The 408714-nt window shown below is 62.5% G+C and carries 367 protein-coding genes, 1 tRNA gene and 34 pseudogenes (2 of these 402 running past the window's edge); 160 read left to right on the forward strand and 242 right to left on the reverse strand.

Annotated elements, in window-relative coordinates:
- The 3 genes in view from tauC to tauA (CSV86_RS24205) are tightly spaced (at most 14 nt apart) and all read right to left on the reverse strand, a layout consistent with a single transcriptional unit that may run on beyond the window.
- Positions 1-282 carry the 5' end (the start) of a taurine ABC transporter permease TauC gene (gene tauC, locus CSV86_RS24195; protein WP_009396004.1) on the reverse strand. Its footprint begins 549 nt before the window's first position, so 282 of the gene's 831 nt are visible here — the first part of the coding sequence; the start codon lies at positions 280-282; the stop codon falls past the left edge of the window.
- Complete coding sequence (gene tauB / locus CSV86_RS24200) at positions 279-1073, reverse strand: taurine ABC transporter ATP-binding subunit (protein ID WP_009396003.1); 795 nt, start codon at positions 1071-1073, stop codon at positions 279-281. The genes tauC and tauB overlap by 4 nt, the downstream gene beginning before the upstream one ends.
- A gap of 14 nt (positions 1074-1087) precedes the next feature.
- Entirely contained in the window at positions 1088-2065 is a 978-nt protein-coding gene (gene tauA, locus CSV86_RS24205) for a taurine ABC transporter substrate-binding protein (protein ID WP_009396002.1), read from the reverse strand.
- A gap of 327 nt (positions 2066-2392) precedes the next feature.
- On the opposite strand from tauA (CSV86_RS24205), the gene CSV86_RS24210 reads away from it, so the two are divergent.
- The 7 genes from CSV86_RS24210 to CSV86_RS24240 all read left to right on the forward strand — a co-directional run bounded on the left by CSV86_RS24210 (position 2393) and on the right by CSV86_RS24240 (position 9455).
- Positions 2393-3634, forward strand: coding sequence for an SfnB family sulfur acquisition oxidoreductase (locus CSV86_RS24210; protein WP_009396001.1), 1242 nt, complete (start codon positions 2393-2395; stop codon positions 3632-3634).
- A gap of 22 nt (positions 3635-3656) precedes the next feature.
- Positions 3657-4862: an SfnB family sulfur acquisition oxidoreductase gene (locus CSV86_RS24215; protein ID WP_009396000.1), complete on the forward strand. Its 1206-nt coding sequence runs from the start codon at positions 3657-3659 to the stop codon at positions 4860-4862.
- Complete coding sequence (locus CSV86_RS24220; RefSeq protein WP_009395999.1) at positions 4862-6262, forward strand: LLM class flavin-dependent oxidoreductase; 1401 nt, start codon at positions 4862-4864, stop codon at positions 6260-6262. The genes CSV86_RS24215 and CSV86_RS24220 overlap by 1 nt, the downstream gene beginning before the upstream one ends.
- On the forward strand, positions 6255-7070 hold the full coding sequence (locus tag CSV86_RS24225; RefSeq protein ID WP_009395997.1) for a MetQ/NlpA family ABC transporter substrate-binding protein: 816 nt from the start codon (positions 6255-6257) through the stop codon (positions 7068-7070). The genes CSV86_RS24220 and CSV86_RS24225 overlap by 8 nt, the downstream gene beginning before the upstream one ends.
- A gap of 1 nt (position 7071) precedes the next feature.
- The gene (locus tag CSV86_RS24230) at positions 7072-8187 is read left to right on the forward strand and encodes a methionine ABC transporter ATP-binding protein (RefSeq protein WP_009395995.1); all 1116 of its coding nucleotides are present in this window, start codon (positions 7072-7074) and stop codon (positions 8185-8187) included.
- Complete coding sequence (locus CSV86_RS24235) at positions 8177-8821, forward strand: methionine ABC transporter permease (protein ID WP_009395994.1); 645 nt, start codon at positions 8177-8179, stop codon at positions 8819-8821. The genes CSV86_RS24230 and CSV86_RS24235 overlap by 11 nt, the downstream gene beginning before the upstream one ends.
- A gap of 178 nt (positions 8822-8999) precedes the next feature.
- A complete protein-coding gene (locus tag CSV86_RS24240; RefSeq protein WP_009395993.1) occupies positions 9000-9455 on the forward strand; it encodes an REP-associated tyrosine transposase in 456 nt (151 codons plus the stop codon).
- Positions 9456-9555: 100 nt separating this feature from the next.
- Here the strand turns inward: CSV86_RS24240 and CSV86_RS24245 are convergent, their stop codons facing one another.
- From CSV86_RS24245 to CSV86_RS24285, 9 genes and pseudogenes are all read right to left on the reverse strand, one after another.
- Positions 9556-12603 carry an efflux RND transporter permease subunit gene (locus tag CSV86_RS24245; protein ID WP_009395992.1) on the reverse strand — a complete coding sequence of 1016 codons (3048 nt, stop codon included), beginning with the start codon at positions 12601-12603 and terminating at the stop codon, positions 9556-9558.
- Positions 12600-13667 (reverse strand): efflux RND transporter periplasmic adaptor subunit, encoded by a 1068-nt coding sequence (locus CSV86_RS24250; RefSeq protein WP_037059051.1) that lies wholly within the window; start codon positions 13665-13667, stop codon positions 12600-12602. Before CSV86_RS24250 ends, CSV86_RS24245 begins: the two co-directional genes overlap by 4 nt.
- On the reverse strand, positions 13664-14755 hold the full coding sequence (locus CSV86_RS24255) for an efflux RND transporter periplasmic adaptor subunit (RefSeq protein WP_009395990.1): 1092 nt from the start codon (positions 14753-14755) through the stop codon (positions 13664-13666). The genes CSV86_RS24250 and CSV86_RS24255 overlap by 4 nt, the downstream gene beginning before the upstream one ends.
- 618 nt (positions 14756-15373) lie before the next feature.
- Positions 15374-15580, reverse strand: a pseudogene (locus tag CSV86_RS32165) (RHS repeat-associated core domain-containing protein); the annotation flags it as partial.
- A gap of 528 nt (positions 15581-16108) precedes the next feature.
- Positions 16109-16332 (reverse strand): annotated as a pseudogene (locus CSV86_RS24265) (RHS repeat-associated core domain-containing protein); the annotation flags it as partial.
- Between the two features lie 146 nt (positions 16333-16478).
- Positions 16479-17363 carry a transporter substrate-binding domain-containing protein gene (locus CSV86_RS24270; RefSeq protein WP_009395985.1) on the reverse strand — a complete coding sequence of 295 codons (885 nt, stop codon included), beginning with the start codon at positions 17361-17363 and terminating at the stop codon, positions 16479-16481.
- Positions 17360-18132, reverse strand: a pseudogene (locus CSV86_RS24275) (amino acid ABC transporter ATP-binding protein). The gene CSV86_RS24270 and the pseudogene CSV86_RS24275 overlap by 4 nt, the downstream one beginning before the upstream one ends.
- A complete protein-coding gene (locus CSV86_RS24280; protein ID WP_009395983.1) occupies positions 18129-18788 on the reverse strand; it encodes an amino acid ABC transporter permease in 660 nt (219 codons plus the stop codon). The pseudogene CSV86_RS24275 and the gene CSV86_RS24280 overlap by 4 nt, the downstream one beginning before the upstream one ends.
- A complete protein-coding gene (locus CSV86_RS24285; protein WP_009395982.1) occupies positions 18769-19434 on the reverse strand; it encodes an amino acid ABC transporter permease in 666 nt (221 codons plus the stop codon). Before CSV86_RS24285 ends, CSV86_RS24280 begins: the two co-directional genes overlap by 20 nt.
- Positions 19435-20223: 789 nt before the next feature.
- On the opposite strand from CSV86_RS24285, the gene CSV86_RS24290 reads away from it, so the two are divergent.
- On the forward strand, positions 20224-21420 hold the full coding sequence (locus tag CSV86_RS24290; protein WP_009395869.1) for an IS256 family transposase: 1197 nt from the start codon (positions 20224-20226) through the stop codon (positions 21418-21420).
- 271 nt (positions 21421-21691) lie between these two features.
- Here the strand turns inward: CSV86_RS24290 and CSV86_RS24295 are convergent.
- The 10 genes and pseudogenes from CSV86_RS24295 to CSV86_RS24340 all read right to left on the reverse strand — a co-directional run.
- Positions 21692-21928 (reverse strand): annotated as a pseudogene (locus tag CSV86_RS24295) (RHS repeat-associated core domain-containing protein); the annotation flags it as partial.
- Between the two features lie 116 nt (positions 21929-22044).
- Positions 22045-22917 carry an RHS repeat-associated core domain-containing protein gene (locus CSV86_RS24300; RefSeq protein ID WP_080604713.1) on the reverse strand — a complete coding sequence of 291 codons (873 nt, stop codon included), beginning with the start codon at positions 22915-22917 and terminating at the stop codon, positions 22045-22047.
- Between the two features lie 219 nt (positions 22918-23136).
- Complete coding sequence (locus CSV86_RS24305) at positions 23137-23913, reverse strand: RHS repeat-associated core domain-containing protein (RefSeq protein ID WP_240160600.1); 777 nt, start codon at positions 23911-23913, stop codon at positions 23137-23139.
- A gap of 208 nt (positions 23914-24121) precedes the next feature.
- On the reverse strand, positions 24122-24997 hold the full coding sequence (locus CSV86_RS24310; RefSeq protein ID WP_240160549.1) for an RHS repeat-associated core domain-containing protein: 876 nt from the start codon (positions 24995-24997) through the stop codon (positions 24122-24124).
- Between the two features lie 214 nt (positions 24998-25211).
- Entirely contained in the window at positions 25212-26033 is an 822-nt protein-coding gene (locus tag CSV86_RS24315) for an RHS repeat-associated core domain-containing protein (protein ID WP_446532479.1), read from the reverse strand.
- Positions 26034-26249: 216 nt separating this feature from the next.
- Positions 26250-27125, reverse strand: a complete 876-nt coding sequence (locus CSV86_RS24320; protein WP_170395025.1) for an RHS repeat-associated core domain-containing protein — start codon at positions 27123-27125, stop codon at positions 26250-26252.
- A gap of 148 nt (positions 27126-27273) precedes the next feature.
- A complete protein-coding gene (locus CSV86_RS24325; protein WP_009394008.1) occupies positions 27274-28059 on the reverse strand; it encodes a MetQ/NlpA family ABC transporter substrate-binding protein in 786 nt (261 codons plus the stop codon).
- Positions 28060-28224: 165 nt separating this feature from the next.
- Entirely contained in the window at positions 28225-29166 is a 942-nt protein-coding gene (locus tag CSV86_RS24330) for a sigma 54-interacting transcriptional regulator (RefSeq protein WP_009394010.1), read from the reverse strand.
- A 68-nt stretch (positions 29167-29234) separates the two neighbouring features.
- A complete protein-coding gene (locus CSV86_RS24335; protein WP_009394012.1) occupies positions 29235-29816 on the reverse strand; it encodes an alpha/beta hydrolase in 582 nt (193 codons plus the stop codon).
- A 135-nt stretch (positions 29817-29951) separates the two neighbouring features.
- Positions 29952-30254, reverse strand: coding sequence for a DUF3077 domain-containing protein (locus tag CSV86_RS24340; protein ID WP_037058290.1), 303 nt, complete (start codon positions 30252-30254; stop codon positions 29952-29954).
- Positions 30255-31204: 950 nt separating this feature from the next.
- On the opposite strand from CSV86_RS24340, the gene CSV86_RS24345 reads away from it, so the two are divergent.
- A complete protein-coding gene (locus tag CSV86_RS24345) occupies positions 31205-31687 on the forward strand; it encodes a YjaZ family protein (protein ID WP_009402783.1) in 483 nt (160 codons plus the stop codon).
- A gap of 313 nt (positions 31688-32000) precedes the next feature.
- Here CSV86_RS24345 and CSV86_RS24350 read toward each other — a convergent pair whose 3' ends face one another.
- From CSV86_RS24350 to dibA, 9 genes are all read right to left on the reverse strand, one after another.
- Positions 32001-32402 carry an ExbD/TolR family protein gene (locus CSV86_RS24350; RefSeq protein ID WP_009041659.1) on the reverse strand — a complete coding sequence of 134 codons (402 nt, stop codon included), beginning with the start codon at positions 32400-32402 and terminating at the stop codon, positions 32001-32003.
- A 1-nt stretch (position 32403) separates the two neighbouring features.
- Positions 32404-33126 carry a MotA/TolQ/ExbB proton channel family protein gene (locus CSV86_RS24355; RefSeq protein WP_009402778.1) on the reverse strand — a complete coding sequence of 241 codons (723 nt, stop codon included), beginning with the start codon at positions 33124-33126 and terminating at the stop codon, positions 32404-32406.
- A gap of 33 nt (positions 33127-33159) precedes the next feature.
- Positions 33160-33969, reverse strand: coding sequence for an energy transducer TonB (locus CSV86_RS24360; RefSeq protein ID WP_009402776.1), 810 nt, complete (start codon positions 33967-33969; stop codon positions 33160-33162).
- A 582-nt stretch (positions 33970-34551) separates the two neighbouring features.
- On the reverse strand, positions 34552-35541 hold the full coding sequence (locus CSV86_RS24365) for a sulfate/molybdate ABC transporter ATP-binding protein (RefSeq protein WP_009402774.1): 990 nt from the start codon (positions 35539-35541) through the stop codon (positions 34552-34554).
- 3 nt (positions 35542-35544) lie between these two features.
- Entirely contained in the window at positions 35545-36417 is an 873-nt protein-coding gene (gene cysW, locus CSV86_RS24370) for a sulfate ABC transporter permease subunit CysW (RefSeq protein ID WP_009402772.1), read from the reverse strand.
- Positions 36418-36430: 13 nt separating this feature from the next.
- Entirely contained in the window at positions 36431-37249 is an 819-nt protein-coding gene (cysT, locus tag CSV86_RS24375) for a sulfate ABC transporter permease subunit CysT (protein ID WP_009402770.1), read from the reverse strand.
- 145 nt (positions 37250-37394) lie between these two features.
- Positions 37395-38402 (reverse strand): sulfate ABC transporter substrate-binding protein, encoded by a 1008-nt coding sequence (locus CSV86_RS24380; protein WP_009402769.1) that lies wholly within the window; start codon positions 38400-38402, stop codon positions 37395-37397.
- A 54-nt stretch (positions 38403-38456) separates the two neighbouring features.
- Positions 38457-38639, reverse strand: a complete 183-nt coding sequence (gene oscA, locus CSV86_RS24385; protein ID WP_009400195.1) for a sulfur starvation response protein OscA — start codon at positions 38637-38639, stop codon at positions 38457-38459.
- A 232-nt stretch (positions 38640-38871) separates the two neighbouring features.
- Positions 38872-40764 (reverse strand): phosphodiesterase DibA, encoded by a 1893-nt coding sequence (gene dibA, locus CSV86_RS24390; RefSeq protein WP_037060510.1) that lies wholly within the window; start codon positions 40762-40764, stop codon positions 38872-38874.
- 149 nt (positions 40765-40913) lie between these two features.
- On the opposite strand from dibA, the gene desA reads away from it, so the two are divergent.
- Together desA and CSV86_RS24400 are read left to right on the forward strand one after the other, a co-directional pair.
- Positions 40914-42098 carry a delta-9 fatty acid desaturase DesA gene (desA, locus tag CSV86_RS24395; RefSeq protein WP_009400187.1) on the forward strand — a complete coding sequence of 395 codons (1185 nt, stop codon included), beginning with the start codon at positions 40914-40916 and terminating at the stop codon, positions 42096-42098.
- 141 nt (positions 42099-42239) lie between these two features.
- The gene (locus CSV86_RS24400; protein WP_009400186.1) at positions 42240-43217 is read left to right on the forward strand and encodes a GGDEF domain-containing protein; all 978 of its coding nucleotides are present in this window, start codon (positions 42240-42242) and stop codon (positions 43215-43217) included.
- Between the two features lie 105 nt (positions 43218-43322).
- Here CSV86_RS24400 and CSV86_RS24405 read toward each other — a convergent pair whose 3' ends face one another.
- The 11 genes from CSV86_RS24405 to CSV86_RS24455 all read right to left on the reverse strand — a co-directional run bounded on the left by CSV86_RS24405 (position 43323) and on the right by CSV86_RS24455 (position 55236).
- Positions 43323-44531 (reverse strand): response regulator, encoded by a 1209-nt coding sequence (locus CSV86_RS24405; protein ID WP_009400184.1) that lies wholly within the window; start codon positions 44529-44531, stop codon positions 43323-43325.
- Positions 44532-44674: 143 nt separating this feature from the next.
- A complete protein-coding gene (gene gabT / locus CSV86_RS24410; RefSeq protein ID WP_009400183.1) occupies positions 44675-45952 on the reverse strand; it encodes a 4-aminobutyrate--2-oxoglutarate transaminase in 1278 nt (425 codons plus the stop codon).
- A 177-nt stretch (positions 45953-46129) separates the two neighbouring features.
- Positions 46130-47572 carry an NADP-dependent succinate-semialdehyde dehydrogenase gene (gene gabD, locus CSV86_RS24415; RefSeq protein ID WP_009400182.1) on the reverse strand — a complete coding sequence of 481 codons (1443 nt, stop codon included), beginning with the start codon at positions 47570-47572 and terminating at the stop codon, positions 46130-46132.
- Between the two features lie 323 nt (positions 47573-47895).
- A complete protein-coding gene (locus CSV86_RS24420) occupies positions 47896-48177 on the reverse strand; it encodes a DUF971 domain-containing protein (RefSeq protein WP_009400179.1) in 282 nt (93 codons plus the stop codon).
- Positions 48177-49142 carry a HEAT repeat domain-containing protein gene (locus tag CSV86_RS24425; protein ID WP_009400178.1) on the reverse strand — a complete coding sequence of 322 codons (966 nt, stop codon included), beginning with the start codon at positions 49140-49142 and terminating at the stop codon, positions 48177-48179. Before CSV86_RS24425 ends, CSV86_RS24420 begins: the two co-directional genes overlap by 1 nt.
- On the reverse strand, positions 49139-49996 hold the full coding sequence (locus CSV86_RS24430; RefSeq protein WP_009400175.1) for an ABC transporter ATP-binding protein: 858 nt from the start codon (positions 49994-49996) through the stop codon (positions 49139-49141). The genes CSV86_RS24425 and CSV86_RS24430 overlap by 4 nt, the downstream gene beginning before the upstream one ends.
- Positions 49996-50778, reverse strand: a complete 783-nt coding sequence (locus tag CSV86_RS24435; protein WP_009400173.1) for an ABC transporter permease — start codon at positions 50776-50778, stop codon at positions 49996-49998. Before CSV86_RS24435 ends, CSV86_RS24430 begins: the two co-directional genes overlap by 1 nt.
- 40 nt (positions 50779-50818) lie before the next feature.
- On the reverse strand, positions 50819-52225 hold the full coding sequence (locus tag CSV86_RS24440) for an ABC transporter substrate-binding protein (protein ID WP_009400171.1): 1407 nt from the start codon (positions 52223-52225) through the stop codon (positions 50819-50821).
- 123 nt (positions 52226-52348) lie between these two features.
- Complete coding sequence (locus CSV86_RS24445) at positions 52349-52594, reverse strand: 4Fe-4S dicluster domain-containing protein (protein WP_009400169.1); 246 nt, start codon at positions 52592-52594, stop codon at positions 52349-52351.
- A gap of 171 nt (positions 52595-52765) precedes the next feature.
- Positions 52766-54490, reverse strand: a complete 1725-nt coding sequence (locus CSV86_RS24450; protein WP_009400168.1) for a fumarate reductase/succinate dehydrogenase flavoprotein subunit — start codon at positions 54488-54490, stop codon at positions 52766-52768.
- Positions 54487-55236: a GntR family transcriptional regulator gene (locus CSV86_RS24455; protein ID WP_009400167.1), complete on the reverse strand. Its 750-nt coding sequence runs from the start codon at positions 55234-55236 to the stop codon at positions 54487-54489. Before CSV86_RS24455 ends, CSV86_RS24450 begins: the two co-directional genes overlap by 4 nt.
- 179 nt (positions 55237-55415) lie before the next feature.
- Between CSV86_RS24455 and CSV86_RS24460 the strand changes: the two genes are divergently transcribed.
- Positions 55416-55492 (forward strand) — tRNA-Arg (locus CSV86_RS24460).
- Between the two features lie 224 nt (positions 55493-55716).
- Complete coding sequence (locus tag CSV86_RS24465) at positions 55717-57135, forward strand: pesticin C-terminus-like muramidase (protein WP_080604765.1); 1419 nt, start codon at positions 55717-55719, stop codon at positions 57133-57135.
- 40 nt (positions 57136-57175) lie between these two features.
- Here the strand turns inward: CSV86_RS24465 and CSV86_RS24470 are convergent, their stop codons facing one another.
- The gene (locus tag CSV86_RS24470) at positions 57176-57706 is read right to left on the reverse strand and encodes a pesticin immunity protein (RefSeq protein WP_009400165.1); all 531 of its coding nucleotides are present in this window, start codon (positions 57704-57706) and stop codon (positions 57176-57178) included.
- A 387-nt stretch (positions 57707-58093) separates the two neighbouring features.
- On the opposite strand from CSV86_RS24470, the gene ycaC (CSV86_RS24475) reads away from it, so the two are divergent.
- Entirely contained in the window at positions 58094-58720 is a 627-nt protein-coding gene (gene ycaC / locus CSV86_RS24475) for an isochorismate family cysteine hydrolase YcaC (RefSeq protein WP_009400161.1), read from the forward strand.
- 45 nt (positions 58721-58765) lie between these two features.
- Here the strand turns inward: ycaC (CSV86_RS24475) and CSV86_RS24480 are convergent, their stop codons facing one another.
- Positions 58766-59257, reverse strand: a complete 492-nt coding sequence (locus CSV86_RS24480) for an RES family NAD+ phosphorylase (protein ID WP_009400159.1) — start codon at positions 59255-59257, stop codon at positions 58766-58768.
- Positions 59254-59724, reverse strand: a complete 471-nt coding sequence (locus CSV86_RS24485; RefSeq protein ID WP_009400156.1) for an Xre family toxin-antitoxin system antitoxin — start codon at positions 59722-59724, stop codon at positions 59254-59256. Before CSV86_RS24485 ends, CSV86_RS24480 begins: the two co-directional genes overlap by 4 nt.
- 211 nt (positions 59725-59935) lie before the next feature.
- Here CSV86_RS24485 and ycaC (CSV86_RS24490) point away from each other — a divergent pair, with 211 nt between their 5' ends.
- Complete coding sequence (ycaC, locus tag CSV86_RS24490) at positions 59936-60562, forward strand: isochorismate family cysteine hydrolase YcaC (protein ID WP_009400155.1); 627 nt, start codon at positions 59936-59938, stop codon at positions 60560-60562.
- 41 nt (positions 60563-60603) lie between these two features.
- Here the strand turns inward: ycaC (CSV86_RS24490) and CSV86_RS24495 are convergent, their stop codons facing one another.
- Positions 60604-61488, reverse strand: coding sequence for a helix-turn-helix domain-containing protein (locus tag CSV86_RS24495; RefSeq protein WP_009400154.1), 885 nt, complete (start codon positions 61486-61488; stop codon positions 60604-60606).
- 226 nt (positions 61489-61714) lie between these two features.
- Between CSV86_RS24495 and pobA the strand changes: the two genes are divergently transcribed.
- The gene (gene pobA / locus CSV86_RS24500; protein WP_009400153.1) at positions 61715-62902 is read left to right on the forward strand and encodes a 4-hydroxybenzoate 3-monooxygenase; all 1188 of its coding nucleotides are present in this window, start codon (positions 61715-61717) and stop codon (positions 62900-62902) included.
- Positions 62903-62940: 38 nt separating this feature from the next.
- On the opposite strand, the gene tauA (CSV86_RS24505) is transcribed toward pobA, so the two are convergent.
- Complete coding sequence (gene tauA / locus CSV86_RS24505; RefSeq protein WP_009400148.1) at positions 62941-63915, reverse strand: taurine ABC transporter substrate-binding protein; 975 nt, start codon at positions 63913-63915, stop codon at positions 62941-62943.
- Between the two features lie 342 nt (positions 63916-64257).
- Here tauA (CSV86_RS24505) and CSV86_RS24510 point away from each other — a divergent pair, with 342 nt between their 5' ends.
- The 8 genes from CSV86_RS24510 (at position 64258) to CSV86_RS24545 (ending at position 71468) form a co-directional block, all read left to right on the forward strand.
- On the forward strand, positions 64258-65598 hold the full coding sequence (locus CSV86_RS24510; RefSeq protein WP_009400147.1) for an OprD family porin: 1341 nt from the start codon (positions 64258-64260) through the stop codon (positions 65596-65598).
- 168 nt (positions 65599-65766) lie between these two features.
- Positions 65767-66405, forward strand: coding sequence for a peroxiredoxin (locus tag CSV86_RS24515; RefSeq protein WP_009400145.1), 639 nt, complete (start codon positions 65767-65769; stop codon positions 66403-66405).
- A gap of 335 nt (positions 66406-66740) precedes the next feature.
- On the forward strand, positions 66741-67334 hold the full coding sequence (ssuE, locus tag CSV86_RS24520; RefSeq protein ID WP_009400143.1) for an NADPH-dependent FMN reductase: 594 nt from the start codon (positions 66741-66743) through the stop codon (positions 67332-67334).
- Between the two features lie 100 nt (positions 67335-67434).
- Positions 67435-68400 (forward strand): sulfonate ABC transporter substrate-binding protein, encoded by a 966-nt coding sequence (locus CSV86_RS24525; RefSeq protein ID WP_009400141.1) that lies wholly within the window; start codon positions 67435-67437, stop codon positions 68398-68400.
- Between the two features lie 58 nt (positions 68401-68458).
- On the forward strand, positions 68459-69607 hold the full coding sequence (ssuD, locus tag CSV86_RS24530; protein ID WP_009400138.1) for an FMNH2-dependent alkanesulfonate monooxygenase: 1149 nt from the start codon (positions 68459-68461) through the stop codon (positions 69605-69607).
- A gap of 10 nt (positions 69608-69617) precedes the next feature.
- Positions 69618-70415, forward strand: a complete 798-nt coding sequence (gene ssuC, locus CSV86_RS24535) for an aliphatic sulfonate ABC transporter permease SsuC (protein ID WP_009400136.1) — start codon at positions 69618-69620, stop codon at positions 70413-70415.
- The gene (gene ssuB, locus CSV86_RS24540) at positions 70412-71224 is read left to right on the forward strand and encodes an aliphatic sulfonates ABC transporter ATP-binding protein (RefSeq protein ID WP_009400134.1); all 813 of its coding nucleotides are present in this window, start codon (positions 70412-70414) and stop codon (positions 71222-71224) included. The genes ssuC and ssuB overlap by 4 nt, the downstream gene beginning before the upstream one ends.
- Before the next feature lie 28 nt (positions 71225-71252).
- A complete protein-coding gene (locus tag CSV86_RS24545) occupies positions 71253-71468 on the forward strand; it encodes a TOBE domain-containing protein (protein WP_009400132.1) in 216 nt (71 codons plus the stop codon).
- 79 nt (positions 71469-71547) lie between these two features.
- Here CSV86_RS24545 and CSV86_RS24550 read toward each other — a convergent pair whose 3' ends face one another.
- From CSV86_RS24550 to CSV86_RS24565, 4 genes are all read right to left on the reverse strand, one after another.
- The gene (locus CSV86_RS24550) at positions 71548-72174 is read right to left on the reverse strand and encodes a TetR/AcrR family transcriptional regulator (protein WP_009400130.1); all 627 of its coding nucleotides are present in this window, start codon (positions 72172-72174) and stop codon (positions 71548-71550) included.
- Between the two features lies 1 nt (position 72175).
- On the reverse strand, positions 72176-73759 hold the full coding sequence (gene gshA / locus CSV86_RS24555) for a glutamate--cysteine ligase (protein WP_009400128.1): 1584 nt from the start codon (positions 73757-73759) through the stop codon (positions 72176-72178).
- Between the two features lie 154 nt (positions 73760-73913).
- On the reverse strand, positions 73914-74300 hold the full coding sequence (locus CSV86_RS24560; RefSeq protein ID WP_009400126.1) for a PaaI family thioesterase: 387 nt from the start codon (positions 74298-74300) through the stop codon (positions 73914-73916).
- Entirely contained in the window at positions 74297-76615 is a 2319-nt protein-coding gene (locus tag CSV86_RS24565) for a Tex family protein (protein WP_009400124.1), read from the reverse strand. Before CSV86_RS24565 ends, CSV86_RS24560 begins: the two co-directional genes overlap by 4 nt.
- A 242-nt stretch (positions 76616-76857) precedes the next feature.
- Between CSV86_RS24565 and ompR the strand changes: the two genes are divergently transcribed.
- Together ompR and CSV86_RS24575 are read left to right on the forward strand one after the other, a co-directional pair.
- On the forward strand, positions 76858-77598 hold the full coding sequence (gene ompR / locus CSV86_RS24570; protein WP_009400122.1) for an osmolarity response regulator transcription factor OmpR: 741 nt from the start codon (positions 76858-76860) through the stop codon (positions 77596-77598).
- 125 nt (positions 77599-77723) lie between these two features.
- The gene (locus CSV86_RS24575; RefSeq protein WP_009400118.1) at positions 77724-79037 is read left to right on the forward strand and encodes an ATP-binding protein; all 1314 of its coding nucleotides are present in this window, start codon (positions 77724-77726) and stop codon (positions 79035-79037) included.
- On the opposite strand, the gene rimK is transcribed toward CSV86_RS24575, so the two are convergent.
- Positions 79034-79939, reverse strand: a complete 906-nt coding sequence (gene rimK, locus CSV86_RS24580) for a 30S ribosomal protein S6--L-glutamate ligase (protein WP_009400116.1) — start codon at positions 79937-79939, stop codon at positions 79034-79036. The genes CSV86_RS24575 and rimK overlap by 4 nt on opposite strands.
- Positions 79936-80418 (reverse strand): retropepsin-like aspartic endopeptidase RimB, encoded by a 483-nt coding sequence (rimB, locus tag CSV86_RS24585; protein ID WP_009400114.1) that lies wholly within the window; start codon positions 80416-80418, stop codon positions 79936-79938. The genes rimK and rimB overlap by 4 nt, the downstream gene beginning before the upstream one ends.
- A gap of 108 nt (positions 80419-80526) precedes the next feature.
- On the opposite strand from rimB, the gene CSV86_RS24590 reads away from it, so the two are divergent.
- The gene (locus CSV86_RS24590) at positions 80527-80925 is read left to right on the forward strand and encodes an Hsp15 family ribosome-associated heat shock protein (protein WP_009400112.1); all 399 of its coding nucleotides are present in this window, start codon (positions 80527-80529) and stop codon (positions 80923-80925) included.
- On the opposite strand, the gene CSV86_RS24595 is transcribed toward CSV86_RS24590, so the two are convergent.
- The gene (locus tag CSV86_RS24595) at positions 80916-81719 is read right to left on the reverse strand and encodes a phosphatase PAP2 family protein (RefSeq protein ID WP_009400110.1); all 804 of its coding nucleotides are present in this window, start codon (positions 81717-81719) and stop codon (positions 80916-80918) included. The two genes, CSV86_RS24590 and CSV86_RS24595, sit on opposite strands and share 10 nt — an antisense overlap.
- A 109-nt stretch (positions 81720-81828) precedes the next feature.
- Between CSV86_RS24595 and hslO the strand changes: the two genes are divergently transcribed.
- From hslO to CSV86_RS33860, 3 genes and pseudogenes are all read left to right on the forward strand, one after another.
- Entirely contained in the window at positions 81829-82731 is a 903-nt protein-coding gene (hslO, locus tag CSV86_RS24600; RefSeq protein ID WP_009400108.1) for an Hsp33 family molecular chaperone HslO, read from the forward strand.
- Between the two features lie 180 nt (positions 82732-82911).
- The gene (locus CSV86_RS24605) at positions 82912-84453 is read left to right on the forward strand and encodes a phosphoenolpyruvate carboxykinase (RefSeq protein ID WP_009400106.1); all 1542 of its coding nucleotides are present in this window, start codon (positions 82912-82914) and stop codon (positions 84451-84453) included.
- Between the two features lie 259 nt (positions 84454-84712).
- Positions 84713-84841 (forward strand): annotated as a pseudogene (locus CSV86_RS33860) (phosphoenolpyruvate carboxykinase); the annotation flags it as partial.
- Positions 84842-84898: 57 nt separating this feature from the next.
- Here CSV86_RS33860 and CSV86_RS24615 read toward each other — a convergent pair.
- From CSV86_RS24615 to CSV86_RS24625, 3 genes are all read right to left on the reverse strand, one after another.
- The gene (locus CSV86_RS24615; protein WP_158487720.1) at positions 84899-85222 is read right to left on the reverse strand and encodes a response regulator transcription factor; all 324 of its coding nucleotides are present in this window, start codon (positions 85220-85222) and stop codon (positions 84899-84901) included.
- Between the two features lie 277 nt (positions 85223-85499).
- Positions 85500-85949: a hypothetical protein gene (locus tag CSV86_RS24620; RefSeq protein WP_009400099.1), complete on the reverse strand. Its 450-nt coding sequence runs from the start codon at positions 85947-85949 to the stop codon at positions 85500-85502.
- 104 nt (positions 85950-86053) lie between these two features.
- Positions 86054-86392, reverse strand: coding sequence for a response regulator transcription factor (locus CSV86_RS24625; protein WP_009400095.1), 339 nt, complete (start codon positions 86390-86392; stop codon positions 86054-86056).
- A 502-nt stretch (positions 86393-86894) separates the two neighbouring features.
- Here CSV86_RS24625 and CSV86_RS24630 point away from each other — a divergent pair.
- The gene (locus tag CSV86_RS24630; RefSeq protein WP_170395027.1) at positions 86895-87404 is read left to right on the forward strand and encodes an acyl-CoA thioesterase; all 510 of its coding nucleotides are present in this window, start codon (positions 86895-86897) and stop codon (positions 87402-87404) included.
- Between the two features lie 6 nt (positions 87405-87410).
- Here the strand turns inward: CSV86_RS24630 and CSV86_RS24635 are convergent, their stop codons facing one another.
- The 15 genes and pseudogenes from CSV86_RS24635 to CSV86_RS24705 form a co-directional block, all read right to left on the reverse strand.
- Complete coding sequence (locus tag CSV86_RS24635; protein ID WP_009400089.1) at positions 87411-88067, reverse strand: response regulator; 657 nt, start codon at positions 88065-88067, stop codon at positions 87411-87413.
- 54 nt (positions 88068-88121) lie between these two features.
- Positions 88122-89189, reverse strand: coding sequence for a protein-glutamate methylesterase/protein-glutamine glutaminase (locus CSV86_RS24640; protein ID WP_009400087.1), 1068 nt, complete (start codon positions 89187-89189; stop codon positions 88122-88124).
- Positions 89186-89998 (reverse strand): CheR family methyltransferase, encoded by an 813-nt coding sequence (locus CSV86_RS24645; protein WP_037060494.1) that lies wholly within the window; start codon positions 89996-89998, stop codon positions 89186-89188. Before CSV86_RS24645 ends, CSV86_RS24640 begins: the two co-directional genes overlap by 4 nt.
- Position 89999: 1 nt before the next feature.
- Positions 90000-90503 carry a chemotaxis protein CheW gene (locus CSV86_RS24650; RefSeq protein ID WP_009400084.1) on the reverse strand — a complete coding sequence of 168 codons (504 nt, stop codon included), beginning with the start codon at positions 90501-90503 and terminating at the stop codon, positions 90000-90002.
- Between the two features lie 11 nt (positions 90504-90514).
- Positions 90515-92134, reverse strand: a complete 1620-nt coding sequence (locus CSV86_RS24655; RefSeq protein WP_009400082.1) for a methyl-accepting chemotaxis protein — start codon at positions 92132-92134, stop codon at positions 90515-90517.
- Positions 92125-94145 (reverse strand): annotated as a pseudogene (locus CSV86_RS24660) (chemotaxis protein CheA). Before CSV86_RS24660 ends, CSV86_RS24655 begins: the two are co-directional and overlap by 10 nt.
- On the reverse strand, positions 94135-94473 hold the full coding sequence (locus CSV86_RS24665; protein WP_009400077.1) for an STAS domain-containing protein: 339 nt from the start codon (positions 94471-94473) through the stop codon (positions 94135-94137). The pseudogene CSV86_RS24660 and the gene CSV86_RS24665 overlap by 11 nt, the downstream one beginning before the upstream one ends.
- Positions 94473-94838, reverse strand: coding sequence for a response regulator (locus tag CSV86_RS24670; RefSeq protein WP_009400075.1), 366 nt, complete (start codon positions 94836-94838; stop codon positions 94473-94475). Before CSV86_RS24670 ends, CSV86_RS24665 begins: the two co-directional genes overlap by 1 nt.
- Positions 94839-94855: 17 nt before the next feature.
- Positions 94856-95428, reverse strand: a pseudogene (locus CSV86_RS33555) (methyl-accepting chemotaxis protein); the annotation flags it as partial.
- Between the two features lie 853 nt (positions 95429-96281).
- Positions 96282-96755 (reverse strand): glycine zipper domain-containing protein, encoded by a 474-nt coding sequence (locus CSV86_RS24680; protein WP_009400072.1) that lies wholly within the window; start codon positions 96753-96755, stop codon positions 96282-96284.
- Positions 96756-97036: 281 nt separating this feature from the next.
- A protein-coding gene (locus CSV86_RS24685) for an IS3 family transposase (RefSeq protein WP_376699761.1) occupies positions 97037-98394 on the reverse strand; the annotation gives its coding sequence in 2 pieces (ribosomal slippage) (positions 97037-97918 and positions 97921-98394; 1356 coding nt in all).
- A gap of 105 nt (positions 98395-98499) precedes the next feature.
- Complete coding sequence (locus CSV86_RS24690) at positions 98500-99423, reverse strand: sulfonate ABC transporter substrate-binding protein (RefSeq protein WP_009396534.1); 924 nt, start codon at positions 99421-99423, stop codon at positions 98500-98502.
- A 3-nt stretch (positions 99424-99426) separates the two neighbouring features.
- A complete protein-coding gene (gene mgrA, locus CSV86_RS24695) occupies positions 99427-100464 on the reverse strand; it encodes an L-glyceraldehyde 3-phosphate reductase (RefSeq protein ID WP_009396536.1) in 1038 nt (345 codons plus the stop codon).
- A gap of 11 nt (positions 100465-100475) precedes the next feature.
- Positions 100476-101807, reverse strand: a complete 1332-nt coding sequence (locus tag CSV86_RS24700; RefSeq protein WP_009396538.1) for an LLM class flavin-dependent oxidoreductase — start codon at positions 101805-101807, stop codon at positions 100476-100478.
- A 1-nt stretch (position 101808) separates the two neighbouring features.
- Positions 101809-103959, reverse strand: a complete 2151-nt coding sequence (locus CSV86_RS24705; RefSeq protein ID WP_170395145.1) for a TonB-dependent receptor — start codon at positions 103957-103959, stop codon at positions 101809-101811.
- A gap of 314 nt (positions 103960-104273) precedes the next feature.
- Between CSV86_RS24705 and CSV86_RS24710 the strand changes: the two are divergent.
- A pseudogene (locus CSV86_RS24710) lies at positions 104274-105313 on the forward strand (LacI family DNA-binding transcriptional regulator).
- Positions 105314-106813: 1500 nt separating this feature from the next.
- Here CSV86_RS24710 and CSV86_RS33560 read toward each other — a convergent pair.
- From CSV86_RS33560 to epsC, 5 genes are all read right to left on the reverse strand, one after another.
- On the reverse strand, positions 106814-106963 hold the full coding sequence (locus CSV86_RS33560) for a hypothetical protein (RefSeq protein ID WP_170395029.1): 150 nt from the start codon (positions 106961-106963) through the stop codon (positions 106814-106816).
- Between the two features lie 29 nt (positions 106964-106992).
- The gene (locus CSV86_RS24720) at positions 106993-107514 is read right to left on the reverse strand and encodes a DUF4225 domain-containing protein (RefSeq protein ID WP_170395031.1); all 522 of its coding nucleotides are present in this window, start codon (positions 107512-107514) and stop codon (positions 106993-106995) included.
- The gene (locus CSV86_RS24725) at positions 107483-107992 is read right to left on the reverse strand and encodes an Hcp family type VI secretion system effector (RefSeq protein WP_170395033.1); all 510 of its coding nucleotides are present in this window, start codon (positions 107990-107992) and stop codon (positions 107483-107485) included. Before CSV86_RS24725 ends, CSV86_RS24720 begins: the two co-directional genes overlap by 32 nt.
- Before the next feature lie 236 nt (positions 107993-108228).
- Complete coding sequence (gene betT, locus CSV86_RS24730) at positions 108229-110214, reverse strand: choline transporter BetT (RefSeq protein WP_037059334.1); 1986 nt, start codon at positions 110212-110214, stop codon at positions 108229-108231.
- A 280-nt stretch (positions 110215-110494) separates the two neighbouring features.
- Complete coding sequence (gene epsC / locus CSV86_RS24735; RefSeq protein ID WP_009396549.1) at positions 110495-111427, reverse strand: serine O-acetyltransferase EpsC; 933 nt, start codon at positions 111425-111427, stop codon at positions 110495-110497.
- Between the two features lie 288 nt (positions 111428-111715).
- Between epsC and CSV86_RS24740 the strand changes: the two genes are divergently transcribed.
- From CSV86_RS24740 to CSV86_RS24760, 5 genes and pseudogenes are all read left to right on the forward strand, one after another.
- Positions 111716-112714, forward strand: coding sequence for a D-cysteine desulfhydrase (locus CSV86_RS24740; protein ID WP_009396550.1), 999 nt, complete (start codon positions 111716-111718; stop codon positions 112712-112714).
- 118 nt (positions 112715-112832) lie between these two features.
- A complete protein-coding gene (tcyJ, locus tag CSV86_RS24745; protein ID WP_009396551.1) occupies positions 112833-113633 on the forward strand; it encodes a cystine ABC transporter substrate-binding protein in 801 nt (266 codons plus the stop codon).
- A pseudogene (tcyL, locus tag CSV86_RS24750) lies at positions 113630-114303 on the forward strand (cystine ABC transporter permease). The gene tcyJ and the pseudogene tcyL overlap by 4 nt, the downstream one beginning before the upstream one ends.
- A complete protein-coding gene (gene tcyN, locus CSV86_RS24755) occupies positions 114300-115064 on the forward strand; it encodes an L-cystine ABC transporter ATP-binding protein TcyN (protein WP_009396553.1) in 765 nt (254 codons plus the stop codon). Before tcyL ends, tcyN begins: the two are co-directional and overlap by 4 nt.
- 143 nt (positions 115065-115207) lie before the next feature.
- Complete coding sequence (locus CSV86_RS24760; protein ID WP_009396554.1) at positions 115208-115648, forward strand: CBS domain-containing protein; 441 nt, start codon at positions 115208-115210, stop codon at positions 115646-115648.
- Between the two features lie 3 nt (positions 115649-115651).
- On the opposite strand, the gene CSV86_RS24765 is transcribed toward CSV86_RS24760, so the two are convergent.
- The 8 genes from CSV86_RS24765 to CSV86_RS24800 form a co-directional block, all read right to left on the reverse strand.
- Positions 115652-116290 (reverse strand): hypothetical protein, encoded by a 639-nt coding sequence (locus CSV86_RS24765; protein WP_009396558.1) that lies wholly within the window; start codon positions 116288-116290, stop codon positions 115652-115654.
- A 65-nt stretch (positions 116291-116355) separates the two neighbouring features.
- On the reverse strand, positions 116356-116595 hold the full coding sequence (locus tag CSV86_RS24770; protein WP_009396560.1) for a DUF2789 domain-containing protein: 240 nt from the start codon (positions 116593-116595) through the stop codon (positions 116356-116358).
- 151 nt (positions 116596-116746) lie between these two features.
- Positions 116747-118147, reverse strand: coding sequence for an efflux transporter outer membrane subunit (locus CSV86_RS24775; RefSeq protein ID WP_009396562.1), 1401 nt, complete (start codon positions 118145-118147; stop codon positions 116747-116749).
- Entirely contained in the window at positions 118144-119019 is an 876-nt protein-coding gene (locus CSV86_RS24780; RefSeq protein WP_009396564.1) for an efflux RND transporter periplasmic adaptor subunit, read from the reverse strand. The genes CSV86_RS24775 and CSV86_RS24780 overlap by 4 nt, the downstream gene beginning before the upstream one ends.
- On the reverse strand, positions 119016-119228 hold the full coding sequence (locus CSV86_RS24785) for a DUF1656 domain-containing protein (protein ID WP_009396566.1): 213 nt from the start codon (positions 119226-119228) through the stop codon (positions 119016-119018). The genes CSV86_RS24780 and CSV86_RS24785 overlap by 4 nt, the downstream gene beginning before the upstream one ends.
- On the reverse strand, positions 119225-121312 hold the full coding sequence (locus tag CSV86_RS24790) for an FUSC family protein (RefSeq protein ID WP_009396568.1): 2088 nt from the start codon (positions 121310-121312) through the stop codon (positions 119225-119227). The genes CSV86_RS24785 and CSV86_RS24790 overlap by 4 nt, the downstream gene beginning before the upstream one ends.
- Complete coding sequence (locus CSV86_RS24795) at positions 121309-121761, reverse strand: MarR family winged helix-turn-helix transcriptional regulator (protein WP_009396570.1); 453 nt, start codon at positions 121759-121761, stop codon at positions 121309-121311. Before CSV86_RS24795 ends, CSV86_RS24790 begins: the two co-directional genes overlap by 4 nt.
- 184 nt (positions 121762-121945) lie before the next feature.
- Positions 121946-122767 (reverse strand): tetratricopeptide repeat protein, encoded by an 822-nt coding sequence (locus CSV86_RS24800; RefSeq protein ID WP_037059343.1) that lies wholly within the window; start codon positions 122765-122767, stop codon positions 121946-121948.
- 208 nt (positions 122768-122975) lie between these two features.
- Between CSV86_RS24800 and CSV86_RS24805 the strand changes: the two genes are divergently transcribed.
- Positions 122976-123986, forward strand: a complete 1011-nt coding sequence (locus CSV86_RS24805) for a helix-turn-helix transcriptional regulator (RefSeq protein ID WP_009396575.1) — start codon at positions 122976-122978, stop codon at positions 123984-123986.
- A 1-nt stretch (position 123987) separates the two neighbouring features.
- On the opposite strand, the gene CSV86_RS24810 is transcribed toward CSV86_RS24805, so the two are convergent.
- The 10 genes from CSV86_RS24810 to dadA all read right to left on the reverse strand — a co-directional run bounded on the left by CSV86_RS24810 (position 123988) and on the right by dadA (position 134006).
- Complete coding sequence (locus tag CSV86_RS24810) at positions 123988-124854, reverse strand: ABC transporter permease (protein ID WP_009396577.1); 867 nt, start codon at positions 124852-124854, stop codon at positions 123988-123990.
- A gap of 14 nt (positions 124855-124868) precedes the next feature.
- Complete coding sequence (locus CSV86_RS24815) at positions 124869-125732, reverse strand: ABC transporter ATP-binding protein (protein ID WP_009396579.1); 864 nt, start codon at positions 125730-125732, stop codon at positions 124869-124871.
- A 4-nt stretch (positions 125733-125736) separates the two neighbouring features.
- Positions 125737-126756 (reverse strand): ABC transporter substrate-binding protein, encoded by a 1020-nt coding sequence (locus CSV86_RS24820; RefSeq protein WP_009396581.1) that lies wholly within the window; start codon positions 126754-126756, stop codon positions 125737-125739.
- Between the two features lie 17 nt (positions 126757-126773).
- A complete protein-coding gene (locus CSV86_RS24825; RefSeq protein WP_009396583.1) occupies positions 126774-127673 on the reverse strand; it encodes a TauD/TfdA dioxygenase family protein in 900 nt (299 codons plus the stop codon).
- A 289-nt stretch (positions 127674-127962) separates the two neighbouring features.
- Positions 127963-129819: an acetyl-CoA hydrolase/transferase C-terminal domain-containing protein gene (locus CSV86_RS24830; RefSeq protein ID WP_376699773.1), complete on the reverse strand. Its 1857-nt coding sequence runs from the start codon at positions 129817-129819 to the stop codon at positions 127963-127965.
- 189 nt (positions 129820-130008) lie between these two features.
- On the reverse strand, positions 130009-130413 hold the full coding sequence (locus tag CSV86_RS24835; protein ID WP_009396587.1) for a c-type cytochrome: 405 nt from the start codon (positions 130411-130413) through the stop codon (positions 130009-130011).
- 160 nt (positions 130414-130573) lie between these two features.
- Positions 130574-131122, reverse strand: a complete 549-nt coding sequence (locus tag CSV86_RS24840; protein ID WP_009396592.1) for a cupin domain-containing protein — start codon at positions 131120-131122, stop codon at positions 130574-130576.
- A gap of 105 nt (positions 131123-131227) precedes the next feature.
- Positions 131228-132301, reverse strand: coding sequence for an alanine racemase (gene alr, locus CSV86_RS24845; protein WP_009396594.1), 1074 nt, complete (start codon positions 132299-132301; stop codon positions 131228-131230).
- Positions 132302-132379: 78 nt separating this feature from the next.
- Positions 132380-132733, reverse strand: coding sequence for a RidA family protein (locus CSV86_RS24850; protein ID WP_009396595.1), 354 nt, complete (start codon positions 132731-132733; stop codon positions 132380-132382).
- On the reverse strand, positions 132705-134006 hold the full coding sequence (gene dadA / locus CSV86_RS24855; RefSeq protein WP_009396596.1) for a D-amino acid dehydrogenase: 1302 nt from the start codon (positions 134004-134006) through the stop codon (positions 132705-132707). The genes CSV86_RS24850 and dadA overlap by 29 nt, the downstream gene beginning before the upstream one ends.
- Before the next feature lie 153 nt (positions 134007-134159).
- On the opposite strand from dadA, the gene dadR reads away from it, so the two are divergent.
- Entirely contained in the window at positions 134160-134648 is a 489-nt protein-coding gene (gene dadR / locus CSV86_RS24860) for a transcriptional regulator DadR (protein ID WP_009396597.1), read from the forward strand.
- Positions 134649-134744: 96 nt separating this feature from the next.
- Here dadR and CSV86_RS24865 read toward each other — a convergent pair whose 3' ends face one another.
- Positions 134745-135098: a YkgJ family cysteine cluster protein gene (locus tag CSV86_RS24865; RefSeq protein ID WP_009396598.1), complete on the reverse strand. Its 354-nt coding sequence runs from the start codon at positions 135096-135098 to the stop codon at positions 134745-134747.
- A 113-nt stretch (positions 135099-135211) separates the two neighbouring features.
- On the opposite strand from CSV86_RS24865, the gene CSV86_RS24870 reads away from it, so the two are divergent.
- Positions 135212-136489 (forward strand): NAD(P)/FAD-dependent oxidoreductase, encoded by a 1278-nt coding sequence (locus CSV86_RS24870; protein ID WP_009396599.1) that lies wholly within the window; start codon positions 135212-135214, stop codon positions 136487-136489.
- A gap of 122 nt (positions 136490-136611) precedes the next feature.
- Here the strand turns inward: CSV86_RS24870 and CSV86_RS24875 are convergent, their stop codons facing one another.
- Entirely contained in the window at positions 136612-136842 is a 231-nt protein-coding gene (locus CSV86_RS24875; protein ID WP_009396601.1) for a DUF1127 domain-containing protein, read from the reverse strand.
- Between the two features lie 180 nt (positions 136843-137022).
- Here CSV86_RS24875 and CSV86_RS24880 point away from each other — a divergent pair, with 180 nt between their 5' ends.
- Together CSV86_RS24880 and CSV86_RS24885 are read left to right on the forward strand one after the other, a co-directional pair.
- On the forward strand, positions 137023-138453 hold the full coding sequence (locus CSV86_RS24880; RefSeq protein ID WP_167654038.1) for an aminotransferase-like domain-containing protein: 1431 nt from the start codon (positions 137023-137025) through the stop codon (positions 138451-138453).
- Between the two features lie 58 nt (positions 138454-138511).
- Positions 138512-140064, forward strand: a pseudogene (locus CSV86_RS24885) (phospholipase D family protein).
- Between the two features lie 13 nt (positions 140065-140077).
- Here CSV86_RS24885 and CSV86_RS24890 read toward each other — a convergent pair.
- The 7 genes from CSV86_RS24890 to CSV86_RS24920 form a co-directional block, all read right to left on the reverse strand.
- On the reverse strand, positions 140078-140335 hold the full coding sequence (locus CSV86_RS24890; RefSeq protein ID WP_009394708.1) for a PAAR domain-containing protein: 258 nt from the start codon (positions 140333-140335) through the stop codon (positions 140078-140080).
- 31 nt (positions 140336-140366) lie between these two features.
- Positions 140367-141137, reverse strand: a complete 771-nt coding sequence (locus CSV86_RS24895; protein WP_240160550.1) for a DUF6708 domain-containing protein — start codon at positions 141135-141137, stop codon at positions 140367-140369.
- Positions 141138-142026: 889 nt separating this feature from the next.
- The gene (locus CSV86_RS24900; RefSeq protein ID WP_240160551.1) at positions 142027-144297 is read right to left on the reverse strand and encodes a T6SS effector BTH_I2691 family protein; all 2271 of its coding nucleotides are present in this window, start codon (positions 144295-144297) and stop codon (positions 142027-142029) included.
- A complete protein-coding gene (locus tag CSV86_RS24905; protein ID WP_009394713.1) occupies positions 144294-145235 on the reverse strand; it encodes a hypothetical protein in 942 nt (313 codons plus the stop codon). The genes CSV86_RS24900 and CSV86_RS24905 overlap by 4 nt, the downstream gene beginning before the upstream one ends.
- On the reverse strand, positions 145232-147304 hold the full coding sequence (locus CSV86_RS24910) for a type VI secretion system Vgr family protein (RefSeq protein WP_170395035.1): 2073 nt from the start codon (positions 147302-147304) through the stop codon (positions 145232-145234). Before CSV86_RS24910 ends, CSV86_RS24905 begins: the two co-directional genes overlap by 4 nt.
- Before the next feature lie 120 nt (positions 147305-147424).
- Positions 147425-148570, reverse strand: a complete 1146-nt coding sequence (locus CSV86_RS24915; RefSeq protein WP_009395874.1) for an MFS transporter — start codon at positions 148568-148570, stop codon at positions 147425-147427.
- A gap of 118 nt (positions 148571-148688) precedes the next feature.
- Positions 148689-150182 (reverse strand): aldehyde dehydrogenase, encoded by a 1494-nt coding sequence (locus CSV86_RS24920; protein WP_009395875.1) that lies wholly within the window; start codon positions 150180-150182, stop codon positions 148689-148691.
- A 196-nt stretch (positions 150183-150378) separates the two neighbouring features.
- Here CSV86_RS24920 and CSV86_RS24925 point away from each other — a divergent pair, with 196 nt between their 5' ends.
- Together CSV86_RS24925 and CSV86_RS24930 are read left to right on the forward strand one after the other, a co-directional pair.
- Positions 150379-150738: a cupin domain-containing protein gene (locus tag CSV86_RS24925; protein WP_009395876.1), complete on the forward strand. Its 360-nt coding sequence runs from the start codon at positions 150379-150381 to the stop codon at positions 150736-150738.
- An 81-nt stretch (positions 150739-150819) separates the two neighbouring features.
- Positions 150820-151023, forward strand: a complete 204-nt coding sequence (locus tag CSV86_RS24930) for a hypothetical protein (RefSeq protein ID WP_009395877.1) — start codon at positions 150820-150822, stop codon at positions 151021-151023.
- A gap of 156 nt (positions 151024-151179) precedes the next feature.
- On the opposite strand, the gene CSV86_RS24935 is transcribed toward CSV86_RS24930, so the two are convergent.
- The 3 genes and pseudogenes from CSV86_RS24935 to CSV86_RS24945 form a co-directional block, all read right to left on the reverse strand.
- Positions 151180-152469, reverse strand: a complete 1290-nt coding sequence (locus CSV86_RS24935; protein WP_004574636.1) for an ISL3-like element ISPpu12 family transposase — start codon at positions 152467-152469, stop codon at positions 151180-151182.
- Positions 152470-152490: 21 nt separating this feature from the next.
- Entirely contained in the window at positions 152491-153003 is a 513-nt protein-coding gene (gene lspA / locus CSV86_RS24940) for a signal peptidase II (RefSeq protein WP_003821921.1), read from the reverse strand.
- Between the two features lie 3 nt (positions 153004-153006).
- A pseudogene (locus CSV86_RS24945) lies at positions 153007-153902 on the reverse strand (cation efflux transmembrane domain-containing protein).
- 95 nt (positions 153903-153997) lie between these two features.
- Here CSV86_RS24945 and cadR (CSV86_RS24950) point away from each other — a divergent pair.
- On the forward strand, positions 153998-154405 hold the full coding sequence (cadR, locus tag CSV86_RS24950; protein WP_009403731.1) for a Cd(II)/Pb(II)-responsive transcriptional regulator: 408 nt from the start codon (positions 153998-154000) through the stop codon (positions 154403-154405).
- 138 nt (positions 154406-154543) lie between these two features.
- On the opposite strand, the gene rpmG is transcribed toward cadR (CSV86_RS24950), so the two are convergent.
- On the reverse strand, positions 154544-154699 hold the full coding sequence (gene rpmG, locus CSV86_RS24955; RefSeq protein WP_003242516.1) for a 50S ribosomal protein L33: 156 nt from the start codon (positions 154697-154699) through the stop codon (positions 154544-154546).
- 11 nt (positions 154700-154710) lie between these two features.
- The gene (gene rpmB, locus CSV86_RS24960; protein WP_037058999.1) at positions 154711-154947 is read right to left on the reverse strand and encodes a 50S ribosomal protein L28; all 237 of its coding nucleotides are present in this window, start codon (positions 154945-154947) and stop codon (positions 154711-154713) included.
- 363 nt (positions 154948-155310) lie between these two features.
- Between rpmB and CSV86_RS24965 the strand changes: the two genes are divergently transcribed.
- Positions 155311-156900, forward strand: a complete 1590-nt coding sequence (locus CSV86_RS24965) for an ABC transporter substrate-binding protein (protein WP_009395879.1) — start codon at positions 155311-155313, stop codon at positions 156898-156900.
- Between the two features lie 142 nt (positions 156901-157042).
- Here the strand turns inward: CSV86_RS24965 and radC are convergent.
- Positions 157043-157708 (reverse strand): annotated as a pseudogene (gene radC / locus CSV86_RS24970) (RadC family protein); the annotation flags it as partial.
- Positions 157709-157855: 147 nt separating this feature from the next.
- On the opposite strand from radC, the gene coaBC reads away from it, so the two are divergent.
- From coaBC to argB, 4 genes and pseudogenes are all read left to right on the forward strand, one after another.
- Positions 157856-159064 carry a bifunctional phosphopantothenoylcysteine decarboxylase/phosphopantothenate--cysteine ligase CoaBC gene (gene coaBC / locus CSV86_RS24975; protein WP_009395881.1) on the forward strand — a complete coding sequence of 403 codons (1209 nt, stop codon included), beginning with the start codon at positions 157856-157858 and terminating at the stop codon, positions 159062-159064.
- 5 nt (positions 159065-159069) lie between these two features.
- Entirely contained in the window at positions 159070-159525 is a 456-nt protein-coding gene (gene dut, locus CSV86_RS24980) for a dUTP diphosphatase (RefSeq protein WP_009395882.1), read from the forward strand.
- A 126-nt stretch (positions 159526-159651) separates the two neighbouring features.
- Positions 159652-161025: pseudogene (locus CSV86_RS24985) on the forward strand (phosphomannomutase/phosphoglucomutase); the annotation flags it as partial.
- Positions 161026-161055: 30 nt separating this feature from the next.
- The gene (argB, locus tag CSV86_RS24990) at positions 161056-161964 is read left to right on the forward strand and encodes an acetylglutamate kinase (RefSeq protein ID WP_009395884.1); all 909 of its coding nucleotides are present in this window, start codon (positions 161056-161058) and stop codon (positions 161962-161964) included.
- Positions 161965-162101: 137 nt separating this feature from the next.
- On the opposite strand, the gene cadR (CSV86_RS24995) is transcribed toward argB, so the two are convergent.
- Positions 162102-162509 carry a Cd(II)/Pb(II)-responsive transcriptional regulator gene (gene cadR, locus CSV86_RS24995; RefSeq protein ID WP_009403731.1) on the reverse strand — a complete coding sequence of 136 codons (408 nt, stop codon included), beginning with the start codon at positions 162507-162509 and terminating at the stop codon, positions 162102-162104.
- Between the two features lie 95 nt (positions 162510-162604).
- Here cadR (CSV86_RS24995) and CSV86_RS25000 point away from each other — a divergent pair.
- The 3 genes and pseudogenes from CSV86_RS25000 to CSV86_RS25010 all read left to right on the forward strand — a co-directional run bounded on the left by CSV86_RS25000 (position 162605) and on the right by CSV86_RS25010 (position 165327).
- Positions 162605-163500 (forward strand): annotated as a pseudogene (locus CSV86_RS25000) (cation efflux transmembrane domain-containing protein).
- A 3-nt stretch (positions 163501-163503) separates the two neighbouring features.
- A complete protein-coding gene (lspA, locus tag CSV86_RS25005; protein ID WP_003821921.1) occupies positions 163504-164016 on the forward strand; it encodes a signal peptidase II in 513 nt (170 codons plus the stop codon).
- Positions 164017-164037: 21 nt separating this feature from the next.
- Positions 164038-165327, forward strand: coding sequence for an ISL3-like element ISPpu12 family transposase (locus CSV86_RS25010; protein ID WP_004574636.1), 1290 nt, complete (start codon positions 164038-164040; stop codon positions 165325-165327).
- 73 nt (positions 165328-165400) lie between these two features.
- On the opposite strand, the gene pyrE is transcribed toward CSV86_RS25010, so the two are convergent.
- The gene (gene pyrE / locus CSV86_RS25015) at positions 165401-166042 is read right to left on the reverse strand and encodes an orotate phosphoribosyltransferase (RefSeq protein WP_009397031.1); all 642 of its coding nucleotides are present in this window, start codon (positions 166040-166042) and stop codon (positions 165401-165403) included.
- 80 nt (positions 166043-166122) lie between these two features.
- On the opposite strand from pyrE, the gene crc reads away from it, so the two are divergent.
- Complete coding sequence (gene crc / locus CSV86_RS25020; protein WP_009397034.1) at positions 166123-166902, forward strand: catabolite repression control protein Crc; 780 nt, start codon at positions 166123-166125, stop codon at positions 166900-166902.
- Between the two features lie 69 nt (positions 166903-166971).
- On the opposite strand, the gene rph is transcribed toward crc, so the two are convergent.
- Positions 166972-167694, reverse strand: coding sequence for a ribonuclease PH (gene rph / locus CSV86_RS25025; protein WP_009397035.1), 723 nt, complete (start codon positions 167692-167694; stop codon positions 166972-166974).
- 327 nt (positions 167695-168021) lie between these two features.
- On the opposite strand from rph, the gene CSV86_RS25030 reads away from it, so the two are divergent.
- Positions 168022-168885, forward strand: a complete 864-nt coding sequence (locus tag CSV86_RS25030; RefSeq protein WP_009397037.1) for a YicC/YloC family endoribonuclease — start codon at positions 168022-168024, stop codon at positions 168883-168885.
- Between the two features lie 13 nt (positions 168886-168898).
- The gene (gene gmk / locus CSV86_RS25035; protein WP_009397039.1) at positions 168899-169519 is read left to right on the forward strand and encodes a guanylate kinase; all 621 of its coding nucleotides are present in this window, start codon (positions 168899-168901) and stop codon (positions 169517-169519) included.
- 31 nt (positions 169520-169550) lie between these two features.
- On the opposite strand, the gene CSV86_RS25040 is transcribed toward gmk, so the two are convergent.
- The 5 genes and pseudogenes from CSV86_RS25040 to CSV86_RS25060 all read right to left on the reverse strand — a co-directional run bounded on the left by CSV86_RS25040 (position 169551) and on the right by CSV86_RS25060 (position 175440).
- A complete protein-coding gene (locus tag CSV86_RS25040; RefSeq protein ID WP_009397040.1) occupies positions 169551-171083 on the reverse strand; it encodes an APC family permease in 1533 nt (510 codons plus the stop codon).
- A 50-nt stretch (positions 171084-171133) separates the two neighbouring features.
- The gene (locus tag CSV86_RS25045; protein ID WP_009397041.1) at positions 171134-171898 is read right to left on the reverse strand and encodes a gamma-glutamyl-gamma-aminobutyrate hydrolase family protein; all 765 of its coding nucleotides are present in this window, start codon (positions 171896-171898) and stop codon (positions 171134-171136) included.
- Positions 171899-172034: 136 nt separating this feature from the next.
- Positions 172035-173528, reverse strand: a complete 1494-nt coding sequence (locus tag CSV86_RS25050; protein WP_009397042.1) for an aldehyde dehydrogenase — start codon at positions 173526-173528, stop codon at positions 172035-172037.
- Between the two features lie 16 nt (positions 173529-173544).
- Positions 173545-174926 (reverse strand): annotated as a pseudogene (locus CSV86_RS25055) (glutamine synthetase family protein).
- 199 nt (positions 174927-175125) lie between these two features.
- On the reverse strand, positions 175126-175440 hold the full coding sequence (locus CSV86_RS25060; RefSeq protein ID WP_000349485.1) for an ArsR/SmtB family transcription factor: 315 nt from the start codon (positions 175438-175440) through the stop codon (positions 175126-175128).
- Positions 175441-175581: 141 nt separating this feature from the next.
- On the opposite strand from CSV86_RS25060, the gene CSV86_RS25065 reads away from it, so the two are divergent.
- The 7 genes from CSV86_RS25065 (at position 175582) to CSV86_RS25095 (ending at position 182793) form a co-directional block, all read left to right on the forward strand.
- The gene (locus CSV86_RS25065; RefSeq protein WP_040363373.1) at positions 175582-176586 is read left to right on the forward strand and encodes a permease; all 1005 of its coding nucleotides are present in this window, start codon (positions 175582-175584) and stop codon (positions 176584-176586) included.
- A 12-nt stretch (positions 176587-176598) separates the two neighbouring features.
- On the forward strand, positions 176599-177876 hold the full coding sequence (locus tag CSV86_RS25070; RefSeq protein ID WP_000610830.1) for an ISL3 family transposase: 1278 nt from the start codon (positions 176599-176601) through the stop codon (positions 177874-177876).
- Positions 177877-178123: 247 nt separating this feature from the next.
- A complete protein-coding gene (locus tag CSV86_RS25075; protein ID WP_009394404.1) occupies positions 178124-178996 on the forward strand; it encodes a LysR family transcriptional regulator in 873 nt (290 codons plus the stop codon).
- A gap of 168 nt (positions 178997-179164) precedes the next feature.
- Positions 179165-179428 carry a DNA-directed RNA polymerase subunit omega gene (gene rpoZ, locus CSV86_RS25080; protein WP_009394405.1) on the forward strand — a complete coding sequence of 88 codons (264 nt, stop codon included), beginning with the start codon at positions 179165-179167 and terminating at the stop codon, positions 179426-179428.
- A 60-nt stretch (positions 179429-179488) separates the two neighbouring features.
- Positions 179489-181597 carry a bifunctional GTP diphosphokinase/guanosine-3',5'-bis pyrophosphate 3'-pyrophosphohydrolase gene (gene spoT, locus CSV86_RS25085; protein ID WP_009394406.1) on the forward strand — a complete coding sequence of 703 codons (2109 nt, stop codon included), beginning with the start codon at positions 179489-179491 and terminating at the stop codon, positions 181595-181597.
- Between the two features lie 23 nt (positions 181598-181620).
- Positions 181621-182001 carry a deaminase RidA gene (gene ridA, locus CSV86_RS25090; RefSeq protein WP_009394407.1) on the forward strand — a complete coding sequence of 127 codons (381 nt, stop codon included), beginning with the start codon at positions 181621-181623 and terminating at the stop codon, positions 181999-182001.
- Between the two features lie 54 nt (positions 182002-182055).
- Positions 182056-182793, forward strand: a complete 738-nt coding sequence (locus tag CSV86_RS25095) for a hypothetical protein (protein ID WP_009394408.1) — start codon at positions 182056-182058, stop codon at positions 182791-182793.
- A gap of 115 nt (positions 182794-182908) precedes the next feature.
- Here the strand turns inward: CSV86_RS25095 and CSV86_RS25100 are convergent, their stop codons facing one another.
- Positions 182909-183769, reverse strand: a complete 861-nt coding sequence (locus CSV86_RS25100) for an SDR family oxidoreductase (RefSeq protein ID WP_009394409.1) — start codon at positions 183767-183769, stop codon at positions 182909-182911.
- A gap of 28 nt (positions 183770-183797) precedes the next feature.
- Positions 183798-183977 (reverse strand): hypothetical protein, encoded by a 180-nt coding sequence (locus CSV86_RS25105; protein ID WP_158467730.1) that lies wholly within the window; start codon positions 183975-183977, stop codon positions 183798-183800.
- On the opposite strand from CSV86_RS25105, the gene exbB reads away from it, so the two are divergent.
- From exbB to CSV86_RS25135, 6 genes and pseudogenes are all read left to right on the forward strand, one after another.
- Positions 183967-184956, forward strand: coding sequence for a tonB-system energizer ExbB (gene exbB, locus CSV86_RS25110; protein ID WP_009394410.1), 990 nt, complete (start codon positions 183967-183969; stop codon positions 184954-184956). The two genes, CSV86_RS25105 and exbB, sit on opposite strands and share 11 nt — an antisense overlap.
- A gap of 3 nt (positions 184957-184959) precedes the next feature.
- A complete protein-coding gene (gene exbD / locus CSV86_RS25115) occupies positions 184960-185388 on the forward strand; it encodes a TonB system transport protein ExbD (protein WP_009394411.1) in 429 nt (142 codons plus the stop codon).
- Positions 185385-186125: an energy transducer TonB gene (locus CSV86_RS25120; protein ID WP_009394412.1), complete on the forward strand. Its 741-nt coding sequence runs from the start codon at positions 185385-185387 to the stop codon at positions 186123-186125. Before exbD ends, CSV86_RS25120 begins: the two co-directional genes overlap by 4 nt.
- Before the next feature lie 134 nt (positions 186126-186259).
- A complete protein-coding gene (locus CSV86_RS25125; RefSeq protein ID WP_009394413.1) occupies positions 186260-187180 on the forward strand; it encodes a hydrogen peroxide-inducible genes activator in 921 nt (306 codons plus the stop codon).
- Between the two features lie 9 nt (positions 187181-187189).
- Positions 187190-189267 (forward strand): annotated as a pseudogene (gene recG, locus CSV86_RS25130) (ATP-dependent DNA helicase RecG).
- Positions 189242-190745, forward strand: a pseudogene (locus tag CSV86_RS25135) (aminoacyl-tRNA deacylase and HDOD domain-containing protein). Before recG ends, CSV86_RS25135 begins: the two co-directional pseudogenes overlap by 26 nt.
- 105 nt (positions 190746-190850) lie before the next feature.
- Here CSV86_RS25135 and CSV86_RS25140 read toward each other — a convergent pair.
- From CSV86_RS25140 to CSV86_RS25155, 4 genes are all read right to left on the reverse strand, one after another.
- The gene (locus tag CSV86_RS25140; RefSeq protein ID WP_009394416.1) at positions 190851-191222 is read right to left on the reverse strand and encodes a hypothetical protein; all 372 of its coding nucleotides are present in this window, start codon (positions 191220-191222) and stop codon (positions 190851-190853) included.
- Positions 191223-191351: 129 nt separating this feature from the next.
- Positions 191352-191624, reverse strand: coding sequence for an HU family DNA-binding protein (locus tag CSV86_RS25145; RefSeq protein ID WP_009394417.1), 273 nt, complete (start codon positions 191622-191624; stop codon positions 191352-191354).
- A 187-nt stretch (positions 191625-191811) separates the two neighbouring features.
- A complete protein-coding gene (locus tag CSV86_RS25150; RefSeq protein ID WP_009394418.1) occupies positions 191812-192960 on the reverse strand; it encodes an NAD(P)/FAD-dependent oxidoreductase in 1149 nt (382 codons plus the stop codon).
- Between the two features lie 34 nt (positions 192961-192994).
- A complete protein-coding gene (locus CSV86_RS25155) occupies positions 192995-193162 on the reverse strand; it encodes a rubredoxin (protein WP_009394419.1) in 168 nt (55 codons plus the stop codon).
- A gap of 118 nt (positions 193163-193280) precedes the next feature.
- On the opposite strand from CSV86_RS25155, the gene CSV86_RS25160 reads away from it, so the two are divergent.
- Positions 193281-193892: a chorismate--pyruvate lyase family protein gene (locus tag CSV86_RS25160; protein ID WP_051032663.1), complete on the forward strand. Its 612-nt coding sequence runs from the start codon at positions 193281-193283 to the stop codon at positions 193890-193892.
- On the forward strand, positions 193892-194782 hold the full coding sequence (gene ubiA, locus CSV86_RS25165) for a 4-hydroxybenzoate octaprenyltransferase (protein ID WP_009394421.1): 891 nt from the start codon (positions 193892-193894) through the stop codon (positions 194780-194782). The genes CSV86_RS25160 and ubiA overlap by 1 nt, the downstream gene beginning before the upstream one ends.
- A 110-nt stretch (positions 194783-194892) precedes the next feature.
- Here the strand turns inward: ubiA and CSV86_RS25170 are convergent, their stop codons facing one another.
- A complete protein-coding gene (locus CSV86_RS25170) occupies positions 194893-195261 on the reverse strand; it encodes a COG4315 family predicted lipoprotein (RefSeq protein WP_037058427.1) in 369 nt (122 codons plus the stop codon).
- A gap of 151 nt (positions 195262-195412) precedes the next feature.
- Between CSV86_RS25170 and phoB the strand changes: the two genes are divergently transcribed.
- Positions 195413-196102, forward strand: coding sequence for a phosphate regulon transcriptional regulator PhoB (gene phoB, locus CSV86_RS25175; protein WP_009394423.1), 690 nt, complete (start codon positions 195413-195415; stop codon positions 196100-196102).
- A 115-nt stretch (positions 196103-196217) separates the two neighbouring features.
- Complete coding sequence (gene phoR, locus CSV86_RS25180; RefSeq protein ID WP_240160603.1) at positions 196218-197492, forward strand: phosphate regulon sensor histidine kinase PhoR; 1275 nt, start codon at positions 196218-196220, stop codon at positions 197490-197492.
- 133 nt (positions 197493-197625) lie between these two features.
- Here the strand turns inward: phoR and CSV86_RS25185 are convergent, their stop codons facing one another.
- Together CSV86_RS25185 and CSV86_RS25190 are read right to left on the reverse strand one after the other, a co-directional pair.
- Positions 197626-198903: an ISL3 family transposase gene (locus tag CSV86_RS25185; protein WP_000610830.1), complete on the reverse strand. Its 1278-nt coding sequence runs from the start codon at positions 198901-198903 to the stop codon at positions 197626-197628.
- Positions 198904-198915: 12 nt separating this feature from the next.
- Positions 198916-199920 carry a permease gene (locus CSV86_RS25190; RefSeq protein WP_040363373.1) on the reverse strand — a complete coding sequence of 335 codons (1005 nt, stop codon included), beginning with the start codon at positions 199918-199920 and terminating at the stop codon, positions 198916-198918.
- Between the two features lie 141 nt (positions 199921-200061).
- On the opposite strand from CSV86_RS25190, the gene CSV86_RS25195 reads away from it, so the two are divergent.
- Positions 200062-200376: an ArsR/SmtB family transcription factor gene (locus tag CSV86_RS25195; protein WP_000349485.1), complete on the forward strand. Its 315-nt coding sequence runs from the start codon at positions 200062-200064 to the stop codon at positions 200374-200376.
- A gap of 222 nt (positions 200377-200598) precedes the next feature.
- The gene (locus CSV86_RS25200; RefSeq protein ID WP_009402405.1) at positions 200599-201936 is read left to right on the forward strand and encodes a hemolysin family protein; all 1338 of its coding nucleotides are present in this window, start codon (positions 200599-200601) and stop codon (positions 201934-201936) included.
- A 6-nt stretch (positions 201937-201942) separates the two neighbouring features.
- Here CSV86_RS25200 and CSV86_RS25205 read toward each other — a convergent pair.
- The 11 genes and pseudogenes from CSV86_RS25205 to CSV86_RS25255 form a co-directional block, all read right to left on the reverse strand.
- Positions 201943-202838: pseudogene (locus tag CSV86_RS25205) on the reverse strand (peptidoglycan DD-metalloendopeptidase family protein).
- Positions 202839-203068: 230 nt separating this feature from the next.
- On the reverse strand, positions 203069-203965 hold the full coding sequence (locus CSV86_RS25210) for a response regulator (RefSeq protein WP_009402407.1): 897 nt from the start codon (positions 203963-203965) through the stop codon (positions 203069-203071).
- 165 nt (positions 203966-204130) lie between these two features.
- Positions 204131-204886, reverse strand: a complete 756-nt coding sequence (gene phoU, locus CSV86_RS25215) for a phosphate signaling complex protein PhoU (protein ID WP_009402408.1) — start codon at positions 204884-204886, stop codon at positions 204131-204133.
- A 92-nt stretch (positions 204887-204978) separates the two neighbouring features.
- Positions 204979-205812 (reverse strand): phosphate ABC transporter ATP-binding protein PstB, encoded by an 834-nt coding sequence (gene pstB / locus CSV86_RS25220; RefSeq protein WP_009402410.1) that lies wholly within the window; start codon positions 205810-205812, stop codon positions 204979-204981.
- 82 nt (positions 205813-205894) lie between these two features.
- A pseudogene (gene pstA, locus CSV86_RS25225) lies at positions 205895-207564 on the reverse strand (phosphate ABC transporter permease PstA).
- Between the two features lie 18 nt (positions 207565-207582).
- Positions 207583-209869, reverse strand: a pseudogene (locus CSV86_RS25230) (ABC transporter permease subunit).
- Positions 209870-210011: 142 nt separating this feature from the next.
- Positions 210012-211010 (reverse strand): phosphate ABC transporter substrate-binding protein PstS, encoded by a 999-nt coding sequence (locus CSV86_RS25235; protein WP_009402416.1) that lies wholly within the window; start codon positions 211008-211010, stop codon positions 210012-210014.
- 112 nt (positions 211011-211122) lie between these two features.
- Positions 211123-212625 (reverse strand): S-type pyocin domain-containing protein, encoded by a 1503-nt coding sequence (locus tag CSV86_RS25240; protein ID WP_009402418.1) that lies wholly within the window; start codon positions 212623-212625, stop codon positions 211123-211125.
- Positions 212626-212684: 59 nt separating this feature from the next.
- Positions 212685-213146: a DUF6392 family protein gene (locus CSV86_RS25245; RefSeq protein WP_009402423.1), complete on the reverse strand. Its 462-nt coding sequence runs from the start codon at positions 213144-213146 to the stop codon at positions 212685-212687.
- A complete protein-coding gene (locus CSV86_RS25250; RefSeq protein WP_009402425.1) occupies positions 213143-215761 on the reverse strand; it encodes a pyocin-S2/colicin E7-DNase domain-containing protein in 2619 nt (872 codons plus the stop codon). Before CSV86_RS25250 ends, CSV86_RS25245 begins: the two co-directional genes overlap by 4 nt.
- Positions 215762-215907: 146 nt before the next feature.
- Positions 215908-217196 (reverse strand): annotated as a pseudogene (locus tag CSV86_RS25255) (MFS transporter).
- Positions 217197-217553: 357 nt separating this feature from the next.
- Here CSV86_RS25255 and CSV86_RS25260 point away from each other — a divergent pair.
- A complete protein-coding gene (locus CSV86_RS25260) occupies positions 217554-217955 on the forward strand; it encodes an acyl-CoA thioesterase (RefSeq protein WP_009402429.1) in 402 nt (133 codons plus the stop codon).
- A gap of 72 nt (positions 217956-218027) precedes the next feature.
- Positions 218028-218924 carry a D-hexose-6-phosphate mutarotase gene (locus CSV86_RS25265; protein WP_009402430.1) on the forward strand — a complete coding sequence of 299 codons (897 nt, stop codon included), beginning with the start codon at positions 218028-218030 and terminating at the stop codon, positions 218922-218924.
- Positions 218925-219038: 114 nt separating this feature from the next.
- Here the strand turns inward: CSV86_RS25265 and CSV86_RS25270 are convergent, their stop codons facing one another.
- The 4 genes from CSV86_RS25270 to purE all read right to left on the reverse strand — a co-directional run bounded on the left by CSV86_RS25270 (position 219039) and on the right by purE (position 221539).
- The gene (locus CSV86_RS25270; RefSeq protein ID WP_009402431.1) at positions 219039-219572 is read right to left on the reverse strand and encodes a DUF3299 domain-containing protein; all 534 of its coding nucleotides are present in this window, start codon (positions 219570-219572) and stop codon (positions 219039-219041) included.
- A 50-nt stretch (positions 219573-219622) separates the two neighbouring features.
- Positions 219623-219868: a GlsB/YeaQ/YmgE family stress response membrane protein gene (locus CSV86_RS25275; RefSeq protein WP_009402432.1), complete on the reverse strand. Its 246-nt coding sequence runs from the start codon at positions 219866-219868 to the stop codon at positions 219623-219625.
- 86 nt (positions 219869-219954) lie between these two features.
- On the reverse strand, positions 219955-221037 hold the full coding sequence (locus tag CSV86_RS25280) for a 5-(carboxyamino)imidazole ribonucleotide synthase (protein ID WP_009402439.1): 1083 nt from the start codon (positions 221035-221037) through the stop codon (positions 219955-219957).
- 10 nt (positions 221038-221047) lie between these two features.
- Positions 221048-221539 (reverse strand): 5-(carboxyamino)imidazole ribonucleotide mutase, encoded by a 492-nt coding sequence (gene purE, locus CSV86_RS25285; protein WP_009402441.1) that lies wholly within the window; start codon positions 221537-221539, stop codon positions 221048-221050.
- 258 nt (positions 221540-221797) lie between these two features.
- Between purE and CSV86_RS25290 the strand changes: the two genes are divergently transcribed.
- On the forward strand, positions 221798-222430 hold the full coding sequence (locus tag CSV86_RS25290; protein ID WP_009402442.1) for a hypothetical protein: 633 nt from the start codon (positions 221798-221800) through the stop codon (positions 222428-222430).
- Here the strand turns inward: CSV86_RS25290 and CSV86_RS25295 are convergent.
- Positions 222411-223340 (reverse strand): LysR substrate-binding domain-containing protein, encoded by a 930-nt coding sequence (locus tag CSV86_RS25295; RefSeq protein WP_009402444.1) that lies wholly within the window; start codon positions 223338-223340, stop codon positions 222411-222413. The genes CSV86_RS25290 and CSV86_RS25295 overlap by 20 nt on opposite strands.
- A 182-nt stretch (positions 223341-223522) precedes the next feature.
- Here CSV86_RS25295 and aspA point away from each other — a divergent pair, with 182 nt between their 5' ends.
- The 5 genes and pseudogenes from aspA to CSV86_RS25320 all read left to right on the forward strand — a co-directional run bounded on the left by aspA (position 223523) and on the right by CSV86_RS25320 (position 229481).
- Positions 223523-224947 carry an aspartate ammonia-lyase gene (gene aspA, locus CSV86_RS25300; RefSeq protein ID WP_009402447.1) on the forward strand — a complete coding sequence of 475 codons (1425 nt, stop codon included), beginning with the start codon at positions 223523-223525 and terminating at the stop codon, positions 224945-224947.
- A 160-nt stretch (positions 224948-225107) separates the two neighbouring features.
- Positions 225108-226091, forward strand: coding sequence for an asparaginase (locus CSV86_RS25305; RefSeq protein ID WP_009402449.1), 984 nt, complete (start codon positions 225108-225110; stop codon positions 226089-226091).
- A 52-nt stretch (positions 226092-226143) separates the two neighbouring features.
- Positions 226144-227120 (forward strand): annotated as a pseudogene (locus tag CSV86_RS25310) (AraC family transcriptional regulator).
- Positions 227121-227334: 214 nt separating this feature from the next.
- Positions 227335-228381: a histone deacetylase family protein gene (locus tag CSV86_RS25315; protein WP_009402453.1), complete on the forward strand. Its 1047-nt coding sequence runs from the start codon at positions 227335-227337 to the stop codon at positions 228379-228381.
- Complete coding sequence (locus tag CSV86_RS25320) at positions 228378-229481, forward strand: polyamine ABC transporter substrate-binding protein (protein ID WP_009402454.1); 1104 nt, start codon at positions 228378-228380, stop codon at positions 229479-229481. Before CSV86_RS25315 ends, CSV86_RS25320 begins: the two co-directional genes overlap by 4 nt.
- A gap of 94 nt (positions 229482-229575) precedes the next feature.
- Here the strand turns inward: CSV86_RS25320 and pdxR are convergent.
- A pseudogene (gene pdxR / locus CSV86_RS25325) lies at positions 229576-231107 on the reverse strand (MocR-like pyridoxine biosynthesis transcription factor PdxR).
- Between the two features lie 92 nt (positions 231108-231199).
- Between pdxR and CSV86_RS25330 the strand changes: the two are divergent.
- The 3 genes and pseudogenes from CSV86_RS25330 (at position 231200) to CSV86_RS25340 (ending at position 232980) form a co-directional block, all read left to right on the forward strand.
- Positions 231200-231829 (forward strand): FMN-binding negative transcriptional regulator, encoded by a 630-nt coding sequence (locus CSV86_RS25330; RefSeq protein ID WP_009402456.1) that lies wholly within the window; start codon positions 231200-231202, stop codon positions 231827-231829.
- A gap of 13 nt (positions 231830-231842) precedes the next feature.
- The gene (locus CSV86_RS25335) at positions 231843-232292 is read left to right on the forward strand and encodes a GNAT family N-acetyltransferase (RefSeq protein ID WP_009402458.1); all 450 of its coding nucleotides are present in this window, start codon (positions 231843-231845) and stop codon (positions 232290-232292) included.
- A gap of 14 nt (positions 232293-232306) precedes the next feature.
- A pseudogene (locus tag CSV86_RS25340) lies at positions 232307-232980 on the forward strand (GNAT family N-acetyltransferase).
- Positions 232981-232984: 4 nt separating this feature from the next.
- Here the strand turns inward: CSV86_RS25340 and CSV86_RS25345 are convergent.
- Complete coding sequence (locus tag CSV86_RS25345) at positions 232985-233884, reverse strand: homocysteine S-methyltransferase family protein (RefSeq protein WP_009402461.1); 900 nt, start codon at positions 233882-233884, stop codon at positions 232985-232987.
- Between the two features lie 105 nt (positions 233885-233989).
- On the opposite strand from CSV86_RS25345, the gene CSV86_RS25350 reads away from it, so the two are divergent.
- Both CSV86_RS25350 and CSV86_RS25355 read left to right on the forward strand, forming a co-directional pair.
- Positions 233990-234811 carry an ABC transporter substrate-binding protein gene (locus tag CSV86_RS25350; RefSeq protein ID WP_009402462.1) on the forward strand — a complete coding sequence of 274 codons (822 nt, stop codon included), beginning with the start codon at positions 233990-233992 and terminating at the stop codon, positions 234809-234811.
- Positions 234808-235629 carry an amino acid ABC transporter permease gene (locus CSV86_RS25355; RefSeq protein WP_009402463.1) on the forward strand — a complete coding sequence of 274 codons (822 nt, stop codon included), beginning with the start codon at positions 234808-234810 and terminating at the stop codon, positions 235627-235629. Before CSV86_RS25350 ends, CSV86_RS25355 begins: the two co-directional genes overlap by 4 nt.
- A 106-nt stretch (positions 235630-235735) precedes the next feature.
- On the opposite strand, the gene CSV86_RS25360 is transcribed toward CSV86_RS25355, so the two are convergent.
- From CSV86_RS25360 to CSV86_RS25375, 4 genes are all read right to left on the reverse strand, one after another.
- Positions 235736-236014, reverse strand: a complete 279-nt coding sequence (locus CSV86_RS25360; RefSeq protein ID WP_009402464.1) for a helix-turn-helix domain-containing protein — start codon at positions 236012-236014, stop codon at positions 235736-235738.
- Positions 236011-237324, reverse strand: coding sequence for a type II toxin-antitoxin system HipA family toxin (locus tag CSV86_RS25365; RefSeq protein ID WP_009402465.1), 1314 nt, complete (start codon positions 237322-237324; stop codon positions 236011-236013). Before CSV86_RS25365 ends, CSV86_RS25360 begins: the two co-directional genes overlap by 4 nt.
- Positions 237325-237521: 197 nt before the next feature.
- Positions 237522-239330, reverse strand: coding sequence for a sodium-extruding oxaloacetate decarboxylase subunit alpha (gene oadA / locus CSV86_RS25370; RefSeq protein ID WP_009402467.1), 1809 nt, complete (start codon positions 239328-239330; stop codon positions 237522-237524).
- 10 nt (positions 239331-239340) lie between these two features.
- A complete protein-coding gene (locus CSV86_RS25375; RefSeq protein ID WP_009402468.1) occupies positions 239341-240756 on the reverse strand; it encodes an acetyl-CoA carboxylase biotin carboxylase subunit in 1416 nt (471 codons plus the stop codon).
- Positions 240757-240960: 204 nt separating this feature from the next.
- On the opposite strand from CSV86_RS25375, the gene CSV86_RS25380 reads away from it, so the two are divergent.
- The gene (locus tag CSV86_RS25380; protein WP_170395147.1) at positions 240961-241908 is read left to right on the forward strand and encodes a LysR family transcriptional regulator; all 948 of its coding nucleotides are present in this window, start codon (positions 240961-240963) and stop codon (positions 241906-241908) included.
- Here the strand turns inward: CSV86_RS25380 and CSV86_RS25385 are convergent.
- Positions 241850-242068, reverse strand: a complete 219-nt coding sequence (locus tag CSV86_RS25385; protein WP_080604778.1) for a PA3496 family putative envelope integrity protein — start codon at positions 242066-242068, stop codon at positions 241850-241852. The two genes, CSV86_RS25380 and CSV86_RS25385, sit on opposite strands and share 59 nt — an antisense overlap.
- Positions 242069-242262: 194 nt before the next feature.
- Positions 242263-243129: a transcriptional regulator HexR gene (gene hexR, locus CSV86_RS25390; protein WP_009402472.1), complete on the reverse strand. Its 867-nt coding sequence runs from the start codon at positions 243127-243129 to the stop codon at positions 242263-242265.
- Positions 243130-243232: 103 nt separating this feature from the next.
- Between hexR and zwf the strand changes: the two genes are divergently transcribed.
- Positions 243233-244675, forward strand: coding sequence for a glucose-6-phosphate dehydrogenase (gene zwf, locus CSV86_RS25395; RefSeq protein WP_009402473.1), 1443 nt, complete (start codon positions 243233-243235; stop codon positions 244673-244675).
- 4 nt (positions 244676-244679) lie between these two features.
- On the opposite strand, the gene CSV86_RS25400 is transcribed toward zwf, so the two are convergent.
- Positions 244680-247550 (reverse strand): EAL domain-containing protein, encoded by a 2871-nt coding sequence (locus tag CSV86_RS25400; RefSeq protein WP_037061147.1) that lies wholly within the window; start codon positions 247548-247550, stop codon positions 244680-244682.
- A 236-nt stretch (positions 247551-247786) separates the two neighbouring features.
- Here CSV86_RS25400 and uvrD point away from each other — a divergent pair, with 236 nt between their 5' ends.
- The 4 genes from uvrD to CSV86_RS25420 all read left to right on the forward strand — a co-directional run bounded on the left by uvrD (position 247787) and on the right by CSV86_RS25420 (position 252518).
- The gene (uvrD, locus tag CSV86_RS25405) at positions 247787-249967 is read left to right on the forward strand and encodes a DNA helicase II (RefSeq protein ID WP_009402476.1); all 2181 of its coding nucleotides are present in this window, start codon (positions 247787-247789) and stop codon (positions 249965-249967) included.
- 178 nt (positions 249968-250145) lie between these two features.
- A complete protein-coding gene (locus CSV86_RS25410) occupies positions 250146-251000 on the forward strand; it encodes a Tim44 domain-containing protein (protein WP_009402478.1) in 855 nt (284 codons plus the stop codon).
- Between the two features lie 119 nt (positions 251001-251119).
- Complete coding sequence (locus CSV86_RS25415) at positions 251120-251527, forward strand: SMI1/KNR4 family protein (RefSeq protein ID WP_009402480.1); 408 nt, start codon at positions 251120-251122, stop codon at positions 251525-251527.
- A gap of 175 nt (positions 251528-251702) precedes the next feature.
- Positions 251703-252518 carry a hypothetical protein gene (locus CSV86_RS25420; RefSeq protein ID WP_009402482.1) on the forward strand — a complete coding sequence of 272 codons (816 nt, stop codon included), beginning with the start codon at positions 251703-251705 and terminating at the stop codon, positions 252516-252518.
- Here the strand turns inward: CSV86_RS25420 and CSV86_RS25425 are convergent.
- Positions 252512-254272, reverse strand: coding sequence for a cation:proton antiporter (locus tag CSV86_RS25425; protein ID WP_009402483.1), 1761 nt, complete (start codon positions 254270-254272; stop codon positions 252512-252514). The genes CSV86_RS25420 and CSV86_RS25425 overlap by 7 nt on opposite strands.
- A gap of 319 nt (positions 254273-254591) precedes the next feature.
- Between CSV86_RS25425 and CSV86_RS25430 the strand changes: the two genes are divergently transcribed.
- Positions 254592-255083 (forward strand): acyl-CoA thioesterase, encoded by a 492-nt coding sequence (locus CSV86_RS25430; RefSeq protein ID WP_009402486.1) that lies wholly within the window; start codon positions 254592-254594, stop codon positions 255081-255083.
- A gap of 120 nt (positions 255084-255203) precedes the next feature.
- Here the strand turns inward: CSV86_RS25430 and pdxY are convergent, their stop codons facing one another.
- Positions 255204-256070: a pyridoxal kinase PdxY gene (gene pdxY / locus CSV86_RS25435; RefSeq protein WP_009402487.1), complete on the reverse strand. Its 867-nt coding sequence runs from the start codon at positions 256068-256070 to the stop codon at positions 255204-255206.
- Between the two features lie 117 nt (positions 256071-256187).
- Here pdxY and CSV86_RS25440 point away from each other — a divergent pair, with 117 nt between their 5' ends.
- Positions 256188-256580: a DUF3301 domain-containing protein gene (locus CSV86_RS25440; protein WP_009402489.1), complete on the forward strand. Its 393-nt coding sequence runs from the start codon at positions 256188-256190 to the stop codon at positions 256578-256580.
- Here CSV86_RS25440 and CSV86_RS25445 read toward each other — a convergent pair.
- From CSV86_RS25445 to zigA, 3 genes are read right to left on the reverse strand one after another with little or no spacing between them, the layout of a single operon-like run.
- Positions 256574-257551 carry a CobW family GTP-binding protein gene (locus tag CSV86_RS25445; RefSeq protein ID WP_009402491.1) on the reverse strand — a complete coding sequence of 326 codons (978 nt, stop codon included), beginning with the start codon at positions 257549-257551 and terminating at the stop codon, positions 256574-256576. The genes CSV86_RS25440 and CSV86_RS25445 overlap by 7 nt on opposite strands.
- Before the next feature lie 43 nt (positions 257552-257594).
- Positions 257595-258230 (reverse strand): DUF1826 domain-containing protein, encoded by a 636-nt coding sequence (locus CSV86_RS25450; RefSeq protein ID WP_009402493.1) that lies wholly within the window; start codon positions 258228-258230, stop codon positions 257595-257597.
- Complete coding sequence (gene zigA / locus CSV86_RS25455) at positions 258230-259441, reverse strand: zinc metallochaperone GTPase ZigA (protein ID WP_009402495.1); 1212 nt, start codon at positions 259439-259441, stop codon at positions 258230-258232. Before zigA ends, CSV86_RS25450 begins: the two co-directional genes overlap by 1 nt.
- 127 nt (positions 259442-259568) lie before the next feature.
- Here zigA and CSV86_RS25460 point away from each other — a divergent pair, with 127 nt between their 5' ends.
- The 3 genes from CSV86_RS25460 (at position 259569) to CSV86_RS25470 (ending at position 261491) form a co-directional block, all read left to right on the forward strand.
- On the forward strand, positions 259569-259949 hold the full coding sequence (locus CSV86_RS25460) for a hypothetical protein (protein WP_009402498.1): 381 nt from the start codon (positions 259569-259571) through the stop codon (positions 259947-259949).
- A 75-nt stretch (positions 259950-260024) separates the two neighbouring features.
- Positions 260025-260912, forward strand: a complete 888-nt coding sequence (gene folE2, locus CSV86_RS25465; protein WP_009402500.1) for a GTP cyclohydrolase FolE2 — start codon at positions 260025-260027, stop codon at positions 260910-260912.
- A gap of 18 nt (positions 260913-260930) precedes the next feature.
- Entirely contained in the window at positions 260931-261491 is a 561-nt protein-coding gene (locus CSV86_RS25470) for a gamma carbonic anhydrase family protein (RefSeq protein ID WP_009402503.1), read from the forward strand.
- On the opposite strand, the gene CSV86_RS25475 is transcribed toward CSV86_RS25470, so the two are convergent.
- Positions 261488-262015, reverse strand: a complete 528-nt coding sequence (locus tag CSV86_RS25475; RefSeq protein WP_009402504.1) for a DUF3617 domain-containing protein — start codon at positions 262013-262015, stop codon at positions 261488-261490. The genes CSV86_RS25470 and CSV86_RS25475 overlap by 4 nt on opposite strands.
- Before the next feature lie 130 nt (positions 262016-262145).
- Here CSV86_RS25475 and cls point away from each other — a divergent pair, with 130 nt between their 5' ends.
- Positions 262146-263585 carry a cardiolipin synthase gene (cls, locus tag CSV86_RS25480; RefSeq protein WP_009402505.1) on the forward strand — a complete coding sequence of 480 codons (1440 nt, stop codon included), beginning with the start codon at positions 262146-262148 and terminating at the stop codon, positions 263583-263585.
- On the opposite strand, the gene cfaB is transcribed toward cls, so the two are convergent.
- Positions 263586-264767, reverse strand: coding sequence for a C17 cyclopropane fatty acid synthase CfaB (gene cfaB / locus CSV86_RS25485; protein ID WP_009402507.1), 1182 nt, complete (start codon positions 264765-264767; stop codon positions 263586-263588).
- Between the two features lie 196 nt (positions 264768-264963).
- Between cfaB and lpdA the strand changes: the two are divergent.
- A pseudogene (lpdA, locus tag CSV86_RS25490) lies at positions 264964-266363 on the forward strand (dihydrolipoyl dehydrogenase).
- A gap of 91 nt (positions 266364-266454) precedes the next feature.
- On the opposite strand, the gene CSV86_RS33565 reads toward lpdA, so the two are convergent.
- Together CSV86_RS33565 and CSV86_RS33570 are read right to left on the reverse strand one after the other, a co-directional pair.
- Positions 266455-267222 (reverse strand): methyl-accepting chemotaxis protein, encoded by a 768-nt coding sequence (locus CSV86_RS33565; RefSeq protein WP_376699774.1) that lies wholly within the window; start codon positions 267220-267222, stop codon positions 266455-266457.
- Between the two features lie 90 nt (positions 267223-267312).
- A pseudogene (locus CSV86_RS33570) lies at positions 267313-268395 on the reverse strand (cache domain-containing protein); the annotation flags it as partial.
- 336 nt (positions 268396-268731) lie between these two features.
- Between CSV86_RS33570 and CSV86_RS25500 the strand changes: the two are divergent.
- Positions 268732-269298 carry a hypothetical protein gene (locus CSV86_RS25500; RefSeq protein ID WP_009402511.1) on the forward strand — a complete coding sequence of 189 codons (567 nt, stop codon included), beginning with the start codon at positions 268732-268734 and terminating at the stop codon, positions 269296-269298.
- A 93-nt stretch (positions 269299-269391) separates the two neighbouring features.
- Here CSV86_RS25500 and glmS read toward each other — a convergent pair whose 3' ends face one another.
- From glmS to rpmH, 21 genes are all read right to left on the reverse strand, one after another.
- Positions 269392-271227: a glutamine--fructose-6-phosphate transaminase (isomerizing) gene (gene glmS / locus CSV86_RS25505; protein WP_009402512.1), complete on the reverse strand. Its 1836-nt coding sequence runs from the start codon at positions 271225-271227 to the stop codon at positions 269392-269394.
- Positions 271228-271229: 2 nt separating this feature from the next.
- The gene (locus CSV86_RS25510) at positions 271230-272006 is read right to left on the reverse strand and encodes a DeoR/GlpR family DNA-binding transcription regulator (RefSeq protein ID WP_009402513.1); all 777 of its coding nucleotides are present in this window, start codon (positions 272004-272006) and stop codon (positions 271230-271232) included.
- A gap of 185 nt (positions 272007-272191) precedes the next feature.
- Positions 272192-273559: a bifunctional UDP-N-acetylglucosamine diphosphorylase/glucosamine-1-phosphate N-acetyltransferase GlmU gene (gene glmU, locus CSV86_RS25515; protein ID WP_009402515.1), complete on the reverse strand. Its 1368-nt coding sequence runs from the start codon at positions 273557-273559 to the stop codon at positions 272192-272194.
- Between the two features lie 112 nt (positions 273560-273671).
- The gene (locus tag CSV86_RS25520; RefSeq protein ID WP_009402517.1) at positions 273672-274091 is read right to left on the reverse strand and encodes a F0F1 ATP synthase subunit epsilon; all 420 of its coding nucleotides are present in this window, start codon (positions 274089-274091) and stop codon (positions 273672-273674) included.
- Between the two features lie 44 nt (positions 274092-274135).
- On the reverse strand, positions 274136-275512 hold the full coding sequence (atpD, locus tag CSV86_RS25525) for a F0F1 ATP synthase subunit beta (RefSeq protein WP_009402520.1): 1377 nt from the start codon (positions 275510-275512) through the stop codon (positions 274136-274138).
- 27 nt (positions 275513-275539) lie between these two features.
- On the reverse strand, positions 275540-276400 hold the full coding sequence (gene atpG, locus CSV86_RS25530; RefSeq protein WP_009402522.1) for a F0F1 ATP synthase subunit gamma: 861 nt from the start codon (positions 276398-276400) through the stop codon (positions 275540-275542).
- A gap of 50 nt (positions 276401-276450) precedes the next feature.
- On the reverse strand, positions 276451-277995 hold the full coding sequence (atpA, locus tag CSV86_RS25535; protein ID WP_009402524.1) for a F0F1 ATP synthase subunit alpha: 1545 nt from the start codon (positions 277993-277995) through the stop codon (positions 276451-276453).
- Positions 277996-278016: 21 nt separating this feature from the next.
- On the reverse strand, positions 278017-278553 hold the full coding sequence (locus CSV86_RS25540; RefSeq protein WP_009402527.1) for a F0F1 ATP synthase subunit delta: 537 nt from the start codon (positions 278551-278553) through the stop codon (positions 278017-278019).
- Between the two features lie 12 nt (positions 278554-278565).
- Positions 278566-279036: a F0F1 ATP synthase subunit B gene (locus CSV86_RS25545; RefSeq protein WP_009402529.1), complete on the reverse strand. Its 471-nt coding sequence runs from the start codon at positions 279034-279036 to the stop codon at positions 278566-278568.
- A 57-nt stretch (positions 279037-279093) separates the two neighbouring features.
- Complete coding sequence (gene atpE, locus CSV86_RS25550; protein ID WP_003097235.1) at positions 279094-279351, reverse strand: F0F1 ATP synthase subunit C; 258 nt, start codon at positions 279349-279351, stop codon at positions 279094-279096.
- A gap of 145 nt (positions 279352-279496) precedes the next feature.
- Positions 279497-280366: a F0F1 ATP synthase subunit A gene (atpB, locus tag CSV86_RS25555; protein WP_009402532.1), complete on the reverse strand. Its 870-nt coding sequence runs from the start codon at positions 280364-280366 to the stop codon at positions 279497-279499.
- A gap of 16 nt (positions 280367-280382) precedes the next feature.
- On the reverse strand, positions 280383-280790 hold the full coding sequence (locus tag CSV86_RS25560) for a F0F1 ATP synthase subunit I (RefSeq protein WP_009402534.1): 408 nt from the start codon (positions 280788-280790) through the stop codon (positions 280383-280385).
- A 149-nt stretch (positions 280791-280939) separates the two neighbouring features.
- On the reverse strand, positions 280940-281812 hold the full coding sequence (locus CSV86_RS25565; RefSeq protein ID WP_009402535.1) for a ParB/RepB/Spo0J family partition protein: 873 nt from the start codon (positions 281810-281812) through the stop codon (positions 280940-280942).
- Between the two features lie 9 nt (positions 281813-281821).
- Positions 281822-282613, reverse strand: coding sequence for a ParA family protein (locus CSV86_RS25570; RefSeq protein ID WP_009402536.1), 792 nt, complete (start codon positions 282611-282613; stop codon positions 281822-281824).
- A gap of 18 nt (positions 282614-282631) precedes the next feature.
- Entirely contained in the window at positions 282632-283276 is a 645-nt protein-coding gene (gene rsmG, locus CSV86_RS25575; RefSeq protein WP_009402537.1) for a 16S rRNA (guanine(527)-N(7))-methyltransferase RsmG, read from the reverse strand.
- Positions 283273-285165 carry a tRNA uridine-5-carboxymethylaminomethyl(34) synthesis enzyme MnmG gene (gene mnmG, locus CSV86_RS25580; RefSeq protein ID WP_009402538.1) on the reverse strand — a complete coding sequence of 631 codons (1893 nt, stop codon included), beginning with the start codon at positions 285163-285165 and terminating at the stop codon, positions 283273-283275. Before mnmG ends, rsmG begins: the two co-directional genes overlap by 4 nt.
- A gap of 519 nt (positions 285166-285684) precedes the next feature.
- On the reverse strand, positions 285685-287055 hold the full coding sequence (gene mnmE, locus CSV86_RS25585; RefSeq protein ID WP_009402539.1) for a tRNA uridine-5-carboxymethylaminomethyl(34) synthesis GTPase MnmE: 1371 nt from the start codon (positions 287053-287055) through the stop codon (positions 285685-285687).
- Positions 287056-287138: 83 nt separating this feature from the next.
- The gene (gene yidC, locus CSV86_RS25590; RefSeq protein WP_009402540.1) at positions 287139-288812 is read right to left on the reverse strand and encodes a membrane protein insertase YidC; all 1674 of its coding nucleotides are present in this window, start codon (positions 288810-288812) and stop codon (positions 287139-287141) included.
- 2 nt (positions 288813-288814) lie between these two features.
- Positions 288815-289060 carry a membrane protein insertion efficiency factor YidD gene (yidD, locus tag CSV86_RS25595; RefSeq protein WP_009402541.1) on the reverse strand — a complete coding sequence of 82 codons (246 nt, stop codon included), beginning with the start codon at positions 289058-289060 and terminating at the stop codon, positions 288815-288817.
- Positions 289053-289457: a ribonuclease P protein component gene (rnpA, locus tag CSV86_RS25600; RefSeq protein ID WP_009402547.1), complete on the reverse strand. Its 405-nt coding sequence runs from the start codon at positions 289455-289457 to the stop codon at positions 289053-289055. Before rnpA ends, yidD begins: the two co-directional genes overlap by 8 nt.
- Positions 289458-289469: 12 nt before the next feature.
- Positions 289470-289604, reverse strand: a complete 135-nt coding sequence (rpmH, locus tag CSV86_RS25605; RefSeq protein WP_002551315.1) for a 50S ribosomal protein L34 — start codon at positions 289602-289604, stop codon at positions 289470-289472.
- A gap of 609 nt (positions 289605-290213) precedes the next feature.
- On the opposite strand from rpmH, the gene dnaA reads away from it, so the two are divergent.
- Genes dnaA through gyrB form a run of 4 tightly spaced genes read left to right on the forward strand, consistent with a single transcriptional unit; the run spans position 290214 to position 296433 of the window.
- Positions 290214-291749: a chromosomal replication initiator protein DnaA gene (dnaA, locus tag CSV86_RS25610; protein WP_009402560.1), complete on the forward strand. Its 1536-nt coding sequence runs from the start codon at positions 290214-290216 to the stop codon at positions 291747-291749.
- Between the two features lie 35 nt (positions 291750-291784).
- A complete protein-coding gene (gene dnaN / locus CSV86_RS25615; protein WP_009402561.1) occupies positions 291785-292888 on the forward strand; it encodes a DNA polymerase III subunit beta in 1104 nt (367 codons plus the stop codon).
- Between the two features lie 19 nt (positions 292889-292907).
- Entirely contained in the window at positions 292908-294011 is a 1104-nt protein-coding gene (recF, locus tag CSV86_RS25620; RefSeq protein ID WP_009402562.1) for a DNA replication/repair protein RecF, read from the forward strand.
- 4 nt (positions 294012-294015) lie between these two features.
- Complete coding sequence (gene gyrB, locus CSV86_RS25625) at positions 294016-296433, forward strand: DNA topoisomerase (ATP-hydrolyzing) subunit B (RefSeq protein ID WP_009402568.1); 2418 nt, start codon at positions 294016-294018, stop codon at positions 296431-296433.
- A 116-nt stretch (positions 296434-296549) separates the two neighbouring features.
- Here gyrB and CSV86_RS25630 read toward each other — a convergent pair whose 3' ends face one another.
- Positions 296550-297437, reverse strand: coding sequence for a LysR family transcriptional regulator (locus CSV86_RS25630; protein WP_009402569.1), 888 nt, complete (start codon positions 297435-297437; stop codon positions 296550-296552).
- Between the two features lie 138 nt (positions 297438-297575).
- Here CSV86_RS25630 and CSV86_RS25635 point away from each other — a divergent pair, with 138 nt between their 5' ends.
- Both CSV86_RS25635 and CSV86_RS25640 read left to right on the forward strand, forming a co-directional pair.
- The gene (locus CSV86_RS25635) at positions 297576-299225 is read left to right on the forward strand and encodes a GMC family oxidoreductase (RefSeq protein ID WP_009402570.1); all 1650 of its coding nucleotides are present in this window, start codon (positions 297576-297578) and stop codon (positions 299223-299225) included.
- A 109-nt stretch (positions 299226-299334) separates the two neighbouring features.
- Positions 299335-300011: pseudogene (locus tag CSV86_RS25640) on the forward strand (MFS transporter); the annotation flags it as partial.
- A gap of 175 nt (positions 300012-300186) precedes the next feature.
- Here the strand turns inward: CSV86_RS25640 and CSV86_RS25645 are convergent.
- The gene (locus tag CSV86_RS25645) at positions 300187-300501 is read right to left on the reverse strand and encodes an ArsR/SmtB family transcription factor (RefSeq protein ID WP_000349485.1); all 315 of its coding nucleotides are present in this window, start codon (positions 300499-300501) and stop codon (positions 300187-300189) included.
- A gap of 141 nt (positions 300502-300642) precedes the next feature.
- On the opposite strand from CSV86_RS25645, the gene CSV86_RS25650 reads away from it, so the two are divergent.
- The 3 genes and pseudogenes from CSV86_RS25650 to CSV86_RS25660 form a co-directional block, all read left to right on the forward strand.
- Positions 300643-301647 (forward strand): permease, encoded by a 1005-nt coding sequence (locus CSV86_RS25650; RefSeq protein ID WP_040363373.1) that lies wholly within the window; start codon positions 300643-300645, stop codon positions 301645-301647.
- A gap of 12 nt (positions 301648-301659) precedes the next feature.
- A complete protein-coding gene (locus CSV86_RS25655) occupies positions 301660-302937 on the forward strand; it encodes an ISL3 family transposase (RefSeq protein WP_000610830.1) in 1278 nt (425 codons plus the stop codon).
- A gap of 58 nt (positions 302938-302995) precedes the next feature.
- A pseudogene (locus CSV86_RS25660) lies at positions 302996-303949 on the forward strand (MFS transporter); the annotation flags it as partial.
- 175 nt (positions 303950-304124) lie between these two features.
- Here CSV86_RS25660 and CSV86_RS25665 read toward each other — a convergent pair.
- The 4 genes from CSV86_RS25665 to glyQ all read right to left on the reverse strand — a co-directional run bounded on the left by CSV86_RS25665 (position 304125) and on the right by glyQ (position 308498).
- Entirely contained in the window at positions 304125-304898 is a 774-nt protein-coding gene (locus CSV86_RS25665) for a lysophospholipid acyltransferase family protein (RefSeq protein WP_009401853.1), read from the reverse strand.
- A 64-nt stretch (positions 304899-304962) separates the two neighbouring features.
- Complete coding sequence (gmhB, locus tag CSV86_RS25670; protein WP_009401852.1) at positions 304963-305496, reverse strand: D-glycero-beta-D-manno-heptose 1,7-bisphosphate 7-phosphatase; 534 nt, start codon at positions 305494-305496, stop codon at positions 304963-304965.
- Between the two features lie 3 nt (positions 305497-305499).
- Positions 305500-307554, reverse strand: coding sequence for a glycine--tRNA ligase subunit beta (gene glyS, locus CSV86_RS25675; protein ID WP_009401851.1), 2055 nt, complete (start codon positions 307552-307554; stop codon positions 305500-305502).
- Positions 307551-308498: a glycine--tRNA ligase subunit alpha gene (glyQ, locus tag CSV86_RS25680; RefSeq protein ID WP_009401850.1), complete on the reverse strand. Its 948-nt coding sequence runs from the start codon at positions 308496-308498 to the stop codon at positions 307551-307553. The genes glyS and glyQ overlap by 4 nt, the downstream gene beginning before the upstream one ends.
- A gap of 82 nt (positions 308499-308580) precedes the next feature.
- Between glyQ and CSV86_RS25685 the strand changes: the two genes are divergently transcribed.
- Complete coding sequence (locus CSV86_RS25685; RefSeq protein ID WP_009401849.1) at positions 308581-309132, forward strand: DNA-3-methyladenine glycosylase I; 552 nt, start codon at positions 308581-308583, stop codon at positions 309130-309132.
- Between the two features lie 39 nt (positions 309133-309171).
- A complete protein-coding gene (locus tag CSV86_RS25690) occupies positions 309172-310059 on the forward strand; it encodes a lysophospholipid acyltransferase (protein ID WP_009401847.1) in 888 nt (295 codons plus the stop codon).
- Between the two features lie 111 nt (positions 310060-310170).
- Here the strand turns inward: CSV86_RS25690 and CSV86_RS25695 are convergent, their stop codons facing one another.
- The 5 genes from CSV86_RS25695 to def are packed head-to-tail and all read right to left on the reverse strand — an operon-like array spanning position 310171 to position 314695.
- Positions 310171-310485 (reverse strand): tetratricopeptide repeat protein, encoded by a 315-nt coding sequence (locus tag CSV86_RS25695; protein ID WP_009401846.1) that lies wholly within the window; start codon positions 310483-310485, stop codon positions 310171-310173.
- A gap of 11 nt (positions 310486-310496) precedes the next feature.
- A complete protein-coding gene (gene trkA / locus CSV86_RS25700; RefSeq protein ID WP_009401844.1) occupies positions 310497-311870 on the reverse strand; it encodes a Trk system potassium transporter TrkA in 1374 nt (457 codons plus the stop codon).
- A gap of 20 nt (positions 311871-311890) precedes the next feature.
- The gene (gene rsmB / locus CSV86_RS25705) at positions 311891-313201 is read right to left on the reverse strand and encodes a 16S rRNA (cytosine(967)-C(5))-methyltransferase RsmB (RefSeq protein ID WP_009401843.1); all 1311 of its coding nucleotides are present in this window, start codon (positions 313199-313201) and stop codon (positions 311891-311893) included.
- Positions 313198-314130, reverse strand: a complete 933-nt coding sequence (fmt, locus tag CSV86_RS25710) for a methionyl-tRNA formyltransferase (protein ID WP_009401841.1) — start codon at positions 314128-314130, stop codon at positions 313198-313200. The genes rsmB and fmt overlap by 4 nt, the downstream gene beginning before the upstream one ends.
- 58 nt (positions 314131-314188) lie before the next feature.
- Entirely contained in the window at positions 314189-314695 is a 507-nt protein-coding gene (gene def, locus CSV86_RS25715; RefSeq protein WP_009401839.1) for a peptide deformylase, read from the reverse strand.
- Between the two features lie 197 nt (positions 314696-314892).
- Between def and dprA the strand changes: the two are divergent.
- Positions 314893-315989, forward strand: a pseudogene (gene dprA / locus CSV86_RS25720) (DNA-processing protein DprA).
- Between the two features lie 37 nt (positions 315990-316026).
- Positions 316027-316584, forward strand: a complete 558-nt coding sequence (gene tsaC / locus CSV86_RS25725) for an L-threonylcarbamoyladenylate synthase type 1 TsaC (protein ID WP_009401835.1) — start codon at positions 316027-316029, stop codon at positions 316582-316584.
- 117 nt (positions 316585-316701) lie between these two features.
- On the opposite strand, the gene CSV86_RS25730 is transcribed toward tsaC, so the two are convergent.
- Entirely contained in the window at positions 316702-317679 is a 978-nt protein-coding gene (locus tag CSV86_RS25730) for an NADPH:quinone reductase (protein WP_009401834.1), read from the reverse strand.
- 154 nt (positions 317680-317833) lie between these two features.
- Here CSV86_RS25730 and hemF point away from each other — a divergent pair, with 154 nt between their 5' ends.
- Both hemF and aroE read left to right on the forward strand, forming a co-directional pair.
- Complete coding sequence (gene hemF / locus CSV86_RS25735; RefSeq protein WP_009401831.1) at positions 317834-318760, forward strand: oxygen-dependent coproporphyrinogen oxidase; 927 nt, start codon at positions 317834-317836, stop codon at positions 318758-318760.
- Positions 318761-318816: 56 nt separating this feature from the next.
- Positions 318817-319641: a shikimate dehydrogenase gene (aroE, locus tag CSV86_RS25740; RefSeq protein ID WP_009401829.1), complete on the forward strand. Its 825-nt coding sequence runs from the start codon at positions 318817-318819 to the stop codon at positions 319639-319641.
- A 137-nt stretch (positions 319642-319778) separates the two neighbouring features.
- Here aroE and CSV86_RS25745 read toward each other — a convergent pair whose 3' ends face one another.
- From CSV86_RS25745 to betC, 7 genes and pseudogenes are all read right to left on the reverse strand, one after another.
- On the reverse strand, positions 319779-320021 hold the full coding sequence (locus tag CSV86_RS25745; RefSeq protein ID WP_009401827.1) for a hypothetical protein: 243 nt from the start codon (positions 320019-320021) through the stop codon (positions 319779-319781).
- 448 nt (positions 320022-320469) lie between these two features.
- Entirely contained in the window at positions 320470-320880 is a 411-nt protein-coding gene (locus CSV86_RS25750; protein WP_170395040.1) for a hypothetical protein, read from the reverse strand.
- A 198-nt stretch (positions 320881-321078) separates the two neighbouring features.
- The gene (locus CSV86_RS25755; protein WP_009401825.1) at positions 321079-321540 is read right to left on the reverse strand and encodes a hypothetical protein; all 462 of its coding nucleotides are present in this window, start codon (positions 321538-321540) and stop codon (positions 321079-321081) included.
- A gap of 397 nt (positions 321541-321937) precedes the next feature.
- Positions 321938-322102 carry a hypothetical protein gene (locus tag CSV86_RS25760; protein WP_009401822.1) on the reverse strand — a complete coding sequence of 55 codons (165 nt, stop codon included), beginning with the start codon at positions 322100-322102 and terminating at the stop codon, positions 321938-321940.
- A gap of 49 nt (positions 322103-322151) precedes the next feature.
- The gene (locus tag CSV86_RS25765) at positions 322152-323723 is read right to left on the reverse strand and encodes a SulP family inorganic anion transporter (protein WP_009401820.1); all 1572 of its coding nucleotides are present in this window, start codon (positions 323721-323723) and stop codon (positions 322152-322154) included.
- Positions 323724-323793: 70 nt separating this feature from the next.
- Positions 323794-324715, reverse strand: a pseudogene (gene choX / locus CSV86_RS25770) (choline ABC transporter substrate-binding protein).
- Between the two features lie 17 nt (positions 324716-324732).
- A complete protein-coding gene (gene betC, locus CSV86_RS25775; protein ID WP_009401816.1) occupies positions 324733-326244 on the reverse strand; it encodes a choline-sulfatase in 1512 nt (503 codons plus the stop codon).
- A 113-nt stretch (positions 326245-326357) separates the two neighbouring features.
- Between betC and CSV86_RS25780 the strand changes: the two genes are divergently transcribed.
- Together CSV86_RS25780 and CSV86_RS25785 are read left to right on the forward strand one after the other, a co-directional pair.
- Entirely contained in the window at positions 326358-327272 is a 915-nt protein-coding gene (locus tag CSV86_RS25780; RefSeq protein WP_037060927.1) for a choline sulfate utilization transcriptional regulator, read from the forward strand.
- A gap of 37 nt (positions 327273-327309) precedes the next feature.
- Positions 327310-327639: a DOPA 4,5-dioxygenase family protein gene (locus CSV86_RS25785; RefSeq protein ID WP_009401812.1), complete on the forward strand. Its 330-nt coding sequence runs from the start codon at positions 327310-327312 to the stop codon at positions 327637-327639.
- 117 nt (positions 327640-327756) lie between these two features.
- Here the strand turns inward: CSV86_RS25785 and trpA are convergent, their stop codons facing one another.
- Together trpA and trpB are read right to left on the reverse strand one after the other, a co-directional pair.
- Positions 327757-328569, reverse strand: coding sequence for a tryptophan synthase subunit alpha (trpA, locus tag CSV86_RS25790; RefSeq protein WP_009401809.1), 813 nt, complete (start codon positions 328567-328569; stop codon positions 327757-327759).
- Positions 328566-329783, reverse strand: a complete 1218-nt coding sequence (gene trpB / locus CSV86_RS25795; RefSeq protein ID WP_009401807.1) for a tryptophan synthase subunit beta — start codon at positions 329781-329783, stop codon at positions 328566-328568. Before trpB ends, trpA begins: the two co-directional genes overlap by 4 nt.
- A 62-nt stretch (positions 329784-329845) precedes the next feature.
- Here trpB and CSV86_RS25800 point away from each other — a divergent pair, with 62 nt between their 5' ends.
- On the forward strand, positions 329846-330814 hold the full coding sequence (locus tag CSV86_RS25800) for a LysR family transcriptional regulator (protein WP_085982854.1): 969 nt from the start codon (positions 329846-329848) through the stop codon (positions 330812-330814).
- Here the strand turns inward: CSV86_RS25800 and CSV86_RS25805 are convergent.
- Positions 330787-331113: an ElaB/YgaM/YqjD family protein gene (locus CSV86_RS25805; protein ID WP_009401802.1), complete on the reverse strand. Its 327-nt coding sequence runs from the start codon at positions 331111-331113 to the stop codon at positions 330787-330789. The genes CSV86_RS25800 and CSV86_RS25805 overlap by 28 nt on opposite strands.
- A gap of 153 nt (positions 331114-331266) precedes the next feature.
- Between CSV86_RS25805 and CSV86_RS25810 the strand changes: the two genes are divergently transcribed.
- Positions 331267-331482 carry a dodecin gene (locus CSV86_RS25810; protein WP_009401800.1) on the forward strand — a complete coding sequence of 72 codons (216 nt, stop codon included), beginning with the start codon at positions 331267-331269 and terminating at the stop codon, positions 331480-331482.
- A 78-nt stretch (positions 331483-331560) separates the two neighbouring features.
- Positions 331561-331781, forward strand: a pseudogene (locus tag CSV86_RS25815) (DUF1161 domain-containing protein).
- Between the two features lie 90 nt (positions 331782-331871).
- Here CSV86_RS25815 and CSV86_RS25820 read toward each other — a convergent pair.
- A complete protein-coding gene (locus CSV86_RS25820; protein ID WP_009401796.1) occupies positions 331872-332876 on the reverse strand; it encodes an LLM class flavin-dependent oxidoreductase in 1005 nt (334 codons plus the stop codon).
- A gap of 170 nt (positions 332877-333046) precedes the next feature.
- On the opposite strand from CSV86_RS25820, the gene CSV86_RS25825 reads away from it, so the two are divergent.
- Together CSV86_RS25825 and CSV86_RS25830 are read left to right on the forward strand one after the other, a co-directional pair.
- Positions 333047-333472, forward strand: a complete 426-nt coding sequence (locus CSV86_RS25825) for an OsmC family protein (RefSeq protein WP_009401794.1) — start codon at positions 333047-333049, stop codon at positions 333470-333472.
- Positions 333473-333544: 72 nt separating this feature from the next.
- Entirely contained in the window at positions 333545-333778 is a 234-nt protein-coding gene (locus tag CSV86_RS25830) for a DUF1161 domain-containing protein (RefSeq protein ID WP_009401792.1), read from the forward strand.
- Between the two features lies 1 nt (position 333779).
- Here the strand turns inward: CSV86_RS25830 and CSV86_RS25835 are convergent, their stop codons facing one another.
- Both CSV86_RS25835 and CSV86_RS25840 read right to left on the reverse strand, forming a co-directional pair.
- A complete protein-coding gene (locus CSV86_RS25835) occupies positions 333780-334190 on the reverse strand; it encodes a PA0061/PA0062 family lipoprotein (RefSeq protein WP_009401790.1) in 411 nt (136 codons plus the stop codon).
- Between the two features lie 45 nt (positions 334191-334235).
- Positions 334236-334649: a PA0061/PA0062 family lipoprotein gene (locus tag CSV86_RS25840; protein WP_009401789.1), complete on the reverse strand. Its 414-nt coding sequence runs from the start codon at positions 334647-334649 to the stop codon at positions 334236-334238.
- An 83-nt stretch (positions 334650-334732) separates the two neighbouring features.
- Here CSV86_RS25840 and CSV86_RS25845 point away from each other — a divergent pair, with 83 nt between their 5' ends.
- The gene (locus CSV86_RS25845; RefSeq protein ID WP_037060954.1) at positions 334733-335821 is read left to right on the forward strand and encodes an aminopeptidase; all 1089 of its coding nucleotides are present in this window, start codon (positions 334733-334735) and stop codon (positions 335819-335821) included.
- Between the two features lie 45 nt (positions 335822-335866).
- On the opposite strand, the gene CSV86_RS25850 is transcribed toward CSV86_RS25845, so the two are convergent.
- Together CSV86_RS25850 and CSV86_RS25855 are read right to left on the reverse strand one after the other, a co-directional pair.
- On the reverse strand, positions 335867-336517 hold the full coding sequence (locus CSV86_RS25850; RefSeq protein ID WP_009401787.1) for an HAD family hydrolase: 651 nt from the start codon (positions 336515-336517) through the stop codon (positions 335867-335869).
- A 26-nt stretch (positions 336518-336543) separates the two neighbouring features.
- Positions 336544-337092 carry a gamma carbonic anhydrase family protein gene (locus CSV86_RS25855; protein ID WP_009401785.1) on the reverse strand — a complete coding sequence of 183 codons (549 nt, stop codon included), beginning with the start codon at positions 337090-337092 and terminating at the stop codon, positions 336544-336546.
- 91 nt (positions 337093-337183) lie between these two features.
- Between CSV86_RS25855 and prlC the strand changes: the two genes are divergently transcribed.
- The 8 genes and pseudogenes from prlC to CSV86_RS25895 all read left to right on the forward strand — a co-directional run bounded on the left by prlC (position 337184) and on the right by CSV86_RS25895 (position 347493).
- A complete protein-coding gene (gene prlC, locus CSV86_RS25860; protein ID WP_009401783.1) occupies positions 337184-339235 on the forward strand; it encodes an oligopeptidase A in 2052 nt (683 codons plus the stop codon).
- Complete coding sequence (locus CSV86_RS25865) at positions 339232-339498, forward strand: YheV family putative zinc ribbon protein (protein ID WP_009401780.1); 267 nt, start codon at positions 339232-339234, stop codon at positions 339496-339498. Before prlC ends, CSV86_RS25865 begins: the two co-directional genes overlap by 4 nt.
- A 110-nt stretch (positions 339499-339608) precedes the next feature.
- Positions 339609-340660: pseudogene (locus CSV86_RS25870) on the forward strand (PA0069 family radical SAM protein).
- 245 nt (positions 340661-340905) lie between these two features.
- Positions 340906-341628 (forward strand): carbonic anhydrase, encoded by a 723-nt coding sequence (locus CSV86_RS25875; protein ID WP_009401776.1) that lies wholly within the window; start codon positions 340906-340908, stop codon positions 341626-341628.
- A 206-nt stretch (positions 341629-341834) separates the two neighbouring features.
- The gene (locus CSV86_RS25880; RefSeq protein WP_009401774.1) at positions 341835-343367 is read left to right on the forward strand and encodes a SulP family inorganic anion transporter; all 1533 of its coding nucleotides are present in this window, start codon (positions 341835-341837) and stop codon (positions 343365-343367) included.
- A 115-nt stretch (positions 343368-343482) separates the two neighbouring features.
- Positions 343483-343995 carry a sigma-70 family RNA polymerase sigma factor gene (locus CSV86_RS25885; protein WP_009401772.1) on the forward strand — a complete coding sequence of 171 codons (513 nt, stop codon included), beginning with the start codon at positions 343483-343485 and terminating at the stop codon, positions 343993-343995.
- A gap of 4 nt (positions 343996-343999) precedes the next feature.
- Entirely contained in the window at positions 344000-344968 is a 969-nt protein-coding gene (locus tag CSV86_RS25890; protein ID WP_009401771.1) for a FecR domain-containing protein, read from the forward strand.
- A gap of 92 nt (positions 344969-345060) precedes the next feature.
- Positions 345061-347493 (forward strand): TonB-dependent siderophore receptor, encoded by a 2433-nt coding sequence (locus CSV86_RS25895; RefSeq protein ID WP_009401769.1) that lies wholly within the window; start codon positions 345061-345063, stop codon positions 347491-347493.
- A 155-nt stretch (positions 347494-347648) separates the two neighbouring features.
- On the opposite strand, the gene CSV86_RS25900 is transcribed toward CSV86_RS25895, so the two are convergent.
- Positions 347649-348302, reverse strand: coding sequence for a hypothetical protein (locus CSV86_RS25900; protein WP_009401767.1), 654 nt, complete (start codon positions 348300-348302; stop codon positions 347649-347651).
- Positions 348303-348671: 369 nt separating this feature from the next.
- Here CSV86_RS25900 and coxB point away from each other — a divergent pair, with 369 nt between their 5' ends.
- Genes coxB through CSV86_RS25920 form a run of 4 tightly spaced genes read left to right on the forward strand, consistent with a single transcriptional unit; the run spans position 348672 to position 352890 of the window.
- On the forward strand, positions 348672-349799 hold the full coding sequence (gene coxB / locus CSV86_RS25905) for a cytochrome c oxidase subunit II (protein ID WP_009401765.1): 1128 nt from the start codon (positions 348672-348674) through the stop codon (positions 349797-349799).
- 16 nt (positions 349800-349815) lie between these two features.
- Complete coding sequence (gene ctaD / locus CSV86_RS25910; RefSeq protein WP_009401764.1) at positions 349816-351408, forward strand: cytochrome c oxidase subunit I; 1593 nt, start codon at positions 349816-349818, stop codon at positions 351406-351408.
- 15 nt (positions 351409-351423) lie between these two features.
- Entirely contained in the window at positions 351424-351993 is a 570-nt protein-coding gene (locus CSV86_RS25915; RefSeq protein ID WP_009401762.1) for a cytochrome c oxidase assembly protein, read from the forward strand.
- Between the two features lie 12 nt (positions 351994-352005).
- Positions 352006-352890: a cytochrome c oxidase subunit 3 gene (locus CSV86_RS25920; protein WP_009401758.1), complete on the forward strand. Its 885-nt coding sequence runs from the start codon at positions 352006-352008 to the stop codon at positions 352888-352890.
- Between the two features lie 9 nt (positions 352891-352899).
- Here the strand turns inward: CSV86_RS25920 and CSV86_RS25925 are convergent, their stop codons facing one another.
- Positions 352900-353103, reverse strand: a complete 204-nt coding sequence (locus tag CSV86_RS25925; RefSeq protein ID WP_009401756.1) for a twin transmembrane helix small protein — start codon at positions 353101-353103, stop codon at positions 352900-352902.
- 59 nt (positions 353104-353162) lie between these two features.
- Between CSV86_RS25925 and CSV86_RS25930 the strand changes: the two genes are divergently transcribed.
- Genes CSV86_RS25930 through CSV86_RS25950 form a run of 5 tightly spaced genes read left to right on the forward strand, consistent with a single transcriptional unit; the run spans position 353163 to position 357076 of the window.
- Entirely contained in the window at positions 353163-353912 is a 750-nt protein-coding gene (locus tag CSV86_RS25930; RefSeq protein ID WP_009401755.1) for an SURF1 family protein, read from the forward strand.
- Positions 353878-354471, forward strand: coding sequence for a PA_0111/PP_0108 family redox-active disulfide protein (locus CSV86_RS25935; RefSeq protein ID WP_009401748.1), 594 nt, complete (start codon positions 353878-353880; stop codon positions 354469-354471). Before CSV86_RS25930 ends, CSV86_RS25935 begins: the two co-directional genes overlap by 35 nt.
- Positions 354472-354480: 9 nt before the next feature.
- Positions 354481-355563 carry a COX15/CtaA family protein gene (locus CSV86_RS25940; protein ID WP_009401747.1) on the forward strand — a complete coding sequence of 361 codons (1083 nt, stop codon included), beginning with the start codon at positions 354481-354483 and terminating at the stop codon, positions 355561-355563.
- Positions 355548-356447 (forward strand): heme o synthase, encoded by a 900-nt coding sequence (gene cyoE / locus CSV86_RS25945; protein ID WP_009401746.1) that lies wholly within the window; start codon positions 355548-355550, stop codon positions 356445-356447. Before CSV86_RS25940 ends, cyoE begins: the two co-directional genes overlap by 16 nt.
- Positions 356444-357076, forward strand: coding sequence for an SCO family protein (locus CSV86_RS25950; protein ID WP_009401745.1), 633 nt, complete (start codon positions 356444-356446; stop codon positions 357074-357076). The genes cyoE and CSV86_RS25950 overlap by 4 nt, the downstream gene beginning before the upstream one ends.
- A gap of 99 nt (positions 357077-357175) precedes the next feature.
- Here the strand turns inward: CSV86_RS25950 and CSV86_RS25955 are convergent, their stop codons facing one another.
- Genes CSV86_RS25955 through CSV86_RS25965 form a run of 3 tightly spaced genes read right to left on the reverse strand, consistent with a single transcriptional unit; the run spans position 357176 to position 359696 of the window.
- Positions 357176-357961: a MetQ/NlpA family ABC transporter substrate-binding protein gene (locus tag CSV86_RS25955; RefSeq protein WP_009401744.1), complete on the reverse strand. Its 786-nt coding sequence runs from the start codon at positions 357959-357961 to the stop codon at positions 357176-357178.
- 56 nt (positions 357962-358017) lie between these two features.
- Positions 358018-358689, reverse strand: coding sequence for a methionine ABC transporter permease (locus CSV86_RS25960; protein WP_009401743.1), 672 nt, complete (start codon positions 358687-358689; stop codon positions 358018-358020).
- Entirely contained in the window at positions 358689-359696 is a 1008-nt protein-coding gene (locus CSV86_RS25965; protein WP_009401739.1) for a methionine ABC transporter ATP-binding protein, read from the reverse strand. Before CSV86_RS25965 ends, CSV86_RS25960 begins: the two co-directional genes overlap by 1 nt.
- Before the next feature lie 228 nt (positions 359697-359924).
- Here CSV86_RS25965 and katE point away from each other — a divergent pair, with 228 nt between their 5' ends.
- Positions 359925-362063 (forward strand): catalase HPII, encoded by a 2139-nt coding sequence (gene katE / locus CSV86_RS25970; RefSeq protein WP_009401730.1) that lies wholly within the window; start codon positions 359925-359927, stop codon positions 362061-362063.
- Between the two features lie 104 nt (positions 362064-362167).
- On the opposite strand, the gene CSV86_RS25975 is transcribed toward katE, so the two are convergent.
- The 4 genes from CSV86_RS25975 to zur form a co-directional block, all read right to left on the reverse strand.
- Entirely contained in the window at positions 362168-362887 is a 720-nt protein-coding gene (locus CSV86_RS25975; protein ID WP_009401728.1) for a PA5502 family lipoprotein, read from the reverse strand.
- Between the two features lie 135 nt (positions 362888-363022).
- On the reverse strand, positions 363023-363805 hold the full coding sequence (znuB, locus tag CSV86_RS25980) for a zinc ABC transporter permease subunit ZnuB (RefSeq protein WP_009401726.1): 783 nt from the start codon (positions 363803-363805) through the stop codon (positions 363023-363025).
- Positions 363798-364565: a zinc ABC transporter ATP-binding protein ZnuC gene (znuC, locus tag CSV86_RS25985; RefSeq protein WP_009401724.1), complete on the reverse strand. Its 768-nt coding sequence runs from the start codon at positions 364563-364565 to the stop codon at positions 363798-363800. The genes znuB and znuC overlap by 8 nt, the downstream gene beginning before the upstream one ends.
- Complete coding sequence (zur, locus tag CSV86_RS25990) at positions 364565-365047, reverse strand: zinc uptake transcriptional repressor Zur (RefSeq protein ID WP_009401723.1); 483 nt, start codon at positions 365045-365047, stop codon at positions 364565-364567. The genes znuC and zur overlap by 1 nt, the downstream gene beginning before the upstream one ends.
- 66 nt (positions 365048-365113) lie before the next feature.
- Between zur and znuA the strand changes: the two genes are divergently transcribed.
- The gene (gene znuA, locus CSV86_RS25995; protein ID WP_009401716.1) at positions 365114-366052 is read left to right on the forward strand and encodes a zinc ABC transporter substrate-binding protein ZnuA; all 939 of its coding nucleotides are present in this window, start codon (positions 365114-365116) and stop codon (positions 366050-366052) included.
- Positions 366053-366135: 83 nt separating this feature from the next.
- On the opposite strand, the gene CSV86_RS26000 is transcribed toward znuA, so the two are convergent.
- Positions 366136-367086: a homoserine kinase gene (locus CSV86_RS26000; protein WP_009401714.1), complete on the reverse strand. Its 951-nt coding sequence runs from the start codon at positions 367084-367086 to the stop codon at positions 366136-366138.
- 63 nt (positions 367087-367149) lie between these two features.
- Positions 367150-367437: a DUF2782 domain-containing protein gene (locus tag CSV86_RS26005; protein ID WP_009401712.1), complete on the reverse strand. Its 288-nt coding sequence runs from the start codon at positions 367435-367437 to the stop codon at positions 367150-367152.
- Positions 367438-367511: 74 nt separating this feature from the next.
- Here CSV86_RS26005 and polA point away from each other — a divergent pair, with 74 nt between their 5' ends.
- Positions 367512-370325 (forward strand): DNA polymerase I, encoded by a 2814-nt coding sequence (gene polA / locus CSV86_RS26010; protein ID WP_009401711.1) that lies wholly within the window; start codon positions 367512-367514, stop codon positions 370323-370325.
- A 290-nt stretch (positions 370326-370615) separates the two neighbouring features.
- Here the strand turns inward: polA and yihA are convergent, their stop codons facing one another.
- Positions 370616-371248 (reverse strand): ribosome biogenesis GTP-binding protein YihA/YsxC, encoded by a 633-nt coding sequence (gene yihA, locus CSV86_RS26015; protein WP_009401709.1) that lies wholly within the window; start codon positions 371246-371248, stop codon positions 370616-370618.
- A gap of 192 nt (positions 371249-371440) precedes the next feature.
- Between yihA and CSV86_RS26020 the strand changes: the two genes are divergently transcribed.
- The 7 genes from CSV86_RS26020 to CSV86_RS26050 all read left to right on the forward strand — a co-directional run bounded on the left by CSV86_RS26020 (position 371441) and on the right by CSV86_RS26050 (position 378728).
- Positions 371441-371743 carry a c-type cytochrome gene (locus CSV86_RS26020; protein WP_009401707.1) on the forward strand — a complete coding sequence of 101 codons (303 nt, stop codon included), beginning with the start codon at positions 371441-371443 and terminating at the stop codon, positions 371741-371743.
- A 33-nt stretch (positions 371744-371776) separates the two neighbouring features.
- On the forward strand, positions 371777-372394 hold the full coding sequence (locus CSV86_RS26025; RefSeq protein ID WP_009401705.1) for a c-type cytochrome: 618 nt from the start codon (positions 371777-371779) through the stop codon (positions 372392-372394).
- A gap of 176 nt (positions 372395-372570) precedes the next feature.
- Entirely contained in the window at positions 372571-373200 is a 630-nt protein-coding gene (gene dsbA, locus CSV86_RS26030; protein WP_009401704.1) for a thiol:disulfide interchange protein DsbA, read from the forward strand.
- Between the two features lie 12 nt (positions 373201-373212).
- Positions 373213-374067 (forward strand): endonuclease/exonuclease/phosphatase family protein, encoded by an 855-nt coding sequence (locus CSV86_RS26035; protein WP_009401701.1) that lies wholly within the window; start codon positions 373213-373215, stop codon positions 374065-374067.
- Positions 374068-374091: 24 nt separating this feature from the next.
- On the forward strand, positions 374092-376041 hold the full coding sequence (locus CSV86_RS26040) for a GGDEF domain-containing protein (protein ID WP_009401700.1): 1950 nt from the start codon (positions 374092-374094) through the stop codon (positions 376039-376041).
- 66 nt (positions 376042-376107) lie between these two features.
- Positions 376108-376893 carry an N-acetylmuramoyl-L-alanine amidase gene (locus tag CSV86_RS26045; protein ID WP_009401698.1) on the forward strand — a complete coding sequence of 262 codons (786 nt, stop codon included), beginning with the start codon at positions 376108-376110 and terminating at the stop codon, positions 376891-376893.
- A 212-nt stretch (positions 376894-377105) separates the two neighbouring features.
- Complete coding sequence (locus CSV86_RS26050) at positions 377106-378728, forward strand: EAL domain-containing protein (RefSeq protein WP_009401696.1); 1623 nt, start codon at positions 377106-377108, stop codon at positions 378726-378728.
- On the opposite strand, the pseudogene CSV86_RS26055 reads toward CSV86_RS26050, so the two are convergent.
- Both CSV86_RS26055 and algB read right to left on the reverse strand, forming a co-directional pair.
- Positions 378729-380518: pseudogene (locus CSV86_RS26055) on the reverse strand (KinB sensor domain-containing domain).
- Positions 380515-381861, reverse strand: coding sequence for a sigma-54-dependent response regulator transcription factor AlgB (gene algB / locus CSV86_RS26060; RefSeq protein ID WP_009401694.1), 1347 nt, complete (start codon positions 381859-381861; stop codon positions 380515-380517). The pseudogene CSV86_RS26055 and the gene algB overlap by 4 nt, the downstream one beginning before the upstream one ends.
- 324 nt (positions 381862-382185) lie before the next feature.
- Here algB and CSV86_RS26065 point away from each other — a divergent pair, with 324 nt between their 5' ends.
- The 5 genes from CSV86_RS26065 to CSV86_RS26085 all read left to right on the forward strand — a co-directional run bounded on the left by CSV86_RS26065 (position 382186) and on the right by CSV86_RS26085 (position 386622).
- The gene (locus CSV86_RS26065; RefSeq protein WP_009401692.1) at positions 382186-382464 is read left to right on the forward strand and encodes a hypothetical protein; all 279 of its coding nucleotides are present in this window, start codon (positions 382186-382188) and stop codon (positions 382462-382464) included.
- A gap of 45 nt (positions 382465-382509) precedes the next feature.
- Positions 382510-382674 (forward strand): DUF1328 domain-containing protein, encoded by a 165-nt coding sequence (locus tag CSV86_RS26070; protein WP_009401691.1) that lies wholly within the window; start codon positions 382510-382512, stop codon positions 382672-382674.
- 5 nt (positions 382675-382679) lie between these two features.
- Positions 382680-383150 (forward strand): inhibitor of vertebrate lysozyme family protein, encoded by a 471-nt coding sequence (locus CSV86_RS26075; protein ID WP_009401689.1) that lies wholly within the window; start codon positions 382680-382682, stop codon positions 383148-383150.
- Between the two features lie 711 nt (positions 383151-383861).
- Positions 383862-385193 (forward strand): glutamate/aspartate:proton symporter GltP, encoded by a 1332-nt coding sequence (gltP, locus tag CSV86_RS26080; protein WP_009403409.1) that lies wholly within the window; start codon positions 383862-383864, stop codon positions 385191-385193.
- A 199-nt stretch (positions 385194-385392) separates the two neighbouring features.
- Positions 385393-386622, forward strand: coding sequence for a spore maturation protein (locus CSV86_RS26085; RefSeq protein ID WP_009403410.1), 1230 nt, complete (start codon positions 385393-385395; stop codon positions 386620-386622).
- Here the strand turns inward: CSV86_RS26085 and CSV86_RS26090 are convergent.
- The 9 genes and pseudogenes from CSV86_RS26090 to CSV86_RS26130 all read right to left on the reverse strand — a co-directional run bounded on the left by CSV86_RS26090 (position 386604) and on the right by CSV86_RS26130 (position 396703).
- The gene (locus tag CSV86_RS26090; RefSeq protein ID WP_009403411.1) at positions 386604-387221 is read right to left on the reverse strand and encodes an ABC-type transport auxiliary lipoprotein family protein; all 618 of its coding nucleotides are present in this window, start codon (positions 387219-387221) and stop codon (positions 386604-386606) included. The genes CSV86_RS26085 and CSV86_RS26090 overlap by 19 nt on opposite strands.
- A complete protein-coding gene (locus CSV86_RS26095) occupies positions 387218-388156 on the reverse strand; it encodes an MlaD family protein (RefSeq protein ID WP_009403412.1) in 939 nt (312 codons plus the stop codon). Before CSV86_RS26095 ends, CSV86_RS26090 begins: the two co-directional genes overlap by 4 nt.
- A 1-nt stretch (position 388157) precedes the next feature.
- The gene (locus CSV86_RS26100; protein WP_009403413.1) at positions 388158-388955 is read right to left on the reverse strand and encodes an ABC transporter ATP-binding protein; all 798 of its coding nucleotides are present in this window, start codon (positions 388953-388955) and stop codon (positions 388158-388160) included.
- Complete coding sequence (locus tag CSV86_RS26105) at positions 388952-390094, reverse strand: ABC transporter permease (protein ID WP_009403414.1); 1143 nt, start codon at positions 390092-390094, stop codon at positions 388952-388954. The genes CSV86_RS26100 and CSV86_RS26105 overlap by 4 nt, the downstream gene beginning before the upstream one ends.
- A gap of 39 nt (positions 390095-390133) precedes the next feature.
- A pseudogene (locus tag CSV86_RS26110) lies at positions 390134-391155 on the reverse strand (DUF5924 family protein).
- Positions 391156-391286: 131 nt separating this feature from the next.
- Complete coding sequence (locus CSV86_RS26115) at positions 391287-392660, reverse strand: M16 family metallopeptidase (protein ID WP_009403420.1); 1374 nt, start codon at positions 392658-392660, stop codon at positions 391287-391289.
- A 36-nt stretch (positions 392661-392696) separates the two neighbouring features.
- Positions 392697-394355 (reverse strand): Na/Pi cotransporter family protein, encoded by a 1659-nt coding sequence (locus tag CSV86_RS26120; RefSeq protein WP_009403422.1) that lies wholly within the window; start codon positions 394353-394355, stop codon positions 392697-392699.
- A gap of 235 nt (positions 394356-394590) precedes the next feature.
- Entirely contained in the window at positions 394591-395325 is a 735-nt protein-coding gene (locus CSV86_RS26125; RefSeq protein ID WP_009403423.1) for a TerC family protein, read from the reverse strand.
- Between the two features lie 70 nt (positions 395326-395395).
- Complete coding sequence (locus CSV86_RS26130) at positions 395396-396703, reverse strand: CitMHS family transporter (protein WP_009403428.1); 1308 nt, start codon at positions 396701-396703, stop codon at positions 395396-395398.
- 377 nt (positions 396704-397080) lie between these two features.
- On the opposite strand from CSV86_RS26130, the gene CSV86_RS26135 reads away from it, so the two are divergent.
- Positions 397081-397482: a GFA family protein gene (locus tag CSV86_RS26135; protein WP_009403429.1), complete on the forward strand. Its 402-nt coding sequence runs from the start codon at positions 397081-397083 to the stop codon at positions 397480-397482.
- Here CSV86_RS26135 and CSV86_RS26140 read toward each other — a convergent pair whose 3' ends face one another.
- The 10 genes from CSV86_RS26140 to CSV86_RS26185 all read right to left on the reverse strand — a co-directional run bounded on the left by CSV86_RS26140 (position 397483) and on the right by CSV86_RS26185 (position 407231).
- On the reverse strand, positions 397483-399441 hold the full coding sequence (locus tag CSV86_RS26140; protein ID WP_009403431.1) for a DUF7844 domain-containing protein: 1959 nt from the start codon (positions 399439-399441) through the stop codon (positions 397483-397485). It abuts the gene before it with no gap.
- On the reverse strand, positions 399438-399758 hold the full coding sequence (locus CSV86_RS26145; RefSeq protein ID WP_009403433.1) for a DUF2388 domain-containing protein: 321 nt from the start codon (positions 399756-399758) through the stop codon (positions 399438-399440). Before CSV86_RS26145 ends, CSV86_RS26140 begins: the two co-directional genes overlap by 4 nt.
- A 27-nt stretch (positions 399759-399785) precedes the next feature.
- A complete protein-coding gene (locus CSV86_RS26150) occupies positions 399786-400091 on the reverse strand; it encodes a DUF2388 domain-containing protein (protein WP_009403435.1) in 306 nt (101 codons plus the stop codon).
- Positions 400092-400203: 112 nt separating this feature from the next.
- Positions 400204-400521 (reverse strand): DUF2388 domain-containing protein, encoded by a 318-nt coding sequence (locus tag CSV86_RS26155; RefSeq protein ID WP_009403436.1) that lies wholly within the window; start codon positions 400519-400521, stop codon positions 400204-400206.
- Between the two features lie 282 nt (positions 400522-400803).
- Positions 400804-401019 (reverse strand): DUF1127 domain-containing protein, encoded by a 216-nt coding sequence (locus tag CSV86_RS26160; RefSeq protein WP_009403437.1) that lies wholly within the window; start codon positions 401017-401019, stop codon positions 400804-400806.
- 319 nt (positions 401020-401338) lie between these two features.
- On the reverse strand, positions 401339-402832 hold the full coding sequence (gene scpC / locus CSV86_RS26165) for a succinyl-CoA:acetate CoA-transferase ScpC (RefSeq protein WP_009403438.1): 1494 nt from the start codon (positions 402830-402832) through the stop codon (positions 401339-401341).
- Positions 402833-403009: 177 nt separating this feature from the next.
- Entirely contained in the window at positions 403010-404446 is a 1437-nt protein-coding gene (locus tag CSV86_RS26170) for an NAD(P)(+) transhydrogenase (Re/Si-specific) subunit beta (RefSeq protein ID WP_009403439.1), read from the reverse strand.
- Positions 404447-404448: 2 nt separating this feature from the next.
- A complete protein-coding gene (locus CSV86_RS26175; RefSeq protein WP_009403440.1) occupies positions 404449-404766 on the reverse strand; it encodes an NAD(P) transhydrogenase subunit alpha part 2 in 318 nt (105 codons plus the stop codon).
- A gap of 11 nt (positions 404767-404777) precedes the next feature.
- Positions 404778-405899, reverse strand: coding sequence for a Re/Si-specific NAD(P)(+) transhydrogenase subunit alpha (locus CSV86_RS26180; protein WP_009403441.1), 1122 nt, complete (start codon positions 405897-405899; stop codon positions 404778-404780).
- Between the two features lie 417 nt (positions 405900-406316).
- Entirely contained in the window at positions 406317-407231 is a 915-nt protein-coding gene (locus CSV86_RS26185; protein WP_009403442.1) for a LysR family transcriptional regulator, read from the reverse strand.
- 165 nt (positions 407232-407396) lie between these two features.
- Between CSV86_RS26185 and CSV86_RS26190 the strand changes: the two genes are divergently transcribed.
- Both CSV86_RS26190 and CSV86_RS26195 read left to right on the forward strand, forming a co-directional pair.
- Positions 407397-408578: an acyl-CoA dehydrogenase gene (locus CSV86_RS26190; RefSeq protein ID WP_009403443.1), complete on the forward strand. Its 1182-nt coding sequence runs from the start codon at positions 407397-407399 to the stop codon at positions 408576-408578.
- Positions 408579-408592: 14 nt separating this feature from the next.
- Positions 408593-408714 carry the 5' end (the start) of a CaiB/BaiF CoA transferase family protein gene (locus CSV86_RS26195; protein WP_009403444.1) on the forward strand. Its footprint extends 1099 nt past the window's final position, so the window shows 122 of its 1221 coding nt (coding positions 1-122); it begins with the start codon at positions 408593-408595; the stop codon falls past the right edge of the window.

Raw genomic sequence — 408714 nt, forward strand, 5'->3', positions numbered from 1 at the left:
CGCTCCCAGGGCCAGGCCGATACGGCTCAGGCTGGCGCCGAGGTGCTGCCACAGGGTCGATTCCATATAGCCCTGGGTCAGCAGCAACCAGGCCTTGCCCAGTACCGCTTGCGGCGAAGGCAGGAACAGCGGCTCGATCCACTCCGCCGCGGTCACCAGCCACCACAGCGCCAACAGGCCGCCGAGGGTCAGGCCGCTGATCCAGCGGGTGCTCAGGGTACGCCGCGCAGGGTGGGCGCCGGCTACCGGTTTGGCCGTTACCGGCAGGTCGAGGCTGCTCATGCGAACTCCTGCCGGCCAGCGGCGCTGCGTTGGGAAAAGACCCGCGCCAGCACATGCTCGCGGGTTTCGATAAAGCGCGGGTCGGACTTGATCGAACGCGCCGACTCGCCGGCCGCGTAGCGCTGGCCGAAGTCCAGGTGCAGGCGCTCCACCACCCGGCCCGGGTTGGGCGCCAGGAGGATCAGGTCGGTGGCGAGGAACACCGCTTCCTCGATGTCATGGGTAATCAGGAATACCGGCTTGGCGGTACGCTGCCAGACCTGCAGCAGCAGTTCCTGCATCTGCTCGCGGGTGAAGGCGTCGAGGGCGCCGAAGGGTTCGTCCATCAGCAGCACCCGAGGGTCGGCCGCCAGCGCCCGGGCCAGGCCGACGCGCTGTTTCTGCCCGCCGGAAAGCTGCCAGATACGCCGTTCGGCGAAGCCGGCGAGGTCCACCAAGGCCAGCATTTCCCGCGCCTTCTGCTCGCGCTGCGGGCGCGGCACGCCGGCCAGTTCGAGGCCGAAGGCGACGTTGGCCAGCACGTCCTGCCAGGGCAGCAGGGCATCGTCCTGGAACACCACGCCGCGCTCGGCGCTGGGGCCCTGCACCGGCACCCCGTCGAGGGTGATGCGTCCGGCGCTCGGGCTGACGAAGCCGGCGATCAGGTTGAGCAGCGAGGTCTTGCCGCTGCCGGAAGGGCCGAGGGCCACCAGCAATTGCTGCGGGCCCAGGCTCAGGGAGATGTCGGCGAGCACCGGTTCGGCGGCGCCGGGATACTGTGCGCTGATGCGCTCCAGCTGTAACAGGGCCATGACGACTCCGGGAATCAGTTAGTGATGAACGAGGAACTCACGTACGGCGAGTAATCCGGCAGCACCGCCTCGACCTTGCCCTGCTCCTTGAGGAACTTCGCGGTCTCGGTGATCGCCTGGGTGGTCGGTGCGCCGAGGGCGGCGATCTGGTCGGCGGCCAGCGGGAACACGTTGCCTTGCAGCAGGCCGGGGATATCGCTGGTCTTGGCGCCGGACAGCTTGGCCAGCTTGTCGACGTTGGCCTTGTCGTCCAGCCAGGCTTGCGGGTCCTTGCGATAGTCGGCGTAGGCGTCGAGGGTCACCTTGGCGAAGGCCTTGACCACGTCCGGGTGCTTGGCGGCGAAGTCCTTGCGCACGATCCAGGCATCGAAGGTCGGCGCGCCTTTCTTGGCCAGCTCGCCGGAGGTGATCAGCACCTTGCCGTTTTCCTTGGCTACACCGAGCGCCGGGTCCCAAACGTAGGTGGCATCGATATCACCGCGCTTCCAGGCGGCAATGATCGCCGGCGGGGCGAGGTTGAGGATCTGTACCTTGGACGGATCGATATTCCACTGCTTCAGTGCAGCCAGCAGGCTGTAGTGGCCGGTGGAGACGAAGGGCACGGCGACTTTCTTGCCGATCAGGTCCTGCGGCGAATTGATTCCCGAACCTTCACGAGCGACCAGGGCTTCGGCAGCGCCGATCTGGGTAGCGATCAGGAAGGTTTCCACCGGCAGCTTGCGGGTCGCGGCGGCGGCCAAGGGGCTGGAGCCGAGGTAGCCGATCTGCACATCGCCGGAGGCAACGGCAGTGATCACATCGGCGCCGTTATCGAATTTGCGCCAGTCGATGCTGGCCTTGCTGGCCTGCTCGTAACGGCCATCGACCTGGGCCACCTTGGCCGGATCGACGGTGGTCTGGTAGGCCACGGTCAGGTCGGCGGCCTGGGCGAAAACGGCAGCACCGGCCAGGGCCAGGGCGGAAAACAGGCGCAGCGGGGCGAAGAAGGTCATGTTGCACTCCTGGCGGGACGGTGGTGGGGTGAATGGAATGAAGATTAATTGATCTAAGAAAGCAGAAATAAATAACTTTTTAGAATTAGCTTAGGAGACAAAGATTGATGGGGCTCTTGAGGGCCCTATCGCTGGCAAGCCAGCTCCCACAGGGACCGCGTGCACCGAAAAACCACCTGTTGAATCTGTGTTGCTCCAGCAACAACCCGCTGTCTATTCATATTCCCAATAGTTAGTTCAAATATTTTTTATACACGATTACGGTATATGCACCGGACCACCGGACCCCAACGCTTTTCTGTCGAGTTCCCAGAAGATGGTCAGGTCATGTCCAATCTCGCCACTACCACCGTCCATAGCGATCTGGACACCGCGCCGCTGCTGTTGCCCGCCAAGGTCCTGCGCAGCGACGCCGAGGCCATCCAGGCCGCCCACGAACTGGCCGCCATCGCCCGCCCCCAGGCCGGCAAGCGCGACCAGCAACGCAAGCTGCCCTGGGCCGAGGTCGAGCAGTTCACCCGCAGCGGCCTGGGCAGCATCAGCATTCCCCGTGAATACGGCGGACCAGGGCTGTCGTTCGCCGCCCTGGCCGAAGTGTTCCGCATCGTCAGCGCCGCCGATCCGGCGCTGGGGCAGATCCCGCAGAACCAGGTCGGTATCCTGCAACTGATCCGCGGTGCCGCCACCGAACAGCAGAAAGAAGTGCTGTTCCAGTCCGTGCTGGACGGCTGGCGCATCGGCAACGCCGGCCCCGAGCGCGGCACGAAAAACACCCTGGAACTCAAGGCACGCATCACCCGTCAGGGCGACGGCTATGTGATCAGCGGCCAGAAGTTCTACTCCACCGGCGCCCTGTTCGCCCATTGGGTGGCGGTCAAGGCGCTGAACGACGAAGGGCGCCAGGTCATGGCCTTCGTCCGTCGCGGCAGCCCGGGGCTGCGCATCGTCGATGACTGGTCCGGCTTCGGCCAGCGCACCACCGCCAGCGGCACCGTGCTGCTGAACGAAGTGCCGGTAGAGGCCGATCTGGTGATCGAGAACTGGCGCATCGGCGCTACCCCGAATATCCAGGGCGCCGTGTCCCAGCTGATCCAGGCCGCCATCGACGCGGGGATCGCCGAAGCGGCCATCGAGGACACCATCGCCTTCGTCCGGGAGCGCGCCCGCCCCTGGATCGATGCCGGTGTCGAGCGGGCCAGCGACGACCCCTACGTGATCGCCGATGTCGGTCGCCTCAAGCTCGAACTGCATGCCGCCAATGCCCTGCTGGCCAAGGCCGCCAAGGTACTGGACGAGGTGGATGCCGCCCCGGTGACCGTCGAATCCGCCGCCCGTGCCTCCATCGCCGTGGCCGAGGCCAAGGTGCTGACCACCGAGATTTCCCTGCTTGCCAGCGAGAAGCTGCTGGAGCTGTCCGGCAGCCGCGCAACCCTGGCCGAATTCAACCTCGACCGCCACTGGCGCAACGCCCGGGTGCACACCCTGCACGACCCGGTGCGCTGGAAGTACCACGCCGTCGGCGCCTACCACCTCAACGGCACCCTGCCTGCCCGGCACTCCTGGATTTGACCAGACCACTGGAGCCCCTTCGATGAGCCATGTTTCCCTTCCGCACCACGATGTGCCGGTGATCGCCGACGACGCCCAGGCACTCGCCATTGCCGAGCAGATCGCCGGTGCCTTGCAACAGGACAGCATCCTGCGCGACCGTGAACGCCGCCTGCCCCATGCCGAACTGGAGCTGTTCTCGCGCTCCGGGCTGTGGGGCATCAGCGTGCCCAAGGCCTACGGCGGCGCGGGCGTGTCCAACGTCACCCTGGCCAAAGTCATCGCCCGCATCGCCCAGGCCGACAGCTCCCTGGGGCAGATTCCGCAAAACCATTTCTACGCCCTCGAAGTGCTGCGGGTGAACGGCAGCGAAGCGCAGAAGCAGCGGCTCTACGCCGAGGTGCTGGCCGGTGTGCGCTTCGGCAACGCCCTCGCCGAACTGGGCACGAAAACCGCCCATGACCGCACCACCCGCCTGACCCGCGACGGCGAGCAGTTGCGTATCAACGGTCGCAAGTTCTATGCAACCGGCGCCATCTACGCCCAGCGCATCCCTACCTCGGTAGGCGATGAAAGCGGCGTGCAGCAGCTGGCCTTCGTGCCCGCCGACAGTGCCGGCCTCAAGGTGATCGACGACTGGAGCGGCTTCGGCCAGCGCACCACCGGCAGCGGCTCGGTGGTGTTCGACAACGTGCCGGTCGATGCCGACGACGTGGTGCCCTTCCAGAGCGCCTTCGAGCGGCCGACACCGGTCGGCCCGCTGGCACAGATCCTCCACGCCGCCATTGACACCGGCATCGCCCGCGCCGCCTACGAAGACGCCCTGCACTTCGTGCGCACCCGTACGCGCCCGTGGATCGACTCGGGCAACGACAAGGCCAGCGAAGACCCGCTGACCCTGAAATCCTTCGGCCACCTGGCAATCCGCCTGCACGCCGCCGAAGCCCTGCTGGAACGTGCCGGCGAATTCCTCGACCGCGCCCAGGCCGAACCGAATGCCGAGAGCGTGGCCGCCGCGTCCATCGCCGTGGCCGAGGCCCGCGCCATCAGTACCGAGATCTCCCTGGCCGCCGGCAGCACCCTGTTCGAACTGGCGGGCAGCCAGGCCACCCTCGCCGAGCACGGCCTCGACCGCCACTGGCGCAACGCCCGCACCCATACCCTGCACGACCCGGTGCGCTGGAAATACCACGCCATCGGCAACTACTACCTGAACGAGCAGAATCCACCGCTGCGGGGGACCATCTGATGGCGAAGAAGAAGATCCTGCTCAACGCCTTCAACATGAACTGCGTCGGGCATATCAATCACGGCCTGTGGACCCACCCGCGGGACACCTCGAGCCAGTACAAGACGATCGAATACTGGACCGAGCTGGCGAAGCTGCTGGAGCGCGGGCTGTTCGACGGCCTGTTCCTGGCCGATATCGTCGGCGTCTACGACGTCTACCAGCAGTCGGTGGAGGTGCCGCTGAAGGAGTCGATCCAGTTGCCGGTCAACGACCCGCTGCTGCTGGTCTCGGCCATGGCGGCAGTAACCCGCAACCTTGGTTTCGGCCTGACCGCCAACCTCACCTACGAGCCGCCCTACCTGTTCGCCCGGCGTCTTTCCACCCTCGACCACCTGAGCCGTGGCCGGATCGGCTGGAATATCGTCACCGGCTACCTCGACAGCGCGGCCAAGGCCATGGGCCTGGACGAGCAGCCCGAGCATGACCGGCGCTACGACCAGGCCGACGAGTACCTGGAAGTGCTCTACAAGCTGTGGGAAGGCAGCTGGGAAGACGGCGCGGTCGTCGAGGACCGGCAGCAGCGGGTCTACGCCCGGCCCGACAAGGTGCACAAGGTCCGCCATCAGGGCGAGTTCTACAAGGTCGAGGGCTACCACCTGTGCGAGCCCTCGCCGCAGCGCACGCCGGTGCTGTTCCAGGCCGGCGCTTCCGAGCGCGGCCTGGGCTTCGCCGGGCAGCACGCCGAATGCGTGTTCATCAGTGGCCAGACCAAGGCCGCGACCCGCGCCCAGGTCGACAAGGTGCGTGCCGCCGCCGTTGCCGCTGGGCGAGATCCGCAGGCGATCAAGGTGTTCATGGGCATCACGGTGATCGTCGCCGACAGCGAAGAACAGGCCCGGGCCAAGCATGCCGAATACCTGCGCCATGCCAGCGCCGAAGCCGGCGTTGCGCATTTCTCCAGCTCCACCGGCATCGATTTCTCCGCGTACGAACTGGACGAGCCGATCCAGTACGTCAAAAGCAACGCCATCCAGTCGGCAACGAAGAACCTGCAAAGCAACGACTGGACCCGCCGGCGCCTGCTCGACCAGCACGCCCTGGGCGGACGCTACATCACCCTGGTCGGCTCGCCCGGCCAGGTTGCCGACGAGCTGGAAAGCTGGGTCGCCGAAACCGGCCTGGACGGCTTCAACCTCGCCCGCACCGTGACCCCGGAAAGCTACGAGGACTTCATCGACCTGGTCATTCCCGAGCTGCAAAAACGTGGCTCGTACAAGACCGCCTACGACAACGGCAGCCTGCGGGAAAAACTCTTCCCTGCCGGCACGGCGCACCTGCCCGCCGAACACCCCGGCGCCCGCTATCGCCATTCGCACACCACCACCGCCCAGCAGAACGGAGCGCTCCAGCATGCTTAAGACCCTTATCGGCCGCCCCGTCGCGGCACTATCCCTATCAATCGGCCTGTCCCTCGGCCTGATCGGCGCCAGCCACGCCGCCGATGCCCTGAAAGTCGGCACCACCGCAGCCTTTGCCGTACCACTGGAAGCCGCGGTCAGCGAAGCCAAAAAGCAGGGGCTGGACGTGGAGCTGATCGAATTCAGCGACTGGATCGCACCGAACGTCAGCCTCAATGCCGGCGATATCGACGTTAACTACTTCCAGCACATCCCCTTCCTGGAAAACGCCAAGGCCGCCGCCGGCTTCGACCTGGTGCCCTATGCACCGGGGATCATCAACAACGTCGGCCTGTACTCGAAGAAGTACAAGAGCTTCGACGAGCTGCCGCAAGGCGCCACCGTGGCCATCGCCAACGACCCGATAAACAGCGGGCGCGGCCTGCAACTACTGGCCAAGGCCGGGTTGATCACCCTCAAGGACGGCGTCGGCTACAAGGCCACCGAAGAGGACATCATCGCCAACCCGAAGAAGATCAAGATCCTTCAGGTCGAAGCCGTGCAACTGGTGCGCGCCTACGATGATGCCGACCTGGTGCAGGGTTACCCGCACTACATCCGCCTGGCCAAGACCTTCGATGCCGAATCCGCGCTGCTGTTCGACGGCATCGACCATAAGGAATACGTGATCCAGTTCGTGATCAAGCCCAAGAGCAAGGACGACCCGCGCCTGGCGAAGTTCATCGACATCTACCAGCACTCGCCGGTAGTCCGCGCGGCACTCGACAAGGCCCACGGCAAGCTCTACCAGCCGGGCTGGGAGAGCTGAGATGGGTATCGCCAACGCCCGCGTGGCGCTGGATGCGTCGCCGCTCGAAGCGGTGCGCCGGGTGCTGCACCCGGAGCTGAACAGCGCCCATGTACGCTTCATCGGCCTGCACAAGACCTACCCGGGGCAGGATGCCCCGGCCCTGGCCGATATCGACCTGACCATCCAGCACGGCGAGATCTTCGGCATCATCGGCCGCAGCGGTGCCGGCAAATCGTCGCTGATCCGCACCATCAACCGCCTGGAGCAGCCCAGCGGCGGGCGGGTATTGATCGACCAGGTGGATATCGCCGGGTACGACGAGGACCAACTGGTCACCCTGCGCCGGCGCATCGGCATGATCTTCCAGCACTTCAACCTGATGTCGGCCAAGACCGTCTGGCAGAACGTCGAACTGCCGCTCAAGGTCGCCGGCGTGCCCAAGGCCGAGCGCCGGCGCAAGGTGGAAGCGCTGCTGGAGCTGGTCGGCTTGCAGGAAAAGCATCATGTCTACCCGGCGCAGTTGTCCGGCGGACAGAAGCAGCGTGTGGGGATTGCCCGGGCGCTGGTGCATGACCCGGCGATCCTGCTGTGCGACGAAGCGACCTCGGCGCTGGATCCGGAAACCACCGAATCGATTCTCGGGCTTCTGCGGGATATCAATCGGCGGCTGGGCCTGACCATCGTCCTGATTACCCATGAGATGGCGGTGATTCGCGACATCTGCCACCGCGTGGTGGTGCTGGAGCGCGGGCGGGTGGTCGAGCAGGGCGAAGTCTGGGAAGTCTTCGGCGACCCTCGGCACGACGTCAGTCGTACCCTGCTCGCGCCATTGCAGCCAGCCCTGCCGCCGTCGCTGCTGGAGCGCTTGCTGCCCACGGCCCCGGATGCAAACGCGGCACTGGTGCTGCGCTTGCGCATCAGCGGCCAGGACCGCGAGGCCCCGGACCTGGCCGCGTTGTTCGCAGCATTGGGTGGCAAGGTCAGCCTGTTGCAGGGCGGGATCGAGCCGATCCAGGACCGGGCGCTGGGGCAGTTGGTGGTGTCGGTTTCCGGCTCGCCGCACGCGCACGAGGCGATTATCGAACGCGCCCGTCACTGGGCCGCGCAGGTGGAGGTGCTGGGCTATGTGGTTTGATCGCTTGTTGCAGGGAGTGATCGACACCCTGCTGATGGTCGGCGTGTCGTCGCTGATCGCCTTGCTGGTCGGGATTCCGCTGGCGGTGGTCCTGGTCACCAGCGGCAAGGGCGGGATCTTCGAAGCACCCACTGTGAACCGCGTGCTGGGCGCGTTCGTCAACCTGTTCCGCTCGATTCCGTTCCTGATCCTGATGGTGGCGCTGATCCCCTTTACCCGGCTGATCGTCGGCACCACCTATGGGGTCTGGGCTGCAGTAGTGCCGCTGACCATCGCGGCAACGCCGTTCTTCGCGCGGATTGCCGAGGTGAGCCTGCGCGAGGTCGATCATGGCCTGATCGAAGCGGCGCAAGCGATGGGTTGCCGGCGCTGGCATATCGTCTGGCACGTGCTGTTGCCCGAAGCGCTGCCGGGGATCGTCGGCGGCTTCACCATCACCCTGGTGACCATGATCAACTCCTCGGCCATGGCCGGAGCCATCGGTGCCGGCGGGTTGGGAGACATTGCCTACCGCTACGGCTACCAGCGCTTCGACAGCCAGATCATGTTGACGGTGATCGTCATGCTGGTGGTACTGGTGGCGTTGATCCAGGTGAGTGGGGATCGGTTGGCCAGGCGGTTGAACAAGCGCTGATTTCTCGGGCCTCATCGCTGGCAAGCCAGCTCCCACAGGGATCTCGCGTGCACCGCTAAACCTGTGGGAGCTGGCTTGCCAGCGATAGGGCCGGTCCAGACACAACAGGAATCAATGACCCTCCTCCCCGGACCAGTCTCAGGGCTACCTTGAAATTTCCACATTCAAGGAGCGAGACATGGACCGTCCCTCATCCAACCGCCTACGCCGTGGCCGGGTTTCAGAGCCTGGCAGGCTGTATGTATTGACTACCGCGACTGAACTCCGAGCACCGATATTCAACGACTTCGGCCTGGCCAGATTGGTGATCCATCAACTTAGGCAAACAGAGCAGGAAGGCTCGGTCACTTCTCTCGCATGGGTAGTGATGCCAGATCACCTTCACTGGTTGATCGAATTGAAGAGTGTGACCTTGAAGACCTTGATGCGGCGCTTCAAATCCCGAAGCACCTGCGCTGTGAACAAGGCCTGTGGCCGACAGGGCAAGCTATGGCAGCAGGGGTTTCATGACCGGGCTTTGAGGCGGGAAGACGATATCGTGGCGGTTGCCCGGTACATCGTTGCTAACCCCATTCGAGCTGGATTGGTCAGAAAGGCTGCTGATTATTCCCATTGGGATGCGGTGTGGCTGTAAGCCTCATCGCTGGCAAGCCAGCTCCCACAGGTCCGCGTGCTCCGCTGGACCTGTGGGAGCTGGCTTGCCAGCGATGAGGCCCTGAAGGGCAATACAAGAGTCAGGCCTTCTCCGGCTCCTTGATCCTGTACCACGCCACATACAACGCCGGCAGGAACAACAGCGTCAGCAATGTCGCCACGATGATCCCGCCGATCATGGCGTAGGCCATCGGCCCCCAGAACACTTCGCGGGCGATGGGGATCATGCCCAGGCTCGCCGCCGCCGCCGTGAGCAGGATCGGCCGGCGCCGGTGGTTGGTGGCTTCCACCACCGCATCCCATGGCGTGTACCCCTGCGCTTCGTATTCGTCGATCTGCGTCACCAGGATCACCGAGTTGCGGATGATGATGCCGATCAGCGCGAGAATCCCGAGTATCGCCACGAAGCCCATGGGCGTGCCCGTCGGCACCAGCGCCAGGACCACGCCGATCAACCCCAGCGGCGCGACGCTGGCAACCAGGAACAGCTTCTGCACGCTGTGCAACTGGATCATCAGGAAGGTCGCCATAAGGAACAGCATCAGCGGGATCACCTTGCTGATCGGCCCCTGGGCCTTGGCGCTCTCCTCCACCGTACCACCGGTGGCGACTTCGTAGCCTGCCGGCAGCTTGCTGGCGAACTCGTCGATCTTCGGCTTGAGCTGCGCCACCAGGTCGGTGGGCTGGATTTCGTCCCGTACCGAGGCCTTGATGGTGATGGTCGGCTTGCGGTCCCGACGCCAGACCAGCGGCTGCTCCAGCTCGTAACGCACCGTGGCGAATGCCAGCAGCGGGATCGAAGTGCCGTTCGGCGTGACGATCTGCAGGTTCTGCAAGGTCTGCGGCGAACCCCGCTCGCTGTCCTCGGCCCGCGCGACCACATCGATCAGGTAGATGCTGTCATTCACCTCGGTAACCGGCGCGCCGCTGACGATGGCCTGCATCACGTTGGCCACGTCTTCCGACGACAGGCCGAGCTGGCGCGCCTTGTCCTGGGCGATGTCCACCCGCAGCACCTTACCCGGTTCGTTCCAGTCGTAGATCATGTCGCCGATATGCGGGTTGCTGTCGAGCAGGGTCGCCAGGTCGATCGCGTGCTTGCGCACCAGGTCGATGTCCTTGCCGCTGACCCGGTACTGGATCGGCCGCCCCACCGGCGGGCCCATTTCCAGCGACTGGACGTTGCTGCCGATACCGATGAAGTCATCGCGCAAACGCTTCTGCAGCCGCGCCTTGAGCGCCTCGCGCGATTCCAGGCCCTTGCTCACCACCACCAGTTGCGCGTAGTACGGGTTCTGCAACTGCTGGTCGAGCGGCAGGTAGAAACGCACCGCACCCTGGCCGATATAGGAACTCCAGTGGACCACGTCCGGGTCGTCCTTGAGGGTGGCTTCGAGGCGATCCACCGCCTTGCGTGTCTCGGCGATCGAGGCGTTCTGCGGCAGGTTGAGGTCCACCAGCAGTTCCGGACGGTCCGAGGCCGGGAAGAACTGGTTCTGCACGAAACGGAAGCAGAAGATCGACAGGGCGAAGATCAGCACCGTGCCGACGATGGTCAGCCAGCGATGGCGCATGCACCAGACCAGGCCGCCATGGAAGGCATTGGCCAGGCGCCCGGGCTTTTCCTCGTGCTTCTTGAGCTTGGTGCTCAACAGGTGCACGCCCAGTACCGGGGCGAACAGCACCGCGACGATCCACGAGACGATCAGCGCCACGGCGATCACGGCGAACAGGGTAAAGGTGTACTCCCCCGCCGAGCTGGCATTGAGGCCGATGGGCACGAAGCCGGCCACGGTGACCAGGGTCCCGGTGAGCATGGGGAAAGCGGTGGAGGTGTAGGCGAAGGTCGCCGCCTGGTCCTTGCTTTCGCCCATTTCCAGGCGGGTGACCATCACCTCCACGGTGATCATAGCATCGTCCACCAGCAGGCCGAGGGCGATGATCAGGGCGCCGAGGGAGATCCGCTGCATGGTGATGCCGCTGTATTCCATGAAGACGAAGACCATCGCCAGTACCAGCGGGATCGAGCAGGCCACCACCAGCCCGGCGCGCAGGCCGAGGCTGACGAAGCTCACCAGCAGCACGATCACCACCGCCTCGAACAGCGCACTGGTGAAGCCGCCGACCGCCTCCTTCACCACCACCGCCTGGTCGGACACGGTGTAAACGCCAACGCCCACCGGCAGCTCGGTGATGAGCTGGTCCATGCGATCCTGCAATTGCTTGCCGAACACCTGCATGTTGCCGCCGGCCTTCATGCCGATGGCCAGGCCGATGGCGTCATGCCCGTTGTAGCGGAACTGCACGGTCGGCGGATCGACGTAGCCACGGCGGATTTCGGCGATATCGGCCAGGCGATAGAAGCGATCGTCGAGGCGCAGGTTGACCTCGGCCAGATCCTTTTCCGAGGCGAACTGGCCGCTGGTGCGCACGGAAATCCGCTCCGGCCCGGCTTCGATCACCCCCGCCGGGGTCACCGCATTCTGTGCCTGCAGGGCCTGGACCACTTGCCGCTGGTCGATGCCCAGCGCCGCCAGCTTGCGGGTGGAGAAGTTGAGGTAGAGCACTTCGTCCTGGGTGCCGATCATCTCGATCTTGCCCAGGTTGGGCACGGTGCGGATCTCGGCACGGACCTGTTCCACATAATCGCGCAGCTCGCGCATGCTCAGGCCGTCGGCGGTGAAGGCGTAGATCGAACCGTAGACGTCGCCGAACTCGTCGTTGAACCCCGGGCCCTGGATGCCCTGGGGGAACTCGCCGCGGATGTCCTGGACCTTCTTGCGCACCTGATACCAGATCTGCGGAATGTCCTCGGCCTTGGTGGTGTCGCGCAGGTACACGTAGACCGTCGATTCGCCCGGCCGGGTGTAGCTTTTCACGTAGTCGAGGGAGTCCAGTTCCTCGAGCTTCTTTTCGATGCGGTCGGTGACCTGCAACAGGGTTTCGTCCTGGGTCGCGCCGGGCCAGCGCGTCTGGATGACCATGGTCTTGATGGTGAAGGACGGGTCTTCCTCACGCCCCAGGTTCAGATAGGAAAACACCCCCATCAACAGGGCAACGAACATCAGGTACCAGACGAACGATTGATGGCGCAGGGCCCATTCGGAGAGGTTGAAGCTTCCTTTCATCGCGTCCCTTCCTCATCGACCATGACCTTCTGCCCCGGCTTGAGGCTGTTCACCCCGGCAGTAACGACCCGCTCGCCGGGCTGCACCCCCGACGCCAGCAATACCGAATCCTGTCCTCGTTGCAGCACCTGAACCTCCCGCGGATTCACCACTTTCTGCCGGGTATCGACGATCCACACCTGGCTCTTGCCTTCGACTTCCTGCAGGGCGCTGGCTGGGATCTGGCTGCGCGGATTCACTGCCGAACTCAGGCTGACGCTGATCGAAGTGCCGAGGCGGAAGGCCTCCGGGGTTTCCCGCAGGGTCAGGCGTGCACGCCGGGTGCGGGTGCTCGCATCGGCCTGGGGTTCGATCTCGCGCACCACCGCACTGGTGCGGATGCTGTTGTCGAGCTGCGCCATCACGGTGAATTCGACGCCCTGGGCCAGGTCGTCGGCGAGGTAGGTGGGCAGGTCGATCACCGCCTCCTTGACGTCCGGGCGGGCCAGGGTGACCACCGCCTGCCCCGCCGCCACGGTCTGCCCGGCCTCGGCCTGCCAGTCGGTAACCACGGCAGCGTGATCGCTGCGCAACTCCGCGTAGCCGAGCTGGTCCCTGGCCTGTTGCACCGCCGCCCGGGCCTGCTCGCGGCTGGCAGCGGTGGTCTTCAGGTCGGTCTGGGCGATGTCCAGTTGCGCCTGGGCGCCGACACCGCGGTCGTACAGTTGCTGCTGGCGACGGGCATTGGCCTGGGCGTTGATCCACTGCGCCTCGATCTTCGCCAGATCGCCTTCGGCGGCGCGCAACTGGTTGCGCTGGTCGGTGGGGTCAAGGCTCGCCAACACGTCGCCCGCCTTCACCGTGGCGCCGACATCAACCCAGCGCCGCGCGATGCGCCCGCCCACGCGAAAGCCCAGGGTACTTTCATAGCGGGCCTGGATAGTGCCCGCAAAACGCCCGAGGTCGAGTGCGTCCTGGGTCTTCACCTCGGCCGACAGCACCGGGCGGATCGGCTCGGGCTTTTCCTTCTCACCGCCGCAGGCCACTAGCAACAGGCAGCCCGCCAGCATCACGGATGTTCTCATTGACCCAACCCCGCCTTGGCCTCATCGACGACTTCCACCTGCATGCCGGGGTGCAGCAACTGGGCGCCGAGCACCACCACCTGCTGGCCGGCCTCCAGGCCCTCGCTGATCACTACTTCGCCGGTCAGGTAACGCCCGACCTTGACCTTCTGCAGGCGCACCTTGCTGTCCTCCTCCACCAGCCATACCGCCGGCTCGCGCAGCTCCTTGGTCAGCGCCGACCAGGGCAGTTCGATGCCCGGCTTGCCCTGGGCGTTGCCGGTGGCACTGACCGCCGAGCCCAGGTCCATGCCCGGCGGTACCTTGTCCAGGGCGATCTTGATCTGCACCGTGCCGCTCTGGGCGGACACGGTCGGGGTGATCTCGCGCACATGCCCGGTGGCCTGCACCTTGGGGTCGTCGATCAGGCTGACGGTGATCGCCTGCTCGCTCTCCGGCGCCAGCAGCAACGATTCATAGACATTGAACACCGCGTCACGCCCGCCATCCCGGGCCAGGCTGAAGATCGGCACCGTGGCCTGGACCACCTGGCCGACCTCGGCCTGGCGCTCGGTGATGACCCCGGCGGCATCGGCCACCAGCGCGGTGTAGCTCAGTTGTTCCTTGGCGTTGGCCAGTTGCGCCTCGGCGGCTTTCAGGGCGCTCTGGCTGCTGCGCAACGCGGCCTGGGCCGAGTCGTATTCGCTCTGGCTGGTGTAGCCCTTGGGCAGGAGTTTCTGCTGGCGCACGAAGGCCGCCGAGCTTTGCGTCACCCGCGCACGCGCGGCCAGCACCTCGGCATTGGCCGAATCGACATTGGTTTGCAGGTCTTTCGGATCGAGACGCGCCAGCACCTGGTTGGCCTTGACGTGATCACCCACATCGACGCTGCGGGAAATGATCTTGCCGCCCACCCGGAATGACAGGTCGCTATGTACCTGGGCCTGGACATCACCGGTGAGGGTGACCCGCGGGGAAAAATCGCCGGTTTCGACCTTCTGCACCGTCACCCGCGGATGCTGCGGCTCTTCGGCCGGCTTGTCGCGGCAACCCGTCAACCCCAGCGCCAGCCCCAGGAAAATCAACGAACAAGAACGCGACAACTTCATGCGGGCTCCTTTGCATGGGCCGGTTCGGAGGGGAATGTGATTAATGCGATTGTTAGCGTAGATCAGGCTTTGATTACTGCCCACGCAACAATGAGAACTCTCTTACAGAGCCTTGAGGTAAATCAGTCAACCGCGGGGGTGATTGGTTCAATTGGCTATTGGCGTCGAGGTCCGGCACCCATGGAGTCAGCGCGAGGTATCGCGAATCCCCAGCACGCGGTTGACTTTACGTACCGCGAAATTACGCAGCCGTTCTCCCCTGCCCGGTCCCTTGGGCGGATGTAGCACCAGGCCCGCCTGGTAGAACCTGGTGCCGTCCAAACCGGTCAGGAATGGTGTCTTATCGGTCGGATACAACATCGTAACGGGAGGCTCGTCAGGCAGTTTCGGCTCTTCGACGGATTTGTCGTATCCGGGATCAGGCGCTTTGCTTTTCCGAGCCGCCTTGCTCGGCTGGGCAAGCGCCGCAAGTTCGTCAAGCGAGGAAAGACTGTCGGAGCGGCTCACTCTTTTCCCGTTCACGTAATGCTCATGGTAAGGCGGAGTAAACACCCCGCCTTTCGGCATCGGGGCCAACTTACGGATGGGATACCCGCTGCGCTTTGACGCATAAAGCAAAAGCGCCGACAGAGGAACATGCCCGTCGGGATCGATCACGTTGACAGGATCACCCAAGCCATACCCATAGGCATTCAAGCCACCGCGTTCGAAAGGGCTCTTGCTGTCCGGCGCGTTGAAGCGCAGGAGCACCGGGTTGTATGCACGGTAGCCGAGACCCAGCAAGTACTGGCCGATGCGGGGCTCGAGGCGCTCGCCATTGAACCCGAGGCTTGCGGCGGGCGGTACCGAGCCCGACAGTGAAGCTATCAATCTGTCCATCAGCTTGATCTCATAACCATCCGTCTGGATTCATTTCCGAATCATTCGTGCGGATCACGTTGCGGACACTACCTACATGATCGACGTTCCTTTTGTTGGGTTTGGCAGGGTTTTGCCCTAGGCGAGCCGTCTTGCTCCGTTTTGATTCCGGAGGGACCAAACGGCCATTGATCCACGCCAGCGTCCGTGCGTCTTGTGCAGACTCTGCCTGTGGGTTCGGGTGAATACGCACCCCCTGACTCGATAGATGTACGGGCCCGTCTTCCACGGCATCTGCAGGATCAACACTCCGGGACGACGGTGCTGGTGGATCTGGAGCCTCAGGTAGTTTTCTCCCCCGCATGGACGCAACCAGATCTTTAGCATTGCCAGTTGCCACCGAGGCATTCGTCCCACCCGAAGACGGCACGGGAGGCAACGCCTTTGGAGGGGGGTCCTGGAAAATGGTCTGAAGAGTTTTCTAAACTGAGTCATCAGCCAACCCGCTCGTCCGTCAGGATCCAGCAGATTGACCGGATCCCCCAGGCAATAGGCATAGGCATTCAACCCACCCCGGCAAAAGGGCTCAGCGCATCGGGGTTGTTGAAGTGCATCAGCACCGGGTTATAGGCGCGGTAGCCGCTTCCGAGCAGGTAGTGACCGGTGCGGGGCTCGAGGCGTTGGCCGTTGAAGCCTGACCACCCGCCTCCGGCATTGCGCTGGGTATGAGGACGAGGCGGTTCGGTCGGCGTGGACATGGTCGGTACCTGAAGCGGATACATACGCCACAGGATAAAGACCCGAGGCCCGCCGCGAACCTGACAGAACTATCAGGTTCGACGAGCGGCAGGCCCCGGCACGGGTATCAGCCCTGCCACTTGCCGCCTTCGACAATCACGCTTTCCGGCTTGGTGTCGTCGCTCAGTTCCTTGCGCACGTACTGGTCATACAGCTTGTGCAGGAATTTCTCCTCGCCCAGGCGCGCCAGCTCGGCGTTGACCCAGTCGCGCAGTTCGATGTTGCCCTTCTTCACCGCCGGGGCGATCGGCGCTTCCTCGCCGAGGAACTCCGGGAGCACACGGTAGCCGGGGTTCTGCTTGGACCAGCTGAACAGGATCAGGTTGTCCTGCGCGTAGGCATCACCGCGGCCATTGGCCAGGGCCTGCAGCGACTCGCTGTTCTTTTCGAACTTCAGCAGTTTCCAGTCCGGGTGGTTCTTGGTCAGCCAGATATCGGCGGTGGTGCCGGTGGTGACGATGGTGGTCTTGTCGGCCAGGTCATCGAGCTTCTTCACGCTGCTGCCATCGGCAACCAGTGCCTGCACCGCAACGCGCAGGTTGGGGTTGGTGAATTCCACCGCTTCCTTGCGCTCCGGGGTGACGGTCATGTTGGCCAGGATCAGGTCGACCTTGTCGCTTTGCAGGAAGGGAATGCGGCTGGCCGGCTCGACCGCAACGAACTCCACCTTGTTCTCGTCGCCCAGCAGCGACTTGGCGAAGGCGCGGCCGATGTCGGTGTCGAAACCGACATAGCGGCCCGTTTCATCGACGAAGCCGAACGGCGGTTTGTCGGTGAAGACGCCGACGATCAGCTTGTCCCGGGCCTTGATGGTGTCCAGGTAGCTGGCGGTGGCCGGGGCCGGCGCGGCGGCGGTAGCGGTCTTCGGCGCTTCGGCGGCCTTGTCGCAGCCGGCCAGCAGGGCCAGGCCAAACAGTGACAGCAGTAGCTTGGACGTCTTGGCAGTTTTCATATCAGTTCCTTTTGAGGTTTCTCGGGCAGGCTTTCGACATAGGAGAATTTCTCCAGGAACTGCTGCGCGCGTGCGGTCTGCGGGTTCGTAAAGAAGCTCTCGGGCGAGCGTTGTTCAAGGATCCTGCCGGCTTCCATGAACACGATGCGGTCGGCCACCGCGCGGGCGAAGGCCATTTCGTGGGTGACGATGAGCAGGGTCATGCCGTCCCGGGCCAGGCCCTGGATCACCTGCAGCACTTCCTTGACCATTTCCGGATCGAGGGCGGCGGTAACCTCGTCGAACAGCATCACCCGCGGGTTCATACACAGCGAGCGAACGATGGCGATACGTTGCTGCTGGCCGCCGGACAGCTGGCGCGGATAGGCATCACGCTTGTCCAGCAGGCCGACCCGGGCCAACAGCGCCTCGGCCTGGGCCACCGCCTCGGCGCGCTGGCGCTTCTGCACCTTGAGCGGGCCGAGCAGCAGGTTGTCGAGCACGGTCATATGGCCGAACAGGTGGTAGCTCTGGAACACCATGCCGACCTGCTGGCGGACCTCGCGCCAGTCGGTCTTCGGGTCGAGCAGTTCGCGCCCTTCCAGTTTCAGGCTGCCGCCGTGGGCGGTTTCCAGGCCATTGAGGCAGCGCAGCAAGGTGCTTTTGCCGCAGCCGCTCGGCCGAGGATGACCACCACTTCGCCGGCCTGTACCGACAGGTCGATGTCGTTGAGCACCCGGTGCTCGCCGAAGAACTTGTTGAAACCCTTGAACTCGATCAATGCGCTCATGCGTGCGTCCAGCGCCGCTCCAGCGCGCGGGAAGCGGCCGACAGCGGGTAACAGATAAAGAAGAAGAACAGGAACAGCGCGCCGTAGATCAGCACCGATTCATAGGTGCGCTCGATGATCTGCTGGCCAACCTTGATCACGTCCACCACACCGATCAGCACCGCCAGCGAGCTGGTCTTGATGATCCGCGTGTAGACGTTGATGGTTGGCGGGGTCATGCGTTTCAGCGCCTGGGGCAGCAACACGTAGCCGTACAGCTGCCAGCCGGACAGGCCGATGGACAACCCCGCCTCGCGCTGGCCACGGGGCAGCGACAGCAACGCGCCTCGCACCACCTCGCCCACTTCGCTGGCGCCCCACAAGGCCAGCACCAGCACCGCGCACCAGAAGCTCGGCAGGCTGACACCAAGGAAGATCGGCAGGCCGAAGAACAGCAGGTACAGCCAAACCAGCACCGGGATGGCGCGGAACAGCTCCAGGTAGATGCGCAGGACGATGTTCACCCCGTGCTTGCCCAGGGTCGCCAGCACGCCATAGAGCACGCCGCCAAGGGTTGCGAACAGGATTCCCAGCCCGGAGATCGCCAGGGTTTGCGCGGCGCCCTTGCCCAGTTGCGGCAGAGACACCAGCAACAGCTCAAGACCCGAACTGGCCATGTTGCAGCCTCCGTTCCAGGCGGCTCAGCAGCAGCGACAGCGGGAGGAACAGCAGGACGCAGATCAGCGTCATCACCGCGAGCATTTCGTAGGTCTTGTAGTACAGGGCGATATAGCTCTTGGTGGTGTAGAGAATCTCCGGCACCGCCACCGCCGAAACCACCGTGGTTTCCTTGAGCAGGAAGATGAAATTGGCGAACAGCGCCGGCAGGCTCAGCAGGCCGGCCTGGGGCAGGATCACATGGCGCAGCAGCTGCAGTTCGGAAAGGCCGATGGAGCGCCCGGATTCCAATTGCGCTACCGGTACCGCCTCGACACCGGCACGCAGGACCTCGGTGAGGTAGGCGCCGCCGAGGAAGGTCATGGTGATGATGGCGGCAGCGAAACCGGAAATCTTCACGCCCAGGGCAGGCAGGGCGAAATACACAAAGAACAGCTGGATCAACAGCGGTGTATTGCGCGCCAGCTCCACGTACAGGGCGACCAGGCGGTGCAGGACGGGGATGCGGTAGAGCAGGATCGGCGCATTGATCAGCGCAACCACCAGCGAGGTGGCAATGGCAATCAGGCCCACCTGCAGGGTTACGCCCACGGCCTTGAGAAAAGCCGGGAGCGTGCTGAGGATGAAGGCGAAATCGAAGGTCATGAACTGGTCTTTCCCGGACCGGCCCGGGGTAGACGGGCGCTTGCTGACTTGGGGCGAGGCGGATAGCCTCAGTGGGAAAGACTCTAAGGGTATAAAAATAAATTTTTAAATACCGTTATCGAATATGTATAGCACTCAAATCGCGCCCTTCCCGCGCCCCCAATGAGACCGGCCTCACCCGCGATACGTCCGGTTAATTCATTACCTTGATCGCGCGTGAATTTGGACGGTCCAAGCGTCTGGCAGCATGAACGGCTAGTGCAGGTAGGGATAAATACCCTGGAGAAACTGGCGCAAGTTCGGGTCCTGGCTCGAGAGAGGCTCTATCAGCGCGTAATCCCGTAATAAATTGTAATCTCCCCTTTGGAACGCTGCGCCTGGCATCCGCCCATGAGGACGCTGATTACGCATTGGCATCATTTCATTCATGATCCTGCGAAAAGATGTTACGCCACCGCGCTCCTTGACTATCACGTCAACCGCCGCGTTGCTCCTCTGCTTGATCGCTTGCTTCAACTTCTCCTCATTTTCCAACGAAAGTTGGTTTACACGGCGCACCCGGGATTTGCTGAGCCGAAGAGATCGCCGGGGTTGAGCCACTGGAGAACGCTCGCGGACAGGTGGGAACACAGGCGACAATGCGCCCGTATTGGAGCCGGGTTCAGATCGTGTCCCGGGAAGTGGTGTAACTGAACCAGCCGAAGGCGCCCTGCGGGCGAAAGAGGATGGTCATCGTGGTTCTTGGCTAACGTTGAGTTTGCGGACTTAACCTTCACCAGAGAAACCACGATGACCAAGCCCACTATCGCATTGACCGAGTTGGTTGAGAAAGGGGCAGATGCTGATCTGCTCAAGCAAATGATCCAGTTCGTTGCCCAGCGCATGATGGAGTTCGATGTCGAAGGCCTGTGCGGTGCCGGCTTCGATGTCAAAAGCCCCGACCGGACAAACAGCCGCAATGGCTACCGTGACCGCCTGTGGCAGACCCGCGCCGGCGACGTCGACCTGAAGATCCCCAAGCTGCGCCAAGGCAGCTACTTTCCTGGCTTCCTCGAACCTCGACGCACCGCCGAGAAGGCCATGGCGGCGGTCATTCAGGAGGCCTACATCCAAGGCGTTTCTACACGCTCGGTCGACGAGCTGGTGAAGGCCATGGGCATGATCGGCATTTCCAAAAGCCAGGTGTCACGGTTGGCAGGCGAGATCGATGAACGCGTTCACGCGTTCCTTGATCGCCCGCTTGAAGGTGACTGGCCCTATCTCTGGATTGATGCCACCTACGTCAAGGTGCGGGAGGCCGGGCGCATCGTCTCGGTCGCCGTAATAATCGCCGTGGCCGTGAACACTGACGGTGGCCGCGAAGTCCTGGGCATGCGGGTTGGGCCATCGGAGGCCGAGCCGTTCTGGACAGACTTCCTGCGTAGCCTCATGCGACGTGGATTGCGGGGCGTGAAACTGGTCATCTCCGACGCCCACGAAGGTCTGAAGGCGGCCGTTTCCAAGGTCTTCAATGCAACCTGGCAACGCTGTCGCGTGCACTTCATGCGAAACGCCATGGCCCACGTCGGCAAAGGTCAGCGCACCATGGTCGCGGCGCTGCTACGTACGGTTTTCGCCCAAGACAGCCGTGCCGAATGCCATCAGCAATGGCGTTTGGTCGCTGATCAGCTGCGCGAAAAATATCCCAAGATCGCGACGCTCATGGATGGCTGTGAGGATGAAGTATTGGCGCACATGGCATTTCCAAAGGCACACCGCCAGCAGTTGCACAGCACCAACCCACTCGAACGGCTCAACGCCGAGATCAAACGCCGCACCGATGTTGTAGGGATTTTTCCCAACGATCCGGCCATCACGCGTCTGGTAGGCGCAATGCTGCTGGAGCAGAACGACGAGTGGTGCCTGCAACGACGTTACATGCAGTTGGAGGCCTTTGAAGCAGTCAGCGATAATCCACAGGCCAAGCTGTCGGCCGTGATCAACTAAACGGCAAACTCAGTGGCCAGAGCCATGATGAGTTACACCACTTCCCGGGACACGATCCGGGTTCATGTCCCGCAGACAAGTTCAAGGGCTCCTGCTGCTCCGGCACAGACAGCAACCTGTCGGATCGCGATGCGATCTGTGTAGCCGAGGGCTGGACAGTGGCCCGTCTGGAAAGATCGAGAAGTACACCGGGACCTGAATGGCGGGCTATATGCACAGTCGGCGCGGGTAGAGACGTCCTTCGATGCCACATTCCCGGCAAGACCGGCACGTGACCGCTAGGGTCGGCAAGATTGACAGGGTCCCCTTTGCAGTAAGCGTAGGCATTGAGCCCACCTGCCCCGAATGGGCTCCAACTGTCCGGCTGGATAAACATCATCAGCAACGGGCTGTAGGCACGATAACCTTTGCCCAAGAGACAGTGACCGGTCCAGGACTCGAACAACTCACCATTGAAAGCGAGCGAAGCCTTGGGCAGATGCCGTGTGCCCGGTTCTTTCATCGTCATGATCCATCACCTGACTGGAGAATGGCCCAAGCGTATAACAGCGTGGCTGCGTCCATAACTGGTAGAAGTGTCAGGTCGCTTCGAAGTGCGGGTTCGTTCGCATGGCCTGACCACTGTCAGCGCCGAGATGCGCCGTTATGGCGCGGGTCAGCAGTAACTTTCCTCAAGGACCGATAGAACCTCATATCTTTTTTGTTTCCTGCGGCTCGTGCCCTGGCCACTAGCCAATCGAGATGAAATTTTCGAAGCATGGGCGTTCCATGCTGTGTATCCATCGTGACAGCACGCTCCCTCGCTGAAAGTGGTAATAGCCGGTACAACTCCTTCAAAACCGCGCTTTTGCTCCGATTTTCCTTAGAAAGTTCAAGGATGGCCTGCGTGTTTCGGGATTTAATCATGCCGGGAAGATTGTTAACTATTTTGTTGCGACGGTCCACGGCGCCCTGTTTGAGCCGATTACGAGCTCCCATGATGGGCGGCAAAGCTTCCGTGTGTGCCCCCGAAGACGCCAAGGCGGTACTCGATGTAGAGGCCAGAGGCGAAGATTGGGGAAATGGGGATGGCGGACGTGAGGGCGAAACGGCAGCCGGGGCAAGGCCTGTCGGTGAACTCCCCACTACCGCGGCAGGTACCATCACTGGTTGTTCAGGGAAGTTATCGAGCAGTGGGAAGTCTTGCATGCTCGCCGTAAAAGGGCTGCCAGGCCTGCTGTGATTAGGGCTGGGAGGTGGCTGGATCCACCGGAAATTCCACGGCCTCGAACTCGGGAACGGCATATGACCGGTAGGATCGGCAGCATTGACCGGATCCCCCTTGCAATAAGCATAGGCATTGAGCCCACCCGCCCCGAACGGGCTCCAGCTGTCCGGCTGGATAAAGATCATCAGCAAGGGGCTGTAGGCGCGATAGCCGTTGCCGAGCAGGTAATGGCCGGTAGTGGGCTCGAACAGCTCACCGTTGAAACCGAGCACGGTTTTTGGCGTATGCATGATGTTCTGGCCTTTTATTGTTTACTGTCCAGCACAAGCGTATAACAGCCTGGGTTCGCCCATAACTGGTAGAACTGTCAGGTTGCATAAGCGTCACTTTGACGCGTGATCCTCTCGCTTCCCGACATCGCTATCTGTTTTACCCCTAGTCAGTAAGGGCCCGCAGCGCCCGATAGAAATCTGCATCGTTACGGTTACTACTAATCTGTGCATCCTTCTCTAACCGCATGAGATGCCATGTTTGAAGCAAGATGCGTCCCGTGGGACACGTCGTGTAGAAGCACGCATCTGCGAGGTAAGCGGGAGATCCTCATACAACCCCTGCAAAACCGCCACTCTATGTTCTTTACCTCTAACAGCAAGGTTTTTGATACCCGTTGCGTCTCTTGAAGCAAACAAGCCGGGGATTGCATCCGCTATGTCACGTTTCATCTTCTCCCTCGCCAGTTTATTTTTCTCTGTCTTTCTCTTCTGAGTAGCAGGCCGCAAGCGTTTCTTGCGTGGAACCGAAGACGCCAAGGCCCGGCTTGATGACGAGGCAACAGGCGAAGATTGGGGAAATGGGGATGGCGGACGTGAGGGCGAAACGGCAGCCGGGGCAAGGCCTGTCGGTGAACTCCCCACAACTGCGGCAGGTACCATTACTGGTTGTTCAGGAAAGTTATCGAGCAGTGGGAAGTCTTGCATGCTCGCCGTAAAAGGGCTGCCAGGCCTGCTGTGATTAGGGCTGGGAGGTGGCTGGATCCACCGGAAATTCCACGGCCTCGAACTCGGGAACGGCATATGACCGGTAGGATCGGCAGCATTGACCGGATCCCCCTTGCAATAAGCATAGGCATTGAGCCCACCCGCCCCGAACGGGCTCCAGCTGTCCGGCTGGATGAAGATCATCAGCAAGGGGCTGTAGGCGCGATAGCCGTTGCCCAGCAGGCAGTGGCCGGTCGTGTGCTCGAACAGCTCGCCGTTGAAACCGAGCAAAGTCTTTAGCATAGGCATGATGTTCTGGCCTTTCACCGGTATGCTCCTCTCCCCGAAATGGAGATTGGCACCAGCGTACAACAGCCTGGATTCGCCCATAACTGGCAGAACTGTCAGGTTGCAGCGGGGTGGCAAGGGCGATAAGGCCCACCTGCCGGGAACGCCCACGGTCTTTATAAAGGCCGGCTCGGGCTGGTGGCGCCGACTGCACCTTGCGCTGATATTTTTAACGCGCTTTTTTAATGGCTTCGTAAATCCCGTTGAGAAACGTCCTTAGTCTCTCGTCATTTATTTGATTGACCAGGTTGCGCCGGTCCGCGAGCGTGAATTTGTACGACTCGTGCATTGGTCGACCCGTCGTATTGGGCATAAACACATTCAGCAACTTCCTCGAATAGTAGCCGTTACCGTACTTCCCTGAGTGCGTGGTGAAGGCTTTGGCATCCATTGTGGTTATCGCAGCGACCAGATTATCCTGAATCTCTTTCGCCAGCTTGGGGTTATGCTTATGGGACGGGTGTACCGGCAACTCACGGTTAGCACGAAGAACTAAAGGCTGGTCAATGACTGACGCCGGATAATCTGCCGGAGGAAGAAGCGATGGTGACCGGGGCCGCTGGACGGATGTAGACAAGAGTCGAGACGATGTCGGGGTGGGGGAAGCAGGCAATGATGTTCCACTGGACGAGGACGCACCCGCCCCCGCAAGAGGCGGATACACGGCCTCTGCTTGCGTATGCGGTGAGTCAAGGCCGAAGGCTTGGCTGTACGTTCTCTTGCCAAGCGCGATACGGGTGGTCGTCGCCTGGTGATTACCATACTCAAACCTTGCGCTCATCCAGCGTATCAACAATCGATTTTTCCAAGGGAAATGCCCAGTGGGATCGCAATGATTCACCGGATCACCAAGGCAGTAAGCGTAGGCATTGAGCCCACCCGCCCCGAACGGGCTCCAGCTGTCCGGCTGGATGAAGATCAACAACAACGGGCTGTAGCCACGATAACCTTTGCCCAGGAGATAGTGACCGGTCCAGGACTCGAACAATTCGCCATTGAAACCGAGTGAAGCCTTGAGTGGATACCTTGAGTCCTGTTTATCCATCGTCATGATCCACCACCTAAATGGAGATTGGCCCAAGCGTACAACAGCGTGGCTGCGTCCATAACTGGCAGAACTATCAGGTATGCCCTGACAGGAAAAAGGTGGGCCCGCATAGCGGCCCCACCTCGGTTCAGCTTGACCGATGCATCAGAACACCGACAGTACCGCCCAGCTGTACCTCTTCTCGACGAAGTCCCTACCTCGTGCGAACTCTTCACTGCAAAGGAAAAAAACCGTCTCGCAGGTTTGCATAGAATTCCGCTTTTTCAATACTGCCTTCCACTCGCGCTTGATCTTCCAGCCGCAAGAGATCCCCTCGTAGAAGTTTTGGAGCTCGCTTCCTTTCGCCGATCCCGGCCCTACGCTCGCCCGGGCTCCGCAGCAATCGCCAGCGCACCTCCCTTAAAACGGGAATTCTGCTTAAGGGCTTTTTGGACAGGTCAATGATACCCGCTGCGTCGTGAGAGAGAATCTTGCTTCCAATCTCCTTCTGCAGGCTCCGGTAATTGATTTTGTTACGATAGGATCGCGGGACGACCCAAGGTCGGCCTGCGCTTCCCGCGGGAGTGGGCAACGCTGAGCTCGATGGATAAGGTTGGCGCGAAGGAGACGTCGGACGTAAAGGCGAAGCGGGAGCCGGGGCAAGGCCTGTCGGTGAACTCCCCACGACCGCGGCAGGTGCCATCACTGGTTGTTCAGGGAAGTTATCGAGCAGTGGGAATTCTTGCCTCGCCGTAAAAGGGCTGCCAGGCCTGCTGTGATTAGGGCTGGGAGGTGGCTGGATCCACCGGAAATTCCACGGCCTCGAATTCGGGAACGGCATATGACCGGTAGGATCGGCAGCATTGACCGGATCCCCCTTGCAATAAGCATAGGCATTGAGCCCACCCGCCCCGAACGGGCTCCAGCTGTCCGGCTGGATAAAGATCATCAGCAATGGGCTGTAGGCGCGATAGCCGTTGCCTAGCACGTAGTGGCCGGTCGTGGGCTCGAACAGCTCGCCGTTGAAACCGAGCACGGTTTTTGGCGTATGCATGATGCTCTGGCCTTGTATTGTCATGGTCCATTGTCTGAAATGGAGAATGGCCCAAGCGTATAACAGCGTGGCTGCGTCCATAACTGGCAGAACTATCAGGTATGGCCTGAGAGGAAAAAGGTGGGGCCGCATAGCGGCCCCACCTCGGTTCAGCTTGACCGACGCACCAGAACACCGGCAGTACCACCCTGCCGTACCTCTTCTCGATGGAAGTCCCTAGTTCTTGCGAATTCTTTTACGATTCGCCTCAGTAAACCCATCGTGCAATCTTTTATAGAAATGCGCTTTATCAATAGCGCCTTCATTCATCGCTTGTTTTCTCAGAGCCTCGATCTGCCTTTGTCCAATTTTTGGAGCTAACTCCCGTGTGGCGTACCGGAGCCTTTTCTCGCCTGGGCGCCGCATCAATTGCCAGCGCAGCTCCGCTAAAACGGGAAGTCTGTGGAACTTCTCTGTGGACAGGCGAACGATACCCTCTGCGTCGTGAGAGGGAACCATGCGTTCAATCTCCGTCTTGACGCGCTTGTAATCGACATCGTGATGATCACGTGCCACGACGACCCCAGATGGGCCTGCGCGTCCCGCGGGAGTGGGCAACGCTGAGTTCGATGGATAAGGTTGGCGCGAAGGAGACGTCGGACGTAAAGGCGAAGCGGGAGCCGGGGCAAGGCCTGTCGGTGAACTCCCCACAACCGCGGCCGGTATCGTCGGTGATGGACCTCCGAAGTTCGCGAAGTATTGGAAGGCTTTCATATTCGTCGAAACAAGGCTGCCGGGCGGAATGTAATCAGGGCTCAAAGGCGGCAACGTGAGCTTGCCCTTCACCAGTATCGGGCTCGGTAACGGCATATGACCGGTAGGATCGGCAGCATTGACCGGATCCCCCTTGCAATAAGCATAGGCATTGAGCCCACCCGCCCCGAACGGGCTCCAGCTGTCCGGCTGGATAAAGATCATCAGCAATGGGCTGTAGGCGCGATAGCCGTTGCCGAGCAGGTAGTGGCCGGTAATGCATTCAAGCAGTTCACCATTAAAACCAATGCGCCCCGATTGCCTATGTGAGGGTCGTGCAGCGTCATTCGGGGTCGCCATCGCTTATCTCTCTGGCATTCGGCAGGGAATGCCACGGATTGTATAACCCCACCCATCAGCCCATAACTGACAGAACTATCAGGTATGCCGCAGAAAAAGAAAGACCGCCTCGACGGCGGTCTTTCAGTAACAGGCAGTGCTGAGGCGATCAGAACGCCGGCAGTACCGCACCGCTGTACTTCTTCTCGATGAAGGTCTTCACTTCAGGCGAGGTCAGGGCCTTGGCCAGCTTCTGGATGGCGTCGCTGTCCTTGTTGTCCGGGCGGGCCACCAAGAAGTTGACGTAAGGCGAGTCGCTGCCTTCGATCACCAGGGCGTCTTTCGCCGGGTTGAGGCCAGCTTCCAGGGCGTAGTTGGTGTTGATCATGTCCAGGTCGACCTGGTCCAGCACACGCGGCAGCATGGCCGATTCCAGCTCGCGGAATTTAAGCTTCTTCGGGTTCTCGGCGATGTCTTTCGGGGTGGCCAGGGCGTTCTTCGGATCCTTCAGGGTGATCAGGCCAGCCTTCTGCAGGAGCAGCAGGGCGCGGCCGCTGTTGCTACCCTCGTTCGGGATGGCGACGGTGGCGCCTTCCTTCAGCTCGGACAGGCTTTTCACTTTCTTCGAGTAGCCACCGAACGGCTCGACATGGACGCCGATCACGGTTTCCAGGTGGGTGCCCTTACCTTCGTTGAAGTTCTTCAGGTACGGCAGGGTCTGGAAGTAGTTGGCGTCCAGACGCTTCTGGTCAACCTGGACGTTGGGCTGCACGTAGTCGGTAAAGACCTTGATTTCCAGGTCCACGCCTTCCTTGGCCAGGGTCGGCTTGATCAGTTCAAGAATCTCGGCATGGGGAACCGGGGTGGCGGCCACCACCAGTTTCTCGCCTGCCTGGGCAAACCCGGCGACCGTCAGCGCAGCGGCCAGGGCAGAGAACAACAGAGCCTTCTTCATGTGCAGTCCTTATTGGTATTGCGCGCCTCGTGGGCGACGATCAGTGTTGGTTGGCCGGGCCCGTGTTGCCCGGCGTGAGGCGGACAATACCGAGATTTTTTATTCCAGAACAATATCTTTTGCTTAGCTTCTTATACCTTTTCGCAATGCGCAGCTTGCAACGCTCTAGCTTGCGACTTGCGCAAGACGCAACAGGGTCTGCTCCAACAATTTGCGTAACGCCTGTCGTTCCTGTTCGTCCGCCAGTTCGGCGAGACGGTCCAGGCGCTGGGCCAGGGCGTGAAGGGGTGTCGGCAGGTTCAGATGTTCCGGCAGGATCTCGTCACCGCTGCCCTGGAGCAGGGCGAAGTGGATAACGTTCTCGAGCTCACGGGTATTGCCCGGCCAGTCGTGCAGCTCCAGCACGCGCTGGGCTTCCTCGCTGAGCAACGGCACCGGGCGGTTGAGTTTGGGGCTGTAGATGCCAACGAAGTATTCGGCCAGCGGCAGGATATCGCCGACCCGTTCGCGCAGGGCCGGCAGCTCCAGCCGGCCCTCATGAAGGTAATCGTAGAGCCGCGGGTGGAAATGCCCGGCCGCGACCGCCTCGGCCAGGTCGATGCTGGAGGCGGCGACCAGGCGTACATCCACCGGATGCGGTTGCTGCGCACCGACGCGGTAGACCTCGTGGTTTTCCAAGGCCGCCAGCAGCTTGACCTGGATCGGCAGCGGCAGGTCGGCGATTTCGTCGAGGTACAGGGTGCCGCCATTGGCCGAGCCGAACCAGCCGGCGCGACTGCTGGCGCTGCCGCTGTGGGCGCCGGCGGCGTAGCCGAAGAGTTCGGCGTCGGCGTAGGTCGGGCTGATCGCACCGCAGTTGACCGAGACGAACAGGCCGCCGCGATCGCTGGCGCGGTGGATCTGCCGCGCCAGCAGCTCCTTGCCGGTACCGCTCTCGCCACGGATCAGCACGGGCAAGGCCAGCGGCGCGAGGATTTCCAGTTCTTCGCGCAGCTGACGCGAGCGCGGATCGACGAACACCAAGGCCTTGGCGCGGATGCTCAGCGGGCTCTTGTCGAGTTCGGGGAAGGTCAGCAGCGGTTGGCCGAAGGTGTCTTCGAGTTTCATGGCAAAGCTCCCGCCCGGGCTCCTGGCCCGGGCGTTGATAAAAGGCAGTAAGGAAAGCGGTACGTGAATCAGGCGCGGCGCAGGGCGCCCTGTTCCATTCGGTTCTGCAGGCGGTACAGGTAGGCGAAGCCCTGTTCCCAGCGGTTATGGCCAGACTTCACGTTGATATGCCCGGCGCCGCCGAGCACCCCGGCTTCGGCGCCCCAGGCGCGGGCCAGTTGCATGGCGCGCGGCGCGCTCACGGCCGGGTCGTTGTCGGATGTCACCACCTGGCTCGGGAACGGCAGCTGGGCCATGGGAATCGGTGCGAAATTGCGCAACGCGGGCGAGCAGGCTGGCCGCTCTACATCCGCCGGGGCCACCAGCAGCGCCCCGCGTACCCGCCGGCGCAATGTCGGGGTGGCCTGGGCGGCCCAATGGGCGACGGTGATGCAGCCCAGGCTATGGGCAATCAGGATCACCGGCGACTCATCGGCGGCAATCGCCTCTTCCAGCGCCGCAACCCAATCCCCGCGCTTGGGCGTCACCCAATCGGCCTGCTCGACACGGGCGCTATTGGGCAGCGTGTTGTGCCAATGGCTTTGCCAATGTTCGTCTGGCGAACCCTGCCAGCCCGGCACAATCAGGTAACGGATCGACTCGTTGCGCATGGGGAATTGCCTCCTGCTGCGGTTTGCGTGCATGACGGCAAGTATTGGTGCTGGGGTTATATTCGTAAAGGAATAAGAAGCTATTTATTAATAACCAAAATTCAATCGGGACCGCCGCGCGGTCCCGTTCCGGTGTCACCGTTGGGGTCGTTGCCAGCTAGCGGTTTCATGGCCTTCGAGGAGCGCATCGACCAGGCCCTTTGCGGCTTCAACGGCGTGCATGGTCAGCCAGGGGAAAGCGCTGGTGTTGGCTTCCGGGGCCAGGGAATGCTGGGCGGATTCATAGGCGCAGCGCAGGAACATCGAGGCGTGGACCAGGGCGCTGTGCGGGTCGATGCCGGCGTTCACGGAGAATAGTGGGGGGTGGGTGGAGGCGCAGTCGCCGAAGGAGCGGGTGCAGGTTGGGGATAGTGGGGGATCGGGTACTAATTTTTTCATCGGAAACTCCAGTGAGGTTGGGACCGGCACCCGATCGTTTCCACACGATTTGGGTGGCAGCTGTACGCGGGGTGGAAAACCGGGTCACTGGAAAACCCGGCAGACCCGAAGGTCTCCCGCGCACAGCCGCCGTAGAGGCTGTATTCCAAGTGATTTCCCGTGAGGTTTCCACACCCCGTTCGCCAAGTTCAGCGAACGGAGAAGACTAGAAGGTGGAGTTTCCATGGGCAAGGAAGACAGGTTCGACAGAACTCGTAGGTTACGTCCTAGGATTCCCATCTTCCACAAACTTTATGTTTGCAGGTGTCTGGAATGCGGTCCCTGTGGGAGCTGGCTTGCCAGCGATGGCGTCAGATCAAACAACATCAGTGGCCCTGCTGGCCTCATCGCTGGCAAGCCAGCTCCCACAGGGTCCGTGTCGGCTTCAAGGAAGGTGGCGGCTGGACACAGGGTGGAAAACCGGGAAGGACCATACCCGGCAGGCCCGAAGGCCTCCTGCGTACAGCCTCCATAAATACAAAGGTGGCCACTGCCCAGGCGGTGGAAAACCGGAGGAATGGAACCCCTGCAGGCCATCACGCCTCGCCTGCGCAGCGGCCAAGACGGGAAACGCTATCCCCAGCGGCAGCAGCAGGCCAGCAGCTTTGTGTTTGGATATCTGTACAGCTCTCAAGGCTGACCCCGCTCACTCCCTTGTAGGAGCTGCCTGCGATGGACCGCGCAGCGGTCCTTCGCGGCGGTTAGGCGGCCCGACAAGCCACGCTCCGATCGAGGCCAGATGTTAACAAGATGCGTCGGAACGGCCCTGGGCAGATCCGCTAAACATCCACAGCAGCCGGCTTCTCACCGGTAAACGCCCATCTCCAACGAAGCGTTTTGAAAAGAAACACCACATTGTCGCGCCAGTTCACCAACCGTACGCTGCCTCGCTTTCTCCACGAGCACACGTCATGAAATGGAAGGACCTGATCATTGGCGGCAAGATCCTATCGATGGCGCATTTGCAACCATTCGATCTGCAATTCGACGTCGCCGGTGATCCGATTACAGTGAAATTCGAATTCGGTTTCCATTGCTTTACAGACGACAAAGGACACGGCGAGCTGGTGTGTTTCAAATACGAACGCCGCTATTTCTGTGCACACCGCTACGACTGCAGTAAGCAACTGCGTGACTACATGGAGCGACGGTTCTACGAAGGGCTGGCGGTGCCTTACTTCATCAACGGTAACCAGCGGTACTATTGCCTCGACCTGCATGACTACGCCATGTTCTTCTCGATCAGGAAACCGGAGAACACCCGCAATCTGCTCAAGCTACGGGTCATTTCGGCCTATGAAGTTGCCACATGGGGCCGACATTCGCTGCCCAAAGGCAAGCCGCATAACGTTCGCTACATCCTGGAAATGCGCAACGCCGGCAAATCCGTCTGAAAACAAAAAGCCCCAAGGCTTTCGCGCTTGGGGCTTTTGCTGAATCTCAATATCGGCCTGTCCTTTCGCTTTCGCTTATCCCGCTCACTGGCTAGGAGAGGCTTTCGCCTCCGAAATCGATACCCCCTTTCGGGTTCCGGTCCGTATCGACGAAGGCGAATCTACCGCCAGCCAACACTCCCGTCAACCGAGTACCCTACGCCACTTGTCACAAAGCTTATCCACAACCTGTCGGGAACACCGACACGTCAAGCAAAAAAAGACCAGCCCCTGCCACAGGACTGGTCTCAAGTTTGCCTGAGTTGCGTGTTGCTCAGCGGGCGGTGATCACCGAGAGCTTGGTAATCCCCGCGCGTTCGATCGAGGCCATGGCACGCGCCACTTCCCCGTAGTTCACTCCATCGTCCGCCTGCAGTTGCACCCGTACCTCGGGGTCCTTGGCTTTCGCCGCCTGCAGGTTGGTTTCCAGCAAGTCCGGCTGGATTTCGTCCTTGTTGATGAACAGCTTCCCTGCCCCGTCGATGCTGACCACCAACGGATCCTTTTGCTCCACCGGGGCCACGGCCTCGGTCTTGGGTAGGTTGATCGGGATGGCGTTGGTCAGCAGCGGCGCGGTGACGATGAACACCACCAGCAGCACCAGCATCACATCCACCAGCGGCGTTACGTTGATCTCGCTGAGAACCTCGTCGCTGTCCTGGGTCGAGAAGGCCATGTCACACCGCCTCTTTCACAGGCTGGCCCGCGGCGTTACCGGCCTTGAGCAGCGTAGGGTGGGCGATGACGCGGAAGGCACTCTTCTGCGCGAGGCTGTAGAAGTCGTGGGCGAAGTCGTCGAGGTCGGCCGCAGTCAGCTTCAGGCGGCGCAGGAAATAGTTGTAAACCAGTACCGCCGGGACCGCGACGGCAATACCCACGCCGGTGGCGACCAGCGCCGCACCGATAGGGCCGGCCACGGTTTCCAGGCTCGCCGAGCCTGCCGCGCTGATGCCCTTGAGCGCTTCCATGATGCCCCAGACCGTACCGAACAGGCCGATGAAGGGCGAGGTGCTGCCGATACTGGCGACGACGGCGAGGCCGGTTTCCAGCGAGCGGCGCTCACGGACGATCTGCTGGCGCAGGGCGCGTTCGAGACGGTCCTGGTGATTGATCGAGTGGCTCAGGTCGGTGGCCTGGCCAGGCTCGCCAACGGCGATCGCGGCATAGCCGGCCTGGGCGACGCGGGCGGCGGAGCCTGGCTGGGTGTGGGCCAGGTCGGCCGCCGAATCGAGACTGGAAGCGGCCCAGAATTGCTTGTGGAACCGCTTGTCCTGGTTCTTCAGGCGGACGAACTGCACGGTCTTGACCAGGGCCAGGCCCCAGGTGACCACGGAGAAGCCGACCAGCAGCCAGATCACCGCGCTTTCGATGGATTCAAGGGGGGAGGCCAATAAGCTCATGATGTGTTCTCTCTGTCGTTGCGCGAATTTGGGTTAGCGAATCTTGAAATCGATGGGCACGCTCACCCAGCCTTCCTGGGGTACATCGCCCTGCTTGGCCGGTACGAAACTCCAACGCTTCACCGCGGCCAGCGCGGCGTCATCGAGTTGCTGGCGACCACTGCTCTTCTGGATCTGGATCTCGCCGGGCTTGCCGGTGGCGAGCACCTTGACCCGCAACAGCACCGTGCCTTCCCAGCCGCGACGCTGGGCCAGCGACGGGTATTCCGGCGCCGGGTTCTTCAGGTACGCCGCGTTGGCCGAAGCCGGGGTTACCGGGGCGGGCGCTGGCGGAGCCGGCGGCGCGGGTGGGGCTGGCGTCGGCGGGGTCGGCACTGGCGGCTGCTCCACCGGTTTCGGTGCGGGCTTGGGCGTCGGCTTCGGTACCGGCTTGGGTTTGGGCTTGGGCACCGGCTTGGGCGGTGGCGGCTTCACGGCCAGCTCGTCCTCGACCGGTGGCGGTGGTTCCACCACCGGCGGCGGCTCGACCACGGGTGGTGGCGGCTCGACCACCGGCGGCGCCGGCTGGGAGAATTCGATGGTCATAGGTGGAATTTCCGGCGGCACTACCGGCAACACCGGCGTCGGCGCCTGGCTGACCCAGTACGCGGCAGCGCCATGCAGGACCAGGGCGAACACTCCCAGCAGGACTTTCTCGCGACGGTTCAGAGCACTGCGCGGCGTACGCTGCAAACGCTGTTGCCCAAGCGGCGAACGGTGCGGCCGGCCGAGGTCGACCAGTTCGCCCGGCGTCGGGCGCCACAGCACATCAGCGGCACTGGCGGCGGTCTGGACATTACCCATTGATCAACTCCTGGGGGTTCGGTGCATGCTTCGAAGGCGCTGTTGGATTTCGCCTTCGTTTGGCCGAATGATCCGCGCCAGACGCTTATCTCTGAAAGTAATCTTTGAAGTTATGGATAGAATTTTCAGATATATGAAATTTATCCACAGGCCTGGAAGCCTTGTAGATCAAGGGCTGCAGCGAAGCGGGCAAATCGCCATGCCTTTGCTGCATTGAAAATATTCCCCAAAGGCATGGGAAATCGGCATTAAAGCGCGGGCGCAGCGTGTCGGCCGCCAATGGGTGGGCGTGGTCAACGGGTGAGAGAGGGGATCGGGAGGGGAGATGGAGCTGGGGCAGTTCGATGGATTTTCAGTGGGTCGAGGGCCCTATCGCGGGTGAACCCGTCACACAGGGGCCGGGTACATCGCCGGATCCACGGTGAGGCTGATGGCCTCATCGCTGGCAAGTCGGAGCGCCGAACCGCAGCTCCCACAGGGTTCTGGGTCAACCGCAGCATTCGTGCCCGGCGCGGACCTTGTGGGAGCTGGCTTGCCAGCGATTGCGGTAGTGAATTCACCCGCGATGAGGCCCTCAAGGCCTTAGATATTCTCGACCTTCTGCCAGACCTTCGGCTTGAAGAACAAGGTCTCGCCACGTGCCAGGCCGGTCAGGCTGTCGTGATCCTTGACCACCTCGGCCTCGATCAGCTCGCTTTGCCCTTCCACCTTCAGGGTCACCCGGGTGGTCGCGCCCAGCGGCCGGATATCCCGCACTTCGGCAACGTGATGGCCTTCCACTTCATGCCGCGACAGCGACACTTCATGCGGGCGGAACAGCACGTGCTGGTTCTCGCTCAGGTGCAGGCGGTTGGAATCGCCGAGGAAGTGGTAGACGAAATCACTCGAAGGATTTTCATAGACGTCTCCCGGCGAGCCGATCTGCTCGATGACGCCCTTGTTCATCACCACGATGCGGTCGGCCACTTCCATGGCTTCCTCCTGGTCGTGGGTGACGAACACGGAGGTCAGGTTGATGTCTTCGTGCAACCGCGCCAGCCAGCGGCGCAGCTCCTTGCGAACCTTGGCATCCAGGGCGCCGAACGGCTCGTCCAGCAGCAGCACCTTGGGCTCCACCGCCAGGGCGCGGGCCAGGGCGATACGCTGGCGCTGGCCACCGGACAACTGCTCCGGATAACGATCCGACAGCCAGTCCAGTTGCACCATGTTCAGCAGCTCATGGACCTTCTCGGCGATCCTGCTTTCGCTCGGACGCTCGCCCTTGGGCTTCATGCGCAGGCCGAAGGCGACGTTGTCGAACACGCTCATATGGCGGAACAGCGCGTAGTGCTGGAACACGAATCCGACGTTGCGATCACGCACGTCGTGGCCGGACACGTCTTCGCCGTGGAACACGATGTTGCCGTTATCCGGGGTTTCCAGGCCGGCGATGATGCGCAGCAGGGTGGTCTTGCCGCAGCCGGACGGGCCCAGCAGGGCCACCAGCTCGCCGCTGTTGATATCCAGGTTGATGTTGTCCAGGGCCTGGAAGCTGTTGAAGCGCTTGCTGACGTTACGAACTTCGATCGACATGAATTATTCCTCCGCCGCACTTTGGCGCAGACGGTTAATGCGGTTCTCGCTCCACTGCTTGAGCAGCAGGATGAAGAGCGCCAGGATCAGCAGCAGGCTGGCTACGCTGAACGCCGCGACGTGGTTGTATTCGTTGTAGAGGATTTCGACATGCAGTGGCAGGGTGTTGGTCACGCCACGGATGTGGCCGGAGACCACCGACACCGCACCGAACTCGCCCATCGCCCGAGCGGTACAGAGCACCACGCCATAGATCAGGCCCCATTTGATATTCGGCAAGGTCACGTGCCAGAACATCTGCCAGCCGTTGGCGCCGAGCAGGCGCGCGGCCTCCTCTTCCTGGGTGCCCTGCTCCTGCATCAGCGGGATCAGTTCACGGGCAACGAAGGGCACGGTGACGAAAATGGTCGCCAGCACGATGCCCGGCAGGGCGAAGACGATCTGGATATCGTGGTCCTGCAGCCAGGGGCCGAACAGGCCCTGGGCACCGAACATCAGCACATAGACCAGGCCGGCGATCACCGGCGAGACCGAGAACGGCAGGTCGATCAGGGTTACCAGGATGCTCTTGCCACGGAAGTTGTACTTGCTCACGCACCAGGCCGCGCTGACACCGAACACCAGGTTCAGCGGCACCGAGACGGCCACGGCGATCAGGGTCAGCTTGAGGGCCGACAAGGCATCGGCTTCGAAGATGGCTTCGAAGAAGGTACCCACGCCCATCTTCAGGCCCTGGGACACCACGATCACCAGCGGCAGCAGCAGGAACAGGGCGAAGATCAGCCAGCCAAGGCCGATCAGGATGCGCCGGGCGGTAGCGCTGCCACGGCGGGCGGCGTTGGCCGAAGCGGCCGCGCCAATTGCGGATGCAGACATGCTCAGGCCTCCTTCAAGGGGTTTCGATGCGCCGCTGCAGCAGGTTGATCAGCAGCAGCAGGATGAAGGAAACCACCAGCATCAGCACGCCGATGGAGGTTGCGCCGGTGTAATCGTACTGGTCGAGCTTGACCATGATCAGCAGCGGCAGGATCTCGGTCTTCATCGGCATGTTGCCGGCAATGAAGATCACCGAACCGTACTCGCCGACACCACGGGCGAAGGCCAGGGCGAAGCCGGTGAGCCAGGCCGGCAGCAGCGCCGGGGCCAGCACATGGCGGAACACCTGCAGCGGCTTGGCACCGAGGCAGGCAGCGGCTTCCTCGACTTCACGGGGGATATCCGCCAGCACCGGCTGCACCGTGCGCACCACGAACGGCAGGGTGACGAAGGTCAGCGCCAGGGTGATGCCCAGCGGCGTGTAGGCGATCTTGAAGCCAAGGTCGGTGGCGAACTGCCCGACCCAGCCCGACGGGGCGTACAGGGCAGTCAGGGCGATACCGGCAACGGCGGTGGGCAGGGCGAACGGCAGGTCGATCATCGCCTCGATGATCTTGCGCCCCGGGAAGGTGTAGCGCACCAGTACCCAGGCCAGCAGAGTGCCGATCACGCCATTGATGATGGCGGCAAAAAGGGCGGTGCCGAAACTCAGCTTCAGCGCAGCGAGGACTCGCGGCGCGCTGACGATGTTCCAGAACTGTTCCCAGGTAAGTTGGGAGGCGTGGACGAACATGGCCCCCAGCGGTATGAGCACAATCAGGCTGAGGTACACCAAGGTGTAGCCCAGCGTCAGCCCGAAGCCGGGTATGACGGGGGATATACGACGAGACATAAAGGTCCTTGGTCTAGCTGGTTTTCATCACACTGCGCATTCGGGGCTGCCTTGCAGCCCATGCAGGAAAGCCAGCGCCTGCAGGGTCGTGGTGAACCCTGTAGGAGCTGGCTTGCCTGCGATGGACCGCGAAGCGGTCCCAGGGTCACTGTGCAGAATAGATCTGGTCGAACACGCCGCCATCGTTGAAGAACTTGGGTTGGGCAGTCTTCCAGCCACCGAAGTCTTTGTCGATAGTCACCAGGTCAAGTTTCGGGAACTGGTTGGCGTACTGCGCGGCCACTTTCTCGTCACGCGGACGGTAGAAGTTGTCGGCAGCGATCTTCTGGCCGACCGGGCTGTACAGGTACTTGAGGTAGTCCTCGGCGATCTTCTCGTTGCCCTTCTTCTCGGCGTTCTTGTCGACCACGGCCACCGGTGGCTCGGCGAGGATCGACAGCGATGGCACGACGATTTCGAACTTGTCGCTGCCGCCGTCTTCCTTCAGCGCCAGGAAGGCTTCGTTTTCCCAGGCCAGCAGGACATCGCCCTGGCCGTTGTTGACGAAGGTGATGGTCGAGCCGCGGGCACCGGTGTCCAGGACCGGAACGTGCTTGAACAGCTCCTTCACGTATTCCTGGGCCTTGGCTTCGCTGCCGCCGGCCTTCAGGCCGTAGGCCCAGGCGGCGAGGAAGTTCCAGCGGGCGCCGCCGGAGGTTTTCGGGTTCGGGGTGATGACCGAGACGTCCTTCTTGATCAGGTCGCCCCAGTCCTTGATGCCTTTCGGGTTGCCCTTGCGCACCAGGAATACGATGGTCGAGGTGTACGGCGTGCTGGCATCCGGCAGGCGGGTCTGCCAGTTTTCAGGCAGGGTCTTGCCAAGCTTGGCCACTTCATCGATGTCGCCGGCCAGGGCCAGGGTCACCACGTCGGCGCGCAGGCCGTCGATCACCGCACGGGCCTGTTTGCCCGAGCCGCCGTGGGATTGCTGGATCTTCACCTTGTCGCCTGGGTTGGCCTGTTGCCAATGCTTGATGAACTCGGCGTTGTACTGCTGGTACAGCTCACGGGTCGGGTCGTAGGACACGTTCAGCAGTTCGTAGTCCTTGGCGATGGCGGAACCGGCAAAAACAGCACTGGCCAGCGCGGCCAGGGCATAACGGCGGATAGACATGGTGAAGCTCCCGATTGGCTTTTTTCTAATTAGGTAGACCAGGGCGCGCGAGCTTCAGCTCGGCTTGTTGCCCGAGTTTTGCAGGCGGAATTTTTCCTTGCGTTCGATCTGTACGACTTGCGCGTTGTGCACGGTGATCTCTACCGCGCCGAAACGCAGGTCGCGCAGGGCGCTCTGGATTTCTCGCAGGATGGTGGCTTCGTCCTGACCGTCAACGCTACGCAGAGATGCGCTCATGCTCGTGCTCCTGAAAATGAGGTGGCCCGGGAGCAGCATGTAGGAACGTGACTGCGCCTGGTGTGGGAGCAATCTTATGAGGCGCTGAATATTCTTAAAAATACTATTTAAGAATTTTTATATAACTGAATTATCTGGAGCTCTTTCGGGCCCCATCGCTGGCAAGCCAGCTCCCACAGGGTCCGCGTCGCACAAGACTCTGTGGGCTGGCTTGCCAGCGATGAGGCCCTGACTACCAGCGAAGATCCCGAGCCGGCACCGGTCGTCCATACCAGTACCCCTGCCCCATGTCGCACTGGTGCTCCAGCAGGAAACGCGCCTGTTCCGACTGTTCGATGCCCTCGGCATGGATCGCCATGCCCATGCTCCGCGCCAGGGCGATGATTACCCGGACGATCGCCACGTCATCGTCATCCCCGGGCAGCCCGGCAACGAAGCCCTGGTCGATCTTCAGTTTCTGCACCGGCAGGCGCTTGAGCCGCAACAGCGAGGAATAGCCGGTACCGAAGTCGTCGATGGCCAGGCGCAGGCCCAGGTCGCGCAGGCGATGGAGTTGCTCCAGCGCCACTTCGTGGTCATCCATCACCGCGCTTTCGGTCACTTCGATTTCCAGGCGCGACGGTTCCAGGCCGGTGTCGTCCAGCACTTGGGCGACCTGCTGGTACATCTCGCGATGGGCGAACAAGCGGCTGGAGACATTGCAGGCGACGAAGTCGAGCACCCTGCCCTCGCCCAGCCAGCGCACCATCTGCTGGCAGGCCTGGCGCATGACCCACATGTCGATGTCGGCGATCAGCCCGGTGCGCTCGGCGATGGGGATGAACTCCCCCGGCGAGACCATCCCGCGTTGCGGGTGCTGCCAGCGCACCAGGGCCTCCAGGCCGATCATCCTGCCGCTGAACAGGTCGTGCACCGGCTGGTAGTACACCTGCAGCTCACCCTGTTCCAGGGCCCGGCGCAGCTCGCTGGCGGTTTCCACCCGCTGCTGGGCATGGGCGGTGAGCTCCTCGGTGTACAAGGCATAACCGGAACGGCCATTGCTCTTGGCCTTGAACAGCGCCGCATCGGCGTTGCGCAGCAGTTGCTCGGCACTCTGCGCATCGCCGGGAAACAGGCTGATGCCAATGCTGACGGTACTGAACAGCCGGTGGTTTTCCAGCTCGTAGGGTTCCTTCATCACGTTGACGATGAGTTGCGCAAGATCGGCCGCCTGCCCGACCTGCGCGCAGTTCTCGCTGAGGATGGCGAACTCGTCGCCGCCCAGGCGAGCCAGGGTCACGCCCGGGTCGATCACCAGCTTGAGACGGTCGGCCACGGCCTTGAGCAACTGGTCGCCGATGTTGTGGCCCAGGCTGTCGTTGATGTTCTGGAAATGGTCGAGATCGAGCAGGAGCAAGGCGCAGCCGCGCTTGTTGGTTTGCGCCGCGGCCAGGGCCTGCTCGGCCCGGTCATTGAACAGCAGGCGGTTGGGCAGGTTGGTCAGCGGGTCGTGGTGGACCAGGTGGGCCAGCTCGCGCTCGGTGTGCTTGATCGCGCTGATATCGCTGAAAACTGCAACATAGTGTGTCAAACGGCCGCTATCGTCGCGAATTGCGCATATGGTTTGCCATTGCGGGTACACTTCGCCGCTCTTGCGCCGGTTCCAGACTTCGCCGCTCCACTCGCCCTTGTCATGCAGGGCGCTGTACATGGCCTGGTAGAACGCCTGGTCATGCCGTCCGGACTTGAACTTGTTGGGACGCTGGCCGATGACTTCGTCACGGCTGTAGCCGGTGATGTTGATGAAGGCGCGGTTGACGTGGACGATGATCCCGTCGCCATTGCTCACCAGCACGCCCTCCAGGGTGCTGTCGAACACTGCGGCGGCCATGCGCAGGCGCTCGCGGTCCTCGCGCCTGAGGCGCGCGCCGACACCGATGAAGTTGAGCAGGCGTACCCGGGAGACGAAGATGAGAAAGGCGCTGCAGCCCGCCCACACATAGGCATTGACCAGCTGCCAGGCGGCTTTTTCAGCCGGATCATCGAAAACACTGCTTAATATTTGATCAGAAACAACCAGCCACAGTAGCGACAGCACCAGGTACAGCGCGGCCATGCGCAAGGCTTCTCGTGCGGAAACAGACATAGCGTCCCAGATGCCCACATCAAAAGATGGGGCATTATAGGGATAGTTTTCCCGGTTGACCTCCTATCTAAAAGGCCGACTGGTTTTATTTGACATGGTGGTAATAATGTCCATCGCTGTTCAACCGCTCTAAGAGGGCACTCCCACCTATGTGGTATTACGGTTTACTCGACCTGTCGGCCTGGCAACTGCTGGCGGTCACCCTGCTGATGACCCACGTGACCATCGTTGCGGTCACGATCTACCTGCACCGCTATTCGGCGCATCGCTCGCTGGAGCTGAACGCCGGGCTCAAACACTTCTTCCGCTTCTGGCTGTGGCTGACCACGGCGCAGAACACCCGCGAGTGGACGGCCATCCACCGCAAGCACCACGCCAAGTGCGAAACCGAGGACGATCCGCACAGCCCCGTGATCAAGGGCCTGTCCACCGTGCTGCGCAAGGGCGCCGAGCTGTACCGCGCCGAGGCGCAGAACCCGGACACCCTGCGCATCTATGGCAAGAACTGCCCCGAGGACTGGATCGAGCGCAATCTCTATTCGCGCTACAAGCTCGGCGGTATCGCCCTGATGGCGGTGATCGACATGCTGCTGTTCGGCACCATCGGCATCACCATCTGGGCCGTGCAGATGATGTGGATTCCATTCTGGGCCGCCGGCGTGATCAACGGCCTGGGCCACGCGGTGGGCTATCGCAACTTCGAGTGCCGCGACGCGGCTACCAACCTGGTGCCCTGGGGCATCGTGATCGGCGGTGAGGAGCTGCACAACAATCACCACACCTACCCCAACTCGGCGAAGCTGTCGGTGCGGCGCTGGGAGTTCGACATGGGCTGGGCCTGGATCAAGCTGTTCACCTGGCTGCGCCTGGCCAAGGTACAGCGGGTCGCACCGATCGCCCACCGGGTCGAAGGCAAGGGCCATCTGGACATGGACACCGCCATGGCGATCCTCAACAACCGCTTCCAGATCATGGCCCAGTACCGCAAGCTGGTGATCGGCCCGCTGGTCAAGCAGGAGCTGGCCAGGGTGGACGATTCGGTGCGCCATCAGTTCCGCCGCGCCAAGCGCCTGCTGTCGCGGGAAACCAGCCTGCTGGAAGACCGCCATCACCAGCGCATCCAGACCCTGCTCGAACACAGCCATGCGCTCAAGGTGATCTACGAGAAGCGCCTGGCCCTGCAGCAGATCTGGGCCCGCACCAGCGCCAACGGCCACGATATGCTCGCGGCAATGAAGGACTGGGTGCACGAGGCCGAAGCCAGCGGTATCCACTCGCTACGCGAGTTCGCCGCGCAACTGAAAACCTACTCGCTGCGCCCTGCCCTGGCCTGACAGCCCCGTCCATCGCAGCGCCCCTATACGGGGCGCTGCGACCGGAACTTCCCTCCCGAATCAAGTTCTTACCTGATATGTCGCCCGCCTGGCGGGCCGGGCCGTGGCTGCCCCCAGCGCCTTACTAGAAGTACTGCGAACATGGTCGAGAACACCCCGCCGTTCAACCCGCCTCCCGAGGCTGCCCAGACATTGCTGGCCCTGATGCATGCACAAGGCGAGGTTGCCCGCCTGAGCGAGCGCGAGCAGCTGTTCAACTCGCTGCTGGACAGCGTTAACGCCGTGCTCTGGGCCTTCGATTGGGAAACCCGCCAGGTGCTGTATGTCAGCCCGGCCTACGAGCGCATCTTCGGACGTTCCGCCAGCCTGTTGCTGGCCGACTACAACCAATGGCGCGACGCGATCTACCCTGACGACCTCGACCATGCCGAGCGCACCCTGGCCGACGTGCTGGTCAAGGGCGCCGTGGAGGATCGCGAATACCGCATCATCGCCGCCGACGGCCAGGTGCGCTGGCTCAGCGACAAATGCTTCATCAACCAGCAAAGCGAAGGCCAACGGGTGATCGTGGTCGGCATGGCCGAGGACATCACCGAGAAGAAACAGCTCGAAGGCGAGCTGCAGCGCCTGGCAACCACCGACGTGCTGACCCAGAGCAGCAACCGCCGGCACTTCTTCGAATGCGCCGGGCAAGCCTTCGAGCGCGCACGGGTCGAAGGGACGCCGTTGTCCTTCCTGTTGCTGGATATCGATGACTTCAAGCAGGTCAACGACACCTACGGGCATCCGGAAGGAGACCAGGTGTTGCAGCGCATCGCCGACAGCGGCAAGGCCGCGCTCAGGCGCGGAGACCTGTTCGGACGCATCGGTGGCGAGGAGTTCGCAGCGGTGTTCCCGGGATGTCCGCCGGAAATGGCGATGCAGGTGGCCCAGCGCCTGCAGCGGGAGATCCAGCGCCTGAGCTTCAGCCACGAAGGGCAGACCTACGGGATCACGGTGAGCCAGGGGCTGACCGGGCTCAATGGCGAGGACAGCGACCTGGATGACCTGTTCGCCCGGGCGGACGCGGCGATGTACCAGGCGAAGCGGCAGGGGAAGAACCAGATCGTCTTGGGCTGATCCTGATTTGATGTTGCTCTTTCGGGCCCTATCGCTGGCAAGCCAGCTCCCAGGTTGTGGGAGCTGGCTTGCCAGCGATAGGGCCCGGAAGATCAATAAAGAATCCTATTCCTTGCGCAACCGCGCCAGCTCCGCCCGCCCGACCTTGAGCAACCGCGCCGTCTTGCCGGCCGCCAGCTCCTCCAACCCGTCCTCCGTCGCCAGCCGCGCCATCTGCCCGGCCAGGTTCATTACCAGGTCCTCCCGGGAATACACCCCGCCGCCCAGTTGATAAACCGCCGCGATCAGCTCACGCAGTTCCAGCGGCAGGCGCCATCGCGTGCGCAGGGCCGAGCCATAAGCGGCACCCGCCTGGTTCAACGCCACCTCGACCTCGTTTTCATCCAGCTCGCCACCGGCCAGCCGCCATTCCTGAAGGCAGCGCAGCAGCGCCAGGTCACCCAGGCAATGCAGCAACCCGGCGCAATAGCAGCGCTCGTAATCCAGTTCGAGCATTTGCGCCAGCTTGCGCCCGTATTCCGCGGTGCGTAGCGAAAGCTGCCAGTACTGCTCGGCGTAACGCCCCAGCACCGGGTCGCTGAGCCTGGCGCTGCGCTTGAGAGTCAGGCCGAGGATCAGGTTCATGCTTTGGGTCGTGCCGAGCTTGTTCAGCGCCTGCAGCAGGGTCTGCACCCCGCCCTCGCGATGCAAGGCTGCGCTGTTGGCCGCGGCGATCAGCACGGCGGTGATCTGCGGGTCGCTGCGCACTTCCTCTTCCAGCAATCGCAGGTCCAGGCCCTGCGGATTCAACGCGCGCTTGATCGCCTGCTGCACGTCGGCGAACAGCGGCCCGCCGTCGGCCACCGCGCGGTGCTCCTCGATGAAGCGCGACAGCGTCACCCCGGCGCGCAACGGCGGCACTTCGCAGGCAATCGGCCCGCTGCCCTTGAGCAGCTGTTCTTCAAGACGCTGGCGCAGCGCATCGAGGTTGAGCGGCTTGGTCAGGTAGGCCGTCGGCGCCAGCGGCAGTGCCTCGCGCACACTGGTCACGTCGCTGCGGCTGCTGATGATGATGAACGGCAACGCCGGCGTGCGCGGCCGCGAGCGCACCTTGCGCAGCAGTTCCAGGCCGTCCAGGCCGGGCAGTTCGCGGGCAGCGATAATCAGGTCGGGCTTGCCCGAGAGGCCCTCCAGCGCTTCGTTGCCATTGGCGCAGACTTTCACTTCGGCGTCACAACGCACACTGAGCAGCATCTGGGTCAGCATGTCCCGCACCCAGGGGTCTCCCTCGGCGATCATCACCTTGGGCGAGGTGGCGGGGTCTACAGCAGTCATTGGAATCTCCTTACGGCCATCACGCGTTCCAGCGTACCTTCCAGGACATCTCCTGTAATCCTTAGAAACCTTAGCGCTCAAAGTTCATCACGCAGGCGAAAAAAAACCCGCCGAAGCGGGTTTTTTCTCTAGCGCATCACAAATCAGGCAAGTTCGGCGAAGCACTCTTCGATGATCGCCAGGCCTTTGTCCAGCAGCGCGTCTTCGGCGGTCAGCGGAACCAGGATCCGCAGGACGTTGCCGTAGGTGCCGCAGGACAGCAGGATCAGGCCCTTGTCACGTGCCTTGGCGACCACTGCGTTGACGGCAGCAGCGTTCGGGGTGTGGGTGCCTTTCTCGAAGACTTCCACCGCGATCATCGAGCCCAGGGCACGCACGTCACCAATGATCGGGTGCTTGGCCTGGATAGCCTTCAGGCCGGTAACCAGACGCTCGCCAACAGCCTGGCTGCGCTCCAGCAGTTTCTCTTCCTCGAACACTTCGATCACGGCCAGGGCCGCGGCGCAAGCGATCGGCGAACCAGCGTAGGTGCCGCCCAGGCCGCCCGGGGCGATGGCGTCCATGTACTCGGCCTTGCCGCACACACCAGCCAGCGGGAAGCCGCCAGCGATGGATTTGGCGAAGGTGGTCAGGTCAGGCGCAACGCCCATCTGTTCCATGGCGAAGAAGGTGCCGGTACGGCCAGCGCCGGTCTGCACTTCGTCGGCGATCAGAAGGATGCCGTGCTGGTCGCACAGGGCGCGCAGGCGCTTCATCAGCTCTTTCGGAGCAGGCAGGAAACCGCCTTCGCCCTGTACCGGCTCGATGATGATGGCAGCGATGTCACGCGGCTCGGCGTCGTTCTTGAAGATGCGTTCGATGGAGGCGATCGACTCGTCGACGCTCACACCGTGCAGCTCGTTCGGGAACAGCGCGCGGAAGATGCCGCCTGGCATCAGGCCCATGCCTGCGGAGTAAGGCACGACCTTGCCGGTCAGGCCCAGGGTCATCATGGTGCGACCGTGGTAGCCGCCGGTGAAGGCGATCACGCCAGCGCGGCCAGTGGCGGCACGGGCGATCTTGACGGCGTTCTCGACGGCTTCGGAGCCGGTGGTGACCAGCAGGGTCTTCTTGGCGAAGTCGCCTGGCACGCGCGCGTTGATCTTCTCGCACAGCTCGACGTAAGGCTCGTAGGCCAGGACCTGGAAGCAGGTGTGGCTGACCTTGGTCAGTTGTTCCTGGACTGCCGCGACCACTTTCGGGTGCAGGTGGCCGGTGTTCAGTACTGCGATGCCGCCGGCGAAGTCGATCAGTTCGCGGCCTTCAACGTCGACCACGGTCGCGTTCTTCGCGGTATCGACGAAGATCGGGTGGATCTGGCCTACGCCACGGGGAACGGCGTTGACGCGACGCTGCATCAGGGATTCGTTGGTCTTGCTCATAGAGTCCTCAATTCGCCGATTGGACGGCGAGTTCAAGAGGGTGGCCGGGAGTCATTGCAGGCAGCATGCGTTGATCGACTGCTGCAATGGCCCGGCCGCCGGGTGTTCCTGTGTAAAAAAGGCCAGCGAGACGTCGCTCTCGCGCCCCGCTGGCAGAGGTAAAGCCTTAACCGCGACTCAGATGCTGAGGCACAGGTATTTGATTTCCAGGTAGTCCTCGATGCCGTACTTGGAGCCTTCACGGCCCAGGCCCGACGCCTTGATACCACCGAACGGCGCGACCTCGTTGGAGATCAGGCCGGTGTTGATGCCGACCATGCCGTATTCCAGCGCTTCGGCGACACGGAACACGCGGCTCATGTCACGGGCGTAGAAGTACGATGCCAGGCCGAATTCGGTGTCGTTGGACATGGCGATGACTTCGGCCTCGTCCTTGAAGCGGAACAGCGGCGCCAGCGGGCCGAAGGTTTCTTCCTTGGCGACGGCAGCGGTCTTCGGTACATCGACCAGGATGGTCGGCTCGAAGAAGTTGCCTTCGATCAGCTTGCCACCGGACAGCACCTTGGCGCCCTTGGAGACGGCGTCGTCGATGTGCTCCTGGACCTTGGCCACGGCCTTGCCGTCGATCAGCGGGCCGGTGGTGGTGCCTTCTTCCAGACCGTTGCCGATCTTCAGCTTGGCGACCGCGGCTTTGAGCTTCTCGGCGAAGGCGTCGTAGACACCGTCCTGCACGTAGATGCGGTTGGCGCAGACGCAGGTCTGGCCGTTGTTGCGGTACTTGGAGATGATCGCGCCTTCGACGGCCTTATCCAGGTCGGCGTCGTCGAACACGATGAACGGTGCGTTACCGCCCAGTTCCAGGGAAACCTTCTTGATGTCCTTGGCGCATTCTTCCATCAGCTGGCGGCCGATTTCGGTCGAACCGGTGAAGGACAGCTTGCGCACCAGCGGGTTGCCGGTCAGTTCGGAGCCGACTTCGCCAGCGCTGCCGGTGATCACGCTCAGCACGCCAGCCGGGATGCCGGCACGGGTAGCCAGCTCGACCAGGGCCAGGGCGGAGTAAGGGGTCTGCGAAGCGGGCTTGAGCACCATGGTGCAGCCAGCGGCCAGGGCCGGGCCGGCTTTACGGGTGATCATCGCCGCCGGGAAGTTCCACGGGGTGATGGCGGCGGTGACGCCGATCGGCTGCTTGATGACAATCAGGCGCTTGTCCGGCTGGTGGCCAGGAATGACGTCACCGTAGACGCGCTTGGCTTCTTCGGCGAACCACTCGATGAAGGAGGCCGCGTAGGCGATCTCGCCCTTGGCTTCGGCCAGCGGCTTGCCCTGCTCGGTGGTCATCAGGCGAGCCAGGTCGTCCTGGTTCTCGATCATCAGCTCGAACCAGCGGCGCAGCTTGCTGGCGCGCTCCTTGGCGGTCAGTGCACGCCAGGCCGGCAGCGCCTTGTCGGCGGCTTCAATGGCACGGCGGGTTTCGGCAGCGCCCATTTTCGGCACGGTACCGATGACTTCACCAGTGGCCGGGTTGGTCACCTTGATGGTCTGGCCGCTGTCCGCATCCAGCCACTCACCGTTGATGAAGGCTTGCTGACGGAACAACTGAGCGTCTTTGAGCTGCATGTCGACTTCCCTTGAACACCGTGCACGGACGGCGCGAATTATTGGTAGTTGAGTAAGCACCCTGCGGGGCGCTTGCCTGTAGGAATGAGGCACCGGATCCGGGCCAATGTTCCACTCGCAGGCGTCGAGCGTTTGAAATCTCGAACGAGATCCTAGGAGCAACCCGATAAAAGGACAAGAGGGCGTTCGAAAAAAAGAACGATTGACGGAATGGGTGGTAGGGGCAGGCGACCGGCGGTGCCCTCACTGGCCCTATCGCTGGCAAGCCAGCTCCCACAGGGATCGTCCAACCTGTGGGAGCTGGCTTGCCAGCGATGAGGCCATCAGCAACCCCCAAGCTCCTTCAGGTAGGCCCAGGGATAGATCCCCCGCTCATGCCCATCACTGAACACCAGCTGGATACCATAGCCCTGCCCTTCCACCCGCTCCACCCGCACAGTGTCGCTGACCAGGTCGATCCGCCCGCCCAGCCGCCCCGCTCGACATTGCGAACAGGGGCATGCGCCCCGCAGCCGCGCATGGCTGATCACCTGCTCGCCATCGCTCCATTGCAGGACCAGCTCGCCCGCCTCGCGCCGGTTGCGCACCGCGCTCGGGGCGATCATCAGGCGGCGCCTTGCAACTGGACCAGGGCGATGCGCACCGCCTTGCGCACTTCCGGATCACTGTCGGCCTCGGCCTCACGCAGGGCCGGCAAGGCCGCCGCATCGCCCAGTTCGCCAAGCGCCAGCGCCGCTTCCTTGCGCAGGTTGGCGATGCCATGCCCGAGCAATTCGGCCAGTCCACCCAGCGCCGGACGATGACGCAAACGCCCCAGCGCACGCGCCGCGCGCAGGCGAACCTGCCAATAGCCGTCCTGCAAGGCGTCGATCAATGCCGCACCGGCCTCTGCCTGCCCTACCTTGCCCAGCGTGGTCGCCGCCTCTTCGCGCACTTGCCAGGCGTCGTCCGTCAAGGCGGCGATAAGCGCTGCAAGCACCGCAGCATCGCGGCCAAGCCCGAGAGCGCCGATGGCCGCACGCCGCACCTCGGTATCCGGCTCCTCGGCGGCCAATCGTGCCAGCGCCGGCAAGGCCGGCTGATGCTTGAGCCACCCCAGGATGCCCACCGCTTCGCGACGCACCGCCGCCTCCGGATCCGCCAGCGCCAGCAAGGCCGGGCCGGCCGCCTCTTCAAGACGCAGTTCGCGCAAGGCGCGCAAGGCACTGGCCCGAACGAAGGCATCGGCATGCGTGGCCCAGGGCAGGATCAGTTGCCCTGCTTCCAGGCTTTTCAATTCGCTAAGGCTTTGTGCCGCCGCCAGGCGCACCGGCTCGGCAGTGTCTGCCAGCGCGGCGCAGAGCGCCTGCACCACTTCAGGCTCCTCCCATGCCTCCAAAAGCCTTGCGGCCTCGGCACGCACCTCGGGCGCAGGGTCGACCAGCAGCGCATCGGTCAGCCAGGGCAGGCCGTCGGGTTCTTCCAGGTCAGCCAGATCGATCAGGGCGATGCGGCGCACGGCGGCGTCCGCGTCGTTGATTCGCGGCAGCAATTCACGGATTTCGGGGTTGTCGCTGGTTCTTTCGCTCATAGGGCAATCCGTAACGGTGGGTGATCGCTGTCCGGCAGGCCCAGCGGGGTCAGGCGCGGCAACTCGCGGCCCTCCTCGTGGCGCAGCAGGGCCAGGCAGTGACGCTTGAGATGGGTGAATTCCGGGCTGGTCAGCAGGCTGGCGCGGCGCGGGCGGGAGAAGGTCAGGCGCAGGTCTTCGATAAAGCGCCCGGGGCGCGGGCTCATCACCAGGATGCGATCGGCGAGGAACAGCGCCTCGTCGATGTCATGGGTGACGAAGACCACGGTGGTGCGGATGCGCGTCCAGATATCCAGCAGCAGTTCCTGCATGCGTGAACGGGTCTGGGCATCGAGGGCTCCGAAGGGCTCGTCCATCAACAACAGGCGCGGGCGGTTGATCAGCACCCGGGCGATCTCGGCGCGCTGCTGCATGCCGCCGGACAACTGGCTCGGCCAGCGCTCGGCGAAATCGGCAAGGCCGACCAGCTGCAACATCTCCAGTGCTCGACGTTGCCGCTCGGCCTTGCCCTGGCCCTGCATCTTCAGGCCGAAGGCGACGTTGTCCAGCACACTGCGCCACGGCAGCAGGGTGTGGTGCTGAAAGACCATGCCACGCTGCGGAGACGGCCCGGCGACGGACAGACCGTCCACCTCCAGCCGGCCAGCACTGGGCACCAGGTGCCCGGCCAGCGCACCGAGCAAGGTGGACTTACCGCACCCCGATGGCCCGAGAATGCACACGAACTCTCCCGGCTCGATGGTGAAATCCAGCGCCTGTACCGCCTCGAAGGCCTGGTTGCCTTGCCCGAGGCGGATGGATACGCCGCGGGCATCGATCCGCCCCGGCTCCGGGGCTTGTTGATAACTGCTCATCACGAGGCCCTCCGCACGCGATACCAGGGCGTCGCCAGCGCGCCGAGGCGCTTGACCAGGGCGCTGCTGCCCATGCCCAGCACACCGATCAGGAGCATGCCGACGATGATGTCCGGGTAGTTCTGCAAGGTGTAGGACTCCCAGGTGTAGTAACCAATGCCGAACTGCCCGGAGATCATCTCGGCGGTGACCAGGCAGAACCACGAGGTGCCCATGCCGATGGCAAGGCCGGTGAAGATGCTCGGCAGTGCGCCGGGCAGCACCACTTCCCGCAGGATCGCGAAGCGCCCCGCGCCGAGGCTGCGGGCCGAGGCCAGCAGGCGCGGGTCCACCGCCTCGACGCCGTGCACGGTATTGAGCAGCACCGGGAACAGCGCGCCGGTGAAGGTGATGAACACCATGGACAGCTCGGACGACGGGAACATCAGGATCGCCAGCGGAATCCAGGCTACAGCCGGAATCGGGCGCAGCACTTCCAGAGGCGGCAGCAGGGTGTCCTCGGCCCATTTCGAGCGGCCGATCAGCAAACCGAGGCCGACACCCAGCACCGCCGCCAGCAGATAGCCGGCGAACACCCGCGACAGGCTGCTGAAGAGGTGCGCGACCAGGGTGCTGGAGGTGAACAGTTGCCAGGCCGCATCGAGCACCGACCTGGGCGTGGGCACGTAGGTGAAGGTGAACAGGCCGAAATCCAGCTTGCTGCTCGCCGCGACATGCCAGAACAGCAGGCAGGCCAGCAGCGACAGCACGCGAACCGGCCAGCGCTTGAAGGTACTCGTCATGCGGGGTCTCCAGGGTCAGGCCCCTTGTGGGGCCCACCGATCAGCGCTGGGCGACCAGCCTGCGGCTGGCATCGACGAAGTCAACGGCCTCGCCACCATGGGCCTTGGCGTACTGCTCGGCCTGGTCCTTGAGCAGGAAGGCCGACAGTTCGCCCTGGCCGTTGCGCACGAACCAGGCCTGGTTGGCCAGCAGCTTGATGCCGCTGTCCGCCGCCTGGGCGTAGATGGCGCGGATATCCTTGCCCTCCTGTTCCAGCTGGGCCAGGGCGCCGAGCGCGGCTTCCGGCGAGGCGTAGTGACGGACCTTGTCCTCGCCACGCACCCAGATCTGCGCCAGGCGGCTGAAATCGGTGATGGGCTTGCCGGTCAGCGCGTCGTTGGCCTTGAGCGGCAGCGGCGCGTAGTTCTTCAGGGCGACGTCATAGTCCTGGCCAGCCTGCTTGAAGGCGGCGCGGATGTAGTGATCGTCGATGAACGCGTCGGTGTCGAGGCCGCGATCGGTCTTCTTCAGCAACTTGAGGGTATCGATGGAGGTGGCGACCGCCTGGCGATATTCGGGTTTCCAGGTCAGGTCACGGGTCTGCAGGCCGAGCGGGCCGTGGAACAGGTAGTTCACCTCGGCCTCGATACCGGTGACCTTCTCGATCAGCTCGCTGTACTTCTCAGGCTCCGCGGCGATCAGGCGGTCGGCTTCGAGGCTGGCACGCAGGTACGCAGTGACCACTTCCGGGTATTTCTTCGCGTAGTCGGCATCGACCAGCGCGCCGTGGAAGGTCGGGGCATTGGCCTGGGCGCCGTCGTAGATCTTGCGGGCGAAGCCGCGGTTGGGGAACAGCTCGGCGAACGGCACGAAGTCGGCATGGGCCTCGATGCGGTTGCTGCGCAGGGCCGAGCCGGCGATCTCCGGGGCCTGGGCGATGATCCGCACGTCTTTCTGCGGGTCCCAGCCCTGGGCAGCGATGGCGCGCAGGAGCATGCCGTGGGCGGTGGAGGCAAAGGGCACGGAGATGGTCTTGCCCTTGAGCTCGGCCAGCGACTGCACGCTGGACGCCGCCGGCACCACGATGCCGTTGCCGCTGCCATGCACGCTGCCGGACAGCACGCTGATGAACAGGCTGCGCTTGCCGGCATCGAGGTGCGCGACGCCGTTGAACGAGCCGGGGAAGTCGGCCATGGCGCCGAAGTCCAGCTTGCCGGCGACCATCTCGTTGGTCAGCGGGGCGCCGCTGGTGAAGTTCTTCCATTCGACCTGGTACTTGGCGTCCTTGTACTTGCCGTCGTGGGGCAGGTACTTGTCGAGCAGGCCCAGCTCGCGGATCAACAGGCCGCCGGTGGCGCAGTTGATGGTGGTGTCCTGGGTGCCGATGGCGACGCGAATGGTTTCGGCCTGGGCGTTCAGACCGGCGATCGCCAGCGCAAGGCCGGCCACGGTTGTTGCAAGGCGCATGGTGTTTCCCCTCGAATCATCTAGGTATTGGAATCGTCTCCGCCACCGGGCCGGGTGGTGGGAAACGAGGGGGCAGTGTCAGGGCGTCCGGTGGTTGGGCCGGATGGCGTTTCGCTTGGCGGATCAGCGCAGCAGGTAGGGGATTTCCACCTTGACCGCGCCGGTGGGGCAGTCTTTTTCGCAGGGCATGCAGTACCAGCACTCGTCGAAGGCCATGTAGGCCTTTTGCGTGGCCGGGTTGATCGCCAGAAGGTCCATGGGGCAGACCTCGACGCACACGGTGCAGCCTTTCTCGGCGATGCACTTGTCCTCGTCGATGGTCACCGGGGCGCTGCTGCGAAAGAAGATGTCCTGGGCTTGATAGGCCATTTCACGGTGTCCTTGGAGCCTGTGGCTCTCTCTATCTGTGGCTGACAATTAAGCTTGTGGTGTGGCTGATGGCCTCATCGCTGGCAAGCCAGCTCCCACAGGTATTGCATGCACCACGGTCCCTGTGGGAGCTGGCTTGCCAGCGATGAGGCCCGCAAGACCACTGCAAAATCAGGCGGCATCGACTCGCACGCGCAGGCGCTCATAGGCCGTCTGCTCGTCGGCATCCAGTGCAATCAGGTAAGGCTCGACCGCTTTCTTGAAACTGGTCATCGCCCCGTCCTCGCCCTTCTTCAGATGGCAATGGCAGAACCATTCGCCATCGTTGCGCTCGGGGAAATCGACCCGGTGGTGATACAGGCCCCAGCGGCTTTCCTCGCGGAACAACGAGGCGCGGGCGGCCATTTCGGCGCAGTCGCGGATCACCGCGACTTCCATCGCCCGCATCAGCTCATGGGGGTTGTGCGCCTTCATCTGCGCCAGGTCGCGCTCGATCTCGGCAAAACGCGCCAGGCCGATCTCCATCTTCTTGGTTACCTTGGGCGGCTGAAGGTAGTCGTTGACCATGCGTCGCAGCTTGTACTCGACCTGGGCCGGCGGCAGGCCGTGCTCGCGGTGCAGCGGCGCGAAGACCCGTTCGCGCTCGCGCTCGACCTGCTCCACATCCACCTCGGCAAACTCACGCTCAGCGACATAGCTCGCCGCGTTGACGCCGGCGAACCAGCCATAGGTAAAGGCGCCGAGCATGTAGTTGTGCGGCACCGCCGCCATGTCGCCGGCCGCGTATAGGCCCTTGACGCTGGTCTCGGCCTTTTCGTTGACCCACACCCCGGATGCCGAATGCCCGGAGCAGAAGCCGATCTCGGAGATATGCATCTCGACCATGTGCTGGCGGTAGTCGGTCCCGCGATTGGCATGGAACTGCCCGCGGCTCGGGCGCTCATTGCTGTGCAGGATTTCCTCGATGTTCTGGATGGTTTCCTCGGCCAGGTGATCCAGCTTGAGGAACACCGGCCCGTTGCCGCCCTCCAGCTCCTGGTGGAACTCCCACATCATCTGGCCACTCCAGTAGTCGCACTCGATGAAGCGCTCGCCCTTGCTGTTGGCGGTGTAGCCACCCAGCGGCCCGGTAACGTAGGCGCAGGCCGGGCCGTTGTAGTCCTTGATCAGCGGGTTGATCTGGAAGCACTCAAGATTCGCCAGCTCGGCCCCGGCGTGATAGGCCATGGCATAACCGTCGCCGGCATTGGTCGGGTTCTCGTAGGTACCCATCAGGTAACCCGAGGACGGCAGGCCGAGGCGCCCGGCCGCGCCGCAGGCAAGCACCACGGCCTTGGCGCGGATCACCCGGAACTCGCCACTGCGGCAGTCGAAACCCAGTACCCCGGCGGCGGTGCCTTCGCCATCGAGGAGGATGCGGGTGCAGACCATGCGATTGCTGATTTCCACCCGGGCGCGCTTGAGCTGGCGGTAGAGCACCTTCTTGATGTCGTGCCCTTCCGGCATCGGCAGCACGTAGGCGCCCATGTGGTGGACCTTTTTCACCGCGTAGTCGCCGGTTTCGTCCTTCTCGAACTTCACGCCCCAGCGGTCGAGTTGCTCGATGGTTTCGAAGCTGTGGGTGGCGTAGGCATGCACGGCGGCCTGGTTGACGATGCCGTCGTTGGCCACGGTGATTTCCTTGGTGTACTGCTCGGGCGTGGCATGGCCGGGGATGATGGCGTTGTTCAGGCCGTCCATGCCCATGCTGATGGCGCCGCTGCGCTTGACGTTGGCCTTGTCCAGCAGCAGCACGCGCAGCGCCTTGTTCTGCTCCTTGGCCTTGATCGCGGCCATGGGCCCGGCGGTGCCGCCACCGATGATGACGATGTCGTAGTCCTGGGTCTCGATGCTCATGCCTTGGGCCCCTTCTGGCGGTCGATGCGCAGGCGATACTGGAAGGCGTCGCCACGGTAATAGAGGTGTTCGAAGTCCAGCGGCGTACCGTCGGCGGCGTGGGTCAGGCGTTCGATGCGCATGATCGGCGAGCCCTCCTCGACCTCGAGGGCCTGGGTCAGGTCGCTGTCGGCCAGCACGGCATCGATCGCCAGGTCGGCGTGGCCGAGGGCGATGCCGCAATCGTTCTCCAGCACCAGGAAGATGTCGCGGGTGACCAGGTCGGCCTTCTCCAGCTTCTCGCCGACGGCGCGGGGCAGCCAGGTCAGCTCCAGCGACACCGGCTCGCGGTTGATCAGGCGCACGCGGCGGATCTCGGTCACCGGCGCGCCCTCCTCGATCTGCAAGCGCGCCGCCACCAAGGCACTGGCCGGCACATGGCGCAGGCTGCGCAGGCGGTTGATCACCTCGTACCCCATCTGCGTCATGGATTCGGCAAGGCCCTGCAAGGTGCTGACGTTCTGGAAAGCCTTGGGCTTGGCAACGAAGGTGCCCTTGCCGTGGATCTTGAAGATCAGCCCTTCCTTCTGCAGGTCCCCCAGCGCCTGGCGCACGGTGATCCGGCTGACCTCGAACGCCTTGCCCAGCTCGCTCTCCGAAGGCATGCGGCTGTGCGGTGGGTAGGTGCCGTCCAGAATGCGCTCGCGCAACACTTCCTTGAGCTGGGAATACAGCGGTACCGGGGACAGGGGGAGCAGTTCGGCCATGGTTCTCTTCGCTTGTTCGAATACTTGTTATAACAAGTTGTGACGAGAGGTTAGGCGATCTAAGGCTGGGTGGTGAAATACCGTTATCGAATATGGATAGTCCGGGGTGCGGGGGAAAACGGCCTAAGATCAAGGCGATGGACGTCATACCCCAAGATGGGTATCATGGCGCCCGCGTTGCACTCGTAGCTCAGCTGGATAGAGTACTGCCCTCCGAAGGCAGGGGTCGTGGGTTCGAATCCCGCCGAGTGCGCCATACATGAGAAGGCCTAGGTGAAAACCTGGGCCTTTTTTGTTTCCGTGGTTTTCGATCAACGCCAGCCCCCCAAAACGCCTAGCCCTCCAGGACAACCGAACCTACCTCCCCCGAGAGCTTGACTTCTTGGACTCGATTTCCTTGAAAAAATATATGCATAAATGCATTTAAATGCTTGAGTGCATAACTGTTTTTTTATACAGTGGCTCGCGAGGGCACTTCAAATGGAAAAGTACGTTGAGCACCGCTCTCAGCTCATCAAGGAGTCAGTTTTCATGGCAGAAAAAAACATCGTAGTGAACCGCGGTATCCCCATGGGAGGTTCGCCCAATACGTCCGGTGGCTCTGGCTTCGGACACTTCGGAAGTGGCTGGAGCTTCCTCAACAGCCTGGACCCATCGTCAAGCGCTCCGGGCAGTCTGATCTCGGTCAGTGTGAACGGCGCGACCAGCGGTCCCAAGGCGCTGCCACAAAACCCCGTTTTCCTGATCCAAAGCAGCCTCGAAGAGTCCCTGGCAGAAGGTAACGGCTGGCTGGTCTACGAGTCCTACGTGGATCTGGGACTGGATTTCTATGACACCATCCCCTGGCAGCTTTTCGAGTATCGCAAGGAGCTTGCCGGCAAGTTCGATGTCAAGCGTGCCAACACGCTCGCGGCGCTGAAGGGCGAATTGAACCTTTCCGCAATGGCGAGTGCGAGTATCGAAACCATCAACCAAGCACTTAAGCGGGTCCAGCAGAAGCTGGCGCAATGGGAAGACACCCTGAGGGCCAGTATCAACAAGCTGCTGCTGCACCCGGCGAAGGACTACCTGGGGCGAACCATCAGCGACATCGTCACCGACCTGAAGAAAGGCGATGATTACGATGCTCCTGCCGCGCTCGATCAGGAACTCGCCGGCTTCAAGGATGCCTATGCAGCCGCCAACGACCTGATAATTCGAGACTTCCTGGCCGAACAGAACGCTAATCTGGTCGATAGCCGCAGCACCCAGCAAGCCATTGCCCAGGCCAAGCGGATGGCCCTGCTTTCAGCGCAGGACCAGGCCAGGGAACTGGCCAGGCAGCCGTTGTTCGACAAGGATTTTCTGAGTGACAACGAAGGCGGCCTGCATAACACCGCCTATGTGCCAATGGAAAATGGCAAACCGTTCGCCAACTCCGGCATTACGCTGGGCGCTGGCGTGGACCTTGGCAGCAAGACCTCGGCCTCCTTGCTGGCCGATGGTGTGTCGGCAGCGCTGGTGGCGAAACTGGGCGAATACACCGAACTTCGTGGTCAGCAGGCCGTGACCAAACTGGCCCAGAAACCGCTGACGGTAACCGAGTCGGAAGCCAGGGCACTCAGTGACATCTACCTCGATAAATTCTCGACAGCAGTCGAACGGAGATACAACAACGCTGTCGGTCCCGACAAGTTCCGCAGCGTGCCGTACAACACCCGCACAGCCATCATCGACCTGGCTTTTCAGAACGGAGAGAATCTCGCTCTCGTCGCACCGACGTCGTGGGGACTCATCGTCAGCGGCGACTGGAAAGGGCTGGTACGCGAATTGAACAACTATGGCGACCGCCACAAGACACGTCGAAAATCGGAAGCAGCGCTGATTCAGCAGGACATCGATATGGGCCTGTTCCGCTGACCCCCCATATCTGCGCCAGGAGAACCTCCGGGCGCAGGTCTCAACCTCTGGTGATCGCGCAAGCCGGCGTTTCGGGCAGCGTCTTGATGACCACGTAATGGTTATCCGGCTTTTTCCGGACCAACAGGGCGACTGCCGTGAGGTAAGTGCCCTGGAGGCTGTCGTCGACGAAGCAGATGGTGATGCCCTGTGGACCAGACTTCATTACCCTCACGCTGTATACCCAGCTTTTCTCTTCATCCACCGCACTGTAGGTCGCCTCGGAGCCTGCTTCCTTCGAGAATATCCGATACGGCGTCTGACCGAGCGTTGTGCCCTCTGGATAGTGACGTTGACGAAGCGAGTTCAGGAAGGTATTCACTTCAAGATGCTCGAGGATATCCAGCGCCAGTGCATCCTGCTTGTCGGACGGCTTCGCCGCCAGGCAGACACCGGAAAAGACCAGCAACGCGCCGATGCCGAACAATTTCATCCATTCTTTCATTTCGCTCTCCTGATATAGGCTGCAGCCGACCCTGTTTCCGTTGCCTGCAATGACGCAAAAACGGCCCGCGAATTTAAGCATGAACATCGTATATCCATGACTTTTCGCTATATCACGCAAACACGACTCACAACGCGTGCACAGGTGGTGCTGCCCAACGCCCTACAACGTTAGTTCCACTCGCCGGTTCTTCGCCCGCCCCACGGGTATGCCGTTGTCCGCCAGCGGCTGGGTCCCCGCGATGCCCATCGCAGTCATCCGCCCTCCCAACACATATCCGACCCAAACCACTCCGGCTTCACCACCCGATGCGTCCCCGCCGACGCACTCCAGCGTCCTCGCCTAGCAATTGTCCACTTGAACGAGACAGTCATACCGCCTCCACCCGATTTATCCCGCTTCGAGAAATCCCTAATCTGGCCACATCTAGCGGCAACCACCCAAAAAAACTTCTCGAACAAAAGGATCTTCACCATGACCAACGCCACCTACAACCGCCTGAACAAAGACGACGCCGTAGTCCTCCTGGTCGATCACCAGACCGGCCTGATTTCCCTGGTGCAGGATTTCTCGCCGAACGAGTTCAAGAACAACGTGCTGGCGCTGGCCGACCTGGCGAAATTCTTCGACCTGCCGACCATCCTCACCACCAGCTTCGAACAGGGCCCGAACGGTCCGCTGGTTCCAGAGCTGAAAGAGATGTTCCCGGATGCGCCGTACATCCCGCGTCCAGGCCAGATCAACGCTTGGGACAACGAGGACTTCGTCAAGGCGATCAAGGCTACTGGCCGCAAGCAACTGATCATTGCCGGCGTGGTAACCGATGTGTGCGTGGCCTTCCCGACCCTGTCGGCACTGGCCGAAGGCTTCGAGGTGTTCGTGGTGACCGACGCTTCCGGCACCTTCAACACCACCGTGCAGCAGGCCGCCTGGAACCGCATGACCCAGGCCGGTGCGCAGATGATGAACTGGTTCTCGGTCGCCTGTGAGCTGCACCGCGACTGGCGCAACGATATCGAAGGGCTGGGCAACCTGCTGTCGCAGCGGATTCCGAACTATCGCAACCTGATGAACAGCTACTCGGCATTCACTGCCAAGTAAGAGAAAGGGCCTGCTTTGGAGAGCAGGCCCTTTTTGTTGTTGCTCTCACCCCTTCACCAACCGCGTATCCAATCCAAACCGCTCCTGCCTCACCACCCGATACTTCCCCGCCGCCAGCTCGCAACTCATCAGCAGATTCCACGAATGCCGGCTCACCGCCGACGGGATCAGCACGAAGGCATGCTCTGCCAGCAAGGCATCGACGAATTTCTGCTGGTTGGGCGAAGCTGCCGCGCTGCTGAGCCAGACCGGATTGGGCACGTCCTCGGGCTGTACGACCTTGATCAGGGTAGGGTCCAGTATTTCGAAACAGGTGAGCACGTGGCGCACCGTGTCCAGCGCATCGAAGCCCAGATGCACCGCCACTTCGAGAATGGCGGTCGAAGGGCCCGCCGCGGCGTAGACCACCTTGCGCCCCGGCGGATTCCAGCGCCCGCCGAGCTTGTGCGCACCGATGCCGCTGTCCCAGGAATCCTTGTATACCTCACGATCGAGGCGCCATGCGTACCAGCCACCGGACCATGGCAACGGATTCACTGATAGACCCCGTGCTCGATGCGCTCCAGGTAATCCTCCACCGCCTGGAATCCGACCGGGTTGTCGATCACATCCAGCGGTATATCGCCGTCGAGGTACTTGCACGGACGCCCGAGCCATTCCTCGGCCAGCCTCAGCGAACCGAACACTTCGATGGCACGCTCCAGGACCCGGGCGAACTGGAAGGCCACGGCACTTTGCTGGGCATTGAGGTGGGCGGACTCCTTGCTGCCCTGGCGCTGCAAGGTGCGCACAGACTTGCCGACGATGCGGCTCATGATCTTGCGCGTCGAATACAGCTCGGACAGCGCCAGCATCGCCTGTACATCCTTCAGGTCAAACCCCTTGGCTGTAAGGCGGTAGACCATGACAGGACTGAGCAGCCCGGCTTCTTCTCGAAGCAGGTACTCCGTCGGCCGGCGACTGGCACGGAGGGACTTGCGGGCATAGGTGTCGGCGACGGCCATGGCGTACTCCTTGAGGTGCGACAAGTGACGCAAGCATAGCGCCATTTGTCGCAGCCTACACCAACAGCCCGTCGCCTTCCATCCGTTGTCCACCATAGCGAGACAGTCGTACCGTTTTCACGTGATTTATCCCTTTTCGAGAACTCCCTAATCTGGCCACACCTAGCGGCAACTACCCAAAACACACTTCTCGAACAAAAGGATTTCCACCATGACCAACGCCACCTACAACCGCCTGAACAAAGACGACGCCGTAGTCCTGCTGGTTGACCACCAGACCGGCCTGATTTCCCTGGTGCAGGACTTCTCGCCGAACGAGTTCAAGAACAACGTGCTGGCGCTGGCCGACCTGGCGAAGTTCTTCGACCTGCCGACCATCCTCACCACTAGCTTCGAGCAGGGCCCGAACGGTCCGCTGGTGCCGGAGCTGAAAGAGATGTTCCCGGACGCCCCGTACATCCCGCGCCCAGGCCAGATCAACGCCTGGGACAACGAGGACTTCGTCAAGGCGATCAAGGCCACCGGCCGCAAGCAACTGATCATCGCTGGCGTGGTAACCGACGTGTGCGTGGCCTTCCCGACCCTGTCGGCGCTGGCCGAAGGCTTCGACGTGTTCGTGGTGACCGACGCTTCCGGCACCTTCAACACCACCGTGCAGCAGGCCGCGTGGAACCGCATGACCCAGGCCGGCGCACAGATGATGAACTGGTTCTCGGTGGCCTGTGAGCTGCACCGCGACTGGCGCAACGACATCGAAGGGCTGGGCAACCTGCTGTCGCAGCGGATTCCCAACTACCGCAACCTGATGAACAGCTACGCGGCATTGACTGCCAAGTGATCGCTGAATGAAGAAAGCCCGCTCGCACTGAGCGGGCTTTGCTATTGCGCTTCTTTTTCACCGCCCCGACGGAATCCGTTCGGTGATTGTCCGGTCAGGCGACGGAAGAACCGCGAGAAATACGCCGGGTCGGCAAAGCCCAGGTTGTCCGAGACCTGGGCCACGGTCATGTTGGTGTAGACCAGGTTGCGCCGCGCCTCCAGCAGCAGGCGCTGGTGGATGATCTGCAGCGCGGTCTGCCCGGCGAGCTGACGGCACAGGTTGTTCAGGTGCACTGCCGACATGCCCAGGCGATGGGCGAAGGTTTCCACGGTCAGGTGCTCGCGATAGTGCTGTTCCACCAGCTTGATGAACCCGCCGAGCGACTGCCGGTTGCGCTCGTCGCGTCCGCTGGCGGTCTTGTTCTGCTGGCGCGTGCGGCTTATCCACACCATCAGCACATTGACCAGCGAACCCAGCACCAGGTCACGGGACACGGCGCTGCCTTCGTATTCCTTGAGCAAGGCTTCGAACAGGGTGTTGATGAAGGCGTGATCCTCGCCGAGCGCATAGCAACCGGCCGACGCCAGTACCGCCAAGGGCGCGCCGAGACGCGCTTCCAGTTGTGCCACCAGCGGTGCGCCGAGGGTCAGCACGTAGCCTTCGATGTCTTCGGAAAACTGGAAACCATGCACGCACAGCGGCGGCGTGACCTGTATCGAAGGCTCGACGATCCTGCTGCGCCGCCCTTCCACTTCCACCGTCGCCTGGCCGTGCTGCACGTAGAGCAGCTGGAACAGGTCGGCGTGGCGGTGGGGTTTGATCTCCCAGTGGTACAGGCTGCTGCGCTTGGGGATGGACTCGCAATGCAACAGGTCCGGGGTCGGCCAGGCCTGGCTTTCGCCGTAGAGCTTGAAGACGGGGACGGGTGGCTGGGTTGCTTTCATCTGGGCACTTGTTGTTGTGGCTGATGGCCTCATCGCTGGCAAGCCAGCTCCCACAGGGGCCTTGTGGGAGCTGGCTTGCCAGCGATGAGGCCCGAAAGGCTGGTCGATAATCGGACAGATTTGTCAAAAGTGCAATTTACCGGCGACAAATCACCTTCTTTTTCCGGTTTATTCGGCAAAAAATACAGGCGATCTCACACCTAAAAACAAACACGAGACAACCGCCATGAACACTCAGGTCGCCATCATCGGCGCCGGCCCGTCCGGCCTTCTGCTCGGCCAGCTCCTGCACAAGGCTGGCATCGACAACATCATCATCGAACGCCAGACCCCGGACTATGTCCTGGGCCGTATCCGTGCGGGCGTCCTCGAACAAGGCACCGTCGATATGCTTCGCGAAGCCGGGGTCAGCGCCCGCATGGACGCCGAGGGCCTGGTACACGAGGGCGTCGAGCTGGTGTTCGACGGCAAGCGCGTACCGATCCACCTGACCGAACTCACCGGCGGCAAGAGCGTGATGGTCTACGGCCAGACCGAAGTCACCCGCGACTTGATGGACGCCCGCAGCGCCAGTGGCGCACCGATCATCTACTCGGCCAGCGACGTGCAACTGCACGAAGTGAAAGGCGAGCGCCCCTACGTGACCTTCGAAAAGGACGGCGAGCGCCAGCGCATCGATTGCGACTACATTGCCGGCTGCGACGGTTACCACGGTGTATCGCGCAAGACCATTCCCGCAGGCGTGCTGACCGAATACGAGCGGGTCTATCCGTTCGGCTGGCTCGGCCTGCTGTCCGACACACCGCCGGTCAACGAAGAGCTGATCTACGCCCAGCACGCGCGCGGCTTCTCCCTGTGCAGCCAGCGCTCGCTGACCCGCAGCCGCTACTACCTGCAAGTGCCGCTGACCGACAAGGTCGAGGACTGGAGCGACGAGCGCTTCTGGAACGAACTGAAGGCACGCCTGCCGCAAGACGTCGCCGCGCGCCTGGTCACCGGGCCGTCGCTGGAAAAGAGCATCGCCCCGCTGCGCAGCTACGTGGTCGAACCGATGCAGTACGGCAAGCTGTTCCTGGTCGGCGATGCTGCCCATATCGTCCCGCCCACCGGGGCCAAGGGCCTGAACCTGGCGGCGTCAGACGTCTGCTATCTGTACCGCATCCTGGTCAAGGTCTACCGCGAGGGGCGCACCGACCTGCTGGAGAAATACTCCGAGCTGGCCCTGCGCCGGGTATGGAAAGGCGAGCGCTTCAGCTGGTTCATGACCAATCTGCTGCATGACTTCGACGGCGAGAAGGACGCCTGGGACCGCAAGATGCAGGAGGCCGATCGCGAATACTTCCTCAATTCCCGCGTGGGCCTGGCGAATATCGCGGAGAACTATGTCGGCCTGCCTTACGAAGAGGTGTGCTGATGCAGGAACGCGGCTGCCGAGGGCAGCCGCGATGATTGCTACTGGACGAATTTCGCACTGACGAAGGGCGCGTAGTCCGGCAGCACGGTTTCCACCTTGCCCTGCTCCTTGAGGAATTTTGCCGTCTCGGCGATCGCCGCCGGGGTCTGGCCTTGCAGCAGGCCAGCCTGGGCCTGGGCATCGGGGAAGGCCGAGCCTGCGAGCAGTTCAGGCACATCGGCGGGATTGGAGCCGGTCAGCCTGGCGATCTTCTGTACCGGCACCGAGTCGGCAGTCCACTGCGCCTTGTTCGCCGCATAGTCGGCGAAGGATTGCAGGGTCACCTTGGCGAACTTCGCCACGACGTCCGGGTGCTTCTCGGCGAAGTCCTTGCGTGCGACCCACACTTCGAAGGTCGGCGCGCCCCAGCCGCCGACTTCGGCGGCGTCGGTGAGGGTCTTGCCGGTCTTGCGGATCTCCCCCAGCGCCGGCGACCAGACGAAGGCGCCATCGATATCCCCACGCTTCCATGCCGCGGCGATTTCCGCCGGCTGCAGGTTCACCACTTTCACCTGACGCGTATCGAGCCCCCAGTGCTTGAGGGCACCGAGCAGGCTGTAGTGGGAGGTGGAGACGAACGGGGTGGCGATGGTCTTGCCGACCAGGTCCTTCGGACTGTCGATACCACTGCCATTGCGCACCACCAGCGCTTCGGCGGCGTTGATCTGCGCCGAAACGATGAAGGCCACGATCGGTAGCTTGCGCGAAGCGGCAGCGGCCAGCGGGCTGGAACCGAGGTTGCCGATCTGCACGTCGCCGGAGGCAATCGCGGTAACCACTTCCGGGCCGCTGTTGAAGCGGCGCCAGTCGATCTTCTCGCCAATCGCCTGCTCGTAGGCACCATCGGCCTGGGGCACCTTGCTCGGATCGATGCCGGTCTGGTAACCCACGGTGAGACCGGCGGCGTGGCTGACCAGGGTCAAGCCGGTGAGGGCCAGGGCAGTGAATACTTTGAGCGGACGTGACGGCTTCATGGCGGGGAATTCCGAAAGGGGAAAGCCATGAATCTAAATGATCTAAAAAACCAACCAGAAATAATTTATGGGCATTAGCTTATGTGCCCGAAGCGATGTGAAATTTTTGTTGGTTATGTCAAAAAAATCTTAAAAAAAACAAAATAATTCTTTTTAGGTTTATCGAATTGTAATTATCCTTCGCCCCCAGCATGGCGCATTAGACCAAAGTCTTGAAACGACTGGTTACGATTGACTCGATGGTCATCCATTGGTGCTAATCGCCCATCGACAACGAGTGGGGCGCAAGACCCGACCGTTAACGAACCACAAGAATTAGAAACAGAGAGGAGCAATTCATCCATGAAGAAGTCGACCCTGACTCTTGCCGTCGCCCTTGGGGTACTGGCCCAGCAAGCAGGCGCTGCCGGTTTTATCGAAGACAGCAAGGCTACGTTGAAGCTGCGTAACTTCTATATCAACACCGATAACCGCAATCACGGCAACGGCACCGTCAACTATCAGGAAGAGTGGGGCCAAGGCTTCCAACTGGACTACACCTCGGGCTTCACTGAAGGCACTGTAGGCTTCGGCGTCGACGCAATCGGCCTGCTGGGCATCCGCCTGGACTCCGGCAAAGGCCGTCACGGCAATGCCAGCAGCGACGCCTACGGCGGCACCGTCTTCCCGACCGACAGCGATGGCCGTGCTGTCAACGACTACTCCAGCCTGGGCGCTGCCGCCAAGGTCAAGATCTCCCAGACCGAACTGCGCTACGGCACCCTGCTGCCGAAGAACCCGGTCATCTCGTACAACGATGGTCGCCTGCTGCCGCAGACCTTCGAAGGCGGCCAGATCGTCTCGAACGAAATCAAGGACTTGACCCTGACTGCCGGCCAGATCGAGCACGTCAAGGGCCGTAACTCCTCGAGCACCGAAGGCCTGTCCATTGCGGGTGCCAACCAGTCCAGCAACTTCCGCAACGGCAAATATAGCAACCAGTTCCGTTATGCCGGCGCCGACTACAAGGTCAACAAGGATCTCCTGCTGCAATACTGGTACGGCGGCCTGGAGAACTTCTACAACCAGCACTTCCTGGGTGCGGTACACAACTGGGCTATCGGCCCGGGCGTGCTGAAGTCCGACTTCCGCTACTTCCACAGCACCGATGACGGCAAGAACGGCGATACCGCTGCCTGGTACACCACCGGTTACTACCCGAACAATCCGGTCAAGACTCGCGGCAAGGTCGACAACGACCTGTACAGCGCCCTGTTCCTGTACACCGTTGCCGGTCACACCTTTGGTGGCGGCTATCAGGTCAGCAATGGCGACAGCGACTTCCCTTGGCTGAACCAGGGTGACGGCTCGTCCAACTACACCATCACCGACTCGCAGATCCAGAAGTTCGGTCGTGCCGGTGAGCGTACCTGGCAAGCCCGCTACTCCTACGACTTCGCCAAGGTCGGCCTGGCTGGCGCCACTGCTGGCGTCACCTACCTGCGCGGCGACGACATCGATTCCACCATCGGTGACCGCAAAGAGTGGGAACGTGACATCACCCTGGCTTACGTCGTACCGGAAGGCACCCTCAAAGGCTTCGGCGTAATGTGGAAAAATGCCACCTGGCGCAGCAACGTTGCCAACACCAAGGACCAGGACGAAAACCGCCTGATCCTCAGCTACTCCGTCCCGCTGCTGTAACCCGCCGCGAGATACCCAACGCCCGCCCGGCCCCGTGCTGCGCGGGCGTTGTTTTGTCCGCCATTTGTTATCTCTTTAAGATCTAAATAAATCGATATTTATTCTTTTTAATTTGCTCGGCCTACAGGCACAGTTGAGTCCATCAACGAACAGCCAAGGAGCCGCACCATGAGCCTCAGACTCGGCGATATCGCCCCCGACTTCGAACAGGATTCCAGCGCCGGCAAGATCCGCTTCCACGAGTGGCTCGGCGACAGCTGGGGCGTGCTGTTCTCGCACCCGGCCGACTTCACCCCGGTGTGCACCACCGAGCTGGGCTTCACCGCCAAGCTGAAGGAACAGTTCGCCGAGCGCGGCGTCAAGGCCATCGCCCTGTCGGTGGACCCGGTGGACTCCCACCACCGCTGGATCGACGATATCAACGAAACCCAGAACACCACGGTCAACTTCCCGATCCTGGCCGATGCCGATCGCAAGGTTTCCGACCTGTACGACCTGATCCACCCGAACGCCAACGATACCCTCACCGTGCGCTCCTTGTTCGTGATCGACCCGAACAAGAAGATCCGCCTGACCATCACCTATCCGGCCAGTACCGGGCGCAACTTCCACGAGATCCTGCGGGTGATCGATTCGTTGCAACTCACCGACAACCACAAGGTGGCCACCCCGGCCAACTGGCAGGACGGTGACGAAGTGGTGATCGTGCCGTCGCTGAAGGACGAGGAAGAGATCAAGCACCGCTTCCCCAAGGGCTACCGCGCGGTCAAGCCATATCTGCGCCTGACCCCACAGCCGAACCGTTGATTCTGATTTAGCCATCGCAGGGATTTTCGGGCCGTTTCGACGGCCCTTTTTTTTGCCTGCATTTCCACGCTCTCGAAACCCGTGGAGAACCCTGTGGGAGCTGGCTTGCCAGCGATAGGGCCCGGCCGGCCAACACCTTTCCCCATGCCGGCCTCATCGCTGGCAAGCCAGCTCCCCCAGGGGATCTCCACAGGCCAAAAGACATATCTCCAATTCATATAAACAAATGAAAAAATATGATTTCTAGATATATGCAAGCACCTGTTAATGTCACCCCATTCCAGCGAGCCTCCTAACTCGCGGGCCTTTCGAACAGTTCCAAGGATGCGCATTCAATGTTGGTCGTTTCTATCGGTGGAAGTCCCAGCCTGCGTTCACGGTCCGGCGTGCTGCTCGAACGCGCACGCGATTGGCTGCAAGGCCAGGGCGTGGAAGTGGTGACATTCCAGGTGCGGGACTTCCCGGCCGAAGATCTGCTTCATGCCCGTTTCGACAGCCCTCAGGTCCAGCATTTCCAGCAGCTGGTGGAACAGGCCGACGGCCTGATCGTTTCCACCCCGGTGTACAAGGCGTCGTTCGCCGGCGCCCTGAAGACCCTGCTCGATCTGCTGCCCGAGCGCGCCCTGAGTCACAAGGTGGTGCTGCCCATCGCAACCGGCGGCAGCATCGCCCATATGCTGGCGGTGGACTACGCCCTGAAACCGGTGCTCTCGGCCTTGAAGGCGCAGGAGACCCTGCAAGGGATCTTCGCCGACGACAGCCAGGTCGCCTACGGCCAGGGCAATGTCCCGGCCCATCTGGCGCCCGCCCTGGAGCAGCGCCTGAACGAATCCCTGGAGCTGTTCCACAGCGCCCTGGCCCGTCGCCCGAAACCCCTGGCGCCCGGCCTGCTCAACGAACGCCTGATCAGTGCCCGCTGGAGCATCTGATCCTGTAGCACCCGTTTCATCGTGCAACCCCCACCTTACTGGCCCGACAACGAGGCAAGCAGGTGCAGCCCGAATCCCAACACTGCAAAAGGAGAGCGCTATGCGCACTGTCGTTTTGCGTCGTGGTCTGGCCGCTCTGTTCGCTGCGGCTGTTACCTTCGGCGCCATCACCCAAGCCCAGGCCGAAACCCTGCGTATCGGCTACCAGAAGTACGGCACCCTGGTTCTGCTCAAGGCCAAGGGCAGCCTGGAAAAGCGCCTCGCCGCCCAGGGCGTGCAGGTGCAATGGACTGAATTCCCCGGCGGCCCGCAACTGCTGGAAGGCCTTAACGTCGGCTCCATCGATTTCGGCGTGACCGGCGAAACCCCGCCCGTCTTCGCCCAGGCCGCCGGCGCCGACCTGCTGTACGTGGCCTACGAGCCGCCAGCGCCGCACAGCGAAGCGATCCTGGTGCCGAAAGGTTCGCCGATCCAGTCGGTCAAGGAACTCAAGGGCAAGAAGGTCGCCCTGAACAAGGGCTCCAACGTGCATTACCTGCTGGTCCGCGCCCTCGAGGACGCTGGCCTGAAATACAGCGACATCCAGCCGGTGTTCCTGCCGCCCGCCGATGCCCGCGCCGCCTTCGAGCGTGGCAGCGTCGATGCCTGGGTGATCTGGGACCCGTACCAGGCCGCCGCCGAGCAACAACTGCAAGCCCGCACCCTGCGCGATGGCCAGGGCATCGTCGACAACCATCAGTTCTACCTGGCCACCAAGCCTTATGCGCAGAAGCACCCTGAAGTGATCAGCGCCCTGGTGGACGAGGTGCGTGCCGTGGGCGAATGGTCCAAGGCCAACCCGCAGGAAGTGACCGACCAGGTCGCGCCGCTGCTCGGCCTGCCCGCCGACATCACCCTGACCTCGGTCAAGCGCCAGGGCTACGGTGCCGGCTTCCTGACCCCGGAAGTGGTCGCCGCGCAGCAGAAGATCGCCGACACCTTCACCAGCCTGAAGCTGATCCCCAAGCCGCTGAGCATCAAGGACGTGATCTGGACGCCGCCGGCCAAGGTCGCCACCGCACCTTGACGTTTCGCCCGAGCCGGGGCGTCGCCCCGGTCTGAGCCACCCTTAGGAGACAACTCCAATGAGCCTCAACGTTTTCTGGTTTCTTCCGACCCATGGCGACGGCCATTACCTTGGCACCGCCGAAGGCGCTCGCGCCGTCGATCACGGTTATCTGCAGCAGGTGGCACAGGCGGCCGACCGTCTTGGCTTCGGCGGCGTGCTGATCCCCACCGGGCGTTCCTGCGAGGACTCCTGGCTGGTGGCCGCGTCGCTGATCCCGGTGACCCAGCGCCTGAAGTTCCTCGTCGCCCTGCGCCCGGGGATCATTTCGCCGACCGTGGCGGCACGCCAGGCCGCGACCCTTGACCGGCTGTCCGGCGGGCGCGCGCTGTTCAACCTGGTGACCGGTGGAGACCCTGACGAACTGTCCGGCGACGGCCTGTTCCTCAGCCATGAAGAACGCTACCAGGCATCGGTGGAGTTCACCCGCATCTGGCGTCGGGTGCTGGAAGGCGAGACGGTCGACTACGACGGCAAGCACATCACGGTGAAGGGCGCCAAGCTGCTCTATCCGCCGATCCAGCAACCGCGTCCGCCGCTGTATTTCGGTGGCTCTTCCGACGCCGCGCAGGACCTGGCCGCCGAGCAGGTCGAGCTGTACCTGACCTGGGGCGAGCCGCCGAGCGCGGTGGCCGAGAAGATCGCGCAAGTCCGCGAGAAGGCCGCCAAGCTGGGCCGTACCGTGCGCTTCGGTATCCGCCTGCATGTGATCGTCCGCGAAACCAACGACGAGGCCTGGAAAGCCGCCGAACGCCTGATTTCCCATCTGGACGACGACACCATCGCCCGTGCCCAGGCGTCCCTGGCGCGCTTCGATTCGGTCGGCCAGCAACGCATGGCCGCCCTGCACGGCGGCAACCGCGACAACCTGGAAGTCAGCCCCAACCTGTGGGCCGGCGTCGGCCTGGTGCGTGGCGGTGCCGGTACCGCGCTGGTCGGCGATGGCCCGACCGTGGCGGCGCGGGTCAAGGAATACGCCGAGCTGGGCATCGACACCTTCATCTTCTCCGGCTACCCGCACCTGGAAGAGTCGTACCGCGTGGCCGAACTGCTGTTCCCGCACCTGGATATCGAACGTCCAGCCCTGCCGCAGGAGCGTGGCTATGTCAGCCCGTTCGGCGAGATGGTGGCCAACGACATCCTGCCCAAAGCCGCGGCGCAGCGTTGAGGATCACGCCATGAGTCGTTCTTCTTCCAACTCCTGGGTCCAGCGCCTGGCGCCCTGGGCCCTGCCGGTAGCGCTGCTGGCGATCTGGCAACTGGCGGTCAGCGCCGGTTGGCTGTCGACCCGCATCCTGCCGGCGCCAAGCGCGGTGATTTCCGCAGGCGTCGAACTGGTGCGCAGCGGCGAAATCTGGACCCACCTGGCAATCAGCGGCTGGCGTGCCGGGCTGGGCTTCCTGATCGGCGGCAGCATCGGCCTGGTGCTCGGCTTCATCACCGGCCTGTCGCGCTGGGGTGAACGCCTGCTGGACAGCTCGGTGCAGATGATCCGCAACGTGCCGCACCTGGCGCTGATCCCGCTGGTGATCCTGTGGTTCGGCATCGACGAGTCGGCGAAGATCTTCCTGGTCGCCCTCGGCACGCTGTTCCCGATCTACCTGAACACCTACCACGGCATCCGCAACGTCGATCCGGCGCTGGTGGAAATGGCCCGCAGTTACGGCCTCAGCGGCTTCGCCCTGTTCCGCCAGGTGATCCTGCCGGGTGCTCTGCCGTCGATCCTGGTCGGCGTGCGCTTTGCCCTCGGCTTCATGTGGCTGACCCTGATCGTCGCCGAGACCATCTCGGCCAACTCCGGCATCGGCTACCTGGCGATGAACGCCCGCGAGTTCCTGCAGACCGACGTGGTAGTGCTGGCGATCGTGCTGTACGCGGTGCTCGGCAAGCTGGCCGACCTCGCTGCCCGTGGCCTGGAACGTGTCTGGCTGCGCTGGCACCCGGCCTATCAAGTGAGCAAGGGAGACCGCGCATGACCGTTCTCAAGGAACAGCCGCCGCGCCTGCTGCGTGGCATCCCGCTGGCGGTGCAGAAGGTCGAGAAGACCTTCGGCCAACGCAAGGTCCTGCGCAATATCGACCTGCACATCCCGGCCGGCCAGTTCGTCGCCATCGTCGGCCGCAGTGGCTGTGGCAAGAGCACCCTGCTGCGTTTGCTGGCCGGCCTCGACCAACCGACCGGTGGTGAATTGCTGGCCGGCAGCGCGCCACTGTCGGACGCTCGCGAAGACACCCGCCTGATGTTCCAGGAAGCGCGCCTGCTGCCGTGGAAGCGGGTCATCGACAACGTCGGCCTGGGGCTCGAAGGCAAGTGGCAGGAACGCGCCAGGCAGGCACTGGAAGCGGTGGGCCTGGCCGACCGCGCCAATGAATGGCCGGCAGCCCTGTCCGGTGGGCAGAAACAGCGCGTGGCCCTGGCCCGCGCCCTGATCCACCAGCCGCGCCTGCTGCTGCTCGACGAACCGCTGGGCGCCCTAGATGCCCTGACCCGGATCGAAATGCAGCAACTGATCGAAGACCTCTGGCGCAAGCACGGCTTCACCGTGTTGCTGGTGACCCACGACGTCAGCGAAGCGGTAGCGGTCGCCGACCGGGTGATCCTGATCGAGGACGGCGAAATCGGCCTCGACCTGCACGTGGACCTGCCGCGCCCACGGGTACGTGGCTCGCACCGCCTGGCCGCGCTGGAAACCGAAGTACTCAACCGTGTTCTCTCGATCCCTGGCACTCCGCCCGGGCCCGAACCCGTAGCACCCTTGCCTACGCAACTGCGCTGGGCTCATTGACCTCAGAACCTACGAAGGAAGCAAGCAGATGACTATCAAAGCGATCAACGTACGTAACCAGTTCAAAGGCACCGTGAAAGAAATCCTGGAAGGCCCGGTACTGTCGGAAATCGACGTGCAGACCGCCTCGGGCATCGTCACTTCGGTGATCACCACCCGTTCGGTCAAGGAGCTGGAACTGACCATCGGCAGCGAGGTGATTGCCTTCGTGAAGTCGACCGAGGTTTCCATCGCGAAACTGTGAAACCCCAATCGCTGGCAAGCCAGCTCCCACAGGTCCGGTGTACGCCGGACCTGTGGGAGCTGGCTTGCCAGCGATGCTTTTAATGCTTGGGCAGGAACGGCGGCAGATACAGCCCCACATACGCTTCGAACACCCGCATCCCCTCCTCCGCCATGCGCGGCGTGATCTGCCCGTGCACCTGCACAGAACGGGCATACACCCGGTCGCTCAGCTCCATCGCCAAGGCAAATACATCCACATCATGCGGCAGCTCCGGCAAGCGGAAATGCTGCTCGAACAGCTTGTGCATCAGGTCGCCCAGCTCGATATCGTGCTGGCGGTCGGCCTGGGTCACTTCGCTCAGGCCATGCTGGGCGAGGATCAGTTGCCGGGCGGCGGCGTCCTGTTGATAGATCTCCAGCATCCGCGCTTCCACCAGCCGCGCCAGGTCCCGCCAGCCGGTCAGGCTCGCGGTGTCGATGGGCGCCTGCAGGCAGGCGCGAAACGCGCCGTGTACATCCGCCGTCAGCGCCTCGAGCAAGGCCGGGACGCTGGCGAAGAAGTGATAGACCGACGACGGCGGGATCTGCGCGCGCTCGGCGACGCTATAGATCGACAGGCTGGCCACGCCCTCGCTGGCCAGCAAAGTGCGGGCCGCGTCGAGGATCGAGTCGATCCGCGCCTGGCTGCGGGCGCGGGGTTTGCGAGGGGTGCTGCCGCGGCTCATATCAGTTGCTGATCGCCAGGATGCTGGCCTGGTAGGCGCCGACGAACAGGTCGAAGTCGCCGACTTCCTGCTGTTCCAGACGCGCCTGCTCTTCCAGCGAAGCCCGGGCCAGGCTTTCGAAACGCGCCTGCTCTTCAGCCGGCAGCGGCTCCTTGCGCAGGTAGTCGGCATGCAGCTGGCTCTGGCGCAGGGCGAAGGCGGCGAAGCTTTCCTGGTGCGCGGTCATGCTGGCGAGCACCTGGGCCGACGGGGTCAGCGCCGGGTCGTCGACCTTGGCCGCCTGGGTGGCGAGGGCACGGGCGTGCTCATCGCTGCCCTGGCTGCGGTCGAGCAGTTCGGCCAACGGTGCGATACGCGCCAGCAGCTCGGAGGCCCAGGCCTTGAGTTCGACCGGCTGGCCGTCGCGATGCAGTTGCAGGCCCGGACGCCGGCCTTCCTTAACCACCTTGAGGAAGTTGTCGGTGCACTGGCCGCACTCGCCGTTTTGCAGCAGCGGGCTTTCTTCCAGGGCGCAGAACAGCAGGAAGGCATCGAGGAAACGCGCCTGCGGCAAATCGATGCCGGTCGGCAGGAACGGGTTGATATCCAGGCAGCGCACTTCGATGTACTGGATGCCCCGGGCCACCAGCGCCTGGATCGGCCGCTCGCCGGTATAGGTCACGCGCTTGGGACGGATGTTCGAGTAGTACTCGTTCTCGATCTGCAGGATGTTGGTGTTGAGCTGCACCCACTCGCCATCCTTGTGCGTACCGATCTCCACATAGGGCGCGTAGGGCGTGGCCACGGCGCGGCGCAGGCTGTCGGTGTAGCTGGCGAGGTCGTTGTAGCAGGGGGTCAGGCCGGCCTGGGCGTTGCTCTGGTAGCCCAGGTCGCTCATGCGCAGGCTGGTGGCCCACGGCAGGAACAGGGTGTCGGCGTCGAAGGACTCGAGCTGGTGCGGGCGGCCACGGAGGAACCCTGCGTCCAGCGCCGGCGAGGCACCGAACAGGTACATCAGCAGCCAGCTGTAGCGGCGGAAATTGCGGATCAGGGCAATGTAGGCCGACGACTGGTAGTCACGGTCGTCACCGCTGCCGCCTTCGGCATCACGCAGCAGCGGCCAGAGCTTTTCCGGCAGCGAGAAGTTGTAGTGGATACCGGCGATGCACTGCATGGTGCGGCCGTAGCGCAGGGCCAGGCCCTTGCGGTAGACGTACTTGAGCTGGCCGATGTTCGAGGTGCCGTACCAGGCGATCGGGATGTCCTCTTCCGCCGGCAACGGGCACGGCATCGACGGACTCCACAGGTACTCGCTGCCGAGCTTGCTGACGGCGAAGCGGTGGATGTTCTCCAGGCTTTCGAGGGTCTGCGCCGGGTCGGCCAGGGCCGGGGTGATGAATTCCAGCAGCGACTCGGAATAATCGGTGGTGATGGATTCGTGGGTCAGCGCCGAGCCCAGGGCCTCGGGGTGCGGTGTCTGGGCCAGGCGACCGTCCTCGGTCACGCGCAGGCATTCACGCTCGATGCCGTGCAGGCACTGCTTGAGCAGGGAGAGGTTGTCGCCTTGGCCAAGCAGGCTCAGGCGGCGGTTGAGAAGTTCGCTCAAGATGGATTCCTTCACACATCAGTCGCCCCGATATGGGGGTGGAAATGACGGTCTACAAGGGTGGACAGGAGGAACTGGCGTTGTCGCCTGGTTTTCGCAGGGAATCGGCAGCGCCCAGCGCACTGCCGAAAGTACCGCAGATGGCCTTTTGCGGCTAGAGCGCCGCGAAGGTGCCTTGGGCCTTGGCGACGAGTTTGTCGTCCTGGAATACGTCGGCGTCCAGTACGAGCGTGCGGCGCCCGGCGTGCAGGACGCGGGCGATACACAGCACTTCACCTTCGCTGACCGCACGAACGTAGTTGATCTTGCACTCCAGGGTGACGCTGCGCCGATCGAAGCCGTGGCTGCTGGAGCAGGCCAGGCCCATGGCGATGTCCACCAGGCTGAAGATCGCCCCGCCATGCAGGAAGCCGCCGCGATTGCGCAGGTGCGGCTCCAGGGCCAGGGCCACCTCGGCAACGCCCGCTTCGAGGCGTTGCAGACGGCAGCCCAGCAACTGGCTGAAGGCGCTCTGGACGATGTCTTCAGGCGCGCCCGTCACTTCTTCTTCAACTGCTTGGCGTTGGCGAACAAGGAGGCCATGGCGTTGTTGGCCGGTGGCGGGGTGTCCTTGACCCGCGCTGGCGCACCTTGCTGGCGACCACCCGAACCCTGGCGACCGCCGCGGGCACCCTCGACCTTCTCGCCCGGGGTGTCGCTCATGCGCATGGACAGGCCGACGCGCTTGCGCGGGATGTCCACTTCCATGACCTTGACCTTGACCACGTCGCCGGCCTTGACCGCTTCACGCGGGTCCTTGATGAACTTCTCGGACAGCGCCGAGATGTGCACCAGGCCGTCCTGGTGCACGCCGATATCGACGAAGGCACCGAAGTTGGTGACGTTGGTCACCACGCCTTCGAGGACCATCCCCGGCACCAGGTCCTTGAGGTCTTCGACGCCTTCCTGGAACTCGGCGGTCTTGAACTCGGGGCGCGGGTCGCGGCCGGGCTTGTCCAGCTCCTGGAGGATGTCGGTGACGGTCGGCAGGCCGAAGGTCTCGTCGGTGAACTTCTTCGGATCGAGACGCTTGAGGAAGCCGCTGTCGCCGATCAGCGAGCGGATATCGCGGCCGGTGTCGGCGGCGATGCGCTGTACCAGCGGGTAGGCTTCGGGGTGGACGGCCGAGGCGTCCAGCGGGTCGTCACCGTTCATCACACGGAGGAAGCCGGCGGCCTGTTCGAAGGTCTTCTCGCCGAGGCGGCTGACTTTCTTCAGGGCGGCGCGGGTCTTGAAGGCGCCGTTGGCATCACGGTGGCTGACGATGTTCTGTGCCAGGGTCGCGTTGAGGCCGGAGATGCGTGCCAGCAGGGCCACGGAGGCAGTGTTGACGTCGACGCCGACGGCGTTCACGCAGTCCTCGACCACCGCGTCCAGGCCACGGGCCAGCTTGAGCTGGGAAACGTCGTGCTGGTACTGGCCGACGCCGATGGATTTCGGGTCGATCTTCACCAGCTCGGCCAGCGGGTCCTGCAGGCGGCGGGCGATGGACACGGCGCCGCGGATCGACACATCGAGGTCGGGGAATTCGCGGGCGGCCAGTTCGGATGCCGAGTACACCGAAGCGCCAGCCTCGGAAACCATGACCTTGGTGATCTTCAGCGCCGGGTATTTCTTGACCAGTTCGGAGATCAGCTTGTCGCTTTCACGGCTGGCGGTGCCGTTGCCGATGGCGACCAGCTCCACCGAGTGCTTGGCGCACAGGGCGGCGAGGATGGCGATGGTGCGATCCCAGTCGTTCTTCGGCGCGTGCGGGTAGACCGTGGTGTGGTCGAGCAGCTTGCCGGTGGCATCGACCACCGCGACCTTGCAGCCGGTACGCAGGCCCGGGTCGAAGCCCAGAGTCGCGCGCGGGCCGGCCGGAGCGGCCAGCAGCAGGTCGTGCAGGTTGTGGGCGAACACGTTGATCGCCTCGCCTTCGGCATTGTCGCGCAGCTCGCCGAACAGGTCGGTTTCCAGGTGGCTGTAGAGCTTGACCTTCCAGGTCCAGCGCACCACTTCGGCCAGCCATTTGTCGGCCGGACGGCCCTGGTTGGCCAGGCCGAAGCGCTCGGCGATCATCAGTTCGCACGGGTGCAGGGTGCCCGGGAGTTCTTCGCCGACCTTGAGCGAGGCGGACAGCACGCCTTCGTTGCGCCCGCGGAAGATCGCCAGGGCACGGTGCGACGGCACGCCCTTGAGCGGTTCGTCATGTTCGAAATAGTCGCGGAACTTGGCGCCCTCTTCCTCCTTGCCCGGCACCACGCGGGCCGACAGGGTGGCTTCCTGGGTCAGGAAGTTGCGCAGCTTGTCGAGCAGGGCAGCGTCTTCGGCGAAGCGCTCCATGAGGATGTACTTGGCGCCTTCCAGCGCAGCCTTGACGTCGGCAACGCCTTTTTCGGCATCGACGAAGCGCGCGGCCTCGCTTTCGGGGGACAGCTGCGGATCGGCCAGCAGGCCGTCGGCCAGTTCGCCGAGGCCGGCTTCCAGGGCGATCTGGCCCTTGGTGCGACGCTTCTGCTTGTACGGCAGGTACAGGTCTTCGAGGCGGGTCTTGGTATCGGCGAGCTTGATCTCGCGGGCCAGTTCCGGGGTCAGCTTGCCCTGCTCCTCGATGCTGGCCAGGATGCTGGCGCGACGCTCGTCGAGTTCGCGCAGGTAGCGCAGGCGCTCTTCGAGGGTGCGAAGCTGGGTGTCATCCAGGCTGCCGGTCACTTCTTTGCGGTAACGGGCGATAAAAGGCACCGTGGAGCCTTCATCAAGTAGAGCCACGGCCGCCTCGACCTGTTGCGGGCGGACGCCGAGTTCTTCGGCGATGCGGCTGTTGATGCTGTCCATAAAACCACCTGACAAATTGTGAATGCTTGGCCGCAGGGGCCGGCGCCAGAGGGCGTCGGGGCATGGCGGCGCGCGGTGAAAAGCGGCGCATTATACCCAGCGCAAAAGGCTTGCGGTGATAGCGGCTGGCCAGCCTGACAGACCATTCCGCTGGCACACGGGGAAAAATCTGCTAACAATGAGCTCGGCACCCGCAAATGGCGGCTAAGCCATAATGCGCGCCGAGATTAAAGGAGCTACCCATGAGCAGCACTGCACAAACAGCCGAAGGCGAAAAGATCCTCATCGTCGATGACGACCCGGGCCTGAGCAGCCTTCTCGAGCGTTTCTTCACCAGCAAGGGCTATCGCGCACGGGCAGTACCCAATGTCGAACAGATGGACCGCCTGCTGGCGCGCGAGGTGTTCAACCTGGTCGTCCTCGACCTGATGCTGCCCGGCGAGGATGGTCTTTCCGCCTGCCGGCGCCTGCGCGCAGCGAACAACCAGGTGCCGATCATCATGCTCACCGCCAAGGGCGACGAGTTGAGCCGGATCAAGGGCCTGGAACTGGGCGCCGACGACTACCTGGCCAAGCCGTTCAACCCCGACGAGCTGGTCGCGCGGGTCAAGGCCGTACTGCGCCGCCAGGCGCCCACGGTACCGGGCGCACCGGGCAGCGAGGACGAAACCGTCACTTTCGGCGACTACGAGCTGTCCCTGGCCACCCGCGAACTCAAGCGTGGCGACGAAGTGCACATGCTGACCACCGGCGAGTTCGCCGTGCTCAAGGCATTGGTCATGCACGCCCGCGAGCCACTGACCCGCGACAAGCTGATGAACCTGGCCCGTGGCCGCGAATGGGATGCACTGGAGCGCTCCATCGACGTGCAGATTTCGCGCCTGCGCCGCATGATCGAGCCTGACCCGTCCAAGCCGCGCTATATCCAGACCGTCTGGGGCGTAGGCTACGTGTTCGTGCCGGACGGCAATGCCGGCAAGTGATGGCACGTGTTACCGATGAGTCATCGAAAGCAGGGCCACCGCAAGGTTGCCCTGCTTTTGCTTGGATCACCTCATGCCCTGCCCGCGAGCCGCGCTCGCACCTGCCAAGCGTGTAGCCGTCGCCCATGAAAACGCCACTGTGGTTTCCGCAAAGCTTCTTCGCCCGCACCCTGTGGCTGGTGTTGATCGTCGTCCTGTTTTCCAAGGCACTGACCCTGGTCTACCTGCTGATGAACGAGGACGTGCTGGTCGATCGCCAGTACAGCCACGGCGTCGCCCTGACCCTGCGTGCGTACTGGGCAGCGGACGAGGAGAACCGCGACAAGGTCGCCGAAGCCGCCGGCTTGATCCGCGTCACCGGCAACGGCGTGCCCGAGGGCGAGCAACACTGGCCCTACAGCGAGATCTACCAGCGGCAGATGCAGGCCGAACTGGGCGAGGACACCGAGGTCCGCCTGCGCGTCCATTCGCCTCCGGCGCTCTGGGTCAGGGCGCCGAGCCTGGGAGACGACTGGCTCAAGGTGCCGCTGTACCCGCACCCGTTGCGCGGCCAGAAAATCTGGAACGTGCTTGGCTGGTTCCTCGCCATCGGCCTGCTGTCCACCGCCTCGGCGTGGATCTTCGTGCGCCAGCTCAACCAGCCGCTCAAGCGCCTGGTGTTCGCCGCCCGGCAACTGGGCCAGGGCCGCAGCGTGCGCCTGCCGATCAGCGACACGCCGAGCGAAATGACCGAGGTGTACCGCGCCTTCAACCAGATGGCCGAGGACGTGGAACAGGCTGGCCGGGAGCGCGAACTGATGCTGGCCGGGGTCTCCCATGACCTGCGCACGCCCCTCACCCGCCTGCGCCTGTCGTTGTCCATGCTGCCCAGCGAAAGCGACCTGACCGACGACATGGTCCGCGACATCGAGGACATGGACGCCATCCTCGACCAGTTCCTCGCCTTCATCCGCGACGGCCGCGACGAGCCCGTCGAGGAAGTGGACCTGAGCGACCTGGTGCGCGAAGTGGTCGCGCCGTTCAACCAGCCGAAGGAACAGGTGCGCCTGTGCCTGGAGCCGATTCCGCCCTTCCCGCTGCGCCGTGTCTCGATCAAGCGCCTGCTCAACAACCTGATCGGCAACGCGCTGCATCACGCGGGCAAGGGCGTGGAAGTAGCCGCCTATATCTCGGGTGACGCCAATGCGCCATACGTGGTGCTGAGCGTGCTGGACCGCGGTGCGGGGATCGATCCCGCCGAGCTGGATGCCATTTTCAACCCGTTCATTCGCGGCGATAAGGCCCGCAGCGGCAAAGGCACCGGGCTGGGCCTGGCGATCGTGCGGCGGATCGCGGCCCAGCATGGCGGCAACGTGGAATTGCGCAATCGCTCCGGTGGCGGGATCGAGGCTCGGGTGCGCTTGCCACTGGGCCTGCTGCTACCGCGCGACGCCGTCTAGCCCTTTCCTTTGGTGCGGGTCTGGTTGGGCCCGCCGTTCTTTTCCAGATGCTCGATGATCATCCCGGCGACATCCTTGCCGGTGGTGACCTCGATGCCTTCCAGACCGGGTGACGAGTTCACCTCCATCACCAGCGGGCCGTGGTTGGAGCGCAGGATATCCACACCCGCCACGCTCAGGCCCATGACCTTGGCCGCACGAATGGCGGTCATGCGCTCTTCCGGGGTGACCTTGATCAGGCTGGCGGTGCCACCGCGGTGCAGGTTGGAGCGGAACTCCCCCGGCTTGGCCTGGCGCTTCATCGAGGCGATCACCTTGTCGCCGACCACGAAGCAGCGAATATCCGCGCCGCCGGCTTCCTTGATGTACTCCTGGACCATGATGTTCTGCTTCAGGCCCATGAACGCCTCGATCACCGACTCGGCGGCCTTGGTGGTTTCGCACAGCACCACACCGATGCCCTGGGTGCCTTCCAGCACCTTGATCACCAGCGGCGCGCCGTTGACCATCTGGATCAGGTCGGGAATATCGTCCGGCGAATGGGCGAAGCCGGTCACCGGCAGGCCGATGCCACGGCGCGACAGCAATTGCAGCGAGCGCAGCTTGTCCCGCGAGCGGGCGATGGCCACGGATTCGTTGAGCGGATACACGCCCATCATCTCGAACTGGCGCAGCACCGCGCAGCCGTAGAAGGTCACCGAGGCGCCGATGCGCGGAATCACCGCATCGAAGCCTTCCAGTGGCTTGCCGCGATAGTGGATCTGCGGCTTGTGGCTGGCGATGTTCATGTAGGCACGCAAGGTATCGATCACAACCACTTCATGGCCCCGTTGCGTACCGGCCTCGACCAGACGACGGGTGGAATACAGACGCGGGTTACGCGACAGCACAGCGATCTTCATGCAGCACCTGTGGAAGGGGTAATGGTGGCCGGGAACGCCGGCTTGTCCTGTACATACTTGAGCCCTGGGTTGACCACCAGTTGGCCGTGCACCAGGGCTTTGGAACCTAGAAGCAGCCGATAGCGCATGGCCTTGCGACAGGCCAGGGTGAACTCCACTTCCCAGACCCTGTCGCCGAGCGCAAGTGCCGTGCGAATGACGTAACGCACCTGGGCGTGGCCATTGGAGCTCTTGATGGTCTTCATCGCTACCAGCGGCGCTTCGCAGCGGCGGTGACGCATTTGCACTACCGAACCCAGATGGGCGTTGAAGCGCACCCAGCGCTCACCATTGCGCGTGAACGGCTCGACCTCGGTGGCATGCAGGCTGGAGGTGCTGGCGCCGGTATCGATCTTGGCGCGCAGGCCGGCCAGGCCGAGGTCGGGCAAGGCCACCCACTCGCGCAAACCGATAACGCTCAGATGATCAAATGTCTTCACGATGGGCAACCCGGGAAAATTCGGTGAACTGTAAGCAGGCAGCGGACTTTTTGCATCCGTCAGTTACGGTAGTACAGTTCCATGACCGCAATTCAACGGAGCTGTGTCATGGCTTATCAGGAAGACGACGACAAGGTTCGTCTGGACAAATGGCTCTGGGCCGCGCGTTTCTACAAGACCCGCGCCCTGGCCAAGGCCGCCATCGAGAGCGGCAAGGTGCACTGCCGTGGCGAGCGCTGCAAACCCGGCAAGGAGCCGCGTATCGGCGACGAGTTCGTCCTGCGTACCGGTTTCGACGAGAAGACCGTGGTGGTCAAGGCGCTGTCCATCGTGCGCCGGGGCGCGCCGGAGGCACAGACGCTATACGAGGAAACCGCAGACAGCATCCGCCGCCGCGAACAGGCGGCGGAGCTGCGCAAGGCCGGCGCGCTGGGCGTGACCACCGATGGCCGGCCGACCAAGAAACAGCGTCGGCAGATCCATCAATTCCAGGGCAATTACGACTGACCGCTGACCACGCTCAATTGCCGGATCACCGGCAGGCGGGTGGCGAAGGCGAACAACGGCGCGGTCCAGCGCATCAGCGCGGCGCTGGCCCTTGCAGCCAGTGGCGTGAAGCAGCTCCAGCCGAGTGCCAGCACGGCCATCAGCAAGCCACCGATGTAATCGTCCTGGCCCCAGTGAGCCCCCGCGACCAGGCGCGGCAGCATGAACAGCACGGCCAGGCCCCAGACCACCAGGTTCTGCCAGAGCCCCCGGGTAAACAGGGTCATGAACAGCGCCCAGACCAGCAGGACCGAGGCGTGGTCACCCGGGAAACTCTTGCTGGAACGGTCCTTCAGTTCCCAGGTGGCTTCCAGGTGCGGGTAGAAATCGCTGAGGCGAATGGCATCCTCGAACACCATGGACGGGCTGTGATGCTGCCAGCCGGCAGCGTCCACCCACTTGGAAAACAGCGCGCGAACCACCACTAAGAGCAGCAGCGTGACGAAGAAGCCGAAGAAGGCTTCGCGCACCTGGTGCGCCTTGAACACCCAATTGCCACGGATCAGCACGGCCAGCAGGATCAGGCCGACGACGATATCGAAGGGACGCAGGCTGCCGAGGGTCCAGATATAACGCCAGGCGGCGTTGTCGGCCAGCGGTGCATTGAGGCTGTGGAACAGCCACTCGTCGAAAGTCAGGCAGAGGATCTGGCCAAAAGGCCATAACCAGAAACACAGTAGCGCAATGGGTAGCAGCGTACAGGCTGCCAATGGGCCCCAGGACCACCTCGCTTGGAACAGTGGTCGATTGTCCATAAGATACCTCTCCAGAAAATTGCCATGCGAGCACCTTCAGGGTGCTCTGCCATAGGGGTTTCGAAACCCTTGTAATTATCTTGTCACATTTACAGACAGCAGATTCCCAATGAGCGACGTGCCGGATACAGACTTCACCCAACGCTTCATCTTCGACGAGCGCGACGTGCGCGGCGAACTCGTCAGCCTTGAAACCAGCTACGCCCGGGTGCTGGAAAAGCACCCCTACCCGCAACCGGTCGCACAACTGCTCGGCGAACTGATGGCCGCCGCCGCGCTGCTGGTCGGTACCCTCAAGTTCGATGGACTGCTGATCCTCCAGGCGCGTTCCGATGGTCCGGTGCCGTTGCTGATGGTCGAGTGCTCCAGCGAGCGCGAGATCCGCGGTATCGCCCGCTATGACGGCGACGCGCTCGGTGTTGACGCCGGCTTGCGCGAGCTGATGCCCAACGGGGTACTGGCGCTGACCATCGATCCGCACCACGGCAAGCGCTACCAGGGCGTCGTCGAACTGGACGGCGCCGACCTGGCCGAGTCCTTCACCAACTACTTCGTCATGTCCGAGCAGCTGGGCACCCGGTTCTGGCTCAGCGCCGACGGCCAGCGCGCCCGTGGCATGCTGCTGCAGCAACTGCCGGTGGACCGCCAGCCGGATGCCGATGAGCGCGCCGACAGCTGGGCCCACGTTTCGGCGATCGCCAACACCCTCAGCCGCGACGAGCAACTCGGCCTGGACAGCGAAACCCTGCTACATCGCCTGTACCACGAAGATGCCGTGCGCCTGTTCGATATCCAGCCGCTGCAATTCCGTTGCAGTTGCTCGCGAGAGCGTTCCGGTAACGCGCTAGTCAGCCTCGGGCTCGAGGACGCCCGCGAGCTGCTGGTGGAACATGGCGGCGAGATCGAGGTCGATTGCCAGTTCTGCAACGAGCGCTATCGCTTCGATACGGCGGATGTGGAGCAGCTGTTCGCTGGAGGCGGCGTGGACTCGCCGTCAGATACTCGTCACTGAAACGTTTCTGCTCAGGGAATTCTCCTGTCGAATGCGCTTAAGAAGCAGTTCTGACAGGAGGGCCCTACTTTTTTTGGGCGTTTCTGGCATAATCCGGCCACTTTTTTCGCTGTAGTAGTTCGTAAAGATCTACTACAAATCGTTTGGAGCACTCGGCCACCGGGCCGGATGGGGAATCTCATGACGCAAGCCAACAACGCCGTGTTCACCGATCTGAGCGTCGACGAGCTGGTAAAAGAAGCACTGAAACGCGGTGAAGGCGAGCTGGCCGACACCGGCGCGCTGGTCGTGAAAACCGGTCACCGTACCGGTCGTTCGCCGGTCGACCGTTTCATCGTCGAAGAGCCGAGCACCCAGGACGCCATCGCCTGGGGCCCGATCAACCGCAAATTCCCCGCCGACAAGTTCGACGCCCTGTGGGCCCGTGTCGAGGCGTTCAACAATGCCCAGGAACACTTCGTTTCCCACGTTCACGTAGGTGCAGCCGAAGAGCACTACCTGGCCGTCAAGATGACCACCCAGACTGCCTGGCAGAACCTGTTCGGTCGTTGCCTGTTCATCAACCCGGCCCAGTACAACCCGGCTGGCCGCGAAGAGTGGCAAGTGCTGAACGTCGCCAACTTCGAGTGCGTGCCAGAGCGTGACGGCACCAACTCCGATGGTTGCGTGATCCTCAACTTCGCCCAGAAGAAAGTCCTGATCGCGGGCATGCGCTACGCCGGCGAAATGAAGAAAGCCATGTTCTCGGTGCAGAACTTCCTGCTGCCGGCCGCCGACGTACTGCCAATGCACTGCGCCGCCAACATCGGTGAAGAAGGCGACGTGACCCTGTTCTTCGGTCTGTCCGGCACCGGCAAGACCACCCTGTCGGCCGACGAAAGCCGTTACCTGATCGGTGACGACGAGCACGGCTGGGGCGAAGGCGTTGTCTTCAATATCGAAGGCGGCTGCTACGCCAAGTGCATCGACCTGTCCGAGAAGAACGAGCCGGTGATCTGGAAAGCCATCAAGCACGGCGCAGTGCTGGAAAACGTCGTCCTCGACGACGCCAAGCACGCCGACTACGCCGATGGCAGCCTGACCCAGAACAGCCGTGCCGCGTACCCGCTGGAGCACGTCGAGAAGCGTTCCGAGAAGAACCTGGGCGGCGAGCCCAACGCGGTCATCTTCCTGACCTGCGACCTGACCGGCGTCCTGCCGCCAGTGTCGATCCTGAACAACGAGCAGGCGGCCTACCACTTCCTGTCCGGCTACACCGCGCTGGTCGGCTCCACCGAAATGGGTTCGGGCGGCGGCATCAAGTCGACCTTCTCCACCTGCTTCGGCGCGCCGTTCTTCCCGCGTCCGGCCGGCGAATACGCCGAACTGCTGATCAAGCGCATCAAGGGCTTTGGCTCCAAGGTGTACCTGGTCAACACTGGCTGGACCGGTGGTGGCTACGGCGTCGGCAAGCGCTTCAGCATTCCGACCACCCGTGCGGTGATCGCTGCGATCCAGAGCGGCGCGCTGATCGGTGCCGAGACCGAGCACCTGGACATCATCAACCTGGACGTGCCGAAGGCTGTTCCGGGCGTCGATACCGAACTGCTGAACCCGCGCAACACCTGGGCCGACAAGGCCGCCTACGACGAAGCAGCCAAAGGCCTGGCCTCGCTGTTCATCGAAAACTTCAAGAAGTTCGAAGTTTCCGACGCGATCAAAGCTGCTGGTCCGCAGCTGTAAGCTGACAGGCGCTGTACAAAAAGCCCCGGTTCGGAAGAGCCGGGGCTTTTTTGTGGGCGTCTACAAGAGCCAAACAACGCTCGGTCAACAGTGGGGGCGGGTTCACCCGCGATTACGTCGGTGAATTCACCGCCACTATCGCTGGCAAGCCCACAGGGTTCTGCGGCGTTTGCAAGATTCCGGCGCGGCTCGGTCAACTGTGGAAGCTGACTTGTCGGACCGCCGCACCGCAGCGATTGCTATGGTGGGTTCACTACCGGTGATCGCAGCGATCCAGAGCGGTGCGCTGATCGGTGCCGCGGCCGAGCACCTGGGCCGCCTGTTCATCGAGAACTTCAAGAAATTCGAAGTTTCCGAGGCGATCAAGGCTGCCGGTCCTCAGCTGTAAGCTGACTGGCGCTGTGCGAAAAGCCCCGGTTCGAAAGAGCCGGGGCTTTTTTGTGGGCTAGACCAACAGGTTTTTGACTGCGGTCAGCAATGCCTCTGAGGTGACTGGTTTGAGAAGCGCCTTGTTGGCGTCTGACTTTCTTGCGTCCGCCTGTCGACCTTCGGAAAACAAAAATATACTCGGCATAGAGCTATGGGCCTTTCTGAAGTTATATAGAGTGTCCACCGCACTCATGCCAAACAGCTCCGAATCAACAATGACGAGGTCATACTTTTTCTTCAAGGCCTCTCGAAGTCCTTGAGCCCCATTGCTGAACGTAGCTATCTCAAACTCATTCTGTAGTGCGCCGACAATAAAATGTCGCATGCTCTGCTGGTCCATGATTATCAGGATCCTTTTCATCTGGCGGCCTCCACGTATCTATCCGTTAAGTGAATTCCGGACGTGAACTTCCATTGCCTCGATTGGGCACCCGAACGCTGGTATGGACAACAGGCATTTTTATCAGGTGCCGACCAGTGGTAGTGGGCTCATCGAGCCGCCGAAATGCCGCGATCACATCGGTGAATTCACCACCGCTATCGCTGGCAAGCCAGCTCCCACAGGGTCCGCGTCGTTCGCTGGAGATCCGCTTACCGGGGGCTTGTCCATTCACACTTCAAAGCGTCTCGATAACAAAATCATCGAATGCAACGAACGCCCCCGGCCCGCCGGCAACCGACACCTTGATCACCTTGATGGGCGCCGCCGCGCTGCTGCAGACCACCGGCACTAGCGACTTCGCCGGCAACTTCGCACTGCCCAGCTGCTTGCCGCCCGCATCGTAGAATCGGCAGGGGTCGCCCGCCGTGGTGCGGTAGTTGACGAAGCCAATACTGGTAACGCTGTCACTCTTGAGCGTAATGGTAAGTTCGTCGTACTCGCCCATATGGCTGCCCCAGGCGTATTTGACCCAGATACCCTTGTTGATCTCGGTGAGTGGATCCTTCACGGCTGCGAGCGTCGTGCCGGTATTCGAGGGCACGTCAAGGATAAAATGCGGGCGTTCGATTCTGGTGCCATGGTTCTTTACGGCCAGGTCTTCGAAATCGTCTGTGAGAGTAGCCACGGATCGTTCCTCCTCATGAGCCGACGAGATGTCGGTGCAACCATTGGAAGAGCATCGGGCAACCGGCACAACTGGCATTTTTATCAGGTGGCGTAGTGCAAGTTTCACAAACGGTTGATTTGCTTGTGGATCGCGGCGAGAAGTTCACAGGGCAAAAATGGTCTCGCCAACACTCCGCCGGCTCCGCTGGCCCGAGCCATCTGTTCTTCGCTGAGGTCGACCAACAACAGGCTTGCCGAGGGATAAAAGCAACTGACCAGTTCCCGATAGTTGGAGCGCAAGTGCAGGTCGGCGACGACCAGCTCGTATCGGTTCAACTTCAGCAGTTTCAGTGCGCCCTGAAGGTCATGAGCCTGCGTCGCCTGGAAGTGACTGTCCATCAGGCAGGTCATGGTGAAGGGGGTGGTTGCCTGGCTGTCGCTGAATAGCAGGACCGTGTTCATGCCGGAACTCCTTTCCGTACCTCTAAAGCTGCCGCCAGGCATCCGCTTCGGCTAAAGCAACGTTCTAACCACAGCCAGCACTTCTTCCGGGGTAACGGGTTTTACGAGTACCTTGTCTGCGCCCGCCCCTACTGAGTCCGCATTTTGCTCCGGCTCAGTGAGCAAAATAATCGGTGGGCGGTCATGGCGATATTGAAATTCATACAGCACCCTTATGGGGGGCTGCCGAGGGGCCCGAATCTACGATGACAAGATCGGGCCTGATAGTAGTAAATGCTTGAAACGCCCATGTCTCATTACTCACCGCCGTAACTTCAAACTCCTGGTTAAGCCCTATTTCGAGCAATGTGCGCGTGGATAGCGTTCTGGAAAGCAGCAGAATTTTCTTGGCCATGGTGGATGCTCTCCGATCTTGTTCTCGATGCCTCAATAGAACGCCAGCCTTACCCAATGGACAACTGGCATTTTTGTCAGGTGCCGACCAGCGGTTCGAGGGCCCGAGATGCCTCGCTCCTGCACGGGCCGCTTCGCGCTGGCGATCCGCAGCAAAATCCCTCAGCATCGCCTTTCATTTTCCGGAGGCCACCATGTCCGAAGACCTGCAGATCGATCACTTCCCCACGCCGGCTTCATCTCCACCCGCTGGCAGGACGCGGACCTCAACGGCCAGATCACCAGCGCGGCGGTGTATGGCTTTTTCGATACGGTGATCCAGTCGTGGCTTGCCAGCCATGGCCAGATCGATCCGCAGGAAGGCGAGGTGGTGGCGTTCGTGGTGAGTTCGTCCTGCGATTTCTACGCCTCGGCAGCCTTCACCGATATGTTGCAGGTGGGCCTGCGGGTCGAGCGCTTCGCCGGGAGCACGGTGGAGTACGAGGCGGCACTGTTCGACATGAGCGGCAAGCAGCTGCATGCCCTGGGCCGGGTGGTGCAGGTGTTCATCGAGCGCAATACCGGCAAGCCGGCCACCTTCCCGCAGCACCTGGAGGCGGCACTGTCGGCCCTGACCTGACAGCGCTCAGTCGTTGAGCCGGATGATCCCTTCACGCACCGCGAACAGCACCAGCCCGGGCACATCGTGAATCTGCAGGCGATGCATGATCTGCGAGCGGTGCGCCTCGATGGTTTTTACGCTCAGTCCCAGGCCATCGGCGATGGAACGGGTCGACTCACCCCGGGCGATCAAGCGCAGGATCTCCATCTGCCGCGCAGTGAGCTGCATCGCTGCGCTGACCTGCGGCTTGCGCCGGTTCTGCTTCACCGCCTGACCGATCACCAGCGGCAGCACTGCCGACGACAGGTACTGCCCGCCCCCACGCAACGATTGCAAGGCCAGCTCCAGCTCCTGCACTGTCGCACTCTTGAGCAGGAAGCCATGGGCGCCCTGCTGCAGGCAGTGCATGACGAAGTCCAGCTCCGAGCGCGACGACAGCATCAGCACGGTACAGGCCGGCACCCGCAGGTACAGCTCGCGCAACAGTTCCTCGCCAGCCATGGTGCCGAGGGCGATATCCAGCACGATGATGTCCGGCTTGAGGGTTTCGGCCAGCTCCACGGTGGTCACCGTGTCGCCCGCTTCGCCAACCACGGCATATTCTTGTTTTTGTTCGAGCAACGCCCGCAGGCCTGCACGGAACAGGGGCGAGTCGTCGGCTATCAGTAAACGGCAAAGCATAGGTTCGAGCCTGTATCGCGCGTAGGGCGGCATTGGAAGGTGATACTGGACTGCTCAGCCATTGCGGGCACTGACACCGAACTGGTTGATCAGGATCGGCATGCGATCGAGCGGCTCGATGGTCTGGGCCGCGCCGAGGCGAATGGCTTCCTTGGGCATGCCGAACACCACGCAACTGGCCTCGTCCTGGGCCACGGTGCTGGCACCCTGTTCGCGCATGGCCAGCAGGCCACGGGCTCCGTCGTCACCCATGCCGGTCATGATGATGCCCAGGGCATTGCTGCCGGCATGGCGAGCGGCGGAACGGAACAGGACGTCGACCGAGGGCTTGTGCCGGTTGACGGCAGGGCCGTCGAGCACTTCGACCAGGTAGTGCGCACCACTGCGCTTGAGCTGCATATGCAGGCCACCGGGTGCCAGCAAGGCGAGTCCGGTGTGCACGCGATCCAGATGCCTGGCTTCGCGAACTTCGATCTGGCACAGGCCGTTGAGACGGCGTGCGAAGTCGGCAGTGAACTTCTCCGGCATGTGTTGAACGATGACCAGGCCCGGACAGTCGCGCGGCAGTTGCCGCAGGACGAACTCCAGTGCCTGGGTACCGCCGGTCGAGCAGCCAAGTGTAACGATTCGGTCGGTGGTTTTGCGCAGCGCCGGGACCGGCTGCAGGTCTTTTTTTTCCGTCGCGGGCAAGGCGTGACGGGCCACTGGCCGGGTTTTCGCGGCATCCTCGATGCAGCGCACCAGATTCCCGGCAATGTTCTCCAGGCTCTGCTTGAGCCCCAGTTTCGCCTTGGTGAATACCCCGACGGCACCAGCAGCCAGGGCTTCGACATTGAGGTCGTTGCCGGCCTCGGTAAGCGTCGAGCAGATAATGGTCGGCGTCGGCCGCTCGGCCATGATCTGGCGCAGGAACGTCAGCCCGTCCATGCGCGGCATTTCCACGTCGAGGACCAGCACATCGGGCCAGTCGCGGCGCATCTTGTCGATGGCGTAGAGCGGGTCGGCGGCCATGCCGACCACCTGGATGCCGGGATGGTTGCCGAGATACTGCCCGAGCACCTGGCGGACCAGGGCCGAGTCGTCGACGATGAATACACGGATGGGAGTGGAACGCTCGATCATAAGCGTTCGAACACCGAAGGCCGCACCGGGCGCAGCGGCAGGTTGAAGCCGTGGATGCTTTCGGCGTGGCCGATGAACAGCAGCCCACCCGGGCACAGGCGCTCGACCAGGTTGCGAACGATGCGCTGCTTCTGCTGGGTATCGAAGTAGATCAGCAGGTTGCGCAGGAAGATCACCTCGAACTGGCCGAGGCTTTCCGGCATGGGCTGGATCACGTTGATTTCGCGCAACTGCACCTTGTTGCGCAGCCAGGCCTGCACGCGCATGCGCCCCTGCATGTCGTCGATCCCGCACAGGCAGTGACGGTGCAACCAGCCCTCGGGGAAATAACGCGCCTGGGCCAGGTCGTAGATGCCCTGTTCGGCGATCTCCAGCATGCTCTGGCTGAGGTCGCTGCCCAGCACCGACCACTCGTTGCCGCGCGCATGCTCGGCGGCGGTCATCGCCAGGCTGTAGGGCTCCTCGCCCGACGAACAGGCGGCGCTCCACAGGCGCAGCGGCCCGCCGCGCTTGCTCAGCCATTGGCCGAGAAACTCGAAATGGGCGAACTCGCGGAAGAAGTAGGTTTCGTTGGTGGTCAGCAAGTCCACGACCAGACGCCGTTCACGGGCGTATTGGGGAGTGGCCAGGCAGTTCAGGTACTCGTCGTAGGTTTCGATCTGCAGGTGGCGCAGGCGCTTCAACAAGCGTCCGGCCACCAGCGAGCGTTTGTTGCTCGCCAGATGGATGCCGGAGGCATCGCGCATCAACTGCTGCAACTGGCGAAAGTTCTGTTCGCCGAGCACCGGCAACTTGGGCATCGCGGACATTTCAATGGGCCTTCGCCGCCTGGCTGAGGTGGCGGATATCGTCCAGCGACAGCACTTGCAGCATGTTGAGGATGATCAGGAATTCCTGGGCCTGCTGGGCCATGCCAGCGATGAAGTCGGAGCGGATGGTGGTGCCGAAGGCCGGCGCCGGCATGACCAGGCGCGGATCGATCTCCAGCACTTCGTCCACCTCGTCCACCACCAGGCCGATACGCTGCAGGCCATCGGCCAGCGCCAGTTCGATGATCACGATGCAGGTGCGCTTGCCGGGCTCGGTCAGGCTCAGGCCGAAACGCGCGGCGAGGTCCAGCACCGGCACCACGTTGCCGCGCAGGTTGATGACGCCATGGATATAGGCCGGCATCATCGGCACCCGGGTGATCTCGGCGTACTCGATGATTTCCCGTACCAGGGCGATGGGCAGCGCGTAACCGGCCTCGCGCACGCGAAAGCTCAGGTGCTGGATGGCATCGACTTGCGTCTCGATTCGTTGCGGCTGGCTCATGGAAACCTCGCTCAAGTGAAACTGACGAACTGGCCTTCATCGATCAGCGCCTTGGGCCCTGGGCGTGCCGGGGCCGGCAGGCTGTCGCCGCGCGGATTGCGCACCACGACGCTGCCCTGTTCGAAGCGGAAATAGCCGATCAGTTCCTGGAGCTGGCTGGCCTGGGCGTTCATCTCCTCGGCGGTGGCCGCCAGTTCCTCGGAGGCCGAGGCGTTCTGCTGGGTGATCTGGTTCATCTGGCCCATGGCGATATTGATCTGCCCGGCTGCGCTGCTCTGCTCCTGCGAAGCCGCGGTGATTTCCTGCACCAGGTCGGAGGTGCGCTGGATGTTCGGTACGATCTCGCCGAGCAGTTGCCCGGCCTGTTCGGCCAGTTGCACGCTGCTCGACGCCACCTGGCCGATCTCCTGCGCGGCCACCTGGCTGCGTTCGGCCAGCTTGCGCACTTCCGCCGCGACCACCGCGAAGCCCTTGCCGTGATCGCCGGCGCGCGCCGCCTCGATGGCCGCGTTAAGGGCCAGCAGATTGGTCTGGTAGGCGATGTCGTCGATGATGCCGATCTTGTCGGCGATCTGCTTCATCGCCAGCACCGTGTCGCCTACCGCGCTGCCACCTTGCACCGCATCGTTGGCGGCCTTGCCGGCGATACCGTCGGTGATCTTGGCGCTTTCGGTGTTCTGGGCGATGGAGGCGGACATCTCTTCCACCGAGGCGCTGGTCTGCTCGACGCTGGCGGCCTGTTCGTTGGCTGCCTGGCTCAGGGACTGGGAGGTCGAGCTGACCTGCTCGGAAGCCGACGACAGTGCATCGGCGGAGCTGCGCACATCACCGAGGATGCTGCGCAGGCGCTCGGTCATGTTTTGCATGGCACCGAGCAGACGGCCGGTTTCGTCCTTGCGATCGATCACCAGGTCCTGGCTCAGGTCGCCGGCGGCCATGCGGTCGGCAGCCTGCACCGCGCCAGCCAGCGGGCGGGTAATGCTGCGAGTGACCAGCACCCCGATCAGCATGCCGAGCAGGGTCGCGGCCAGTACCAGGACGATCATCTGCAGCCGCGAGCTCTCGGCGATGGCGCTGATATCGGCATTGGCCTCGCTGGCGCGGGCCTGCTTGGCGTCGCTGGCAATGCCCAGCAGGCGGTCCACTTCGTTGGCCGCAGCGGTGTTGCGCGGCATCAGTTCAAGCGCGGCGCTCATGGTTTGCAGCTCGCCGGATTGGCGGTGGGTATCGAGCATCAGGTTGGCGGCGCTGATGTACTCCTGCAGCGGGCCTTCGATCGCCGCTACCTGTGCCTTGCCCTCGGCCGTCAGGAAATACTGCCGTGAGTTGGTCAGCAGCTCGCGGGTCTTGTCCATCGCGGCCCGGGCCTGGGCGGCGGATTCATCGCGGTCCTGTGCATCGCTGGCCATCAGGCTGCGACGTACCGCACGGTTGGCCAGGAGCAACTGGATATTGGCTTCCTGAAGCGTGGACAGGCCTACCACGTCCATGTCGTACATGCGGTCGGAGAGGTCGTTGACCTGGCTCAGGTTGCGGATGCCGATGAAGCCGATGACCGCGGTCAACGCCACCACCAGCAGGAAGCCCAGGGTCAGGCGCACGCCTATCTTCATGTTGCTGATCATTTGCATGGTGACTCTCCGGAAGGGCTGAGCAGGTTCGATCGGGGTTCGCTTTCCGCACGTTGCTGCAACTGGCGGAACAGGCTGGGAATATCGAGGATCAGCGCGACCTGGCCGGAGCCGAGGATGGTCGAGCCGCTGATGCCGGACAGGTGCTGGAACATCTGCCCGAGGGTTTGATGACGGTCTGCAGCTCGCCCAGCAGGTGCTCGACGATCAGCCCGGCCTGTTGCCGGCCCTGGCTGACCACGACGATGTTGCGCCGGGCGCGCGGGTCGCCACGCAGGCCGAAGTGCCGACCCAGGTCGACGCTGGGCAGGGGCTTGCCACGCAGATTGAGGTGGCCGCTGGCATCGAGGGCGTCGGCGCGCTCCTCCATGCACTCGGTGACCATGTCCAGCGGGATCACGAAGTGATCGCCACCGACGCTGACCAGGAAGCCGTCGATGATCGCCAGGGTCAACGGCAGGCGGATACGGAAGGTGCAGCCCTGTCCTGCGCTGGATTCGATCTCGATGATCCCGCGCAGTTCGTCGATGGCGCTGCGCACGACATCCATGCCGACCCCGCGGCCGGACAGGTTGGAAACCGCTTCGGCAGTGGAGAAGCCGGGTTCGAAGATCAGTTGGTGGATGTCCTGCTCGCTGATCTGCGCATCGGCGTCGAGCATGCCGCGGGCGATGGCCTTTTCGCGGATGCGTTCGGCGTTCAGGCCGCGGCCGTCGTCGCTGACTTCGAGGACGATCATCCCCGAGTCATGGCAGGCGTTCAGGCGCAGGTTGCCCTGCTCCGGCTTGCCTGCGGCGCGGCGCTCTTCCGGCGATTCGATGCCATGGTCGATGGCGTTGCGCACCAGGTGCACCAGCGGGTCGGCGATACGGTCGGTGAGGGTCTTGTCCAGCTCGGTGTCGCTGCCGGACAGGCTTAGCTGGATCTGCTTGTTCAACCCCTGGCTGACATCACGGACCACGCGATGGAAGCGGTTGAAGGTCTCGCCGATCTCCACCATGCGCAGCTTCAGCGCGCGCTCGCGGATCTGCTCGACGTGCTGCTGCACGGCCTGAACGCTCTCGATGCAGGCCGTGGAGCCGCTGCGCAGCGATTGCATATGCGCGCCAGCGGTGCTTATCACCAGTTCGCCGACCAGGTTGATCAGCTCGTCGAGCTTGTGCGCGGCCACCTTGACCATGGCGCTGCCGTGGTTGCCGCTGCGCGGTTCGCTGGTGGCGCCAGGGAGACTGGCGATGGACAGCTGCGGGGCCGGCGCCAACGTTTGCGCTTCGACTTCCGAAGCGAGCGGACCAGGCTCGCCGGCGTCCTCCCGCAGCTGCAGGCGCAAGGTGCAGAAGTCTTCGGCCAGGGCGAAAACGTCGAGCAATTCTTCGCGACTGGCGGCGCTGCGCAAGGTCAACTCGTAGCCCAGGTAGCAGGCTTCGGCGTCCAGCGCATGCAGGTCCGGCACGGCCCAGGCGAGGGTCTGCAAGGTCTCGATGCGGCCAAGGCGATCCAGGTAGCGCAGGAAGCTGCTGGGTTCGAAGCCGTTGCGCAGCAGTTCGTTGTCGAAGCGGATCGACAGGAACCACTCGTTGATCTCGCCCGCCTGTGCAGCGCTTTCGGCAACCGCCTCGCCGCCGCCCAGCGCCACGAGCAACTCGCTCTGGCGCGGCGTATGGGGCGCCAGGGTACCGTGCCGAGGGTCGATGCTTTCGACCATGCCGTTGAGTTCGTCCATGCACTGCAACATCAAGGACACCAGCGGCGCGGTCAGCTGGCGCTGCCCGTCGCGAACCCCCATCAGCTGGTTTTCCAGTTGATGGGCCAAAGACACCAGCGGCTCCAGCGAGAAGATCCCCGCCGAGCCCTTGAGGGTATGCACCGCGCGGAACAGCGCGTTGATCACCTCGACATCGTCGCTGCCCTGTTCCAGGCGCAGCAGGTTGTCCTCGGCTTCCTTGAGCAGGTCGCGGGCTTCCTCAAGAAAGCCTTCCAGCAGTTGCGTCCATTGATCGCTATCGAACATCGCGCAACTCCTCGCCAGCGCCGGAGGCGCCCAGCGGATACAGGGATTCGAGGCGCAGCAGGTCGACCAGTGCGCGGGCCTGGGCTGGCAGGTCGATTACCTGCGCACCCTGCACCAGGGTCTTTTGCAGCGACAGCAGCAGTTGCAGGCCGGCACTGTCGATCTCCTCCAGGCCGCCGAGATCCAGCGCCCAAGGGCCCGGGTCTTGCGCCAGCAGGGCCAGGAAGGTCTGTCGGGTCTCGCCCGCTTCATAGATGGTCAGGTCGCCGTGCACACTCAGCCGCGCAGGCGCCAGGTCGCTGGCCGGATGCAGCGTGACGGTGGCCATCAGCCGATCAGCTTTTCGACCGCCGCCAGCAGCTGCTGCGGCTGGAACGGTTTGACGATCCAGGCCTTGGCCCCGGCCGCCTGGCCTTCGGCCTTCTTCGACTGCTCGCTCTCGGTGGTGAGCATCATGATCGGAGTGAAACGGTACTCGGGCTTCAGCTTGACCGCCTTGACCAGGCCGATGCCATCGAGGTTGGGCATGTTCACGTCGCTGATGATCAGGTTGATTTTCTGCCCGGTGAGTTTGTTCAGGGCGTCCTTGCCGTCGCAGGCCTCGATGACCTGGTGACCGGCACCGGTGAGGCTGAGCTTGACCAATTGGCGCATGGAGGCGGAGTCATCGACGATCAGGATGGTCTTGGCCATGTCAGGGCCCTCGGTAGTTAGAAAAAGGTCACGTCACTGGCGCTGGCGGCCTGGCTGTGGCCGGCGCGCTCCTCGCTGGTGGTGAAGCGCTCGCGCAGCCGGGCAAGCCAGGCCTGGGCATCGTGCAGGCGCTGGTCGCGGCGCTCGATGGCTTCGAGCAGTTGCTGCAGGTCGGTCTGAAGGTGGTCGAGCATTTGGTCGGCGCGGTCCTGGAACTGCAGGGCGACCATGACGGCGTGGATATCGCCCTGGGTGGAGCGGGCGTTGTCCTGGAGATTGCGCGAAGCGACGTCGAGTTCGTCGAGGTTGCTGCCAAGGCCGTTGATGACCTCGCCCAGCACCTGTTCCAGGCGCGCGAGGTTCTGCTGTTCTTCGGTATTCAGCTCGTTGGCGGATTCGATGCTGGACTGGATCGCCTGGTTGATCTCGCCGACCTTGCTGTCCATCGACTGGCCGGTCTCGGCGGACAACCGGGAAAGCTTGCGCACTTCATCGGCGACCACGGCGAAACCGCGACCGAACTCACCGGCACGGGCGGCCTCGATGGCGGCGTTGAGGGCCAGCAGGTTGGTCTGGCTGGCGATTTCCTGGACGTGGCGGGCCATCAGCTGCAACTCGCCGGTGTAGCCGCCGAGGTGGCCGATGGTCGCGAGGAATTCCTGCTGGCGACGGCTACCAGCGGCGAAGGCTTCGGTAACGCCCTGCAGGCGCTGGTTGGCCTGGCGCAGGTTCTCGCCGAGACCGCCGCTGGTGAGGACGTCTTCGCTCTGGTCGAGGCTGGCCTGGAGGCGCTGGCTGATATCGCTGAAGCGACCGAGCAGGCCGCCGATGTTGTCGGCGAGCAGGCGGCGGCTCTGTTGCAGGCTGTCGGTCCAGGACGGCACGACGGCGGGCAGGAGTTTTTCCAGGGCGTGGGTTTCAGGCTCGAGCGGCAGGCTCTGCGCCATTTCCTGCGGCCCGTTAGCGGCGGCCTTGCGCGGGGCCAGGAACAGCGCGGCGGCGGCGATCAGCAGCAGACCGACGATGTTCAGCCAATGCAGTCCGGAGAGCATCGCGGCGACGCACAGAACAATCCCTATACCGATTCCTACGTGCATTCGCATCCCTTACGCCCACCGTCCCTTCTTTGAAGGCTTCGCATGGTAGCGATAGTGATTTGACGTCAAAATCGGGACGCCCCTTAATCCGACCGGAGCGTCACAAAACTGCGACGACGAAACGCTACGGGAGTGCGCTGACCACTCCGACAGGAATGTCGGGTGAAACGCTTTAGGCGCAGCGCACCCGGGGATTCCGGGAAGGCTTAGGAGGGAGTGGCAGACGTAGGAGGATGGCTTAAGGCAAAGGTGTGATGGCGTTTAGCTTGATAAGCAATCGGTTAAAGGGACCTTGGGGGCTTTCCCGCATTCCGTCCCCCGGGAGAACGGAATGCGGGGCGACGGATCAGTCGCGCCAGTGACGCTTGTGCTTGCGGTGGCCGTAGTGATGGCCACGATCATGGGCATAGCGGCGGTCGTAACCACGGCCGCGATCACGGTAGTGGCGATCGTCGTCGTCGGCCTTGTTGCCCATGTAGTTACCCAGGGCACCACCGGCGCCACCGCCGGCTGCGGCGCCGATCAGGCTGCCGTTGGTGCCGCCCAGGCTGCGGCCCACCACGTTGCCGCCGGCTGCGCCCAGGGCACCGCCGATGGCGGCTTCGCCGCGGCTGCGTTTGTCGGCGCCGACGGCACTACCGGCCGCACCGCCGAGACCGGCGCCGATCGCCGAACCGGTGCTGCCACCGATCGACTGGCCGACCACCGAGCCCAATACCCCACCCAATGCGCCGCCAATACCGGCTTCGGTGGTGCCGCCTGCGCTGGCAACGCCACTGAGCAGGCTAAGGGACAACAGAAGAATCGAGGAGTACTTCATACGAAAGCCTCAAAGGGATGACGCGGCGATCCTGCGTCCGGCGCGTGAGGCTGACAATTGAAATCCGACGAGTAGCACGACTGTCACACATATTTCTAACTTATTGATTTCATGGTGAAACTTATCGTGTTTTTGCGTGTCTTAGGTTACTTGCGGGATGAGGCTCTGACGGATGTCAGGGCCTTTTTTGTGGGCGGGGGATTTGTGGTGTTGCTGAGGGCCTCATCGCTGGCAAGCCAGCTCCCACAGGATCCTGGACTGCCCCGAAAAGTTGGACAGTTTTAGCTAGCAGCTTGGGCCCTGTAATCGACAGGGCTTAAGCCGTTTAACCTCAGCTTGATGCGGTCATGGTTGTAGTAGCGGATGTACTCGTCCAGACCGGTGGTCAGCTCTTCGATGCTCTCAAACCGCTTCAAATAGAAAAACTCAGACTTGAGTGTGCCGAAGAAGCTTTCCATAGCGGCGTTATCCAGGCAATTCCCTTTGCGCGACATGCTCTGCTTTACGCCACGCTGCTCAAGCTTTTCGCGGTATTGGCGCTGCTGATAATGCCATCCCTGATCAGAGTGGATGACCAGCTTCGGCTCCTTTCCCAAGCTACTCAGAGCTTTTTCCAGCATATTCCCCACCAGCTCATAGCCTGGGCGGCGAGCGATCTCGTAGGCCACGATCTCACTGTTGTACAAGTCCATCACTGGTGAGAGATAGAGCTTTTGCTGAGCCACTTTAAACTCGGTTACGTCAGTCACCCACTTCTGATTGGGCCGCTGGGCGATGAAGTTTCGCTCCAGCAGATTCTCGGCAATCCTGCCTATCTCTCCTCGATAGGACCGATACTTTTTAGGCCGCACAACCGCCCGCAAACCTTGGTCGGCCATCAGCCGCTCCACAACCTTCTTGTTCACCAGGATGCCTTGATTCTTGATCGCAAGCGTCACGCGCCGATACCCATAGAGCCCTTTTTCCTTGTGATAGACCTGACTCACCAGCTCTTTCAGATCGGCATGTTTATCCGGCTTTTGAAGGCTTTTGAGCTGGTAGTAGAAGGTACTGTTCGACAACTCGACCAGGGCCAACAACGCTGACAGCGGGAATCGGGTTCGGAGTCTTGAGACGATCAGCGTTTTTTCTCTGGCCTTCGCTCCTTCTGCTCTCTCAAAGCCTTCAGCTCCTTTAGGACAGCGTTCTCCATGCGCAGATACTCGAGTTCTGCCATGAGCTGATCTCGCGGCTTCAGCGCGTCGTCAGTGTCAGTGGGTTTGAGTGGCTTGATCTTCTTGGACACGTCGGCAGGCTTTTTTCGTTGAGTGGCAGTAGAGGTGGCAAGGTTGCCACTGTAGTACTGGTGCTCCCAAATGCCTACCCGGGAGGACTGTCCCAAGCCGAAGTGAGCTGCCGTTTTACGCAGGGAAAGCCGATGCTCGCGCATGTACTGCACAACCCTGCGCTTGAAATTGATGTCGTAGCGCTGACCGTGAGGTATGGGACTGATAGTGGAACGGGCTTTATAGCTCGCCACCCAGCGCCTCAGCAGGCTGAAATCGATACCGAAATGCCGGGCTACCTTTCGGAAACCATCGGTGCCCTCCAGGTAGGCAGTGATGGCTGTGAGCTTGAACTGCTCGGTGTACTTACTCATAACTCCCCCAAGGGTTGGATTAGTCTCCAACTTCTTGGGGGCAGTCCATCCTGTGGGAGCTGGCTTGCCAGCGATGAGGCCCGGATAAACGACATCAGACCCGAATCAGGGCAACGCCCTCTTCACCTCCAAGCGCTTCGGCAACAACCGGTTCTCGTAGAACAGATCCGCCGTCGCCTGCTGCGCCGCGATCACCTCGTCGGTGATCGGCAATACCGGCGATGGCGGCCGGTTATCCACATAGCTGGCGACCACCGCCTCCGGTAGCCCCATCGAAGCGCTGAGCACTTTCAAACTCCCCGCACGATCACTGCGAGTCAGCTCTTCCGCTGCGGTCAGCTGGTCCAGCAGGCTGTGGATAAACTCGCCATTCTCCGCCGCATAGGCCCGCCGTGCGGTGTAGATCGGCCCGGACAGCCCCAGGCCCTGCCCGTCCGCCAACTTGCGGCTGTGCCCCTCGCTCAACGCCAGCGAGACATAGGGGTCCCATACCGCCCAGGCATCCACGCTGCCGTGCTCGAACGCCGCGCGGGCATCGGCCGGGGTGAGGTACACCGGCTGGATGCCCTTGAAGCCCAGCCCTGCCTTGTTCAGTGCGCGCAGCACCAGGTTGTGCGAGCTGGAACCCTTCTGCAGCGCGACCTTGCGCCCCTTCAGATCAGCCACCTGCCTGAACGCGCTGTCATTGCGCACCAGGATCACCTCCGCCGACGGCTTGGCCGGCTCGGCGCCGATATACACCAGGTCCGCTCCCGCCGCCTGGGCGAACAGCGGCGGAATATCACCGGTGGAACCGACATCCAGGCTGCCGATATTCAACGCCTCCAGCATCTGCGGCCCGGCAGGAAACTCGATCCACTGCACCTTCGTCCGGGCAAAGCGCTTTTCCAGCAGCCCATGCTCCTTGGCCAGTACCAGGGCGATGGAGCCCTTCTGATAGCCGATCCGCAATTCCTGCGGATCAGCCAACGCCACCGTCGCCAGCCCCAGCAGGGCCAGGCCGGCACCCAGCATTGCGATCACCTTCATGCATCACTCCGCCAGCGAGGGCTTTTCCCAGAGGTTGATACCGCCCTCGACCGCATGCCGGTCGATCTGCGCCAGTTCTTCGGCGCTGAACACCAGGTTATTCAATGCACCGACGTTCTCGACGATCTGCTCCGGGCGGCTGGCACCGATCAGCGCCGAGGTCACCCGCGTGTCGCGCAGCGTCCAGGCCAGCGCCAGCTGGGCCAAGCTTTGGCCGCGCGCCTTGGCGATCTCGTTGAGGGCGCGGACATGGGCCAGGTTGGCCTCGGACAAGTGCGACGGCAACAGCGAGCCACCACCCGGCTTGTTGACCCGCGCATCCTTGGGCACACCATTGAGGTACTTGTCGGTCAGCAGGCCTTGAGCCAACGGCGTAAAGGCGATCACCCCGGCGCCCAGCTCATCGGTGACATCGAGCAGGTCTTTTTCCACCCAGCGATTGAGCAGGTTGTAGGCCGGCTGGTGGATCAGCAGCGGCACCTTCCACTCCTGCAGCAACCGGGCGATTTCCCGGGTCTTGCTTCCGGAGTAGGAGGAAATCCCGATATACAACGCCTTGCCCTGCTGCACCGCCGTAGCCAGCGCGCCAGCGGTTTCTTCCAGCGGCGTGTCCGGGTCGAAGCGGTGCGAATAGAAGATATCCACATAGTCCAACCCCAGCCGCGCCAGGCTCTGGTCGAGGCTGGCGAGGATGTATTTGCGCGAGCCGCCACCCTGCCCGTAAGGGCCTGGCCACATGTCCCAGCCGGCCTTGCTGGAGATGATCAGCTCGTCGCGGTAGCCCTTGAAATCCTCGCGCAGCAGGCGGCCGAAGTTGCTCTCGGCGCTGCCGTAGGGCGGGCCGTAGTTGTTGGCCAGGTCGAAGTGGTTGATGCCCAGGTCGAAGGCGGTACGCAGCAGGGCGCGTTGATCGCCCAGCGGTGTGCTGTCGCCAAAGTTGTGCCACAGGCCCAGGGACAGGGCGGGCAGTACCAGGCCGCTGCGTCCGACACGGCGGTACGGCATGGAGGTGTAGCGGTTTTCCGCGGCAACGTAGGTCATCGGCGTGCTCCTCAAGAGAAATATGGGTTGTTCGGCCGGCTCAGGCCAAGGTGTTCGCGCAAGGTGGTGCCTTCATAGCGGGTACGGAACAGGCCGCGCCGCTGCAACTCGGGCACCACATGGTTGGCCACGTCTTCCAGGCCGCCCGGTAGATGCGGGACCAGTACATTGAAGCCGTCGGCGGCGTCGTTTTCGAACCATTCCTGCAATTGATCGGCGATCTGCGCCGCAGTGCCGATCAGGCTGTGATGCCCGCGTCCACCGGCGATACGCCGGCCCAGCTGGGCCAGGTTGAGGTTTTCCCGCTCGGCCAGTTCGCTGAGCAGGCGCTGGCGGCTGCGCTGGCCGCTATCGGTGAGCGGCAGTTCCGGCAACGGGCCGTCCTGTGGATAACCCGACAGGTCGAAGTTGCCCAGCATTCTGCCGAGCAGGGCGATCCCCACCTCAGGCTCCACCAGTTCCTGGAACCCGGCGAATTTGTCCTCGGCCTCGGCCTGGCTGGTACCGGTCACCACGAACACGCCCGGCATGATCTTCAATGAATCGCGATCACGCCCGTACGCCGCGAGCCGGTCCTTCAGATCGGCATAGAAGGCCTGCGCCGCCGCCAGCGAGGTCTGCGCGGTGAACACCACATCGGCGGTGCGCGCCGCCAGGTCCAGCCCGGCCGGCGAGGAACCGGCCTGGACCACGACCGGGCGGCCTTGGGGAGGGCGGGCTACATTCAATGGACCGCGCACTTTGAAGTGTTCGCCTTCATGATTGAGCAATCGTACTGAATCAGGCTCGTAGTACGTACCGGACTTCTTGTCGCGCACGAAGGCATCGTCGGCCCAGCTGTCCCACAAGCCGACCACCACATCATGAAATTCACGTGCGCGAAGGTACCGGTCTGCGTGGCCTACGTGTTCATCAAGGCCAAAATTTCGCGCCTCTGCCGCTGCGTCGGAGGTCACCAGATTCCATCCTGCCCGCCCTCCTGACAGATGATCGAGCGAAGCGAACTTCCGTGCTATGTGGTATGGCTCGTTGTACGTTGTAGTAGCTGTACCCACCAAACCGATGCGCTCCGTGACGCCGCTCAGCGCCGATAGCAATGTCAAGGGTTCGAAGTGGTCGGAACGGGCCATCCGGCTGGCAATCTCGCCTTCGGCAGCAGCAACGCTGTCGGCGACGAACAACGCGTCGAAGCAGGCGTCTTCCGCGACCCGGGCCAGGTGTCGATAGTGCTTGATATCCAGTCCGGCATTGGCCGGAACATCGGGGTGGCGCCAGGCGGCAACGTGATGCCCGGTAGCCATCAGAAAGGCGCCGAGACTCATTTGCCGTGGTGTTTTGCTCATGTCAGAAGTCCTTGCGTAGCTGGATGCCGAAGTAACGTTCATCGTCCCGCGGCACCGCGCGGTAGATGTAGTTCCCTCCGGTGGCCAGGAGAGGTGAGTAGGATTTGTCCGCAAGGTTTTTCGCCAGCAGCGCCACGCGCCAGCCTTCGTTGTAGTCCGCCAGGGCGACGCTGGCATTCCAGATGCCATAGGCGCCCTGAACGGTGTCGGCGTTCTGGGAAATGTCGTACTGCACTTTGCTCTGCCAGCTGAAGTCCGTATCCAACTCGACATCCAGGCCGTTATCCAGCGGGATGCTGTAGTCGGCGCGGACGTAGCTTTTCCAGTCCGGGCTGTACGGCAGCGGCTTGCCATTCACGTTGCACGAGGCCGCTGCGCCCGCCGGGCAGGCGAATTCGTCGATGCGCGCCTTGGTGTAGGCGACCGCACCGGAGAACTTCAGTTGCGAGGTGGCCTGCAGGGCGAAGTCCAGCTCGGCACCTTCGCTCTTGACGCTGCCGGCATTGATCAGGCGGGTCACCACCTGGCCGGCGACGCTGTCGAAGAAGTTCGCCTGGTAGTTGTCGTACTCGGTATGGAACACCGCCAGATTGGTGGTCAGGCGGTTGCCCCACAGGCTGGCCTTGAGCCCGGCCTCCCAACTGTTGGAGGTTTCCGGCTTGAGCGCCTCGGTGTCGCGCGGCTGCATGTTGAAGAACACGTTGTAGGCCGGGCCCTTGTAGCCACGGGAGTAGGTCAGGTAGCTGGTGATGTCGTCGGTCAGGTCGTATTGCACACCGAGGCGCCCGGACCAGCCGTCCTCGTCCACCGAACCGGAACTGCTGGTGCCTGGCTGGATGCCATTGACCGCGGTTGCCGAGGTAGAGACGCGGCGGTGGTCGTACTCGAGGTCGTCGTGGGTCCAGCGCAGGCCGGCAATACCACGGAAACGCTCGGTGAAGTTGAGGGTGCTTTCACCGAACAGCGCATAGCTGTCATTGGTAGTGCTGTAGTCGGCGATGCCCTGCTGGGTCGCGGTGGTGGTGCGCAGGGTCCGGCGGTAGGTTTCTTCATCCTTGCCGTGCATGTAGAACAGGCCACCGACGTATTCGAGGAACTGGCCCTTGGGCGAAGCCAGGCGCAGCTCCTGGGAATACTGGTTGTACTCCAGTTCGCCCTTGTCCTCGATGCCGGGGAAGGCCGCACTGATGGTTGCCAGGCGGTCACCGTCCTGCCACTGGGTGTTGTCCCAACCGCGCCAGGCGGTGATCGAAGTCAGGGTGTAGTCACCGAGGCTCCAGTCGAGCTGGGCCGACAGCCCCTTGTTGGTGTCGTCCACGTGGCTGCGGTAATCGCTGACGATATCGCGGTTGTCGCTGTCGGCGCGTATCGGCGCCAGGGCGTTGGAGAAGGCCGGCAGCAGGGACTTGCTGACCACGCCGTTGGGCGCGTCGTCGCGGGATTTCAGGTAGTCGGCGGCGAGGGTCAGGCTGAGGTCGTCATTGGGCGTGAACACCAGCTTGCCGCGCACGCCCTTGCGGTTGTAGCCGTTGACTTCCTGGCCGTTGGCCTTGTTATCCACATTGCCGTTGTAGCTGCCGAACAGCGTGGTGATAGAGCCTTTCAGGGTGTTCGGAACCAGGCTACCGCCGATGCCGAAACGGGTGCGGCTCTCGTTGCCGCTGTAGTACGACTGCTCGACGAAACCGTGGGTTTCTTCCGTCGGCGTGCGGGTGGTGATGTTCAGTACACCGGCCGAGGCGTTCTTGCCGAACAGCGTGCCCTGCGGGCCGCGCAACACTTCGAGGCGTTCGATATCCAGCAGGTCGAGGGTCGATTGGCCCGGACGACCGAAGACCACGCCATCGATCACCGTCGCCACGGTCGGCTCGACGCCCGGCGACGTGGAGATGGTACCGACGCCACGGATGAACAGCGAGGTGTCCTTGTTCGATGCGCCGGTACGGAAATTCAGGCTCGGCACTTGCTGGACGATGCTCGCCACGCTGTTACGGTTTTCCCGTTCCAGTTGCTCGCCATCCACCACCGAGACGGCGACCGGCACCTGTTGCAGCGAGGCTTCGCGGCGGGTGGCGGTGACGGTCACGGCCTTGAGGGTCGGACTGTCACCTTGAGCGGCCGGGCTGGTGTCGGCAGCCATTACCGGCGCCATCGGCAAGGCGCTCAGCGCGAGCGCGCCGAGGGCCAGGCGTTGACGGCGGATGGCCTGGGCCAAGGGAGAAGTGGTGGGGAAAACGCAGCGCGGCTGTGCATGGTTTGCTACTCGAAGAATGCCCTGTCCACCGCGATCGCTGATCGCGGCGCCTGATGAAACGTCAGCGCGGGGTTCTTGGGCATTCGCTCGTGCGAGTAGCAGACAAACCACTTTGTTAGCGCTAACATCGCCAGTATCATCGGGCGCCAAATAGATCGTCCAATACTGAAAAATTACTTTTATATGCGTTTTGGTTTTTAAGGACATGCCTCGTGAGCGATGAAAAAAGCCCGCCCCGCAAGCGCCGTGGCGCCGGTCGCGTCACCCTGCAGGCGGTGGCGCGGGCTGCCGGGGTCTCGGCGATCACCGTGTCGCGCTACTTCAACCAGCCGGAGCAGGTTTCCCCGGAACGGCGCGAGCGGATCGCCGAAGTGGTGGCCGAATTGGGCTATGTGCCGAACCTGGTGGCGGGCGGGCTGGCCTCGGCGCGAGGGCGGATCGTCGGCATGGTGATCCCCAACATCTCCGGGCCGATCTTTGCCGACACCATCCAGGGCTTCAGCGACACCCTCAGTCGACATGGCTACCAGTTGCTGCTGGCTTCCAGCTACTTCTCCGTCGAGCAGGAAGAAAATGCCGTGCGCGCCTTCCTCGGCTGGTCGCCGGCAGCGCTGGTGCTGACCAGCCACTTCCACAGTGCGGCCACGGAAAAGATGCTCGCCGAGGCGGATATCCCCCTGGTGGAAACCTGGGACTACCGGCCCGAGCGGGCGCCGGTGCAGATCGGGTTTTCCCATCATGAGGTTGGGGTGGTAGCGACGCGGTATCTGCACGACAAGGGATACCGGCGTATAGCCTTCGTGCAGAACAGTGCGGCGGGGGACTTCAGCGCGCTGGAGCGGCGGGACGGCTATATCGAGGCGCTGACCGCGCTGGGTGTCGAACCGCAGGTATTCGCACCGGAGACGGACCTGGCGCCGTTCGAAGCGGGGAAGCAAGCGATGCTGGCGTTGATGGAATCAGCGCAGCGGCCGGAAGCGATCATCTTTGCCAATGACAACCTGGCGGCAGGGGCTCTGCTGGCCGGCCAGCGCGCGGGGTACAGGATCCCCGAGGATTGTGCGGTGATGGGGTTCGGGGACTATCCGTTCGCCGGGATGCTGATGCCTGGGCTGACCACGGTGAAACCGCCGGCGTTGCAGATGGGGGTCATGGCGGCTGAGCGGGTGTTGCAGCAGCTGGGGTGATCGAGGGGGAGGCGGTGCAGTTGAATTTGTTGGGGTGCTTGGTGGTTGCCCGGGAAAGCGCTTGAAAACTATCTATTGCGAATGCGCCACCTGAGCCTTTCGTTTCTAGGGATGGCCCAAGCATGGAGGGGAATGCAGATGACAGCGACCCAAATAATTGACGGGTTAGCAATAAGCAGTTCGGGGCGATAACCGTAGAACAGGAAATGCTGAAACTCCAACACCGTACTGTGATAGGAGACTATTGAAACGTTAAAAAAGAAACATATCCCAAACACAAGCCGGCCTAAGTCAGGATGCGTGAAACAAAATTTCAGAACAAACGCAATAAGCAAAAGCACAACCGAGCAGCAAAAATATAACACCCCAAACATGACGCCCCCCACATCAGATCCGAAAAATAAAAAGCCAACCACCTTAGTGCCATCAGGAGCATAAGGAAGGGCTATCACAAGAACCCTATTAATCCCTGAAATCTTTACCTCGTAGATCGGTAGGGGACTGCGACCTGAATCTATATCATTCACATGCTATAGCTTCATTGGGAGCTTTTGCTTTCGGCGGAAAAAACGCCTACGCTCCCATGGCACAGGAAGCGCTAGGACATGAGCCGGACCAAAGAAAAACGCTAACCATGTCAGAACTGGATAATCAGAGCTCAAATTTGGAAAGCAAAGTTCCTCTGTCAAACAACCCTCCATGAAAAGCCGCCAATGAAACATAAGAAAAAAAGCGGCTGGAAACATAAACACCCAAACCTTTATTTCTGAGTAGTGAGCACCGGACCATCTGCGCCCTATAGAAAAAGCAACAAAAACAAAAAACATTGAGCAACAAAAATACAGAAGCGTTATCATCTTTTCCCTCATACCAAAATCCATTTATCGCATTTTTCTTCTTAGCCTAAAAAGCCGCCAAGGTTCCCATTGTGTGGGAATGGCAAAGCAGTGAAGAAAAGTGGCTGCGGTCGCTACCATTTCCACTATCAAATTATTTTTGATGAGCCCAAGAAAGCATTTAAAAAACAGCATGCAGTCACGCTGGGTAAGCTCTATATAAAATAAAACACAGAAGCCATTGAAAAGAACAAGAGAGCCCGCAATTAACTTGTTGTAATTTCTTCCTGAAAACCTATATCTAAGAATGTATGCAAGAACCACAACTAAGGCCGTGAAAAATACAAGCACGTGAGCAATCACTTCTTAGCTTCCTGAGCCGCTTCGTAGGCCTGATAGGCTATCCAGCCACCCATTGCGCCATGAAATAAACTTTCAATTATTTGCCGCAAGACTTTCTTGCCACCGGAAAAGAGCAAGCATGTAATATTGCAGCAACAAATGCCACCGCTGCCATCAAAGGATAATTCTGATATTCCTTACCAAGACACTCAGTAAACACCATGCAGCCTTGGTCAACGAATCTCATGTAAGCACATATAAACACAAAATTGAAAACCCCAGAAAAGCAATATCGCCACGACTCATATTTTATTTTTGAGCTTCGCCATTTAAAAAAGAATGCACAGCTTAGACTGACCAAAACCAACATCCAGAGATCGACAAAACTCACTTCTTTGACTCTTGATAGGTTTGCTCAAGCGTACTTACATCTGCACCGACATCGACCCAAAGGCTAAACTTGCCCATTCTTGTATAAGCACGCACGAAATCAGAGTCAATATAGTTAAATAGTTTCCAGCTTCCCGGCCGCCTCACCTTCCTCAAAAGCCCATAAATGGATAGACCTATATCCGCCCCCCATAGGCCACATTCCCATGACTAGGTTTTCCACCTAAAGCAGTCGCACCCTGTTGATAGAGCGCTCTCAGAGGCCCAACAGTATCGTCACGACCAGTACGAAGATTTTCAACGTTCTCTAAAACATTGTTGGCGCCATGCAATGCCAGCGGAAATCCAACTACGCACCCCGCTGCAGTTCCACAGAGACCAACACCACCCACAAACTGATATGTGCCGGCAACTACTCCCAAGCCCTGCCGCCCGATAGTAATTGAACGCTCAATCCAATGTCCGTACTCAAGCGCAATAGCTTTAAGCGCATCTTCGACACTGACCTTGGCATCCCTGACATCCGATAAAAGCTGGCGCGTGTAAAGCGCTACCTGATGATTGAACTGTCCCCGCAATCCCCCATCCTGAATATGCTGCGAACTCACCATGCAGGCATACCGGGTCAGGTTCGCCGCACTCTGATGCAGTTCCTGCAGCTTTCTTTCACGCTGGTAAGACGAAAGTTGGGTGCTCATTCCTCCAGCCCGAGAACGCGAAGCTAGTGGTGGTCGCGATGTGGTGAGTCCAGGTGATGCTGCTGTAGCGCAACACGAGTTGCTCGGTCGCCTGGGCATCGTTGAACATCAGTACGTCAGGGATATTGAGGGTGACACTCACGACCCGCGCGCCTTTCAACAGGACGGTGTAGTACTTCTGATCGAACGATCCAGCCCTGCGATAGAGATCGATTTCACACTCGATTTCTTCCCGGTCGGTCAAAGCCTTTGCCAACAACGGACTGGCCTTGTCCAGTAGCTTGTGGATGACAAAGGGATTGTGAACAGCACTGGAAACGTTGCTGACGCTGGTCATCGTGTGAGTCATCGACAGCACGAGGATCTGATCGGTGTGCCCAGCCTGGCACAGGTTACCGATGGATTCCGGGGTAGAACACCTCGCAGAAATCAGCCCGCTCTTCGTGCCGGTAATGCGCATATAGCTGTGATTGGCCATGATCGAACGCCACTTGTAGGTTGGAGTTCGCAGCCTAGAGAGGTGAGACGGCAGCGTCTGTGAGACGTTTCCGAGAGAGTGTGCGGATTTTCGGAAAGCTGGCGGGAGGATCCCGTTTCCGGGAAAACACATAACCCTGTGGGAGCTGGCTTGCCAGCGATTGGGCCCGACCTGACAACATTTTTGTCATTGCCGGCCTCATCGCTGGCAAGCCAGCTCCCACAGTGACTGCGCTGCTAGCGCACCAGATGCAGATACTGCAAATGCCGCTCGTACTGGTCGAGGATGTCGTTGATGATCTGCTCCTTGCTGTAGCCCATCAGGTCATAGTCCTGGCTACCCTCGGCCAGATGCACCTCGGCGCGGTAGTACCGGCGGTTCTTCAGTTCCTGCGTGCCCAATCCGGCCAGGGCGAAGGATGGCGTGAAGTAGCCGCGCATCTGCACCTGGTAGAGGAACGGCTGCTCCTCGCCATGGCCGATCTTCAGGCTGACATTGTCGTGACTCGGATCCTCCTGGGTGATGACGCTCAGCCCCTTTTCCGCATAGACCTCGGTCACCTCGGCAATCGCCGGGCGCACTACGTCGTCCATGAAGCGATAGACCTCGTCGCGCGACGGGAAGTGCACCGCCTGGCTCAGGCGCTGGCGCCAGCCGCCCTTGCCGCGGCGCGAGCTGGCGAACGGCGCCAGCGAGTGCATCTGCGCGATCTGCCGCTGCGACTCCAGATAGAACGCCTTGTGCAGGCCCCACATCATCGCCAGCAGGATCACCGAGAACGGCAACGAGGTGAGCACCACCGCCGACTTCAAGGAGTCGATGCTGCCGGCGAACAACAGCCCGCTGGTGACCAGCGCGGTCATCACGCCCCAGAACACGCGCAACCAGTTCGGCCCGTCTTCGTCGGTACTGCCGCCCTTGGCCGACAAGGTCGAGAGCACCACGGTGCCGGAGTCGGCCGAGGTGACGAAGAAGACGAAGCTGATGAACACGGTGACGGCGATCACCACCTTGCTCCACGGGTAGGTTTCCAGCAGCAGGTACAGGGTCATCGACGGATTCTCGATGGCCGAGTCGGCCAGCGCGGTCATGCCGTGGTCAAGCACCTGGGTCAGGGCACTGTTGCCAAAGATCGACATCCACGCGAGGGTGAAGCCGAGCGGGATCAGCAGCACGCCGAAGACGAACTCGCGAATGGTCCGGCCCCGGGAAATACGTGCGATGAACAGCCCCACGAAGGGCGCCCAGGCAATCCACCAGGCCCAATAGAACACCGTCCAGTTGCCCAGCCAGTCGTTGGACTGGTTGTAGGCATATACGTCGAAGCTCTTGCGCGGCAACACCGCGAGGTAGTCGCCAAGGTTCTGGATCAGGGTGTTGAACAGGTGCTGGGTGGGACCGGCGAACAGCACGAACAGCAGCAGCGCACAGGCGAGAAACAGGTTGATGTCGGACATCACCCGCACGCCCTTCTCCACCCCGGCGACGGCCACCATCACCGCAGCGCCCATCATCAGGGCGATCAGCGCGACCTGTATCCATTGGGTGTGGGCGATACCGAACAGGTAGTCGAGCCCGGAATTGAGATGGAGCACGCCGAAGCCCATGTCGGCGCCGAGGCCGAACACCGTGGCGATGATGCCGAAACCATCCACCGCGTAGCCGATCGGCCCGTTGATGCGCTTGCCGATCAGCGGATACAGCGCCGAGCGCAGGGCCAGCGGCAGGTTGTGGCGATAGGCGAAATAGGCCAGGGCCATGCCGACAAAAGCAAATACGCCCCAGCCGTGCAGGCCCCAGTGCAGGAACAGCACCTGCATCGCCTGGCGCCCCGCCTCCACCGTGCCGGCTTCGCCCTGGGGCGGCTGCATCAGGTGGGTCAGGGGTTCGGAGACACAGAAGAAGAACAAGGTGATGCTGATCCCCGCGGCGAACAGCATGCCGGCCCAGGACAGGTAGCTGAACTCGGGCTCGTCATGGTCGGCACCAAGCTTGATCTTGCCGTAGCCGGACAGCGCGGTGACCACCACGAACACCAGGTACAGGGTCATGGCCAGCATGTAGTACCAGCCGACGGTGTGCGCCGCCCAGTTCTGCGCGGCCAGCAGCCACTCGCCAGCGGCCTGCGGGTTGGCGATGACGGTCAGGGCGAACAGCAGGATGAAGGTGGCGGCGAAGTAGAACACCGGAGGGTTCATGCGGATCCTGGACGGGGCATTCATCGTTGAAGTACCTCGCAGGAACAAAGAGCGGTGGGGTTGAACGGGTTCAGCAAAGGCAGATCCTCCTGTTGAACACCGGCAGCGGACCAGCGTTTTTAATTTGAACAAGCGTTCAAGTTAAACATGGATCGGGATTCGAGGCGACCTATGGCTGACTACTGGACTGGGAAATTTGTGCTGTTCTTGAGGGCCTCATCGCTGGCAAGCCAGCTCCCACAGGGATCGCGTAACCTGTGGGAGCTGGCTTGCCAGCGATGGGGCCCTCGAGGCCACCCAAGAATTACTTCTGCGCGCCCTCGTCCGACTGCAGGTTGGCCTGGGTGATATTGCTCTCTGCCGGCACGCTGCGGGTCAGCCAGACGTTACCGCCAATGGTCGAGCCCTTGCCGATGGTGATCCGCCCGAGAATGGTCGCCCCGGCATAGATCACCACGTCATCCTCGACAATCGGGTGGCGAGGATGGCCTTTCTGCAGCTTGCCGCATTCATCCTCGGGGAAGCGCTTGGCGCCCAGGGTGACGTGCTGGTAGATGCGCACGCGCTCGCCAATGATCGCGGTTTCGCCGATCACCACGCCGGTGCCATGGTCGATGAAGAAGCTAGGGCCGATCTGCGCGCCCGGGTGGATGTCGATCCCGGTGATGGAATGCGCCAGCTCGGAACTGATCCGCGCCAGCAGTGGCAGCCCGGCGCGGTAGAGGTGGTGGGCGAGACGGTGATGGATGATCGCCAGGACGCCGGGATAGCACAGCAGCACTTCGTCGACGCTGCGTGCCGCCGGGTCACCGTGGAAGGCGGCCAGTACATCGGTGTCGAGCAGCACGCGCATGGCCGGCAGGGCAGCGGCGAACTCCTGGATCAGGCGCAGCGCCCTGGCATCGACATCCGCGTCATCCTGCTTGTCATGGCGCGCGGCATAACGCAGTTCCAGGCGGGCCTGGGCGAGCAGCGAGGTCAGCGCCGAGTCGAGGGTGTGTCCGACATAGAAATCTTCGCTTTCCTCGCGCAGATCCACCGGGCCCAGGCGCATGGGGAACAGCGCACCACAGAGTTGTTCGAGGATCTGCCTGACCGCCTCGCGCGACGGCAGCTCGCGTCCGCCCTGCTCACCGCTGCTGCGGCCATTGCGGGTGCGCCACTCATCGCGGGCCGAACGAAGCTGGCCGACGATGGAATTCAATTGCCAATACCCGGACTGCGCGTTGTCGCTCACGGTTGTTTCTCCTGCTCGGCGGCATGGGACTGGTAGGGGAATGCCGCTCTCCTGTCCAGCACTCTACGTCATGGACGGGGGCTGGAAAAAATACCCTGTTATGACGGTTGGCTATATGCCATGCATAAGCAGGAATACCGGGGTGGCCAAATCGCTGGCAAGCCAGCTCCCACAGGTTCAGTGGCGCCGCGGATACTTGTGGGAGCTGGCTTGCCAGCGATTGGCAGCACAGTTGTCCGTGAGCCGATCACTGCTTATGCTCGAATTTTCCTACAACTGACCAAGCCCATGATCGAACGACAGCTGTCCCGCTTCAATCGCCTGGAACTGCTCGGTGCCCCGACCCCGCTGGAACGGCTCCAGCGCCTGTCGGCCTGGGCCGGGCGCGAGATCTACCTCAAACGCGACGACCTCACGCCCCTCGCCCTCGGCGGCAACAAGCTGCGCAAGCTCGAGTACCTTGGCGCCGACGCCCTGGCCAAGGGGGCGGACACCCTGGTCACCGCCGGTGCGATCCAGTCCAACCATGTGCGCCAGACCGCTGCCCTCGCCGCCCGTCTCGGCCTCGGTTGTGTGGCGCTACTGGAAAACCCCACCGGCACCGATTCCACCGAGTACCTGGAGAACGGCAACCGCCGGTTGCTGGAGCTGTTCGATACCAAGGTCGAGCTGGTCGACAACCTCGACAATGCCGACGAGCAGCTCCAGGCCCTCGGCGTGCGCCTGCATGCCAGCGGCCGCAAGCCGTACCTGGTGCCCATCGGCGGCTCCAATGCCCTCGGCGCCCTGGGCTACGTGCGCGCCGGGCTGGAGCTGGCCGCGCAGATCGAACAGAGCGGCCAGCGCTTCGCCGGCGTGGTCCTCGCCTCCGGCAGCGCCGGCACCCATGCCGGCCTGGCCCTGGCATTGGCCGAGCGCCTGCCCGACCTGCCGGTGATCGGCATCACCGTTTCGCGCAGCGAAGAGGCCCAGAAACCCAAGGTCCAGGCCCTGGCCGAACGCACCGCCGAGCTGCTCGGCGTACAACTGCCAAACGCCTTCAAGGTCAACTTGTGGGACGAGTACTACGCGCCTCGCTACGGCGAAGCCAATGCCGGCGGCCTCGCCGCGATCCGCCTGCTGGCCAGCCAGGAAGGCGTCCTGCTCGACCCGGTGTATACCGGCAAGGCCATGGCCGGGCTGCTCGACGGCATCGCCCGGCAACGCTTCGACGACGGTCCACTGATTTTTCTGCACACGGGCGGGGCGCCGGCATTATTCGCCTACCCTGATGTCTATACACGCTGACACCGGCGCAGACGCATAATCCTGAAAAGAATATGAGGATTACTTTTTATTATTTTCAGGCCTATAGAGCGCGCTCTTATAGTCACCACCACTTTCACAACAAGACTGGGGACAGGGCATGACGATTTCCGTTTTCACCAAACGCATTCTCGGTGTCGGCGCGGGCATTCTGCTGGGTGCCAGCCTGCTCGGCCAGGCAGTGGCCGGCGAGCAGCTGCAGACCATCAAGGACAAGGGCGTGATCAACGTCGGCCTGGAAGGCACTTACCCACCGTTCAGCTTCGTCGACGAGAACGGCAAGCTGACCGGCTTCGAGGTAGAGCTGTCGGAAGCCCTGGCCAAGGAGCTGGGCGTCAAGGCCAAGGTCCAGCCAACCAAGTGGGACGGGATTCTCGCAGCCCTGGAATCCAAGCGTCTCGACGTGGTGGTGAACCAGGTGACCATCTCCGACGAGCGCAAGAAGAAATACGACTTCTCCGAGCCCTACACCGTTTCCGGTATCCAGGCGCTGATCCTGAAGAAGAAAGCTGCTGACCTGAACATCAATGCCGCCGCCGACCTGGCCGGCAAGAAGGTCGGTGTGGGCCTGGGCACCAACTACGAGCAATGGGTGAAACAGGCCGTGCCGCAAGCCGACGTGCGCACCTACGAGGATGATCCGAGCAAGTTCGCCGACCTGCGCAACGGGCGCATCGACGCGATCCTGATCGATCGCCTGGCCGCGCTGGAATATGCGCAAAAGGCCAAGGACACCGAACTGGCCGGCGCCGCCTTCTCCCGCCTGGAATCGGGCGTGGCCCTGCGCAAGGGCGAGCCGGAGCTGCTCGAGGCGATCAACAAGGCCCTGGACAAGCTGCGCGCCGACGGTACGCTGGCCAAGCTGTCGGAGAAATACTTCGGTGCTGATGTCACCAAATGATCGCTGAAAGCCTGCAACTGGTTGCCGACTCCACGCCCTTCCTGCTGAAGGGCGCTGGCTACACCGTATTGCTCAGCGTCGGCGGGATGTTCTTCGGCCTGATCCTGGGCTTCGCCCTGGCGTTGATGCGCCTATCGAAGATCCCCCGCTGGACTGGCTGGCGCGCATCTACGTGTCGTTCTTCCGCGGCACGCCGCTGCTGGTGCAATTGTTCGTGATCTACTTCGGCATGCCGCAGATCGGTATCGAGCTCGATCCGATCCCGGCTTCGCTGATCGGCCTTTCGCTGAACATGGCCGCCTATATCTGCGAAATCCTGCGCGCGGCAATCTCCTCGATCGACCGCGGCCAGTGGGAAGCCGCCGCCAGCATCGGCATGACCCGCACCCAGGCGATGCGTCGGGCGATCCTGCCGCAGGCGCTGCGCACGGCCCTGCCGCCGCTGGGCAACAGCTTTATCTCGCTGGTCAAGGACACCGCCCTGGCCGCCACCATCCAGGTACCCGAGCTGTTCCGCCAGGCGCAGCTGATCACCGCGCGAACCTTCGAGGTGTTCACCATGTACCTGGCCGTGGCGGTGATCTACTGGATCCTCTGCAGCATCCTCGCCCACTTCCAGCACCGCATGGAGGCCCGGGTCAACCGGCATGACCAGGAGCCGCAACGATGATCCGCGTGCAAGGCCTGAACAAGCATTTCAACGATCACGCCGTGCTCAAGGACATCGACCTGACCGTCGAGCCCGGGGAAGTCATCGCCATCATCGGCCCCAGCGGCTCGGGCAAGACCACCTTCCTGCGCTGCCTGAACCTGCTGGAAACCCCGGACGGCGGCACCATCCAGGTCGGTGACGTGCAGATCGACGCCGGCCGCCCGCTCAAGCAGCAGGGCGGGCTGATCCGCCGCCTGCGCCAGCAGGTCGGATTCGTGTTCCAGAACTTCAATCTGTTTCCCCATCGCACCGCGCTGGAAAACGTGATCGAAGGTCCGTTGATCGTGAAGAAAACACCCCACGAACAGGCGGCGGCACTGGGGCGGTCACTGCTGGCCAAGGTCGGCCTGGCGGGCAAGGAAGACGCCTATCCGCGGCGCCTGTCCGGCGGCCAGCAACAGCGCGTGGCCATCGCCCGCGCGCTGGCGATGGAGCCCCAGGTGATCCTCTTCGACGAGCCCACCTCGGCCCTCGACCCGGAACTGGTCGGCGAAGTGCTGGCGACCATCCGCGACCTCGCCAGGGAAAAACGCACGATGATCATCGTTACCCACGAAATGAATTTCGCCCGCGACGTGGCCAACCGGGTGATCTTCTTCGACAAGGGGGTGATCGTCGAACAGGGCGAAGCCAAGGCGCTGTTCGCCAACCCGCAGCATGAACGGACCAAACAGTTCCTCGGCAAGATCCTCGGCGCGAACAGCGCCAGCCAGGGCTGAAAACACGGAGCAGGCCGGGAAAAACGTGGCGATGACGTTTTTCAATGGCCTCGATGCCGCAATCCGCCTTGCCCGTTCTGCGGTCGTGCACGATTCTTGTGGGTATCTGCCTTACCAACACCACCCCATGCAGAGGGCCCACAATGAAAACCGTGGCACAGCTATTGAAGTTGAAGTCGCAGCATACCGACCAGGTCTACACCATCGCACCGCACCAGACGGTGCTCGAAGCTCTGATGGTGATGGCAGAGAAAAACGTCGGCGCGTTGCCGGTGGTCGAGGGAGGCGAAGTGGTGGGCATCGTCAGCGAGCGCGATTACGCGCGCAAGATGGTGCTCAAGGGGCGCTCATCGGTGGGCACCGAAGTACGCGAGATCATGAGTTCACCGGTGATCACCGTGAACTCCCATCAGAACGTCGATACCTGCATGACCATGATGACCAACAGCCACCTGCGCCACCTGCCGGTGGTGGAAGACGGCAAACTGCTCGGCCTGCTGTCGATCGGCGACCTGGTCAAGGAAGCCATCGCCGAGCAGGCCGATCTGATTCGCCAGCTGGAAGGCTATATCCGCGGCGAATGATATCTAGCGGTACTCGCCCTCGAGTTCATCGAGCTGATGATCGAAACTGCGCAACCGCGCCGACCAGGTGTACACCAACACCTCGAGGTCGCGGTTGAGCACCGCAGCACCGCGTCGCGAGCTTTGCTGCGAATCGCACAGGTCGAGCTGATAGCGCTCGCGGGCCATCGCCGTGGCCACGCTGGACAGCTCGCGGGCGTTGTTCAGCCAATGACGGTGGCGATCGTGGGTTTCCTGGTCGAGCTCCTGGCACTGCGCCTTGAGCGCTTCGAGGCTGCGCTCCAGCGGCGTGCCTTCAAGCTCGCCCATCACTTCCTGGAAGGTCCGCCCCGGCTGCCAGTAACTGCCCCAGAAATAGCGGTCGAACACGGTTTCGACGCGGCGCAGGGCAACCTTGGTGTTCCAGATGGCGACCAGCGTTCGTCCCTGTTCCAACTGGCGCCTTCGCGTCTTCAGCAACTGCCAGCGAATCCACGCCAGCGCGCTCAGGGCGAGGGCCGCGATCAGGCCGGCGGCTCCGTAGAGAAAATGGCGGGCCTGATCGAGCTGGTGAACTTCCCTGACCCCGTAGAAATAACCGGCGGTCAGCAGGCCCAGGGCGGCAACGGCTGCCCAGAAGCCGACGGCATAGGGGTCTTTCATTGGCGCTGTCCCCTTGTTGTTTTTTTCTGAGCATAGCAACGCCAATGAAGCTCATAGTGTGCCGCTCAGCGTTTATTTCTGAGGGCCACGTTGAGTTGATCGATGGTCATGATCCAGTCCGAATCGGCAATGTATTCGGCCTTGAGGAAGGCGCGCTGGGCATCGCTCCAGAACGGCGCGTCGACCAGCTTGATTTCGTTCTTCAGCGGGGAGTGACTGGTGAGGAACTGCTGGATGCTGGTGGCATCGGAAGGCAGGCCGAGTTGCTCGAACAAGGCGGAGAATTCGTGGTGGGACAGGTCCATGTGGCACTCCTTTGGGCGGGTTGATAAGGGATTGATTGCCTGAAGGAGTGAAAGTTTAGGCCAGGTAAGTTGTGGTGTTGTTTAGGGCCTCATCGCTGGCAAGCCAGCTCCCACAGCACCCTGTGGGAGCTGGCTTGCCAGCGATGGCGGCCTACCAGCCACCACCCAGTGCCAGGAACAACCCGATCTGCCCCATCGCCACCTGGGTATTCGCCGTCGCCAGTTGCGCCCGCATATCGGTATAGGTCCGGGTTGCCTCCAGATCCGCGAGGAACGACGCCCGTCCGGCCTGGTAGAACCGGTGCGTCTGGTCCGCCGCCAGCTTCGCCGAGCGCTCCGCCTCTTCCAGCGCATCGCGCCGATCCAGCAAGGCGCTGTACTGCGACAGGCTGGTCTGGGTTTCGCGTATGGCGTTCAGCACCACGCCGTCGAAGTTGGCCAGCGCCGCCTGGGTGCCGGCCTCGGCTTCGCGGATCCGCGCCCGCGAGCCATTGGTCGGCACCGTCCAGGTCAGCAGCGGGCCGAAGCCCCAGCGGTTGGTTGCCGGCTTGCCGAGGTTTTCCAGGATACCGATGGTGCCCACCTGCGCGCCGATGCTGATATCCGGATACAACTGCCCGGTCGCCACGCCGATGGTCGCGGTGGACGCCGCCAGCATGCGCTCGGCCCGGCGTACATCCGGGCGCCGCTTGAGCAACGCGGCGCCGTCACCCACCGGCAACACCCGGGCGATATGCGGCAGCTCGGCGCAATCGGCAGTCCCCGCCGGAAGCTGGTCCACCGGTCTGGCCAGCAGCATGGACAAGGTGTACAGCCCCGCGTCCCGCGCCGCCTGGTAGCGCGGCAACTCGGCGCGCAGCGACTTGAAGCGGGTCTCGGTACGGGTCACCTGGGTTTCATCGCCACGCCCGGCATCACGCAGGCGCCGGGTCAGGCTGACGCTCTGGTCCTGCAGGTCCAGCGACTCGCGGGCGATGTGATATTCCTCGTTGGCCGCGCAGACCTGGGTATAGGCCCGCACCACATCGGCCACCACGGTGATCCGCGCTGTATCTGCCGCGGCCTGCACGGCGTCGGCATTGGCCTGGGCCGCCTCGACGCCACGCTTCAACGTACCCCACAGGTCGAACTGGTAGGACGCGCTGATGATCGCCTCGCCGATGTTCGCCACCGGCACCTTGTCCGCCAGCAGGAAGGCCTCGCCAGACTCCTGCAGGCGCTGCGCGCCGAGCTTGACGCCACCGTTGAAGCCGCCTTGCGCCTCGGCTTCCTCGACCTGCGCCCGGGCCCGGGCGATGTTCGCCGCTGCCACGCGCAGTTCGCTGTTGGCCGCCAGCGCCTGGTTGACCAGGGCATCCAGGCGCTCGTCACGATACAGCCGCCACCAGTCCTTCGGCACCGGCGCCGAAACCACGCTGTCGGCGTCGGCGCGCAGTTGCCCTTGCAGGTCATTACGATTGAAGGCGGCCTTCTCCGGCAACCGGTAATCCGGCCCGACCATCTGGCAGGCCGAGAGCAGCAGGCTCAAGCCAAGCAGCGACAGCCTTTTCATTGCCGGGTGTCCTCGATGATCGACACCGTGGCGGTGCGTCCGGCGATCAGGCGGAAGTCCGCCGGTACTTCGTCGAAAGCAATGCGCACCGGAATCCGTTGCGCCAGGCGTACCCAGCTGAAGGCCGGGTTGACGTTGGGCAACAGGTTGGCGCCGCTGCTGCGGTCACGGTCCTCGATACCGGCAACGATGCTCTGCACATGGCCGCGCAGCCGGGTGTTGTCGCCCATCACGCGGATATCCACGGCCTGCCCGACATGGATGCCGGAGAGCTTGGTTTCCTCGAAATAGCCATCGACGTGATACGACTCGCTGTCCACCACCGCCAGTACCGGACGCCCGGCACTGACGAACTCGTGGGCGCGCGGCGCGCGGTCGTTGAGGTAGCCGTTGACCGGGCTGCGGACCACCGAACGGTCAAGGTTGAGCTGCGCCGCATCCACGGCCACCTGGGCCTCGTCCAGCGCCGACTGGGCGCGGGCCTGGCGCGACTGGCTCTCTTCCAGTTGCTCGGCGGCGACCAGGTTGCCCAGGCCCTTGTTGCGCCTGGCTTCGCGCTGGGCCTGGGCCAGGCTTTCCTTGCGCTCGGCCAGTGTCGCCTGCGCCTGGCGCAGGGCCAGGCGGAAGCGGTCCTGGTCGATGGTGAAGAGCACTTCGCCACGCTTGATCGGCTGGTTGTCGCGCACCGCGACCTCCTGGATCAGGCCGGAGACATCGGGAGCGATCTGGATCACGTCGGCACGGATATGCCCGTCGCGGGTCCAGGGAGCGAACATGTAGTACAGGACCATCTGCCAGACCAGCACGGTCGCCAGGGTCACAACCAGCAGCGTCAGGACCACACGGCCCAGGGTCAAAAACGGTTTCTTCATGGCAGCATCAGGCTTCGGCAAAAGTGGTCCAGCGTGCCAAGGAGCACGGCGTAGAGCGCAACGTTGAACAACGCCCGGTGCCAGACCAGGCGGTAGAAGTGCAGGCGGTTGAGCACTGCGTGGATGCCGAGGAACAGCAGGTAGCTGACCAGCATCATCACCAGCAGCGTGGGCAGGAATACCCCGCTGATATCCAGTTCACCGATCACAGGGGTGCTCCGTCGAGGCCATAGGGCAGTTGCGATTGCGGATCGGGCTCCAGCACCACCTCCACACCCGGCAGCAACGCCAGGCGCAGGCCGCTGAGGGCATGGAGCAAATGCAGGCGCGCTTCGGCGCAGCCTTCCATGGCGTCGAGATTGAGGGCGCGACGGGCCTTTTCCATGCTGCCCAGCAACACAGCCGGGGCGTGCTGGCGCTCGCCGGCGTCAAGGCAGGCCTGGAAGTGGCCGCCGACTTCCTCGATGACGTTTTCCAGCGCCGCCCGAGGCTCCGGGGTCGCCCGTGGCAGGTAGGCGAGCAGGTCCAGCAGGTTAAGGCCCACGCGCAGGTCCCGCAGGGCCGCGCCGCTGTCCTGGCCGGTCTGGCTCAGGCGTGGCAGGTGCTGCATCAGGCGGTCGAGCATCTGCACCCCGAGGCGGCGGTGTTCAGCGAGGGTGGCTGGGCGGGTCATGCCGACGATGTCGCGCCAACTGAAGCGCGTCAGGCGCCGGGCCGCCAGCTCGACGCCGAACGGGCGCATCACCAGTGTCCAGATAAAGGCGAACAGCAGGCCCACCGGGCCGGCGATATTGGCATTGGCGAAAGCGAGGAAATCCGCGTCGTAAGCGCCCTGGATGCTGATGAAGGAGGCGGTGTTGACGATGGTCAGCAAGGTGCCGAGGTAGAACTGCGGCTGCACGGTCAGGGTGCCGACGCAGATGAAGGGCACGGCGAAGGCCAGCACCAGCATGGGGAAGTCATGCAGGTTGGGCAGGACCAGGAATAGATACAGGCTGGCGAACACCACCGACAGGGTGGTCCAGAAGAAGAAGCGGTAGATCTGCGGCGCCGGGTCGTCCATGGCGGCGAAGAAGCTGCACGCCACTGCCGCGAGGATCACCGCGCTGGCGCCATCGGCCCAGCCCAGGGCGATCCACAGGCCGGTGGCCACGGCGATGGCACTGAAGGTGGAAAACACCGAATACAGCATCAGGCCGCGATCGAAGAAAGGCGTCAGGCGGCCCAGGCGCCAATGGCGATACACCGCGCGCCAGGGCGAAAGGTCTTCATTGGCGATGGCGTGCTTGAGGCTGCAGCAGTCCTGCCACAGGTCGATCCATTCACCGAGGCGGTAAAGGGCGTTGGACAGCAGCAGCCCGGGGCGCTGGTCGAGTTCGGCGACGCTGGGCTGCAGGCGTTCGAGCTGGTCGCGCAGGGCCGCCCAGCGCGCTACCGGGGCTTGCGTCGCGGTACTCTTCAGCCATTCGCGCGCCTGTGCAAGAAGCCCTTCCAGTTGCGCGGCCTGCTCCGGTGCACGGCCTTCGAGGGCGAGCAAGGCGTCATCCAGGGCATCGACCACCGGCAGCAGGTGGATCATGCGCCCACGCAGCTCGCGGGCGTTCTTCACCGTCTGCGGCCGCGCCCCTTCGTGGGATAGCTGGCCGATCATCATTTCCAGGGTGTTGAAGGTCGCCACCATCGAACCGCGCAGGCCGGCCACGGTGTCGGCAGGCACATTGCGGGCAAGAAAGATGTCGCAGTAGTCGATGGCACTGCCGAACCAGTTGCCGGTGGCGCCAACGAATACCGGGGTCAAGCGGCGCGGCCAGAACACCGCACCGACCACCGCTGCACAGACGATACCCAGGCAGATTTCCTGGGCCCGGGACGAAGCGATGTCGAACACCGCCTGGGGATTGTCCACCACTGGCAGGGCGATCATCGGCAGGGTGTAGCCGGCCAGCATCAGGGTGTAGCTGTTGGCGGTGCGCAGGTGCAGGGAGAGGAACAGCAGGGTCGCGGTCCACAGGGCCACGGCCAGGGTCAGCAACACCGGCGCCTGAACCAGCAGCGGCACCAGGAACACCGCCCCGGCGGCGCCGAGCAAGGTGCCAACGGCACGGTACAGGGCCTTGGAACTGGTCGGCCCGACAAAAGGGCTGGAGACGATATAGACAGTCGCCATCGCCCAGTAAGGTCGTGGCAATTGCAGGAGCAGGGCGATGTACAAGGCGATCATCGATGCGGCGAAGGTGCGCACACCGTAGAACCAGTCGCGCGCGGGCGGCATCGAGCTGAAGAAGTGCTTCACAGGGGAAGGCCCGGCGAACGTTGCGCCGCCTCTTCGAAGGCCTTGACCACGCGCAGGGTGGCCTCCAGATCTGCCGCGCAGACGTCCTTGAGCACGTCGCGACGCAGGCGCACCAGTTCGCTTTCGATGGCTTCGGCCAGGCTGCGGCCTTCGTCGGTCAGGGACAGGGCCTTGGCCCGGCGGTCACCTGGATCTTCGCAGCGCCGGACATAACCGGCGCTGCATAGCTGGTCGAGCAGACGCACCAGCGACGGGCTTTCCACCCCCACCGCCTGGGCCACCGCGACCTGATGCACACCGTCACCAAGGCGCAGGATCATCAGCAGCGGTACGGCGCAGGCCTCGCTGATGCCAAAGCGCGCCAGGGTGGTCTGGCAGATGCGTCGCCAACTGCGGCTGGCCATGACCATGCCGCTGCTGGTGTTCATTTGCAGTGCTTCGAGCTTCATCGGGGAATATTCATAGTTTGCTAACTATTAATATCCTTCGAAGGTGCGGGGAGCGTCAATAGCCGTCTGGGAGAGATACCGATCTACGCGTACCTGTGGGAGCGGGTTTACCCGCGATTGCGATGGTGAATTCACTATTGCAATCGCGGGTAAACCCGCTCCCACAGGGACCACGGTGTTCTTGCTAGGTACGCAACTGATCCTCGACCTTCATCGCCAACGCCAGCGGGCTGCCCAGGCCGATCGCCTGGTCGCGCCAGAACAGGTAGCGCAGTTCATTGCCCCCGGTCTGGAAATGCAGGGCCAGTTCTTCCGCCGCCTGCATCACCCCGGCCACCGCCGCCAGTTCCAGCCAATACACCCCGGCACGGCTGTCCTTGTCCACCTGGAGCCCGTGCAGCAAGCGATACCCCGCCTCGAAGCGACACCGGGCATCTCCGCGCTGCGCGCCGCGCATGAACCATTCATAGGCTTGTCGCGGGTCCATCTGCCAGGGGTTGGAGTCGCTGTCGCTGTCGCAGACCTCTTCCTCGTACAGGTCTCCCAACGCCGCTGCCGCCTCCGCCAGCCCCGCCTCGAAGGCATGCCGGTAGTACTCGGCGGCGTTGGCATAGGCAACCTGCACACCCTTGCCGAAATAGTGCTGCTGGCCGAGGTTGAACCAGGCCACCGCACTGCCCTGCAACGCCGCCATGCGCAGCAGGTGCCCGGCCAGCACCGGATCGGCGCGCCAGTAACGGCCGTTGAGCCAGATCCAGCCAAGGTCGTTGAGCGCCGCCACGCTGCCATCCAGCGCCTGCCTGCGCAGGTCGGCATACACCGTCTGCAGGTCGTGCGCTTCGTCCAGCAGGCTGACCAGGCTGAAGCTTTCCCCCAGCGCCGCGCGCTGCGCCGGCATGCCAACACCGCTGTAGAGGCGCCGCACACGGGCAGGCCCGGGCGCAGGCATCACACGCTCCGGCAACAGGCGCCCGAGCAGAGAATAGATATTGCTGGCAGCAGACATGTTCATCCTCATGGAACCGCCCTCCTTCTTGGCTTCCTTCTGGGCGTCGAGGCGTGATTGTGCGCAGCGTCACGACAAAACCTGTCGCGAACACGTTCGTCGGAGCGATTCAACGGTTCATCCTTGAATGGATAAATTAATGGCAAATTGCCATATCATGTGGCGAATACCCTGCTTTTGCCGCAAGCCTAGACAAGGACTCACCGTTTTGCCCTCCGCTACCACACGCGCCACCCTCAGTCGTCAATGGGAATTGCTGCGCCAGTTGCCCAGCCGCTCGCCGGGCATCACCAGCGCGGAGCTGGTGATGCGCCTGAAGGACGCCGGCTTCACCATCAGCAAGCGCAGCATCGAGCGCGATCTCAACGAGCTGTCGTTGATCTTTCCGCTGGAGCGCAACGACCGCAGCATTCCCTATGGTTGGTATTGGGCAGCGAATGCCTGCGTAGAGTTGCGTGGCCTGAGCGTCAGCGAAGCACTGAGCCTGGCGCTGGTGGAGGAAGCCGTGCGGCCGCTGCTGCCCGGCAGCATGCTCAAGGGCCTGGATGCCCGCTTCGCCCATGCCCGGCAAAAGCTCGAAACCCTGTCGGCGCAAAACAAGGCCGCGCGCTGGCTGGACAAGGTCGCCAGTGTGCGGCCGGAGATGAACATGCGCGCGCCCGAGGTGCCGGACAACATCCTTGAAACGGTGCAAAAGGCGCTGCTCGACGAGCATCAGTTGCAGGGCCTGTATTACTCGGCGCATAACGATCGCACCGTCGACCTGACCCTCAATCCGCTGGCCCTGATCCAGCGCGGCCAGGTCGCCTACCTGATCGCCACGGCCCAGCCCTACAGCGATATCCGCCAGTTCGCCGTACACCGTTTCCGCCACTTGAGCGTGCTGGACAGCCCGGCCCTGGGCCTGGACGACTTCGACCTGCAAGCCTACCTGCGCAGCGATGCCCTGCAGTTCGGCAGCGCGGAGAAGATCGAGCTGCAGGCCTGGGTCAGCGACAACCTCGCCCGACGCATGCAGGAGACGCCATTGTCACCGGACATGCAACTGACCGACCTGGAACACGGCCACCGCCTCCAGGCCACGGTCAGCAATAGCTGGAGCCTGCGCTGGTGGCTGCTGAGCCAGGGCGATGAGCTGGTGGTGGAACAGCCGCCGGCCTTGCGCCAGTTGATCTCGCAGACCCTGAGCAATGCGGCGGCGGCGTATCAGCAAGACTGATTCAGCGCTGCATGCCCCAGCGGCGCACGGTCACGCGCTCCAGCGCGTTGAACACCAGGCCTTCCACCAGCAGGCCAATCAGGATCACCACCGCCAGCCCGGCGAAGACTTTGTCGGTGTACAGCTCGTTGCGGTTCTGGAAGATGTACCAGCCCAGCCCGCCCTTGCCGCTGGTAGCGCCGAACACCAGCTCGGCGGCGATCAGCGTGCGCCAGGCGAAGGCCCAGCCGATCTTCAACCCGGAAAGAATCGACGGCAGCGCCGCCGGCACCAGGATATGCAACACCAGGCGCAGCCCGCGCAGGCCGTAGTTGCGCCCGGCCATGCGCAGCGTCTCGTTGACCCCGAGGAACCCCGCGTAGGTATTCAGCGCCAGCGCCCACAGCACCGAGTGCACCAGGACGAAGATCAGGCTGTTCTCGCCCAGCCCGAACCACAGCAGCGCCAGCGGCAGCAGGGCGATGGCCGGCAGCGGGTTGAACATCGAGGTCAGGGTGCCGAGCAGGTCACGGCCGAACTGGGTCGAAACCGCCAGGCTGGTGAGGCCGAAGGCGAGGATGATGCCCAGCACATAGCCCTTGACCAGCACCACCAGCGACACGCCGACCTTGGCCGGCAACTCGCCGCTAATCATGCCGTCCCACAGGGCCTGGGCGGTTTGCAGGAAGGTCGGCAGCAGCAGGTCGTTGCCCTGGTAGCGGGCGGCGGCTTCCCAGAGGATGGCGATCAACAGCAGGATCACGCTCTTGCGCAGCCAGCCGTGTTGCCACAAGCGCTGGACCAGCGGCAGCTCGCGCTCCAGCGCGACGCCGTCCCATGGCTGCAGGGCAATTTCGTATTCCCGACGCGGGGAAGATTGGATCGTCATGACAAGGCTCCCGGTCAGTAGGCGATACGGATATCGGTGAAACCCAGTTCGGCATCGGCGACCGGCGCCTGGCCGTCTTCGAACAGCAGGCTATGGATACGCCGCGCGCTGGCCTGGAAATCGGCGCCGCCGAGGCTGTGCAGGTCGTACTGATGGCTGTGGATCTCGGCACGCACGCGGCCCGGATGGGGCGACAGCAGGAGGATACGGTTACCCACCACCAGCGCTTCCTCGATGGAGTGGGTGACGAACAGCAGGGTAAAGCGCACCTCCTCCCACAGCGCCAGCAGTTCTTCCTGCATCTTGCGCCGGGTCAGGGCGTCGAGGGCGGCGAAGGGTTCGTCCATCAGCAGGATCTTCGGCTGCATGGCCAGGGCCCGGGCGATCGACACCCGCGCCTTCATACCCCCGGATAGCGTGTGCGGATAAGCGTCGGCGAAAGCCGCCAGGCCGACCTTCTCCAGGTATTCCAGGGCGCGCTGCTCGGCCTCGGCGCGTTTGAGGGTGCCCGAGACCAGCAGCGGGAACATGACGTTCTGCTTCACCGTCTTCCAGGGCGGCAACTGGTCGAACTCCTGGAACACCACGATGCGGTCCGGACCCGGCCCATGCACCGCTTGCCCTTGCAGGCGGATGCTGCCTTCGCTCGGCGCGATGAAGCCGCCGACCGCCTTGAGCAAGGTGGACTTGCCGCAGCCCGAGGGCCCGAGCAGAACGAAGCGGTCGCCCTTGTCCACTTCGAAACTGACCTGGTGGGTGGCCCGCACCACGCGCTGCGCGGTGCGGTATTCCAGGCTGAGGTTATCCACCTGCAACAACGGTGGGGTGTCTACTCGGCTCAGCTTGCTGGCCGTGTGGCCTTGCAGTTGGGCGGTCATGAACTCAGCTCCCCTGAAGCGGCTTTTCATCCTGGAAGAAGTAGTCCTTCCACGACTCGGGTTTGTGCTTGATCGCACCGACGCGGTAGAGGAACTCCCCCAGCTTGTAGGTGTTCTTCGGCGTAATGGTGAATTCGTACTTCGGGTTGTCGATGATCTTCAGCAGCTCGTCGCGGCTGATCTTGGCCTTGGTCACGCGGATATAGGTGTCGGCCGCCGCGGCCTTGTCCTTCTGCGCGAAATCCGCCGCTTCGGCGAGGGCATCGACGAAGGCCTTGTAGGTTTTCGGGTTGTCCTTGCGGAATTTTTCGGTGGTGAACAGCACGGTCGGCGAGTTGGGGCCGAGCAGCTCATAGGTATCGAGGACGACATGCACGTCCTTGTTGGCCAGCGCCTGCTCCTGGAACGGCGGGTTGGAGAAGTGACCGTTGAGCTCGGTGCCGCCGGCGAGCAGCGCGGCAGTGGCGTCCGGGTGCGGAACGGCCAGGGTGTACTTGTCGAGACGGTTGTACTCCTTGTCGCCCCACTGCTGGGCCGCGGCGTACTGGAGGAAGCGCGACTGCACCGAGACACCTACCGCCGGCAAGGCGATGCGGTCTTTCTCGCTGATGTCGGCGATGGTCTTCACGTTCGGGTTGCTGCTCAGCAGGTAGTACGGGAAGTTGCCGAGCGAAGCCACGGCCTTGACGTTCTGCCGGCCGTAGGTGCGGTCCCAGATGGTCAGCAGCGGGCCGACGCCGGCACCGACGATATCCACCGAGCCGGAAAGCAGCGCGTCGTTGGTCGCGGCGCCACCGGAAAGCTGGGTCCAGTCCACCTTGATATCGATGCCTTGTTCCTTGCCGTGCTTCTCGATCAGGTTCTGGTCACGAACCACGTTGAGCAACAGGTAAACGATGCCGAACTGTTCGGCGATACGGATTTCGCCTTCGGCCTGGGCCGTGGCCGGAGCGACGAGGCTGCCGGCGATCAGGCTGGCGCTCAGGCCGATACCGGCCGCGAGGCGGCTGAGAGTCTTGCGCATGATGAGTCCTCGACGGATCAGAACGGGGCGTCGCCCTGGATAGTGGTGCGGTACAGCTTGCGACGCAGGTGCGCCGGGCAGCCGGTGGCAAGGTGGATCAGCGAGCGGTTGTCCCAGAACACCAGGTCATGGGGCTGCCACTGATGGCGGTAGATGTTCTGCTCAAGCACGCTGTGGGCGTACAGCTCGGCGAGGATCTGCCGGCTTTCATCCTCGGGCAGACCGACGATGCGGGTGGTGAAGCCTTCGCTGACGAACAGCGCCTTGCGCCCGTTTTCCGGATGGGTGCGCACGACGGGATGGATGACTTCGGCCACCTGGGCCAGTTGCTCGGCGGTCAAGGTCGGGCGCCAATTGCCTTCGAACTTGGTCTCGCTGTAGCGCGCGGTGTAGGAATGCGCCGCCTGACGGCCTTCGACCGCCTTGCGCAATGCTTCCGGCAGGCCGTCCCAGGCCTTGTGCATATCGGCGAACAAGGTATCGCCGCCTTCACTGGGCAGTTCCTGGGCATGCAGCATCGACCCCAGGCTCGGCAGTTCCTTGTAGGACAGGTCCGAGTGCCAGAACTTGCCGGCATCGCCGAGGCCGATGTTCTGGCCGTTCTCGACGATGTTGGAAACGATGAGGATTTCCGGATGATTGGCCAGCAGGAACTGCTTGAGTACATGGATCTGCAGCACGCCGAAGCGACGGCTGAAGGCAATCTGTTGTTCCGGGGTGATGCGCTGGTCGCGGAAGACCAGGACATGATGGTCGAGATGGGCCCGGTGGATCTTGGCGAAGTCTTCGCCATTCACCGGTTGCGCCAGGTCCAGGCCGATGATCTCGGCGCCGACTGCGCCGTTGAAAGGCCGGATCTCGAAGGGTTGCTGCTGTGCGCTGTCGATGGACGACAAGGCGTTGGAGGCCGCTGACATGTTTAACTCCCGCGCAGAGCGCGCCCAATGGAGCGCGCATCGATCAGAAACTCACGGTTTCGCCGTGTTGGTTCGTGTTCGTGCGGCGCGCCGATTGGTCGGCAGGTACGCAGGGGATTGACTATAAAGGCATAAGAAAAATTATTTAAATACCTTTAAGAAATAAGAATATTCGGGTTTTTGGGTGGTCTTGAGGGCCTCATCGCTGGCAAGCCAGCTCCCACAGGTCCAGCGGTGCATGCGATCCTTGTGGGAGCTGGCTTGCCAGCGATGAGGCCCTCACGGTCACTCAAACAGCCAAACCATGCGCGGTAGCCTGCAACCCCGCCAACACCAGCCGCTGGTACACCTCTTCCTTCAACCCCTCCGGCTTTTCCAGCCCCATCCGCGCCAACTGCGCCGACCAGTCCTCGGCCGGAGGCGCGTCCAGCGCCGCCTTGCCCAGTTCCAGCGCTTCGCTGAGCTTGAATTTGCTCTTCAGCCAGTTCAGCGCCCGCAGCAGGTCCCGCTCCTCGGCCGTGAAATCACACCCCAGCGGATACTCCGGGAACAACCGCGCATGCCGCCCGCGCAGAGCCTCCAGGCGCTCCGGGGTGTTGTCGCAGTAACGCGGGTCCAGCTCGAAGCCCTCCGGCAATTTCCCGGCCTTCTTGGCCTGGGCCAGCAACTGCGGCTGGAAGCGTGAATCACTGATCGCCAGCAGCCGGGCGATCACCTCGGCGTCGGTCTGCCCGCGCAGATCGGCGATACCATATTCGGTCACCACCACATCGCGCAGGTGCCGGGGAATGGTGCAGTGGCCATAGTCCCAGACGATATTCGAACTCACCTCACCGCCCGCTTCGCGCCACGAACGCAGGAGCAGAACCGAACGCGCGCCCTCCAGCGCATGGGCCTGGGCGACGAAGTTATATTGGCCACCGACGCCGCTGAGCACCCGCCCGTCCTCCAGCTGGTCGGCCACCCCGGCGCCCATCAAGGTCATGGTGAACACTGTGTTCATGAAGCGCGCATCGCGGCGCTGCAGGCGCTTGAGCGCTTCCTGCCCATACAGCTCGTTGATGAAGCTGATCGCACCCATGTCGATGCGCTTGCGCAGGGCCAGCGGCATCTCGCGCAGCCGCTGATAGAAGGCCTGCGGCCCGAGGAAGAAGCCGCCATGCACCAGCACGCCGTCCTCGGTGTCCGCCGCGCCCGTGTTGGCCGCCTGCTGACGCACCGCATCGGGGTATACCGGACGGCGGATGATGCCCGCCTCGAACAACGCCAGCAGGCCGTTGACCAGCATCTCGCTGCAACCATAAAGCCCCCTGGCGAAAGGCATCACCCCGCCCTCGCGCTCGATCAGCCCATGCCAGGGCGCCAGGCGCAACTCGCCGAGCAGCGCCTGGTAGGCTTCGTTGTCCGCCTGCCGGGCCAGCAAGGCCGCAGTCAGCGCATCGCCCATGGCGCCAATGCCGATCTGCAGCGTGCCGCCATCGCGCACCAGGGTGCTAGCGTATACGCCGATCAGATGATCCTGGGTGCTGACCGGCATGTTCGGCGTGGAAAACAGTCGGGTCCGCTCGGGCTCGTCGATCAGCAGGTCGAACTGTTCCCGCTTCAGCTCTGAGGCGCCCGGCATATAGGGCAGGCCGGCATGTACCTGGCCGAGCAGAAGGATGGTTTCACCGGCAGCGCGGCGGCGCTCGATCATCGGCAGGAGGTCGAGGGTGATGTCGGGATTGCAGCTCAGGCTCAGGTGATCGGGCCGCTCGCCATCCTCGGCGACGATCTGGGCGATCAGGTTGAGGCCCTTGGCATTGATGTCCCGCGCCGCATGGCTGTAGTTGCTGCTGACGTAGTCCTGCTGCGCCTGCGCGCTGTGCAGCAGGCTGCCGGGCTGCATGAAGAACTGTTCGACACGGATATTGGCCGGCAGGCGGCTGGCACGCAGGTCGCGCAGGTAATCCAGCTCCGGGTAGTCGGCGAAGATTCGCTCGACGAAGGGTTCGAGAAAGCGCCGTTGCAGGCCATCGCCGAGGTCGGGGCGGCCGAGCGACAACGCCGTATAGATCGTCAGCCGACGCTCCGGCAGCTCGCGAATCCGGGCATACAGCGCATTGACGAAGCGGTTGGGCTTGCCCAGGCCCAGTGGCAGGCCCATGTGAATGTGGGCCGGTAATTGCGCCAGTACCTGATCCACTGCGGCTTCGATCGAATAGATGCGCACGCTGTCGGCTCTCCGTCGGATTCGTTGAGTACAGCTTGGACCGAAGCGACGTGCAAATTACTGCACAGCCCGGAAACGACGAAGCCCGCACAAGGCGGGCTTCGAGGCGGGAAGCGCGGAGGCTTACAGGCCGGACATCTTCTTGATGGCGCCTTTGAGGTCGTCATCCGAGCAGTCGGCGCAGGTGCCTTTGGGTGGCATGGCGTTGATGCCGGTGATGGCCTTGGCGAGGATGCCGTCCAGACCACCCTGGTGGTCGGCGCGCTCTTTCCACGCGGCGGTATCGCCGATCTTCGGCGCACCCAGCAGGCCGGAACCGTGGCAGGCGTTGCAGTGCTTGGCGATGATTTCATCCGGGGTCTTGGCGCCGCCGCCACCTGCGGTAGCCACGACTTCCATGCCCTTGCACTCCTGGCCCTGGACGCAGACCTGACCGACCGGTTCCAGGCGCTTGGCGATATCGTCGTTGGTTGCAGCCTGGGCACTGACTGCCCAAAGGGCCACTACGGTAGCTGGTATAGCCAGCATTTTCTTGATTGGATTCACACGTACACCCTCATGGTGGCTAGTCACGCCCGCGGCCACGGATTCGCAGGCGGCGCAAGTATAGCGGGAACCCTGACTCACCGGAACAACCACATTAAATAAAGGGCTTTATCCGCGACAATCAGCCGCGCCACCCTGACTGTCAGAAGTTCGCCGGGGTGGCGGCGCTGATAAGCCGGGCCGGCTCATCGAAGGGGTTGCGAAAACGGTGTGGCTTGGTGCTCTCGAAATAGTAGCTGTCGCCGGCCTCGAGGATGAAGGTTTCCAGGCCGACGACCAGCTCCAGCCTGCCTTCGAGGAGGATGCCGGTCTCTTCGCCGTCGTGGGTGAGCATTTCTTCACCCGTATCGGCGCCCGGCGGGTAGATCTCGTTGAGGAAGGCGATGGCGCGGCTCGGGTGGCCGTTGCCGACCAGCTTCATGGTCACTTCGCCGTCCGAAATGTCGATCAGTTCGTGGGCCTTGTAGACAATCTGCGTCGGGATCTCCGGCAGCAGGTCTTCGGAAAAGAACTCCATCATCGACATGGGAATACCGCTCAGCACCTTGCGCAACGAGCTGATCGAAGGGCTCACGCTGTTCTTCTCGATCATCGAGATGGTGCTGTTGGTGACACCCGCGCGCTTGGCCAGCTCCCGCTGGGAGAGGCCCCTGATCTTGCGAATGGCTTGTAGTCGTTCACCGACGTCCAATGCTGGAGCCTCCTGACGAATGAATGGGGGTCGAAAATGTGCGCCATCATCGCAACAGCGTTCAGTATTTACAACACTTCGACCCGCAGCTCGTCAGTGATGGCGCTACTCTCCGGTATAGACCAAAGGCACCCGCCGCAGGTTGCAAAAGATCTGGTAGGGGATGGTGCCGGCCTGGCTGGCGACATCGCTGGCCAGGACGCGCTTGCCCCACAGCTCCACGCTACTGCCGAGGCCGGCTTCGGGTACGTCGGTGAGATCGATGCAAAGCATGTCCATCGACACCCGGCCTATCAGCTGGGCACGCTTGCCGGCTACCAGCACCGGCGTGCCGGTCGGGGCATGGCGCGGATAGCCGTCGGCATAGCCCATGGCGACCACGCCGACCCGGGTCGGACGCGGGCTGACGAAACGCGCGCCGTAGCCCACCGGCTCGCCCGCCGGCAACTCGCGCAGGCTGATGACCTTCGATTCCAGGGTCATCACCGGCTGCAGGCGCGCGGCTTCGGCCTGATCGGTATCGAACGGCGTGGCACCGTAGAGCATGATGCCCGGTCGCACCCAGTCACTCGGCACCTGTGGCCAGCCAAGCACGGCGGGTGAGTTGCGCAGGCTGGTTTCAGCCTTCAGGCCCTGACGCGCTGCGTCGAAAACCGCGACCTGCTCGTTGCTGGTGTTGCTGTCCAGTTCGTCAGCGCGGGCGAAGTGGCTCATCAGGACGATCTTCGCCACCTTGCCGCTGGCCTGCAGGCGCTGGTAAGCCGCCTGGTAGTCCCGCGGATGCAGGCCGACGCGGTGCATGCCGGTGTCCATCTTCAGCCAGACCTGGATCGGCCTGGCCAGGCTGGCCTTCTCGATCGCCTCCAGTTGCCACAGCGAATGCACCACGCACCAGAGGTCGTGCTGGACGATCAGTTCCAGTTCGCTGGCCTCGAAAAAGCCTTCGAGCAGCAGCACCGGAGCCTTGATCCCCACCTCGCGCAGTGCCAGTGCTTCCTCGATGCAGGCCACGGCAAAACCGTCGGCCTCCGGCTCCAGGGCCAGGGCGCAGCGCAGCGCGCCGTGCCCGTAGGCATCGGCCTTGATAACCGCCAGGGCACGGGCCCCGGACAGTTGGCGGGCAAGGCGGTAGTTGTGTCGCAGGGCTTGGAGGTCGATCAGGGCACGGGCGGGACGCATGACGGCAGCCTTCTGGCAGTCTGTTCGTGGATGAAAAAGACCCGGTGCCGCAACGACACCGGGCAGAAGAGAGGAGGGTTACGAGAGCGCAGCGACCACGGACATTTCAACGAGGATTTCCGGCTCGCAGAGCTTGCTCTGCACCGTCGCCCGGGCCGGAGCCACGCCCTTGGGCAGCCATTTGTCCCAGACCGCGTTCATGCCCTGGAAATCGGCATCGATATCCTTCAGGTAGATGGTCACCGAGAGCAGGCGGGTCTTGTCGGTACCGGCCAGGTCCAGCAGGCGCTCGATATTGCCCAGCGTTTCCCGGGTCTGCTGTTCGATCCCGGCGTTCATGTCGTTGCCCACCTGGCCCGCGAGATACACGGTGCCGTTATGGGCAACGATCTGGCTCATGCGTTCATTGGTGAGCTGGCGCTGGATTGCCATGCTTGGCGGTCTCCTGAGTGTATCCGTAACGGGAAATGTCGAGCCCTTCGGGGCTGATCTGCGGCTTTTTGCGCGCCATCAGGTCGGCCAGCAAGCGACCCGAGCCGCATGCCATGGTCCAGCCGAGGGTGCCATGACCAGTATTGAGGAACAGGTTGCGGAACGCTGTCGCGCCGACGATCGGCGTGCCGTCCGGGGTGGTCGGGCGCAGGCCGGTCCAGAACTCGGCCTCGCGCAGGTTGCCGCCCAAAGGATAAAGATCGTTGACGATCATCTCCAGCGTTTCGCGCCGGCGCGGGTTCAGCGACAGGTCAAAACCGGCGATCTCGGCCATGCCACCAACGCGGATGCGGTTGTCGAAGCGGGTGATGGCAACCTTGTAGGTTTCGTCGAGGATGGTCGAGGTCGGGGCCATGTCCGGGTTGGTGATTGGCACGGTCAGCGAGTAGCCCTTGAGTGGGTACACCGGCGCCTTGATGCCCAACGGCTTGAGCAGTTGCGGCGAGTAGCTGCCCAGGGCGAGCACGTAGCGGTCGGCGGTTTCCAGCTTGCCGTCGATCCACACGCCATTGATGCGATCGCCGGCGAAGTCGAGGCGCTGGATGTTCTGGCCGAAGCGGAACTCGACGCCGAGCTTGACGGCCATCTCCGCCAGGCGGGTGGTGAACAACTGGCAATCGCCGGTCTGGTCGTTGGGCAGGCGCAGGGCACCGGCGAGGATATCGGAGACGTTGGCCAAGGCCGGCTCGACCCGGGCGATACCGTCGCGGTCCAGCAGCTCGTAAGGCACGCCGGCCTGTTCGAGTACGGCGATGTCCTTGGCAGCGTTGTCGAGCTGGGCCTGGGTGCGGAACAGCTGGGTGGTGCCGAGGCTGCGACCTTCGTAGGCAATGCCGGTCTCGGCGCGCAGCTCGTCAAGGCAATCGCGGCTGTATTCGGACAGCCGGACCATGCGTTCCTTGTTCACGGCGTAACGGTTGGCGGTGCAGTTGCGCAGCAGCTGTGCCATCCACAGGTACTGGTCGATATCGCCGGTGGCCTTGATCGCCAGCGGCGCATGACGCTGCAGCAACCACTTGATGGCTTTCAGCGGCACGCCAGGCGCGGCCCAGGGCGAGGCATAACCTGGCGACACCTGGCCGGCATTGGCGAAACTGGTTTCCATGGCCACCGCCGGCTGGCGGTCGACCACAACGACTTCGAAACCTTGCCGGGCCAGGTAGTAGGCACTGGCGGTTCCGATCACACCGCTACCGAGTACCAGAACGCGCATGTTGTAAACCCTCGAGGCGGCGCACCGCACAATCTTGTGAATGGCATGGATGAGCGCAGTTTAAAAAACTAGAGGCAGTGCATTTCACTATATAAAAACCTATATTTGGCGAGAATTCTCGGCAAAGTCGGCTTTTACAAAGGGGCATCCACTATGAGAACCCAGCACCAAAGCAAGCGCGAGCTGGACAAGATCGACCGCAATATCCTGCGGATACTGCAAAGCGACGGGCGTATTTCCTTCACCGAGCTGGGGGAAAAGGTCGGCCTGTCGACCACCCCGTGCACCGAGCGGGTACGCCGGCTGGAGCGCGAGGGCATCATCATGGGCTACAACGCCCGGCTCAACCCGCAGCACCTCAAGGGCAGCCTGCTGGTGTTCGTCGAGATCAGCCTGGACTACAAGTCGGGCGACACCTTCGAGGAGTTCCGCCGGGCGGTGCTCAAGCTGCCCCATGTGCTGGAGTGTCATCTGGTATCGGGGGATTTCGACTACCTGGTGAAAGCGCGGATTTCCGAGATGGCGTCGTATCGCAAGCTGCTCGGCGACATCCTGCTCAAGCTGCCCCATGTGCGGGAGTCGAAGAGCTATATCGTGATGGAAGAGGTGAAGGAGAGCCTGAGCCTGCCGATTCCGGATTGATCTTGCGGGCCTCATCGCTGGCAAGCCAGCTCCACAAGGTCCGCGGCGACGCTGAACCTGTGGGAGCTGGCTTGCCAGCGATGAGGCCCGAAGCCTTCACACAAGCACCTGCCGGGTAGTGGCAATGAACTGATGCACCAGGCGCTCCGCCCCCGGGTCAATCATCTCCTCCGGCGCCCGCCCCCGCGGGCATGGCAAGCGCGGCGTGGTCCCGAACAACCGGCAGATCAACGGCCGTTCCTCATACACCGTGCACCCTTGCGGCCCCAGGTGCACACAGTTCAGTTCGGCCAGCGCCGCCTCCTGCTCCTCGGCACTCTTGCGCGGCAGCCGGGCCATTTCCTCGGTCGATGTGGTCACCGGCCCACAGCAGTCATGACAACCCGGCACGCACTCGAAGGACGGAATCTGCTCACGCAGAAATCGGATTTTGTGACTGTTGCAGGCCATGGAACGGAACCGCCAAAGGAAAGAAGGCCGCTATTTTGCCCGACGGTTGCCTGCGCCCGGAAGCACCACCTATGCTGCCCGCCTTTCTACCCATTACCCCGGGACGACACTAAATGCATACCGCTTCCTACTACGCCGCCAGCAGCGTCCCACAGCCGGACTACCTGCGGCTGGACGGCGAACAGCGCTGCGACGTCTGTGTGGTCGGCGGCGGCTATTCCGGCTTGAACACCGCCATCGAACTGGCCGAGCGCGGCTTCAGTGTGATCCTGCTGGAAGCACGCAAGATCGGCTGGGGCGCCAGCGGGCGCAATGGCGGGCAGTTGATACGCGGGGTCGGCCACGGCCTCGAGCAGTTCGAGCCGGTCATCGGTGCCGACGGCGTCAAGCAGATGAAGCTGATGGGCCTGGAGGCGGTGGAGATCGTCCGCCAGCGGATCGAGCGCCACGGCATTGCCTGCGACCTGACCTGGGGCTATTGCGACCTGGCCAACAAACCCCGCGAATTCGACGGCTTCGCCGAAGAGGCCGAAGCCCTGCGCGCCCTTGGCTACCGCCACGAACTGCGCCTGGTACCGCCGGAGCGGATGCATGACGTGATCGGCTCGGATCGATACGCCGGTGGCTTGATCGACATGGGCTCAGGGCACCTGCACCCGCTCAACCTGGCGCTGGGTGAAGCGGCCGTGGCCAGCGCGCTCGGCGTGCAGGTTTTCGAACAGTCGCCGGTCACCCGCATCGACTATGGTCCCGAGGTCAAGGTCCACACCGCCCAGGGCAGCGTCCGCGCCGCAACCCTGGTGCTGTGCTGCAACGCCTACCTCAATGACCTGAACCCCGTGCTCGGCGGCAAGGTACTGCCAGCCGGCAGCTACATCATCGCCACCGAGCCGCTGGACGAGGACCTCGCCCGGCAACTGCTGCCGCAGAACATGGCGGTCTGCGACCAGCAGGTGACAGTGGATTACTTCCGCCTTTCGGCCGACCGCCGCTTGCTGTTCGGTGGCGCGTGCCATTACTCCGGGCGCGATCCGCAGGACATCGGCGCCTACATGCGCCCGAAGATGCTCAAGGTGTTCCCGCAACTGGCGGATGTGCGTATCGACTTCCAGTGGGGCGGAATGATCGGCATCGGCGCCAACCGCCTGCCGCAGATCGGCCGCCTGCGCGAGCAGCCCAATGTGTATTACGCCCAGGCCTACGCCGGACACGGCCTGAACGCCACGCACCTGGCAGGGCGGTTGCTGGGCGAGGCGATCAGTGGGCGGGAGAGTGGGCGTTTCGATCTGTTCGCCCAGGTGCCGCATATCACCTTCCCGGGCGGGAAGCATTTGCGCTCGCCGTTGCTGGCGCTGGGGATGTTGTGGCATCGACTCAAGGCGCTGGTTTGAGCTCTTCAATGTTGCTGATGGCCTCATCGCTGGCAAGCCAGCTCCCACAGGTATCGCGTGCACCGCAGACCCTGTGGGAGCTGGCTTGCCAGCGATGAGGCCATCAAAAACGCCACAAGACTTCACTCGCGCCAGAACGGCTTGAGCCCCTCCTCCACCGCATCGGCCTTGCTCAACCCGATGTCCTTCAACTGCGCAGTCGTGAGTTCCAGCAACGCCTGTCGGGTTTTCCAGCGATGCATCCACAAGCGCACGGTGCCCATGAACCATGGCCCGCGCAGCCGGGCGTTGCGCTGCGCCCGCTCCACTTCGCTGCCATACAGTTTCAAGCGCACATCGCTCAGGCCGTTCATCGCGTCTTACCTCCAGGGTTTGTAAACCGTGAACACAGGATGCGCGTGTGGCGAAAGACATTACAGATTCAAACTATCGGAATTTTCTTCATACAGATTTCTACATTTCCTCTCTGAATGATGTATTTTTCCGAAATCTGTACTGGTTATTTCCTACAGCATTTTCCCGGAGTACGACCCATGACCCTGTACGTCAACCTCGCCGAGCTGCTCGGTGCCCGTATCGAACAGGGCCTTTATCGTCCCGGGGACCGCTTGCCATCGGTTCGGGCCTTGAGCCTGGAGCATGGGGTCAGCCTGAGTACGGTCCAGCAGGCATACCGCCTGCTGGAGGATAACGGCCTGGTGGCACCACGCCCGAAATCCGGCTATTTCGTGCCGCAGCACCGCACCCTGCCCGCCCTGCCGGCAGTCGGCCGGCCAGCCCAGCGGCCCGTGGATATTTCTCAATGGGAACATGTGGTGGAGCTGGTACGCAGCGTGCCGCGCAAGGACATTGTCCAGCTCGGCCGGGGCATGCCCGATGTCAACAGCCCGACCCTGAAACCCCTGCTGCGCAGCCTCGCCCAGCTCAGCCGCCGGCAGGACATGCCCGGCCTGTACTACGACACCATCAGCGGCACCCAGGCCCTGCGCGAGCAGGTCGCGCGGCTGATGCTCGACTCCGGCTGCACCATCGATGCCGCCGACCTGGTGATTACCACCGGCTGCCATGAAGCGCTGTCGGCCAGCATCCGCGCGGTGTGCGAGCCGGGCGACATCGTCGCGGTGGATTCGCCGAGCTTCCATGGCGCCATGCAGACCCTCAAGGGCCTGGGCATGAAGGCCATGGAAATCCCCACCGACCCGCTCACCGGCATCAGCCTCGAAGCCCTGGAACTGGCCCTGGAGCAGTGGCCGATCAAGCTGATCCAGGTGACGCCGAGCTGCAACAACCCGCTTGGCTACATCATGCCCGAGGCGCGCAAGCGTGCCCTGCTGAGCCTGGCGCAGCGCTTCGACGTGGCGATTCTGGAAGACGATGTGTATGGCGACCTTGCCTACACCTACCCTCGTCCGCGGACGATCAAGTCCTTCGACGATGACGGACGCGTCCTGCTCTGCAGTTCCTTCTCCAAGACCCTGGCTCCTGGCCTGCGCGTCGGCTGGGTGGCGCCTGGGCGTTACCTGGAGCGCGTGCTGCACATGAAGTACATCAGCACCGGCAGCACCGCGACCCAACCGCAGTTGGCGATCGCCGACTTCATCGAGGCCGGCCACTACCAGCCTCACCTGCGACGCATGCGCGCCCAATACCAGCGCGGCCGCGACCAGATGATCGACTGGGTAGCCCGCTATTTCCCCGAAGGCACCCGGGTCAGCCGGCCCCAGGGCAGCTTCCTGCTCTGGGTCGAACTGCCGGAAGAGTGCGACACCCTGAAACTGAATCGCCTGCTGCTCGAGCAGGGCGTACAGATCGCCATGGGCAGCATCTTTTCCGCGTCGGGCAAGCACCGCAACTGCCTGCGCATGAACTACGCGGCGCGGCCGACCCCGACCATCGAGGCGGCGGTGCGCAAGGTCGGGGAAAACGCCATTCGTCTATTGGGCGAGGAAGCGAAGCTCGGGTAACGTTTCGCTGTTTAACGCGGTCTACAGTTCAACTGCCCCGCGATCACGGAATCCACCCTTGACCCATCATCGGCTCCTGCCCCTTCTACTTGTCCTGTTGCTGAGCCTGGGCGGCTGCGCCAGCGTCAGCGTACCCCGCGACGTCAGCCAGGCGATCCCGGCCAGCGAATCGGCCTTCGGCCGCTCGGTGCAGCGCCAGGCCGAAGCCCATGAAGGGCGCTCGGGCTTTCGCCTGCTGCCCAACAGCAACGAAGCCTTCCGCGCCCGCGCCGAACTGATCCGCAATGCGCAAAGCAGCATCGACCTGCAGTACTACATCGTTGCCGACGGCCTCAGCACGCGGGCGCTGGTCCATGAATTGCTGGCCGCAGCCGACCGCGGCGTGCGCGTGCGCATCCTGCTGGACGACACCGCCGCCGACGGCCAGGACGGCCCGATCGGCGCCCTGGCCGCTCACCCGAACATCCAGATCCGCGTGTTCAATCCGCTGCAACTCGGGCGTGCCACCGGCGTCACCCGGGCCATGGGCCGGCTGTTCAACCTGTCGCGCCAGCACCGGCGCATGCACAACAAGCTCTGGCTGGTGGACAACAGCATGGCCATCGTCGGTGGGCGCAATATCGGCGACGCCTACTTCGACGCCGAGCCCAACCTCAACTTCACCGATATCGACCTGCTCGGCGTCGGCCCGGTGGCCGAGCAACTGGGGCACAGCTTCGACCAGTACTGGAACAGCGCCCTGAGCAAGCCCATTGGCGACTTCCTTTACAGCCAGCCCGACGCCGACGATCTGCGCGAAAGCCGCCAACGCCTGGAGCAATACCTGGCCGAAGCACGCACCCAGCGCAAGGCGCTGTACGACCGGCTGATGGCCTATCGGACCCAACCGCGCCTGGACACCTGGCGCAACGAACTGATCTGGGCCCACGGCCAGGCGCTATGGGACGCACCAAGCAAGGTCCTGGCCGACGACGAGCCCGATCCACAGCTGCTGATGACCCGGCAACTGGCGCCGGAGCTGAACGGGGTGCGCAAGGAACTGATCCTGATCTCCGCCTACTTCGTGCCCCGCGAGGAAGGCCTGCTGTACCTGACCAGCCGTGCCGACGCCGGGGTTCAGGTCGACCTGCTGACCAATGCCCTGGAAGCCACCGACGTCCCGGTGGTCCACGGCGGCTACGCGCCCTATCGCCGGGCGCTGCTGGAGCACGGCGTGAAACTCTTCGAATTGCGCCGCCAGCCCGGCGACCCGAGCCAACCGCGTTATGGCTTCAGCGGCGCCTCGGACTCCAGCCTGCACAGCAAGGCCATTGTCTTCGACCGCCAGAAAACCTTCATCGGCTCGTTCAACTTCGACCCGCGCTCGGTGCTGTGGAACACCGAGGTCGGAGTACTGGTAGACAGCCCCGAGCTGGCGCAATACACCCGCGACCTGGCGATCCAGGGCATGGCACCGGCGGTGGCATACCAGGTGGAATTGCGCGAAGGCAAGCTGGTGTGGGTGACCGAGGACAATGGCCAGCGGCATGTGCTGACCACTGAGCCCGGGGGGTGTGGCGAAGGTTCAATGCATGGATCGCCAAGGCGGTGGGGTTGGAGAAGATGCTTTAGGGTCGACGTCGATTCAATCCAGCCGCCAGCCTTCGTCGCCTTCGACCAGGGTGCCGCCGTGACTGGTGGTGTCACCCAAACGGGCGACGGCCTTGCCCTCGATCAGGGTGTCGGCCGAGCCGGTCTGGATGACCGCGCCGCAACTGATCGAATCGCCCACGCGGGCGATGGGCTTGCCGTCGAGACGGGCGTCGCTTGCGCCGGTGACAACGTGGCCAGGGCCGTGGATGGGGCAGCGGTGTTGATGGCCCAGCAGGACGACTGGTTTCATGGGTGGGTTTCCTTGGTCGAGCGAGCGGTTTTCAGGGTGCGGTCCTTGATTCCAGATCCATATTGGCGGGCCATTTGACTTTGGGGGCCAGCAGCAGGGCGGCGTTGTACCAAGGGATATCGTTGTGATCTTTCGGCGGACCGGGTGGCGGCAGGGCATCGGGGCCTTGCTGCATGTAGGTGCAGATGTAGGCCCAGGCATGGGCGTCGGCGCCCATGGTGGTAAGGGGGAAGCGGTCGATGACTTCGTTGGTGCCGGGTTTGACGATGGAGAGCACTACGCCGCCCTTGATGACGAGTCCGCCTTGAGCGGTTGCGCCGCGCTTCAGCCAGCGTTCGGCTCGGACTTGGGACCAGTCGTAGGCTACTGGTTCAACCCGCCAGCGTTCGAAGGGGTTCCACCAGCGGTAGTTGAAGTTGTAGGCGTAGATGCGATTGCGAGTGCGGTTGAAACGGAGCGGCAAGTCTCGCGGAGATGCTACATCGAGTTTCCAGAAGAGTGAGATTGACCAAGCTCCAAAGGATAAACAAAAAAGGAATACCATCCAAAGTTCGGCGTTGAGTCCCGCCCCAATGGAGGAGAAAAGCCATGTAAGAGCAACCATCAATATGCCCATACTCAGCGCAAACCATATCATTACGCCTCTGATAAGAGCCGATGCACGCGGAAGCTCAAGAAAAATATCACTTTGATAGTTGGGCACATCAAATCCGAGGGCCGGAAATACAACAGGAAGCTCGTCTGGGCGAGGCAGGTCCTCCCGCCAGCCTGAACAAGGCGGAATTAGTTCAGGTTTTCTCATACGGCTTACCACTTCGCTGGCCCAGGGATTTTGTCTTCTTTTACGATAAATCGGGCTACGCCTAACTCATCTCCTTTGTCTGGCCAATACGACACCTCAAGTTCCAGGGCGTGAAAGTCAAGAACACCCCAGTAAACAATCGAGCCATTGATCTCGAGCGTGTTGGACTCTACATCGTGTTTAACGACCGGAAGTGATGTTTTAGGGTCATAGCTTGGTCGCTTCCATGAAATTGGAGGTGGCAGAGGTTCTTCAGTCCCATCTGTCTGCCCTCTAGCGACTGTCCCTCCTGACGATTCACCTGGCCGGTACGCCAACAACGACCATTCATAGCGCGACTTGTTAGCGACATACCCGGGTAGGACAAATCTGTAGTCGATGGTTCCGCCTTGCCTTGGTACGCCGGGAGCCGGTCTATGGACGCGATAGGTCACATCAAGATCCGCTCTCAAGCCAAGCAGAGCAGCATTCAAAGCGCCAATTGCGGTGTCCGTGTCCTGCCATTCGGCCCATCGGCGATGCTCTATCGGTAAACCCCAGCGCGAGTGCCGAGCCCACAGCTCAAGTGGCTGCGACTCTTCTCCTTTCCCCCATACCGACAGCCCATAAGCAACAAACCCTGCAAGTACAGCGAATGCGAGCGGGACAAGTAGTACACCTGCTGCCCAAAGGGAGCCAGCAACTCCAAGTCCTGCGGAGCCTATTGCGAAAGCCGCCGCCCCTGTGTAGAGAAAACTTGCCTTCCTATCGCCTATCCCACGTGTGCGTCCAGCTGCCAACGCGTACTGAATCCCCTCCATAGCAGTGGCCACGGCCGCAATCGCACTGCCAAACTGCAGAATTCGCGACCCCACCCCGGCCTCCGCAGGCCCCTGAAACGTACGTACATTTATCTCCCAGCTAGGCCGAAACGCCTGAATCGTCCCCCCAACCAGCTCAACCCCCACCCGAGATTCCCCACCGACGCCGCCATGAACGCGGCCACCGCTTCGGGCCGTTCATCTCCAAACGCCTCAAGCATGTTCTTGTAGGTAGTGCGCAGCGCATCCTGCTGGAACCACAGGCTTCCCAAGGCCAGCCCCAGGTTGAAGGCGCCTTCACCGCCTCTCATGGCGGCACTGCGCATGCTGCTCATGGTCTCCCGCACGTAAAGGCGGGCGACGTCGGCATCGAGGCTCAGGTGACGGGTGAAATCCTGCATCCCGCCCTTGAGTGCCCCAGTGTCGATACTGACCGGACGCAGGGCATCATCGATGCCGTCGCCAACGCCGTCCCGCAGTTGCTCCAGACGCGCGCTCAGCTTTTCGGCGCTTTCCATCGTCCAGAGCTTTACGTAGATCAGCTTGTCATCCAGGTCTGCCAGCGCCGGGGTGAAGTGCCCGCTCAGCAGCATGGCCCGCACCTTGCCCGCAGCGGGGTTGCGGAATTTTTCGTTGAGCTTGTCGAGATAACGCTCGGTCCCTTCATAGAGCGTTTCATTGAGCAGCGTGAGGTACTCGCCCACCTTGAGCGCTACCGTGACCTGGGTGACCTCCACTCCGGAGAAGCGCAGCCAGGCCTCCCGGTGCAGATGCCCGACCAACGCCCGGGTGTTCTCGGAAATATGCTTGCCGAGGACGTTGCTGGCCGTGGCCGCACCACCGAGCAACTGGCCGGCGGCCGTTTTCACGGAGTCCCTCATCAACTTGGTGCCCTGTTCGGTCGTGATCAGGGTCTTGATGCCGTGATAGATCCGGGTCCGCTCATCGTCAACCAAGGACTTGTGGATCTGTTCGAACACGCCTGGATCCTTCGCGTGCAGGGCCTGATGGAGCAAGCTGCTCTGGTCCTCCAGTTGCTGCTTCCAGAGCTGCTGGGTGGACTCCAGCCTGTTCTCGTCGATAAGCCCGGTCGGCCCGCCGGAGAGACACTGGCCGATCAGGCAGATGAAGCCCATGACGGATTCGTCGTGGCGATCGATGTAGTCAAACCGGCTGGCCAGCCTGAACGCCGGGCTCTGGAAGTGCCGGACGTAGATCTCGCCGGCATCGTCGATAAGCCGTTGCCAGGCGGCGAGGGTGTTGTCGAATTCGCGCTGGAAGTCCGAACGGGCCTTTTCGTCGTAGCGGTCATCAAGGCGCTCGGCAGCCTCTTCCTGCATGCCTGGGGTCAAGCGCTCGGTTACCCCTTCGACATCGACCTTCGGCAGGACCGACTTAGCGGCAATATGGGTTTCGTTGCGGTAGCGGGCGTACTCGTCGCGTGCACTCGCTTCTGCTGCAGCCAGCTTTTCCGCTCTCTGCGCTTGAAACTCGCGAATCCCCAGCAATGCCTGCGACGTCAGGTGCTCGAAGCTCCGCTGCGGCTCGGCCCGCCATTCCAGCATCTGCTGGTAGCGCACCATGCGCTGGGCATTGCACTCCTGCACCATGCCGATCGGGTCGGGCAGCACCAGGGCCAGCACACCGTTGGGCAGCTTTTCCCGCTGGATCACCGTGCGCACATGGTTCCTCAGGGCGTTCAGGCGGTGATTGCGTCCGTAAAAGCCATGCACGCTGTAGAAGTCACCGGCCATGGGCTGGGCGTATTCGAGGACCTTCTCCATTTGCAGTTCATGTTCGGTCATCGCCAGGCCGATGCTGGCGGGGTCTTCGCGGGCGGTCTTGAGGTCAAGCTTGTAGAAGCGCTCCTCCAAGCTCATGCCGTCGACCGTACCGCCGCGCAGGTAACGAGTGAGTACGTGTTTCGGCCAGGGATCGTTGGCGATGGCCAGCCAGGCGGTGGTGTACTTCTTCGTATCGAAATTGATGAAGGAAGCAGGGATATCGTGGTCGTGCTTGATGCAGGCCATGCTCAGGGGCAGGGGTTCCTCGCGGGAGGTCTGGTACGGCGGCACCTGGCGCAGCGCCCCCTCGGGAGTGATCTGATAGGCCTGCCATTCCTTCCTGTCGAGCATGACGTAGAGGAAACCCCGGCGCAGGATGCGCGGCTGGCTGTCACGCAGGGGCACGGCCTTGACCTTGGGGTCACTGGCCAGCGGCAGTGCCTGGGTGTGCCAGGGCTCCGGGGCATAGGCGGCGCGCAGGGGCAGGACGGGCAGGCCGACACGCTCGCAGGCCCGGCAGGTGCGCAGGGGAATGGGCCGGGCCTCGCAGGTGGCCAAATGAAGCTCGGTGCTCATGAGTAGTCCTTTGCAAGAGGCAGGCTGTAGACGATCCGTTTCCAGGTTGCTTCGCTGTAGGTGGCGAAATGGCTTGGCAGGTCGAGGCTGCCGGCGCGGGCCTGGGAGATGGCCTGCTGGATATCCGGATGCTGCGGCAGAAGGGGGTGCATGAACACCCGGTGCAGGCTGAGGGAGATACGGTCGCTGCTGTTGTGGAGACCGAGTTGGCGGGCGTCGCGGATCAGGCGGAAGCCATGCACGCTGGCCTGCTCCGGCAGGATGCCAGGGCCTTTCCAGCGCCAGGGGGCAAAGCCTTCGTGGAATGTCAGGGCATGCCGCCAGATGCCCAGGAGTGCATTCACCTCAGGTGCCAGTTGCTGGGTTTGCCTTGCCCGCTCGGAAAGGTCCGGATCGCAGGCATACTCGGAGCTGCGCGCCACGGTGTAGGCACCCCAGCTGAGCGGCAAAAGCCAGTTCTGGATCGGACGCAATAAACAGCCCGCCTGCTTCTGCATCGCACACAACAGCAACTCCAGCCTCAGCGGTTCGAACCAGGCCGAAGAATCACCTGCCTCGTCGGCGGTGGTATAGCAACGGGCGGCGATATGAGCCGCGATGACCTCCAGCGGCTCCCGACTGGTCAGCCAGCCACAGATGTAGCGTTCGTCGTAGTTCAGGTCCCAGGCGGAATAGTCGGCGCTGAGGTCGAGATAATCCTTCGGCACCCCTTCCCCCGGCTTCGCCAACTGGATCAACGCCGGGCAGTGATCCAGTTCGTGGGACATATCCGGCCGCGGCACGCGGGTGACGGCTGCCTCGCCAAATGACCGGATCAGGGACGGCACGCTGAGTGGATGATCGAGCGCACATTCGGCCTGGCCATCCACCAGCAAGTAGAAGTAGTCGCCTGCGGTACGGTGTCGCCGTGCAAAGTCGATGACGGTTTCTTTGCTCATGGCCGGGGCTCCCTGCACTTCACCCCTTCTTCCTGCGCGACTTCGCTCGCCAGCACCAGGCTGTTGCCGGAGCCTCCGCCCGGCTTGGTCATCGGGCCGATAAGCGTGATCGCAATGCCGTCCAGGGTGATGCCTGACGCATCGATGCGCAGCGTGCCGCCCGGGCTCTTGATGACCACAGCCTCTGAGGAGTGGATTTCGTACACCTTGGTGTGCTGCGTGATGCGCTGGCCAGCCTGCAGATCAACCGTGCCCTGCACGCGCTGACCCAGATTGCCGCCGATCTCCACGCTGTGGTTGGCGGCGGTCTTGTCCAGACGGCTACTACCGACCTCTTCGGTCCGGTCCCCGGCGGTGCTGATGCTGTGGTTGCCACCGATGATCAGGTCATCGTCCTTGCCGATCTCATGGCGCCGGTTCTCCCCGATCAGCACCTGCTCGTCGTTGCCCACGGTGTTCTTGCGGTCGTGGCCAACGGTAAGGCTCTCGTCGTTATCCACCCGTTCGCTGCGGTCGTGCCCGATGTGGGTGGTTTCGTCGTTCCTGACCTCGTTCCTCTGGTTCCTCTGGGCATGGATGAACACCTCTTCCTGCCCGGCCTCGTCCTCGAAGCTCAGCTCGTTGAAACCATTGCCCTTGTGGGTCTGGCTCTTGAAGACCATTCGGGTCTTGTTTGCGGGCAGTTCGTAGGGCGGGCGCTGAAGTGCCGTCACGCACCGACCGGTGATCACGGGCTGGTCGGCATCCCCGTTCTGGTAGCTGACGATCACGCCCTGACCGATGCGCGGGATTGCCATATGCCCCCATAGCGCTCCGGCGATGCCTTGCGAAACCTGGATCCAGCAGGAGCTGTGTTCGTCGTTCTTGCCCACCCGGTCCCACGGGAACTGCACCTTCACCCGGCCGTATTCATCGCAATGGATTTCCTCGCCCGGCGGCCCCACCACCGTGGCCGGCTGCGGGCCGTCGATACGAGGTTTGGGCAGCGGTTCGGGGCGCCATTCGGCATCGTGTGGCACCAGGGTGGCGATGCAGGTGTAGTAGGTGCCGCAGTCGGCCCCGGCACTTTCCTCGGCCTGGCTGACGTACTGCTTGCCGCGGTGCTCCAGGCGCACCGGGCGCCAGCCGCGGTTCATGTTCTCGCGGGGGTGGCCGACCATGTCGAAGAACAGGCCCGGCACCAACCGAGCGTCGTCGCCCTCGGCAATGACCTGGCAGGCGTCACCGCGCAGGCCGAGCAGGCGGCTGCGGCTGAAGGCCTCGCCGGGCTTTTCTCCGCGGTAGCGACCGGGGTAGTCGTAGCGCTCGTAGTTGTCCGCCTGGTGCTCGAGGTCGGTGGCCTTGTACGTGCTCTGCTCGGTGTATCTCGGGTTCTTGAAGCTGTAGTCGCGCTGCACCTGGCGGGCGCTGCGCACGTTCTCGCTGTAGGTGAATCGGTGCAGCGCGGGGCCCGGGCGGTCGGCGCCGGGCTTGGGGTTGTATTCCACCGGCGGGCCGGGCTGCTTGCCGAAGATCCACAGGTAGTCGCAGTGGATCAGGCGATGGCCTTCCTCGCTGTGCAGAAAACCGTAGAAAAAGCCTTCCTCGCGCATGATGCGTTCGACGAAGTGATAGTCGGTGTCGCCGGCCTGCACGCAATACTCGCGCACAGTGTGGGCCTTGGCCGCGCGCAGTTCGTAGTCGAGGGTGAGGGCGTGCTTTTTCAGCATCACGTTGGCGATGTCGGGCACGCTGAGGGTCTGGAAGATGCGCCAGTCCGAGCACAGGCGCAGACGGGCCAGGCGCGGTTCGACCACAGCGCGGTAGCGCGTGCGGCGAAAGCCGGTTTCGCCCTGCTGGAAGGAACTCACCAAGCCATGGACATAGCGTACGGGCTGGCCGCCCTGCCAGAGGGTGAACAGCGCGGGGCGGTCGAGGATCTCGCCGAACTTCACGGCGGCATCGGTGCTGCTCAGGTCGACTTCGAGGCGAAAGGTTTCGGAGAGAGCCTCGGTGAGGTGGAATTCGACGACCTCGAATTCACCGGCTGCTGCGGTGAAGGTGAAGCGCAGATCGGATTGAACGGCCATGGCGGATGTCCCGGGGAACGAATTCCCCGGAATCCTGACTGCCGGCCAGCGGCTGAGATATAGGAAAAATCCTAAGCTAACGCGTGAAGCGTCCTTGCTTGCAAAAACACCTTTGCGCGATCAATCAGAGACGGCAACCGCCTCGAAAGCATTGGCCCGACGCGACAACAACACCAGGACCAGAGCCCCTACTGCCATGAACCACGGCAACGCATGCCCACTCAGCCACTGGCTCCCCGCCCCCGCCGCCAACGGCCCGATCAGGCAGCCAAGACCCCACAACTGCGCCACATGCGCGTTGGCCCGCACCAGCGCGTCATCGCGATAGCGCTCGCCGATGAGGATCAGCGACAGGGTGAACAAGCCACCGGCGCTGGCGCCGAACAACACCCACAGCGGCCAGATCAGCTGGGTTTGCAGGAGCAAGGGGATCATCAGGCTGGACACCGCCAGCGTCACCGCGCAACCACTGAACAAGGTGCGCCGGGACATGCGGTCGGCCAGGGCACCGATCGGCAGTTGCAGCACCGCATCGCCCACGACCACGGTACTGACCATGAACAGCGCGACTTCCGCAGTGAAGCCCTGTTGCAGGCAGTACACCGGCAGCAGGGTCAGGATCATTGCCTCGAATGCCGCGAACAGGGCAATCGCCCACGCAATCACCGGCAACTTCCGACAGAAGCCGAACAGGTCGAAGAAGGTCACGCTGGCCGCCTCGGTGCTCGGCGCACCGCCGCGCCCGAACAGCAGCAGCGGCGAGACAACCAGCAGGCCGACGCCGATCCAGAAACCGAGGTCGTCGTCCGAGCCCACCATGCCCAGCAACAAAGGCCCGGCCAGTTGGCTAAGGGCGTAGCTGCTGCCATACAGCGCCACCAGGCGGCCACGCCATTCCTCCACCACCAACTGGTTGATCCAGCTTTCGCCGAGGATGAATACGATGGTCAGGACCACGCCGATCAACAGGCGCAGCACCAGCCACACCGGATAGCTTGGCAACAGCGCCAAGGCACCGATGGACAGCGCGCCAGCCCACAGGCACAGGCGCATCAAGCCTGGGGTGCCGAAACGCGCCGCCAGGCGGCTGGCCAGGCTGGCGCCAAGCAATACGCCAATCGCCGGCATCGCTGCCATCACGCCGATGGCGAAGCTGCCGTACCCCCAGCCTTCCAGGCGCAAGGACACCAGCGGCATGCTGACCCCCAGCGCCAGGCCGACACTGAGCACAGCCGCCAATACGGCGAAGTAAGTCCCCCAACGCATCTCATCTCCCTCGAAGCATTTCCATACAGCACAGACGACACAGCCGGACCCGCCTGCTGGCAAGGTCCGGCTGCATGACCGGATCGAACTGACGCGGCCTTTCAGCCGCGCAGGGTGCTTACAGCTTGATCCAGGTAGCTTTCAGCTCGGTGTACTTGTCCAGTGCGTGCAGCGACTTGTCGCGGCCGTTGCCCGACTGCTTGAAGCCACCGAACGGCGCGGTCATGTCGCCGCCGTCGTACTGGTTGACCCAGACGCTGCCGGCACGCAGGGCTTTGGCGGTCTTGTGCGCCTTGCTGATGTTGGAAGTCCATACACCGGCAGCCAGGCCGTACGGGGTGTCGTTGGCGATGGCGACGGCTTCTTCGACGGTGTCGAAGGTGATCACCGACAGCACCGGCCCGAAGATCTCTTCCTTGGCGATGCGCATGGCATTGGACACGCCGTCGAAGATGGTTGGTTCGACATAGGTGCCGCCGGTCTCTTCGAGGATGCGCTTGCCGCCAACCAGCAGCTTGGCGCCGTCGGCGTGGGCGGACTCGATATAGCCCAGCACGGTGTTCAGTTGCTGGGTGTCGACCAGGGCGCCGACGGTAGTCGCCGGGTCCAGCGGGTTGCCCGGTTTCCAGGCTTTCAGGGCCTCCAGGACCATCGGCAGGAACTGGTCCTTGATCGAGCGCTCCACCAGCAGGCGCGAGCCGGCGGTGCAGACCTCGCCCTGGTTGAAGGCGATGGCGCTGGCAGCGGCTTCGGCGGCGGCCTTCAGGTCAGGCGCGTCGGCAAAGACGATGTTCGGGCTCTTGCCGCCAGCTTCCAGCCACACGCGCTTCATGTTCGATTCGCCGGCATAGACCATCAGTTGCTTGGCGATCTTGGTCGACCCGGTGAACACCAGGGTGTCCACATCCATGTGCAGGGCCAGGGCCTTGCCAACGGTGTGGCCATAGCCAGGAAGGACGTTGAGCACGCCAGCCGGGATGCCGGCATCCACCGCCAACTGGGCGATGCGGATGGCGGTCAGTGGGGATTTTTCCGACGGTTTCAGGACCACGGAGTTACCGGTGGCCAGGGCCGGGCCGAGTTTCCAGCAGGCCATCAACAGCGGGAAGTTCCACGGTACGATGGCGCCAACAACGCCCACTGGCTCGCGGGTGACCAGGCCGAGCTGGTCGTGCGGGGTTGGGGCGACTTCGTCGTACACCTTGTCGATGGCCTCGCCGTTCCAGGCCAGGGCATTGGCAGCACCCGGGATGTCGATGGTCGAGGAGTCGCCGATCGGCTTGCCCATGTCCAGGGTTTCCAGCAGCGCCAGCTCTTCGACGTTTTGCTTGAGCAGGCCGGCGAAGCGGATCAGGGTGGCCTTGCGCTTGGCCGGAGCCATGCGTGACCAGACGCCGGACTCGAAGGTAGCGCGGGCATTTTCCACGGCGCGCTGGGCGTCGGCTTCGTCGCAGCTGGCGATGTGCGCCAGCAGGCGACCATCCACCGGGCTGATGCATTCGAAGGTCTGGCCGGAAGCGGCCGCGGTGTATTCGCCGTTGATGAAGGCACGGCCTTCGATCTTCAGTTGCCGGGCACGCTCTTCCCAATCCGCACGCGTCAGGGTGGTCATAGCAAACTCCTCTTGTTGATGTGCAGCGTCGCACGAGAGGTCGTCGACACTGTCAGAAAATTCCGCCGGAGCTGTCATCGCTCTACAGCATCCGACACCCTAAACTACTGGGACCCGGATTATCAATATATTTGACATTAAGCTGCCAAAAGCCTAGTCATGTTCATTTTATTTAACAATCAGGTGAACCCGCGCCATGAACATCCAGCAGATCATTGATTTTGCTCAGGTCCTGACCGAAGCCGAGCGCTACCGTCCTGCCGCTGAAAAGATCCTCAAGGGCAACCCCGAGCAAGCGGTCTATAACCACTATTCCAGCCCGTGCGGGCAGTTTGCGGCGGGCGTATGGGAAGGCGAGGTCGGGCAATGGACGGTCAACTACACCGAGCATGAATATTGCGAAATCGTTCATGGCGTTTCGGTTCTGCGCGATGAGCAAGGTGAGGCCAAGACCTTGCGCGCTGGCGACCGCTTCGTCATTCCTGCGGGTTTCAAAGGCACCTGGGAGGTGCTGGAGCCGTGCCGCAAGATCTACGTGATGTTCGAGCAGAAGTAGATATGTAGCGCATGGCAGGGTGTGCGCTCCGGGATCATGGCCTTGTCCATCCGGACATCCACCTACAAGGAAGAAAAAGACATGACCAATGAAGAAGCAAAAGCTGCCCTGGCCAAGCTGATCGGCTGCGAATACACCGAAGCCATCAAGGCCGAGATCACCAGGCTGACCGGACGTGTCCTCGTCGTCGGCCCGAACGAGCCGCACACCAAGGAAATCAACAACGCGCGCATCCAGGTGTTGACCGACGACAAGGGTGTAATCACCGGCGTCTGCTTCGGCTGATCTTGCCTCGCAACAAAACGCCCGGTGCCATTTGGCACCGGGCGTTTTTGTTTTTTTGCGTCAAATCCCGGACACCCGGGACACAGGCATAAAAAAAGGGGTATACGGATTTAATGGTTGATGGGGCACCTTCACCCCATCAATCTGATACCACCCTCAGATGGTTGATAGATCGACTCCGTAGTTGAGTTCCTCTGCGAAGTCCGGCAGTCCGTAACCGATGGTTTTCTTGTAGAAAGGAGAGACCTTCGCAGTCGGTGCCTTCTTCTTGTGCTTCGTGGTGTAGAGCATTCGTGCCCGCATCACCTCGAAGGAGTAACCGCGCCCTTCACGGTTCTTGTCCTTGGCCAGTCGGTTGATGGACTCCGTGTAAGCGTTGGTGACGGGCATGTCCGTCTCGAAGTAGGTCATGGTCTCTTCGCGCCAGTTTCCCACTGCCCTGACCAGATCGCTCCAGACTTCCTTTTGGCCCTTCGGGATGGTGGCTATCCACTCGTCCAGGGCGGCTTCTGCCTGGAGCCGTGTGGTGGCGTCCCAGATGCCGTAGAAGCGCTCCTTGTGCTCGTAGGCGGCCAGCAGTTGCGGGAACGCGCCTGTCCAGGTCTCCATGATGAGGCGCTCCCGGTCTGAGACTTCGTGAGCGCGTTTCAGCAGGATTTTCCGGTCTCCCTTGAGAGTCCGGCTCTGGGACGGTTTCAGCTCCTTTCTGAGGCCCTTGCGCACTCTCTCTAGGGCATCGTTGGCCATGCGCACCACATGGAACTTATCGACCACGATACGGGCCTGGGGCAGCACAGCCTTGACCGCTGCCCGGTAGGGGTTCCACATGTCCATGCTGACGATCTCGACCTTCTGCCGGTCTTTCAGCTTCATCAGGTAGTTGGTCACCACGTCCTGGCGGCGGGTGGCCAGCAGGTCGAGCAGGGTTCGCTCCTCAATGTTGGTCAGAATGCAGCGGTAGCGCTTGTTCAGGTATAGCTCGTCAATGCCCAGGATGCGGGGCGTCTCGAAGCGGTGCCAGCGCCCCAGGAACTCGGCGCGGGCGTTGAAGATGTCGCGCACCGTCTTCTCGTCCAGGCCGGTCTGTGCCGCCACAAAGGTGTAGGGGTGGTTGAAGGATTCCTTCTCCACGTACTCATGCAGCCGCAGTGTCATACGGAATCCGTCCACCATCTCCGGTAGCTGGGGCCTGAATGTTGTCTTGCAGGCCCGGCAGGTGTATCGGCGGCGGACCACCCAGAGAGTGACCCGCTTGCCGTGGATGGGCAGATCACGATAGGGAACGTCACGCTTGCCGAACCGTACGAACTCACCCTGCACGCCGCATTCCTCGCAGGCGATGGGATCGGGCACGTCCACCTGGAAGTGCATTTCGTCGTCGGTTGATTTGCAGCCCAGTACTTGGTATTGCGGCAGGTGAAGGATGTTGTCGGGAAGTTCGGTCATGGTGTTGTATAGGCGTAGGTGTCAGTCAGATCCATCCGACTCGGCATTGGTGTTTGCTTTTTTACCCAACAAGCTGCTGGAAACGAAAAGTAAGGCACCGAGGACAATTGCAATATCAGCCAGGTTGAAGGCCGGCCAATGCCAGTCTCGCCAATAGAAATCAAAGGAATCCACAACATAGCCGCGAAAGACCCGGTCAATCAGGTTGCCCATGGCGCCACCGAGGATAAGACTGTAAGCGATGGCTTCTCCTTTATGACGATTTTCAAGGATCAGCTTGATCAGAAAAATCGAGACCACTACCGCGATTCCGATAAAAAAGTAGCGCTGCCAGCCTCCACCATTCGCAAAAAGACTGAATGCGGCACCGGTGTTCCATAGGTGCACCCAGTTAAAGAACGGGGTCACCGAAACATACTCGCCATAGGCCATTGATTGCTGCACCAGCCACTTTACAGCCTGATCAGACGCTGCCAGCAGGCCCGATATGGACAATAGGGCATACGGCGAGAGCTTTTTGCCAATAATGAGCATTATTTAACCCTTCAACGCCAAAATGCGTCTGGCACCGTTAAGTACAATGCCCCCGCGATGGTGCCGATAATCAGATCCGGATAATTGGAACCGGTCCACGCGACCAGGGCGCCGGCGGTGATGACCCCCAGGTTGATCACCACGTCGTTGGCCGAGAATATCCAGCTTGCCTTCATGTGCGCCCCGCCTTCCCGATGTTTGGATATGAGCAGCAGACAACTGGTATTGGCAATCAATGCGACGAATGCGATAGCCATCATCACCAGCGATTCAGGCTCACTACCGAATACAAAGCGTCTCACCACCTCTACGAGCACGCCCACAGCCAAGATCAGTTGCAGTACACCAGCAAGATGCGCGGCACGTACCTGCATTTTCACGCTATGTCCAACCGCATAAAGGGCAAGCCCGTACACCGCCGCATCGGCAAAATTGTCCAGGGATTCTCCAATCAGGCCGGTGGACCGGGCGATCAGACCGGCAGTCATTTCCACCACGAACAGAAGTGCATTGATGCCGAGCAACCAGCGCAGGGTCCCGGATTCTTGCTTAGCAGAAGCTGCCGAAAACTCGGCGGCCTTGATGGTCTCCGGATTTGCAGCGACGGTTTCCTGAAGCGAGGCGCCTAGCCCCAAGGTCTTCAGTTTCGAGGTGACGGGCTCGACCTCGCCGTCATGCACGACCTTCAGCCGGCGGTTCGACAAGTCGAAGGACAGCGCCCGAATCTCCTCAAAGCCGTTCAGGGCTAGGCGAATCATTCGTTCTTCTGATGGACAGTCCATCTTCGGCACGGCATAAACACTGACCCATCTCCCTGGCGCCTCGGAGGAGGCCTGTATATCGGTATCCGCTGCGGACGTTGCATCACCGCCACAGGCGCCACCACAGGATTTGCTCATGATACGACTCCACTTGAACAATGTTGTGGTACCATTTAAAACTATAAAGCTACTATAAGGTCAATAGAGTAAAGAATCCGTTGGGGAGGAGGCTGATGCGCATTGGTCAGTTGGCGCAGTTGGTAGGGGTCGAAACACAGACGATCCGCTTCTATGAACAGCAGGGCTTGTTGCCGCCGCCTGATCGGCAGGACAACGGTTACCGTGTCTATACCGAGAAGCATGGTGAGGGGCTGGCCTTCATCCGTCGCTGCAGAATCCTGGGCCTGTCACTGGCTGAGATTCACGAACTACAGAGCTATGAGGACGACCCTCATCAGCCTTGTACCGCCGTCAACGCCTTGCTCGATGATCACATCTCTCATGTGCGGTCGCAGATAACCGCTCTGCAAGCGCTTGAGAAACAACTCGTTTCACTGAGAGCGAGTTGCAACGATGACCGGGAAGTTGAGGCGTGTGGGGTTCTTGCTGGAATTAGCGAAGGAAACATGCACCAGCAGTAGGTGAAGCATCAACCAGATAATCCGATGAGATGCCGGTCTGTCTCACTCTCATGCAAAGGTAAGATCAACCATTTAATCCGCTTACCCAAAAAAAGCCCGTATCCGGAAGATACGGGCCTTTCCCGAAAACCAGACCAATTACTTGATCTTGGCTTCCTTGTACATCACGTGCTTACGGACGACCGGATCGTATTTCTTGATCTCGATCTTGTCCGGAGTGGTGCGCTTGTTCTTGTCGGTGGTGTAGAAGTGGCCAGTACCGGCGCTCGACACCAAACGGATCAGTTCACGCATGACGTTCTCCCTTAGACCTTGATGCCGTTACGGCGAATGTCGACCAGAACGGCATCGATGCCGCGCTTGTCGATGATACGCATGCCCTTGGCGGAAACGCGCAGACGCACGAAACGCTTCTCGGACTCGACCCAGAAGCGGTGATGCTGCAGGTTCGGCAGGAAACGACGACGGGTTTTGTTGTTTGCGTGGGAAATGTTGTTCCCGGTTACTGGACCCTTACCAGTAACTTGACAGACTCTCGACATGCCTCAGCCCTCTAAAACCACATGCCCAACCCGGCATGGGTTGGCCGCTTAATCTCTCAGTTTCTGGCGCCAGGCGCCGTGATTCTTCGGGGTCTTACCGGCTACACCCGAGGATGCTACACACCGGGCCCCTAGAAAAGAGCGCTGCTTTATACCAGAAAGACCAGAGCACAACAACAAACAATATCACTGCACCCTGTACCGCCCGGGCCCGCACGGCGTGGCAAACGGGCTGCACGGCAGTTTACCGCTCGTCGTGCGATTCGTTGAAAAAGATGTTGGCGATTTGTAATCCGGGGCACTAGGGTAGGTCTTTTCCAGACTGCACTGGCAGATGGGTCGTCGTTCAGCCTAGGAGTTATCATGCGCCCCGCCGTTCTATCCCTGTTGCTCGCCTCCCTGCTCGGCCCTGCCATGGCCCAGGCCGCCGCCCTCAGCGTATGCACCGAAGCCAGCCCCGAAGGCTTCGACGTGGTCCAGTACAACTCGCTGACCACCACCAATGCCTCGGCCGACGTGCTGATGAACCGCCTGGTGGAGTTCGACGCAGCGACCGGCAAGGTGGTGCCGAGCCTGGCCCAGAGCTGGACGGTATCCGACGACGGCCTGACCTGGGAATTCAAGCTGCGGCCCGAGGTGAAGTTCCATACCACCCCATACTTCAAGCCAGGCCGCACACTGAACGCCGACGACGTGCTGTTCAGCTTCCAGCGCATGCTGTACCCGGCGCACTCCTGGCACAAGATCGCCCAGAGCGGCTTCCCCCATGCGCAATCGCTGCAACTGCCCGACCTGATCAAGCAGATCGACGCCCCGGATCCGCTGACCGTGCGCTTCACCCTGAGCCACCCGGACGCCACCTTCCTCGCCACCCTGAGCATGGGCTTCGCCTCGATCTATTCGGCTGAGTATGCCGATCAGTTGCTCAAGGCAGGTACCCCGGAAAAGCTCAACAGCCAGCCGGTGGGCACCGGGCCGTTCGTCTTCAACCGTTTCCAGAAGGATGCGGTGGTGCGTTATCGGGCCAACCCGGACTACTTCAATGGCAAGCCGGCAGTCGATCCGCTGATCTTCGCCATCACCCCGGACGCCAACGTGCGCCTGCAAAAGCTGCGACGCAACGAATGCCAGATTGCCCTTTCGCCAAAGCCGCTGGACCTCGCTGCAGCAAGCGAGGACGCCAACCTCAAGGTGGAAAAGACCGAAGCGTTCATGACCGCCTTCGTCGCCATCAACAGCCAGCACCCGCCGCTGGACAAGCCGGAAGTGCGCCAGGCGATCAACCTCGCCTTCGACAAGGACAGCTACCTCAAGGCCGTATTCGAAGGCACGGCAGTCACTGCCAACGGCCCGTTCCCGCCGAACACCTGGAGTTATGACAAGTCGCTGCCGGGCTACCCGACCAACCTCGACAAAGCCCGCGATCTGTTGAAGAAAGCCGGCCTGCCCGACGGTTTCAGCACCACGATCTGGACCCGTCCGTCCGGCAGCCTGCTCAATCCCAACCCGAGCCTGGGCGCGCAGTTGTTGCAGGCAGACCTGGCCAAGGTCGGGATCAAAGCGGAAATCCGCGTCATCGAGTGGGGCGAGCTGATTCGTCGGGCCAAGGCTGGCGAGCATGATTTGCTGTTCATGGGCTGGGCGGGCGACAACGGCGACCCGGACAACTTCCTCAGCCCGCAGTTTTCCTGCGCTGCGGTCACCTCCGGGACCAACTTCGCGCGCTATTGCGACTCGCGCCTTGACCAGCTGATCAGCGCCGGCAAGACCACCACCGACCAGAGCGTACGCAGCCGCCTGTACCAGCAGGCCCAGGCGCAGATCCAGCAGCAGGCCCTGTGGCTGCCGCTGGCCCACCCGACCGCTGCGGTGCTGCTGCGCAAGGATGTGGAGGGCTACCAGGTGAATCCGTTCGGGCGGCAGGACTTTGCCGGGGTGAAGGTAGAGAAATAGCGGGTTATCTCCTGTGTCTGATCGGGCCTCATCGCTGGCAAGCCAGCTCCCACAGGTTTTGCGGCGCACGCGGTCACTGTGGGAGCTGGCTTGCCAGCGATGAGGCCATCGGCAACACCTCAGGACGGGTTACTGAAGAAACACCCCGCTCCAGCATCGACAACGGCTCGCCGTCGCCGATGATGAAGTGATCGAGCACGCGCACCTCGATGCTTTCCAGGGCATCCACCAGCCGGTGGGTCAGGCGGATGTCGGCCTTGCTCGGCTCGGGGTTGCCGGAAGGATGGTTGTGACACAGGATCAACGCCGCCGCGTTGTAGGCCAGGGCTCGCTTGACCACCTGGCGCGGATACACCGTGGCGCTGTCGATGGAGCCACGGAAAAGGATTTCGAAGCCTAGCGGCCGGTGCTTGGTGTCGAGGAACAGGCAGCCGAACACCTCGTTGCGCTCATGCCGCATCTGCGCCTTCAGGTAGGTGCGCACCGCCTCCGGGCGCTCCAGCGCCGAACCCCGCTGCAGGGTTTCGCCCAGGTGCCGACGCGCCATTTCCATCACCGCCTGCAACTGGGCGAACTTGGCCGGGCCGAGGCCCTGCCCCTGGCTGAAGCCACGCTGATCCGCCTCCAGCAGCCCGCGCAGGCCGCCAAAGCGCTGCAGCAGTTCCCGGGCCAGGTCCACCGCGCTTTTTCCACGTACGCCGATGCGCAGGAAAATGGCCAGCAATTCGGCGTCCGACAGGTTTGCCGCGCCCCGTTCCAACAGCTTTTCCCTTGGCCGTTCCGCCGCAGGCCAGTCCCTGATGCTCATCGCAAATCCCTCTGTCTGTCCGTTACTGCTTCCGGCGCTCTTGCTGGAAGCGGCGCTGTGCTACATTAGCCGCCACTTTTTGCACAGCGATTCGGCCTGGGGAGGCGTCGGCGCGGTGCACAACTTCCATCGGAAAAAGGCAGGCCTATGCAGCGGCTGTATCGGAAACGCATTGTTCTCGGCGTCGGCGGCGGCATTGCCGCCTACAAGAGCGCCGAGCTGGTTCGCCGACTTCTGGAACACGGCGCCCAGGTGCGCGTGGTCATGACCCGCGGCGGAGCCGAATTCATCACTCCGCTGACCATGCAAGCGCTGTCCGGGCACCCCGTGCACATGGACCTATTGGATCCCGCTGCCGAAGCGGCGATGGGCCATATCGAACTGGCCAAATGGGCCGACCTGGTGCTGATCGCACCCGCCACCGCCGACCTGATCGCGCGCCTCGCCCAGGGCGTGGCCGACGATCTGCTGACCACCCTGGTACTCGCCACCGACGCCACCGTGGCCGTCGCTCCGGCGATGAACCAGGCGATGTGGCGCGATCCGGCCACCCAGGCCAACCTCGATACCTTGCAGCAACGCCGGATCCAGGTCTTCGGCCCGGCGTCGGGCAGCCAGGCCTGCGGCGACGTGGGCCTCGGCCGCATGCTCGAAGCCACCGACCTGGCCTGGTGCGCCGCCGAGTGCTTCAAGCGCGAGTCACTGACCGGCAAGCACGTGCTGATTACCGCCGGGCCGACCCAGGAAAACATCGACCCGGTGCGCTACATCACCAACCACAGCTCCGGGAAAATGGGCTTCGCCCTGGCCGAGGCCGCAGTGGAAGCCGGCGCCCGAGTAACGCTCGTCACCGGCCCGGTGCACCTGCCCACCCCGGACCGGGTCACCCGGATCGATGTGGTCAGCGCCCGCGATATGCTCGCGGCCTGCGAGGCGGCAATCCCCTGCGATTTGTTCATTGCCTCGGCGGCGGTCGCGGACTACCGCCCGGAAGTCGTCGCCCCGCAGAAACTCAAGAAAGACCCTACGACCGGCGACGGCCTGCTGCTGCAGATGGTGCGCAACCCGGACATCCTGGCCACCATCGCCACCCGTCCCGACCGTCCGTTCAGCGTCGGCTTCGCCGCCGAGACCGAACACCTGCTCGATTACGCCGCCCGCAAGCTCAAGGACAAGAACCTCGACCTGATCGTCGCCAATGACGTGGCCAACCCCAGCATTGGCTTCAACAGCGAGGAAAACGCCTGCAGCGTGATCGACCGTCAGCTCCACGAAACCCTTTTCGCGCAGACCAGCAAGGGCAAGATCGCCCGCCAGCTGATCGCTTTCATCGCTGAACGCCTCAACCAGGTTTGATCCACATGCACGCTCTCCAAGCCAAGATCCTCGATCCACGCATCGGCGCCGAATTCCCGCTGCCGCAATACGCCACCCCCGGCTCGGCCGGCCTCGACCTGCGCGCGATGCTCAAGGAAGACACCCTGCTCGAGCCGGGCCAGACCCTGCTGATCCCCACCGGACTGTCGATCTACATCGGCGATCCGGGCCTGGCGGCCATGATCCTGCCGCGTTCCGGCCTGGGCCACAAACACGGCATCGTCCTGGGCAACCTGGTCGGCCTGATCGACTCGGACTACCAGGGCGAACTGATGGTGTCGTGCTGGAACCGCGGCCAGACCGCCTTCAATATCGCCGTCGGCGAGCGCATCGCACAGCTGGTCCTGGTGCCGGTGGTACAGGCGCATTTCGACATCGTCGAGACCTTCGACGAGACCCAGCGCGGCGCCGGCGGCTTCGGTCATTCCGGTAGCCATTGATCCGTTGATCACCCTCGACGGCCTGTCGAGGGCGAACTCTCCGCCGGAAAGGCCGTCCAAGCGTTCCATACGCCCGAAAGCCTTCGAGACTGGAGTCCCGTGATGAACGATATGGCCCAATTGATCCCCGCACTGCCTGACAGCATCTTCCGCGCCTACGATATTCGTGGTGTGGTCGGAAAGACCCTGCACGCCGAAACGGCTTACTGGATCGGCCGCGCCATCGGCGCCCAGAGCATCGCCCAGGGCGAGCCGAACGTTTCCGTCGGCCGTGATGGCCGCCTGTCCGGTCCGATGCTGGTGGAACAACTGATCAAGGGCCTGGCCGACGCCGGTTGCCAGGTCAGCGATGTCGGCCTGGTGCCGACCCCTGCCCTGTACTACGCGGCCAATGTGCTGGCCGGCAAGTCCGGGGTGATGCTCACTGGCAGCCATAACCCGTCGGACTACAACGGCTTCAAGATCGTCATCGCCGGCGACACCCTTGCCAACGAGCAGATCCAGGCCCTGCTGAACCGCATCAAGAACGAGGACCTGCCGCGCGGCGCCGGCAAGGTGGAAAAGGTCGATATCCTCCCGCGCTATCACCAGCAGATCGTCGGCGACATCAAGCTCGCCCGGCCCCTGAAGGTGGTGGTGGACTGCGGCAACGGCGCCGCCGGGGTCAACGCGCCACAGCTGCTGGCCGCGCTGAACTGCGAGGTCATCCCGTTGTTCTGCGAAGTGGACGGCAACTTCCCCAATCACCATCCGGACCCGGGAAAACCGGAGAACCTCGTCGATCTGATCGCGAAAGTGAAGGAAACCGGTGCCGACATCGGCCTGGCCTTCGACGGCGACGGTGACCGCGTCGGCGTGGTGACCAACACCGGCAGCATCGTCTATCCCGACCGCCTGCTGATGCTGTTCGCCCAGGACGTGCTGGACCGCAACCCGGGCGCCGAGATCATCTTCGACGTCAAGTGCACCCGTCGCCTGACCCCGCTGATCGCCGAACACGGCGGCCATGCTCGGATGTGGAAAACCGGCCACTCGCTGATCAAGAAGAAGATGAAGGAAACCGGCGCCCTGCTTGCAGGCGAGATGAGCGGGCACATTTTCATCAAGGAACGCTGGTTCGGCTTCGACGACGGTATCTACAGCGCCGCGCGGCTGCTGGAAATCCTCAGCAAGGCCGAAACGGACGCCGAAACCCTGTTCGCCGGCTTCCCGAATGATATTTCCACGCCGGAAATCAACATTGATGTGACCGACGAGAGTAAATTCGCCATCATTGATGCACTGCAACGCGACGCCGACTGGGGCCAAGCCGACCTGACCACCATCGACGGTGTGCGGGTCGATTATCCCCACGGCTGGGGCCTGGTCCGCGCCTCCAACACCACCCCGGTGCTGGTCCTGCGCTTCGAGGCCGACAATGACGCCGAACTGCAGCGAATCAAGGCTATATTCCACGCGCAGCTCAAGCGCGTAGCCCCTGACCTGCAACTACCGTTCTGACCGAACCACTTGTTCCAACTGGAGCCCTGCATGACCCTCGATCGCGATGCCGCCACCCATGTCGCCAAGGTACTGTCCGAAGCGCTGCCTTATATCCGACGCTTCGTCGGCAAGACCCTGGTGATCAAGTACGGCGGCAACGCGATGGAGAGCGAAGAGCTGAAAACCGGCTTCGCCCGCGACGTGGTGCTGATGAAGGCGGTCGGCATCAACCCGGTGGTGGTGCACGGCGGTGGGCCGCAGATCGGTGACCTGCTCAACCGTCTGTCGATCGAAAGCCGTTTCGTCGATGGCATGCGGGTTACCGACGCGGCGACCATGGACGTGGTGGAGATGGTGCTTGGCGGCCAGGTGAACAAGGACATCGTCAACCTGATCAACCGTCACGGCGGCAGCGCCATCGGCCTGACCGGCAAGGACGCCGAGCTGATCCGCGCGAAAAAGCTCACCGTCACCCGCCAGACCCCGGAAATGACCACCCCGGAAATCATCGACATCGGCCACGTTGGCGAAGTGGTGGGCGTCAACACCGACCTGCTGAACATGCTGGTGAAGGGCGACTTCATCCCGGTCATCGCGCCAATCGGCGTGGGCCCGAACGGTGAGTCGTACAACATCAACGCCGACCTGGTTGCCGGCAAGGTTGCCGAAGCGCTGAAAGCCGAGAAGCTGATGCTGCTGACCAACATCGCCGGCCTGATGGACAAGCAAGGTACCGTGCTGACCGGTCTGAGCACCGAACAGGTCGACGCACTGATCGCCGACGGCACCATCTACGGCGGTATGCTGCCGAAGATCCGCTGCGCGCTGGAAGCGGTCCAGGGCGGCGTGCACAGCTCGCACATCATCGACGGCCGGGTACCGAATGCCGTACTGCTGGAAATCTTCACCGACAGCGGCGTCGGCACCCTGATCACCAACCGCAAGCCGCGTCAGTAAGCATTTTGCGGGCAGGAAAAAGGCGACCTTCGGGTCGCCTTTTTCATTTCGGGTAAGCGGATTAAATGGTTGATCTTACCTTTGCATGAGAGTGAGACAGACCGGCATCTCATCGGATTATCTGGTTGATGCTTCACCTACTGCTGGTGCATGTTTCCTTCGCTAATTCCAGCAAGAACCCCACACGCCTCAACTTCCCGGTCATCGTTGCAACTCGCTCTCAGTGAAACGAGTTGTTTCTCAAGCGCTTGCAGAGCGGTTATCTGCGACCGCACATGAGAGATGTGATCATCGAGCAAGGCGTTGACGGCGGTACAAGGCTGATGAGGGTCGTCCTCATAGCTCTGTAGTTCGTGAATCTCAGCCAGTGACAGGCCCAGGATTCTGCAGCGACGGATGAAGGCCAGCCCCTCACCATGCTTCTCGGTATAGACACGGTAACCGTTGTCCTGCCGATCAGGCGGCGGCAACAAGCCCTGCTGTTCATAGAAGCGGATCGTCTGTGTTTCGACCCCTACCAACTGCGCCAACTGACCAATGCGCATCAGCCTCCTCCCCAACGGATTCTTTACTCTATTGACCTTATAGTAGCTTTATAGTTTTAAATGGTACCACAACATTGTTCAAGTGGAGTCGTATCATGAGCAAATCCTGTGGTGGCGCCTGTGGCGGTGATGCAACGTCCGCAGCGGATACCGATATACAGGCCTCCTCCGAGGCGCCAGGGAGATGGGTCAGTGTTTATGCCGTGCCGAAGATGGACTGTCCATCAGAAGAACGAATGATTCGCCTAGCCCTGAACGGCTTTGAGGAGATTCGGGCGCTGTCCTTCGACTTGTCGAACCGCCGGCTGAAGGTCGTGCATGACGGCGAGGTCGAGCCCGTCACCTCGAAACTGAAGACCTTGGGGCTAGGCGCCTCGCTTCAGGAAACCGTCGCTGCAAATCCGGAGACCATCAAGGCCGCCGAGTTTTCGGCAGCTTCTGCTAAGCAAGAATCCGGGACCCTGCGCTGGTTGCTCGGCATCAATGCACTTCTGTTCGTGGTGGAAATGACTGCCGGTCTGATCGCCCGGTCCACCGGCCTGATTGGAGAATCCCTGGACAATTTTGCCGATGCGGCGGTGTACGGGCTTGCCCTTTATGCGGTTGGACATAGCGTGAAAATGCAGGTACGTGCCGCGCATCTTGCTGGTGTACTGCAACTGATCTTGGCTGTGGGCGTGCTCGTAGAGGTGGTGAGACGCTTTGTATTCGGTAGTGAGCCTGAATCGCTGGTGATGATGGCTATCGCATTCGTCGCATTGATTGCCAATACCAGTTGTCTGCTGCTCATATCCAAACATCGGGAAGGCGGGGCGCACATGAAGGCAAGCTGGATATTCTCGGCCAACGACGTGGTGATCAACCTGGGGGTCATCACCGCCGGCGCCCTGGTCGCGTGGACCGGTTCCAATTATCCGGATCTGATTATCGGCACCATCGCGGGGGCATTGTACTTAACGGTGCCAGACGCATTTTGGCGTTGAAGGGTTAAATAATGCTCATTATTGGCAAAAAGCTCTCGCCGTATGCCCTATTGTCCATATCGGGCCTGCTGGCAGCGTCTGATCAGGCTGTAAAGTGGCTGGTGCAGCAATCAATGGCCTATGGCGAGTATGTTTCGGTGACCCCGTTCTTTAACTGGGTGCACCTATGGAACACCGGTGCCGCATTCAGTCTTTTTGCGAATGGTGGAGGCTGGCAGCGCTACTTTTTTATCGGAATCGCGGTAGTGGTCTCGATTTTTCTGATCAAGCTGATCCTTGAAAATCGTCATAAAGGAGAAGCCATCGCTTACAGTCTTATCCTCGGTGGCGCCATGGGCAACCTGATTGACCGGGTCTTTCGCGGCTATGTTGTGGATTCCTTTGATTTCTATTGGCGAGACTGGCATTGGCCGGCCTTCAACCTGGCTGATATTGCAATTGTCCTCGGTGCCTTACTTTTCGTTTCCAGCAGCTTGTTGGGTAAAAAAGCAAACACCAATGCCGAGTCGGATGGATCTGACTGACACCTACGCCTATACAACACCATGACCGAACTTCCCGACAACATCCTTCACCTGCCGCAATACCAAGTACTGGGCTGCAAATCAACCGACGACGAAATGCACTTCCAGGTGGACGTGCCCGATCCCATCGCCTGCGAGGAATGCGGCGTGCAGGGTGAGTTCGTACGGTTCGGCAAGCGTGACGTTCCCTATCGTGATCTGCCCATCCACGGCAAGCGGGTCACTCTCTGGGTGGTCCGCCGCCGATACACCTGCCGGGCCTGCAAGACAACATTCAGGCCCCAGCTACCGGAGATGGTGGACGGATTCCGTATGACACTGCGGCTGCATGAGTACGTGGAGAAGGAATCCTTCAACCACCCCTACACCTTTGTGGCGGCACAGACCGGCCTGGACGAGAAGACGGTGCGCGACATCTTCAACGCCCGCGCCGAGTTCCTGGGGCGCTGGCACCGCTTCGAGACGCCCCGCATCCTGGGCATTGACGAGCTATACCTGAACAAGCGCTACCGCTGCATTCTGACCAACATTGAGGAGCGAACCCTGCTCGACCTGCTGGCCACCCGCCGCCAGGACGTGGTGACCAACTACCTGATGAAGCTGAAAGACCGGCAGAAGGTCGAGATCGTCAGCATGGACATGTGGAACCCCTACCGGGCAGCGGTCAAGGCTGTGCTGCCCCAGGCCCGTATCGTGGTCGATAAGTTCCATGTGGTGCGCATGGCCAACGATGCCCTAGAGAGAGTGCGCAAGGGCCTCAGAAAGGAGCTGAAACCGTCCCAGAGCCGGACTCTCAAGGGAGACCGGAAAATCCTGCTGAAACGCGCTCACGAAGTCTCAGACCGGGAGCGCCTCATCATGGAGACCTGGACAGGCGCGTTCCCGCAACTGCTGGCCGCCTACGAGCACAAGGAGCGCTTCTACGGCATCTGGGACGCCACCACACGGCTCCAGGCAGAAGCCGCCCTGGACGAGTGGATAGCCACCATCCCGAAGGGCCAAAAGGAAGTCTGGAGCGATCTGGTCAGGGCAGTGGGAAACTGGCGCGAAGAGACCATGACCTACTTCGAGACGGACATGCCCGTCACCAACGCTTACACGGAGTCCATCAACCGACTGGCCAAGGACAAGAACCGTGAAGGGCGCGGTTACTCCTTCGAGGTGATGCGGGCACGAATGCTCTACACCACGAAGCACAAGAAGAAGGCACCGACTGCGAAGGTCTCTCCTTTCTACAAGAAAACCATCGGTTACGGACTGCCGGACTTCGCAGAGGAACTCAACTACGGAGTCGATCTATCAACCATCTGAGGGTGGTATCAGATTGATGGGGTGAAGGTGCCCCATCAACCATTAAATCCGTATACCCTTCATTTCTTCCGGCTCAGATGCCGTACTGCGCGCGGTAGGCTTCCACCGCTGGCAGGTGCTGCTTGAGCTGCGGGTCGTCGGCAAGGAACTCGAGGACCTGGGTCAGGGAAACGATGCTGACCACCGGAATGCCGAAGTCGCGCTCCACTTCCTGGATCGCCGACAACTCGCCATTGCCGCGCTCTTCGCGGTTCAGCGCGATCAGCACGCCGGCGGCACGGGCTTGCTGGGCCTTGATGATCTGCATGACTTCGCGGATCGCGGTGCCGGCAGTGATCACGTCGTCGATGATCAGCACGTCACCAGCCAGCGGCGCGCCAACCAGGCTGCCGCCTTCGCCGTGGTCCTTGGCTTCCTTGCGGTTGAAGCACCATGGCACGTCGAGCTGATGCTGCTCGGCGAGGGCGACTGCGGTGGCCGCCGCCAGGGGAATGCCCTTGTAGGCCGGGCCGAACAGCACGTCGAACGGGATCTTGCTGTCGACGATCGCCGCCGCGTAGCAACGACCGAGCTGGGCCAGGGCCGAACCGCTGTTGAACAGGCCGGCATTGAAGAAATACGGGCTGGTACGGCCCGACTTGAGAGTGAACTCACCGAAGCGCAGAACCCCGCGATCGATGGCAAAACGAATGAAGTCGCGCTGATACGGCTGCATGAGGAGTCCCGGATACCACGGATTTAGCTAATTGAGTAGAGCTCGGGTATCATACACGCACGTGATTTTTGGGGCCATTTATGCGGATCATCAGTGTGAACGTTAATGGCATTCAGGCTGCGGTCGAGCGTGGTTTGCTCAGCTGGCTGCAAGCCCAGAATGCCGACGTCATCTGCCTTCAGGATACCCGCGCTTCGGCCTTTGAACTCGACGACCCGGCTTATCAGCTCGATGGCTACTTCCTTTATGCCTGCGACGCAGAAGTACCCGCCCAAGGCGGCGTGGCACTTTATTCGCGGTTGCAGCCCAAGGCAGTCATCAGTGGCCTGGGCTTCGAGACAGCCGACCGCTACGGACGTTACCTGCAGGCCGATTTCGACAAAGTCAGTATTGCTACCTTGCTCCTGCCTTCCGGGCAGAACGGCGACGAAGACCTGAACCAGAAGTTCAAGTTGATGGACGACTTCGCCAAGTACCTGGACAAGCAGCGTCGCAAGCGCCGTGAATACATCTACTGCGGCTCGCTCTACGTGGCGCAGCAGAAGCTCGACATCAAGAACTGGCGCGACAGCCAGCAGTCGCCGGGCTTCCTTGCCCCCGAGCGTGCCTGGATGGACGAGATCGTCGGCAACATGGGTTATGTCGATGCCCTGCGCGAAGTCAGCCGCGAAGGCGACCAGTACAGCTGGTGGCCAGACAACGAGCAGGCCGAGATGCTCAACCTGGGCTATCGCTTCGACTACCAGTTGCTGACCCCGGGCCTGCGCCGCTTCGTGCGCAGTGCACGTCTGCCGCGCCAGCCGCGCTTCTCGCAGCACGCGCCGCTGATCGTCGACTACGACTGGACGCTGACGATCTGATCGCCAGATGCAAAAAAGCCGACCTCATGGGTCGGCTTTTTTGTGAGCCTGAACTCGGACCCTGTGGGATCAATCGGCCAGCGCAGCCTTCTGCAGCTCGAACAGATCGGCCATGCCTTTCTGCGCGATCGCCAGCATGGCGTTCAGCTCCTGCGGCTGGAACGGCGCGCCTTCGGCGGTGCCCTGGACCTCGATGAAGCCGCCCGAGCTGGTCATGACCACGTTCAGGTCGGTCTCGGCGGCGGAGTCTTCCAGGTAGTCCAGGTCGAGGACCGCTTCGCCCTGGTACATGCCCACCGACACGGCGGCGATCATGTGCTTGAGCGGGTCGCCGCCCTTCAGGCCGCCACGCTTCTTGACCACGCGCAGGGCATCGACCAGGGCGACCATCGCACCGGTAATGGATGCGGTGCGGGTGCCGCCATCGGCCTGGATCACATCGCAATCGACATACAGGGTGATGTCGCCAAGCTTGCTCATGTCCAAGGCGGCACGCAGCGAGCGCCCGATCAGGCGCTGGATTTCAAGGGTCCGGCCGCCCTGCTTGCCACGGCTGGCCTCACGCTGGTTACGCTCGCCGGTCGAACGCGGCAGCATGCCGTACTCGGCGGTCAGCCAGCCCTGGCCCTGGCCTTTGAGGAAGCGCGGAACACCATTCTCGACGCTAACGGTGCAGACCACCTTGGTGTCGCCGAACTCGACCAGTACCGACCCTTCGGCGTGCTTGGTGTAGTTGCGGGTGATGCGGATCGAGCGAAGCTGATCGGCGGCGCGACCACTTGGACGTTTCATAGGGGATACCTGTACTGGGGGTTCGAACTGCCGAGCATTATAGAGCGCCAGGGCCGCAGTGGACATGCCTGAAGCTGTATTGGCTGTACCGGCCTCATCGCTGGCAAGCCAGCTCCCACAGGTTCTGCAGCGACCCGGACCCTGTGGGAGCTGGCTTGCCAGCGATGAGGCCCGGGAGAACAGTCCAAAACCCCCGGTCGGTATTCACCCTGTCCTTCCACACCGGTTTGTAACATCAGTAGATGGGACCGGGCGGCGCACTGCGTTACAATCCTGCGCCTTTGCAGCCGTCGGCTTTCTCCTTCATCCATCTGCGAGGTACTTCCCATGGTGCACAGCATGACCGCCTTCGCTCGTGTCGAACGAGCCGGGACCCAGGGCACCCTCATCTGGGAGTTGCGCTCGGTCAACCATCGCTATCTCGAGCCGCATCTACGCCTGCCGGACGCCTTCCGCGACCTCGAAGGCGCGGTACGCGAGGCCCTGCGCCAGGGCATTTCCCGCGGGAAAGTGGAGTGCACCCTGCGTTTCACCGAAGAGAACGCCGGCAAATCGCTGCAGGTGGACCAGGAGCGCGCCCGCCAGGTGGTGGAAGCCGCCGAGAGCGTCGCCAGCCTGATCAAGAACCCTGCACCACTGAACCCGCTGGCCGTGCTGTCCTGGCCTGGCGTGCTGGTGGCCGATGCTGCCGACCCGCAGGCCCTGAACCAGGAAGCCCTGGCGCTGTTCGAAGACGCGCTCGCCGAACTCAAGAACGGGCGCAATCGCGAAGGCGCCGAGCTGGCCCGGCTGATCAACGAGCGGCTGGACAGCATGAGCCATGAGGTCGCTACCCTGCGCACCCTGGTCCCGCAGATGCTCGCCGCGCAACGGCAGAAGATCCTCGACCGCTTCAACGACATGAAAGCCGAGCTGGACCCGCAGCGCCTGGAACAGGAAATGGTCCTGCTGGCCCAGAAAAGCGATGTCGCCGAAGAACTCGACCGCCTCAGCACCCATGTCACCGAGGTGCGCCGCGTGCTCAAGTCCGGCGGCGCTGCGGGCCGGCGCCTGGACTTCCTGATGCAGGAGCTCAACCGCGAAGCCAACACCCTTGGCTCCAAAGCCTTCGACCCACGCAGCACGCAATCGGCGGTGAACCTCAAGGTCCTGATCGAGCAGATGCGTGAACAAGTACAGAACATCGAGTAAGGCCACCCCCATCATGAAACACAGCAGCGGCACCCTGTTCATCATTTCTGCCCCGTCCGGCGCCGGCAAGACCAGCCTGGTCAAGGCCCTGACCGACGACCTGAACCACATCCGCGTGTCGGTCTCGCATACCACCCGCGCCATGCGCCCGGGCGAGCGCGATGGGGTCAACTATCACTTCGTCGATCGCGCAGAATTCGAGCGGATGAACGCCCAGGGCGACTTCCTCGAGCAGGCCGAGGTCTTCGGCAACTGTTACGGCACCTCGCGTAGCGCCCTGCAGCAGACACTGGACCAGGGCCACGACCTGATCCTGGAAATCGACTGGCAAGGCGCCCAGCAAGTACGCAAGCTGATGCCGGAGACCCGCTCGATCTTCATCCTGCCACCGAGCCAGCAGGCCCTGCGCCAGCGCCTGACCAACCGGGGCCAGGACAGCGACGAGATCATCGAAGGCAGGATGCGCGAAGCGGTCAGCGAGATGAAGCACTACGACGAGTACGAGTACGTCATCATCAACGACGACTTCGCCACCGCGCTGGAAGACCTGAAAGCCGTGTTCCGCGCCAATCGCCTGCAACGGGACGGTCAGCAGCAGCGCCACGGCGAGCTGCTCAAGCAACTGCTGGCTTGAGCCCTCGCCTCCCTGGCCGCCTTGGGAAAGCCTAGCGGCGGCTGGGGACAGTGGCGTGACGACGCAGCGTCACGCCCAGGAAGAACGCCGGTGCACGCAGGCGCGACAGCAGCATCAGGACGATGCCCAGCAGCAGGATGATCATCGCGATCACGAACACCAGCCCCAACCCGCCCACATGCGAGCCGCTGCCGAACTCCGGCGAAGCGCTGTCGAAGGCCGTCTGCACGAAGATCACCGAAAGGATCGCGCCGCCCAGCAACGGGCACACTCCACGCATGAAGAAGTGGCGCAGGCTGTCGAACAGGCTGTGGCGGAAGTACCAGACGCAGGCGAAGGCCGTCAGCGAATAGTAGAAGCAGATCATCATGCCCAGCGCGGTAATGGTGTCGGCGAGCACGTTCTCGCTGAGTGTACGCATGGTCACGTAGAACACCCCGGCGGCGACCCCGGCGCAGATGGTGGCATAGCGCGGGGTCTGCGAGCGCGGGCAGATACGCGCGAAGCGCTCCGGCACGGCGCCGTAGTAGCCCATGGCGAGCAAGGTACGCGCCGGCGACACGAAGGTCGATTGCAGTGACGCGGCGGTGCTCGCCAGTACGGCAATGGACATCAGGATCGCCATCGGCCCCATCACCGGCCCGGCCAGGTGGGCAAAGACGTTTTCCTGGATGCGCGGATTGTTCAGGCCCAGGCCTTCCTCGCTGATCCCGGCGAACTGCAGGGTGGCGATGGCAGTGACCAGGTACAGGCCCAGAATCAGCAGGACCGTAAGGGTTGCCGCCCGACCGGGAACCTCATCGCTGCCGACCGACTCTTCGCTTACGGTCAGGCAAACGTCCCAGCCCCAGAAAATGAAAATCGACAGCGAAAGCCCGGCAGCGAAGGCCGAGAACGACTCGACGCCGAAGGGGTTGAACCAGCTGATATCGAAGTCCATCGGCGGCGTTTCCGCAGCCCCGCCGAACGCGGCCATGGCGAAGCCCACCAGCACCACCAATTGCAGGGCCACCAGGCCATATTGCACGGTCATGGTGGTACCGATGCCGCGACAGCAGATCCACACCGCCATGGCGATGAACACACAGCAGGTGACCACGTTGACCAGCAGGTTGTCACTGAGCGCAGCCAGCTCGCGGCTGCCGGTCAGTTGCCCGAGGAACAGATAGAAGAAATCCACTGCTACCCCGGCCAGGTTGGACAGCACGATGGTGGTCGCCGTGACCAGGCCCCAGCCGCCGATCCAGCCGATCATCGGGCCGAAGGCCCGCGCCGACCAGGTGAAGGACGTACCGCTGTCCGGCTCTGCGGCGTTCAGCTCACGGTAGCCCAGGGCAACCAGCAGCATCGGCAGGAAGCCGACGATGAACACCGCCGGCAGATGCTGGCCGACCTCCCGTACGGTCGGCCCGAGGGCGCCGGTGAGGGTATACACCGGGGCGATGGTGGAAATGCCCAGCACGATGCTGGCGAGCAGGCCGAGCCGGCCCTTGGCCAGCCCCTTGGAGGCTTTGCGAGCCGGTCCCGCCGTGCCCGAGGACAGGCTTGCTTCGAATTCGCTCATGAGATGTCGCCGCTATTGGAATTGTTCTTCAGGGCATCCGGGGATGCCCGCTACAGAGTGGCCTCGCGGTAGCGCTGGCCACCGGCGTAAGCCTCGCAGGCTGCACGGAACGCCTGGAAAAGTCGCAACGAAACCGGATTCTCGGCAAAACGCCATTCCGGATGCCATTGCACCCCGAGCACGAAGCCGGGTGCGTCCTCCATGGAAACCGCTTCGATCAGATCATCGGGAGCCAGTGCCTCGACCCGCAGGCCGTCGGCCAGACGGTCGATGCCCTGGCCGTGGAGCGAGTTGACCATGAAGCTGCGCGGCAAACCCAGTCGTTGGAATTGCCCGTCGGGCTCGACGCTGACCAGGTGGCGCGGGCTGTACTGCACCTCCAGCGGGGCGTCCTGCGGCTCGCGGTGGTCCAGGTAGCCGGGCAGCTCGTGCACGCGCTGGTGCAGGCTGCCGCCCAGCGCCACGTTGAGCTCCTGGAAACCCCGGCAGATGCAGAATACCGGCACACCGGCGGCGATGGCCGCGCGCAGCAGCGGCAGGGTCAGGCGGTCACGATAAACGTCGTGCCGGGTGCCTTCCGCGCTGGGGGCGCCATTGTAATGATGCGGCTCGACATTTGAAGGCGAACCGGTAAAAACAATGCCGTCGAGGCGTTCCAGCAGACGCTGCGGCTCCAGCGCCTCGTTGAGCGCCGGCAGGATCAGCGGCACGCCGGCAAAGGCGGCAGCCTCGACGTATTTGTCGCCCACGGTGTGGGAGGCCGTGTGACCGAGCATCTGGCGGCACGCGGTGACGCCGATCAAAGGGGTTTTCATCGATTCAGCCTCTCTTTAAGAAGTCGGCGCCGCCGATCCCGTGGGAGCTGGCTTGCCAGCGATTGCGGTGGTGAATTCACTACAGCAATCGCTGGCAAGCCAGCTCCCACAGGGTCGGCGGCGTCTCAAAGATGTCCTACAGCTTGATCCAGGTCGCCTTCAGTTCGGTGTACTTGTCGAACGCATGCAGCGATTTGTCGCGGCCATTGCCCGACTGCTTGAACCCGCCGAACGGCGCGGTCATGTCGCCGCCGTCGTACTGGTTGATCCACACGCTGCCGGCACGCAGGGCGCGGGCGCAACGGTGGGCCCGGGATATATCCGCCGTCCACACGGCCGCCGCCAGGCCGAACGGTGAGTCGTTGGCAATGGCAATCGCTTCCTCGGGAGTATCGAAAGTGATCACCGACAGCACCGGACCGAAGATCTCTTCCCGGGCGATACGCATGGCGTTGGTCACGCCATCGAAGATCGCCGGCTGCACATACACGCCGCAGGTGTCTTCCAGCACACGCTGGCCACCGGTGACCAGGGTCGCGCCATCGGCCTTGCCGGCCTCGACGTAGCCGAGCACGGTATCCAGCTGGGTGCCGTCCACCAGGGCGCCGACGCGGGTCTGCGGATCCAGCGCATGGCCCGGCTTCCAGGCCTTGAGCGCGTCCACCACCATCGGCAGGAAGCGCTCCTTGATCGAACGCTCCACCAGCAGGCGCGAACCGGCGATGCATACTTCGCCCTGATTGAAGGCAATGGCGGCAGCCGCGGCTTCGGCAGCGGCATTCAGGTCCGGCGCATCGGCGAAAACGATGTTCGGGCTCTTGCCACCGGCTTCCAGCCACACGCGTTTCATGTTGGATTCGCCGGCGTACACCATCAGTTGCTTGGCGATACGGGTCGAACCGGTGAATACCAGGGTATCCACGTCCATATGCAGGGCGAGGGCCTTGCCCACAGTGTGGCCGTAGCCCGGCAACACGTTGAACACCCCCGCCGGAATACCGGCTTCCAGCGCCAGTTGGGCGACACGGATGGCCGTCAGTGGCGATTTTTCCGATGGCTTGAGGATGACCGAGTTACCGGTAGCCAAGGCCGGACCGAGCTTCCAGCAGGCCATCATCAGCGGGAAGTTCCACGGCACGATGGCTGCCACCACGCCGATCGGCTCGCGGGTAACCAGGCCAAGCTGGTCGTGCGGGGTCGGCGCCACTTCGTCATAGACCTTGTCGATGGCCTCGGCAGACCAACGAATCGAGTTCGCTGCCGCCGGAATGTCGATACTCAAGGCGTCGGCGATCGGCTTGCCCATGTCCAGGGTTTCCAGCAGCGCCAGCTCCCTGGCATTGGCCAGCAGCAGGTCGGCGAATGCGGTCAGCACGCGCTTGCGCCCGGCCGGAGCCTGATTGGCCCAGACGCCACTGTCGAAGGTGCGGCGGGCGGCGGCTACCGCCAGCTCCGCGTCGGCGATATCGCAGCTGGCGACGGAAGCGAGGACGCGGCCATCCACCGGGCTGACGCACTCGAACACGTCACCGCCAACGCTGTCGCGGTAGACACCATCGACGAAGGCACGGCCTTCGATGCGCAGGCTCTGGTAGAGGGATTCCCACTGTTCGCGAGACGGGATTGTCATTGTTGTTCTCCGGGCATCAGACCGTGTGCAGGTACCAGTTGTATTCGAGGTCGGAAATCGACACCTCGAACTCCGCCATTTCGCTTTCCTTGCAGGCGACGAAAATATCGATGTAGTCGGGGCTGATGTACTGGTTCAGCACCTCGCTGTCGTCCAGCTCGCGCAGGGCATCGCGCAGGTTGTTCGGCAGGCTCTGTTCCAGTTGCTCGTAGGAATTGCCTTCGATCGGCGCACCCGGCTCGATCTTGTTGGTCAGGCCGTGGTGAATGCCGGCGAGGATCGCCGACATCATCAGGTAAGGGTTGGCGTCGGCGCCGGCCACCCGGTGCTCGATACGCACTGAATCGCTGCTGCCGGTCGGCACGCGGACCGCGACGGTACGGTTGTCCAGGCCCCAGCTCGGTGCGTTGGGCACGTAGAATTGGGCGCCGAAACGGCGATAGGAGTTGATGTTCGGGCAGAGGAAGGCCATGGACGCCGGCATGGTTTCCAGCACGCCGCCGATGGCGTGGCGCAGGGCTTCGCTCTGTTCGGGATCCTCGCTGGCGAAGATGTTCCTGCCGGTGGCCTTGTCCAGCAACGAGATGTGCACGTGCAGGCCGTTACCGGCCTGGCCCGGATAGGGTTTGGCCATGAAGGTGGAGTCCATTTCATGGTCGTAGGCGATGTTCTTGATCACCCGCTTGAGCAGCAACGCGTAGTCGCAGGCTTTCATCGGATCGGCGACGTGGTGCAGGGTCACTTCGAACTGCGCCGGGGCGCTTTCCTTGACGATGGCGTCGGCGGGGATGCCCTGTTCCTTGGCGGCCTCGAGCATGTCCTGCAGGCAATCGACGTACTCGTCGAGATCGTCGATGAGGTATACCTGGGTCGACTGCGGACGCTTGCCGGATATCGGCGAACGCGGCGGTTGCGGACGACCATTGAGGTTGTCCTGGTCGATCAGATAGAACTCCAGCTCGAACGCGGCGCAGATGGTCAGCCCAGTGCGTCGAATTTCTCGACCACGCCACGCAGCACTTCCCGCGGATCGGCAAAGAACGGCGTGCCATCGAGCTCGTGCATGGTCATCAGCAGCTGCGCGGTCGGCCGTTTTTGCCACGGCTCGAAGCTCAGGGTGCCGGGAATCGGGTAACAGATGCGGTCGGAGTCGCCGATATCCAGGCCCAGGCCGGTGCTTTCCACGGTGGAGCCGTTGATGTCCAGGGCGAACAGCGATGCGGGCAGGTTGATGCCCTTTTCATACACCTTTACCAGGCTCGCGCGCTCGATGCGCTTGCCGCGCACTACCCCGTTCATGTCGGCGATCAGCAGATCGACGAATTGCACCTCGGGGTGGGCCTTGAGGAATTCGCCCATTTCATCAACGGGGATGGCGCACGGGGAGACCGACGTCATGGCTAGGCATCCTTTGGAATTTTGGGTATCCGGAATTTCTGGTTGATAAAATGCCAAAGATGTAAAGAAGAAAATCTTTCTCAGCGGATTATCTGATTGATCCTCTTCAGCCTACTCTACTGCCAATTTTCTGTTTCCACCTTCGCCTGAGTCTTCATAGCGATGCTGACTAGGGAGGACAGCGAGAGCTGGGCAAGCGTCAAAGCGGTTCTGGTTCATGCGCAATCCGGACACCTGCACAACATTCCTCTTGTAAGAAACCGATCAAATTCTCTAGGTGCCCATACTCGGGTATACAGACAATCGTGCGGCTATGTTTCTCCTGCCGGATCAGCCCTACCTTGGCCATGCGCGCAAGGTGATGTGATAGCGTCGAAGCAGGAATACCCAGCCCCTTCTGGATATCTCCGACCGAAGCCCCATCATGGCCAGCTTTGACCAGAAAGCGGAACACGGACAGTCGGTGACTATTCCCTAGCTCAGCTAAGCTGGCTGCAACCTTTTCGTGATCCATAGCACGCCCCAATAATTCGATGTTTCTAGAATTATAGTTGACAGGTCGGATAAACGCAAGTAGGCTGCGTACATCATTTCGACAATACTAGAAATATAGGAGTAATATTGAATGTCATCTCAACTCCAAGACGCTCTAGGCATGTTCGCCTTTCTCGCTATCGAGCTATCGGTTTTATTCATTGGCATTAGCTTGCTGGTCGGAGTTCTTCAACGTCACATCCCACCATCCAAGGTGGAAGCGTTACTGACTTCCAGTGGGAAGCGAGGCTATTTTCTTGCTGCTGGTTTAGGAGCTATAACGCCCTTCTGTAGTTGCTCGACTATCCCCATGTTGAAAGGGTTGATTCGGGCACGGGCCGGTTTTGGGCCGATGATGGTGTTTCTTTTCTCATCTCCGTTGCTGAATCCTATCGTCGTCGGCCTGCTGGTTGCCACGTTTGGATGGACACTTACTGCTATCTATGTGCTCGCCGCTTTGGTGGTCGCGGTAGGTGCCGGATGGCTGCTTCACACGCTTGGCTTCGAGCGTTATGTGCGCCGGACGGCGACACAAGAGAGCAGTGGATGTAGTTCATCAGCAAGCCCGTGCAGTGCTACATCGACCGCATCGAGTTGCGGCACCAACAGCTGCGACACCACTCCGAAGACGGCTTCTTGCGGGGCTGATAGGAAGACAACAGTCTCTACGTCTAGCGAATGCTGTGACAGTCAACCCACTGTCACGGTTAAGAAAGAAGGGAAGTACAGTGGTGTGTGGCGGGAAGCTTGGTCGGACTTTATCGATGTGTTGCCTTACCTGCTCATCGGTATTGCGATTGGCAGCGTGATCTATGGTTTCATGCCCACTGACTTATTGGAGCAGTATGCAGGCCCAGATAATCCCTTTGCCATTCCAGTTGCCGCTGTCATCGGCGTGCCGTTGTATATTCGCGCTGAAGCCGTCATACCTCTGGCAGCGGCTCTGATGGCCAAAGGCGTGGGTGCCGGGACGGTGCTAGCGTTGATCATCGGCAGTGCCGGAGCCAGCCTGACTGAGCTCATTCTGTTGCGCTCTTTGTTCACGCTGAAGCTTTTAGCGGCGTTTTTAGCAGTCATTTTTGCTATGGCGATGATTGCCGGTTACGCCACCTACCTGTTTTTCTGATCAAGGCGGGAGATGATTAATTCGTTAAGCCTTCCTGGGTACCAGTTGGTGGATTCTGATGAGCAGAATGAAGACATACATTTTCGGCTTGAAGCACCTACACCAGTAGCCTGCGAGGGGTGCGGCGTGCAGGGTGAGTTCGTGCGGTTCGGCAAGCGTGACGTTCCCTATCGTGATCTGCCCATCCACGGCAAGCGGGTCACTCTCTGGGTGGTCCGCCGCCGATACACCTGCCGGGCCTGCAAGACAACATTCAGGCCCCAGCTACCGGAGATGGTGGACGGATTCCGTATGACACTGCGGCTGCATGAGTACGTGGAGAAGGAATCCTTCAACCACCCCTACACCTTTGTGGCGGCACAGACCGGCCTGGACGAGAAGACGGTGCGCGACATCTTCAACGCCCGCGCCGAGTTCCTGGGGCGCTGGCACCGCTTCGAGACGCCCCGCATCCTGGGCATTGACGAGCTATACCTGAACAAGCGCTACCGCTGCATTCTGACCAACATTGAGGAGCGAACCCTGCTCGACCTGCTGGCCACCCGCCGCCAGGACGTGGTGACCAACTACCTGATGAAGCTGAAAGACCGGCAGAAGGTCGAGATCGTCAGCATGGACATGTGGAACCCCTACCGGGCAGCGGTCAAGGCTGTGCTGCCCCAGGCCCGTATCGTGGTCGATAAGTTCCATGTGGTGCGCATGGCCAACGATGCCCTAGAGAGAGTGCGCAAGGGCCTCAGAAAGGAGCTGAAACCGTCCCAGAGCCGGACTCTCAAGGGAGACCGGAAAATCCTGCTGAAACGCGCTCACGAAGTCTCAGACCGGGAGCGCCTCATCATGGAGACCTGGACAGGCGCGTTCCCGCAACTGCTGGCCGCCTACGAGCACAAGGAGCGCTTCTACGGCATCTGGGACGCCACCACACGGCTCCAGGCAGAAGCCGCCCTGGACGAGTGGATAGCCACCATCCCGAAGGGCCAAAAGGAAGTCTGGAGCGATCTGGTCAGGGCAGTGGGAAACTGGCGCGAAGAGACCATGACCTACTTCGAGACGGACATGCCCGTCACCAACGCTTACACGGAGTCCATCAACCGACTGGCCAAGGACAAGAACCGTGAAGGGCGCGGTTACTCCTTCGAGGTGATGCGGGCACGAATGCTCTACACCACGAAGCACAAGAAGAAGGCACCGACTGCGAAGGTCTCTCCTTTCTACAAGAAAACCATCGGTTACGGACTGCCGGACTTCGCAGAGGAACTCAACTACGGAGTCGATCTATCAACCATCTGATAATGGTATCAGGTTGGTGGGGTAAAGGTGCCCCATCAACCATTAAATCCGTATACCCGGAATTTTTATAGGGGCGGCGATGTAAGGAGGTAACGCGGGTATTCGGAGGCGATGGCTGGTCTTGTTCTCGGGTAGTCCATCGGAGGAACGAATGGCGCGACAAACCTTGCTCGACGGCCACGTTCGCACTATAGAATGGCCGTCACGCAAACAGACATTGGCGTTTTGGCAAGCGAAGAGTGCACCGATGCAATATCAGATCAGCCACGCCGACCTCTCCCTGGTTCTCGCCCTGGTGCGTGGTCGCTCCCTGGCCAAAGCGGCGGAACTGCTCAAGGTCGACGTTTCCACGGTGTTCCGCTCGATCCGGCGGATGGAGGCGGCGCTGGGCACGGCCTTGTTCGTGAAGAGCCGCAAGGGCTACATCCCTACGGGTACCGCCCAGGCTTTGGCGGAACAGGCCGAGCGCGCCGAACAGGCCCTGGACGCGGCGCGCGTCGCCCTGGCCCACGGCGAGCAGGTGGTCAGTGGCACGGTGCGCCTGACCTGCACCGATGCCGTGCTGCACAGCCTGCTGCTGCCGGCGCTGGCCGAGTTCATGCCGGCCTACCCGGCACTGAACCTTGAACTGGCGACGTCCAACACCTTCGCCAACCTCAGCCGACGGGATGCCGACCTGGCGCTGCGCCTGACCAATGCGCCGCCCGAGCATCTTGTAGGACGCTGCCTGGGTTCGGCGTCCTACGTTATCTGTGGCCGTGAGGAGTTTCGCCAGCGCCTGACGGAAAATCCGGCGAGCGTGCCGTGGATCGCCCCGGACGACTCCATGCAGGACCACCCAACCCTGGTCTGGCGCAGCGAAAAGCTCCCCGGCGTACTGCCGCGCTACCGCTGCAGCGGAATTGCCTCCATTGCCCAGATGGTCGGCGCCGGCCTCGGTGTTGCCGCGCTGCCCGACTACATGGCGCATACCCTGCCGGGCGTGGAGCAATTGAGCGAAGCCCTGCCCGGCTGCGACATCCAGCTTTGGCTGCTGACCCGCCCGGATTGCCGTGCCCTGCGCTCGGTCCAGACGCTGTTCGACGAGCTGACGCCGCGTCTGCGCAATGCCTTGATCTGAGCCATAGACGAAGACTATTGAAATAGACGCTTACATCTAGGTATCGTCAGCTTATTCAGGGCTCGGGGCCGAAAACAGCGCTTCCCTAACGGCTGGTTATTTTTTAAACTGCCGAGTCCACTCGCCCACTCCCGGGCAGAACACCGCATTCGCTATTCGAGGAACACCATGGCCCGCGTAACCGTTGAAGACTGCCTGGAACACGTTGATAACCGCTTTGAGCTGGTCATGCTGTCCACCAAGCGTGCCCGTCAACTGGCAACCGGCGGCAAAGAGCCGAAAGTGGCCTGGGAAAACGACAAGCCTACCGTCGTAGCGCTGCGTGAAATCGCCGAAGGTATCGTCACCCCCGAGTTCATCGCCGCAGAAGAGATCGTCACCGAAGACCCGGTCTTCCCGACGTTCGAGGACGAGGCCAACGAGGCCGTCTAAGTCCATGCCTGGTCGACGTTGTACGGCGCGGGTCCCTTATCCTCGGCAGGAGGTCGAATCTTGCCGAGCATAGATGCCCTCGCCGATCGCCTATCGACCTATCTGGGTCCCGAGCAGGTCAACCTGGTACGCCGGGCCTATTTCTACGCCGAACAGGCCCACGACGGCCAGCGCCGCCGCAGCGGCGAGGCGTACGTCACGCATCCCCTGGCCGTCGCCAGCATCCTCGCCGACATGCACATGGACCATCAGAGCCTGATGGCAGCCATGCTGCACGATGTGATCGAAGACACCGGCATCGCCAAGGAAGCCCTCAGTTCGCAGTTCGGCGAGACCGTCGCCGAGCTGGTCGATGGCGTCAGCAAGCTGACCCAGATGAACTTCGAGACCAAGGCCGAGGCCCAGGCGGAAAACTTTCAGAAGATGGCCATGGCCATGGCCCGGGATATCCGCGTGATCCTGGTCAAGCTGGCCGACCGCTTGCACAACATGCGCACCCTGGAAGTGCTGTCCGGCGAAAAACGCCGGCGCATCGCCAAGGAAACCCTGGAAATCTACGCCCCCATCGCCAATCGCCTCGGCATGCACAGCGTGCGTATCGAATTCGAGGACCTGGGTTTCAAGGCGATGTACCCGATGCGCTCGGCGCGTATCTACCAGGCGGTCAAGCGCGCCCGCGGCAACCGCAAGGAAATCGTCAACAAGATCGAGGAATCGCTGAGCCATTGCCTGGCCGTCGATGGCATCGAAGGCGAGGTCAGCGGCCGCCAGAAACACATCTATGGCATCTACAAGAAGATGCGCGGCAAACGCCGGGCCTTCAACGAGATCATGGATGTCTATGCGTTCCGCATCATCGTCGACAAGGTCGACACCTGCTACCGCGTGCTCGGCGCCGTGCACAACCTGTACAAGCCGCTGCCCGGGCGCTTCAAGGATTACATCGCAATCCCCAAGGCCAACGGCTACCAGTCGCTGCACACCACCCTGTTCGGCATGCACGGCGTGCCCATCGAGATCCAGATCCGCACCCGCGAGATGGAAGAGATGGCCAACAACGGCATCGCTGCACACTGGCTGTACAAGTCCAGCGACGAGGAAAAGCCCAAGGGCACCCATGCCCGTGCCCGACAGTGGGTCAAGGGTGTGCTGGAGCTGCAGCAACGTGCGGGCAACTCCCTGGAATTCATCGAAAGCGTGAAGATCGACCTGTTCCCCGACGAGGTCTACGTGTTCACGCCCAAAGGCCGCATCATGGAGCTGCCCAAAGGCTCCACCGCAGTCGATTTCGCCTACGCGGTACACACCGACGTTGGCAACAGCTGCATCGCCTGCCGCATCAACCGCCGCCTGGCGCCGCTGTCGGAACCGCTGCAAAGCGGCTCCACCGTGGAAATCGTCAGCGCCCCGGGCGCCCGACCAAATCCGGCCTGGCTCAACTTCGTGGTCACCGGCAAGGCCCGCACGCATATTCGTCACGCCCTCAAGCTGCAGCGCCGCTCCGAGTCGATCAACCTTGGCGAACGCCTGCTGAACAAGGTGCTCAACGGTTTCGACAGCGCCCTCGACAAGATTCCGCCGGAACGCATCCAGGCCATGCTCGCCGAGTACCGCCTGGAAGTGATCGAAGACCTGCTGGAAGACATCGGCCTGGGCAACCGCATGGCCTACGTGGTCGCCCGCCGCTTGCTGTCCACCGAGGGCGAGCAGTTGCCCAACCCGGAAGGGCCGCTGGCGATCCGCGGTACCGAAGGCCTGGTGCTCAGCTACGCCAAGTGCTGCACGCCGATCCCGGGCGATCCGATCGTCGGGCACCTGTCGGCGGGCAAGGGCATGGTGGTGCATCTGGAGAGCTGCCGGAACATCAGCGAAATCCGCCACAACCCGGAAAAGTGCATCCAGCTGTCCTGGGCCAAGGACGTTACTGGCGAGTTCAACGTCGAACTGCGCGTCGAGCTGGAACACCAGCGCGGCCTGATCGCGCTGCTTGCCAGCAGCGTCAACGCCGCCGACGGCAACATCGAGAAAATCAGCATGGATGAGCGCGATGGCCGCATCAGCGTCGTCCAGTTGGTGGTCAGCGTGCACGACCGCGTGCATCTGGCTCGCGTGATCAAGAAACTGCGCGCGCTGACGGGCGTCATCCGCATCACCCGCATGCGCGCGTAGCCCTTCCCTTGCAAGGAGTCCCCATGACCAAGACCGTCATCAACAGCGACAAGGCACCCGCCGCCATCGGTACCTACTCCCAGGCGATCAAGGCTGGCAACACCGTCTACATGTCGGGCCAGATTCCCCTCGATCCGAAAACCATGGAACTGGTCGAAGGCTTCGAAGCCCAGACCGTCCAGGTGTTCGAGAACCTCAAGGCCGTGGCCGAGGCTGCTGGCGGCTCCTTCAAGGACATCGTCAAGCTGAACATCTTCCTGACCGACCTGAGCCATTTCGCCAAGGTCAACGAAGTGATGGGCCGCTACTTCGAGCAGCCGTACCCTGCCCGTGCGGCCATCGGCGTCGCTGCCTTGCCACGCGGTTCGCAGGTCGAGATGGACGCTATCCTGGTACTCGAGTAACACGCCTGCGGCGGGCGATTCGGCCCGCCGCACCTTTTCCTGAAGGACCCCGCCATGCGCCACGCGCTTGCCCTTTCCCTGGTCGCCGCACTGCTGGGCGGCTGCGCCAGCCACAAACCCGAAGACTACAACGGCATCTGGATCAACCAGGCCGCGATCGACGCTGCCGCCAAGGGCACCGGCCTGCGTTATGCGCTGGAGCGCAACGGTCCGAACTTCGAGTGGAAGGTCAATATCGCTGCGGGCCAGGCCAGCTATAGCAATGGCTTCGAACTGGTCGAGGGCCGGCTGAGCGCGGTAGACGAAAATCACTGGCAGGTGCAGCTGGACGGGGACCAGGTGGAGAACCTCGAGCTGGACGGCAAGGAACTGGTCCAGGCCACCAGCGACTGGGCGCCGGAGCAGCGCTTCCAGCGCACGACCAATGTGATCGACGCCGATGTTCCGCCGGGTGCGATTTTCGAGAAGGCGCTGTATGGCGCCTACATGAAGGGCGACTGGCGCGTCCTGGAGGGTCCGGGCCAGGGCGGTACCGTACGCTTCCGCGACAACGGCAGCCTGGACGGCCTGCCCAATCTCGACCGCTATGCCCTGTGCCTGGCCGGCGACTGCGCAACCATGACCGGCAAGTACGACAGCATGTGGCTGGAGCGCAACCAGCAAGGCAACCCGTGGATCTTCAAGCGTGATGGCAAGCAGCTGGAGATTTTCCAGGCCGTCAACGAAGCGCGACCGGACGAAATGCCGGAACTGCGCCCGGGTGCCCGGCGCTGGTTGCTGGAGCGCAAATAACACCCGGTTCAAGTGCAATGCGGACCCTGTGGGAGCTGGCTTGCCAGCGATGGCGACGGTGAATTCACTACTGCTATCGCTGGCAAGCCAGCTCCCACAGGGTCCGCGTCGCTAATCAGGGCTTTTGACCCTCAAGGATCGCGGCGTAGCCTTCGCGGTAACTCGGATAAGTCGGCGCCCAGCCCAGCGCCCGGGCCCGGGCGTTACTGCAACGCTTGCTCCCGGTACGCCTCACCCGCTGCTGCTCCGACCATTCGGTAACCCCCATGTACTCACGCAGCCAGCCCACCACTTCGGCCAGCGGAGCGGGCGCGTCGTCCACACCGATATAGCAGTCGTCCAGCGCCCGCCCGTCGTGATCGGCACGCAGCAGGAAAGCCAGCAGGCCGGCGGCATCCTCGGCATGGATTCGGTTGCCGTAAAGCGGTGGTTCCTCGGTCACCCGATAACCTTGGCGAACCTGGCTCAGCAACCATTCGCGCCCCGGGCCGTAGATTCCGGTCAAGCGCACGACGCTGGCCGGGATTCCGCTCTCCAGGGCAAGACGCTCCGCCTCCAGCATCACCCGGCCGGAATATTCCTGCGGCGCGGTTTCCGCGGTCTCGTCGATCCATTCTCCATTCTTCTGGGCGAACACGCTGCTGCTGGAGACGAACAGCAGGCGACGCGGCCTCTGGCCCCGTTCTGCCAGCCAGCCCAGCACGTTACGCAGCCCCTCGACGTAGGCCGAGCGGTAGCCAGGCTCGTCATGCTGGCTGGCAGCCACGCAAAAGACCAAGTAGTCGGGGCCTATCGTCGGCCAATCGGCGGGGATTTCGCGCCTTTCGAGATCCGCAGCGATAGCCGTGACGCCTGCAGGCACTGCGCTGGCAGTACGCCGCAGACCACTCACCGACCAGCCGCCCGCCAGCAGTTGCCTGGCCAGGCGACCACCAACATCGCCACAACCAACGATCAGGACTGAAGGTGCTGACATGCTGAAACTCCCGTAATCAAAGGCTGGACTATCCCGGCAAAATCGATAGGCGGCTAGCGATGAAGTTAAAAAAAGCTACTTTATTACTTTTGCTAACAAGAATTACTTGCAATAATGGCCGCCCATTTTTCTGTTCTCGGCCTGTTTCGAGGCCCTGAAGAGCATCCACCCATTCTTCTTCATCAGGTCCGGCCAGCATGACACGCATCCAACCTTCCGCTTCGCCAACCACATCGCGCGCCCTGCGCGCCATCGCAGCGCTGATGTTCAGCCTGATGCTGGCACCCGCTGCGATGGCTGAAGAGCCAACGGCCGCTGCGCCAGCACCTGCCGCCGCCGCTGCCCCTGCAACCCCGGCTACGCAAGCGGCCGCGCCTGATGCCGAACAACCAGCAGCCACTCCGGCCGCTGCGCCAGTGGAAGGCACGGCCGAGCCCCTGAATGCGGACGGCGAGCCCCTGGCCGAAGACAACACCCTGGGCATGGGCCACGACCTGTCGCCATGGGGCATGTACCAGAACGCCGACGTGGTGGTCAAAGCGGTCATGATCGGCCTGGCCATCGCCTCGATCATCACCTGGACCATCTGGATCGCCAAGGGCTTCGAGCTGCTGGGTGCCAAGCGCCGCCTGCGGGGTGAAATCGCCGCGCTGAAGAAATCGGTATCGCTCAAGGACGCCGCCGACAAGGCCGACAAGCCCGGCACCCTGGCCCATGTGCTGATCCACGACGCCTTGGAAGAAATGCATCTTTCGGCCAATGCCCGTGAGAAGGAAGGCATCAAGGAACGCGTCAGCTTCCGCCTCGAGCGCCTGGTTGCCGCCAGCGGCCGCAATATGTCCAGCGGTACCGGCGTGCTCGCCACCATCGGCTCCACTGCACCCTTCGTCGGCCTGTTCGGTACCGTGTGGGGCATCATGAACAGCTTCATCGGCATCGCCAAGACCCAGACCACCAACCTCGCCGTGGTTGCCCCGGGTATCGCCGAAGCGCTGCTGGCCACCGCCCTGGGCCTGGTCGCGGCCATCCCTGCCGTGGTCATCTACAACGTCTTCGCCCGCTCCATCGCTGGCTACAAGGCCCAGGTGTCCGATGCTTCGGCGCAGGTCCTGCTGCTGGTCAGCCGTGATCTGGACCACCAGCCAGGCGAGCGTTCCGCTCAGCCGCACATGGTGAAAGTGGGGTAAGCCATGGGCCTGCATCTTAATGAAGGCGGCGACGATCTCGCCGAAAACCACGAAATCAACGTAACGCCGTTCATCGACGTCATGCTGGTGCTGCTGATCATCTTCATGGTCGCAGCGCCGCTGGCGACGGTCGACATCAAGGTCGACCTGCCTGCCTCGACCGCGAAACCTGCGCCGAGGCCGGAAAAGCCGGTGTTCCTCAGCGTCAAGGCCGACCAGAAGCTGTACCTGGGCGACGAGCTGGTCCAGCAGCATGACCAGCTGGGTTCGCTGCTGGATGCCAAGACCAAGGGCGACAAGGAAACCACGATCTTCTTCCAGGCCGACAAGGGCGTGGACTACGGCGATCTGATGGACGTCATGAATATTCTGCGCGCCGCCGGCTACCTCAAGGTCGGCCTGGTCGGGCTTGAGACGGCAGCGAAGAAATGATCGAGACCCGGTACAAGCTGGGGCGTTACGGCGGTAGCCTGTTGATCGTGCTGGCGGTGCATGCCGTCGCCATCGCGCTGACCCTGAACTGGTCAAAGCCCGAGGCTATCGAATTGCCGCCTGCGGCCATGATGATCGCAATGCCACCGATGCCGGAGCCGGCACCGCCACCGCCGCCCAAGGTCGTGACGCCGCCACAGCCGCCGGCACCGGTGGAAGAGCCGCCGCTGCCGAAGCTGGTCGAGGCGCCGAAACCGAAGATCGCTATTCCCAAGCCCGCCAAGCCGAAGGCCAAGCCACAACCGCCCAAGCCCGAGCAGAAGGAAGAGCCGAAGCAGAAGCCGGTGGAGCAGGAAGTCGCCAACGCACCGCCTAGCCCCGCCCCCGCTACCAAGCCGGCAGCCGCGGCACCTAGCGTGGCGAGCAACAGCGAGGCCAAGGCGACCTGGCAGAGCGACCTGCTGAACCATCTGGCGAAGTACAAGCGCTATCCGGAAGATGCACGCCGCCGGGGCCAGACGGGCATTACCCAGCTGCGCTTCGTGGTCGATTCCGAGGGCCGCGTGGTGTCCTACGAACTGGTGGGCAAGTCCGGCAGCGCCTCGCTGGACCGTGCGACCCTGGAGATGATCCGCAGGGCCCAGCCGCTACCCCCGCCGCCGAAGGACATCCTGACCAACGGCGTCATCGACCTGAAGGCACCGTTTGTCTTCTCCCTCGAAAAGGGTCGACGCTAGATCGGATTGGGGCCGCTTTGCGGCCCCATCACTTCTCGCCAATCATCATTTCTGTCGCACGCAAGCAAGTCTGATAACGTGCGTCTATCGGTTGCAGCCGCTATGCTGGGGCCGCTACTTCATGGACGCACGTTATGACCCTTACAGAATTGCGCTACATCGTCACTCTTGCCCAGGAACAGCACTTCGGCCACGCCGCCGAGCGCTGCCACGTCAGCCAGCCGACGCTGTCGGTGGGCGTGAAAAAGCTGGAGGACGAACTCGGCGTGCTGATCTTCGAGCGCAGCAAGAGCGCGGTGCGCCTGACCCCGGTCGGCGAAAGCATCGTGGCCCAGGCGCAGAAGGTCCTCGAGCAGGCCCAGGGCATCCGCGAGCTGGCCCAGGCCGGCAAGAACCAGCTGACTGCGCCACTCAAGGTCGGGGCGATCTATACGGTCGGGCCCTACCTGTTCCCGCACCTGATACCACAACTGCACCGGGTCGCCCCGCAGATGCCGTTGTACATCGAGGAAAACTTCACCCACGTATTGCGCGACAAACTGCGCAACGGCGAACTGGATGCAGTGATCATCGCCCTGCCGTTCAACGAAGCGGACGTGCTGACCCTGCCGCTCTATGACGAGCCGTTCTACGTACTGATGCCCAGCGGCCACCCCTGGACCCGCCAGGAAACCATCGACGCCAGCCTGCTCAACGACAAGAGCCTGCTGCTGCTCGGCGAAGGCCACTGCTTCCGCGACCAAGTCCTGGAAGCCTGCCCGACTCTGGGCAAGGGCAGCGAAGGCGCCAAGCACACCACGGTGGAATCCAGCTCGCTGGAGACCATCCGTCATATGGTCGCCTCTGGCCTGGGCGTGTCGATCCTGCCGCTTTCCGCCGTGCACAGCCACCATTACGCCCCGGGCGTGATCGAAGTGCGCCCGTTGAGCCCACCCGCACCGTTCCGTACCGTGGCCATCGCCTGGCGCGCCAGCTTCCCGCGGCCCAAGGCGATCGAGATCCTCGCCGACTCGATTCGCCTCTGCTCCGTGGCCAAGCCGCCAGCGAACGGGTAGGCCGGCGCCATGACCGAGTTGTCCCATGTGTCGGTCACGGCACTGAAAGGTGTCGGTGAAGCCCTGGCCGAGAAACTGGCCAAGGTCGGCCTGGAAACCCTCCAGGACGTCCTGTTCCACCTGCCCCTGCGCTACCAGGACCGTACCCGCGTGGTGCCGATCGGCGCCTTGCGTCCGGGCCAGGATGCAGTGATCGAAGGTGTCGTCAGCGGTGCCGACGTAGTCATGGGCAAGCGCCGCAGCCTGGTGGTGCGGCTGGGTGATGGCAGCGGCGTGCTCAGCCTGCGCTTCTATCACTTCAGCATGGCGCAGAAGGACGCACTCAAGCGCGGCACCCACGTGCGCTGCTACGGCGAGGCGCGTCCCGGAGCCTCCGGCCTGGAGATCTACCACCCGGAATACCGCACCCTCAACGGCAACGAGCCGCCGCCTCCGGTGGACCAGACCCTGACGCCGATCTACCCGACCACCGAAGGCCTGACCCAGCAGCGCCTGCGCCAGTTGAGCCAGCAGACCCTGGCAATGCTCGGCCCGCGCAGCCTGCCGGACTGGCTGCCGGAAGAGCTGGCCCGGACTATCACCTCGGCCCGCTGGACGAAGCCATCCGCTACCTGCATCAGCCGCCGGCGGATGCCGATGTCGATGAGCTCGCCGAAGGCCAGCATTGGGCCCAGCATCGCCTGGCCTTCGAAGAGCTGCTGACCCACCAGCTGTCGCAACAACGCCTTCGTGAAAGCATGCGTTCGCTGCGCGCGCCGGTCTTGCCACGGGCCAGCCGGCTGCCGCAACAATTCCTCGCCAACCTGGGCTTCCCGCCGACCGGTGCGCAGCAACGGGTCGGCAACGAGATCGCCTACGACCTGAGCCAGCAGGAGCCGATGCTGCGTCTGGTCCAGGGTGACGTTGGCGCGGGCAAGACCGTGGTCGCCGCCCTTGCCGCCCTGCAGGCGCTGGAAGCGGGTTACCAGGTTGCCCTGATGGCGCCCACCGAGATCCTCGCCGAGCAGCATTTCATCACCTTCAAGCGCTGGCTCGAGCCGCTGGGCATCGAGGTCGCCTGGCTGGCCGGCAAGCTCAAGGGCAAGGCCCGCACCGCGGCACTCGAACAGATCGCTACAGGCACGCCGATGGTGGTCGGCACCCATGCCTTGTTCCAGGAAGAAGTGAAGTTCCATAACCTGGCCCTGGCGATCATCGACGAGCAGCACCGCTTCGGCGTGCAACAGCGCCTGGCCCTGCGGCAGAAGGGCGTGGGCGGGCGCTTCTGCCCGCACCAGTTGATCATGACCGCGACCCCGATCCCACGGACCCTGGCCATGAGCGCCTACGCCGACCTCGATACGTCGATCCTCGATGAACTGCCTCCGGGCCGGACGCCGGTGAACACCGTGCTGGTCGCCGATAGCAGGCGCTTCGAAGTGGTCGAGCGGGTTCGCGCCGCCTGCGCCGAAGGACGGCAGGCCTATTGGGTGTGCACCCTGATCGAGGAATCCGAGGAGTTGACCTGCCAGGCCGCCGAAACCACCTTCGAAGAGCTGTCGAGTGCCCTGGGCGAGCTGCGCGTAGGATTGATCCACGGGCGGATGAAAGCAGCGGAAAAAGCTGCGGTAATGGCCGAGTTCAAGGAAGGCCACCTGCAATTGCTGGTGGCGACGACGGTGATCGAGGTTGGCGTGGACGTTCCCAACGCCAGCCTGATGATCATTGAAAACCCCGAGCGCCTGGGCCTGGCCCAACTGCACCAGCTACGCGGCCGGGTCGGACGCGGCAGCGCAGCGAGCCATTGCGTGCTGCTCTATCATCCACCGCTGTCGCAGATCGGCCGGGAACGCCTGGGGATCATGCGCGAAACCAATGATGGTTTCGTCATTGCCGAGAAGGACCTGGAACTGCGCGGCCCCGGAGAAATGCTTGGCACCCGCCAGACCGGCCTGCTGCAATTCAAGGTCGCCGACCTGATGCGCGATGCCGACCTGCTGCCCGCCGTACGCGACGCAGCCCAGGCGCTGCTGGCACGCTGGCCCGATCACGTCAGCCCGCTGCTGGAACGCTGGCTGCGTCATGGCCAACAATACGGCCAGGTGTGATGCGCTCGACGGAATTGGATCCAGCCGACCGACCAAGCTGGTTATAATCTCGCCACTGTGAAGAATTTGGATACAGACCATGATTGAAGTTGCCCTCGAAACCGCAACCCCACAGGTTCCGTCTGTTATCCGGCTGCTGCTCGACAAGCTGGGTGTCGCCTACCGCGAAGTGGCCGATCACCCGCAGCTGCCGCCCGAAACCCGCGTTCAGGCCGTTCTTCTCGACGACACGGTCGGCGCGCTGATGGTGTTGTTCCCGCAGAGCCAGTTGCTCGACCTGAGCCGTCTCACCGAACTGACCGGCCGCAAGCTCGCCGCCGTGCCGCTGGAGCGCCTGCAGGGCATGCTGGACAAGCACGGGCTGAAGATCCTTCCGGCTATCCCGGCGCTGACCAGTTCGCCCTGCCTGTACGAGGAAAGCCTGCTCAAGCCGGACGCCCTGCTGGTGCAGTCGGGTGAACCCGGGCTGCTGCTGGAGATCGAGCGCGACGACTTCCGCAAGATGCTCAACAAGGCCAGCGCCGGCCAGTTCGGCGAGTTGCTGAGCAAGATCCATCCGAATCTCGACCGCCCCTGGACGACCGCGACGAGATCACCCAGGCGGTCCAGGCCTTCACCGCGCGGCGTATCCAGCAGCGCCTGGAGTCGACCATCGAGATCCCGCCACTGGCCGAAACCGCGCAGAAAATCATCAAGCTGCGGGTCGACCCCAATGCGACCATCGACGACATCACCGGCGTGGTGGAGACCGACCCGGCCCTGGCGGCACAGGTCGTCAGTTGGGCGGCATCGCCTTACTACGCGTCGCCGGGCAAGATCCGTTCAGTGGAAGACGCGATCGTCCGCGTGCTTGGCTTCGACCTGGTGATCAACCTGGCCCTCGGCCTGGCCCTGGGCAAGACCCTCAGCCTGCCGAAGGACCACCCGCAACACACCACGCCGTACTGGCAGCAATCGATCTACACCGCTGCGGTGATCGAAGGCCTGACCCGCGCCATGCCCCGGGCCGAGCGCCCCGAGGCCGGCCTGACCTACCTGGCAGGCCTGCTGCACAATTTCGGCTACCTGCTGCTGGCACACGTCTTCCCGCCGCACTTCTCGCTGATCTGCCGGCACCTGGAGGTCAACCCGCACGTCTGCCACAGCTATGTCGAACAACACCTGCTAGGCATCAGCCGCGAGCAGATCGGCGCCTGGCTGATGCGCTTCTGGGACATGCCGGACGAGCTGGCCACCGCCCTGCGCTTCCAGAACGACCCGCACTATGCCGGTGACCATTCGCCATTCGCCAACCTGGTGTGCCTGTCGGTGCGTCTGTTGCGCGCGCGGGGAATCGGCTCGGGCCGGATGAGGCGATTCCGGATGAACTACTCGATCGCCTGAACATCAGCCGCGAGAAGGCCGAGGATGTGGTGAACAAAGTGCTGGAAGCGGAAGTGATGTTGCGCGAGCTGGCCTCGCAGTTCAGCCAGCACTGATTGGCTGTGCGGCTGATGGCCCTATCGCTGGCATGCCACCACTGAACCTGTGGGAGCTGGCTTGCCAGCGATAGGGCCATCAGCCACACCCCCACACCAGAGGTCCTACTTTTTCTTCGGTTTCAGATACTTCATCAGTCCCTGGAACCAGATCACCAGCGCCGGATTCCCCTTGATCTGGATGCTCTTGTCCTGAATCCCCTGCATGAACGCCAGTTGCTTGTTCTTCGCCTGCAGGCTTTCGAAACCGAAGGCCGCGTCCTTGAACGCAATGGCGAAGGCCGGCTCCGGGTGAGTTCCGCCACTGCTGCGGATACGGCTGTCCTTCACGATGAAATGACGAGCAACCTTGCCATCCAGCGTCTGCAACTGGAACACCAGCTCTTTGTCCTTCAGTTGCTGCTGGAACGCCGGGTTGTTGCGACTGGCCCGGGCCATCAACAGCCCCATGGCCCAAAGAAGAAAGCGGAACTTCATGAATGCGCCTCGGTGAAAAAATGACTGCCGGGCGCAGTTTATCCTTTTAATGAACGAAAGCTACTGATCCCACAAACAAAACGGGCATCCCCAGGATGCCCGTTTGACTGCGTTCGACGACTCACGCCATCAGTTGACGCTTTCCTTCAGGGCCTTGCCTGGCTTGAACGCCACGGTATTGCTGGCCTTGATTTTCACCGGCTCGCCGGTTTGCGGGTTCTTGCCGGTGCGGGCGCCACGGTGGCGCTGTTCGAAGGTGCCGAAGCCGACCAGGGTGACGGTGTCCTTCTTGCTCAACGCCTGTGTGATCTGCTCGAGGACCGCGTCCAATACCACGCTGGCCTTGGCCTTGGTGAGGTCGGCCTTTTCGGAGATGGCTGCGACGATTTCGTTTTTGCGCATGGTGAAGCCTCTTTGACGGAATTTTTGTTGTTATGCCGTGCTGCCCTCGAAGGCAGCGCCCAAGGCACCGCAGGCTCTAGCCTGCGGCAGACGGAAGTGAGGATGGCACGCCGCCAAGGACCGCGCCAGTCTCGAGGCGGCCATTGAGCGGGCAATGGAATGGTAAAACCGACAGAACGACCGGTATTTACGCCAGCAGGGCCGGAAGCTGGCGATTCAGGGCCAATTTCTCCATGACCGCCGCGCCGGTAAGGGCGTAGCCAAGCAACTGGCCATGGGCATCGTGGCAGAGCACTTTCAGGTCGCTGCCCTGACCTTCCACCGTCCATGTGCCCTCATTGCCGGACGGCGGCGGCGATACCACCAGGGGACAAACCGGCGTCTTCACCGTGATCGGCATCGGTCCATAGGCAACCGTGGCGGGATGCCCGGCGAGGGTCTGTGCCAGCGCGCGCGCGCAGCTCATCAGCGGCATCACGTAGAGCAGATTGAGCCCCTCGACCTCGGCACAGTCACCCAGGGCGAAGATATTGGCGTGGGAAGTGCGCAGCTGCCGATCAACCACCACTCCGCGGTTGATGCGCAAGCCGGCCGCTGCTGCGATGTCGGTACGTGGTCGCAAGCCGACCGCCGATACCACCAGATCGCAGGCAATCACCGAACCGTCCGAAAGGTGCGCCTCCAGCGCCTCGCCTGCACGCTGCAAGCGGGTCAGCACCGGCCCCAGGTGGAAACGCACTCCCAGCCCTTCCAGGCCGGCCTGGACCGCCGAGGCAGCCGCCGGGTGCAGCAAGGTCGGCATAACCTGCTCGCACGGTGCCACGACGTCCACCTCGAAACCGCCCAGGCTCATGTCGTTGGCGAACTCGCAGCCAATCAATCCGGCACCGAGAATCAGCACCCGGCGCTTGCCTGCCGCGGCGACACGGAAGCGCGCATAGTCCTCCAGGTCATTGATCGGGAACACGGCATCAACGCCGTCGCCCTCCACCGGCACCCGCACGGTTTCCGCACCCCAGGCCAGCACCAGGTCGCGGTAGCGCACCTGCTCTTCACCGATCCACACACGCTTGTGCCCCGGATCGATGCCGCTGATGCGAGTGTGGGTGCGGATCTCGGCCTTGAGTTGCTCGGCCATGGCCCCGGGCTCGGCCATGCTCAGGCCGTCGGCGTCCTTGTGCTTGGCAAAACCGGTAGACAGCATCGGCTTGGAATAGGAGCGGCCATCGTCCGCAGTGATCAGCAGCAACGGCGTTTCGCCGTCGAGCTTGCGAAATTCGCGAGCGAGGTTATAGCCCGCCAGTCCGGTGCCGATTATCACTACGGGATCGGTCATGCCTTGAAAATCCTTGTCGGGGGTGGAATAGGGATCAGCCGATGGCGATCATTTCGAAGTCGGTCTTGCCGACGCCGCAGTCCGGGCACAGCCAGTCTTCCGGTACGTCTTCCCAGCGCGTGCCGGGCGCGATACCGTCATCCGGCCAGCCCTCGGCTTCGTCGTAGATCAGGCCGCACACTACGCATTGCCACTTTTTCATCACTGCTTCTCCTCGGGTTCAGGCCAGGCCCGATCATGCTTTTGTGGAAATGGCGATCGGGCCGTCAGCGGGCTTTGTACTGAGCCCGGCCAGGGGATGCAAGCCGGTACAAGCAAACATGTTAAGCTTCGCCGCTTCTCTGGCCTGTAACCCTCTACCTACCGTGCCAAACGAATACCCGCAAGTTTCCGTCGGGCGCTGGGCGCCATATGCCGAGCGGCTCGCCACGACGACGCCGGCCGCCACCCTCGATTGGCTGTTCGACCAGGGCTCCCTGACCCGCCGCTTGACCCGCCTTTCCCGTGACCATTTTTCCGTAACACCACTTTTCGAAGGCTGGCAGGCCCTGCGCGATGACGAATGCCAGGCCCTGGGCCTGGCACCCGGCAGCGAGGGCTGGGTGCGCGAGGTGTATCTGCGCGGGCACGGTGAACCCTGGGTATTCGCCCGCAGCGTTGCCGCACGCCAGGCCTTGCGTGATGACGGACTGGACCTGGAAGCGCTCGGCAGCCGCTCGCTGGGCGAGCTGCTGTTCTGCGACCAGGGCTTCGTCCGCCAGGCCATCGAGGTCTGTCATTATCCGCGCGCCTGGCTGCCTGCCGGGCAGGCTGCAGACAATCTCTGGGGCCGCCGCTCGCGTTTCGATCGTGGCGCCCTCGGCGTGCTGGTGGCGGAAGTGTTCCTGCCCGGCCTGTGGCACGCCGCCGAAGCGTTCAAGGAGACCCGCTGATGTACCTGAGCCTGCTCAAATCGCTCAACCGCCTGCACCCCCGGGCCTGGGACTTCATCCAGCTCAGCCGCATGGACAAGCCGATCGGCATCTACCTGCTGCTGTGGCCGACCCTGTCGGCGGTGTGGATCGCCGGCAGCGGCTCGCCCTCCGTCGCCAATGTCCTGATCTTCTTCTTCGGCGTGGTGCTGATGCGTGCCGCCGGGTGTGCGATCAACGACTTCGCCGACCGCAAGGTGGATGGTCATGTAAAGCGCACGGCCGAGCGTCCGCTGGCCGCCGGGCGCATCAGCGCCCGCGAAGCCCTGGCACTGTTCGCCCTGCTGGTCGGCATCAGCTTCCTGCTGGTGCTGTGCACCAACCAGAAGACCGTGCTGCTGTCATTCGGCGCAGTCGCCCTGGCAGCCTGTTACCCGTTCATGAAGCGCTACACCTACTACCCGCAGGTGGTCCTGGGTGCGGCGTATTCGTGGGGCATTCCCATGGCGTTCACGGCGGCCAACGGCGAGCTGCCAGCGATCGCCTGGCTGCTGTACATCGCCAACCTGTTGTGGACGGTGGGATACGACACCTACTACGCCATGGTCGATAGGGACGACGACCTGAAGATCGGGGTGAAGTCCACCGCGATCCTGTTCGGCGAGGCCGATCGCACCATCATCCTGTCGCTGCAAGGTGCGTCATTGCTGTGCCTGCTGCTGGCAGGCAACCAGTTCGGGCTGGGCGGATGGTTCCACCTCGGGCTGCTGGGTGCAGCGCTGTGCTTCGCCTGGGAATATTGGTCGACCCGGGGACTGGCGCGGGAGGCCTGCTTCAAGGCGTTCCTGCATAACCATTGGGCGGGGTTCATCATCTTTGTCAGCATCGTGGTCGATTACGCCATCCGCTGACTCTTCTGTTGTTGCTGATGGCCCTATCGCTGGCAAGCCAGCTCCCACAGGTCCGGTGGTGCATGCCGTCCCTGTGGGAGCTGGCTTGCCAGCGATGAGGCCCTCAAGGCTTACGGCTTGGCCGCGTGCCAGACATCCTTCATGCCATCGCCAGTCGTGTCGCCGGCTTTCTTGTCCTTGACGAAGGTATACAGCGGCTTGCCGTCGTAGGCCCATTGCATGCTGCCGTCGTCGCGCTTGATCTGCGTCCACTTGCCCTCGGCCTTCTCGCCAGCCTGGACCATCAGCGGTGGCCAGTTCTTGGCGCATTCGCCGGCACACATCGACTTGCCACCACTGTCCTTGTCGAAGGTATAAAGCGTCATTCCGGCGTGGTCCACCAGCATGCCGTTCTTCTCCATGGCCGGCGCGGCCAGTGCCACTCCCGGCAGCGCCAGGGCTGCACAGAGAGCCATCCAGTTCAGCGTATGTCGTGTCATTGGATTCACCGTGTCGTTCTTGAAGTGCGGGATCTAAAGCCTAGCCCAGTAACCGAATGTTGCTGCAACGTCCCCGGACTTGTCACACAGCTGCAATAATTCCGTTATCTAATGCGGGCCAAGACACCTGAAGCTGGGAAGAGGTTTGAGCATGGTTGGCAGGAACATTCTGATCGTCGACGACGAAGCGCCCATTCGCGAAATGATCGCCGTTGCCTTGGAAATGGCCGGCTATGACTGCCTGGAGGCGGAAAACTCCCAGCAGGCCCACGCCATCATCGTCGACCGCAAGCCGGACCTGATCCTGCTCGACTGGATGCTGCCAGGCACCTCCGGCATCGAACTGGCCCGGCGCCTGAAGCGCGACGAGCTGACCAGCGACGTACCGATCATCATGCTGACCGCCAAGGGCGAGGAAGATAACAAGATCCAGGGCCTGGAAGTCGGCGCCGACGACTACATCACCAAGCCGTTCTCGCCCCGCGAGCTGGTCGCCCGCCTCAAGGCGGTGCTACGCCGCGCAGGCCCGACAGACGGCGAGGCGCCGATCGAGGTCGGTGGCCTGCTGCTCGACCCCATCAGCCACCGCGTGACCATCGACGGCAAGCCGGCCGAGATGGGCCCGACCGAATATCGCCTGCTGCAATTCTTCATGACCCACCAGGAGCGCGCCTATACCCGCGGCCAGTTGCTGGACCAGGTCTGGGGCGGCAACGTCTACGTCGAGGAGCGCACCGTCGATGTGCATATCCGGCGCCTGCGCAAGGCGTTGGGTGATGCCTACGAAAATCTGGTACAAACCGTCCGTGGTACCGGCTACCGCTTCTCGACCAAGGGCTGACCAGCGCCCAGGCCCCAAGCAAGAGCATAGGAAGATCGGCTCCGGTCTCTGATACGGAGCCGATCCGCAAGGATTCCAATTGAACCAGAACTGGCACGGCACCCTGATTCGCCACATGCTGCTGCTGATCAGCGTGTGCCTGATCATCGGACTGATCAGCGGATACTACGGCTGGGCCCTGGCCCTGGGCCTGGCGGTCTACCTGGGCTGGACCCTCAAGCAGATGCTGCGCCTGCACCATTGGCTGCAGGCGCACAAGCCCGACGAGCCACCGCCGGATGGCTACGGCCTGTGGGGAGAAGTGTTCGACAGCATCTATCACCTGCAGCGCCGCGACCAACGCGTGCGCGGGCGCCTGCAGGCGGTGATCGACCGTGTCCAGGAGTCCACCGCGGCGTTGAAGGACGCGGTGATCATGCTCGACAGCGAAGGCAACCTGGAATGGTGGAACCGCGCCGCCGAGACCCTGCTGGGCCTGAAGACCCCACAGGACAGCGGTCAGCCGGTGACCAACCTGGTCCGCCATCCGCGCTTCAAGGAATATTTCGAGCAGGAAAACTACCTCGAACCCCTGGAAATCCCGTCGCCGATCAGTGACCGGGTGCGCATCCAGTTCCATATCACCCGCTATGGCAACAGCGAGCACCTGATGCTGGTGCGTGACGTGACCCGCATCCACCAACTGGAACAGATGCGCAAGGATTTCGTCGCCAACGTATCCCACGAACTGCGCACGCCGCTGACGGTGATCGCCGGTTACCTGGAAACCTTGCTGGACAACGTCGAAGACGTGAATCCACGTTGGGTGCGTGCCCTGCAGCAGATGCAGCAACAGGGTGGGCGCATGCAGACCCTGCTCAACGACCTGCTGCTGCTGGCCAAGCTGGAAGCCACCGATTACCCCTCGGATAACCACCCCGTCGCCGTCGACAGCCTGCTGAACTCGATCAAGGGCGATGCCCAGGCCCTGTCCGGCCAGCGCAACCAGCGCATCAGCCTGGAAGCCGAACCAGGCCTGCGCCTGAAGGGCAGCGAGACGGAACTGCGCAGTGCCTTTTCCAACCTGGTGTTCAACGCGGTCAAGTACACCCAGGACGGCGGCACTATCCGGATCCGCTGGTGGGCCGACGAGCAGGGTGCGCACCTCAGCGTGCAGGATTCCGGCATCGGTATCGACGCCAAGCACCTGCCGCGCCTGACCGAGCGCTTCTACCGGGTCGACTCCAGCCGCGCCTCCAACACTGGCGGCACCGGGCTGGGCCTGGCGATCGTCAAGCATGTGCTGCTGCGCCATCGCGGTCGCCTGGAGATCAGCAGCGTACCGGGCCACGGCAGCACGTTCACCTGCCATTTCCCGGTCGCCCAGTTGGCCCCGGCCAAGGCCAGCTGATCCAGCGCGCTTTGCATTTGCGCCCCCAGCCGCTACATTGGCGGATCGTGCCAGCGCAAGCTGGCACCTATTTCTGGGTATACGGATTTAATGGTTGATGGGGCACCTTTACCCCACCAACCTGATACCATTATCAGATGGTTGATAGATCGACTCCGTAGTTGAGTTCCTCTGCGAAGTCCGGCAGTCCGTAACCGATGGTTTTCTTGTAGAAAGGAGAGACCTTCGCAGTCGGTGCCTTCTTCTTGTGCTTCGTGGTGTAGAGCATTCGTGCCCGCATCACCTCGAAGGAGTAACCGCGCCCTTCACGGTTCTTGTCCTTGGCCAGTCGGTTGATGGACTCCGTGTAAGCGTTGGTGACGGGCATGTCCGTCTCGAAGTAGGTCATGGTCTCTTCGCGCCAGTTTCCCACTGCCCTGACCAGATCGCTCCAGACTTCCTTTTGGCCCTTCGGGATGGTGGCTATCCACTCGTCCAGGGCGGCTTCTGCCTGGAGCCGTGTGGTGGCGTCCCAGATGCCGTAGAAGCGCTCCTTGTGCTCGTAGGCGGCCAGCAGTTGCGGGAACGCGCCTGTCCAGGTCTCCATGATGAGGCGCTCCCGGTCTGAGACTTCGTGAGCGCGTTTCAGCAGGATTTTCCGGTCTCCCTTGAGAGTCCGGCTCTGGGACGGTTTCAGCTCCTTTCTGAGGCCCTTGCGCACTCTCTCTAGGGCATCGTTGGCCATGCGCACCACATGGAACTTATCGACCACGATACGGGCCTGGGGCAGCACAGCCTTGACCGCTGCCCGGTAGGGGTTCCACATGTCCATGCTGACGATCTCGACCTTCTGCCGGTCTTTCAGCTTCATCAGGTAGTTGGTCACCACGTCCTGGCGGCGGGTGGCCAGCAGGTCGAGCAGGGTTCGCTCCTCAATGTTGGTCAGAATGCAGCGGTAGCGCTTGTTCAGGTATAGCTCGTCAATGCCCAGGATGCGGGGCGTCTCGAAGCGGTGCCAGCGCCCCAGGAACTCGGCGCGGGCGTTGAAGATGTCGCGCACCGTCTTCTCGTCCAGGCCGGTCTGTGCCGCCACAAAGGTGTAGGGGTGGTTGAAGGATTCCTTCTCCACGTACTCATGCAGCCGCAGTGTCATACGGAATCCGTCCACCATCTCCGGTAGCTGGGGCCTGAATGTTGTCTTGCAGGCCCGGCAGGTGTATCGGCGGCGGACCACCCAGAGAGTGACCCGCTTGCCGTGGATGGGCAGATCACGATAGGGAACGTCACGCTTGCCGAACCGCACGAACTCACCCTGCACGCCGCACCCCTCGCAGGCTACTGGTGTAGGTGCTTCAAGCCGAAAATGTATGTCTTCATTCTGCTCATCAGAATCCACCAACTGGTACCCAGGAAGGCTTAACGAATTAATCATCTCCCGCCTTGATCAGAAAAACAGGTAGGTGGCGTAACCGGCAATCATCGCCATAGCAAAAATGACTGCTAAAAACGCCGCTAAAAGCTTCAGCGTGAACAAAGAGCGCAACAGAATGAGCTCAGTCAGGCTGGCTCCGGCACTGCCGATGATCAACGCTAGCACCGTCCCGGCACCCACGCCTTTGGCCATCAGAGCCGCTGCCAGAGGTATGACGGCTTCAGCGCGAATATACAACGGCACGCCGATGACAGCGGCAACTGGAATGGCAAAGGGATTATCTGGGCCTGCATACTGCTCCAATAAGTCAGTGGGCATGAAACCATAGATCACGCTGCCAATCGCAATACCGATGAGCAGGTAAGGCAACACATCGATAAAGTCCGACCAAGCTTCCCGCCACACACCACTGTACTTCCCTTCTTTCTTAACCGTGACAGTGGGTTGACTGTCACAGCATTCGCTAGACGTAGAGACTGTTGTCTTCCTATCAGCCCCGCAAGAAGCCGTCTTCGGAGTGGTGTCGCAGCTGTTGGTGCCGCAACTCGATGCGGTCGATGTAGCACTGCACGGGCTTGCTGATGAACTACATCCACTGCTCTCTTGTGTCGCCGTCCGGCGCACATAACGCTCGAAGCCAAGCGTGTGAAGCAGCCATCCGGCACCTACCGCGACCACCAAAGCGGCGAGCACATAGATAGCAGTAAGTGTCCATCCAAACGTGGCAACCAGCAGGCCGACGACGATAGGATTCAGCAACGGAGATGAGAAAAGAAACACCATCATCGGCCCAAAACCGGCCCGTGCCCGAATCAACCCTTTCAACATGGGGATAGTCGAGCAACTACAGAAGGGCGTTATAGCTCCTAAACCAGCAGCAAGAAAATAGCCTCGCTTCCCACTGGAAGTCAGTAACGCTTCCACCTTGGATGGTGGGATGTGACGTTGAAGAACTCCGACCAGCAAGCTAATGCCAATGAATAAAACCGATAGCTCGATAGCGAGAAAGGCGAACATGCCTAGAGCGTCTTGGAGTTGAGATGACATTCAATATTACTCCTATATTTCTAGTATTGTCGAAATGATGTACGCAGCCTACTTGCGTTTATCCGACCTGTCAACTATAATTCTAGAAACATCGAATTATTGGGGCGTGCTATGGATCACGAAAAGGTTGCAGCCAGCTTAGCTGAGCTAGGGAATAGTCACCGACTGTCCGTGTTCCGCTTTCTGGTCAAAGCTGGCCATGATGGGGCTTCGGTCGGAGATATCCAGAAGGGGCTGGGTATTCCTGCTTCGACGCTATCACATCACCTTGCGCGCATGGCCAAGGTAGGGCTGATCCGGCAGGAGAAACATAGCCGCACGATTGTCTGTATACCCGAGTATGGGCACCTAGAGAATTTGATCGGTTTCTTACAAGAGGAATGTTGTGCAGGTGTCCGGATTGCGCATGAACCAGAACCGCTTTGACGCTTGCCCAGCTCTCGCTGTCCTCCCTAGTCAGCATCGCTATGAAGACTCAGGCGAAGGTGGAAACAGAAAATTGGCAGTAGAGTAGGCTGAAGAGGATCAATCAGATAATCCGCTGAGAAAGATTTTCTTCTTTACATCTTTGGCATTTTATCAACCAGAAATTCCGGATACCCCTATTTCTTTCTATTTCAAGAACACGGAATCCTTTAAAACTCCATCATGGAACCTTCCAGTATTAGCCTCGCCTCCCTCTTTGCCGACTTCGGCATGATTCTTTTCGCCCTGCTCCTGGTTCTGCTCAACGGCTTCTTCGTCGCCGCCGAGTTCGCCATGGTCAAGCTGCGCTCGACCCGGGTCGAAGCGATCGCCGAGCAGCACGGCTGGCGCGGCAGCATCCTGCGCACCGTCCACAGTCAACTCGACGCTTACCTGTCCGCCTGCCAATTGGGTATCACCCTGGCTTCGCTGGGCCTCGGCTGGGTCGGCGAGCCGGCCTTCGCCCACCTGCTGGAGCCGCTTTTGGCCGCAGTCGGCGTGCAGTCGCCGGAAATCATCAAGGCGGTGTCCTTCTTCAGCGCCTTCTTCGTGATTTCCTACCTGCATATCGTGGTCGGCGAGCTGGCCCCGAAATCCTGGGCGATCCGCAAGCCGGAGCTGCTGTCGCTGTGGACCGCCGTGCCGCTGTACCTGTTCTACTGGCTGATGTACCCGGCCATCTACCTGCTCAACGCCAGCGCCAACGCCATCCTGCGCATCGCCGGCCAGGGCGAGCCCGGCCCGCATCACGAGCATCACTACAGCCGTGAAGAGCTGAAGCTGATCCTCCACTCCAGCCGCGGCCAGGACCCGAGCGACCAGGGCATGCGCGTACTCGCCTCGGCCGTGGAGATGGGCGAGCTGGAAGTCGTCGACTGGGCCAACTCCCGGGAAGACATGATCAGCCTCGACGTCAATGCGCCGCTGAAAGAGATCCTGGCGATGTTCCGCCGACACAAGTTCAGCCGCTACCCGGTGTTCGACGCCGAACGCGGCGAGTTCGTCGGCCTGCTGCATATCAAGGATTTGCTACTGGAACTGGCGGCCCTGGACCACGTACCGGAGTCGTTCAACCTGGTCGAGCTGGTCCGCCCGCTGGAGCGCGTTTCCCGGCACATGCCGCTGTCGCAGTTGCTGGAGCAGTTCCGCAAGGGCGGCGCGCACTTTGCCCTGGTCGAGGAAGCCGACGGCAAGGTCATTGGCTACCTGACCATGGAAGACGTGCTGGAAGTGCTGGTCGGCGACATCCAGGACGAACACCGCAAGACCGAGCGCGGCATCCTCGCCTACCAGCCGGGCAAGCTGCTGGTGCGCGGCGATACGCCGCTGTTCAAGGTCGAGCGCCTGCTGGGCATCGACCTTGACCATATCGAGGCGGAAACCCTCGCCGGCCTGGTCTACGAGACCCTCAAGCGGGTCCCGGAAGAGGAAGAAGTGCTGGAAGTCGAAGGCCTGCGCATCATCATCAAGAAGATGAAGGGGCCGAAGATCGTCCTGGCCAAGGTGCTCAAGCTCGATTGAGCCGCCTCAGGGGTTGCCGGCGGTGAAGTTCGGCAACCCGCCGATGGGCTGGTTGAACTGGTAGGGAATCGACTCCACCGCCAGCCCGACATTGCGCTGCACCACGAAATGCAGGTGCGGCGCGGTGCTCCTCCCGTATTCCCCGAGCGTGCCAGCGGCGTGCCATAGGCCACCTGCTGGCCCTCGCGCACCACCACCGAGCCGCGCATCAGGTGCAGGTACACGCCCATGGTGCCGTCGTTATGCAGGACCCTCACGAAATTGCCTGACGGCTGGGTTCCCCGCCCGCTCTGCCGGTTTTCCACCTTCACCACCACCCCGGCCCGCGCCGCTATGATCGGCGTGCCCTCGGGCATGGCGATATCCATGGCGTAACGGCCCTTGGGGCCGAAATGGCTGAAGCGGCCGTTGGGCCCCTGGGTCAGACGGAAGGGCCCGCCGCGCCAGGGCAACGGATAGCGATAGGCCTGCGGCCGCAGGGCGGGATCGCCGAGGGCGGTACGCAGGGTTTCCTTGTAGCTGATCTTCTGCCCTGGCTGGATCGCCGTCAGCCCGGCCAGCGCCACCGTGGCCCGCGCCGGAATCACCCGGCGCACCACCCGCGGCCCCGCTTCCCGGGCATTGCCCAGGCGCTCCAGGCGCAATTCGACCTCCACCGGGGCGTACAGCTCGTTGTAGACAGAGAAATGCACGCCGCCGGGATGGGGCGTGACTTGCAGATGGACCTGGCTATCGAGTTTCTCGTCCATGCGGTCGCGGAAGATGAAAGGCCGCGAGCCGGCGATCGGCCGGTCGGAATAGGTGACCACGCCGAAGGCGTCCCGGTGTTGGTAGATGGTCTTGGCCAGCGCCGGTCCGGCGGCGAACAGCAATGCGCAGAACAGCAGCAGGCGAACGGGCATGACGGGAGGCCCTCCGACGACGGTTTTTCTTGGGGTTATCGTCGAAGACTAGCAGCGGGGAATCGGCCGGGGAGCCGTGGAAACGGCTTGAGAGGGTTGCAGCCGATCAGCGGTGGCAATTTGCCGCTAAACGGCCATATCTTCACTGGCCTCATCGCTGGCAAGCCAGCTCCCACAGGGGTGTGGGAGCTGGCTTGCCAGCGATGAGGCCATCAGCAGCAACCAAGTAATCAGGCGCTTGGAATGTACTGCTTCTGCGCCGTACCACGGGCAATCAGGCGCGACAGGTAATCCAGCTTCTGCGCATCCTGGTCGACGAAGCGGAAGATCAGTTGCAGCCAGTCGCTGTCCGGCTTCGGCTCCATGGCCGCGACCGAGTGCAGGTAGCCGTTGAGACGGGCGATCTCGGAGTTCTCGCCTTGCTCCAGATCGAGCACGGCGCCTTCCAGCACTTGTGGCAGGGCGTCGCTGCGACGTACCACCAGCGAGGCTTCCTTGAGGGTCAGGGCTTTGATGATGCACGGCTGGTTGCCGCTGGACAGGCGCAATTGACCCTGGCCACGGCCACTGGGCGAAGCCGGCTGGGCCTGGGGCGCAGGCGCGTTGATCAGCGGCTTGGCAGCAGGCGCCGGAGCTGCCGTTGCAGCGGCGGTCTTGGGTGCATTGCCGGTCAAGGCCGACAGCGAATCATTGGCGAAGCCGGTGGAGGTACGCGCCGGGCCACCCGCCATGGCGGCTTCCAGCTTGCCGACCTTGGCCAGGGCTTTCTTCACCTTGGTCAGCAACTGCTCGTTGGTGAACGGCTTGCCGACATAGTCCGAGACGCCGGCGTGAATGGCCTGCACCACGTTTTCCTTGTCGCCACGGCTGGTCACCATGATGAACGGCAGGGCCTTGAGCGAGTCTTGCTGACGGCACCAGGTGAGCAACTCGAGGCCGGACATCTCCGGCATCTCCCAGTCGCACAGGACCATATCGAAGACGTCCTTGGTCATCAGGGTCTGGGCCTTGCGCCCGTTGACCGCATCCTCTATGACCATGCCGGGAAAATAGTTACGCAGGCATTTCTTTACCAGGTCACGGATGAACGGCGCATCATCCACAACAAGCACACTGACTTTACTCATCGCCACTCCTTCCATATCCCGACTAGCATAACGTTGACTGATGGCCATTTGCCAAAACTTCGGTCACGCCGGGACAACGACACATTCGTTCGCGGGTGCCTTCAATTGCGCTGCCGCAAACGAAAACGCCCGGCCAAAAGCCGGGCGTCAGTTCTTGGGGCAGTCTTATTTATCGTCAGATTCGGCCGGAACATTAGCTTTTTCGACGCCCTGCACCTCTTCTTTCATGCGCTTGAGGCCCATGTGCCGGACGTCGGTGCCACGCACCAGGTAGATCACCAGCTCGGAGATGTTGCGCGCGTGGTCGCCGATCCGCTCCAGCGAGCGCAGCGCCCAGATCACGCTGAGCACGCGGGAGATCGAGCGCGGGTCTTCCATCATGTAGGTGACCAGCTCGCGCAGGGCAGTCTTGTACTCGCGGTCGATGGTCTTGTCGTACTGGGCCACGGACAGCGCAAGGTCGGCATCGAAGCGGGCGAAGGCATCCAGCGCGTCACGCACCATGTTGCGCACCTGGTCACCGATATGCCGGACCTCGACATAGCCACGTGGCGACTCGCCTTCCTCGCACAACTGGATGGCGCGGCGGGCGATCTTGGTCGATTCGTCACCGATGCGCTCCAGGTCGATCACCGACTTGGAAATGCTGATGATCAGGCGCAGGTCGGACGCAGCCGGCTGGCGACGGGCAAGAATGCGCACGCACTCTTCGTCGATGTTGCGCTCCATCTGGTTGATCTGTTCGTCGACTTCACGCACCTGCTGGGCCAGGCCGGAGTCGGCCTCGATCAGCGCGGTAACCGCGTCGTTGACCTGTTTCTCGACCAGGCCGCCCATGGCCAGAAGATGGCTGCGCACCTCCTCGAGCTCGGCGTTGAACTGCTGGGAGATGTGATGGGTGAGGCTGTCTTTATCGATCATGCTTTCGCTCCGCGAGGAAGCTTCCAGCTCCAGGCTGCAAGCTCCAAGTCATTCGTTTCTGTCCTGCGAACCGCGCGCTGCCCGGGCCGGACCTAGCCGTAGCGACCGGTGATGTAGTCTTCGGTCTGCTTCTTCGCCGGGTTGGTGAACAGGGTGTCGGTGTCGCCGAATTCCACCAGTTTGCCCATGTACATGAACGCGGTGTAGTCGGAGACCCGCGCTGCCTGCTGCATGTTGTGGGTCACGATGACGATGGTGTACTTGGACTTCAGCTCGTAGATCAGCTCTTCGACCTTGAGGGTGGAGATCGGGTCGAGGGCCGAGCAGGGTTCGTCGAGGAGCAGGACTTCCGGCTCGACGGCAATGGTCCGGGCAATGACCAGACGCTGCTGCTGGCCACCGGACAGGCCCAGTGCCGAGTCGTGCAGGCGGTCCTTCACTTCGTCCCACAGCGCAGCGCCCCTCAGGGCCCATTCGACGGCTTCGTCGAGCACACGCTTCTTGTTGATGCCCTGGATGCGCAGGCCGTAGACCACGTTCTCATAGATGGTCTTGGGGAACGGGTTGGGCTTCTGGAACACCATGCCGACGCGGCGACGCAGCTCGGCGACGTCCTCGCCCTTGCGGTAGATGTTGTTGCCGTACAGGTTGATGGCGCCCTCGACGCGGCAGCCATCGACCAGGTCGTTCATGCGGTTGAAGGTGCGCAGCAAGGTCGACTTGCCGCAGCCGGACGGGCCGATGAACGCGGTCACGCGCTGCTTGGGGATGTTCATGCTGACATCGAACAGGGCTTGCTTGTCGCCGTAGTACAGGCTCAGGCCCGGGACTTCGATGGCCACGGTTTCTTCGGCCAGGCGCAGGCTCTGCTTGTCGCGACCCAGGGCGGACATGTCGATGCCGTGGGCGTGGGATTCATGCTGCATGGTAAGACTCCATACGCTATCAATTTCGTTTCATCGGGCCGCCCGTGACGGGACACGGGCGGCGCTAGCAAGGGTGCGGCGATCAGCTGTCCAGCGCCTTGTACTTCTCGCGCAGGTGGTTGCGGATCCACACGGCCGACAGGTTCAGGGTGGCGATCACCAGGACCAGCAGCAGCGCAGTGGCGTACACCAGCGGACGGGCGGCCTCGACGTTCGGGCTCTGGAAGCCCACGTCGTAGATGTGGAAGCCCAGGTGCATGATCTTCTGGTCCAGGTGCAGGTACGGGTAGTTGCCGTCCACGGGCAGCGAAGGTGCCAGCTTGACCACGCCCACCAGCATCAGCGGCGCCACTTCGCCAGCGGCGCGGGCCACCGCCAGGATCATGCCGGTCATCATCGCCGGGCTGGCCATCGGCAGGACGATCTTCCACAGCGTCTCGGCCTTGGTCGCACCCAGGGCCAGCGAGCCCTCGCGCACGGTGCGCGGGATACGCGCCAGGCCTTCCTCGGTGGCCACGATCACCACCGGCACCGCCAGCAGTGCCAGGGTCAGCGAGGCCCAGAGCAGGCCCGGGGTGCCCAGGGTCGGTGCCGGCAGCGCTTCGGGAAGAACAGGCGGTCCAGCGAACCGCCCAGCACGTAGACGAAGAAGCCCAGGCCAAACACGCCGTAGACGATCGCCGGCACGCCGGCCAGGTTGTTCACGGCGATGCGGATCAGCCGGGTCACCGGGCCCTGGCGCGCATATTCGCGCAGGTAGACCGCCGCCAGCACGCCGAACGGGGTGACGATCACCGCCATGATCAGGGTCATCATCACGGTGCCGAAGATGGCCGGGAAGATACCGCCCTCGGTGTTGGCTTCACGCGGGTCGTCGCTGAGGAATTCCCAGACCTTGGCGAAGTACACCCCAAGCTTGGTGAACAGGCCCATGCCGTTTGGCTGGTAGGCATGGACGATCTTGCTCAGGTTGATTTCCACTTCGCGACCGCTGCCGTCACGGGCGACCATCGAGTCGCGGGCGAAGTCCCGGTGCAGGTTGCCCAGGCGTTCTTCGATGGCCTTGTAGCGGTTGTTCAGCTCGGCGCGCTCGGACTCGATATCGGCCTGGGCGGTGGCGTCCAGCTTGCCTTCAAGCTCCAGTTTGCGACTGTGCAGGCGCAGGCGTTCGAGGCCATGGTTGATGGCGCCGATATCTTTCTTCTCCAGCGTCTGCAGGTCGCTGGCCAGCTTGTCGACACGGGCCAGGCGGCTTTGCAGCTCGGCCCAGGCGGCCGGGCCTTCGGCGACCACCTTGCCGTTTTCCTTGACGCTGACCAGGTAGCCGTAGAAGTTGCCCCACTCGCGGCGCTCCAGGGCGATCAGCTCGGCCGGGCGCTGCTCGTCGGCCAGCCACTCACCGACCACCCAGGTGAAATCACTGCCGTTGAGGTCGCGGTTGCCGACCTTGATCAGCTCGCGGGTCATGAATTCCGGGCCGTCGTCCGGCACCGGAAGGCCGGCACCCTTGAGGCGCGCGCGTGGCACTTCTTCTTTCTGAACAACCTCGCCCACCACCACCTGCGCCGGCTGGCCCGGCACGTTGTAGCTGGCCTGGACCAGGTCGGCGGGCCAGAAGTGGCCCAGGCCGCGCACGGCGATGACGGCGAGCAGGCCGATGGTCATGATGACCGCGATGGCGACCGAGCCACCGCTGATCCAGACACCGGGAGCGCCGCTCTTGAACCAGCTTTTAAGGGAATCCTTTTTCACGGATCGCTACCTTCTCTATCAAAGCGACGAGTATTTCTTGCGCAGACGCTGGCGAATCAGCTCGGCCAAGGTGTTCATGACGAAGGTGAACATCAGCAGCACCAGCGCCGCCAGGAACAGCACGCGGTAATGGCTGCCGCCGACTTCCGACTCGGGCATTTCCACCGCGACGTTGGCCGCCAGGGTGCGCATGCCCTCGAACAGGTTCAGCTCCATCACCGGCGTGTTGCCGGTGGCCATCAGCACGATCATGGTTTCGCCCACGGCGCGGCCCATGCCGATCATCAGCGCCGAGAAGATGCCCGGGCTGGCGGTCAGGATGACCACCCGGGTCAGGGTCTGCCAGGGCGTGGCGCCCAGCGCCAGCGAGCCCAGGGTCAGGCTGCGCGGCACGCTGAACACGGCGTCCTCGGCGATCGAGTAGATGTTCGGGATCACCGCGAAGCCCATGGCGATACCGACCACCAGGGCGTTGCGCTGGTCATAGGTAATGCCCAGGTCGTTGGTGATCCACAGGCGCATGTCGCCGCCGAAGAACCAGGTTTCCATGAACGGGCTCATGTACAGGGCAAACCAGCCGGTAAACAGGATCACCGGGATCAGGATCGCCGCTTCCCAGCCATCCGGCACGCGCAGGCGGATCGACTCGGGCAGGCGGCTCCAGCCGAAGCCGGCGACCAGGATGCCCAGCGGCAGCAACAGCATCAGGCTGAATACGCCCGGCAGGTGAGCCTCCAGATACGGTGCGAGGAACAGGCCGGCGAAGAAACCGAGAATCACCGTCGGCATCGCTTCCATCAGTTCGATCACCGGCTTGACCTTGCGCCGCATGCCCGGGCCATGAAGTAAGCGGTGTAGATGGCGGCGGCAATCGCCAGCGGAGCGGCCAGGATCATGGCGTAGAAGGCGGCCTTCAGGGTGCCGAAGGTCAGCGGCGAGAGGCTCAGCTTGGGTTCGAAGTCGGTGTTCGAGGCGGTGGATTGCCAGACGTACTTGGGCTCGTCGTAGTTCTCGTACCAGACCTTGCCCCACAGGGCGCTGAAGGAAACTTCCGGATGCGGGTTCTTCAGGCTCAGCGGCTGCAGCTTGCTGCCGTCCTCGATGAACACCCGGTTGGCCCGCGGCGACAACGCCAGGATGCCCGGGCCGTCGACCACCTGTTCGATCAGCAGGGTACGGTGCGCGGTGCTGTGGAATACGCCGAGCTTGCCGCTGGCATCGAGGGCGATGAATCCCTTGCGGCGCTCTTCGGCGTCGATCTGCACGATGGGCGAGTCGCCCATCCTGAAATCGCGGATGCGCTTGAGATGCTGCTCGCCATCCGGGTCACGGGCCATGAACCACTGGGTCAGGACGCCCTTGGAGTCGCCGGTGATCAGCGAGATGCCGCCGACCAGCTGGGCGCTGGCGGTGATCTCGGCGTTGCCGTCCTCGGCCAGCTTGTAGCGGCCGTTGAGGCTCCTCTCGCGCAGGCTGAACACATCGGCCTGGGCGCGACCGTTGATGACGTACAGCCATTGCTGGCGCGGATCGACGAAGATCTGCTTCACCGGCTCGGTCATCTGCGGCAGGTCGATGCGTTCCTGCTCGTTGCTGACCTCGCCGGTCATCATGTTTTCCGAGCGGCTCAGCCGCAGCACCTGCAGGTGCGCACCGGCAGACCCGGTCAGCAGCAAGGTATCGCCATTGACGTTGAGGCTTACGTGTTCCAGCGCCCTTCCCTGCTCGTCCAGGGCAATGGGCTCCTGGCCGTACGGGTAGTCGATGGCGGGGGTGATGGTCTTTTTGTTGTCCGGGTAGGTGATCTTGTAGGTGTGGTGGAACACCAGCACCTGGCCATTGGAAAGGCCCAGCACGACCAGCGGGCTACCAGGCTGGTCGGCACCGATGGAGGTTACCTGGACACCGGCCGGCAGGGGCAGATCGACACGCTTGAGCTCGGCGCCGCTCCTGGTATCGAAGAACAGGGCCTGGCCCTTGTCGGAAACCCGCATGCCCACCAGGTTCTGCTCTTCCAGGGCAATCATCAGCGGCTTGCCGGCGTCCTGCTGCAGCCAGGCGGGCTCCAGGGCCGGCTTGCTGGTCAGGCTCGCACCCTGGAACAGCGGCACTACCACATAGGCCAGATAGAAGAAGATCAGGGTAATGGCCGCCAATACAGCGAGCCCGCCCACCAGTACATACCAGCGGGTCAGGCGATCCTTGAGCGCACGGATGCGGCGCTTGCGTTGCAGCTCGGGCGTATTGAAGTCAATCCGCACGGGGGAGAGTTTTGGGTCATTGTGGAGTTGGCCAGATCATTCATGCGCACACACCCTAGCGGTCCCATATGACAGAAACATGACAATGCGGTGACGCAAAAAAGCCCGCCGCACAGGTGGTTCTGGCAGCGGACTGGAAATTTGCCGCTGGGGCCCGGCGTCCACCGGGCCCCACGAGATCACAGGTTAGTTTTTTGCGACACCGGCGCTGTGGGACAGGCCCAGGTCAGCCAGGGCTTTTTCAGCCACTTTGGCTGGCAGCGGGATGTAGCCATCCTTCACCACGACCTGCTGACCGGCCTGGGACAGGACCAGCTTGACGAACTCGGCTTCCAGCGGGGCCAGAGGCTTGTTCGGCGCCTTGTTGACATACACGTACAGGAAGCGCGACAGCGGGTAGGTGCCGTTCAGGGCGTTGGTTTCGTTGTCTTCGACAAACTCGCCGCCTTCTTTCTTGGCCAGGGCTACGGTCTTGACGCTAGCGGTCTTGTAGCCGATGCCGGAGTAGCCGATGCCGTTCAGCGAGGAGCTGATCGACTGCACCACGGAAGCCGAACCTGGCTGCTCGTTGACGTTAGGCTTGAAGTCGCCTTTGCACAGGGCTTCTTCCTTGAAGTAGCCGTAGGTGCCGGATACCGAGTTGCGGCCGAACAGCTGCACCGGCTTGTTGGCCAGGTCGCCGGTCACGCCCAGGTCGCCCCAGGTCTTGACGTCGGCCTTGGCGCCGCACAGGCGGGTCGAGGAGAAGATCGCATCGACCTGGGCCATGGTCAGGCCCTTGATCGGGTTGTCCTTGTGCACGAACACGGCCAGGGCATCGACGGCCACTGGGATGGCGGTAGGCTTGTAGCCATATTTCTGCTCGAAGGCCTGCAGCTCGACGTCCTTCATCTTGCGGCTCATCGGGCCCAGGTTGGCAGTGCCTTCGGTCAGCGCGGGCGGTGCGGTGGAGGAGCCGGCGGCCTGAATCTGAATGTTTACGTTCGGGTACTCTTTTTTGTACGCCTCAGCCCACAGCGTCATCAGGTTGGCCAGGGTATCGGAACCAACGCTGGACAGGTTGCCCGACACACCGGTGGTCTTGGTGTAGGTCGGAATGGCTGGATCAACAGCGGCGACCGCATTGGCGGTGGCAACGCCAGCGGCGACAAAGGTCAGGGCCGCCATCAAACGCTTCAGTTTCATGCCTTGCTCCTAGCAGGAATTCGGGGGTGAGATGGATCGGGGCCCAGTATCTGCAGGGCGCGTGTCTAATCTATGACTGGATTGTGACAATTAGATTAAAGGCCATCATTCATTACGTTGGAACGCCCCTGCCGCGCTTGCACATAAGATAAAGCGGCTCCAGGCCGCTGCCTGTCGGGAAGACCAGGATGCAATCATCGAACCTCACCTGGCCGACAGCACTCAGAGGCTCCAGCAAGGGCGTCTGGGGCAGGTCGATCACACCGCCCACCTGACGCGCGGCGGACTGGCCGACGATCGCCGTGCTCCAGCGCAGTTCCATGGACGACAACCCTGAAACCGCATGGCTGAGCGTCTGCCCCACGGCTACCACCTTGACCTTCGCAGACAACTCGCTGCCGCTGGTGGGTGTCAGGCAGATCTGCTGCGTTGCCGTGATCTCTTTCAGCCCGACAACGATCTTCCGCCGTTCGACCGGAGCGGATCGGGAGAACAGGCGATAAGGCAGATCGACCTCGGCGCCGGAGCGGGCCAGCGCTTCCCAGTCGTGACCATCAATGGGCATCAGATCACCAAGCGGCACGCTGACCGCGTACTCGCTTCGCTCCTTCCAGTGCTCGAAGAAGAAGCCGGCGACACCGCAGAAGGTGCCCGGATGTTCGTCCTTGAGTGAGGTCGCCTGCCAACTGAACTCGGCCACGGCGGAACGGATGGACTTTTTCATGGCGGTGAGATGTGCAGGGTCATCGATTGCGATGGCTTCGGCGAACATCAATGCCGGACGCAACTGGCAAGCTCGGGATGAAAGCGTCACGACCCTCGCTGTATTTCCGACCTGCACCCCAGGCGCGGACAAGCGGCGAACAAGGTGATCCTCCGCTGCCGCGAACAGCAGCATGCAGCGCTCGTGCAACTGCCGATGCCGCTGCTCGGTAGCGGCCATAGATGCCAGATAGCGGCTGCTGCCCGCAGTGATAAGGGCGAGCGCCTGGGCCTGGATAGCCGGATCACGGAATGGACTGGTGAGGTTGCGCTCGGCGCCGGACTTGGCGAACTGGACCTTCAGTGTCATGGACTCGAGTGCCTTTATCGCGCGGACCATGTCGGTTTGCGCGCTTTCGAGCGCGCTCATTTCCTCTATATGTGCGGCAACGGACCGCGAATCGAGAGGTTGCGCCTGCCAGAGGTCCAGCAACCGGGCAACCTGCTGCACGCCGTCATCGACTGACTTCATCGCCGCATCGATCTGGGCGACCAGTTGCTTGGTCTTGTCCAGTTCCTTGTTCGACTCGGCGACCTTGCGCTCCTGCTGGCTCAAGCGAACAGCCGGCTTGGGCGGGGCCGGTACCGGGTCGTTGCGGAAAGCGGCCTTGCCCTGGCGGTAATGCCACTGCCGGACGTGAAATACGATGCTATCGACCGAGTGGGCCGTGCCGGTTTCCAGATAAGGCGGATAGAACAGCAGGTCGGCACCGATGGGGTCGCCGATGATCTTGTCGAAATGGTCGATCAGTCGGGCGTGGGTTGCGTTGTCCAGGTCGGCGTTCCAGAGGGTCTGGACGAGGGATTCGAATTCTTCGGGGGTGTAGTCGATAAGTGCTGGCTTGAATTCCATTTCAAAGCTCCTTTAATTAATAGAAGCCGCCACGCTGTAAGCGCATGGCGGCCAGTTTTTTATTTCAACGCAAAAACTACTGTTTTTACTTGCATATCAGCGGCGTACTGAAACTGCAGTAATACTCCAGGGAATAGTTCGTCATCGTACACGTAGAACGCCCAGCCTCCCGTCTGCCCTATAGGCACAGGCATTAAAACCGGAGCCCCAGAAGAGACAGGCTCACCGAACAAGTCGAGAACCATCTCCTGGTCCATTCCCGGAAAAAAAATCTCGGGAAGCTCGCCTTTATATACGCTAGTGCCTTCGTATGTTTCTTTCAGCGTTATGTGCAACGCCTTCAACACCTTATTCTCCGCCACGAAATCCAACCCAAGGCCTTCCTCTGGAAGGATGTAAATACTGTCAGAGCCAGGGTAGACTTCGATAAACTCTACCTCTGGAAAAATATTCTCCGCAGCAAGTTCCGCATAAGGCCGACCAAGAAATCCAACGATTTTATCGATATCGTCCTTCTTCATTTTATCCACCCTTGCTGTCTTTGCAGATCATGTATTTTTTGCCTGGCCTGCTCAATTTTCGACTCTTCCAGTCCATGTTCAATAAGCCCAGGCTTTATCGCATCGAAATTTCTATCGATAGCGGTTTTTAAATCGAGAGCGTCGGCATGCTGCTTCTCCTTGGTATTTCTCCCACCGTAGGTTTCACTGAATTTCTTGTGAACTTCGCTAGGGATCGCAATACCAGGCGCCTTGGAGATTGCCGCTTTTATGTCCGGATCAGTCATGTTCGGAAAAGCTCTCGACAGGTATAGCTGCAATGCTTTCTTCGAAACAATATGATCGATATCCAGACCATCTCCGTTACTGTCTCTCTGCAATTGATCAGCTGGCCCAACATCCAATGGCTCCGAAAAAACCAACCCCGGCGACGGCAGATCACTTCCCTCTCCGTAACCAGGAAGCCTGGACCCGGCCTCCTCCTCGTCCAACCCCGGAAGTGTTTCGATTTGCGGCCGATACGGATCGAGTTCGGCGCCAGGAATGGTCCCGGTTAGCGGTGGCACCAAGGGCAGATCGGTCGGGCCGAGCAGTTCGCTGCCCGGCGGCACCAGCGGAGTCCAGGTACGCCGCCCTCCCGAGGAGTGCGCCAGCGATTTCGCGGCCTCGAGTGAAATCGGTTCGCCCAGTTGCAGCCAGGGCGCAAATGGCTGGGTCTGGGCTCGCACGCCGAAGGCGCTGGCCGGGCTGTGCAGGCTGAGGCGATCCAGGTCATACGGCGCGTTGCCCAACGCCGCGCTCTGCGAGTACCGCACCTCGAACTCGCGGCGCTCACCTAGCCAGGTGCTTTTCGGCGCATAAGGCGCAAGCCCGTTGGCAATACGCCGCTGGTTGATCTCGCTGAACGTCCCGCCGGGCGCGGCTTCTTCGCCAATAGATCGCCACAGCGCCTGCTCGAAACCGGCAAACGACGCGAATTCCCTGCCGCGCAACGTGTCTGCCGCCTGCGCAGGAATCGCCGCCCCGCTCGTCCGGGCGCTGGCATCCCACCAACCCGGAGCGGCAACCTGCCCACCGCCACTGACAACGCCCGTGCCGGCTGGCGGTACATCGAACGAGAAATAGAGAGGCGCCCTGCCGGGGATACAGACGATGCAGTCGTTGATCCGGGTGTCGACACCGGCGGGAATCGCAAGCGCTTGCGGTTCGGAGGACAGCAGGCCAGACGCCGTCTGCACCTGCGGCTTGAGCGGGTCCGCCAATGCGCTGTCAGCCGTGAACACCAGGTCCCGGTCGGTCGCCGTCTGGCCTTCGGCCCGGTAGGTGTTGGTCAGCGGATCGAACACCGCGTTTCTCACCGGAACCCGGGAAGGGATTTCATCACCGGTGCTGGCAACGATGATGGCGGTGCTGTTGCCGTGGGCTTCAAGCCTGATCCGGTAATCGACCTCGGCCATCCCGCCGCGCTCGGCCAGGGCTTGCAGGTCCTGTCCTGCATGCAGGCCTATCCCCTCGGCAGGGATTCCGATCCCTTGAAGAAGGCGGCGCTGCTCCGGCATCAGTTCGCCGTTGCCCAAGGCCGTGGAATAGGTCGCCGCAGTTACAAACGTCCCAAGCGCCTGACCGGTGCGAATGGCCGCAACCCGGGCAATCTCCCTGATCGAGTCGCCAACCGCTCGCTCGATGGCCGACACCACACCTTCCGCCACCCGGACGCCGTCCCAGGTGAGCATGCTTCCAGTGGCGGTAGCCGCCATTGGCATGGTCAGCGAATTGGCCTCGCGGATCCGCTTCAGCCGCAGGTTCTCATCCGCCAGCTGCTTGAACCGGACCCGCGCCTCACGCAGTTCCTTGTACTGCCGCTGCCGCTCCCATTCCTCCTCGCGGGCCTTCCACACGACTTTCTGCTCGGCGTGACGAGCCGCCAATGCATTGGATCGCTCGGTCAACTGGCGAACGGCTTCGGAGAGCAACTGCGCTTCCTGGGCCGCGATATAGGCCGCTTCCCAGGCCTGGTGGAGTTCCTGGAACGACTGGCTGGAGCTTTGCCGCGCCAGGCGCTCGGCGTAGTCCTGCGGGGAATGCTGGAGCGGATCCTGGCCGTCGAAAGCCCGCGCCTGCTGGTTCTTGCGCTGCAACTCGGCGGCTTTCGCCGCGATCATCTCCTCGATCACCTGCCGTTCCCTGGTGATCAGGTGCAGTTGCCAGCGCTCGCTACCGTCATTGGCGGGATACTTGCGCACGGCCTCCAACTCGGCTTTCAACGTTTGACCAACGTTGCCGAGATTGGCCGCGTAGTGCCGGTCTATCGTTGCCCGGGTGGCTTGCTGGGTCTGCGCGAAGTGCTGTACCCATTGCTGATGAGCGGCGGCCTGGGCTGCCGCCTGGGCAGCGAGTTGTGCCTGCCGCGCCGCTTCGGCTGCGGCTTGTTGCTCGGCGCGGCGCTTGGCGATGGCCGCCGCCCTGGCCTTGGCGCGCTTCTTCGCGCGCTTGCGGCTCGATCCGCCAAAGCCACCGGAAAATCCGCTTCCGCCGCCTATGTCGAAAAAGCCCGCGTCCCTCGGTCCTTGCGTTTCGACGGTGCCGTCGCGGATAACCACATCGCCCGTCGTCCTATCGGGAAATAACTTGTCCATACAGAATCTCCTTGTCTGTATGGCGCAGGGTGGCGAGTTGGAGGGGTGCGGCTGGGGTACATGTTTATGGCCGCAAGGCGGCCATATGCATCAATGTGTTTCGCAAAGCCCGTTGCAGGATTGCCCTGCAACGGAGGGGTAGCAGATCAGCGCTTGGTCGCCAGCAGATACAGGCCGACCAGCAAGCCGATGGTGCAGATCCCGGCAACGTAGAGCGCCGGGGCCATCGGGCTGAACTTGAGCAGCGCGGTCACGGCCATCGGGGTCAGGCCGCCGAAGATGGCGTAGGCCACGTTGTAGGAGAACGACAGGCCGCTGAAGCGCACCACTGGCGGGAAGGCGCGGACCATGACGAAGGGCACGGCGCCGACGATGCCGACGCACAGCCCGGTCAGGGCGTACATCGGGAACAGCAGGTCCTTGTGCTCGGCAAGGGTGTGGTAGAAGGTCCAGGAGCTGACCAGCAGCGCCAGGCTACCGGCGACGAACACACGACCCGCGCCGAAGCGGTCGACCAGCCTGCCCGCGCCGATGCAGCCCAGGGTCAGCAGGACGATGGCCAGGCTGTTGGCCTGCAGCGCCACGCTCGGGGTGAAGCCGTAGACGGTCTGCAATATGGTCGGGTCATCAGGATGACCACGATGATGCCGGCGGACAGCAGCCAGGTCAGCAGCATCGACAGGACGATGGCGCCACGATGGTCACGCAGCACGGCGCGCAGCGGTACTTCCTCGGCCAGGGCCTTGCGCTGCTGCAGTTCGGCGAATACCGGTGTCTCGTGCAGCCAGCGACGCAGGTACACCGAGAACAGGCCGAATACGCCGCCCAGCAGGAACGGGATCCGCCAGGCGTAGTCGGCGACTTCCTCCGGGGTATAGACGCTGTTGATCAGGGTCGCGACCAGCGAGCCGAGGAGGATGCCGGCGGTCAGGCCGGCGGTCAGGGTGCCGCAGGCGAAGCCGGTATTGCGCGCCGGCACGTGCTCGGACACGAACACCCATGCCCCCGGCACCTCGCCGCCGATTGCCGCGCCCTGGATCACCCGCATCAGCAGCAGAAGGATCGGCGCCGCCATGCCGATCTGCGCGTAGGTCGGCAGCAGGCCCATGATCAGGGTCGGCACGGCCATCATGAAGATGCTCAGGGTGAACATCTTCTTGCGCCCCAGCAGGTCGCCGAAGTGGGCCATGACGATGCCGCCCAGCGGACGCGCCAGATAGCCTGCGGCGAAGATGCCGAAGGTCTGCATCAGGCGCAGCCACTCGGGCATGTCCGCCGGGAAGAACAACTTGCCCACCACCGTGGCGAAGAACACGAAGATGATGAAGTCATAGAACTCCAGCGCACCACCGAGGGCGGAGAGCGACAGGGTCTTGTAATCGTTGCGGGTCAGCGGCCGGGCCGGCTGGTCGAGGCTGGAGGGAACCGATGTCATTTTGACTTCTCTTAATGGAAGGTAGAAGCGGGCAGCAAGGCTTATGGAGGCCGGAAAGAACCCCGCACGATAACAAATTGTCCGAAAGCGACACAGATCTACATATTCCGCGCAGATAATCATGACTGCATGGTCGTCGCTGTCTGCGAGGCTCTATATACTGGCCCCTCGTCGAAACCGGTTGCACCCAAGGTGGGATATTGTGCGAAAACGCTGCCAGGCTTGGCCTGGTCGGTTTCGCAGAGTTTCCCTCCGCCGCCTTCGAAGCGAAAACAGTGTAGTGAGTGGGCTGGATCGTTTTTTTGCGGCGTTACTGCGTCAACCAACGAAGCGTCACGGGTCAGAGGCACCCCCGGCATGATTGAGCTCGAACAAGAAGATCCTATCCCGCAAGGCGACCTGGCCTTGCAAATCACCGCACTTCCCCGCGAAACCAACGGTTTCGGCGATATCTTCGGCGGCTGGCTGGTCGCCCAGATGGACCTTGCCGGCACCGCCATGGCCAGCCGTGTCGCCGGCGGGCGCGTCGCCACCGTGGCGATCGATCGCATGGCCTTCCTGGTTCCGGTAGCGGTCGGCGCGCAGCTGTCGTTCTATACCCAGACCCTGGAGATCGGCCGCAGCTCGATCCAGATGATGGTCGAAGTGTGGAGCGACGATCCGCTGTCCAGCGAGTGGCGCAAGGTCACCGAGGCGGTGTTCGTCTTCGTCGCCATCGATGGCAGCGGCCGCACCCGCTCCGTCCCGCCTCGTCGCTGACCAGGGCTCGCGCTAAACTCGCAGGTTCTTGCAAGGTCGAAGACCTCACGGCATATCCAACGAGAGCAGCGCATGTCCACACCCAAGGTCGAATCGGAACAACACGGCGAACTCAACTGCTGGCGCATCACCACTGACAGCGCCGAGCTGCTGGTGGCCCAGCAGGGGGCGCAGGTGCTGAGCTACCAGCGACTGGGCGAACCGCCCCTCCTCTGGCTGAGCGACCAGGCCCTGTTCAACCGCGGCAAATCGGTGCGCGCCGGCGTTCCGGTGTGCTGGCCATGGTTCGGTAATCTGCAGCGCAACCCCCTGGCCGTTCAGCAACAGTTCCAGGGCAATGACGCCCCGGCACACGGGCTGGTGCGCGGGCGCGACTGGCAGTTGCTCGGCATCGACAGCACTGGCGACGAGGTGCAACTGTCGTTCGGGCTGCCTGAAACCCAGGGCGCATTGGCCGGCTGGCCGCACAAGATCGAACTGACCCTCGAGATCCGCCTGGGCGCGCACCTGGCCTTCAACCTCACCAGTCGCAACCTGGGCGATGAAAAAGTCACCCTCAGCCAGGCGCTGCACAGCTACTTCGCGGTCAGCGACGTGCGTTCGGTGCGGGTGGAAGGGGTGAAAGGCCGGGATTACATCGAGACGCTCGCCGACTGGGAACAGCGTACCCAGCAGACGGACCTGGCGTTCAGCGGCGAAACCGACCGTATCTACCTGGATACGCCTGCGGAACTGAGCATCATCGATCCCGCGTGGGAGCGACGTATCCGCATCAGCAGCAGCGGCTCGCGCTCGGCGGTGATCTGGAACCCCTGGACCGAACGCGCCGCGCAACTGCCGGACATGGCCGATGACGGCTGGCAGCGCATGCTGTGCATCGAAACGGCGAATGTGTGGGATGACATCGTTGAGCTGGCGCCGGGGGCGAGTCACACTTTGAGCCTGACGCTATCGAGCGAAAACCTCTGAACCTGTGGGAGCTGGCTTGTCGGACCGCCGAACCGCAGCGATTGCTGTAGTGAATTCGCCATAGCTATCGCTGGCAAGCCAGCTCCCACAGGGGCCAATGGGCTACTGAAAGCTCTACAGGTCTGAGTCCTCCACAACCCGCACCTTCGCCGCATCCATGGCATAGGCGGCATCCGCCAGGTCATTGCTGACCTTCTCGACCTTCAAGGTCCCGCTGACCCACAGCGGCGTGTAGATATCCGCCAGCTTCACACCTTTCGGATAACGCACCAGCACCAGCTGGTTCGGCGGCGGCGGCGGCACGTGGATGCAGGCGCCCGGGTAAGGCACGAGGAAGAACAGGGTGCTGTTGCCCTTGGCATCGGCCTCCAGCGGTACCGGATAGCCACCCAGACGGATGGACTTGCCGTTCATGCCGGGCACGGTCTTGGTCGAGTACATCACCGCAGGCAGCCCCTTGCTCTGCTTCAGGCCGCCCTTGGCGGTGAAGGTGCCCTGGGCCTCGGGCGAGTTGTGGTCGATCTCGGGCATTTCTTCCAGGGCTTTCTGGTCTGACCTGGGCATCAGGTCCAGCCAGTCGGTTTCAGGCAGTTCGGCCCGGGCAAGGGCGCTGCACAACAGCAGTGGGATCAGGAAAAGCGCGCGCATGAAAAAGCTCGGCAACCGTAGGAAAAGTTGCCGAGCATTCTATCCCGCAATCAGTTTCTTTTGATCAGGCCGTAGATCACCAGCAGGATGATCGCGCCCACCACCGCGCCGATGAAACCGGCCGCCTCACCCGCCTGGTAGATGCCCAGGGCCTGGCCGCCGTAGGTCGCCGCGAGCGAGCCGCCGATGCCGAGCAGAATGGTCATGATCCAGCCCATGCTGTCGTCGCCGGGCTTGAGGAAGCGCGCGACGAGTCCGACGATCAGGCCGATGAAGATGGTTCCGATGATTCCCATGGCAATCCCTCTGAGTGAGTCCACCACCAAAAGCCTAGTCAGCGCTTCGGTGTCCTGCCATCAGAGGGCTGCCGGGCGGGAGAGGTTCAACCCGAGATCAGGGCTTCGACCTGCTGGATCTTCTGCTCCAGCGTGGTCATGTCGGCGCAGCGCAGGGTGGCATGACCGACCTTGCGCCCGGCCTTGAAGGCCTTGCCGTAGTGATGCAGGTGGCAATCGTCGATGGCGACGACCTTGTCCACCGCCGGCACTTCACCGATGAAGTTGAGCATGGCGCTTTCGCCGACCTTGGCGGTCGAGCCCAGCGGCAGGCCGGCCACGGCGCGCAGGTGGTTCTCGAACTGGCTGCACTCGGCACCTTCGATGGTCCAGTGCCCGGAGTTGTGCACCCGCGGAGCGATCTCGTTGGCCTTCAGGCCGCCATCGACCTCGAAGAACTCGAAGGCCAGCACGCCGACGTAGTCCAGCTTCTCCAGCACACGCCCTGCGTAGTCCTCGGCCAGCGCCTGCAGCGGGTGTTCGCTGCTGGCGATCGACAGGCGCAGGATGCCGCTCTCGTGGGTGTTGTGCACCAGCGGGTAGAAGCGGGTTTCACCATCGCGGGCACGCACGGCGACCAGCGAGACTTCACCGGTGAACGGCACGAAGCCTTCCAGCAGGCACGGCACGCTGCCCAGCTCGGCGAAGGTGTCGACCACATCGGCGGCGCTGCGCAGGACCTTCTGGCCCTTGCCGTCGTAGCCCAGGGTGCGGGTTTTCAGCACGGCCGGCAGGCCGATGCTGGCCACGGCGGCGTCCAGGTCGGCTTGCGACTGGATATCGGCGAAGGCCGGGGTCGGGATGCCCAGGTCCTTGAACATGCTCTTTTCGAACCAGCGGTCACGGGCGATGCGCAGGGCTTCGGCACTCGGGTAGACCGGGACGAACTGCGAGAGGAAGGCGACCGTTTCCGCCGGCACGCTTTCGAACTCGAAGGTCACCAGATCGACTTCATCGGCCAGCTGGCGCAGGTGGTCCTGGTCACCGTAGTCGGCACGCAGGTGCTCGCCCAGCGGCGCGGCGCAGGCGTCCGGCGCGGGGTCGAGGAAGGCGAAGTTCATGCCCAGCGGAGTGCCCGCCAGGGCCAGCATGCGGCCGAGCTGGCCGCCACCGATTACACCGATCTTCATGGCAGCGACCTCAGGCCTGGCGCGGGTCTGGATTGTCCAGAACGCTGTCTGTCTGTTCTGCGCGGAACTGCTTCAGCACAGTGTGGAATTGCGGATGCTTGGCACCGAGGATGCTCGCCGAGAGCAATGCCGCGTTGATCGCACCGGCCTTGCCGATCGCCAGGGTGGCAACCGGGATGCCGGCGGGCATCTGCACGATGGACAGCAGCGAGTCGACACCGGACAGCATCGACGACTGCACCGGCACGCCCAGCACCGGCAGGTGGGTCTTGGCCGCGCACATGCCCGGCAGGTGTGCAGCGCCACCGGCTCCGGCGATGATCACCTCGATCCCGCGACCTTCCGCCTCTTCGGCGTACTGGAACAGCAAGTCCGGGGTGCGGTGGGCGGAAACCACCTTCACTTCGTAGGGAATGCCGAGTTTTTCCAGCATATCGGCGGTGTGGCTAAGGGTGGACCAATCGGACTTGGAGCCCATGATCACGCCAACCAGTGCACTCATCGTCGAGCCTCTCCTGCAAGCGTCTTGTGACGCGCCAAAAGCAACGAGCCACGCGGGAAGACCGGCGTGGCTCGTCATACGGATTCTGAATCGACCGGGTCGGCCGAAGGCGCGGGATTATAGCGCAGTCGGGGCAAAGCCGCCCAGCCCCGTTGGTAAGGTCGGGCGATGGCCCGCTGAGAGACTTCCAGATGCTCGGGCACCAGCCTTGGGGACTACTGTCGAGGCGCACTACCCCCAAACGCCAAGGATGTCCTTATGCGCAAACGAATACGTACCACCCTGCCCCTGGCCTTCGCCGCCCTGTACCACGCCGCCTTCGTCAATGCCGACAGCGCGTTGACCGTCTGGGTGTTTCCCCATGATGAACTGGTGGACATTTCCAACGAACAGCTCCGGCTGGACTATTTCGCACCCTGGCTGGCAGAGATGCGCGAAATCACCGATCTGCCCGTGCAAATCCGTTTTCAGCGCAACGTTCCTGGCCTGACCGACCTCGACTATCACGCCGACGATCCCTCCCAGTCCCTCGCGGCCTGGTCCGATGCCGCCTGGACATGGCGCCGGCAACAGAACGCGGCAGGCGGCGTTCTGCACAACAAGTACCTGCTGCTGACCCGCCTGCCGCTGGATCCCGGCAACGAAACCCTGGGCCTGGCCCACCAGACCGGCCACGCCGCGATCGCTTCGATACACTCCTACGCCACCCCTGGCCACGAGCTGGGCCATACGCTCAGCGCCACCCACGAGGCGGCCGAAGTCAATTTCAACGGTTGGTTCTGCGAAACCTACATGTTCCCAACCCGTCTGAACGTGCGCTCCAACTGCTACCGCTATTCCGAGGAAAACCGCGCCAACATCGCCCGCTACCTCAGGCGTTCGGGGAACTGACCGGTGCCTGCTCCTGCAAGCCCGACTCCAGCTTGCGCCAAAGTAACCGCACGTTGGCCTTGCGCACCAAGGCACATCGATAGAGGCGGATCTCCAGTGGCACATGCCACTGGGGACTGCCGCAGATCACCAGCTCACCTCGCTCCAGCTCGGCTCGTGCCGACAAGCGCGGGACCCAGGCGATCCCCAGGCCTTCCAGGGCCATGCTCTTCAGGCTATCGGCCATGGCCGTCTCGTAGACCGTGGTGAAACGCAGGTTGCGCTGGCGCAGCAGCAGGTTCACCGAGCGGCCGAGGAACGCGCCGGCACTGTACGCCAGCAACGGCACGCTGCCCTCGCCTTCAAGATCGAACAAGGGCTTGCCGTCGGGCCCGGCGGCGCACACCGGCAACATCTCGGTGTGGCCCATATGCAGGGACGGGAAGATCTCCGCGTCCATCTGCAGCGCCGCATCCGGATCGTAGAACGCCAGCATCAGGTCGCAGCCGCCTTCGCGCAGGGCATGCACGGCATCGCCGACGTTGGTGGCGACCAGGCGCGTGGCGATATTCAGCCCGTCGTTGCGCAACTGGGCGATCCAGCGCGGGAAGAAACCCAGGGCCAGGGAATGCGCGGCAGCCACCTGGATGACCTCACCCTGCCCCCCTTCAAGATGATGCAAATGGCGGAGAACTTCGCTCAACTGGTCGACAACGGTACGTGCCGTAACGAGGAACAACTGCCCGGCGGCGGTGAGCTCTATGGGCGTGCGCGAGCGGTTGACCAGGGTCAGCCCGAGCGCCGCCTCAAGGCTGCGGATCCGCCGGCTGAACGCCGGCTGGGTGACGAAACGGCGCTCGGCGGCCTGGGAAAAGCTGCGGGTAGCGGCCAGCGCACTGAAGTCTTCCAGCCATTTGCTTTCAAGGTTCATGAAACTCTCTCCGAAAGCATGCACCAAAATGGAACACGCTCGATCTCGACAAAACGTCACATGGAGCGTTATGCCGTTTGTGCATAGGTTAGCGTGCAACAGCATTGGCCGCAAAAGGGGGCTCGCCCCTAGGATTAGCGCCATTCCGGCATGTGCCGGGTTAATTCGAGATGATATCCATCATGTCCGCTGCTGCATCGTTCCGCATTGAAAAAGACCTGCTTGGCACCCTGGAAGTCCCTGCCGACGCCTACTACGGCATCCAGACCCTGCGCGCTGCCAACAACTTCCATCTGTCCGGTGTTCCGCTGTCGCACTACCCGAAGCTGGTCGTGGCCCTGGCCATGGTCAAGCAGGCCGCTGCCGACGCCAACCGTGAGCTGGGTCACCTGAGCGATGCCAAGCACGCCGCCATCAGCGAGGCATGCGCCCGCCTGATCCGTGGCGACTTCCACGAGCAGTTCGTGGTGGACATGATCCAGGGCGGTGCTGGCACTTCGACCAACATGAACGCCAACGAAGTGATCGCCAACATCGCGCTGGAGGTCATGGGCCACCAGAAGGGCGAGTACAAGTACCTGCACCCGAACAACGACGTGAACATGGCGCAGTCGACCAACGACGCCTACCCGACCGCGATCCGCCTGGGCCTGCTGCTCGGTCACGATGCCCTGCTGGCCAGCCTCGACAGCCTGATCCAGGCCTTCGCGGCCAAGGGTGAAGAATTCAACCACGTACTGAAGATGGGCCGTACCCAGTTGCAGGACGCGGTACCGATGACCCTGGGCCAGGAATTCCGTGCCTTCGCCACTACCCTGACCGAAGACCTGAACCGCCTGCGCACCCTGGCGCCGGAAGTGCTGACCGAAGTGAACCTGGGCGGTACCGCCATCGGTACCGGCATCAACGCCGACCCGGGCTACCAGGCCCTGGCGGTACAGCGCCTGGCCACCATCAGCGGCCAACCGCTGGTTCCAGCTGCCGACCTGATCGAAGCCACCTCGGACATGGGCGCCTTCGTCCTGTTCTCCGGCATGTTGAAGCGCACCGCGGTCAAGCTGTCGAAGATCTGCAACGACCTGCGCCTGCTGTCCAGCGGCCCGCGTACCGGCATCAACGAGATCAACCTGCCGGCGCGCCAGCCAGGCAGCTCGATCATGCCAGGCAAGGTCAACCCGGTTATCCCGGAAGCCGTGAACCAGGTGGCGTTCGCCATCATGGGCAACGACCTGGCCCTGACCGTCGCTGCCGAAGGCGGCCAACTGCAGTTGAACGTCATGGAACCGCTGATCGCCTACAAGATCTTCGACTCCATCCGCCTGCTGCAGCGCGCCATGGACATGCTGCGCGAGCACTGCATTGTCGGCATCACCGCCAACGAACAGCGCTGCCGTGAACTGGTCGAACACTCGATCGGCCTGGTCACCGCCCTGAACCCGTACATCGGCTATGAAAACGCCACCCGTATCGCCCGCGTCGCCCTGGAAACCGGCCGCGGCGTGCTGGAACTGGTGCGCGAGGAACAGCTGCTGGACGAAGCGATGCTCAACGACATCCTGCGTCCGGAAAACATGATCGCTCCGCGTCTGGTTCCGCTGAAGGCGTAACCCCACGCAACAACCGTCTCACCAGGTCGAGGGACTAGACACCTCTCACCTTTGAGGGCCCAGGGCTTACACCCCGGGCCCTTTTTTTATGCCTGACAGAAACGCCCCGGATGTCGTAACGTGCCCGGCTACGAACAAGATCGACCATGGAGAATGGCGCATGAATCCGGCGTCCCCCCGTCCCGCCCGCAGCATCATGGTGCTGTACACCGGTGGCACCATCGGCATGCAGGCCAGTGCCGACGGCCTGGCCCCTGCTTCCGGTTTCGAGCAGCGCATGCGTGAGGAGTTATCCACAAGGACGGACCTGGCGCCCTGGCGTTTCCGGGAAATGGCGCCATTGATCGACAGCGCCAACATGACGCCTCATTACTGGTTGCGCCTGCGCGATGCCGTCATCGATGCCGTGGATGGCGGCTGCGATGCCGTGTTGGTCCTGCATGGCACCGATACCCTGGCCTACAGCGCGGCGGCCATGAGCTTCCAGTTGCTCGGGCTGGATACGCCGGTCCTGTTCACCGGCTCGATGCTGCCGGCCGGCGTGCAGGACAGCGATGCCTGGGAAAACCTCACCGGCGCCCTGCAGGCCTTGACCGATGGACAGCCGGCCGGGGTGCAACTGTTCTTCCATGGCGAGTTGCTGCCACCCCAGCGCACCACCAAAGTGCGCAGCTATGGGCGAAACCCGTTCGTGGCGCTCAAGCGCAATGCCCTGACCACTACCGCTTCCACCTTGCCCGTCGCATTGAGCTACCGCCAGCCACGGCAGCCTGTGGATATCGCCGTGCTTCCCCTGGTCCCGGGGATTTCCGCGGATCTGCTGCGGGCAGTTATCCACAGCGGCGCCCAAGGCCTGGTTCTGGAATGCTACGGCAGCGGTACGGGGCCAAGCGACGACCAGGACTTTATCCACGCTCTCGAACAGGCCCATTCCCGTGAACTCGTGGTGGTGGCGATCAGCCAATGCCATGAAGGCGGTGTTGAGTTCGATATCTATGCGGCCGGCAGCCGCCTGCGCCAGGCCGGCGTGCTATCGGGTGGCGGGCTGACCCGCGAAGCGGCTTTCGGCAAGCTGCAATGGTTGCTGGGCAGCGGCCTGTCGTTCGAGGAAGTGCGCCGCCTGATGGAACTGGACCTGGTGTGAAGGCATGCAAATTGCTCGTTTTCCGCACAGTCCACCAGCCCGGTAACCGAGCATGCTGCACTCCCACCTGACCACACTGCACGCGGTATCCCTGGTCGTGCAGACCTTCCGCGACGAAGCCCTGCTCCAGGGCAGCGGCATCAGCACTGCCGACCTTGGCCGTGCCGACTCGCGCATCACCACGCGCCAGGAAATGCAGGTGTGCGCCAATGCGGTGGCCCGGCGCCGGGATATCGGCCTGGAGCTCGGGCGGCGCATGCATGTTTCTTCCTACGGCATGCTCGGTTATGCCCTGCTGTCCAGTGCCACTTTGGGTGACGCTTTGCGCCTGGCGCTGCGCTACCCCGCGCTGCTGGGAACACTTTTCCGCCTGCGTCTGGTCGAGGAAGGCGAGCGCGTCTGGTTCAGCGCCAGCGATTACCACGAGGAGCCGGAACTGGCGGCGTTCAATGCAGAGTTCTGCCTGGTTTCGCTGAAGGTGATCTGCGATGACCTGCTGGGCAAGCCCCTGCCGCTGCTCGCCGCACGTTTCGCCCATGGTGAGCCGGACTATCGCCAGCAGTACGGGGAAACCTTCACCTGCCCGCTGCACTTCGATGCCGTGGACAACGCCTTCGCATTCGATCGCAACTGGCTTGAGCAGCCATTGCCGCTGGCAGACCAGGTAACCCACGGAACCATGAGCGAGCGTTGCCGGCAGTTGAACCTGGAATTCACCGGGCGCCAGGCCTGGCTCGGACGGATCCGCCAGTTGCTCGCCGATCAGCTGGGCGCCCCCCGGGGCTGGAGGGCCTGGCGCGGCAAATGAATTGCTCGTCGCGAACCCTGCGCCGCCACCTCGGCGAGATGGGCAGCAGCTACCAGCAACTGCTGGACGAGCTACGCTTCGAACGGGCCAAGCACCTGCTCGGTGAAGGGCAGATGCCGATCTACCGGATCGCCGAGGTGCTGGGTTTCAGTGAAACAGCGAGTTTCCGGCATGCGTTCATGCGCTGGAGCGGGGTCGCCCCCAGCCATTTCAGGGCCTGAACCAGCCTCATCGCTGGCAACGCCAGCTCCCACAGATCCGGTGTATGCAGTACCTGTGGGAGCTGGCTTGCCAGCGATTGGGAGCACCACCGAATCAAGCCTGGCCACCAGGCCTTGGCCATATCGATCCCCTTTTGGCCACTTCCACCGTTCAGCGCCACCGCTTTGCACCGCACCATCCGGAAATCAACGCCAGTGCTCCGGAGAACAACAAATGCTGACGATCTATTCCGATGACCACCGCCTGCATCACGGCCGCTGCGAGCTGATCGACGGGCAACTCATGCCCTGCTTCGAAATGCCGTCGCGCGCCGACCACGTCCTTGAGCGGATCAAGGCACGCAACCTTGGTCCCATCAGCGGCCCGACCGATTTCGGCCGCGCCCCGCTGCAACGGGTGCACAGCGCCGATTACCTGAATTTCTTCGAGGGCGCCTGGGCGCGCTGGGCCGAACTGGAGCGCGACGGCGACCTGCTGCCGTTCACCTGGCCGGCCCGTACCCTGCGTTCGGTCAAACCCACCAGCCTGCTGGGCGAACTCGGCTACTACAGCTTCGATGCCGGTGCACCGATCACCGCTGGCACCTGGCAGGCCGCCTACAGTGCGGCGCAGGTCGCCCTGACCGGCCAGGCCGCGATCCAGGCCGGTGCCCATAGCGCCTTCGCCCTTTGCCGTCCGCCAGGGCACCACGCCGCCAGCGACGTGATGGGCGGCTATTGCTACCTGAACAATGCCGCCATTGCCGCCCAGGCCTTCCTCGACCAGGGCCACCAGCGCGTGGCGATCCTCGATGTCGACTACCACCATGGCAACGGCACCCAGGAAATCTTCTATACGCGCAGTGACGTGTTCTTCGCCTCGATCCACGGCGATCCGCAGGCGGAATTCCCGTTCTTCCTCGGCTACGCCGACGAACACGGCGAAGGTGATGGCGAGGGCTACAACGTCAACTATCCGCTGCCCGCCGGCAGCGACTGGGCCACCTGGAGCGCCGCCCTCGACCAGGCCTGCGAGCGGATCGATGCCTATGCCCCGGACGTGGTGATCGTGTCCCTCGGCGTCGACACCTTCAAGGACGACCCGATCTCCCAGTTCAAGCTCGACAGCTCCGACTACCTGGCCATGGGCGAGCGTATCGCGCGCCTGGGCAAGCCGACCCTGTTCGTGATGGAAGGCGGCTACGCGGTGGAAGAAATCGGCATCAATGCCGTGAACGTTCTCGAAGGTTTCGAACGCAGTCAACAGGAAGCCCAAGCATGACCCGACTCAAGCGCCTGCTCGCCCCCCTGCTGTGTACCTCCCTGCTCGCCGGCAGCCTCCAGGCTGTCGCCGAACCGCGTACCTTGCGGGTCTACAACTGGTTCGACTACATCACGCCGCAGACCCTGACCGACTTCCAGAAGGACGGCCAGGTCAAGCTGGTGTACGACATCTTCGACACCAACGAGGCCCTGGAAGCCAAGCTGCTTACCGGCAACTCCGGGTATGACGTGGTGGTGCCATCCAACGTGTTCCTGGCCAAGCAGATCGAAGCCGGGGTATTCCAGCCGCTGGATCGCAGCAAGCTGCCGAACTGGCAGCACCTGGATCCGGCCTTGATGAAGCTGATCGAAGCCAACGACCCGGGCAACAAGTTCGCCGTGCCCTACATGTATGGCACCGTGCTGATCGGCTTCAACCCGGCCAAGGTCAAGGCCGCCCTGGGCGACAACGCACCGGTGGACAGCTGGGACCTGATCTTCAAGGAAGAGAACATCGCCAAGCTCAAGCAATGCGGCGTGGCGCTACTCGATTCGCCGTCGGAAATCATGCCGCTGGCCTTGCAGTACCTGGGCCTGTCGCCGAACAGCAGCAAGCCCGAGGACTACAAGAAAGCCGAAGCGCTGATGCTGAAGATCCGCCCGTACATCACCTACTTCCACTCCTCGAAGTACATGGCCGACATCGCCAACGGCGATATCTGCGTGGCGGTGGGCTATTCGGGCAGCTTCTCGCAGGCGGCCAACCGGGCGATCGAGGCGAAGAACGGCGTGGTGGTGGATATGCGCCTGCCGAAGGAAGGCGCACCGATCTGGTTCGACATGCTGGCGATTCCGAAGGGCGCGGCCAATCCCGAGGATGCCCATGCGTTCATCGACTACCTGTTGCAGCCGAAGGTGATTGCACCGATCAGTGATTTCGTCGGGTATCCGAACCCGAACAAGGACGCGACAGAGCTGGTGGCGCCAGCGATCCGCAACAACCCGAACCTGTACCCGACGGCAGAGGCAATGACCAAGCTGTACACGTTGCAGCCTTTGGCCCGGGATGCGGAACGGGCTCGGACCCGGGCCTGGACCAAGATCAAGGCCGGGACCTAGATCTCCTGTGTTGCTCCCACAGTGTCCGCGGGCGCCGCTGGACCTGTGGGAGCTGGCTTGCCAGCGATAGGGCCCTGAAGAACACCAAAGATCTTCACCCCCTCCACACCTTCCTAAGCTTGCCCAAAGCCTCGGCAATCCCGCTCTCCCCAACAGCCGCAAACCCCAGCACCAGCCCCGCAGTCTTATCCACAGCCCCCGGCAACCAGTAATCCCCCAACCCATTCAGCTCCACCCCTGCATCCAGCGCCTTTTCCACCAGCCAGCGCTCCCGTTCCGGGTTATCCACATCCACCTTCACATGCAGCCCAGCAACCATTTCCGGCAATGCGCCGACACCGGGGATATCCACAGGCCAGCCCGCGATCAGCGCATTGCGGCGGCTCAAGGCCGCCCGACGCATGCGCCGGATATGCCGCTGGAAATGCCCTTGGGCCATGAACTGCGCCATCACCGCCTGCGTACCTGCCTCCGAATGGCGCACCATCAGCGCCCTGGCGCGGGAGAACGGTTCCACCAGTTGCTTCGGCAACACCAGGTAGCCCAGGCGCAATGCCGGGAATGCCACCTTGCTGAAGGTGCCGACGTACAGGACCCGCCCGCTGCGATCGAGTGCCGCCAGCGGCGCCAACGGCGCGCCGCTGTAGCGATACTCGCCGTCGTAGTCGTCCTCGACGATCCAGCCATCGCTGCGCTCGGCCCAGGCCAGCAACTCCAGGCGCCGGGCCAGGCTCATCACCACCCCGGTGGGGTACTGGTGCGACGGCGTGACATACGCCATCCGGCAGTGCTGCAACGCTGCCAGTGCGGTGCAATCCAGTCCCTCGCTATCCACCGCAACACCGTGCACCGTCGCCCCCGTCAATCCGAAGGCACATCCGGCAGCCCGATACCCCGGGTTTTCCACAGCTACGCCTACTCCAGGCTCCAACAGCAACTGTGCACAAAGGCTAATCGCCTGCTGCGCTCCGGTGGTGATCACAATTTGTTCAGGCGTGCAGGAAAGCCCCCGCGAACGCCGCAGGTAGGCGGCGATGAGTTCCCGAAGCAGCGGTTCTCCCGCCGGATCGCCGTAACCGAGCGATTGCGCTTGCGGATTTCGCCAGAAACCCGCCTGCAGCTTGGCCCAGACCTCGAACGGGAACAGATCGAACGCCGGTACGCCGACGCGAAATGCCCGGGCGGACCGCTTCTTGGCGTAGGCAGATGGTGGGTTTCAAGGCGAAAAATCGGAGCAGTGTGGATAACTTTACTGGATGAATCGCCAGTATTTTCCAGCGAAAATGTGGATAAACCTGTTGATAAACCCCGGGATAACCCTGTGGACACTTTTGTGGATACTTTCGTGGACAGCTTCGGCAGCTGACTGACGTAGGTGCCATCGCCAACCCGGCTTTCGATGAAGCCCTCAGCGTAGAGCTGGTCGTAGGCGCGAACCACGCTGTTGCGCGACAAACCGAGGATCGCCGCCATGTCGCGGCTCGCCGGCAAGCGCGTGCCGCTGCCTAGGCGTCCGTCCAGCACCCGTGCGCGCAGGGCCTGGTAAAGCTGGCGGGTCAGGCCCTGGCGGCGGTCGAGGACAATGCCGGAGGGATCGAAAGGCAGGGAAACGGATGGCTCGTTCATGGCGATTGGACCCAGAAAACTGACCTGAAATGGCTCTTACACTGAACCAATAGCCTGCCTAGGATGAAGCTATTCGCCAAGGAAAATTCTCCATGTACACACCCAGCGCGTTCAGAGACGACGACCTGCAAAGCCTGCACGCCCATATCGGCAACACCCGCCTGGCCGTATTGATTACCCACGGGGAACAGGGCCTGCAGGCCACTCACGTGCCGCTGCTGCTGGATCCGCAGTCGGGCGAGAAGGGCACGCTCTATGGCCATATGGCCCGCGGCAACAAGCAGTGGCGTGACCTGGAAAGCGGTGCCGAGGTGCTGCTGGTATTCCCGGGCGCCGATGCCTATGTCAGTCCCGGCTTCTACCCGAGCAAGGCGCAGGACCCGCGCACCGTACCAACCTGGAACTACGTCGCCGTGCACGCTTGGGGCATACCGGAAGTTATCCACGATGCAGAACCATTGCTGGCGATCGTCCGCCGCCTCAGCGACCGCCACGAGCAGGGCCGCGAGCGCCCCTGGTCGGTGGACGACGCCCCTGCCGACTATCTGGACGGCATGCTCAAGGCCATCGTCGGGTTCGCCATCCCCATCGAGCGTCTGCAATGCAACCGCAAACTGAGCCAGAACCGCTCGGCCATTGATCGCGAAGGCGTGCGCAGCGGCCTGGCCGCCAGCGCCGATCCGCTGGACAACCACCTCGCTGCCCTGATGCAGCAACCCTGAAGGAACGTGTCACATGCCAACCGTACAGATCCTCCCGGTCAGCGCCGCCAGCCATGAGGCCTGGTACCCGTTGTGGCAAGCCTACCTGCGCTTCTACCAAACCGCCCTGCCCGACACGGTCAGCGCCGTGACCTGGCAGCGCTTCCTCGACCCGTCCGAGCCGACCAACGCCGCCCTGGCCTGGGTCGATGGCGAGGCGGTGGGCATGGTCCACTGGATCTACCATCGTTCCAACTGGTCCGTAGAAAACTCCTGCTACCTGCAGGACCTGTACGTAGAGAGCACGCAGCGCGGCCTGGGCATCGGTCGCCAGTTGATCGAGCACGTCTACGCCCAGGCCGCCGAAGCAGGCTGCGCCAAGGTCCACTGGCTGACACACGAAACCAATGCCACCGCGATTTCCCTGTACGAGCAGGTCGCCGAACGCCCTGGCTTCATCCAGTTCCGCAAACAGATTCCGTAGGCCGAGGTGCATCGATGAGCAACAATCTGAACTGGCATCCGGCCAGGGAGCCGCAGGCCGAGCCCTTGACCGGCCGCTTTATCCGTCTGGAAAAACTCGATCCGCGCCAGCATGGCGATGACCTCTGGGAGGTGCTGCAAGGTCGCGAGTCCGACGGCAAGCTGTGGGACTACCTGCCTTATGGTCCTTTCACCGAACGTGCGCCGTTCGATCAATGGCTGGAAGGCAATGCCGCCAGTCGCGATCCACTGTTCTACAGCGTGATCGACCTGGCCAGCGGGCAGGTGCAGGGCATTCTCAGCCTGATGTCCATCGTGCCGGCCCAGGGCCGTATCGAGGTCGGGCACATTGCATTCGGCGCGGCGATGCAGCGCACGCCCAAGGGCACCGAGGCGGTGTACTTGTTGAGCAAGCTCTCGTTCGAGCTGGGCAATCGCCGGCTGGAATGGAAATGCAACAACGCCAACGCCCGCTCCAAGCGCGCGGCGGAGCGTTTCGGCTTCACCTACGAGGGGTGTTCCGCAAGCATATGGTGGTCAAGGACCAGAACCGCGATACAGCCTGGTATTCGATCACCGATGACGAATGGCCGGCGATTGCCGCCGCCTATGAACGCTGGCTGAGCGCCGACAACCAGCGCCCCGAGGGTCAGCTCAGGACGCTGGAAGCCTGTCGCGCCGAAGCCTAGCGGCTTACTTCAGCTGCTTGGCCAGGAGCTCGATGTGCTCCGGGCCGATACCACAGCAGCCACCCAGCAGACTGGCGCCGCGTTGGCGCCAGTTCTGCGTCCAGTGCAGGTAGCCCGGTGGGTCGAGGTCTTCACGAAGCTCGTCGAGGCCATCGTTGGCAGTGGCATCCTTCGGCTGCGGCGGGAAGGCATTGGCATAGGCGCCAACGGAGATATCCACAGCCAGGCGCTTGAAGGTCGCCAGGGCCGCATCGATGGCATCGCCGATCACTTCCGGTTGGCTGCAGTTGAACAGCAAGGTCTGCACGCCCAGCGCCGCCACGGCTTCGGCCGCTTCGCTGACCGGCTCGCCGGAGCGCAGGCGCGGTACGTTATCCACATCCTCGTCCTGCAAGGTGAACGAGACCCAGAACGGCTTGCCGTCCTGCGGCAGGCCGGCACGGATCGCCTGGACCTCGGCAATGACGCTCTGGGTTTCCGCCAGCCATAGGTCGACGTGCTCGGACAGGCCTTCGACCAGTGGAGTCAGGACTTCGCCAACCCGCTCGGGCTGGTAAAGATCCGGGCGATAGGAACCGAACAGCGGCGGCAGCGAGCCGGCAACACGAACCTTCTGCGGTCCGGCATCGGCCGCCGCGCGGGCCAGTTGCCCTGCGGTGCTGGCCAGGGCGCGGCCCTCGTTCTTGAACCGCTCCTCGCCAATATGGAAAGGCACCACGGCGTAGCTGTTGCTGGTGATCACCTGCGCACCGGCATCGATATACGCCCGATGCACCGCCACCACCGCCTCCGGCGCCTCGCTCAATGCGAGCGCCGACCACTCCGGCTGGCGGAACGGCGCACCGCGGCGCGCCAGTTCCCGGCCCATGCCGCCATCAAGAATGACCAACGACTTTTCGCCCATATAACACTCGCTTCTATAAATATAAATAAAACGTATTAGTGCCCACCTACTTATAACTATTTAATACCTGATACGTTTTGTCTTACAACTTTTCCGGTGATTCCCATGCAACTTTCCTCCCTGTTGGGCGCGGGCCTGCTGGCCTTGACCGCTGCCACCCAAGCCTTCGCCGGCGCCACCCTGGACCGTGTGGAATCCCGCAAGGAACTGGTCAACGTATTGATGGAAAGTTATCCACCGTTTTCCTTCCTCAATGAACAGAACCAGCTGGATGGCTTCGACGTGGACGTGGCCAAGGCCGTGGCCGAGAAGCTGGGCGTGAAACTGCGCCTGGAAACCCCGTCGTGGGACGTGATCGCCGCCGGCCGCTGGAGCGGTCGCTATGACATCTGCATTTGCTCCATGACCCCGAGCAAGGCTCGCGCCGAGGTGTTCGATTTCCCGGTCGAATACTACGCCTCGCCAGCGGTGATCGTGGTCAACGCCAAGGATGAGCGCATCCACTCGGCCAAGGACCTGAACGGCCTCAAGGTCGGCCTGACCAGCGCCTCCAGCTACGAGAGCTACCTGAACAAGAACCTGGTGATCGAAGGCGCCGAGGACCAGAAGATCGACTACCCCTTCGATGCGGTACAGATCGCCCCGTACGACACCGACAACGTAGCCTTCCAGGACCTGGGCCTCGGCGCGGGCGTGCGCCTGGATGCCATCCTTACCAACCTGGTCACCGCCCAGCCGCGCCTGAACGAAGACAAGCGCTTCAAGCTGGCCGGTGCGCCGCTGTATGAAGAGCCGAACTCGGTCGCCATCGAGAAAGGCGACGCCGAATGGAACGCCAAGGTTCGCGAAGTCTTCGCCCAGCTCAAGGCCGACGGCACCCTGGCCAGGCTGTCGAACAAATGGATCGGCGCCGACATCAGCAAATGAGTGCCCACGAACCCTCGCCCAAGCCCGCCGCCTCGCGCGCGGGCCTGCCGCTACCGGGCTTCCGGACGCGGCTGTACCTGACCTGGCTGGTCCTGCTGCTGGTGTTCGTAGGTTTCTTCCTGAGTTTTGATCTGAAGTTTTCGATCATCGTCGAGAAGTTTCCAAATCTGGCGGGCTTCAAGCTAGGGCCGAACGGCTTCCTCCAAGGGGCGGCGCTGACCCTGTTCCTCTGCCTGTGCTCGATGGTCTGCTCGGTAGCGCTGGGCTTCGCCGCTGCACTGGCGCGCCTGTCGAGCAGCGCGGTGCTGCTGGGCGTAGCGAGCTTCTACACCTCGTTCTTCCGCGGGACGCCGCTGCTGATCCAGATCCTGCTGATCTACCTCGGTCTGCCGCAGATCGGCCTGGTACCGGGCGCGATCAGTGCCGGGATCATCGCTTTATCGTTGAACTACGGCGCCTACCTCAGTGAAATCTTCCGCGCCGGCATCCTCGGCGTTGCTGCGGGCCAGCGCCAGGCCGCACTGGCGCTGGGCATGAAGCCGGCGACCATCTTCTGGCACATCACCCTGCCCCAAGCGATGCGCACCATCATTCCGCCGGGCGCCAACCAGTTCATCTCGATGCTCAAGGATTCGTCACTGATTTCGGTGATGGGTGTGTGGGAAGTGATGTTCCTGGCGCAGTCGTATGGACGCTCGAGCTATCGGTACCTGGAGATGCTGACCACCGCGGCGTTGATCTACTGGTTGCTGTCGGTGGCGCTGGAGCTGGTGCAGGCGCGGCTGGAGGGGCATTTCGGCAAAGGCTTCGAGCGGTAACCGCGGCGCCTCGATCGCTGGCAAGCCAGCTCCCACAGGGACCGCGCCGCTCTCGAGAGTACTGCAAAAACTTGTGGGAGCTGGCTTGCCAGCGATGATCTAAAGATCACCTCAATCTATCAGGCCGCCGCAGCACCCCCATCTGCAACCCGAACGGCCGGAACACCGCATTCAGCGAGTTGAGCGTCGGATTCCCCTCCCCCTGCTCGATCTGGATCAGGGTCCGCACGGAAATCTTGCACATCCGCGCGAACTGGGTCTGCTGCAGCTTCGCCACTTCCACCCGCAACTTGCGCACCGCCTGGCCCAGTTCCAACGAGCCATCGGCAATCCCCTGCAGTACGCCTTCGATCAGCAAAGCGCGAATCTCGATCGAAACCGTCATAGCAATCCCCAATCTTTCATACGCTGTTCAAGGTTCTTCAAAGCGATAGCCGGGTGGTTCATGACCGCATCCGGCAAGCCCACCAGCAAATCCGGCAGGGCCAACAACCCACGGGCATCCTGGCGCAGACGTTCGAATGCCTGCTGCGGGTCCACAAGCGGCGCCAGCAACTGGCAAGCCGCGAGCCAATCGACCTCGCCGCCCCGCTCCACGGGCGAAGCCCACTTGGTCGTGCGGGTGACGCCTTCCGCATCCATGACCATCGGGGCCAGGTCGTAGATCGGCGCCAGCCGCAGTTGGGCATCGCTGCGAATGATCGCGGTGTTGCGGCCATGGTTGTCGGAGTTGCCGAGGATCTTGTTGATCAAGTCGCGGCGCAGGTACTCCGCCACCAGGTCAGGCACCTGGGCCTTCTGCCCGGCTTTTATCCACAGCCCGGCAAGGGACTGAATAACTTCCAGATGATCCATCCGGCTGCCCGGCTCGGTTACCCCGGCCAGCGAATACACGGACTCCACGGCCAGCCGCTCGACACCTTCGGCACCGATCCGACGGTCGAAACGCTTCATCCAGAGGCTGGGTCTATGACCCTCCTTCAGCTCGGGCGTCGCCACCGTGTCGATACCCAAGCTTTGCAGCGCCTTGTAGTACAGGTATTCGGCACGCAGGATGGTCTGGTCATTGTCCAGCGCCTGGTTGCGGGCGAACTTCACGAACCAGTGGCAAGTAGCCCGGTCATCCTTCAGCACCGCGTCCGGATAGAGCTGCCCGTCGCCGCCTTCGGTCAGCAACAGCTTGGGCGCCTCGCCACCCGCCCCCGTCGCGCCGCCGATGGCCGCGCCTTGCTCGTAGGCATATTCAAGAAAGCGCTGATCGCGGCTAACCACATCATCGAAGCTGAAACCCATGGGCGCCGTGGTATCCAGCCCTTCCATCGACTCCTTGATACGCAGGTTTCCGATCGGTGCCGGGGTGCTACGAGCAAGCAGGAAAAGGTCGTCAGCCAGGCCTTCCGGTTTTTCCCGGCCCATATGCCTGAGGAGAAAGCGTTTGGCTGCACCGGACGGCGCGATGTCATGCAGGAAGGCCGGGGCCTTTTTCCCATGCTGAGGACCGAAATCCACCGGCAACCGGACACTGACCGCCTTGTCGAACGTGCTTTCATAGGCGTCCAGATTGGCGCCAACGTAAGCCGAGGTGTAACCGTACTGGCAGGAGCCGAGGAAGCCTTTCTCGGGCTCGGCAAAGTTCAAGGCCATGGCGTCCTGCCATTTGCCTTGGGCGTGAAGCTGTAGGGTCAAGGTGTACATGGGGGCTCTATCAGCGTGAACGGTCTTATCTGCAATATAGTGCAATTCACGCAAGCAGCCTGGCATTTATCTGTATTAAAGTGCAGAAATACAAGAAATTTGGCTGCAAATCTGTATTTAAATGCAGATCATCAGAATAAAAAAAGGGGAGCAATCCGCTCCCCGATGAGGTTAACCGTTTACCACCGAAGGCTGTCTCAGCCTTCGATCTCGATGAGGATTTCGCCCGGGTTGACGCGGTCGCCCTTGGCGATGTGGATGGCGGCAACCTTGCCGGCGATCGGCGATTGCACTTCGGTTTCCATCTTCATCGCTTCGGTGATCAGTACTGCCTGACCGGCCTTGACCACGTCGCCTTCCTTGACCAACACATCGACGATGTTGCCTGGCATGGAGGTGCTGATATGGCCCGGTTCGCTGGCCTGCTTGCGCTTGCTGCCGCCGCCGCCGACGAATTCGTTGAGCGGTTCGAACACCACTTCTTCCGGCATGCCGTCGATGGACAGGTAGAAGTGACGCTTGCCTTCGGCCTTGACGCCGACACCGGTGATGTCGACGCGGTAGGTTTCGCCGTGGACGTCGATGACGAACTCGGTCGGCACACCTTCGCCGCTGGCCGAGGCCACCGCGCCAGCTTCGGGAATCGGCAGCAGCACTTCCGGAGTCAGGGTGCCGGCTTCGCGTTCTTCGAGGAACTTGCGTCCGATATCCGGGAACATGGCGAAGGTCAGCACGTCTTCTTCGGAGTGCGCGAGGTTGCCGATATCGGCACGCAGCTTGGCCATTTCCGGCTTGAGCAGGTCGGCCGGACGTACGTCGATGACCTCTTCGCTACCGATGGCCTGGCGCCGCAGTTGTTCGTTGACCACACCCGGAGCCTTGCCGTAGCCGCCTTGCAGGTACAGCTTCACCTCATTGGTGATGGTCTTGTAGCGTTCGCCGGCCAGCACGTTGAAGAACGCCTGGGTGCCGACGATCTGCGAAGTCGGGGTAACCAGCGGCGGGAAACCAAGGTCTTCGCGAACCCGTGGGATCTCGGCCAGCACTTCGTTCATGCGATTGAGTGCGCCCTGCTCCTTGAGCTGGTTGGCGAGGTTGGAAATCATGCCGCCCGGCACCTGGTTGACCTGTACGCGGGTGTCGACCGAAGTGAATTCGCTTTCGAACTGGTGGTACTTCTTGCGCACGGCGTAAAAGTACAGGCCGATTTCCTGCAGCAGTTCCAGGTCCAGGCCGGTATCGAACTCGCTGCCCTTGAGCGCCGCGACCATGGATTCGGTACCCGGGTGGCTGGTACCCCAGGCGAAGCTGGAGATGGCGGTGTCGATGTGGTCCGCGCCGTTCTCCACCGCCTTGAGCTGGCACATGGCGGCCAGGCCGGCAGTGTCATGGGAATGGATGAACACCGGCAGCGATTGCTCGGCCTTCAGCGCCTTGACCAGCTCGCCGGTGGCGAACGGGGTCAGCAGGCCGGCCATGTCCTTGATCGCGACCGAGTCGCAACCCATGGCTTCCATCTGCTTGGCCTGGGCGACGAAAGCGTCGATGGTGTGAACCGGGCTGGTGGTGTAGGCAATGGTGCCCTGGGCGTGCTTGCCGGCAGCCTTCACCGCTTCGATGGCGACGCGCAGGTTACGCACGTCGTTCATGGCGTCGAAGATGCGGAACACGTCGATGCCGTTGACTGCGGCCTTGGCCACGAAAGCCTTGACCACGTCATCGCTGTAGTGGCGGTAGCCCAGCAGGTTTTGACCACGCAGAAGCATCTGCAGGCGAGTGTTGGGCAGCGCGGCGCGCAGCTTGCGCAGGCGCTCCCACGGGTCTTCCTTGAGGAAGCGCACGCAGGCGTCGAAGGTCGCGCCACCCCAGACTTCCAGCGACCAGTAGCCAACCTTGTCGAGCTTGTCGCAGATCGGCAGCATGTCTTCGGTGCGCATGCGGGTGGCCAGCAGGGACTGGTGGGCGTCGCGCAGGATCGTGTCGGTTACGAAGATTTTCTTGGACATTATGGGTTCCTCACAGGCCTGCATGCGCGGCGATGGCGGCGGCGATGGCGAGCGCCAGCTCTTCGGGTTTGCGCTTGATCGAGTAATTGGTCAGTTCCGGATGGCTTTCCACGAAGCTGGTGTTGAACTGGCCACTGCGGAATTCCGGATTGCGCAGGATTTCCTGGTAGTACGCGGCGGTGGTCTTGACCCCTTGCACGCGCATGTCGTCCAGGGCACGCAAGCCGCGGTCCATGGCTTCTTCCCAAGTCAGCGCCCAGACCACCAGTTTCAGGCACATGGAGTCGTAGAACGGCGGAATGGTGTAGCCGGTGTAGATCGCCGTGTCGGTGCGTACGCCGGGGCCGCCGGGAGCGTAGTAACGGGTGATCTTGCCGAAGCTCGGCAGGAAGTTGTTCTTCGGGTCTTCGGCGTTGATGCGGAACTGCAGGGCGAAGCCACGGTGCTGGATATCTTCCTGCTTGACCGACAGCGGCAGGCCCGAGGCGATGCGGATCTGTTCGCGAACGATGTCGATGCCGGTGATTTCCTCGGTGATGGTGTGTTCCACCTGCACCCGGGTGTTCATTTCCATGAAGTACACCTCGCCCTCGGCGAGCAGGAACTCCACGGTACCGGCGTTCTCATAGCCGACCGCCTTGGCCGCACGCACCGCCAGGTCGCCGATGTAGGCGCGCTGCTCCGGGGTGAGCTGCGGGCTCGGGGCGATCTCGATCAGCTTCTGGTTGCGGCGCTGGATCGAGCAATCACGCTCGAACAGATGCACCACGTTGCCGAAGCTGTCGCCAATGATCTGGGCTTCGATGTGCTTTGGGTTGACGATGCATTTTTCCAGGAAGACTTCCGCCGAACCGAAGGCCTTGGTGGCTTCGGAGATCACCCGCGGGAAGGCCTGTTCCAGCTCCTCGCGGCTGTTGCAGCGACGGATACCGCGGCCGCCACCGCCGGACGTGGCCTTGAGCATCACCGGGTAACCGATGCGGTCGCCTTCGTTCAGGGCCTCGTGGATGTCGGCTACGTTGCCTTCGGTGCCCGGGGTCACCGGGACGCCGGCCTTGATCATGCTGCGGCGGGCTTCGGTCTTGTCGCCCATGCGGCGAATGACTTCCGCTGCCGGGCCGATGAACTTGATCCCGCGTTCGGCACAGATATCCGCCAATTCCGCGTTTTCCGAGAGGAAACCGTAGCCGGGGTGCAGGGCGTCGCAACCGGTTTCCACCGCCAGGTTCACCAGCTTGCGCGGGTTCAGGTAGCCGGCCAGGGGCTCGGCACCGATGCTGTGGGCCTCGTCGGCGCGCTTGACGTGCAGGGCGTGCCGGTCGGCGTCGGAATAGATCGCTACCGAGCGGATGCCCATCTCGGCGCAGGCCCGCACGATCCGAACTGCGATTTCACCCCGGTTGGCGATCAGGATTTTTTTTATCACTGGAGTCTTCCCAAAGCCGCTGGACAATCGACCCGAATTGGCGGGTCGGCGCGTGACCAGAATCACCTGGCCAGTCGTGCAATCACCCTAGCGCCGTGTGTGAATAAACAAAAATCAATAATTATTAGGGGCTCCATTAACAATTGCTTATAGTGCCGTAACAAGGTTTTTCACAGGGCTGGGGATAACGTGCGTAAGTCATTGATGCGTATGACATTGCGTCAACTGCAGATCTTCAATGAAGTGTGTGATTTGCGGTCATATAGCCGCGCTGCGGAAGAGATGGCGCTGACGCAACCCGCCGTTAGTCTACAGATTCGCCAGTTGGAAGAATTGGTCGGCCAACCCTTGTTCGAGTATGTCGGCAAGAAGCTGTACCTCACCGAAGCCGCCGAAGCCTTGCAACGCGCCAGCCGAGACATCTTCGGCCGCCTGGAAAGCCTCGACATGCAGCTGTCGGACATGCAGGGCTCGCTCCAGGGCCAGTTGAAGCTGGCCGTGGAATCCAGCGCCAAGTACTTCGTGCCGCACCTGTTCGCGGCGTTCAAGCGGCTGCACCCGGAAGTCAACCTGACCCTGACCGTGGTCAACCGTGCCCAGGCAATCCGCCGCCTATCCGACAACCGCGACGACCTGATCATCATGTCCATGGTCCCCCAGGACATGGGCCTGGAGTTCCTGCCGTTCCTCAACAATCCCATCGTTGCCGTCGCCCCGCCGGATCATCCGCTGTGCAAGCTGGACAGCCTGCGCCTGCAGGACCTGGAACCGCATACCTTGCTGGTCCGCGAGCCGGGCTCGGGTACGCGCAAGGCTTGTGAAGAGTATTTCAAGGAGAAGCGCGTGCACTTCACCCAGACGCTGGAAGTGGCGTCAGCCGACGCCCAGCGCGAGTGCGTGATTGCGGGGTTGGGGATTGCCCTGCTGACGCGGCATGCGTTGAATCTGGAACTGGCTACCGGGGTGTTGCGCGAGCTGCCGGTGGAAGAGCTGCCGCTGTATCGCAGCTGGTGCGTGGTGCAATCCAAGGCCAAGCGGCAATCGCCGGTGGCCCTGGCCTTTCTTGCATTCATCCGCAGCGAACGTGCGCAGATCAGCGGCCTTGTTGAGCGCTTCTCCGGTGTTCTGCCGCCGACACCTGCCATACGTTGAAGCGTTGCAGATCGCCGAAATCGGTGATGTCCTGAAGCAGGCGACGCTGCTCGGACCAGCTTTCGATCGCGCGGCGGAACTCCATGCGACGCTGATCCTTTTCCTGCTGCTTGCGGGATTTGGCGCTGGGTTGATACGAGCCATCGAAGTCACGAGCCATTTCATATCTCCCTGATCGAGTGCGTACGGGAGTTTCAAAATGAATCGTGAAGTTGACGGTTTGACGGCGGGAGGGTGACAGGGGTGTTAAGGGTGATGAAACGCTGATGGCCTCATCGCTGGCAAGCCAGCTCCCACAGGTGTGGGAGCTGGCTTGCCAGCGATGAGGCCCTTAAGAACGACACAGAACGACGATCAGTCTTCCATGTTCTTCAATGACTTCGGCGAAAGCCGCAGGCTGCGCAGGCTGCGCTTCACACTCTTCAGGTGATTGACCAGGCTCGGCCCCCGGGCCATGGCCACGCCCATCGCCAGCACGTCGATCACTACCAGGTGGGCGATGCGCGAGGTCAGCGGCGTGTAGATTTCGGTGTCCTCATGCACATCGATGGCCAGGTTGACCGTCGACAGCTCGGCCAGCGGGGTCTGGCTCGGACACAGGGTGATCAGGTTGGCGCCGCTTTCCCGCACGATATTGGCGGTGATGAGCAGGTCCTTGGAGCGGCCGGACTGGGAAATGCACACCGCGACATCGCCCGGTTTCAGGGTCACCGCCGACATCGCCTGCATGTGCGGGTCGGAATAGGCCGCCGCGCTGAGCAGCAGGCGGAAGAACTTGTGCTGGGCATCCGCGGCCACCGCACCCGACGCACCGAAGCCATAGAATTCGACACGCTGGGCCTGGGCCATGGCCGTCACCGCGCGTTGCAGGGCCACCGGATCGAGGTGCTCGCGCACTTCCATCAGCGTATGCAGGGTGGTGTCGAAGATCTTCAGGCTGTAGTCGGCGACCGAGTCGTCTTCATGAATCGCGAACTGGCCGAAACTGGCGCCGGCGGCCAGGCTTTGCGCCAGCTTGAGCTTGAGGTCCTGGAAGCCGGTGCAGCCGATCGCCCGGCAGAAGCGCACGATGGTCGGCTCGCTGATGCCGACGCTGTGGGCCAGGTCAGCCATGGAGCTATGCATGACCGCCGCAGGGTCAAGCAATACGTGGTCGGCAACCTTGAGTTCCGACTTGCGTAGCAGATGCCGCGACTGGGCGATGTGTTGCAACAGATTCAATGGCGGGACTCGGTTATGATCGGCTGGCCGGTTGTAGCAATCTTGTAGTTATACTACATGACTGGCGAACCGCCCAGCTAATCGAGACAGGAGTGTGGTGGGTTTGACTATTCCTTGTGACATTCTGGTCTTCGGCGGCACTGGCGATCTGGCTCTGCACAAGCTGCTTCCAGCGCTCTACCATCTGTATCGCGAGGGTCGCCTGCACTCGGCGGTGCGCGTCGTCGCCCTGGCCCGCAGCCCGATGCCGCGCAATAGTTTTCAAAAGCTTGCAGAGCGCCGTTGTCGCGCGCAGATCGCCCGCAACGACTTCGATGAAGACACCTGGGACCGCTTCTCCACCCGCCTCGACTACTTTTCCATGGACGCCTCGCAGAGCGCCGATTTCGGTCGCCTCTCGCACTTTCTTGGCGAGCCCGGGGGCCTGGCGCGGATCTATTACCTGGCCACCGCGCCCAACCTCTTCGTACCCATCGTCACCCACCTGAATATCGCCGGGCTGGTAGACAGCGAATCGCGCATTGTCATGGAAAAACCCATCGGCCATTCCCTGGAATCGGCCACGGCGATCAACAGTGCCATCGGCGCGGTATTCGACGAATCCCAGGTGTTCCGTATCGATCATTACCTAGGCAAGGAAACCGTACAGAACCTCATGGCCCTGCGCTTCGCCAACGCCCTGCTGGAACCGGTATGGCGCGCCAGCCAGATCGACCATGTGCAGATCAGCGTCTGCGAGACCCTCGGCGTGGAAAACCGCGGCGCCTACTACGACCGTGCCGGTGCTACCCGCGACATGCTGCAGAACCATCTGCTGCAACTGCTCTGCCTGGTGGCCATGGAGCCACCGGCGCAGTTCGAGGCCGAGGCGGTGCGGGACGAGAAGGTGAAGATTCTTCGCGCCCTCAAGCCGATCACCGGCCAGGACGTGCAGGACAAGACCGTGCGCGGCCAGTACAGCGCCGGCAAGATCGGCGGCCAGGAAGTGCCGGCCTATTACTTCGAGAAGGATGTGGATAACGACAGCGATACCGAGACCTTCGTCGCTGTCGAAGCCCACATCAACAACTGGCGCTGGGCCGGGGTACCGTTCTACCTGCGCACCGGCAAGCGCCTGGCCAAGCGCTCGTCGCAGATCGTCATCCAGTTCAAGCCGGTGCCGCATCGCCTGTTCGAGAGCGACCGCGCCAATCAGTTACTCATTCAGTTGCAGCCGGACGAGCGCATCAGCCTGCAGATGATGACCAAGACCCCGGGCAAGGGCATGCGCCTGGAGCCGGTGGAACTCAACCTGAACCTGGCCCAGGTGTTCGGCCAGACGCGGCGCTGGGACGCTTACGAGCGCCTGTTGCTGGATGTGCTGGACGGCGATTCGACGCTGTTCATGCGCCGCGACGAGGTGGAGGCTGCCTGGGCCTGGATCGACCCGATCCTCAATGGCTGGCTGGAACACTTCCAGACGCCGCGCCCCTACCACGCCGGCACCAATGGCCCGGAACAGGCCCACAGCCTGCTGGCCCGGCATGGGCGGGAATGGCACGGCTAGAGCTTTACCAGACCGTCTGCTCGCTCAACAGCCGCGCCAGCGCATCGGCCTGCAACGGCCGGCTGATCAGGTAACCCTGGACTTCATCGCAGTCCTGCTCGCGCAGGAAGCGCAGTTGCTCCTCGGTTTCCACGCCTTCGGCAACCACCATGAGGTCCAGGCTGTGGGCCATGATGATGATCGCCCGGGTGATCGCCGCATCTTCACTGCCTTCCTCAAGCCCGCGGATAAAGGCCTGGTCGATCTTTACGTAGTCCACTGGCAGGCGTTTCAGATAGCTGAGCGAGGAATATCCCGTGCCGAAGTCATCGATTGCCAGCTTCACCCCGAGTTCGTGTAGCTGTTTGAAGGTGGCGATGATGTGTTCGACGCTGTCCAGCAACTGGCTTTCGGTCAGTTCCAGCTCCAGCAGATGCGGCGCCAGGCCGCTTTCCTCCAGGACCTGGCGCACCAGGCTGACCAGCTTGCCCTGGCGCAACTGGTAAACCGACAGGTTCACCGAAACCCGGATCGGCTCCAGGCCCTGACGTTGCCATTCGCAAGCCTGCCAGCACGATTGGCGAAGAACGAACTCGCCCATCGGCGCGATCAGCCCGGTTTCCTCCGCCAAGCCGATGAACTCCCCGGGCGGCACCATGCCCATGACCGGGTGATTCCAGCGCACCAAGGCCTCGGCAGCCTCGATGCGCCCGCTCGTCAGGCAGACCTTGGGCTGGTAGTAGACCTCCAGCTGGCCCTCGTCGATAGCCTTGCGCAGCTGGTTCTCCAGTTGCAGGCGGTCCAGGGTGCTGGCCTGCAGGCTTTCGGTGTAGAACTGGAAATTATCACCGCCCAGGTGCTTGGCATGCTGCATGGCCATGTTGGCCTGGCTGACCAGCACATTGAGGTCGAGACTCATGTCCGAGTGCAGGGCGATGCCCACCGAAGCGCTGATCACCAGCTCATGATTGTCGAAGCGCACCGGCACCCGCAGTTTCTCCAGCAGGCGGGTCGCCACCCGGACCAGGCTGGACAGGCTGCTGTAGCCGTCGAACAGCACCACGAACTCATCGCCGGACAATCGCGCGACCGTATCCGCTTCGGCCATGGCGTTGCCGATGCGCATGGCGATCTGCTTGAGCAATTGGTCCGCCACTTCATGGCCGAGGCTGTCATTGAGCAGCTTGAAACGGTCGAGATCGATGTGCATCAGCGCCAGGCAGCGCCCGCTGGTTCGCAGGCGCTGGCCGGCCTCGAGCAGACGCAGCCGGAACAGGGCGCGATTGGCCAGGCCGGTCAGCTCGTCGTAATGGGCGAGGTAACGCAGGCGCTCCTCGGATTCGCGACGCTCCGACAGGTCGCTGAAGAAACCCACCACGTTGCTGATCTTGCCGCGACCATCGAACACGCCGTTGAGCTGCAGCCATTGTGGATAAAGCGTCCCGTCCTTGCGTGCCTCCACCAACTCGCCCTGCCAGCGGCCGTTCTGCTCCAGCGCCTGGTCGATGGCACCGTAATGCCGTCGCGCATCGAGGCTGCAAGGCAGCTCAAGGGCGTTGCGGCCGAGCAATTCCTCGCGACCGTAACCGGTCATGCGGCAGAACGCCTGGTTCAGGGCCAGTAGTTCATAGTCGGGGCCGAGGATGGCGATCCCCTCGCTGGCCGCCTCGAACACTGTCGCCGCCAGGCGCTGCTGCTCTTCCTGCGCACGACGCGCACTGATATCGCGGCGGGTACCGATCATCCGGACCACCCGGCCTTCGGCATCGCGCTCGACAGCACGTCCACGGTCCTCGATCCAGCACCAGTGGCCATCGTTGTGGCGGAAGCGGTACTCGATGCGGTAATCCTCGGTCCGGCCCTTGAGGTGCTCGACCAGGGTGCGCTTCAGCGCCTGCACATCGTCCGGGTGCAGGCGCGGCTTGAGGTGCACCAGCATGGCCTTGACCGCATCCGGGTTCAGGCCGAACAGCTCGCGCAACTGGGTGTGATGGACTTCATCGGTTTGCAGGTTCCAGTCCCACAGGCCCAGTTCGCTCGCCTCCAGGGCCAGGGCCAGGCGCTGTTCGCTCTTGCTCAGGGCCTGGTTGGCCGCGTCCAGCTCGGCACTGCGCTGGGCGACACGGGTTTCCAGCCCGGCCTGGGCCTCGCGCAACTGCTCCTCGACGCCGCGACGCTGCTCCACTTCGGCACCCAGCGCCTTGTTCAACTGTTCGCTGCGGGTATGGGCCGCTTGCAAGTGCTCGATCAGCGCCTGGTTCTGGAAGCGCCGCAGCAAGCTGTTCTCGATCAGCCGGTTGACCTGCCAGGCCACTACCAGCAAGGCGCCCAGCAACAAGAGGCCGAGCAGGCCCCAGCCCCGCTGCTGTTGATCGCCGCTCCAGAACAGGAAGGCGATCGGCGGTAACAGGCAGGGCAGCACGAAACTCAGGAATGCCGGGAGGCTTACCGCGTAGGCTACGCTGGCCGAGAGCGCGGCGGCGCCGAGCAGGCCGAACACCCAGGCCTGCTGCACGAAGTTATCCACAGGCACGAGGGCGATCGCCGCGCTGGCGAGGGTCAGCCCACTGAACGCCGAGCCGAGCAGGAACATGCGCCGCCAATGCGGCCTCGCCTGGCGATCCGGCATTGCGGCGTCGAAGGCGGCGACCTGGATGACCCGCAGGGCGACCAGCGCCATCAGCCATACCACCCACACGCTGACCAGCAGATAACGCTGCGGGCTCCACAGCAGCCAGGCACAGACCAGGCCGTTCAACAGCATGAATATCGTGGGTAGCAGGGAGCCTTGGTACAACAGACGGATACGCTCGACCGCCAATTGCGTGGCAAATTGCTTGCGAATGCCGCGACGTGCCTCGATCGGCACACCGACGGGTCCTGGTGCGAGTGTCATGGGCAGTGTTCTTGTAATGGTTAGCCACAAACGTGGACGGAGCATACACAAGCAATGCCCGGTGCCAAACTGCTCTGTGTCATAAATTCGCACCTCCGGAATCTCCTTCCTTGGTACAAGGCAACCGCTCAAGCACGCGGGCCAAGGGCCGCCTCGGATGACCGGGCGGTCGCGCCATCCGGTCTTTTTGCCGAGCGGGTTTGCCCAGGGATCCATTGCCCCCATAGAATGGCCGGATGCATGACGACCTCTCTCTCCTTTTGAATTCCCTCAACGATGCCCAGCGCCAGGCGGTAGCCGCGCCGGTCGGGCGTCAGTTGGTCCTGGCCGGTGCCGGCTCCGGCAAGACCCGCGTGCTGGTGCACCGCATCGCCTGGTTGATCCAGGTCGAGCAGGCCTCCCCGCACTCGATCCTGTCGGTGACCTTCACCAACAAGGCCGCCGCCGAGATGCGCCACCGCATCGAGCAACTGCTGGGCATCAACCCGGCGGGCATGTGGGTAGGCACCTTCCACGGCCTGGCCCATCGCCTGTTGCGCGCGCACTGGCAGGAAGCGGGGCTGGTACAGAATTTCCAGATCCTCGACAGCGATGACCAGGGCCGCCTGGTCAAGCGCGTGATCCGCGACCTCGGCCTCGACGAGCAGCGCTGGCCGGTGCGCCAGGCCCAGTGGTTCATCAACGGACAGAAGGACGAGGGCCTGCGGCCGCACCATATCCAGGTCAATGGCGACCTGTTCCTCGGCACCATGCGCAGCATCTATGAAGCCTATGAAGCCGCGTGCCAGCGTACCGGTGTGATCGACTTCTCCGAGCTGCTGCTGCGCGCCCTGGACCTGTGGCGCGACCATCCGGGCCTGTTGCAGCACTATTCCCGCCGCTTCCGCCATCTACTAGTGGACGAGTTCCAGGACACCAACGCCGTGCAGTACGCCTGGCTGCGCCTGCTGGCGCAGGGTGGCGACAGCCTGATGGTGGTGGGCGACGACGACCAGTCCATCTACGGCTGGCGCGGCGCACGGATCGAGAACATCCAGCAGTTTTCCAGCGATTTCCCCGACGCCGAGCTGATCCGCCTGGAGCAGAACTACCGCTCCACCGCCGGCATCCTCAAGGCGGCCAACGCCCTGATCGCCAATAACAGCGGGCGCCTGGGCAAGGAGCTATGGACCGAGGGCGGCGACGGCGAGCCACTGAACCTTTACGCCGCCTTCAACGAGCATGACGAAGCCCGCTACGTGGTGGAAACCATCGAAAGCGCGTTGAAGACCGGCCTGGCGCGCAGCGATATCGCCATCCTGTACCGCTCCAACGCCCAATCGCGGGTGCTTGAGGAAGCCCTGCTGCGCGAGCGCATCCCTTACCGCATCTATGGCGGCCAGCGCTTCTTCGAACGCGCCGAGATCAAGAACGCCATGGCCTACCTGCGTCTGCTCGAAGGCCGCGGCAACGACGCGGCGCTGGAGCGGGTGATCAACGTGCCGCCCCGTGGCATCGGCGAAAAGACCGTCGAAACGATCCGCGAGCATGCCCGCCATGCCCAGTTGTCGATGTGGGAAGCCATGCTCCAGTTGCTGGCCAACAAGGCCCTCAAGGGCCGCGCCGCCAGCGCCTTGGGTGCGTTCATCGAGCTGCTGGACAACCTGTCGGCCAAAGTCCTGGATATGCCCCTGCACCTGATGACCCAGACAGTTATCGAGCAGTCCGGGCTGATCGCCTATCACCAGGAAGAAAAGGGTGAAAAGGGCCAGGCACGGGTAGAGAACCTGGAGGAGCTGGTCAGCGCTGCACGCAACTTCGAGCCGAGCGAGGAAGATGGCGAGCTTTCCGCGCTTTCCGCCTTCCTTGGCCACGCCTCGCTGGAGGCCGGCGACGCCCAGGCCGACGAGCATGAAGACAGCATCCAGCTGATGACCCTGCACAGTGCAAAGGGCCTGGAGTTCCCCTACGTGTTCCTGGTGGGCATGGAGGAAGGCCTGTTCCCGCACAAGATGAGCCTCGAAGAGCCCGGCCGTCTCGAAGAAGAACGTCGCCTGGCCTATGTCGGGGTGACCCGGGCCATGCAGAACCTGGTCATGACCTACGCCGAAACCCGTCGCCTGTATGGCAGCGAGACCTACAACAAGGTATCGCGCTTCGTTCGCGAGATTCCTGCCGGCCTGGTCCAGGAAGTGCGCTTGTCCAACAGCGTCAGCCGCCCGTTCGGCGGCGCCAAGCAAACCGTCAGCAGCCTGTTCGCCGACGCCAACATCCCGCAGACAGCCTTCAACCTGGGGCAGCGGGTGCAGCATGCGGTGTTCGGCGAAGGCGTGATCCTCAACTTCGAAGGCTCCGGCGCGCAGGCACGGGTCCAGGTGAATTTCGCCGAGGGCAGCAAGTGGCTGATGCTCGGCTACGCCAAGCTCGAAGCGATCTAGTCGAATATCCGACCGCTGGTGTAGGCCTTTTCTTCAGCAATGAAGAAAGGGCCTACAGCCCATTACGCAGGCCGTCCGCCTTTTCAGGCAAAAGATAGAAACATCTTGTCGCTGTCATGGGTCCAAGAACTTGTGCAACATGGCGCGCGTGTAATCCACAAAACGGGAATACCCTTCTATGCAACGTTTTCTCAGCATCGCCCTGGCGCTGTGCATCGGTCTCACCATGAGCCTCGACGCCAACGCCAAGCGCTTCGGCGGCGGCAAGAGCTCAGGCGCCGCGCCGACGCACCAGGCCCGCCAGGCCACTCCTGCCAACCCTGCCGCCACCCCGACTGCGCCAGGCCGTGCACCTGCCGCTGCCAGCGGCGCCTCGAAATGGCTCGGCCCGCTGGCCGGTATCGCCGCCGGTGGCCTGCTCGCCTCGATGCTGATGGGTGATGGCTTCGAAGGCATGCAGATCTTCGACATCCTGATCATGGCGCTGATCGCCTTCCTGGTGTTCCGCTTCATCGCTGCCCGCCGCCGCAAGCAGCAGCCGCAGATGGCTGCCGCTGGCCACCCGGCCTACCAGCGTGAAGTCCACGAGCAGCCAGCCCAGCCGTCGATCTTCGGTGGTTCTGCCGCGCCTGCCGCTGCTGCCCGCCCGGTGATCAACGCACCGGCCTGGTTCAACGAGCAGAGCTTCCTGGCTGCCGCGCGCAATCACTTCCAGTCGCTGCAGCAGCACTGGGATGCCAATGAAATGGACAAGATCGCCGAGTTCGTCACCCCGCAGATGCTGGAGTTCCTCAAGCGCGAGCGTGCCGACCTGGGTGATGGTTTCCAGTCCACCTACATCGATAACCTCGACGTACAACTGGAAGGTGTCGACGATCGCGCCGACAAGACCATCGCCACCCTGACCTTCACTGGCGTGTCGAAGACCTCTCGTTTCGACCAGGGCGAAGTGTTCAGCGAGAGCTGGAACATGGAGCGCGCCCAAGGCGAAAACCAGCCTTGGCTGGTCGCGGGTATCCGCCAGAACGGCTGATCTTGAGCCGTTTGCAGAAAAAACCCCGGGCTTGCCCGGGGTTTTGCTTTTAGCGCAGCGCCCTACTAGGGTATAACCCGCAACATTTGCACAAGGCCAGGATAGAGAGGACGCGAACCGTGGAAGAAGTCATTGAACAGCTTCGTGAAGCCAACGAGCCGGTACCGGTACCGCTCGAACTGCCCGACGAAGACATGCTGGTCGAGGTCGAAGAGCAGTTGTTCATCAATATCCCGTTCGTGTTCAAGGAGTTCCTCCTCACGGTCAGTGATGTCGTATACGGCAGCCTCGAGCCGGTGACCGTGACCGACCCGCAATCCCACACCTATCTGCCGGAAGTGGCCGCCAATGCGTGGGACGCCGGCGTACCTCGCGACCTGATACCACTGTGCCAGGACGGCGACGACTACTATTGCGTCGAGGAAGACGGCACCGTGGTGCTGTGGTCCGGCGAGGAGGAAATCGTTACCGAGGAAAGCTGGGAATCGGTCTGGCACTGGGCTCGGGATGTCTGGCTGGAAAGCTGAGTCGTTTCCCACACAAAAATAATGGCCTAGCGCCATCAATGTTCGTAGAATCGCCACGCCTTCCTGTGCGTGGCGGGCCGCTACCGCTCCATCCCCTCGGACATTCGTCCCGCTCGCACATGAAGCCTATTTCTGGGCCCGCGAAGGGTCGCAAAGCGGCCCCCAAGAGATCTGGATGTCAAACCGATATCTCCTGCCCCTCGCCCTGCTCCTGCTCTCCGGCTGCCAGTCCCCCATGACCCAGCTCCAACAGCTCAGCAGCCAGAACGCTCACCAGGTCAGCATCCAGCCCACCCGGACCTTCCCGTTGGCGATGAGCGTACCGTCGGTCAAACCTGGCAGCGCCCGACTGCGCATCTACCTGGAAGGTGATGGCCATGCCTGGGCCACGCCTTCACAACCGAGCCTGGACCCAAGCCCGCAGAACCTGCTCATGGCCCGCCTGGCCGTGACCGACCCGCAACCCAGCCTCTATCTTGCCCGCCCCTGTCAGTTCGTCAGCGCTCCGGCCTGCAACCCCCAGGTCTGGACCGACCAGCGCTTCAGCCAGGCCGTGCTCGACAGCCTGGATCAGGCGTTGAACGAGGTGCGCCGGCAATATGGCAATCGGGATTTCGAACTGATCGGCTATTCCGGCGGCGCTGCCCTGGCCCTGCTGCTGGCCGCTCAGCGTAACGATATTGCGGTGGTGCAGACCCTGGCCGGCAACCTTAGCCCGCGACAATGGGCACAATCGCTGGACCTGACCCCCCTGAGCGGTTCGCTGGAGCCGCTGGACCGCGCCGAACGCCTGCGCCATGTGGCCCAGCGGCATTTCATCGGGTTCGAAGACCGCACCGTACCGCCGATCCTCTACCAGCATTACCGCCGCACCCTCGGCCCGGCCGATTGCATGGAAGTGATTCGCCTGCCCGGCGTGGATCATGCCAATGGCTGGACCGAAGCCTGGGCGCAGTGGCGTTACAAGCCACTGCGCTGCGCACCTCAGTGATGGTGCTCCTTCTGGTTTTCCAGGGTTTCCAGCAATGCGATCTGCATTTTGGTATGCACCCGGATAAACCAGCGCCATAGCAGCGCCACCACTCCGGCGGCCACTACCCCGATCAGCAACAACAGCTCGCTGGTCGGCAGGATGCTCGCCGACAGTGCCGAAAGCAGCAGGAAGATCACCAGCAGCGAGATCAGCGGGATCACTTCGGCAATCACCCGGCGTACGCGCTGGGTATGTCGCCCGGCCATCTCCGGCTTGACGCCCATCTCCGCGAGCAGCATCGACAGTGCCTTGAGCTTACGATAGGCCGCGATCAGGAACGGCAGCGAAAGCAGCAGCGCCAAGCCCCAGATCAGTGCTTTCTGCTGGCCGACATCGGTGAGCCAGTCACTCAGGTAGTCACCAATCTGCGCGGCGAAGTAACCGCCGCTGAAGAAGATCGCCACCACCAATGCCAGGTTCACCCCGACCTGCAGAAGGATGCGCCGGATCATCGAGGCCAGCATCGCCCCCTCGCCTTGCGGCTGGATGCTGCGCAGCCACTCGCCGTACAGCGACAACACCCGTGACAGACGGCTCGGCACCACCTTCGCCAGTTTCAGTGACAGCGGATCGGCGGCACGGATCAGGTAGGGGGTGAGCAAGGTGGTAATGGCGGAAACCGCCACGGCCACCGGGTAGAGAAAGTCGCTGGTGACCTGCAGGGTCATGCCCAGGGCGGCAATGATGAAGGAGAACTCGCCAATCTGCGAAAGACCCATCCCGACTCGCAGCGAGGTGCGTCCATCGTTACCGGCGATAAAGGCCCCCATGCCGCAGGACAGCATCTTGCCCAGCACCACGGCAATGGTGATCACCACGATCGGCCAGATGTATTCCACCAGTACGTTCGGGTCGATCATCAGGCCGATGGCCACGAAGAAGATCGCGCTGAACATGTCGCGAACCGGTTCGATCAGGCGTTCGATCTTCATCAACTGACGCGACTCGGCCATGATCGCGCCAATCAGGAACGCCCCCAGGACCATGCTGTATTCCAGCTTGACCACCAACAGGCAGAAGCCGAAGCACAGGCCGAGCACGGTGATCAGCAGCATCTCATTACTTTCGAACCTGGCCACGTAGGCCAGCAGTCGCGGTACCAGGAGAATGCCCACCACCAGCGCGACGATCATGAACAGCGACAGCTTGCCGACCGTGGAGAAGACTTCGCCTGAACTGACCGTACCGCTCACGGCGATGCCGGAAAGCAGGGCGATGATGCCGATGCCAAGGATGTCCTCGACGATCAGCACGCCGAAGATCAGTTGGGCGAAGCGCTCATTCTTCATCTTCAGGTCGTTGAGCGCCTTGACGATGATGGTGGTCGAGGAAATCGCCAGGATCGCGCCGAGGAACAACGAATCCATGGTGCTCCAGCCGAACCAGCGGCCGATCTCGAAACCGATCCAGATCATCAGGACGATTTCCAGGAAGGCCGCGATGAACGCGGTCGCGCCCACCTTGAACAGCTTGCCGAGGCTGAACTCAAGACCCAGGCAGAACATCAGGAAGATCACCCCGAGCTCAGCCAGGGTCTTGATCGTGTCTTCGTCGTGGATCAGACCGAAAGGTGGGGTGTGCGGGCCGATGATGAAGCCGGCGACGATATAACCAAGCACCACGGGCTGTTTAAGACGATGGAAAAGAATGGTGACCACACCGGCAACCAGCATGATCACCGCCAGATCCTGGATAAAGCTGATGGCATGCACGGCGGGACGCTCCTTACTCCACGACGAAGACCAAAGCGCAGCTCAACCGTCAGATCTGGTTGAGCCGCGGAAATTTCTGAATTAAATGTAGGAAACGGCCTGATTGCAGGGCCGTCCACGCAGGTTAACATCGACGCCATGGGCGAAAAGGCTGTGCAATATGTAGAAACAGATCGGCACTTTCCTCGTCGCAAATGGCATGAACCACGTGACGACAGGCATGCGGTCAGCGTCCCGTTTCAAGATGGCAACCCACATGGGGGAAGAAGCGCGAGCAGCGCGCCGCCCCGCCTAAGCGCAATCTCACCGTGAGCACACTATGGAACCCGGAAACGCCCAACTGTCGATGACCGTCCTGATGACCCCGGACATGGCCAACTTCTCCGGCAATGTCCACGGCGGCACCCTCCTCAAGTATCTCGACGAGGTGGCTTATGCCTGCGCCAGCCGGTATGCCGGTCGCTACGTGGTGACCCTGTCGGTGGACCAGGTGGTGTTTCGCGAACCGGTGCATGTCGGCGAGCTGGTCACCTTCCTGGCCTCGGTCAACTACACCGGCAACACCTCGATGGAGGTGGGCATCAAGGTGGTGACCGAGAACATCCGCGAGCGCTCGGTGCGTCACAGCAACAGTTGCTTCTTCACCATGGTGGCGGTGGACGATGATCGAAAGCCGGTGGCCGTACCGCCGCGCCAGCCGCAGACCGGCGAGGAAAAGCGCCGCTTCCTGCAGGGCAAGCAGCGCCGCTTGATCCGCCAGGAGCTGGAAAAGCGCTATCAGGAACTGAAGACCGAGAGCGACACGATCTAACAGCGCGACGCGGCCCCCTGTGGGAGCTGGCTTGCCAGCGATAGGGCCCGTTCTGACAACATCATTGCCCCTTCCGGCCTCATCGCTGGCAAGCCAGCTCCCACAGAGGTTCCGGGGTGCCTAGAGTTTACGTGCTTCGAAGCGCAGCCGCGGGTGGACGATGCGGTCCTGCGCTCGCACCACTTCCAGCTCATAGCTGCCGCAGGCCTGGGTTTCCAGCAGCACTTCATGCACCGCCGCCGCGGTGAACTCGAAAGCAACGACCGGCTCGTCCCCGAGCAGCAACCGGGCCAGGAACAACCCCGCCGTCAGATCCCCCACTCCCACCGGCTGCCGCGGGAACGCCAGCAACGGCCGTTGCAAGTGCCAACTGCCCTCGGCGGTCACCAACAGCATTTCGAAATCGTCCGGATTCTTTCCGGCATAGGCCAGGTGCTTGACCAGCACCATCTTCGGACCACGGACCAACAGCTCGCGGGCCATGCCGACACAATCCTCCAGCGACTGCGCACGCCGCCCGGCAAAGCTGTCCAGCTCCAACTGGTTCGGGCACAGCAGGTCGGCTGCGGCAACAGCTTCCTCCAGCAGAAACTCGCTGACCTGCGCAGGCACGATGCAACCCTTTTCCGGATGCCCCATCACCGGGTCGCACAGGTACAGCGCCCGCGGGTTCGCCTGCTTGACCCGCTGCACCACGCTGAGGATCGCCCGGCCCTGGTCGGCACTGCCGAGATAACCCGATAGAACTGCGTCGCAATTGCCTAGCTCACCGATATTGCTAATCCCTTCCACCAACGCAGGAATTTGCTCTGGAGCAAGCACTTCACCCGTCCACTGGCCATACTGAGTGTGATTGGAAAACTGCACGGTATTGAGTGGCCAGACATTCACCCCGACCCGCTGCATCGGAAACACTGCGGCGCTATTGCCGGCGTGGCCGAACACGACGTGGGACTGGATCGCAAGCAGGTGCGGTGTGCGTTTCATGCGGGACGTCCAAAGCAATGAAATGACAAACAAGGCGCGCAGTATGGCGCCAAATGCCACCTGTACGACAGGCCGGGGTGGCAGTTAAGCTGGCACACCTCGTTGGAGCACGTGTAGATGGTTACCCTCGAAAACATCCTGGTGTTGATGGTCCTGGCCACGGCGGGTGCCTGGCTGTGGCATAACCACGGATTGCGGGAAAAGGCCCTGGAACGGGTCAAGCAGCATTGCGCCAAGCTCGACCTCGAATTGCTCGACGGTGCCGTGGCGTTGAAGAAAATCGCCTTCGTCCGCGATGCCAACGGCCGCAAGCGTCTGGCCCGGATCTACGCCTTCGAATTCACCGTGACCGGCGAGCAACGCCACCCGGGCACGGTCACCCAGTTCGGCGCCCACAGCGTACAGATCGAACTGGCGCCCTATCCGTTCGAGATCAAGCCGCCGGTGCATGGCGACAATGTGATCGAAATGAAGCAGTGGCGCCAGGAACACAACCGCTGGCGTCAGTGATCCACAGGCGTGCGGCAGGCCAGCATCCCCCGCTCCAATACCGCATGATCCTGGGGTTCGTCGAAAATCAGCTCGATCCGCGAATCGCGCCGCCAGGCGCTCTCCTCCCAGACCAGCCGCTGGCCCCCAAGGGCGTTAGCCGAGCGCCAGCCCTGCCCGCTGTGGATAACCATCTTGGCCCGGCGCCACTCCTGACCTTCGAGGAATGTCTGCAACTGGCCGATGTCGAGAACTTGCTGTGGATGAAAGCGCCAGCCGATGCTCCAGCCTTCTGCACCCTGTTGATAACTGCACAAAGGCTGCCGCGAATCTGTCCACAGGGCTGGAATGGAAGCTGTTCCGACAGGGATAAGGTTATCCACAGCGCCTTTTTCCGTGGCGGCGCCATTGCTAATCGGTAGCTGCGACAGGGAAATCCGGCCGTGGTCGACCCAGCAAAGCGGTACTTTTGGCAAGGTCGAGGTTATCCACAGGCGACTCGCTTCATCCACCGCGCAGGCCTTGTTCATGACCAGCAGGCCGGCATCGGCCAGCGCCTGTTTCTGCGCCTCTGGCAATCCGGCTCCCATCGCCATTGCTTGCGCATCCAGCACCAGCACCGCAGGCTGCACCGCCAGCACACCGGTCCATGGCGGCGACCGTAACTGCGCCAGCACCTGAGCCGGGTGCCCAAGGCCGGAAGGTTCGATAAACACCCGGTCCGGCCGCGCCTTGCGCAGCAACCGACCCAGCCCTACCTGAAAGGGCGCACCGTTCACACAGCAGAGGCAGCCACCCGCCACCTCGCCCATGCTCACGCCATCGTCGTCACTGGTGAGCAACGCTGCGTCGAGGCCGATCTGGCCGAATTCATTGATCAGCACCGCCCAGCGTTCGTTGGCCGGGCGCTGGCCGAGCAGGTGGCGGATCAGGCTGGTCTTGCCGGCGCCAAGCGGGCCGGCAATCAGATGGGTCGGAATGTTATGCAGCATAGGCGCCGTCTGGTCGGGGAATCGTTACCACTATGCTCCGGACTCAGGCCAGCCAGTCAAGGGTCAGGATCAGGCGACGCTCGCCATTGCCCGGCGACGGCGAACGATGCACCAGCCCGGCGCCCTCGTTGCCCAGCCACTTCTCGCCCTTGAGCAAGGCCACATCACCGCAGGCCAGATGCCGTACATGCGCCGCATCGACCTCCTCCTGCGCCAGGCGGCGGCGATTGATCACGCCTTCCTCCAGCCATTCGCTGGCCGGGCCGGCATAGGTGGTGATCAGCCGCAGCGACACATGATCGACATGGAAACGCGGGCACATGGCGCCATCCAGCACCCGCAGGCGCAAACCGACGCTACGCGCATCGAGCAGGCAGGCGTAGGCGCCGACCAACCACCTCAGGTCGGCGACAAAGCCTTCATAGCCAGCCAGGTCGGCGTAGGCGCTGGCGACCCCGTCCAGCGTGGGTACTTCGCCATCCTTGCCGATCTCCAGGGTGCGTGCATCGGCCAGCGGCTCGCCGAGCGACAGCAACAAGCGGGCGAAATCCTCGATGTGCGCCGGCAGCCGGCGCTGCCAGACAGCCAGATTGACCCCGTCCTGCAAGGCTTCGGTCAGCACCTTCGGCGTCTCGCCGAAGGCCTGGCGTACTGGCACCAGCGACTCGGCAAGCTGCATCAGGCGACCTCCTCTTCGTCGTGCCAGGCGCCGAACGGATCCGGCAGGCGCAGCCAATGGGTGGCGCCCAGGGCCATTTCGTCGTCGTTCAACAGGCAGGCGTCCAGTTCGGCATGCAGGCGCGCAACATCGATATGCTGGCCGATAAAAACCAGTTCCTGGCGGCAATCACCGCATTCCGGGTCCCACTGCTTGAGGATCGCTGCGGTACTTTCCTGATCCTGCGGCCAGTGGGCCTTGGGCACGAAGCGCCACCAGCGTCCGGCAAAGCCATGCCGCATCATGCCGCCGGCCTGGGACCAGCTGCCGGCCTCCTGGTATTTGCTGGCCAGCCAGAAGAAGCCCTTGGAACGCAGTAGGCGGCCGTTCTCCCAGGGCCTGTGGATAAAATCGAAGAAGCGCTGCGGGTGCAGGGGCCGGCGGGCCTGCCAGGTGCTGGCGGCGATGCCATATTCCTCGGTTTCCGGGACGTGTTCGCCACGCAACTCCTGCAACCAGCCCGGCGCGCTGGCGGCGCGGTCGAAATCGAACAGGCCGGTATCGAGGATCTCCTTGAGCTCCACCTGGCCCATCACCATCGGCACGATGCGCGCATGGGCATTGAGGCGGCGAAGGATGGCGCAGAGCTCTTCGCGCTCGTGGCTGCTGATCAGATCGATCTTGCTGAGGAGGATGACGTCGGCGAATTCCACTTGGTCGATCAGCAGGTCGCTGATCGAGCGCTCGTCGTCTTCGCCGAGGGTTTCACCACGGGACGCGAGGCTTTCAGCGGCTTGATAGTCGCGCAGGAAGTTCAGGCCATCGACCACGGTGACCATGGTGTCGAGACGGGCCATTTCGGCCAGGCTGCGGCCCTGTTCATCACGGAAGGTGAAGGTCTCGGCCACTGGCAACGGCTCGGCGATGCCGGTGGATTCGATCAACAGGTAATCGAACCGGCCTTCGGCAGCGAGGCGGCCGATTTCTTCCAGCAGGTCTTCGCGCAAGGTGCAGCAGATGCAACCGTTGCTCATCTCGACCAGTTTTTCTTCGGTGCGGTTAAGGCTGACGTTGCGCTGCACCTCGGTGGCGTCGATATTGATCACGCTCATATCGTTGACGATGACCGCCACCCTCAGATTGTCGCGGTTGCGCAGCACATGATTGAGCACCGTGCTCTTGCCGGCACCAAGGAAGCCGGACAGCACGGTTACGGGAAGACGATCGGACATGGCGCGGTTCCTCATCAGGGGCGGCAAAGTGCATTCGAACGATGCTTTGTTACAAGGTTATATTATAACAATGCACTTTAGCCAACCGCCTATCCGTCATCCATGGGTTCAAGGTGAAGAGATGTTAATGAAGTCATTCAAGCGCGGGCTGTGGATAACCCTGCTGTGCACCGTCGGCAGCGCCCAGGCCATGCCCCGCGTCGAACTGGCCAACTGCACGCGTAGCGCCAATCTGCTGGCCTGTGACGACCGCCAGGGCAGCTACTACGGTGTGCAGACCCAAGGCGGCACCATTTACTTGCGCGGCTACGACGCCCCGAGCGGGCGCCGCTGGGCGCAGACCACCAGTCGCTATGGCCTGCTGAATTTCTATACCGGCATCGCCAGCGACGGCGAGGCCTGGGTGGGCTACAGCCGCAGAGTGGGCTGGACCACCCTCAACCGCGTTTCCAGTTCCAGCGGTCAGCGCTTCAGCCTGCGCTGCAATCGCCTGAATGGCTGTCAGTGAGGCGGTGGAAAAAATGCTGGCAATCGAATTGTTATAATGTAACGTATTGCAACTTTCTTGCCGATGGTTCGCACCATGACCGCCCTGACTCTCCCCGATATCGCCGCCCAGGCCAGCGGACAATCCCTGCCACTGGACTGGGTCGGCATGTGCGGGATCGCCCTGCCGATCCGTCTTGATCAACTCAGCCTCCAGGCCATGGCAGATGCCGGCGTCGATCTGGCCGATGGCTCCTGTCGCGGCATTCATATGTCGCGGTTGTACCTGGCCCTGTCTGCTTTCAAGGATGAAGCGCTGTCGGTGTCGCTTATCCGCCGGGTGCTGCAACAGTTCCTCGACAGCCATGAAGAACTGTCCACCTGCGCTTACCTGACCTTGCGCTTCGATGTACAGCTTGAGCGATCAGCGCTGGTCAGCTCCGAATCGGGCCACAAGCGCTATCCGCTGGTCATCGAAGCGAAGCTCTCCGATGAAATGTTCCACGTGGAACTATCTGCCGACGTGGCCTATTCCTCGACCTGCCCCTGCTCGGCCGCGCTAGCCAGACAGTTGATTCAACAGCAGTTCCTCAGCGATTTCGCCAATCGCAGCCTGAGCCACGAAGAAGTGTTGAGCTGGCTCGGCAGTCCGCAAGGGATCGTCGCCACGCCCCACAGCCAGCGCAGCACGGCGAAACTACGGATACGCTTGAAGAAGGGCTGCAATGAGCTACCCGTTCGGGAATTGATCGATCAGGCCGAAGCCGCCTTGGGTACCGCCGTGCAAACGGCAGTGAAGCGCGCCGACGAACAGGCGTTCGCCCTGGCTAACGGGCAGAACCTGATGTTCTGCGAGGACGCCGCACGGCGCCTCAACCTGGCATTGCGACACCTGCCTGCGGTGGCCGGCTTCCAGTTGCGTGTGGAACACGCCGAGAGCCTGCACGCCCACGATGCTGTCGCCCAAAGCCAGTGGAACTGGTAACCGAACGGAGAGACCTCGATGATCCGCAAGAACCCGACCGGCGACCTGCCGGTCATTGCCGAGTCGGCCTACATCGATCACACCGCGATCATCTGCGGCAAGGTGGTGATTGGCGAGAACGTGTTCGTCGGCCCCTACGCGGTGATCCGTGCCGACGAGGTGGATGACAGCGGCTCGATGCAGCCGATCACCATCGGCTGCAACTCGAATATCCAGGACGGCGTGGTGATCCACTCCAAGTCCGGCGCCGCGGTGACCATCGGCGTGTTCACCTCCATCGCCCACCGCTCCATCGTGCATGGCCCATGTGTGGTGGGCGACCGGGTGTTCATCGGCTTCAACAGCGTGCTGTTCAACTGCGTGGTCGGCAATGGCAGCGTAGTGCGACACAACTCGGTGGTGGACGGCCGCGACTTGCCGGAAAACTTCTACGTGCCCTCCACCACACGCATCGGCCCCCTCACCGACCTGAGCCAGTTCCCACCCGTGAGCGTCAGCGCCTCGGAATTCTCCGAGGACGTCGCCCATACCAACATCGACCTGGTGAAGGGCTACAAGGCCCTGCAGAACGAGTTCTAGCTGCGCGGCTTGACCGTGCCGCAGTCTGCTCCGAGCCATACCGCCCGGGTGTTCATGCTGCCCTGCTGCTGAACCCCCGAGGCGTTGAAGGTACCTTGCACCTTGGTGACGAACTCGCGATCGCTGAGGAATTGTGCCTGGCCAGTGCCCCGGGCCTTGGGGCAACTGAACTCGAAATTCCAGGTCTTGCCGTTGCGATCGGTGATCCGCTGGGTGCAACCGGACTGTGGATCCTGCAGCGGAATGTCATCGGTCTTTACCTGCTCGGGGGTCAGGCACGAGCGCACACCCTTGCCGGCCACAGTGATGCCCTGCTTGGCCAGCACGCCTTCCATCATCGCCCGCTGTTCCGGCGGCAGGTTCTTCAACTGGCCGAGCATGAACTCCATGTCCGGCAGTGGTTTGCCATCAACCTGCATATTGCTGGTGGTCAGCTCCCACAGGCCCGGTTGCAGCATCTGCGCCTGAACCAGGGGACTCGACAGGCCAAGCAGCAGCGCCAGCGCCGATACACGAATGTTCATCTAATGACTCCTGAAAATTTCCGGCCCGATGCCGGACTGTGGCTTAGACGTCGAAATGCCGTCCGGGTTGCAAGACCAGTCCGGAACATGCTCTGTTAGGCGACTGATTGGCGGACGTCACAGGACGTGTATGGATTACCACAGCCCCCAGTTCTTCGCCTACCTGATTGGCGCGACCCACTTCATCGGTGCCATCGCCGCACTGCATGCGGTTTTCACCGTACGGACCGCCCAGGGCTCGATTGCCTGGGCACTCTCGCTGCTGTTCATCCCCTACCTGACCCTGATTCCTTACCTGGTATTCGGCAGCCGCACCTTCGACGCCTATATCCAGGCCCGACGCCAGGCCAACCAGGAAATGCACGTTGCCATGGCCGACCTCAACTGGCGCCCCTGGGTCGAGGAAGCACTGGCCGCCAGCAATTCGCCGGCCTATGCAGGCCTGCGTGGCTTGAGCAAGCTCGGACGCATGCCATGCCTGGCAAACAACCAGGTTAGTCTTCTGGTCAATGGCAAGGCCACCTTCGATGCCATCTTCAGCGCTATCGAACAAGCCCGCGATACCGTGCTGGTGCAGTTCTTCATCATCCATGACGACCTGCTCGGCCGACGCCTGCATGACCTCCTGCTGAGGAAAGCCGCCGAAGGCGTAAAGATCTATGTGCTTTACGACCGGGTAGGCAGCCATGCCCTGCCCGCCAGGTACAGCCAGAGCCTGCGCGAGGGTGGCGTGGAGATTCGCGCGTTCGCTACCAAGCGCGGCTGGTTCAATCGATTCCAGGTCAATTTCCGTAACCATCGCAAGATCGTCGTGGTGGACGGCGTGCAGGGTTTTCTCGGCGGGCACAACGTCGGCGACGAGTACCTTGGCGCCAGGATGCCGCTATCGCCCTGGCGCGATACCCATGTGCAAGTAACCGGCCCGGTGCTGGCCTGCCTGCAGGAATCCTTTGCCGAAGACTGGTACTGGGCCGCACGGAAATTGCCGCCCCTGATCCTTCCGGAAACCTACCCGGAAAACGGCGTGCTCTGTCAGGTGCTGGCCAGCGGGCCGGCAGATCCGCAGGAAACCTGCTCGCTGTTTTTCGTCGATGCGATCCAGGCGGCGCAACATCGGGTATGGATCACCAGCCCCTACTTCATCCCCGACGAGGCGGTATTCGCCTCGCTGCGGCTGGCCGTGATGCGCGGGGTGGATGTGCGCATCCTGATTCCAGCACGCCCCGACCACCGCATCGTCTACGCTGCTTCAAGCCTGTTCGCCTTCGAAGCGGTGCGCGCCGGTATACGCATGTTCCGTTACCAGCCCGGGTTCCTGCATCAGAAAGTCATGCTGGTGGACGACGACGTCGCCGCTATCGGCAGCGCCAACCTGGACAACCGCTCGTTCCGCCTGAATTTCGAGATCACCTTGGTAACCATCGATCCAGGCTTTGCCGGCACCGTGGAAAGCATGCTGCTCGAAGATTTCGAACAATCCCGCGAAATCACGCTGGAAGACAGCCGCGACACGCATCGCCTGCAACAGCTGGGGATGCGCATCGCTCGGCTGATTTCACCCATTCTGTGATCAGCGGTAGAGGTCTTCGCGGGTCAGCGGCAGATCATGGCTGCCGTCGGCCTTGGGTTTGACCGCGAGGATCTGGTGCAGATTGATCCAGCCGCGAGAGAAGGCATAGGAACAACCAGCCAGGTAGAGGCGCCAGATCCGCAGGGCTTTTTCCGGGACCATGGCCGCAGCCTTGTCGAGATTGCCTTCGAGGTTATCACTCCAGAATTTCAGGGTCCGTGCGTAATGCAGGCGCAGGCTCTCAACGTCCACCACTTCCAGCCCCGCTTCGCTGACGAAGCCGCTGATCATCGACAGGTGTGGCAGCTCGCCATGCGGGAAGACGTAGCGCTCGATGAAGTTGCCAGCCCCGCGGCCGACCGGACGGCCGTCAATGTGCTTGGCCGTGATGCCGTGGTTCATCACCAGGCCGCCCTCACGCACCGCACCGAACAGGCGCTGGCAATACAGTTGCAGATTGGCGTGGCCGACATGTTCGAACATGCCGACGCTGACCACCTTGTCGAAGCGTCCATCCTGGGGCAGATCGCGGTAGTCGAGGATCTGCAGATCGACCTGCTTCTCCAGGCCTTCCGCCGCCACCCGCTCACGCCCGAGCTTGAGCTGCTCCTTGCTCAGGGTGATGCCGAACACCCTGGCCCCATACTCGCGCGCGGCAAAACGCGCCAGCCCGCCCCAGCCACAACCGACATCCAGCAAGTAATCGCCGGGCTGCAGGCGCAGCTTGCGGCATAGATGATCGAATTTGTTCTGCTGGGCCTGGTCGAGGCTATCCTCAGGAGTCTTGAAATACGCACAGGAGTAGGCCATGTCGCGGTCGAGCCACAACTGGTAGAACTCGTTGGAGAGGTCGTAATGGTAGGAAATGGCCGCCGCGTCGGTAGCCTTGTCATGCTCGCTGCGTACCGGCAGCGCTTCCTCTTCGTCCTTGAGCAGCGCCTCGCTGAGCTGGTCGCACAGGCGGATAACCTCGCTCATGGCGCCTTCCAGTTCAAGCTTGCCTTCGACGAACGCCGAGCCCAGGTCGTCCAGGCCCGGATGGGTCAGCTGGCTGATGAGCCCCGGGTCCTTGAGCATGATGGTGACCTGGGGTTGCGGACCCAGATCGAACTCATGGCCGTCCCAGAGACGCAGACGGAGTGGAAGATGCAGGCTTTGCAGAACCGAGAGTTGCGCATGCATGAGTGAGCCTCCCCATTTATACAGATGGACGTCAACGGATCAGGGTAGTTCATACGCAGGATCTTTCCGGCTATCGAGACCATAGTCGGAGGCTATCGAAAGGCTTTCGCTACAGAAACAACCTCAAATTGTATACAAAACTCAACACGAGCCATTAACCTTGGCGCCAGTCGATTCTTCATCCGGGAGCACAACAATGAAAAACTACGATGTCATCATCATCGGTGGTGGCCCCGGCGGCTACAACGCCGCCATTCGCGCTGGCCAGCTGGGCCTGAGCGTGGCCTGCATAGAAGGTCGCGCTACCCTCGGCGGTACCTGCCTGAACGTTGGCTGCATGCCTTCCAAGGCGTTGCTGCATGCATCCGAACTCTATGAGGCCGCTGCCAGTGGCGAACTTGGTCACCTCGGTATCGAGGTCAAGCCGAGCCTGAACCTGGCGCAAATGATGAAGCAGAAGGATGAAAGCGTGACCGGCCTCACCAAGGGCATCGAGTTCCTGTTCCGCAAGAACAAGGTCGACTGGATCAAGGGCTGGGGCAAGCTGGACGGCGTTGGCAAGGTCAAGGTCAGCGACGCAGAGGGCAACGTCAGCGAGTACCATGCCAAGGACATCGTTATCGCCACGGGTTCCGAACCCACGCCCCTGCCCGGCGTGACCATCGACAACCAGCGCATCATCGACTCCACCGGCGCCCTGTCGCTGCCGGAAGTACCCAAGCACCTGGTGGTTATAGGTGCAGGGGTGATCGGCCTCGAACTGGGCTCGGTGTGGCGCCGCCTCGGTGCCGAAGTGACCGTGATCGAATACCTCGACCGCATCTGCCCGGGCATCGACGAAGAAACCGCCAAGACGCTCCAGCGCTCCCTGGCCAAGCAAGGCATGAGCTTCAAGCTGGGCAGCAAGGTCACCCAGGCCACGCCTTCGGCCGATAGCGTCAGCCTGACCCTGGAACCCGCCGCCGGCGGCGAAGCGCAAACCCTGCAGGCGGACTACGTGCTGGTCGCCATCGGTCGTCGCCCCTATACCCAGGGCCTGGGCCTTGAAAGCGTCGGTCTGCACACCGATAAGCGCGGCATGCTGGAAAACCAGGGGCATCGCACACAGGTACCCGGCATCTGGGTGATCGGCGACGTCACGTCCGGACCGATGCTCGCGCACAAGGCCGAGGATGAGGCCATCGCCTGCATCGAACTGATCCATGGCAAGCCGCACCAGGTGAACTACGGCCTGATCCCGGGGTGATCTACACCAAGCCTGAACTGGCCACCGTCGGCAAGACCGAAGAACAACTGAAAGCCGAGGGCCGCGCCTACAAGGTCGGCAAGTTCCCGTTCCTCGCCAACAGCCGGGCCAAGATCAACCACGAGACCGAAGGCTTCGCCAAGGTCATCGCCGACGCCAATACCGATGAGGTGCTGGGCGTGCACCTTGTCGGGCCAAGCGTGAGCGAGATGATCGGCGAATATTGCGTGGCGATGGAATTTGCCGCGTCGGCGGAAGACATCGCGCTGATTTGCCACCCGCACCCGACCCGCTCCGAGGCGTTGCGCCAGGCGGCGATGAACGTGGACGGGATGGCGATGCAGATCTGATAGCCGGGTTGCCTGTACTGGCCTCGTCGCTGGCAAGCCAGCTCCCACAATTTCCCTGTGGGAGCTGAGGCCTGTACTGACAACCGGGAAATCAGGTCCTGAACCGGGACACCAGGCTGCCGAACTCCTGCGACAACGCCTTCAACTGTTGCGAATCTGCCTGCGCCGTCCCGGCCAGTTGCTCGATCAACTGTGCATCCGCCTGGATCTGGATGATGTGGTGGTTGATGTCCTCGGCCACCTGGTGCTGCTCTTCCGCCGCCGTGGCGATCTGATTGCTCTGGTCGCGGATGGCATCCACCGAAGTCCGGATATCCTCGAAGCTGTCCCGCGCCTCGCGGATCGAACTGACACTCTGCTGCGACATTTCCAGGCTGCTGTGCATCTGTTGGGTGACATCCTGCGCCCGCCGCGCCAGGCCACCCAGCAAGCCATCGATTTCTCCGGTGGAGTCGGCAGTGCGCTTGGCCAGTGCCCGCACTTCATCCGCCACCACGGCAAAACCACGCCCTTGCTCGCCGGCCCGCGCCGCTTCGATGGCTGCGTTGAGCGCCAGCAGGTTGGTCTGTTCGGCGATCGAGCGGATGGTACCGAGAATGGTGTTGATGTCCTGGCTTTCCTTTTCCAGCGCCTGCATGGCCTCGGTCGCCTGCAACAGGTTCTCGCTCAGGCGCGCGACGCTGCTGGTGGCCTGCTCGATCTGCTGCTGGCCGGCACTGACATGGCGCTGGCCGGCGTCGGCAGAAGTCGCCGCATGGCTGCACGACCTGGCCACTTCGTTGGCAGTGGCGACCATCTCATTGAACGCCGTGGATACCAGTTCCACCGCCTGGCGCTGGCGGCCGGTCGCATCACCCATGTTCGAGGCGACCTGGCTGTTGGTCTCCGAGGCAGTCTGCAAGTCGGCGGAAGCATGGCCAATGCGCTGAACCAACGAGCGGATGCGCTCGACGAACTGATTGAACCAGCCGGCCAGCGCTGCGGTTTCATCGCTGCCTTTCACTTGCAGGGAGCGGGTCAGGTCGCCCTCACCCTGGGCGATATCCTCGAGGCTGTCGGCAACGCCCTTGATCGGGTTGACGATGAGGTTCGAGAAGGTTGCGCCAACCACTGCAAACAGCAGCGCCAGTACCAGGGCGATCGCAACGATGGTCCAGGTCAGGCTGGTAACGTCGGCCATCACTTCGCTTTTTTCGATCAGGCCGATGAAGCGCCAGCCCAGGGTGGGTGAAGTCCAGACGTTGGCCATGTAGCGCTTGCCGCCCAGTTCCACCTCGATCAGGCCCTTCGCGGTGTTGCCCAGCAGCGCGTAATCGCCGCCCAGCTCCTTGAGCTGCTTGAAGGCATTGCCCGGATTGCTCGGGTCCACCAGCACCGCACCGGTGTCTTCGACCAGCATCAGGTAGCCGCTTTCTCCCAGCTTGGTCTTGCCGATGAAGCCGGCCAGCTGTTCCAGCGATACGTCGATACCCATCACACCGAGCACTTCGCCATTGGCTCCGTGCACCGTGCGCACGGTACAGATCAGGGGCTGGCTACCCCATAGGTAGGCACTGGTCCGCATGACCTTGCCGGGATTGGCGATCCCCAATTGGTACCACGGGCGCTTGCGCGGCTCGTAGTTCTTCAGCGCCGGCTCATCGGGCCATGAGGCATAGCTGCCATCATCGTTGCGGGCATACGAAACGAAAGCAGTCGTCGGATGCGCCTTGGCATAGCGCGTGAAATGCTCCAGAAGTACACGGTTGGCTTGGGGTAGCGGCGTAGCCGGCGCATTGTCGCTGCTGTAGATCTTCAGATCCCTGGCGTTGACGATCAACGGATCGTCCGCCCACTGCGTGACGTTCTGCGCGATGGAATCGAGGAAGACATTCACCGTGTTATCGATCTGTCGGATCTCCCGGCTCGAGGTTTCCACAAAGCCCTCACGAGCCTGCTGGTTGAGGTTGTAAACCACCAGACAAGCGATCAAGGCCACGGGAATCACGGCGATTACGCCGAATGCACACGTCAGCTTCTTTTTTATATTCATTCGATGGCTTCCGATACGACGTGCCACAAGCGGGCCCAAGGGATACAGGATCTGTTTTGCGCTGCTCGAGAGCGAGGCAAGCGCTCTGCTGAACGATTCAGCAAAACGCAGAATGGCAACTTGATGCCCCCTGCGCAAGGCACCGAAACGGCCTCATGCCCCCGAATCTACGGGGTTTCGGGCAAAGCTGATCGTGTGGACAGGACACATTTTTGTCTGTTTCAACGCGTTTTGTGCGGCAGATCGCCTCGCAGCAGTTCGACGTGCAATGGCTATGCTTGCCCGGGTGCGTGAAGCACCAGGAAAAAATTCGTTAGCCAACATGGAAATCAGGCGATGAAAATCATTCGTTCTCTAGCGTACGTGGTTGCTCTGGGTAGCGTCCTGTCCATCGCTCACGCGGTCGACATTCCGCTGGGCAGCAAAGCCATCGAAGGCGAGATCACCACCAAGGTACTGGCGGTGGATGTGCCCAACCGGATAGTCACGATCGCAGACACCGACAACAGTCCGGTAAAGGTGCAACTCACTGAGCAGGCCAAGGACCTGCACAATCTGAAAGTCGGCGACACGGTGAACATCAAGGTGTCCCGCGCGGTTGCCTATGTTCTTGATACACAGGTCGGGGGCGCGCCAAAGGTCACCGACGAAGCCATGACCGTGCGTGCCACCAAGGACAACCCCAACCCTGGCGGCGAAGCGGTACGCCAGGTGAAAGTAACGTCGAAGATCACCCATATCGACCTGAAGAACCATGAAGTGACGCTGCTGCCGCCGGAGGGCAAGGTTGCCGTGGTCAAGGTCGAAAACCCCGACCTGCAGGCAAGGATGAAAAACCTGAAGGAGGGCCAGACGGTCGATGCGATCTACACCGAGGTTCTGCAGGTGAAGACCTCGCGCTAGGTTGTCTCTGAATTCCAGCGGCGTGTTCGGCCGATTGCTTTCCATGCAAAAAAGCCGCTTCGGGGAAGCGGCTTTCCGAATGCAACTATTGGCTTACTCGACCGTGACCGATTTCGCCAGGTTGCGCGGCTGATCAACGTCAGTACCCTTGAGCACCGCCACGTAGTACGACAGCAGCTGCAGCGGGATGGTGTACAGGATGGGCGCCAGCGCATCGGCAATATGAGGCATGGCAATCACGTGGGTACCCTCGCCATTGCTCATCCCTGCCTGCTCGTCAGCGAAGACCACCAACTGCCCACCCCGTGCACGGACTTCCTGCAGGTTGGACTTGAGCTTTTCCAGCAGTTCGTTGTTCGGCGCGACGGTGACTACGGGCATGTCGTCATCCACCAATGCCAGCGGGCCGTGCTTCAGCTCGCCCGCCGGGTAGGCTTCGGCGTGGATGTAGGAGATTTCCTTGAGCTTCAGGGCGCCTTCCATCGCTACCGGGAACTGCGCGCCGCGGCCCAGGAACAGGGTGTGGTGCTTGTCGGCGAAGAGTTCGGAAATTTTCTCCACGGTGGAATCCATCGCCAGGGCTTCGCCCAGGCGCACCGGCAGGCGACGCAATTGCTCGACCAGCTCGGCTTCGACGCCTGCACCCAAGGTGCCACGAACCTGACCCAGTGCCAGGGTCAGCAACATCAGGGACACCAACTGGGTGGTGAAGGCCTTGGTCGAGGCCACGCCGATTTCCGGGCCGGCCAGGGTCAGCAGGGTCAGGTCGGATTCACGCACCAGCGAGCTGATGCCAACGTTGCAGATCGCCAGGCTGCCGAGGAAGCCCAGTTCCTTGGCGTTGCGCAGGGCAGCGAGGGTGTCGGCGGTTTCGCCGGACTGGGAGATGGAGACGAACAGGGTGTCGGGCTGTACCACTACCTTGCGGTAGCGGAACTCGCTGGCGACTTCGACCTGGCAGGGAATGCCGGCCAGCTCTTCCAGCCAGTAACGGGCAACCATGCCGGCGTGATAGCTGGTGCCGCAAGCGACGATCTGGACATTGCGTACCTTGGCGAAAAGCTCTGCGGCTTTCGGACCGAAAGCCTGGACCATGACATGGTCAGCACCCAGGCGGCCTTCGAGGGTGCGCTGGACAACGGTTGGCTGCTCATGGATTTCCTTGAGCATGAAGTGGCGGTATTCACCCTTGTCAGCGGCCTCGGCGCCTTCGTGGTATTGCACCACTTCACGCTGCACGGCGTTGCCGTTGGTGTCCCAGATGCGCACCTGTTCGCGCTGGATCTCGGCGATATCGCCTTCTTCAAGGTACATGAAGCGGTCGGTGACCTGGCGCAAGGCCAATTGGTCGGAGGCCAGGAAGTTTTCGCCCAGGCCCAGGCCGATCACCAGCGGGCTGCCGCTGCGCGCCGCAACCAGGCGATCAGGCTGCTTGGCGCTGATCACGGCCAGGCCGTAAGCGCCGTGCAGTTGCTTGACCACTGCCTTCAGCGCGTCGGCCAGGTCCGGAACGGTTTTCAGAGTGTGGTGCAGCAGGTGAACGATCACCTCGGTATCGGTTTCCGAGCTGAACACGTAGCCCAGGGATTTCAGGTTTTCGCGCAGGACTTCATGGTTCTCGATGATGCCGTTGTGCACCACCGCCAGCTCGTTGCCGGAAAAATGTGGGTGGGCATTGTTTTCGGTCGGCGCACCGTGTGTGGCCCAGCGGGTGTGGGCGATGCCCAACTGGCCCACCAGCGGATCGGCGGCCACGGCGGCCTGCAGCTCGCTGACCTTGCCGATACGGCGGCGACGTTCAAGGGTGCCCTGCTGGGTGAAGACCGCGAGACCGGCGCTGTCATAGCCACGGTACTCAAGACGCTTGAGGCCTTCGATCAGAATGGCGGTGATATTGCGCTCGGCGACCGCGCCAACGATTCCACACATAGTCAATGCTCCTGGCTGATAGCGGCACAAATCACGTTGATGCCGCGGGCTTCAATCTGTTCGCGTGCCTCGCGAGGCAGGCGTTCATCGGTAATAAGGGTGTTCACGCTGCTCCATGGCAGCTCGAGGTTGGGAATCTTGCGTCCAACCTTGTCCGACTCGACCATCACGATCACTTCCCGGGCCACCTCCGCCATGACCCGGCTCAGGCCGAGCAACTCATTGAAGGTAGTAGTACCGCGGACCAGGTCGATACCATCGGCGCCGATAAACAGCTGGTCGAAGTCGTAGGAACGCAGGACCTGCTCGGCAACCTGGCCCTGGAAGGATTCGGAATGCGGGTCCCAGGTACCGCCCGTCATCAGCAGTACCGGCTCGTGCTCCAACTCGCTCAGGGCGCGTGCGACATTCAGGGAATTGGTCATGACCACCAGGCCGGGCTGAAGGCCTAGCTCCGGGATCATCGCGGCGGTGGTGCTGCCACTGTCGATGATGATCCGCGCATGCTCGCGGATCCGCGCAACAGCCGCGCGAGCGATGGCTTTCTTGTAGTGGGAGACGGGCTGGGCCTGATCGGCGATCAGTTCCTGCGGCATGGTAACCGCCCCACCATAGCGGCGAAGCAGTAGACCGTTGCTCTCGAGGGCTGCCAGATCCTTGCGGATGGTCACTTCGGAAGTTTCGAAACGCCTGGCCAGTTCGTCCACGCTCACCTCGCCCTGTTCATTGAGCAGGGCAAGAATGTTATGGCGCCGCTGGGGAGTGTTTCGTTTCGACATACGCGCTTAAGTTTCGTTTCGAAAGATAATTAGGGCAATCAAAACCTGGATCTTTCATTCGGTCAAGCGGGAATTCGACAAAAGGCGAGATCGTGGCACTTTCGTGTTATCCACATGCTCAGCACAAAAGAAAAAGGCCGACTTATGCACAAAGCACAGTCGGCCTTTTTTCAGCTGTGTATAACTCAGGTTTTCTTGATCTTCTCAGGCCGTTTCCAGCCATCGATGTTGCGCTGGCGGGCGCGACCAACGGCGAGTTGGGCGGCATCGACGTTCTGTACGATGGTCGAACCGGCCGCAGTGGTGGCACCTGCACCGATATCCACAGGGGCGACCAAGGAGTTGTTCGAACCAATGAACACATCCTCGCCAAGAATGGTCTTGAACTTGTTCGCGCCATCGTAGTTGCAGGTGATGGTGCCGGCACCGATGTTGGTACGTGCGCCGATCTCGGCATCGCCCAGATAGGTCAGATGACCGGCCTTGGCGCCTTCGCCCAGATGCGCGTTCTTCAATTCGACGAAGTTACCCACATGGGCCCGGGCTTCCAGCACGCTGCCTGGACGCAGGCGGGCGAACGGGCCGGCATCGCTGCCCTCACCCATCACCGCGCCGTCCAGATGGCTGTTGGCCTTGACCACGGCCCCCTTGCGCAGGGTGGTGTTCCTGATCACGCAGTTCGCACCGATCTGCACGTCGTCCTCGATGATCACCCGGCCTTCGAGGATCACGTTGATGTCGATGAGTACGTCGCGGCCAACGGTCACTTCACCACGCACATCGAAACGCGCCGGGTCACGCAAGGTCACGCCGAGCGCCATCAGACGGCGGGCTTCGCGGAACTGGTAATGACGCTCCAGCTCGGCCAACTGGCGGCGGTCGTTGGCGCCCTGCACTTCCATCGGGTCCAGCGGTTGTTCAGTGGCGATCACCAAGCCGTCGGCCACGGCCATGGCGATGACGTCGGTCAGGTAGTACTCGCCCTGTGCGTTGTCGTTGGACAGGCGCCCCAGCCAATCGGCAAGACGCTTGCCCGGGACGGCAAGAATGCCGGTGTTGCCTTCGCGAATGGCTTTCTGCGCATCGCTGGCATCCTTGTGCTCGACGATGGCGGTAACCTTGCCGGCAGCGTCCCGGACGATACGGCCATAGCCGGTCGGGTCGTCGAGGGTCACGGTGAGCAGGCCGAGTTGCTGGTCATTGACCTTGGCCAACAGGCGCTGCAGGGTCTCGACCTCGATCAGGGGTACATCGCCGTAGAGGATCAGCACGGTGTCGGCGCCCAGCGCCGGCAGGGCCTGGGCGACAGCGTGGCCGGTGCCCAGTTGTTTGTCCTGCAGCACGAAATTCAGATCGTCCGCCGCCAGGCGTTCGCGTACCAGTTCAGCGCCATGGCCGATTACCACATGGATGCCCTGTGGCTGGAGCTGACGGGCGCTGTGGATAACATGGCCGAGCATGGAATCGCCGGCGACCGGGTGGAGTACCTTGGGCAACGCGGAACGCATGCGCGTGCCTTGGCCAGCGGCGAGAATAACGATATCGAGAGACATTGACTGGCTACCAATCCTGGGTGGTCAGCGCTGTGACCGGGAGAAGAACGCGGAAAAAGAAAAAGGGTAGCCGAGGCTACCCTTTAACTCAATCGCTTCGCAGATAACCGAATCAACGGCCTTTGCGGAGTTGCTGGACGGTACGCAGCTGGGCTGCGGCCTCGGCCAGACGAGCGGCGGCTGCCGAATAATCGAAGTCCGCGCCTTTTGCATTCAGGGCATTTTCCGCAGCTTTCACCGCTTCCAGCGCCTGGGCTTCGTCCAGGTCACCTGCACGTTGCACGGTGTCGGCGAGAACCTTGACCATGCTCGGCTGGACCTCAAGGAAACCACCGGAGATGTAGAACACCTCCTGCGCGCCACCCTGCTTGGTCAGCGTGATCGGACCTGGCTTGAGATTGGTGATCAGCGGCGCGTGGCCTGGAGCGATACCAAGATCACCCAGGTTGCCGTGAGCTACCAACATCTCGACCAGACCGGAGAAGATTTCTCCTTCCGCGCTGACGATATCGCAATGGACTGTCATAGCCATTTGCTTGCCTCGACCTGATTAGCGCCCCTTTCGGGGCGCCGGGATTACAGTTTCTTGGCTTTCTCGATCGCTTCGTCGATGCTGCCGACCATGTAGAACGCTTGTTCTGGCAGGTGGTCGTAGTCACCTTTGAGGATGCCGCTGAAGCCAGCGATGGTGTCTTTCAGGGAAACGTATTTGCCTGGAGAACCGGTGAAGACTTCTGCCACGAAGAACGGCTGGGACAGGAAGCGCTGGATCTTACGAGCACGGGCAACCAGTTGCTTGTCGGTCTCGGACAGCTCGTCCATACCCAGGATCGCGATGATGTCCTTCAGCTCCTTGTAGCGCTGCAGAACGTACTGAACGCCACGAGCGGTCTCGTAGTGCTCGGTACCGATCACCAGCGGATCCAGCTGACGGGAAGTCGAGTCCAGTGGGTCTACCGCCGGGTAGATACCCAGGGAAGCGATGTCACGGGACAGTACGACGGTAGCGTCAAGGTGGGCGAAGGTGGTCGCTGGCGACGGGTCGGTCAGGTCGTCCGCAGGTACGTATACGGCCTGGATCGAGGTGATCGAACCTTCCTTGGTCGAAGTGATGCGCTCTTGCAGCACGCCCATCTCTTCAGCCAGGGTCGGCTGGTAACCTACTGCCGAAGGCATACGACCCAGCAGTGCGGATACTTCGGTACCGGCCAGGGTGTAACGATAGATGTTGTCGACGAACAGCAGAACGTCGTTACCTTCGTCACGGAACTTCTCGGCCATGGTCAGGCCGGTCAGCGCTACGCGCAGACGGTTTCCTGGTGGCTCGTTCATCTGACCGTAGACCAGCGCTACCTTGTCGAGAACGTTGGAGTCCTTCATCTCGTGGTAGAAGTCGTTACCCTCACGAGTACGCTCACCCACACCGGCGAACACGGAGTAACCGCTGTGCTCGATAGCGATGTTACGGATCAGTTCCATCATGTTTACGGTCTTGCCGACACCGGCACCACCGAACAGACCGACTTTACCGCCCTTGGCGAACGGGCAGACCAGGTCGATAACCTTGATGCCGGTTTCCAGCAGGTCGTTGCCGCCTGCCTGGTCAGCGAAGGAAGGAGCGGCGCGGTGGATACCCCAGCGCTCTTCTTCGCCGATCGGACCAGCTTCGTCGATCGGGTTGCCGAGGACGTCCATGATCCGGCCCAGGGTCGCTTTACCGACCGGTACCGAGATAGGAGCCTTGGTGTCGACAACGTCCAGACCGCGTTTCAGGCCTTCGGTCGAACCCATCGCAATGGTACGAACCACGCCGTCGCCCAGCTGCTGCTGAACTTCCAGAGTGGTTTCTGCGCCTTGAACTTTCAGCGCGCTATAGACATTCGGAACGACGTCACGTGGAAATTCCACGTCGATGACGGCGCCGATGATTTGAACGATACGTCCGCTACTCATAGCTGGATCCTCTGAATATGTGAACCGTTAAACCGCGGCAGCGCCGCCGACGATTTCCGAGATCTCTTGGGTGATCGCAGCCTGACGCGCCTTGTTGTAGATCAGCTGCAATTCGCTGATCAGGTCACCGGCGTTGTCGGTGGCGTTCTTCATTGCGATCATCCGGGCAGCCTGTTCAGCCGCGTTGTTCTCGACCACCGCCTGGTAGACCTGCGACTCCACGTAACGCACCATCAGGCCGTCCAGCAGCTCTTTGGCGTCAGGTTCGTAGAGGTAGTCCCAGTGGTGCTTGAGTTCTTGATCCGGGGTTGCCACCAACGGTACCAACTGCTCGACCGTTGGAGTTTGCGTCATGGTATTGATGAACTTGTTCGATACCACGGACAGGCGGTCGATACGACCATCCAGGTAAGCGTCCAGCATGACCTTGACGGAACCGATCAGATCGTTGATCGACGGTTCTTCGCCCAGGTGGCTGATCGCTGCAACGACGTTGCCGCCGAAGCTGCGGAAGAAAGCCGCACCCTTGCTGCCGATCACGCACAGGTCGATCTCGACGCCTTGTTCGCGGTTTACCGCCATGTCCTTGACCAGGGCCTTGAACAGGTTGGTGTTCAAGCCGCCGCACAGACCACGGTCACTACTCACCACGATATAACCGGCGCGCTTAACAGGGCGCTCGATCATGAACGGGTGGCGGTATTCCGGGTTGGCGTTGGCCAGATGACCAATCACCTGGCGGATGCGCTCCGCGTAGGGACGGCTAGCAGACATGCGCATTTGAGCCTTGCGCATCTTGCTGACCGCCACTTTTTCCATGGCGCTGGTAATTTTTTGCGTGCTTTTGATGCTCGCAATCTTACTGCGAATCTCTTTTGCGCCTGCCATGTAACACCTATCAGGTTAGCAAGCGGGGGCTGCAAGGCCCCCGCTGCGGCTTACCAGGTTTGGGTGGCCTTGAACTTCTCGATACCGGCCTTGATGCCAGCGTCGATTTCGTCGTTGAAGTCACCCTTCACGTTGATCTTCGCCATCAGGTCGGCGTGATCACGGTTGAAGTAAGCGATCAGGGCTTGTTCGAAGCTACCGATCTTGGCGATTTCAACGTCGGTCAGGAACCCACGCTCAGCGGCATACAGCGACAGCGCCATGTCCGCGATGGACATAGGAGCGTATTGCTTCTGCTTCATCAGCTCGGTAACACGTTGACCGTGCTCGAGTTGCTTGCGGGTAGCTTCGTCCAGGTCAGAAGCGAACTGGGCGAATGCCGCCAGTTCACGGTACTGAGCCAGAGCGGTACGGATGCCACCGGACAGCTTCTTGATGATCTTGGTCTGAGCGGCACCACCCACGCGGGATACCGAAACACCGGCGTTCACTGCAGGGCGGATGCCCGAGTTGAACATGGCCGATTCCAGGAAGATCTGACCGTCGGTGATCGAGATCACGTTGGTCGGAACGAACGCGGAAACGTCGCCAGCCTGGGTTTCGATGATCGGCAGCGCGGTCAGGGAACCGGTCTTGCCAGTAACGGCGCCGTTGGTGAACTTCTCGACGTACTCTTCGGAAACGCGCGATGCACGCTCCAGCAGACGGGAGTGGAGATAGAACACGTCACCTGGGTACGCTTCACGTCCTGGCGGACGGCGCAGCAGCAGGGAGATCTGACGGTAGGCAACGGCCTGCTTGGACAGGTCATCGTAAACGATCAGCGCGTCTTCACCGCGGTCACGGAAGAACTCGCCCATGGTGCAACCGGCGTATGGCGCCAGGAATTGCAGCGCGGCGGATTCCGAAGCACTGGCAACGACCACGATGGTGTTGGCCAGAGCGCCGTTTTCTTCCAGCTTGCGAACGATGTTGGCAACGGTGGAGCGCTTCTGGCCGACAGCGACATAAACGCAGAAAATACCGGAGTCTTTCTGGTTGATGATGGCGTCGATGGCCATGGCGGTCTTGCCGATCTGACGGTCACCGATGATCAGCTCGCGCTGGCCACGGCCGACAGGGATCATGGCGTCGACGGACTTGTAGCCGGTCTGTACAGGCTGGTCTACCGACTTACGCCAGATCACGCCTGGAGCAACTTTCTCGACCGCGTCGGTCTCGGTGTTGCCCAGAGGACCTTTGCCGTCGATCGGGTTGCCCAGTGCGTCGACGACGCGACCCAGCAGTTCCTTACCAACCGGAACTTCGAGGATGCGGCCGGTGCACTTGGCGCTCATGCCTTCGGCGAGGGTGTCGTAGGCGCCCAGTACTACCGCACCAACGGAGTCTTGCTCCAGGTTGAGGGCCATACCGTAGACGCCGCCTGGAAACTCGATCATTTCGCCGTACATGACGTCGGCCAGACCGTGAATCCGCACGATGCCGTCAGAAACGCTGACGACAGTACCTTCGTTGCGGGCTTGGGAGGCTACATCGAGATTCTCGATGCGGCCCTTGATGATTTCACTAATTTCGGAAGGATTGAGTTGCTGCATTGCTCTGCTGCCCCTTCAAACTCAAGATTTCAATGCTTCGGCCAGTTTCGCGAGTTTGCCGCGAACCGAGCCATCGATTACCAGGTCGCCGGCGCGGATCACGACACCACCGATAAGGGAGGCGTCTTCCGTCGCATGCAGGCGCACTTCCCGGCTGAGCCGTGCACTGAGAACCTTGGCGAGTTTGTCTTGCTGTTCTTGGTTCAACGCAAAAGCACTGGTGACTTCCACGTCCACGGATTTTTCAAGTTCAGCCTTGTACAGCTCGAACTGCGCCGAGATCTCCGGCAGAAGCAGGAGACGGTCGTTTTCCGCGGCAATGTGGATGAAATTACGTGCTTGCGCATCGAACTTGTCACCGCACACGTCGATAAACGTGGCGGCCTTTTGTGCGCTCGTCAGTCGCGGGGCCTTGAGCAGGCGCTGCATGGTGCCGTCTTGCGACACCGCAGCAGCCAGGCCGAGCATGGCTGACCAATTGGCCAGTTGCTGCTGGGCCTGGGCATGCTCAAAGGCAGCCTTAGCGTAAGGTCGGGCCAACGTGGTCAGTTCTGCCATGATCGCCCTCGCTTAAATTTCAGCGGCCAGTTTGTTAACCAGCTCCGCATGCGCGTTTTGATCGATTGTGGCGCCAAGGATCTTTTCAGCACCGCCAACGGCCAGGCTACCCACTTGGGCGCGCAGCGCGTCTTTGACGCTGTTAATTTCCTGTTCGATCTCGGCCTGAGCCTGAGCCTTCACACGGTCAGCTTCGACGCGGGCCTGATCACGGGCCTCTTCGACGATCTGAGCACCGCGCTTCTTGGCTTGCTCGATGATTTCGGCTGCTTGAGCCTTAGCTTCGCGCAGTTGCTGACCCGCTTTATCTTGGGCCAGCTCCAGGTCGCGAGCTGCTCGGTTGGCAGCGTCCAGTCCGTCCGCGATCTTCTTTTGACGTTCCTGCAGAGCTGCAATGACCGGAGGCCATACAAACTTCATGCAGAAAACCACGAAAATCAAGAACGCAAGGGACTGACCAATCAGGGTTGCATTAATGTTCACGCCAACACCTCGCTCGTTCTTCGTCTATCACACCAATCCACTCGTCGAAACGAGTGATCAGCCAGCGATTTGACCAACGAAGGGGTTCGCGAAGGTGAAGAACAGAGCGATACCAACACCGATCATGGTTACGGCGTCGAGCAGACCGGCAACGATGAACATCTTGACTTGCAGCATTGGAACCATCTCTGGCTGGCGAGCAGCGCCTTCCAGGAACTTGCCGCCCAGCAGGCCGAAACCAATGGCGGTACCCAGAGCACCCAGGCCGATCAGCAGAGCAACAGCGATAGCGGTAAGACCAACTACAGTTTCCATCTTTCCTCCCGACTTTTACGTCGTATTGGTTAGGTTTTTTAGTTTGAAGCGGTAAAACAAAATCGTTTGGTACAGCGATGCCCTTGCGGACGTTTTCGACCCTCCCTCGAACCGACGGGAGGGTCATCAGACACGCCAGGCGGTCTTAATGGTTATCTTCGTGCGCCATCGACAGGTAGACGATGGTGAGCATCATGAAGATGAATGCTTGCAGGGTGATGATCAGGATGTGGAACACCGCCCACGCCCACTGCAGGACGATACCGAGACCGCTCAGCCACAGCAGGCCGGCGCCGAACATCACCGCGATCAGGATGAACACCAGCTCGCCGGCGTACATGTTGCCGAACAGACGCAGTGCCAGCGAGATCGGCTTGGCGATCAGGGTGACGAACTCGAGCAGGAAGTTGACCGGGATCAGCAGTGCCTGGACGAAGATGTTCTTGCTGCCGAACGGATGCAGGGTCAGCTCGCCGATGAAACCGCCCAGACCCTTGACCTTGATGCTGTAGAAGATGATCAGGGCGAACACGCAGAAGGCCATGGCCAGGGTGGCGTTCGGGTCGGTGGTGGAAACGGCACGGAACGGAATGTGCGGGTCGCCGGAGATCAGGATCGCCAGTTGCGGGATCCAGTCGACCGGTACCAGGTCGATGGCGTTCATCAGGAACACCCACACGAAGATGGTCAGGGCCAGCGGGGCGATGACCGCGCTGCGGCCATGGAAGGAGTCCTTCACGCTGCCATTGACGAACTCGACCAGCACTTCGACGAAGTTTTGCAGACCGCCGGGCAGGCCGGAGGTCGCTTTCTTCGCGGCAGCGCGGAAGAGAAGAATGAAGATCAGGCCCAGGCCGAACGACCAACCCAGGGTGTCCACGTGGAACGCCCAGAAGCCCATTTCCTTGGCTTCCGCTGCACTGTGGGCAAAGCCCCAGCCGCCGGATGGTAGTTGACCGAAGGTCAGGTTCTGCAAGTGGTGCTGGATATAGCCCGAAGCGGTTTCTGCTGCCATGTTTGCCTCAAACGCCCTAAGGTCTCGAAAGTCTTGTTTTCATCAGCAGGGGCGCGAACCAGCTGACCAGTTGGGTCAGCAAGAAGACGCCGAATACTGCTAATGGCGCCAATGGCTTCACTCCTGCGAACGTCAGTGCAAACAGCACTGCCGTCAAAATCAATTTGCCTGCCTCGCCTGCGTAGAACGACTTGACGATGGCTTGCGCTGCCCTGGCCCCGGTGAACCTGAAGGCCTTCCAGGCGAAATACACATTCGGTAGCCAGGCGATCAGCCCTCCGCAGAGGCCTGAATAACCGCTGACTGTCCCGCGCCACTGCCACAAAGCCAAAGCTGCCAACAGAAACACGACGCATTGGGCCAGCAGTACCGGGAAAACCGCCCAGCGATGGAAAGGCAGGCGGTTTGGCGTGCGGGTTTCCATCAAAACTGCTCTCCCGAAGTCGGCCAACCAGTCAACTATGACTTGGCATAATTTGTGCCGACAAAATGCGCGCAGAGTATAGGGGCGGATTAACCCCTATTCAACTGCCGGGTAGTGATTTCCGACTGCGCGCTACAAAGGGAATTGTTTCAGCGGATGTGAGCAAGAACGCCCTGCAACTCGTCCAGCGAGTTATAGCGAATAACCAGTTGCCCCTTGCCCTTGTTGCCATGGCGGATCTGCACCGAAGAGCCCAGGCGCTCGGCCAGACGCTGTTCCAGGCGGGTAATGTCCGGGTCAGACTTGGCCGGTTCGACCGGCTCGGGCTTGCCGTTCAACCACTGTCGAACCAGGGCTTCAGTCTGACGAACGGTCAAACCCCGTGCGACAACGTGTCGCGCCCCGTCGACCTGCTGTTCTTCAGGCAATCCGAGCAGCGCACGCGCGTGCCCCATCTCCAGGTCGCCATGGGACAGCATGGTCTTGATCGCGTCAGGAAGAGAGATCAGGCGCAGCAGGTTGGCCACGGTCACCCGTGACTTGCCCACGGCATCGGCGACCTGTTGCTGGGTGAGCTGGAATTCGGTCTGCAGGCGCTGCAGGGCGATAGCTTCCTCGACCGGGTTGAGGTCCTCGCGCTGGATATTCTCGATCAGCGCCATGGCGATGGCAGCCTCGTCCGGAACATCGCGGACCATGGCCGGAATGCTGTCCAGGCCAGCCAGCTGGGTGGCACGCCAGCGGCGTTCACCTGCGATGATCTCGTAGCGGCCTCCCTCGATCGGACGCACGACGATCGGCTGCATCACGCCCTGCCCCTTGATCGACTGGGCCAATTCTTCCAGGGCTTGCGGGTCCATGTCCCGACGCGGCTGGTATTTGCCGCGCTGGATCAATTCGACCGGCAGGTGTTGCAGTTCTTTCTTGTCGACCTTTACAGCCTGCTCTTCGAGCGAGCTGACGGTCGGACCACTCAACAGTGCATCCAACCCACGTCCGAGACCTCGTTTCTTGACGGCCATGCGGATTCCTTAAGTTGTTTGTGCAGTGCGAGATTGACGACGCTGGCGGCGATGGAACTCTCCGGCCAGGGCCAGATAAGCCAGGGCGCCACGGGATTGCTTGTCGTACGCCAATGCCGGCATCCCGAAGCTCGGTGCTTCGGCCAGGCGGATGTTGCGCGGGATCACGGTGTCATAAAGCTGCTCGCCGAAGTGCTCCTTGAGCTGCACCGAGACGTCGTTGTTCAGGCTCAGGCGCGGATCGTACATGGTCCGCAGCAGGCCTTCGATCTTCAACGCCGGGTTCAGCCGGGCAGCGATGCGCTTGATGTTATCCACAAGGTCGCTGAGACCTTCCAGCGCGTAGTATTCGCACTGCATGGGAATGATCACGCCATCGGACGCGACCAGGGCATTGAGCGTGAGCATCGACAGCGACGGCGGGCAGTCGATGAGAATGTAGTCGTAGTTCTCGCGAATCGGCGCCAACGCATTGCGCAGGCGGCTTTCCTTCATCTGCATTTCCAGCAGGACCACCTCGGCGGCGGTCAGGTCGCGGTTGGCCGGCAGCAGTTGGTAACCACCGTGCTCGGAAAAATGCATGGCCTGGGCCAGGTCGCATTCGCCGATCAGCAAGTCGTAGACCGAATGTTCCAGGACATGTTTATCCACACCACTGCCCATGGTGGCGTTGCCCTGTGGATCGAGGTCGATCAACAGCACGCGGCGCTTGGTCGCTACCAGCGACGCCGCGAGATTGATGCAGGTGGTGGTTTTACCCACACCCCCCTTCTGGTTCGCGATCGCGAATACCTTAGCCATTCTTGCTTGTGTTCCCAGTCATGCCGTGCGGCGCAGTATCAGCAGATGGCGCTGGCCTTGGCAACCGGGTACGGTCAAGGCCTGCTCGCTATCCACTTTGAAATCCGCCGGCAATGCTACCAGCTCATCGGCCGGATGCAGTCCTTTCATTGCCAGCCACTGTGTCTGGGAATCCCCCAGGTGCCGCGTCCAGTTGGTGAAGTTCTCCATGCTGCTGAAGGCACGGGAAATGATCCCGGTGAAGGGCTGCGCTGGCTGGAACTCTTCCACCCGCTTGTGGATAACCGTGAGGTTGTCCAGCTTCAGCTCCAGTTTCACCTGGGTCAGGAAACGGGTCTTCTTGCCGTTGCTGTCGAGCACCGTGACCTGCTTGTCCGGATGCAGGATAGACAATGGAATGCCAGGCATGCCACCGCCACTACCGACATCCAGCCAGTTCGCGCTGTGGATAAAACTCATCACGCTCAGGCTGTCCAGCAGATGGCGGGACACCATCTCGTCCGGATCGCGCACTGCGGTGAGGTTGTAGGCCTTGTTCCATTTGATCAGCAGGGCCAGGTACTCCAGCAGCTTCTGCTGCTGGAACTCACTCAATTCAAGACCGAGCTGGCGCGCGCCTGTGGACAACTCTTCGGCATGTTTTGCGGTGACCATAGAACTCAAGCGCTTTGCTCCAGACCGCGGCCTGCGCCGCGTTTCTTCAGATGAATCAACAACAGGGAGATCGCCGCCGGGGTCACACCGGGAATACGCGAGGCCTGGCCCAGGGTCTCGGGCCGGGTCTGGCCGAGCTTGCCCTGGATCTCCTTGGACAGACCGGAAATCGAGCTGTATTCGATGTCGTCTGGCAGGCGGGTATCTTCGCTGGCGCGCAGGCGAGCGATTTCTTCCTGTTGCCGGTCGATGTAACCGGCGTATTTGGTCTTGATCTCGACCTGCTCGGCGACCTGGTCACTGGCGTCGCTGCCACCGGTCACTTCCACCAGGCCGGCGTAATCGATTTCCGGTCGGCTCAACAGGTTGAGCAGGTTGTACTCATGTGCCAGCGGCGTACCGAAACGCTCGACGATCGCCTGGCCTTGTTCGGTGTCCGGACGAACCCAGGTCGCTTTCAAGCGCTGCTCTTCCCGTTCGATGCCTTCGCGCTTGGCGCAGAAAGCGGCCCAACGGTCGTCATCCACCAGACCCAGTTCGCGACCTTTTTCGGTCAGGCGCAGGTCGGCGTTGTCCTCGCGCAGGATCAGCCGGTATTCGGCGCGCGAAGTGAACATGCGGTACGGCTCCTGGGTACCGAGGGTGATCAGGTCGTCGACCAACACACCGATGTACGCCTCGTCGCGGCGCGGGCACCAGCTTTCCCGGCCCTGCGCGCGCAGCGCGGCGTTGGTCCCGGCCAGCAGGCCTTGTGCACCGGCTTCTTCGTAGCCGGTGGTGCCGTTGATCTGGCCAGCGAAGAACAGACCGCCGATAACCTTGGTTTCCAGGCTGTACTTCAGGTCGCGCGGATCGAAGTAGTCGTACTCGATGGCGTATCCCGGGCGAACGATATGGGCATTTTCCATACCGCGGATCGAACGGACGATCTGCAACTGCACATCGAACGGCAAGGAGGTGGATATCCCGTTCGGGTAAAGCTCGTGGGTGTTCAGGCCTTCCGGCTCGATGAACACCTGGTGGCTTTCCTTGTCGGCAAAGCGATGGATCTTGTCTTCGATCGACGGGCAGTAACGCGGGCCGATGCCTTCGATCACGCCCGAGTACATGGGCGAGCGGTCCAGGTTGGACGCGATGATTTCGTGAGTGCGCGCGTTGGTGTGGGTAATCCAGCAACTGACCTGACGCGGATGCATCTCCTTGGAGCCCATGAACGACATCACCGGGATCGGCGTATCGCCTGGCTGTTCCGACATCACCGAGAAGTCCACCGAGCGCCCGTCGATCCGCGGCGGTGTCCCGGTTTTCAGGCGGCCGACGCGCAGTGGCAACTCACGCAGGCGGTGGGCCAGGGCGATCGCGGGCGGATCGCCGGCACGGCCACCGGAATAGTTCTGCAGGCCGATGTGGATAAGTCCGGCGAGGAAGGTGCCAGTGGTCAGTACCACGGAGTCGGCGAAGAAGCGCAGACCCATCTGGGTCACCACACCACGCACCTGGTCCTGCTCGACAATCAGGTCGTCGCAGGACTGCTGGAATATCCACAGGTTCGGCTGGTTTTCCAGAATTTCCCGGACCACCGCTTTATAGATGGCACGGTCGGCCTGTGCACGAGTCGCGCGCACAGCCGGGCCTTTGCGGTTGTTCAGTACGCGGAACTGGATGCCGCTCTTATCGGTGGCCAGCGCCATTGCACCACCCAGCGCATCGATTTCCTTGACCAGGTGACTCTTGCCGATGCCACCAATGGCCGGGTTGCAGCTCATGTGCCCGAGGGTTTCCACGTTATGGGTCAGCAGCAGGGTTTTCACGCCCATGCGTGCTGATGCAAGCGCAGCCTCGGTACCGGCATGGCCGCCGCCGATGACGATCACTTCAAAACGGGAAGGGAAATCCACCACGCACCTCGTGCCTGTTTCGGGAATGTAAAAGGGATAGCTGCCAAGTATAGGGACTTCTGCCCTCCTAAAGGAACCTTTTGCACAAAATTTAACCAGCCTGTGGATGAATGGCCGGCAATAGAAATAACGAAAGGAAGATTTATAAAAGCTTTGTTTTTATGTTTATTCTTAGTCCGCGACCTTTCTGTGGATAAGTACTTAGAGCCCATATAATGCCTGATGTACAGAGATTCATAACCCTGTGGCCCAAGGGCAATGAGGGTTATGGATAAGCGTCCGGAACCTGTGGATTAAATTGCTTGTTACCCACAGATGGATTTATCTCCACCCCTCAGGCCAGGTTATCAACGGAGCTGAAGGCGGGTTTTCCACAGGGCTCATTCTCCCTGTGTAAACACGCGGGCAGCCGAAAGCCCCAGAGCAGAGCCGGTAGGTTTCCGTTGTCAAATGAGGGAGGGTGAAGCAGGACGCAGCAAACGGGCCGATCAAATCAGGCCCGTTTGTGGATAAGAACGCTTACTTGCCGATACAGAAGCTGGAGAAGATACGACCCAGAAGATCGTCTGAACTGAATGCGCCGGTAATTTCACCCAACGCCTGCTGTGCCTGGCGCAGATCTTCGGCCAATAGCTCACCCGCGCCGGCCAGGGTCAGTTGTTCACGACCATGCTCGAGGCTGGCGCTGGCCTGGCGCAGGGCATCCAGATGTCGCCGGCGGGCGCTGAAGCCGCTTTCGACCGTCTGTTCGTAGCCCATGCAGGCCTTCAAATGATCGCGTAGCAGATCCAGGCCTTGATCCGGCGCCTTGGCGCTGAGGGTAATGGTGACATGCCCGTCCTCGCTTTCCTCCATGCCGATGGATTCGCCGCTGAGGTCGGCCTTGTTACGGATCAGGGTGACCTTGTCTGGCCGCGGTCGCTGATCGAGGAATTCCGGCCATAGGGCAAAGGGATCACTGGCTTCCGGCGCAGTGGCATCCACTACCAGGAGCACCCGGTCCGCTTCGCCAATCGCCTTCAGAGCGCGTTCCACGCCGATCTTTTCCACATGGTCGTCTGTGTCGCGCAAGCCGGCAGTGTCCACTACATGCAGGGGCATGCCGTCTATGTGGATATGTTCCCGCAGGATGTCCCGGGTGGTGCCGGCAATATCGGTGACGATTGCCGCTTCACGACCGGCAAGCATGTTCAACAGGCTGGACTTGCCAGCGTTGGGACGACCGGCGATCACGACTGTCATGCCGTCGCGCAGCAAGGCACCCTGTCCGGCTTCGCGCATTACCGAGGCCAGATCGCTGCGTACCTGGTCAAGCATGCCCAGCACATGGCCATCGGCGAGGAAATCGATTTCCTCTTCGGGAAAGTCGATCGCTGCTTCCACGTAGATGCGCAGGCTGATCAGACGCTCGGTCAAGTTATCCACACGCCGGGAGAATTCTCCCTGAAGCGATCGAAGGGCATTGCGCGCTGCCTGGGCGGAACTGGCCTCGATCAGGTCGGCTATCGCTTCGGCCTGGGCCAGGTCGAGCTTGTCGTTGAGGAAGGCGCGCTCGCTGAACTCACCCGGCCGCGCAAGACGACATCCAAGCTGTACACAGCGTTGCAGAAGCATATCCAGCACCACCGGACCACCGTGGCCCTGCAGTTCCAGCACATCCTCGCCCGTGAATGAATTAGGGCCGGGGAAGAACAAGGCAATGCCCTCGTCAAGCACCAGTCCGTCTTCACTGCGGAACGGGCCGTAGTGGGCGTGGCGCGGAGACAGTTCGCGACCGGTGATGGCTTGCCCGGCCTGGCGCGCCAATGGCCCGGAGATCCGCACAATGCCTACCCCGCCGCGGCCTTGGGCGGTAGCGATGGCGGTGATGGTTTCGCGACGGGAAGTCATGTCGATAGCCTCGAAACAAAAACGTCAGATAGCAAAACGCCCCACGAGTGGGGCGTTTATCCACAGATTAGCTGGCTAATCCGTCAGGCTGCGGCCTTCTTGGTCGCGTTTTCGATACTGCGGGTGATGTACCACTGCTGTGCGATGGACAGGCAGTTGTTCACAACCCAATACAGCACCAGACCAGCCGGGAACCACAGGAAGAAGAAGGTGAAGATGATCGGCATCATTTTCATTACCTTGGCCTGCATCGGATCCGGTGGGGTCGGGTTCAGCTGCTGCTGGATGAACATGGTCGCGCCCATGATGATCGGCAGGATGAAGAACGGATCCTTGATCGACAGGTCGGTGATCCAGAACATCCACGGAGCCTGGCGCATCTCCACGCTTTCCAGGAGTACCCAGTACAGCGAAAGGAAGACCGGCATCTGCACCAGGATCGGCAAGCAGCCGCCCAGCGGGTTGATCTTCTCTTTCTTGTACAGCTCCATCATCGCCTGGGACATCTTCTGGCGATCGTCACCGAACTGTTCTTTCAATTGGGCCAGGCGCGGCGCAACAGCACGCATGCGCGCCATCGAACGGTAGCTGGCGGCGGACAGCGGGAAGAACAGGCCCTTGATCAGCATGGTCAGGACGATGATCGACCAGCCCCAGTTGCCGAGCAGGCTGTGGATATGTTGCAGCAGCCAGAAGATCGGCTGGGCAATGAACCACAGGATGCCGTAGTCGACGGTCAGCTCCAGGCCTGGGGACAACTCCTTCAGCTTGCTCTGGATCTTCGGACCGGCGTACAGGGTGCTGCTGGTTTCAGCCTTGGCGCCAGCGGCAACGTTCAACGCAGGACCGTTGTAACCGATGATGTAGTTGCCTTGGCTATCCTTGCGGGTCTGAACGAAGTTGTTATCGGATTTTTCCGGGATCCAGGCCGTCACGAAGTAGTGCTGCAGCCAGGCGACCCAGCCGCCGTTCACATTTTCTTTCAAATTGCCCTTGTCCATGTCCTTCATGGACACTTTCTTGTAGGGCTCGGAACTTGTCCACAGGGCAGCACCCAGATAGGTGGCAGTACCGGTGGCGGTCGACGACGAAGGATCGGAGCTGGCGTCACGCTTCAGTTGGCCGAACATGTTGCCGGTCCAGGGCTGGCCGCTCTGATTGTCGATCAGGTAGCTGACCTTCAGGTCGTACTCGCCGCGTTTCAGGGTGAAACGCTTGATGTAGTTGACGCCGGCGTCGCTGAACTTCAGGTCGACGACCAGTTGGTCCTGGCCATCGGCCAGTTGATAACTTTTTTGCTCGGCAGCATAAATCGGACGGCCAGCAGCACGTGAGTCCGGGCCGTTGGCGCCGATCAGGCCGCTCTGGGCCAGATAAACACGTTCGCCACCGTTATCGAACAACTGGAACGGAATTTCCGGATGATCCTGGCGACGTGGGTACTTCGGCAGGGTCAACTGGACAATATCGCCACCCGTAGGGTCGATAGCCAGATCGAGTACATCGGTCTTGACGCGGATCAGATCCTTGCTGACAGCGACCGGTGCCTGTTCCGCCGGGGCTTCGGCGTTGACGCTCGGAATGTCGGCATTGGTATTGCCGGCACCGGTGCTGTCCGGCAGGGAAGGCGCGATGGTGCTGGAGGCAGCAGTCTGATTCGGCAGGGCAGCCTGGCCGTAGTCCTGGTTCCACTTGAGGACCATGACATAGGACACGATTGCCAGGGCGGCGATCAGGATCGTGCGTTTAATATCCATGATTACTCGGCTATCGAAGAAGTACGGGAGGAAGGAACGGGCGGAACCGGATCAAAACCGCCTGCATTCCAGGGATGACAACGACCCAGCCGACGAACGGTCAGCCACCCGCCGCGTAAAAGACCATGTGTTTCGATGGCTTCGTACGCATAGCAGGAGCAACTTGGGTAGAAACGGCAATGGCTGGCCATCAACGGGCTGATGGCGTAACGGTAAAACTGGATCGGAACGAGGGCCAGTTTACGCATCTGGACGGTCCACCCCTACGGATTCGGTCTTGACCTCTGGAGAGGGCCGAGTACGAGCGAGGCGCTTCCAGATCTTGCCAAAATGCTGGTGCAATTCCGGGTTTTCTATATCGCCAAGGCCTTTGCGCGCGACGATGACTATGTCCCAGCCGGCCAGGATTTCCTGGTGTCGACGAAACGAATCGCGCATCAAACGCTTCAAGCGATTGCGCTGAACGGAAAGCTTTACGGCTTTTTTGCCGATCACCAGGCCCAGACGGGGATGATCCAATCCGTTTTCGCGGGCAAGCAGCAAGAGACTCTTGCCGGGCACCTTGCCTGATGGAGAGTCAAAGACCGCTTTGAAGTGTCGGGGTGTCAGTAGACGCTTATCCCGACTGAAGTCCTGACTCACCACCTGTGCCGAAAATCAAACTGCCAGGCGCTTACGGCCTTTGGCACGACGGCGGGACAGAACAGCACGGCCGTTCTTGGTGGCCATACGTGCACGGAAACCGTGAGTGCGAGCGCGCTTGATGGTGCTTGGTTGGAAAGTACGTTTCATGGCGTGTTACCTGGTTCGTGACTACGGGCCGGAATGGCCCCCGTTTTAAGAGACCGGCGATTCTAGAGAAAGCAGGTCCGTAGGTCAATTTCCAACCAGCTTTTCCTTATAGAACGAAAAACCGGTCGGGATTCGATCCGGCCCGGTTCGTCAGGGTCACCGCGGTTAGACATAAAAAAAAGAGGAAAGGTATTTAAAGCTTTTCTGAAGAACTTATGAATCTTAGCATCGGAATTTCTGTGGATAGATCTCTGAAAGCCTTGTTCTGCGTGTTGTACAAAGATTCAAAACCCTGTCGGGAAACGGTGCTTTGCTTGTGCCGGATGCTCGGAAAAGCAGTGGATAAAATCGCTACTTTTCCACAGGCTAGTTTTCCACAGGCTTGGACCCCGACTTGTGCATAGCCCTTATCGATGGTTATCCACAGAGCTTATTCAGGCGGGCCCAAAAGCATTTTGGTCAGTAAATGACTGATTTAACGCCTCTCTTGGGCCTACTGCGTGTGGATAAGTGTGCGGGTGCCCGGTACAATGGCTGCTTGTTTTTGCCTCACCGGCCCTCACCGGCCCTCACCGGCCCTTACCGGGCTTCCAAACTCAGGGGATATCCGTGTCAGTGGAACTTTGGCAGCAGTGCGTGGAGCTTCTGCGCGATGAGCTGCCTACCCAGCAATTCAATACCTGGATCCGTCCGCTACAAGTCGAAGCCGAAGGCGACGAGTTGCGCGTCTACGCGCCTAACCGTTTCGTACTCGACTGGGTCAATGAAAAGTACCTGGGCCGTTTGCTGGAACTGCTCGGTGAACACGGCAACGGTTCCGTGCCGGCGCTCTCCTTATTAATAGGCAGCCGTCGCAGCTCGGCTCCGCGTGCAGCACCCAACGCACCGCTCGCAGCTGCCGTGGCTGCTTCCCAGGCGGCAGCTGCCAAGGTTGCACCGGCGCCAGCCGTCAGCGAGCCGGTCAACCACGCCCCTTCTGCGCCTGTTGCCGAGCCTGCAATTGAAGAAGCGCCGTCCCGGGAAAGCTTCGATGCGATGGGGGGCGACGCTCCGGCCGCTGCTCCCGTTGCCGCCAACGGTCGTTCGGAACAGCGTACCGTGCAGGTCGAGGGTGCACTCAAGCACACCAGCTACCTCAACCGGACCTTTACCTTCGAAAACTTCGTGGAAGGTAAATCCAACCAGCTGGCCCGTGCTGCAGCCTGGCAGGTGGCGGACAACCCCAAGCACGGCTACAACCCGCTCTTCCTTTATGGGGGCGTAGGCTTGGGTAAGACCCACTTGATGCATGCCGTGGGTAACCATCTGCTCAAGAAGAACCCCAACGCCAAGGTTGTCTACCTGCATTCCGAGCGCTTTGTCGCGGACATGGTCAAGGCGTTGCAGCTCAATGCGATCAACGAGTTCAAGCGTTTCTATCGTTCCGTGGACGCCCTGCTGATCGACGACATCCAATTCTTCGCCCGCAAGGAGCGTTCCCAGGAAGAGTTTTTCCACACCTTCAATGCCCTTCTTGAAGGCGGCCAGCAGGTGATTCTCACCAGCGACCGTTATCCCAAGGAGATCGAAGGCCTGGAAGAGCGATTGAAATCCCGCTTCGGCTGGGGCTTGACCGTAGCGGTCGAGCCGCCGGAGCTGGAAACCCGTGTTGCGATCCTGATGAAGAAGGCCGACCAGGCCAAGGTCGAACTGCCGCATGACGCCGCGTTCTTCATTGCCCAGCGCATTCGCTCCAACGTTCGCGAACTCGAAGGTGCACTTAAGCGTGTAATCGCCCACTCCCACTTCATGGGCCGCGATATCACCATCGAACTGATTCGTGAATCGCTGAAGGATTTGCTGGCCCTGCAGGACAAGCTGGTGAGTGTGGATAACATCCAGCGCACCGTCGCCGAGTACTACAAGATCAAGATTTCCGATCTGCTGTCCAAGCGTCGCTCGCGTTCGGTGGCTCGCCCACGGCAGGTTGCCATGGCCCTGTCCAAGGAATTGACCAACCACAGTCTGCCGGAAATCGGCGATGTATTCGGCGGCCGCGATCACACCACCGTGCTGCACGCCTGCCGCAAGATCAACGAACTCAAGGAATCCGACGCGGATATCCGCGAGGACTACAAGAACCTGCTGCGGACCTTGACCACCTGATGTCAGCGCAGCTTTTCAAGGCAAGGGACTAGACCATGCATTTCACCATTCAACGCGAAGCCCTGTTGAAACCCCTGCAACTGGTCGCAGGCGTCGTCGAGCGCCGCCAGACCTTGCCGGTACTGTCCAACGTACTGCTGGTGGTCCAGGGTCAACAGTTGTCGCTGACCGGTACCGACCTCGAAGTCGAACTGGTGGGCCGCGTCCAACTGGAAGAGTCGGCCGAGCCGGGCGAGATCACCGTACCTGCGCGCAAGCTGATGGATATCTGCAAAAGCCTGCCGAACGATGCGCTGATCGATATCAAGGTCGATGAACAGAAGCTGCTGGTCAAGGCCGGTCGTAGCCGCTTCACGCTTTCGACCCTGCCAGCCAACGACTTCCCGACCGTGGAAGAAGGTCCAGGCTCGCTGACTTGCACCCTGGAGCAAAGCCGCTTGCGTCGCTTGATCGAACGCACCAGCTTTGCCATGGCCCAGCAGGACGTGCGCTATTACCTCAACGGCATGCTGCTTGAAGTATCCACAGGTACCCTGCGTGCAGTTGCCACTGACGGTCACCGTCTGGCCATGTGTTCGATGAGCGCCGACATCGGTCAGGCCGACCGTCACCAGGTGATCGTGCCGCGCAAAGGTATCCTAGAGCTCGCACGCCTGCTCACCGAGCCGGATGGCACCGTCAGCATCGTCTTGGGTCAGCATCACATTCGCGCCACTACCGGTGAGTTCACCTTTACCTCGAAACTGGTGGACGGCAAGTTCCCTGATTACGAGCGCGTGCTGCCAAAAGGCGGCGACAAGCTGGTGCTGGGCGACCGACAGGCATTGCGTGAGGCTTTCAGCCGCACCGCGATCCTGTCCAACGAGAAGTACCGTGGCATCCGTCTGCAACTGGCGGCTGGCCAGTTGAAAATCCAGGCGAACAACCCTGAGCAGGAAGAAGCGGAAGAAGAGATCAGCGTTGACTACAACGGCGCTTCGCTGGAAATCGGCTTCAACGTCAGCTATCTGCTTGACGTGCTGGGCGTAATGACTACCGAGCAGGTTCGTCTGATCCTGTCCGACTCCAACAGCAGCGCGCTGCTGCAGGAAGCGGACAATGATGACTCCTCCTATGTCGTCATGCCGATGCGTCTGTAATCTTTCCAGACAATCCTAGATGTCCCTCAGTCGTGTCTCTGTCACCGCGGTGCGCAACCTGCACCCGGTGACCTTCTCTCCCTCCCCGCGTATCAACATCCTCTACGGTGCCAATGGCAGTGGTAAAACCAGCGTGCTGGAGGCCATTCACCTGTTGGGGCTGGCTCGTTCATTCCGTAGCACTCGGCTGAACCCGGTCATCCAGTACGAAGAAGCCGTTTGTACGGTTTTTGGTCAGGTAGCACTGGGAGATGGCGCATCGAGCAATCTTGGTGTGTCCCGAGAACGCCAGGGAGATTTCACCATCCGTATCGACGGGCAGAATGCCCGTGGTACCGCGCAACTCGCAGAAATCCTGCCGTTGCAGCTGATCAATCCAGACAGTTTCCGCCTGCTTGAAGGTGCGCCGAAGATCCGCCGCCAGTTCCTCGATTGGGGAGTGTTCCACGTGGAACCCCGCTTTATGGGAACCTGGCAACGACTGCAGAAGGCGCTGCGGCAGCGAAACTCCTGGCTCCGGCATGGTACACTTGACGCCGTTTCGCAAGCGGCCTGGGACCGTGAATTGTCCTTGGCCAGTGCTGAAATCGACGAATATCGCCGTAATTACATCAAAGCGTTGAAGCCTGTCTTCGAGCAGATCCTCAGCGAATTGCTGGAGCTGGAAGGGCTTACCCTCAGCTATTACCGAGGCTGGGACAAGGACCGGGAGCTTATCGACGTGCTCGCGGCCTCTCTTCAACGTGACCAGCAGATGGGGCATACCCAGGCTGGTCCGCAACGTGCAGATTTACGCCTCCGGCTGGGGGCGAACAATGCTGCGGACATTCTGTCCCGCGGCCAGCAGAAGCTGGTAGTTTGCGCGTTGCGTATCGCCCAAGGACACCTGGTCAGCCAGGCGCGCCGCGGTCAATGTATTTACCTGGTGGATGACTTGCCGTCCGAACTGGATGAGCAACACCGTCGCGCGCTGTGCCGCTTGCTGGAAGACTTACGCTGCCAGGTGTTTATCACCTGTGTAGATCACGAATTACTGAGGGAAGGCTGGCAGACGGATACGCCGGTTGCTTTGTTCCACGTGGAACAGGGCCGTATCACCCAGACCCACGACCATCGGGAGTGAAGGCATGAGCGAAAATCAAACGTACGACTCCTCCAGCATCAAGGTGCTGAAAGGGCTTGATGCCGTACGCAAACGTCCCGGTATGTACATTGGCGACACCGATGATGGTAGCGGCCTGCACCACATGGTGTTCGAGGTGGTCGACAACTCGATCGACGAAGCCCTCGCCGGCCATTGCGACGACATCACCGTAATCATTCACCCTGACGAAACCATCACTGTGCGCGACAACGGTCGCGGCATTCCGGTCGATGTGCATAAAGAGGAAGGGGTTTCCGCGGCAGAGGTCATCATGACCGTTCTCCACGCCGGCGGTAAGTTCGACGATAACTCCTACAAGGTTTCCGGTGGTCTGCACGGCGTAGGTGTCTCGGTAGTAAATGCGCTCTCCGAAGAACTGACCCTGACCGTTCGCCGCAGCGGCAAGATCTGGGAGCAGGTCTACGTTCACGGTGTTCCACAAGCACCGATGAAAATTGTTGGCGAAAGTGAAACCACCGGTACCCAGATTCACTTCAAGCCTTCGGCTGAAACCTTCAAGAACATCCACTTCAGCTGGGACATCCTGGCCAAGCGGATTCGTGAACTTTCCTTCCTGAACTCCGGCGTCGGTATCCAACTGAAGGACGAGCGTGCAGGCAAGGAAGAGTTCTTCCGTTATGAAGGTGGCCTGCGTGCGTTCGTTGAATACCTGAACACCAACAAGACTCCGGTGAACCAGGTTTTCCATTTCAGCGTGCAGCGTGAAGATGGCGTAGGCGTCGAGATCGCCCTGCAGTGGAACGACAGCTTCAACGAAAACCTGCTGTGCTTCACCAACAACATTCCGCAGCGCGACGGTGGTACCCACCTGGTTGGCTTCCGCTCCGCGCTGACCCGTAACCTGAACAACTACATCGAGCAGGAAGGTCTGGCCAAGAAGAACAAGGTCGCGACTACCGGTGACGATGCCCGTGAAGGTCTGACCGCGATCATCTCGGTCAAGGTGCCGGATCCGAAGTTCAGTTCGCAAACCAAGGACAAGCTGGTTTCCTCGGAAGTGAAGACTGCCGTGGAACAGGAGATGGGCAAGTACTTCTCCGACTTCCTCCTGGAAAACCCGAACGAAGCCAAGGCCGTTGTTGGCAAGATGATCGACGCTGCCCGTGCCCGTGAAGCGGCGCGCAAAGCCCGTGAAATGACCCGTCGCAAAGGTGCACTGGATATCGCCGGCCTGCCGGGCAAACTGGCGGATTGCCAGGAGAAGGACCCTGCCCTTTCCGAACTCTACCTGGTGGAGGGTGACTCCGCGGGTGGATCGGCCAAGCAGGGTCGTAACCGCAAGACCCAGGCCATCCTGCCGTTGAAAGGCAAGATCCTCAACGTCGAGAAGGCCCGTTTCGACAAGATGATCTCTTCGCAGGAAGTTGGCACCCTGATCACCGCCCTCGGCTGTGGTATCGGGCGCGAAGAGTACAACATCGAGAAGCTGCGCTATCACAACATCATCATCATGACCGATGCTGACGTTGACGGTTCGCACATCCGTACCCTGCTGCTGACCTTCTTCTTCCGTCAGTTGCCTGAGCTGGTCGAGCGCGGCTACATCTACATCGCTCAGCCGCCGCTGTACAAGGTCAAGAAGGGCAAGCAGGAGCAGTACATCAAGGACGACGAGGCCATGGAAGAATACATGACCCAGTCGGCCCTCGAGGACGCTGCCCTGTACCTGAACGAGTCTGCCCCGGCGATTTCCGGCCCGGCGCTGGAAGCCTTGGTCAATGAATTCCGTGGCGTGATGAAAACCCTGAAGCGCCTGTCGCGCCTTTATCCACAGGAGCTGACCGAGCACTTCCTGTACCTGCCGGCGGTTTCCGTGGAGCAGCTGTCCAACCAGGCCGCGATGCAGGAGTGGCTGGACAAGTTCCAGGAGCGCCTGAACGGCGTCGAGAAGTCTGGTCTGCTGTACAAGACCAGCCTGCGTGAAGACCGTGAGCGCAATATCTGGTTGCCGGAGGTGGAAATCACCTCCCATGGCCTGGCCAGCTATGTGACCTTCAACCGTGACTTCTTCGGCAGCAACGATTACCGCACTGTCACCGCGCTCGGTGCTCAGCTGGCGTCGTTGCTGGAAGAAGGCGCCTACGTGCAGCGCGGTGAGCGCAAGAAAGCGATCAACGAGTTCAAGGAAGGTCTGGACTGGTTGATGGCCGAAAGCACCAAGCGCCACACCATCCAGCGATACAAAGGTCTTGGCGAGATGAACCCGGACCAGCTGTGGGAAACCACCATGGACCCGGCCGTGCGTCGCATGCTCAAGGTCACCATCGAAGACGCGATCGCTGCTGATCAGATCTTCAACACTTTGATGGGCGATGCGGTGGAGCCTCGTCGCGAGTTCATTGAAAGCAACGCGCTGTCGGTGGCTAACCTGGACTTCTGATTACTCGGGAGAAGTTCACCAAAGCATGAAGAAGGCCAACCCTATGGGGTTGGCCTTCTTCATTTATAACGCCGCGAGATTTCGCAATGTTCCACGTGAAACATCCCTAGTATCCCTTACTCGGCCAATAGCTCGCCCTGCTCCTCGGCGCACAGCGCCAGCAAGTAATCCCAGACCACCCGCAGGCGTACGGACTTGTGCAGCTCGCGGCGGGTACTGATCCAGTAGCTGCGCTGGATGGTTTCGCTGGGCAGGATGCGCACCAGTTCAGGGTCGTGCCGGGCCATGTAGTTGGGCAACACCGCAATACCCAACCCCGCCCTAGCGGCATGCTGCTGGGCGATCACACTGGTGCTGCGGAACACCACGTTCGGCGCCCGGCAGAAGCTGTGCAGGAACAGCAATTCCTGGCTGAACAGCAGGTCGTCGACATAGCCGATCCAGCTGTGTCGAGCGAGGTCCTCGCGGCTGTTGAGAGCGGGCGCCCGGGCCAGATACTCGCGGCTGGCATAGAGCGCCAGGCGATAGTCGGTGAGCTTGCGGGTGATCAGCAGATCGGCGTTGGGCCGCTCAAGGTGAATGCTGATTTCCGCCTCGCGGTTGATGATGCTGACGAAGCGTGGCACCGCCACCAGCTCTACCTCCAGGCCCGGATAGCGTTCGAACAACCCGCTCAGTCGTGGAGTGAAGAACACGATACCGATGCCTTCGGTGACCCCCAGGCGAATCTTGCCGAGCGGCGTAATCGCCTGGGTGATCTCCTCCTGCGCCAGCAGCGCGACGTTCTCCATCGCCTCCGCATGCTTGAGCAAAGCCTGCCCGGATGGGGTCAGTTCATAGCCCTGGGCATGCTGGACGAACAGCGCCGTGCCCAAACTTTGCTCGATATTCTCGATATGCCGGGCCACGGTACTGTGGGTGGTATTGAGGCGCTTGGCGGCGGTCAGCAGGCGGCCGCTGCGCTGAAGTTCGAGAAAAAACCGCAGATCATTCCAGTCGAACATGTTGGTCCCGTTCATCGCTGGCCTCGTTGGCGCTGTGCTAAAACGCACAACGGTTGAGTGAAATCTCTCGTTTTCAACTCGAAAGTAATCAACAACACTGAGGCAAGACAAGAATAAAAATCAGGCGAGAGGTTTGAAATGCCATCAGCCGAACTGTCCTACGACTACGTCATTGTCGGCGCCGGCCCGGCTGGCTGCCTGCTGGCCAACCGGCTTTCCGCCGATCCCGGTTGCCGTGTCGCCCTGCTTGAAGCGGGAGGGCGCGACAACTACCCCTGGATTCATATTCCGGTGGGCTACCTCTACTGCATCGGCAATCCCCGCACCGACTGGTGCTTCAAGACCGAGAACCAGCCTGGCCTTGACGGACGCAGCCTTGGCTATCCGAGGGGCAAGGTCCTGGGTGGCTGTTCGTCGATCAACGGCATGATCTATATGCGCGGTCAGGCCGGCGATTACGATCGTTGGGCGGAGGAAGGTAACCCCGGCTGGGCGTGGAAGGATGTGCTGCCGCTGTTCAAGGCCAGCGAAAAGCATTTTGCCGGCGCTTCGGATGTACATGGCAGCGAAGGCGAATGGCGGGTGGAACGGCAGCGTTATTCCTGGCCGATCCTCGATGCCTTTCGCGAGGCTGCGGCCCAGCAGGGTATCGCGAGCGTCGATGACTTCAACGGTGGCGATAATCAGGGTTGTGGATACTTCCAGGTCAATCAGAAATCCGGCGTGCGCTGGAACGCGTCCAAAGCCTTCCTGCGCCCTATCGCAGATCGTCCCAACCTCGACGTGCTCACCGGCGTCGAAGTCGATCGTGTGCTCCTCGAGAACGGTCGTGCGGCGGCGATACGGGGACGTCGGGAGGGCCAGTGGCAGGATTTCCGCGCCCGTCGCGAGATCCTGCTGTGCGCCGGCTCCGTGGGATCTCCGGGCATCCTGCAGCGCTCCGGCATCGGTCCGCGGCCGTTGCTCGAACGCCTGGGCATCGGCGTACAGCACGAACTGCCGGGTGTCGGCGGTAACCTCCAGGACCATCTGCAACTGCGCCTGATCTACCAGGTGGATAACGTGCGCACCCTCAACCAGGTTGCCAACAGCCTGTTCGGCAAGATGGGCATGGGCCTGCGTTATCTCTATGACCGCAGCGGACCACTGGCGATGGCGCCGAGTCAATTGGGGGCCTTCGTGCGCAGTGGTCCGGAGCAGACCTCGGCCAACCTGCAGTATCACGTCCAGCCGCTGTCACTGGACCGCTTCGGCGAACCGCTGCACCGCTTCGCCGCGTTCACCGCCTCGGTGTGCAACCTGCGCCCGGTCAGCCGCGGGCGTGTGGATATCCGCTCCGCCGATCCGTCCGTGGCGCCGATGATCGACCCCAACTACCTCAGCGCAGCCGAAGACCTCAAGGTTGCCGCCCAAGCCATCCGCCTGACCCGCGCCATCGTCGCTTCCCCTGCCCTGGCGCCCTTCTCGCCCAGGGAATACCTGCCGGGCGCAGCGCTGGATAGCGAAGAAGAACTACAAAAGGCCGCCGGCCAGATCGGCACCACGATCTTCCACCCGGCCGGAACCTGCCGCATGGGCAGCGGTCCGCTGGATGTGGTGGACGCACAATTGCGGGTGCATGGCGTGCCCGGCCTGCGGGTCGCCGATGCCTCGATCATGCCGAACATAGTGTCCGGCAACACCTGTTCCCCCACATTGATGATCGCGGAGAAGGCCGCGCAACTGATTCGCCAGGGCCATGAGGCCGCTGGCAAGCGTAGTGACCGAGCAACGATAACGACGCCCTGAGCCTTGGCCGGGCGGCGCGCAAGAGTGACACCGGCAGCAGTCGACCGGTGTCGACAGTGGACAACAACAATAATCACTGTGCCCCCACGACGGGGCCGAGGACAGCACGATGTCGGACACCCTCCAGCAACAGGGCGCGACCACGACGGCCAACAGCCGTCGCGAAGAGCGCAAGATCATTTTCGCGTCATCCCTCGGGACGGTTTTCGAGTGGTATGACTTTTTTCTCTACGGGGCCCTGGCCGCGGTTATCAGCAAGCAATTCTTCGCCGGGGTCAACGACACCACGGCGTTCATCTTCGCGCTGATGGCCTTTGCCGCAGGCTTCCTGGTCAGGCCTTTCGGTGCCCTGGTGTTCGGTCGCCTCGGTGACATGATCGGGCGCAAGTACACCTTCCTGGTCACCATCGTGCTCATGGGCCTGTCGACCTTCGCTGTCGGCCTGCTGCCCACCTACGCCAGCATCGGCATCGCTGCGCCAATCATCCTGGTCGTGCTGCGCATGCTCCAGGGCCTGGCGCTGGGGGTGAATACGGCGGCGCGGCTACCTATGTGGCCGAGCACGCGCCACCCGGAAAGCGCGGTTTCCATACCGGGTTCATCCAGTCCACCGCCACGCTCGGCCTGCTGCTTTCGCTGATCGTGGTACTGGGCAGCCGGTATATCAGTGGCGACCAGTTCGAAACCTGGGGCTGGCGTTTGCCATTCCTGCTTTCCATCGTGCTGCTGGCGATCTCTACCTGGATCCGCATGAGCATGCACGAGTCGCCAGCCTTCGTGAAAATGGGTATCCGGAATTTCTGGTTGATAAAATGCCAAAGATGTAAAGAAGAAAATCTTTCTCAGCGGATTATCTGATTGATCCTCTTCAGCCTACTCTACTGCCAATTTTCTGTTTCCACCTTCGCCTGAGTCTTCATAGCGATGCTGACTAGGGAGGACAGCGAGAGCTGGGCAAGCGTCAAAGCGGTTCTGGTTCATGCGCAATCCGGACACCTGCACAACATTCCTCTTGTAAGAAACCGATCAAATTCTCTAGGTGCCCATACTCGGGTATACAGACAATCGTGCGGCTATGTTTCTCCTGCCGGATCAGCCCTACCTTGGCCATGCGCGCAAGGTGATGTGATAGCGTCGAAGCAGGAATACCCAGCCCCTTCTGGATATCTCCGACCGAAGCCCCATCATGGCCAGCTTTGACCAGAAAGCGGAACACGGACAGTCGGTGACTATTCCCTAGCTCAGCTAAGCTGGCTGCAACCTTTTCGTGATCCATAGCACGCCCCAATAATTCGATGTTTCTAGAATTATAGTTGACAGGTCGGATAAACGCAAGTAGGCTGCGTACATCATTTCGACAATACTAGAAATATAGGAGTAATATTGAATGTCATCTCAACTCCAAGACGCTCTAGGCATGTTCGCCTTTCTCGCTATCGAGCTATCGGTTTTATTCATTGGCATTAGCTTGCTGGTCGGAGTTCTTCAACGTCACATCCCACCATCCAAGGTGGAAGCGTTACTGACTTCCAGTGGGAAGCGAGGCTATTTTCTTGCTGCTGGTTTAGGAGCTATAACGCCCTTCTGTAGTTGCTCGACTATCCCCATGTTGAAAGGGTTGATTCGGGCACGGGCCGGTTTTGGGCCGATGATGGTGTTTCTTTTCTCATCTCCGTTGCTGAATCCTATCGTCGTCGGCCTGCTGGTTGCCACGTTTGGATGGACACTTACTGCTATCTATGTGCTCGCCGCTTTGGTGGTCGCGGTAGGTGCCGGATGGCTGCTTCACACGCTTGGCTTCGAGCGTTATGTGCGCCGGACGGCGACACAAGAGAGCAGTGGATGTAGTTCATCAGCAAGCCCGTGCAGTGCTACATCGACCGCATCGAGTTGCGGCACCAACAGCTGCGACACCACTCCGAAGACGGCTTCTTGCGGGGCTGATAGGAAGACAACAGTCTCTACGTCTAGCGAATGCTGTGACAGTCAACCCACTGTCACGGTTAAGAAAGAAGGGAAGTACAGTGGTGTGTGGCGGGAAGCTTGGTCGGACTTTATCGATGTGTTGCCTTACCTGCTCATCGGTATTGCGATTGGCAGCGTGATCTATGGTTTCATGCCCACTGACTTATTGGAGCAGTATGCAGGCCCAGATAATCCCTTTGCCATTCCAGTTGCCGCTGTCATCGGCGTGCCGTTGTATATTCGCGCTGAAGCCGTCATACCTCTGGCAGCGGCTCTGATGGCCAAAGGCGTGGGTGCCGGGACGGTGCTAGCGTTGATCATCGGCAGTGCCGGAGCCAGCCTGACTGAGCTCATTCTGTTGCGCTCTTTGTTCACGCTGAAGCTTTTAGCGGCGTTTTTAGCAGTCATTTTTGCTATGGCGATGATTGCCGGTTACGCCACCTACCTGTTTTTCTGATCAAGGCGGGAGATGATTAATTCGTTAAGCCTTCCTGGGTACCAGTTGGTGGATTCTGATGAGCAGAATGAAGACATACATTTTCGGCTTGAAGCACCTACACCAGTAGCCTGCGAGGGGTGCGGCGTGCAGGGTGAGTTCGTGCGGTTCGGCAAGCGTGACGTTCCCTATCGTGATCTGCCCATCCACGGCAAGCGGGTCACTCTCTGGGTGGTCCGCCGCCGATACACCTGCCGGGCCTGCAAGACAACATTCAGGCCCCAGCTACCGGAGATGGTGGACGGATTCCGTATGACACTGCGGCTGCATGAGTACGTGGAGAAGGAATCCTTCAACCACCCCTACACCTTTGTGGCGGCACAGACCGGCCTGGACGAGAAGACGGTGCGCGACATCTTCAACGCCCGCGCCGAGTTCCTGGGGCGCTGGCACCGCTTCGAGACGCCCCGCATCCTGGGCATTGACGAGCTATACCTGAACAAGCGCTACCGCTGCATTCTGACCAACATTGAGGAGCGAACCCTGCTCGACCTGCTGGCCACCCGCCGCCAGGACGTGGTGACCAACTACCTGATGAAGCTGAAAGACCGGCAGAAGGTCGAGATCGTCAGCATGGACATGTGGAACCCCTACCGGGCAGCGGTCAAGGCTGTGCTGCCCCAGGCCCGTATCGTGGTCGATAAGTTCCATGTGGTGCGCATGGCCAACGATGCCCTAGAGAGAGTGCGCAAGGGCCTCAGAAAGGAGCTGAAACCGTCCCAGAGCCGGACTCTCAAGGGAGACCGGAAAATCCTGCTGAAACGCGCTCACGAAGTCTCAGACCGGGAGCGCCTCATCATGGAGACCTGGACAGGCGCGTTCCCGCAACTGCTGGCCGCCTACGAGCACAAGGAGCGCTTCTACGGCATCTGGGACGCCACCACACGGCTCCAGGCAGAAGCCGCCCTGGACGAGTGGATAGCCACCATCCCGAAGGGCCAAAAGGAAGTCTGGAGCGATCTGGTCAGGGCAGTGGGAAACTGGCGCGAAGAGACCATGACCTACTTCGAGACGGACATGCCCGTCACCAACGCTTACACGGAGTCCATCAACCGACTGGCCAAGGACAAGAACCGTGAAGGGCGCGGTTACTCCTTCGAGGTGATGCGGGCACGAATGCTCTACACCACGAAGCACAAGAAGAAGGCACCGACTGCGAAGGTCTCTCCTTTCTACAAGAAAACCATCGGTTACGGACTGCCGGACTTCGCAGAGGAACTCAACTACGGAGTCGATCTATCAACCATCTGATAATGGTATCAGGTTGGTGGGGTAAAGGTGCCCCATCAACCATTAAATCCGTATACCCGTGAAAATGAAGGCCCAGGGCAAGGTGAGCAAATCACCGATCCGCGAGTCGTTCACCTCCTGGCCGAACCTGAAGGTGGTACTGACCGCGCTGTTCAGCATCAACGCTGGACAGGCGGTGACCTTCTACACCGCCCAGTTCTACGTGCTGTTCTTCATGACCCAGATGCTCAAGATGGACCCGGCCCAGGCCAACTCGCTGTTGATCATCAGCGTGGTGATCGGCGCCCCGTTCTTCGTCTTCTTCGGTTGGCTGTCGGACCGCGTGGGGCGCAAGCCGATCCTGATGATTGGCCTGCTGCTGGCTACCGTCCTGTACTTCCCGCTGTTCAAGGCCCTGAGTCATTACGCCAATCCGCAGATCGACGCCGCCAGCCGCCAGGCGCCTATTGTGGTACTCGCAGATCCGGCCGGTTGCACGTTCCAGTTCGACCCTGTGGGTAAGGCACGCTTCGACAGCCCGTGCGACAAGGTGAAGACCTTCCTGGTCAAGCAGGGCCTTCCCTACAGCTCGCAAGCCCTGCCAGCCGGCAGTGCCGTGGCGGTGACCGTTGGCGAGCAGCGCATCGACGGCTTCGACGAAGCAGCCCTGCGTGCCGCCATCGACAAGGCCGGCTACCCGGCCAAGGCCGAGGCTGCCAACGTCAACCAGCCGATGGTGGTCCTGCTGATCGTGGTGATGATCCTGATCGCCACCATGACCTACGGCCCGCTGGCGGCGGTGATGGTCGAGCTGTTCCCGACCCGCATCCGCTATACGTCGATGTCCCTGCCCTATCACATCGGCAATGGCTGGTTCGGCGGGTTCCTGCCAACCGTGTCCTTCGCCCTGGTGGTATACACCGGGGATATCTTCTACGGACTGTGGTATCCGGTACTGATTACCGGGGTCAGCCTGGTGGTAGGTCTGTTCTGCCTGAAAGAAACCCGGGATGTGGATATCGACAAGATCTGAGCTGATCCCATGCACAAAAAAACCGGCTTAAAAGCCGGTTTTTTAATTCCGCGAAAAAACTTATGCACGATTTACCTGGAACCTTCACACACAGAAATATGTATGAATATCAGCAAGTTGCATTCGTTTTTCACGGGTCATCCAAATATTGTCAACAAGTTATCCACAGATCGCCTCAGGCCACCGAGGCAGTTTCGCTGGTGGTGGCTTGTGGCGGCAGGGAACCCAGGTCGCGCTGGGTCTGTTCGTTCCACGCCGCAGCGCGGTCGTTCAGCTCTGCGATGGCCCGCGGGCCAGAGCCCTCGGCCCACATTGGCTGGCCGATAACCACCTCGATGGTGCCGGAACGCTTGCCCCATCCCTCTTTCGGCCAGAACTTGCCGGCGTTATGAGCGATTGGCAGCACCGGCAGGTTGGCGTTCACTGCCAAGGCTGCGCCACTGCGGGAGAACTTGCCGACCTGACCGAAAGGCACGCGGGTGCCTTCCGGGAAGATCAGCACCCAGACATTCTGCTTGAGCAGCTCGTCGCCCTTGCTCGCGACCTGTTTCAGCGCGACCTTCGGGTTGTCCCGGTCGATGGCGATAGGCCGCAGCATGGCCATGGCCCAGCCGAAGAACGGCACGAACAGCAATTCGCGCTTGAGCACCTGGCTCAAGGGTTGGAAATAGGCAGAAAGGAAGAACGTCTCCCAGGTGCTTTGGTGATTGGACACGATCACACAAGGCCGCTCGGGGATGTTCTCGGCGCCGGTCACCTTGACCTTGATACCGAGGAATACACGTACCAGCACCAGCGCGAAGCGGCACCAGTAGACATTGATGAAGCGATAGCGCACCGGGAACGACATGAACGGTGCGACAAAGAAGCTCAGCGAGCACCAGAGCAGCGAACTGGTCCCCAGCAGCACATAGAACAGGAAAATTCTGATCGCCTGCAGGATCGACATAGCAGCGTGTACCGTTGCGGGCGTGCCCGCTCGAAGTAAGAACGCGCCCGCAAGGGCCGGCGCGTCAGGTGTGGATAAGTGTTCTGGCGATGGCGGCCAGGTCGTCGAAGACCAGTGTATCCGGTGGTACGCCTTTGGCGAGGGTCTTCTCGCCTTTGCCGGTACGCACCAGGACCGGTTGTGCATCGACGGCCAGCGCGGCCTCCAGGTCACCCTTGCTGTCGCCGACGAACCACACGCCGGTCAGCTCGACCCGGTAATGTGCGGCAATCTCGCGCAGCATGCCGGGCTTGGGTTTGCGGCAATCGCAGCCGTCGTCCGGCCCGTGAGGGCAATGGACGATCAGGCCGACCTCGCCACCAAGACCGGCCACCAGCTCGCGCAGGCGGGCGTGCATGGCGTCGAGGGTCGACAGCGGGTAATAGCCACGAGCGATGCCGGACTGGTTGGTGGCGACCGCCACCGTCCAGCCGGCCTTGCTCAACTGCGCGATGGCCTCGATCGAGCCGGGGATCGGAATCCACTCATCCAGCGACTTGATGTAGGCGTCGGAGTCCTGGTTGATCACCCCGTCACGATCGAGAATCAGCAGTTTCAAGGCTTACCCCAGCAGCGAGATATCGGCCACGCCCAGGAACAGACCGCGCAGGCGGCTGAGCAGGGCATAACGGTTGGCCCGCACGCTGGCGTCCTCGGCATTGACCATCACCGCTTCGAAGAACGCATCCACAGGCTCGCGCAGGGCGGCCAGGCGCGCCAGCGATTCGGCGTACTGGCGCGCAGCGGCCATCGGCTGCACGGCCTGGTCGGCCTGCTGGATCGCCGAGTACAGCGAGAACTCGTTGGCGTTGTCGAAGTACTTCGGCTCGACAGTGCTGGCGATGGTGCCTTCGAACTTGCTCAGCAGGTTCGATACGCGCTTGTTCACCGCGGCCAGTGCCTCGGCTTCCGGCAGCTTGCGGAAGGCCTGGACGGCCTGCACGCGCTGGTCGAAGTCCAGGGCGGAGCCCGGCTTCAGGGCACGCACGGACAGGTAGGTGGCGACGTCGATGCCTTCGTCTTCATAACGCGCACGCAGGCGGTCGAAGATGAACTCCAGCACCTGCTCGGCCAGGCCGGCGGCCTTGACCTTGGCACCGAACTGCTCGACGGCGACGTTCACCGCGTCGGTCAGGTCCAGGTCGAGCTGCTTCTCGATCAGGATGCGCAGCACGCCCAGGGCCGCGCGACGCAGTGCGTACGGGTCCTTGGAGCCGGTTGGCAGCATGCCGATGCCGAAGATACCGACCAGGGTATCGAGCTTGTCGGCGATGGCCACGGCTGCGCCGGTCAGGGTCGACGGCAGTTCGGCACCGGCACCGCGCGGCATGTACTGCTCGTTCAGGGCCAGGGCGACGTCTTCCGGCTCGCCGTCGTTGAGTGCGTAGTAATAACCGGCGACACCCTGCATTTCGGGGAATTCGCCAACCATTTCGGTAGCCAGGTCGCACTTCGACAGCAGGCCGGCACGCGCAGCACGCTGCGGATCGCCACCGATCTTGCCGGCGATGAACGCGGCCAGCTTGCCGACGCGCTCGGCCTTGTCGAAGACGCTGCCCAGCTGGGCCTGGAACACCACGTTCTGCAGGCGCTCGTTGAAGCTTTCCAGCGGCTGCTTCTTGTCCTGCTTGAAGAAGAACTCGGCGTCGGTCAGGCGTGGACGCACGACCTTCTCGTTGCCTTCGATGATCTGCTTCGGATCGCGGCTCTCGATGTTGGCCACGGTGATGAAGCGCGGCAGCAGCTTGCCGTCGACGTCCAGCAGGCAGAAGTACTTCTGGTTGTCTTGCATGGTGGTGATCAGGGCTTCCTGCGGCACTTCGAGGAAGCGCTCTTCGAACGAGCACACCAGCGGCACCGGCCATTCGACCAGGGCAGTCACTTCGTCCAGCAGCGCCGGCGGCACGATGGCGGTGCCTTCCTGCTGCATGGCCAGCTCGGCGGTACGCTTGCTGATCAGCTCGCGGCGCTCGTTGAAATCAGCCAGGACGTAGGCCTTGCGCAGGTCTTCCTGGTAGTTGGCCGGGGCGGAGATGCGCACGTTTTCCGGGTGGTGGAAGCGGTGGCCACGGGATTCACGGCCGGCTTTCTGGGCGAGGATGGTGCAATCGACCACGTCGTCGCCGAGCAGCATTACCAGCCACTGTGTCGGACGCACGAACTCTTCCTTGCGGGCACCCCAGCGCATGCGCTTGGGAATCGGCAGGTCGTTCAGCGAATCCTCGACGATGGTCGGCAGCAGGCTGGCGGTCGCCTTGCCCGGAATGTGCTGGGAGAAGCGCAGCTTGGCGCCGCTCTGGTCGATCTCGGACAGGTCGACACCGCATTTCTTGGCGAAGCCCAGGGCGGCCTGGGTCGGGTTGCCTTCGGCGTCGAAGGCAGCCTGGCGGGGCGGGCCGTCGACGTTGATGCTGCGATCCGGCTGCTGGGTGTCCAGGTCACGAATCAGAACGGCCAGGCGGCGTGGTGCGGCATAGACGTGCTTGGCGCTGTAGTTCAGGCCGGCAGCCTGCAGGCCCTTCTCGATGCCGGCAAGGAATGCGTCGCCTAGGCTGGCGAGGGCTTTCGGTGGCAGTTCTTCGGTGCCCAGTTCAACCAGGAAATCTTGAGCACTCATTCCGCAGCCTCCAGCTTGGCCAACACTTCATCACGCAATTCAGGGGTTGCCATCGGGAAGCCGAGGCGGGCACGGGCTTGCAGGTAGCTCTGGGCCACCGCCCGGGCCAGGGTGCGCACGCGCAGGATGTAACGCTGGCGCTCGGTCACCGAGATGGCGCGGCGGGCGTCCAGCAGGTTGAAGGTGTGCGAGGCCTTGAGGACCATTTCGTAGGTCGGCAGCGGCAGCTCCAGTTCGATCAGGCGGTTCGCTTCGCTTTCATAGAAGTCGAACAGTTCGAACAGCTTCTCGACGTTGGCGTGCTCGAAGTTGTAGGTCGACTGCTCCACTTCGTTCTGGTGGAACACGTCGCCGTAGGTGACCTTGCCGAACGGGCCGTCGGTCCAGACCAGGTCATACACCGAATCGACGCCCTGCAGGTACATGGCCAGGCGCTCGAGACCGTAGGTGATCTCGCCGGTGACCGGCAGGCACTCGATGCCGCCAACCTGTTGGAAGTAGGTGAACTGGGTGACTTCCATGCCGTTGAGCCAGATTTCCCAGCCCAGGCCCCAGGCGCCGAGGGTCGGCGATTCCCAGTTGTCTTCGACGAAACGGATGTCGTGGACCAGCGGGTCGAGGCCGATGGCTTTCAGCGAGCCCAGGTACAGCTCCTGGAAGTTCGCCGGGTTCGGCTTCAGGACCACCTGGAACTGGTAGTAATGCTGCAGGCGGTTGGGGTTTTCGCCGTAGCGACCATCGCCCGGGCGACGGCTTGGCTGGACATAGGCGGCGTTCCAGGTCTCAGGGCCTACGGCGCGCAGAAACGTGGCGGTATGAAAAGTGCCGGCGCCCACTTCCATATCGTAGGGCTGAAGCACCACACAACCTTGCTCGGCCCAGTACTGCTGGAGCGCGAGGATCAAGTCTTGGAAGGTACGCACGGCTGGCGTAGGCTGGCTCACGAAATTCACCTGTTTCTAGGGCTGCGAATATAAAGAGCGGGAGTATAACCCGATTCGCCCCTGCCTCTACCCATGGTGCTTTATGCCTCGTTGCTTTTGGTGTACCGACGATCCGCTGTACCAGGCTTATCACGACCACGAATGGGGCACGCCGCAGCGCGACGCGGGGCAACTGTTCGAGATGCTGTTGCTCGAAGGGTTCCAGGCCGGTCTTTCCTGGATCACCGTGTTGAAGAAACGCGAGCGTTATCGCCAGGTGATGTTCGGCTTCGATCCGCATCGACTGGCCGAAATGACCGATGAGGAAATCGAGGAGCGCATGCTCGATCCCGGCATCATCCGCAACCGCCTCAAGCTCAATGCCGCACGGCGTAACGCCCGTGCCTGGCTGGCGCTGGAAGACCCGGCGGCGCTGCTCTGGTCGTTCGTCGGCGGGCAGCCGAAGATCAATCACTTCGTCGGGCGTGGCGAGGTGCCGGCGGTTACCGATGAAGCCAAGGCCATGAGCAAGGCCCTGCAGAAAGCCGGCTTCACGTTCGTCGGCCCGACCATCTGCTACGCCTTCATGCAGGCTACCGGCATGGTCATGGATCACACCACCGATTGCGATCGATACGCCGCCCTGCTGCGCTGACGGGTACAATGCCCGGCTTGTGTATGGAGGAACCTGCCTGTGGATAAATTCAAGGGCGCCTTGATGGTCGGGGCGCTGCGACTGTTTGCCAAGCTGCCCTGGGGCGCCGTGCAGCGCGTTGGTGCGGCCATCGGCTGGATCATGTGGAAAGTCCCGAACAGTTCGCGCGAGGTGGTGCGCATCAACCTGGCCAAGTGCTTCCCGGAGATGGACCCGGTCGAACGCGAGAAGCTGGTGGGCCGGTCGCTGATGGATATCGGCAAATCCTTCACCGAAAGCGCCTGCGCCTGGATCTGGCCGGCGCAGCGTTCCATCGACCTGGTGCGTGAGGTCGAGGGCCTGGACGTGCTGAAGGACGCCCTGGCTTCAGGCAAAGGCGTGGTGGGCATCACCAGCCACCTGGGCAACTGGGAGGTGCTCAATCACTTCTATTGCAGCCAGTGCAAACCGATCATTTTCTACCGACCGCCGAAGTTGAAGGCTGTGGATGACTTGCTGCGCGAGCAGCGCGTGCAACTGGGCAACCGCGTAGCGCCTTCGACCAAGGAAGGCATCCTCAGCATCATCAAGGAAGTGCGCAAGGGCGGCCAGGTAGGCATTCCGGCGGATCCTGAGCCGGCCGAGTCGGCAGGGATCTTCGTGCCGTTCCTCGGGACCAAAGCGCTGACCAGCAAGTTCGTGCCGAACATGCTGGCCGGCGGCAAGGCGGTGGGCGTATTCCTGCATGCCCTGCGCTTGCCGGATGGCAGTGGCTTCAAGGTGATTCTCGAAGCGGCGCCGGAGGCGATGTACAGCACCGACACCGAGACCTCGGCGGCGGCGATGAGCCAGGTTGTGGAAAAGTATGTGCGGGCTTATCCGAGCCAGTACATGTGGAGTATGAAGCGCTTCAAGAAGCGGCCGGCGGGAGAGGCTCGCTGGTATTGAGGGCCCTATCGCTGCGGTGCGGCGGTCCGACAAGCCAGCCCACAGGATCAGCACAGACCTTGAGACTTGTGCAGTACCTGTGGGAGCTGGCTTGCCAGCGATGAATTCAACTCAGTTGCCGGCTTTATCCAGCTTCCTGAGAAACACCACCATCTCCTTCTCCGCCTGCTTGTCCCCATGGGCCTGCGCCGCCGCGATGCCCCGCTCCCAGGCATCCCGTGCCGCCAGGTTATCCCCAGCCGCCAGCCACGCCTTGCCGAGCAGTTTCCACGCCGCCGAATACTTCGGGTCCAGCTCGACACACCGGGCCAGATGCACTGCCGCCTCAGCGCCATTGCCCTCGTCCAGCCACGATTTGCCCAGGCCAAAGCGCAGCAGGGCGTTATCCACACCCTTGGCCAGCATCTTTTCCAGCGATTCGCGCATGGTGTCTTTCCTTAGAAGAAGGTCAGGCCAACGTGGAACAGCTTTTCCACATCACGGATGTACTTCTTGTCCACGACGAACAGGATGACGTGATCGCCCGTGCGGATCACCGTGTCGTCGTGGGCGATTAGCACTTCTTCGTCACGGATGATCGCGCCGATGGTGGTGCCCGGCGGCAGGTTGATGTCCTCGATGGCCTTGCCGACCACCTTGCTCGACTTCGAATCACCATGGGCGATCGCCTCGATGGCCTCCGCCGCTCCCCGGCGCAACGAGTGCACGCTGACGATATCGCCGCGTCGCACATGGGTCAGCAGCGTGCCGATGGTCGCCAACTGCGGGCTGATGGCGATATCGATCTCGCCGCCCTGCACCAGGTCAACGTAGGCCGGGTTGTTGATGATGGTCATCACCTTGCGCGCGCCCAGGCGCTTGGCCAGCAGCGAGGACATGATGTTGGCCTCGTCGTCGTTGGTCAGGGCCAGGAAGATATCGGCGTCGGCGATGTTCTCTTCCAGCAGCAGGTCGCGGTCCGAGGCGCTGCCCTGGAGGACCACGGTGCTGTCGAGGGTGTCCGAGAGGTAGCGGCAACGTGCTGGGCTCATCTCGATGATCTTCACCTGGTAACGGCTTTCGATGGCCTCCGCCAGGCGTTCGCCGATCTGCCCGCCGCCAGCGATGACCACGCGCTTGTTGCCTTCGTCGAGGCGGCGCAATTCACCCATGACCGCACGGATATCGGCCTTGGCGGCGATGAAGAACACCTCGTCGTCAGCCTCGATCACCGTATCGCCCTGCGGCAGGATCGGCCGGTCGCGACGGAAGATCGCGGCCACCCGGGTTTCCACATTGGGCATGTGCGCGCGGATCTGGCGCAGTTGCTGGCCCACCAGCGGCCCGCCGTAATAGGCCTTCACCGCCACCAGCTGGGCCTTACCCTCGGCGAAGTCGATCACCTGCAGGGCGCCGGGATGTTCGATCAGGCGCTTGATGTAGTGGGTGACCACCTGCTCCGGGCTGATCAGTACGTCCACCGGGATGGCTTCGTTGTCGAACAGGCCGGCGCGGGTCAGGTAGGCCGATTCGCGAACCCGGGCGATCTTGGTCGGCGTATGGAACAGCGTATAGGCGACCTGGCAGGCGACCATGTTGGTCTCGTCGCTGTTGGTCACCGCCACCAGCATGTCGGCGTCGTCGGCGCCGGCCTGGCGCAGGATGGTCGGGAACGAGCCGCGGCCCTGGACGGTGCGGATATCCAGGCGATCGCCGAGATCGCGCAGGCGGTCGCCATCGGTATCCACCACGGTGATGTCGTTGGCTTCGCTGGCCAGGTGTTCGGCCAGCGTGCCGCCGACCTGTCCCGCGCCGAGGATGATGATCTTCATCCGCTCCCTTCCCTTTTCTGTTAACCGCGTGCGGCGGCGATCTTGATCAGCTTGGCGTAGTAGAAACCGTCGTGCCCGCCTTCCTGGGCCAGCAGCTGGCGGCCGTGGGGCTGGCGGATGCCGGCGTCGGTAGCCAGGTCCAGCTCGCGGGCGCCGGGGGTGCGGTCGAGGAAGGCCGCGATCACCTCGGTGTTTTCCGTGGGCAGGGTCGAGCAGGTGGCATAGAGCAGCATGCCGCCGACTTCCAGGGTCGGCCACAGGGCATCGAGCAGTTCGCCCTGGAGGCTGGCGAGGGCAGCGATATCGTCGGCCTGGCGGGTCAGCTTGATGTCCGGGTGACGGCGGATCACTCCAGTGGCCGAGCAGGGCGCGTCCAGCAGGATGCGCTGGAAGCCCTTGCCGTCCCACCAGTTGGCGGTGTCGCGGGCGTCGCAGGCAATCAGTTGCGCATCGAGGCCCAAACGGTCGAGGTTTTCGCGCACGCGAGTCAGGCGCTTGGCTTCGAGGTCGATGGCGACCACGCCGGCCAGTTTTTCTTCGGCTTCGAGCAGGTGGCAGGTCTTGCCGCCGGGGGCGCAGCAGGCGTCCAGCACCCGTTGGCCGGGGGCCAGTTCGAGCAGGTCGGCGGCCAGTTGCGCCGCTTCGTCCTGCACGCTGATCCAGCCCTGGTTGAAACCGGGCAGGTTGCGCACGTCGCAGGCTTCGGCGAGGACGATGCCGTCGCGGCTGAACCGGCACGGCGCGGCTTCGATACCGGCGTCACGCAGCAGGCCGAGGTAGGCGTCGCGCTGGTGATGGAGGCGGTTGACCCGCAGGATCATCGGCGGATGAGCGTTGTTGGCGGCGCAGATGGCTTCCCATTGCTCCGGCCAGAAGGCCTTGAGCGACTTCTGCAGCCAGCGCGGGTGGGCGGTGCGCACCACCGGGTCGCGCTCCAGCTCGGCGAAGATGGCCTGCCCTTCGCGTTGTGCGCGGCGCAACACGGCATTGAGCAGGCCCTTGGCCCACGGCTTCTTCAGTTTGTCGGCGCAGCCTACGGTTTCGCCGATGGCAGCATGTTCCGGGACGCGGGTGTAGAACAGCTGGTACAGGCCGACCAGCATCAGCGCATTCACATCAGCGTCGGCGCTCTTGAACGGCTTCTGCAGCAGGCGCTCGGCCAGTGCCGACAGCCGCGGCTGCCAGCGTGCGGTGCCGAAGGCGAGGTCCTGGACCAGGCCGCGGTCACGGGGTTCGACCTTGTCCAGTTGCGCCGGCAGCGAACTGTTGAGCGAGGCCTTGCCGCTGAGCACGGCGGCCAGGGCGCGGGCGGCAGCCAGACGCGGGTTCATTGGCCGAGCACCGTGCCGCTGGCGAATTTCTCGCGGCGGCTGTTGAACAGATCGCTGAAGTTCAGGGCCTTGCCACCTGGCAATTGCAGGCGGGTCAGGCACAGCGCGCCTTGCCCGCAGGCGACGATCAGGCCGTCCTTGCTCGCGGAGAGGATTTCACCCGGTGCGCCCTTGCCCTCGGCGGGCTTGGCGGCGAGCACTTTCAGGGTTTCGCCGTCGAGGGTGCTGTGGCAGATCGGCCAAGGATTGAAGGCGCGGACCAGGCGTTCCAGTTCGTCGGCCGGGCGGCTCCAGTCCAGGCGCGCTTCGTCCTTGTTCAGCTTGTGTGCATAAGTGGCCAGGGCGTCGTCCTGCACTTCGCCTGGCAGGGTGCCGGCATCGAGCCCGGCAATGGCCTCCAGTACGGCGGGCGGGCCGAGTTCGGCGAGGCGGTCATGCAGGCTGCCGCCGGTGTCCTCGGGGCTGATCGGGGTACTCACCTTGAGCAGCATGGGCCCGGTATCCAGCCCGGCTTCCATGCGCATCACGGTCACGCCGCTTTCGGCGTCGCCCGCCTGAACCGCGCGCTGGATCGGCGCCGCACCGCGCCAGCGCGGCAACAGCGAGGCGTGGCTGTTGATGCAGCCGTGCCTGGGTATATCCAGCACCACCTGCGGCAGGATCAGGCCGTAGGCCACCACCACCATCAGGTCGGGCTTCAGTGCGGCCAGTTCGGCCTGGGCGTCGGCATTGCGCAGGGTCGGCGGTTGCAGCACCGGGATACCGTGATCCACAGCCAGTTGCTTGACCGGGCTCGGCATCAGTTTCTGTCCGCGCCCGGCCGGGCGGTCCGGCTGGGTATAGACGGCAATGATTTCGTGCTGGCTGGCCAGCAGGGCCTTGAGGTGTTCGGCGGCGAACTCGGGGGTGCCCGCGAAGACGATGCGCATGCAGTTCTCGCTTAAAAGAAAAAGGCTTGCCGGAGCAAGCCTTCAGGAATGAGGAGGATCAAGCTTGCTGGCGGTGCTGCTTTTCCAGCTTCTTCTTGATGCGGTCGCGTTTGAGCGTCGACAGGTAATCGACGAACAGCTTGCCGTTGAGGTGGTCGCACTCGTGCTGGATGCACACGGCCAGCAGGCCTTCGGCGATCAGCTCGTAGGGTTTGCCGTCGCGGTCCAGGGCCTTGACCCGGACTTGCAGGGGGCGGTCGACGTTCTCGTAGAACCCGGGGACCGACAGGCAGCCTTCCTGGTACTGGCCCATGTCCTGGGTCAGCTCTTCCAGCTCGGGGTTGATGAACACCCGCGGCTCGCTGCGATCTTCACTGAGGTCCATGACCACCACACGCTTGTGCACGTTGACCTGGGTAGCGGCCAGGCCGATGCCGGGGGCGTCGTACATGGTTTCGAACATGTCATCCACCAACTGGCGGATGGCGTCGTCCACTTCCGTCACCGGTTTGGCGATGGTGCGAAGGCGCGGGTCCGGGAATTCGAGGATGTTCAGAATGGCCATAGGCGTATGAGCTGCACTGTGCGGTGGGTGACAAACATGAACGCACATAATAAAGGGATTCAGCGCGTTCGGCACCTGTGAAAAGGTCGGCTAGGGTTGAATTGCCGGCTTTCGATGAAAGTTTTCAAAGCATTATCAACAGAGTTATCCACAGGTTGTGAAGTGTGGGCGGCTCACCAAAGATCAAGGATGGTCTTATGTCTTGCGCTGAATTTACCGTCTGTCCCCCTGCCGAGCTGGAAGCGCGATTGCGTTTACAGCGGCTGCCCGAGATCGGCGCACAACGCTTCTTCAAATTGATTCAGGTGTTCGGCAGTGCTTCGGCCGCGCTCAGTGCGCCGGCAGCGGCCTGGTCGGCGCTGGGTCTGCCGCAGGCTGCCCACGAAGCGCGGCGCTGTGCCGAAGTGCGTGACGGCGCTGGCGCTGCAATGCGCTGGCTAGAGCAGCCCGGCCAGCATTTACTGATGTGGGACGACCCCGGCTACCCCGCCCTGCTTGCGGAAATACCGGATCCGCCGCCGCTTCTGTTCGTCGCTGGAAACCTCGCCCTTGTAGATAAACCCCAACTGGCGGTCATCGGCAGTCGACGTGCAACTCCACCTGCGCTGGGCACTGCAGCGGCCTTTTCCCGCAGCCTGGCCAAGGCTGGTTTCGTCGTTACCAGCGGGCTGGCACTAGGTATCGACGGGGCTGCGCACCAGGCCGCCATCGACGCTGGCGGTGCGACGATTGGTGTACTGGGCAGCGGGCTGGAAAAACTTTATCCACAGCGCCATCGCGCGTTGGCACGGCGCATGCTGGAAAGCGGTAGCGCCCTGGTTTCGGAGTTTCCACTGGATGCCGGTCCGCAGCCTGGCAACTTCCCTCGGCGCAACCGCATCATCAGTGGCTTGTCCCTCGGCGTGCTGGTGGTGGAAGCGAGCCTGGCCAGTGGCTCGCTGATCACCGCGCGGCTGGCGGCGGAACAGGGGCGCGAGGTATTTGCCATTCCCGGCTCTATCCATCACCCCGGGCCAAGGGCTGCCATCAGCTGATTCGCGATGGCGCATTGCTAGTGGAAAGCATCGAGCAGATCCTCGAAAGCCTGCGTGGCTGGCAGAATCTTTCGCCTGCGCCTATGGACAAGCCAGCCCATCCTCTTGTCGCACTCTTGCTTGCTGCGCCGCAGACCAGCGAAGCCCTGGCCCAGGCCAGTGGCCAGAGCCTGGCCAAGGTGCTGGCGGCATTGACCGAACTGGAGCTGGACGGCCGGGTGTGCAATGAAGCCGGGCGTTGGTTTGCCCGCCCTGGCTAAGTACACTGCGCAGCAGCCTACAAGCGGAGTGACAGAAATGGTGAACAGTTGGCGTGCGCAACAAGCCGCGCGGGAAATCCGGGCCGGAGCGGTCATTGCCTATCCGACCGAAGCGGTCTGGGGCCTGGGCTGTGACCCATGGAACGAGGAGGCGGTGGATCGCCTGCTGGCGCTGAAATCGCGTTCGGTGAACAAGGGCCTGATCCTGATCGCCGACAACATCCGTCAGTTCGACTTCCTGTTCGAAGACTTCCCCGATGTCTGGATCGACCGCATGAGCGCTACCTGGCCCGGGCCGAACACCTGGCTGGTGCCGCACCAGGGCTTGCTGCCGGAGTGGATTACCGGTGTGCATGACACGGTGGCGCTGCGGGTCAGTGATCATCCGCTGGTACGCGACCTGTGCTCGCTGGTGGGGCCGTTGGTGTCCACCTCGGCCAACCCGGCAGGACGTCCGGCGGCAAAGAGCCGGTTGCGGGTCGAGCAGTATTTCCATGGCCAGCTGGACCTGGTGCTGGGTGGAGCGCTGGGCGGCAGGAAGAATCCGAGCGTGATTCGCGACCTGGCCAGTGGCGAGGTGGTTCGGGCTGGGTGATTTTTGCTGCGGCTGATGGCCCTATCGCTGCGGTACGGCGGTCCGACAAGCCAGCTCCCACAGGTCCCTTGTGGAGCTGGCTTGCCAGCGATGAGGCCATCAGCTACACCACAAAAATCAGGGAATCAGCACGGTCGACCCCACCGTCTTCCTCGCCGACAGCTCACTCTGCGCTTTCGCCGCTTCCGCCAGCGGATACCGCTGCTGGATATCCACCTTCAGCTTGCCACTGGCAATCATCCCGAACAGATCGTTGGCCATTGCCTGGGTGTTCTCGGCGCTGTTGGCGTAGCTGGCCAGCGTCGGACGGGTCACGTACAGCGAGCCCTTTTGCGCCAGTATCCCCAGGTTCACGCCGGTTACGGCGCCCGAGGCGTTGCCGAAGCTGACCATCAACCCACGCGGTGCCAGGCAATCCAGCGAGGTCAGCCAGGTGTCCTGGCCGACGCCGTCGTACACCACCTTGCATTTCTTGCCATCCGTCAGTTCCAGGACCCGCTTCGCTACCTCTTCATGGCTGTAGTCGATGGTCGCCCAGGCACCCAGGGCCTTGGCGCGCTCGGCCTTTTCCGCCGAGCTCACGGTACCGATCAGCTTCGCGCCAATCGCCTTGGCCCACTGGCAGGCCAGTGAACCGACGCCGCCGGCTGCGGCATGGAACAGGATGATCTCGCCCGGCTGCACGTCATAGGTCTGGCGCAGCAGGTACTGCACGGTCAGGCCCTTGAGCATCACCGCTGCGGCGTCCTCGAAGCTGATGCTCTGCGGCAACGCCACCAGGTTGTTCGCCGGCAGCTCATGCAGTTCGCTATAGGCGCCCAGCGGACCACCGGCATAAGCCACGCGATCACCCACCTTGAAGCGGCTCACGCCCTCGCCCACCGCCTCGACCACTCCGGCACCTTCGGTACCCAGGCCCGACGGCAGGCTCGGCGGAGCGTACAGGCCGCTGCGGAAATAGGTATCGATGAAATTCAGACCGATGGCGTGGTTACGCACGAGGACATTGCCCGCTGCGGGCGCCTTGGGCTCGAATTCGACCAGGGTCAGTACCTCGGGGCCGCCATGCTGGTTGAACTGGATACGCTTGGCCATCTGCTCTCTCCTGAGACGTCGGGAAAGGGCCTATCGGACGCCTTTTGCTTGACCGCCGTCAACTACGGCGGGCACATGCACGGTGGTATGCTACGCGGCGAATTTTCCGCCGGATCCCGCCCGGGCCGGCCCAAGCCCGCTTCAAGGTGACCTGATGACTAGCCGCACCGAGGCCGTGAAAGCCTACCTGCTCGACCTGCAAGACCGGATTTGCGCTGCCCTGGAAAACGAAGACGGCGGTGCCCGCTTCGTCGAGCACGCCTGGACCCGCGAAGCCGGTGGCGGCGGGCGCACCCGGGTGATCGGCGATGGCAAGGTCATCGAGAAAGGCGGCGTCAACTTCTCCCATGTCTTCGGCAGCGGCCTGCCGCCCTCTGCCAGCGCCCACCGTCCGGAACTGGCCGGCCGTGGCTTCGAAGCCCTCGGCGTGTCGCTGGTGATCCATCCGCACAATCCGCATGTGCCGACTTCCCACGCCAACGTGCGCTTCTTCATTGCCGAGAAGGAAGGCGAAGAAGCCGTCTGGTGGTTCGGCGGCGGCTTCGACCTGACCCCGTACTACGGCAACGAGGAAGACTGCGTGCACTGGCACCGCGTCGCCGAGCAGGCCTGCGCGCCGTTCGGTGCAGACGTCTACCCGCGCTACAAGGCCTGGTGCGACCGCTACTTCCACCTCAAGCACCGTGGCGAGCCGCGCGGCATCGGCGGCCTGTTCTTCGACGACCTGAACGACTGGGACTTCGACACCTGCTTCGCCTTCATCCGCGCCATCGGCGACGCCTATATCGACGCCTACCTGCCGATCGTCCAGCGCCGCAAGCACGATGCGTATACCGCCGGGCAGCGCGAATTCCAGGAGTACCGTCGCGGCCGATACGTCGAGTTCAACCTGGTCTACGACCGCGGCACCCTGTTCGGCCTGCAGTCCGGCGGGCGTACCGAATCCATCCTCATGTCGTTGCCGCCGCAGGTGCGCTGGGGCTACGACTGGAAGCCGGCGCCGGGCAGTGCCGAGGCGCGCCTGACCGAGTATTTCCTCACCGATCGTGACTGGCTGGGTCTGGACAACAGCGGGCACTGAGCCCATTGTGCACACCCGTTTGCCCGGTCGCCGGGCCTGATTCAGGAAGCGCAGGAATGGACCAGTACGTTGTATTCGGCAATCCCATCGGCCACAGCAAGTCGCCGCTGATTCATCGGTTGTTCGCCGCCCAGACCGGTGAAGAGCTCGAATACGACACCCTGCTGGCCCCGCTCGACGACTTTACCGCCTGCGCCCTGGGCTTCTTCAAGCAAGGCCTGGGTGCCAACGTCACCGTGCCGTTCAAGGAAGAAGCCTTCCGCATGGTCGACAGCCTGACGCCACGGGCCAGGCGCGCTGGCGCGGTCAACACCCTCAGCCGCCAGGCCGACGGCAGCCTGCAGGGCGACAATACCGACGGCGCCGGGCTGGTGCGTGACCTGACGGTGAATGCCGGGGTCGAACTGGCCGGCAAGCGCATCCTCCTGCTCGGTGCCGGCGGTGCCGTGCGTGGCGTGCTCGAACCCCTGCTGGCGCACAATCCGGCGTCGCTGGTGATCGCCAACCGCACGGTGGAAAAAGCCGAGCAACTGGCCCGCGAATTCGCCGACCTCGGTCCGGTCGCAGCCAGTGGTTTCAGCTGGCTGAAGGAGCCGGTGGACCTGATCATCAACGCCACCTCGGCCAGCCTCGCCGGCGAGGTTCCGCCGATCGACCCGGCGTTGATCCTCCCGGACCAGACCGTCTGCTACGACATGATGTATGGCAAGGAGCAGACCCCGTTCTGCGCCTGGGCCAGCGCACAGGGCGCGGCTCAGGTGCTGGATGGTCTGGGGATGCTGGCCGAGCAGGCGGCGGAAGCGTTCTTCATCTGGCGTGGTTTGCGTCCGGAGACGGCGCCGGTGCTGGCGGAGCTGCGGCGGCAACTGGCGCGGGCCTGAACCGAACGCAGCAATCGAACTCACTGAAAAACCTGTGGGAGCTGGCTTGCCAGCGATAGGGCCGGACCTGACAACATCGTTGTCCATGCTGGCCTCATCGCTGGCAAGCCAGCTCCCACAAGGGGTTGTGCGATGCCTTAAACCGGCACGCTCACCGTCGAGCGGCTCACTGCTACCACGAGCAACGCCTTGGCGATCCTCATGTCCAGCCGGGCGTTGGTCAGCATCGTTCGATGCCGCTCTTCAGGAGGTTCAGGCACGTCGGCGGCGGATTCGATGGCTTTCTTCAGGTGCTCGATGGCCTTGGCGACCGCTTCGTCGTGGGTCAGGCCGGGGTTGATGCAGAGGGATAGCGGTGGATCGGGAACGAGTTTCTTCATGACAATCTCCAAGGGTTGAGGACGGGAGCTGCCATCGCCGCTGTCAAACGGGAGGGTGGCAGCTGTGCATGGGTTGACAGACCAAGGACCCCTGGAGCCTCGGCGCACCCTGAGGTGCCCACACGCACAGCTGCCATAAGCAGCTGCGGCTACAGGGGGATTCAGGGCGGTCTGTCAAAACCGGTCGCTGAGTTGGCAGCGACCGGCAAAGACTAGGCACGGTTTCCCCCGTACGCAACAACTGAAAGGCCGCCGGAGTATGCTTGGGAAATTGCCTACAAGAAAGTCGGAAATCGGAGAGTTTTCGTCGCTTTATGCGACATCGATTGTGCACGTCGGAGCCACGCCCCATGGCTCCTCCTGCCCAATATCGATTGCGATTACTTGCTGGTGATTCGGATCTTGGTTGAACCTTGAACCCCACAAACTGGATCGTATACCTCCAGATCTATGTTGCTGTAGCTCCCAGGATTCCCCCCGAAGTGCTGTATTCATTACTTGTACTTCCGTTCCCCCACCGGTAGGTGGCCTTCCCGCTAGGGGTCACGCTTGGGCTGGCATCCACGTAAATGGTCGCGCCAGAGGAGGCCTGGGTTTGCTTGACCGAAATGCTGACAGGCTTCTTCTTTGGTGGACCATACTTGCTGACTTGCCTCTGCCACATGTATTCCTGATCGTCCATGGTGAGCGAAGCTTTGGAGGCATCGAACCCCGGTGAGCCTGCTTCGCCGAATGTCTGGTAGATTTTGTAATCATTCGCTGAGAGGAAGCATGTCTCGGGTATCGCCGCATGTGCGTTGGCGGTCAAGTTGGCAACGGCTAAGAGAAACGCATATTTGTAGACTTTCTTGATATTCATTTCTAGACGCTCCTTGAGACCAATAAGAAGAAGCGAACGAACACGTACCTGTCCGTAATGTCCAAGCTAATTTCACTCGTGCATGCGCACAACTGATAGAAATATCAGTTGTAAAACCTGATTAATGAACTACCGGGACGGTTTGCGAGCCCGGTTATCCTGGCTTGGTCGTGGACGTGGGCCTGAGCGTGTCCGGTCTTACTTGCTCGTTACTGTGATGTGCGCCGAATCGCTCATATCACAGAGTTTGTCTCTGACGGTGAGAAAAATTTTACTGTAGCTACCAGGGTTGCCGCCTGGCATCACCTTGATCGCGCTGTCAGAAAAATTCTCATATGCACCCCACTGGTATTCCGCCTCGCCACTGGGGACGCTCGATCCACTGGCATCCAATGTAATCGGTCCGCCGGAAGATGGTTGGGTTTGTTTTACATTGACTACGACCGGCGGGACCGACTTTAGGATCTGAAAGAGATCAAGATTGTATAGATCCGGATCTTTTAAATACCCGTCACGGGCATAGATATATTGCTGATAAAAGTAGCCTGATGGAAAACAGTTAACGGGTAAGTTTGTCGGGTCGAAGGCATTGGATTGGGCACTGAGTCCCACCGAGAGGATGAAGCTATTACATAACGCCATGAGTTTTAGATTATTCATTGCTGATCTCCAAGGGGCATTGAATCTGTCACGCAATGTGATACCCGTCGTCCTTCGATTGGAAACAGTCGACCGGGAAGCCGGCATGTGCAACCTGGGCGTAATGAAACAGCACGACCAGACCAACAAACGACAGGGAGAACCTCCGGGTATTCATTTGCGCGTCTCCTCGTTAATCACCGGGCTGCTGTTATTTACGGGTCACTCGAAACTGAGTGATCTTCGTACCGTCCACGCTAATCCCGGACACCACAGTGCACAACTGACATAAATATCAGTTGTGCACTGGCGATAAACAAACTACCGGGTGAGTAGAGCGAGTGTCCTAGATAGGTACGCTCACCGTAGAGCGGCTCACTGCCACCACCAGCATCGCCTTGGCGATCCTCATGTTCAGCTATGCCTCGGTGAGCATCGTTCGATGCCGCTCTTCGGACGGGTCGGGCAAGCCGGCGGCGGCGTCGATGGCCTTCTTCAGATGCTCGGTGGCCTTGGTGACGGCTTCGTCGTGGGGCAGGCCGGGATTGATGCAAAGGGAGGGCGGTGGTGCACGGATGCGCAACTGACAGAATTGTCAGTTGCAGACATGAGCTGATTGAACTATCGAAGTTTCATTCTTCGAAATGAATCGGACACCGCTCGATGCCTTCCAGCTTCTGCAACTCCTCCACCACCTGCGGCCGTGCCCGGCGCAAGATCAGTTGCCTACCCTGGCGTCGCAATCGCCGCGCTTCCTGGTGCAGCATCTCCACCCCCGAGTAGTCGATGAAGTTGATCTGCCGTGCGTCGATCACCACCTCCTGCGCCTGGCAGCGTTGCAGCCGTACCTGCAGGTAATGACTGGCGCCAAAGAAGATCGAGCCGCCGACGCGCAGCACGTCTGCGTCGCCTTCACGCAACTGCTGCACCCGTGGCTGCGAGGTGCGCTTGAGGTAGAAGAACAGCGAGGCCAGCACGCCGGCGTAGATGGCCGTTTGCAGTTCCAGCAGCAGGGTGGCAAGGAAGGTGAGCGTCATGACCACGAATTCCGGCCGGCTGACCCGGTACAGCGCGCGAATCGCACGGTGATCGACCAGGCCCCAGCAGATCAGCAGGATGCTGCCGGCCATGGCCGGTATCGGGATATGCGCGATCAGTTGCGCACCGGCCACGGCGAACAGTGCCACCCAAAGTGCCGAGAACACCCCTGCCAGCGGAGACCGGGCGCCAGCGTCATAGCTCAGGCCGGAGCGGGTGAACGATCCCGAGGACAAGTACCCCGAGAACCAGGCGCCAACCATGTTCGACAGGCCTTGGGCACGAATCTCCTGGTTGGCGTCGATCAGTTGCTCTGAACGGATCGACAGCGAACGGGCGATGGACAGGCTGGTAACCAGCCCCAGCATGCCCACCGCCACGGCGCCGGGCAGCAGGCGCAGGATCATTTCCAGATCCCACAGCGGCAGTGGGCTGAGCGGCGGCAGCTTGCCGGCGAAAGCCGGTACCAGGGCGACGTGGCCGAACACCGCCGGCCAGGCCAGTACCAGTAGCGTGGACGCCAGCAAATTTATCAACAGGGCTGGCCAGCGCGGGCGCAGCAGCTTGATGCCGAGGCCGGTGAGCATGGTGCCCAGTCCCAATGCCAGTGACGGCCCGTCGATCTCGCCCATATGGGCCAGCAAGCTTTGCAGCGCGCGCAGCGCCGTGGCCTGGCTTTCCAGGTCGAGGCCCAGCAGGCTTGGCAGTTGGCCGAGAGCGATCACCACGGCGGCACCACAGGTAAAGCCGATCACCACTGAATGCGAGACGAAGTTGACCAATGCACCGAAGCGCAGCAGGCCCAGCAACCACTGGAACACGCCGCCAAGAAAGGTCAGGAGCAGGATCAGGGTGATGTAGTCGCTGCTGCCGGGCACGGCCATCGGGCTGACGGCAGCGTAGAGGACGATGGAGATGGCTGCCGTCGGGCCGCAGATAAGGTGCCAGGAAGAGCCCCACAGGCAGGCGACCAGCACCGGTACGATGGCGGCGTACAGTCCGTATTCGGCGGGCAGGCCGGCGATCAACGCATAGGCGATGGATTGCGGCAGTGCCAGGATCGCGCCGCTCAGGCCCACCAGCAGGTCGCGGCGGATGCTGCTGCGGTTTTGCCGGGGCAGCCAGCGCAGGAAGGGTAGGAGTCGGTGGCGGTCGGGCCAGGCCATGGGGCGCTCATTCTCCGATGGAAGCCGTTCAGGGTGGAGGTTCCGGCTTGCCGGTGCAAGCCGGGGCGACTCAGAGTTTCGCTTTCACCGCAGCCAGGGCGTCACCGCCGTCGCGGGTCGTGACGCCTTGCAACCAGCCATCCAGCGCGCCCGGATTGGCGCGGATCCAGGCCTTGGCCGCGTCCTCGTAGCTGACCTTGCTTTCCACCACGCTGGCCATGATGGTGTTTTCCATGTCCAGGCTGAAGTTCAGGTTGGCCAGCAGTTTCGCCGGGTTCGGGCAGGCTTGTGCATAACCCTTGCGGGTCAGGGTGTAGACGCTGCCGCTGCTGCCGAACCACTTCTCACCCCGGTGAGATAACGCATCTTCAATTGCACGTTCATCGGGTGCGGGTCCAGCCGAGGAAGACAATCGGCTTCTCGCGCTTAACGGCCCGCTGTACCTGCGCCAGCATCGCCTGCTCGCTGGATTCCACCAGCTTCCAGCCGCCGAGATTGAACTCGTTCTTGTCGATGATCGATTGCAACGAGAGGTTGGCCGGGGCGCCGGAGCCGATGCCGTAGAGTTTGCTGTCGAACTCGCCGGCGCGCTTGTGCAGATCGGCAAAGTCCTTCACGCCGGACGTCCAGACGTACTCCGGCACGGCCAGGGTGAACTCGGTACCTTCGAGGTTGCGCGCCAGTCGCTCGACCTCGCCGCTGGCGACGAACTTGTCATGAAAGCCCTGCTGCGCCGGCATCCAGTTGCCGAGGAAGGCATCCACCAGCCCGTCCTTGAGCCCGCCATAGATGATCGGCACCGCCAGTGCATCGACCTTGACCTGGTAGCCCGCGCCTTCCAGCAGCACCCGGGCCACGGCGTTGGTGGCAGCGATATCGCTCCAGCCCGGGTCGGCCATCTTCACTGTGTCGCACTTGCTGTCGTCGGCCTGCACGGCACCGGCAACGAGGGTACATACAACCGCGATAACGCTTGTGGATAACCCTTTCATGCTCAGTCCTCGGATGGTTAATGGCTTGGTTGTGGATAACGTGCCTTGCGTTCGAGATCGTCGAGATCGATGTGGTTGCGCATGTACTGCTGGCTGGCGTCGACCATGGGCTGGTGGTCCCAGCTCTTGAGCCTGCCGCTGGACAGCGCACCCGCCACGAAGCGGCGACGACGCTGGCTGGCCAGGACCTGCTCGCGCAGTTGCGGGATATTCCAGCGCTGGCGCGCTTCCTCGAGGAAGGCAACGACCCGCTCGGCCTGCTGCGGATGGGTGGCCAGGTTGTCGAGTTCGCGCGGGTCCCGGTCGAGGTTGTAGAGCAGGCAGGGATCGTCTTCGCTGTAGATGAATTTCCACGGCCCGCGGCGGATCATCATCAGCGGACCTAGGGTGCCCTCGGCCATGTATTCACCGATTACCTCGTCATGACCGCCGTCACCTTGCAAATGGCCGAGCAGCGAACGCCCATCCATTGGCAAATTGTCTTCGACCCGGCCGCCGGCCAGCTCGACCAACGTCGGCAGCAGGTCACAGGTAGACACCGAGGCACCGACCCGGCCCGGCGCAAATTGCCCCGGGGCGTGCACCAGCAGCGGCACCCGGGCAGACATCTCGAACCAGTGCATCTTGTACCAGAGCCCGCGCTCGCCAAGCATGTCGCCGTGGTCGCCGGAGAAAACGATCAGGGTGTCCTTGGCCAGGCCGGTTTCCTCGAGGGTCGCCAGCAGCTTGCCGATATTGGCGTCGATATAGCTGCAGGCGCCGAAATAGGCGCGTCGGGCGTCGCGGATCTTCTCCACCGGCAGCGGCTTGTCCCACAGGTCGTAGACCTTGAGCAGGCGCCGGGAGTGCGGGTCGAGCTGGTCCTGGGTGAACGGCACGTGGGGCATCGGGATGGCGTCGTCGCTGTAGAGGTCCCAGAACGCCTTGGGAATGGTGTACGGGTCGTGGGGATGGGTCATGGACACCGTCAGGCAGAACGGCCGTTCGCCGCTTTCACGCACGTGGTCGTAGAGGTATTGCTGCGCCTTGAACACCACCTCCTCGTCGAAGTCCAGCTGGTTGGTGCGCACGCAAGGCCCGGCCTGCAGCACCGAGGACATGTTGTGGTACCAGCTTGGGCGATGCTCCGGAGCGTCCCAGTTCACGCTCCAGCCGTAGTCCGCCGGGTAGATATCGCTGGTCAGGCGCTCCTCGTAGCCGTGCAACTGGTCCGGGCCACAGAAGTGCATCTTGCCCGACAGCGCGGTGCGGTAGCCGAGGCGGCGCAGGTAGTGAGCGTAGGTGGGAATGTCGGCAGGGAAATCGGCCGCGTTGTCGTAGGCGCCGATCTTGCTCGGCAACTGGCCACTGACCAGGGTGAAACGCGACGGCGCACATAGCGGGCTGTTGCAGTAGGCCGAATCGAATACCACCGCTTCGGCGGCCAGGCGCTCCAGGTTGGGCATCTTGATCGGCGATGGCCCGTAGATTGGCAGCAGCGGCGCTGCCATCTGGTCGGCCATGATGAAAAGAATGTTCCGGGCGTTCATAGGTCACGGCATTCCATGGTCAGGAGTTATGGGAAGCAGCTGGAATCCAGAGTGCGGCTGTGCATAACTTGGGTAAAGCCCATGCCGGGCAATGATTGGGATTAGCTGAGCTTATGTTTGAGGCCTTGGACGGGTTATCTCTCGACGTATTGCGGGTATTCGAGGCGGCCGCCCGCCTGCACAGCTTCACAGCAGCGGCGGTGGAATTGGGTACCACCCAGCCGGCGGTGAGCCAGCAGATCAAGCGCCTTGAAGCGCGGCTGGGCGCGCGCCTGTTCGACCGGATCTACCGCGGTATAGAACTGACCGAAGCCGGTGTACTGCTGTACGAACACGTACACATGGGCCTGCTCGATATCGATGCTGGCGTGGCCCTGGTTGCTGGTCGTGACCAGCACGAAGTGCTGCGGGTGGCCACGGATTTTGCCTTTGCCGCCTACTGGCTGATGCCCCGCCTACAGCGTTTCCACGCCGCCTGGCCGCAGGTCGATGTAAGCCTGGTCACCAGCGAGCGAAGCCAGGCCATGCTGCGGCCGGATATCGATGTGGCGGTGTTGTTCGGCGACGGTCGTTTTCGCCAGGGCGAGAGTACGTGGCTGTTCGACGAAGAGGTTTTTCCGGTTTGCAGCCCGCGTTTGCTGGACGGAATGCAGCTTCCGCTGGCGCCACAGGCCTTGTCGAAGCTGCCCTTGCTGCACCTGCGCGGTGAGTCGGCGAGCCGCTGGTTCGACTGGAATGGCGTGTTCCGCGAGCTGCAGTTGCCCGGTCCGCCCAGCCCCGGCCCCTTGCGCTTCGACAATTACACCCTGCTGATCCAGGCCGCGATCGCCGGCCAGGGCGTAGCGATCGGCTGGCGTTATCTCGTCGATGCCCTGCTCGACCAAGGTTTACTGTGCCGACCGCTGGATGCGTCTATTCGTTCTGAAAATGGATACTACGTAGTACGTCCTTTCCGTAAAAGGCGTAGTACGCTGGTCGAGCGATTCGCCGATTGGTTGGGTGAAGAACAATCCCGGCAACCGGTATAGTCCCGGTCCGGTCGGTTTGCGTGATTCAGGAGTGAGTGTGGAAAGGATCAAGGGCTATCACGCCCATGTTTATTACGACGCCAGCACGTTCGAGCAGGCGCGGGCGCTGTGCGAGGAAACGGCGCAGCTGTTTCCGGTGACCATGGGCCGCATGCACCGACAGCCGGTAGGGCCGCATCCGGACTGGAGCTGCCAACTGGCGTTCGCGCCGGAGTTGATCGGGGTGGTATTGCCGTGGCTGGCGCTGTATCGCAAGGGGTTGGTGGTGTTCCTGCATCCGCTGACCGGGGATGAGCTGGCGGACCACCGGGATCATGCGATCTGGATGGGGGATGTCAGGCCGCTGGACCTGTCGATCTTCGAGTGATCTTCACTCTTCGGGCCTGTGAATAACCCTGTGGGAGCTGGCTTGCCAGCGATTGCTGTAGTGAATTCACCATCGCAATCGCTGGCAAGCCAGCTCCCACAGGGTCGGCGGGGGGCCTTAGGATTTGCGCGCAGCGCGCACGCCTTCGGCCAATGCCGAACACAGCGACAGAACGTTATCCACAGCCTGCTCCGGGCTGGCCGCCGTGGCGATCTTGTCCACCAGCGCAGACCCCACCACCACGCCATCCGCCAGCCGCGCAATGGCCGCAGCCTGCTCCGGCGTACGAATCCCGAAACCAACGCTGATCGGCAGATCGGTATGCCGACGCAGCCGTGCCACTGCCTCGGTCACGTGCTCGGTGGTCGCCGAACCGGCACCGGTCACACCGGCGACCGACACGTAGTAGACGAACCCGGAACTGCGCTCCAGCACCCGCGGCAGACGCGCGTCGTCCGTGGTCGGGGTGGTCAGGCGGATGAAGTCGATACCCGCGGCCTGGGCCGGGGTAGCCAGCTCGGCGTCGTGCTCTGGTGGCAGGTCGACGATGATCAGGCCATCGACACCGGCCTCGTTGGCCTGGGCCACGAACTCGGCCACGCCAAAGCGGTGGATCGGGTTGTAGTAACCCATCAGGACGATCGGCGTGGTCTGGTCATCGACGCGGAACTCACGAACCATCTGCAGCGTTTTCGCCAGGGTCTGGCCCGCTTCCAGTGCGCGCAGAGTCGCCAGCTGGATGGCCACGCCATCGGCCATCGGGTCGGTGAACGGCATGCCCAGTTCGATCACGTCGGCACCCGCCGCCGGCAGGCCCTTGAGGATCTTCAGCGAGGCGTCGTAGCCCGGGTCGCCGGCAGTGATGAAGGTCACCAGGGCTGCACGGCCTTCCTGCTTCAGCTCGGAAAAACGTTGTTCGAGACGGCTCATGCCTGCTTCTCCTGCGCGGCCATATGGCTCATTACGGTTTGCATGTCTTTGTCGCCACGGCCTGACAGGCAGATCACCATCAGGTGGTCCTTGGGCAATGTCGGTGCGCGCTTGATGGCTTCGGCCAGGGCGTGGGAGCTTTCCAGCGCCGGGATGATGCCTTCCAGGCGGCAGCAGGCGTGGAACGCATCCAGGGCTTCGTCATCGGTGATGCTGACGTACTCGACGCGCTTGATCTCGTGCAACCAGGCGTGTTCCGGGCCGATGCCGGGATAGTCGAGGCCGGCGGAAATCGAGTGGGCGTCGGTGATCTGGCCGTCGCCATCCTGCAGCAGGTAGGTGCGGTTGCCGTGCAGTACGCCCGGTACGCCACCGTTGAGGCTGGCAGCGTGCTTGTCGGTGTCGACGCCATGGCCGCCGGCTTCGACGCCGATGATCTGCACGCTGGCGTCATCGAGGAAGTCGTGGAACAGGCCCATGGCGTTGGAGCCGCCGCCGACACAGGCGATCAGGCTGTCCGGCAGGCGACCTTCCTTCTCTTGCAACTGGGCACGGGTTTCCTTGCCGATGATCGACTGGAAGTCGCGGACCATCGCCGGGTACGGGTGCGGGCCGGCCACGGTGCCGATCAGGTAGAAGGTGTCTTCGACGTTGGTCACCCAGTCGCGCAGGGCTTCGTTCATCGCGTCCTTCAGGGTGCCGGTGCCGGCGGTGACCGGAACGATCTCGGCGCCCAGCAGCTTCATGCGGAACACGTTGGCCTGCTGGCGCTCGATGTCGGTGGCACCCATGTAGATCACGCAAGGCAGGCCGAAGCGTGCGGCGACGGTGGCGGTGGCCACGCCGTGCATGCCGGCGCCGGTTTCGGCGATCAGGCGTTTCTTGCCCATGCGCTTGGCCAGCAGGACCTGGCCGATGCAGTTGTTCACCTTGTGCGCGCCGGTGTGGTTCAGCTCTTCACGCTTGAAGAAGATCTTCGCGCCGCCGAGGTGTTCGGTCAGGCGTTCGGCGAAATACAACGGGTTGGGGCGGCCAATGTAGTCGCGCTGGAAGTAGGCCAGTTGCTCGAGGAATTCCGGGTCGGCCTTGGCCGCTTCGTATTCACGGGCCAGGTCGAGGACCAGCGGCATCAGGGTCTCGGCTACGTAGCGGCCGCCGAAGGCGCCGAACAGGCCATTGGCGTCGGGGCCGCTGCGAAGGTTGCTCTGGGTCATGGGTCGCTCCGTAGGGAAGGATTTGGCTGACAATGGTCCTACTCTAACCACGACAGGCGCCACTGAAAACCGATAAGATCGCCGCAACCTGTCAGGAAAACTCACACGTCATGTCCAGGGAACTGCCACCGCTCAATGCCCTTCGGGCTTTTGAATTCACCGCTCGCCTAGGAAGTGTCAGCCAGGCGGCGGAACAGCTTCATGTGACCCACGGCGCTGTCAGTCGCCAATTGAAGGTGCTGGAAAGCCATTTGGGTGTGAGCCTGTTCGCCAAGGATGGGCGAGGCATCAAACTCACAGATGCCGGCTTGCGCCTGCGCGAGGTCAGCGGCGAGGCGTTCGAGCGTCTGCGGGCGGTGTGCGCCGAGCTGAGCCAGAGCAGCGCCGAAGCGCCGTTCGTCCTCGGCTGCTCGGGCAGCCTGCTGGCGCGCTGGTTCATTCCTCGTCTCGGTCGTCTAAAGGCGGACCTGCCGGACCTGCGTTTGCACCTGTCGGCTGGCGAGGGTGATCTCGACCCGCGACGTCCGGGGCTGGACGCGCTTCTGGTGTTTGCCGAACCGCCATGGCCTGCAGACATGCAGGTCCACGAGCTGGCGCGGGAGGCCGTGGGGCCGGTGCTCAGCCCGCGTTTCCCGGGCTTCGAGCGTTTGCGCGAGGCGCCGGCAAGCGCCCTGCTGGAGCAGGCCTTGCTGCATACCACCTCGCGCCCCCAGGCCTGGCCCGACTGGGCTCGCCAGCAACACCTAGACCCCGGCGCATTGCGCTACGGTCAAGGCTTCGAGCATCTGTACTACTTGCTGGAGGCCGCGATGGCCGGGCTGGGTGTTGCGATCGCACCGCAACCCCTGGTGGCCGACGATCTGCGCGCCGGTCGCCTGGCCGCGCCCTGGGGCTTCAGCCAGACGCAGGCGTCATTGGTACTGTGGGTGCCTCGACGCGCCGCGGACGGGCGCGCCGAGCAACTGGCGGGGTGGTTGCGCGCGGAGCTGGCGCAACAGGACGATCAGTCGCCGCGCTTGCACATCAGGTAAGCGGCCAGCAGGCCCAGGGCACCGATTGCCACGCCGGCGGTGGTCCAGGGATGTTGCTGGGCATAGTCGCGGGTCGCCAGACCGGTTTCACGGGTCTTGGTCTTCACCTCTTCATAAGCGTCGCCCAGCAGGCTGCGGGAATGACGCAGGGCGTTTTCGGCGTTGCTGCGCAAGGCCTTGAGGGTTTTGCGCGACTCGTCCGAAGCGTCGTCCTTCAGGCTTTCCAGAGATTTGAGCAGGCTTTCGATTTCCGCTTCCATGCTTTGCAGCGAGGCTTTGCGTAGCGAGCTATTGGCCATGGTGACTCTCCTTCAGGGTTGAGTGAGGTGTGTAGGTTCCGACTGCGACAGGTCTGGAAAGTGCGATCGAACGTTTCGCTTCGCTCGCCGCTCAGAGGTAAAACGGCCCGGCGCTGCTAGGCTCTATCCGCACCCACCCAAGGAGAACAGCGAATGTCCGATCATCACACGTACAAGAAGATCGAGCTTGTCGGCTCGTCCCCCACCAGCATCGAGGACGCCATCAACAATGCCCTGGCCGAAGCCGGCAAGAGCATCAAGCACCTGGAATGGTTCGAGGTGGTGGATACCCGCGGGCATATCCAGAACAACAAGGCGGCGCATTTCCAGGTCACCCTGAAGGTCGGGTTCCGCATCGCCAACAGTTGAAACGAAGCGCAGGTTTGATAGGCAGGGCTCCGGGGGGACCGGGGCCTTTGTCGTTTTGGTCCACAAGGAGAGCGATCAATGAAGAAGGTGTTGCTGGCAGTTGCGTTGATGGGCCTGGCCGGTACGGCGCTGGCGGCGGGCAAGCCGTGCGAGGAGCTGAAGAGCGAGATCGCGGCGAAGCTGGATGCCAAGGGGTTCAGCATTATTCGCTGGAGATCGTCGAGAAGGGCGCCGGGGGCGGCCATGTGGTTGGGTCCTGTGAAGGTGGGACCAAGGATATCGTCTACAAGCGCGGTTGATCTTGAAGGCCTCATCGCTGGCAAGCCAGCTCCCACAGTGTCCGCGGCGCCGCTGAACCTGTGGGAGCTGGCTTGCCAGCGATTGCGGGCCTACCTGCCGAACACAGTCTGCGCCATCAGCTCATACGACCGCACCCGATCCCCATGCTCGTACAGGTCCGAGGTGAAGATCAGCTCATCCGCCCCGGTCTGTTCCAGTAGCACTTCCAGCTTGCCCTTCACCTTCTGCGGGCTACCGATCATCGCCAGGCCGAGGAAATCCCCTACCGCGTCCCGCTCATGGGGCAGCCACAGGCCGTTCATGCTGGGCACCGGCGGTTTCTGCATCAGGCTTTGGCCGCGCATCAGGGCGAGGATGCGCTGGTACACCGAGGTCGCCAGGTAGTCGGCCTGCTCGTCGGTATCGGCCACCACCATCGGCACACCCAGCATCACGTACGGCGCGTCGAGCACCGCCGACGGCTTGAAGTGGTTGCGATACACACGGATCGCCTCGTGCATGTAGCGCGGCGCGAAGTGCGAGGCGAAGGCATAAGGCAAGCCCAGTTGACCCGCCAGTTGCGCGCTGAACAGGCTCGACCCGAGCAGCCAGATCGGGACATTGGTGTCGTGCCCGGGTACGGCGATCACTTTTTGATCAGGCGTGCGCGGGCCGAGATAGCGCATCAGTTCCATGACATCGTCCGGGAAGTCGTCGGCGCTGCCGGAACGCTCGCGGCGCAGGGCCCGGGCGGTCATCTGGTCGGATCCGGGGGCACGGCCGAGGCCGAGTTCGATCCGACCCGGATACAGGCTGGCCAGGGTGCCGAATTGCTCGGCGATCACCAGCGGTGCATGGTTGGGCAGCATCACACCGCCGGAGCCGAGGCGGATGCTCGAAGTGCCGCCCGCCAGGTACGCCAGCAACACCGAGGTTGCCGAGCTGGCGATTCCGTCCATGTTGTGGTGCTCGGCTACCCAGAAACGGTGGTAGCCGAAGCGTTCGACGTTTCGCGCCAGGTCCAGGGAGTTGCGCAGGGCCTGCGCCGGGCCGCCGTCCTGGCGCACCGGCACCAGGTCGAGGGTGGAAATCTTGATATCCGTGAGTCGCTTCATGGGTTCTCCAGGGCAAACGCAAGCCGCCTGGACTGGCAGCCTTTGTTGCTTCTGTGGGGGCACTTGGCGGGGAATCAATCCCCCGGGGGCGAACGGGCTGAACTTGGCCGCCGCCCCGGCCTCTGAATTCAGGAACGGCGCCGCTCGCGCCGATAACCCGAGGAGGCATCATGAAGAAGACTGCATCGGCTCACTGGCAAGGTGGCCTGAAGGACGGCAAAGGCACCATCTCCACCGAAAGCGGCGCACTCAAGCAGATCCCCTATGGTTTCAACACGCGGTTCGAAGACACGCCGGGGAGCAATCCGGAAGAGCTGATCGGCGCCGCCCATGCCGGTTGCTTCTCCATGGCCCTGTCGATGATTCTCGGCGAGGCGGGCCTGAAGGCGGACAGCATCGATACCACCGCCGAAGTGACCCTGGACAAGCAGCCCGACGGCTTCGCCATCACTGCCGTGCACCTGATCCTCAAGGCCAGGGTGCCGGGCGCCAGCGACGAACAGTTCCAGGAGCTGGCAAACAAGGCCAAGGCGGGGTGCCCGGTGTCCAAGGTGCTCAACGCGAAAATCAGCCTGGATGCGACGTTGCAATCCTGATAGCAGAACCGTGGCATGCTGCGTCGGTCCAACGGGAGTTGGCTGACGTTCTTTGCCACGAGGAAACTGTTCATGATCCGTATTGCAATCGCTGTACTGGCGTCGTTGCTGGCCGCCAACGCTTCCGCCGCAGTCAAGCCGTGCGAGGAGCTGAAGGCGGAAATCGAAGCCAAGATCCAGGCCCGCGGGGTGACGTCCTACACGCTGGAAATCGTGCCGAACAGCGAAGTCCACGACCAGAACATGGTCGTGGGCAGCTGTGAAAATGGCACCAAGAAAATCATCTACCAGCGCAACGGCAACTGATTCACGGCACGCAGTTGATCATTCGCTGTTCGGCCAGCACCTGGCGCTCGGCGTTGTACAGCCGGGCGTTGGGCTGCATGGCCACGGCGCGGGCCTCCAGGCGATAGCGCTGGCCGGCCTGGAAGCCGTCGTATTCGACAGTGAGGTAGCAGGTGCGCTCGGTCGGATCGATATTGAAACCACCGGCATAGATCTCGTAGTCGAAACGCACCACCAATTCGTGCTTGCCCGGCGTCACCTGGAAGAAGCGACCGTCGGTGAGGCGCTTGCCGTCCAGGCGCTCTGCCATGACCAATTTGCCGGGAGTGATGGTGTAGAAATCGACCCAGGCCTGGTTCTGGTCCACCGGTGGCAGGGGCGTGGCACAGGCGCCGAGGGTGCTGAAGGCGAGCAACATCGCTGGCTGTCGCATGATGGTCTCCGCAGGCGAGCGATATAAAGCACAAGCATAGCGCTATCAGGTTCGCTGACAACCTGCCGGCAGCCCGCGCCCTACCACCTTGCTCTGCTCGTCATACAGCTTGGCCCAGGGCCGGAAGCCGATGCTGCCGGTCTCCAGGCGGTAGCGCTGGCCGGCGCTGAAATCGGCGAATTTCAGGTTGAGCTGGCAGTCGCGCCACAGCGGCTCGCTGACGAGGCCGATATTGCTCGGATCTACCGGGAACAGGTAACGCACGGTCAACTGGTGGTTTCCGGGAGTGACCTGGAAGTAGCGCTTGTCGGCCCAGGCACGTTCGTCCACTTCGACGGCGTGCAGGGTCTGGTCCTGGGCGGGCGCCAGGTCGACCCAGGCCTGGGACGGGTCCGGATCGGGCAGGCCGGCACAGCCGGCGAGCGCCAGCAGGGCGCTGGCAGCGAGCATGGTTCGCATGGCAAAACTCCGGGCGGGCAGGATAGTCTTGAAGCGATACGGACTTGAGCGAGACCACCCCACGCATGATTCGAATTCTTCTTCTGCTGCGCTCAAGCTCCGGGGCACTCGACCACGTTTTTCGGGTGTTTGTTCCCCTGCTGGTGGCTAGCCTGCTGAACGGTTGCAGCAGCCTTGGCTATTACGGCCAGCTGGCCAGCGGGCAATGGCAACTGTTGCGGGCGCGGGAACCGGTGACCGAGGTGATTGCCAACCCTGCGACCGATCCCGGGTTGCGTCAGCACCTGCAGCGCTCGCAGCAGGCGCGGGCATTTGCCAGCGAGGTGCTGAAGCTGCCCGACAACCGCAGCTACCGGGTATATGCCGATATCGGCCGGCCCTACGTGGTGTGGAACGTGTTCGCCACACCCGAGTTCTCCCTCGAGCCCAGGACCCATTGCTTCCCTATCGCCGGCTGTGTGGCCTATCGCGGCTACTACAGCCAGTCCGGGGCCCGCGGGGCGGCAGCGCTGCAGAAGCTCGACGGGCAGGATGTGTATATCGGCGGGGTCGAAGCCTATTCGACCTTGGGCTGGTTCGATGACCCGATCCTCAATTCCATGGTCAATTGGGGCGACGAACGGCTGGCGACGGTGATTTTCCACGAGCTGGCGCACCAGCGCGTCTATGTGAAGGACGACACGGCATTCAACGAGTCTTTCGCCACGTTCGTGGAGCAGGAAGGCACCCGGCAATGGCGCGCGGCGCGCGGCTTGCCGGTGCAGCCGGCGGAGGCAGGCAAGCAGCGCGACCAGTTCGTCGCGCTGGTGCTGGCGTGTCGGGAGCGGCTCAAGGCGTTGTATGCGCAGCCACTGGATGCGCCAGCGATGCGGGCGGCCAAGCAGGCGGAGTTCGAACGCCTGCGCACGGAGTATCGGCAGTTGCGCGACGGTGAATGGGGCGGGGTCGGGCGCTTCGATGCGTGGATCAACGGGCCGATGAACAATGCCAAGCTGCTGCCGTTTGGGCTGTATGACCAGTGGGTACCGGCGTTTGCCGGGTTGTTTGCCGAGTCGGGTGGGGATTGGCAGCGGTTTTATCGGCGGGTCGAGGAAGTGGGTTCGCTGCCGGTCCAGGAGCGGCAGCGGCTGTTGAATCGCATCGCTGGCAAGCCAGCTCCCACAGGGTTCTGAGTCGCCGCGGACACTGTGGGAGCTGGCTTGCCAGCGATGAGGCCCTCAAGACCGCAGGAATGCCTGATGCATCTCCGCCAGGGTCTCGAAATGCCAGGCCGGCTGCTCCGCCACCAACTCCTCCCGGCTACCAAAACCATACCCCACTGCAATCGCATCCAGCCCGTTGCTGCGCGCACCGATCAGGTCATGCTTACGGTCGCCGATCATCAGGGTCTGCGCCGGGTCCAGCCCCTCTTCGGCCAGCAGGTGGCCGATCAGGTCGACCTTGTTGGTCCGCGTGCCATCCAGCTCGCTGCCGTAGATCACCTTGAAATGCCGGGCGAAGTCGAAGTGCCGGGCGATTTCCCGGGCGAACACCCAGGGTTTGGAGGTGGCGATATACAACGTCCGGCCCTGTCCTTGAAGCTCCGCCAGCAGCTCGCCAACCCCGTCGAACACGCGGTTCTCGTACAGCCCGGTGACCTTGAAACGCTCACGGTAGAAATTCACTGCCTCCCAGGCCTTCGCCTCGTCGAAGCGGTAGAACTGCATGAACGCCTGCAACAGCGGCGGGCCGATGAAGTGCTCCAGGCGGGTCAGGTCGGGCTCGTCGATGCCGAGTTTGGCCAGGGCGTACTGGATGGAGCGGGTGATGCCTTCGCGCGGGTCGGTCAGGGTGCCGTCGAGGTCGAAGAGGATGTTCTGCTGGTGCATGTCGGTCTCGCTGGAAATGGTGGACGTCACTCGGGCTGGTCGTAGCCCTCGGCCAGGTGCTGGTCCTTGAGGCGCACATAGTTGGCGGCGCTGTAGGGGAAGAACGCGAGCTCTTTGTCGGTCAGCGGCCGTGCCTGCTTCACCGGGCTGCCGACGTAGAGAAAACCGCTTTCCAGGCGCTTGCCCGGCGGTACCAGGCTGCCGGCGCCGATGATCACTTCGTCCTCGACGACCGCACCGTCCATGATCGTGCTGCCCATGCCCACCAGGATGCGGCTGCCGAGGGTACAGCCATGGAGCATGACCTTGTGGCCGATGGTCACGTCGTCGCCGATCAGCAGCGGGAAGCCGTCGGGGTTGAAGGGGCCGGCATGGGTGATGTGCAGCACGCTGGCGTCCTGCACGCTGGTACGGGCGCCGATGCGGATACGATGCATGTCGCCGCGGATCACCGTCAGCGGCCAGACCGAGCTGTCGTCACCGATCTCGACATCGCCGATGACCACCGCGCTGCGGTCGACGAAGGCACGTTCACCAAGGCGCGGCGTGTGCTGCTGGTAAGTGCGGATGGCCATGAATAGGAAACCTCTCTAAGGCTAATTAGCTGCGGGCGACGGCGATTGTAATTAAGATGGTCCGGTGTTTCTTCTGCCAAGGTGTCTAACCGTGAGTGCGAACAACCCGCTTCTGCAGTCCTATGACCTGCCGCCCTTCTCGGCGATCCGCGCCGAGCACGTGCTGCCGGCGATTGAACAGATCCTGGCCGACAACCGCAATGCCATTGCCGAAATTCTCAAGACCCAGGGCCGCAACCCGAGCTGGGCCGGGCTGGTTCTGGCCATGGACGAGCTCAATGACCGCCTCGGCGCGGCCTGGAGCCCTGTCAGCCACCTCAACGCCGTGTGCAACAGCGCCGAATTGCGTGAAGCCTACGAGGCCTGCCTGCCGGCCCTGAGCGCCTACTCCACCGAACTGGGCCAGAACCGCGAACTGTTCCAGGCCTACGAGGCGCTGGCCGCCGGCCCCGAGGCCGCCCACTTCGATGTGGCGCAAAAGACCATCATCGAGCACGCCCTGCGCGACTTCCGCCTGTCGGGTATCGACCTGCCGCCGGAGCAGCAAAAGCGTTATGCCGAAGTGCAGAGCAAGCTGTCCGAGCTGGGCAGTCGCTTCTCCAACCAGCTGCTCGACGCGACCCAGGCCTGGACCAAGCACGTCACCGACGAATCCGCCCTCGCCGGCCTGACCGATTCGGCCAAGGCGCAGATGGCCGCTGCCGCCCAGGCCAAGGGGCTCGACGGTTGGCTGATCAGCCTGGAGTTCCCCAGCTACTACGCGGTGATGACCTACGCCGAGGACCGCGCCCTGCGCGAAGAGGTCTACGCCGCCTACTGCACCCGCGCCTCCGACCAGGGCCCGAATGCCGGCCAGTTCGACAACGGCCCGGTGATGCGCGAGATCCTCGACCTGCGCCAGGAACTGGCCGAACTGCTCGGCTTCGCCAACTTCGCCGAACTGAGCCTGGCGACCAAGATGGCCGAATCCAGTGACCAGGTGCTGGGCTTCCTGCGCAACCTGGCGCAGCGCAGCAAACCGTACGCCGCCCAGGACCTGGCCCAGCTCAAGGCCTACGCCGCCGAGCAAGGCTGCGCCGACCTGCAAAGCTGGGACAGCGGTTTCTACGGGGAAAAGCTGCGCGAACAGCGCTACAGCGTTTCCCAGGAAACCCTGCGTGCCTACTTCCCGATCGACAAGGTGCTGTCGGGCCTGTTCGCCATCGTCCAGCGCCTGTACGGCATCGAGATCGCCGAGCAGAAGGGCTTCGACACCTGGCACCCGGACGTGCGCCTGTTCGAGATCAAGGAAAACGGCCAGCATGTCGGCCGCTTCTTCTTCGACCTTTACGCCCGCGCCAACAAGCGTGGCGGCGCCTGGATGGACGGCGCCCGCGACCGTCGTCGCACTGCCGACGGCGTGCTGCAAAGCCCGGTGGCCAACCTGGTGTGCAACTTCACCCCGGCCGCGCCCGGCAAGCCGGCGCTGCTGACCCACGATGAAGTGACCACCCTGTTCCACGAATTCGGTCATGGCCTGCACCACCTGCTGACCCGCATCGAGCATGCCGGCGTGTCCGGCATCAACGGCGTGGCCTGGGATGCGGTGGAGCTGCCGAGCCAGTTCATGGAGAACTGGTGCTGGGAGCCGGAAGGCCTGGCGCTGATCTCCGGCCATTACGAAAGCGGCGAACCGCTGCCGCAGGACCTACTGGAGAAAATGCTCGCAGCGAAGAACTTCCAGTCCGGCCTGATGATGGTCCGCCAGCTGGAGTTCTCCCTGTTCGACTTCGAACTGCATGCCAGCCACGGCGATGGCCGCAGCGTGCTGGAAGTGCTCGAAGGCGTGCGCGACGAGGTCTCGGTCATGCGTCCGCCGGCGTACAACCGGTTCCCCAACAGTTTCGCGCACATCTTCGCGGGCGGTTATGCCGCCGGTTACTACAGCTACAAATGGGCTGAAGTGCTGTCGGCCGACGCCTTCTCGCGCTTCGAGGAAGAAGGCGTGCTCAACGCCGAGACCGGCCGTGCCTTCCGCGAAGCGATCCTGGCCCGCGGTGGTTCCCGGGAGCCGATGTTGCTGTTCGTCGACTTCCGTGGTCGCGAGCCCTCCATCGACGCCCTGCTGCGCCACAGCGGCCTGAGCGAGGACCTGGCGGCATGACCACGACCAAGAAGCGCTTTATCGCCGGTGCGGTCTGCCCGGCCTGCAGCGAGCCGGACAAACTGATGATGTGGAGCGTGGACGGCACGCCGCACCGCGAGTGCGTGGCCTGCGGCTTCACCGACACCCTCAACGAGCAAGGGCTGTCGGTGCCGAAGGAGCTGGGTACGCGGGTCAACCAGGATGCGCTGAAACCAGCGAAACCTGCGGTGCAGACGGTGCAGTTTTTCCCGAATCCGAAGTTGAAGAAGCCTTCGGAATAATCCCGCGCCCTACAGCGTGGACCCTGTGGGAGCGGCGTCGCGACGGAAGGCGTGGACGACAAACCAAAACCTCTATACTGTATAAAAACACAGTATCGAGGTTTTTCGTCATGGTCACTCCGGTCCGCGGTCGCGGTACGGCCCATAACCCGCACAACCGCTTCGCCCCCAACCGCTCGGTGGTCGAGGACGATGGCTGGTACCAGGAAGTGCCCATGACCCAGGGCACCGAGATCCGCATCGAAACCGCGAAAACCATCATCACCCGCAACACCTCGCCGGACCTGCCCTTCGACCGTTCGATCAACCCCTATCGCGGCTGCGAGCATGGCTGCATCTACTGCTATGCGCGACCGAGCCACGCCTATTGGGACCTTTCCCCTGGCCTGGATTTCGAAACTCGGCTGATCGCCAAGACCAACGCCGCTGCCGTGCTGGAGCAGCAACTGTCGAAACCCGGCTATGTCTGCGCGCCGATCAACCTCGGTTCCAACACGGATCCCTACCAGCCCATCGAGCGCGAGCAGCAACTGACCCGGCGCCTGCTGGAAGTGCTGTTGCGCTACCGGCATCCGGTGACCGTCGTCACCAAGGGCTCGTTGATCCTGCGCGACCTCGATCTGCTCGGCGAGCTGGCGAAGCAGCGCCTGGTGTCGGTGATGATCAGCCTGACCACCCTCGATGATGAGCTGAAGCGCACCCTCGAGCCGCGTGCCGCGGCGCCGAAGGCGCGCTTGCGGGCGATCCGGGTGATGCGCGAGGCGGGAATTCCCGTGGGGTGCTGTGCTCGCCGATGATTCCGGCCATCAACGACAGCGAGCTGGAGCGTCTGCTCGAGGCGGCCAGCGAGGCCGGAGCATTGACCGCAGCCTACATGCTGCTGCGTTTGCCTTTGGAAGTGGCGCCGCTGTTCGAACAGTGGTTGCAGGACCATTATCCGCAGCGCGCGGCCCATGTTCTCAGCCTGGTCCGCCAGAGTCGCGGCGGAGAGCTCTACGACAGCCGTTTCGGCGCACGGATGCGCGGTGAAGGCGTATTCGCCGACCTGCTGGCGCAACGCTTCGACAAGGCTATTCGGCGCTACGGGCTCAACCGCCGGAGTGGCTATTCGCTGGATTGCTTGGCGTTCTGCCCGCCAGGCGGGCAGTTGTCATTGTTGTAAAAACAATAATGGCCATTGGCGATTAATGTTTTTTGATACCATGGAAATCCCGGCAAATGCTTCTGGAACGCCCGTTCTAGAGCCTTCGAATTCAGGTTGAGTTAAGTTTCGACACGTAGCGTACGAATTCAGGCAGACAGAAATGTGATTTGTTGACTACATCTGTAATCCAAGTGACGTAAGCCTGTCTGAATCCTAACCCGGTAAAATGGACTTACCTACGAACCTGTCAAAGAGGATGCATCATGTCGAACAAGGAACCCTCTCCGACCGGCCCGGCTACCCCTGAAGCCGAGACTGCCGATGGCGCTCTGAAACATATCGTTGATGGCTTTCTGCGTTTCCATCACGAAGTCTTCCCTGAACAGGAAGAGCTGTTCAAGAAACTGGCCACGGCGCAGAAGCCGCGTGCCATGTTCATTACCTGCGCCGACTCGCGGATCGTTCCCGAACTGATTACCCAGAGTTCTCCCGGCGACCTGTTCGTGACCCGCAACGTGGGCAACGTGGTTCCGCCCTACGGGCAGATGAACGGCGGCGTCTCGACGGCGATCGAGTACGCGGTCATGGCCCTGGGCGTGCACCACATCATCATCTGCGGTCACTCCGATTGCGGTGCGATGCGTGCGGTACTCAACCCGCAGTCGCTGGAGAAGATGCCGACGGTCAAGGCCTGGCTGCGCCACGCCGAAGTGGCCCGCACCGTGGTCGAGGACAACTGCCAGTGCGGCACCGAGCACGAGAGCATGCAGGTCCTGACCCGCGAGAACGTCATCGCCCAGCTCCACCACTTGCGCACCCACCCATCGGTGGCTTCGCGCCTGGCGGCTGGCCAGTTGTATATCCACGGCTGGATCTACAACATCGAAACCAGCGAAATCTCCGCCTACGATGCCGAAAGCGATGCCTTCCTGCCGCTGACCCGCGGCGCGCCGATTCCAAGCGCTACCCCGAAAGGCCGCTACTGAGCCTTTTTCGCAACACCTGAAAATCGCTGACGCAACCCACCACGGCCCGCTGCCCGCGGCGCCGTGGCGGGGCGTCGGCTGCCTTTGAAAACGTTTTGATGCCTTGCCGCAGCGTCGGCGGTTTCCGGCTGCCCGCGATTCGGGCGGCGCCCCGACGCCTGCGTAAAAGAGTGGCCAGAGGAATGGCCTGAAAAAAGGAGAACAGGATGAACATGACGCATTTCAAAGCGGCGCTGCCGCGGGACCTGCTGGCTTCGGTAGTGGTGTTCCTGGTGGCGCTTCCGCTGTGCATGGGGATCGCCATCGCTTCTGGCATGCCGCCGGCCAAGGGCTTGGTCACCGGCATCGTCGGCGGTCTGCTGGTGGGCTGGCTGGCCGGCTCGCCGCTGCAGGTCAGCGGGCCGGCGGCGGGGTTGGCGGTGCTGGTCTTCGAACTGGTACGGACCCACGGCATGGCGATGCTCGGGCCTATCCTGCTGCTGGCGGGATTGCTGCAATTGCTCGCCGGGCGCTTGCGCCTGGGCTGCTGGTTCCGGGTTACGGCGCCGGCGGTGGTGTACGGCATGCTCGCGGGTATCGGTGTGTTGATCGTGTTGTCCCAGGTGCATGTGATGTTCGATAGCTCGCCGCTGCCGTCAGGCCTCGAAAACCTCCTCGGTTTCCCCGCCGTGGTGAGTGCGTCGCTGCCGTTCGAGTCTGCCGGCAACGGCTGGCAGGCCGGGGCAATCGGGCTGGGTACCATCGCGGTGATGTGGGGCTGGGAGCGCTTCAAGCCGACAACCCTGCGCTTCGTTCCCGGTGCCCTGCTCGGTGTGAGCGCGATGACCCTGCTGAGCATCGGCCTGGATCTTGGCGTGAACCGCGTGGAAGTACCGGCCAACCTCAGTGAAGCCATCGACTGGCTGCGCCCGGCCGATCTCATGGCCCTGGCCGATCCGGCCCTGCTGGTCGCCGCCTTCGCCCTGGCCTTTATCGCCAGTGCCGAGACCCTGCTTTCGGCAGCGGCCGTGGACCGCATGCACAGTGGCCAGCGCTCGGATTTTGACCGCGAATTATCGGCGCAGGGTGTCGGCAACATGATTTGTGGTGTGCTCGGCGCGTTGCCGATGACCGGCGTGATCGTGCGCAGCTCGGCCAACGTCCAGGCCGGTGCCAAGACCCGCCTTTCGGCGATCTTCCATGGCCTGTGGCTGCTGGCCTTCGTCGTGCTGCTGGGTAGCGTGCTGCAGCAGATTCCCGTGGCAAGCCTGGCCGGCGTACTGGTATTCACCGGGGTCAAGCTGGTGGACCTGAAGGCGTTTCGCGGCCTGGGCCGCTATGGACGCATGCCGATGTTCGTCTATGCGGCCACGGCGCTGGCCATCGTCTTCACCGACCTGCTGACCGGCGTGCTGCTGGGCTTTGCCCTGACCCTGGTGAAGCTGGCGCTGAAGGCGGCGCGGCTGAAGATCAGCGTCACCAGCCTGGAGCGCGAGGGCCATATGGAACTGCGCCTGAGTGGTGCCGCCACCTTCCTCAAGGTCCCGGCCCTGACCCAGGCACTGGATGGCATTCCGCCAGGGACCACCCTGCATGTGCCACTGGCCAACCTGAGCTATATCGACCATGCCTGTCTTGAGCTGCTGGAAGACTGGGGACGGGCCAATGCCAGCAACGGCTCGTCGCTGGTGATCGAGTCGCGTCGCCTGAAACGGCGTGTCGAAGGACGCGTAAGGACCACGGTGGGCCTCGGTACCTGAGCCTGACCTGACGACCAACGGCACCGCCCTGCTGATCGCGCACATTGCAGGCGGTGCCATCACTCACCTACTATCAAGAATCAATACCATTTGCATCCTCCTGCGCGGATCCTTCATGTCCTCCCCTGCCCAGACCCTCTACGTTAAACATTCCCCCTGGCTGCTGCTGTTCCTGCGTCGCCGCCTCGGCAATGGCTGGGATGCCGCGGATCTGCTGCATGACACCTTCCTGCGCGTGCTGCGCCGGCCGCTCGAGTTCGACAACCAGACCGGCGAACGTTCCTACCTGGCGACCATCGCCAAGGGCCTGTGCATCGATCACTGGCGCCGCGCCCAACTGGAAAGGGCCTGGCGCGAAAGCCTGGTGGCCCGGCCCGAGGCAGTCCAGCCTTCCGCCGAGCATACGGCCTTGCTGATCGAGACCCTGGCGGAAGTGGATGCCATGCTGATGCGCCTGCCTGCCAAGGTTCGCGAGGCGTTTCTGATGGCCCAGGTCGAGGGCATCACCTACGGGGTGATCGCCGAACGGCTGGAGGTCAGCGAGCGCATGGTCAAGAAATACATGGCCCAGGCGTTCCTGCATTGTGCCGTGCTCGAAGCCGAGCTCGACGGCGTGCTGGTGGAGTAAGGCGATGCGAGCAACCCATGAAAAGCTCAGCCACGCCAGCCTTGAACATGCCGCCCAGTGGTATGTGCGGCTACTGGAAGAAGGCGACCAGAACGGCGTTCGCGAACAGTGGCAGTCCTGGCTTGACCAGCATGCCGAACACCAGGCTGCCTGGCGCTATATGGAGCGCGTCGGCGAGCGCTTCGCACCGCTGCGCAGCGAAGGCGAGCGCGCTGGCCGGGTACTGCGCGAACGACATCCGGCACGCCTGGGCCGCCGGCAGACGGTGAAGTCCATGCTGGTGCTGGCGCTGGGCTCGATGGCCGGCTTCGGTGGCTGGCAGGCCGCCTCGCGCAATGGCTGGACCGCCGACCTGCATACCGGCACGGGCGAGAACCGCAAGATCGCGCTGGCCGACGGCAGCACCCTGTGGCTGGGTGCGCAAACGGCGGTCGATACCCGCTTCGATGCCCGCCAGCGCCTGCTGGACCTGCGTTTCGGCGAGGTCCTGCTGCACTCGACGGTGCAGGACCGCCGCCCACTGCTGATGGAAACCGGCGCCGGCCTGTTGCAGATGGCGGCAACGCCGGTCCGCGTCGCGCTGCGCTACGCCGAGGGCAATGCCCGGCTCAGCGTGTACCAGGGCCAGGTCGAGCTTTTCACCCGTACGGGCAGCCGCACGCTGGTCGAGGCTGGGCAGCGCGTCGATTTCTCGGCTTTGGCCATCTCGCCTGCTGCGCCGGTCCAGGCTGCTGGCGAGTCCTGGATCCGCAACCGGCTGACTGCCGAGGCCATGCCACTGGCCGATCTGATCGATGCGCTGGGTCGCTATCGCCCCGGTCATCTCGGCCTGCATCCGGAGCTGGCCAGCCTCGCGGTGATGGGCACCTTCCCCCTCGATGACACTGACCACGCCCTGCGTCTGCTGGAAGCGGCGCTGCCGATCCGGGTCAAGCGCATGACCGACTGGTGGGTAACGGTCGAGCCCGCCTGAATTTTTTTCGCCGGGCGGTTCCCTTTTTTGCGCGTCGTCCGGTTCAACCGCAGAACCCTCTCATTGACCCCATGAACACAACAGGGACTGCCATGTCGTCGCCCCGCTCCTGCGTATTGGCCCTCGTGCCGATGACTTTCCTCACCTTCGCTCCGCTGGCCCTGCTGCCTGCCGCCGTCCAGGCCGCCCAGGCCAGCACCCGGGTGCAGACCTTCCATGTCGCGGCCGGCAGCCTGAGCGCCGTGCTCAATGACTTCAGCAGCCAGGCCGGGATCTACCTGGCGGGCAGCGACAACCTTGCGGCCGGCAAGCGCAGCGCCGGGCTGGACGGTGACTACAGCGTCGAACAGGCGCTGTTGCTGTTGCTCGGTGGCTCGGGGCTGGTGGCCGTACCGCAGGGGGCCGGTGGCTACGTGCTGCAGCCAGCGCCGCAAGGTGACTCGGTGCAGCTCGACGCCACCTCGATCAACGCCCAAGGCCTGGCCGACAGCTACGGCCAGGACGACAAGGGCTACCGTGCAACCCATTCAGCGACGGCGAGCAAGACCAGCACCGCCCTGGCCGATACCCCGCGTTCGGTGTCGGTGGTCACCCGCCAGCGCATGGAAGACCAGCAGTCCCAGAGCCTGACCGAAGTGCTCGGCTATGTGCCGGGCATCTTCGCCCCGCCGTTCGCGGCCGGTGACGGCGGCGCCGGCGACCTGTTCTTCATCCGTGGCTTCAACGCCACCGACTATGGCTACGGCTTGCTGCGCGACGGCCTGCGGGTGCAGGGCAACCGCTACGACACCACCAGCGAGCCTTACGGCCTTGAGCGCATCGAAGTGTTCCGCGGCCCGACCTCGATCCTCTACGGCGAAAACGCGCCGGGTGGTGTCGTCAATATGGTCAGCAAGCGGCCCACGGCCGAGTCGCGTGGCGAGGTGCAGCTGAGCTACGGCTCCAACGAGCGCCGCCAGTTGGGCATCGACGTGTCCGGACCGCTGACGGACAACGGCAATGTGCTGGGCCGCCTGGTGCTGCTCGGGCGCAAGTCGGGGACCCAGGTCGACCATCAGCCGGATGACCGGATCTACATCGCGCCGTCCCTGACCCTGAACTTCGATGAACAGAACGACCTGACCCTGCTGGCCACCTACCAGCGCGACCGCACCCTTATGGAGTTGGGCTATCCGGCTGCCGGCACCCTGCTGCACAACCCCAATGGCAAGATCAGCAAGCACGCCCTGCTGGGCAATCCGGACTGGGACAACTTCGAGCGCGAAGTCTGGACCCTTGGCTACGAATTCCATCATCAGTTCAACGATGACTGGCAGTACCGGCAGAACTCGCGCTACATGCAATCGCGCATCGACCGCCAGGAAATCTGGCCGGGCAACCTGGACAATGGCGGTTTCGGCACCACCGTGACCAACACCGCCTATGACCGCTACAACAAGTCCATCGCCTACTCGCTGGACAACCAGGTCGAGGGCCACTTCGACCTCGGTGCGCTGGAGAACACCCTGCTGGTCGGTGCCAGCCTCGACCGTACCTCGTTCAACCAGGACTGGAACGCCGGCTTCGGTGGCCGGGTGAACGTGTTCGATCCGGTCTATACCGGCGACCCGGTGACGTCCACGCGGGTGCAGGACGCGCTGCTGGAACAGACCATGTATGGCGTCTACAGCCAGATCCAGACCCGCCTGGACAACTGGGTCATGCTGCTCGGCGGGCGCTATGACCGGGTCAACAGCGAGTACCGCAACCGTCGCGGCACCCTCAATGCGCCTGCCGATCTCGACTACTGGGACGGCCAGTTCACCTGGCAGACCGGGCTGATGTACCAGTTCGACAACGGCGTCTCGCCCTATGTCAGCTACTCCACCGCCTACAACCCGACCCAGCAGGTGTCGAGTGCGTCCGGCCCGCTGGACCCGACGCTCAGCGAGCAGTACGAAGTGGGATTGAAGTACGAGCCCAAGGGCTGGAACACCCTGGTCAGTGCCTCGGTCTACGACCTGCGCAAAAAGGATGACTCGCTCTACGACAGTGTCACCGGCGACTACCGCAATGTCGGACGCAGCCGGGCCAAGGGTGTGGAGCTGGAGCTGAACAGCGACATCACCGCCAACATCAACGTGACGGCGGCCTACACCTACACCGACTCGCGGGTGACCAAGGACGTGGCGGGGTCGTTGCTGGAGGATCATCAGGTGACTGGCGTACCACGCAACCAGGCGTCGGTATGGGGGACCTACCGCTTCCTCGACGGACAGCTGAAAGGGCTGAAGCTGGGCGCGGGCGTGCGCCACTTCGACAGCACCTTCGCCTACACCAGCCCATCGCTGTACGGGAAGCTGGATACCGGTGACGTGACCCTGGTGGATGCGACCGTCGGCTATCAGCTGAATGCGCATTGGTCGGCGGAGGTAAACGCACGCAACCTGTTCGACCAGGAGTACGTGGCCGGTTGCAACAATGCCGGGCGTTGCTACTGGGGTGAAGAGCGGACGGTACTGGGGACGGTCAGTTACAACTGGTAAGAGGGTTGGGTCAGCCTGGACATCTGAGGTTGTCCTTGCTGGCCCTATCGCTGGCAAGCCAGCTCCCACAGGGTCAGCACAGGCCTTAAGACTTGTGCAGTAACTGTGGGAGCTGGCTTGCCAGCGATGAGGCCATCAGCCTCGAAAAGGAAATATCAGGCAGGTTGCTGCTGACCCAGCTCCAACCCCACCCCAAGTTGCCGCGACAGGCAAGGCCAGCGTTTCCACGCCGCGCCGGTTTCAGGGCTGCTCAGCTTCTCGCGATAGGCTTCCACCGATTCCAGGGCGAAGCTCTCGTCGTCGAGCATGTTGTCCAGGGAGTGATGGACCACTTCATCCAGCTGGTTGGCGAATTCCTCGCCGATGAGTTGATGGGCAATCAGGTTGGCAACCGTGGTGTCCAGAGGGATCAGCGGCTGCTGGAAATGCTTGATGTACAGGTCGTTGACTTCTTCCACCAGGCGGTGCGCCAGGTAGGCTTCGTCCAGCAGGCTGTCCAGGCCGACATGCCCGGTCATGATCTGCGGCGGGGTGATGAAATACGCTTCGGCGATTTTCAGCACCGGTTTGATCTGCGATTCGATTCCGGCTTCGCGGGCAACGGTATTGGCGGCTTCCAGCAGCTCGGGTACCTGATCGATGTAGGCGTTGACGAAACGGTTCAACGCACCCTGGGCATCCTGCTCGGGCAACTGGATCAGCGGGTGAAGGTGGGGCAATTGCACTGCAAGTTGGGATTTTAGTTGGCCGGTCTTGGCCTCGTGTTCTTGTGCTTGAGTGATCTGCTCGCGCAATGCGGCAATGTTCATGACAACTCCAGGGACAGCCAGTGACAAAACGGAAACCACTAAATTAGTCCTATTTTGTTATCGCCTAAGACGTATTTCTCATAACGCTTATGCATTTTTGCCTGCTTGCGTTATATCACTGTGCCATCATCCTTATAAGTCAATGTCTTACAGCATTTCGCGCTGATCGCTTAAGGCGCGCCAGTCCTTTTCCGCCGCGTCGTTGCGCGCTTTCGACCCCTGTCTATACTCCGGTTTGAATGAAGTCTGGCTGATGAGGCCCCGCCTGTAGTGCAGCGGGGGCCGCCGTCGAAGTCCGCAGTCTTGACGCCGTGCCCCCTGCCGTAGGCCCCGCCTCCGGGATAACAAGAACGATAAGGGGAACCCGCAATGAAGCGACATCCACACGCCTGGATGGGGCTGCTGCTGTGGTCGGCGATCGCTCCGGCGCAGGCCGCCTGGACCGTGAACATGGCCCCGGGGGCGACCGAAGTCAGCAATGCCGTGTTCGACCTGCACATGACCATCTTCTGGATCTGCGTGGTGATCGGCCTCGTGGTATTCGGTGCGATGTTCTGGTCGATGATCATCCACCGTCGTTCCACCGGCCAGCAGCCCGCGCATTTCCACGAGCACACCTGGGTGGAAATCATGTGGACCGTGGTGCCCTTCCTGATCCTGGTGGCCATGGCCATTCCGGCGACCAAAACGCTGATCGATATCTACGATGCCAGCGAATCGGACGTGGATATCCAGGTCACCGGTTACCAGTGGAAATGGCACTACAAATACCTGGGCCAGGATGTCGAGTTCTTCAGCAACCTGGCGACGCCCGCCGAGCAGATCCACGGCAAGGCGCCCAAGGACGAACACTACCTTCTCGAAGTCGATCAGCCGCTGGTGTTGCCGGTGGGTGCCAAGGTGCGCTTCCTGGTGACCGCCGCCGACGTGATCCACTCCTGGTGGGTACCGGCCTTCGCGGTCAAGCGCGACGCCATTCCCGGCTTCGTCAACGAGGCCTGGACCCGGGTCGAGAAACCCGGCATCTACCGCGGCCAATGCACCGAGCTGTGCGGCAAGGACCACGGTTTCATGCCGGTGGTGGTCGAGGTCAAGTCCAAGGAGGACTACGACGCCTGGCTTGGCGAGCGCAAGGCCGAGGCGGCCAAGCTGAAGGAGCTGACCAGCAAGGAATGGACGCTCGAAGAGCTGGTCGAGCGCGGCGACAAGGTCTACCACACCACCTGCGTCGCCTGTCACCAGGCCGAAGGCCAGGGCCTGCCGCCGATGTTCCCGGCGCTCAAGGGCTCGAAGATCGCCACCGGCCCGAAAGAAGATCACTTGAACCTGGTGTTCCACGGCAAGCCCGGCACCGCCATGGCGGCGTTCGGCAAGCAACTCTCGGAAGTCGATCTGGCCGCCGTCGTCACCTACGAACGCAACGCCTGGGGCAACAACAAGGGCGACATGGTCACGCCGAAAGACGTGCTGGCGATCAAGCAGGCGGAAAGCAAATGAGCCGAGGAGACAGGACATGAGCACAGTGATCGACGACCACGGTCATGCCGGGCATGACCATGCCCACGGCCCGGCCAAGGGCCTGATGCGCTGGGTGCTGACGACCAACCACAAGGACATCGGCTCGATGTACCTGTGGTTCGCCTTCTGCGCCTTCCTGCTGGGCGGCTCCTTCGCCATGGTGATCCGCGCCGAGCTTTTCCAGCCCGGGCTGCAGATCGTCCAGCCGGAATTCTTCAACCAGATGACCACCATGCACGGCCTGGTGATGGTCTTCGGCGCGGTGATGCCGGCCTTCGTGGGCCTGGCCAACTGGATGATCCCGTTGATGATCGGCGCCCCGGACATGGCCCTGCCGCGGATGAACAACTTCAGCTTCTGGTTGCTGCCGGCTGCCTTCGGCCTGCTGGTCTCGACCCTGTTCATGCCCGGTGGCGGGCCGAACTTCGGCTGGACCTTCTACGCACCGCTCTCGACCACCTACGCGCCGGAAAGCGTGACCTTCTTCATCTTCGCGATTCACCTGATGGGCATCAGTTCGATCATGGGCGCGATCAACGTGATCGCCACCATTCTCAACCTGCGCGCCCCCGGCATGACCCTGATGAAGATGCCGCTGTTCGTCTGGACCTGGCTGATCACCGCGTTCCTGCTGATCGCGGTGATGCCGGTGCTGGCCGGGGTGGTGACCATGATGCTGATGGATATCCACTTCGGCACCAGCTTCTTCAGCGCCGCCGGTGGCGGTGACCCGGTGCTGTTCCAGCATGTGTTCTGGTTCTTCGGGCATCCCGAGGTGTACATCATGATCCTGCCGGCCTTCGGCGCGGTCAGCTCGATCATCCCGGCGTTCTCGCGCAAGCCGCTGTTTGGCTACACCTCGATGGTCTACGCCACCGGGGCGATCGCCTTCCTGTCGTTCATCGTCTGGGCGCACCACATGTTCGTGGTCGGTATCCCGGTGGTGGGCGAGCTGTTCTTCATGTACGCCACCATGCTGATCGCCGTGCCCACCGGGGTGAAGGTGTTCAACTGGGTGAGCACCATGTGGGAAGGCTCGCTGACCTTCGAGACACCGATGCTGTTCGCCATCGCCTTCGTCATCCTGTTCACCATCGGCGGGTTCTCCGGGTTGATGCTGGCCATCGCCCCGGCGGACTTCCAGTACCACGACACCTACTTCGTGGTCGCCCACTTCCACTACGTGCTGGTGCCGGGTGCGATCTTCGGCATCTTCGCCTCGGCCTATTACTGGCTGCCCAAGTGGACCGGGCACATGTACGACGAGACCCTCGGCAAGCTGCATTTCTGGCTGTCGTTCGTCGGCATGAACCTGGCGTTCTTCCCGATGCACTTCGTCGGCCTTGCCGGCATGCCGCGGCGGATCCCGGACTACAACCTGCAGTTCGCCGACTTCAACATGATCAGCTCGATCGGCGCCTTCATGTTCGGCACTACCCAGTTGCTGTTCCTGTTCATCGTCATCAAGTGCATCCGCGGCGGCGAGCCGGCGCCGGCCAAGCCGTGGGACGGCGCCGATGGCCTGGAGTGGACGATTCCGTCGCCGGCGCCCTACCACACCTTCCAGACGCCGCCGGAAGTGAAATAAAGGAGGGCCGCGGTCATGAGCGAGGGCATCTCGATCAAGCGCCTGGTCAGCCGCCTGCTGATGCTGGCGGTGGTGATGTTCGCCTTCGGCTTCGCCCTGGTGCCGATCTACGACGTGATGTGCCGGGCCTTCGGCATCAATGGCAAGACCGGCGGGCAATACCAGGGTACGCAGCAGGTGGACCCGGCGCGTTCGGTGAAGGTGCAGTTTCTCTCGACCAACGCCATCGACATGGTCTGGGACTTCTACTCCACCGCCGACCAGATCGACGTCAACCCGGGGGCGGTGAACCAGATGATCTTCGTCGCCCACAACCCTACCGACAAACCCATGACCGCCCAGGCCATCCCGAGCATTTCCCCGGCCGAGGCGGCGGCGTATTTCCACAAGACCGAATGCTTCTGCTTCAGCCAGCAGGTGTTGCAGCCGGGTGAACGCATCGAGATGCCGGTGCGGTTCATCGTTGACCGCGACCTGCCCAAGGATGTGAAACACCTGACCCTTGCCTACACGCTGTTCGATATCACCGCTCGCCAGCCGCCGGTCGCCCAGGTGACCCACCCGAACCCGCAGAGCGCCCGATAAGGAGAACAATCCATGGCCTCTCACGATCACTACTACGTCCCGGCGCAAAGCAAGTGGCCGATCATTGCCACCATCGGCATGTTCATCACGGTGTTCGGCCTCGCCACCTGGTTCAACGACATGAAAGCCGGGCGCGATAGCCACGGGCCGCTGATCTTCTTCGTCGGTGCGCTGTTCCTCGCCTACATGCTGTTCGGCTGGTTCGGCGCGGTGATCAAGGAAAGCCGTGCCGGCCTGTACAGCCCGCAGATGGACCGCTCGTTCCGTTGGGGGATGTCGTGGTTCATCTTTTCCGAGGTGATGTTCTTCATCGCCTTCTTCGGCGCGCTGTTCTATGTGCGGCACATGTCGGGGCCCTGGCTTGGCGGCGAAGGGGCCAAGGGCGTGGCGCACATGCTCTGGCCGAACTTCGAGTTCACCTGGCCGCTGCTGCATACGCCGGATCCGAAGCTGTTCCCGCCGCCCAGGGAAGTGATCGATCCATGGCACCTGCCGCTGATCAACACCATCCTGCTGGTCAGCTCCAGCGTGACCATCACCATCGCCCACCATGCCCTGCGCAAGGATCATCGCGGCCCGCTGAAATTCTGGCTGGCGCTGACCGTGGTCCTGGGCATCGCCTTCCTCGTCCTGCAGGCCTACGAGTACCACGAGGCCTACACCAAGCTTGGCCTGACCCTCGGTTCCGGGATCTACGGTGCGACCTTCTTCATGCTCACGGGCTTCCACGGTGCCCACGTGACCATGGGCACCCTGATCCTGTTCGTGATGTTGATGAGAGTGTTGAGGGGCCATTTCAACCCGGACAAGCACTTCGGCTTCGAGGCGGCCAGTTGGTACTGGCACTTCGTCGATGTGGTCTGGGTGGGGCTGTTCATCTTCGTCTACGTGCTGTGAAGGGAGGAATCACCAAGGGGCGTGCGACACCAGTTGGCCGCTGACGAAGCCCCAGGTGATCAGGCCCAGGGTCACGGCGGCCAGGCAGACACGGACGGTCAGGGCTTTGAGCAGGCGGGTGGAGTTCTCGTCGTCCTTGACCAGGAACACCAGGCCGCTGAAGAGGCTGGCGACGGTAGCCAGCAACATCACAACGATCGCGGCTTTGAGCATGGCGACATCTCCGGGGACGTGATGCATTCGAGTATAGCGGCAGCCTTCATGGGGGCTCGATGAGCGCCTTTCGTCCCGGCCTGGTGCCGACCCTGGTGGTGCTGGCGTTGCTGCCGGTGCTGGTCGGCCTGGGGTTCTGGCAGCTCGGTCGCGCCGAGCAGAAGCGTTCGCTGCTGAATGTGTATGCAGAGCGCGAGGTCGAGGCGCCCGTGCCAGCCGGGCAATTGCTGGAGGTCCAGGCTGATCCGGCCTACCGCCGCGTCCATCTGCATGGCCATTTCGACGGCCAGCACAGCATTCTCCTCGATAGCCGCATGCGCGACGGCAAGGCCGGCGTGGAGCTGTTGCAACCTTTCCTCGATGAGTCCAGCGGGCATTGGTGGCTGGTCAATCGCGGCTGGTTGCCATGGCCGGACCGGCGGGTACCGGCGAGCTTCGACACCCCGGCACACACCCTCGACCTGACGGCCTGGGTCTACATAGCCCCGGGCGCGAGCTTCCTGCTGCGCGCCGATGCGCCTGACGGCGACTTCCCGCGTCTGCTCAACAGCGCCGAGCCGGCGCACCTGTGGCAACAACTGGCCCGCGCCGGCTACCCCCACGAACTGCGCCTGGAGCCGGGGCCGGCGAGTTACCGGGTGGACTGGCCCCTGGTGCCCCTGGGCCCGGAAAAACACCTGGGCTACGCCGTGCAATGGTTTGCCCTGGCCACGGCCCTGATCGCGCTTTACCTCTACTTCGGTTGGCATCGACACAATAAAAAGGAGAAACCTCATGGGCGTCGCCACGGGTCCACTCGACATGTCTGAGGGCAGGCCACCAAGGAATCGTGCCAGGGGCCGCCTGCAACTGATCCTGATCCTGCTGGTGGTGATCGGGCCGATGATACTCGCCACCGGCATGTACAAATTGCAGTTCTGGGTGCCGGAGGGGCGCAGTTATCACGGCGAGATGATCGGTAACGGCCTGGGGCTGGCCGACCTAGGCGTGCAGGCTCCGGCCGAGCGCTGGCAACTGCTGGTCAGCGCGCCGAAGGACTGCAATGTCGATTGCCAGCAACTGGTCTACCTGGCCCGGCAAATCAACATCGGCCTGGGCCGCGATGCCAGCCGCGCCGGTCATGCCCTGGCCAGCGGCGAGCCGGTGAGCGGCGCCTACCTGTCCAGGCTGGAGAGCGAGTACCCGCAGCTCCAGCGCTATCCGCTGGATGCCACTCGCTATGGCGCGATCGCGCCGAACCGTAGCGAGGCGCAACTGTGGATCGTCGATCCCCACGGCAACCTGGTGCTGCGTTACGACGCGAAGGTCAAGGGCAAGGATGTGCTCAACGACCTGCGCCACCTGCTCAAACTGTCCAATATCGGCTAGGAGCCCGCCATGACCCGTCCCGGATATCGCCTTGCCGTATTCGCCACCGGACTGGCGCTGCTGGTGGTGCTGCTCGGTGCCTATACCCGCCTGACCCACGCCGGCCTTGGTTGCCCCGACTGGCCCGGTTGCTACGGCTTTATCAGCGTGCCCAAGACCGAGGCGCAACTGGCCCATGCCGAGCTGCATTTCCCCGATTCGCCGGTCGAAGCCCACAAGGGCCGCAACGAGATGGTCCACCGCTACTTCGCCGGCACCCTGGCCCTGGTGATCGCCATGCTGGCGGTGCAGGCGCTGCGCCGGCACGGGCGTGACGGGCAACCCTACCGCCTGCCGTTGCTGGTGCTTGGTGTGGTCGTCCTGCAAGCCGCCTTCGGTATGTGGACGGTAACCTTGCAACTGTGGCCGCAGGTGGTCACGGCGCACCTGTTGGGCGGGTTCGCGACCTTGAGCCTGCTGTTCCTGCTCAGCCTGCGCCTGTCCCGGGCCTATATGCCGCTGCCCGGGCTGCCGCGCAGGGTGCGCCGGCTGGCGGCCGGGGCGCTGATGCTGGTGATCGGGCAGATCGCCCTGGGCGGCTGGGTCAGCGCCAACTACGCGGCGGTGGCCTGCATCGACCTGCCTACCTGTCACGGTGAATGGTGGCCGCAGGCGGACTTCGCCAACGGCTTCCACCTGACCCAGCATATCGGCCCCAACTACCTCGGCGGCCAACTCGACAGCGAGGCGCGCACCGCCATCCATATCACCCACCGCCTCGGCGCGCTGCTGGTTACCTGCGTGCTGCTGGCCCTGGCCTGGCAACTGCACCGGGTCGGGTTGCGGCGGCTGGCGAAACTGGTGGTGGCGGCGTTGTTCCTGCAGGTTGGCCTAGGTATCAGCAACGTACTGTTCCACCTGCCACTGGTCGTGGCCGTAGCACACAACGCCGGTGGCGCCGGTCTCCTGTTGACCATGGTGCTGGTCAACTATCGCACCCGTCCGGCCCTGCAGCCACGGGCACGCAGGGTCAGTCCCGGCTGGCGGCTCACGCCGTTGCGCCTGGCCGGTGACTTTCACTACCTGGGAGGCAATCCATGGCAACGCACCTGAGTGAACGTCAGCTCGACACCGGCTGGCGCGACTACCTTGAGTTGACCAAGCCCAAGGTGGTGGTGCTGATGCTGATCACCTCGCTGGTCGGCATGTTCCTCGCTACCCGGGCGGGCGTACCGTGGACGGTGCTGCTGTTCGGCAACCTCGGCATCGGCCTGTGTGCCGGGGCGGCGGCGGCGGTCAACCATGTGGTGGATCGGCGCATCGATGCGCTGATGGCCCGTACCCACAAGCGGCCGCTGGCCGAGGGCCGGGTCGCTCCGGTTCCGGCGCTGCTGTTCGCGCTGTTGTTGGCGGTGCTTGGCATGGTGCTGCTGCTGACCTTCACCAACCCGCTCACCGCGTGGCTGACCCTGGCCTCGCTGCTCGGCTATGCGGTGGTCTACACCGGCTTTCTCAAGCGCGCCACGCCGCAGAATATCGTGATCGGCGGCCTGGCTGGTGCGGCCCCGCCACTGCTTGGCTGGGTGGCGGTCAGCGGTCATCTGAGCGCCGAACCGCTGCTGCTGGTGCTGATCATCTTTGCCTGGACCCCGCCGCATTTCTGGGCCTTGGCCATCCACCGCAAGGCCGAGTACGCCAAGGCGGATATCCCGATGCTGCCTGTCACCCACGGCGAGCACTACACCAAGGTGCATATCCTGCTCTACACCTGCGTATTGCTTGCGGTGAGCCTGCTGCCGTTCGCCATCCATATGAGTGGCCCGCTCTACCTTGCCTGCGCCGTGCTGCTGGGGCTGCGCTTCCTGCAGTGGGCCTGGGTGTTGTACCGTGGCGTTCGGCCGCACGCTGCGATCAAGACCTTCAAGTACTCTGTCTGGTACCTGTTCCTGCTCTTCATCGCGCTGCTCGTAGACCATTACCTGTTGTTGAATCTATGACTCGAACCCAGAAAACCGTCTTTATCCTCGTTGCCCTCGTCGCGTTGATTCTCGGGCTGACCATCAACAAGGTGCTCAACGGCCGTGGCCAGGGCAACCCGACCGAACTGATCGACGCCGGCATCATCCTGCTGCCGCAAAGCCGTGCGGTGCCGGAGCTGGAAATGAGCGACGAGAACGGCCAGCCGGTGCGGGTCGATCAGTTGAAGGGCAAGTGGTCGCTGGTGTTCTTCGGCTATACCTTCTGCCCGGATATCTGCCCGACTACGCTGGCGCAGTTGCGCCAGGTGAAGAGCGAGCTGCCGAAGGACGCGCTGGAGCGGTTGCAGGTGGTGCTGGTCAGCGTCGATCCGAACCGTGATACACCGGCCCAGCTCAAGCAATACCTGGGCTATTTCGACAAGGATTTCCGCGGCCTGACCGGCTCGCTGGAGGCGACGCAGAAGCTGGCCAATGCCCTGAGTATCCCGTTCATTCCGGCCGATACCAGCAAGCCGGGGTATACCGTGGATCACAGCGGCAACCTGGCCCTGATCGGACCGGATGGGGCGCAGCGGGGGTTCATTCGGGCGCCGTTCAACAACCAGAAGCTGGTGGCGCAATTGCCGGGGTTGGTGAAGCGGGATTGAGGTGGGGGATTTGAGGGCCTCATCGCTGGCAAGCCAGCTCCCACAGGTTGTGGGAGCTGGCTTGCCAGCGATGAGGCCCTCAAGAGCGATAGAGAACTATCAGAACGCCGGAATCACCGCGCCCTTGTATTTCTCCTGGATGAACTGCTTCACCTCAGGCGAGTGCAGGGCACCGACCAGCTTCTTGATGGCATCGGAGTCCTTGTCGTTCGGACGAGCCACCAGGATGTTCACGTAAGGCGAGTCGGCACCTTCGATGACCAGGGCGTCTTTCTCCGGGTTCAGCTTGGCTTCCAGCGCGTAGTTGGTGTTGATCAGCGCCAGGTCGACCTGGGTCAGCACGCGCGGCAGGGTGGCGGCTTCCAGTTCGCGGATTTTCAGGTTTTTCGGGTTCTCGGCGATGTCCTTCGGCGTCGACAGGATGTTCGAGGCGTCCTTGAGCTTGATCAGGCCAGCCTTCTGCAGCAGCAAGAGGGCACGGCCGCCGTTGGTGGCGTCGTTCGGGATCACCACGTTGGCGCCCGACGGGATCTCGTCCAGCTTCTTGTACTTGCTGGAGTAGGCACCCAGCGGCTCGATGTGTACGCCGGCAACGCTCACCAGGTTGGTGCCCTTGCCCTTGTTGAACTCATCCAGGTACGGCTGGTGCTGGAAGAAGTTGGCGTCCAGGCGGCCTTCCGCGACCTGTACGTTGGGCTGGATGTAGTCGGTGAAGACCTTTACTTTCAGGTCCACGCCTTCCTTGGCCAGGGTCGGCTTGACGAATTCGAGGATCTCCGCGTGCGGCACCGCGGTGGCGGCGACGCTCAGGGTTTCCGCGGCGTTGGCGGCGGCAGTGGTGGAAAGGGCCGCGAACGCGGCGACGGCAGCGAACAGCTTTTTCATTGCATCACTCCTTGAGGGAGCCGCTCGGCCCCCGATGTGTCGGTCACGCCGACCCTTTACTTACGGGAAAAATGGACGACCAGTTTGTCGCCAATGCTCTGCAGAACTTGAACCAGGATCAGCAGCAGGACCACGGTGACGATCATCACGTCGGTCTGGAAGCGCTGGTAGCCGAAGCGGATCGCCAGGTCACCCAAACCGCCTGCGCCCACCACGCCGGCCATGGCGGTGTAGGACACCAGGGTGATGGCGGTGACGGTGATCGCGGCGAAGATGCCCGGCCGCGCCTCCGGCAGCAGCGCATTCATGATGATCTGCCGGGTGGTCGCGCCCATGGACTGGGTGGCCTCGATGATGCCGCGATCCACCTCGCGCAGCGCGGTTTCCACCAGGCGCGCGAAGAACGGCGTGGCCCCCACTACCAGCGGCGGAATGGCCCCGGCGACGCCCAGCGAGGTGCCGGTGATCAGCACGGTGACCGGGATCATCACGATCAGCAGGATGATGAACGGCAGCGAGCGAAGGATGTTCACCACCAGCGACAGCACGGCGTAGATCCCCTTCTGCTCGAACATCTGCCGCGGGCCGAACATGAACAGCAAAACGCCCAGGGGCAGGCCCAGCAACACGGTGAAGAACAGCGAACCGAACAGCATGATGAAGGTGTCGCCGGTGGCCAGCCAGATCTCGGACCAGTCCACGTTGGCGAAGAAATTCAGGGCGTCCATCAGCGCAATACCTCCATATGAACGTCAGCCGCGGTGAAGCGGGCGAAGGCCGCTTCCATGTCGCCGCCGGTGACGGCCAGGGTCAGTTGCCCGTATGGAGTGTCCTTGATGCGGTCGATGCGGCCGGCCAGGATGCTGTAGTCGACGCCCGTCTCGCGGGCCACGGTGCCCAGCAGCGGCGCGTAGGTGGCATCGCCCTGGAAGGTCAGGCGCACGATGCGCCCCGGGACGTGGGCGAAGTCGTCGCGCTGTTCGGCTTCATCCACCTGCTCGTCTTCCTGGACGAAGCGCCGGGTGGTCGGGTGCTTGGGATGCAGGAAGACATCGGCAACCGGGCCCTGCTCGACGATCTGCCCGGCGTCCATCACCGCGACGTGGTCGCAGACCCGGCGGATCACGTCCATTTCATGGGTGATCAGGACGATGGTCAGCTTCAGCTCGCGGTTGATCTCGGCCAGCAGTTGCAGGACGGAGGCGGTGGTCTGCGGGTCGAGGGCGCTGGTGGCCTCGTCGCACAGCAGGATCTTCGGCCGGGTCGAAAGGGCACGGGCGATGCCGACGCGCTGTTTCTGCCCGCCGGACAGTTGCGCCGGGTACTTTTTCGCATGCTCGGACAGACCGACGCGTTGCAGCAGTTCGGCGACCCGGGCGTCGATCTCCTTGCGCGACAGTTCGCCGGCCAGGGTCAGCGGCAGGCCGACGTTGTCGGCGACGGTCTTGGAGGCCAGCAGGTTGAAGTGCTGGAAGATCATCCCGACCTGCTGGCGGAAGCCGCGCAGCTGGTTGGCATCGAAGGCGGTGACGTCCTCGCCATCGATGATGATCTTGCCGCCGCTTGGCGCTTCCAGGCGGTTGATCAGGCGCAGCAGGGTGCTTTTGCCGGCACCGGAGTGGCCGATCAGGCCGAACACCTGGCCGTTGTCGATGCTCAGGCTCGTGGGGTGCAGCGCGGGAATGTCCCTACCGGCGACGCGGTAGGTCTTGTGGACTTGTTGGAACTCGATCACGTAGCGAACCTTGTGGGGCGCATGGGAATGGGGTCAGCGGTTAGCCGGTCGCGCATTTTAGCCTGTTCGTTTAGAGGTTCTTAGCATTTATTTCGTCATCGTCCATTGCTGCAGGCATAACGCGATCAGTGGTCAATCCGATGGAACGCCAGCCAAGCGGCCCCGGTCACTAGCAAAACAGCCCGCCAACGGGCATCCCCGCGATGGAACTGATGAGGACCGCCAGCCATGCCTAGCAAGAACGATGCGCCACGGGAAAGCCAGCTTGCCGGAACCGACACCCCGGACCGCGCCAATACCAATGCCAAGTTGCAAAGCCTGGAAACCGTGCGCAGCGACGCCACCGGCCAGGCCCTGCGTACCAACCAGGGCGTGAAGATCGCCGACAACCAGAACACGCTCAAGGCCGGCCCGCGCGGCCCGTCGTTGCTGGAAGACTTCATCATGCGCGAGAAAATCACGCATTTTGACCATGAGCGGATTCCGGAGCGCATCGTTCATGCCCGCGGCACCGGGGCCCACGGCTACTTCCAGTCCTACGGCAACCACGCGGAACTGACCAAGGCCGGCTTCCTCCAGGATCCGGAGAAAATCACCCCGGTCTTCGTGCGTTTCTCCACCGTGCAGGGGCCGCGTGGCTCGGGCGATACGGTGCGTGATGTGCGCGGCTTCGCCGTGAAGTTCTTTACCGACGAAGGCAACTTCGACCTGGTCGGCAACAACATGCCGGTGTTCTTCATCCAGGATGCGATCAAGTTTCCTGATTTCGTGCACGCGGTAAAACCCGAGCCCCATAACGAGATCCCCACCGGCGGCAGCGCCCACGACACCTTCTGGGACTTCGTCTCGCTGGTGCCCGAATCGGCGCACATGGTGATCTGGGCCATGTCCGACCGTGCCATCCCGAAAAGCCTGCGGACCATGGAAGGTTTCGGCGTGCACACCTTCCGCCTGATCAACGCCGAAGGCGTGGCCAGTTTCGTCAAGTTCCACTGGAAACCCAAGCAGGGCGTACTCTCGCTGCTCTGGGACGAAGCGCAAAAGCTCGCCGGCAAGGACACCGACTATCACCGCCGCGATCTGTGGGAAGCGATCGAGACCGGCAACTATCCGGAATGGGAACTGGGCGTGCAGATCGTCCCCGAGGCCGACGAGCACAAGTTCGACTTCGACCTGCTCGACCCGACCAAGATCATTCCCGAGGAACTGGTTCCGGTGACGCCGCTGGGCAAGATGGTGCTCAACCGCAACCCGGACAACTTCTTCGCCGAAGTCGAGCAGATCGCCTTCTGCCCCGGGCATATCGTGCCGGGTATCGACTTCACCAACGACCCGCTGCTACAGGGTCGCCTGTTCTCCTACACCGACACCCAGATCAGCCGCCTGGGCGGGCCGAACTTCCATGAAATCCCGATCAACCGGCCCATCGCGCCGAACCACAATGGCCAGCGCGACGCCATGCACCGTGTACGCATCGACAAGGGGCGCGCGGCCTACGAGCCCAACTCCATTGACGGCGGCTGGCCCAAGGAAACACCGCCAGCGGCGCAGGACGGCGGGTTCGAGTCTTACCAGGAGCGCATCGACGCGCACAAGATCCGCCAGCGCAGCGAATCCTTCGGCGACCACTTCTCCCAGGCGCGGTTGTTCTATCGCAGCATGAGCCCGAACGAGCAGGAGCACATCGTCAATGCCTACAGCTTTGAGCTGGGCAAGGTGGAGCGTGAGCATATCCGGGCGCGCGAGGTGAACGAGATCCTGGCCAATATCGACCTGGACCTGGCTGCGAAGGTGGCCGCCAAGCTTGGCCTCCCGGCACCGAAGGCCGGGACGGTGGATGTGCCGGAACTGTCGTTGAAGGCTTCGCCGGCGCTGAGCCAGATGAATCACCTCGGCGAAAGCATCAAGGGGCGCAAGGTGGCGCTGCTGGTGGCCGATGGCGTCGATGCCGGGCTGGCCGACAAGCTGACCAAGGCCCTGGAAGCCGAGAGCGTGCAGATCAAGGTGCTGGGGCCGACTTCAGCGCCGGTGAAGACCGCCGATGGCAAGACCCTGCCGGTAGATGCGTCGATGGAGGGCATGCCTTCCATCGCCTTCGACGCGGTCTGGGTCGCGGGCGGCAAGGCGGTGATCGACGCGCTGCAAGGGGATGGTGTGGCTGTCCATTACATCCTCGAAGCCTACAAGCATCTCAAGCCGGTGGCCGGGCATGCCGAGGCGAAAGCCTGGTTCGACAGCCTGAATCTCAAGGAAGACAGCGGTTTGCTGGCGGGGAATGATGCCAAGGTGATCAAAGCGTTCACCCAGGCCATCGGCAAGCATCGGGTGTGGGAGCGGGAGGCTGCGGCTAAAGCCATTCCGGCCTGATCATCGTCCCCTGTGGGAGCGGGTTTACCCGCGATTGCGATGGTGAATCCACTACCGCTATCGCGGGTGAACCCGCTCCCACAAGGTCCGCGTACTGCTCGAGATTATTCGTAGGTGCGCTTCGGCGTCAGTACCACCTGGGCCGGCTGGCTGCGGTGAATCTCACTGCGCTGTTGCAGCTCGAAGGACGGATCACGCTTGTTGACCCGCTTGCCCAGCAGGGTCGACAGCCAGGGATAATCGGCCTTGCGTGGCACCTGGAACACCACATCACACTGGTAATTGACGACATCATCGGCGATATCGTCGAGCTGCCGACGCAGCTTGCCGATGTCGCGGATATCCAGGGCGATCACCGTGCTTGGCGCCGTCGGGTCGATCACCTTGGCCTTCGGCTTGGCTTCGGCCGCTTTCAGCGCTGCTTCGGCACGGTCCAGCTCGGCCTTGCGCGCCTGGGCGATGGCACCGTTGACGCCGCCGGTCAGGGCCGGGGCCTTGGGCATAAGGGCACGGGCGCGGGCCAGCGCGGTGGCGGCAGCATTTACATCGCCCTTCTGCAGGACGATCTGGCTGCGTTGCAGATACGCCTCGGCCAATTGCCGCTGGTACTGTTCGAGGCGGCTGTCGTCCGGCGCTTGGGCCTGCAACGCGGCCAACTGGTCCTCGGCGGTGGCCAGTTCACTGCTGGCGATACTCTGCTGCAATTGCTGCCAGGCATCCGGCGTGGCAGGCACGGCGGCGCTTTCGACCGGCTTGCCTGCGCAAGCGGTCAGAATCAGGGAAAACGCGGCAAGGAGCAGATAACGGGAGGCGAACGGCTTCATTCCTACGACTCTCTATTTGCGCGAAAAACGAGCAAGTCTACACCCAGTCCGTGGGCGGGAACATCATTCCTTCGCTGGCGCTCGCGGGGTGCATGGGGGCGGACGCCACCGCGCAGGCGGCGTTCGCTGTTGCATTCAGCGCTTGGGCAGGGCCAGGCTCAGCAAGAATAGCACCGCGGCACAGACCACGATCGAGGGCCCTGCGGGGGTGTCCTTGAACCAGGACATGGCCAGGCCGCCACAGACCGCGACGACCCCGATAAGACTGGCGCCAAGGGCCATTTGTTCCGGAGAGCGTGCATGTCTTTGCGCGGCGGCGGCGGGGATGATCAGCAACGACGTGATCAGCAGCACGCCGACGATCTTCATGGCTACGGCGATGACGATCGCGATCAGCAGCATCAGTGCCAGGCGCAGGCCGGCCACCGGCAGGCCTTCGACCCGGGCCAGCTCTTCATGCACGGTCACCGCCAGCAGCGGCCGCCACAGCGCCACCATCAGCAACAGCACCGCTGCGCTGCCGCCGAGGATCCAGGCCAGATCGGCCGGGCTGATCGCCAGCAGGTCGCCGAACAGGTAGCCCATCAGGTCGATGCGCACATCGCGCATGAAACTCAACGCCACCAGGCCGAGGGACAGGGTGCTGGGGGCAAGGATACCGAGCAGGGTGTCCGAGGCCAGCGGCTGGCGCTGCTGCAAGGTGACCAGGAGCAACGCCAGCAGCAGGCAGCCGACCGTTACCGCCAGCGCCGGGCTGATGTCGAGCATGAAGCCCATGGCCACGCCGAGCAGTGCGGCATGGGACAGGGTGTCACCGAAATAGGCCATGCGCCGCCAGACCACGAAGGAACCCAGGGGGCCGGCCACCACGGCCAGGGCCAGGCCTGCGAGCAGGGCGTAGAGCAGGAAATCAGCCATGCTTGCAGTTTTCTCCATGCACATGCGGGGTGACCACCGAACCATGCAGGTCGTGGCTGTGGTCATGATGATGGTGATAGATCGCCAGGCTTGGCGCGTTGTTGCCGAACAGCTCGACGAAGGCCGGGTCGCCGCTGACCTGCTCCGGATGCCCGGAACAGCAGACGTGACGATTGAGGCAGACCACCTGGTCGGTGGTGCTCATGACCAGGTGCAGGTCGTGGGAGACCATCAGCACGCCGCAACGGTGGCGGTCGCGCAGGCGGGTGATGAGGCTGTACAGCTCGGCCTGGCCGGCAACGTCGACGCCCTGGACCGGTTCGTCCAGCACCAGCAGCTCGGGCTCGCGCAGCAAGGCGCGGGCCAGCAGCACGCGCTGCATCTCGCCGCCGGAAATGTTCTGGATCGGGCTGTCGATCACCTGTTCGGCACCGACTTCCTCCAGGGCCGCCAAGGCAGCGGCGCGGTCCACGCCCGGAACCAGGCGCAGGAAGCGCAGAACCGAGAGCGGCAGGGTCGCGTCCACCTGAAGCTTCTGCGGCATGTAGCCGATACGCAGCTTCGGCTTGCGCCAGACGCTGCCGCGATCCGGCTTGAGCAGGCCGAGGACGGCCCGCACGAGGGTGGTCTTGCCGGCGCCGTTGGGGCCGATCAGGGTTACGATCTGCCCGGGGTCGACGGTCAGGTCGATGCTGTCGAGGATGCTCTGCCCGGCGATGGTCACTCCCACCTGTTGCAGGCGGATCAAGGCATTGCTCATCAGGCGCTCCGGCAACTGGCGCAGATGCCGACGACTTCCACGGTCTGCGCCTCGACGCTGAAACCGACCTCCTTGGCACTGGCGACGATGGCGTCGCTGATCGCCGCCTGCTCGAGCTCGATCGCGACATGGCACTCGCGGCAGATCAGGAATTGACCCTGGTGCGCATGTTCCGGGTGATTGCAGCCGATAAAGGCGTTGAGCGAGGCGATGCGGTGCACCAGGCTGTTTTCCAGAAGGAAGTCGAGGGCCCGATAAACGGTTGGCGGCGCAGCGCGACGGCCATCCTGTTCGCTCAGTACGCCGAGGATGTCATAGGCACCCAGCGGTTTATGGCTCTGCCAGACCAGTTCCAGCACACGCCGGCGCAACGCGGTCAGGCGCAGCCCCTGGCGGGCACACAGGGCATCGGCTTCGGCCAGGGCGGTGTGGACGCAATGGGAATGGTCGTGTGGGCGGTTGGCCAGTGGGGTAATGGGCATGGGCGGCGACGGTTCTGGTGAGAGACGTTATTATGTTACCTCTCTTTGCATCAATGAGCGCTTATCGTGTCCCGATTTTTTGCCCTTTTTGTCGCTTTTGCCTCAACCCTGGTCGTGCTGGCCCCGGCCCGCGCCGACGTTCGCGTTCTGACCAGCATCCAGCCACTGCAACTGATTGCCGCAGCGGTCCAGGACGGCGTCGGCAAGCCGGAAGTGCTGCTGCCGCCGGGCGCTTCGCCGCACCACTACGCGCTGCGTCCTTCGGATGTACGGCGGGTAGCGGAGGTGGACCTGCTGTATTGGATCGGGCCGGACATGGAAAGCTTCCTGCCGCGTGTCATCACTGGGCGCAGCAAGCCTACCGTGGCGGTGCAGGATTTGCCCGGCATGAGCCTGCGCCACTTCGGCGAGGACAGCCAATCCCATGAAGAGCATGACGCGCACGGGGATTACCCGGATGAACACGATCACGACCACCGCCCTGGCAGCCTCGATGCTCACCTGTGGTTGTCCACGGTCAACGCCCGGGTGATCGCGGCGCGCATGGCGGCGGACCTGAGTGCGGCGGATCCGGCCAATGCCGCGCGCTACCAGAGCAACCTGAAGGGCTTCGAGCAGCGCCTGGATGTGCTGGACCAGCGCTTGAAACAGCGACTGGCCGGCGTGGCGGACAAGCCTTTCTTCGTCTTCCATGAGGCGTTCGACTACTTCGAATCGGCTTACGGGCTGAAACATGCAGGCGTGTTCAGCGTGGTCCAGGAAGTGCAGCCGGGCGCCCAGCATGTGGCGGCCATGCGCAAGCGCTTGCAGGAGGCAGGCAAGACCTGTGTGTTCAGTGAGCCGCCACTGCGGCCGCGCCTGGCTGAAACCCTGACCGCCGGTTTGCCGGTGAAACTGGCGGAACTGGATGCCCTGGGCGGGACGCTGCCAGTGGATGCCAAGGGGTACGAGGCCTTGCTGGCGAACCTGGGGAACGGGTTGGCGGGGTGTCTGGAAAGTCTGTAGTGCCTTCATCGCTGGCAAGCCAGCTCCCACAGGGACCGCGTGCACCGCGAAACCTGTGGGAGCTGGCTTGCCAGCGATGCTCTTTAAAGGGCGAAAGGCAGTGCCAGGCTCACATCCTGCCGCGCCTTCAAGCGCACCTCGAACTCCACCGGATCGTGAATCATCACATCCATCCCCGCGAACGATTCCGCCGCGATCAGGCGCGACAGCCAGAAGCGCACGCACGCGACCCGCAGCATCACCGGCCAGAGCTCGGCTTCCGCCGCCGTGAACGGCCGCAGTGCCGCATAGGCGCCGAGGAACGCCCGCGCTCGCGGCAGATCGATCGCTCCCGCCTCGTCACAGCACCAGTCGTTCAGGCTGATCGCCAGGTCATACAGCATCGGCCCCGAGCAAGCGTTGTAGAAGTCGATCACACCGGTCAGGTGCGTGCCTTCGAACATCGCGTTGTCACGGAACAGGTCGGCATGCACGTTGGCCCGCGGTAGGGCCATGATCCGTGCGTGATTGGCGCTGATCTCCTCCAGGCTGGCTTTCAGCAGGGCTTGCTGCCCGGCATTCAGTCGCGGCATCAGTTCGTTGCCGGCCTGCAGCATCCAGTCCAGTCCCCGGTCGGTCTTGCGTTCCAGCGTGTGTTTGCGGGTCGCCAGGTGCAGGTGGCCCATGAAATCGGCGACCTGCACGCAGTGCTGGGCGTTGGGCGCCTTGATGTGCTTGCCGGCCAGGCGCGGTTGCAGCAGCGCCGGCTTGCCGGCCAGCTCGCGCAGGGCCACGCCGTCGGTGGCGGGCAAGGCATAAGGCACCGGCAGGTCGGCCTGGTGCAGCACCTCGAGCAGTTCGACGAAGAACGGCAGGTCCTGGATCGGTCCGCGTTCCACAAGCGTCAGCACGAACTCCCCCTGTTCGAGGCTGATGAAGAAATTGCTGTTCTCGGTACCGGCGGCGATGCCCTGGAAATCCAGCAGGCGGCCCAGTCCATAGGGGGCCAGGAAGGTTTCCAGCTGTGGCCGGGTCAGGGGGGTGAAGACAGACATGGTCAAAAACTGCTCAGTCAGGCACGTCGTCGCGACGTGCCGGGTGGATGTTAAGGGTCCGCGTTACCACTCGAAGATTTTCCAGGAGGGAATCAGCATGTCGGGTTGGTCGGACCGGATGAAGTTGGCGTCGCTACCGTCGGCACGCACCAGGAAGTACGGCTTGCCGTTCTTCGGTGTGACCTTGATCGCGTACAGGAAGCCGTTCTGACGGTATTCCTGAATAGTTTTGTCACCTTCCGTGCGAATGGTTACTTCCGGCTCGGCCGAGGGCGCTTCGTCCGCTGCCAGGGCTGCGACCGGCGTGCCGACGAGAAGGCCGAGCAACAACAGGCGATTGAATGTACCCATGATAACCTTGTCCCTTTGTCGTCAATGTTCCGGACATTCTAGCGCCGGGCCCGTCGAAAAGGTTGATTCCGCTCATGAGCCAAACCCCCCTCGTCCTGGTGGACGGTTCTTCGTACCTCTACCGTGCCTTCCACGCGCTGCCGCCGCTGACCACGTCCAAGGGCATGCCGTCCGGGGCGGTAAAGGGTGTGCTGAACATGCTCAGGAGCCTGCGCAAGCAATATCCGGACAGCCCGTTCGCGGTGGTCTTCGATGCCAAGGGCGGAACATTCCGCGACGAGATGTTCGCCGACTACAAGGCCAACCGCCCGAGCATGCCCGACGACATGCGCGTGCAGATCGAACCGCTGCACGCCGCCGTACGCGCCCTGGGCTTCCCGCTCTTGTGCGTCGAGGGTGTCGAAGCCGATGACGTGATCGGTACCCTGGCCCGCAGCAGCGCCGCGGCAGCGCGCCCGGTGGTGGTGTCCACGGGCGACAAGGACATGGCGCAACTGGTGGACGAGCACGTTACGCTGGTCAACACCATGACCGGAACCGTGCTGGATATCGAGGGCGTAAAAGGGAAATTCGGTGTCGCTCCGGAACAGATCATCGACCTGCTGGCCCTTATGGGCGATACCGCCGACAACATCCCGGGGGTCAAGGGTGTTGGCGAGAAGACAGCCGTCGGCTTGCTGGTCGGGGTCAATGGCGGCCTCAAGGAGCTCTACGACAACCTCGACCTGGTGCCGTCCCTGCCCATCCGTGGTGCCAAGACCCTGCCGGCCAAGCTGCTGGAAAGCAAGGAAATGGCCTTCCTCTCCTATCGCCTGGCGACCATCAAGTGCGACGTCGAACTGGACGTCGGCCTGGATGACCTGCACCTGGGCGAGCCGGATCGCGACAAGCTCATGGAGCTCTACACCGAGCTGGAGTTCAAGGGCTGGATCGACGAACTGGAGCGCGAGGCCCGCCGTGCCGCGCAGCCGGCCCCGGTGGCGGTGCTGGATGTCACCGTGGCGGCGGTCAGCGACGAGGCGCTGGTGGTGGCCGAGGTCGAGGTGCCGGTCGAGCCGGATTACGAGACCATCCTCGACCAGGCGCGTTTCGATGCTTGGTTGCAGAAGCTCAAGGACGCCCCGCTGTTCGCCTTCGACACCGAAACCACCGGCATCGACGCGCAGCAGGCGCAACTGGTGGGTGTGTCCTTTGCGGTGAAAGCCCATGAGGCGGCCTATGTCCCGCTGACCCACAGTTACCCCGATGCCCCCGCGCAACTGGACCGCGACAGCGTGTTGCTGGCCCTGAAGCCGCTGCTGGAAGACCCGCAAAAGCTCAAGGTCGGCCAGCACGCCAAGTTCGACATGAACATCCTCGCCAACTGCGCGATCGGCGGCGACCCGGCCAACGGCATCAGCGTGCGCGGCATCGCCTTCGATACCATGCTCGAATCCTACGTGCTCAATTCCACGGCGATCCGCCACGATATGGACAGCCTGGCGAAGAAGTACCTCGACTACAGCACCGTCAAGTTCGAAGACATCGCCGGCAAGGGCGCCAAGCAGGTGACCTTCGACAAGGTCCACCTGGACAAGGCCGGCCCCTACGCCGCCGAAGACGCCGACGTGACCCTGCGCCTGCACCAGACGCTGTTCGCGCAGCTCCAGGCGATCCCGTCCCTGGCCAGTGTGCTGACCGACATCGAGATGCCGCTGGTGCCGGTACTGGCGCGGATCGAGCGCCAGGGCGCGCTGGTCGATCCCGAATTGCTGAGGCTGCAGAGCCAGGAGCTGGGCGACAAGATGGTCGAGCTGGAGCGCGAGGCCATCGAGCTTGCCGGGGAGCCGTTCAACCTCGGTTCGCCACGCCAGCTGGGCGCGATCCTTTACGACAAGTTCGGCCTGCCGGTCTTGAAGAAGACCGCCAAGGGCCAGCCCTCCACTGCCGAAGAGGTGCTGGACGAACTGGCCGAGGAAGGCTATCCGCTGCCACGGGTGCTGATGCAGTACCGCTCGCTGAGCAAGCTCAAGAGCACCTACACCGACCGCCTGCCCGAGCAGATCAACCCGCGTACCCAGCGCATCCATACGTCCTATGGCCAGGCCGTTGCGGCCACCGGACGCCTGTCGTCCAGCGATCCGAACCTGCAGAACATCCCGGCCCGCACTGCCGAGGGGCGGCGCATCCGCCAGGCGTTCATCGCGCCACCGGGCTACAAGCTGCTGGCGGCCGACTACTCGCAGATCGAGTTGCGCATCATGGCCCACCTGTCCGGCGACGAAGGCCTGATGAACGCCTTCCGCAACGGCCTCGACGTGCACACTGCGACTGCCGCCGAAGTGTTCAACGTGGCCCTGGACCAGGTGACTTCCGACCAGCGCCGCAGCGCCAAGGCGATCAACTTCGGCCTGATCTATGGCATGGGCGCGAAAAAGCTCGGCAAGGACATCGGCGTCGAGACCAAGCAGGCCAAGGCCTATATCGATGCCTACTTCGCCCGCTACCCGGGTGTGCGCCAGTACATGGAAAGCACCCGCAAGCTGGCCGCCGAGCAAGGCTTTGTGGAAACCCTGTTCGGCCGTCGCCTGTACCTGCCGGCGATCAACTCCAGCCGCCCGATGGAGCGTGCCGGAGCCGAACGTACGGCGATCAACGCGCCGATGCAGGGTACCGCGGCGGACATCATCAAGCGCGCCATGGTCGCGGTGGACAACTGGCTGGAAAGCTCCGGGCTCGATGCCCGGGTAATCCTCCAGGTGCACGACGAACTGGTGCTGGAAGTGCGCGAAGACCTGGTGGAACAGGTGCGTGAGGAAATTCGCCCGTACATGAGCAACGCTGCGCAACTGGATGTTCCGCTGGTGGTGGACGTTGGAGTGGGGGCGAACTGGGACGAAGCGCACTGAACATCGGGGAATGTCTGCGACATAAGGTCGCGCGAAATGCCCGACCCCGGCAGTCGGGTATTAAGGGAATTCCTACTTATCGCAAATAGTTTCTACACGCCCGGAACTAATCCGGTGAACCGACACTCAGAGGTACTGAATGGCTGGTGAAGCCCTTCAATGCTCCTATGTTGTGTTAAGTGTTGGCAGATATCCGGACCCCGCCCTAGCGGTTCGGAACTTGAACCCCGAACTTCCCCTCCCCATACGAAGTCCGGGGTTTTTTTTGCCCGGATTTCGCCGGGCAGCCCTTATGCCTCGGGCTTGTCAGCCAGTTCCAGCCAGCGCGCGAGGACGGCGTAGGCTTCTTCCAGCCCCTGGCGTTTCGGTGCCGAGAACAGCTGGATGGTGATGCTTTCACCCCAGCCCTTGCGGATTTCCGACTGCACCTTGAGCAGCGTGTTCTTGGCTGCGCCAAAGGTCAGCTTGTCGGCCTTGGTCAACAGGATATGCATCGGCATGCCGCTGGCCTTGGACCAGTCGAGCATCATCTTGTCGAAGTCGGTCATCGGATGGCGCACGTCCATCATCAGGATAAGGCCCTTCAACGCCTCGCGGCTGCCCAGGTAGGCCTCGAGGTGGCGCTGCCAGTGCTGCTTGAGCGGGATCGGCACCTTGGCATATCCGTAGCCTGGCAGGTCGACCAAACGCCGATCGTCATCCAGACTGAAGAAGTTCAACAACTGGGTTCGGCCCGGAGTTTTCGAGGTGCGCGCCAGGCTGGCGTGGGTCAGGGTGTTGAGCGCGCTGGACTTGCCGGCGTTGGAGCGGCCGGCGAAGGCGACTTCATAGCCTTCGTCAGGTGGACACTGGTCGACCTTGGCGGCACTGAGGGCGAATCTTGCCGTCTGGCAAAGTCCGAGGATGGGGTTTTTGACTTGCATGGGATGTCCGAAGTGAGCGTTGCCCGGGGTGGGTGCGGCAGGGTGTGTCGTTTCCGTTTCGGCAACGGGAGTATATAATGCCCTAGATTTTGTGTGCGCATTATCCCAGCGTAGGAGGATGTGCACGGGGGCTCAGACTTTAAAGGTTGCGCACTAGAACGCAATGAGCTTCCAACCCTGAAGGGTCGTTCGATGACGAAATGGCTGCTTGCAATCGGTGTCTTGATACCGTTTTCCAGCGCTCAGGCTACACAGGATCCCGAGGCGTTGTACAACCGCACCTGTGCGGCCTGTCACGCCGGGCAGCTGCCACAGGCCCCGAAAGCCGGTGATCGTGCAGCCTGGGAGCCAAGGCTGGCGCAGGGTATGGAGATATTGGTCGGGCATGTAACCCAGGGTTTCAAGGCTATGCCACCGCGTGGATTGTGCATGGACTGCAGTGCCGAGGACTACCAGGCAATCATCCAGTGGATGAGCGGTAGGCCCGATACATAACTCTTTCACCCTTAGCCGTAGTTGGATTAGCTGATGAACAAACTGATCGTGAGTCTGCTGTTGACCCTGGGCGTTACAGGCGGCGCCAACGCCGCTGGCACTATCGTTGGCGATGCCGCTGCCGGTCAGGCAAAAGCGGCCGTTTGTGGGGCGTGTCACAGCCCGGACGGCAATAGCGTCGCGCCGAACTTCCCGAAACTTGCAGGCCAGGGCGAGCGTTACCTGACCAAGCAGCTCCACGACATCAAGGACGGCAAGCGCACGGTCCTGGAAATGACCGGCCTGCTGACCAACCTCGGCGACCAGGACCTGGCCGACATCGCCGCCTACTTCGCCAGCCAGAAAGGCAGCGTCGGTTCCGCCGATCCGGCCCTCGTCGAACGTGGCCGCGCCCTGTTCAACGGCGGTGACCTGTCCAAGGGCCTGCCGGCCTGCACCGGTTGCCACTCGCCCAATGGCGCGGGTATCGCAACCGCCGGCTTCCCGCACCTGGGTGGCCAGCACGCGCAGTACGTCACCAAGCAACTGACTGACTTCCGTGAGGGTGAGCGAACCAACGACGGCGACGCCACCACCATGCGCACCATCGCTTCCAAGCTCAGCAACAAGGACATCCAGGCGCTGGCCAGCTACATCCAGGGCCTGCACTGATCCGTCCGGCGGCAACGTTAACGCTGCGTTAATGGCGCGTGCCGAACATGAAAAGGGTGGCCTCGGCCACCCTTTTTTCATTCTTCAGCCGTTACACTTACGAACTCGGACCCGCCTTGGCCTGTCAGAAAGACAAGTCGTTTCAGGGCGACTCAAAGACTGCACAGGAGCAAAGCATGCGTAATCTGATTCTCAGCGCCGCGCTGGTAGCTGCCAGCGTTTTCGGTATGACTGCCCAGGCCGCGGAACCGGTCGCCGGCAAGGAATACATCGAGCTGAGCAACCCGGTGCCGGTATCCCAACCGGGCAAGATCGAGGTCGTCGAACTGTTCTGGTACGGCTGCCCGCACTGCTACCACTTCGAACCGACCATCAATCCCTGGATCGACAAGCTGCCCGCCGACGTCAACTTCAAGCGCGTGCCGGCCATGTTCGGCGGCCCATGGGATGCCCACGGCCAGATGTTCCTGACCCTCGAAGCCATGGGCGTCGAGCACAAGGTGCATGCCGCCGTCTTCGACGCCATCCAGAACCAGCGCAAGCGCCTGACCGACCCGCAGGACATGGCTGACTTCCTCGCCACCCAGGGCGTCGACAAGGACAAGTTCCTCGCCACCTTCAATTCGTTCGCGATCAAGGGCCAGGTCAACCAGGCCAAGGAACTGGCGAAGAAATACGAGATCACTGGCGTGCCGAGCATGGTGGTCAACGGCAAGTATCGCTTCGACCTGGGCAGCGCCGGTGGCCCGGAAGGCGTGCTGAACGTTGCCGACCAGCTGATCGCCAAGGAGCGCGCCGCGAAGTAAGCGGCGATGATCATGGCGCGCTGGAGAAGCGAGCGGGTAGTCGGCCTGTGTGATCCACGGATCAACGAGCTGCATGTCGGCGAGGACAACCTGCCAAGGGACGGTCGCCTGCGCCTGCTCAGCTTCAATATCCAGGTCGGGATCAGCACCGAGCGCTATCGACACTACGTGACGCGCAGCTGGCAGCATCTGCTGCCGCATGTGGGACGCGCCGGCAACCTGCAGAAGATCGGCGCGTTGCTCAACGACTTCGACCTGGTGGCCCTGCAGGAAGCCGACGGCGGCAGCCTGCGTTCGGGTTATGTCAACCAGGTCGAGCATCTCGCCCATCTCGGTGCTTTCCCCTACTGGTACCAGCAGCTCAACCGTAATCTCGGGCGCTTCGCCCAGCACAGCAATGGCGTGCTGAGCCGGCTCAAGCCGCAGTTGCTGGAGGACCACCCGCTGCCCGGCCCTGCCGGTCGCGGGGCGATCCTGGTGCGTTTTGGCGATGGCGAGGACGCCCTGGTCGTGGTGATGATGCACCTGGCCCTTGGCTCCAAGACCCGCGCCCGCCAGCTTGCCTATATCCGTGAGCTGATCGGTGGTTATCGTCACCAGGTGCTGATGGGCGACATGAACACCCACGCCACCGACCTTCTGCAACATTCCCCGCTGCGAGACCTCGGCTTGATCGCGCCACAGGTCGAAGCCACGTTCCCCAGCTGGCGCCCGCAACGCTGCCTGGACCATATTCTGCTCAGCCCGAGCCTGACCCTGGAAAAGGTCGAAGTGCTTTCGCAGCCGATTTCCGATCATTTACCGGTCGCCGTTGAGATTCGTTTGCCTGACGCCCTGACTGTGGATACGCTTCCGGTTTTGCGTTAATCCCCCCTGATTGCGGGCCCGGGCATGAGCGACGAAGCAGAGCGCTGGAAAGAGAAGTACCTCAAGAGCATTGAACAGCAGGAAAAGCTGGAGCGCCGTTGGGAGGCCCGTCTCGACCTGCTGCGTCGCGGCCTCGTGCGCAGTACCCTGGCCGCTGAGGGCAGCGACCGTGTGGTAGACGAGTGCATGAAGGAAATGCGCGATGTCATCCGCTCCGACAACATGGACGCTGGTCTTGCCGGACTCATTCCCCGTCTCGAAAAAGCCGTGCTCGACTCCGAGCAGCGCCGTGCCACGCGGGTAACCCAGGTAATCACCGCGTTGACGTCGCTGGTCAACCAGCTGCAGACGCTGTCCTTGCCCAGCGAGGTGCGGCGTCCCTTAAAGAAGCTCGGCAAGCAGGTCGAGGCCCGTGCTGGCCAGTCGCGGGAAATCCCCTTGCTGTTGAGTGAGCTGAGCAAGCTGCAGGGCGAAGCGATCGGCGTGCTGACCCATCCCGAGGAACAGAACAGACCGGGCTTTCTGCAACGGTTGTTCGGCGGCCGCGATGCTCCGGAAGAAGTGCCGGCGGCGGCGCAGGTGGGCGAGGCGCCTGTCGTGCTGGCCCCGCCGAAGGCGGAAGTTGCCCCGGTTGCCGATATCGACGAGCTGCAACCTTCTTCCCGGGCACCCGATGCATGCGCAACCAGTGCGCCTGCGCCGGCTATCGATACTGCGCCTGAAGTGCCTGTCCCTGTGACCACGACCGCGGTCGCCGAGCCTGAGGTTGCCGATCCGGCTCCAATGGAACTGGAGGTGGTGGCGGAGTCCGCCAATCCAGAGCCTGTCGAAGCCGTCCCTCACGAAGAGGAGCCTGTGCAGCCGGAGCCCGCCGTGGAGCTGACCGCGGAACAGATGCTCTACGCCCTGCCCGACGGTACCGAGCCAACCTACAGCTCGGTGGCGACCCATATCGAGCACACCCTGCTCGGGCTGCTCAACGACCTGGCCCTGCCGGAGCGCCACCGTCCCCAGGCGGAGTCCATGCGCCAGCGCCTGGAGCATGGCCTCAACTGGTATGAGTTGCTTCCGGTGCTGGATGATCTGGCGGTACTGATGCTGGCCATCACCGACAGCGGGCAGCATGAGTTCGAAGCCTATCTGAAACAGCTCAATGAGCGTCTGGAGTCGTTCCAGAGCCATCTGCAGGAGGCCAGCGAAGGCCACGCCGACAATCAGTCCGCCGAACGTGACCTGAACAGCCAGTTGCGCGAACAGGTCGACGGCCTGCACAGCAGCGTGCAGGGCGCTGCCGATCTGGACAGCCTCAAGCACGTGCTGGAAGGGCGCCTCGAAGGGCTGCTCGGCGTCATGGACGAGCACCAGCAGCAGCGCGACAAGCGCGAAGAGGAAATGGCCAACCGCCTCAAGGGGCTGTCCGAGCGGGTCGCCCACATGGAGCAGGAGGCCCAGGGCTACCGCGAGCACTTGGAGGAGCAGCGTCAAAAAGCCTTGGTCGATCCGCTCACCGGCCTGCCCAACCGCGCCGCCTGGTCCGAGCGTCTCGAGCTGGAAGTTGCTGAATGGGAGGAAAAAGGCGGCCAGTTGCTGATGGCGATCCTGGACCTGGATCACTTCAAGCGCATCAACGACAGTTATGGCCACCTGGCTGGCGACAAGGTCCTGAAGATCGTCGCCAATGAACTGCGCAAGCGTCTGCGTCCTCGGGATTTCATCGCCCGCTTCGGTGGCGAGGAATTCGTTCTGCTGGTGCCACAGACAACCGTGACGGGTGGTCTACAGTTGGCGGAGAGCCTGCGTGCAGCGGTGGAGGCCTGCCCGTTCCACTTCAAGGGTGAGCGGGTCACCATTACCCTGTCGGTGGGTATGACCGAGTTTCGCGATGGCGAACGCAGCGACACGGTGCTCAAGCGCGCCGACGAAGCGCTTTACCGGGCCAAGCACCTTGGACGCAATCGCTTGCAATTGGGGTAAGAGCGGACTGCCGGCGACACGTTATGCTATTGCATTACATACTTCTAAAAGGTAGTCCCCGTTCTCATGAAAGTGTTTTTCTCCATCCTGCTGCTGGCGCTTCTAGCCGGTTGTACCCACGGCCCGGCGCTGCGAATCGACCATAGTTATGTCTCGGCCAACCAAAACAGCCGCGTCCAATTCGTCGTCCTGCATTACACCAATGCCTCGCTGGAACGCTCGTTGGCCTTGCTGACCCACGGCGAGGTCAGCAGTCACTATCTGATCAGCGATGACGACAAAGGCACCATTTATCAACTGGTCGACGAAAACCGCCGCTCCTGGCATGCCGGTGTCAGCCAATGGGATGGCCGTACCTGGCTCAACTCTTCATCGATCGGCATCGAAATCGTCAATCCCGGCTTCACCGACACACCCAGTGGAAGGGTCTGGCATCCCTATACCGAAGCGCAGGTACAGTCGCTGATCCTGCTGCTGAAGGATATCGCCAAGCGCAACGACATCCAGCCGAAGTACATCATCGGGCACAGCGATATCGCCCCGCAGCGCAAGCTCGACCCCGGTCCGCTGTTCCCGTGGAAGCGCCTGGCCGACGAAGGGCTGGCTATCTGGCCGGATGCCCAGGCGGTGTCGCAGCAGCAAGCACTGTTCGCGGTGAATCCACCGAATGCTGTCTGGTACCAGCAGCAACTGGCGCGGTTTGGTTATGCGATCGAGCAGACCGGGGTATTCGATGTTGCCACCCGTCACGTGATCGCCGCGTTCCAGATGCGTTTCCGCCCGCAAAATTTCGACGGCCAACCGGATGCGCAGACGGCCGCGATGCTGCAGGTCCTCAACAGCCAGCGCTAGCAGGATCACTACAAAACCTGTGGGAGCTGGCTTGCCAGCGATTGCGTCAGTCCGGACAACATCGCGACATTGCCGGCCCCATCGCTGGCAAGCCAGCTCCCACAGGGGGCAGAGGTCGCCTGCAAGAAGCTTCACCGTCAAAACCCCGCCAAACGGCCAGGACGATATCCAACCAAGTTGCTATACCTTTGGTATGAAACGGGATATTTCCGATGTCGCCTGCCCTCCAGCTGTTACGCGGCCTGTTATATAGACCCTGGCTCCTGGCCTCGCTGGCAGCCTCGGCAAGCGCCTTTTTGCTTCTGCTGGGCAGCCTGGGCCTGGCCATGCACCAGGTGCAGGTCAATGAAAGCGAGCGCATGAACGCCCGCGGTGAGCGGTTCCTGGAGCGCCTCGAGCAGATCTTCGGTCAGCTCCGACAGGGCGTCGACCAGTTGTACAAACAGCCCGTGCGCGGCTGCAGCTTCGAAATGTATTCCGCTTTGCAACAGGTCGCCTTCAACAATCGCTTCGTGTTCGAGGCGGCCTATATCGATGATCGACAGATCTGTTCCAGCCGCCTCGGCGATCGCACCTTCCAGTCCTTGCCGCCCCCGGATATTCGCGGCCCGACCTATAGCTATTGGCTCAATACCAGCACCGAACCGGACGATAACCGTGCGGCATTGATCCTCGGTCGCGGGCCGTTTCGCGTTTCCACCTCTCGCGGACATCTCACCGATGTAGTCGATCTGCCCGCCGGCGGCAGCCTGCTGGTCGTTCTCGACCAGGGTACCCGTGCCGTGCCGGTTCTTGGGCCCGTACAACCTTGGCCACCGCCCAGCGGCGATTGGCCGCCAAGCTCGAAAACCGCCCTGATCGAGCTGCCCGACCGCCTGCTTTATCGAATGCCGACCCGATCACCGGATTACCAACTGGTGTTGATTGCCCCGCGTGTCAGCCAGCCGCTGAAGATGAGCGGTGCCCTTTGGCTGCTGTTTCCCGGCAGCCTGCTGCTGGCTTGGTGCATCGGCTGGGCGGTGTTGCAACTTATGCAGCAAAGCCGCTCCATGAGTTCGCAGTTGCAGGGCGCGTTGCGCCGGGGCGAATTGCAGGTGCTCTACCAGCCAATATTCGAACTGGCCAGTCGTCGCTGTGTCGGCGCTGAGGCCCTGGTGCGCTGGCGCCGCCCGGACGGTACCCTGACCAGTCCGGAGCTGTTCATCCCGCTGGCGGAAAATACCGGGCAGATCCGCCAGATCACTGATTTTGTCCTGCAGCGGGTGTTCGATCAGTTGGGTCAACTGCTACGCGCCAATCCGCAACTGTACGTCTCGGTCAACCTCGCGGCATGCGACGTAATGGTGCCGCGTATCGATCGGGTCGCCGCGCGCCTGCTGGCGAGCCATCATGTGGCGGCCAGCCAGATCGCCTTCGAGGTGACCGAGCGTGGCCTGATCGATGTGGCGATAGCGCGGGACAACCTTCAGGCGCTCCGGGCGCTGGGCCATCAGGTGTTGATCGACGATTTCGGCACTGGCTATTGCAGCCTCGCCTATTTGCAAACCTTGCCGGTGGACTGCCTGAAGATCGACAAGGCCTTTATCGACGCCCTCGGCCATGACGCGGCCAGCAGCGGTGTCGCCCCGCATATCATTCGCATGGCCCACGCCCTGCAGTTGCGGGTGATCGCCGAGGGGATCGAGTACGAGGAACAGGCCGTGCTGCTTAACAGCGAGGGGGTCAACTATGGCCAGGGCTGGCTGTTCGCCCATCCGCTGAACGCGCGGCAATTCGCCGAACTCATTACTCGCGGTCGCCGCCTCGGGCCTCGGCGGATCGACGACGAAGCCTGATCAGACCGGCAGGGCCATGTAGAACTGGGTCCCGTGTTCCGGCCGCGAATACACGCCCATACGCCCACCGTGCAACTGCACGATTTCCTTGCACAAGGCCAGGCCGAGGCCGGCGCCGCCCTTCTTGCGTCCGACCTGGACGAAAGGCTCGAAGATACGTCCTTGCTGGCTGTAGGCGATACCTTCGCCGCTGTCTTCGACGCTGACGATCACCCGCTCGCCGTGCCGACGGGCCTGCAGTCGGATATTGCCGTTCTTCGGCGTGTGCCGGATGGCATTGTCCAGCAGGTTGTCCATGACCCGATCCAGTTGCGCGATGTCCGCCTGGATCCGTGGCAAGGGCGAGCCCAATTCCAGTTGCAGTTCGATCTGCTTGGCCGCTGCGGCCTGGGCGTGGCGCACACGGGCGCGCTCGAGCAGATCGTCGAGGGCACAAACGCTGCGCTCGAGCTTCTGCTGGCCGCTCTGGTAGCGCGAGAAGTTCAGCAGATCGTTGATCAGTTGGGTCAGGCGCTGCATTTCCTCGCCGATGGTATCCAGCAGGTCGCCTTCGCGGCTTTCCTCGGGGAATTTGACCCGCTCCTTCAACAGGCCGAAGGCCATGTGCATGCCGGTGACCGGTGTGCGCAATTCGTGGGAGGCACGCAGGACGAACTCGCTGCGCACTCGCTCGAAAGCGCGCTGTTCGGTGACATCGTGCAGCACCATCACGGCACCGAGGATCTGCCCGTCCGGGCGACACACCGGGGTCAGGCTGTAGGTCAGGACGCGGTTTTCCTTGTCGATCTCCAGGTGCAGGTCTTCCGGGACCCGCTCCAGGCTGCCGCCGCGCAGGATCAGGTGCAGTTGCTGGTCCAGTTCGGGGCGCTGCAATGCCTCGCCCAGGGGGCTGCCGGTGCGGGAGTCGTCCCAGCCCAGTTGGCGCTGGGCTACCGGGTTGAGGTGTTCAAGACGGCCTTGGCGGTCGATGATCAGCAGACCGTCGTCGATGCTGTCCAACACCGCCTGCAAGCGTTGCTGGCCGGCCAGCAACTCATCGACATTGGTTGCCTGATGCTCGCGCAGGGCCTCGGCCATCAGGCCGAAGCGCTTGGTCAGCTGGTTGATTTCCAGGGCAGAAGTCACCGGCAGGGTCACGTCGAAATTGCCCAGGCCGACCTGGTCGGCGGCGCTGGCCAGCGCTTCGATGGGCTGGCCGAAGCGCCGGGCGATGCCGTGGGCGGTGAAAAAGCCCAGCGCCAGCACGGCCAGTGCGACCAGCCCGAGCACGCCCGACATCAACACCGCGCGATCCCGGAGATCTTCTCGGCATCGCGGATCTGTTCCACCGCCTGCTTGTGGTACGCAATCAGCGTGGCGCGCAGCTCGCTGAAAGCCTGGCCCAACGGTTCGTCGACGCTCAGGCTGCGTGCCGGCGAGGCGGCGGCCTTCAGTTGCTGGAGAAAGTCCTGGTACTTGGCATTGGCCTTGGAAAACTCCTGTTCGTTGTCACTGAACTGGCTTTCATGCTGCATGCCTTCATCGAGCAACTGCTGGAACTGCGCCTGCAGGTCCGCCAGGACGCGTGGGTCGCTGCCGTCGTCGAGGAGCTGGGTCAACTGTTCGCTGAGGTTCTGCCGCAGCTTCAGGCCCATGTCGAGGACGAAGGTATTGTTGCGAATCATCGTCTGCTGCGAGCTGGCCATCTGCTGGACGCTCACCATGCTCAGCAACAGGCCGAGCAGTGCGACGGTGATCAGCGCGGAAATGCTTAGAAACAGCCGTGTCCGCAGCTTCATCGCCCATCTCATAGGTTGTACTGCTTGCGCTTGCGATACAGGGTCGAGGCGTCGATGCCGAGGGTCTTGGCCGCCTGGTCGAGGGTATCGCTGGTGGCCAGCACCGCGCCGATGTGTGCCCGCTCCAGTTCATCCAGGCTCAATGCCGCGCCGATGCGCGGCGCGTTGCTGGCCGGCTGTTCGGCCATGCCGAGGTGGCTGACTTCGACCTTCTCCTGGGCGCAGATGATGCTGGCCCGTTCGATGACGTTGCGCAGCTCGCGAATGTTCCCCGGCCAGCGGTAATTGAGCAGCGCGGTACGGGCTTCATCGCTGAAGGCCCGGGCCGGGCGCGAGTACTCCTTGACGAAACGGGCAAGGAAGCGCTCGGCCAGCGTCAGGATGTCTTCGCTGCGCTCGCGCAACGGCGGCAGGTGCAGGGTAATGACGTTGAGGCGATAGAGCAGGTCTTCGCGGAAGCGGCCTTCGCGGACCATGTCCTCGAGGTTGAGGTTGGTCGCAGCGAGAATGCGCACGTCGGCGCGGCGTGTCACCGGGTCGCCGACCCGCTCGTATTCCTTGTCCTGGATAAAGCGCAGCAGCTTGGGCTGGAGCGTCAGCGGGAAATCGCCGATCTCGTCGAGGAACAAGGTGCCCCCGTCGGCCTGGTTGACCCGGCCCAGGGTGCTTTCGCTGGCGCCGGTGAAGGCGCCGCGGCTGTGGCCGAACAGCTCGCTTTCCATCAGTTCGGCGGTCAGCGACGGGCAGTTGATGGTCACGCAAGCCTTGCGTGCGCGCTTGCTCCAGCCATGGATGGCGCGGGCCAGTTCGCCCTTGCCGGTGCCGGACTCGCCGAGGATAAGAATGTTGGCATCGGTGGTTGCTACCTGCCGTGCGGTTTCCAGCACCACCATCATGGCCGGGCTATGCGAATCGAGGCCATCCTTGGGTTTGCGCACCTCGCCTTCGAGGGCCTCCAGGCGCGCCGAGAGTTGCCGCACCTCCAGTTGCTTGGCGGTAGCCAGGCGCAGCTGATCAGGGCTGCATGGCTTGACCAGGTAATCGGCGGCGCCGGCCTGGATGGCATCCACCGCAGTGTCCACGGCCGAGTGGGCAGTGACGATGACCACGCGCATCCAGGGCGCGAGGATGCGCATCTGCGCCAACACATCGAGGCCGTTGTCTTCGCCAAGGCGCAGGTCGAGGAAGCACAGGTCGAAGACCTGACGCTGCAAGAGGGTCTCGGCCTGGGCCGCACTGTTGGCGGTGGCCACGGTATAGCCCTCGTCCTCCAGGCAATAGCGGAAGGTACGCAAGATGGCGGACTCATCGTCCACCAGCAGAATGCGGCCTTGAGGCTCCGGGGCTGACTCCATTTCCTGCGCTCCTTGGGAATTATCTTGGTTAGTGTCGGAAAAATCGTGCAAGTTGCATGGCAGATTCTGATTCATTCTTTCCCTTCCATGCTAGCTCGCCGTTTTTCGTCCACCGTCGGGATTTCTGACGTTGAAAAACCGGCGTTTCACCATGCAAAAAGCACGACCGCCGCAGGGGCATCGTGCAGGATGCGTTCCCAGGCCATTTCGGTCAAATCATAACTTATTGATTTATAAGAATAATTTAAGCTGCCGAAGGCTGGCATGCAGGCTGCAATGACCCTTCCAGGTCATAACGAACATGCAGCAAGAGGAGCCCGGCACATGAAACGCACTTCCGCCGCCCTGGTGCTTATATCCCCACATCATTTGCGTCAGGCGCTGTTTCTTGTGCTGGCGCTGTTGCTGACCCTGGTCGCCGGTCAGCTTTATCACGCCTGGCAGGCCAGCAAGGTCGAAAGCCAGCTCGCCGTGCAGGTGGTGCGCATCCATGAAAGCCGCGCCGCCCCGTTGCAAACCACTCCGATCATGCGCTCGCAGGTGCTGCCGGCCGCCAGTGTCGATGACTCGACGCCGGCTCCGGTACAGCGCTGGGTCTTTTGACCGCATGCGGACCGGGAACGTTTCCAAAACAGAAGGAGTATCACCATGTTGAGTTGGGCCATTACCTTCCTGATCATCGCCATTGTCGCCGCTGTGCTGGGCTTCGGTGGTATCGCCGGCGCCGCTACCGGTATCGCGAAGATCCTGTTCATTGTCTTCCTGGTGCTGTTCGTGGCTTCGTTCTTCTTTGGTCGTCGCGGTCGAGGCTGAAGCCAATGAAAGGCGTGATACGCAGCGCCCTGGTCGCCGGCCTGTTGATGGCCGGCGGTTCGGCGGCAATGGCGGCCAATGACGGCCAGGTCCGGGCCAGTGAATTGCTCGGCACGGACCCCGAGTATCGGGAAACCTGGCAGGACGTGGTCAAGAAAGAAGAACGACTGCCCGATTGGGTGCTCAACCTGAGCGGAGTGTCCGAGTTGCAGATGTCCGCCGTCGAGGAAGATGGTGACAAGTACCTGGTCGGCCCTCTGTGCGAAAGCGCCGGCAAGTGCTTGAACAAGCGTTTGATCGTCGCTTTCCGTTGGGATAAGGAGAAAGCCTACGGAATGCTGGTGGAGGTGCCGGAAGGGCTACCGGGCGACAAGTCGCCGACCCGCCATGCCGATTACCGTTGGCTCGGTGATCCCGACGAAGGCATGCAGGCCATGCTCAGGGAACAGCTCAAACGTGATCCGAACTGGTACTGAGGCGCGACCGCGCGTCGGTGCCGTGACAGAAGCTGAACCTTTCCTGTGTTCACGCTTCTATGTTGCGCCCTCCCGAGGACGGTGGGTGCATGACCAAGGGGCCGGGCAGCTCTGATCGATGCAGTTCGGAGCAGCCTAGGGGTACAAGGAGTGCCTCCGTCGAGGGCCGGGTCAGGAAAGCAAATGCCGGGATCAGTCAGTCGGGGATGTTCCGTGAATGGAAGATCCTGACCGTGCTGTCCCGGCAGCACCTTGTCCCGACAGATGGCAAATCTGCCATCCGTTCGTCTGTCGACGAAAATTTTTTTGCCAATTTTCCTACATGATCGAAGGCCTTTTTCGCCCATTCGGATTGTCGAACGCTGATAGCGTCTATCCATTAAACATCCTGTGAATCTGCCGAAATATGGCGGATCGGTCCTATTCGGGATTCCGAACAGCTCGCGAAAAACCTCTTCCGACGCTTGATTTCCGCTCAAAATCTCATGCCGATTCGGCATGGGCTACTCGTTTACGGCATTAGACTGCACCCCCTCCCGCCTGAATAGTTGCGCCTTTTTTCGCCAGCCAGCGACCGTCCCGGTTCGTTGGCAGCAACCTTCTGCGGTGCCTTTGACTGTTGCCGAAGAAGTCTCCAGATTGGCTAAAAGCCGCTCTGGAACGCCGGTTACAGCGCAATGCCCGTGTCCACTTGAACAAAAAGGTAAAGACATGAAGAAGGCAAAACTGAGCCTCGCCTGGCAGATCCTTATCGGTCTGGTACTAGGTATCGCCATCGGCGCCTTGCTGAATCATTTCAGTGCAGAAAAGGCATGGTGGATCAGCAACGTGCTGCAACCCGCCGGTGACATCTTCATTCGCCTGATCAAGATGATCGTCATCCCGATCGTGATCTCGTCGCTGATCGTGGGTATCGCCGGGGTTGGGGATGCGAAAAAACTTGGCAGTATCGGCCTCAAGACCATCATCTACTTCGAGGTGGTGACCACCATCGCCATCGTCGTCGGCCTGGTCCTGGCCAACCTGTTCCACCCAGGCGCCGGCATCGACATGAGCACCCTGGGCACCGTGGATATCTCCAAGTACCAGGCCACAGCCGCCGAGGTGCAGCACGAGCATGCGTTCATCGAAACCATCCTCAACCTGATCCCGTCGAACATCTTCGCGGCGCTGATGCGCGGTGAAATGCTGCCGATCATCTTCTTCTCGGTACTGTTCGGCCTGGGCCTGTCGAGCCTCAACGCGGACATCCGTGACCCGCTGGTCAAGACCTTCCAGGGCGTTTCCGAAGCCATGTTCAAGGTCACCCACATGATCATGAACTACGCCCCCATCGGCGTGTTCGCGCTGATCGCCGTAACGGTCGCCAACTTCGGCTTCGCCTCGCTGCTGCCGCTGGCCAAGCTGGTGTTGCTGGTGTACTTCGCCATCGCCTTCTTCGCCTTCATGGTGCTGGGCCTGGTGGCGCGTCTGTTCGGCTTCTCGATCATCAAGCTGATGCGCATCTTCAAGGACGAACTGGTCCTGGCCTACTCCACCGCCAGCTCTGAAACCGTGCTGCCGCGGGTCATCGAGAAGATGGAAGCCTACGGTGCGCCAAAGGCCATCTGCAGCTTCGTGGTGCCGACCGGTTACTCGTTCAACCTCGACGGTTCCACCCTGTACCAGAGCATCGCGGCGATCTTCATTGCCCAGCTGTATGGCATCGACCTGTCGATCAGCCAGCAACTGCTGCTGGTGCTGACCCTGATGGTCACGTCGAAAGGTATCGCCGGAGTGCCGGGCGTGTCCTTCGTGGTACTGCTGGCGACCCTGGGCAGTGTCGGCATTCCGCTGGAAGGCCTGGCCTTCATCGCCGGTGTCGACCGCATCATGGACATGGCGCGTACCGCCCTGAACGTGATCGGCAATGCCCTGGCGGTGCTGGTGATCGCTCGCTGGGAAGGCATGTACGACGCCGAAAAAGGCCAGAAGTACTGGAACTCCCTGCCACACTGGCGCAGCAAGGAAGCCGTGGTGGCGGGCAAGACCGTCAACTCCTGAGTCCTGTACCGCGCTGAATGAAGAAGCCCCGCATTGTCGGGGCTTTTTCGTTGTCTACCAGGGCCCTATCGCTGGCAAGCCAGCTCCCACAACACCCTACCTGTGGGAGCTGGCTTGCCAGCGATAGGGCCATCAGCCCCAACACAACACTCGACCAGCCCGCTATCATTCAGCCCATCTTTGAGGGGAGTTCGTTCGGATGCTCAACGGCCTTTGGCTTGGTTTCTTCGTGGTGGCGGCCATTTCGGCGCTGGGGCAATGGCTGGTAGGCGGTAATGCCGGGATCTTCGCGGCGATGGTGGAAAGCATCTTCGCCATGGCCAAGCTCTCGGTGGAGGTGATGGTCCTGCTGTTCGGCACCCTGACCCTCTGGCTGGGCTTTCTCAAGATCGCCGAGCAGGCCGGTATCGTCGAATGGCTGGCCAAGGTCCTGGGCCCGCTGTTCCGCCGCCTGATGCCGGAAGTCCCGCCCGGCCATCCCGCCCTCGGCCTGATCACCCTGAACTTCGCCGCCAACGGCCTGGGCCTGGACAACGCTGCCACCCCAATCGGCCTCAAGGCCATGCGCGCCCTGCAGGAACTGAACCCGAGCCCGACCACGGCGAGCAACGCGCAGATCCTGTTCCTGGTGCTCAATGCCTCGTCCCTGACCCTGTTGCCGGTGACCATCTTCATGTACCGCGCCCAGCAAGGCGCGATGGACCCGACCCTGGTGTTCCTGCCGATCCTGCTCGCCACCAGTTGCTCGACCCTGGTCGGCCTGCTCTCGGTGGCCATCGTCCAGCGCCTGCGCCTGTGGGACCCGGTGGTGCTCGCCTATCTGATTCCCGGTGCGCTGCTGCTCGGTGGCTTCATGGCCATCCTCGCCGGGCTGTCGGCCAGTGCCCTGGCCAGCCTGTCGTCGATCCTCGGCAACCTGACCCTGTTCGGCCTGATCATCCTGTTCCTGCTGATCGGTGCGCTGAAGAAAGTGAAGGTGTACGAAACCTTCGTCGAAGGTGCGAAGGAAGGCTTCGATGTGGCGAAGAACCTGCTGCCGTACCTGGTCGCCATGCTGTGCGCCGTTGGCGTGCTGCGCGCGTCCGGGGCCCTGGAGTTCGGCCTGGAGGGCATTCGCCACACGGTGGAATGGCTCGGCTGGGACACCCGCTTCGTCGATGCCCTGCCTACCGCCATGGTCAAGCCGTTCTCCGGCAGCGCTGCGCGGGCGATGTTGATCGAAACCATGCAGACCCACGGCGTCGACAGCTTCCCGGCGCTGGTCGCGGCCACCGTGCAGGGCAGCACGGAAACCACTTTCTACGTGCTGGCGGTGTATTTCGGCGCCGTCGGCATCCAGCGCACCCGGCACGCCGTGGGCTGCGCCCTGCTTGCCGAGCTGGCCGGCGTGCTGGGCGCGATCGCCGTCTGCTATTGGTTCTTCGGCTGATACCGGCTGGCCTGGGCCACGGTCCAGCCCAGCAGTTGCGCCATGGCCTTGTCGGTCGCCTGGCCAAGGCCGTCGACCACCGTCGGCACGTTCTTGTCGCCCAGCACCTGGCGCACCTCGAAGCGCCGGCTGACCAGGATGCGTTGGGTGCGCCCGTCCACCAGCCGCGCATCCAGGCGAATCACCGCCTCGACGCCCTGCGCCGTGTATTCGCTCTGGAACGCCTGCAGCTCGCCTGCCAGCTCGAAATCCGATTGCAGGTTGCTGTCATCGGCGCTCAGGCGCGGTACCCGGCCGTCGCGCTGGAAGGCGTCGAGGATGCGATTACGCAACAGCGCCGGGGCCGGGTCGGTCCAGCGTGCGCCCTTGTAGGTGCTGATCACGTTGCCCTGCGGCACCACGGCGATGCGCGGCATGTCCAGCGCGTCGCTGGTGATCGGCTTGTTCACCCGCAGCGACCAGCTGACTGGCGCTGCACTGGAGTGCGCGGTATGCGCCGGCAGGCGATAGACCTCGGCGTTCTCCGCCTTGGGCAGGATCGAGCAGGCACCGCTCATGCTGATCAGCAGTGCCAGGGACAGACGGCTGGCGAGTCTCATGGCTCGAACTCCTTGCTTTGGTCACGGCCAAGCAGGTAGCCGCTGGGGTTGGCTTCAAGGCGGCGGGAAATGGCCTTGAGGGAATTGAGGGTGTCGCGCAGTTCACGGATCGCCGGGGACAGGTCGCGGAATCCCTGGGCGCCGCTGTCGATGGCGTCGCGGTTGCTTTCCAGCATGGCGTTGAGGGTCGCGGTGCTCCGGGCCAGGGATTGCATGGTCTGGTCGGCGCTGTCGAAGATGTCCGGCCCGCGCTTGGCCAGGAGTTGATTGGCGTTACGCATCAGGTCGCCGGTCTGTTGCAGGGCGGCGCCCGCCTGCTGCCCGAGGGTCGCCATCTGCTTGATCGCCAGGCTGATGTCCTCGCGTTGGGCGGAAACCGCGCCGGTGGTCTGCTCCAGGTTCTCCAGGGTGGCGCTCAGGCGGTTGACGTTGTCCTCGGAGAACAGCCGGTTGGCGTTGTGCAGCAGCAGGTTGATGTTGGTCACCAGGTCGCTGCTGTTGGTCAGCAGGCGGGCGATGGGCGATGGCGAGGCGACGATCACCGGCAGCTTGCCGCCCTTGCCCACCAGCGGCGGGCTTTCCGGGGTGCCGCCGCTGAGCTGGATCAGCGAGGTGCCGGTGACGCCGGTCAGGGTCAGCTTGGCCTGGGTGTCCTGCTTGATCGGGGTCTCGGCATTGAGGCGAATGTGCGCCAGGACCCGGCGCGGGTCCTCGGGGTCGAGGCGCAGGCTGATCACATCGCCGACCTTGATCCCGCTGTATTGCACGGCGCTGCCCTTGGACAGGCCGGTCACCGCCTCGTTGAAGACCACCTCGTAGTCCTTGAAGGTGGCATCGACGCTGGCCTTGGCCAGCCACAGGCCGAACAGCATGGCGGCGGCGACCACCAGCACGGTGACCATTCCGATCATTACATGGTGCGCACGTGGCTCCATCTCACTTCTCCTTCAGCGCTGAGGCGGCATCGAGCGCCGCACGGCCACGCGGGCCATGGAAATATTCGTGGATCCACGGCTCGTCGTAGCCGGCCACTTCATCGATGGGGGCGGCCACCAGGACTTTCTTCTGCGCCAGTACCGCGACCCGGTCGCTGATGGTGTAGAGGGTGTCGAGGTCGTGGGTAATGAGAAACACGCTCAGGCCCAGGGCATCGCGCAGGGTCAGGATCAACTGGTCGAAGGCCGCTGCGCCGATGGGGTCGAGGCCGGCGGTGGGCTCGTCGAGGAACAGGATGTCCGGGTCCAGGGCCAGGGCGCGGGCCAGGGCGGCGCGCTTGATCATGCCGCCGGACAGCGAGGCCGGGTATTTGTCCGCCGCCGACTGCGGCAGGCCGGCCAGGGCCAGCTTGACCCCGGCAAGGTGCTCGGCATCGTCGCGGCTCAGGCCGGCATGCTCGATCAGCGGCAGGGCGACGTTCTCGGTCACGGTCAGCGAGGAAAACAGCGCGCCCTTCTGGAACAGCACGCCGAAGCGTCGTTCGATCAGCGAGCGCTCGGTCGGATTGGCCTCCAGCAGGTCCTGGCCGAACACCTTCACCGTGCCCTCGTTGGGCCGGCGCAGGCCGATGATGCTGCGCAGCAGCACCGACTTGCCGCTGCCCGATCCACCGACCACGGAAAGGATCTCGCCGCGGTACAGGTCGAGGTCGAGCTGCTCGTGCACGCTTTGTGCGCCGAAGCGGTTGCACAGGCCGCGCACCTGGATGACCGCCTCGCGGTCGTCTGCCCGGCTCACCAGCCCATCTCCATGAAGAACAGCGCAGCCACGGCGTCGAGCATGATCACCACGAAGATCGACTGCACCACCGCCGAGGTGGTGTGGGCACCGACCGACTCGGCGCTGCCACTGACCTTGAAGCCTTCCAGGCAGCCTATGGAGGCGATGAGGAAGGCGAAGAACGGCGCCTTTGCCAGGCCGACCAGGAAATGCTGCACGCCGATATCGTCTTCCAGCAGCGACAGGAACATGGCCGGCGAGATATCCAGCGACAGCGCGCAGACCACACCACCGCCAACGATGCCGCAGATCATGGCGAGGAAGGTCAGCAACGGCAGGGAAATCAGCAGGGCCAGCACCCGCGGGATCACCAGCAGCTCCACCGGGTCGAGGCCGAGGGTGCGGATCGCATCCACTTCCTCGTTGGCCTTCATCGAACCGATCTGTGCGGTAAAGGCGCTGGCGGTGCGCCCGGCCATGAGGATGGCGGTCAGCAGCACGCCGAATTCGCGAAGGAAGGAGAACGCCACCAGGTCCACGGTAAAGATGCTCGCGCCGAAGCTGGCCAGTACCGTGGCGCCGAGAAAGGCCACTACCGCGCCGACCAGGAAGGTCAGCAGGGCGACGATGGGCGCGGCGTCGAGGCCGGTCTGCTCGATATGGGCGACCACCGAGGTCATGCGCCAGCGCCTGGGCTGCAGGGCGCGGCGCGCCAGGGTGGTGACGATCAGGCCGATGAAGCCGAGAAGCTGGCGCGAGTCCTGCCAGAGGGTATCCACGGCGCAGCCGATGCGCGCCATCAACTGGGTCAGCACCGGCACTTGCGGGACGCGGGGCGGGATGCAGAACTCTGTCAGCGAGGCCTGCACGCTGCGCACCAGATGGCGGCTGGCCTCGGGCAGTGCATTGCACTGGTCCAGTTGCGCCACCCGGGCCGGGCCCAGCAGCTCGACGAGCAGCGAGGCGCCGGCTGTGTCGAGCTTGCCGAGCCGGTCCAGGTCGATGCGGGTGGTCTGGTCGTATTGGCCACTCAAGGCGGCGATGGCGTGCTTGAGGCCGGCATAGTGGGGTAGCGTCCAGTCACCGTCCAGGCGCAGGCAGGCCGGGTTCTGGCTGGTATCGAGCGTGACGTTGGCGGGGCTGGAAGTGCTGGTCATGGGCTGCGTCTATCCCTGGATGCGCCGCACAGCATAGCGTCACTGTGCCGCCGGTGCTTGACCGTCGTCCACAACCCGGAAGCGCAGCACACCGATTACCTGGCCGTCCTCGGTCAGCACCCGCACTTGCCAGCGCCCGACCGGGTTGGCCGGGAACACCTGCTTGTGGGTCCAGGCGCGATAACCTTCCTTGCGCCCACCGTTGATGTTCAGGGCGATGCGGTCCACTTCTTTGCCGTTGAGTTGCCAGACGTGGTAGATCCGCTCGTTCAGCCCGCGCGGCGCCTTGATCGCGGTGTAGGCGTACAGCCCGGCGCTGCGGATCTGGCTGGCGTTGACCTCCCTGAGGCTCTCGCTCGGCGTGCGGTCGCGGACATCGGTGGTGATCGCGACTTCGGTCATCCACAGGGTAGCCGGCGGCACCCAGGAGCGCAGCAGCCAGCCGGCGCCGCCGATGGCCAGGGTCACCAGCACCAGGGCGATGGCGCGTCGCGCGGTATTGACCGGGAAGCTGCTGATCAGGCTGGGGAAGGACAGCAGCATGGCGACGCCGAGGGCGAGCTTGAAGCTCTCGGCGGTGGTCAGGTGGAGGATGATCGGCAGCGCCGTGAGCATTGCGGCGAACAGGGTCAGGGTATGCAGGGCGAGGAACAGCCAGCGCCGTGGTGCGACCCATTTGTAGTAGAGCGGGTCGATGATCGAGACCAGCCCGGCAGCGCCGAGCAACCCGGTGAAGATCGCCTGGCCGCTGTTCCAGGTGGTGGTGACGAAGAAGAACGGCAGGACAAAGAACAGGCTTTCCTGGTGGATCATCTGCGTTGCGTAGCGCAATAGCGGCTGCGGAATCTCGCGCTTGAAGATGCGGGCGAAGAATTCGGTGAAGGTGTTTTCCAGCATCAGCCAGACCCAGCTCACCAGCATCAGGATCGCGACCCAGCTGGCCAGGCTCTCCTGGCGATCGACCAGGATGAAACTGCCGATACCGGAAACGAAACCGCCAAGTGCGATGACCCGGGGTAGCGCTTGATCAGCTCGATGATGCGCTGGATGTAGATTGGCATGTTGGGGTGTTCGCTGAGGCTGAAAAATACGGTTACAAGGATACCTTGGTTTTTGCCTGTTCGGGCCTCATCGCTGGCAAGCCAGCTCCCACAAGGTCCGTGTGGGAGCTGGCTTGCCGGCGATAGGGCCCTCAAGCCCGCCGCCGATACCAGATGCCCGCCCCGACCACGACCAGCACAACCCCCAGCACCCCGATCCAGAACAGTTCGTCATACCCGAGCAACGGCTTTTCCACCCTTACCCATCCGGCTTCCTTGAACACTTCGCGCATCGCCTGGTTGGCCTCGTCCAGGCTCACCCCGCGCAGCCGCTGCGCCGGATCGACGAACCTGCCATCGGCATAACTGTTCAAGGCGCCCCAGTAGTAATCCGCCAGTGCGCTGTTGCCCTGGGTCGTCCAGGCTTCCCGGGCAATCGCCGCCGCCTTGACCCGCTCGAAGGTCGCCGGATCCAGCCCTTCCTTGCGCAGGCGCTCGATCATTGCCTTCATGACCTTTTCCGCGTCTTCCACCTGGTCCCTATCCAGATCGGCATTCAGGCTGAGCATGCCGCTGTCGCCGAAGCTTTCGCGCTGGCTCCATGGCCCGTACGACAGCCCGTGTTCGAGCCGCAGTTCGCTGTACAACGCCCAGTCCAGGTAGCGCTGCAGCAGCTCCAGGGTTTCGTCGTGTTCGTTGTCCAGTACAGGTTCGAGGAACAGCCAGCTCAGCCGCGCACTGTTGCCCAGCACGCCGCGAACCAGGGTGCGATTGCTCTCGGCCTGGCGCGTGACGCCATCGAGCGTCCGGCGCTCGGCAGGCTCGCCGGGCTCCAGCTCGCCCCAGGCACGCTCCAGATAGGCCGGCAGGACCCGGTCGAGACCACCTACGACGATCAGGGTCATGTTGTTCGGCACGTACCAGCCTTTGCGGATTTCCTCGACCTGGTCCAGGGTCATGGCGTGGATATCGGAGCGCTCGGCGCACTTGAGCCCCAGTTCTATCGCCAGCTGGCTGCTGGCGCGCTGGCCGATGTCCTGGCGATCGAGCCAGCGTTGCAGATGAGAGTAATGCCCGCCGTCTTCCCGTTCGATGATGCGCTTGGACTGCGCCACGGCCTGCTCGTCGATCCGGGTGCGCTGGAGGATCGCCAGCAGCAGGTCGAGAACCTTGCGCTGGTTGCGCGCCGGGGCCTCGATGACGAAGGTGGTATCGGTGTTGCTGGTGTAGGCGTTCCACTCTCCGCCAAGGGCCTGCATGCGCTTTTCCAGGCCACCTTCGCCGCTGTCGTCGATCCCGCTGAACAGCAGGTGTTCGAGCAGGTGGGGCAGCTCTTTCTGCTCGCACGGGAAATCGTCGAGGCCGACCCCGACCACCAGGCGGATCGATACATGATCCCGTTCATAACCGGGCTTGAGCAGCACCTGCAGCCCGTTGGGCAGCAGATACCCCTCGACCTGGTTGCGATCGAGGGCAAAGCCGGGGGCACAACCCAGCAACAGGCAGACGAATATCAGGCAACGCATGCAGAACTTCCTTGACCAGGTCGATGCGGTACGGGGTCACGGTGAGTGGATTTCATCCGGCACGCTGTCGATCAGCAGACCGCCAGTGTCGTTACCCCCGAGTACCACATAGGCACTGCTACAGAACAATGAATTCAATCTTTTCATGTCCGCGATCAATTCCAGGTGCAGGGCGCTGGTCTCGATGCTTTGCACCACCTTGCGCTGCAGGCGGCTGACATGGGCGTGGGCCAGGCGTCGCTCCTGGGCGCGGAAGCGGCGTTTTTCCCGTAGCAGCTGGCGCGCGCTCTCCGGGTCGGCGCTGAGGAATACCGAAAGGCCGAGGCGCAGGTTGGCCAGCAACTGGGCATGCAGGCCGGTCAGTTCCTCCAGGCCGACCTCGGAGAACTCGCGGCGCTGCGAGGTCTTCTGTTGCTGGATCTTGCGCAGCATGCGTTCGATCAGGTTGCTGGCCATCTTCAGGTTAAGGGCCAGCTCGATGATCTCGGCCCAGCGCTGGCTGTCCTGTTCGCTGAGGTCTTCCCGGGGCATCTGCGCCAGGTACAGCTTGATCGCGTTGTACAGCGCCTCGATATCTTCGCTAAGGCTGCGCATCTCCTGCGATACCGTGGTCTTGGTGCCCCGCAGTACGCCGTTCATGGCTTCCAGCATGCTGTCGACCAGATCACCGAGACGCAGGGTTTCGCGCACGGCGTTGGCCAGGGCCAGGCTCGGAGTCGCCAGGGCGGCCGGGTCGAGGTGGCGCGGGGCGGTGCGGCCATTGGTGTCCGGGCGGTCCGGCATCAGCCAGGTGCAGGCCTTGGCCATGAGGTTGACGGTGGGCAGCAGGGTCAGGCAACGCAGGGTGTTGTAGAGCAGGTGGAAACCGATCACCAGCTCCTGCGGACGAAAACTCAGGCTGTCCATCCAGTCGACCAGGGGGTGCAGCAGCGGAATGGTGATCAGCAGCCCCAACAGCTTGTACAGCAGGCTGCCCAGGGCCACCTGGCGCCCGGCAGTGTTCTGCATGCTGGTGCTGATGAAAGCCAGCAGGCCGCTGCCGATATTGGCGCCGATCACCAGGCCGATCGCCACCGGCAGCCCGATCACCCCGGCACCGGCCAGGGTAGCGGTGAGCAGCACGGCAGCCAGGCTGGAGTAGGACACCATGGCGAACAGCGCGCCGATCAGGGCATCGAGCAGGATGTCCCCAGTCAACGAGGCGAACAGCACCTTCACGCCCTGGGCCGTGGTGATCGGGGTGGCGGCTTCGACGATCAGTTGCAGGGCAAGGATGATCAGGCCCAGGCCGATTCCGACGCGACCAAGCTGGCCGGCGCGGGTCTGCTTGCGCGAGAGGAAGAAGATCACCCCGAGGAAAATCAGCAGCGGCGACAGCCACGACAGGTCGAGGGTCAGCACCCGGGCCATCAGCGCGGTACCGACGTCGGCGCCGAGCATGATCGCCAGGGCCGGGGTCAGCGCCATCAGGCCCTGGCCGACGAACGAGGTCACCAGCATGGCCGTGGCGTTGCTGCTTTGCACCATGGCCGTGACCAGGATGCCGGCAATGAAGGCCAGCGGCCTGCGTGCCATGTTCTGGCCAATGACCCGGCGCAGGTTGGAGCCGTAGACCCTCAGGATCCCGGTCCGGACGATGTGCGTGCCCCAGATCAGCAGGGCGACGGCTGACAATAGATTGAGCAGGGTCAGCATGCTGGGCCCCCTGTTTGCGGTGCCCCATGGGGAAAAAATGAACGACGCTCGGAGCCTGGCCGTGAATACGGCGGTTGTTTCCAGTGCTCCCTTTAAGCTTTAGCCCGCTGAAAGCCATGGCGCCAGCGGTTTTGCCACGACCTGGAATGAAAAAAGGCCCCGACGGGGGCCTTGATTCAATGACGGGCCAGTATTACTGACCCGGGATGCCTGCGCGAAGTTTCACCGCGTCGGCTTATTGCTCGCCACGCTTTTTCGCAATGGCCGTGCGCATGCGGATGTTGATTGTTTCCACCGCCAGGGAGAAGGCCATGGCGAAGTAGACGTAACCCTTCGGCACATGCACGTCGAAAGCTTCGGCGATCAGCACGGTACCCACGACCATCAGGAACGACAGGGCGAGCATCTTCAGCGACGGATGCTTGTCGATGAATTCGCTGATGGCCTTGGCGCAGAGCATCATCACCAGTACAGCGATGACGATCGCGGCGATCATTACCGGAACATGGGACACCATGCCCACGGCGGTGATCACCGAGTCCAGGGAGAACACGATATCGATGATCGCGATCTGCACGATGGTGAACAGGAACTTGCCCCCTGCTCCGCCGGCCGGCTCCTCGTTGCTCTCTTCCTCGCCTTCCAGGCCGTGGAAGATTTCCTGCGAGCTTTTCCACAACAGGAACAGGCCGCCACAGAACAGGATCAGGTCTCGCCCCGAGATGCCCTGGTCGAAGACCACGAACAGATCGTCGGTCAGGCGCATGACCCAGGTGATCGACAGCAGCAGCAGGATCCGCGTGACCATGGCCAGGGCCAGGCCGAAGATCCGCGTGCGTTGCTGCATGTGCTTGGGCATGCGGCTGACCAGGATCGAGATCATGATGATGTTATCGATGCCCAGCACGATCTCGAGTGCGGTCAGGGTAAAGAGGGCAACCCAGATTTCCGGGTTGGTCAGCCATTCCATGTGTGTTCCTTCGAGCGTAAAGCGTCGCGCACCGCAGCGGCGCGCGACAGGTTGGTTGAATCCCGTTTACTTAGAGGCTGCTGAACAGCGGAAAAATTCCCATGAGCAGCGCGGCGAACATTATGCACAGGCAGACCAGTACCGCCCACTTGAGCGTGAAGCGCTGGTGATCGCCGAACTCGATACCGGCCAGGGCCACCAGCAGGTAGGTCGAGGGAACCAGCGGGCTGAGCAGGTGCACCGGCTGTCCGACGATCGAGGCGCGGGCCATTTCCACTGGCGAGATGCCGTAGTGGCTGGCGGCTTCCGAAAGCACCGGCAGTACCCCGTAGTAGAAGGCATCGTTGGACATGAAGAAGGTGAACGGCATGCTCACGATCGCCGTGATCACCGCCAGGTACGGGCCCAGTGCATCCGGGATCACTGCCAGCAGGCTCTTGGACATGGCGTCGACCATGCCGGTGCCGGACAGGATGCCGGTGAAGATACCTGCGGCGAAGATCAGGCCGGTCACCGCCAGGACGCTGCCGGCGTGAGCGGCGATACGATCCTTCTGCTGTTGCAGGCAGGGATAGTTGACGATCATGGCGATACTGAAGGCGATCATGAACAGCACTGGCAGCGGCAGCAGGCCGGCGATCAGGGCGGCCATCAGCGCTGCGGTCAGGGCGCCGTTGAACCACAGCAGCTTCGGACGGCGGGCATCCGGGTACTGGGACACGGAGATTTCGCTGTGGTCGATCTCGTCGCCGGGCAAGTGCAGCTCACCGAGGCGGGCGCGCTCGCGCTTGCCGTACCAGTAGGCGATCACCAGGATGGCGGCGACACCGGCGAGCATGGCCGGGATCATCGGCACGAAGATGTCCGAAGGGTCTACATGCAGGGCGCTGGCGGCACGGGCGGTCGGGCCGCCCCAGGGGGTCATGTTCATCACCCCGCCGGCCAGGATGATCAGGCCGGCCATGATCCGCGGGCTCATTCCCAGGCGGCTGTACAGCGGCAGCATGGCGGCGCAGCAGATCATGTAGGTGGTCGCGCCGTCACCGTCGAGGGACACGACCAGGGCGAGCACGGCAGTGCCGACCGAAACTTTCAGCGGGTCGCCCTTGACCAGCTTGAGGATCTTGCGTACGGCCGGATCGAACAGGCCGGAATCGATCATCAGGGCGAAATACAGGATGGCGAACATCAGCATCACGCCGGTAGGCGCCAGCTTGCTGATGCCCTCCAGCATCATCGGGCCGATCTTGCTGGAAAAGCCGCCGAACAGGGCGAACAGGATCGGTACCAGGATCAGCGCGATCAAGGCCGACAGGCGCTTGGTCATGATCAGGTACATGAAGGTGATGACCATGGCGAAGCCGAGGAAGGTCAGCATGGGGGTACTCCAGGCGTAGGTGCGTCGGGACGGGACGAAACGGACGGATCAGCGGGTTGGGCGCTGGGGCTGGAGTAACGGCGGGAATTGCGGGCGCAGGACGGTACGGAAGGACATCGGAATCACCATTGTTCTTGTTGAATAGGCCGGGCATCCTGATTTCGGGTGCCCTGGCGCGCCGGTCGTTTTGCCGGTGGTGAGGCGATGCTAAGGGCCTAAGCTTTCAGCCAGCTTTCGATGCTGAAAGCTTCATTTTGAACCTTGAGAGCCTCCCAGCTCCCATAGGCTCGGTCACTGTGGGAGCTGGCTTGCCAGCGATGAGGCCCTTGAGACCACTGGAAAAATCACTGAATACTGCGAAGGAGTGCCCAACGAAAATGAGCCAACACCAGGAAGGCGGCTGCCATTGCGGCGCCCTGCGCTACCGGGTCGAAAGCCCGCTGACCGATGTCGCCCATTGCCATTGCTCGATCTGTCGCAAGGTTTCCGGCGGCTTGCTGATCACCTGGGCCACGGTGCCCTGTTCTGCCTTCCAATGGCTGACCGGCACTCCGCAGCGCTACGACTCGTCCGCCAGTTGCGTGCGTTACTTCTGCAGCCGCTGTGGCGCCCATCTGGCCCTGACCACCGACCTGAGCCCGGAAACCATCGATATCACCATCGCTACCCTCGACGACCCGGCCTCGGTCCGCCCCGACCGGCATATCTGGACGGTCAGCCGCCTGCCCTGGCTGCATCTGGACGAGCACCTGCCTGGTGAGGAGCACGAATCGCTGTAATCAAGGCAGCTCCAGGCCGCCGGCCGCCTTGTGCAGGGCGCGCAGGTGGTTGCCGATCAGTTTGGCGTTGGTTTCCACGGCGCGGATTTCCTTGTCGCGCTCGGGGTTGAGCAACGCCCGGGCTTCCTTGTCGAGATCGGTACTCAGGCTTTGCAACCGGGCCTGTCGCTCGCGGCTGCTGTCCAGCAACTGCTCGCGCTCCTGGGCCTGGGGCAACCCGTAGCCGCCCTGCCCCAGCAATTCGGCCGGTTTGCTGAGAAAGCCACTGTTGGCCAGGATCTCTTGCAACGTGCGGTTGGCCTTGTCGACCCGTCCGTCCTGCTGCGAGCGGCCGCTCAGATAGCGCTGCTTGACCTCGTCCTGGGCCAGCAGCAATTGCCGGCGCAGGGCGGCCTGTTCCAGCAGCAGCATCGCTGCACTGGTGCGCAGATCGGCGCGCTCGAACCAGGTACGGCGCTGCTCTGCGCTTTGTTCCAGCCAGGATTCGACCGTTGCCTGGGGAATCGGCAGTTGTTTCTTCAACACCTGGAACATGGCCTCGAAGCGATCACGGTAGGAATCGAAGCGGTAGCCCAGGCGCAGCGCCTCGCGCGGGTCGTCGAGCACACGGGTGTCCGCCAGGCCGCGGCCCTTGAGCACTTCCAGCAGGCCGTTGGGCATGATGCTGTCGAGGCTGGTCAGTTGCCGGTTGGCGGTACCGCTGCGCAACAGCTTGAGGGTTTCCACCGCGCAGTTGTTGGACAGGAAGAAGTAGTTGCCGTCGTAGCTCCAGTGCATCTCCAGGGCCTGGCGCACCAGGTTTTCCAGCTCCGGACGGGACAGCTTGAGCGGCACCGAGGACAGGCTGCGCAGCTCGGTCTTGGTGTATTCGTCTATGACCTGGCCCAGCGGCAGCACGAACAGGCGCGATGGATAGGAGCCCACCAGGCCGTCCCAGCTGGACAATTGCACGTCGTTGACGAAGGCGCGGTACGACAGGACCAGATGCTGGTCGAGGTCCAGCCGGCAATCCGGGCCTCGCGGGCGACCCGGCGCACAGATCACCAGGCGCAACATGCTATGGCCCCAGCGGCTGACCCAGTTCTGGTTGGCTTCGGCCAGCAGGTAGTCCACCGAATAGACCCGCTCCGGGTCGATGTAGCCGAGGGGCTGCTTGGCGAAGTCATTGCCGGCGTTGAGGTAAGGCAGCTCTGCCGCACAGGGCGGATGTTCCGGCGCCCAGCCGAAATGTCCGCTCAGGTAGGCGTGCAGTGCCGGGCGACGGCAGGCGTAGCTCGGGTCGAGGAGAAAATACTCCATGTTGACCGCGATGAATTCCTTGGGGCTGCTCAGCTCGTAGCTGTCCGGGGTGCGTACGTCCTGGTGGTTTTCCTGCTCGCGCTCGCCGCGACGACCGACATATTGCGGCCAGCCGGCCAGGTCGAGCAGGCGCGGATCGTCGCTAAGGGTGAAGCGGCGCCCTGGCTGGCCGCGGCATTCGTCACGCAGGCCGACCTTGCCTTGGCTATCGAGCTGGCGTTGGCACTGGACGATCAGGCGACGCTGGTCCGCCGGCCAGAGCCGCGCGCGGTCGTAGATGTGGGTGAGTTCATGGAGCACGGTGGCCAGCAGCTCTTCGCGCACCGTGCCGTGGGGACGACCGGTCTTCTGCGTGGCGGCGCTGCCGTCGGTGAGGCTGTCAAGGAGACGACGGTTCAGGGCCAGGGTCGACACCAGCGAAGCCTGGCCGTACGCATCCTGCGGCATGCGCGAGTCCCAACTGATGGTGACGCTGCGGTCGAGTCGGGTCTTGAAGCTGGATGGCAGTTTTTCCAGCGCTTCATCCAGCAATGCCTGGGTCGCCTGGCGCTGGGCCGCGCTCAGCCCGTCACCTTGCAAATGCAATTGCAGATCGGCCACGGCGGGGCTGCCGAGCAGCGCGAGTACGCCGCCCAGCAGCCAGGCACGGAGTGATTTCACAGCGCGAGGATGGCTTCGGCGAGTACCTGGTCGCTGGCGTCGCGCGCTTCGGGGACGCGCTGGCGCAGGGTGTTGAAGGCGGCTTCCAGTTGTGCGCCGCGGATATCGCCATTGCTGGCGACGAAGCTGGCCGCGTCGTCACGGGCTTCGCGAACGACCTTGGAATCACGGATCGAGGTGGTGGTGTCCGAGGTGAAATCGATCGAGCGGCCAAAGGCACGGACGATGATATTGCTGGTGGCCACCAGGGTATGTGCCTGGGCCACATCGGCCAGCAGAAGGAAGCCGAGGGTGGCGGCGATCAGCGGGTTACGCATGGAACTTCTCCGGAGAAACAGGGGTGATCATTGGACGAGAATTGCTTGCGCCAGTTCAAGGTCGCCAGCATGAAGATCGGGGTTTTCCCGGCGTAGCCGGCCAATGACCGATTCCAGCCGTGCGCCACGGAGCTGGCCATCGCTGGCGACGTAGGCCGCAGCATCGTCGCGCGCGGCCTGCACCCATTTGCGGTCGAAGGGCGCGCTGGTCACCTGGCTGGTGGCGTAGCCGCCTATAACGCTGGCGGCGGTGGTCATGTCGAAGGCCTCGGCCGTTGTCGAGAACGCCGTTGTGGACCCGAACAGTGCAAGCAGCAAAAACACATAACGCATGGAAAGAGATGGCCCTTGGAAACACAAGGTGTCCAAGGCTATCCCATGGCATCAGCCCGGGCCAGAGCGGTTGGCCCGGCTGTTTTGCAGGGTGTTGCCTGGTGTGTCAGGCCTACAGCGCCAGGATCGCCTGGGCCAGTTGTGCGTCGCTGGCTTGCAGGGTCGGCAGTTGCTGGCGGATATGGGCGAAGGCGCTTTCCAGTTTCACTCCGCGGATATCGCCGTTGCTGGCGACGAAGCTGGCGGCGTCGTCACGGGCGGCACGCACGATCTTGTTGTCGCGGAACGACGAGGTCACGTCGGACGTGGCGTCGGAAGAGGCTTTCAGTGCACCGACCAGGGAGTCGGTGGTGACGATGAAGCTCGTGGCGTGGGCGGTGGAAGCCAGGGCCAGCAAGAGTGCGGCGCCCAGCAGACGGGTACGGATCATGGTCTATCTCCTGAGGTAGGACTTGGGTCCAGCAACTGTCAGACGCACGCTCAGCCGGTTGCGCTACGCGTGGCATAAAACCCTGTTGGAAAAAGCGTAACACGTAACAAGCGAAGCGCCGGTCGATATAACTGTTATGGTTGATTTTATAAATCTGAAAACTGTATCTGTCGGCCTTCAAATCCCTCTAGCCCGCGCCTTCCAGAACGAAAAAACCCGTCAGCAGTCACCTGCGACGGGTTTTTCGGAATTCGGTGCCGGCCTTGGCCGGCGGGCCTTGCATTAACGCCAGAAAGGCTTGCTCAGCTCTTCGTAACGTTGTGCTTCGCTGATACCGGCGTCAGCCAGCAGGCGAGCGTCCAGACGAGCCAGTTGATGGCGGCTGGAGATACGACGTTGCCACAGAACCAGGTTGGCCAACAGGCGCAGTGGCAGGGCAGCTTTGGATTGTTGAGCGTTGCTTTCGAAAACCAGACCGGAACTGAGGGTACGTTCCATGATGTGCTTCCTTCCGCTTGTGGCGGCATTGAGTAGTGATTTAACTGATGCCAATGATCCTCCTCGGGCGTCCATAACAGTAGATACAGTTCACCTGCATTGTGATGGTCCAGTTAACTGTTTAAGGGCACTGTTGCACTCGAAATGCACGCAACTGTACTGGTGAGCGCAAAAATGGTGCGTTTTTCAATTTTTGGCGAGTGGAAGGCGGAAAATCGAGGGGTTTTGAGCGGTACAGTAGTACAGTTTTTTCAAGTCAGTTGGTCGAACTGTTCAGCCGACAGGCATTGCACCTTGTCGGCTGAGCAGTGTTCACCGATTAAACGGCCAGCATGCGCCCGGTTTCTTCCAGGTTTTCATGCCAGGCCAGCGCTTCGCGCAGGATGTGTGGGGTATGACCGCCCCGCTCGCACGCGCGGGTGAAGTAGTCGTTGAGCGCTTCGCGGTAGTCCGGATGCACGCAATTGTCGATGATCGCCCGGGCACGCTCGCGCGGTGCCAGTCCGCGCAGGTCGGCCAGGCCCTGCTCGGTTACCAGGATGTCTACGTCGTGCTCGGTGTGATCGACGTGGCTGACCATCGGCACCACGCTGGAAATCGCGCCGCCCTTGGCGATCGACTTGGTCACGAAGATGGCCAGGTGGGCATTGCGCGCGAAATCGCCCGAGCCGCCGATGCCGTTCATCATCCGTGTACCGCAGACGTGTGTGGAGTTGACGTTGCCGTACAGGTCGAACTCCAGCGCGGTGTTGATACCGATGATGCCCAGGCGGCGCACCACTTCAGGGTGGTTGGAGATCTCCTGCGGGCGCAGCACCAGCTTGTCCTTGTAGCGCTCCAGGTTGCCGAACACATCGGCATTGCGGCGGCTCGACAGGGTGATCGAGCTGCCCGAGGCGAAGCCCAGCTTGCCGGCGTCGATCAGGTCGAACGTCGAGTCCTGAAGTACCTCGGAGTACATGGTCAGGTCTTCGAACGGCGACTCGATCAGGCCGCACATCACCGCGTTGGCGATGCTGCCGATGCCGGCCTGCAGCGGGCCGAGCCTGTTGGTCATGCGCCCTGCCGCTACTTCTTCCTTGAAGAAGTTGATCAGGTGGTTGGCGATGCCCTGGGTCTCTTCGTCCGGCGGCAGCACGGTAGACGGCGAATCCGCCTGTTCGGTAATGACGATGCCAACGATCTTCGCCGGGTCGATCGGGATCGCCGTGCTGCCGATGCGGTCATCGACCTTCACCAGCGGGATCGGTGTGCGGGTCGGACGGTAGGTCGGAATATAGATGTCGTGCAGGCCTTCGAGATTGGCGTTGTGCGCCATGTTGATCTCGATGATCACCTGCTTGGCGAAGATCGCGAAGCTCGCCGAGTTGCCCACGGAGGTGGTCGGCACGATATGGCCCTGTTCGGTGATCGCCACCGCTTCGATGACAGCGATGTCCGGCAGCTTGAGCTGCTGGTTACGCAGTTGCTCGACGGTTTCCGACAGGTGCTGGTCGATGAACATCACCTTGCCGTCGTTGATCGCCTTGCGCAGGGTGCTGTCCACCTGGAACGGCATGCGTCGTGCCAGCACACCGGCTTCGGTCAGTTCCTTGTCCAGGTCGTTGCCCAGGCTGGCGCCGGTCATCAGGCTGATCTTCAGCGGCGACTGCTTGGCCCGCTCGGCCAATGCGTGGGGAACGGCCTTGGCTTCACCGGCGCGGGTGAAACCGCTCATGCCAACGGTCATGCCATCCTGGATCAGGCCGGCGGCATCGGCCGCGCTCATGACTTTATTGTGCAGCGAGGACAAGCGAATACGATCACGGTACATGGATTGTTATCTCGGGTATTGAAACCAGGAGCGCAGTCTATTGCTTTCGCAAAGACTCGTCCCACGACCAAGGTCGTATGTGAAGCCCTGCAATAGAGCCTTCCGTCGGCAGACCGGGGACAAAAAAGCCCCGGTCGTTGCCGAACCGGGGCTTTTTGTCACATTTGGAAAGGGCCCTTATTCGACGGCCTTGACCATGTCCTCGATGACCTTCTTGGCATCGCCGAAGACCATCATGGTCTTGTCGAGGTAGAACAGTTCGTTGTCCAGGCCGGCATAGCCGCTGGCCATCGAGCGCTTGTTGACGATGATGGTCTTGGCCTTGAAGGCCTCCAGGATCGGCATGCCGGCGATCGGCGATTTCGGATCGTTCTTCGCCGCCGGGTTGACCACGTCGTTGGCGCCCAGCACCAGGACCACGTCGGCCTGACCGAACTCGGAGTTGATGTCCTCCATCTCGAACACCTGGTCATACGGTACCTCGGCTTCCGCCAGCAGCACGTTCATATGCCCGGGCATGCGACCGGCCACCGGGTGGATGGCGTACTTCACCGTCACCCCGGCGTGGGTCAGCTTCTCGGTCAGTTCCTTCAGTGCGTGCTGGGCACGGGCCACCGCCAGGCCGTAGCCGGGCACGATGATCACGGTGTCGGCGTTGCTCAGGAGGAAGGTGGCATCGTCGGCGGAGCCGGACTTCACCGGGCGCTGTTCCTTCGATCCGGTCGCCGCGCCGGCATCGGTATCACCACCGAATCCGCCGAGGATGACGTTGAAGAAGGAGCGGTTCATCGCCTTGCACATGATGTACGAGAGGATGGCACCGGACGAACCCACCAGGGAGCCGGCGATGATCAGCATCGAGTTGTTCAGCGAGAAGCCGATGCCCGCCGCCGCCCAGCCCGAGTAGCTGTTCAGCATCGATACCACGACCGGCATGTCTGCCCCGCCGATCGGGATGATGATGAGCACGCCCATGACGAAGGCCAGGGCCAGCATCACGGCGAAGGCGGTGTAGTTGCCGGTGAAGGTGAACACCAGGCCGAGGCCGATGGTGGTCAGGCCCAGTACCAGGTTCAGCTTGTGCTGCCCGGCGAACTGTACCGGTGCGCCCTGGAACAGGCGGAACTTGTACTTGCCGGAGAGCTTGCCGAAGGCGATGACCGAGCCGGAGAAGGTGATCGCACCGATAGCCGCACCGAGGAACAGCTCCAGGCGGTTGCCGGTGGGGATCGGGTCGCTGATGGCGCTGACGATACCCAGGGATTGCGGCTCGACCACAGCGGCAATGGCAATGAACACCGCAGCCAGGCCGATCATGCTGTGCATGAAGGCTACCAGCTCCGGCATCTTGGTCATTTCCACGCGCTTGGCCATGATCGCGCCGGCGCTACCGCCGATCAGCAGGCCGACGATCACGTAGGCGATGCCATCAGTGGCCAGCTCCGCGCCAAGCTTGTAGATCAGGCCAACGGTCGTGATGACCGCCAGGGCCATGCCAAGCATGCCGAACAGGTTGCCGCGCCGGGAGGTGGTCGGGTGCGACAGGCCCTTGAGGGCCTGGATGAAGCAGACCGACGCTACCAGGTAGAGAAGTGTTACCAGGTTCATGCTCATCTTTACTTCTGCCCCTCTGCCTTCGCGGCTTTCTTCTTGAACATCTCCAGCATGCGCCGGGTGACGAGGAATCCACCGAACACGTTCACCGCCGCCAGGGCCACCGCAAGGGTGCCCATGACCTTGCCGAGCGGGGTGACGGTCAGCGCCGCAGCGAGCATGGCGCCGACGATGACGATAGCGGAAATGGCGTTGGTGACCGCCATCAACGGGGTGTGCAGCGCAGGCGTGACGTTCCAGACCACGTGGTAGCCGACATAGATCGCCAGCACGAAGATGATCAGGTTATAGACACCGTGGGAAATCAGCATGTCTTCCATTGCCCTGCTCCTTAACCGTTCTTGCGGATGACCTGGCCGTCGCGGCACATCAGGCACGCGGCGACGATGTCGTCTTCGAGGTTGATCGTCAGCGCGCCGTCCTTGTCGAACAGCAGCTTCATGAAGTCCAGCAGGTTGCGCGCGTAGAGCGCCGAGGCATCGGCGCCGACCTGGGCCGGCAGGTTGGTCGGACCAACGATGGTCACGCCGTTCTCGATGACGATCTGATCGGCGACGGTCAGCGGGCAATTGCCGCCCTGGGCTGCTGCCAGGTCGATGACCACCGAGCCGGGCTTCATTTGCGCCACGGTTTCCGCGCTAAGCAGGGTTGGTGCCTTGCGGCCCGGGATCAGGGCGGTGGTAATGACGATATCGGCCTGCTTGGCGCGCTCATGCACGGCCTGGGCCTGGCGCTGCATCCAGCTCGCCGGCATCGGGCGGGCATAGCCGCCGACGCCAACCGCGCAGTCGCGTTCCTCGTCGGTCTCGTACGGCACATCGATGAACTTGGCGCCGAGGGATTCGATCTGTTCCTTCACTGCCGGACGCACGTCCGACGCCTCGATCACCGCGCCCAGGCGCTTGGCCGTGGCGATGGCCTGCAGGCCGGCCACACCCGCTCCGAGGATCAGCACGCGGGCGGCTTTCACCGTACCGGCGGCGGTCATCAGCATGGGCATGAAGCGTGGATAGTGGTGCGCGGCGAGCAACACGGCCTTGTAACCGGCGATGTTCGCCTGCGAGGACAGCACGTCCAGGCTTTGGGCCCGGGAAGTGCGTGGCGCGGCTTCGAGAGCGAAGGCGGTGATCCCGCGTTCGGCCATTTTTGCGATCAGATCGTTGTTGAACGGGTTGAGCATGCCCGCAAGCACGCTACCGCTCTTGATCAGGGCCAGTTCGCTGTCATTGGGCGCTACAACCTTAAGGACAAGCTGCGCGCCAAACGCATCGGCGGCGCTTCCAAGAACCGCGCCGACTGCCTCGTAGGCACTGTCAGGAATGCTGGCATTGACGCCGGCTCCACGCTCTACAGTGACCTGATGACCCTGGCCCACCAGTTTCTTGATGGTTTCGGGAGTGGCAGCGACCCGTGTTTCGCCCGTCTGCGTTTCGAGAGGAACACCAATGTGCACGTCATTTCTCCTGCGTGATCTTTGTTGTTGAACCAGCGCACTACGGATGGTGCGTCTGGGGCGGCCGATCAGCACGATCCCGCCTGAACGAGGCGGGGCGCGGCATTTTGCAAGCGATCCTGAATCGCTTCAATGGGTTCTGAATGGAAACTTAATCGAAACTACAAGTCACCCTGTGACCACTTGTCGCAACGAACCGGCTTTAGCCCGCCAAACACGGGGTTTAGCGACATTAGGAGATTTTCTAAAAATTTTCTGACAATTTTCGCGGAGAGGAAGAAAAAGGTCGTTTTTTCCGCTTTAAAGCCCCGTAAACATTGGGGTTGTCAGGGTTTTTGATGGAGGGCGCAACAGTTGTCGCTTCTGCGACATTTCCTTATATCTGTAGGTGTTAAATTTAATTGACTACCGGGTCAATTAGTCTGCTTGAGCCTTGTCTGCTGCGGTATAGCGCTGTGCCTCGGTTACTAGCCAATCGCGGAAAGCACGCAATGACGCCGACTCGACCTTTCTTTCCGGGATCATCAAGTGATAAGCCTTGATGCTGGACAGTCCGTGCGGGTTGGCAATCACTAGCCTGCGCTCCTCCAGTTCACGCTGGATCAGGAACGGTGGAATCAGCGCCACGCCCATCTCGTGCATCGCTGCCTGGGCCAGCATCGAGAATAATTCATAGCGCGGGCCTGTCATGTCGCGTGCGACGTTCATTTCCAGGCTGTTGAACCATTGGCGCCAAGCGTAGGGCCGGGTGGTCTGCTGCAGCAGGGGCAGTTGGGCGATGGTCTGCGGATCGAGCTTCTCGTGCTTGCCCAATAGCGACGGGCTGCACACCGGAACCGGGTTTTCTCCCATCAGCCTGTGGGATTGCGTACCGGACCAGTCGGCGTCGCCGAAGTAGATGGCGGCATCGAAGTTGGTGTCGGCGAACAGGAAAGGCCGGGTGCGGTTGGTCAGGTTGACCGTGACGTCCGGGTGGCGCTGCTGGAAATCCTTGAGCCGCGGCAGCAGCCATTGGGTGCCGAAGGTCGGCACGACCGCCAGTTCGATCACGTTGGCGCCCTGCTGGCCCATTACTGACAGCGTGTCGCGCTCCACCGCGTCTAGCTGGGTTGCCACCCGGCGACTGTAGGACAGGCCGGCTTCGGTGAGTTTCACGCCGCGTCTCGAGCGGCGGAACAGTTCGACGTTGAGGAACTCCTCCAGCCCGCCGATCTGTCGGCAAACGGCACCCTGGGTCAGGGAAAGCTCCTGCGCCGCCTTGGTAAAGCTCTCGTGGCGGGCTGCTGCCTCGAAGCAGACCAGGGCCGTGGTGCTGGGAATCTTGCGCCGCATATACGTCAACCTCACTAATCTGGCTTCGGAACAGCCTTCATCTCAATTACGAAGTGAGAAATTAGCACAAGAGGTTGCGGAATCCTCGTTTGTCGCCCTGCCCGTTCGGGCCTAGGATCAAGGCACGAGAACCATCATTCCCTTTCCCACCTCGAGGATTCCCACATGGCCGGCAAAGCAAGCTTCAACTGGATCGATCCGCTGCTCCTGGATCAGCAGCTCAGCGAAGAGGAGCGTATGGTGCGTGACAGCGCCTACAGCTTCGCCCAGGACAAGCTGGCGCCACGTGTGCTGGAAGCCTTTCGACATGAGCAGACCGATCCTGCAATCTTCCGCGAAATGGGCGAAGTCGGCCTGCTGGGCGCGACCATCCCGGAGCAGTACGGCGGCAGCGGCCTGAACTACGTGTGCTATGGCCTGATTGCTCGTGAAGTGGAGCGTATCGACTCCGGTTACCGCTCGATGATGAGCGTGCAGTCCTCGCTGGTGATGGTGCCGATCAATGAGTTCGGCACCGAAGCGCAGAAGCAGAAGTACCTGCCGAAGCTTGCCAGCGGGGAGTGGATCGGGTGCTTTGGTCTGACCGAGCCAAACCACGGTTCTGACCCGGGCTCCATGATTACTCGTGCGAGGAAAGTGGATGGCGGCTACCGCCTGACGGGTAGCAAGATGTGGATCACCAACAGCCCGATCGCCGATGTGTTCGTAGTCTGGGCCAAGGACGATGCAGGCGATATCCGTGGTTTCGTGCTGGAAAAAGGCTGGCAGGGCCTGAGCGCGCCTGCGATCCATGGCAAGGTCGGCCTGCGGGCTTCGATCACTGGAGAGATCGTCATGGATAACGTTTTCGTCCCCGAAGAGAACATCTTCCCGGATGTGCGTGGTCTTAAAGGTCCGTTCACCTGCCTGAACTCGGCGCGCTACGGTATCTCCTGGGGGGCTCTGGGCGCTGCAGAGGCCTGCTGGCACACCGCGCGCCAGTACACCCTGGATCGTCAGCAGTTCGGTCGCCCGCTGGCGGCGAACCAGTTGATCCAGAAGAAGCTGGCCGACATGCAGACCGAAATCACCCTGGGCCTGCAGGGCTGCCTGCGCCTGGGGCGGATGAAGGACGAAGGCACCGCGGCGGTGGAAATCACCTCGATCATGAAGCGCAACTCCTGCGGCAAGGCCCTGGAGATCGCGCGTCTGGCCCGGGACATGCTGGGCGGCAACGGCATCTCCGACGAATTCGGCGTGGCTCGTCACCTGGTCAACCTTGAGGTCGTGAATACCTACGAGGGTACCCATGACGTGCATGCACTGATCCTCGGTCGTGCGCAGACCGGCATCCAGGCCTTCTATTAATAGGGAGACAGTCCATGGGCGCGCTTTCTCATTTGCGGGTCCTGGATCTGTCGCGGGTACTGGCCGGGCCATGGTCCGGTCAGATCCTTGCGGATCTGGGTGCTGAGGTCATCAAGGTCGAGAGGCCGGGCAGCGG

Origin of the sequence: Pseudomonas bharatica CSV86 (assembly GCF_000319305.2) — a bacterium.
Taxonomy (GTDB): domain Bacteria; phylum Pseudomonadota; class Gammaproteobacteria; order Pseudomonadales; family Pseudomonadaceae; genus Aquipseudomonas; species Aquipseudomonas bharatica.

Coding starts and splice junctions, on each gene's coding strand:
- tauB (WP_009396003.1), bottom strand. CDS start 1,073: ATGGCCCTGTTACAGCTGGAGCGCATCAGCGCACAGTATCCCGGCGCC.
- tauA (WP_009396002.1), bottom strand. CDS start 2,065: ATGACCTTCTTCGCCCCGCTGCGCCTGTTTTCCGCCCTGGCCCTGGCC.
- CSV86_RS24210 (WP_009396001.1), top strand. CDS start 2,393: ATGTCCAATCTCGCCACTACCACCGTCCATAGCGATCTGGACACCGCG.
- CSV86_RS24215 (WP_009396000.1), top strand. CDS start 3,657: ATGAGCCATGTTTCCCTTCCGCACCACGATGTGCCGGTGATCGCCGAC.
- CSV86_RS24220 (WP_009395999.1), top strand. CDS start 4,862: ATGGCGAAGAAGAAGATCCTGCTCAACGCCTTCAACATGAACTGCGTC.
- CSV86_RS24225 (WP_009395997.1), top strand. CDS start 6,255: ATGCTTAAGACCCTTATCGGCCGCCCCGTCGCGGCACTATCCCTATCA.
- CSV86_RS24230 (WP_009395995.1), top strand. CDS start 7,072: ATGGGTATCGCCAACGCCCGCGTGGCGCTGGATGCGTCGCCGCTCGAA.
- CSV86_RS24235 (WP_009395994.1), top strand. CDS start 8,177: ATGTGGTTTGATCGCTTGTTGCAGGGAGTGATCGACACCCTGCTGATG.
- CSV86_RS24240 (WP_009395993.1), top strand. CDS start 9,000: ATGGACCGTCCCTCATCCAACCGCCTACGCCGTGGCCGGGTTTCAGAG.
- CSV86_RS24245 (WP_009395992.1), bottom strand. CDS start 12,603: ATGAAAGGAAGCTTCAACCTCTCCGAATGGGCCCTGCGCCATCAATCG.
- CSV86_RS24250 (WP_037059051.1), bottom strand. CDS start 13,667: ATGAGAACATCCGTGATGCTGGCGGGCTGCCTGTTGCTAGTGGCCTGC.
- CSV86_RS24255 (WP_009395990.1), bottom strand. CDS start 14,755: ATGAAGTTGTCGCGTTCTTGTTCGTTGATTTTCCTGGGGCTGGCGCTG.
- CSV86_RS24270 (WP_009395985.1), bottom strand. CDS start 17,363: ATGAAAACTGCCAAGACGTCCAAGCTACTGCTGTCACTGTTTGGCCTG.
- CSV86_RS24280 (WP_009395983.1), bottom strand. CDS start 18,788: ATGGCCAGTTCGGGTCTTGAGCTGTTGCTGGTGTCTCTGCCGCAACTG.
- CSV86_RS24285 (WP_009395982.1), bottom strand. CDS start 19,434: ATGACCTTCGATTTCGCCTTCATCCTCAGCACGCTCCCGGCTTTTCTC.
- CSV86_RS24290 (WP_009395869.1), top strand. CDS start 20,224: ATGACCAAGCCCACTATCGCATTGACCGAGTTGGTTGAGAAAGGGGCA.
- CSV86_RS24300 (WP_080604713.1), bottom strand. CDS start 22,917: ATGCATACGCCAAAAACCGTGCTCGGTTTCAACGGTGAGCTGTTCGAG.
- CSV86_RS24305 (WP_240160600.1), bottom strand. CDS start 23,913: ATGCCTATGCTAAAGACTTTGCTCGGTTTCAACGGCGAGCTGTTCGAG.
- CSV86_RS24310 (WP_240160549.1), bottom strand. CDS start 24,997: ATGGATAAACAGGACTCAAGGTATCCACTCAAGGCTTCACTCGGTTTC.
- CSV86_RS24315 (WP_446532479.1), bottom strand. CDS start 26,033: ATGCATACGCCAAAAACCGTGCTCGGTTTCAACGGCGAGCTGTTCGAG.
- CSV86_RS24320 (WP_170395025.1), bottom strand. CDS start 27,125: ATGGCGACCCCGAATGACGCTGCACGACCCTCACATAGGCAATCGGGG.
- CSV86_RS24325 (WP_009394008.1), bottom strand. CDS start 28,059: ATGAAGAAGGCTCTGTTGTTCTCTGCCCTGGCCGCTGCGCTGACGGTC.
- CSV86_RS24330 (WP_009394010.1), bottom strand. CDS start 29,166: ATGAAACTCGAAGACACCTTCGGCCAACCGCTGCTGACCTTCCCCGAA.
- CSV86_RS24335 (WP_009394012.1), bottom strand. CDS start 29,816: ATGCGCAACGAGTCGATCCGTTACCTGATTGTGCCGGGCTGGCAGGGT.
- CSV86_RS24340 (WP_037058290.1), bottom strand. CDS start 30,254: ATGAAAAAATTAGTACCCGATCCCCCACTATCCCCAACCTGCACCCGC.
- CSV86_RS24345 (WP_009402783.1), top strand. CDS start 31,205: ATGAAATGGAAGGACCTGATCATTGGCGGCAAGATCCTATCGATGGCG.
- CSV86_RS24350 (WP_009041659.1), bottom strand. CDS start 32,402: ATGGCCTTCTCGACCCAGGACAGCGACGAGGTTCTCAGCGAGATCAAC.
- CSV86_RS24355 (WP_009402778.1), bottom strand. CDS start 33,126: ATGAGCTTATTGGCCTCCCCCCTTGAATCCATCGAAAGCGCGGTGATC.
- CSV86_RS24360 (WP_009402776.1), bottom strand. CDS start 33,969: ATGGGTAATGTCCAGACCGCCGCCAGTGCCGCTGATGTGCTGTGGCGC.
- CSV86_RS24365 (WP_009402774.1), bottom strand. CDS start 35,541: ATGTCGATCGAAGTTCGTAACGTCAGCAAGCGCTTCAACAGCTTCCAG.
- cysW (WP_009402772.1), bottom strand. CDS start 36,417: ATGTCTGCATCCGCAATTGGCGCGGCCGCTTCGGCCAACGCCGCCCGC.
- cysT (WP_009402770.1), bottom strand. CDS start 37,249: ATGTCTCGTCGTATATCCCCCGTCATACCCGGCTTCGGGCTGACGCTG.
- CSV86_RS24380 (WP_009402769.1), bottom strand. CDS start 38,402: ATGTCTATCCGCCGTTATGCCCTGGCCGCGCTGGCCAGTGCTGTTTTT.
- oscA (WP_009400195.1), bottom strand. CDS start 38,639: ATGAGCGCATCTCTGCGTAGCGTTGACGGTCAGGACGAAGCCACCATC.
- dibA (WP_037060510.1), bottom strand. CDS start 40,764: ATGTCTGTTTCCGCACGAGAAGCCTTGCGCATGGCCGCGCTGTACCTG.
- desA (WP_009400187.1), top strand. CDS start 40,914: ATGTGGTATTACGGTTTACTCGACCTGTCGGCCTGGCAACTGCTGGCG.
- CSV86_RS24400 (WP_009400186.1), top strand. CDS start 42,240: ATGGTCGAGAACACCCCGCCGTTCAACCCGCCTCCCGAGGCTGCCCAG.
- CSV86_RS24405 (WP_009400184.1), bottom strand. CDS start 44,531: ATGACTGCTGTAGACCCCGCCACCTCGCCCAAGGTGATGATCGCCGAG.
- gabT (WP_009400183.1), bottom strand. CDS start 45,952: ATGAGCAAGACCAACGAATCCCTGATGCAGCGTCGCGTCAACGCCGTT.
- gabD (WP_009400182.1), bottom strand. CDS start 47,572: ATGCAGCTCAAAGACGCTCAGTTGTTCCGTCAGCAAGCCTTCATCAAC.
- CSV86_RS24420 (WP_009400179.1), bottom strand. CDS start 48,177: ATGATCGCCCCGAGCGCGGTGCGCAACCGGCGCGAGGCGGGCGAGCTG.
- CSV86_RS24425 (WP_009400178.1), bottom strand. CDS start 49,142: ATGAGCGAAAGAACCAGCGACAACCCCGAAATCCGTGAATTGCTGCCG.
- CSV86_RS24430 (WP_009400175.1), bottom strand. CDS start 49,996: ATGAGCAGTTATCAACAAGCCCCGGAGCCGGGGCGGATCGATGCCCGC.
- CSV86_RS24435 (WP_009400173.1), bottom strand. CDS start 50,778: ATGACGAGTACCTTCAAGCGCTGGCCGGTTCGCGTGCTGTCGCTGCTG.
- CSV86_RS24440 (WP_009400171.1), bottom strand. CDS start 52,225: ATGCGCCTTGCAACAACCGTGGCCGGCCTTGCGCTGGCGATCGCCGGT.
- CSV86_RS24445 (WP_009400169.1), bottom strand. CDS start 52,594: ATGGCCTATCAAGCCCAGGACATCTTCTTTCGCAGCAGCGCCCCGGTG.
- CSV86_RS24450 (WP_009400168.1), bottom strand. CDS start 54,490: ATGAGCATCGAGACCCAGGACTACGACATCGTCATCATCGGTGGCGGC.
- CSV86_RS24455 (WP_009400167.1), bottom strand. CDS start 55,236: ATGGCCGAACTGCTCCCCCTGTCCCCGGTACCGCTGTATTCCCAGCTC.
- CSV86_RS24465 (WP_080604765.1), top strand. CDS start 55,717: ATGGAAAAGTACGTTGAGCACCGCTCTCAGCTCATCAAGGAGTCAGTT.
- CSV86_RS24470 (WP_009400165.1), bottom strand. CDS start 57,706: ATGTTCATGCTTAAATTCGCGGGCCGTTTTTGCGTCATTGCAGGCAAC.
- ycaC (WP_009400161.1), top strand. CDS start 58,094: ATGACCAACGCCACCTACAACCGCCTGAACAAAGACGACGCCGTAGTC.
- CSV86_RS24485 (WP_009400156.1), bottom strand. CDS start 59,724: ATGGCCGTCGCCGACACCTATGCCCGCAAGTCCCTCCGTGCCAGTCGC.
- ycaC (WP_009400155.1), top strand. CDS start 59,936: ATGACCAACGCCACCTACAACCGCCTGAACAAAGACGACGCCGTAGTC.
- CSV86_RS24495 (WP_009400154.1), bottom strand. CDS start 61,488: ATGAAAGCAACCCAGCCACCCGTCCCCGTCTTCAAGCTCTACGGCGAA.
- pobA (WP_009400153.1), top strand. CDS start 61,715: ATGAACACTCAGGTCGCCATCATCGGCGCCGGCCCGTCCGGCCTTCTG.
- tauA (WP_009400148.1), bottom strand. CDS start 63,915: ATGAAGCCGTCACGTCCGCTCAAAGTATTCACTGCCCTGGCCCTCACC.
- CSV86_RS24510 (WP_009400147.1), top strand. CDS start 64,258: ATGAAGAAGTCGACCCTGACTCTTGCCGTCGCCCTTGGGGTACTGGCC.
- CSV86_RS24515 (WP_009400145.1), top strand. CDS start 65,767: ATGAGCCTCAGACTCGGCGATATCGCCCCCGACTTCGAACAGGATTCC.
- ssuE (WP_009400143.1), top strand. CDS start 66,741: ATGTTGGTCGTTTCTATCGGTGGAAGTCCCAGCCTGCGTTCACGGTCC.
- CSV86_RS24525 (WP_009400141.1), top strand. CDS start 67,435: ATGCGCACTGTCGTTTTGCGTCGTGGTCTGGCCGCTCTGTTCGCTGCG.
- ssuD (WP_009400138.1), top strand. CDS start 68,459: ATGAGCCTCAACGTTTTCTGGTTTCTTCCGACCCATGGCGACGGCCAT.
- ssuC (WP_009400136.1), top strand. CDS start 69,618: ATGAGTCGTTCTTCTTCCAACTCCTGGGTCCAGCGCCTGGCGCCCTGG.
- ssuB (WP_009400134.1), top strand. CDS start 70,412: ATGACCGTTCTCAAGGAACAGCCGCCGCGCCTGCTGCGTGGCATCCCG.
- CSV86_RS24545 (WP_009400132.1), top strand. CDS start 71,253: ATGACTATCAAAGCGATCAACGTACGTAACCAGTTCAAAGGCACCGTG.
- CSV86_RS24550 (WP_009400130.1), bottom strand. CDS start 72,174: ATGAGCCGCGGCAGCACCCCTCGCAAACCCCGCGCCCGCAGCCAGGCG.
- CSV86_RS24565 (WP_009400124.1), bottom strand. CDS start 76,615: ATGGACAGCATCAACAGCCGCATCGCCGAAGAACTCGGCGTCCGCCCG.
- ompR (WP_009400122.1), top strand. CDS start 76,858: ATGAGCAGCACTGCACAAACAGCCGAAGGCGAAAAGATCCTCATCGTC.
- CSV86_RS24575 (WP_009400118.1), top strand. CDS start 77,724: ATGAAAACGCCACTGTGGTTTCCGCAAAGCTTCTTCGCCCGCACCCTG.
- rimK (WP_009400116.1), bottom strand. CDS start 79,939: ATGAAGATCGCTGTGCTGTCGCGTAACCCGCGTCTGTATTCCACCCGT.
- CSV86_RS24590 (WP_009400112.1), top strand. CDS start 80,527: ATGGCTTATCAGGAAGACGACGACAAGGTTCGTCTGGACAAATGGCTC.
- CSV86_RS24595 (WP_009400110.1), bottom strand. CDS start 81,719: ATGGACAATCGACCACTGTTCCAAGCGAGGTGGTCCTGGGGCCCATTG.
- hslO (WP_009400108.1), top strand. CDS start 81,829: ATGAGCGACGTGCCGGATACAGACTTCACCCAACGCTTCATCTTCGAC.
- CSV86_RS24605 (WP_009400106.1), top strand. CDS start 82,912: ATGACGCAAGCCAACAACGCCGTGTTCACCGATCTGAGCGTCGACGAG.
- CSV86_RS24615 (WP_158487720.1), bottom strand. CDS start 85,222: ATGGACCAGCAGAGCATGCGACATTTTATTGTCGGCGCACTACAGAAT.
- CSV86_RS24625 (WP_009400095.1), bottom strand. CDS start 86,392: ATGAACACGGTCCTGCTATTCAGCGACAGCCAGGCAACCACCCCCTTC.
- CSV86_RS24630 (WP_170395027.1), top strand. CDS start 86,895: ATGCCTCGCTCCTGCACGGGCCGCTTCGCGCTGGCGATCCGCAGCAAA.
- CSV86_RS24635 (WP_009400089.1), bottom strand. CDS start 88,067: ATGCTTTGCCGTTTACTGATAGCCGACGACTCGCCCCTGTTCCGTGCA.
- CSV86_RS24640 (WP_009400087.1), bottom strand. CDS start 89,189: ATGATCGAGCGTTCCACTCCCATCCGTGTATTCATCGTCGACGACTCG.
- CSV86_RS24645 (WP_037060494.1), bottom strand. CDS start 89,998: ATGTCCGCGATGCCCAAGTTGCCGGTGCTCGGCGAACAGAACTTTCGC.
- CSV86_RS24650 (WP_009400084.1), bottom strand. CDS start 90,503: ATGAGCCAGCCGCAACGAATCGAGACGCAAGTCGATGCCATCCAGCAC.
- CSV86_RS24655 (WP_009400082.1), bottom strand. CDS start 92,134: ATGCAAATGATCAGCAACATGAAGATAGGCGTGCGCCTGACCCTGGGC.
- CSV86_RS24665 (WP_009400077.1), bottom strand. CDS start 94,473: ATGGCCACCGTCACGCTGCATCCGGCCAGCGACCTGGCGCCTGCGCGG.
- CSV86_RS24670 (WP_009400075.1), bottom strand. CDS start 94,838: ATGGCCAAGACCATCCTGATCGTCGATGACTCCGCCTCCATGCGCCAA.
- CSV86_RS24680 (WP_009400072.1), bottom strand. CDS start 96,755: ATGAAGTACTCCTCGATTCTTCTGTTGTCCCTTAGCCTGCTCAGTGGC.
- CSV86_RS24690 (WP_009396534.1), bottom strand. CDS start 99,423: ATGAAGGTGATCGCAATGCTGGGTGCCGGCCTGGCCCTGCTGGGGCTG.
- mgrA (WP_009396536.1), bottom strand. CDS start 100,464: ATGACCTACGTTGCCGCGGAAAACCGCTACACCTCCATGCCGTACCGC.
- CSV86_RS24700 (WP_009396538.1), bottom strand. CDS start 101,807: ATGAGCAAAACACCACGGCAAATGAGTCTCGGCGCCTTTCTGATGGCT.
- CSV86_RS24705 (WP_170395145.1), bottom strand. CDS start 103,959: ATGGCGCCGGTAATGGCTGCCGACACCAGCCCGGCCGCTCAAGGTGAC.
- CSV86_RS24720 (WP_170395031.1), bottom strand. CDS start 107,514: ATGAGCACCCAACTTTCGTCTTACCAGCGTGAAAGAAAGCTGCAGGAA.
- CSV86_RS24725 (WP_170395033.1), bottom strand. CDS start 107,992: ATGGCCAATCACAGCTATATGCGCATTACCGGCACGAAGAGCGGGCTG.
- betT (WP_037059334.1), bottom strand. CDS start 110,214: ATGAATGCCCCGTCCAGGATCCGCATGAACCCTCCGGTGTTCTACTTC.
- CSV86_RS24740 (WP_009396550.1), top strand. CDS start 111,716: ATGATCGAACGACAGCTGTCCCGCTTCAATCGCCTGGAACTGCTCGGT.
- tcyJ (WP_009396551.1), top strand. CDS start 112,833: ATGACGATTTCCGTTTTCACCAAACGCATTCTCGGTGTCGGCGCGGGC.
- tcyN (WP_009396553.1), top strand. CDS start 114,300: ATGATCCGCGTGCAAGGCCTGAACAAGCATTTCAACGATCACGCCGTG.
- CSV86_RS24760 (WP_009396554.1), top strand. CDS start 115,208: ATGAAAACCGTGGCACAGCTATTGAAGTTGAAGTCGCAGCATACCGAC.
- CSV86_RS24765 (WP_009396558.1), bottom strand. CDS start 116,290: ATGAAAGACCCCTATGCCGTCGGCTTCTGGGCAGCCGTTGCCGCCCTG.
- CSV86_RS24770 (WP_009396560.1), bottom strand. CDS start 116,595: ATGGACCTGTCCCACCACGAATTCTCCGCCTTGTTCGAGCAACTCGGC.
- CSV86_RS24775 (WP_009396562.1), bottom strand. CDS start 118,147: ATGAAAAGGCTGTCGCTGCTTGGCTTGAGCCTGCTGCTCTCGGCCTGC.
- CSV86_RS24780 (WP_009396564.1), bottom strand. CDS start 119,019: ATGAAGAAACCGTTTTTGACCCTGGGCCGTGTGGTCCTGACGCTGCTG.
- CSV86_RS24795 (WP_009396570.1), bottom strand. CDS start 121,761: ATGAAGCTCGAAGCACTGCAAATGAACACCAGCAGCGGCATGGTCATG.
- CSV86_RS24800 (WP_037059343.1), bottom strand. CDS start 122,767: ATGTCTGCTGCCAGCAATATCTATTCTCTGCTCGGGCGCCTGTTGCCG.
- CSV86_RS24810 (WP_009396577.1), bottom strand. CDS start 124,854: ATGACGATCCAATCTTCCCCGCGTCGGGAATACGAAATTGCCCTGCAG.
- CSV86_RS24815 (WP_009396579.1), bottom strand. CDS start 125,732: ATGACCGCCCAACTGCAAGGCCACACGGCCAGCAAGCTGAGCCGAGTA.
- CSV86_RS24820 (WP_009396581.1), bottom strand. CDS start 126,756: ATGCGCAAGACTCTCAGCCGCCTCGCGGCCGGTATCGGCCTGAGCGCC.
- CSV86_RS24825 (WP_009396583.1), bottom strand. CDS start 127,673: ATGTCAGCGGCCTCCAACGCCTTGTCGTCCATCGACAGCGCACAGCAG.
- CSV86_RS24830 (WP_376699773.1), bottom strand. CDS start 129,819: ATGGGCCTGCCACTGGGCCTGGGCAAGCCCAACCGCTTCGTCAATGCG.
- CSV86_RS24835 (WP_009396587.1), bottom strand. CDS start 130,413: ATGCTGGCTATACCAGCTACCGTAGTGGCCCTTTGGGCAGTCAGTGCC.
- alr (WP_009396594.1), bottom strand. CDS start 132,301: ATGCGTCCCGCCCGTGCCCTGATCGACCTCCAAGCCCTGCGACACAAC.
- CSV86_RS24850 (WP_009396595.1), bottom strand. CDS start 132,733: ATGGCAATCCAGCGCCAGCTCACCAATGAACGCATGAGCCAGATCGTT.
- dadA (WP_009396596.1), bottom strand. CDS start 134,006: ATGCGCGTTCTGGTACTCGGTAGCGGTGTGATCGGAACCGCCAGTGCC.
- dadR (WP_009396597.1), top strand. CDS start 134,160: ATGAGAACCCAGCACCAAAGCAAGCGCGAGCTGGACAAGATCGACCGC.
- CSV86_RS24865 (WP_009396598.1), bottom strand. CDS start 135,098: ATGGCCTGCAACAGTCACAAAATCCGATTTCTGCGTGAGCAGATTCCG.
- CSV86_RS24870 (WP_009396599.1), top strand. CDS start 135,212: ATGCATACCGCTTCCTACTACGCCGCCAGCAGCGTCCCACAGCCGGAC.
- CSV86_RS24875 (WP_009396601.1), bottom strand. CDS start 136,842: ATGAACGGCCTGAGCGATGTGCGCTTGAAACTGTATGGCAGCGAAGTG.
- CSV86_RS24880 (WP_167654038.1), top strand. CDS start 137,023: ATGACCCTGTACGTCAACCTCGCCGAGCTGCTCGGTGCCCGTATCGAA.
- CSV86_RS24890 (WP_009394708.1), bottom strand. CDS start 140,335: ATGAAACCAGTCGTCCTGCTGGGCCATCAACACCGCTGCCCCATCCAC.
- CSV86_RS24895 (WP_240160550.1), bottom strand. CDS start 141,137: ATGAGAAAACCTGAACTAATTCCGCCTTGTTCAGGCTGGCGGGAGGAC.
- CSV86_RS24900 (WP_240160551.1), bottom strand. CDS start 144,297: ATGAGCACCGAGCTTCATTTGGCCACCTGCGAGGCCCGGCCCATTCCC.
- CSV86_RS24905 (WP_009394713.1), bottom strand. CDS start 145,235: ATGAGCAAAGAAACCGTCATCGACTTTGCACGGCGACACCGTACCGCA.
- CSV86_RS24910 (WP_170395035.1), bottom strand. CDS start 147,304: ATGGCCGTTCAATCCGATCTGCGCTTCACCTTCACCGCAGCAGCCGGT.
- CSV86_RS24915 (WP_009395874.1), bottom strand. CDS start 148,570: ATGCGTTGGGGGACTTACTTCGCCGTATTGGCGGCTGTGCTCAGTGTC.
- CSV86_RS24920 (WP_009395875.1), bottom strand. CDS start 150,182: ATGACCACCCTGACGCGTGCGGATTGGGAAGAGCGTGCCCGGCAACTG.
- CSV86_RS24925 (WP_009395876.1), top strand. CDS start 150,379: ATGAACATCCAGCAGATCATTGATTTTGCTCAGGTCCTGACCGAAGCC.
- CSV86_RS24930 (WP_009395877.1), top strand. CDS start 150,820: ATGACCAATGAAGAAGCAAAAGCTGCCCTGGCCAAGCTGATCGGCTGC.
- CSV86_RS24935 (WP_004574636.1), bottom strand. CDS start 152,469: ATGACCGAACTTCCCGACAACATCCTTCACCTGCCGCAATACCAAGTA.
- lspA (WP_003821921.1), bottom strand. CDS start 153,003: ATGCTCATTATTGGCAAAAAGCTCTCGCCGTATGCCCTATTGTCCATA.
- cadR (WP_009403731.1), top strand. CDS start 153,998: ATGCGCATTGGTCAGTTGGCGCAGTTGGTAGGGGTCGAAACACAGACG.
- rpmG (WP_003242516.1), bottom strand. CDS start 154,699: ATGCGTGAACTGATCCGTTTGGTGTCGAGCGCCGGTACTGGCCACTTC.
- rpmB (WP_037058999.1), bottom strand. CDS start 154,947: ATGTCGAGAGTCTGTCAAGTTACTGGTAAGGGTCCAGTAACCGGGAAC.
- CSV86_RS24965 (WP_009395879.1), top strand. CDS start 155,311: ATGCGCCCCGCCGTTCTATCCCTGTTGCTCGCCTCCCTGCTCGGCCCT.
- coaBC (WP_009395881.1), top strand. CDS start 157,856: ATGCAGCGGCTGTATCGGAAACGCATTGTTCTCGGCGTCGGCGGCGGC.
- dut (WP_009395882.1), top strand. CDS start 159,070: ATGCACGCTCTCCAAGCCAAGATCCTCGATCCACGCATCGGCGCCGAA.
- argB (WP_009395884.1), top strand. CDS start 161,056: ATGACCCTCGATCGCGATGCCGCCACCCATGTCGCCAAGGTACTGTCC.
- cadR (WP_009403731.1), bottom strand. CDS start 162,509: ATGCGCATTGGTCAGTTGGCGCAGTTGGTAGGGGTCGAAACACAGACG.
- lspA (WP_003821921.1), top strand. CDS start 163,504: ATGCTCATTATTGGCAAAAAGCTCTCGCCGTATGCCCTATTGTCCATA.
- CSV86_RS25010 (WP_004574636.1), top strand. CDS start 164,038: ATGACCGAACTTCCCGACAACATCCTTCACCTGCCGCAATACCAAGTA.
- pyrE (WP_009397031.1), bottom strand. CDS start 166,042: ATGCAGCCGTATCAGCGCGACTTCATTCGTTTTGCCATCGATCGCGGG.
- crc (WP_009397034.1), top strand. CDS start 166,123: ATGCGGATCATCAGTGTGAACGTTAATGGCATTCAGGCTGCGGTCGAG.
- rph (WP_009397035.1), bottom strand. CDS start 167,694: ATGAAACGTCCAAGTGGTCGCGCCGCCGATCAGCTTCGCTCGATCCGC.
- CSV86_RS25030 (WP_009397037.1), top strand. CDS start 168,022: ATGGTGCACAGCATGACCGCCTTCGCTCGTGTCGAACGAGCCGGGACC.
- gmk (WP_009397039.1), top strand. CDS start 168,899: ATGAAACACAGCAGCGGCACCCTGTTCATCATTTCTGCCCCGTCCGGC.
- CSV86_RS25040 (WP_009397040.1), bottom strand. CDS start 171,083: ATGAGCGAATTCGAAGCAAGCCTGTCCTCGGGCACGGCGGGACCGGCT.
- CSV86_RS25045 (WP_009397041.1), bottom strand. CDS start 171,898: ATGAAAACCCCTTTGATCGGCGTCACCGCGTGCCGCCAGATGCTCGGT.
- CSV86_RS25050 (WP_009397042.1), bottom strand. CDS start 173,528: ATGACAATCCCGTCTCGCGAACAGTGGGAATCCCTCTACCAGAGCCTG.
- CSV86_RS25060 (WP_000349485.1), bottom strand. CDS start 175,440: ATGGATCACGAAAAGGTTGCAGCCAGCTTAGCTGAGCTAGGGAATAGT.
- CSV86_RS25065 (WP_040363373.1), top strand. CDS start 175,582: ATGTTCGCCTTTCTCGCTATCGAGCTATCGGTTTTATTCATTGGCATT.
- CSV86_RS25070 (WP_000610830.1), top strand. CDS start 176,599: ATGATTAATTCGTTAAGCCTTCCTGGGTACCAGTTGGTGGATTCTGAT.
- CSV86_RS25075 (WP_009394404.1), top strand. CDS start 178,124: ATGCAATATCAGATCAGCCACGCCGACCTCTCCCTGGTTCTCGCCCTG.
- rpoZ (WP_009394405.1), top strand. CDS start 179,165: ATGGCCCGCGTAACCGTTGAAGACTGCCTGGAACACGTTGATAACCGC.
- ridA (WP_009394407.1), top strand. CDS start 181,621: ATGACCAAGACCGTCATCAACAGCGACAAGGCACCCGCCGCCATCGGT.
- CSV86_RS25095 (WP_009394408.1), top strand. CDS start 182,056: ATGCGCCACGCGCTTGCCCTTTCCCTGGTCGCCGCACTGCTGGGCGGC.
- CSV86_RS25100 (WP_009394409.1), bottom strand. CDS start 183,769: ATGTCAGCACCTTCAGTCCTGATCGTTGGTTGTGGCGATGTTGGTGGT.
- exbB (WP_009394410.1), top strand. CDS start 183,967: ATGACACGCATCCAACCTTCCGCTTCGCCAACCACATCGCGCGCCCTG.
- CSV86_RS25105 (WP_158467730.1), bottom strand. CDS start 183,977: ATGCGTGTCATGCTGGCCGGACCTGATGAAGAAGAATGGGTGGATGCT.
- exbD (WP_009394411.1), top strand. CDS start 184,960: ATGGGCCTGCATCTTAATGAAGGCGGCGACGATCTCGCCGAAAACCAC.
- CSV86_RS25120 (WP_009394412.1), top strand. CDS start 185,385: ATGATCGAGACCCGGTACAAGCTGGGGCGTTACGGCGGTAGCCTGTTG.
- CSV86_RS25125 (WP_009394413.1), top strand. CDS start 186,260: ATGACCCTTACAGAATTGCGCTACATCGTCACTCTTGCCCAGGAACAG.
- CSV86_RS25140 (WP_009394416.1), bottom strand. CDS start 191,222: ATGAAGTTCCGCTTTCTTCTTTGGGCCATGGGGCTGTTGATGGCCCGG.
- CSV86_RS25145 (WP_009394417.1), bottom strand. CDS start 191,624: ATGCGCAAAAACGAAATCGTCGCAGCCATCTCCGAAAAGGCCGACCTC.
- CSV86_RS25150 (WP_009394418.1), bottom strand. CDS start 192,960: ATGACCGATCCCGTAGTGATAATCGGCACCGGACTGGCGGGCTATAAC.
- CSV86_RS25155 (WP_009394419.1), bottom strand. CDS start 193,162: ATGAAAAAGTGGCAATGCGTAGTGTGCGGCCTGATCTACGACGAAGCC.
- CSV86_RS25160 (WP_051032663.1), top strand. CDS start 193,281: ATGTTAAGCTTCGCCGCTTCTCTGGCCTGTAACCCTCTACCTACCGTG.
- ubiA (WP_009394421.1), top strand. CDS start 193,892: ATGTACCTGAGCCTGCTCAAATCGCTCAACCGCCTGCACCCCCGGGCC.
- CSV86_RS25170 (WP_037058427.1), bottom strand. CDS start 195,261: ATGACACGACATACGCTGAACTGGATGGCTCTCTGTGCAGCCCTGGCG.
- phoB (WP_009394423.1), top strand. CDS start 195,413: ATGGTTGGCAGGAACATTCTGATCGTCGACGACGAAGCGCCCATTCGC.
- phoR (WP_240160603.1), top strand. CDS start 196,218: ATGCTGCTGCTGATCAGCGTGTGCCTGATCATCGGACTGATCAGCGGA.
- CSV86_RS25185 (WP_000610830.1), bottom strand. CDS start 198,903: ATGATTAATTCGTTAAGCCTTCCTGGGTACCAGTTGGTGGATTCTGAT.
- CSV86_RS25190 (WP_040363373.1), bottom strand. CDS start 199,920: ATGTTCGCCTTTCTCGCTATCGAGCTATCGGTTTTATTCATTGGCATT.
- CSV86_RS25195 (WP_000349485.1), top strand. CDS start 200,062: ATGGATCACGAAAAGGTTGCAGCCAGCTTAGCTGAGCTAGGGAATAGT.
- CSV86_RS25200 (WP_009402405.1), top strand. CDS start 200,599: ATGGAACCTTCCAGTATTAGCCTCGCCTCCCTCTTTGCCGACTTCGGC.
- CSV86_RS25210 (WP_009402407.1), bottom strand. CDS start 203,965: ATGAGTAAAGTCAGTGTGCTTGTTGTGGATGATGCGCCGTTCATCCGT.
- phoU (WP_009402408.1), bottom strand. CDS start 204,886: ATGATCGATAAAGACAGCCTCACCCATCACATCTCCCAGCAGTTCAAC.
- pstB (WP_009402410.1), bottom strand. CDS start 205,812: ATGCAGCATGAATCCCACGCCCACGGCATCGACATGTCCGCCCTGGGT.
- CSV86_RS25235 (WP_009402416.1), bottom strand. CDS start 211,010: ATGAAACTGAAGCGTTTGATGGCGGCCCTGACCTTTGTCGCCGCTGGC.
- CSV86_RS25240 (WP_009402418.1), bottom strand. CDS start 212,625: ATGGAATTCAAGCCAGCACTTATCGACTACACCCCCGAAGAATTCGAA.
- CSV86_RS25245 (WP_009402423.1), bottom strand. CDS start 213,146: ATGAAGAAGGACGATATCGATAAAATCGTTGGATTTCTTGGTCGGCCT.
- CSV86_RS25250 (WP_009402425.1), bottom strand. CDS start 215,761: ATGGACAAGTTATTTCCCGATAGGACGACGGGCGATGTGGTTATCCGC.
- CSV86_RS25260 (WP_009402429.1), top strand. CDS start 217,554: ATGATTGAGCTCGAACAAGAAGATCCTATCCCGCAAGGCGACCTGGCC.
- CSV86_RS25265 (WP_009402430.1), top strand. CDS start 218,028: ATGTCCACACCCAAGGTCGAATCGGAACAACACGGCGAACTCAACTGC.
- CSV86_RS25270 (WP_009402431.1), bottom strand. CDS start 219,572: ATGCGCGCGCTTTTCCTGATCCCACTGCTGTTGTGCAGCGCCCTTGCC.
- CSV86_RS25275 (WP_009402432.1), bottom strand. CDS start 219,868: ATGGGAATCATCGGAACCATCTTCATCGGCCTGATCGTCGGACTCGTC.
- CSV86_RS25280 (WP_009402439.1), bottom strand. CDS start 221,037: ATGAAGATCGGTGTAATCGGTGGCGGCCAGCTCGGCCGCATGCTGGCC.
- purE (WP_009402441.1), bottom strand. CDS start 221,539: ATGAGTGCACTGGTTGGCGTGATCATGGGCTCCAAGTCCGATTGGTCC.
- CSV86_RS25290 (WP_009402442.1), top strand. CDS start 221,798: ATGCGCAAACGAATACGTACCACCCTGCCCCTGGCCTTCGCCGCCCTG.
- CSV86_RS25295 (WP_009402444.1), bottom strand. CDS start 223,340: ATGAACCTTGAAAGCAAATGGCTGGAAGACTTCAGTGCGCTGGCCGCT.
- aspA (WP_009402447.1), top strand. CDS start 223,523: ATGTCCGCTGCTGCATCGTTCCGCATTGAAAAAGACCTGCTTGGCACC.
- CSV86_RS25305 (WP_009402449.1), top strand. CDS start 225,108: ATGAATCCGGCGTCCCCCCGTCCCGCCCGCAGCATCATGGTGCTGTAC.
- CSV86_RS25315 (WP_009402453.1), top strand. CDS start 227,335: ATGCTGACGATCTATTCCGATGACCACCGCCTGCATCACGGCCGCTGC.
- CSV86_RS25320 (WP_009402454.1), top strand. CDS start 228,378: ATGACCCGACTCAAGCGCCTGCTCGCCCCCCTGCTGTGTACCTCCCTG.
- CSV86_RS25330 (WP_009402456.1), top strand. CDS start 231,200: ATGTACACACCCAGCGCGTTCAGAGACGACGACCTGCAAAGCCTGCAC.
- CSV86_RS25335 (WP_009402458.1), top strand. CDS start 231,843: ATGCCAACCGTACAGATCCTCCCGGTCAGCGCCGCCAGCCATGAGGCC.
- CSV86_RS25345 (WP_009402461.1), bottom strand. CDS start 233,884: ATGGGCGAAAAGTCGTTGGTCATTCTTGATGGCGGCATGGGCCGGGAA.
- CSV86_RS25350 (WP_009402462.1), top strand. CDS start 233,990: ATGCAACTTTCCTCCCTGTTGGGCGCGGGCCTGCTGGCCTTGACCGCT.
- CSV86_RS25355 (WP_009402463.1), top strand. CDS start 234,808: ATGAGTGCCCACGAACCCTCGCCCAAGCCCGCCGCCTCGCGCGCGGGC.
- CSV86_RS25360 (WP_009402464.1), bottom strand. CDS start 236,014: ATGACGGTTTCGATCGAGATTCGCGCTTTGCTGATCGAAGGCGTACTG.
- CSV86_RS25365 (WP_009402465.1), bottom strand. CDS start 237,324: ATGTACACCTTGACCCTACAGCTTCACGCCCAAGGCAAATGGCAGGAC.
- oadA (WP_009402467.1), bottom strand. CDS start 239,330: ATGTCCAAGAAAATCTTCGTAACCGACACGATCCTGCGCGACGCCCAC.
- CSV86_RS25380 (WP_170395147.1), top strand. CDS start 240,961: ATGCGTATGACATTGCGTCAACTGCAGATCTTCAATGAAGTGTGTGAT.
- CSV86_RS25385 (WP_080604778.1), bottom strand. CDS start 242,068: ATGGCTCGTGACTTCGATGGCTCGTATCAACCCAGCGCCAAATCCCGC.
- CSV86_RS25400 (WP_037061147.1), bottom strand. CDS start 247,550: ATGACACTCGCACCAGGACCCGTCGGTGTGCCGATCGAGGCACGTCGC.
- uvrD (WP_009402476.1), top strand. CDS start 247,787: ATGCATGACGACCTCTCTCTCCTTTTGAATTCCCTCAACGATGCCCAG.
- CSV86_RS25410 (WP_009402478.1), top strand. CDS start 250,146: ATGCAACGTTTTCTCAGCATCGCCCTGGCGCTGTGCATCGGTCTCACC.
- CSV86_RS25420 (WP_009402482.1), top strand. CDS start 251,703: ATGTCAAACCGATATCTCCTGCCCCTCGCCCTGCTCCTGCTCTCCGGC.
- CSV86_RS25430 (WP_009402486.1), top strand. CDS start 254,592: ATGGAACCCGGAAACGCCCAACTGTCGATGACCGTCCTGATGACCCCG.
- pdxY (WP_009402487.1), bottom strand. CDS start 256,070: ATGAAACGCACACCGCACCTGCTTGCGATCCAGTCCCACGTCGTGTTC.
- CSV86_RS25440 (WP_009402489.1), top strand. CDS start 256,188: ATGGTTACCCTCGAAAACATCCTGGTGTTGATGGTCCTGGCCACGGCG.
- CSV86_RS25445 (WP_009402491.1), bottom strand. CDS start 257,551: ATGCTGCATAACATTCCGACCCATCTGATTGCCGGCCCGCTTGGCGCC.
- CSV86_RS25450 (WP_009402493.1), bottom strand. CDS start 258,230: ATGCAGCTTGCCGAGTCGCTGGTGCCAGTACGCCAGGCCTTCGGCGAG.
- zigA (WP_009402495.1), bottom strand. CDS start 259,441: ATGTCCGATCGTCTTCCCGTAACCGTGCTGTCCGGCTTCCTTGGTGCC.
- CSV86_RS25460 (WP_009402498.1), top strand. CDS start 259,569: ATGAAGTCATTCAAGCGCGGGCTGTGGATAACCCTGCTGTGCACCGTC.
- folE2 (WP_009402500.1), top strand. CDS start 260,025: ATGACCGCCCTGACTCTCCCCGATATCGCCGCCCAGGCCAGCGGACAA.
- CSV86_RS25470 (WP_009402503.1), top strand. CDS start 260,931: ATGATCCGCAAGAACCCGACCGGCGACCTGCCGGTCATTGCCGAGTCG.
- CSV86_RS25475 (WP_009402504.1), bottom strand. CDS start 262,015: ATGAACATTCGTGTATCGGCGCTGGCGCTGCTGCTTGGCCTGTCGAGT.
- cls (WP_009402505.1), top strand. CDS start 262,146: ATGGATTACCACAGCCCCCAGTTCTTCGCCTACCTGATTGGCGCGACC.
- cfaB (WP_009402507.1), bottom strand. CDS start 264,767: ATGCATGCGCAACTCTCGGTTCTGCAAAGCCTGCATCTTCCACTCCGT.
- CSV86_RS33565 (WP_376699774.1), bottom strand. CDS start 267,222: ATGGGTGATGCGACCGGCCGCCAGCGCCAGGCGGTGGAACTGGTATCC.
- CSV86_RS25500 (WP_009402511.1), top strand. CDS start 268,732: ATGAAAATCATTCGTTCTCTAGCGTACGTGGTTGCTCTGGGTAGCGTC.
- glmS (WP_009402512.1), bottom strand. CDS start 271,227: ATGTGTGGAATCGTTGGCGCGGTCGCCGAGCGCAATATCACCGCCATT.
- CSV86_RS25510 (WP_009402513.1), bottom strand. CDS start 272,006: ATGTCGAAACGAAACACTCCCCAGCGGCGCCATAACATTCTTGCCCTG.
- glmU (WP_009402515.1), bottom strand. CDS start 273,559: ATGTCTCTCGATATCGTTATTCTCGCCGCTGGCCAAGGCACGCGCATG.
- CSV86_RS25520 (WP_009402517.1), bottom strand. CDS start 274,091: ATGGCTATGACAGTCCATTGCGATATCGTCAGCGCGGAAGGAGAAATC.
- atpD (WP_009402520.1), bottom strand. CDS start 275,512: ATGAGTAGCGGACGTATCGTTCAAATCATCGGCGCCGTCATCGACGTG.
- atpG (WP_009402522.1), bottom strand. CDS start 276,400: ATGGCAGGCGCAAAAGAGATTCGCAGTAAGATTGCGAGCATCAAAAGC.
- atpA (WP_009402524.1), bottom strand. CDS start 277,995: ATGCAGCAACTCAATCCTTCCGAAATTAGTGAAATCATCAAGGGCCGC.
- CSV86_RS25540 (WP_009402527.1), bottom strand. CDS start 278,553: ATGGCAGAACTGACCACGTTGGCCCGACCTTACGCTAAGGCTGCCTTT.
- atpE (WP_003097235.1), bottom strand. CDS start 279,351: ATGGAAACTGTAGTTGGTCTTACCGCTATCGCTGTTGCTCTGCTGATC.
- atpB (WP_009402532.1), bottom strand. CDS start 280,366: ATGGCAGCAGAAACCGCTTCGGGCTATATCCAGCACCACTTGCAGAAC.
- CSV86_RS25560 (WP_009402534.1), bottom strand. CDS start 280,790: ATGGAAACCCGCACGCCAAACCGCCTGCCTTTCCATCGCTGGGCGGTT.
- CSV86_RS25565 (WP_009402535.1), bottom strand. CDS start 281,812: ATGGCCGTCAAGAAACGAGGTCTCGGACGTGGGTTGGATGCACTGTTG.
- CSV86_RS25570 (WP_009402536.1), bottom strand. CDS start 282,613: ATGGCTAAGGTATTCGCGATCGCGAACCAGAAGGGGGGTGTGGGTAAA.
- mnmE (WP_009402539.1), bottom strand. CDS start 287,055: ATGACTTCCCGTCGCGAAACCATCACCGCCATCGCTACCGCCCAAGGC.
- yidC (WP_009402540.1), bottom strand. CDS start 288,812: ATGGATATTAAACGCACGATCCTGATCGCCGCCCTGGCAATCGTGTCC.
- yidD (WP_009402541.1), bottom strand. CDS start 289,060: ATGCGTAAACTGGCCCTCGTTCCGATCCAGTTTTACCGTTACGCCATC.
- rpmH (WP_002551315.1), bottom strand. CDS start 289,604: ATGAAACGTACTTTCCAACCAAGCACCATCAAGCGCGCTCGCACTCAC.
- dnaN (WP_009402561.1), top strand. CDS start 291,785: ATGCATTTCACCATTCAACGCGAAGCCCTGTTGAAACCCCTGCAACTG.
- recF (WP_009402562.1), top strand. CDS start 292,908: ATGTCCCTCAGTCGTGTCTCTGTCACCGCGGTGCGCAACCTGCACCCG.
- gyrB (WP_009402568.1), top strand. CDS start 294,016: ATGAGCGAAAATCAAACGTACGACTCCTCCAGCATCAAGGTGCTGAAA.
- CSV86_RS25630 (WP_009402569.1), bottom strand. CDS start 297,437: ATGTTCGACTGGAATGATCTGCGGTTTTTTCTCGAACTTCAGCGCAGC.
- CSV86_RS25635 (WP_009402570.1), top strand. CDS start 297,576: ATGCCATCAGCCGAACTGTCCTACGACTACGTCATTGTCGGCGCCGGC.
- CSV86_RS25645 (WP_000349485.1), bottom strand. CDS start 300,501: ATGGATCACGAAAAGGTTGCAGCCAGCTTAGCTGAGCTAGGGAATAGT.
- CSV86_RS25650 (WP_040363373.1), top strand. CDS start 300,643: ATGTTCGCCTTTCTCGCTATCGAGCTATCGGTTTTATTCATTGGCATT.
- CSV86_RS25655 (WP_000610830.1), top strand. CDS start 301,660: ATGATTAATTCGTTAAGCCTTCCTGGGTACCAGTTGGTGGATTCTGAT.
- CSV86_RS25665 (WP_009401853.1), bottom strand. CDS start 304,898: ATGTCGATCCTGCAGGCGATCAGAATTTTCCTGTTCTATGTGCTGCTG.
- glyS (WP_009401851.1), bottom strand. CDS start 307,554: ATGAGTGCTCAAGATTTCCTGGTTGAACTGGGCACCGAAGAACTGCCA.
- CSV86_RS25685 (WP_009401849.1), top strand. CDS start 308,581: ATGCCTCGTTGCTTTTGGTGTACCGACGATCCGCTGTACCAGGCTTAT.
- CSV86_RS25695 (WP_009401846.1), bottom strand. CDS start 310,485: ATGCGCGAATCGCTGGAAAAGATGCTGGCCAAGGGTGTGGATAACGCC.
- trkA (WP_009401844.1), bottom strand. CDS start 311,870: ATGAAGATCATCATCCTCGGCGCGGGACAGGTCGGCGGCACGCTGGCC.
- rsmB (WP_009401843.1), bottom strand. CDS start 313,201: ATGAACCCGCGTCTGGCTGCCGCCCGCGCCCTGGCCGCCGTGCTCAGC.
- fmt (WP_009401841.1), bottom strand. CDS start 314,130: ATGCGCATCGTCTTCGCGGGCACCCCCGAGTTCGCCGCCGAACACCTC.
- def (WP_009401839.1), bottom strand. CDS start 314,695: ATGGCCATTCTGAACATCCTCGAATTCCCGGACCCGCGCCTTCGCACC.
- tsaC (WP_009401835.1), top strand. CDS start 316,027: ATGGTGAACAGTTGGCGTGCGCAACAAGCCGCGCGGGAAATCCGGGCC.
- CSV86_RS25730 (WP_009401834.1), bottom strand. CDS start 317,679: ATGGCCAAGCGTATCCAGTTCAACCAGCATGGCGGCCCCGAGGTACTG.
- hemF (WP_009401831.1), top strand. CDS start 317,834: ATGACTAGCCGCACCGAGGCCGTGAAAGCCTACCTGCTCGACCTGCAA.
- aroE (WP_009401829.1), top strand. CDS start 318,817: ATGGACCAGTACGTTGTATTCGGCAATCCCATCGGCCACAGCAAGTCG.
- CSV86_RS25745 (WP_009401827.1), bottom strand. CDS start 320,021: ATGAAGAAACTCGTTCCCGATCCACCGCTATCCCTCTGCATCAACCCC.
- CSV86_RS25750 (WP_170395040.1), bottom strand. CDS start 320,880: ATGAATATCAAGAAAGTCTACAAATATGCGTTTCTCTTAGCCGTTGCC.
- CSV86_RS25755 (WP_009401825.1), bottom strand. CDS start 321,540: ATGAATAATCTAAAACTCATGGCGTTATGTAATAGCTTCATCCTCTCG.
- CSV86_RS25765 (WP_009401820.1), bottom strand. CDS start 323,723: ATGGCCTGGCCCGACCGCCACCGACTCCTACCCTTCCTGCGCTGGCTG.
- betC (WP_009401816.1), bottom strand. CDS start 326,244: ATGAACGCCCGGAACATTCTTTTCATCATGGCCGACCAGATGGCAGCG.
- CSV86_RS25780 (WP_037060927.1), top strand. CDS start 326,358: ATGTTTGAGGCCTTGGACGGGTTATCTCTCGACGTATTGCGGGTATTC.
- trpA (WP_009401809.1), bottom strand. CDS start 328,569: ATGAGCCGTCTCGAACAACGTTTTTCCGAGCTGAAGCAGGAAGGCCGT.
- trpB (WP_009401807.1), bottom strand. CDS start 329,783: ATGACCCAGAGCAACCTTCGCAGCGGCCCCGACGCCAATGGCCTGTTC.
- CSV86_RS25805 (WP_009401802.1), bottom strand. CDS start 331,113: ATGGCCAATAGCTCGCTACGCAAAGCCTCGCTGCAAAGCATGGAAGCG.
- CSV86_RS25810 (WP_009401800.1), top strand. CDS start 331,267: ATGTCCGATCATCACACGTACAAGAAGATCGAGCTTGTCGGCTCGTCC.
- CSV86_RS25820 (WP_009401796.1), bottom strand. CDS start 332,876: ATGAAGCGACTCACGGATATCAAGATTTCCACCCTCGACCTGGTGCCG.
- CSV86_RS25825 (WP_009401794.1), top strand. CDS start 333,047: ATGAAGAAGACTGCATCGGCTCACTGGCAAGGTGGCCTGAAGGACGGC.
- CSV86_RS25830 (WP_009401792.1), top strand. CDS start 333,545: ATGATCCGTATTGCAATCGCTGTACTGGCGTCGTTGCTGGCCGCCAAC.
- CSV86_RS25835 (WP_009401790.1), bottom strand. CDS start 334,190: ATGCGACAGCCAGCGATGTTGCTCGCCTTCAGCACCCTCGGCGCCTGT.
- CSV86_RS25840 (WP_009401789.1), bottom strand. CDS start 334,649: ATGCGAACCATGCTCGCTGCCAGCGCCCTGCTGGCGCTCGCCGGCTGT.
- CSV86_RS25850 (WP_009401787.1), bottom strand. CDS start 336,517: ATGCACCAGCAGAACATCCTCTTCGACCTCGACGGCACCCTGACCGAC.
- CSV86_RS25855 (WP_009401785.1), bottom strand. CDS start 337,092: ATGGCCATCCGCACTTACCAGCAGCACACGCCGCGCCTTGGTGAACGT.
- CSV86_RS25865 (WP_009401780.1), top strand. CDS start 339,232: ATGACCACGACCAAGAAGCGCTTTATCGCCGGTGCGGTCTGCCCGGCC.
- CSV86_RS25875 (WP_009401776.1), top strand. CDS start 340,906: ATGTCGAACAAGGAACCCTCTCCGACCGGCCCGGCTACCCCTGAAGCC.
- CSV86_RS25880 (WP_009401774.1), top strand. CDS start 341,835: ATGAACATGACGCATTTCAAAGCGGCGCTGCCGCGGGACCTGCTGGCT.
- CSV86_RS25885 (WP_009401772.1), top strand. CDS start 343,483: ATGTCCTCCCCTGCCCAGACCCTCTACGTTAAACATTCCCCCTGGCTG.
- CSV86_RS25890 (WP_009401771.1), top strand. CDS start 344,000: ATGCGAGCAACCCATGAAAAGCTCAGCCACGCCAGCCTTGAACATGCC.
- CSV86_RS25895 (WP_009401769.1), top strand. CDS start 345,061: ATGTCGTCGCCCCGCTCCTGCGTATTGGCCCTCGTGCCGATGACTTTC.
- CSV86_RS25900 (WP_009401767.1), bottom strand. CDS start 348,302: ATGAACATTGCCGCATTGCGCGAGCAGATCACTCAAGCACAAGAACAC.
- coxB (WP_009401765.1), top strand. CDS start 348,672: ATGAAGCGACATCCACACGCCTGGATGGGGCTGCTGCTGTGGTCGGCG.
- ctaD (WP_009401764.1), top strand. CDS start 349,816: ATGAGCACAGTGATCGACGACCACGGTCATGCCGGGCATGACCATGCC.
- CSV86_RS25915 (WP_009401762.1), top strand. CDS start 351,424: ATGAGCGAGGGCATCTCGATCAAGCGCCTGGTCAGCCGCCTGCTGATG.
- CSV86_RS25920 (WP_009401758.1), top strand. CDS start 352,006: ATGGCCTCTCACGATCACTACTACGTCCCGGCGCAAAGCAAGTGGCCG.
- CSV86_RS25925 (WP_009401756.1), bottom strand. CDS start 353,103: ATGCTCAAAGCCGCGATCGTTGTGATGTTGCTGGCTACCGTCGCCAGC.
- CSV86_RS25930 (WP_009401755.1), top strand. CDS start 353,163: ATGAGCGCCTTTCGTCCCGGCCTGGTGCCGACCCTGGTGGTGCTGGCG.
- CSV86_RS25935 (WP_009401748.1), top strand. CDS start 353,878: ATGGGCGTCGCCACGGGTCCACTCGACATGTCTGAGGGCAGGCCACCA.
- CSV86_RS25940 (WP_009401747.1), top strand. CDS start 354,481: ATGACCCGTCCCGGATATCGCCTTGCCGTATTCGCCACCGGACTGGCG.
- cyoE (WP_009401746.1), top strand. CDS start 355,548: ATGGCAACGCACCTGAGTGAACGTCAGCTCGACACCGGCTGGCGCGAC.
- CSV86_RS25950 (WP_009401745.1), top strand. CDS start 356,444: ATGACTCGAACCCAGAAAACCGTCTTTATCCTCGTTGCCCTCGTCGCG.
- CSV86_RS25955 (WP_009401744.1), bottom strand. CDS start 357,961: ATGAAAAAGCTGTTCGCTGCCGTCGCCGCGTTCGCGGCCCTTTCCACC.
- CSV86_RS25960 (WP_009401743.1), bottom strand. CDS start 358,689: ATGGACGCCCTGAATTTCTTCGCCAACGTGGACTGGTCCGAGATCTGG.
- katE (WP_009401730.1), top strand. CDS start 359,925: ATGCCTAGCAAGAACGATGCGCCACGGGAAAGCCAGCTTGCCGGAACC.
- CSV86_RS25975 (WP_009401728.1), bottom strand. CDS start 362,887: ATGAAGCCGTTCGCCTCCCGTTATCTGCTCCTTGCCGCGTTTTCCCTG.
- znuB (WP_009401726.1), bottom strand. CDS start 363,805: ATGGCTGATTTCCTGCTCTACGCCCTGCTCGCAGGCCTGGCCCTGGCC.
- znuC (WP_009401724.1), bottom strand. CDS start 364,565: ATGAGCAATGCCTTGATCCGCCTGCAACAGGTGGGAGTGACCATCGCC.
- zur (WP_009401723.1), bottom strand. CDS start 365,047: ATGCCCATTACCCCACTGGCCAACCGCCCACACGACCATTCCCATTGC.
- CSV86_RS26000 (WP_009401714.1), bottom strand. CDS start 367,086: ATGTCTGTCTTCACCCCCCTGACCCGGCCACAGCTGGAAACCTTCCTG.
- CSV86_RS26005 (WP_009401712.1), bottom strand. CDS start 367,437: ATGGGTACATTCAATCGCCTGTTGTTGCTCGGCCTTCTCGTCGGCACG.
- polA (WP_009401711.1), top strand. CDS start 367,512: ATGAGCCAAACCCCCCTCGTCCTGGTGGACGGTTCTTCGTACCTCTAC.
- yihA (WP_009401709.1), bottom strand. CDS start 371,248: ATGCAAGTCAAAAACCCCATCCTCGGACTTTGCCAGACGGCAAGATTC.
- CSV86_RS26020 (WP_009401707.1), top strand. CDS start 371,441: ATGACGAAATGGCTGCTTGCAATCGGTGTCTTGATACCGTTTTCCAGC.
- CSV86_RS26025 (WP_009401705.1), top strand. CDS start 371,777: ATGAACAAACTGATCGTGAGTCTGCTGTTGACCCTGGGCGTTACAGGC.
- dsbA (WP_009401704.1), top strand. CDS start 372,571: ATGCGTAATCTGATTCTCAGCGCCGCGCTGGTAGCTGCCAGCGTTTTC.
- CSV86_RS26035 (WP_009401701.1), top strand. CDS start 373,213: ATGGCGCGCTGGAGAAGCGAGCGGGTAGTCGGCCTGTGTGATCCACGG.
- CSV86_RS26040 (WP_009401700.1), top strand. CDS start 374,092: ATGAGCGACGAAGCAGAGCGCTGGAAAGAGAAGTACCTCAAGAGCATT.
- CSV86_RS26045 (WP_009401698.1), top strand. CDS start 376,108: ATGAAAGTGTTTTTCTCCATCCTGCTGCTGGCGCTTCTAGCCGGTTGT.
- CSV86_RS26050 (WP_009401696.1), top strand. CDS start 377,106: ATGTCGCCTGCCCTCCAGCTGTTACGCGGCCTGTTATATAGACCCTGG.
- algB (WP_009401694.1), bottom strand. CDS start 381,861: ATGGAGTCAGCCCCGGAGCCTCAAGGCCGCATTCTGCTGGTGGACGAT.
- CSV86_RS26065 (WP_009401692.1), top strand. CDS start 382,186: ATGAAACGCACTTCCGCCGCCCTGGTGCTTATATCCCCACATCATTTG.
- CSV86_RS26070 (WP_009401691.1), top strand. CDS start 382,510: ATGTTGAGTTGGGCCATTACCTTCCTGATCATCGCCATTGTCGCCGCT.
- CSV86_RS26075 (WP_009401689.1), top strand. CDS start 382,680: ATGAAAGGCGTGATACGCAGCGCCCTGGTCGCCGGCCTGTTGATGGCC.
- gltP (WP_009403409.1), top strand. CDS start 383,862: ATGAAGAAGGCAAAACTGAGCCTCGCCTGGCAGATCCTTATCGGTCTG.
- CSV86_RS26085 (WP_009403410.1), top strand. CDS start 385,393: ATGCTCAACGGCCTTTGGCTTGGTTTCTTCGTGGTGGCGGCCATTTCG.
- CSV86_RS26090 (WP_009403411.1), bottom strand. CDS start 387,221: ATGAGACTCGCCAGCCGTCTGTCCCTGGCACTGCTGATCAGCATGAGC.
- CSV86_RS26095 (WP_009403412.1), bottom strand. CDS start 388,156: ATGGAGCCACGTGCGCACCATGTAATGATCGGAATGGTCACCGTGCTG.
- CSV86_RS26105 (WP_009403414.1), bottom strand. CDS start 390,094: ATGACCAGCACTTCCAGCCCCGCCAACGTCACGCTCGATACCAGCCAG.
- CSV86_RS26115 (WP_009403420.1), bottom strand. CDS start 392,660: ATGCGTTGCCTGATATTCGTCTGCCTGTTGCTGGGTTGTGCCCCCGGC.
- CSV86_RS26120 (WP_009403422.1), bottom strand. CDS start 394,355: ATGCTGACCCTGCTCAATCTATTGTCAGCCGTCGCCCTGCTGATCTGG.
- CSV86_RS26125 (WP_009403423.1), bottom strand. CDS start 395,325: ATGGAATGGCTGACCAACCCGGAAATCTGGGTTGCCCTCTTTACCCTG.
- CSV86_RS26130 (WP_009403428.1), bottom strand. CDS start 396,703: ATGCTGACCTTCCTCGGCTTCGCCATGGTCATCACCTTCATGTACCTG.
- CSV86_RS26135 (WP_009403429.1), top strand. CDS start 397,081: ATGAGCCAACACCAGGAAGGCGGCTGCCATTGCGGCGCCCTGCGCTAC.
- CSV86_RS26145 (WP_009403433.1), bottom strand. CDS start 399,758: ATGCGTAACCCGCTGATCGCCGCCACCCTCGGCTTCCTTCTGCTGGCC.
- CSV86_RS26150 (WP_009403435.1), bottom strand. CDS start 400,091: ATGCGTTATGTGTTTTTGCTGCTTGCACTGTTCGGGTCCACAACGGCG.
- CSV86_RS26155 (WP_009403436.1), bottom strand. CDS start 400,521: ATGATCCGTACCCGTCTGCTGGGCGCCGCACTCTTGCTGGCCCTGGCT.
- CSV86_RS26160 (WP_009403437.1), bottom strand. CDS start 401,019: ATGGAACGTACCCTCAGTTCCGGTCTGGTTTTCGAAAGCAACGCTCAA.
- scpC (WP_009403438.1), bottom strand. CDS start 402,832: ATGTACCGTGATCGTATTCGCTTGTCCTCGCTGCACAATAAAGTCATG.
- CSV86_RS26170 (WP_009403439.1), bottom strand. CDS start 404,446: ATGAGCATGAACCTGGTAACACTTCTCTACCTGGTAGCGTCGGTCTGC.
- CSV86_RS26175 (WP_009403440.1), bottom strand. CDS start 404,766: ATGGAAGACATGCTGATTTCCCACGGTGTCTATAACCTGATCATCTTC.
- CSV86_RS26185 (WP_009403442.1), bottom strand. CDS start 407,231: ATGCGGCGCAAGATTCCCAGCACCACGGCCCTGGTCTGCTTCGAGGCA.
- CSV86_RS26190 (WP_009403443.1), top strand. CDS start 407,397: ATGGCCGGCAAAGCAAGCTTCAACTGGATCGATCCGCTGCTCCTGGAT.